Annotated in this window: 381 protein-coding genes, 9 tRNA genes, 1 rRNA gene, 1 other RNA gene, 3 pseudogenes and 1 riboswitch (1 of these 396 only partly in view); of the genes and pseudogenes, 223 read left to right on the top strand and 172 right to left on the bottom strand. The window is 57.3% G+C overall.

Going from position 1 to position 433,340, the window contains the following annotated elements; all coding sequences use genetic code 11:
- Window positions 1-6: 6 nt before the first annotated feature.
- Both rrf and F3J39_RS08775 read left to right on the top strand, forming a co-directional pair.
- Window positions 7-122, top strand: a 5S ribosomal RNA gene (gene rrf, locus F3J39_RS08780).
- A 267-nt stretch (window positions 123-389) separates the two neighbouring features.
- Window positions 390-1,694 (top strand): MFS family transporter, encoded by a 1,305-nt coding sequence (locus F3J39_RS08775; RefSeq protein ID WP_166714087.1) that lies wholly within the window; start codon window positions 390-392, stop codon window positions 1,692-1,694.
- On the opposite strand, the gene F3J39_RS08770 is transcribed toward F3J39_RS08775, so the two are convergent.
- From F3J39_RS08770 to trxC, 5 genes are all read right to left on the bottom strand, one after another.
- Window positions 1,695-2,015, bottom strand: a complete 321-nt coding sequence (locus F3J39_RS08770; RefSeq protein ID WP_094112289.1) for a YfiM family lipoprotein — start codon at window positions 2,013-2,015, stop codon at window positions 1,695-1,697.
- Window positions 2,016-2,019: 4 nt separating this feature from the next.
- Window positions 2,020-3,375: a CDP-diacylglycerol--serine O-phosphatidyltransferase gene (gene pssA / locus F3J39_RS08765; protein WP_071668497.1), complete on the bottom strand. Its 1,356-nt coding sequence runs from the start codon at window positions 3,373-3,375 to the stop codon at window positions 2,020-2,022.
- 75 nt (window positions 3,376-3,450) lie between these two features.
- Window positions 3,451-6,153, bottom strand: coding sequence for a bifunctional acetate--CoA ligase family protein/GNAT family N-acetyltransferase (locus tag F3J39_RS08760; protein WP_039379780.1), 2,703 nt, complete (start codon window positions 6,151-6,153; stop codon window positions 3,451-3,453).
- An 86-nt stretch (window positions 6,154-6,239) separates the two neighbouring features.
- Window positions 6,240-6,944: a tRNA-uridine aminocarboxypropyltransferase gene (locus F3J39_RS08755; protein ID WP_104085322.1), complete on the bottom strand. Its 705-nt coding sequence runs from the start codon at window positions 6,942-6,944 to the stop codon at window positions 6,240-6,242.
- Window positions 6,945-7,020: 76 nt separating this feature from the next.
- Window positions 7,021-7,440, bottom strand: coding sequence for a thioredoxin TrxC (gene trxC, locus F3J39_RS08750; protein ID WP_039385620.1), 420 nt, complete (start codon window positions 7,438-7,440; stop codon window positions 7,021-7,023).
- Between the two features lie 156 nt (window positions 7,441-7,596).
- On the opposite strand from trxC, the gene F3J39_RS08745 reads away from it, so the two are divergent.
- Window positions 7,597-8,790: a tRNA/rRNA methyltransferase gene (locus F3J39_RS08745; protein WP_166714086.1), complete on the top strand. Its 1,194-nt coding sequence runs from the start codon at window positions 7,597-7,599 to the stop codon at window positions 8,788-8,790.
- Between the two features lie 39 nt (window positions 8,791-8,829).
- On the opposite strand, the gene emrB is transcribed toward F3J39_RS08745, so the two are convergent.
- From emrB to F3J39_RS08685, 12 genes are all read right to left on the bottom strand, one after another.
- Entirely contained in the window at window positions 8,830-10,365 is a 1,536-nt protein-coding gene (gene emrB, locus F3J39_RS08740; protein WP_039379775.1) for a multidrug efflux MFS transporter permease subunit EmrB, read from the bottom strand.
- Window positions 10,366-10,381: 16 nt separating this feature from the next.
- Window positions 10,382-11,554, bottom strand: a complete 1,173-nt coding sequence (gene emrA / locus F3J39_RS08735; RefSeq protein WP_039379773.1) for a multidrug efflux MFS transporter periplasmic adaptor subunit EmrA — start codon at window positions 11,552-11,554, stop codon at window positions 10,382-10,384.
- A gap of 148 nt (window positions 11,555-11,702) precedes the next feature.
- A complete protein-coding gene (gene mprA / locus F3J39_RS08730) occupies window positions 11,703-12,233 on the bottom strand; it encodes a transcriptional repressor MprA (RefSeq protein ID WP_039379772.1) in 531 nt (176 codons plus the stop codon).
- Window positions 12,234-12,407: 174 nt separating this feature from the next.
- Complete coding sequence (locus tag F3J39_RS08725; protein ID WP_094111737.1) at window positions 12,408-13,586, bottom strand: MFS transporter; 1,179 nt, start codon at window positions 13,584-13,586, stop codon at window positions 12,408-12,410.
- A 176-nt stretch (window positions 13,587-13,762) separates the two neighbouring features.
- A complete protein-coding gene (gene proX, locus F3J39_RS08720; protein WP_094111736.1) occupies window positions 13,763-14,758 on the bottom strand; it encodes a glycine betaine/L-proline ABC transporter substrate-binding protein ProX in 996 nt (331 codons plus the stop codon).
- A 63-nt stretch (window positions 14,759-14,821) separates the two neighbouring features.
- The gene (gene proW / locus F3J39_RS08715; protein WP_166714085.1) at window positions 14,822-15,988 is read right to left on the bottom strand and encodes a glycine betaine/L-proline ABC transporter permease ProW; all 1,167 of its coding nucleotides are present in this window, start codon (window positions 15,986-15,988) and stop codon (window positions 14,822-14,824) included.
- Window positions 15,985-17,181: a glycine betaine/L-proline ABC transporter ATP-binding protein ProV gene (proV, locus tag F3J39_RS08710; protein ID WP_094111735.1), complete on the bottom strand. Its 1,197-nt coding sequence runs from the start codon at window positions 17,179-17,181 to the stop codon at window positions 15,985-15,987. Before proV ends, proW begins: the two co-directional genes overlap by 4 nt.
- Before the next feature lie 473 nt (window positions 17,182-17,654).
- Window positions 17,655-18,617, bottom strand: a complete 963-nt coding sequence (nrdF, locus tag F3J39_RS08705) for a class 1b ribonucleoside-diphosphate reductase subunit beta (protein ID WP_071668501.1) — start codon at window positions 18,615-18,617, stop codon at window positions 17,655-17,657.
- Between the two features lie 4 nt (window positions 18,618-18,621).
- Window positions 18,622-20,760: a class 1b ribonucleoside-diphosphate reductase subunit alpha gene (gene nrdE, locus F3J39_RS08700; protein ID WP_104085320.1), complete on the bottom strand. Its 2,139-nt coding sequence runs from the start codon at window positions 20,758-20,760 to the stop codon at window positions 18,622-18,624.
- The gene (gene nrdI / locus F3J39_RS08695) at window positions 20,739-21,143 is read right to left on the bottom strand and encodes a class Ib ribonucleoside-diphosphate reductase assembly flavoprotein NrdI (protein WP_039379768.1); all 405 of its coding nucleotides are present in this window, start codon (window positions 21,141-21,143) and stop codon (window positions 20,739-20,741) included. The genes nrdE and nrdI overlap by 22 nt, the downstream gene beginning before the upstream one ends.
- A 4-nt stretch (window positions 21,144-21,147) precedes the next feature.
- Window positions 21,148-21,390 carry a glutaredoxin-like protein NrdH gene (gene nrdH / locus F3J39_RS08690; RefSeq protein ID WP_094111733.1) on the bottom strand — a complete coding sequence of 81 codons (243 nt, stop codon included), beginning with the start codon at window positions 21,388-21,390 and terminating at the stop codon, window positions 21,148-21,150.
- A 262-nt stretch (window positions 21,391-21,652) separates the two neighbouring features.
- Window positions 21,653-21,967, bottom strand: a complete 315-nt coding sequence (locus F3J39_RS08685; protein ID WP_039379764.1) for a DUF883 family protein — start codon at window positions 21,965-21,967, stop codon at window positions 21,653-21,655.
- A 148-nt stretch (window positions 21,968-22,115) separates the two neighbouring features.
- On the opposite strand from F3J39_RS08685, the gene F3J39_RS08680 reads away from it, so the two are divergent.
- The 4 genes from F3J39_RS08680 to F3J39_RS08665 all read left to right on the top strand — a co-directional run bounded on the left by F3J39_RS08680 (window position 22,116) and on the right by F3J39_RS08665 (window position 25,443).
- Window positions 22,116-22,454 (top strand): DUF2002 family protein, encoded by a 339-nt coding sequence (locus tag F3J39_RS08680; protein WP_039379762.1) that lies wholly within the window; start codon window positions 22,116-22,118, stop codon window positions 22,452-22,454.
- A gap of 132 nt (window positions 22,455-22,586) precedes the next feature.
- Complete coding sequence (gene mmuP / locus F3J39_RS08675) at window positions 22,587-23,999, top strand: S-methylmethionine permease (protein ID WP_039379760.1); 1,413 nt, start codon at window positions 22,587-22,589, stop codon at window positions 23,997-23,999.
- A complete protein-coding gene (gene mmuM, locus F3J39_RS08670) occupies window positions 23,989-24,921 on the top strand; it encodes a homocysteine S-methyltransferase (RefSeq protein WP_166714084.1) in 933 nt (310 codons plus the stop codon). The genes mmuP and mmuM overlap by 11 nt, the downstream gene beginning before the upstream one ends.
- A 99-nt stretch (window positions 24,922-25,020) precedes the next feature.
- On the top strand, window positions 25,021-25,443 hold the full coding sequence (locus tag F3J39_RS08665; protein WP_094111732.1) for a hypothetical protein: 423 nt from the start codon (window positions 25,021-25,023) through the stop codon (window positions 25,441-25,443).
- Window positions 25,444-25,648: 205 nt separating this feature from the next.
- On the opposite strand, the gene speG is transcribed toward F3J39_RS08665, so the two are convergent.
- The 6 genes from speG to F3J39_RS08635 form a co-directional block, all read right to left on the bottom strand.
- Window positions 25,649-26,194 carry a spermidine N1-acetyltransferase gene (speG, locus tag F3J39_RS08660; protein WP_039379754.1) on the bottom strand — a complete coding sequence of 182 codons (546 nt, stop codon included), beginning with the start codon at window positions 26,192-26,194 and terminating at the stop codon, window positions 25,649-25,651.
- 105 nt (window positions 26,195-26,299) lie between these two features.
- Window positions 26,300-26,965 carry an ABC transporter ATP-binding protein gene (locus tag F3J39_RS08655; protein WP_039379752.1) on the bottom strand — a complete coding sequence of 222 codons (666 nt, stop codon included), beginning with the start codon at window positions 26,963-26,965 and terminating at the stop codon, window positions 26,300-26,302.
- Window positions 26,958-27,791, bottom strand: a complete 834-nt coding sequence (locus F3J39_RS08650; protein WP_039379750.1) for an ABC transporter ATP-binding protein — start codon at window positions 27,789-27,791, stop codon at window positions 26,958-26,960. The genes F3J39_RS08655 and F3J39_RS08650 overlap by 8 nt, the downstream gene beginning before the upstream one ends.
- Window positions 27,781-28,638 carry an ABC transporter permease gene (locus F3J39_RS08645; protein WP_166714083.1) on the bottom strand — a complete coding sequence of 286 codons (858 nt, stop codon included), beginning with the start codon at window positions 28,636-28,638 and terminating at the stop codon, window positions 27,781-27,783. The genes F3J39_RS08650 and F3J39_RS08645 overlap by 11 nt, the downstream gene beginning before the upstream one ends.
- Window positions 28,635-29,687: an ABC transporter permease gene (locus tag F3J39_RS08640; RefSeq protein ID WP_071668508.1), complete on the bottom strand. Its 1,053-nt coding sequence runs from the start codon at window positions 29,685-29,687 to the stop codon at window positions 28,635-28,637. Before F3J39_RS08640 ends, F3J39_RS08645 begins: the two co-directional genes overlap by 4 nt.
- Window positions 29,687-31,255: an ABC transporter substrate-binding protein gene (locus F3J39_RS08635; protein ID WP_039379745.1), complete on the bottom strand. Its 1,569-nt coding sequence runs from the start codon at window positions 31,253-31,255 to the stop codon at window positions 29,687-29,689. The genes F3J39_RS08640 and F3J39_RS08635 overlap by 1 nt, the downstream gene beginning before the upstream one ends.
- Window positions 31,256-32,054: 799 nt before the next feature.
- On the opposite strand from F3J39_RS08635, the gene mgtA reads away from it, so the two are divergent.
- Entirely contained in the window at window positions 32,055-34,766 is a 2,712-nt protein-coding gene (gene mgtA / locus F3J39_RS08630; RefSeq protein WP_166714082.1) for a magnesium-translocating P-type ATPase, read from the top strand.
- A 155-nt stretch (window positions 34,767-34,921) separates the two neighbouring features.
- Window positions 34,922-35,599, top strand: coding sequence for an SDR family oxidoreductase (locus tag F3J39_RS08625; protein ID WP_166714081.1), 678 nt, complete (start codon window positions 34,922-34,924; stop codon window positions 35,597-35,599).
- A 14-nt stretch (window positions 35,600-35,613) separates the two neighbouring features.
- On the opposite strand, the gene F3J39_RS08620 is transcribed toward F3J39_RS08625, so the two are convergent.
- The 8 genes and pseudogenes from F3J39_RS08620 to smpB form a co-directional block, all read right to left on the bottom strand.
- A complete protein-coding gene (locus tag F3J39_RS08620; protein ID WP_065648639.1) occupies window positions 35,614-36,273 on the bottom strand; it encodes an epoxyqueuosine reductase QueH in 660 nt (219 codons plus the stop codon).
- A gap of 121 nt (window positions 36,274-36,394) precedes the next feature.
- Window positions 36,395-36,751, bottom strand: a complete 357-nt coding sequence (locus F3J39_RS08615; protein ID WP_039379739.1) for a hypothetical protein — start codon at window positions 36,749-36,751, stop codon at window positions 36,395-36,397.
- An 839-nt stretch (window positions 36,752-37,590) separates the two neighbouring features.
- A complete protein-coding gene (locus F3J39_RS08610) occupies window positions 37,591-38,361 on the bottom strand; it encodes a DUF5677 domain-containing protein (protein ID WP_166714080.1) in 771 nt (256 codons plus the stop codon).
- 415 nt (window positions 38,362-38,776) lie between these two features.
- The gene (locus F3J39_RS08605; protein WP_166714079.1) at window positions 38,777-39,886 is read right to left on the bottom strand and encodes a hypothetical protein; all 1,110 of its coding nucleotides are present in this window, start codon (window positions 39,884-39,886) and stop codon (window positions 38,777-38,779) included.
- Between the two features lie 73 nt (window positions 39,887-39,959).
- The gene (locus F3J39_RS08600) at window positions 39,960-41,000 is read right to left on the bottom strand and encodes a nucleoid-associated protein (RefSeq protein ID WP_166714078.1); all 1,041 of its coding nucleotides are present in this window, start codon (window positions 40,998-41,000) and stop codon (window positions 39,960-39,962) included.
- 424 nt (window positions 41,001-41,424) lie between these two features.
- Window positions 41,425-42,186 (bottom strand): annotated as a pseudogene (locus tag F3J39_RS08595) (primase-like DNA-binding domain-containing protein); the annotation flags it as partial.
- 226 nt (window positions 42,187-42,412) lie between these two features.
- Window positions 42,413-42,775, bottom strand: a transfer-messenger RNA (tmRNA) gene (gene ssrA, locus F3J39_RS08590).
- A 43-nt stretch (window positions 42,776-42,818) separates the two neighbouring features.
- Entirely contained in the window at window positions 42,819-43,301 is a 483-nt protein-coding gene (gene smpB / locus F3J39_RS08585) for an SsrA-binding protein SmpB (RefSeq protein WP_039379735.1), read from the bottom strand.
- Between the two features lie 160 nt (window positions 43,302-43,461).
- Between smpB and F3J39_RS08580 the strand changes: the two genes are divergently transcribed.
- Both F3J39_RS08580 and F3J39_RS08575 read left to right on the top strand, forming a co-directional pair.
- Window positions 43,462-43,896 (top strand): type II toxin-antitoxin system RatA family toxin, encoded by a 435-nt coding sequence (locus F3J39_RS08580; RefSeq protein ID WP_039379733.1) that lies wholly within the window; start codon window positions 43,462-43,464, stop codon window positions 43,894-43,896.
- Window positions 43,886-44,179 carry an RnfH family protein gene (locus F3J39_RS08575; RefSeq protein WP_250341277.1) on the top strand — a complete coding sequence of 98 codons (294 nt, stop codon included), beginning with the start codon at window positions 43,886-43,888 and terminating at the stop codon, window positions 44,177-44,179. Before F3J39_RS08580 ends, F3J39_RS08575 begins: the two co-directional genes overlap by 11 nt.
- Window positions 44,180-44,233: 54 nt before the next feature.
- Here the strand turns inward: F3J39_RS08575 and bamE are convergent, their stop codons facing one another.
- From bamE to nadK, 3 genes are all read right to left on the bottom strand, one after another.
- The gene (gene bamE, locus F3J39_RS08570) at window positions 44,234-44,584 is read right to left on the bottom strand and encodes an outer membrane protein assembly factor BamE (protein WP_071667878.1); all 351 of its coding nucleotides are present in this window, start codon (window positions 44,582-44,584) and stop codon (window positions 44,234-44,236) included.
- 185 nt (window positions 44,585-44,769) lie between these two features.
- Entirely contained in the window at window positions 44,770-46,431 is a 1,662-nt protein-coding gene (gene recN / locus F3J39_RS08565) for a DNA repair protein RecN (RefSeq protein ID WP_166714076.1), read from the bottom strand.
- Between the two features lie 85 nt (window positions 46,432-46,516).
- Window positions 46,517-47,395 (bottom strand): NAD(+) kinase, encoded by an 879-nt coding sequence (nadK, locus tag F3J39_RS08560; RefSeq protein ID WP_039379723.1) that lies wholly within the window; start codon window positions 47,393-47,395, stop codon window positions 46,517-46,519.
- Between the two features lie 122 nt (window positions 47,396-47,517).
- Between nadK and grpE the strand changes: the two genes are divergently transcribed.
- Window positions 47,518-48,096: a nucleotide exchange factor GrpE gene (gene grpE / locus F3J39_RS08555; RefSeq protein ID WP_071667881.1), complete on the top strand. Its 579-nt coding sequence runs from the start codon at window positions 47,518-47,520 to the stop codon at window positions 48,094-48,096.
- A 46-nt stretch (window positions 48,097-48,142) separates the two neighbouring features.
- On the opposite strand, the gene ung is transcribed toward grpE, so the two are convergent.
- The gene (gene ung / locus F3J39_RS08550; RefSeq protein ID WP_166714075.1) at window positions 48,143-48,820 is read right to left on the bottom strand and encodes a uracil-DNA glycosylase; all 678 of its coding nucleotides are present in this window, start codon (window positions 48,818-48,820) and stop codon (window positions 48,143-48,145) included.
- A 177-nt stretch (window positions 48,821-48,997) separates the two neighbouring features.
- Here ung and grcA point away from each other — a divergent pair, with 177 nt between their 5' ends.
- Entirely contained in the window at window positions 48,998-49,381 is a 384-nt protein-coding gene (gene grcA / locus F3J39_RS08545) for an autonomous glycyl radical cofactor GrcA (protein ID WP_039379718.1), read from the top strand.
- A 184-nt stretch (window positions 49,382-49,565) separates the two neighbouring features.
- Here grcA and srmB read toward each other — a convergent pair whose 3' ends face one another.
- On the bottom strand, window positions 49,566-50,894 hold the full coding sequence (gene srmB / locus F3J39_RS08540) for an ATP-dependent RNA helicase SrmB (RefSeq protein WP_039379716.1): 1,329 nt from the start codon (window positions 50,892-50,894) through the stop codon (window positions 49,566-49,568).
- Window positions 50,895-51,030: 136 nt separating this feature from the next.
- On the opposite strand from srmB, the gene F3J39_RS08535 reads away from it, so the two are divergent.
- From F3J39_RS08535 to acpS, 12 genes are all read left to right on the top strand, one after another.
- A complete protein-coding gene (locus F3J39_RS08535; protein ID WP_166714074.1) occupies window positions 51,031-51,780 on the top strand; it encodes a tRNA1(Val) (adenine(37)-N6)-methyltransferase in 750 nt (249 codons plus the stop codon).
- A 363-nt stretch (window positions 51,781-52,143) separates the two neighbouring features.
- Window positions 52,144-52,719 (top strand): RNA polymerase sigma factor RpoE, encoded by a 576-nt coding sequence (rpoE, locus tag F3J39_RS08530; RefSeq protein WP_039379714.1) that lies wholly within the window; start codon window positions 52,144-52,146, stop codon window positions 52,717-52,719.
- 30 nt (window positions 52,720-52,749) lie between these two features.
- Window positions 52,750-53,409, top strand: a complete 660-nt coding sequence (gene rseA, locus F3J39_RS08525; protein WP_166714073.1) for an anti-sigma-E factor RseA — start codon at window positions 52,750-52,752, stop codon at window positions 53,407-53,409.
- The gene (rseB, locus tag F3J39_RS08520; protein ID WP_071667883.1) at window positions 53,409-54,365 is read left to right on the top strand and encodes a sigma-E factor regulatory protein RseB; all 957 of its coding nucleotides are present in this window, start codon (window positions 53,409-53,411) and stop codon (window positions 54,363-54,365) included. Before rseA ends, rseB begins: the two co-directional genes overlap by 1 nt.
- A complete protein-coding gene (gene rseC / locus F3J39_RS08515; RefSeq protein ID WP_094111708.1) occupies window positions 54,362-54,826 on the top strand; it encodes a SoxR-reducing system protein RseC in 465 nt (154 codons plus the stop codon). Before rseB ends, rseC begins: the two co-directional genes overlap by 4 nt.
- Window positions 54,827-55,043: 217 nt before the next feature.
- Window positions 55,044-56,843 carry a translation elongation factor 4 gene (gene lepA, locus F3J39_RS08510; protein ID WP_039379703.1) on the top strand — a complete coding sequence of 600 codons (1,800 nt, stop codon included), beginning with the start codon at window positions 55,044-55,046 and terminating at the stop codon, window positions 56,841-56,843.
- A gap of 9 nt (window positions 56,844-56,852) precedes the next feature.
- Window positions 56,853-57,824 carry a signal peptidase I gene (gene lepB / locus F3J39_RS08505; protein ID WP_039379701.1) on the top strand — a complete coding sequence of 324 codons (972 nt, stop codon included), beginning with the start codon at window positions 56,853-56,855 and terminating at the stop codon, window positions 57,822-57,824.
- A gap of 111 nt (window positions 57,825-57,935) precedes the next feature.
- Window positions 57,936-58,616, top strand: coding sequence for a ribonuclease III (gene rnc, locus F3J39_RS08500; RefSeq protein WP_039379698.1), 681 nt, complete (start codon window positions 57,936-57,938; stop codon window positions 58,614-58,616).
- Window positions 58,617-58,664: 48 nt separating this feature from the next.
- Window positions 58,665-59,570 carry a GTPase Era gene (era, locus tag F3J39_RS08495; protein WP_039379695.1) on the top strand — a complete coding sequence of 302 codons (906 nt, stop codon included), beginning with the start codon at window positions 58,665-58,667 and terminating at the stop codon, window positions 59,568-59,570.
- Between the two features lie 3 nt (window positions 59,571-59,573).
- Entirely contained in the window at window positions 59,574-60,302 is a 729-nt protein-coding gene (gene recO, locus F3J39_RS08490) for a DNA repair protein RecO (protein WP_039379693.1), read from the top strand.
- Window positions 60,303-60,372: 70 nt separating this feature from the next.
- Window positions 60,373-61,104: a pyridoxine 5'-phosphate synthase gene (gene pdxJ / locus F3J39_RS08485; RefSeq protein ID WP_039379691.1), complete on the top strand. Its 732-nt coding sequence runs from the start codon at window positions 60,373-60,375 to the stop codon at window positions 61,102-61,104.
- Window positions 61,104-61,484 carry a holo-ACP synthase gene (acpS, locus tag F3J39_RS08480; protein ID WP_039379688.1) on the top strand — a complete coding sequence of 127 codons (381 nt, stop codon included), beginning with the start codon at window positions 61,104-61,106 and terminating at the stop codon, window positions 61,482-61,484. The genes pdxJ and acpS overlap by 1 nt, the downstream gene beginning before the upstream one ends.
- 11 nt (window positions 61,485-61,495) lie before the next feature.
- On the opposite strand, the gene F3J39_RS08475 is transcribed toward acpS, so the two are convergent.
- Both F3J39_RS08475 and F3J39_RS08470 read right to left on the bottom strand, forming a co-directional pair.
- Window positions 61,496-61,747 carry a YfhL family 4Fe-4S dicluster ferredoxin gene (locus tag F3J39_RS08475; RefSeq protein WP_039379685.1) on the bottom strand — a complete coding sequence of 84 codons (252 nt, stop codon included), beginning with the start codon at window positions 61,745-61,747 and terminating at the stop codon, window positions 61,496-61,498.
- 56 nt (window positions 61,748-61,803) lie between these two features.
- A complete protein-coding gene (locus F3J39_RS08470; protein WP_039379683.1) occupies window positions 61,804-62,643 on the bottom strand; it encodes a MurR/RpiR family transcriptional regulator in 840 nt (279 codons plus the stop codon).
- A gap of 200 nt (window positions 62,644-62,843) precedes the next feature.
- Between F3J39_RS08470 and yfhb the strand changes: the two genes are divergently transcribed.
- Both yfhb and tadA read left to right on the top strand, forming a co-directional pair.
- Window positions 62,844-63,482: a phosphatidylglycerophosphatase C gene (yfhb, locus tag F3J39_RS08465; RefSeq protein WP_166714072.1), complete on the top strand. Its 639-nt coding sequence runs from the start codon at window positions 62,844-62,846 to the stop codon at window positions 63,480-63,482.
- A 57-nt stretch (window positions 63,483-63,539) separates the two neighbouring features.
- The gene (gene tadA / locus F3J39_RS08460; protein WP_071667886.1) at window positions 63,540-64,034 is read left to right on the top strand and encodes a tRNA adenosine(34) deaminase TadA; all 495 of its coding nucleotides are present in this window, start codon (window positions 63,540-63,542) and stop codon (window positions 64,032-64,034) included.
- Here tadA and mltF read toward each other — a convergent pair.
- Complete coding sequence (gene mltF / locus F3J39_RS08455; protein WP_039379675.1) at window positions 64,031-65,488, bottom strand: membrane-bound lytic murein transglycosylase MltF; 1,458 nt, start codon at window positions 65,486-65,488, stop codon at window positions 64,031-64,033. The genes tadA and mltF overlap by 4 nt on opposite strands.
- Before the next feature lie 270 nt (window positions 65,489-65,758).
- On the opposite strand from mltF, the gene purL reads away from it, so the two are divergent.
- From purL to glnB, 5 genes are all read left to right on the top strand, one after another.
- Window positions 65,759-69,649 carry a phosphoribosylformylglycinamidine synthase gene (gene purL, locus F3J39_RS08450; RefSeq protein ID WP_166714071.1) on the top strand — a complete coding sequence of 1,297 codons (3,891 nt, stop codon included), beginning with the start codon at window positions 65,759-65,761 and terminating at the stop codon, window positions 69,647-69,649.
- Between the two features lie 575 nt (window positions 69,650-70,224).
- On the top strand, window positions 70,225-71,655 hold the full coding sequence (locus tag F3J39_RS08445; protein ID WP_071667889.1) for a HAMP domain-containing sensor histidine kinase: 1,431 nt from the start codon (window positions 70,225-70,227) through the stop codon (window positions 71,653-71,655).
- On the top strand, window positions 71,652-72,323 hold the full coding sequence (gene qseG / locus F3J39_RS08440; RefSeq protein ID WP_166714070.1) for a two-component system QseEF-associated lipoprotein QseG: 672 nt from the start codon (window positions 71,652-71,654) through the stop codon (window positions 72,321-72,323). Before F3J39_RS08445 ends, qseG begins: the two co-directional genes overlap by 4 nt.
- Window positions 72,320-73,651 carry a two-component system response regulator GlrR gene (glrR, locus tag F3J39_RS08435; protein WP_039379663.1) on the top strand — a complete coding sequence of 444 codons (1,332 nt, stop codon included), beginning with the start codon at window positions 72,320-72,322 and terminating at the stop codon, window positions 73,649-73,651. The genes qseG and glrR overlap by 4 nt, the downstream gene beginning before the upstream one ends.
- A gap of 81 nt (window positions 73,652-73,732) precedes the next feature.
- Window positions 73,733-74,071 (top strand): nitrogen regulatory protein P-II, encoded by a 339-nt coding sequence (gene glnB / locus F3J39_RS08430; protein ID WP_007886217.1) that lies wholly within the window; start codon window positions 73,733-73,735, stop codon window positions 74,069-74,071.
- 58 nt (window positions 74,072-74,129) lie between these two features.
- Here the strand turns inward: glnB and hmpA are convergent, their stop codons facing one another.
- Complete coding sequence (hmpA, locus tag F3J39_RS08425; RefSeq protein WP_166714069.1) at window positions 74,130-75,314, bottom strand: NO-inducible flavohemoprotein; 1,185 nt, start codon at window positions 75,312-75,314, stop codon at window positions 74,130-74,132.
- Between the two features lie 323 nt (window positions 75,315-75,637).
- Here hmpA and glyA point away from each other — a divergent pair, with 323 nt between their 5' ends.
- Both glyA and F3J39_RS08415 read left to right on the top strand, forming a co-directional pair.
- The gene (gene glyA / locus F3J39_RS08420) at window positions 75,638-76,891 is read left to right on the top strand and encodes a serine hydroxymethyltransferase (protein ID WP_039379655.1); all 1,254 of its coding nucleotides are present in this window, start codon (window positions 75,638-75,640) and stop codon (window positions 76,889-76,891) included.
- 166 nt (window positions 76,892-77,057) lie between these two features.
- On the top strand, window positions 77,058-78,206 hold the full coding sequence (locus F3J39_RS08415) for a 3-phenylpropionate MFS transporter (RefSeq protein ID WP_104085292.1): 1,149 nt from the start codon (window positions 77,058-77,060) through the stop codon (window positions 78,204-78,206).
- Here the strand turns inward: F3J39_RS08415 and csiE are convergent.
- A complete protein-coding gene (gene csiE, locus F3J39_RS08410) occupies window positions 78,188-79,456 on the bottom strand; it encodes a stationary phase inducible protein CsiE (RefSeq protein WP_071667892.1) in 1,269 nt (422 codons plus the stop codon). The two genes, F3J39_RS08415 and csiE, sit on opposite strands and share 19 nt — an antisense overlap.
- 158 nt (window positions 79,457-79,614) lie before the next feature.
- Between csiE and F3J39_RS08405 the strand changes: the two genes are divergently transcribed.
- From F3J39_RS08405 to F3J39_RS08395, 3 genes are all read left to right on the top strand, one after another.
- The gene (locus F3J39_RS08405; protein WP_094112081.1) at window positions 79,615-80,241 is read left to right on the top strand and encodes a DUF1007 family protein; all 627 of its coding nucleotides are present in this window, start codon (window positions 79,615-79,617) and stop codon (window positions 80,239-80,241) included.
- Entirely contained in the window at window positions 80,232-81,209 is a 978-nt protein-coding gene (locus F3J39_RS08400; RefSeq protein WP_166714068.1) for a nickel/cobalt transporter, read from the top strand. The genes F3J39_RS08405 and F3J39_RS08400 overlap by 10 nt, the downstream gene beginning before the upstream one ends.
- Before the next feature lie 191 nt (window positions 81,210-81,400).
- Entirely contained in the window at window positions 81,401-82,414 is a 1,014-nt protein-coding gene (locus tag F3J39_RS08395; protein WP_039379643.1) for a TIGR04086 family membrane protein, read from the top strand.
- Between the two features lie 44 nt (window positions 82,415-82,458).
- Here F3J39_RS08395 and suhB read toward each other — a convergent pair whose 3' ends face one another.
- Entirely contained in the window at window positions 82,459-83,262 is an 804-nt protein-coding gene (suhB, locus tag F3J39_RS08390; RefSeq protein WP_039379640.1) for an inositol-1-monophosphatase, read from the bottom strand.
- 121 nt (window positions 83,263-83,383) lie between these two features.
- Here suhB and trmJ point away from each other — a divergent pair, with 121 nt between their 5' ends.
- From trmJ to sseB, 5 genes are all read left to right on the top strand, one after another.
- Complete coding sequence (gene trmJ, locus F3J39_RS08385; RefSeq protein WP_039385614.1) at window positions 83,384-84,127, top strand: tRNA (cytosine(32)/uridine(32)-2'-O)-methyltransferase TrmJ; 744 nt, start codon at window positions 83,384-83,386, stop codon at window positions 84,125-84,127.
- 140 nt (window positions 84,128-84,267) lie between these two features.
- Window positions 84,268-84,765: a Fe-S cluster assembly transcriptional regulator IscR gene (gene iscR, locus F3J39_RS08380; RefSeq protein WP_039379638.1), complete on the top strand. Its 498-nt coding sequence runs from the start codon at window positions 84,268-84,270 to the stop codon at window positions 84,763-84,765.
- A gap of 178 nt (window positions 84,766-84,943) precedes the next feature.
- Window positions 84,944-86,113, top strand: a complete 1,170-nt coding sequence (locus tag F3J39_RS08375; RefSeq protein WP_094112085.1) for an IscS subfamily cysteine desulfurase — start codon at window positions 84,944-84,946, stop codon at window positions 86,111-86,113.
- A 60-nt stretch (window positions 86,114-86,173) separates the two neighbouring features.
- Window positions 86,174-87,460 carry an aminopeptidase PepB gene (pepB, locus tag F3J39_RS08370; protein WP_166714067.1) on the top strand — a complete coding sequence of 429 codons (1,287 nt, stop codon included), beginning with the start codon at window positions 86,174-86,176 and terminating at the stop codon, window positions 87,458-87,460.
- Window positions 87,461-87,511: 51 nt separating this feature from the next.
- Window positions 87,512-88,279, top strand: coding sequence for an enhanced serine sensitivity protein SseB (gene sseB, locus F3J39_RS08365; protein WP_039379633.1), 768 nt, complete (start codon window positions 87,512-87,514; stop codon window positions 88,277-88,279).
- Window positions 88,280-88,656: 377 nt separating this feature from the next.
- Here the strand turns inward: sseB and sseA are convergent, their stop codons facing one another.
- The gene (sseA, locus tag F3J39_RS08360) at window positions 88,657-89,499 is read right to left on the bottom strand and encodes a 3-mercaptopyruvate sulfurtransferase (protein ID WP_166714066.1); all 843 of its coding nucleotides are present in this window, start codon (window positions 89,497-89,499) and stop codon (window positions 88,657-88,659) included.
- A gap of 315 nt (window positions 89,500-89,814) precedes the next feature.
- On the opposite strand from sseA, the gene ndk reads away from it, so the two are divergent.
- The 10 genes from ndk to F3J39_RS08310 all read left to right on the top strand — a co-directional run bounded on the left by ndk (window position 89,815) and on the right by F3J39_RS08310 (window position 102,220).
- Window positions 89,815-90,246 (top strand): nucleoside-diphosphate kinase, encoded by a 432-nt coding sequence (gene ndk / locus F3J39_RS08355; protein ID WP_039379630.1) that lies wholly within the window; start codon window positions 89,815-89,817, stop codon window positions 90,244-90,246.
- Between the two features lie 186 nt (window positions 90,247-90,432).
- On the top strand, window positions 90,433-91,602 hold the full coding sequence (locus tag F3J39_RS08350; RefSeq protein ID WP_039379627.1) for a bifunctional tRNA (adenosine(37)-C2)-methyltransferase TrmG/ribosomal RNA large subunit methyltransferase RlmN: 1,170 nt from the start codon (window positions 90,433-90,435) through the stop codon (window positions 91,600-91,602).
- Between the two features lie 72 nt (window positions 91,603-91,674).
- Complete coding sequence (pilW, locus tag F3J39_RS08345) at window positions 91,675-92,409, top strand: type IV pilus biogenesis/stability protein PilW (RefSeq protein ID WP_166714065.1); 735 nt, start codon at window positions 91,675-91,677, stop codon at window positions 92,407-92,409.
- Window positions 92,399-93,421 carry a cytoskeleton protein RodZ gene (gene rodZ / locus F3J39_RS08340; protein WP_166714064.1) on the top strand — a complete coding sequence of 341 codons (1,023 nt, stop codon included), beginning with the start codon at window positions 92,399-92,401 and terminating at the stop codon, window positions 93,419-93,421. The genes pilW and rodZ overlap by 11 nt, the downstream gene beginning before the upstream one ends.
- A gap of 38 nt (window positions 93,422-93,459) precedes the next feature.
- On the top strand, window positions 93,460-94,581 hold the full coding sequence (gene ispG, locus F3J39_RS08335) for a flavodoxin-dependent (E)-4-hydroxy-3-methylbut-2-enyl-diphosphate synthase (RefSeq protein ID WP_039379618.1): 1,122 nt from the start codon (window positions 93,460-93,462) through the stop codon (window positions 94,579-94,581).
- A gap of 107 nt (window positions 94,582-94,688) precedes the next feature.
- Window positions 94,689-95,963, top strand: a complete 1,275-nt coding sequence (gene hisS, locus F3J39_RS08330) for a histidine--tRNA ligase (protein ID WP_039379615.1) — start codon at window positions 94,689-94,691, stop codon at window positions 95,961-95,963.
- Window positions 95,964-96,002: 39 nt separating this feature from the next.
- Window positions 96,003-96,620: a YfgM family protein gene (locus F3J39_RS08325; protein ID WP_039379613.1), complete on the top strand. Its 618-nt coding sequence runs from the start codon at window positions 96,003-96,005 to the stop codon at window positions 96,618-96,620.
- A 19-nt stretch (window positions 96,621-96,639) separates the two neighbouring features.
- Window positions 96,640-97,821, top strand: a complete 1,182-nt coding sequence (gene bamB, locus F3J39_RS08320) for an outer membrane protein assembly factor BamB (RefSeq protein ID WP_071667898.1) — start codon at window positions 96,640-96,642, stop codon at window positions 97,819-97,821.
- Window positions 97,822-97,995: 174 nt separating this feature from the next.
- Window positions 97,996-99,480, top strand: a complete 1,485-nt coding sequence (gene der / locus F3J39_RS08315) for a ribosome biogenesis GTPase Der (RefSeq protein WP_039379608.1) — start codon at window positions 97,996-97,998, stop codon at window positions 99,478-99,480.
- A gap of 295 nt (window positions 99,481-99,775) precedes the next feature.
- Window positions 99,776-102,220 carry a glucose/quinate/shikimate family membrane-bound PQQ-dependent dehydrogenase gene (locus F3J39_RS08310; protein ID WP_166714063.1) on the top strand — a complete coding sequence of 815 codons (2,445 nt, stop codon included), beginning with the start codon at window positions 99,776-99,778 and terminating at the stop codon, window positions 102,218-102,220.
- A gap of 40 nt (window positions 102,221-102,260) precedes the next feature.
- Here the strand turns inward: F3J39_RS08310 and F3J39_RS08305 are convergent, their stop codons facing one another.
- From F3J39_RS08305 to xseA, 3 genes are all read right to left on the bottom strand, one after another.
- Window positions 102,261-102,587 (bottom strand): protealysin inhibitor emfourin, encoded by a 327-nt coding sequence (locus tag F3J39_RS08305; RefSeq protein ID WP_039379602.1) that lies wholly within the window; start codon window positions 102,585-102,587, stop codon window positions 102,261-102,263.
- Entirely contained in the window at window positions 102,584-103,597 is a 1,014-nt protein-coding gene (locus F3J39_RS08300; protein ID WP_166714062.1) for a M4 family metallopeptidase, read from the bottom strand. Before F3J39_RS08300 ends, F3J39_RS08305 begins: the two co-directional genes overlap by 4 nt.
- A 97-nt stretch (window positions 103,598-103,694) precedes the next feature.
- On the bottom strand, window positions 103,695-105,068 hold the full coding sequence (gene xseA, locus F3J39_RS08295; protein WP_166714061.1) for an exodeoxyribonuclease VII large subunit: 1,374 nt from the start codon (window positions 105,066-105,068) through the stop codon (window positions 103,695-103,697).
- A gap of 169 nt (window positions 105,069-105,237) precedes the next feature.
- On the opposite strand from xseA, the gene guaB reads away from it, so the two are divergent.
- The 3 genes from guaB to F3J39_RS08280 all read left to right on the top strand — a co-directional run bounded on the left by guaB (window position 105,238) and on the right by F3J39_RS08280 (window position 109,308).
- Entirely contained in the window at window positions 105,238-106,704 is a 1,467-nt protein-coding gene (gene guaB / locus F3J39_RS08290; RefSeq protein ID WP_071667901.1) for an IMP dehydrogenase, read from the top strand.
- Window positions 106,705-106,776: 72 nt separating this feature from the next.
- Window positions 106,777-108,357, top strand: a complete 1,581-nt coding sequence (guaA, locus tag F3J39_RS08285) for a glutamine-hydrolyzing GMP synthase (protein ID WP_108569447.1) — start codon at window positions 106,777-106,779, stop codon at window positions 108,355-108,357.
- Between the two features lie 174 nt (window positions 108,358-108,531).
- Window positions 108,532-109,308 (top strand): DUF3750 domain-containing protein, encoded by a 777-nt coding sequence (locus F3J39_RS08280; protein WP_166714060.1) that lies wholly within the window; start codon window positions 108,532-108,534, stop codon window positions 109,306-109,308.
- A gap of 32 nt (window positions 109,309-109,340) precedes the next feature.
- Here the strand turns inward: F3J39_RS08280 and F3J39_RS08275 are convergent, their stop codons facing one another.
- From F3J39_RS08275 to ppk1, 6 genes are all read right to left on the bottom strand, one after another.
- Complete coding sequence (locus F3J39_RS08275; RefSeq protein ID WP_104085283.1) at window positions 109,341-109,520, bottom strand: DUF2158 domain-containing protein; 180 nt, start codon at window positions 109,518-109,520, stop codon at window positions 109,341-109,343.
- Window positions 109,521-109,590: 70 nt separating this feature from the next.
- Window positions 109,591-111,024, bottom strand: a complete 1,434-nt coding sequence (gene mgtE / locus F3J39_RS08270) for a magnesium transporter (RefSeq protein WP_039379576.1) — start codon at window positions 111,022-111,024, stop codon at window positions 109,591-109,593.
- A gap of 85 nt (window positions 111,025-111,109) precedes the next feature.
- A complete protein-coding gene (locus tag F3J39_RS08265; protein WP_039379573.1) occupies window positions 111,110-111,295 on the bottom strand; it encodes a YfgG family protein in 186 nt (61 codons plus the stop codon).
- A 129-nt stretch (window positions 111,296-111,424) separates the two neighbouring features.
- Entirely contained in the window at window positions 111,425-112,024 is a 600-nt protein-coding gene (tehB, locus tag F3J39_RS08260) for a tellurite resistance methyltransferase TehB (RefSeq protein WP_071667903.1), read from the bottom strand.
- Between the two features lie 27 nt (window positions 112,025-112,051).
- A complete protein-coding gene (gene ppx / locus F3J39_RS08255) occupies window positions 112,052-113,575 on the bottom strand; it encodes an exopolyphosphatase (RefSeq protein ID WP_039379568.1) in 1,524 nt (507 codons plus the stop codon).
- 5 nt (window positions 113,576-113,580) lie between these two features.
- Window positions 113,581-115,641, bottom strand: a complete 2,061-nt coding sequence (gene ppk1, locus F3J39_RS08250; protein ID WP_166714059.1) for a polyphosphate kinase 1 — start codon at window positions 115,639-115,641, stop codon at window positions 113,581-113,583.
- 181 nt (window positions 115,642-115,822) lie between these two features.
- Here ppk1 and F3J39_RS08245 point away from each other — a divergent pair, with 181 nt between their 5' ends.
- From F3J39_RS08245 to pstB, 3 genes are read left to right on the top strand one after another with little or no spacing between them, the layout of a single operon-like run.
- Complete coding sequence (locus tag F3J39_RS08245; RefSeq protein ID WP_145339819.1) at window positions 115,823-117,916, top strand: ABC transporter permease subunit; 2,094 nt, start codon at window positions 115,823-115,825, stop codon at window positions 117,914-117,916.
- Window positions 117,913-119,514 (top strand): phosphate ABC transporter permease PstA, encoded by a 1,602-nt coding sequence (pstA, locus tag F3J39_RS08240; RefSeq protein ID WP_166714058.1) that lies wholly within the window; start codon window positions 117,913-117,915, stop codon window positions 119,512-119,514. The genes F3J39_RS08245 and pstA overlap by 4 nt, the downstream gene beginning before the upstream one ends.
- Window positions 119,515-119,526: 12 nt before the next feature.
- A complete protein-coding gene (gene pstB / locus F3J39_RS08235) occupies window positions 119,527-120,294 on the top strand; it encodes a phosphate ABC transporter ATP-binding protein PstB (protein ID WP_094112267.1) in 768 nt (255 codons plus the stop codon).
- A gap of 100 nt (window positions 120,295-120,394) precedes the next feature.
- Here the strand turns inward: pstB and purN are convergent, their stop codons facing one another.
- Together purN and purM are read right to left on the bottom strand one after the other, a co-directional pair.
- Entirely contained in the window at window positions 120,395-121,030 is a 636-nt protein-coding gene (gene purN / locus F3J39_RS08230) for a phosphoribosylglycinamide formyltransferase (RefSeq protein WP_104085279.1), read from the bottom strand.
- The gene (purM, locus tag F3J39_RS08225) at window positions 121,027-122,067 is read right to left on the bottom strand and encodes a phosphoribosylformylglycinamidine cyclo-ligase (protein WP_039379553.1); all 1,041 of its coding nucleotides are present in this window, start codon (window positions 122,065-122,067) and stop codon (window positions 121,027-121,029) included. The genes purN and purM overlap by 4 nt, the downstream gene beginning before the upstream one ends.
- 240 nt (window positions 122,068-122,307) lie before the next feature.
- On the opposite strand from purM, the gene upp reads away from it, so the two are divergent.
- From upp to hda, 3 genes are all read left to right on the top strand, one after another.
- Window positions 122,308-122,934, top strand: a complete 627-nt coding sequence (gene upp, locus F3J39_RS08220) for a uracil phosphoribosyltransferase (protein ID WP_039379551.1) — start codon at window positions 122,308-122,310, stop codon at window positions 122,932-122,934.
- 248 nt (window positions 122,935-123,182) lie between these two features.
- Entirely contained in the window at window positions 123,183-124,466 is a 1,284-nt protein-coding gene (gene uraA, locus F3J39_RS08215; RefSeq protein ID WP_104085278.1) for a uracil permease, read from the top strand.
- 93 nt (window positions 124,467-124,559) lie between these two features.
- Entirely contained in the window at window positions 124,560-125,261 is a 702-nt protein-coding gene (gene hda, locus F3J39_RS08210) for a DnaA inactivator Hda (RefSeq protein WP_211049497.1), read from the top strand.
- 2 nt (window positions 125,262-125,263) lie between these two features.
- Here hda and F3J39_RS08205 read toward each other — a convergent pair whose 3' ends face one another.
- Window positions 125,264-126,727 (bottom strand): M48 family metallopeptidase, encoded by a 1,464-nt coding sequence (locus F3J39_RS08205; protein WP_094111936.1) that lies wholly within the window; start codon window positions 126,725-126,727, stop codon window positions 125,264-125,266.
- Between the two features lie 645 nt (window positions 126,728-127,372).
- Here F3J39_RS08205 and F3J39_RS08200 point away from each other — a divergent pair.
- The 4 genes from F3J39_RS08200 to F3J39_RS08185 all read left to right on the top strand — a co-directional run bounded on the left by F3J39_RS08200 (window position 127,373) and on the right by F3J39_RS08185 (window position 131,556).
- Window positions 127,373-127,978: a DsrE family protein gene (locus F3J39_RS08200; RefSeq protein ID WP_094111937.1), complete on the top strand. Its 606-nt coding sequence runs from the start codon at window positions 127,373-127,375 to the stop codon at window positions 127,976-127,978.
- Between the two features lie 24 nt (window positions 127,979-128,002).
- Complete coding sequence (locus F3J39_RS08195; RefSeq protein WP_094111938.1) at window positions 128,003-128,611, top strand: DsrE family protein; 609 nt, start codon at window positions 128,003-128,005, stop codon at window positions 128,609-128,611.
- A 221-nt stretch (window positions 128,612-128,832) separates the two neighbouring features.
- Complete coding sequence (locus F3J39_RS08190; protein WP_104085276.1) at window positions 128,833-130,425, top strand: sensor domain-containing diguanylate cyclase; 1,593 nt, start codon at window positions 128,833-128,835, stop codon at window positions 130,423-130,425.
- Between the two features lie 60 nt (window positions 130,426-130,485).
- Window positions 130,486-131,556 (top strand): AI-2E family transporter, encoded by a 1,071-nt coding sequence (locus F3J39_RS08185; protein WP_104085275.1) that lies wholly within the window; start codon window positions 130,486-130,488, stop codon window positions 131,554-131,556.
- 44 nt (window positions 131,557-131,600) lie between these two features.
- Here F3J39_RS08185 and bcp read toward each other — a convergent pair whose 3' ends face one another.
- Both bcp and F3J39_RS08175 read right to left on the bottom strand, forming a co-directional pair.
- Entirely contained in the window at window positions 131,601-132,068 is a 468-nt protein-coding gene (bcp, locus tag F3J39_RS08180; protein WP_071667909.1) for a thioredoxin-dependent thiol peroxidase, read from the bottom strand.
- Between the two features lie 141 nt (window positions 132,069-132,209).
- Entirely contained in the window at window positions 132,210-132,776 is a 567-nt protein-coding gene (locus F3J39_RS08175) for a glycine cleavage system transcriptional repressor (RefSeq protein ID WP_166714057.1), read from the bottom strand.
- Between the two features lie 143 nt (window positions 132,777-132,919).
- Here F3J39_RS08175 and dapA point away from each other — a divergent pair, with 143 nt between their 5' ends.
- The 6 genes from dapA to ypfH all read left to right on the top strand — a co-directional run bounded on the left by dapA (window position 132,920) and on the right by ypfH (window position 139,447).
- Entirely contained in the window at window positions 132,920-133,798 is an 879-nt protein-coding gene (gene dapA / locus F3J39_RS08170) for a 4-hydroxy-tetrahydrodipicolinate synthase (protein WP_104085274.1), read from the top strand.
- Window positions 133,799-133,812: 14 nt separating this feature from the next.
- Window positions 133,813-134,844, top strand: a complete 1,032-nt coding sequence (gene bamC / locus F3J39_RS08165) for an outer membrane protein assembly factor BamC (RefSeq protein ID WP_071667912.1) — start codon at window positions 133,813-133,815, stop codon at window positions 134,842-134,844.
- Window positions 134,845-134,987: 143 nt separating this feature from the next.
- Window positions 134,988-135,701 (top strand): phosphoribosylaminoimidazolesuccinocarboxamide synthase, encoded by a 714-nt coding sequence (purC, locus tag F3J39_RS08160; RefSeq protein WP_039385608.1) that lies wholly within the window; start codon window positions 134,988-134,990, stop codon window positions 135,699-135,701.
- 146 nt (window positions 135,702-135,847) lie between these two features.
- Window positions 135,848-136,708, top strand: coding sequence for a neutral zinc metallopeptidase (locus F3J39_RS08155; RefSeq protein ID WP_166714056.1), 861 nt, complete (start codon window positions 135,848-135,850; stop codon window positions 136,706-136,708).
- Complete coding sequence (locus tag F3J39_RS08150; protein WP_166714055.1) at window positions 136,708-138,678, top strand: GNAT family N-acetyltransferase; 1,971 nt, start codon at window positions 136,708-136,710, stop codon at window positions 138,676-138,678. The genes F3J39_RS08155 and F3J39_RS08150 overlap by 1 nt, the downstream gene beginning before the upstream one ends.
- Before the next feature lie 73 nt (window positions 138,679-138,751).
- Complete coding sequence (gene ypfH / locus F3J39_RS08145; RefSeq protein WP_039379519.1) at window positions 138,752-139,447, top strand: esterase; 696 nt, start codon at window positions 138,752-138,754, stop codon at window positions 139,445-139,447.
- 101 nt (window positions 139,448-139,548) lie between these two features.
- Here ypfH and F3J39_RS08140 read toward each other — a convergent pair whose 3' ends face one another.
- The 4 genes from F3J39_RS08140 to acrD form a co-directional block, all read right to left on the bottom strand.
- A complete protein-coding gene (locus tag F3J39_RS08140) occupies window positions 139,549-139,737 on the bottom strand; it encodes a YpfN family protein (RefSeq protein ID WP_039379517.1) in 189 nt (62 codons plus the stop codon).
- Window positions 139,738-139,760: 23 nt separating this feature from the next.
- Window positions 139,761-140,888, bottom strand: a complete 1,128-nt coding sequence (gene dapE / locus F3J39_RS08135; RefSeq protein WP_039379515.1) for a succinyl-diaminopimelate desuccinylase — start codon at window positions 140,886-140,888, stop codon at window positions 139,761-139,763.
- A gap of 1 nt (window position 140,889) precedes the next feature.
- Window positions 140,890-141,258, bottom strand: a complete 369-nt coding sequence (locus tag F3J39_RS08130; protein ID WP_071667924.1) for an ArsC family reductase — start codon at window positions 141,256-141,258, stop codon at window positions 140,890-140,892.
- Window positions 141,259-141,816: 558 nt separating this feature from the next.
- Entirely contained in the window at window positions 141,817-144,933 is a 3,117-nt protein-coding gene (acrD, locus tag F3J39_RS08120) for a multidrug efflux RND transporter permease AcrD (protein WP_166714054.1), read from the bottom strand.
- A 331-nt stretch (window positions 144,934-145,264) separates the two neighbouring features.
- Here acrD and F3J39_RS08115 point away from each other — a divergent pair, with 331 nt between their 5' ends.
- The 3 genes from F3J39_RS08115 to nudK all read left to right on the top strand — a co-directional run bounded on the left by F3J39_RS08115 (window position 145,265) and on the right by nudK (window position 148,063).
- On the top strand, window positions 145,265-145,537 hold the full coding sequence (locus F3J39_RS08115) for a DUF1471 domain-containing protein (protein WP_166714053.1): 273 nt from the start codon (window positions 145,265-145,267) through the stop codon (window positions 145,535-145,537).
- A gap of 312 nt (window positions 145,538-145,849) precedes the next feature.
- On the top strand, window positions 145,850-147,352 hold the full coding sequence (gene ansP / locus F3J39_RS08110; RefSeq protein WP_166714052.1) for an L-asparagine permease: 1,503 nt from the start codon (window positions 145,850-145,852) through the stop codon (window positions 147,350-147,352).
- Between the two features lie 132 nt (window positions 147,353-147,484).
- Window positions 147,485-148,063 carry a GDP-mannose pyrophosphatase NudK gene (gene nudK / locus F3J39_RS08105; RefSeq protein WP_166714051.1) on the top strand — a complete coding sequence of 193 codons (579 nt, stop codon included), beginning with the start codon at window positions 147,485-147,487 and terminating at the stop codon, window positions 148,061-148,063.
- Window positions 148,064-148,128: 65 nt separating this feature from the next.
- Here the strand turns inward: nudK and F3J39_RS08100 are convergent, their stop codons facing one another.
- From F3J39_RS08100 to F3J39_RS08065, 8 genes are read right to left on the bottom strand one after another with little or no spacing between them, the layout of a single operon-like run.
- Window positions 148,129-149,091, bottom strand: a complete 963-nt coding sequence (locus F3J39_RS08100) for a ribokinase (RefSeq protein ID WP_071667918.1) — start codon at window positions 149,089-149,091, stop codon at window positions 148,129-148,131.
- A complete protein-coding gene (alsK, locus tag F3J39_RS08095; RefSeq protein WP_166714050.1) occupies window positions 149,091-149,984 on the bottom strand; it encodes an allose kinase in 894 nt (297 codons plus the stop codon). Before alsK ends, F3J39_RS08100 begins: the two co-directional genes overlap by 1 nt.
- Window positions 149,981-150,673 (bottom strand): D-allulose 6-phosphate 3-epimerase, encoded by a 693-nt coding sequence (gene alsE / locus F3J39_RS08090; protein WP_065648729.1) that lies wholly within the window; start codon window positions 150,671-150,673, stop codon window positions 149,981-149,983. The genes alsK and alsE overlap by 4 nt, the downstream gene beginning before the upstream one ends.
- A complete protein-coding gene (locus F3J39_RS08085) occupies window positions 150,673-151,722 on the bottom strand; it encodes an ABC transporter permease (protein ID WP_039385603.1) in 1,050 nt (349 codons plus the stop codon). Before F3J39_RS08085 ends, alsE begins: the two co-directional genes overlap by 1 nt.
- A 15-nt stretch (window positions 151,723-151,737) precedes the next feature.
- Window positions 151,738-152,727 (bottom strand): ABC transporter permease, encoded by a 990-nt coding sequence (locus F3J39_RS08080; RefSeq protein ID WP_039379498.1) that lies wholly within the window; start codon window positions 152,725-152,727, stop codon window positions 151,738-151,740.
- On the bottom strand, window positions 152,720-154,225 hold the full coding sequence (locus F3J39_RS08075; RefSeq protein ID WP_039379496.1) for a sugar ABC transporter ATP-binding protein: 1,506 nt from the start codon (window positions 154,223-154,225) through the stop codon (window positions 152,720-152,722). The genes F3J39_RS08080 and F3J39_RS08075 overlap by 8 nt, the downstream gene beginning before the upstream one ends.
- Window position 154,226: 1 nt before the next feature.
- Window positions 154,227-155,210: a substrate-binding domain-containing protein gene (locus F3J39_RS08070; protein WP_104085266.1), complete on the bottom strand. Its 984-nt coding sequence runs from the start codon at window positions 155,208-155,210 to the stop codon at window positions 154,227-154,229.
- A 12-nt stretch (window positions 155,211-155,222) separates the two neighbouring features.
- A complete protein-coding gene (locus F3J39_RS08065; protein WP_094111944.1) occupies window positions 155,223-156,053 on the bottom strand; it encodes a DeoR/GlpR family DNA-binding transcription regulator in 831 nt (276 codons plus the stop codon).
- Between the two features lie 490 nt (window positions 156,054-156,543).
- On the opposite strand from F3J39_RS08065, the gene F3J39_RS08060 reads away from it, so the two are divergent.
- On the top strand, window positions 156,544-157,596 hold the full coding sequence (locus F3J39_RS08060; RefSeq protein ID WP_039379487.1) for a DUF1176 domain-containing protein: 1,053 nt from the start codon (window positions 156,544-156,546) through the stop codon (window positions 157,594-157,596).
- A gap of 15 nt (window positions 157,597-157,611) precedes the next feature.
- Here the strand turns inward: F3J39_RS08060 and ampH are convergent, their stop codons facing one another.
- From ampH to amiA, 6 genes are all read right to left on the bottom strand, one after another.
- A complete protein-coding gene (gene ampH, locus F3J39_RS08055; protein WP_166714049.1) occupies window positions 157,612-158,781 on the bottom strand; it encodes a D-alanyl-D-alanine-carboxypeptidase/endopeptidase AmpH in 1,170 nt (389 codons plus the stop codon).
- Window positions 158,782-158,924: 143 nt separating this feature from the next.
- Entirely contained in the window at window positions 158,925-160,934 is a 2,010-nt protein-coding gene (gene tkt, locus F3J39_RS08050; RefSeq protein WP_145339812.1) for a transketolase, read from the bottom strand.
- 68 nt (window positions 160,935-161,002) lie between these two features.
- A complete protein-coding gene (gene tal / locus F3J39_RS08045; RefSeq protein WP_166714048.1) occupies window positions 161,003-161,953 on the bottom strand; it encodes a transaldolase in 951 nt (316 codons plus the stop codon).
- 357 nt (window positions 161,954-162,310) lie between these two features.
- On the bottom strand, window positions 162,311-162,664 hold the full coding sequence (locus tag F3J39_RS08040; RefSeq protein WP_166714047.1) for a hypothetical protein: 354 nt from the start codon (window positions 162,662-162,664) through the stop codon (window positions 162,311-162,313).
- A 363-nt stretch (window positions 162,665-163,027) separates the two neighbouring features.
- Window positions 163,028-163,951, bottom strand: a complete 924-nt coding sequence (gene hemF, locus F3J39_RS08035; RefSeq protein WP_039379477.1) for an oxygen-dependent coproporphyrinogen oxidase — start codon at window positions 163,949-163,951, stop codon at window positions 163,028-163,030.
- A 47-nt stretch (window positions 163,952-163,998) separates the two neighbouring features.
- Window positions 163,999-164,856, bottom strand: a complete 858-nt coding sequence (gene amiA / locus F3J39_RS08030; RefSeq protein WP_145340209.1) for an N-acetylmuramoyl-L-alanine amidase AmiA — start codon at window positions 164,854-164,856, stop codon at window positions 163,999-164,001.
- 209 nt (window positions 164,857-165,065) lie between these two features.
- On the opposite strand from amiA, the gene F3J39_RS08025 reads away from it, so the two are divergent.
- From F3J39_RS08025 to F3J39_RS07985, 9 genes are all read left to right on the top strand, one after another.
- Window positions 165,066-165,491 carry a GNAT family acetyltransferase gene (locus F3J39_RS08025; protein ID WP_039379472.1) on the top strand — a complete coding sequence of 142 codons (426 nt, stop codon included), beginning with the start codon at window positions 165,066-165,068 and terminating at the stop codon, window positions 165,489-165,491.
- A 77-nt stretch (window positions 165,492-165,568) separates the two neighbouring features.
- Complete coding sequence (locus tag F3J39_RS08020; protein WP_071668087.1) at window positions 165,569-166,183, top strand: RpoE-regulated lipoprotein; 615 nt, start codon at window positions 165,569-165,571, stop codon at window positions 166,181-166,183.
- 203 nt (window positions 166,184-166,386) lie between these two features.
- Window positions 166,387-167,403, top strand: a complete 1,017-nt coding sequence (locus F3J39_RS08015; RefSeq protein WP_166714046.1) for a sulfate ABC transporter substrate-binding protein — start codon at window positions 166,387-166,389, stop codon at window positions 167,401-167,403.
- Window positions 167,403-168,236, top strand: coding sequence for a sulfate/thiosulfate ABC transporter permease CysT (gene cysT / locus F3J39_RS08010; protein ID WP_039379465.1), 834 nt, complete (start codon window positions 167,403-167,405; stop codon window positions 168,234-168,236). The genes F3J39_RS08015 and cysT overlap by 1 nt, the downstream gene beginning before the upstream one ends.
- Window positions 168,236-169,108: a sulfate/thiosulfate ABC transporter permease CysW gene (gene cysW, locus F3J39_RS08005; RefSeq protein ID WP_104085263.1), complete on the top strand. Its 873-nt coding sequence runs from the start codon at window positions 168,236-168,238 to the stop codon at window positions 169,106-169,108. The genes cysT and cysW overlap by 1 nt, the downstream gene beginning before the upstream one ends.
- Window positions 169,098-170,186, top strand: coding sequence for a sulfate/thiosulfate ABC transporter ATP-binding protein CysA (gene cysA / locus F3J39_RS08000; protein WP_166714045.1), 1,089 nt, complete (start codon window positions 169,098-169,100; stop codon window positions 170,184-170,186). The genes cysW and cysA overlap by 11 nt, the downstream gene beginning before the upstream one ends.
- Before the next feature lie 72 nt (window positions 170,187-170,258).
- Window positions 170,259-171,140 carry a cysteine synthase CysM gene (gene cysM, locus F3J39_RS07995; RefSeq protein WP_166714044.1) on the top strand — a complete coding sequence of 294 codons (882 nt, stop codon included), beginning with the start codon at window positions 170,259-170,261 and terminating at the stop codon, window positions 171,138-171,140.
- A 141-nt stretch (window positions 171,141-171,281) separates the two neighbouring features.
- Window positions 171,282-171,962: a response regulator transcription factor gene (locus F3J39_RS07990; protein ID WP_039379457.1), complete on the top strand. Its 681-nt coding sequence runs from the start codon at window positions 171,282-171,284 to the stop codon at window positions 171,960-171,962.
- Entirely contained in the window at window positions 171,959-173,317 is a 1,359-nt protein-coding gene (locus tag F3J39_RS07985) for an ATP-binding protein (protein WP_166714043.1), read from the top strand. Before F3J39_RS07990 ends, F3J39_RS07985 begins: the two co-directional genes overlap by 4 nt.
- Before the next feature lie 54 nt (window positions 173,318-173,371).
- Here the strand turns inward: F3J39_RS07985 and crr are convergent, their stop codons facing one another.
- From crr to cysZ, 6 genes are all read right to left on the bottom strand, one after another.
- Window positions 173,372-173,875 carry a PTS glucose transporter subunit IIA gene (gene crr, locus F3J39_RS07980; RefSeq protein ID WP_039379452.1) on the bottom strand — a complete coding sequence of 168 codons (504 nt, stop codon included), beginning with the start codon at window positions 173,873-173,875 and terminating at the stop codon, window positions 173,372-173,374.
- A 42-nt stretch (window positions 173,876-173,917) separates the two neighbouring features.
- The gene (ptsI, locus tag F3J39_RS07975) at window positions 173,918-175,645 is read right to left on the bottom strand and encodes a phosphoenolpyruvate-protein phosphotransferase PtsI (RefSeq protein ID WP_039379450.1); all 1,728 of its coding nucleotides are present in this window, start codon (window positions 175,643-175,645) and stop codon (window positions 173,918-173,920) included.
- 157 nt (window positions 175,646-175,802) lie between these two features.
- Window positions 175,803-176,060 (bottom strand): phosphocarrier protein Hpr, encoded by a 258-nt coding sequence (ptsH, locus tag F3J39_RS07970; RefSeq protein ID WP_007889063.1) that lies wholly within the window; start codon window positions 176,058-176,060, stop codon window positions 175,803-175,805.
- A gap of 180 nt (window positions 176,061-176,240) precedes the next feature.
- Complete coding sequence (locus F3J39_RS07965; RefSeq protein ID WP_039379447.1) at window positions 176,241-176,435, bottom strand: hypothetical protein; 195 nt, start codon at window positions 176,433-176,435, stop codon at window positions 176,241-176,243.
- Window positions 176,436-176,451: 16 nt separating this feature from the next.
- Window positions 176,452-177,423 (bottom strand): cysteine synthase A, encoded by a 972-nt coding sequence (gene cysK, locus F3J39_RS07960; protein WP_039379445.1) that lies wholly within the window; start codon window positions 177,421-177,423, stop codon window positions 176,452-176,454.
- A gap of 142 nt (window positions 177,424-177,565) precedes the next feature.
- Window positions 177,566-178,324: a sulfate transporter CysZ gene (gene cysZ, locus F3J39_RS07955; RefSeq protein ID WP_039379442.1), complete on the bottom strand. Its 759-nt coding sequence runs from the start codon at window positions 178,322-178,324 to the stop codon at window positions 177,566-177,568.
- Between the two features lie 217 nt (window positions 178,325-178,541).
- Between cysZ and zipA the strand changes: the two genes are divergently transcribed.
- From zipA to F3J39_RS07940, 3 genes and pseudogenes are all read left to right on the top strand, one after another.
- Window positions 178,542-179,555 carry a cell division protein ZipA gene (zipA, locus tag F3J39_RS07950; protein WP_166714042.1) on the top strand — a complete coding sequence of 338 codons (1,014 nt, stop codon included), beginning with the start codon at window positions 178,542-178,544 and terminating at the stop codon, window positions 179,553-179,555.
- Between the two features lie 100 nt (window positions 179,556-179,655).
- Complete coding sequence (gene ligA, locus F3J39_RS07945) at window positions 179,656-181,674, top strand: NAD-dependent DNA ligase LigA (protein WP_145340201.1); 2,019 nt, start codon at window positions 179,656-179,658, stop codon at window positions 181,672-181,674.
- A gap of 1 nt (window position 181,675) precedes the next feature.
- Window positions 181,676-181,896: pseudogene (locus F3J39_RS07940) on the top strand (DUF3820 family protein).
- Window positions 181,897-181,922: 26 nt separating this feature from the next.
- On the opposite strand, the gene F3J39_RS07935 reads toward F3J39_RS07940, so the two are convergent.
- Complete coding sequence (locus tag F3J39_RS07935) at window positions 181,923-182,921, bottom strand: bile acid:sodium symporter family protein (RefSeq protein WP_039379433.1); 999 nt, start codon at window positions 182,919-182,921, stop codon at window positions 181,923-181,925.
- A 99-nt stretch (window positions 182,922-183,020) separates the two neighbouring features.
- Between F3J39_RS07935 and F3J39_RS07930 the strand changes: the two genes are divergently transcribed.
- The gene (locus F3J39_RS07930; protein WP_166714041.1) at window positions 183,021-183,941 is read left to right on the top strand and encodes a LysR family transcriptional regulator; all 921 of its coding nucleotides are present in this window, start codon (window positions 183,021-183,023) and stop codon (window positions 183,939-183,941) included.
- Here the strand turns inward: F3J39_RS07930 and F3J39_RS07925 are convergent.
- The 5 genes from F3J39_RS07925 to F3J39_RS07905 all read right to left on the bottom strand — a co-directional run bounded on the left by F3J39_RS07925 (window position 183,938) and on the right by F3J39_RS07905 (window position 184,875).
- A complete protein-coding gene (locus tag F3J39_RS07925; protein ID WP_039379428.1) occupies window positions 183,938-184,273 on the bottom strand; it encodes a FlxA-like family protein in 336 nt (111 codons plus the stop codon). The genes F3J39_RS07930 and F3J39_RS07925 overlap by 4 nt on opposite strands.
- A gap of 211 nt (window positions 184,274-184,484) precedes the next feature.
- A tRNA-Lys gene (locus F3J39_RS07920) sits at window positions 184,485-184,560 on the bottom strand.
- Between the two features lie 4 nt (window positions 184,561-184,564).
- A tRNA-Val gene (locus F3J39_RS07915) sits at window positions 184,565-184,640 on the bottom strand.
- A gap of 38 nt (window positions 184,641-184,678) precedes the next feature.
- Window positions 184,679-184,754 (bottom strand) — tRNA-Val (locus F3J39_RS07910).
- 45 nt (window positions 184,755-184,799) lie between these two features.
- Window positions 184,800-184,875, bottom strand: a tRNA-Val gene (locus F3J39_RS07905).
- A 5-nt stretch (window positions 184,876-184,880) separates the two neighbouring features.
- Between F3J39_RS07905 and F3J39_RS07900 the strand changes: the two genes are divergently transcribed.
- The gene (locus F3J39_RS07900) at window positions 184,881-185,159 is read left to right on the top strand and encodes a hypothetical protein (RefSeq protein ID WP_139239658.1); all 279 of its coding nucleotides are present in this window, start codon (window positions 184,881-184,883) and stop codon (window positions 185,157-185,159) included.
- Window positions 185,149-186,570, top strand: coding sequence for a glutamate--tRNA ligase (gene gltX, locus F3J39_RS07895; protein ID WP_071668079.1), 1,422 nt, complete (start codon window positions 185,149-185,151; stop codon window positions 186,568-186,570). Before F3J39_RS07900 ends, gltX begins: the two co-directional genes overlap by 11 nt.
- Window positions 186,571-186,651: 81 nt before the next feature.
- Here gltX and F3J39_RS07890 read toward each other — a convergent pair whose 3' ends face one another.
- Window positions 186,652-187,005, bottom strand: coding sequence for a YfeC-like transcriptional regulator (locus F3J39_RS07890; RefSeq protein WP_039379424.1), 354 nt, complete (start codon window positions 187,003-187,005; stop codon window positions 186,652-186,654).
- A 110-nt stretch (window positions 187,006-187,115) separates the two neighbouring features.
- A complete protein-coding gene (locus F3J39_RS07885) occupies window positions 187,116-187,904 on the bottom strand; it encodes a formate/nitrite transporter family protein (protein WP_094111922.1) in 789 nt (262 codons plus the stop codon).
- A 343-nt stretch (window positions 187,905-188,247) separates the two neighbouring features.
- Between F3J39_RS07885 and F3J39_RS07880 the strand changes: the two genes are divergently transcribed.
- Window positions 188,248-188,323: transfer RNA gene (locus F3J39_RS07880), tRNA-Ala, on the top strand.
- Window positions 188,324-188,366: 43 nt separating this feature from the next.
- Window positions 188,367-188,442 (top strand) — tRNA-Ala (locus tag F3J39_RS07875).
- A gap of 225 nt (window positions 188,443-188,667) precedes the next feature.
- On the opposite strand, the gene F3J39_RS07870 is transcribed toward F3J39_RS07875, so the two are convergent.
- Window positions 188,668-189,858: a NupC/NupG family nucleoside CNT transporter gene (locus tag F3J39_RS07870; RefSeq protein ID WP_039379419.1), complete on the bottom strand. Its 1,191-nt coding sequence runs from the start codon at window positions 189,856-189,858 to the stop codon at window positions 188,668-188,670.
- Window positions 189,859-190,224: 366 nt separating this feature from the next.
- Here F3J39_RS07870 and F3J39_RS07865 point away from each other — a divergent pair, with 366 nt between their 5' ends.
- Complete coding sequence (locus tag F3J39_RS07865) at window positions 190,225-191,466, top strand: Nramp family divalent metal transporter (RefSeq protein ID WP_039379417.1); 1,242 nt, start codon at window positions 190,225-190,227, stop codon at window positions 191,464-191,466.
- A 34-nt stretch (window positions 191,467-191,500) separates the two neighbouring features.
- On the opposite strand, the gene F3J39_RS07860 is transcribed toward F3J39_RS07865, so the two are convergent.
- Together F3J39_RS07860 and mgrA are read right to left on the bottom strand one after the other, a co-directional pair.
- Entirely contained in the window at window positions 191,501-191,884 is a 384-nt protein-coding gene (locus F3J39_RS07860) for a DUF2502 domain-containing protein (protein WP_052246436.1), read from the bottom strand.
- 148 nt (window positions 191,885-192,032) lie between these two features.
- Window positions 192,033-193,022 carry an L-glyceraldehyde 3-phosphate reductase gene (gene mgrA, locus F3J39_RS07855; protein WP_166714040.1) on the bottom strand — a complete coding sequence of 330 codons (990 nt, stop codon included), beginning with the start codon at window positions 193,020-193,022 and terminating at the stop codon, window positions 192,033-192,035.
- Window positions 193,023-193,237: 215 nt separating this feature from the next.
- Here mgrA and F3J39_RS07850 point away from each other — a divergent pair, with 215 nt between their 5' ends.
- Window positions 193,238-194,893 carry a thiamine pyrophosphate-binding protein gene (locus F3J39_RS07850; RefSeq protein WP_166714039.1) on the top strand — a complete coding sequence of 552 codons (1,656 nt, stop codon included), beginning with the start codon at window positions 193,238-193,240 and terminating at the stop codon, window positions 194,891-194,893.
- Between the two features lie 152 nt (window positions 194,894-195,045).
- Entirely contained in the window at window positions 195,046-196,011 is a 966-nt protein-coding gene (gene glk, locus F3J39_RS07845) for a glucokinase (protein WP_039379409.1), read from the top strand.
- A 30-nt stretch (window positions 196,012-196,041) separates the two neighbouring features.
- Here the strand turns inward: glk and F3J39_RS07840 are convergent, their stop codons facing one another.
- Both F3J39_RS07840 and F3J39_RS07835 read right to left on the bottom strand, forming a co-directional pair.
- Entirely contained in the window at window positions 196,042-196,764 is a 723-nt protein-coding gene (locus tag F3J39_RS07840; protein WP_039379407.1) for a LytTR family DNA-binding domain-containing protein, read from the bottom strand.
- On the bottom strand, window positions 196,761-198,452 hold the full coding sequence (locus F3J39_RS07835; RefSeq protein WP_039379405.1) for a sensor histidine kinase: 1,692 nt from the start codon (window positions 198,450-198,452) through the stop codon (window positions 196,761-196,763). The genes F3J39_RS07840 and F3J39_RS07835 overlap by 4 nt, the downstream gene beginning before the upstream one ends.
- A 213-nt stretch (window positions 198,453-198,665) precedes the next feature.
- On the opposite strand from F3J39_RS07835, the gene F3J39_RS07830 reads away from it, so the two are divergent.
- Both F3J39_RS07830 and alaC read left to right on the top strand, forming a co-directional pair.
- Window positions 198,666-199,190: a GNAT family N-acetyltransferase gene (locus F3J39_RS07830; RefSeq protein WP_039379402.1), complete on the top strand. Its 525-nt coding sequence runs from the start codon at window positions 198,666-198,668 to the stop codon at window positions 199,188-199,190.
- A gap of 119 nt (window positions 199,191-199,309) precedes the next feature.
- Window positions 199,310-200,545, top strand: coding sequence for an alanine transaminase (alaC, locus tag F3J39_RS07825; protein WP_039379399.1), 1,236 nt, complete (start codon window positions 199,310-199,312; stop codon window positions 200,543-200,545).
- A 41-nt stretch (window positions 200,546-200,586) separates the two neighbouring features.
- On the opposite strand, the gene ypdK is transcribed toward alaC, so the two are convergent.
- The 3 genes from ypdK to F3J39_RS07810 form a co-directional block, all read right to left on the bottom strand.
- Complete coding sequence (gene ypdK, locus F3J39_RS07820) at window positions 200,587-200,658, bottom strand: membrane protein YpdK (protein WP_006120362.1); 72 nt, start codon at window positions 200,656-200,658, stop codon at window positions 200,587-200,589.
- 200 nt (window positions 200,659-200,858) lie between these two features.
- Entirely contained in the window at window positions 200,859-201,887 is a 1,029-nt protein-coding gene (locus tag F3J39_RS07815) for an HlyD family secretion protein (protein WP_166714038.1), read from the bottom strand.
- Window position 201,888: 1 nt separating this feature from the next.
- A complete protein-coding gene (locus F3J39_RS07810) occupies window positions 201,889-203,493 on the bottom strand; it encodes an MFS transporter (protein WP_166714037.1) in 1,605 nt (534 codons plus the stop codon).
- 152 nt (window positions 203,494-203,645) lie between these two features.
- On the opposite strand from F3J39_RS07810, the gene F3J39_RS07805 reads away from it, so the two are divergent.
- The 4 genes from F3J39_RS07805 to F3J39_RS07790 all read left to right on the top strand — a co-directional run bounded on the left by F3J39_RS07805 (window position 203,646) and on the right by F3J39_RS07790 (window position 206,243).
- Window positions 203,646-204,434, top strand: coding sequence for an IclR family transcriptional regulator (locus F3J39_RS07805; RefSeq protein ID WP_039379392.1), 789 nt, complete (start codon window positions 203,646-203,648; stop codon window positions 204,432-204,434).
- 6 nt (window positions 204,435-204,440) lie between these two features.
- A complete protein-coding gene (locus tag F3J39_RS07800) occupies window positions 204,441-204,893 on the top strand; it encodes a universal stress protein (protein ID WP_039379390.1) in 453 nt (150 codons plus the stop codon).
- 9 nt (window positions 204,894-204,902) lie between these two features.
- On the top strand, window positions 204,903-205,706 hold the full coding sequence (locus F3J39_RS07795) for a hypothetical protein (RefSeq protein WP_145338899.1): 804 nt from the start codon (window positions 204,903-204,905) through the stop codon (window positions 205,704-205,706).
- 255 nt (window positions 205,707-205,961) lie between these two features.
- Complete coding sequence (locus F3J39_RS07790) at window positions 205,962-206,243, top strand: hypothetical protein (protein WP_039379385.1); 282 nt, start codon at window positions 205,962-205,964, stop codon at window positions 206,241-206,243.
- Window positions 206,244-206,312: 69 nt separating this feature from the next.
- Here F3J39_RS07790 and F3J39_RS07785 read toward each other — a convergent pair whose 3' ends face one another.
- Entirely contained in the window at window positions 206,313-206,459 is a 147-nt protein-coding gene (locus F3J39_RS07785; protein WP_166714036.1) for a hypothetical protein, read from the bottom strand.
- Between the two features lie 257 nt (window positions 206,460-206,716).
- Window positions 206,717-207,934, bottom strand: coding sequence for an MFS transporter (locus F3J39_RS07780; protein ID WP_039379382.1), 1,218 nt, complete (start codon window positions 207,932-207,934; stop codon window positions 206,717-206,719).
- A 257-nt stretch (window positions 207,935-208,191) separates the two neighbouring features.
- Here F3J39_RS07780 and F3J39_RS07775 point away from each other — a divergent pair, with 257 nt between their 5' ends.
- Window positions 208,192-208,431, top strand: a complete 240-nt coding sequence (locus tag F3J39_RS07775; RefSeq protein ID WP_039379380.1) for a hypothetical protein — start codon at window positions 208,192-208,194, stop codon at window positions 208,429-208,431.
- Window positions 208,432-208,468: 37 nt separating this feature from the next.
- On the opposite strand, the gene F3J39_RS07770 is transcribed toward F3J39_RS07775, so the two are convergent.
- A complete protein-coding gene (locus F3J39_RS07770; RefSeq protein ID WP_104085252.1) occupies window positions 208,469-209,368 on the bottom strand; it encodes a DMT family transporter in 900 nt (299 codons plus the stop codon).
- A 182-nt stretch (window positions 209,369-209,550) separates the two neighbouring features.
- Between F3J39_RS07770 and F3J39_RS07765 the strand changes: the two genes are divergently transcribed.
- Window positions 209,551-210,423 carry an AraC family transcriptional regulator gene (locus F3J39_RS07765; RefSeq protein WP_104085251.1) on the top strand — a complete coding sequence of 291 codons (873 nt, stop codon included), beginning with the start codon at window positions 209,551-209,553 and terminating at the stop codon, window positions 210,421-210,423.
- 11 nt (window positions 210,424-210,434) lie between these two features.
- Here the strand turns inward: F3J39_RS07765 and F3J39_RS07760 are convergent, their stop codons facing one another.
- On the bottom strand, window positions 210,435-211,436 hold the full coding sequence (locus F3J39_RS07760; RefSeq protein ID WP_039379376.1) for a LacI family DNA-binding transcriptional regulator: 1,002 nt from the start codon (window positions 211,434-211,436) through the stop codon (window positions 210,435-210,437).
- 82 nt (window positions 211,437-211,518) lie between these two features.
- Window positions 211,519-212,061 carry a D-lyxose/D-mannose family sugar isomerase gene (locus F3J39_RS07755; protein ID WP_094112061.1) on the bottom strand — a complete coding sequence of 181 codons (543 nt, stop codon included), beginning with the start codon at window positions 212,059-212,061 and terminating at the stop codon, window positions 211,519-211,521.
- Window positions 212,062-212,273: 212 nt separating this feature from the next.
- Here F3J39_RS07755 and F3J39_RS07750 point away from each other — a divergent pair, with 212 nt between their 5' ends.
- The 5 genes from F3J39_RS07750 to F3J39_RS07730 are packed head-to-tail and all read left to right on the top strand — an operon-like array spanning window position 212,274 to window position 218,414.
- Entirely contained in the window at window positions 212,274-213,308 is a 1,035-nt protein-coding gene (locus F3J39_RS07750) for an NAD(P)-dependent alcohol dehydrogenase (protein WP_104085250.1), read from the top strand.
- A 3-nt stretch (window positions 213,309-213,311) separates the two neighbouring features.
- On the top strand, window positions 213,312-214,829 hold the full coding sequence (xylB, locus tag F3J39_RS07745) for a xylulokinase (protein WP_104085249.1): 1,518 nt from the start codon (window positions 213,312-213,314) through the stop codon (window positions 214,827-214,829).
- A 17-nt stretch (window positions 214,830-214,846) separates the two neighbouring features.
- The gene (locus F3J39_RS07740) at window positions 214,847-216,319 is read left to right on the top strand and encodes a sugar ABC transporter ATP-binding protein (protein WP_071668099.1); all 1,473 of its coding nucleotides are present in this window, start codon (window positions 214,847-214,849) and stop codon (window positions 216,317-216,319) included.
- A 15-nt stretch (window positions 216,320-216,334) separates the two neighbouring features.
- Entirely contained in the window at window positions 216,335-217,372 is a 1,038-nt protein-coding gene (locus F3J39_RS07735; RefSeq protein WP_039379364.1) for an ABC transporter permease, read from the top strand.
- A gap of 34 nt (window positions 217,373-217,406) precedes the next feature.
- On the top strand, window positions 217,407-218,414 hold the full coding sequence (locus tag F3J39_RS07730) for a substrate-binding domain-containing protein (protein WP_166714035.1): 1,008 nt from the start codon (window positions 217,407-217,409) through the stop codon (window positions 218,412-218,414).
- Between the two features lie 52 nt (window positions 218,415-218,466).
- Here the strand turns inward: F3J39_RS07730 and F3J39_RS07725 are convergent, their stop codons facing one another.
- Window positions 218,467-218,712, bottom strand: coding sequence for a DUF2543 family protein (locus F3J39_RS07725; RefSeq protein WP_039385596.1), 246 nt, complete (start codon window positions 218,710-218,712; stop codon window positions 218,467-218,469).
- A gap of 317 nt (window positions 218,713-219,029) precedes the next feature.
- On the opposite strand from F3J39_RS07725, the gene F3J39_RS07720 reads away from it, so the two are divergent.
- A complete protein-coding gene (locus tag F3J39_RS07720; RefSeq protein WP_104085365.1) occupies window positions 219,030-220,853 on the top strand; it encodes a nuclease-related domain-containing DEAD/DEAH box helicase in 1,824 nt (607 codons plus the stop codon).
- Here the strand turns inward: F3J39_RS07720 and F3J39_RS07715 are convergent.
- Window positions 220,813-220,887 (bottom strand) — tRNA-Arg (locus tag F3J39_RS07715). The genes F3J39_RS07720 and F3J39_RS07715 overlap by 41 nt on opposite strands.
- 95 nt (window positions 220,888-220,982) lie before the next feature.
- Window positions 220,983-221,921 carry a formate/nitrite transporter family protein gene (locus F3J39_RS07710; RefSeq protein WP_108569482.1) on the bottom strand — a complete coding sequence of 313 codons (939 nt, stop codon included), beginning with the start codon at window positions 221,919-221,921 and terminating at the stop codon, window positions 220,983-220,985.
- Window positions 221,922-222,164: 243 nt separating this feature from the next.
- Here F3J39_RS07710 and ccmA point away from each other — a divergent pair, with 243 nt between their 5' ends.
- The 10 genes from ccmA to mlaA are packed head-to-tail and all read left to right on the top strand — an operon-like array spanning window position 222,165 to window position 229,913.
- On the top strand, window positions 222,165-222,773 hold the full coding sequence (gene ccmA / locus F3J39_RS07705) for a cytochrome c biogenesis heme-transporting ATPase CcmA (protein ID WP_039379169.1): 609 nt from the start codon (window positions 222,165-222,167) through the stop codon (window positions 222,771-222,773).
- Window positions 222,773-223,432: a heme exporter protein CcmB gene (gene ccmB / locus F3J39_RS07700; protein WP_039379167.1), complete on the top strand. Its 660-nt coding sequence runs from the start codon at window positions 222,773-222,775 to the stop codon at window positions 223,430-223,432. The genes ccmA and ccmB overlap by 1 nt, the downstream gene beginning before the upstream one ends.
- Before the next feature lie 53 nt (window positions 223,433-223,485).
- On the top strand, window positions 223,486-224,226 hold the full coding sequence (locus F3J39_RS07695) for a heme ABC transporter permease (RefSeq protein WP_166714034.1): 741 nt from the start codon (window positions 223,486-223,488) through the stop codon (window positions 224,224-224,226).
- Window positions 224,223-224,453 carry a heme exporter protein CcmD gene (ccmD, locus tag F3J39_RS07690; RefSeq protein ID WP_039379165.1) on the top strand — a complete coding sequence of 77 codons (231 nt, stop codon included), beginning with the start codon at window positions 224,223-224,225 and terminating at the stop codon, window positions 224,451-224,453. The genes F3J39_RS07695 and ccmD overlap by 4 nt, the downstream gene beginning before the upstream one ends.
- Window positions 224,450-224,935 carry a cytochrome c maturation protein CcmE gene (gene ccmE / locus F3J39_RS07685; RefSeq protein WP_039379164.1) on the top strand — a complete coding sequence of 162 codons (486 nt, stop codon included), beginning with the start codon at window positions 224,450-224,452 and terminating at the stop codon, window positions 224,933-224,935. The genes ccmD and ccmE overlap by 4 nt, the downstream gene beginning before the upstream one ends.
- Window positions 224,932-226,890 carry a heme lyase CcmF/NrfE family subunit gene (locus F3J39_RS07680; protein ID WP_039379162.1) on the top strand — a complete coding sequence of 653 codons (1,959 nt, stop codon included), beginning with the start codon at window positions 224,932-224,934 and terminating at the stop codon, window positions 226,888-226,890. The genes ccmE and F3J39_RS07680 overlap by 4 nt, the downstream gene beginning before the upstream one ends.
- Window positions 226,887-227,444 carry a DsbE family thiol:disulfide interchange protein gene (locus F3J39_RS07675; RefSeq protein ID WP_039379161.1) on the top strand — a complete coding sequence of 186 codons (558 nt, stop codon included), beginning with the start codon at window positions 226,887-226,889 and terminating at the stop codon, window positions 227,442-227,444. Before F3J39_RS07680 ends, F3J39_RS07675 begins: the two co-directional genes overlap by 4 nt.
- Window positions 227,441-227,899 carry a cytochrome c-type biogenesis protein gene (locus F3J39_RS07670; protein ID WP_039379160.1) on the top strand — a complete coding sequence of 153 codons (459 nt, stop codon included), beginning with the start codon at window positions 227,441-227,443 and terminating at the stop codon, window positions 227,897-227,899. Before F3J39_RS07675 ends, F3J39_RS07670 begins: the two co-directional genes overlap by 4 nt.
- A complete protein-coding gene (ccmI, locus tag F3J39_RS07665) occupies window positions 227,899-229,110 on the top strand; it encodes a c-type cytochrome biogenesis protein CcmI (protein WP_166714033.1) in 1,212 nt (403 codons plus the stop codon). Before F3J39_RS07670 ends, ccmI begins: the two co-directional genes overlap by 1 nt.
- 35 nt (window positions 229,111-229,145) lie before the next feature.
- Entirely contained in the window at window positions 229,146-229,913 is a 768-nt protein-coding gene (gene mlaA, locus F3J39_RS07660) for a phospholipid-binding lipoprotein MlaA (protein ID WP_039379156.1), read from the top strand.
- 50 nt (window positions 229,914-229,963) lie between these two features.
- Here mlaA and fadL read toward each other — a convergent pair whose 3' ends face one another.
- Window positions 229,964-231,214, bottom strand: a complete 1,251-nt coding sequence (gene fadL / locus F3J39_RS07655; RefSeq protein ID WP_071668097.1) for a long-chain fatty acid transporter FadL — start codon at window positions 231,212-231,214, stop codon at window positions 229,964-229,966.
- 360 nt (window positions 231,215-231,574) lie between these two features.
- Between fadL and F3J39_RS07650 the strand changes: the two genes are divergently transcribed.
- From F3J39_RS07650 to sixA, 4 genes are all read left to right on the top strand, one after another.
- Window positions 231,575-231,871, top strand: coding sequence for a YfcZ/YiiS family protein (locus tag F3J39_RS07650; RefSeq protein ID WP_082032635.1), 297 nt, complete (start codon window positions 231,575-231,577; stop codon window positions 231,869-231,871).
- A 164-nt stretch (window positions 231,872-232,035) separates the two neighbouring features.
- On the top strand, window positions 232,036-233,346 hold the full coding sequence (gene fadI / locus F3J39_RS07645) for an acetyl-CoA C-acyltransferase FadI (RefSeq protein ID WP_166714032.1): 1,311 nt from the start codon (window positions 232,036-232,038) through the stop codon (window positions 233,344-233,346).
- Window positions 233,346-235,466, top strand: coding sequence for a fatty acid oxidation complex subunit alpha FadJ (gene fadJ, locus F3J39_RS07640; protein WP_039379154.1), 2,121 nt, complete (start codon window positions 233,346-233,348; stop codon window positions 235,464-235,466). The genes fadI and fadJ overlap by 1 nt, the downstream gene beginning before the upstream one ends.
- A gap of 207 nt (window positions 235,467-235,673) precedes the next feature.
- Complete coding sequence (gene sixA / locus F3J39_RS07635; RefSeq protein WP_039385580.1) at window positions 235,674-236,156, top strand: phosphohistidine phosphatase SixA; 483 nt, start codon at window positions 235,674-235,676, stop codon at window positions 236,154-236,156.
- Window positions 236,157-236,398: 242 nt separating this feature from the next.
- Here the strand turns inward: sixA and smrB are convergent, their stop codons facing one another.
- Window positions 236,399-236,947 (bottom strand): endonuclease SmrB, encoded by a 549-nt coding sequence (smrB, locus tag F3J39_RS07630; RefSeq protein WP_039379153.1) that lies wholly within the window; start codon window positions 236,945-236,947, stop codon window positions 236,399-236,401.
- Window positions 236,948-237,101: 154 nt separating this feature from the next.
- Between smrB and prmB the strand changes: the two genes are divergently transcribed.
- From prmB to F3J39_RS07600, 6 genes are all read left to right on the top strand, one after another.
- Entirely contained in the window at window positions 237,102-238,034 is a 933-nt protein-coding gene (gene prmB / locus F3J39_RS07625; RefSeq protein ID WP_145338905.1) for a 50S ribosomal protein L3 N(5)-glutamine methyltransferase, read from the top strand.
- 46 nt (window positions 238,035-238,080) lie between these two features.
- Window positions 238,081-239,166 (top strand): chorismate synthase, encoded by a 1,086-nt coding sequence (aroC, locus tag F3J39_RS07620; RefSeq protein WP_108569488.1) that lies wholly within the window; start codon window positions 238,081-238,083, stop codon window positions 239,164-239,166.
- Window positions 239,167-239,174: 8 nt separating this feature from the next.
- Window positions 239,175-239,999, top strand: coding sequence for a penicillin-insensitive murein endopeptidase (gene mepA / locus F3J39_RS07615; protein ID WP_039385578.1), 825 nt, complete (start codon window positions 239,175-239,177; stop codon window positions 239,997-239,999).
- Window positions 240,000-240,069: 70 nt separating this feature from the next.
- Window positions 240,070-240,867 carry a sulfite exporter TauE/SafE family protein gene (locus F3J39_RS07610; RefSeq protein ID WP_039379149.1) on the top strand — a complete coding sequence of 266 codons (798 nt, stop codon included), beginning with the start codon at window positions 240,070-240,072 and terminating at the stop codon, window positions 240,865-240,867.
- A gap of 64 nt (window positions 240,868-240,931) precedes the next feature.
- Window positions 240,932-241,477, top strand: a complete 546-nt coding sequence (locus F3J39_RS07605; protein ID WP_039379147.1) for an elongation factor P hydroxylase — start codon at window positions 240,932-240,934, stop codon at window positions 241,475-241,477.
- Window positions 241,478-241,507: 30 nt separating this feature from the next.
- Window positions 241,508-241,789 (top strand): YfcL family protein, encoded by a 282-nt coding sequence (locus F3J39_RS07600; protein ID WP_039379145.1) that lies wholly within the window; start codon window positions 241,508-241,510, stop codon window positions 241,787-241,789.
- 28 nt (window positions 241,790-241,817) lie between these two features.
- On the opposite strand, the gene mnmC is transcribed toward F3J39_RS07600, so the two are convergent.
- Window positions 241,818-243,830, bottom strand: coding sequence for a bifunctional tRNA (5-methylaminomethyl-2-thiouridine)(34)-methyltransferase MnmD/FAD-dependent 5-carboxymethylaminomethyl-2-thiouridine(34) oxidoreductase MnmC (gene mnmC / locus F3J39_RS07595; RefSeq protein WP_166714031.1), 2,013 nt, complete (start codon window positions 243,828-243,830; stop codon window positions 241,818-241,820).
- 156 nt (window positions 243,831-243,986) lie between these two features.
- Here mnmC and fabB point away from each other — a divergent pair, with 156 nt between their 5' ends.
- Entirely contained in the window at window positions 243,987-245,207 is a 1,221-nt protein-coding gene (fabB, locus tag F3J39_RS07590; protein ID WP_166714030.1) for a beta-ketoacyl-ACP synthase I, read from the top strand.
- Window positions 245,208-245,382: 175 nt separating this feature from the next.
- The gene (locus F3J39_RS07585; protein WP_039379142.1) at window positions 245,383-246,555 is read left to right on the top strand and encodes an arabinose transporter; all 1,173 of its coding nucleotides are present in this window, start codon (window positions 245,383-245,385) and stop codon (window positions 246,553-246,555) included.
- Here F3J39_RS07585 and F3J39_RS07580 read toward each other — a convergent pair.
- On the bottom strand, window positions 246,518-247,954 hold the full coding sequence (locus F3J39_RS07580) for a PLP-dependent aminotransferase family protein (protein ID WP_166714029.1): 1,437 nt from the start codon (window positions 247,952-247,954) through the stop codon (window positions 246,518-246,520). The two genes, F3J39_RS07585 and F3J39_RS07580, sit on opposite strands and share 38 nt — an antisense overlap.
- An 86-nt stretch (window positions 247,955-248,040) precedes the next feature.
- On the opposite strand from F3J39_RS07580, the gene F3J39_RS07575 reads away from it, so the two are divergent.
- The gene (locus F3J39_RS07575) at window positions 248,041-248,484 is read left to right on the top strand and encodes a rhodanese-like domain-containing protein (protein ID WP_166714028.1); all 444 of its coding nucleotides are present in this window, start codon (window positions 248,041-248,043) and stop codon (window positions 248,482-248,484) included.
- Window position 248,485: 1 nt separating this feature from the next.
- On the opposite strand, the gene flk is transcribed toward F3J39_RS07575, so the two are convergent.
- From flk to F3J39_RS07555, 4 genes are all read right to left on the bottom strand, one after another.
- Entirely contained in the window at window positions 248,486-249,517 is a 1,032-nt protein-coding gene (flk, locus tag F3J39_RS07570; protein ID WP_108569494.1) for a flagella biosynthesis regulator Flk, read from the bottom strand.
- A 119-nt stretch (window positions 249,518-249,636) separates the two neighbouring features.
- A complete protein-coding gene (locus F3J39_RS07565) occupies window positions 249,637-251,145 on the bottom strand; it encodes a tripartite tricarboxylate transporter permease (RefSeq protein ID WP_166714027.1) in 1,509 nt (502 codons plus the stop codon).
- A gap of 12 nt (window positions 251,146-251,157) precedes the next feature.
- On the bottom strand, window positions 251,158-251,589 hold the full coding sequence (locus F3J39_RS07560) for a tripartite tricarboxylate transporter TctB family protein (protein WP_166714026.1): 432 nt from the start codon (window positions 251,587-251,589) through the stop codon (window positions 251,158-251,160).
- A gap of 11 nt (window positions 251,590-251,600) precedes the next feature.
- Window positions 251,601-252,578: a tripartite tricarboxylate transporter substrate binding protein gene (locus F3J39_RS07555; RefSeq protein WP_166714025.1), complete on the bottom strand. Its 978-nt coding sequence runs from the start codon at window positions 252,576-252,578 to the stop codon at window positions 251,601-251,603.
- Window positions 252,579-252,698: 120 nt separating this feature from the next.
- Between F3J39_RS07555 and tctD the strand changes: the two genes are divergently transcribed.
- Both tctD and F3J39_RS07545 read left to right on the top strand, forming a co-directional pair.
- The gene (tctD, locus tag F3J39_RS07550) at window positions 252,699-253,370 is read left to right on the top strand and encodes a transcriptional regulator TctD (protein ID WP_166714024.1); all 672 of its coding nucleotides are present in this window, start codon (window positions 252,699-252,701) and stop codon (window positions 253,368-253,370) included.
- Window positions 253,361-254,737: a sensor histidine kinase gene (locus F3J39_RS07545; protein WP_166714023.1), complete on the top strand. Its 1,377-nt coding sequence runs from the start codon at window positions 253,361-253,363 to the stop codon at window positions 254,735-254,737. Before tctD ends, F3J39_RS07545 begins: the two co-directional genes overlap by 10 nt.
- Here F3J39_RS07545 and F3J39_RS07540 read toward each other — a convergent pair.
- Window positions 254,724-255,614, bottom strand: a complete 891-nt coding sequence (locus tag F3J39_RS07540) for a DMT family transporter (RefSeq protein ID WP_108569499.1) — start codon at window positions 255,612-255,614, stop codon at window positions 254,724-254,726. The two genes, F3J39_RS07545 and F3J39_RS07540, sit on opposite strands and share 14 nt — an antisense overlap.
- Window positions 255,615-255,707: 93 nt before the next feature.
- On the opposite strand from F3J39_RS07540, the gene F3J39_RS07535 reads away from it, so the two are divergent.
- The 15 genes from F3J39_RS07535 (at window position 255,708) to hisP (ending at window position 269,958) form a co-directional block, all read left to right on the top strand.
- Window positions 255,708-256,481: a helix-turn-helix transcriptional regulator gene (locus tag F3J39_RS07535; RefSeq protein ID WP_039379122.1), complete on the top strand. Its 774-nt coding sequence runs from the start codon at window positions 255,708-255,710 to the stop codon at window positions 256,479-256,481.
- Between the two features lie 57 nt (window positions 256,482-256,538).
- Window positions 256,539-257,690: a 4-phosphoerythronate dehydrogenase PdxB gene (gene pdxB / locus F3J39_RS07530; RefSeq protein WP_104085236.1), complete on the top strand. Its 1,152-nt coding sequence runs from the start codon at window positions 256,539-256,541 to the stop codon at window positions 257,688-257,690.
- Between the two features lie 92 nt (window positions 257,691-257,782).
- On the top strand, window positions 257,783-258,793 hold the full coding sequence (locus tag F3J39_RS07525; RefSeq protein ID WP_104085235.1) for an aspartate-semialdehyde dehydrogenase: 1,011 nt from the start codon (window positions 257,783-257,785) through the stop codon (window positions 258,791-258,793).
- Complete coding sequence (gene truA / locus F3J39_RS07520) at window positions 258,793-259,599, top strand: tRNA pseudouridine(38-40) synthase TruA (RefSeq protein ID WP_039379116.1); 807 nt, start codon at window positions 258,793-258,795, stop codon at window positions 259,597-259,599. The genes F3J39_RS07525 and truA overlap by 1 nt, the downstream gene beginning before the upstream one ends.
- Before the next feature lie 34 nt (window positions 259,600-259,633).
- Complete coding sequence (locus tag F3J39_RS07515) at window positions 259,634-260,296, top strand: DedA family protein (RefSeq protein WP_039379114.1); 663 nt, start codon at window positions 259,634-259,636, stop codon at window positions 260,294-260,296.
- A gap of 132 nt (window positions 260,297-260,428) precedes the next feature.
- Window positions 260,429-261,337, top strand: coding sequence for an acetyl-CoA carboxylase, carboxyltransferase subunit beta (gene accD, locus F3J39_RS07510; protein ID WP_039379111.1), 909 nt, complete (start codon window positions 260,429-260,431; stop codon window positions 261,335-261,337).
- A 171-nt stretch (window positions 261,338-261,508) separates the two neighbouring features.
- The gene (gene folC / locus F3J39_RS07505; RefSeq protein WP_039379108.1) at window positions 261,509-262,777 is read left to right on the top strand and encodes a bifunctional tetrahydrofolate synthase/dihydrofolate synthase; all 1,269 of its coding nucleotides are present in this window, start codon (window positions 261,509-261,511) and stop codon (window positions 262,775-262,777) included.
- Complete coding sequence (dedD, locus tag F3J39_RS07500; protein WP_166714022.1) at window positions 262,767-263,528, top strand: cell division protein DedD; 762 nt, start codon at window positions 262,767-262,769, stop codon at window positions 263,526-263,528. The genes folC and dedD overlap by 11 nt, the downstream gene beginning before the upstream one ends.
- Before the next feature lie 249 nt (window positions 263,529-263,777).
- Entirely contained in the window at window positions 263,778-264,263 is a 486-nt protein-coding gene (gene cvpA, locus F3J39_RS07495; RefSeq protein ID WP_039379104.1) for a colicin V production protein, read from the top strand.
- 36 nt (window positions 264,264-264,299) lie between these two features.
- Entirely contained in the window at window positions 264,300-265,817 is a 1,518-nt protein-coding gene (gene purF / locus F3J39_RS07490) for an amidophosphoribosyltransferase (protein WP_094111116.1), read from the top strand.
- A gap of 136 nt (window positions 265,818-265,953) precedes the next feature.
- Window positions 265,954-266,523, top strand: a complete 570-nt coding sequence (locus F3J39_RS07485; protein ID WP_039379099.1) for a UbiX family flavin prenyltransferase — start codon at window positions 265,954-265,956, stop codon at window positions 266,521-266,523.
- A gap of 274 nt (window positions 266,524-266,797) precedes the next feature.
- A complete protein-coding gene (gene argT / locus F3J39_RS07480; protein WP_039379096.1) occupies window positions 266,798-267,580 on the top strand; it encodes a lysine/arginine/ornithine ABC transporter substrate-binding protein ArgT in 783 nt (260 codons plus the stop codon).
- Window positions 267,581-267,776: 196 nt separating this feature from the next.
- Window positions 267,777-268,463 carry a histidine ABC transporter permease HisQ gene (locus F3J39_RS07475; RefSeq protein WP_039379095.1) on the top strand — a complete coding sequence of 229 codons (687 nt, stop codon included), beginning with the start codon at window positions 267,777-267,779 and terminating at the stop codon, window positions 268,461-268,463.
- Window positions 268,460-269,176 carry an ABC transporter permease gene (locus tag F3J39_RS07470; RefSeq protein WP_039379094.1) on the top strand — a complete coding sequence of 239 codons (717 nt, stop codon included), beginning with the start codon at window positions 268,460-268,462 and terminating at the stop codon, window positions 269,174-269,176. Before F3J39_RS07475 ends, F3J39_RS07470 begins: the two co-directional genes overlap by 4 nt.
- Before the next feature lie 8 nt (window positions 269,177-269,184).
- Window positions 269,185-269,958: a histidine ABC transporter ATP-binding protein HisP gene (hisP, locus tag F3J39_RS07465; RefSeq protein ID WP_039379092.1), complete on the top strand. Its 774-nt coding sequence runs from the start codon at window positions 269,185-269,187 to the stop codon at window positions 269,956-269,958.
- Window positions 269,959-270,061: 103 nt separating this feature from the next.
- On the opposite strand, the gene F3J39_RS07460 is transcribed toward hisP, so the two are convergent.
- On the bottom strand, window positions 270,062-271,009 hold the full coding sequence (locus F3J39_RS07460) for a sugar-binding transcriptional regulator (protein WP_104085232.1): 948 nt from the start codon (window positions 271,007-271,009) through the stop codon (window positions 270,062-270,064).
- A 196-nt stretch (window positions 271,010-271,205) separates the two neighbouring features.
- On the opposite strand from F3J39_RS07460, the gene dalD reads away from it, so the two are divergent.
- The 4 genes and pseudogenes from dalD to F3J39_RS07440 all read left to right on the top strand — a co-directional run.
- Window positions 271,206-272,600 (top strand): D-arabinitol 4-dehydrogenase, encoded by a 1,395-nt coding sequence (dalD, locus tag F3J39_RS07455; RefSeq protein WP_039385574.1) that lies wholly within the window; start codon window positions 271,206-271,208, stop codon window positions 272,598-272,600.
- Window positions 272,601-272,610: 10 nt separating this feature from the next.
- A complete protein-coding gene (gene xylB / locus F3J39_RS07450) occupies window positions 272,611-274,080 on the top strand; it encodes a xylulokinase (RefSeq protein WP_104085231.1) in 1,470 nt (489 codons plus the stop codon).
- 27 nt (window positions 274,081-274,107) lie between these two features.
- A complete protein-coding gene (locus tag F3J39_RS07445; protein WP_039379086.1) occupies window positions 274,108-275,388 on the top strand; it encodes an MFS transporter in 1,281 nt (426 codons plus the stop codon).
- 235 nt (window positions 275,389-275,623) lie between these two features.
- Window positions 275,624-275,857: pseudogene (locus F3J39_RS07440) on the top strand (SDR family oxidoreductase); the annotation flags it as partial.
- Window positions 275,858-275,870: 13 nt separating this feature from the next.
- Here F3J39_RS07440 and F3J39_RS07435 read toward each other — a convergent pair.
- Complete coding sequence (locus tag F3J39_RS07435; RefSeq protein WP_039379083.1) at window positions 275,871-276,782, bottom strand: TIGR01777 family oxidoreductase; 912 nt, start codon at window positions 276,780-276,782, stop codon at window positions 275,871-275,873.
- A gap of 328 nt (window positions 276,783-277,110) precedes the next feature.
- On the opposite strand from F3J39_RS07435, the gene yfcD reads away from it, so the two are divergent.
- Window positions 277,111-277,656, top strand: a complete 546-nt coding sequence (gene yfcD / locus F3J39_RS07430; protein WP_039379079.1) for an NUDIX hydrolase YfcD — start codon at window positions 277,111-277,113, stop codon at window positions 277,654-277,656.
- Between the two features lie 78 nt (window positions 277,657-277,734).
- Here the strand turns inward: yfcD and pta are convergent, their stop codons facing one another.
- Both pta and ackA read right to left on the bottom strand, forming a co-directional pair.
- Entirely contained in the window at window positions 277,735-279,879 is a 2,145-nt protein-coding gene (gene pta, locus F3J39_RS07425) for a phosphate acetyltransferase (RefSeq protein ID WP_199181679.1), read from the bottom strand.
- 71 nt (window positions 279,880-279,950) lie between these two features.
- On the bottom strand, window positions 279,951-281,153 hold the full coding sequence (ackA, locus tag F3J39_RS07420; protein ID WP_166714021.1) for an acetate kinase: 1,203 nt from the start codon (window positions 281,151-281,153) through the stop codon (window positions 279,951-279,953).
- A gap of 79 nt (window positions 281,154-281,232) precedes the next feature.
- Between ackA and F3J39_RS07415 the strand changes: the two genes are divergently transcribed.
- Genes F3J39_RS07415 through F3J39_RS07405 form a run of 3 tightly spaced genes read left to right on the top strand, consistent with a single transcriptional unit; the run spans window position 281,233 to window position 282,632 of the window.
- Complete coding sequence (locus tag F3J39_RS07415; RefSeq protein WP_139239657.1) at window positions 281,233-281,502, top strand: hypothetical protein; 270 nt, start codon at window positions 281,233-281,235, stop codon at window positions 281,500-281,502.
- Window positions 281,489-281,944: a terminus macrodomain insulation protein YfbV gene (yfbV, locus tag F3J39_RS07410; protein WP_186368972.1), complete on the top strand. Its 456-nt coding sequence runs from the start codon at window positions 281,489-281,491 to the stop codon at window positions 281,942-281,944. The genes F3J39_RS07415 and yfbV overlap by 14 nt, the downstream gene beginning before the upstream one ends.
- A 28-nt stretch (window positions 281,945-281,972) precedes the next feature.
- Complete coding sequence (locus F3J39_RS07405; RefSeq protein WP_071668057.1) at window positions 281,973-282,632, top strand: sugar phosphatase; 660 nt, start codon at window positions 281,973-281,975, stop codon at window positions 282,630-282,632.
- A gap of 15 nt (window positions 282,633-282,647) precedes the next feature.
- Here the strand turns inward: F3J39_RS07405 and yfbR are convergent, their stop codons facing one another.
- Both yfbR and F3J39_RS07395 read right to left on the bottom strand, forming a co-directional pair.
- The gene (gene yfbR / locus F3J39_RS07400) at window positions 282,648-283,247 is read right to left on the bottom strand and encodes a 5'-deoxynucleotidase (protein WP_166714020.1); all 600 of its coding nucleotides are present in this window, start codon (window positions 283,245-283,247) and stop codon (window positions 282,648-282,650) included.
- Between the two features lie 120 nt (window positions 283,248-283,367).
- Entirely contained in the window at window positions 283,368-284,585 is a 1,218-nt protein-coding gene (locus F3J39_RS07395) for a pyridoxal phosphate-dependent aminotransferase (protein ID WP_039379037.1), read from the bottom strand.
- Window positions 284,586-285,545: 960 nt separating this feature from the next.
- Between F3J39_RS07395 and lrhA the strand changes: the two genes are divergently transcribed.
- The 15 genes from lrhA to F3J39_RS07320 all read left to right on the top strand — a co-directional run bounded on the left by lrhA (window position 285,546) and on the right by F3J39_RS07320 (window position 302,882).
- The gene (lrhA, locus tag F3J39_RS07390) at window positions 285,546-286,469 is read left to right on the top strand and encodes a transcriptional regulator LrhA (RefSeq protein WP_039379035.1); all 924 of its coding nucleotides are present in this window, start codon (window positions 285,546-285,548) and stop codon (window positions 286,467-286,469) included.
- 648 nt (window positions 286,470-287,117) lie between these two features.
- The gene (locus F3J39_RS07385) at window positions 287,118-287,561 is read left to right on the top strand and encodes an NADH-quinone oxidoreductase subunit A (RefSeq protein ID WP_039379033.1); all 444 of its coding nucleotides are present in this window, start codon (window positions 287,118-287,120) and stop codon (window positions 287,559-287,561) included.
- A gap of 15 nt (window positions 287,562-287,576) precedes the next feature.
- The gene (locus tag F3J39_RS07380; protein WP_039379030.1) at window positions 287,577-288,254 is read left to right on the top strand and encodes an NADH-quinone oxidoreductase subunit B; all 678 of its coding nucleotides are present in this window, start codon (window positions 287,577-287,579) and stop codon (window positions 288,252-288,254) included.
- A 116-nt stretch (window positions 288,255-288,370) separates the two neighbouring features.
- Window positions 288,371-290,170, top strand: coding sequence for an NADH-quinone oxidoreductase subunit C/D (nuoC, locus tag F3J39_RS07375; protein WP_039379028.1), 1,800 nt, complete (start codon window positions 288,371-288,373; stop codon window positions 290,168-290,170).
- A gap of 2 nt (window positions 290,171-290,172) precedes the next feature.
- Window positions 290,173-290,688: an NADH-quinone oxidoreductase subunit NuoE gene (gene nuoE / locus F3J39_RS07370; RefSeq protein WP_039379025.1), complete on the top strand. Its 516-nt coding sequence runs from the start codon at window positions 290,173-290,175 to the stop codon at window positions 290,686-290,688.
- Complete coding sequence (nuoF, locus tag F3J39_RS07365) at window positions 290,688-292,028, top strand: NADH-quinone oxidoreductase subunit NuoF (protein ID WP_039385572.1); 1,341 nt, start codon at window positions 290,688-290,690, stop codon at window positions 292,026-292,028. The genes nuoE and nuoF overlap by 1 nt, the downstream gene beginning before the upstream one ends.
- A 112-nt stretch (window positions 292,029-292,140) precedes the next feature.
- A complete protein-coding gene (gene nuoG, locus F3J39_RS07360; protein ID WP_166714019.1) occupies window positions 292,141-294,864 on the top strand; it encodes an NADH-quinone oxidoreductase subunit NuoG in 2,724 nt (907 codons plus the stop codon).
- The gene (gene nuoH, locus F3J39_RS07355) at window positions 294,861-295,838 is read left to right on the top strand and encodes an NADH-quinone oxidoreductase subunit NuoH (RefSeq protein ID WP_039385568.1); all 978 of its coding nucleotides are present in this window, start codon (window positions 294,861-294,863) and stop codon (window positions 295,836-295,838) included. The genes nuoG and nuoH overlap by 4 nt, the downstream gene beginning before the upstream one ends.
- An 11-nt stretch (window positions 295,839-295,849) precedes the next feature.
- Window positions 295,850-296,392, top strand: coding sequence for an NADH-quinone oxidoreductase subunit NuoI (gene nuoI / locus F3J39_RS07350; protein ID WP_039385566.1), 543 nt, complete (start codon window positions 295,850-295,852; stop codon window positions 296,390-296,392).
- A gap of 10 nt (window positions 296,393-296,402) precedes the next feature.
- Complete coding sequence (nuoJ, locus tag F3J39_RS07345; protein ID WP_039385563.1) at window positions 296,403-296,954, top strand: NADH-quinone oxidoreductase subunit J; 552 nt, start codon at window positions 296,403-296,405, stop codon at window positions 296,952-296,954.
- A complete protein-coding gene (gene nuoK, locus F3J39_RS07340; RefSeq protein ID WP_013509877.1) occupies window positions 296,951-297,253 on the top strand; it encodes an NADH-quinone oxidoreductase subunit NuoK in 303 nt (100 codons plus the stop codon). Before nuoJ ends, nuoK begins: the two co-directional genes overlap by 4 nt.
- Entirely contained in the window at window positions 297,250-299,085 is a 1,836-nt protein-coding gene (nuoL, locus tag F3J39_RS07335) for an NADH-quinone oxidoreductase subunit L (RefSeq protein WP_094111123.1), read from the top strand. The genes nuoK and nuoL overlap by 4 nt, the downstream gene beginning before the upstream one ends.
- Before the next feature lie 224 nt (window positions 299,086-299,309).
- Window positions 299,310-300,830: an NADH-quinone oxidoreductase subunit M gene (nuoM, locus tag F3J39_RS07330; RefSeq protein ID WP_039385553.1), complete on the top strand. Its 1,521-nt coding sequence runs from the start codon at window positions 299,310-299,312 to the stop codon at window positions 300,828-300,830.
- 6 nt (window positions 300,831-300,836) lie between these two features.
- Entirely contained in the window at window positions 300,837-302,294 is a 1,458-nt protein-coding gene (gene nuoN, locus F3J39_RS07325) for an NADH-quinone oxidoreductase subunit NuoN (RefSeq protein WP_039385550.1), read from the top strand.
- 135 nt (window positions 302,295-302,429) lie between these two features.
- Window positions 302,430-302,882, top strand: a complete 453-nt coding sequence (locus tag F3J39_RS07320) for a GNAT family N-acetyltransferase (RefSeq protein ID WP_039385547.1) — start codon at window positions 302,430-302,432, stop codon at window positions 302,880-302,882.
- A gap of 29 nt (window positions 302,883-302,911) precedes the next feature.
- On the opposite strand, the gene F3J39_RS07315 is transcribed toward F3J39_RS07320, so the two are convergent.
- Complete coding sequence (locus F3J39_RS07315) at window positions 302,912-304,570, bottom strand: glucan biosynthesis protein (protein ID WP_039385544.1); 1,659 nt, start codon at window positions 304,568-304,570, stop codon at window positions 302,912-302,914.
- A gap of 288 nt (window positions 304,571-304,858) precedes the next feature.
- Between F3J39_RS07315 and elaB the strand changes: the two genes are divergently transcribed.
- Window positions 304,859-305,179, top strand: coding sequence for a stress response protein ElaB (gene elaB, locus F3J39_RS07310; RefSeq protein WP_039385541.1), 321 nt, complete (start codon window positions 304,859-304,861; stop codon window positions 305,177-305,179).
- Between the two features lie 153 nt (window positions 305,180-305,332).
- A complete protein-coding gene (locus tag F3J39_RS07305; protein WP_166714018.1) occupies window positions 305,333-306,529 on the top strand; it encodes a nicotinamide mononucleotide deamidase-related protein YfaY in 1,197 nt (398 codons plus the stop codon).
- Window positions 306,530-306,881: 352 nt separating this feature from the next.
- Here F3J39_RS07305 and yfaE read toward each other — a convergent pair whose 3' ends face one another.
- The 4 genes from yfaE to ubiG all read right to left on the bottom strand — a co-directional run bounded on the left by yfaE (window position 306,882) and on the right by ubiG (window position 311,776).
- The gene (gene yfaE / locus F3J39_RS07300; RefSeq protein ID WP_039385536.1) at window positions 306,882-307,142 is read right to left on the bottom strand and encodes a class I ribonucleotide reductase maintenance protein YfaE; all 261 of its coding nucleotides are present in this window, start codon (window positions 307,140-307,142) and stop codon (window positions 306,882-306,884) included.
- 2 nt (window positions 307,143-307,144) lie between these two features.
- A complete protein-coding gene (gene nrdB, locus F3J39_RS07295; protein WP_039385534.1) occupies window positions 307,145-308,275 on the bottom strand; it encodes a class Ia ribonucleoside-diphosphate reductase subunit beta in 1,131 nt (376 codons plus the stop codon).
- A 63-nt stretch (window positions 308,276-308,338) separates the two neighbouring features.
- On the bottom strand, window positions 308,339-310,624 hold the full coding sequence (nrdA, locus tag F3J39_RS07290) for a class 1a ribonucleoside-diphosphate reductase subunit alpha (RefSeq protein ID WP_039385532.1): 2,286 nt from the start codon (window positions 310,622-310,624) through the stop codon (window positions 308,339-308,341).
- Window positions 310,625-311,029: 405 nt separating this feature from the next.
- Window positions 311,030-311,776 carry a bifunctional 2-polyprenyl-6-hydroxyphenol methylase/3-demethylubiquinol 3-O-methyltransferase UbiG gene (gene ubiG / locus F3J39_RS07285; RefSeq protein ID WP_166714017.1) on the bottom strand — a complete coding sequence of 249 codons (747 nt, stop codon included), beginning with the start codon at window positions 311,774-311,776 and terminating at the stop codon, window positions 311,030-311,032.
- Window positions 311,777-311,952: 176 nt separating this feature from the next.
- On the opposite strand from ubiG, the gene gyrA reads away from it, so the two are divergent.
- Complete coding sequence (gyrA, locus tag F3J39_RS07280) at window positions 311,953-314,592, top strand: DNA topoisomerase (ATP-hydrolyzing) subunit A (RefSeq protein WP_039385529.1); 2,640 nt, start codon at window positions 311,953-311,955, stop codon at window positions 314,590-314,592.
- A gap of 166 nt (window positions 314,593-314,758) precedes the next feature.
- Entirely contained in the window at window positions 314,759-317,611 is a 2,853-nt protein-coding gene (rcsC, locus tag F3J39_RS07275) for a two-component system sensor histidine kinase RcsC (protein ID WP_104085224.1), read from the top strand.
- A 46-nt stretch (window positions 317,612-317,657) separates the two neighbouring features.
- On the opposite strand, the gene rcsB is transcribed toward rcsC, so the two are convergent.
- Genes rcsB through F3J39_RS07260 form a run of 3 tightly spaced genes read right to left on the bottom strand, consistent with a single transcriptional unit; the run spans window position 317,658 to window position 322,141 of the window.
- Window positions 317,658-318,308 (bottom strand): response regulator transcription factor RcsB, encoded by a 651-nt coding sequence (rcsB, locus tag F3J39_RS07270; protein WP_033750421.1) that lies wholly within the window; start codon window positions 318,306-318,308, stop codon window positions 317,658-317,660.
- Between the two features lies 1 nt (window position 318,309).
- Window positions 318,310-320,964: a phosphotransferase RcsD gene (rcsD, locus tag F3J39_RS07265; RefSeq protein WP_094111128.1), complete on the bottom strand. Its 2,655-nt coding sequence runs from the start codon at window positions 320,962-320,964 to the stop codon at window positions 318,310-318,312.
- A 22-nt stretch (window positions 320,965-320,986) separates the two neighbouring features.
- Complete coding sequence (locus tag F3J39_RS07260; protein WP_039385523.1) at window positions 320,987-322,141, bottom strand: MFS transporter; 1,155 nt, start codon at window positions 322,139-322,141, stop codon at window positions 320,987-320,989.
- 561 nt (window positions 322,142-322,702) lie between these two features.
- Here F3J39_RS07260 and F3J39_RS07255 point away from each other — a divergent pair.
- The 4 genes from F3J39_RS07255 (at window position 322,703) to ompC (ending at window position 329,347) form a co-directional block, all read left to right on the top strand.
- Window positions 322,703-324,478, top strand: coding sequence for an Ig-like domain-containing protein (locus F3J39_RS07255; RefSeq protein ID WP_166714016.1), 1,776 nt, complete (start codon window positions 322,703-322,705; stop codon window positions 324,476-324,478).
- A gap of 52 nt (window positions 324,479-324,530) precedes the next feature.
- Complete coding sequence (locus F3J39_RS07250; RefSeq protein WP_108569514.1) at window positions 324,531-326,663, top strand: type I secretion system permease/ATPase; 2,133 nt, start codon at window positions 324,531-324,533, stop codon at window positions 326,661-326,663.
- Window positions 326,650-327,795 carry an HlyD family efflux transporter periplasmic adaptor subunit gene (locus F3J39_RS07245; protein ID WP_166714015.1) on the top strand — a complete coding sequence of 382 codons (1,146 nt, stop codon included), beginning with the start codon at window positions 326,650-326,652 and terminating at the stop codon, window positions 327,793-327,795. The genes F3J39_RS07250 and F3J39_RS07245 overlap by 14 nt, the downstream gene beginning before the upstream one ends.
- Window positions 327,796-328,243: 448 nt before the next feature.
- Window positions 328,244-329,347: a porin OmpC gene (gene ompC / locus F3J39_RS07240; RefSeq protein WP_039385507.1), complete on the top strand. Its 1,104-nt coding sequence runs from the start codon at window positions 328,244-328,246 to the stop codon at window positions 329,345-329,347.
- A gap of 91 nt (window positions 329,348-329,438) precedes the next feature.
- Here ompC and F3J39_RS07235 read toward each other — a convergent pair whose 3' ends face one another.
- Together F3J39_RS07235 and F3J39_RS18765 are read right to left on the bottom strand one after the other, a co-directional pair.
- Window positions 329,439-329,600: a hypothetical protein gene (locus F3J39_RS07235; RefSeq protein ID WP_166714014.1), complete on the bottom strand. Its 162-nt coding sequence runs from the start codon at window positions 329,598-329,600 to the stop codon at window positions 329,439-329,441.
- A gap of 145 nt (window positions 329,601-329,745) precedes the next feature.
- Window positions 329,746-329,862 (bottom strand): response regulator, encoded by a 117-nt coding sequence (locus tag F3J39_RS18765; protein ID WP_190289134.1) that lies wholly within the window; start codon window positions 329,860-329,862, stop codon window positions 329,746-329,748.
- Window positions 329,863-329,999: 137 nt separating this feature from the next.
- Between F3J39_RS18765 and apbE the strand changes: the two genes are divergently transcribed.
- The 3 genes from apbE to F3J39_RS07220 all read left to right on the top strand — a co-directional run bounded on the left by apbE (window position 330,000) and on the right by F3J39_RS07220 (window position 333,424).
- On the top strand, window positions 330,000-331,031 hold the full coding sequence (gene apbE / locus F3J39_RS07230) for an FAD:protein FMN transferase ApbE (protein WP_039386026.1): 1,032 nt from the start codon (window positions 330,000-330,002) through the stop codon (window positions 331,029-331,031).
- A gap of 12 nt (window positions 331,032-331,043) precedes the next feature.
- Window positions 331,044-331,685, top strand: a complete 642-nt coding sequence (alkB, locus tag F3J39_RS07225) for a DNA oxidative demethylase AlkB (RefSeq protein WP_039385509.1) — start codon at window positions 331,044-331,046, stop codon at window positions 331,683-331,685.
- 86 nt (window positions 331,686-331,771) lie between these two features.
- On the top strand, window positions 331,772-333,424 hold the full coding sequence (locus F3J39_RS07220) for a multidrug ABC transporter permease/ATP-binding protein (protein WP_071668048.1): 1,653 nt from the start codon (window positions 331,772-331,774) through the stop codon (window positions 333,422-333,424).
- Window positions 333,425-333,494: 70 nt separating this feature from the next.
- Here F3J39_RS07220 and F3J39_RS07215 read toward each other — a convergent pair whose 3' ends face one another.
- From F3J39_RS07215 to F3J39_RS07200, 4 genes are all read right to left on the bottom strand, one after another.
- Window positions 333,495-333,698, bottom strand: a complete 204-nt coding sequence (locus tag F3J39_RS07215) for a hypothetical protein (protein WP_039385513.1) — start codon at window positions 333,696-333,698, stop codon at window positions 333,495-333,497.
- Window positions 333,699-333,946: 248 nt separating this feature from the next.
- Window positions 333,947-334,023 (bottom strand) — tRNA-Pro (locus F3J39_RS07210).
- A 72-nt stretch (window positions 334,024-334,095) separates the two neighbouring features.
- Complete coding sequence (gene yejM / locus F3J39_RS07205; RefSeq protein ID WP_071668047.1) at window positions 334,096-335,847, bottom strand: LPS biosynthesis-modulating metalloenzyme YejM; 1,752 nt, start codon at window positions 335,845-335,847, stop codon at window positions 334,096-334,098.
- 22 nt (window positions 335,848-335,869) lie between these two features.
- Entirely contained in the window at window positions 335,870-336,097 is a 228-nt protein-coding gene (locus F3J39_RS07200) for a YejL family protein (RefSeq protein ID WP_039385503.1), read from the bottom strand.
- Window positions 336,098-336,255: 158 nt separating this feature from the next.
- On the opposite strand from F3J39_RS07200, the gene yejK reads away from it, so the two are divergent.
- Window positions 336,256-337,260: a nucleoid-associated protein YejK gene (yejK, locus tag F3J39_RS07195; RefSeq protein WP_108569516.1), complete on the top strand. Its 1,005-nt coding sequence runs from the start codon at window positions 336,256-336,258 to the stop codon at window positions 337,258-337,260.
- Window positions 337,261-337,316: 56 nt separating this feature from the next.
- Here the strand turns inward: yejK and rplY are convergent, their stop codons facing one another.
- Both rplY and F3J39_RS07185 read right to left on the bottom strand, forming a co-directional pair.
- The gene (gene rplY / locus F3J39_RS07190) at window positions 337,317-337,601 is read right to left on the bottom strand and encodes a 50S ribosomal protein L25 (RefSeq protein ID WP_039386023.1); all 285 of its coding nucleotides are present in this window, start codon (window positions 337,599-337,601) and stop codon (window positions 337,317-337,319) included.
- Window positions 337,602-337,731: 130 nt separating this feature from the next.
- Window positions 337,732-339,486, bottom strand: coding sequence for a DEAD/DEAH box helicase (locus F3J39_RS07185; RefSeq protein ID WP_108569606.1), 1,755 nt, complete (start codon window positions 339,484-339,486; stop codon window positions 337,732-337,734).
- A gap of 192 nt (window positions 339,487-339,678) precedes the next feature.
- Between F3J39_RS07185 and rsuA the strand changes: the two genes are divergently transcribed.
- The 3 genes from rsuA (at window position 339,679) to F3J39_RS07170 (ending at window position 342,302) form a co-directional block, all read left to right on the top strand.
- Window positions 339,679-340,401 (top strand): 16S rRNA pseudouridine(516) synthase RsuA, encoded by a 723-nt coding sequence (gene rsuA, locus F3J39_RS07180; RefSeq protein ID WP_039385498.1) that lies wholly within the window; start codon window positions 339,679-339,681, stop codon window positions 340,399-340,401.
- 11 nt (window positions 340,402-340,412) lie between these two features.
- Complete coding sequence (locus F3J39_RS07175) at window positions 340,413-341,606, top strand: Bcr/CflA family multidrug efflux MFS transporter (protein WP_039385496.1); 1,194 nt, start codon at window positions 340,413-340,415, stop codon at window positions 341,604-341,606.
- Between the two features lie 369 nt (window positions 341,607-341,975).
- Window positions 341,976-342,302: a hypothetical protein gene (locus F3J39_RS07170; protein WP_071668046.1), complete on the top strand. Its 327-nt coding sequence runs from the start codon at window positions 341,976-341,978 to the stop codon at window positions 342,300-342,302.
- Window positions 342,303-342,312: 10 nt separating this feature from the next.
- Here the strand turns inward: F3J39_RS07170 and yejF are convergent, their stop codons facing one another.
- The 9 genes from yejF to yeiP form a co-directional block, all read right to left on the bottom strand.
- Window positions 342,313-343,893 (bottom strand): microcin C ABC transporter ATP-binding protein YejF, encoded by a 1,581-nt coding sequence (gene yejF / locus F3J39_RS07165; protein ID WP_104085216.1) that lies wholly within the window; start codon window positions 343,891-343,893, stop codon window positions 342,313-342,315.
- Complete coding sequence (locus F3J39_RS07160) at window positions 343,894-344,916, bottom strand: microcin C ABC transporter permease (RefSeq protein ID WP_166714013.1); 1,023 nt, start codon at window positions 344,914-344,916, stop codon at window positions 343,894-343,896.
- The gene (gene yejB, locus F3J39_RS07155) at window positions 344,916-346,001 is read right to left on the bottom strand and encodes a microcin C ABC transporter permease YejB (protein WP_071668043.1); all 1,086 of its coding nucleotides are present in this window, start codon (window positions 345,999-346,001) and stop codon (window positions 344,916-344,918) included. The genes F3J39_RS07160 and yejB overlap by 1 nt, the downstream gene beginning before the upstream one ends.
- A gap of 10 nt (window positions 346,002-346,011) precedes the next feature.
- A complete protein-coding gene (locus F3J39_RS07150) occupies window positions 346,012-347,814 on the bottom strand; it encodes an extracellular solute-binding protein (protein ID WP_166714012.1) in 1,803 nt (600 codons plus the stop codon).
- 62 nt (window positions 347,815-347,876) lie between these two features.
- The gene (locus tag F3J39_RS07145; RefSeq protein WP_145338927.1) at window positions 347,877-349,442 is read right to left on the bottom strand and encodes a cyclic di-GMP phosphodiesterase; all 1,566 of its coding nucleotides are present in this window, start codon (window positions 349,440-349,442) and stop codon (window positions 347,877-347,879) included.
- A 208-nt stretch (window positions 349,443-349,650) separates the two neighbouring features.
- Window positions 349,651-350,226, bottom strand: a complete 576-nt coding sequence (gene mepS, locus F3J39_RS07140) for a bifunctional murein DD-endopeptidase/murein LD-carboxypeptidase (RefSeq protein ID WP_071668040.1) — start codon at window positions 350,224-350,226, stop codon at window positions 349,651-349,653.
- 515 nt (window positions 350,227-350,741) lie between these two features.
- Window positions 350,742-351,449 (bottom strand): phosphatase PAP2 family protein, encoded by a 708-nt coding sequence (locus F3J39_RS07135; protein WP_166714011.1) that lies wholly within the window; start codon window positions 351,447-351,449, stop codon window positions 350,742-350,744.
- Between the two features lie 46 nt (window positions 351,450-351,495).
- Window positions 351,496-352,470, bottom strand: coding sequence for a GTP-binding protein (locus tag F3J39_RS07130; RefSeq protein WP_071668038.1), 975 nt, complete (start codon window positions 352,468-352,470; stop codon window positions 351,496-351,498).
- 121 nt (window positions 352,471-352,591) lie between these two features.
- Window positions 352,592-353,164, bottom strand: coding sequence for an elongation factor P-like protein YeiP (yeiP, locus tag F3J39_RS07125; RefSeq protein ID WP_065648868.1), 573 nt, complete (start codon window positions 353,162-353,164; stop codon window positions 352,592-352,594).
- 150 nt (window positions 353,165-353,314) lie between these two features.
- Here yeiP and F3J39_RS07120 point away from each other — a divergent pair, with 150 nt between their 5' ends.
- The 4 genes from F3J39_RS07120 (at window position 353,315) to fruA (ending at window position 357,632) form a co-directional block, all read left to right on the top strand.
- Window positions 353,315-353,569: a YkgJ family cysteine cluster protein gene (locus F3J39_RS07120; RefSeq protein ID WP_071668037.1), complete on the top strand. Its 255-nt coding sequence runs from the start codon at window positions 353,315-353,317 to the stop codon at window positions 353,567-353,569.
- A 274-nt stretch (window positions 353,570-353,843) separates the two neighbouring features.
- Entirely contained in the window at window positions 353,844-354,974 is a 1,131-nt protein-coding gene (fruB, locus tag F3J39_RS07115; RefSeq protein ID WP_094111138.1) for a fused PTS fructose transporter subunit IIA/HPr protein, read from the top strand.
- The gene (gene fruK / locus F3J39_RS07110; protein ID WP_039385473.1) at window positions 354,971-355,909 is read left to right on the top strand and encodes a 1-phosphofructokinase; all 939 of its coding nucleotides are present in this window, start codon (window positions 354,971-354,973) and stop codon (window positions 355,907-355,909) included. The genes fruB and fruK overlap by 4 nt, the downstream gene beginning before the upstream one ends.
- A gap of 19 nt (window positions 355,910-355,928) precedes the next feature.
- Window positions 355,929-357,632 (top strand): PTS fructose transporter subunit IIBC, encoded by a 1,704-nt coding sequence (fruA, locus tag F3J39_RS07105; protein ID WP_071668035.1) that lies wholly within the window; start codon window positions 355,929-355,931, stop codon window positions 357,630-357,632.
- Window positions 357,633-357,681: 49 nt separating this feature from the next.
- Here the strand turns inward: fruA and nfo are convergent, their stop codons facing one another.
- Window positions 357,682-358,530, bottom strand: coding sequence for a deoxyribonuclease IV (gene nfo, locus F3J39_RS07100; RefSeq protein WP_071668034.1), 849 nt, complete (start codon window positions 358,528-358,530; stop codon window positions 357,682-357,684).
- Between the two features lie 56 nt (window positions 358,531-358,586).
- Window positions 358,587-359,627 (bottom strand): YeiH family putative sulfate export transporter, encoded by a 1,041-nt coding sequence (locus F3J39_RS07095; protein WP_071668033.1) that lies wholly within the window; start codon window positions 359,625-359,627, stop codon window positions 358,587-358,589.
- A 103-nt stretch (window positions 359,628-359,730) separates the two neighbouring features.
- Between F3J39_RS07095 and F3J39_RS07090 the strand changes: the two genes are divergently transcribed.
- The 5 genes from F3J39_RS07090 to F3J39_RS07070 all read left to right on the top strand — a co-directional run bounded on the left by F3J39_RS07090 (window position 359,731) and on the right by F3J39_RS07070 (window position 364,773).
- Window positions 359,731-360,108, top strand: coding sequence for a YkvA family protein (locus F3J39_RS07090; protein WP_039385465.1), 378 nt, complete (start codon window positions 359,731-359,733; stop codon window positions 360,106-360,108).
- Window positions 360,109-360,117: 9 nt separating this feature from the next.
- Entirely contained in the window at window positions 360,118-360,984 is an 867-nt protein-coding gene (yieE, locus tag F3J39_RS07085; protein WP_166714010.1) for a DNA-binding transcriptional regulator YeiE, read from the top strand.
- A 132-nt stretch (window positions 360,985-361,116) separates the two neighbouring features.
- Window positions 361,117-362,583, top strand: a complete 1,467-nt coding sequence (locus tag F3J39_RS07080) for an amino acid permease (protein ID WP_166714009.1) — start codon at window positions 361,117-361,119, stop codon at window positions 362,581-362,583.
- Window positions 362,584-362,905: 322 nt separating this feature from the next.
- Window positions 362,906-363,985, top strand: coding sequence for an iron ABC transporter permease (locus tag F3J39_RS07075; RefSeq protein WP_039385458.1), 1,080 nt, complete (start codon window positions 362,906-362,908; stop codon window positions 363,983-363,985).
- Window positions 363,985-364,773, top strand: a complete 789-nt coding sequence (locus F3J39_RS07070; protein ID WP_094111860.1) for an ABC transporter ATP-binding protein — start codon at window positions 363,985-363,987, stop codon at window positions 364,771-364,773. Before F3J39_RS07075 ends, F3J39_RS07070 begins: the two co-directional genes overlap by 1 nt.
- Before the next feature lie 56 nt (window positions 364,774-364,829).
- Here F3J39_RS07070 and fghA read toward each other — a convergent pair whose 3' ends face one another.
- From fghA to F3J39_RS07055, 3 genes are read right to left on the bottom strand one after another with little or no spacing between them, the layout of a single operon-like run.
- On the bottom strand, window positions 364,830-365,672 hold the full coding sequence (fghA, locus tag F3J39_RS07065) for an S-formylglutathione hydrolase (protein ID WP_166714008.1): 843 nt from the start codon (window positions 365,670-365,672) through the stop codon (window positions 364,830-364,832).
- Between the two features lie 11 nt (window positions 365,673-365,683).
- Window positions 365,684-366,808, bottom strand: coding sequence for an S-(hydroxymethyl)glutathione dehydrogenase/class III alcohol dehydrogenase (locus F3J39_RS07060; protein WP_039385441.1), 1,125 nt, complete (start codon window positions 366,806-366,808; stop codon window positions 365,684-365,686).
- A 49-nt stretch (window positions 366,809-366,857) separates the two neighbouring features.
- Complete coding sequence (locus F3J39_RS07055; protein ID WP_039385440.1) at window positions 366,858-367,784, bottom strand: LysR family transcriptional regulator; 927 nt, start codon at window positions 367,782-367,784, stop codon at window positions 366,858-366,860.
- 305 nt (window positions 367,785-368,089) lie between these two features.
- On the opposite strand from F3J39_RS07055, the gene folE reads away from it, so the two are divergent.
- The 6 genes from folE to mglC all read left to right on the top strand — a co-directional run bounded on the left by folE (window position 368,090) and on the right by mglC (window position 375,067).
- On the top strand, window positions 368,090-368,755 hold the full coding sequence (gene folE, locus F3J39_RS07050) for a GTP cyclohydrolase I FolE (RefSeq protein WP_039385439.1): 666 nt from the start codon (window positions 368,090-368,092) through the stop codon (window positions 368,753-368,755).
- 47 nt (window positions 368,756-368,802) lie between these two features.
- Complete coding sequence (gene yeiB, locus F3J39_RS07045; RefSeq protein ID WP_071668026.1) at window positions 368,803-369,963, top strand: DUF418 domain-containing protein YeiB; 1,161 nt, start codon at window positions 368,803-368,805, stop codon at window positions 369,961-369,963.
- Window positions 369,964-370,104: 141 nt separating this feature from the next.
- Window positions 370,105-371,145 (top strand): HTH-type transcriptional regulator GalS, encoded by a 1,041-nt coding sequence (gene galS / locus F3J39_RS07040; protein WP_039385437.1) that lies wholly within the window; start codon window positions 370,105-370,107, stop codon window positions 371,143-371,145.
- A gap of 307 nt (window positions 371,146-371,452) precedes the next feature.
- Window positions 371,453-372,448 carry a galactose/glucose ABC transporter substrate-binding protein MglB gene (gene mglB, locus F3J39_RS07035; RefSeq protein WP_071668025.1) on the top strand — a complete coding sequence of 332 codons (996 nt, stop codon included), beginning with the start codon at window positions 371,453-371,455 and terminating at the stop codon, window positions 372,446-372,448.
- A 69-nt stretch (window positions 372,449-372,517) separates the two neighbouring features.
- On the top strand, window positions 372,518-374,038 hold the full coding sequence (gene mglA / locus F3J39_RS07030; RefSeq protein ID WP_071668024.1) for a galactose/methyl galactoside ABC transporter ATP-binding protein MglA: 1,521 nt from the start codon (window positions 372,518-372,520) through the stop codon (window positions 374,036-374,038).
- A gap of 18 nt (window positions 374,039-374,056) precedes the next feature.
- Window positions 374,057-375,067, top strand: a complete 1,011-nt coding sequence (mglC, locus tag F3J39_RS07025; RefSeq protein ID WP_039385433.1) for a galactose/methyl galactoside ABC transporter permease MglC — start codon at window positions 374,057-374,059, stop codon at window positions 375,065-375,067.
- Window positions 375,068-375,134: 67 nt separating this feature from the next.
- Here the strand turns inward: mglC and sanA are convergent, their stop codons facing one another.
- The 7 genes from sanA to metG all read right to left on the bottom strand — a co-directional run bounded on the left by sanA (window position 375,135) and on the right by metG (window position 385,714).
- Complete coding sequence (sanA, locus tag F3J39_RS07020) at window positions 375,135-375,854, bottom strand: outer membrane permeability protein SanA (RefSeq protein WP_094111868.1); 720 nt, start codon at window positions 375,852-375,854, stop codon at window positions 375,135-375,137.
- 131 nt (window positions 375,855-375,985) lie between these two features.
- Window positions 375,986-377,683 (bottom strand): NAD-dependent malic enzyme, encoded by a 1,698-nt coding sequence (locus tag F3J39_RS07015; protein ID WP_039385428.1) that lies wholly within the window; start codon window positions 377,681-377,683, stop codon window positions 375,986-375,988.
- A 157-nt stretch (window positions 377,684-377,840) separates the two neighbouring features.
- The gene (gene cdd, locus F3J39_RS07010; RefSeq protein WP_039386013.1) at window positions 377,841-378,737 is read right to left on the bottom strand and encodes a cytidine deaminase; all 897 of its coding nucleotides are present in this window, start codon (window positions 378,735-378,737) and stop codon (window positions 377,841-377,843) included.
- Window positions 378,738-378,861: 124 nt separating this feature from the next.
- Window positions 378,862-379,554 (bottom strand): CidB/LrgB family autolysis modulator, encoded by a 693-nt coding sequence (locus F3J39_RS07005; RefSeq protein ID WP_104085205.1) that lies wholly within the window; start codon window positions 379,552-379,554, stop codon window positions 378,862-378,864.
- The gene (locus F3J39_RS07000; protein ID WP_039385425.1) at window positions 379,547-379,933 is read right to left on the bottom strand and encodes a CidA/LrgA family protein; all 387 of its coding nucleotides are present in this window, start codon (window positions 379,931-379,933) and stop codon (window positions 379,547-379,549) included. Before F3J39_RS07000 ends, F3J39_RS07005 begins: the two co-directional genes overlap by 8 nt.
- Before the next feature lie 142 nt (window positions 379,934-380,075).
- Window positions 380,076-383,204 carry an autotransporter outer membrane beta-barrel domain-containing protein gene (locus tag F3J39_RS06995; RefSeq protein WP_166714007.1) on the bottom strand — a complete coding sequence of 1,043 codons (3,129 nt, stop codon included), beginning with the start codon at window positions 383,202-383,204 and terminating at the stop codon, window positions 380,076-380,078.
- 476 nt (window positions 383,205-383,680) lie between these two features.
- Entirely contained in the window at window positions 383,681-385,714 is a 2,034-nt protein-coding gene (metG, locus tag F3J39_RS06990; protein ID WP_166714006.1) for a methionine--tRNA ligase, read from the bottom strand.
- Window positions 385,715-385,876: 162 nt separating this feature from the next.
- Between metG and apbC the strand changes: the two genes are divergently transcribed.
- A complete protein-coding gene (gene apbC, locus F3J39_RS06985) occupies window positions 385,877-386,989 on the top strand; it encodes an iron-sulfur cluster carrier protein ApbC (RefSeq protein ID WP_104085203.1) in 1,113 nt (370 codons plus the stop codon).
- Between the two features lies 1 nt (window position 386,990).
- Here apbC and F3J39_RS06980 read toward each other — a convergent pair whose 3' ends face one another.
- Window positions 386,991-387,437 (bottom strand): GNAT family N-acetyltransferase, encoded by a 447-nt coding sequence (locus tag F3J39_RS06980; RefSeq protein ID WP_166714005.1) that lies wholly within the window; start codon window positions 387,435-387,437, stop codon window positions 386,991-386,993.
- 261 nt (window positions 387,438-387,698) lie between these two features.
- Between F3J39_RS06980 and ahpC the strand changes: the two genes are divergently transcribed.
- Together ahpC and ahpF are read left to right on the top strand one after the other, a co-directional pair.
- The gene (ahpC, locus tag F3J39_RS06975) at window positions 387,699-388,262 is read left to right on the top strand and encodes an alkyl hydroperoxide reductase subunit C (protein ID WP_039385421.1); all 564 of its coding nucleotides are present in this window, start codon (window positions 387,699-387,701) and stop codon (window positions 388,260-388,262) included.
- 71 nt (window positions 388,263-388,333) lie between these two features.
- On the top strand, window positions 388,334-389,902 hold the full coding sequence (gene ahpF / locus F3J39_RS06970) for an alkyl hydroperoxide reductase subunit F (RefSeq protein WP_071668018.1): 1,569 nt from the start codon (window positions 388,334-388,336) through the stop codon (window positions 389,900-389,902).
- 57 nt (window positions 389,903-389,959) lie between these two features.
- Here the strand turns inward: ahpF and F3J39_RS06965 are convergent, their stop codons facing one another.
- Window positions 389,960-390,163 carry a hypothetical protein gene (locus F3J39_RS06965; protein ID WP_104085202.1) on the bottom strand — a complete coding sequence of 68 codons (204 nt, stop codon included), beginning with the start codon at window positions 390,161-390,163 and terminating at the stop codon, window positions 389,960-389,962.
- Window positions 390,164-390,353: 190 nt separating this feature from the next.
- Window positions 390,354-390,450: riboswitch (TPP riboswitch) on the top strand.
- Between the two features lie 69 nt (window positions 390,451-390,519).
- Here F3J39_RS06965 and thiD point away from each other — a divergent pair.
- Window positions 390,520-391,320: a bifunctional hydroxymethylpyrimidine kinase/phosphomethylpyrimidine kinase gene (gene thiD, locus F3J39_RS06960; RefSeq protein ID WP_039386007.1), complete on the top strand. Its 801-nt coding sequence runs from the start codon at window positions 390,520-390,522 to the stop codon at window positions 391,318-391,320.
- 58 nt (window positions 391,321-391,378) lie between these two features.
- Here the strand turns inward: thiD and F3J39_RS06955 are convergent.
- A tRNA-Asn gene (locus tag F3J39_RS06955) sits at window positions 391,379-391,454 on the bottom strand.
- A 264-nt stretch (window positions 391,455-391,718) separates the two neighbouring features.
- Between F3J39_RS06955 and F3J39_RS06950 the strand changes: the two genes are divergently transcribed.
- A complete protein-coding gene (locus F3J39_RS06950; protein WP_166714004.1) occupies window positions 391,719-392,840 on the top strand; it encodes a Gfo/Idh/MocA family oxidoreductase in 1,122 nt (373 codons plus the stop codon).
- Window positions 392,841-392,914: 74 nt separating this feature from the next.
- On the opposite strand, the gene yegS is transcribed toward F3J39_RS06950, so the two are convergent.
- The 8 genes from yegS to F3J39_RS06910 all read right to left on the bottom strand — a co-directional run bounded on the left by yegS (window position 392,915) and on the right by F3J39_RS06910 (window position 406,678).
- Window positions 392,915-393,814 (bottom strand): lipid kinase YegS, encoded by a 900-nt coding sequence (yegS, locus tag F3J39_RS06945; protein ID WP_104085201.1) that lies wholly within the window; start codon window positions 393,812-393,814, stop codon window positions 392,915-392,917.
- A 228-nt stretch (window positions 393,815-394,042) separates the two neighbouring features.
- Window positions 394,043-395,413 carry a tRNA 5-hydroxyuridine modification protein YegQ gene (yegQ, locus tag F3J39_RS06940; RefSeq protein ID WP_166714003.1) on the bottom strand — a complete coding sequence of 457 codons (1,371 nt, stop codon included), beginning with the start codon at window positions 395,411-395,413 and terminating at the stop codon, window positions 394,043-394,045.
- Window positions 395,414-395,549: 136 nt separating this feature from the next.
- Window positions 395,550-396,257 carry a two-component system response regulator BaeR gene (baeR, locus tag F3J39_RS06935; RefSeq protein WP_039385412.1) on the bottom strand — a complete coding sequence of 236 codons (708 nt, stop codon included), beginning with the start codon at window positions 396,255-396,257 and terminating at the stop codon, window positions 395,550-395,552.
- 9 nt (window positions 396,258-396,266) lie between these two features.
- Entirely contained in the window at window positions 396,267-397,649 is a 1,383-nt protein-coding gene (gene baeS / locus F3J39_RS06930; RefSeq protein WP_104085200.1) for a two-component system sensor histidine kinase BaeS, read from the bottom strand.
- Window positions 397,649-399,046, bottom strand: a complete 1,398-nt coding sequence (mdtD, locus tag F3J39_RS06925) for a multidrug transporter subunit MdtD (RefSeq protein WP_166714002.1) — start codon at window positions 399,044-399,046, stop codon at window positions 397,649-397,651. Before mdtD ends, baeS begins: the two co-directional genes overlap by 1 nt.
- Before the next feature lie 230 nt (window positions 399,047-399,276).
- Entirely contained in the window at window positions 399,277-402,354 is a 3,078-nt protein-coding gene (gene mdtC, locus F3J39_RS06920) for a multidrug efflux RND transporter permease subunit MdtC (RefSeq protein WP_166714001.1), read from the bottom strand.
- The gene (locus tag F3J39_RS06915; RefSeq protein WP_166714000.1) at window positions 402,351-405,473 is read right to left on the bottom strand and encodes an MdtB/MuxB family multidrug efflux RND transporter permease subunit; all 3,123 of its coding nucleotides are present in this window, start codon (window positions 405,471-405,473) and stop codon (window positions 402,351-402,353) included. Before F3J39_RS06915 ends, mdtC begins: the two co-directional genes overlap by 4 nt.
- Entirely contained in the window at window positions 405,473-406,678 is a 1,206-nt protein-coding gene (locus F3J39_RS06910) for an MdtA/MuxA family multidrug efflux RND transporter periplasmic adaptor subunit (protein ID WP_094111744.1), read from the bottom strand. The genes F3J39_RS06915 and F3J39_RS06910 overlap by 1 nt, the downstream gene beginning before the upstream one ends.
- Window positions 406,679-406,923: 245 nt before the next feature.
- Here F3J39_RS06910 and F3J39_RS06905 point away from each other — a divergent pair, with 245 nt between their 5' ends.
- Window positions 406,924-407,886 carry an aldo/keto reductase gene (locus F3J39_RS06905; RefSeq protein ID WP_166713999.1) on the top strand — a complete coding sequence of 321 codons (963 nt, stop codon included), beginning with the start codon at window positions 406,924-406,926 and terminating at the stop codon, window positions 407,884-407,886.
- A gap of 213 nt (window positions 407,887-408,099) precedes the next feature.
- On the top strand, window positions 408,100-409,434 hold the full coding sequence (locus F3J39_RS06900; RefSeq protein ID WP_166713998.1) for a carbohydrate porin: 1,335 nt from the start codon (window positions 408,100-408,102) through the stop codon (window positions 409,432-409,434).
- 43 nt (window positions 409,435-409,477) lie between these two features.
- Here F3J39_RS06900 and yegD read toward each other — a convergent pair whose 3' ends face one another.
- The 3 genes from yegD to F3J39_RS06885 all read right to left on the bottom strand — a co-directional run bounded on the left by yegD (window position 409,478) and on the right by F3J39_RS06885 (window position 414,196).
- The gene (gene yegD / locus F3J39_RS06895) at window positions 409,478-410,830 is read right to left on the bottom strand and encodes a molecular chaperone (RefSeq protein WP_104085196.1); all 1,353 of its coding nucleotides are present in this window, start codon (window positions 410,828-410,830) and stop codon (window positions 409,478-409,480) included.
- 71 nt (window positions 410,831-410,901) lie between these two features.
- Window positions 410,902-413,466 (bottom strand): diguanylate cyclase, encoded by a 2,565-nt coding sequence (locus F3J39_RS06890; RefSeq protein WP_104085195.1) that lies wholly within the window; start codon window positions 413,464-413,466, stop codon window positions 410,902-410,904.
- 118 nt (window positions 413,467-413,584) lie between these two features.
- A complete protein-coding gene (locus F3J39_RS06885; RefSeq protein WP_150016466.1) occupies window positions 413,585-414,196 on the bottom strand; it encodes a phosphatase PAP2 family protein in 612 nt (203 codons plus the stop codon).
- A 233-nt stretch (window positions 414,197-414,429) separates the two neighbouring features.
- Here F3J39_RS06885 and udk point away from each other — a divergent pair, with 233 nt between their 5' ends.
- The 3 genes from udk to asmA all read left to right on the top strand — a co-directional run bounded on the left by udk (window position 414,430) and on the right by asmA (window position 417,592).
- Window positions 414,430-415,068, top strand: coding sequence for a uridine kinase (gene udk / locus F3J39_RS06880; protein ID WP_039385396.1), 639 nt, complete (start codon window positions 414,430-414,432; stop codon window positions 415,066-415,068).
- A gap of 86 nt (window positions 415,069-415,154) precedes the next feature.
- Complete coding sequence (gene dcd / locus F3J39_RS06875; RefSeq protein WP_039385394.1) at window positions 415,155-415,736, top strand: dCTP deaminase; 582 nt, start codon at window positions 415,155-415,157, stop codon at window positions 415,734-415,736.
- Window positions 415,737-415,795: 59 nt separating this feature from the next.
- Entirely contained in the window at window positions 415,796-417,592 is a 1,797-nt protein-coding gene (gene asmA, locus F3J39_RS06870) for an outer membrane assembly protein AsmA (RefSeq protein ID WP_166713997.1), read from the top strand.
- Window positions 417,593-417,773: 181 nt separating this feature from the next.
- Here asmA and F3J39_RS06865 read toward each other — a convergent pair whose 3' ends face one another.
- Entirely contained in the window at window positions 417,774-419,342 is a 1,569-nt protein-coding gene (locus tag F3J39_RS06865) for a TerC family protein (RefSeq protein ID WP_108569531.1), read from the bottom strand.
- Between the two features lie 783 nt (window positions 419,343-420,125).
- Between F3J39_RS06865 and wbaP the strand changes: the two genes are divergently transcribed.
- From wbaP to galF, 11 genes are all read left to right on the top strand, one after another.
- A complete protein-coding gene (gene wbaP / locus F3J39_RS06860) occupies window positions 420,126-421,559 on the top strand; it encodes an undecaprenyl-phosphate galactose phosphotransferase WbaP (protein WP_039385388.1) in 1,434 nt (477 codons plus the stop codon).
- Between the two features lie 299 nt (window positions 421,560-421,858).
- On the top strand, window positions 421,859-422,989 hold the full coding sequence (locus tag F3J39_RS06855) for a polysaccharide export protein (protein WP_199181677.1): 1,131 nt from the start codon (window positions 421,859-421,861) through the stop codon (window positions 422,987-422,989).
- A 9-nt stretch (window positions 422,990-422,998) separates the two neighbouring features.
- Window positions 422,999-423,433 (top strand): protein-tyrosine-phosphatase, encoded by a 435-nt coding sequence (locus F3J39_RS06850; protein ID WP_039385385.1) that lies wholly within the window; start codon window positions 422,999-423,001, stop codon window positions 423,431-423,433.
- 12 nt (window positions 423,434-423,445) lie between these two features.
- Complete coding sequence (gene wzc, locus F3J39_RS06845; RefSeq protein WP_039385383.1) at window positions 423,446-425,623, top strand: tyrosine-protein kinase Wzc; 2,178 nt, start codon at window positions 423,446-423,448, stop codon at window positions 425,621-425,623.
- 276 nt (window positions 425,624-425,899) lie between these two features.
- Window positions 425,900-426,817, top strand: coding sequence for a glycosyltransferase family 2 protein (locus F3J39_RS06840; RefSeq protein ID WP_094111749.1), 918 nt, complete (start codon window positions 425,900-425,902; stop codon window positions 426,815-426,817).
- A gap of 65 nt (window positions 426,818-426,882) precedes the next feature.
- The gene (locus F3J39_RS06835) at window positions 426,883-427,635 is read left to right on the top strand and encodes a glycosyltransferase family 2 protein (RefSeq protein WP_104085192.1); all 753 of its coding nucleotides are present in this window, start codon (window positions 426,883-426,885) and stop codon (window positions 427,633-427,635) included.
- A 75-nt stretch (window positions 427,636-427,710) separates the two neighbouring features.
- Window positions 427,711-428,745 (top strand): glycosyltransferase, encoded by a 1,035-nt coding sequence (locus F3J39_RS06830; protein WP_108569532.1) that lies wholly within the window; start codon window positions 427,711-427,713, stop codon window positions 428,743-428,745.
- Window positions 428,746-428,803: 58 nt separating this feature from the next.
- Window positions 428,804-431,014 (top strand): phage tailspike protein, encoded by a 2,211-nt coding sequence (locus F3J39_RS06825; protein WP_166713996.1) that lies wholly within the window; start codon window positions 428,804-428,806, stop codon window positions 431,012-431,014.
- A 221-nt stretch (window positions 431,015-431,235) separates the two neighbouring features.
- On the top strand, window positions 431,236-431,520 hold the full coding sequence (locus F3J39_RS06820; RefSeq protein ID WP_108569535.1) for a hypothetical protein: 285 nt from the start codon (window positions 431,236-431,238) through the stop codon (window positions 431,518-431,520).
- A gap of 3 nt (window positions 431,521-431,523) precedes the next feature.
- The gene (locus tag F3J39_RS06815; RefSeq protein WP_039385372.1) at window positions 431,524-432,747 is read left to right on the top strand and encodes a glycosyltransferase; all 1,224 of its coding nucleotides are present in this window, start codon (window positions 431,524-431,526) and stop codon (window positions 432,745-432,747) included.
- 380 nt (window positions 432,748-433,127) lie between these two features.
- On the top strand, window positions 433,128-433,340 hold the 5' end (the start) of the coding sequence (galF, locus tag F3J39_RS06810) for a UTP--glucose-1-phosphate uridylyltransferase GalF (protein WP_065648921.1). It continues 684 nt past the right edge of the window; the window shows 213 of its 897 coding nt (coding positions 1-213); the start codon lies at window positions 433,128-433,130; its stop codon lies beyond the right edge, outside the window.

Here is a 433,340-nt window from a genome sequence, read left to right as displayed (position 1 = left end):
AATTTGCCTGGCGGCCACAGCGCGGCGGTCCCACCTGACCCCATGCCGAACTCAGAAGTGAAACGCCGTAGCGCCGATGGTAGTGTGGGGCCTCCCCATGCGAGAGTAGGGAACTGCCAGGCATCCATCAAGTAAAAGAGCCCTGAACAGACGTTCAGGGCTTTTTTACGTCTGCAGAAAACGCAGAAATGAGTAAAATTTAAGCTTTTTTCAGCCAGCTGGCGATAAAGTCAGCGATGCGGTCAGGCTGGTTGATATCCAGCAGCGGCACCTGTCCTCATTCTTTATTATCGCGTCTCATTCCGGAGCAGCGACAATTCCCTTACCGGGCAAACTAATGTTTTACTACCCGCTTCGCGTTCTTTCTTCGCAAGGAAATGAGGTAAAGTATGACCCATCTGGAACATCAAAACAGCCGACCGCCCGTATCAGCAGCCGAAACGCGGCAAAGGATCAGGGCAATTGTCGGTGCGTCATCCGGTAACCTGGTTGAGTGGTTTGACTTTTACGTTTACTCTTTTTTCTCCCTCTATTTTGCTCATGTCTTTTTTCCGGCAGGCGATACCACCACGCAGCTACTGCAAACAGCAGGGGTATTCGCTGCAGGTTTCCTGATGCGACCGATTGGCGGCTGGCTGTTTGGCTACATTGCCGATAAACATGGACGTAAAACCTCCATGCTGATCTCGGTCTGCATGATGTGCCTGGGCTCTCTGGTAATAGCGTGCCTGCCGGGCTATGGCGAAATTGGCATAGCAGCGCCGATCATTCTCCTGCTGGCACGTATGTTTCAGGGACTGTCAGTGGGTGGCGAGTATGGCACCAGTGCAACCTATATGAGTGAAGTCGCGCTGGAAGGGCGAAAAGGCTTTTATGCTTCTTTTCAGTATGTGACGCTGATTGGCGGTCAGCTAATGGCAGTATTAACCGTAGTCGTACTGCAACAGTTGCTGGATGATGAAGCGCTGCGCAGCTGGGGCTGGCGTATTCCGTTTTTCATCGGTGCCGGACTGGCCATCGTCGCACTCTGGCTGCGACGCTCTCTCAATGAAACCTCTGAGAAATCGCATCGTACGCATCGCGATGCGGGCAGCGTGATCGGGCTGTTACGCAATCACTCACGCGCCTTCTTTATGGTGCTTGGCTTTACCGCCGGCGGATCGCTGAGTTTCTACACCTTCACCACCTATATGCAGAAGTACCTGGTCAATAGTGCCGGAATGGATGCGCGCAGTGCCAGCGGTCTGATGACCGGTGCTTTACTGGTCTTTATGGTGATCCAGCCCATTATCGGGGCGCTATCCGACAAAATCGGACGGCGGGCTTCCATGATGATATTTGGTGCAGGTGCTGCAACGTGCACCGTGCCTGTCCTGCTGCTGCTGCAACATACCGACAATCACTGGGTCGCATTCCTGCTGGTTATGCTGGCGCTGGTTATCACCAGCTTCTATACCGCTATCAGCGGTATTCTTAAAGCTGAGATGTTTCCGCCAGAGGTGCGTGCGCTGGGTGTGGGACTCTCTTATGCGGTGGCTAACGCGATTTTTGGTGGATCGGCAGAATATGTTGCACTGCTGATGAAAAGAGAGGGCATTGAAACCAGCTTCTTCTGGTACGTCTCAGCCATGGGCGCACTCTCTTTCCTGGTTTCGCTTATGCTGCATCGCAAGGGTAAAGGAATTGCGCTGTAGTCAGTGACGGATATTCCAGAGCATGATGCCGCTGGCAGCGCCGGCGGCATCCCATGCCAGATCTTTCCAGCTCCAGCCGCTTCCTGCCGCACGGCTGTCATAGAGCTCTTTTGCCGCGCCAAAACTGAGTGAAAACATCAGGCCAAAACCCATATTTTGGGCGTTATCCTGCTGCTGGTGACGGGAAATTTCGCTGCCGGCGGCGGCAAGCAGCGCTGAGGCAACATAGTGCTGCGCTTTATCTTTACCGGTCCAGCGATCCTGCGCCTGATGCGCACATCCGCTACACAGCAACACTATACAGAGGATGCACGCCCGCATGACTTTACAGCAGCCGGCTGATCAACCGATCGATGCGGATGCGCCGCAGTCGACGGATAAGCTTGCGCACTTTGGCAGGGTAGTCAGAGATACTTTCCAGCTCGCGAAAGTGAGTGACCACCGTAGTATGCTCGCGGATTAGCGTCAGCTCTTTCTCGCGCTGTTCCGCCAGCTGATTAAGTGGGTCGTGAATCAATACCGCATTTTCCAGATCCAGACGCCACGCGCGCGGGTTGAGATTGTTGCCGGTGATCATCATCCACTCATCATCAACCCATATGCCTTTCAGGTGATAGCTGTTTTCACCATCTTTCCACAGGCGTACCGTCAGCTGACCGTTATCAACATAGTACTGCAGGCGGCTGAGGAAGCGACGCAGGTTGATCTCATAAAGGTAGGGCAGGGCGCCGATCACTTTGAAGGGCTCAGACGGCGGAATATAGAAATCGTTCGCCGTTTTATCACCGACAATAATCTCGACATCCTTGCCCTGACGCAGCAGATGGATCAGGTTACGCACCAGAATGGCAGGCAGATTAAAGTAAGGTGTGCAGAGCGTCAGCTTCTGCTCGGCGCAGGGCATCAGATGGAAAATAGTTTTATTAAGTAAGCTGCGCTTGCCCAGACCCACCAGCGGCGTCACCGCCAGCGTATCGTTACCGGCATCGCCGGTAAAATGATAATGAAAACTGCGCAGCTCGCTGCGAAACTGACGCGTCTCGTTTTTGATTTCCGGGCTGGAAGGACGCTCAGCCTGATCGAGGCGGTTGACCGCATCAGACTGTTTCAGGTTTTCATCGATCCACTCATACATCGCATTCGTTAACTGTGGATTACGAATCAGCTGATAGCGATCGTAGCGGTACCGTTCATGCTGATGCAGATAGACATCATTCAGGCTGGCTCCGCTGTAAAGCAGCGTATCGTCGATGATAAAACCTTTGAGATGCAGGACGCCCAGCGCTTCCCGCGTATTAACCGGAATACCATAAACCGGAATAGCAATATCCGGATGCCGGGTAGCCATCTCGCAGTACCAGTCAGCATTGGTCAGGCCACGCGCCGCACCGATACGTCCACGCTGCGCACGATGCCAGTCTACCAGAATGGCGATATCCAATTCCGGACGAGCCTGACGCGCCGCATACAGCGCCTCCATAATACTGCGGCCGCCATCATCATTTTCCAGATAGAGCGCAGCAATACAGATGCGTTTTTCTGCCGCTGCAATTTTTGCCAGCAGCGTTTCGCGAAACTCAGCGGGCGAAAAAAGCGTGGTCACATCCGACACAGATTGTGACAGTTTAGGCAGCTGTGCGAGGTGTTGTTGGTGTTTATTGCGTTTAAATTTAGACAACATCACAGTGCACTTCTTCTCTGTTCATTTGTATGGCCTTTTGCCATCAAATCATGATCCTAACGTCAAATAATAACATCAACTCACCTGTTGAGGAGGATTTTTACCGTTCTCTACAGGCGGCGTTACGACGTCAATCAACGGTAAATTAAGCGTGACAATGCCATCATCAAGCTGAATATTCACGCGAAAGTTAAGTTTGCGCGCCAGCGTAATCATGCCGCTATTGTGCGGCATGGTTATACCGTTCAATTGTTGCAGACCGTGATCGCGGGTATAGCGAATCATCTTCTCCAGCAGCCGTCGCCCCATACCCAGCCCTTTGAGATCGGAACGAACCAGCACTGAAAACTCCGCATCGACATTATCAGCGTCAGATATCGCGCGGGTAACGCCGATAATCTCCTCTTCAGCGCCTTCCCGCTGGCGTACCGCCACAATCGCCATTTCGCGGTCGTAATCTATCTGCGTCATATTGGCTAAATCATCGTGGGTGAATTCGCTGATTTCACTGAAATAGCGGTAGTAGAGATCCTCTTTAGTCACCTGCGCAATAAAAGCGCGCAGCTGCGGCTCATCCTCAGGCAGGATTGGGCGAAACAGGCAGTGCTGGCCATCTTTCAACTCAACCTGCTCCTCCAGATGCTGTGGGTAAGGGCGGATAACCAGCCGCGCCTCGCTGTCGCCGCTAAAAGGGGCCAGCTGCAACGTGACGTCAATAAGGGTAAAGGTTTCTGCCGATGCCAGCAGCGGATGAATATCAAGCCGCTGGATCTCCGGACAATCCACCACCAGGTTTGATACCTGTACCAGCAACTGGCTCAGCCCGGCGATATCGAGCGGATGCAGCGCGCTGCGGCTGCGGATCTTGCCGCTTTTTATCGCCTGAATCACCAGATAGCGCGCCAGCGTCATATTCAGCGGCGGCAGCGCTACGGCGGCCTGCTTATCAGGCTGCCATTCAGCCCCCCCTTCGCCGAGCAGGATAATCGGGCCAAACAGCGGATCCTGGTCTACCACTACGCGCAGCTCCTGAGCGCCAGCCCGGCTGGCCATACTCTGTACCAGCAGGCCATCGACGCGCGCCTGCGGATGCGTGCTGCGCACGCGCTCAAAAATAGCCTGTGCGGCTTGTTTCACCTCGGCAGCGCTGCGCAGATAGAGCATCACACCCTGTACCTCAGATTTATGGGCGATATCGGGCGAGCGCAGTTTGAGGGCGACCGGATAGCCCGTCTGCTCAGCAATAGTGACCGCTTCCTGACTGTCGCTTGCGATCCAGCCGGGCAGCGTTGTCAGACCATAAGCCTGCATAACAGGCTGCACCTCATGGGTATCCAGCGTGGTCACACCGCGGTCAAGTGCCTGCTGCAGCAGCTGATGCGCTTTAGCGCTGTTTTGCTGCAGCCCCGGTGGCAGCGCCGGCGTTTCCCGCAGCTGCTTCTGGTTACGGCGATACTCGACCTGATGCATAAACGCGGTCACGGTGCCTTCCGGGGTGCGCCAGGTCGGAATGCCGGCCTGGGTAAAGGCGCGCCGCGCCGCCTGGGATGAGGATTCACCGCACCAGTTAGTCAGCAGCGTGATCTGCCTGCCGCGCGGATGACGCGCGAGTGCAGCAATAATCTGCTCCGCCGTCTCGGTCGCTGGCGCAACCGCGCTGGGGGAGTGAATAATCATCAGGGCGTCAAAATCATGACTGTCGAGCAGCAGTTCAATGCAGGCAACGTAGCGGGCAGGTGTGGCGTCATCTTTTAAATCCAGCGGGTTTCCCCGGCCAGCGCCCTCCGGCAGTAGTGAGGCTACTCTCTGTCGCATCGCCTCATCCAGCGAAGCCAGCTTACCGCTGCGCGCATAGAGCGCATCCAGCGCCAGAGCAGCCGGCGCAGCGCCGTTGCTGACGATCATCAGGCGCTCGCCGCGCAGCGGACGCATGTGGCTGAGTGATTCAACCGCAGAGAAAAGTTCATGCGTATCCTGCACGCGCAGCAGGCCGGCGCGTTGTATTGCGGCATCCCAGGCGGCATCCAGGCCGCTCAGGGTGCCAATCATCGCCTGCGCCTCCCGGCTGCGTCCGCTTTTGATGACCAGAATAGGCTTATTGCGTGAGGCGCTGCGCGAGGCGGAGACAAAACGCCGGGCATCGCTCAGGTGTTCCAGGTAGAGCAGGATAGCGCTGGTTTTCGGGTCGCGTGCCAGAAAATCGAGCACGTCATCGACATCGATATCGAGGCTGTCGCCCAGCGCGATAAACCAGGAGAAGCCGAGATTCCGCTGCTGCGCCCAGTCGAGGATGGTATTTGAGACCGCGGCAGACTGTGAAACAAAAGCAATACGCCCTTTAGCGATGGGCACCGGCGAGAAGCTGGCGTTCAGCCCCTGCCACGGGGCCAGCAGCCCAAGACTGTTAGGGCCGAGCAGGCGAATCTGCCACTGGCTGGCGCAGGTTTTCAGCGTCTCAAGCTGGCTGGCGGGTGAGGAGAGAATAATGCAGGCTCTGCAGCCTTTTTCGCCCAGCTGCTGCAGCAGCTCTGGATTGCGCTTTGCATGGGTGCAGATAATGGCCAGATCGGGAGCAAAAGGCAGACTGGCGATATCAGGCCATGCCAGCACGCCCTGTACCGCCTTATATTTTGGCGTAACCGGCAGCACCGGGCCGCTAAAGCCGCCCGCCAGCAGGTTGCGCATCAGGAAATAGCCGGCACGCCCCGGCGTTACCGAGGCGCCAATTACCGCAATCGATTTAGGTCTTAACAGCGCTTCCAGTCCACGTTGACTCATCATCCACTCCTGCTGTCGGGATTGGCATGATTGTAAACGCTTTTACAGCGAAAACCGATTTGCTGCTGTCAGGCTGCGAGCCAGCTTCAGTTTTCGCTGCTGTTTATCGCCTGCTGTGTATGAACCGGATGGTGTGGTTTGCCCGCAAGGTAGGCGTGACGGAACTGTTCAAAGTGCTGCTGCAGGGCGCTGGCGGCCGCGCTGTCGCCCGCCTGAGCAAGCAGGGCCGCAGCGACCTCTGCCGTGCAGTGCTGCCCTTTGCCGTGCGCCTCCCGCAGGGTGTAGCGCGATGGGGTGCTCACGCTCAGTGACATCACCGGAAAATGGTCCAGCCACGGGCTTTTACGAAACATTTTGCGCGCCTCAGACCAGGTGCCATCCAGCATAATAAACAGTGGCGGTTTACCGCTGACCGGCGGCGCAGTCAGCACCTCACGTCCGGGATCGGCATAAGAGGCGGGGAACACCACCACCGGCTGATAGTCGCTGCTCTGCACTGCTGCCAGCAGCGCCGGGTCAGGCTCCGTTCGCGACCAGCCGAAGGCGAGGGTATCCGGCAGCACATCGGCAATCAGGCGTCCGGTATTGCTGGGCTTCATCGGTTCAGTATCGAACATCACCAGGCAGAAGCGGCTGCGCGACTGCTGCGGCTGCAGCGTGGCACACAGGCAGTGCCTGTGCGGCAACAGACAGCGCTGACAGCGCACAACGCGATTACCGCGCGCGAGAAAGGGCCGCGTAGCGCGGGCCAGACGTTGCGCCCGTAAGCGCAGAACAGCATTTTCAGACATAGACAGGCAGGGCAGGAAAAACGTCAGTGTAATAGAAGGGGGAAAGCAAGGCCAGCAATCTGCTGGCCTTCAGTGACTACAGGGTTTCGTCGAGCCACTCATTAAACGGCGTTTTCGGCATCGCGCCATTCAGCATATCGACCATTTCGCCCCGTTTAAAAATCATGATGGTCGGGATCGTGCGGATGCGAAAACGCGTGCTGAGCGCCTGCTCAGCTTCCGTATTGACTTTAATAAAACGCACTTTGCCGCTGCGTTCGGCCGCAACTTCTTTAAATACGGGCGCAAAGTTCACGCAGGGGCCGCACCACGGCGCCCAGAAGTCGATCACGACCGGCAGGTCATCCTGCAGATATTTATCCAGCGTAGCGGCCGTGGCATTAACTACCTCGCCGTTGAAAAGCGCTTCGCCGCAGCGACCGCACTTTGCACCGTCGGCCAGACGCGCTTCGGGAACGCGGTTAACTGCCTGACAGCCGGCGCATACAGTATTCATTGTCATCTCAAACCGGTCCTGTAAATCTGATGATAGAGTCGTATTATGAAAAGGCTGGATGCTATGCTCAATCTGGATTACCCAATAGGTTCAATAGTTGATAGCTAAGCGCTGGCACATCAGGTAATCTTCGCGCTCTCAATGCTGGAGGAACAGATGAACGACGAATTTAAAGGCAAAAGCGGCAAGGTAAAAGTGATGTATGTACGTGAAGAGGAGGGCGGCAGTAAGCCAAATCCGCGTACCGGCAAAGGCGGCCGTCCTGCTGCGCGCCAGGAAGATAATCGTCGCTCTGCTCCCCGCAGCAATCGCAACAATGACGAAAGCGATCGCGCGCGCGCGCCACGCAGCGGTGACGATTCCGGTCGCTCACGCAGCCGTGACGACGCTGGCCGCTCACGCGCGCCGCGCAGCAGCGATGATGCCGGACGCGGCCGCCGCACGGATCGTAATGACCGTAGCGAGCGCAGCAGCCGCCCTGAGCGTAACGACCGCGACGATCGCGGCTTCAGTGATTCGCCGTGGCGCACCGTATCCCGCCCGCCGGTTGCCGCTGCCGACAGCCCGGCGGATGACGCCGCTGACGCGAAGCCGGTAATCGATTCCGAGCAGATCCGCCGTCAGCGTCAGGAAGAGACGCGCGTCTATGGCGAAAACGCCTGTCAGGCGCTCTTCCTGAGCCGTCCGGAGAGCATCGTGCGCGCCTGGTTTGTCCAGAGCGTTACGCCGCGCTTCCGCGAAACACTGCGCTGGCTGGCCGCAAACCGCAAAGCGTATCACGTGGTTGAGGAGGCTGAGCTGGCGAAAGCGTCCGGTACCGAACATCACGGCGGCGTCTGCTTTATTATCAAAAAGCGCAGCGGCATGGCGGTATCAGAGTGGCTGAAAAAGGCCGAGCGTAAAGATTGCGTGCTCGCGCTGGAAGATGTCAGCAACCCGCATAACCTGGGCGGCATTATGCGCAGCTGCGCGCATTTTGGCGTGAAGGGGCTGCTGGTGAACGACGCGTCGCAGCTGGAGTCGGGCGCCGCCGTGCGTACTGCTGAAGGCGGCGCTGAGCACGTACAGGCGATCAACGGCGAAGATTTCGCTGCAAGCCTTGATGCGTTCCGCAAGGCGGGCTACACCATCGTGACCACGTCGAGCCATGAGGGCACGCCGCTGGCGCGCGCCGAACTGCCGGCGAAAATGGTACTGGTGCTGGGTCAGGAGCGGGAAGGGCTTTCAGACAGCACCTTCCGGCAGGGCGAACTCAACCTGTCGATTGGCGGAACCGGCAACGTCGAGAGCCTGAACGTCTCGGTAGCAACCGGTATTCTGCTGGCCGAATGGTGGCGTCAGAACGCATAAAAAAAACGGGCCATAGCGGCCCGTTTTGCATGGTGGCGGCTAGTGTGCGCCACCCCCTCCGCCGCCTGCACCAAATGGCGGACGGGCAAACCATACCAGCACCAGCAGAATCACAAACACCCCCGCAGACGCCCAGAAAATCTCATTGGCTGAAATAATCAGGCCCTGATTAGTGATCTCCCGCGCAATCCACGCAGACGCCTGCTGGTGGCTCATGCCCATGCCTTCCAGCTGCGCATACATCTCCTGCGAATTCTGGTTATAAGGATTGACGGATTCGCTCAGATAGCTGTGATGCATCGACTCGCGGTTGGTCCACAGGGTCGTGGTAATAGAGGTTCCGATCGATCCTGCCAGCGTACGCACAAAGTTAGAGAGGCTGGAGGCTGCGGCGAGGCGCTCCGGCGGCAGTCCCGACAGCGTAATGGTGGTCAGCGGCATAAAGAAACAGGCCACGGCAAAGCCCTGAATAAACTGCGGCCAGGCGGATGCGCCGAAGTCCATGCCGGGTTCAAAGGTGTAAGCGCGCCAGTAAAAACAGACGGCGTACATAATAAAGCTAAAGGTCACCAGCCGGCGCATATCGAGCTTGTGGGCGAACCGGCCAATAATGGGTGAGAGGATCACCGGAATAATCCCGACCGGGGCAGATGCCAGTCCGGCCCAGGTAGCGGTATAGCCGTAGACCTCCTGCAGCAGCTGCGGCAACAGCACAATGGAGCCGAAGTAGAGCATGTAGGCCAGGCTTATCGACAGACAGCCAATGGTGAAGTTGCGCATTTTAAACAGCGACAGGTCAACGATCGGATGATCGTCCGTCAGCTCCCACACCAGCAGCACCGCCAGCGCCACCACGGCGACCACCGCCAGCACGATAATCTCTGTCGAGCTGAACCAGTCGAGCTCCTTACCGCGATCCAGCATCACCTGCAGCGCGCCGATGCCCACCACCAGCAGCACCAGACCGACAATATCGATCGGGCGGATCTCGGTTTTGGTTTCACGACCGCGCAGCGTCTGCAGCGTCAGCATCACCACTACGATGCCAATCGGCACGTTGATAAAGAAGATCCAGCCCCAGTGATAGTTATCGCTGATCCAGCCGCCCAGGATCGGGCCGCAGATTGGCGCAACGATCACCGTCATCGCCCACAGCGACAGGGCAATACTGCGTTTAGCCGGAGGGTAGTTACTCAGCAGCAGGCTTTGCGACAGCGGGATCAGCGGACCGGCCACAATCCCCTGCAGAATACGGAAAAAGATCAGCATCTCCAGGCTTTCTGACATGCCACACGCCCAGGAGGCGAGCGCAAACAGAATGGTCGCCCAGGTAAAGAGCTTCACTTCACCGATGCGCTTCGCCAGCCAGCCGGTAATCGGAATCGAGATGGCGTTAGCCACCCCGAACGAGGTGATAACCCAGGTGCCCTGTGAATTCGACGCGCCCAGATTACCGGCAATGGTCGGGATCGCCACGTTGGCGATAGTTGAGTCGAGCACCTGCATAAATGTCGCCAGCGACAGGGCGATAGTCATCAGAACAAGTGGCGCGCCCTCAAGCGGTTTTTGTGCCATAACAGTCTCCGGCGGATCAGCCCGCGTTGGCACGAACGATAGCGGTAATCATCTGGTTGACCGGCGCAAGATCAATCGCCAGCGCGTTGCTCTCATAGGCGGCCTGCGGACGAACGGCGCCTGCCAGCACTGCACCCTCTTTGTTCTGCGTATCAACCTTCACCAGAGTCGAGAGTCCGATGCGCAGCGGATGCGCCGCCACTTCATCCGGGTTCAGTTCAATACGCACCGGCAGGCGCTGTACGACTTTGATCCAGTTGCCGGTAGCGTTTTGCGCGGGCAGCAGCGAGAAGGCGCTGCCGGTTCCCATATCGAGTCCCGCGACCTTGCCGTGATAGACCACATCATCACCATAGATATCGCTGACTACAGTTGCAGACTGGCCGATGCGGACGCCGGCAAGCTGCGTCTCTTTGAAGTTGGCATCTACCCACAGGTTGGTGGCGGGCACTACGGCCAGCAGCGGGGTGGTGGTGGAGATTTGCGAGCCTACCTGCACGCTGCGGCGTGAAACATAGCCATCAATCGGGCTGCGTATATCGGTACGCTGCAGATTAAGCCAGGCATCGCGCAGGGCAGCGGCGCTCTGCTGTACCGCAGGCTGATTTTCCAGACCGGTATTCAGGATCATCGCCTGGTTGGCATTATATTGCTGCACAGCCACGTCAAGCTGCGCTTTGGCGGTCGCAACGGCGTCGCGCGCGTGCTGCAGCTCTTCGCGGCCAATCAGATTGGAGGCACCCAGCGGTTCGCGGCGCTTCAGGTCGGCTTCTGCCTGCTCCAGTGCCGTCTGCTGCAGCTTGATCGTGGCCTGATACTGCCTGCCGTTAATCATCAGCTGGTGCGTCTGGCGGACGCTGGTGGCCAGCGCAGTTTGCGCTTTTTCAAAAGCCTGCTGCGCATCGGTTTTGTCCAGTGAGACCAGCACGTCGCCTTTTTTGACGCGATCGGTATCATCAAACCATACTTTGTTAACGCTGCCGGAAACCTGCGCCATCACCTGCACCTGATTGCCTGCTACATAGGCATCATCAGTCTCCTGAAAATGACGCAGTACCAGATACCAGTAAGTCAGATAGCCAATACCGGCCACAATAAACACGACAGCCAGCAGGATCAGCGCAATTTTACGCTTCTTCTTCTTGTTTGCAGGCTGTTGCGGGCTTTGAGCTTCCGCTGTCGCACTCATGTCGTTCTCCACGTTTGCCATAAGTCGGGGTGTGCTGATCCATCAACACGGTAACCCGAATCGAAAAAGCCAGCGCAAAAGGCGCTGGCCAGATAAAGGAAAATTAAAATAGCGATTTCGGCAGGGGGTTGTGTCGCACTTCTTGCTATTAGCGAGAGAGTGAGGCGATAACCTGATCTTCGTCCATTTTGTCCAGACGGTTAAGCAGCTTGCGCGTGATGGCTTCCAGCTGCTCCTGCTCGGTGGCGCTCAGTGACGACCAGAGATACTGCAGGCTCTGGTGCTGGGGCGGCAGCAGCTGACGCAGAAACTCGTTGCCTTTTTCCGTCAGATGCAGATGCAGGCAGCGGCGATCGTTGTCGCTTTCACGGCGTTCGATCCAGCCGCGCTTTTCCAGTTCATCCGCAATGCGCGTGGCGTTGGTGCGTGAAGAGCCCAGTGCCGCACTCAGTTCTGATGGCTGAATGCTCTGGTTTTCCTGCGCATCCAGCGTGATCAGCGCCATAAATAAGGTTTCGTTAATTCCCTGTGCCTTGAGCATCTTGTTGCGATTATCCAGCAGCTTGCCCTGCATATGCATACACAGGCGGGTCAGGATAATTTCCTGCAGCGGAAAATCTTTATGACGATTTGCCCGGACGTTCAGCATCTGCTCAATGGGAGTAAACGAACTTTCCATCTAAAAAAACCTCTTGATTGCAACGTAGAATTATCACATTCAGCGCGCTAACCGCTTCGCTGTGGAATAATTTCGAGAGTAAAAATAACTACAGTGAATAAGTACACTGCTAACGATATCAAACTCACCTGTTAATGGACAGCGCCGCTTACCGATTTACGCTGTTTTTCTTGCTCAGGCAGGCTCTGCGCTGGCGTTACGCCACCAGATTATCAGATTAAGTAGCGTCGCCAGGGCACCCGCCGCACAGACGCCATACCAGCCAAACAGATGAAAGGCGTTGGCCGAGATCACCGAGCCGAGCGCCCCACCGGTAAAATAGCTGGTCATATAGCCGGATGTCAGGCGATTACGCGCTTCAGGCATAGTGCGATAGATAACGCTTTGGTTGGTGATATGTACGCCCTGAACCGCCAGATCCAGCAGCACAATGCCGGCAATCAGCGCCAGCAGGCTGCTGCTGCCGAGTGCGGTAACGCCCCAGGAGATCAGCATGATCACCAGTCCGGCGCTGGTGGTGAGTTTTGCTTTGCCCCGGTCTGCCAGTCCGCCCGCCTGACGCGCCGCCAGCGCGCCTGCTGCCCCTGCCAGACCCAGCAGGCCGATCTCGCCCTCGCTGAAATTCCACGGCGGTGCAGCGAGTAAAAAGGCCATTGAAGTCCAGAGCATGCTGAAGTTTGCAAAACTCAGGCAGCCGGTCAGCGCCCGGGTACGTAACACCCGATCGGCGCTGAACAGTGAGAAAATTGAGCGCAGCAGCTGCAGATAGTTAAGCGGCACGCGCTGCTGGTAGCGCGGCAGATAGCGCCATAGCGCCAGCGCCATCAGGATCATCAGCACGCTGGCGCACCAGTAAACGCTGCGCCACCCGGCAACCTGAGCCAGCGCGCCGGCAACGGTACGCGCCAGTAAAATGCCCAGCAGCAGGCCACTCATGACCGTGCCTACCACTTTGCCACGCTTTTCCGGAGCAGCCAGCGTGGCCGCCAGCGGCACCAGAAGCTGTGCCACCACTGAGAAGAGACCGGTTACCACCGTACCCAGCAGCATCAGCGTCAGCGAAGAGGAGAGGGCGGTCAGCATCATGCCGCCCGCCGCCAGCAGGCTCATTGAAACAATCAGAGCACGCCGTTCCAGCATATCGCCCAGCGGCACCAGCAGCAACAATCCACAGGCGTAGCCAAGCTGCGCGGTGGTCACGATAAAGCCCGCTACGCTGACAGAGAGACCAAACTGATGCGCAATCGTATCGAGCAGTGGCTGCACGTAATAGTTACTGGCCACCGCCAGCCCTGTCGCGACTGACATCAGCGCCACTAATGGGGCACTGAGGCGTGCCGGAGATGAGCTCATGAGCGGATACACAGTGAAATAATCATATGGGGATAATAGTAACCGAAAAAATTATTTCATAGTTGTGATAATTAACAGGACGTACCAGTGCGTTATAGCGCACGCTGCGCTTATCGGCGACGGAAACAGTGCGGGCGACCCGAAGGCCGCCCGCTGACTACATAAAACGATGGCGTTTATTTCGCGGCGGCCAGAGCGTCATTGATCCACTTATCAAACTCCGCCTGATGACCTTTAATCCAGCCATCCACATGATGGTTGATATCCGCTTCAGATGCCTGACCCGCATGCATGGCGGCATTCTCCGCGTTGATATCCTTAATCGGCAGCTTCATCTCCGCAAACAGCTTCGCGGCGGCCGGGTTTTTCTCTGCCCAGGCTCTGTTCGCCACGATATGCATGGTGTTCACCGGAAAGCCGTAATTCGCACCATTTGCCAGTTTGGTATCCACTTTGCTCTGTTCGCCAGGCAGGGAGGAGAACGGCACCTGCAGCCAGACTACGTCACGGCCCGGTTTCAGCACATCGCTCAACCAGTAAGGTGTCCAGGTGTAGTAGAGAATCGGTTTACCCTGTTTGAAGCGCGCCAGCGTATCGGCCACCATTGCCGAATAGTTACCCATATTGGCGGTAACGGTATCGGCCAGGCCAAACGCGCTGTTCTGGTGATTAATCACCGCTTCGCAGCCCCAGCCCGGCGTACAGCCGGTCATGTCCGCTTTACCATCCCCGTTACTGTCGAACAGTTTGGCAATTTTTGGATCTTTCAGCTGTTCAATATTGGTGATGTGATATTTTTCAGCGGTTTTTTTGTCAATTAAATAGCCCTGGGCAGCACCGCCAACGTAGGTGCCTTCGCGGTAAAACTTGCTGTCACCCCCAGCGGCTTTATACATATCGTCGTGCAGCGGCTGCCAGTTAGTGGCCACAAAGGTAGCGTCACCGGCAGCGATTGTGGTGTAAGCCACGTTGTAATCGACTTCGCCCGGTTTCTCCACGCTATAGCCGAGTTTCTCCAGCGCGCGGCTGACAATCAGCGTCTGGAAGGTTTCTTCAGCAATGGTGCTTTGCAGCGGTTTAACGGTAATGCCTTTACCCGGCAGGTCGGCGGCGGACACGTGCGTCGCGGCGAACGTCGTCAGGACGGCAGCGAACAGAGCTGTCTTGCGCATAGTCATTCCTTATTTTACGTGTGACGTCGGAGACGGGCGGCCACGATGGACCGCCCAAAAAAATCAGGCTTTTTTACTGAACGGACGCAGTAGCAGGCCAACCGGACCGGTGCTGTACCAGTGACGACTACCCCGGCTGCGGCTATCGCGGCCAACCGACTGCGTGAGGCGATCGAGGATAATGGCGAGGATCACAATGCCGACGCCGCCAACGGTGGCCAGCCCCATATCGAGGCGGCCAATGCCGCGCAGCACCATCTGGCCCAGTCCGCCGACCGCGATCATGGAGGCGATAACCACCATTGATAGCGCCAGCATCAGCGTTTGGTTAACCCCGGCCATGATAGTTGGCATCGCCAGCGGCAGCTGGACCTTAAACAACATCTGACGCGGGCTGGCGCCGAAGGATTCGCTGGCTTCAATCAGGTCAGCAGGCACCTGTTTAATACCGAGAATTGTGAGGCGCACAATCGGCGGCAGTGCAAAGATGATGGTTACCACCACGCCTGGTACGTTGCCGATACCAAACAGCATCACAATCGGCACCAGATAAACAAAGGCGGGCGTGGTCTGCATCGCATCCAGCAGCGGACGGACGATACGCGCGGCACGCTCGCTGCGCGCCAGCCAGATACCCAGCGGCAGCCCAATGACAATACAGAACAGCAGGGCGGTGAGCACCAGCGCCAGCGTTACCATGGCCTGCGACCATGCGCCAATCGCGCCAATTACAATTAGTGAAACCAGCGTAGCAATGCCCATCGCCGGCGTCGCAATCTGCCAGGCAATCAGCGCGAACAGCACAATCGCCACCGGTGCCGGCATGCCCAGCAGCAGCTGCTGGAAGGCGCTCAGGATGTAATCCACCGGAACGCGGATACCCTGAAACAGCGGGCGGAAGTGGTTCACGACCCAGTCGATGCCCTCGGTCACCCAGCTGTCGAGCGGAATCCAGGTTTTATGGAACGGGTCCATGATAGTGAAATGTTCCGGCGCTGGTGCAGGTGCACTGTTGAGCCAGTCGCTGCCGTTGGCCGTGCCAGTGGCAGCGTCATGACCGCCGCTGGTGGCTGCGGGATCCCCCCACGCATCTGCGCCACCGGTGCTGCTCTCTGCAGGCGTGGCTGAAGCGGCGCCTGACCAGGGATCGGCGGCGCTGGCATCAGGCGTGGTTGTTTGCGCTGCGCTCTGGCTGGCGCTATCCCATGGGTTGGCGGTGTGTTTACTCATGGCTGGGCTCCTTCACGGTCTAACGCACGCAATAACATGCTTTTAGAGATGATACCGACGTACTGATTATCTTCACCGACTACCGGTACGGCGCATGGCGCCTGGGCCACATGGGAAAGCAAATCATTCAGTGAGGTATCAGCAGGCACCGCCTGCGGGGCTTCCAGCAGCGCACTATCCAGCCCGGCACCGGCGGCCAGTGCCGCTTTCAGCGAATCACTGGAGACCACGCCAACAAACTTCTGTTTTTCCAGCACATAGCCAAACTCGCGGTCTTCATCCTGCAGCAGCTTAATGGCGGAGCGCGGACCGAAGCCGGGCGCTTTACGGATCAGCGCTCCGGCACTGCGGCGCGCAATATCTTTAGCGCTAAAGACATGACTAATATCCACACCGCGGAAAAAGGTGCGGACATAATCATTCGCGGGATTATTGAGGATCTCATCAGGCGTACCAACCTGAACTACTTCGCCGCCCTGCATAATGGCAATGCGATCGCCAATACGCATGGCTTCGTCAAGATCGTGAGAAATAAAGACAATGGTGCGCTGATGTTTTGCCTGCAGCTTTACCAGCTCATCCTGCATTTCGGTACGAATTAAGGGATCCAGAGCGGAGAACGCTTCATCCATCAGTAAAATATCGGGATTAATTGCCAGCGCGCGCGCTAATCCCACGCGCTGACGCATACCGCCGGAAAGTTCATCCGGATAAGCATTGGCATAATTTTCCAGCCCTACCTGACGCAATGCCTCAAGCGCTTTTTCCTGACGTTCATGAAGCGGCGTGCCAGCTAATTCCATTCCAAAGGCGGTATTATTCAGTACCGTCATATGTGGCATAAGCGCGAAGGATTGAAACACCATACTGATCTTATTTCTGCGTACTTCACGCAGTTCGCTATCTGATATTTTAGCAATATCGACACCATCGATAATCACCTGGCCCTGCGTGGGCTCTATCAGACGATTGAGAAGGCGAACCATGGTGGACTTTCCAGATCCTGACAGCCCCATGATGACGAAGATCTCGCCTTCTTCAATGGCCAGACTGGCATTTTGTACGCCTACTGAGAGACCGGTTTTCGCCAGAATTGTCTCTTTGCTTGCGCCTTGCGCAATGAGCTTAAATGCCTTTTCCGGATGATCGCCAAATACTTTATATAAATTTTTAACTTCGAGTTTAATTGCCATGCAATAATTACATTCCTGGTTAAATGTCTGACTATTTCTTGTTGTACCCTGATTAAATTTAAGCGCCCTATAACCTAACATAGTGAGAGTGTCTGACAACCCTTGCACAGAATATTTCCGGCAAATGCATCCTGACTATTGCCGCTAATTCCAGAGCCCACGAGGGATGAGCGCGGATCAATTTTTTCTGAATTTTTTGTGAAATTTGGCAGGTTTTAGTCAAATCGCTGCGTGAAATGCGGATAAATCGCGCTTTAACGGCACTGATATTAATTAAATAGCGGACGCTGAGTGTCGGAAATATTCCGGTGCGTTGATAGATAAGTAAGGCAGGATGAAACAGGAGATTGCGTTTGTCATAAGGACGTTCCGCAGGGCGCGTGAGGCCATTACGCGGAGTGGCGATCCGCAGAGCCGCCACTGCGTTGCATCAGGAGCGCCAGAGAGGACTACCCACCTGGCGCCAGAGCCGATTAGAAATCCCAGTCCTCATCTTCCGTTTCCACGGCTTTGCCCATGACATAGGAGGAGCCGGAGCCGGAGAAGAAGTCGTGGTTTTCATCTGCGTTCGGCGACAATGCCGCCAGTATTGCCGGGTTGACTGCTGCTATCTCCGCCGGAAACAGCGCTTCATAGCCCAGATTCATCAGCGCTTTATTAGCGTTGTAGTGCAGAAAGGCTTTTACCTCTTCCGCCCAGCCCGATTCCCCATACAGCGCATCGGTATAAGCCAGTTCGTTTTCATACAGCTCCAGCAGCAGATCGATAGCGAACTGCTGCAGCGCTTCACGCCGCGCGGCATCGGCGTGCTGCAGCGCCTGCTGATATTTATAGCCAATATAGTAACCATGAACCGCCTCATCGCGGATGATCAGGCGGATCAGATCGGCGGTGTTAGTCAGCTTGCCCCGGCTGGACCAGTACATCGGCAACCAGAAGCCGGAATAAAACAGAAACGACTCCAGGAAAACGCTGGCGATCTTTTTCTTCAGCGGATCGTCCGCCTGATAGTGCGCCAGAATGATCTGCGCCTTTTTCTGCAGCGCGGCGTTCTCTTCGCTCCAGCGGTAGGCAGCGTCAACGTCTGCCGTGTTGCATAGCGTGGAGAAAACCGAGCTGTAGGAGCGGGCGTGTACCGCCTCCATAAAGCTGATATTTGACAGCACCGCTTCTTCGTGCGGCGTGGCGGCGTCCGGCATCAGGCCCGGTGCGCCCACGACATTCTGAATCGTATCGAGCAGCGTCAGGCCGGTAAATACGCGGATAGTCAGCTGCTGCTGCGCCGGTGCCAGCGCCTGCCACGCAGGCAGATCGTTGGAAAGCGGCACTTTTTCCGGCAGCCAGAAATTACTGGTGAGACGGTTCCAGACCTCAAGATCTTTATCATCCTGCAGGCGATTCCAGTTAATCGCCTGAATAGCATTAAGTTTCATCATAACTTTACAGGGCGCAGGAGACGCAGCCCTCAACCTCCGTGCCTTGTAGCGCCATCTGACGCAGGCGAATGTAATAGAGCGTTTTAATGCCCTTTTTCCAGGCGTAAATCTGCGCTTTGTTGATATCGCGCGTGGTAACGTCGTCGCGGAAAAACAGCGTCAGCGACAATCCCTGATCGACATGCCGGGTTGCTTCCGCATAGGTATCGATAATCGCCTCAGGGCCAATCTGGTAGGCATCCTGATAAAATGCCTGGTTTTCATTGGTCATAAACGGCGCCGGATAATAGACGCGTCCGGTTTTACCCTCTTTACGGATCTCAATGCGTGACACAATCGGATGAATACTTGAGGTGGCGTGGTTGATGTAGGAGATAGAACCGGTTGGCGGGATCGCCTGCAGGTTCTGGTTAAACAGCCCGTGCTGCATCACCGCCGACCGCAGCGCCTGCCAGTCAGCCTGCGTCGGCAGGACAAGACCGGCATCGTCAAATAGCTGCGCAATGCGCGCGGTGCGCGGCTGCCAGCTGCACGTAATATATTTATCGAAGTACTCTCCGCTGGCGTAGTGAGACTGCTCAAACCCGTCAAAGCTGCGCTGACGCTCCCGGGCCAGCTGGTTTGAGGTACGCAGTGCGTGAAACGTGACGCAGTAAAAGTAGAGGTTGGTGAAATCAAGCGCCTCTTCTGAACCGTAGGCGATACCTTCCCGCGCCAGATAGCCGTGCAGATTCATCTGCCCGAGGCCAATAGCGTGTGAACGGCGATTGCCTTCGGCGACGGACGGCACCGAAGCGATCTCACTCATCTCTGACACGGCGGTGAGCGCCCGCACGGCCACCGCCACGGTGCGGGGGAGGTCACGGGAATCCATCGCGTGTGCGATATTCAGCGAGCCGAGATTACAGGAGATATCTTTGCCCGTGCGCCGGTAGCTGAGATCCTCATTCAGTTCGCTGGCGCTGTTGACCTGCAAAATCTCTGAACAGAGGTTGCTCATATTAATGCGCCCGGCAATCGGATTACTGCGGTTAACGCTATCCTCATACATGATATAGGGGTAGCCCGACTCAAACTGGATCTCTGCCAGCGTCTGGAAAAAGTCGCGCGGGTTGATATAGGTTTTGCGGATGCGTTCGTCCGCCAGCATCGCGTCATAGTGCTCGCTGATGCTGATATCGCCGAACGCTTTGCCATAGATGCGCTCAACGTCATACGGCGAAAACAGCGCCATATCCCGGTTCTCTTTTGCCAGCTGAAAAGTGATATCCGGGATCGTTACGCCCAGCGAGAGCGTTTTAATGCGGATTTTTTCATCCGCGTTTTCACGTTTGGTATCGAGGAAGCGCAGAATATCGGGATGATGGGCGTTCAGCCAGACCGCACCGGCCCCCTGACGCGCGCCCAGCTGATTAGCGTAAGAGAACGCATCCTCCAGCATCTTCATGACCGGGATCACGCCGGATGACTGGTTTTCGATACGCTTGATCGGCGCTCCCGCTTCGCGCAGGTTAGAAAGCAGAAACGCCACGCCGCCGCCGCGTTTAGAGAGCTGCAGGGCAGAGTTCACCGCGCGGCCAATCGACTCCATATTATCTTCAATACGCAGCAGGAAGCAGGAGACCAGCTCACCGCGCTGCTGCTTGCCGCAGTTCAGAAACGTAGGTGTGGCGGGCTGGAAACGGCCGCTCAGGATCTCTGTCAGCAGCGCTCGCGCCTGCTGCTCATCGCCACGCGCCAGCGTCAGCGCCACCATGCAGGCGCGCTGGGTGAAGGTCTCCAGGTAACGTTTGCCATCAAAGGTTTTCAGCGTATAGCTGGTGTAAAACTTCCAGGCACCGAGGAAGGTGTGAAAGCGGTGATCCTGCGCATCCGCTTCATCATGCAGGGCGCAGAGAAAGCGAAAGTCATACTGATTCAGGACGCTGGCTTCGTAGTAGCCTTCCTCAACCAGATAGCGCAGCCGCTCAGCAGCGGAGCTGAAGGTCAGCGTATTGGGCTGAACGTGCTGCAGGAAAAACTGCCGCGCCGCTTCGCGATCTTTTTCAAACTGAATATGACCCGCTGTGTCATACAGATTCAGCATCGCGTTCAGCGCGTGGTAATCGAGCTGCGTGCTGTTCAGGGTGTCTGCTGTTGCCAAAATTGGGTTACTCCTGCTTTAACCTGCGCAATGTCTTCCGGCGTGCCCATCATTTCAAAGCGATAAAGGCAGGGCACCTGACATTTACGCGCAATGATGTCGCCTGCCAGGCAGAAACCGCTGCCGAAATTGCGGTTGCCGGCGGCAATGACGCCGCGGATGCCGCGACGATTTGCGCTGTCGTTAAGAAACTGAATCACCTGGCGCGGGACGGCCCCCTGCACACCGCCGCCGCCATAGCTCGGCACCACCAGAATATAGGGGTGGTCAACCTGCAGCCGCTGGTTAGCCTCTGCAGGAATGCGGTGCGCCGGCAGCGCCAGGCGGGTAATAAACCTGTGGGTGTTTTCTGACCGGCTGGAAAAATAGACCAGCGGATACATGGCGCTATTCACTTACCGCAGCGGAGTGCCGCAGCGCAGCAATTTTATCCGGACGGAAACCGCTCCAGCTGTCATCCGGCGTCATGACAACCGGCACCTGGCGGTATCCCAGCGCTTTAATTTCTTCGAGCGCTTCCGGCGCGGTATCAAGGTTGATGAGCTGATACGTCATGCCGCAGCGGTCCAGGGCATTTTTAGTGGTATCACACTGGACACAGTTACTCTTAGTGTAAATAATAATGCTCATGATTCGCATTTCCTTTTAGTGACAGGAAGATAGCTGCTGTTGCCAGGCGCAACCGGCCATAAATCAATATGTAGCGTCTTTTGTATAATTAGATACTAGATGTGGTATTTGTGGCGGTCAACCCGATAACTGAAGGGGTATTGCTCTGACGGTACAACAACCTAGGCAGGCTGCGCTTTTTGCAATGGAAAAAATTTTTCTGGTCGCTGAAAGGCAAAAAAAAGCCCTGCATCAGCAGGGCTTTTTCAGAATCATGTGCCGGTTAGCGGCGGGACACCAGCAGTGCACCCAGAACCAGGCCTACGGCGGCACCCAGTCCTACGCCATGCCACGGCTTATCGCGTACGTAGGCGTCAACCTGATAGCCTGCATCGCGCGCCGCCTGGGAAACTGAACTATTGCCGTTCATTTTCGCGCGGGTCTGCTTCAGCAATTTTTGCGCCTTGTCGCGCGCGCTGTCGACTTCATCTTTGGCGTCGCTGCCATAAGACTTAAGCAACGCTTCCAGCGAATCAGCCAGATCGTTTACATCCTGATTGATATCAATGTCATCGTTTTTAGTGGTTCGATTAAACATTTTTCGCTCCCTTTGATTTAAAACGTAATACTAAGTGTAGACGATACGTGATTAAACGCAGCGCTATGCCAGGCTTTAGGGAAAATCCGAATGTCTGTACCCCAGGTCTGTTGTAAGGTTGCGGGGCTGTGAGAAGAGAGGAGCAAGCATGTATTTACGTCCGGATGAGGTTGCGCGCGTACTGGAAAAAGCAGGATTCGAAATGGATGTTCTGACGCCAAAAACCTATGGTTACCGTCGTGGTGAAAACTACGTCTATGTTAACCGTGAGGCGCGTCTGGGACGCACGGCGCTGGTGATCCATCCTACGCTGAAAGAGAAAAGCCAGCACTTTGCTGAGCCCGCCTCAGAGATGAAAACCTGCGATCACTACACGCAATTCCCTCTCTACCTGATGGGTGATTCACAGGAGCATTACGGTATTCCCCACGGTTTCAGTTCCCGTGTTGCGCTGGAGCGCTATCTGCAGGGCGTGTTTGGCGCCTGATTTTTTGCCCCGTTAACGCGGGGCTCTCCTGGCCTGCACCATCCCCGGTTTCTGCCACGTTGCAAAACGCAGCGCGGATGCGTATAACTCTGTATCCATATAGAAGTTTAGACGTCCATATGGATTATCAGTATGCAAAGCGCGAATACCCCTCCGCAGGAAAGTTTCAAACGCACGATGAAAGTGCGGCACCTGGTGATGCTGTCGCTGGGTGGCGTCATCGGCACCGGCCTGTTTTTCAATACCGGCTATATCATCTCAACCACCGGTGCAGCGGGCACGCTGCTGGCCTATCTGATTGGCGCGCTGGTGGTCTGGCTGGTCATGGCCTGCCTGGGCGAGCTGGCGGTAGCGATGCCGGAAACCGGCGCGTTTCACGTCTATGCCGCACGTTATCTGAGCCCGGCCACGGGCTATACCGTCGCCTGGCTCTACTGGCTCACCTGGACCGTGGCGCTGGGGTCGAGCCTGACCGCGGCCGGTTTCTGTATGCAGTACTGGTTCCCGACGGTGCCGGTCTGGCTCTGGTGCCTGGTGTTCTGCCTGGCTATCTATCTGCTGAATATCATCTCGACGCGCTTTTTTGCCGAAGGTGAGTTCTGGTTCTCAGTCATTAAAGTGGTCACCATCATCGCCTTTATTGTGCTGGGCGGCGCCGCGATGTTTGGCTTTATCCCGCTGAAAGATGGCTCTGCCGCGCCTGGCCTGCATAACCTGACGGCGTCAGGCTGGCTACCGCACGGCACGCTGCCGATTCTGATGACCATGGTGGCGGTAAACTTTGCGTTTTCCGGTACTGAACTGATTGGGATTGCAGCAGGGGAGACCGAGGATCCGCAGAAAGCGCTGCCGCTGGCTATCCGTACTACCGTCGCGCGCCTGATTATCTTTTTTGTCGGCACGGTGTTTGTGCTGGCGGCACTTATCCCGATGGACCAGGCGGGCATCGTCAAAAGCCCGTTTGTTCTGGTGTTTGAAAAAATCGGTATTCCCTGGTCGGCTGACATCTTCAATTTTGTGATTCTCACGGCGATCCTCTCCGCCGCTAACTCCGGCCTCTATGCCTCCGGACGCATGCTCTGGTCGCTGGCGAATGAAAATACGCTGCCGCGCTGTTTTGCGCGCGTGAACCGGCGCGGTATTCCGGTGCTGGCGATCACCATCAGCATGCTGGGGGGCCTGCTGGCGCTCTTCTCCAGCGTGATCGCGCCGGATACGGTATTTGTGGCGCTGTCGGCGATCTCCGGTTTTGCCGTGGTGGCCGTCTGGCTCAGCATCTGCGCCTCGCACTACGTTTTCCGCCGGCGCTACGTGCGTGCCGGCAAAGATATCAGACAGCTCGCCTGGCGCGCGCCATTCTATCCGGTGGTGCCGGTGCTGGGGTTTGTGCTCTGCCTGCTGGCGTGCGTGGGCCTGGCCTTCGATCCGTCGCAGCGCATTGCGCTCTGGTGCGGTATTCCGTTTGTACTGCTCTGTTATGCTGCTTACTATGTTACCCGGCGACGTAAACCCCTTAAGACGCAGGAGAGCAACCATGCCGCGTAACCCGATTGCTGAAGCACTCACCCAGACCCGTCCGCTGATCCTTGATGGCGCACTGGCCACCGAGCTGGAGGCGCGCGGCTGCGATCTGGCAGATTCCCTCTGGTCAGCAAAGGTGCTGATGGAGCAGCCGGAACTGATTTATGCCGTGCACCGCGACTACTTTGCTGCCGGCGCGCAGGTAGCGATCACCGCCAGCTATCAGGCAACGCCGCGCGGTTTTGCCGCGCGCGGTCTGGAGAGCGGCAAGGCGGGCGATCTGATTCGCCTGAGCGTGACGCTGGCGCAGCGTGCACGCGATGATTATCGCGCCGCTTCCGGCACCACGGCGCCGCTGCTGGTCGCCGGTTCAGTGGGGCCGTGGGGCGCCTATCTGGCAAACGGGGCCGAATATCGCGGCGATTACGCGCTGCCGCCGGAAGAGATGAAAGATTTCCACCGGCCGCGCGTGGCGGCGCTGCTGGAAGCGGGTGTCGACCTGCTGGCGTGTGAAACGCTGCCGTCGTTTGGTGAAGCGCAGGCGCTGATCGCGCTGCTGGCTGAATTTCCGCAAAGCAGCGCGTGGTTTTCGTTTACGCTGCGTGATGCAGAGCATATCAGCGACGGCACGCCGCTTGAGAGCGTGATGAAGGTGATTAACGCGGCACCGCAGGTGGTGGCGGTGGGGATCAACTGTATCGCGCTGGAGAGCGTCACGCCGGCGCTGCGGACGCTGCAGGCGCTGACGCAGAAGCCGCTGCTGGTCTACCCTAACTCGGGCGAGCAGTATGATGCAGAGAGTAAAAGCTGGCACTCGGCACCCTCTGGCTGCACGCTGCAGGAGAAGTTTAGCGAATGGCAGCAGGCGGGTGCGCAGCTGATTGGCGGCTGCTGCCGGACGTCGCCTGAGGATATCCGGGCAATTGCTGCCTGTTGTCAACGCTGAATAAGCACAAAAAAAGCACACTGATAGCGCGATTGTCGTCAGTGAAAAGCCAGAGAGCACGGTTTACACTGTGCTCTCTGACTCTGATGCGGATCTGCTATGAACCTGCGACACACTCTTCCCGCCTGCGCGCTGCTGCTAAGCGGCTGCGCCACTATTGTCGGTACAGACACGCAGCCGGTAAAAATTGACTCCATTCCGCAAGGCGCCCGCTTTACGGTACAGGATGAGACCGGGCGCGCGGTGGCGCAGGGCTACACGCCCCAGACCGTAGACCTGGCAAAATCAAACGGCAGTTACTTCGGCAAAAAACATTATCAGGTCATGCTGGAAAGCCCGGGCTATGTCCCGCTGACGCTGCCCATTGAGGCGAGTGCCAATCTCTGGTACGTGCTGGGAAATATTCCGCTGCTCGGCTTCCCGGGCTGGCTGTTAGTCGATCCGTTCTATGGCGGGATGTATACCCTGAAGCCGGATCATCCGCAGCCGGTACTGAACGTAACAGGCGCGCGCGGCCGCTAGCCCCCGCGGGTTCGTGGGGGGCGCATTCATGCGCTCCTGGCAGATTCCCGGCAACGTCGGCCAGGGCGCCATTAATGGCGCCCCTACGAAGGGTTCAGGTGCCGTAGGGGGCGCATTAATGCACCCCTGGCATAATGTTCAGGTGCCTCAGGATTACCGTAGGGGACGCATTCATGCGCCCCTGCAAACCTGTAAAATTCGCTGCTTACTGGGCGGTGGGCTTGACCATGGCGTTGCCGGGTTTATGCTGGGCGAGATACTGCTGCTGAAAAATACACATGCGGATGGTGTTACGGTATTCACCGTTGATAAAAAATTCATGCTTCAGCACGCCTTCGACTTCGAAGCCCAGCTTACTGTAGATATGAATCGCTTTCTCATTCTCCTGATCAACAATCAGATAGAGCTTGTAGAGATTCAGCACGGAAAAACCGTAATCCATTGCCAGCCGCGCCGCCTTGCTGGCTAAGCCTTTCCCCTGATGCCCCGGCGCGATGATGATCTGAAACTCCGCGCGGCGGTGCACATGGTTAATCTCCACCAGCTCGACCAGTCCCGCTTTTTCCTCTTCATACTCGACCACAAAGCGTCGTTCGGTCTGATCGTGAATATGCTTGTCATAGAGGTCGGAGAGCTCAACAAACGCCTCATAAGGCTCTTCAAACCAGTAGCGCATTACGCTGGCATTGTTATCCAGCTGATGAACAAAATGCAGATCTTCCCGCTCCAGAGGGCGTAATTTCACCGTCATAACAGTTCCTGAATGTTTAGTGGAGTGCGCCTGAATACGAGGTGCGCATAAATGCGCACCCTGCAGATGTGATGCAGGCATATGCGACCCGGGACCCGTGCGCCGTTAGCCCACGATCCGTCCCTGCGCCATATGCGCCGCGCGGTCGCACATATGATCGATAACATCCGGATCGTGACTGACCAGCACCATGGTCAGCCCGTCGTTCTGTTTAAGATCGTTCAGCAGGTTAAGGATCTCCGCCTGAACTGACATATCCAGCGCCGATGTCGGTTCATCCAGCAGCAGGATTTTAGGTTCCAGCAGCAGCGCGCGCACAATCGCCACGCGCTGGCGCTGTCCGCCCGAGAGCTGATGCGGATAGCGGTTCGCCAGCGCCGGATCGAGACCCACGTGACGAAAGCCTGCGTCGATGCGGTCATCGATATTATCGCGCTTTAACAATTTCAGCGGCTCCGCCAGCGTGCGGCGCAGGCGATGGCGCGGATGCAGCGAGGCATACGGATCCTGAAACACCATCTGCACATCGCGTCGCAGCTGGCCGGTAAAGGCTTTGCCCGGCTGGACTGCCGTCTGCGCCAGCGTCATCTCGCCCTGCCAGTGCGGATTCAGACCGGCCAGCACCCACAGCAGCGACGATTTGCCGCAGCCTGAGGGGCCAACCAGACCAAAACACTCACCGGCAGCGACCTGCAGGGAGACGTCGTGCACCACGGTACGCAGCTCATAGCCGTGCTTATGGGCAACGCTCAGGTTTGATAACTCAATCATTCTCTCTCTCCAGCGCGGCGCGATCCAGCACCGGCAGACGTTCGCCGTGCGTCGCCTTACCGGGACGACAGGCCCACAGCGTGCGGGTATAGGGGTGGGTAGCATGAGAGAGCTGTGCGGCAGGCAGCGTATCAAGCAGCCGGCCCTTATACATCACCATCACCCGTTCGCAGTGCTCTGAGACCTGCTGCAGATCGTGACTGATCAGCAGCAGCCCCATATTACGCTGCTCAACCAGCCGGCGGATCAGCGCCAGCACCTGATCGCGCATGGCGTGATCGAGCGCGGAGGTTGGCTCGTCGGCAATCAGCAGTTCCGGATCGGTAATCAGCGCAATCGCCAGCATCACGCGCTGACCCATGCCGCCGGAGAGCTGGTGCGGATAGCGTTTCATCAGCTGACGCGGTTCAGGCAGGCCAACGGCAGCCAGCATCTCACACACTTTCTCGCGTCGTTCAGCGCGGCTCAGCTTGCGATGTAAAATCAGCGGCTCTTCCACCTGCCAGCCGATGGTGCGCGTCGGGTTGAGCGCATATTTCGGGTCCTGCATCACCATCGCTACTTTTCCGCCGCGCAGCGTGATCCAGTCACGCTCCTGCAGACGCTGAGCATCAGCACCGGCAATCTGCAGACGTTCAGCCTGCAGCTGCAGGGAAGGGGAGAGCAGGCCCATCAGCGAGCGTGCGGTAAGCGATTTGCCGGAGCCGGACTCACCGACCAGCGCCACGCGTTCGCGGCCAATCTGAAAGCTGATGTTATCCACCAGCAGCGCGTCGCCGCTGCGGATGCTCAGCCCGCGGGCATCAATCAATAACTCATTTGGCATGGCGGGTATCCAGTCGATCGCGCAGGCCGTCGCCTGTCAGGTTAAACGCCAGGCTGGCGAACAGAATCGCAGCGCCGGGCGCAGCCGCCACCCACCACTGATCGAAAATCACTTTACTCCCTTCGGCAACCATCGAGCCCCACTCGGCAGTAGGGGGCTGTACGCCCATACCGAGGAAGCCGAGACCGGCAGCGGAGAGAATAATACCGCCGAGGCTGAGCGCAGCACGCACGACGGCAGTCGGCAGGCAGAGCGGCAGAATATGGCCGAACATCAGCCGCAGGCCGGTGATACCCTGCATGCGCGCGGCGGCAAGGTAGTCGCTGCGGCGCAGCGCCAGCGTCTCTGCACGCGCCTGGCGGGCAAACGGCGGCCAGCTGGTCAGCGCCAGCGCCAGTGCGCCGTTCATCAGGCCCGGACCGAGCATGGCGACCAGCGCCAGCGCAATCACCAGGTTTGGCAGCGACAGGAAGATATCGGTAATGCGCATCAGCACGCGCTCGGTCCAGCCGCCGACGTAACCGGCGGTAATACCAACCAGTAATCCCACCGGGATCGTCAGCACCAGGATCAGCGACACCAGCAGCAGCGTCGGACGTGCGCCGTAAATCACGCGCGACAACAGATCGCGGCCAAAGCCGTCGGTGCCAAACCAGTGCAGCGCTGAGGGCGGCAGCAGGCGCTGGTTAATGGTCTGCACATTCGGATCGAACGGGGCCAGCCAGGGTGCCAGCAGCGCCATCGCAATCAGAATGACCACCAGCGTCAGGCCGATGGAGAGAGAGGTCACGCGCGCCCGACGACGACGCGGACGCACGCTTTCCAGTTCGTGAAGTTGTTGAGTCATCGGGTTCTCGGATCGGTTAACCAGGTCAGGGCGTCAGCCACGGCGTTAAGCAGAATAAAGCAGCCGCCAATCAGCAGCGTGGCGCCAAGGATAGCCGGCACATCCGCTGAGAACAGGGCGTTGGTCATATAGCGGCCTACGCCCGGCCACGCGAATACGGTTTCTGTCAGCACCGAGCCTTCCAGCAGCGTGGCATAGGAGAGCGCAATGACGGTGATCAGCGTACCGGTGACGTTGGGCAGGATATGACGCAGCAGGATGCGCGTGCGGCCTGCGCCTTTTGCGCGTGCCAGTACCACATACTCTTTGCTGCTCTCTTCAAGCAGTGCCGCACGCAGCAGGCGGGTAATGCCCGCCATCGCCAGCAGGCCGAGGATCACGACCGGCAGCCAGAGATGCGCAATCGCATTACGGAACATCTCCGGATCGCCGGAGAGCCAGCTGTCGATCAGCACAAAGCCGGTTTTGGGTTCCAGCGTATAGACCCAGATATCATCCAGCTGGCCCGGTCCGGCTGACCAGTGCAGAATCGCGTAGAACAGCAGCAGGCCCAGCAGCCCGAGCCAGAACACCGGCACCGAATAGCCCAGCAGCGAAATAAAACGCGCCACGTTGTCGATAACACTGCCTGGCTTCCACGCCGCCAGCAGCGCCAGCGCCACGCCAGACACGGCGGCAAAGATCATCGCGCAGGTGGCCAGCTCAATTGTGGCCGGGAAGGTACGCAGCAGGTCAGCGCTCACCGGCTGATTCGTCAGATGAGAGAGACCTAAATCGCCGCGCGCCAGGTGACTGATATAGCGCCAGAACTGTACCAGCACCGGCTGGTCAAGTCCGAGATCGTGCCGCACCTGCGCGTAGGTCGCTTCGCTGGCGTGATCGCCGGCAATCTGCTGCACCGGATCGACCGGTGAGAGGTGCGACAGCATAAAGGTAAACGCCAGCAGCCCGAGCAGCGTCACCAGCAGCGAGAGCAGGCTGGTGACAAGGCGGCTGCCGCGCTGCCAGAGTGACCGGGCGAACCCGGTCTGTGAAGCAGATACGGACATTATTTAGAGACCTGCGCGTAATAGACCATATCCGGGTTGATACCCTGCACATAGCCTTTCAGATTGTCGCGCAGCGCCACCAGGTTACGCGCCTGCAGGCCAATCACGTACGGAGAGTTTTTCAGCACTTCGCGCTGCATCGCCTGATAGAGTTCTGCGCGTTTGTTGCTGTCCGCTTCCGCGGTGGCGGCCAGCGTCTGCTTGCTTAGCTCCGGAATGTGCCAGTCAGAGCGGTAGGCGATAGTTTTGCTGCCATCTTCCGGGTTATAGGCAAATGAGGCGGCGTTGGTATTAGGATCGAAATAATCGGCACCCCAGGCGTTCAGCGTCGCTTCAAACTGATGCGCTTTAACGCGCGTTGAGACTTCAGAGCTGAGGCCCGGCTGCACCTCAACTTTTACGCCACCCTTAGCAAAGCTGCCCTGCAGCGCCTGAGCGATATCAAGATAAGGCGGCTGGTTGCTGGTGGAGAGCGTAAAGCTCACATTGGTCAGGCCCGCTTTCTTCAGAATCGCTCTGGCTTTTTCCGGATCGTAGCTGTATGGCGTTTCATTCAGCGCGCCTGAGAAGCCTTTCGGCAGGAAGGTCTGGTGCACCTCAAACTGCCCTTTCAGCAGGTTATCGGCGATACCTTTATAATCGAACAGGTAGCGTGCCGCTTCCCACAGAGCCGGATTTTTCAGCACCGGATCTTTGCCAACGTTAAACTGGATGTAATAGAGCGAAGCCATCGGAATCGCGTCAGTTTTGACGCCCGCCTTGCCTTTCAGCGCGGCAATCTGGTCAGCGCCCAGGTTACGTGCGATATCCACATCACCCTGTTCCAGCAGCAGGCGGCGCGCCGCAGGCTCCGGTACGTTTTTGATCAGGATATTTTTCAGCTTCGGCGCGCCGGCAGGGGAAGAGGGGTTTGCCGTCAGCAGAACCGCTTCATGCAGCACAACTTTACGGATCTGATATGGGCCGCTGCCGGCAGAGTGAGTGCCCAGCCACGCATGACCGAAATCACCGTTTTTCGCATTAGCCTGCGCTGTTTTTTCATCGATAATAGAAGAGACCGGTGCTGAGAGCAGGCTCAGCACATAGGCCGGGCTGACGTTAGCGTTCCAGCTGATCTGTACGTGCTGGTCATCCACCTTTTTCAGGAAGCTATCAACGTTATCTTTATTCCAGCCGAGCTGCGTCAGAATAAAAGAGGGATCAAGATTGAGTTTAACCACGCGACCCAGTGAAAAGATCACATCTTCCGGGCGCAGCGGGTTGCCGCTGGCAAAGGTCGCATCTTTACGCAGCTCAAACGTCAGGCTGCGGTTATCGCTGCCCGGCTGCCATGAGGTCGCCAGCGTCGGTTTCAGGTCGGTCGGGTTTTGCGGATCGGACTGAACCAGGCGCTGATAGATGTTGGTGAATGACTGTACCGTGGTGAGTTCAAAGCCCTGCGCCGGATCGAAGCTGTCAGCATCATCGGTAGACTGTGCAATCACCAGCGTATCTTTGGGTGTGACAGCGTGCGCAGAGAAGGCGGCCACCAGCGACAGCGCCAGCAGTGAGGGAATAATTGTTTTCATGTTGTTTCCTTGCCTTAAAAAAGTAACGCGAGTTTACGAGAGCGTACCAGTGAAGAATAGTCTATTTATGGCTATGCATATGCTTTTAGGTTCTAAGCCCGGCGGTTCTGTTATAAGGGTTATGGCCGCTAATAACCAGCATAGTACGCATCAGATACGCTTTTTCAGAAATGTTTCAGCCCCGGCTTTTCTCCCGATGAATGAAACGACTGTCGCAGATTGTGAATAGCTTGCTCAACCAAACGGCAACAACATTTAGATAAAACGCTCATACGCTATATTCATCTTTACTTCATTTAGCGAGTAAATATAATAACGGCAATTAATTATCTGGAGGATCCTGTTGAACAGTCAACCTTATCGATGGCGATATAAGGCAAGCTGACGCACGGATTTTTTTCCTGCTGCTTGCCACTCTGGCGGCGGCACCTTCTGCATTTCTGCAGAATGCTCCCGTACACGCAATGCTGATAAAAAATACAGGCTCACGGGAGTCATTATGTCTATGATATACAACGCACTATTTCCACCGCCCCGATGCGCACGCTGATCCTCAGCGTGCACCTGTCTGCTGCGCGTTAAACCTGACTCCAGATTTTCAGTCAGGCACTGCGCTACACAAATCAAATGGATCACTTTTATCTGGTGCAGGATCGTCACGCTTTTTATTAATTAAAAGCGTGTAATCTTTTTGCCCGATAATTGCGGGTTCAGCGTGCTGATTATTTATCAGGTTCTCTCTGTTATATGCGCCAGGCGCAGGATAGCGTTTGCCTGAATAACACCATCGGGGTGTCACATGAACAATATGAAATATAAGCTGCAGCGGAATAACCGGAAAACGGATCTGCGGTCACCGCTTTACCGCATTGAACAGGAAGCGGGCCTGACCGCAGATGAAACGCTGGCACGACTGGACAGTCAGGCGTCAGGCCTGACCGAAGACGAGGCCGCTGCACGTCTGTGCCACTATGGCCCTAACGAAGCCCGGCACACCAAAGCACCACCGGTGCTGCTGCAGCTGCTGCAGGCGTTCAGCAATCCGTTTATTTATGTGCTGGTGGCGCTGGCCGCCGTGAGTTTTTTTACTGACTACTGGCTGCCGCGGCGGCAGGGCGAAGAGACCGACCTGACCGGTATCGCTATTATCGTCACCATGGTCATGCTGAGCGGACTGCTGCGTTTCTGGCAGGAGTTTCGTACGAACAGAGCGGCTCAGGCGCTGAAATCGATGGTGCGTACTACCGCAACGGTCGTGCGGCGCACCTCGCTGCAGGCGTCGCCGGTTCGCAGGGAAGTGGATATAGCGGATCTGGTGCCGGGTGACATTATCTGCCTTTCTGCGGGCGATCTGGTGCCGGCCGATATCCGCCTGCTGGAGTCGCGCGATCTGTTTGTCAGCCAGGCGATCCTGACCGGTGAGTCGCTGCCGGTGGAAAAATATGATGTTACCAGCCATCTCTCCGGTAAAACGGCTGAGGCGCGTGAACCGGGCGCGTCGCTGCTGGAGTCAGGCAGTCTCTGCCTGATGGGCACCAGCGTGGCCAGCGGCAGCGCAAAAGGCGTGGTCGTCGCCACCGGCAGCGATACCTATTTCGGCAGTCTGGCAAAATCGCTTACCGGTAAACGCAGCCAGACGGCGTTTGATCGCGGGGTAAATAGCGTCAGCTGGCTGCTGATCCGCTTTATGCTGGTGATGGTGCCGGTGGTATTGCTGCTTAACGGCCTCACCAAAGGCGACTGGCTGGAAGCCGCGTTATTCGCGCTGGCGGTCGCGGTAGGCCTGACGCCAGAGATGCTGCCGATGATCGTCAGCGCTAATCTGGCAAAGGGGGCTATCGCCATGTCGCGGCGCAAGGTGATCGTTAAACGCCTGAACGCGATTCAGAACCTGGGTGCGATGGATGTGCTGTGTACGGACAAAACCGGCACGCTGACGCAGGACAACATTACGCTGGCACAGCACGTTGACTGCGCCGGTGTGGAGAACAGCCGCGTGCTGATGCTGAGCTGGCTGAACAGCCTTTATCAGAGCAGTACCGCTAACCCGATAGATCGCGCCATTCTGCACTATGGCGGCGCGCGTCTGGGCAGTGCGGTCAGCGACGCATGGAGCAAAATCGATGAGCTGCCGTTTGATTTTATCCGGCGGCGCGTATCGGTCGTGGTATATAATCGCCGGCTTAACCAGCAGCTGCTGATCTGCAAAGGGGCCGTTGAAGAGATGCTCAGCGTTGCAGTCGCAGAGCGCGAAGGCAGGCTGATCCAGCCGCTGGATGAGGCCCGGCGTGCGGAACTGCTGGCGCTGGCGCATGAATATAATCAGCAGGGATTCCGCGTGCTGCTGGTGGCGAGCCGCGTACTGGATGAGCCGGGTCTTCAGCAGGCGCTGAACGTCGCGGATGAGCAGAACCTGATTATAGAAGGGCTGCTGACGTTTCTCGATCCGCCCAAAGCCAGCGCGGCACCGGCTGTCAGCGCGCTGCGCGATAACGGCGTTGCGGTAAAAGTCCTGACCGGCGATAACCCGGTGGTAACCGCACGTATCTGTGCCGAGGTGGGCATCGACAGCGGAGCCATCGTAACCGGTGAACAGCTGGCGCAGATGAGCGATGAGCAGCTGGCCTGTACCGTCCGGGAGAGTGCGGTGTTTGCCAGACTCACGCCGCTGCAAAAGTCGCGCATTGTCACGGCGCTGCAGCAGCAGGGGCATACCGTGGGCTTTCTGGGTGACGGCATTAATGATGCCCCGGCGCTGCGCGCTGCCGATGTCGGGATCTCCGTAGACAGCGCGGCGGATATTGCCAAAGAGTCTTCCGATATCATTCTGCTGGAGAAAGATCTGCTGGTGCTGGAGGAGGGGATCATCAAAGGGCGCGAAACCTTTGGCAATATCATCAAGTACCTGAACATGACCGCCAGCTCTAACTTTGGCAACGTCTTTTCGGTGCTGGTCGCCAGCGCGTTTATTCCGTTTCTGCCGATGCTGGCGATTCATCTGCTGATTCAGAACCTGATGTATGACATCTCGCAGCTGGCGATGCCGTGGGACAAACTGGACAAAGAGTTTCTGCAGAAGCCGCGCAGGTGGGACGCGCGTAATATCAAACGGTTTATGCTGTGGATTGGGCCGACCTCCTCCCTGTTCGACATCACCACCTTTGCGCTGATGTGGTATGTGTTTGCCGCGAATACGCCAGAGATGCAGTCGCTGTTTCAGTCGGGCTGGTTTGTCGAGGGGCTGCTGTCACAGACTCTGGTAGTGCATATGCTGCGCACCCGCAAAATCCCGTTTATTCAGAGCCGCGCCGCGCTGCCGGTATTGCTGACCACCGCCTGCGTCATGGTCGCCGGGATCCTGCTGCCGTTCTCATCGCTGGGAGCCAGCATCGGCCTGACGCCGCTGCCGTGGTCCTACTTTCCGTGGCTGGTGGCAACCCTGTGTGGTTACTGCCTGGTGGCGCAGGGCATGAAAACCCTCTACATCAAACGTTTTGGTCAGTGGTTCTGATCTGCAGGAGGAGCGATGAAAAAGCCGGAACTGACAAAGGTGGTCTGCCACCTGGTGTTAATGATGACGGTGATTACCGTGCTAACGTTAGTGTTACGTTAGTTCATCGCGGGCAGCATACGCTGCCCGTTTCGCTATTTGTCCGGGAGAAAGGTATGAGCCAGTCACAACGCGCGTTGATTATCGGTGCTTCAAAAGGGATCGGGCTTGCGGTGGTACAGCAGTTTTTACAGGCGGGCTGGGACGTGACCGCCACCTTCCGCCGCACGGCGGTCTCATACCAGCACGAGCAGCTGCGCTGGCTGGCGCTGGATATCACCGACGGCGCGGCGCGTGCGGCGCTGCTGCAGCAGTTACAGGGTGAGCAGTTTGATGCGGTGCTGATCAACGCCGGCATTTTTGGCCCGGATGTGCAGCAGCTGCAGCAGGCAGAGGATGCGGAGCTGAGCGAGCTGTTTATCACCAACGCGGTAGCACCGGTGCGGCTGGCGGAAAGCCTGCTGCCGCTGCTGCGTGATAAGCAGAGCGTGGTCGGGATCACCACGTCACAGCTGGCGAGCCTGAATGAAAACCGCGTCGCCGCGATGCCGCTCTACTCGGCCAGCAAGGCGGCACTCAATATGCTGAGCCGCGCGCTGGCAAAAGAGATGCGGCCGCAGGGGGCGACGCTGCTGTCGCTGCATCCGGGCTGGGTAAAAACCGATATGGGGGGCGAAAACGCCGATATCACGGCGGAAGAGAGCGCCGCAGGGCTGGTTGCACAGCTGCAGCGCTATCGCGGCGAGGGCGGTCATCACTATCTTGATTACAAAGGTGATGCGCTCGCCTGGTGAGGTTCTGAGCCGGTTTACGCGTCGTCAGGCGCGTAATACTGCACGCCAATCTCAATGCGTTCGCGGCCGCCGGCCACGCGGTGACGGTTGGTATCGCGCAGTGAATAGATGCAGCCGCAATACTCCTGCTGATAGAAGCGCTCGCGCTTGCTGATCTCAATCATGCGCGACGAGCCGCCGCCTTTACGCCAGTTAAACTCCCAGTAGAGCATATCCGGATAGTGCGCCGCCGCCCGCACGCCGCAGTCGTTGATCTGCTTCATATCTTTCCAGCGTGAAATCCCGAGCGAACTGGTGATCACCGGAAAGCCGTGCTCGTGCGCGTAAAGCGCGGTGCGTTCAAAGCGCATATCGAAACACATGGTGCAGCGTACGCCGCGTTCCGGCTCCCACTCCATGCCGCGCGCGCGCTCAAACCAGTTATCTTTATCGTAGTCAGCATCCACAAACGGCACGCCAAACTGCTCAGCAAAGCGGATATTCTCCTCTTTGCGCAGCTCATACTCTTTCAGCGGATGAATATTCGGGTTGTAGAAGAAAATGGTGTAGTCGATGCCGGAGGCGAGCATCGCTTCCATCACTTCGCCGGAGCAGGGCGCACAGCAGGAGTGCAGCAGCACTTTATTGTGTCCGCCGGGCAGTGGCAGCGGCTGACGTGTGAAGGTTTCAGACATAAGTAACCGTTAAGCTTGCAGAGAATAGGGGTAGTGTAGGGAGTTACGGCGCCGGATGCAAAATGCGGCAGCGGAAAAACAAAAAGGCCGCGGGGCGGCCTTTTTATCACAGCAGTGCAGCTTACTCGCTGACTTTCTGTTTCAGATCGCTGGCACCTTCTTTGGTTTTGTTCCAGCCTTTCTGTGCGCCTTCTTTGGTTGCATCCCAGCCTTTCTCAGTGCCTTCTTTGGTCTTATTCCAGGTTTTCTGGGTGCCTTCGCTGGCTTTGCTGGTCATGCTGTCGCGCTCGCCCTGTGCCGCGTGCTTCGCTTTAAGACGCTGCTCTTCGCCCTGATGCTGCGCCTGATGCAGTTTCTCTTTCGCGGTATTAGCGCCAGCCTGAGCGTTAGCGACCGTATCGTCAGTTGCGTGTGTGGTAGCCGCAAACGCGGAAGAAGCCAGCAGGAAAGCAGATACAGCAATAATGGTCTTTTTCATCATAGTCCCTCATTTAACGTATTTGGTGATATGAGCGTAGTTAAGAGTGGCACACTGAGCAACGTTGCGCTCCAGGATAAAACTGTAAGTGAATGAAAACGTGCTGAGGGGGTTACGTCAGCTGGGAAAATAGCTGCAGGGTATTGTTGCTCAGGGGCGGATTTTGAAAGGGCGAATGCAGGGTATTGGGCTGAGCTATTGTTTGGATAGGGGGGTAGTTGTATGGGGGGATGTGAGTTAGGGAAGAAGGTGAAAGAGCTGTACGGTAAGCCTGGGTTGGTAAGCAAGAGGTGCAAAATCCTGTCGAGATTATGTTGTGGAGGCTTTGAAGGCTACTGCAGATGGCTTTGGGCTGGCGGAATCTGAATTGGTATTGCAACTTTATGAAATTATTTGTTTTTAGCCAATTCAGCTTTGTATCGTGTACCTAAACGTGTACCAATTATTGGATCTCACTCCTCGGAACGAAAGGGCAAGGATAACGAATGCCTGGCGTTAAATCCAAAATAAAATGATTTATGGGAAAAGTGTTCACACTGTTCACTTTCGGTTTTTTTCGATTAAATTCATATTTTTAGGTGGTGAAGGGTTTGAGGTGGGCTGTGCACAAGTGTGCACTATGGGTGATCACCTTAGCTAAGATGATGAAAAACTAACAAGCCATCATCCTTAAGGTGACGTTATTAGGCGCTGCATCCTGATAATGGTTAGCTCTGATCCAAACCGGGTATTATTTCTATCAATTTATATTGTTCTATGGGGCGCAGATAAGTCGCAGTAGATATAGAATAAATAAAAATAATTTTCAAATTAAAGCCCCTTCTACAGAGGCTTAATTTCTACTGTTTACCGCGTTTAGTCATCTCATCTGCTAACTGCGAAGACCAAGAATGTTGATTTTTAGCATCTGATATGAAGTGTAGCGCTGTTACACACTGCATCTGAGCAGATTCATAAACATGAATATTACCAACTGAAGTAGGAACTAAGTGTGTTTCAGGTGTGTAGTAGTGGTAGATGCTCGTTTGTGAAGGATGAACATGCTCGCTAAGTATGTCATACGTTAGTTCAAACTTACTTTCTTTCTCCTTAGTGTGCTTCACCTCATCTTCATAAAGATCGCGTAAAGCATTCATCACATGCTGACTGACAGCAAGTAGGTTTTCAAAACGATGTTTAGCCTCTTCAGTAAACATGTAATCGTTAGGGTCATATACCCCTTTTTGAATCTTTTCTTGCTCTGATTTTTTTAATCTGGAACTGTTCGTAAAGCCTAATATTACATCGAGAGCCTTATCTACACTTTCGTGGCCGCTTTGATTCGTCAGAATTTTCTCTACTTTCTTGTTTAAGAGTCGTGAGAAAGCATGTGTTTCAATCATTCCCCGACTAATCACACAAGCGGCTTGGTATCGTTCGTTTTCAAGGAGAAGAAGTGCGTCATCAAAGATGTCTATTTGCCTATTCATTATCAGGTTGGCGTAATTAGTAAGATACTGTCCCTGATCAGGATTGTGAACCTTTCCGACAATTACGCCATCAACTTTATTCAGCGCAACTCTGGCGGCTTTAGCCTCATTAAGAGTCTGCTCGATAAGTTCTTTGTGCATGCTGTGTTTCCTTACAAATAATATGTCTCAACTAATAATTATTCCAGCTTTTGTTAGCTTCTTGATCTTTGCTCTAATAGTAAGAGGCTTAGCTGAAAGGAGGCTGAATTTTCTAATGTGCTATCATAGCCACAATTAACAATCCACCGGCGTTGTAATTGTCCAACTAAATTATACTAATCGCTTTTAGTGCTCGCTGTAGTGACTTATTATTTGGTGTCAAGTTAATTGATATGACACTACGATGATAAAATCTCAATCTGCTTGCAATATTAATTGAATATCCACTAATCATTCATAATGGTTATTGCTTGTTTTTAATTCACCTCCGTTTCTAAACAGATATGGTAAAATTAGGATTCGCTATCATTTGGAATTTATTTATAGTCTATCACTAATTTTTTCCATTCAGTGTCTAAAGGAGTTTTGGTTGTGCACTTACAATACTGTAAGCTGCGAAAGTAAATATCAAACAAATAGTAAGAATGACCCCTACAGTAATTAATGCAGCACCTTGATAAGTAATTCTCTTATTCAAGTAATCAAATGTCCCTTTAATATCTGAAAATATCGCCTTATATACTGTTTCAGCTTGAGTTTCTTTATATTTAATTTCTTCATTTAAAGCCTTTAAGGTTTGCCATTGATTGACCAATGTCATAATCATTAAGGCTGCAAAAACGATAACACTAAATAGAATGAAGGTATTTATTACCCCCTGAATACCCCAACTTTCCCCAACAGGTTTCATTTGCGTTGCTACAATTATGGTAGACACTGGAATACCTAGTATTTGATTCTGAATGTCAGAAAAAACCTTATGTATTTTACCAACTTCTTCAACTTTGGCAGACTTCAATTCATCAATGATTTTCTTATACGAAAACTTAGATACATATATATCATACCCCTTACTAACATCAGTACATATACTATCGATATTCCTTAATAAACTTTCAAAAATTAAGTTAGAATCCCCAGGCCCGCAATGATTCTTGATGCTTTCTGATAAAATCTCAAGTTTGTTTTTCTGATGAGCATCATCATTAAATAATGATGTTAAACTTTTCGCACATTCGACATTAAGATTTTGAACGTCATTGAAGTTGTAAATTACAGGTATCTTTAATGCTGGGCTAGAAAAGAATATTAACTCATTTTTAGATTTATCAAAATAAACTGCACTTTTAGAAAAAAGTTCAATTATAGACAGGATGCATCTGTACTTTTCTACGGTTATAAATTTACTTTCAGGTTCCGCAGGGTTATCCGGAGTGTCACCGCTATAAAAATCGATATTATGAATGTAGAAGTTTTCAGGTTCACTTTTTTTATTCTTTTGGTTTCTAAGGAAATCCTCAAATGAATCACATACAAAACCTAAACTTAGTTGGGGGCTTTTAATATTAAGCTTGATATTTTCTCCCACTGAGAATTTATCTTGATCGTGTTCAGCATATAATGAATATATTTGATGCTGAGAAATCAGCTTTTCAAGCAGTTCAACGTCCTGAATGCTACTCACATTGAACACCCCTTCAGAAAAGGAGGTGGTATAATTTATTCTTCTGTATACACTTATTAGTTCCGAGAATTCTTTACTCATTTTCGTTAACGTCTTCTTCTAAGCCAAGCTCTTTTTTTAGTTGAGCTATAAGAGAATCAGGCAAGTTTGAAATCATTATTGTCTTATCTTGATCATCAAACTCAATCGAACCATCTTTTAGAGCGTCGCGATCAAACTTCAAAAACCAGTGCTTACCTTTTCCTTTGAATGTTATCATTTCTTTAATAACATTACCATCTGGTACAAAGCCCTCACTTAGCTCATAGACATCACTTACCAATACCTCTTGCAATTCATCTGGAGCTTGAGGCCACATTGAGTTACTAAAAGTTGACACTTCAAATGGTTGCTGGTTATCATTTAATTCCTTTAACTTTTCATAAGATTTATTCAGGAAGTCTTCACGTTTCTCAGTATTTAAATTTTTATTGTCAGCGAATGACTCCAAAGCATGCTTAAGCTTTTGCGTCTCTTTTTTCGCAATTACAACATCATTACAGCCAAGGAATTTTTTAAAGTAACCCGCAACATCATTTTGACCTTTCAGGAAGCTTATATAGTTATCCTTTCCTGCTTTCATTGCCGTTAAGTCAATTTTTCCTGCAACACGTAGTTTGGAAATGTCTAAGTACTCACTATCTTCAATGTCATGATTTTTAATGGTTGAACCAGTGCTTGAAATCAAAATGGCCACAAGAAGATCTTCTTGATCAACCCTGTTAATATGTACTATAACGACTTTACCACCTGTAGAAAGAGGAGCATCAATAGCCCTAGCTTCAAGATGATTTAACATACGAAGGCTTGTTTGATAAAAATCATGAGAATATAAAACGGAATAATCTTTGATTATTTTTCCCATTGGAAAGTTATCTTCATCATTTTCAAATTTTCCATAACCTTTTCCACCCCGGCTTTTATATCTATCAAGAACATCATTAACTAATCGTGTAATAGCGGCATGTACCGGTTTTTCGCCCGGAGCTGGGATTAGGACAGCAGGCTGGCGAGCCTCTTTATCCATGATGTGAACTACGAAGTGCCCAATATTTTGATTTGTCAGCTTGTCCATTTTCAGATCACCATAGTAATTGCTGTAAAAGTGTGCAGTAAAAGCATGCTTACATGAAATAAGTGAAAATTTGAGTTAAATAACCCAGAGGGGTAACTAAAGGGAACCATAATCTTTCGGGCTTGAACCTAAAAGTTGCTTGGAGATATATCTGCTCCTAACTACATAAAGATAATTAATCAATTTAAGTCTATATGCAACAAAATATTGGCTAAATGCCGCTTAATTTGGAAGATGATTATCTGTAAACTTCAGGGTAGTTTGAATTGAGATCTTTAATTACTTGAAATTGTTATAGAAGATTAGTAGAACTAACTATGCGAAACCCCGTGTAGTGATGACCCCCATTGCGAATTTCCATCTTCACTGAGATTGCTAATTACAAAAAAAACCGGCCTAAGCCGGTTTGTGTGAGATGAGATTATCAGGCATTACATGCAGGCAACCAATCTGCCTCGCTGTCCTCATGCAACGTCAGATTAGTTTGTATGCCGTTATTTGTGCGGCGTTTAAGCAGAATGCGCTCATATTCTTTAAGCGTCTGCGGCACCGCCTGGCCGAAAGCGGTCAGGCTTAGCGGGTGCTGATGTCCGCGCGATTCCATAAACGACAAATACGCATGGTAGAGATAGCGCTTTGGGTTAATCGGGCGAATGTTGGCGTTGCCAATAAACAGCCCGTTCGGCTTGCTCAACGGCATCAGGTAGCCACAGAAATCGACCAGTGGATCGGCCTGTCGTTTTATCTCCAGTGCTTCGCCGGATGATTGCTGCGCCTGCAACAGCTCGCGCGCTTCATCAGGCGACACGAAGCGCTGCATTAGATGACGAACTATCACGGCCAGCTCAACGTTGATTTTATCCAGTAACTGCGGGTCGCGCTCTTTAGCCGGTATCACTTCCGGGAACGTCAGGATTACCCGGCGACGCGATACTCCACCGCTGCGATCGCTGAAACGCATTGGATTGTTGTTCACCGCCAGAATTACCGCCGGGATTTGTGTTGAGTAGGGATCGCGATATTTAGGATCGATGGCTACTGCATCGCCGCCGGTAATCGCCTTAATTCCCGCGCCGTCGCCGCTCCATTTCTCCTGATCGGGCAGAATAATCAGCGAGAATCCGGCCACGCTGGAGCATTCGCGCGATGATTCCAGCGTGTCGATGGTGGCTGACGTAATGTTATCTCAGCTGAGAGTAAGGTTATCTTAATCACAGCATTACTGATGTTCGTCCGAAGCGGATACACGCTTCTGGCCCGCACCATAGCATCCACCGAATGCATACTGCTGACTCACAGACTCAGGCGGAACCAGCCAGAAAGCTACAGACACAAAAAAGCCCGCAGGGCTTGCGCCGTGCGGGCTTTCAGGACTTCATCATGTGACTCTGGTAATCACCGATGGAGAATTTTGGTGGAGCTGGCGGGAGTTGAACCCGCGTCCGAAATTACTACACCGTCGGTACTACATGCTTAGTCAGTCTTTACATTCGCCTGGCAGCTGCGGACAGACACGCCACTGACAGACTAGCCTGATTAGTTTTAACGCTTCAACCCCAGGCAGGGCATCCACGCGATCTCTTTTGGGTTTGACCTCTCTTGATCCCCGTCCTAAGAGCGGAGGCTAGGGAGAGAGGGCTCTAAGCAGGTTATTAAGCTGCTAGTGCGTAGTTTTCGTCGTTTGCGACTATTTTTTTGCGGCTTTTTACGAGGCAAACCGCCCCTCGGCATGCACCTTGGGTTTCGCGAATCCCGTCGAATCCAGAATCAGCCCCAAGTCTTAAAACTGTAGCGCAAATCTATAAAAAAATCCAGTGCTTAACGGCTGGCACTCTTCATAATTCGTGCTTTGTCCATCTTCCACTCGCGATCTTTAATGTCAGAACGCTTGTCGTGCTCTTTCTTACCGCGTGCGACGCCGATTTTGAGCTTGGCCCAGGCGTTTTTCCAGTAGAGCGAAAGCGGTATAATGGTGTAACCGTCGCGGTTAACGCTGCCAAACAGTGAAGAGAGCTCGCGCTCTTTCAGCAGCAGCTTACGGGTGCGTGTCGGATCGCACACCACGTGCGTTGAAGCACCGATCAGCGGCTGGAACGTAGCGCCAAACAGAAACGCTTCGCCGTCGCGCAGCATGATATAGCTTTCGCTGATATTGGCTTTACCGGCGCGCAGTGCTTTAACTTCCCATCCCTGTAACGACAGACCCGCTTCGAACTCCTCCTCGACGAAGTATTCGTGGCGCGCGCGTTTGTTGAGGGCAATGGTGGCTGAACCGGGTTTGTGAGCTTTTTTCTTTGTCATAGTGCGGCGTAGTCTACATTACTCAGTTTGTGGGCGCATCCCCATGTCCTGCGGGGCGGTAAAAAACATCCTATTTTAGCACAGCTGGCAAAAGCATGAATTTTTGTTTAATGGCCTAAAATGGTATAATTCAACGGTTTTGTGACCAACAGGAACCCTTATGGCTCAGATTAGCCGCTCAGCGCTGGTCCCCTATAGCGCTGCACAGATGTACCAGCTTGTGAATGACGTGGATGCTTATCCTGAATTTCTTCCCGGCTGCACCGGCAGTCGCGTACTGGATAATAGCGGTCATCAGATGACCGCCGCGGTCGATGTCTCTAAAGCGGGCATCAGTAAAACCTTTACCACGCGCAATACGCTGACTGACAACCAGAGCATTCATATGCAGCTGGTTGATGGCCCGTTCCGTAAGCTGACCGGCGGCTGGAAATTTATCTCGCTGGGTGATGACGCCTGCAAGGTTGAGCTGAGCCTCGATTTTGAGTTCACCAATATGCTGGTTGAGATGGCATTCGGGCGCGTGTTTAAAGAGCTGGCAAACAGCATGGTGCAGGCGTTTACCCAGCGTGCCAAAGAGGTCTATCGTGACTAAGATCCGGGTGGAAGTGGTCTATGCGCTGCCGGATAAGCAGTATCTGCGCGAGGTTACGCTGGAGCAGGGTGCTACGGTAGAAAAGGCGATAGAGGCATCGGGACTGCTGCAGCTGCGCCGGGATATCGATCTGTCACAGAATAAAACCGGGATCTTCAGCCGGCCGGTTAAGCTTGGCGATAGGGTTGAAGAGGGTGATCGGGTTGAGATCTACCGGCCGCTGATTGCCGATCCGAAAGAGCTGCGCCGCCAGCGTGCTGAGCGTGCCGCCACAAAAAAATAGCTGACGTTAAGCATTAAAAAAGGCGCCCCGGGCGCCTTTTTTACTGTCATCAGCTTAACTGTCTTTCTGGCCAGTGAGCCGCGGCTTGTTATCAATGTTCGTCAGGACACCGCTGCGATCGAATGTCAGCGTCAGCGTCTGCTGCTTCACGCGCTCGTGACCAGGTTCCTGACGGAAAATGTAATACCAGACGTTGCTGCCAAAGGGATCGTGCATCATCGGGGTGCCCAGGGTATAGGCTACCTGCTGCTGCGTCATGCCGGTATGGATCTTGGCGACATCGTTGGCGGCCAGGTAATTCCCCTGATTAATATCCGGACGATAAACAACGCGCTCCAGCGTGGAGCATCCGGCGGTTGTCATCAACATTACCACTGCCGCAGCAGTCAGCGTCTTAAAGCGCATCTGTACATTCCTTTTTTCGGGCCAAACGCCTTTCAGCAGGCAGTTTTGTTGCCATTACATTCTGAACTCTGCACGCGGCAGGCTTTTATTATGGCGATATCACTGCCGATGATAATAGACCTTTTCCCGGTTGGGAACCTTTACAGAGCATGCATATGACCATCAGGCCGGAAAAAAGTGCGGTCTCAGGCTGCTAAAAGTTCTTTGGCGTTCGCCAGGGTGTTACGCGTGACTTCGCTGCCGCCCAGCAGACGTGCCAGCTCCTGCAGGCGTGCGCGCTTATCCAGCGGCTGCATATGCGTTTCCGTCATCGCGCCGTCGGTCTCTTTGCTGACAAAGAAGTGCTGATGACCGCAGCCTGCAACCTGCGGCAGGTGCGTCACACACATGACCTGCGTCGATTCACCCAGCTGACGCAGCATCTTGCCGACGACAGCAGCAGTAGGCCCACTGATACCGACATCCACTTCGTCGAAAATCATGGCCGGAGTTTCCATCTTCTGCGCGGTGATCACCTGAATAGCGAGCGCGATACGCGACAGCTCACCGCCTGAGGCGACTTTACCCAGCGGCTGCAGCGGCTGGCCAGGGTTAGTTGTCACCCGGAAATCGATGCGGCTGGCACCTTCGGCCGTCAGCTGATCGGGATTAAACTCCAGCACAATCGCAAACTGCCCGTGCGGCATCGCCAGGGTACGCATGCTTTGCGTAATGAGATCGCACAGTTCATGAGCAGATTTTTCACGCTGATGATGCAGCGTTTCAGCGCAGGTGATAGCGGCTTTGTGATGCATCACTACGTCGTGCTGCAGGCTCTCCTGATCGCTCTCCTGCTGCGACAGCAGCTCCGCCTCTTCCAGCAGCTGCTGATGCAGAGCCGGCAGCGCTTCAGGCGCTACGTGATGCTTGCGCGCCAGCGCAATCTGCCGCGACAGCCGCTGCTCCAGCTCGTAAAGGCGATTGGGGTCAAGATCGAGACGTTCGCAGTAATGACGCAGTTCGTCGCTGGCTTCGCTCAGCTGAATGGCCGCTTCTTCCAGCAGGTTAAATACGCCGCTGACTTTATCATCCAGCGAGACCAGCTCGCTGAGCATGTTGCGGGCGCTGTAGAGCAGGCTCTGCAGGTTGGTATCTTCACCGTCGGCAAGAATATGCAGCGCCTGCTGGCTGGTAGAGAGCAGCTGTCCGCTGTTAGCGAGCCGCTTATACTCTTCATCAATTTGCTCATACTCTCCCGCCTGCGGAGTAAACTCGTTCAGCTCTTTCAGCTGATACTGCAACAGCTCGCGGCGCGCTTCACGCTCCTGCGACTGCTGCTGATGCTGCGCCAGCACACGGCAGCTGTGATGCCAGCGCTGATAGTGCTGACGCATCTCGGTCAGCAGCCCGTCATGCGCCGCATAAGCATCCAGCAGATGCTTCTGATGATCGGTTTTCAGCAGCAGCTGATGCGCGTGCTGACCGTGGATCTGAATCAGCAGCTGGCCCAGCTCGCGCAGCTGAGAGAGCGGTACGGCTGTGCCGTTGATAAAGCCGCGCGAGCGACCATCCGCGCTGATAACGCGACGCAGTAAACACTCATTACCGTCATCCAGCTGATTATCGACCAGCCAGCGCTGCGCTGACGGCGATGATTTCAGCTGAAAGCGGGCACAGATATCGGCCCGGCTCGCCCCCTGACGCACCATATCCGCTTCCGCCCGTCCGCCGAGGCAGAGGCCCAGCGCATCAATGGCAATAGATTTACCTGCGCCGGTCTCACCGGTGATCGCTGTCATACCGCGATGAAAGTCGATCTCAAGCTCACGAACGATTGCGAAGTTACTGATGGTCAGTTGTGCCAGCATACAATCACCTGTATAGAAAAACAGATATGGTTTTTCGTACAGTATAAACTGGTTTTTTAACCAGTAAAGTAGCCAGCACTGATTTCTAGAACAATTTTTTCGACCAGCCGAGTTTTGAGCTTAATGTATTGAAGTAGTTATAGTTTTTAGGATGGATAAGATTAAGGTGGCTGCTGCTGCGCCGGATCAGCACATCTTCACCCTCCTGAATCGGCAGGGCAATCTGGCTGTCACAGCTGATCTCCAGATCGCTGCGCAGCGAGGAGAAACGCAGGCGAATGGTACTGTTGCTGTTGATAACCAGCGGGCGCGACGACAGCGTGTGCGGGAACATCGGCACCAGCACAATCGCATCAAGCGAAGGGGTAAGAATAGGTCCGCCTGCGGAGAGCGAGTAGGCGGTGGAGCCGGTAGGGGTGGAGATAATCAGGCCATCTGAACGCTGAGAAAAGGCGAACACTTCGTCAATATAGACCTCAAACTCAATCATATGCGCCACTTTGCCAGGATGGAGCACCACTTCATTGATGGCGCTGCCAATGCGCGGCGAGCAGGTATCGCGGCAGACCTGCGCCTCAAGCAGAAAGCGACTCTCCACAAAGTAGTCGCCCTGAAGAACATCATCCAGCTGCTGCTGCGCGTTATCCGGATCGAGGTCGGTCAGGAAGCCCAGATTGCCACGGTTGATGCCAATCACTTTAATGTCATAGCGTGCCAGCACCCTGGCCGCGCCCAGCATATTGCCATCGCCGCCAACCACCACGGCCAGATCGGCCTGCTGGCCTATTTCCGCCAGCGTGCCGGTCTTTACATCGGTTAAGCTCAGCTCGCGCGCAATCTGCTGTTCGACAATCACTTCATATCCCTTATCGGTCAGCCAGCGCCAGAGCATCTCATGGGTGGTTAACGCGGTAGGATGGCGCGGATGACCCACGATCCCGATGCAGCTAAAGTGTTTGTTCATGTGGCGGGTATTCCTCATAAGCCAAAACGGCCTGGCAATGTGATGGGTTCACTTGAAACCGTCAAACTGATCCCCATAATAAGCCAACCAGCGAAATGAATGTGCAAAACGCGGAGAAATTCATGAGTAGTAAAGAACAGAACACCCCAAACGAGCAAGTCTCAGACGAAATTCAACAGGATCAACAGCCGGCGGACGCGGAGACAGCAACTGAGGTGGATCCGCGTGATGAGCGCATTGCGCAACTGGAAGCGGAGCTGACCCAGGCGCAGGGCGGCGTGCGCGAAGCGCAGCTGCGTGCGCAGGCGGAGATTGAAAACATCCGTCGCCGTGCAGAAATGGATGTCGAAAAAGCGCATAAATTTGCGCTGGAAAAATTTGCCAACGAGCTGCTGCCAGTGATTGATAGCCTGGAACGCGCGCTGGAAGTGGCTGATAAAGAGAACACCGGGCTCGCCTCAATGATTGAAGGCATCGAGCTGACGCTGAAATCCCTGCTGGGCGCCGTGCGCAAGTTTGGCGTTGAAGTGGTGGGCGACACCCACGTGCCGTTTAACCCGGATCTGCATCAGGCGATGTCGATGATGGAATCGGATGAGGTTGAGCCGAACCATGTACTGATGGTAATGCAGCGTGGCTATACCCTGAATGGTCGCCTGCTGCGTCCGGCGATGGTGGCGGTCTCTAAAGCCAAAGCCTGAGCAGAGTAGTGCATCACAACGGCCGCCTGACGCGGCCGTTGTTGTTTCAGGGGAGGACTGGCGTCCAGTCGATCGGCGTTTCTCCCGCCTGGCTGAGCAGTGCGTTGGTCTGCGAGAAGTGCCGGCAGCCAAAAAAGCCGCGATGCGCTGAGAGCGGAGAAGGATGGGGAGCTTTCAGCACGTGATGACGCTGCGCATCAATGATGCTGCCTTTCTTCTGCGCGTGCGATCCCCACAGCAGAAAAACCACGCCCTCACGGTGCGTATTGATGGCATCAATCACCGTATCAGTAAACGTCTCCCAGCCAAGCCGCGCGTGCGAGTGTGCTTTGCCCGCCTCAACGGTCAGTACCGTATTCAGCAGCATTACCCCCTGCGTGGCCCAGCTCTCCAGAAAACCGTGCTGCGGCCGCTGAAAACCCTCAATATCCTGTTCCAGCTCTTTGTACATGTTAAGCAGAGAGGGCGGGATGGCCACGCCAGGCAGCACCGAAAAAGCCAGGCCGTGCGCCTGATTCGGTCCGTGATAGGGATCCTGACCCAAAATCACCACCTTGATATCGCCCAGTTCTGTCAGTTTAAACGCGTTAAACACATCTTTCTGTGGCGGATAAACGGTCACGCCCGCCGCCCGCTGCTGCGCAACCGCCTGCAGCGTCTCTTTGAAATAGGGCTTCTCTTTTTCATCTGCCAGCACATCGTGCCAGGTCAGCTTGTCACTCATGGTTAACTCCTGACGATAGTTTTCCTTAGCTTAGCTGCTTCAGCGCGGGAGCAGAAGAATTAACCCCGCCGTTTCAGCTTGATGCAGGTCAAGGCACCGGCGGCGTCCCGGTGATATACCAGCCTGTCTATCTGTCAACGGCGTTCAGAGACAGAACGCCCCTTTCTGGAGATCGCTATGATTACCGGCATTCAAATTACCCAAACCCATAACCCGCTGCTGCTGAACTCATTCTGGCTGCTGGATGAAGAGGCGGGACAGGCGCGCTGTCTGTGCGCCAGAGGCCTCTATGAGGAGGATCAGGTGGTTGCCCTGAGCGAGCTGGGCGAGATGGCATACCGTGAAGTGCCCCTGGAGCAGAAACCGCAGGTGCGCGTTGAGGGCGGACAACATCTTAACGTCAATGTACTGCAGCGGGAAACGCTGGAAGATGCGGTTAAGCATCCCGAAAAGTATCCACAGCTGACCATTCGCGTATCCGGTTATGCCGTACGGTTTAATGCCCTGACGCCAGAGCAGCAGCGCGATGTGATCACCCGTACCTTTACAGAGAGCCTGTAACTGAAGTAGCGATGAAAAGTTGCTCATGCTGCAGGCCAGTGCGGAAGCGGTCCGGAACGCATGCGTTGATTAAAATGCGACATTTACCGGCGTTCGCGCTGACCCGCCTGTCAGTGGCCCTTAAGGCCAGCTGAACGTAAAAAAAAAGCGCCGGTTCAGGCGCTTTTTTTACTGCAGTGACGTTTTATTCCGCACCTGACTCCGGCGTGGTTGATCCGCTTGGCTTGCGGCGTTTACCCACGTTTTTGGTGTCACGATGGCGTTTTTTCACGCGCGGCTTTTCGTCTTCTTTCTCTTTCTTCTCTTTGCGTTTGGCAAGCGCCTTTTTCGACGGCTTTCCGGTGACTTTAGCACTCGGCGCACGCGACTCAGGACGCAGCTCATCAATCACGCGTGATTTCAGCGGCTCATTAACGTAGCGGCTGATTTTACCCAGCAGAACGTGATCGTGCGCCTCAACCAGCGAGATAGCGATCCCTTTGCGTCCGGCGCGGCCGGTACGGCCAATGCGGTGCAGATAGGTATCTGCCGTACGCGGCAGGTCAAAGTTGATCACGTGAGTCACGTCATCAATATCGATACCGCGCGCCGCAACGTCAGTGGCAACCAGCACATTGACGCGACCATCGTTGATGCGTTTAATCGCTTCATTACGGTTCGCCTGTACCATCTCCCCTTCGAGGTAGCTGCTGCGCAGGCCCGCTTCATGCATCCAGGTCACCAGCTCGTGCAGACGTTCACGCTTGCGCACAAACACAATCGCACGCTTCACTTCCGGCTGCTTTAACAGGTGCACCAGCAGTTTGGTCTTGTGCTCAAGGTTATCAGCACGGTAGTACCACTGCTGAATGCGTTTGCGTTCGCTTTTGCTCGGGTCGGCTTCAATCGCGACCGGATCGTTGAGCAGGCGTTCAGCAAAATCTTTGATGTGCTCGCCTTCCAGCGTGGCGGAGAAGAGCAGCGTCTGTTTGCGCCAGCGCGTCTCACCGGCGATGGTCTCGATATCCTGGGCAAAGCCCATATCGACCATGCGGTCCGCCTCATCGAGAATCAGTGTTTCTACCGCGCGGCAGTCAAAGTTCTCTTCTTTGATGTACTGCAGCAGACGGCCGGTGGTCGCCACCACAATATCCTGATTTTCGCTGAAGACTTCAGCGTGGTTCATATAGGCAACGCCGCCGGTGATGGTGGCGATATCCAGATGGGTATGCTTCGCCAGCTCACGCGCCTGATCGGCCACCTGCATCGCCAGTTCGCGGGTAGGGGTGAGGATCAGGATACGCGGCGGACCCGACTTCTTACGCGGGAAGTCCAGCAGATGCTGTAATGCGGGCAGCAGATAGGCGGCGGTTTTCCCCGTTCCGGTGGGTGCCGAACCTAACACGTCACGGCCTTCCAGCGCGGCAGGAATGGCTTCAGCCTGAATGGCCGTCGGGCGCGTGAAGCCTTTTTCCTGCAGGGCATCCAGCAGGCTTTCGTCGAGTTCGAGTTCGGAGAATGTGGTTACTGTCATGTTCTACCTCAGTTTGGGGCGCTGATTATAGACAGATCGGCCGCAATCTTCATCTGTTTGTGTTCATCAGGCGCAGATGAATTCATTGTGCGACCACGTTACACTCTCGCCAGATAACAATTCAATGGCCGAAAGCATGTCTCAGTACCAGCCGCCAGCACGGGCGACATTAAGAAAAGATGGGTTTACGTTTAAACAATTTTTTGTCGCACACGATCGCTGTGCAATGAAGGTTGGCACGGATGGCGTGCTGCTGGGGGCGTGGACGCCGGTGGCCGGGGCACGGCGTATTCTGGATATTGGCTGCGGCAGCGGGCTTATCGCCCTGATGCTGGCGCAGCGCACGCCGCAACAGGTTACGCTGGATGCGGTCGAGCTTGATAGCGAAGCCGCCGCGCAGGCGCAGGAGAATGTGCAGGCCTCGCCGTGGGGCGCCCGTATCACCGTGCACCAGGCGGATATCCTTAACTGGAGCAGCCGGTGTGAAAAACGCTATTCGCTGATCGTCAGCAATCCACCTTTCTTTGTGCCCGGTATGGCCTCATCCAGCGCAGCACGGGACACGGCGCGCAGCACCGCCACGCTCGATCACGCCGCGCTGCTGCAGTGCGCGGCACAGCTTATCGAAGAAGAGGGGCTGTTTTGCGTGGTGCTGCCGGTGGAGAGCGGCGAGGCGCTGGTGCAGCTTGCCCGCGCCGATGGCTGGCATCTGCGGCTGCGCTACGACGTTGCGCCTTATGCACAGCGGCCACCCAACCGGCTGGTGCTGGGCTTTTCACCTGCGGCAGGCGAGCTGATACAGGAGCGGCTGGCGATCCGCAATGAAGATAAAAGCTACTCCGCTGACTGGCTGAGCCTGGTGACAGACTTCTATCTTTTCCGCTGAGTATTGGCTGTCACCATACTGCAGCAGCGGTCGCGATCTGTCGTTACGTTCGCAGGATCCCTGCTGCATCGTGTTGCAAAGTGGCGAATTTTGCGCGCTGCCGTCAGCTATGCTGAAAAGAAGAGTAATAAAGATGAAAAAGAGATCGCCTTACGCTACTCTGCCAGCACCGATCGGCACTGCATAAGCTATTGAAAGCGGGTCAGCCGCTACGTCATAACGGGTTGCAATGCCGCGACGAAAAAACAGGTCGTAGTGAACTTCAGGCCAGAACAGAACTCAAAGCGCATGCTTGCTCACGGGTATGAGATGTGCTGGCAGTCCACTTACGCATAAAAGAGTTTTGGGGAGACATTACCTCGGATGAGCGAGCAGTTAACGGATCAGGTTCTCGTTGAGCGGGTTCAGAAAGGAGATCAAAAGTCCTTTAACTTACTGGTAGTCCGATACCAGCATAAAGTGGCGAGCCTGGTTTCACGCTATGTCCCTTCGGGTGACGTGCCCGATGTGGTACAGGAATCATTTATCAAAGCCTATCGCGCGCTGGAGTCGTTCCGCGGGGATAGCGCTTTTTACACGTGGCTTTACCGCATCGCGGTAAACACAGCAAAAAATTATCTGGTGGCTCAGGGCCGTCGTCCGCCTTCCAGCGACGTAGATGCAATTGATGCAGAAAACTTCGAAAGTGCGGGCGCGTTAAAAGAAATATCGAACCCTGAGAACTTAATGTTGTCTGACGAACTGAAACAAATTGTTTTTCGGACAATTGAGTCACTTCCTGAAGATCTCCGTATGGCTATCACGCTCCGGGAGCTGGATGGTCTGAGCTATGAAGAGATCGCTGCCATTATGGATTGCCCGGTTGGTACTGTCCGATCGCGCATATTTCGTGCCCGGGAAGCCATTGATAACAAAGTTCAACCGCTTATCCAACGTTAGTGATAACGGCTACTGAAAGGGTACCAAGGCATGCAGAAAGAAAAACTTTCCGCTTTAATGGATGGTGAAACGTTAGACAGCGAGCTGTTGTCCTCGTTGTCAAAGGATGTCGAACTTCAAAAAAGCTGGGAGAGCTACCATCTTATTCGCGACACCCTTCGCGGGGATGTAGGCGAAGTGCTGCATTTTGATATCTCCGCCCGCGTGGCCGCAGCCATCGAAAATGAACCGCTGCGCCCTGCGGCAACACCGCTGATCCCTGAAGCGCAGCCGGAACCGGCACGCTGGCAAAAAATGCCGTTCTGGCGTCGCGGCGGCAGCTGGGTAGCGTCAGTCACGCAAATTGGCGTAGCCGCCTGCGTATCACTGGCGGTCATTGTTGGCGTGCAGCACTACAACGGCTCTTCTGCCGGTGGGGCAGCAGAGTCCTCAGATGCTCCGGCGTTTAATACGCTGCCGATGATGGGTAAAGCGTCACCGGTAAGCCTGGGCGTACCGTCTGATGCCTTTGAGACCAACAGTTCAAATCAGCAGGTTCAGGATCAGCGGCGTCGCGTTAACGCCATGCTGCAGGATTATGAGCTGCAGCGTCGTCTGCATGCCGATCAGGTACAGTTTGAAAACAGCGTACCGCAGCAGGCGCAGACCACCGTTCCCGGAACGCAGTCGTTAGGAACTCAACAGCAGTAATGAAGCAGCTCTGGTGCGCCGTTAGCCTTATGGCCGGCAGCCTGCTCTGGACATCAACCGCCCCGGCACAGACGTCGTCTTCCGGGGCGTTGTTACAGCAGATGGAGCAGGCGACTCAAAATCTCAATTATGAATTTGCGTATATTAATGTCTCACGACTGGGCATTGAGTCTCTGCGCTATCGTCACGCCGTGGTGGATAAGCGCGTCTTTGCGCAGCTGCTGCAGATGGATGGTCCGCGCCGTGAAGTGATCCAGCGCGGTAACGACATCAGCTATTTTGAACCCGGGCTGGATCCGTTCTCACTGCCGGGCAACCATATTATCGACGCGCTGCCTTCACTGATGTTTGCTGATTTCTCCCGGCTGGGTCAGGCGTATGACTTTGTGCCGGTAGGGCGATCGCGTATGGCTGACCAGATGTGCGAAGTTGTGCGTATTGTCTCCCGTGACGGTACGCGCTACAGCTATGTGGTCTGGCTGGACGTGGATACCAAACTGCCGCTGCGCATCGATTTACTGGATCGCGATGGTGAAACGCTGGAGCAGTTCCGCGTTATCAGCTTTGCAGTGGATGAGGGCGTGCGCAATCTGATGCAGGGGCTTGAGAAGGCAAATCTGCCGCCGTCGCTCTCCCTGCCGGCGGGCGACAAAGTGGAACTCAGCTGGCAGCCTGGCTGGATACCGGCAGGCATGAAGCTGATTTCGCAGAGTCGTCGCGCAATACCCGCCATGAATAAAACCGTCGAATCGCGTCTCTACAGCGACGGGCTGTTCAGTTTTGCCATTAACATTGCGCCTGCCGATAAAAATAGCGTGCCTCAGCAATTGCGCACGGGACGTCGTACGGTGCAGACCGTTGTGCGCGATAATCAGGAGATCACCGTGGTGGGCGAATTACCGCCTGCAACCGCGAAACGTATCGCCAGCGCTATTGATGCAGGGGCAAAAAAATGATGAGAGAGTGGGCCACCGTAGTGGCTTGGCAGGATGGCGTTGCCACGCTGCATTCTGAAGCGAAAACTTCCTGCAACAGCTGTTCAGCGCGTAAAGGCTGTGGCAGCCATGCGCTCAACAAGCTGGGGCCGAAGAACGCCCATGTCATGACCATTCCCAGCGCTGAGCCGCTACAGCCGGGTCAGCGCATTGAGTTAGGCATTCGCGAAAGCAGCCTGCTCGGCTCAGCGCTGCTGGTCTATATGACGCCGCTGTTTGGCCTGTTTGCTGTGGCTGGCCTGTTTCAGATGCTGTTTCACAGCGACCTCGCGGCCGCCTGCGGGGCGCTGCTTGGCGGCGTGGGAGGATTTATCATTGCCAAAGGCGTTTCATCGCGCTATGCCGGACGCGAAGCCTTTCAGCCGGTGATCCTCAGCGTGGCGCTTCCGCCTGATGCGCTGCGGGTTGAAGATGTCAGCTGATGCCGCCCGGGCCGCCTGCTGTGCGGCCTTTTCATTTCCGCTTACCCGCTGAATTCTGTTGCAAATCCCACAGGTTCCATTCTTTAACGCGCGGCGTTAACAGTGTAATATGCGACGTCATTAATGAGGCCGACAGGGTTCCGGGTAAAGATCGCTTGCCTGAATGTGTCTGTGCTCACGTTTTCAACTGATTCTCTACGTGAAGATATTCATATAAATGAAGCACATACGAAATTTCTCTATTATTGCTCACATTGACCACGGCAAATCAACGCTCTCCGATCGTCTGATTCAGATTTGTGGTGGCCTGAGCGATCGTGAGATGGCGGCGCAGGTTCTTGATTCCATGGATCTGGAGCGCGAGCGCGGCATTACGATTAAAGCGCAGAGCGTCACGCTCGATTACACAGCGCCAGACGGTGAAACTTACCAGCTCAATTTTATCGACACCCCGGGCCACGTAGACTTCTCGTATGAAGTTTCCCGCTCGCTGGCGGCCTGTGAAGGGGCGCTGCTGGTGGTCGATGCAGGACAGGGCGTTGAAGCACAGACGCTGGCGAACTGCTATACCGCCATGGAAATGGATCTGGAAGTGGTACCGGTACTGAATAAGATCGACCTGCCCGCTGCCGATCCTGAGCGCGTAGCCGAAGAGATTGAAGATATCGTGGGTATCGATGCCGTAGATGCCGTGCGCTGCTCGGCTAAAACCGGCATCGGCGTGCCGGATGTGCTGGAGCGCCTGGTGCGCGATATTCCGGCACCGGAAGGCGATCCGGATGGCCCGCTGCAGGCGCTGATCATCGACTCCTGGTTCGATAACTACCTTGGCGTTGTTTCCCTGATCCGTATTAAAAACGGTACGCTGCGCAAGGGCGAGAAGGTCAAAGTCATGAGTACCGGTCAGGTTTATAATGCTGACCGCCTGGGTATCTTCACACCCAAACAGGTTGACCGCACCGAACTGAAGTGCGGGGAAGTGGGCTGGCTGGTGTGCGCCATCAAAGACATTCTGGGTGCGCCGGTGGGCGATACGCTGACGCTGCAGCGCAACCCGGCAGATAAAGCGCTGCCTGGCTTCAAAAAGGTCAAACCGCAGGTTTATGCCGGTCTTTTCCCGGTGAGTTCAGATGACTATGAGTCATTCCGCGACGCGCTCGGCAAGCTGAGCCTGAACGACGCCTCTCTATTCTATGAGCCAGAGAGTTCAACCGCGCTGGGCTTTGGTTTCCGCTGCGGCTTCCTGGGTCTGCTGCATATGGAGATCATTCAGGAGCGCCTGGAGCGCGAGTACGATCTCGATCTGATCACCACTGCGCCAACGGTTGTGTATGAAGTGCAAACCACCGATGGCGAAGTGGTATATGTTGACAGCCCGGCCAAGCTGCCGCCGCTCAACAATATTGAAGAGCTGCGTGAGCCGATTGCAGAGTGTCACATGTTGCTGCCACAGGAGTATCTGGGTAACGTGATTACCCTGTGCGTGGAGAAGCGCGGCGTGCAGACCAATATGGTTTACCACGGCAACCAGGTCGCGCTCACCTACGATATCCCGATGGCTGAAGTGGTACTCGACTTCTTCGACCGTCTGAAATCGACATCGCGCGGCTATGCGTCGCTGGACTACAACTTCAAGCGTTTCCAGGCGTCAGACATGGTGCGCGTGGACGTATTAATTAACGCAGAGCGCGTTGATGCCCTGGCGCTGATCACCCACCGCGATAACTCGCAGTACCGCGGTCGCGAGCTGGTGGAGAAGATGAAAGATCTGATCCCGCGCCAGCAGTTTGATATCGCGATTCAGGCGGCGATTGGCAACCATATCATTGCGCGTTCCACCGTGAAGCAGCTGCGTAAAAACGTCCTGGCAAAATGCTACGGCGGTGACGTCAGCCGTAAGAAAAAACTGTTGCAGAAACAGAAAGATGGTAAGAAACGCATGAAGCAGGTCGGCAACGTTGAGCTGCCGCAGGAAGCTTTCCTCGCCATTCTGCATGTCGGTAAAGACAGCAAATAAGGAACCACAATGGCTAACATGTTCGCCCTGATTCTGGTTATCGCTACGCTGCTGACCGGCATCATCTGGTGTATCGATCGCGTGAAGTGGGCACCTGAGCGTCGGGCAAAACAGGCCGCTGCACAGGCGCAGGCGGGTAACTCGCTCGACAGCAAAACGCTGGCGAAAGTGGCTGCGCAGCCAGGCTGGATTGAAACGGCGGCATCGGTATTTCCGGTGCTGGCGGTGGTACTGATTGTACGTTCATTTATTTTTGAACCCTTTCAGATCCCCTCCGGCTCAATGATGCCCACGCTGCTGATTGGCGACTTTATTCTGGTGGAGAAGTTTGCCTACGGTATTAAAGATCCCATTACGCAGACCACGCTGATCCCGACCGGACATCCAAAGCGCGGCGATGTCGCCGTGTTTAAATATCCGAAAGATCCCAGCGTTGACTACATCAAGCGCGTGATTGGTCTGCCGGGCGATAAAGTGATGTTTGATCCGTTCAGTAAAACGCTGACCATCAATCCCGGCTGCGGTAACGGCAAATGTGATACGGCGCTGCCGGTCACCTATACCAATATTGAGCCAAGCGACTTTATCCAGACGTTCAGCGGCTTTGACGGCAACGAGACCGGCAACGGCTTCTTCCGGAAACCGCAGGGTGAAACGCTGCGCGGTGGCCTGCGTCTCGGGACGCGCAAAGAGACGCTGGGCGATGTGACGCACAATATTCTGCTGGTGAATGAGGCGCAGAGTCAGGCGAACATGTACTATCAGCAGCCGGGCCAGCCGCAGGCGACCTGGGTGGTACCGAAGGGTCAATATTTCATGATGGGCGACAACCGTGACAACAGCGCCGACAGCCGCTACTGGGGCTTTGTGCCTGAGAAGAATCTGGTCGGTAAAGCGGTCGCTATCTGGATGAGCTTTGAAAAACAGGAAGGTGAGTGGCCGACAGGCGTACGCCTGAGCCGTATCGGCGGCATTCACTAAATACGGGTGGCTTCCTGTCTGACAGGAAGCCACTGCACACGAAACAGAACGCGCTGCTATCAGCCCTGTTTCGTATGCAGAGTTACAGACGCACAGAACAACTGGAATCGCATGAACCCCATTCTCATTACTAAGCTGCAGCGCAAACTGGGCTACACTTTTACTCATCCGGAACTTTTGCAGCAGGCCCTGACACACCGCAGCGCCAGCAGCAAGCATAACGAACGGCTTGAATTTTTAGGCGATTCAATTCTCAGCTATGTGATTGCCAACGCGCTTTATCACCGCTTCCCGCGCGTGGACGAAGGCGATATGAGCCGCATGCGCGCCACGCTGGTGCGCGGCAATACGCTGGCTGAGATGGCGCGTGAGTTTGAACTGGGCGAGTGCCTGCGTCTTGGACCAGGCGAACTGAAAAGCGGCGGCTTCCGTCGCGAGTCGATCCTTGCGGATACGGTAGAGGCGCTGATTGGCGGCATCTTCCTCGACAGTAATATCCAGACCGTTGAGAAGCTGATTCTCGACTGGTATCTGAACCGTCTGGAGCAGATAAGCCCGGGCGATAAACAGAAAGATCCCAAAACGCGCCTGCAGGAGTATCTGCAGGGTCGCCATCTGCCGCTGCCTTCCTATCTGGTGGTGCAGGTGCGGGGCGAAGCGCACGACCAGGAGTTCACCATTCACTGTCAGGTGAGTGGCATGGCCGATCCGGTCGTGGGCGTAGGCTCCAGCCGCCGCAAAGCGGAACAGGCTGCCGCCGAACAGGCTTTAATTAAGCTTGGACTCGAATAAATTGTTTTACGACAGCGCCATCCCGGCGCTGACTAAGTCAGGACCCGAATGAGCGAACACGAAACTTATTGCGGCTTTGTCGCGATTGTAGGCCGGCCCAACGTCGGTAAATCAACCTTACTGAACCAGCTGCTGGGGCAGAAGGTCTCGATCACCTCACGCAAACCGCAAACCACGCGCCACCGTATTATGGGCATCCACACCGAGGGCGCTTATCAGGCGATCTACGTGGATACACCCGGGCTGCATATGGAAGAGAAGCGGGCGATCAACCGCCTGATGAACCGTGCTGCCAGCAGCTCAATTGGCGACGTGGAGCTGGTAATTTTCGTCGTGGAAGGCACGCGCTGGACGCCGGATGATGAGATGGTGCTCAACAAGCTGCGCGACGGCAAAGTCCCGGTGGTGCTGGCGGTGAACAAGGTGGATAACATTCAGGATAAAAGTATCCTGCTGCCGCACCTGCAGTTCCTGAGCCAGCAGATGAATTTCCTCGATATCGTGCCTATCTCTGCTGAGAATGGCAAAAACGTCGATACCATCGCAGCGATTGCCCGTAAGCGTCTGCCGCTGGCGGAGCACCACTTCCCGGAAGATTACATCACCGACCGCTCACAGCGCTTTATGGCTTCGGAGATCATCCGCGAAAAGCTGATGCGTTTCCTCGGTGCCGAACTGCCTTACTCTGTGACCGTTGAGATCGAACAGTTTGTGGCCAATGAGCGCGGCGGCTACGACATCAATGGCCTGATTCTGGTAGAGCGTGAAGGCCAGAAGAAAATGGTAATTGGCAATAAAGGCTCGAAAATCAAAACCATCGGCATTGAAGCGCGGCGTGACATGGAAGAGATGTTTGAAGCCAAAGTGCACCTTGAGCTCTGGGTGAAAGTTAAATCGGGCTGGGCAGACGACGAACGTGCGCTGCGCAGCCTGGGCTACACAGACGATCTGTAACTGATGGAAGGCTGGCAACGCGCGTTTGTGCTGCATAGTCGCCCCTACAGCGAAACCAGCCTGCTGCTCGATCTCTTTACGGAAAGTCAGGGCCGCGTTCGCGTCCTGGCTAAAGGCGCGCGCTCGCGTCGCTCTCAGCTGAAAGGCACCCTGCAGCCTTTTACGCCGCTGCTGGTCCGCTGGGGCGGACGCGGTGAAGTCAAAACGCTGCGTAATGCCGAAGCGGTTTCGCTGGCGCTGCCGCTCAGCGGCATCACGCTCTACTGCGGTCTCTATGTCAATGAACTGCTGTCGCGCGTGCTGGAGCAGGAGATCCCCTTTTCTGAACTCTTCTTCGATTACCTGAACTGTATTCAGGAGCTGGCCGCCGGCACCGCCTCGCCGGAACCGGCGCTGCGCCGTTTTGAGCTGGCGCTGCTCGGGCATCTCGGCTACGGCGTCGATTTTCTGCACTGCGCCGGCAGCGGCGAGGCGATCGATGACGCCATGACCTACAGCTACCGCGAAGAGAAGGGCTTTATCGCCAGCCTGGTGCTGAATCAGCGCAGCTTTACCGGTCACCAGCTGCGCGCCATTGAAGCGCGCAGTTTCCCCGATGCCGATAGCCTGCGGGCCGCCAAGCGCTTTACGCGCATTGCGCTAAAGCCCTATCTCGGCGGCAAACCGCTGAAGAGTCAGGAGCTGTTTCGCCAGTTTATTCCAAAGAAGAAACCCGATGCGCCGCAGGCGTAGCTGCGGTCAGACCACCTGAACGTATCGTCGCGATACACTGCACTGACATTAAACAAAGAGAAGCGTAGTTATGGCTGAGTTGCTGTTAGGCGTCAATATTGATCATATCGCTACCGTACGTAACGCGCGTGGCACCCACTATCCCGATCCGGTACAGGCCGCTTTCGTGGCCGAGCAGGCGGGCGCTGATGGTATTACCGTGCATCTGCGTGAAGACCGCCGGCATATCACCGATCGCGATGTGCGTATTCTGCGCGATACCATTCAGACGCGAATGAACCTGGAGATGGCGGTCACGGATGAGATGATCGCCATCGCCTGTGACATCCGGCCGCACTTTGTCTGCCTGGTGCCGGAGAAGCGTCAGGAGGTCACCACGGAGGGCGGCCTGGACGTGGCGGGCCAGCAGGCGAGCGTCAGCGCAGCGGTACAGCAGCTGTCAGAGGCGGGCATACTGGTGTCACTGTTTATCGATGCCGACCGCCGGCAGATTGACGCAGCGGTTGCCAGCGGCGCGCCTTATATCGAAATTCATACCGGCGCATACGCCGAAGCGCCGGAAGGGCAGGCGCGTGACGCTGAGCTGATGCGTATTCGCGAAGCAGCGCACTACGCTGCCTCTCTCGGGCTGAAGGTCAATGCCGGCCACGGACTGACTTATCACAATGTGCAGCCCATTGCGGCGCTGCCGGAGATGCATGAGCTGAATATCGGCCATGCCCTCATCGGCCGCGCGCTCTTCAGCGGGCTGGCAGATGCGGTAAGCGAAATGAAGCAGCTGATGCGGGAAGCGCGGCGCTGATGGCGATTCTCGGCCTCGGCAGCGATATCGTGGAAATTGAGCGCATCGCCGGCGTTATCGAACGATCCGGCGATCGCCTGGCGCGCCGCGTACTGAGTGACGCGGAGTGGCAGCAGTATCAGGCGCATCAGCAGCCGGTGCGTTTCCTTGCCAAGCGCTTCGCCGTGAAAGAGGCGGCGGCCAAAGCCTTTGGCACCGGGATCCGCGGCGGACTGGCGTTTAATCAGTTTGAGGTGTTCAACGATGCGCTGGGAAAACCGGGTCTGCGCTTTTTTGAGCAGGCGAGCATCATTGCTGAACGGCTGGGCGTGCAGCGCGTGCACGTGACGCTGGCTGATGAGCGCCACTACGCCTGTGCCACGGTGATCATCGAGGACTGAGCGTTACGCGCTCAGTGCGGCCAGAGCTGTACGAATTTCTCCCACAGCGCGTCGCGGCTTTCGGCGCGCTGTGGGTCGCTGACAATCGTATTGTCGATAGGACAGACGCTCTGGCAGGTTGGCGTTTCATAATGCCCCACGCACTCGGTGCAGCGTGCCGGATCGATTTCATATATCGCCTTACCCAGCGCGATAGCCTGATTGGGACACTCCGGCTCACACATGTCGCAGTTAATACATTTCGCCGTAATCAGTAACGCCATTCTTCACGTCCGTTAATCCTCATTAAAAACGCGGTCATTATAAGCTGGTTTAACGCTTATATCAGCTTTTTCACCAGCGCTTCGCTGTGGCGAATGTGGCTCGATGCCCGCTCCGGATCGTGCTGCACCAGCGCCATAAATAGCAAATCTGTCAGGGCGAGCTGCGCGCTGGTTGAGGAGATTGCCGCGCTGCGCGTGCTCTGCTCCTCTGCAACGGTATAGAGGCAGATTGACGCGCACTGCTGCAGCGCATTTGGCGTAAAACCGGTAAAGGCCACCACATCCGCACCGATAGCGGCTGCTTCCTGTGCCGCCAGATTGATTTCGCGTCGTTCGCCGGTGTAGGAGATGGCCAGCAGGACATCGCCCGGCGCCATCGCCTGAACGCTGGCGAGCAGGGCGTGCATATCCTGCTCTGCCACCGCGTTAATACCGATTTTCATCAGTTTCCAGGAGAAATCTTTCGCCACCAGACCGGATGCCCCAATACCCACCAGCAGAATGCGGTTGGCATTCTTCAGCAGATGCAGCGTCTCCATCAGCTTCTCTTCGCTGTTGATATCCAGCGTGGCGCGGATCGCGGAGATCTTCTCCGTCAGCAGCTTCTCTCCCACGGTCTTCAGCGGATCGTCACTGAGGATATGGTTATGCACGGTGATCGCATCGCGATCCGCCAGCGATTCGCTCAGCGCCAGCTTCAGTGCCGGAAAGCCTTTATAACCCAGCTTCTGCGCAAATTTCACCACGCTCGACTGGCTGACGCCCGCCTCTTCAGCCAGCTTCTGCGAGCTGAGATGGCGCGCCCGATCGGGCTGTGACAGTAAAAAGTCGGCCAGCCGGCGCTCATTCAGCGCCAGCCGGGGATAGAGCTGACGGATTCGCAGCAGTGAACTCATGGTCGATCCTTACTCCCGGTTTTATAGCATGGCGCGGCTAACCTCTCCGCAGCATGCGCAGCAATAGTCAATATTCCATGACACCAAGAATAAACTATTCAGTGGGCTTTGTAGCTAGCGGAATTAAAAATCACAGCTTCGCTAAGCGCGGTTGCTGGCTACACTGTAGAGCAGCAACTGATTTAAAAAAGGAGAGGGGTTTGACACAGGACTCGCAACGTCGCGTCGTATTTTTCGACCTGGACGGCACGCTGCATCAGCAGGATATGTTTGGCACCTTTATGCGCTTTTTACTGCGCCGGCAGCCGCTGAATCTGCTGCTGGTGGTTCCGCTGCTGCCGGTTATTGGCCTCGGGCTGCTGATTAAGGGCCGGGCAGCGCGCTGGCCAATGAGTCTGCTGCTCTGGGCAATCACGTTCGGGCACAGCGAAACGCGCCTGCGCGCGCGTGAAGCGGAGTTTGTGCAGTGGTTCCGCGAGCGGGTAGTAGCGTTTCCGGTGGTGCAGCAGCGCCTGACCGATTACCTGCAGAGCAACGATGCCGATGTGTGGCTGATTACCGGATCACCGCAGTCGCTGGTGGAGCAGGTCTATTTTGACTCCGCTTTTCTGCCGCGTGTGAAACTGATTGCCAGCCAGATGCGGCCAGGACGCGGCGGACGCGTGCTGGCGATGCGCTGCCTGGGCCACGAAAAGGTTGCGCAGCTGGAAGAGCAGATTGGCACGCCGCTGCAGCTCTACAGCGGCTATAGCGACAGCAAGCAGGATAACCCGCTGCTGTTTTTCTGCCAGCATCGCTGGCGCGTAACGCCGCGCGGTGAACTGCAGCAGCTGGAGTGAATCGCGCGGCGTTTTTGTCTATAATGCGCCGCCTTTTGATTCTGCAGGAGTTACCCGGTGAAGCCACAAACTGATGAATACTGGATGCGTTATGCGCTGCAGCTGGCGCAGCGTGCCCGGGAGCAGGGTGAGGTGCCGGTCGGAGCCGTGCTGGTGCAGGGAGATAAAGTCATAGGCGAGGGCTGGAACCGGCCGATTGGCCAGTGCGATCCCACCGCACACGCGGAGATCATGGCGCTGCGCCAGGGCGGCAAAGTGCTGGATAACTATCGCCTGCTGGATACCACGCTCTATGTCACGCTGGAGCCGTGCGTCATGTGCGCCGGCGCCATGGTTCACAGCCGCATTACCCGCCTGGTCTACGGCGCGAAAGATATTAAAACCGGCGCGGCCGGTTCGCTGCTGGATGTGCTGGGGCACCCGGGGATGAATCATCAGATTGAGATCGCCTGCGGCGTGCTGGCGGAGGAGTGCGCCGGCATGCTGAGCGACTTTTTTCGTATGCGACGCGAGCAGAAGCGCGCGCTGCGTCAGGCACAGCGCGCAGATTAGTTCATGGCAATTTTAGGCTCAACCGCCGGATAGCCGGCGCCCAGCTCTGCTTCCAGCGCTGAACGCTGCGCCAGGCGGCGCTCCTGCTCCTGCAGATAGCCCACCAGGCTTAGCTGATACTTACGGATATTCTCCACGTAGTTATACGCTTCGTGCCCGCGCGCATAGCCGTAGGCGGTTTGCGCGTAGTAGCGCTTCTGGCTGAGCATCGGCAGGCGCAGTTTTACATCCGCCCAGCTGTCAGGGTTACCCCCCTGTTTTGCCGTCAGCCGGCGCACGTCGAGCATGTGCGCATATCCCATATTGTAAGCTGCCAGCGCAAACCAGATGCGCTCGTCATCAGGCACGCTCGCCGGCACTTTATCCATCATGCGCTGCAGATACTCACTGCCGCCGCGAATGCTCTGCTCCGGATCGAGCCGGTCATCAACGTTAAGACTATCCGCCGTGTTGCGCGTCAGCATCATCATGCCGCGCACGCCGGTGGGCGAGGTCGCCTGCGGATTCCAGTGCGACTCCTGATAGGAGATCGCCGCCAGCAGGCGCCAGTCCATGCTCGCCGCATATTTCTCAAACAGCGGTTTGATATCCGGCAGCGTATTGTCAATTGCGCGCAGGAAGGTGCGGGTATCAACATAATCAAACGTGCCAACGTGACCGAGGTACTTCTCCTCCAGCCGCGCCATGGTGCCTTCTTCACCCATCTGGCTGTAGAAATCGAGCATGGCCGCGTTGAGGCTGCTGTCAGCATTGCGCGGCAGATACCAGGTCACTGGCTCTTCATCGGTAATATCAAAGGCTACCGCCAGCTGCGGATGAATACGCTGCAGCAGGCCCACGGTCACCGAGTCGCCTACCGTGTAGTCAAGCTTGCCGTCAGCCACCGCCTCCAGCAGCGCTTTCTGTCCCTGATCGGTGGCGATAGCCCAGTCGAGATCGGGATAGCTGTTGGCTTTTTCTGCCCGCAGCGTGGAGAGATAGGCTGAGCCGGACTGCACCACCAGACGGCCTTTCAGGTCGCCCAGCGTGCGCGGACGCGGCTTATCGATACGGTAAACCAGCTGCTGCGACACCGAATAGTAGCTGGGACCGGCCTGATAGTGCGCCAGACGCTCACTGTTATAGATAAGCCCGGCGGCGAGCAGATCGGCTTTTCCGTCATCGAGATCGTCAAACAGATCGCCCAGGCTGGGTCGCACAGTGACTTCCAGCCTGACGCCGAGGTAGTCTGCAAAGCGCTTTGCCAGCTCGTAATCCATGCCAGCCGGTGCCTGATTGACGGTGTAATAGGTCAGTGGCGAATTGACGGTGCTGATGCGCAACACACCGCGTGATTTGATCGCTGTCAGCGCGTCCCGATCGCCCCCGTACCAGGGGATTGCCGGCCACAGCGCCAGCGCCAGCAGCACGGTGATCAGACCGATAAACAGATAATTTAATTTTAGGCGTTTCAAATGGTTGTCTCTTAATGGCTCACAGGCCTCTGTCCTTTAAAGGCAGTATTGGTATTGTTTTTTACTCCCAGAGCGAGGGGCATTTTGCGCAACAAAGCGAAACAGGGCAACTCATATAGCAAGTTTTGCGCAAAATTCAGGCAAATCCCGTATGGCAGTTTTTCTGCGCAAACGGTTTCGTTACCCGCGCGCTTTCTCTATAATACCGCCCGTTTTCCCTGTTGCGCCCAAGGAAGCGTCGCCCGGCGCTTCGAAGACGAGAGATCTTTAATGATGGAAATTCTGCGTGGTTCGCCCGCTCTGTCAGCATTTCGTGTAAACAAACTGCTGACCCGCTTTCAGAACGCTCATCTGCTGGTGAGTGATATTTACGCCGAGTATGTCCATTTTGCTGATGTTGCCGCACCGCTCAGCGCGGATGAACACGCCCGCCTGCAGCGTCTGCTGAAATATGGCCCTTCTCTCGCTGAACATGCGCCTCAAGGGCGTCTGCTGCTGGTCACGCCGCGCCCCGGCACTATCTCTCCCTGGTCATCGAAAGCCACGGACATTGCTCACAACTGCGATCTGCCGCAGGTTAAGCGCCTGGAGCGCGGCCTGGCGTTCTATGTTCAGGCGCCGCAGCTGACAGAAGCGCAGTGGCAGCAGCTGGCTGGCCTGCTGCACGATCGCATGATGGAGTGCGTATTCAGCGATCTGCAGGCGGCAGAGCAGCTGTTTGCTCATCATGCGCCGCAGCCGCTGCAGAGCGTTGACGTGCTGGGAACCGGACGTCAGGCGCTGGAGCAGGCGAATAGCACGCTGGGCCTGGCGCTGGCGGATGACGAAATAGATTACCTGCTGGATGCCTTCACCCGTCTGGGTCGCAACCCCAACGACATTGAACTCTATATGTTTGCGCAGGCGAACTCAGAGCACTGTCGCCACAAAATTTTCAACGCTGACTGGATCATCGATGGCGAAAAACAGCCGAAATCGCTGTTTAAGATGATCAAAAATACGTTTGAGCAGCATCCCGATCACGTGCTGTCAGCTTATAAAGATAACGCTGCCGTGATGGAAGGTTCGGAAGTTGGCCGCTTCTACGCTGATGCGCAGCAGGGCGAGTACGCTTTTCATCAGGAAGCCGCGCATATCCTGATGAAGGTAGAGACGCACAACCATCCAACCGCTATCTCCCCCTGGCCGGGTGCTGCCACCGGTTCAGGTGGTGAAATCCGCGATGAAGGCGCAACCGGGCGTGGCGCCAAGCCGAAAGCGGGTCTCACCGGCTTTTCCGTTTCCAATCTGCGTATTCCGGGCTTTGAGCAGCCTTGGGAAGAGGATTTCGGCAAGCCGGATCGTATTGTTACCGCACTGGATATCATGACCGAAGGCCCGCTGGGCGGCGCGGCGTTTAACAATGAATTTGGCCGTCCGGCGCTGAACGGTTACTTCCGCACCTATGAAGAGCAGGTTAACAGCCACAACGGCGTTGAACTGCGCGGCTACCATAAGCCGATCATGCTGGCAGGCGGGATTGGCAATATTCGTGCCGATCACGTGCAGAAAGGCGAGATCGTCGTGGGCGCCAAACTGATTGTGCTGGGCGGACCGGCGATGAACATCGGCCTCGGCGGCGGTGCTGCGTCATCCATGGCCTCCGGTCAGTCCGATGCCGACCTCGATTTTGCCTCAGTGCAGCGCGACAACCCGGAAATGGAGCGCCGCTGTCAGGAAGTAATTGACCGCTGCTGGCAGCTGGGCGAAGCCAACCCGATTCTGTTTATCCACGACGTCGGCGCGGGCGGTCTCTCTAACGCCATGCCTGAGCTGGTCAGCGATGGCGGACGCGGCGGTAACTTCAACTTGCGCGACATTCTCAGCGATGAGCCGGGCATGAGCCCGCTGGAAGTGTGGTGTAACGAGTCGCAGGAGCGCTATGTGCTGGCCGTTGCGCCAGAGAAGCTGGCGCTGTTTGATGAGCTGTGCCAGCGCGAGCGCGCCCCGTATGCGGTGATTGGTGAGGCGACTGAAGAGCAGCACCTCTCCCTGAGCGACAGCCATTTCGACAACAAGCCTATCGACATGCCGCTGGATGTTCTGCTGGGCAAAACGCCAAAAATGACGCGCGACGTCACGCGGCAGCAGGCAAAAGGCGACGCGCTGCAGCGTAACGGCATTACGGTTGCGGATGCGGTTAACCGCGTACTGCATCTGCCTGCGGTGGCTGAGAAAACGTTTCTTATCACCATCGGCGACCGTTCCGTGACCGGCATGGTGGCGCGCGATCAGATGGTGGGACCGTGGCAGATCCCGGTGGCAAACTGCGCCGTGACCACGGCCAGCCTCGACAGCTATCACGGCGAAGCTTTCGCCCTGGGCGAACGCGCCCCGGTCGCGCTGCTTGATTTTGCCGCCTCCGGGCGTCTGGCGGTAGGCGAAGCGCTCACTAACCTGGCCGCTACCGCGATTGGTTCGCTGAAGCGCGTGAAGCTTTCTGCAAACTGGATGGCAGCAGCCGGACATCCGGGTGAGGATGCCGGCCTCTACGAAGCGGTCAAAGCCGTTGGCGAAGAACTCTGCCCGGCGCTGGGGATCACTATCCCGGTCGGCAAAGACTCAATGTCGATGAAAACCCGCTGGCAGCAGGGCAATGAAGAGCGTGAAATGACGTCGCCGCTCTCGCTGGTGATCACCGCGTTTGCGCGCGTGGAAGATGTCCGGCGTACCGTAACGCCGCAGCTGCAGGCAGAGCAGGATAACCTGCTGCTGCTGGTGGACCTCGGCAACGGTGCCAATACGCTGGGCGCAACCGCGCTGTCGCAGGTCTATCGTCAGCTGGGCGATAAGCCGGCTGACGTGCGCGATGCCGCACAGCTGGCAGGCTTCTTCAACGCTATCCAGACGCTGGTCAGCGAACAGAAGCTGCTGGCCTACCACGACCGTTCCGACGGCGGGCTGCTGGTGACGCTGGCGGAGATGGCCTTTACCGGCCACTGCGGTATCGAGGCGGATATCGCCGCGCTGGGCAGCGATGCGCTGGCGGCGCTGTTCACCGAAGAGCTGGGCGCGGTGCTGCAGATCAACGCGGCCGATCTGGCAGCGGTAGAGAAGATATTTGCTGACCACGGTCTGCGCAGCGCGCTGCATGTGATTGGCAAGGCGCTGCCGGGCGACCGCTTTGTGATCCGCGCCGGCGAGCATCCGGTCTACAGCGAAAGCCGCACGACGCTGCGTACCTGGTGGGCCGAAACCACCTGGCAGATGCAGCGCCTGCGTGATAATCCGGCCTGTGCCGATCAGGAGCATGAGGCGAAGCAAAACGACAGCGATCCGGGTCTGAACGCTCAGCTGACCTTCCGGCCGGAAGAAGATGTGGCTGCGCCGATGATCGCCACCGGCGTGCGCCCGCGCATCGCCGTGCTGCGTGAGCAGGGCGTTAACTCACACGTTGAGATGGCAGCAGCGTTCCATCGCGCCGGCTTTACCGCCGTGGATGTACACATGAGCGATCTGCTGGCGGGACGTCGCGGCCTGGAGGAGTTCCATGCGCTGGTGGCGTGCGGCGGTTTCTCTTACGGCGACGTACTGGGTGCCGGCGAAGGCTGGGCAAAATCGATTCTGTTTAACGATCGCGTGCGCGACGAGTTTGAAAACTTCTTCCATCGTCCGCAGACGCTGGCGCTGGGTGTCTGCAACGGCTGCCAGATGATGTCAAACCTGCGCGAAGTGATCCCCGGCAGCGAGCTGTGGCCGCGTTTTGTCCGCAATCAGTCTGAGCGCTTTGAAGCGCGTTTCAGCCTGGTGGAAGTGGCGGCCAGTCCGTCGCTGCTGCTGGAGGGGATGGCAGGTTCACGCATGCCGATTGCGGTATCACACGGTGAAGGCTTTGTTGAAGTGCGCGACGGCGCCCATCTGGCGGCGCTGGAAGCAAAAGGCCTGGTGGCACTGCGCTTCACGGATAACTTCGGTAAAGTGACCGAAAGCTATCCGGCTAACCCGAACGGCTCGCCAAACGGTATCACGGCGGTCACCAACGAAAGCGGTCGCGTTACGATCATGATGCCGCATCCGGAGCGCGTCTTCCGTACCGTCAGCAACTCCTGGCATCCGGCAGAGTGGGGCGAAGACAGCCCGTGGATGCGCATTTTCCGTAATGCGCGTAAGCAGCTGGGCTGATCTGCGTTTTACAGCAGGTGCCTGTAAGCAGTAAAAAAAAGCCGCCGCAGTAAAGGGCGGTTTTTTTATCTGACGCAGACGACTGTCGCTCAATTCCGACAAATCGCCTGCCGCACTGTCTCTTTATGGAGACACTTAACTCTTTGATTTATATTAATCAGAAAAATCCAGGCTAAATGCGTCGCTAAGCAGAGACACTTTCATATGGTCAGCAGGTCGCGTCCACCTGCCGGGCACAGCACGACTATAGCGTCACTCTGATAAATAAAGAGTTTTAAAAAGTGGCACGATAGTTGCTATAATCAAACCGTGGCTCATTCGCCTGTCTGTGATTGCCCCGTAATTTACGGCAGAGCTCACAGAACCCTGAATGACGCACCAAACGGAGCCTGCCGTCCACCTGACCGATAATCGTCTGCATTGCAGCGTTATCAAGCACCGGACGTAACGTTGAGTTAGGCTCCACCTTTTCTGAGCGGCAGACCTTCGGGTCTGCCGTTTGCATTTCCGGCTTTCTAAGCGCGCCAGAGTTAGCTAGCATGCCTGCAGCACACTTTTTACGAGAGCGCGGCAGTATGAGATGGCGTCCGTTTCCCCGATCCCTGCGACAACTGGTTCTGATGGCCTTTTTACTGGTGCTGCTGCCGCTGCTGGTGCTGGCGTGGCAGGCGTGGGAAAGCCTCTCTGCGCTCAGTAATCAGGCGGCAGACACCAACCGCAATACCTTTACCGACGTGCGGCGCAGCGAGGCGATGGCCCGCACCGCCCTGGAGCTTGAGCGCAGCTATCGTCAATATTGCGTACTCGGTGATGCTGCGCTGGTCAGACTCTATACCACCCAGTGGACCCGCTACGGGCAGATGCTGAACAGCCATGCGGCCAGCCTGCCGGAACTGCCCACGTTTACCCTGCTGCGCAGCACGCTGCCGCAGCTCGCCACGGCCGCATGCGAAAACGGTAATCCTTCAGCGTCCGGTGCCGCTGCGCTGGAGCGCTTTTCTGATGCTAACGCGCGTATGGTGCAGGCGACGCGCGACGTGGTGTTTTCCCGCGGGCTGCAGCTGCAGCGCGATATCGCCGAGCGCGGTCAGTTCTTTGGCTGGCAGGCGCTGATCCTGTTCCTGGTTACGCTGATGCTGGTGCTGCTGTTTACCGGCATGATTATCGGGCCGGTAAAGCGCGTGGAGCGGATGATCAACCGGCTGGGGGAAGGGCAGTCGCTGGAAAATAACGTCAGCTTTCGCGGACCGCGTGAGCTGCGCTCGCTGGGACAGCGTATTGCCTGGCTTAGCGAACGGCTAAGCTGGCTGGAGGCACAGCGACATGAATTTTTACGTCATCTTTCACACGAGCTGAAAACGCCGCTCGCCAGCCTGCGCGAAGGCACAGAGCTGCTGGCCGATGGCGTTGCCGGGCCGCTTAACGCAGAGCAGCAGGAGATCGTCGCTATTCTCGACAGCAGCAGTCGCCATCTGCAGCGCCTGATTGAGCAGCTGCTGGATTACAACCGCAAGCTGAACGAGATGCCGCTTACTCCGGAGCCGGTCGCGCTGGATGCGATCGTGGCGGCTGTCACCCGCGTGCATTCGCTGCCTGCCAGCGCCCGGCGAATAAAAACGCACGTTGATCTGCAGGCCACCCGCTGTCTGGCGGAAGCGACGCTGCTGGAGCGCGTTATCGATAACCTCTACTCGAACGCCGTGAACTATGGTCGTGAATCCGGTAACATCTGGCTGCACAGCCGGCAAAAAGGCGACCGGGTGTGGATTGATGTGGCGAATAGCGGTACTCCGATTCCGCCAGAGGAGCAGGCGATGATCTTCGAACCTTTCTACCAGGGCAGCCAGCAGCGGCAGGGGCCCGTAAAAGGCAGCGGCCTGGGCCTGAGCATTGCAAAAGATTGTCTGCGGCGCATGCAGGGAGACCTGCAGCTGGTCAGTCACAAAGAGGCAGATGTCTGTTTCCGCATTATTTTACCCGCCGGTGCCAGGAAGCCTGAACCATGAAACGCCTTATCAGACAAGCTCTTCTGAGCGTACTTATTTTAAGCGGCGTGAGCGCCTGCCAGCCGCATGCGGTGCCGGTGCCCCAGCGTGAGCATATAAGCGTCACTGAACCCGATACCCGGCTGCCGGACTACCTTACTACCGCCTGTCAGAACGTATGGCCTGCTGAAACCGCAGCGGCGGTAAACAATCCGCTTTACTGGCAGCGAGCGATTGACTGCAGCGAACGGTTTTCGGCGGCTGAAGCCCGCGCAGAGGCCCGCCGCTGGCCGGTGCAGAGCTGGGCGCGCGCCTTCAAGCAGGGCATTCTGCTGGCGAACGGTAACGTCACGCCGGTTGAGCGCCGTCAGTATATCGCCACGCTCGACAGCTACAGCGCAGACTTTCCCGCAATGGTGCGTCCGCTGATCCAGCTGTGGCGCAGTAACCAGGCTGCACAGCTGGAGCTGAGCGAGGCGCGCAGCCGCTACAGCGCGCTGCAGCAGAGTCACGATAGCGAACTGGATGCCCTGCGCCATCAGCAGGCCCGGCTGCATCAGGCGCTGAACGAAACCCAGCGCAAACTGGAGCGGCTGACTGACATAGAGCGCCAGCTTTCATCGCGTAAAGCGCCGGACAGCAGCGACAGCCCGCACGCCGGGGATGAAATCCGGGAGGAGCAGCCATGAGTGCACGTGCCCGTTTACTGCTGGTAGATGATGACCCGGGCCTGCTCAGGCTGCTCGGTATGCGTCTCAGCAGTGAGGGTTTTCAGGTCGCTACCGCCGCCAGCGGGGCTGAGGCGCTGCGTCAGCTGCAGAAAGAGCCCGCGGATGTGGTCATCAGCGATCTGCGTATGGATGAGATGGACGGGCTGGCGCTGTTTGGCGAAATTCAGCGGCGTCACGCCGGGCTGCCGGTCATTATCCTGACCGCGCACGGCTCCATACCCGATGCGGTTTCTGCCACGCAGCAGGGGGTATTCAGCTTTCTCACCAAACCCGTGGATCGCGACGCGCTGTATAAAGCGATCGATGAGGCGCTGGCGCTGCGTGCACCGATCAGTGACGACCGGTGGCGTGAAGCGATTGTCACCCGGAATCCGCTGATGCAGCGGCTGCTGGAGCAGGCGCACATGGTGGCGCAGTCGGACGTCTCCATACTGATTAACGGTCAGAGCGGCACCGGGAAAGAGGTGCTGGCGCAGGCAATTCATGCTGCCAGTCCGCGCGCGGCGAAACCCTTTATCGCCATTAACTGCGGCGCACTGCCGGAGCAGCTGCTGGAGTCAGAGCTGTTTGGCCACGCGCGGGGCGCATTTACCGGCGCGGTCAGCGCGCGCGAAGGATTATTTCAGGCAGCAGAGGGCGGCACGCTGTTTCTGGATGAGATTGGCGATATGCCTCCGGCGCTGCAGATCAAACTGCTGCGCGTGCTGCAGGAGCGCAAAGTGCGTCCGCTTGGCAGTAACCGGGATGTGGAGATCAACGTACGTATCCTTTCTGCCACCCATCGCGACCTGCCAAAAGCGATGGAGAAAAAGAGTTTTCGGGAAGATCTCTACTACCGGCTCAATGTCGTGAATCTTAAACTTCCGGCGCTGCACGAGCGTGCTGAAGATATTCCGCTGCTGGCTAACCATTTACTGCGTCAGGCCGCCGGGCGCCACAAGCCATTTGTCCGCAGCTTCTCTGCCGGTGCAATGAAGCGGCTGGTCAGCGCCAGCTGGCCGGGTAACGTCCGTCAGCTGGTTAACGTTATTGAGCAGTGCGTTGCGCTGACCGTTGCACCCGTGATTGGTGAAGCGCTGGTGGAGCAGGCGCTGTCGGGCGAGAACACCGCGCTGCCCACCTTTGCGGAGGCGCGCAACCAGTTTGAGCTGAACTATCTGCGCAAGCTGCTGCAGATGACCAAAGGCAACGTTACTCACGCCGCGCGTCTTGCTGGACGTAACCGTACCGAGTTCTATAAGCTGCTGTCTCGTCATGAGCTGGACGCCAGCGACTTTAAAGAGTAGTTAGCCGCGCCACCGGCGCCGTTAGCGATATATACTTTCTGTTATCCGTCCGTCATGGAGGGAGCGAAAAAGGGATCTGCGATGAAAAAGATCGATGCAATTATTAAACCATTCAAACTTGATGACGTGCGTGAAGCGCTGGCGGAAGTCGGCATCACCGGGATGACGGTGAGCGAGGTCAAAGGGTTTGGACGTCAGAAAGGCCACACTGAACTCTATCGTGGTGCCGAATATATGGTCGATTTCCTGCCCAAGGTAAAAATCGAGATGGTGGTCGGGGATGACATTGTCGATACCTGCGTGGAAACCATCATGAAAACGGCGCAGACCGGCAAAATCGGCGACGGTAAAATTTTCGTATTTGACGTGGCGCGCGTGGTGCGTATCCGCACCGGCGAAGAGGATGAAGAGGCAATCTGATCCTCTGTCCGGCGTCACAGTAAAAGCCTGCCTGCCGCAGGCTTTTTTATTGCTGCAATTACAGCACCTTGTGCGGGCCGAAAACCTCATAGTGAATGCGTGCGGTATCGACGCCTGCATCCAGCAGCTGGCGAGCGACAAACTGCATAAACGGCAGCGGCCCGCACAGCCAGAACGTGCGGTCCGGCTGGTTCAGCTCCGCTGACACGCAGGCCAGATCCATTACGCCCTCTGCATCATACCGGCCGGCATCGTCGCTGGCAGGCTGGCGATACCAGACGTGGCTGCGAAAGTGCGGCAGGGTGGCGCCCAGCGCGGCAACTTCCCGCGCAAAGGCGTGCTGCGCGCCATTTTCAGCCGCGTGCAGCCAGGTCACGGCTGCCGGATGCTGTTGCTGCGCCAGCACCGCGAGCATCGCTAACATCGGCGTCTGACCGACGCCCGCTGAGATCAGCGTCACCGGCGTCGCTGGTTCTGTCTGCAGCACGACGTCACCCGCCGGCGCGCTGCACTGCACAATATTTCCCACCCGGGCGCAGTCGTGCAGCCAGCCCGACACGGTGCCGTGCGCTTCACGTTTGACAGCAATACGGTAGGCTTTGCCGTCAGGCGCGTGCGTCAGCGAATACTGGCGATGCTGCATAAACCCGTTTTCTGTCAGACGCAGGCTGAGCGTCAGGTATTGTCCCGGCAGGAAACCGGCCACCGGCTGCCCGTCATTGGGAACCAGCTCCAGACTGGTAATCACGCTGCTTTCCGGCGTAATGCGGCGGATACGAAAGTCACGCAGGCCGCGCCAGCCACCACTCTTCTGCTCAGATGCCTGATAGATAGCTTCTTCACGCTGAATAAAGACCTGCGCCAGCAGCGCATACGCTTTGCCCCAGGCCGCAAGTACCTCCTCGTCCGGATTGAGCTGCTCCTTCATGGTGGCCAGCAGCGTAGCGCCTACCAGATCGTACTGTTCAGGCCGGATATTCAGGCTGGCGTGCTTCTGCGCAATTTTCTCGACCGCCGGCAGCAGCGCTGGCAAATCCTCCAGATGGGTGGCGTAAGCGCAAATTGCATTAAACAGAGCTTCACGCTGATCGCCGCTGCGCTGATTGTTCATGTTAAACACGTTTTTCAGTTCAGGATGATCGTTCAGCAGTTTGTGGTAAAAACAGCCGGTAAGAGCGGGTCCCATTTTTGCTATAGCGGGCACGGAAGATTTAATGGTCGCGATAGTCTGAGCGTCAAGCATGGTGTGTTCCTCAGCAGATAACTTAAAAGATGTATTTTAAATGCATCTTATGCCGTGCACGTCCGGCTGTAAACCGGCAGCAGCAGCTTTTAGCGGGAGCCGGGTACGCATTCCGGGCGGTTTACGCTGATCTTCCGTCAATCCATGCCCTTTTTTTGCGTGCAGCTAAAGCGTAAAAAAGGCGTTCCAGCGGCATGCCAATCGTTTGCGTAAAAAGAGCGCCCTGGCGCTATCGTCCCCTGGCAAAACCGTTTACACTGTTGGCCTTCGCCCCTAAGCGGGGGCTTAAATTGCCGTTAAAGTTGCTGAGTCAGGAGATGCGGATGTTAAAGCGTGATATGAACATTGCCGATTATGATGCCGATTTGTGGCAGGCTATGGAGCAGGAGAAAGTGCGTCAGGAAGAGCACATTGAACTGATCGCTTCAGAAAACTACACCAGCCCGCGCGTTATGCAGGCGCAAGGTTCACAGCTCACCAATAAATACGCGGAAGGCTATCCGGGCAAGCGCTACTACGGCGGTTGTGAATATGTTGATATCGTTGAGCAGCTGGCGATCGACCGCGCAAAAGCCCTGTTTGGTGCAGATTTTGCCAACGTTCAGCCTCACTCTGGTTCGCAGGCAAACTTCGCTGTTTACACCGCGCTGCTGCAGCCGGGTGATACCATTCTTGGTATGAATCTGGCGCACGGTGGTCACCTGACCCACGGTTCACCGGTCAATCTTTCCGGAAAACTCTACAACGTTATCCCGTACGGCATCGATGAAACCGGCAAAATCAACTATGACGAACTGGCCGAGCTGGCGCAGACGCATAAGCCAAAAATGATCATCGGCGGCTTTTCTGCCTACTCCGGCGTCTGCGACTGGGCAAAAATGCGTGAAATCGCTGACAGCATCGGCGCCTGGCTGTTTGTGGATATGGCTCACGTGGCAGGTCTGGTGGCAGCTGACGTCTATCCTAACCCGGTTCCGCACGCGCATATCGTGACCACAACTACGCATAAAACGCTGGCGGGTCCGCGTGGCGGCCTGATTCTGGCGCAGGGCGGAGATGAGGATCTGTATAAGAAGCTCAACTCTGCGGTCTTCCCTGGCGGACAGGGCGGCCCACTGATGCACGTCATCGCCGGTAAAGCTGTAGCTTTCAAAGAGGCGATGGAGCCGGAGTTCAAAACCTATCAGCAGCAGGTGGCTAAAAACGCTAAAGCGATGGTTGAAGTCCTGCTGGAGCGCGGTTACAACATCGTTTCCGGCGGTACGTATAACCATCTGTTCCTGATCGATCTGGTGAGCAAAGGCCTGACCGGTAAAGAAGCGGATGCCGCTCTGGGACGTGCAAATATCACCGTGAACAAAAACAGCGTGCCAAACGATCCGAAAAGCCCGTTTGTGACCTCTGGCGTGCGTATTGGTACACCAGCGGTAACCCGTCGCGGCTTCAAAGAAGCAGACGTGCGTGAACTGGCTGGCTGGATCGCCGACGTGCTGGATAACGTGAATGACGAGGCCACCATCGAACGCACCAAACAGAAAGTGCTCGATATCTGTGCCCGTCTGCCCGTTTATGCCTGACAGGTTTTAACGGATGAAAAAAGGATGGCTCCGGCCATCCTTTTTTATTGGTGCATTTTCCACTGCTTAGCGCACGATTGATCCGCTCTGCGGGTTTCTTTTTAGCCGGTGCTTTGCCAAAGTAGCGCCCAAACCGCAGGCAGTGGCGCGCGCCACAGGAGAGAGCATGACCATCGCATCAGCCAGATGGCTGGGACTGAGCTATTTCACCTACTTTTTTTGCTACGGCATCTATTTACCTTTCTGGAGCGTCTGGCTGCAGGGCAGCGGACTCGATGCGGAAAAAATTGGCCTGCTGCTCGGTTGTGGCATGGTCGCGCGCTTCGCCGGCAGCCTGCTTATCGCTTCACAGGTTAAAAATCCGGCTCAGCTGATTGTCGCGCTGCGGCTGCTGGCGCTTCTGACCGCACTGTTCGCTCTCGGCTTCTGGTTCGGCGGCCAGTGGCTCTGGCTGCTGCTGGTCATGGCAGGGTTCAATCTCTTTTTCTCTCCGCTGGTGCCGCTGAGTGATGCGCTGGCGGCAACCTGGACGCGCCAGATTGGGCTGGCCTACGGTCCGGTGCGGCTGTGGGGATCGCTGGCGTTTGTCATCAGCTCGGCGCTCACCGGCATGCTGGTCAGCGCTTATTCTTATCAGGCGGTTTTGCTGCTGCTGAGTCTGGGCGTCGTGGCCATGCTGAGCGGGATGCTGCTGCCACCGCAGACGCGTCCGCAGGGTGAGGCGCGACAGGGCGCCAGCGGCGGCTGGGCGGCGTGGCGCGATCTGCTGCGGGAAAAGAGCGTCTGGCGTTTTATGATCTGCGTTACGCTGCTGCAGGGCGCGCATGCCGCCTACTACAGCTTCAGTGCCATCTGGTGGCAGCAGGCGGGCTACTCCGCCTCCGTGGTGGGGTATCTGTGGTCGCTCGGCGTGGTGGCGGAGATTGTAGTCTTTGCCCTCAGTAACCGTCTGTTCAGACGCTGGAGCGCGCGCGATCTGCTGCTGCTTTCCGGCGTCTGCGCGTTGCTGCGCTGGACGCTGCTCGGTGCCACGACCGCGCTGCCGCTGCTGGTTGTCGCACAGATTTTGCACTGCGGCAGTTTTACCATCTGCCACCTGGCGGCGATGCGCTTTATCGCTGCACGCAAAGGCACCGAAGTGATTCGCCTGCAGTCGCTCTACTCGGCGCTGGCGATGGGAGGCGGGATTGCTGTGATGACCATGATCTGCGGCGTCCTGTTTGCCCATTTGCAGGGGCATCTCTTCTGGGTCATGGCGCTGGTAGCGCTGCCGGCGCTGTTCCTGCGTCCTGCGGCTCAGGCGTCCAGCAGCTGAAGAATACGCTGCTGCTGATGATCGCTTAACGGCAGTTCTGCGTGGATCAGCGGCGGCGAAAAGAGCGGCAGCGAAATAGCATAGGGGGTGACCACCAGCGCCACATCGCGCGGTGCGCCCTCGCGCTGGAAGTGCAGCATATCCTGATAGGTTATATTGATCGGCAGCAGCGTCATGTCGCGCAGCTGCTGCTCCAGCAGCTGCTCCAGCGCGGCGTCGACGCCGGTGAGCAGCAGTACCTGCTTCTCCTGCAGCGCGCTCTCCTGCATCATCCAGGCACCAAACAGCACCGCCACCAGGCTGGTCTCTTCCGCGCTGAACTGCGTGCCAAAGTCGCTGCTGAAATGGTACAGCGCGCGCTCGGTGGTGCGCATCAGCCGCGGATAGAGCCGCGCCACATCCAGCGCCACGCTATTATCGATGCCAATAGAAAAATGGCTGCGGTCCAGCGCCTGCGCCAGATGAGTATAGAGCTGGAGCTTCAGCTCATGCTGGTTGCGGATGCGCGTTTTTGCCAGCTGTTCAAAACGCGCAATCAGCGCTTCGGTGGCACTCATCAACCGGTGCGCCTGTGGCACACTCAGCTGGGTGGCATCAGGCGCATGAATCAGACTGAAGAGCAGCGTCCAGAAATCGGTTTCGCTGGCATCGGGCATCAGATGACAGCGTTTCTGCCAGTGGTGAATGACATCGTCTGCTGCGGCACGCTCCGCTTTGTCTGCCAGCCAGCTGCGCTGCCGCTCGCTGAACAGCGCCGCCTGACGCTGACAAAGGGCATACTTCATAAAAATAAGCAGAAAAAGCTGGTCGCGGGGAGAGAAATTGCGCATCAGCCGCAGGCTGCAGTGCTGGATCAGCGCCTGCAGGTTGATCTCATCCCACAGCGCTTTTTCAATCTGCAAAACTTTGAGCCGCTGACGCAGGGCGGGAACAAAATGGTCGCAGACAAACGCCTGCGACAGGCGCAGCGCGCGTCGCAGCCAGTGGATCAGGCAGAGTCTTCTGTCCAGTTCCGTGCCGTGAATGCGAAAGCTGCCATCCACCATCTGATGCAGTTCCAGCTGATGAAAGCGCTGTATCTCATCGCCCACATCCGCGATATCCTGACGGGCAACCGCAGGATCAACGCCGTTCAGCTGGCACAGTTTATCGAGCGTCAGGGCGGGGGCGGGCAGAAATAACAGCAGTAACAGATGGCAACGTCGCTGGGAACGGCTGAAGAGCGGTGCTGTAGCAGGCGCAAAACTCATCACGTATTTTATCCGCAGCTCATTTTTCAGCTAAGAATAGCCAATATCGCGCTGAAATTACGCTATCGGTGCAGACTTTTACTCAGAGCTTCAGGGCGGGTCACAGTTTTTTTCGGGCCACGTAAACCTTTACCTTATAAATTGTTACTTTATAACATATGAAAATTGCGCTTTTACTGGTTACGCTGTTTTTCTCCGCTGCGGCTGCATGCCATCCGCACAGTTTTATTGCGATGAAAGCAGAGCTGAAAAGCCAGAACGATCGGCTGACCGGCATAAAAATGGTCTGGACGATGGACGAAATCACCTCCGCCGACCTGCTTTATGATGCCGGGCAGGCCAGTCCGGGTGATGTGGTCTGGAAAAAGCTGGCGGCTCAGGTGATGGCTAACGTACTGGGTCAGCACTATTTTACCGAGCTGTGGCAGGAGAAAACGCGGATAAAATTTCTTAATTTGCCGCAGGAGTACAATTTGTCGCGTAGCGGACATAAGGCCGTGCTCGAATTTATTGTGCCGCTGGGCGAGCCGCAGCCGTTGGCCGGGAAGCGTTACCGTATGCTGACGTTTGATCCCAGCTATTTTGTTGATATGCAGTATGAGACGTCACAGGATATTGCCATGGATGAGAACCTAAAGGCGCACTGCCAGCTGAAGCTTACGACCCCACAGCCGGACGCGTCGCTGCAGCAGTATGCACTGTCGCTGGATAAAGCTGACGCGCCGCCGGAAGATATGGATTTGGGCCGCCAGTTTGCCCAGACGGTGACGCTGATATGTCGCTGAATATTCCGCTCCCTACGCGGCGTCGCTGGCCACTGCCCGCCGCCGGCCTGTTGCTGCTGCTGACCGCAATGCTGCTCTGGCACGCCTGGCCGCACATTCTGTTACAGAGCGTGCTCTGGCAGAAAGCGCTTAACCATTCCCTGACACAGCTGCTGCAGCAGGTCGCAGCACAGCCGCGCCAGGCGGGGATAACGCTGCTGCTGCTGAGCCTGGCGTATGGCGTCCTGCACGCGCTGGGACCGGGGCATGGCAAAGTGGTGATCGCCACTTTTTTAGCGACGCACCCTGCGCAGTTGCGCACCAGCATTCGTCTGACTCTGCTGGCTGCGCTGCTGCAGGGCGGGGTAGCCATTGCCCTGGTGACGCTGATGCTGGTGGTACTGCAGACCTCATCGCGCCAGCTCCATCTCAGCAGCTACTGGCTGGAAAAGGGGAGCTACCTGCTGGTTATCGCGCTGGGCTGCTGGCTGGGCTGTCGCGCCGTGAAATCGCTGCGGGCAGCCCTGCGTCCGGCAGCGGGCTGGCAGATCCGGGCAATACATACGCAGCATCAGCATGATGCAGCCTGCGCATGTGGCCATACCCATGTACCGGATGCGCATCAGCTGGCGCACGCGGTGAGCTTCAGGACTCAGCTGCTGCTGGTCCTCTCCATGGGCCTGCGCCCCTGTTCAGGGGCGCTGATGATGCTGCTATTCGCTAAAGTGATTGATGTTTATCTGTGGGGCGTGGCCGCTGCGCTGGCGATGGCGCTGGGGACCGCACTGACGGTGTCTCTGCTGGGCATCATGGTTCAGCGTTCGCGCGTGCTGGCAGCGAGATTGAGCCATTCAGCAGCCGATCAAAAACGGAGTGCGGTAGTGATGGCGCTGCTTATGCTGCTGGGGGCCATTGCGCTGATACTGGCCGGAGTACTTCTGTGGCAGAGTGCACTCCCCGCTGCCAGCAACGGCCTGCGCCCCTTTTAACCGGACCCGGGATAAACATCCGGCCGCGCATAATCTGCCGGATGTTTAATTTTCCGCTATCAGAGAAAAATATCCTGCTGTGCACCTCTGGTGTAAATAGCATTCTCTGTCTACGCTAAATGACATCAGCTGAGAATTAACTTTTTTAAAATAAACTTTTATCAGTCGTCGTTTTTTGCGAGGAGAATACCATGCCTGAAATCCGGACTCATAATGGCATCACGGAGACCGTGACCGATACACATGCGGGACTGCCGTTAAAACGCATTTCATGGAGCGCAATATTTGCAGGTGTTATCGCTGCGCTGATTGTTCATATATTACTGGGAGTATTGGGTACGGCAATTGGTGCTACGACCATTGATCCACAGCAGGAGCAAAATCCTCTGGAGCATCTTGGTACTGGCGCGCTGATCTGGACCGGTGCCAGCATGCTGATTGCGATGGCGGTAGGTAGCTATATCGCCGGCCGTCTGGCACAGCGCGAAGGCGCACTGCACGGTTTACTGATGTTTGGTGTCAGTACGCTTATTACTCTGTGGCTGGCTTTCTCTCTGGCAAGCGGTATTATTGGCGGCGCCTTTAATATTCTGGGTTCAGGTGTAAATGCGCTGGGTAATGGTATTTCTTCTGTTGCGCCTTCGCTGACCAATATGGCGAAAGAGAAGCTGCAGGAAAATAATATTAACCTCGACGATCTGCAGAATGAGCTGGAGACCACGCTGCGCCAGACCGGCAAGCCGGAATTACAGCCAGAAAATCTGCAGCAGGATGCAAATAACGAAGCGAACAACGCTGAGAATCAGGCAAAAAATACGGCACAAAATCCGCAGAACGCGGATGCTGATTTGAGCAACTGGTTTAAAGGCGTGCTGAGCCGTCATTCTGATACGCTGCAGGCTGCTGACCGCGATGCGCTGAAAAATATTATCAAAGCGCGTACCGGTAAGAGTGACCAGGAAGCAGAACAGATTGTTAACCAGGCAGAGCAGAGCTATCAGCAGGCGATGCAGAAGTATCAGCAGCTGAAGCAGGAAGCGGAGCAGAAAGCACGTGAAGCAGCAGAACAGGCTGCCGCTGCTACGGCGAAAGCGAGCTGGTTCACCTTCATCATGCTGATTATCGAAGCCGTGCTGGCAGCGATTCTGGGTGGTGTAGGTCGCCGTACTCAGCCGCGTCAGGTGTTAACGCACGAACGTCGTTAATCAGTACCGTTAAAAAAGGCGGCCCGCGGGCCGCCTTTTTTTGCTTAGCGCTTCAGCGCTTCGCTCAGCTCTTCGCGCATATTAGCCAGCATGGCTTTTACGACGCGCGGATTGCCGGCTACGATGTTACCTGAGTGCAGATAACCGTGGTTGCCGGTGAAGTCAGTCACCAGGCCACCCGCCTCACGTACCAGCAGCTCACCCGCTGCAAAATCCCACGGCTTCAGGCCAATTTCGAAATAGCCATCCACGCGGCCGGCTGCGACATAAGCCAGATCCAGCGCGGCTGAACCGCTGCGACGGAAATCTGCGCACTGGGTAAACAGTTTGCCAACAATATTGATATATGGCGTTGCGTGCTGCTTAACCTTAAACGGGAAGCCGGTCGCCAGGATGGTGCCATCCAGATCGCGGGCGTTGCTGCCGCGCAGACGATAGCCATTCAGCTGTGCGCCCTGACCGCGTACGGCGGTGAAGAGTTCATTTCGCATTGGATCGTAAACCACAGCCACTTCAGTGCGGCCTTTAATGCGCACGGCAATAGAGACGGAGAAGTGTGGCAGACGTTTGATGAAGTTGGTGGTGCCATCCAGCGGATCGATTACCCATTGAATATCCTGATCCTCACCCGCCAGCTCACCGCTCTCTTCGGTGATGATGGTGTGTTGTGGGTAAGATTTACGAATGACTTCGATAATCAGGCTTTCTGCGTCACGGTCAACATTGGTCACGAAGTCGTTGCTGCCTTTCTGGCTGGCTTCGACAGCGTCCGGGGTTTCGTAATTTTTGGCAATTAAATTTCCGGCCTTGCGCGCTGCGCGCACGGCGATGTTGAGCATCGGATGCATCGGTATCTCTCGCTGGATGTTAAAGAACGGGGAAAACGGCGCGGAGTATAGCAGCGTGTTCAGCAAATGTCCTGCATTTATGTTAGGATGCGCGTCATCATTTTCTCACCCGCTCATAATTATGCTGCAAAATATCCGAATTGTACTGGTTGAAACGTCCCACACCGGCAACATGGGTTCTGTTGCCCGCGCTATGAAAACCATGGGGTTAAGCAACCTTTATCTGGTGAATCCGCTGGTTAAACCTGACTCGCAGGCGATCTCTCTTGCGGCGGGTGCCAGCGACGTTATCGGCAACGCCCGCATTGTTGATACGCTGGATGAGGCGATTGCCGGCTGCAGCCTGGTGGTCGGCACCAGCGCCCGTTCACGGTCGTTGCCATGGCCGATGCTGAATTCACGCGAGTGCGGCATTAAGAGCGTGGAAGAGGGGCAGCAGGCACCGGTCGCGCTGGTATTTGGCCGTGAGCGCGTCGGACTGACCAACGACGAACTGCAGAAGTGCCATTATCACGTAGCTATTCAGGCTAACCCGGAGTACAGCTCGCTGAATCTGGCGATGGCAGTGCAGATTATCGCTTATGAAGTGCGTATGGCGTGGCTGGATGCGCAGGAAAAAGCGGCTCCGCAGCCGGAATATGAAGCCTCACCTTATCCGCTGGTGGACGATCTGGAACGCTTTTATCAGCATATCGAGCAGATGATGCTGGAAAGCGGCTTTATCCGTACCGGCACGCCGAGCCAGGTGATGAGCAAACTGCGCCGCCTCTATACGCGCGCCCGTCCGGAACGCGATGAGCTGAATATTCTGCGCGGCATGCTCTCCTCCTTTGAAAAACCCAAAGGCGATAAGGGTAATAGTTGAGTAAAACGCCAGGTTAAATAGTTGAGTAAATTACTCGGTTAAATAGTTGACCAAAATACTCGGGAATGGCAGACTGCGCTGACTGACATTCCACCGATAACCCGCCTGAGTAAGGGCGGATGCCGACGAGGTTTTACGCTATGAGACTGACATCCAAAGGACGCTATGCCGTTACCGCTATGCTGGACGTAGCCCTGCATTCGCATGAGGGGCCGGTACCGCTGGCGGATATTTCCGAGCGTCAGGGGATTTCACTCTCCTATCTGGAACAGCTGTTCTCGCGTCTGCGTAAGCACGGCCTGGTTGCCAGCGTGCGCGGGCCGGGTGGCGGTTATCTGCTGGGCAAAGATGCTAATGCTATCGCAGTGGGTGCGGTGATCACCGCGGTAGATGAGTCGGTGGATGCGACCAAATGTCAGGGTAAAGAGGGCTGTCAGGGTGGCGAACGCTGCCTGACTCACGTGCTGTGGCGCGATCTCAGCGAGCGCATCAGCGATTTCCTGAACAATATTACGCTGGCTGAGCTGGTGAATAATCAGGAAATCCTTGATGTTGCCGATCGTCAGAACAGCGTGGATAACCGTCGTTTTCAGCAGCACCGCGTGCAGGAAACCATCAACGTTAATCTGCGTGCCTGATCGCAATCATATTGCCTGACTGAAGACTGACTTTTACAAAGCCCCGGGCGCTTAGCGATGAAGCCCCCGGGGCTTTGTGCTGTTAGCGCTCCCGTTACCGGCCGCATGACCGGTTTACTCTCTGCAGGCTGAATCATGCTATAAAGACCTGTGTTTTATTTTACGGAGTTACAGCGCCATGAAATTACCGATCTATCTGGATTACGCAGCGACCACGCCTGTGGATCCACGGGTCGCCAGCAGAATGATGCAGTGTCTGACGCTGGATGGCACCTTCGGTAATCCCGCATCCCGTTCCCACCGCTTTGGCTGGCAGGCTGAAGAGGCCGTGGATGTTGCCCGCAATCAGATTGCGGCGCTGGTTAACGCCGATCCGCGCGAGATTGTCTTTACCTCCGGCGCGACCGAAGCGGATAACCTCGCTATTAAAGGGGCAGCACACGCCCGTCAGGCGCGCGGACGGCATATCATTACCAGCCAGACGGAACATAAAGCGGTACTCGATAGCTGTCTGCAGCTGGCGCGCGAAGGGTTTGACGTGACCTGGCTGACGCCCGGCAGCGACGGTATTGTCACGCCGGATATGCTGGCTGCCGCACTGCGCGACGATACCGTGCTGGTATCGCTGATGCACGTGAACAACGAAACGGGTGTCATCCAGGATATTGCGGCGCTGGGCGCGCTCTGTCACGCGCGTGATATTTTGTTCCACGTGGACGCCACGCAGAGCGTGGGCAAGCTGCCGCTTGACGTCAGCACGCTGCCGGTGGATCTGATGTCGTTCTCGGCGCATAAGCTCTACGGACCCAAAGGCATCGGTGCGCTCTGGGTACGCCGCAAGCCGCAGGTGAAGATTGACGCACAGATGCATGGCGGCGGGCATGAACGCGGTATGCGTTCCGGAACGTTGCCGGTGCATCAGATTGTTGGTATGGGTGAAGCCTATGCGCTGGCAGGCGAGGTGATGGCAGAGGAGATGACGCGACTCGCCACGCTGCGCCAGCGGCTCTGGCAGGGCATCAGCCAGCTGAGCGGCGTACAGCTTAACGGCTCGCTGGCGCACAGCGCACCAAATATCCTCAATATCAGCTTTGCGCAGGTTGAGGGTGAAACGCTGATTATGGCGCTGAAAGATCTGGCGCTTTCATCCGGCTCAGCCTGTACCTCGGCGAGTCTGGAACCCTCCTATGTGCTGCGCGCAATGGGCGTTGAGCCGGAGCTGGCCTACAGCTCGCTGCGCTTTTCGCTGGGGCGTTTCACTACGCAGGAGGAGATTGACTACGCGATTGCGCTGGTCAATAAAGCCGTCAGCCGGATGCGGGCCGTTGCCCCGGCAGCCGCCCGCTGATCCATGCCACTCCGCGCCGGTCTGGCGTGGAATGAGACCAAACGTAAACGGAGCGACGCGATGACAACACAACCGATGAATATTACGCTCAGCACGCAGCCTGCTGATGCGCGCTGGGGCGAAAAAGCCCTGCTGAGCAGCAGCGAGAGTGGTATGACGCTGCACCTTACGGGCAGTGATGCGCTGCTGACGATTCAGCGCGCGGCGCGCAAGCTCGACAGCCAGGGCATCCGTCACGTTGCGCTGTGCGGTGACGACTGGGATCTGGAAAAGTGCTGGGCATTCTGGCAGGGCTATCGCAGCCCGAAAGGCGCGCGCCAGGTGGAATGGCCGACGCTCAGCGACAGCGATCGCGCTGAATTCGATCGTCGTCTGCAGATTATTGACTGGGTGCGCGATACCATTAACCTGCCCGCGGAAGACCTGAGCCCGGAACAGCTGGCGCACAGCGCTATCGATCTGATCAGAGACGCGGGTGGCGATGCCGTCAGCTATCGCATCACTAAAGGCGAAGATCTGCGCGAGCAGGGGTATAGCGGTATCCATACCGTTGGGCGTGGCTCGTCGCGCGTGCCGGTACTGCTGGCGCTTGATTTCAACCCGACCGGTGACGCAGATGCGCCGGTTTACGCCTGTCTGGTCGGTAAAGGGATCACCTTTGATACCGGCGGCTACAGCCTGAAGCAGAGCGCATTTATGGACTCTATGAAGTCCGATATGGGCGGAGCGGCGACCGTCACCGGCGCGCTGGCGCTGGCGATTGCCCGCGGGCTGACGAAGCGCGTAAAACTCTATCTCTGCTGTGCCGATAACATGGTCAGCGGCAACGCATTCCGTCTTGGCGATATCATCCGCTACCGCAACGGTAAAACCGTTGAGGTGATGAACACCGATGCGGAAGGGCGTCTGGTGCTGGCGGATGGCCTGATTGACGCCAGCGAGCAGAAGCCGGAGCTGCTGATTGATGCTGCCACGCTGACCGGCGCAGCCAAAACGGCGCTCGGCAACGACTATCATGCGCTGTTTACCTTCGACGATGTGCTGGCTGAGTCGCTGCTGGGCAGCGCCACCGGCGAAAATGAAGCGTTCTGGCGTCTGCCGCTGGCGGAGTTCCACCGCAGCCATCTGCCGTCAAATTTTGCCGATCTCAACAACATCGCCAGCCCGGCTCACGCCGCCGGCGCCAGCAGCGCGGCCGCATTCCTTTCGTGGTTTGTTGAAAAATATCAGCAGGGCTGGCTGCATATCGACTGCTCCGCCACCTACCGCAAAAGCGCGGTGGATCAGTGGTCAGCAGGCGCAACCGGACTCGGCGTGCGTACCCTTGCCAACCTGTTACTGAAATAATCCCGCTTCGGGCAGGCTGGCTCCTGCCCGCTTTTTTGGAATGAAACACGCATGAGTAATCGTCTTGAAGAGGTGCTGAAGCTGGCGGCCACCGAGCCGGCGCATCGCCCGGAGTTTTTTCAGCTGTTGCTGGCCGCAGATGTCTGGGTGCCAGGCGAAAGCCCGGCTGAACAGTTTAACGCGACCTCGCCCGTCGAGTTACAGCACTGGGAGAAAGAGGGAGGCGGTAGCGTGATCCCGTTCTTCAGCTCTGAGGCGGCTATGCGCGAAGCGATAACGGATGAACAGCCGTGGCTGCGCCTGCCGGCGCGTACGCTGTTTGAGATGACGCTGGGGGAAGCGCTGTTTCTGAACCCGAAATTACCAGCGGGTAAAGAGTTTACGCCGGGTGAAATCGCGCATCTGCTGGGTGAGGAGGGAAGTGCGCTGAGCCAGCAGACAGTGCTGGAGGGCGGCCACGCGCTGCTGCTGTCGGAGGTAGCTGAGCCGCCGGCACAGATGATCGACTCCCTGACCCAGCTGTTTGCTAAATATAAACAGGTGCGCCGCGCCTACATTGCCAGCCTGCGTGAAAGCGTGAACGAAGCGCCTAATCTGCTGATTGGTATAGAAGCTGACAGTGATATCGATGAAATTATTCAGGCCGCAGGCAGCGTGGCGACCGATACGCTGACCGATGATGCTCCTGTTGATATCTGCGAAGTGGATGCCGGACAGCATGGCGTCAGCCATTTTTTTACCGCGCATATCACGCCATTTTATGAGCGGCGCTGGGGCAGTTTCCTGCGCGATTTTAAAGGCAGCCAGCGCATCATTTAACCATCGTATGTTGATGCGTATGGCCCTGGCACGCGCATAACGCGGGAATTCCCTGTAGGGGCGCCATTAATGGCGCCCTGGTTTCAGGCGGGTACGGATCCGGCGGGGCGCATTAATGCGTATAGCTTCCGAACCGCACGTAACACGGGGCGCATTAATGCGCCCCCTACGGGGATGGGTGCAAAATCTTCCGTAGGGGCGCCATTAATGGCGCCCTGGTTTCAGACGGGTACGGATCCTGTAGGGGCGCCATTAATGGCGCCCTGGTTTCAGACGGGTATGGATCCTGTAGGGGCGCCATTAATGGCGCCCTGGTTTCAGATGGATACGAATCCTGTAGGGGCGCCATTCATGGCGCCCTGGTTTCAGGCAGGCGACTATTTTTCAATCGGTAAATCGTCGCGGCTGCCCCATTCGCCCCAGGAGCCGTCATAGAGCGTTGCGTCGCGGACGCCCAGCGCCGTCAGCGCCAGAATCAGCACCACCGCCGTTACGCCCGAGCCGCAGCTGGCAACGATGGGCTTATCCAGCGCCACGCCTGCCTGCGCAAACTGCTGACGCAGCTCGGCGGCGGGTTTCAGCGCGCCATTCTCCACCAGACTGTTCCACGGCAGATTCAGGCTGTACGGAATATGTCCGCGCAGCAGGCCGGGACGCGGCTCATCCACCTCAGCGTTAAAGCGGTTTGCTGCGCGCGCGTCCACAATCTGCGCGCCTCCTTCATGGCTGAGCAGCAGTACATCGTTCAGTCGCTTCACCTGACTGCTGTCGAAGTGTGCCGCGAAGTCACCTTCCGGCAGCGCCACCGGGCCGTCTGCGGTAGTCAAACCTGCGGCTTTCCAGCCCTGCAGACCGCCGGCCAGAATGGAGATGCGCTGGCAGCCAAAGGTGCGCAGCATCCACCAGGCGCGCGGGGCAGAGAAGAGATTACCCTCGTCATACACAATCAGATGCTTATCCTGCACCACCCCCAGCTCACGCATTGCGACAGCAAAACTCTCCGGGCGGGGCATCATATGCGGGTAAGGGCTGGTGTGATCGGAAAGCGCTTCAATACTAAAGAAAGCTGCCTGCGGCAGGTGACTGGCCAGATACTCTGCGGTGACATCGCGCACTGCATCCTGACCCGGCGGAACCATGCGCGCATCCAGTACCTGTACTTCTTCATCACCGTAGTGCTCATGCAGCCACTCAGCAGATACAAACAGGGGAACCGTCATTGCCATCTTCTCTCTTCTTGCGGAAAAGGTCAGTCTCCGGGAATGTGCAGGCTATCTCAAGCCCGCAATGGCTAAAGTGAGCGCCACGGGATGAAAATGCAGCATCTATTCTGCTGAAGATATCCGGCCTGCAGCACAGGGCGTAAACCCGTGACGGGTGGATCAGGGTGCAGCCTGCACCGCAAAAAAGTAATTATTTTCAATAATTCCACCAATCACTCATAGGCAACACGCGTCGATCTCCCTATAATCGGCGCGTTTTTCTTACCGGGAGAGGGTTCCCGGTTTATTCAGGATGCTAATTCAGAGGTAATCATGGCAATCGAACGTACTTTCTCCATCATTAAACCAAACGCCGTTGCTAAGAACGTTATCGGTGCTATCTACAACCGTTTTGAGAGCGCGGGCTTCAAAATCGTTGGCGCAAAAATGCTGCACCTGACCAAAGAGCAGGCTGAAGGCTTCTACGCTGAGCACAAAGGCCGTCCATTCTTTGATGGTCTGGTTGAGTTCATGACCTCTGGCCCGGTAGTGGTTTCTGTTCTGGAAGGCGAAAATGCCGTTCAGCGTCACCGTGACCTGATGGGTGCTACCAACCCGGACAACGCACTGGCAGGCACCCTGCGTGCAGATTACGCAGACAGCTTCACCGAAAACGCGACCCACGGTTCTGACTCTGCAGAGTCTGCTGCCCGTGAAATCGCTTACTTCTTCGCTGAAAACGAAGTCTGCGCGCGCACCCGCTAAGTGCATTGCGGCTGAAGCGGACAGGGGAGTTTACACCTTTTACGCTGGCGTAAAACGGTTACCCTGGCATCGTGCCGCAGTTATAGTACAATAATGCGCCCCTGTTGAGCCTGGCTCAGCCGGGGCGCTGTTTTTTCTTCTTCCTAACCAGAGCCGTAACGTGTAACAACGAGGCCAGAGATTATTATGTCTGAACAGATTGTGACGCCAGCTGACGCGTCCCCCGCCGTGGTTTCTCCTAAAAACGAAAAAATTAACCTGCTCGATCTCAATCGTCAGCAGATGCGTGAATTTTTTATCGAAATGGGCGAGAAGCCGTTCCGTGCCGATCAGGTCATGAAGTGGATTTACCACTACTGCTGCGACGATTTCGAGCAGATGACGGATATCAATAAAGTGCTGCGCGGCAAGCTGATGCAGCGCGCAGAGATCCGCGCGCCGGAAGTAGCGGAGGAGATGCGCTCCAGCGACGGCACCATCAAATGGGCGATTCGCGTAGGCGATCAGCTGGTGGAGACGGTCTATATTCCGGAGGCGGAGCGCGCCACGCTGTGCGTCTCTTCTCAGGTAGGCTGCGCGCTGGAGTGCAAATTCTGCTCTACGGCGCAGCAGGGTTTTAACCGCAACCTGCGCGTTTCCGAAATTATTGGTCAGGTATGGCGCGCGGCCAAAATTATTGGCGCCGCGAAAGTCACCGGCCAGCGTCCTATTACCAACGTGGTGATGATGGGCATGGGTGAGCCGCTGCTCAACCTGAACAACGTCGTGCCGGCGATGGATATTATGCTGGATGATTTTGGCTTTGGCCTCTCCAAGCGCCGCGTCACGCTCTCCACCTCAGGCGTTGTGCCCGCGCTGGACAAGCTTGGCGATATGATTGACGTAGCGCTGGCGATCTCGCTGCACGCGCCGAACGATACCATTCGCGATGAAATTGTCCCAATCAACAAAAAATATAATATCGAAACCTTCCTGGCGGCGGTGAAGCGCTATATCGGCAAATCCAATGCCAATCAGGGCCGCGTGACCATTGAGTATGTGATGCTGGACCATATCAACGACAGCACCGACAATGCGCATGAGCTGGCGGCGCTGCTGAAGGATACGCCCTGCAAGATCAACCTGATCCCATGGAACCCCTTCCCGGGTGCACCTTATGGCCGCAGCTCCAACAGCCGTATCGATCGCTTCTCTAAAGTGCTGATGGACTATGGCTTTACCACTATCGTGCGTAAAACCCGCGGCGATGATATCGATGCGGCCTGCGGCCAGCTGGCGGGCGATGTGATCGACCGTACCAAGCGTACGCTGCGTAAAAAGATGGCGGGTGACGCTATCTCTGTGAAGGCGATCTGAAACCGCACGCCCGCCGATTCGCTGCGGGCGTAAAGCGTGGCACTCTCCCGGTTTATTCGCAGGGAGAGCGCTATGCTAAAAGGATTAGGTATTGCCGTTGCGGCAGGCTTTGTTGTAACCGGGTGTGTCACCGGCCCGTCATCACATCGTGCGGCGGATATTCGTCTGCAGCTGGGACTGCACTATTTAGCCGCAAATAATTTAGCGGCTGCTGAACGCAATCTGCTGCAGGCGCAGCGCGTGGCTCCTGAAGATTACCGCGTGCCCCTGGCGCTGGCGCGGGTCGCTCAGGCGCAGCAGAATAGTATACAGACGCGCCGGTACTACCAGCGGGCACAACAGTTAGCGCCCGCTAATGGTTATGTCGCTAACAATTACGGTGCGTTTCTCTGCAGATTAGGGCAGTATGGCGAAGCGCATCAACAGTTTAAGCTGGCAAGTGCGGCGCCGGAGAGCGATGCCCGTCAGGATCTCCTTCTGATTTCAGGCTATTGTTATCTGCAGGCGGGCGACGAGGCCGCCGGGCGCAAACGGCTGCTGCAGGCGCTGGAAGTCGCACCTGAGCAGGGAAACTGGCTGCTGGAGGAGGGCGAACGGCAGCTGGTGCAGCCGGCAGGAAAAATGCTTCCCGTGCTTTTAGAACTCTACCATCAGCGTCTGCCCGCAACGGCAGAGAGTCTGTGGTTACAGATACGTTTCGCCGCGCAACAGGGAAACGCTGCTGACGTTACACGTTATGGCGACCGGTTGGCGCGAAGTTTTCCACAATCGATACAGTACCAGCGTTATTTAGCTAATGAATACTGAAGCCACTCAAGAAAAATCTGCAGTACATTCCACAGGTGAACGCCTGCGTCTGGCCCGTGAGCAGATGGGGCTGACGCAGCAAAACGTCGCTGAGCGCCTGTGCCTGAAACTTTCTACCGTGCGTGACATTGAAGAGGATAAGTCGCCGGCCGATCTCGCATCGACCTTTCTGCGCGGTTATATTCGCTCCTATGCCCGCCTGGTTCATGTACCGGAAGACGATCTGCTGCCGATGATGGCAAAGCAGGCGCCGGTGCGCGCGGCCAAAATCGCGCCGATGCAGAGCTTCTCGCTGGGCAAGCGCCGCAAAAAGCGCGATGGCTGGCTGATGATCTTTACCTGGCTGGTGGCGTTTGTTGTTATTGGCCTGACCGGCGCCTGGTGGTGGCAGAATCACAAGGCTTCGCAGGACGATCTGGTCTCAATGGCCGATCAGAACGGCAGCAGCGACGGCGGTCAGTCTATTCCGCTGGGCGATACCAGCACCGACAGCACCAGTGACAGCGACACCAATGCCGCCGGCACGCCGGTTGATAACGGTGCCGGCGCGGTGACCTCACAGAGCAGCACCGCTGGCAGCGCGGATAACAGCAGCCGCGCGCCGGCTGCCTCTTCGGCCACCTCTGGTGATAACGCGGTCGTTTCTCCTTCGCAGGCGCCGGTTGATAACGCGCCGCCAGCGGCCACCTCGCCGGCACCGGCCAACAGCGTCGCGGCCGGCAGCATGCCAACCGTGAGCGCGGCTGTCAGCCAGCCCGCAGGCGATCCCAACGCTGTGGTCATGAATTTCAAGGCCGACTGCTGGCTGGAAGTCAGCGATGCAACCGGCAAAAAACTGTTCAGCGGGATACAGCGTAGCGGTGGCAAGCTCAGCCTCTCCGGCACGCCTCCGTATCGTCTGAAAATTGGCGCACCGCGTGCGGTTGACGTGCAATATCAGAATCAGCCCGTTGATTTAAGTCGTTTTATCCGTAATAACCAGGTTGCCCGTCTGACGCTGGGTGCGCAATAACGCGCAGCGCGCTTTCCGGGGAATTGTGGAGAGAAAATATGCATAACGAAGCACCCATTATCCGTCGCAAATCAACGCGTATTTACGTCGGCAAGGTGCCAGTCGGCGATGGTGCTCCCATCGCCGTTCAGTCCATGACCAATACCCGCACCACCGACGTGGAAGCCACGGTTAACCAGATCCGTGCGCTGGAGCGTGTGGGTGTGGATATCGTGCGCGTCTCGGTGCCGACCATGGACGCGGCGGAAGCCTTTAAACTGATTAAGCAACAGGTCAACGTGCCGCTGGTAGCGGATATTCACTTTGACTACCGTATCGCTCTCAAAGTGGCGGAGTATGGCGTTGACTGCCTGCGTATCAATCCGGGCAACATCGGCAACAACGAACGTATTCGTCAGGTTGTGGACTGCGCCCGCCATTACAACATTCCGATTCGTATCGGGGTGAACGCCGGTTCACTGGAGAAGGATCTGCAGGAGAAGTATGGCGAACCCACGCCGCAGGCGCTGCTGGAATCCGCTATGCGCCATGTCGATCATCTCGATCGTCTGAACTTCGATCAGTTCAAAGTCAGCGTTAAAGCCTCTGATGTGTTTCTTGCCGTAGAGTCTTACCGCCTGCTGGCAAAAGCGATCGATCAGCCGCTGCATCTCGGGATCACCGAAGCGGGCGGCGCGCGGGCGGGTGCGGTGAAGTCGGCAATCGGCCTTGGTCTGCTGCTGGCAGAGGGCATCGGCGATACGCTGCGTATTTCGCTCGCAGCCGATCCGGTAGAAGAGGTAAAAGTTGGCTATGACATCCTGAAATCACTGCGCATCCGTTCGCGCGGGATCAACTTTATCGCCTGTCCGACCTGCTCACGTCAGGAGTTTGATGTGATCGGTACCGTGAATGCGCTGGAAGAACGGCTGGAAGATATTATTACGCCGATGGATGTCTCCATTATCGGCTGCGTAGTCAACGGTCCGGGCGAGGCTACCGTTTCGACGCTCGGCGTTACCGGCGGCAGCAAGAAAAGCGGTTTCTACGAGGATGGCGTTCGTCAACGCGATCGTCTCGACAACGATGACATGATCGATCAGCTGGAAGCGCGCATTCGTGCCAAGGCATCCATGCTGGATGAGAGTCGTCGAATCAGCGTGCAGCAGCTGGAAAAATAACCAGGCGGTGCGCGCCCGGCGCGTACCAGTTTATGAATGAACCTGTGCGGTTTCATCCTCATAAGGTATGATGCCGGACAGGTTTTTTTGTATTAAGAGATTTTAACGTGGCGAAGAATATTCAAGCGATTCGCGGGATGAACGACTTCCTGCCAGCCGACACCGCAATCTGGCAGCGTATCGAGGGCACCCTGAAGCAGGTGCTGGCCAGCTATGGCTACAGTGAAATCCGTCTGCCAATCGTCGAGCATACCCCACTGTTCAGCCGTGCCATTGGTGAAGTGACCGATGTGGTTGAAAAAGAGATGTACACCTTTGAAGATCGTAACGGCGAAAGCCTGACGCTGCGCCCGGAAGGCACGGCGGGCTGCGTACGTGCCGGTATTGAACATGGTCTGCTCTATAACCAGGAGCAGCGCCTCTGGTATGTCGGTCCGATGTTTCGCTACGAGCGTCCGCAGAAAGGGCGCTATCGTCAGTTTCATCAGATGGGCGTCGAAGTGTTTGGCCTGCAGGGGCCGGATGTTGATGCTGAGCTGATTATGATGACCGCGCGCTGGTGGAAAGCGCTGGGCATCGCTGACCACGTTGAACTGGAGCTGAACTCCATCGGCTCTCTGGCGGCGCGCGCGGACTACCGCAGTGCGCTGGTGGCGTTTCTGGAGCAGCATCAGGATGTGCTGGATGAAGATTGCAAACGCCGCATGTACACCAATCCGCTGCGCGTGCTGGACAGCAAAAATCCGGAAATTCAGGCGCTGCTGAATGATGCGCCAACGCTGGGCGAATTCCTGGATGAAGAGTCGCGCGCCCACTTCACCGGACTCTGCGCGCTGCTGGATGATGCCGGTATTCGTTATCGCGTCAACCAGCGTCTGGTGCGCGGCCTCGACTACTACAACCGCACCGTCTTTGAGTGGGTCACCAGCAGCCTCGGCTCGCAGGGCACCGTATGCGGCGGCGGGCGTTACGATGGCCTGGTTGAGCAGCTGGGCGGACGAGCCACGCCAGCGGTAGGATTTGCCATGGGTCTGGAGCGGCTGGTGCTGCTGGTGCAGGCGGTGAATCCTGAATTTGAACCGACGCGGGTTGTTGATGTCTATGTTATCGCTTCAGGGCAGGGCGTTCAGTCTGCGGCTATGCAGCTGGCGGAAACGCTGCGTGATGCCAACCCGGCGCTGAAGCTGATGACCAACTTCGGCGGCGGCAACTTTAAAAAGCAGTTTGCCCGTGCAGATAAATGGGGCGCACGCATTGCGCTGGTGCTCGGCGAAGATGAAGTGAAAGCGGGCCAGGTGGTGATTAAAGATCTGCGCACCGGCGACCAGCAGACGCTGGCTCAGCAGGACGCCGCTGCGACGTTGCAGACGCTGCTGCAGTAAGCAGCACGCGGCAACAGCCATTTTAAGGAGAGGGATTGCGTGGAAGTTTACAGCAACGAGAATGAACAGGTTGATGCGCTGCGCCGCTTTTTCGCCGATAACGGCAAAGCGCTGGCGATTGGCGTGGTAGTAGGGATCGCGGCGCTGGGCGGCTGGCGCTACTGGAGTTCGCATCAGGAAAATTCAGGCAAAGCGGCATCTGCGGAGTATCAGCAGCTCACCAGCGCGATGCAGGCGGATAAACCGGAAAGCCTGGAGGCCGTTGCCAGCTTCGCCAGCGAAAACAGCAATACCTACGGTGCACTGGCCGCGCTGGACCTGGCGAAGCAGTACGTTGAGACCAGCCAGCTTGATAAAGCCATTGCGCTGCTGCAGAAAGGACTAAACGACACCAAAGATGCCAATCTGCAGGCGGTTATCAACCTGCGTCTGGCGCGTATTCAGCTGCAGCAGAAGCAGGCTGATGCCGCGCTGGCTACCCTGGATAACGTTAAGGGTGACGGCTGGAGCGCGATTGTGGCAGATATTCGCGGTGAAGCATTGCTGAGCAAAGGCGACAAGCAGGGCGCGCGCGATGCCTGGAGTAAAGGCGCGGGTTCGCAGGCTTCTCCGGCACTGAAGCAGATGCTGCAGATGAAAATAGATAACTTAAGTTAAGCCAGACAAGAGAGCGCACATGGAATTACGTAAATACCTGCTGCCAGGGCTGATTTCCGTCACTCTGCTCAGCGGTTGCTCGCTATTCAGCGGCGAAGAAGATGTAGTGAAGATGGCTCCGCTGCCGAAAGTGGAAAATCAGTTCACGCCGGAAACTGTCTGGAGCACGTCAGTAGGCGACGGCATTGGCGATTTCTACTCCAACCTGCATCCGGCATGGCTGGACGGCACCGTTTACGCTGCCGACCGTTTTGGCGTGGTAAAGGCGCTGGATGCCAGCAACGGTAAAGAGAAGTGGAAAGTCGATCTCTCTGAGAAGACTGGTTTCTTCTCGAAAAACATCTCTGCGCTGCTCTCCGGCGGAGTCACCGCCAGCGGCGATCGGATCTATATTGGCAGCGAGCGCGGGCAGGTATTTGCACTCAACAGCAGCGACGGCTCGCTGGCGTGGCAGACCAAAGTCGCCGGTGAAGCGCTCTCCCGTCCGGTGGTCAGCGATGGCCTGGTACTGGTTCACACCAGTAACGGTATGCTGCAGGGACTGGATCAGAGCAGCGGTGCGGTAAAATGGACCGTGAACCTCGATATGCCGGCGCTTTCGCTGCGCGGTGAGTCTGCGCCTGCGGTCGCCTTTGGCGGCGCTATCGTTGGCGGTGATAACGGTCGCGTCAGCGCGGTGATCCTGAACCAGGGTCAGCTGATCTGGCAGCAGCGCATTTCACAGCCGAGCGGCGCGACGGAGATCGATCGTCTGAGTGACGTCGATACCACGCCGGTTATCGTTAATGGCGTGGTCTATGCGCTGGCGTACAACGGTAACCTGACCGCACTCGACCTGCGTTCCGGTCAGATTATGTGGAAGCGTGAAATCGGCGGCGTTAAAGATTTGATTGTCGACGCCGGACGCATCTATCTGGTGGATCAGGACGACCGCGTGATAGCGCTTAACGCCGATGGCGGCGTAGCGCTGTGGCGTCAGAGCGATCTGCTGCACCGTAATCTGACGGCACCGGTGCTGTTTAACGGTTATCTGGTTGTGGCAGACAGCGAAGGTTACGTGCACTGGATCAACACGCTGGATGGCCGCTTTGTGGCGCAGCAGAAACTGGACAGCGACGGCTTCCAGACCGAGCCGGTTGTGGCCGGTGACAGACTGCTGATTCAGGCGAAAGGCGGCGAGGTTTACGCCATCAGCCGTTAAGTCCTGAGCGCGCGGGAATGGATTTCCGTCAGTAATTACGGCTCCTGATTCGTCAGGAGCCGTTCTGTTTTTTGTCAGGCGTGATATTCTAGGCGCCTTAAGCCTGAAGCGGGCGGCAAATGTCGTTATACTCACGCCATTCGGGCGATTCATTTTTAAACTGAGGCAAGTGTTATGGTACCTGTGGTCGCGCTGGTTGGGCGTCCCAATGTGGGGAAATCCACGCTGTTTAACCGCTTAACGCGCACCCGTGATGCGTTAGTGGCCGATTTCCCTGGACTGACTCGCGATCGCAAATATGGTCGCGCCGAAGTGGAAGGGCGCGAATTTATTGTTATCGATACCGGCGGTATTGATGGCACCGAAGAGGGCGTAGAGAACCGCATGGCGGAGCAGTCGCTGCTGGCGATTGAAGAAGCGGATGTGGTGCTGTTCATGGTTGATGCCCGCGCAGGCGTTATGCCGGCGGATCAGCAGATCGCTAACCATCTGCGCTCCCGTGAAAAAGCGACGTTCCTCGTAGCGAACAAAACGGATGGCCTGGACGCCGATGCCGCCGTGCTGGACTTTTACGCGCTAGGTCTGGGTGATATTCATCCGATTGCCGCCTCGCACGGTCGCGGCGTTACCTCGCTGCTGGAAACCGCGCTGCTGCCGTGGATGGACGTGGCAGACCCGCAGGAAGTCAGCGAAGAGGATGAAAACGAAGCCTACTGGGCCGCATTAGCCGCAGAAGAGAGTGGCGAAGAGGCGGAAGAGGAAGAGGAGTTTGATCCGACCGGCCTGCCGATTAAGCTGGCTATCGTGGGTCGTCCTAACGTAGGTAAGTCAACGCTCACTAACCGTATTCTTGGTGAAGATCGCGTGGTGGTCTATGACATGCCAGGCACGACGCGTGACAGCATCTATATCCCGATGGAGCGTGACGAGCGCGAATATGTCCTGATCGACACCGCCGGGGTGCGCAAGCGTGGCAAGATCACCGATACCGTTGAGAAATTTTCGGTGATCAAAACCCTGCAGGCGATCGAAGATGCTAACGTCGTGATGCTGGTGATTGACGCGCGTGCCGGTATCTCCGACCAGGATCTCTCCCTGCTGGGCTTTATCCTCAACAGCGGACGTTCGCTGGTGATTGTGGTCAACAAATGGGATGGCCTGTCGCAGGAAGTAAAAGATGAAGTGAAAGAGACGCTGGATTATCGTCTCGGCTTTATCGATTTTGCCCGCGTACACTTTATTTCGGCGCTGCACGGCAGCGGCGTAGGTAACCTGTTTGAATCCGTAACGGAAGCGTACGACTGCTCAACCAAACGCGTAAACACCTCCATGCTGACGCGGATTATGAATATGGCAGCAGAAGATCATCAGCCGCCGCTGGTGCGGGGCCGTCGCGTTAAGCTGAAATATGCGCACGCCGGTGGATACAACCCGCCTATCGTGGTCATCCATGGTAATCAGGTAAAAGATCTGCCCGATTCCTACAAGCGTTATCTGATGAACTACTTCCGTCGCTCGCTGAACGTTATGGGTACGCCAATCCGTATCCAGTTCAAAGAGGGTGATAACCCGTATGCCGGCAAACGCAATCTGCTGACGCCGACGCAGCAGCGCAAGCGCAAGCGTCTGCTGGCGCACCTGAAAAAGAATAAGCGTTAAGTAAAAAAGAGCCCGCCGGGCTCTTTTTTTTTGCCTGTGATTTAACAGCGGCTTAGCCCGGCAGATGTAGCAAAAATGCTATTGGCCGGTAAACCCTGCGTTATGATCGTTCACTTTCAATTGTACCATCTGGTACAATTCTGCCGCCTTATGGTGAGCTCGCCCTGATATGCCGCGTTCTCATGCATGAGTGCGCGGTTGCGGACTGCTTTGCGGTTCGTCATTAAACAGGGTGCTGCTGTGTCCCGCGACGAAGCCGGACAGGCGACATGCACTATTTTTCAGGAGAGTTTGTGTGAAGGCAGAACATTCCACTCGCCCCGGCAGAGGCCTTAGCGTCTGGTCCGTGCTGTTCGGGCTGGTGTTGCTGGCGATCGGCCTGTTTTTCGCTATTGGCGGCGGTAAACTGGCGGCGCTGGATGGCAGTAAATACTTTCTGATTGCCGGTATCGTTATGATAGCGTCGGCGGTCCAGTTTATGCGGCGTAAAGCGTCAGCGGTGACGCTGCTGGCACTGGCGTTTATCGGAACCCTGATCTGGGCGGTAATGGATGCCGGCTGGCACTTCTGGCCGCTGGTTTCCCGGCTGATGGTGCCGGCGGGGCTGATGCTGTTCGCATTTCTGACCTGGCCTGCGCTGCGCAAAAGCGAAGGCAAAGCGCCGCTGGCAACGCTCTCTTACGCACTGTCAGCGCTGATTGCGGTTGGCATGATCGCCACCGTGGTGCAGATGTTTCAGCCGCATCCTACCGTGGCCTTTACCGGTTCGCAGCTGCCGCTGATCCCGGTGGATAAAAGCAAACCGCAGCAGGACTGGAGCAGCTACGGCCGCACGCCGGAAGGGGATCGTTTTGCGGCGATTGATCAGATCACGCGTGACAACGTTAATGAACTGCAGGTTGCCTGGACCTTCCGTACCGGCGACACACCGCTCAGCCCGACCGGCAATGGCGCTGAAGATCAGCAGACGCCGCTGCAGGTTGGCAACACGCTCTATCTCTGCACGCCGCACAACAATGTGATTGCGGTAGAAGCGGACAGCGGTAAGCAGATCTGGAAGCGTGAAATCAATGCGCAGGCGGAAGTGTGGAACCGCTGCCGCGGTCTGGCCTATTTTGACGCCACCAAACCGGTGACGCAGCCCACGCAGCCAGGCTCCACGCCGGTGCCGGCACCGGTTCTGGCCGCAGGCGACAGCTGCCAGCGCCGTATCCTGATGAACACGATCGATGCGCGTCTTATCGCGATTAACGCCGACAACGGTGAGTTCTGCGCCAGCTTTGGCAACAACGGCGTGGTTGACCTGAAGCAGGGGCTGGGCAAGGCGCCCGATCCGCTCTATCAGCTGACCTCCGCACCGCAGGTTGCCGGTACCACCGTGGTAGTCGGCGGTCGCGTGGCGGACAATGTGCAGACCGATATGCCAGGCGGCGTACTGCGCGGCTTTGATGTGATCAGCGGTAAAATGCGCTGGGCGTTCGATCCGGGCAACGACGATCCGAATGCGGTACTGATGCCGGGTCAGGATTATACCCGCAGCACGCCGAACTCCTGGGCGCCGCTCTCCTACGATCCGGCGATGAACACCGTGTTCCTGCCGATGGGCAGCTCGTCAGTGGATCTGTGGGGCGCGAATCGCACAAAGCTCGATCACACCTACGGTGCATCTATCCTCGCGCTGGATGCCACCACCGGCAAACAGAAGTGGGTCTATCAGACAGTTCATAACGACCTGTGGGACTTTGACCTGCCGATGCAGCCAAGCCTGGTCGACTTCCCGATGAAGGATGGCACCACCAAACCGGCGGTGGTCATCGGGGCAAAAACCGGCATGATCTGGGTGCTGGACCGCCTGACCGGCAAGCCGCTGACCAAAGTGGAAGAGCGGCCGATGCCGCAGGGTCACATCCCGAACGAGCAGTACACCAAAACCCAGCCGCACTCGGTTGAGATGCCCAATATCGGCAACCAGACGCTGACGGAATCTGATATGTGGGGCGCGACGCCGTTTGACCAGCTGGCGTGCCGTATCGCGTTTAAAGGCATGCGCTATGACGGTCTGTTCACCGTACCGGACACGGACAAATCGCTCAGCTTCCCGGGGTCTCTGGGTGGTATGAACTGGGGCAGCATCTCGTTTGATCCCAACAATCAGTATATGTTCGTCAACGATATGCGCCTCGGCCTGTGGGTACAGATGATCCCGCAGGACACCAGCAAAGTGGCCCGCGGCAGCAACGGCGGTGAATCGGTTAACACCGGCATGGGCGCCGTACCGCTTAAGGGCACGCCGTATGCAGTGAATAAAAACCGCTTTATGTCGCCGCTCGGCATTCCGTGTCAGGCCCCGCCGTTTGGTACGCTTTCAGCCATCGACATGAAAACGCGTCAGATCGTCTGGCAGGTGCCGGTGGGTACCGTGCAGGATACCGGCCCGTTTGGTATCAAAATGCATGCGCAGATGCCGGTAGGCATGCCAACGCTGGGCGGTACGCTGGCGACGCAGGGCGGACTGGTGTTTATTGCCGGTACTCAGGACTACTACCTGCGCGCCTTTGACAGCTCAACCGGTAAAGAGGTGTGGAAAGCGCGCCTGCCGGTCGGCAGCCAGGGTGGCCCAATCAGCTATGTCTCACCCAAAAATGGCAAGCAGTACATCCTTATCTCTGCCGGTGGCGCACGCCAGTCGCCGGATCGCGGGGATTATGTGATTGCTTACGCGCTGCCAGACAGCAAGTAAGAGCAGCAGGGCCGGCAGAGGATGCCGGCCTTTTTTTTGCCTACTCTCCGTTCTGCCACAGCGCCTGTAGCGCTGGCGGCGCATCTTTTTCCGCTACGTAAATCACGATAGCACCCGCCTCATGGTGGGTGGCGTAGGTGATCTGGATGCGGAAATAGTGCTGATCGCCACTGCCTGCGGAGGTAGCCTGTTCCGCCTGCTCGCCGAGCGGCAGCGCCTGCTCCAGCACCTGACAGACCCGCTGTTTCTGCGGTTCCGGCAGCTGGGCCAGCGCAAAACGCCGCTCTTTACGCAGTTTGGGAATAAAGGCGAAGCCGCCCTCCCGCGCCAGCTCTACAATGGCGTCATCCGTCAGTTCTATGTTCACTTCACACCCACCTCATGCCAGGCCGCCTGGATCTGCTCCGCGACCTGCCGATCAAAGCGTTTTGCCGCATGCTCAACGGTAAAGCGGGCAAAGGTGCTGAAATCAGCATCCTGCGGCAGGGTTTTGTCACACAGCGTGTCATACCACGCCTGACCGGCGCGTTCCCATGCAAAACCGCCCAGCGCGGTGGCCGCAAGATAAAACGCGCGGTTAGGAATACCGGAGTTGAGATGCACGCCGCCGTTGTCATCACGCGTTTCGATATAGTGCGCCATATCCGCCGGCTGCGGATCTTTACCCAGCAGCGGGTCATCATAGGCGGTGCCGGGGGCTGACATGGAGCGCAGACCGCTGCCGTTAATGCCTTTAGCCAGCAATCCTTCGCCGATGATCCAGTCCGCTTCCTCCGCGCGCTGCTGCCGCTGATACTGTTTTACCAGTGAGCCAAAGACATCAGACATCGACTCATTCAGCGCGCCCGCCTGCTGAAAGTAGATCAATCCCGCTTCGCTTTCCGTGACGCCGTGCGTCAGTTCATGGGCGACCACGTCAATCGCGATGGTGAAGCGATTAAAAATCTCGCCGTCACCGTCGCCAAAGACCATCTGCTGGCCGTTCCAGAAAGCGTTCTGATAATTCTGGCCGTAGTGCACGGTACCGTCCAGCTTCAGCCCTTTGTTGTCGAGCGAGTTTCGCTGATAAACGTTCCAGAAAAAATCATAAGTAACGCCCAGATAGTCCCAGGCTTCATCCGCAGCCACGTCGCCGTTGCCAGGCTGACCTTCCTGACGTATCAGCGTGCCGGGCAGCGTCTGACTCTCTCTGGCATCAAAAATGGCGCGCAGCACCTGACCTGGCCGGGCGATATCCGCCGGTGCGATGACGCGGTGCGGCTCCGCCATTAGCTGCTGAACGTGAGTAAGCGTGCGGCGCGCCGACTCCTGTTGCGGCCCTGCACAGTTGTCGATGATGTTACGCAGAATATAGGGGGGAATTACGCTGTATGACATGCCGGACTCCCTGAGTGATGGGTATGCAAAGAGTATAGACCGGGGTCAGGCAGAGCAGGAAACGTGCAGGCAGGGAGGGGATCTCCCTGCGTACTGGTCAGGATTGGCGGGGTTTACGGCGGCGTTTCAGCGGCGTGAGGGCGGTGACTTCGCTCTCCACCCAGCCATCTTCCAGCCGGGTGCGCAGCCTGTCGCCCGGCTGCAGCGGCGCGATCTGTTTTACAACTTCGCCCTGCGCATCGGTGGTAACGCTGAAGCCGCGCGCCAGCGTTGCCAGCGGACTGACCCCTTCCAGCTGCGCCATCAGCGTACCAAAGCGCTGGCGATCCTGCCCCAGCTGCTGCTGCATGCTCTGCTGCAGACGGTAGTGCCACTGCGCGAGCTGCTGCTGCGCGCGCAGGATGCGCCCCTGTGGCTGCTGCGCACTGAGCCGCTGCAGCAGCCGATCCTGCTGGCGCTGCGCGCTGCGCAGCTGCCGATCGGCGGCCGCGCCTAAGCGACGCTGCAGCTGAAACAGGGCGGTCTGCTGCCGTGCCAGGCGCAGCTGCGGATGCTGCTGCTGCAGGCGATGCTGAAGCTGCGTGAGGTAACGCTGCTGCCCGGCGAGATAGTAGTCCATCGCCATCTCCATACGCTGCTGCTGTGACTGCAGCTGCCGCAGCAGCTCGACCTGATTGCGGCTGACAATCTCAGCGGCGGCAGAGGGCGTGGGCGCGCGCAGATCGGCGACAAAATCGGCGATAGTGACATCCGTTTCATGCCCCACGGCGCTGACCACCGGCAGGCGGCTGGCAAAAATCGCACGCGCCACGCGCTCATCGTTGAAGCACCAGAGATCTTCCAGCGAGCCGCCGCCGCGGCCGACAATCAGCACGTCACATTCGTTGCGCTGGTTGGCCAGTTCGATGGCACGCACGATAGCAGCCGGCGCATCGGCCCCCTGCACCACGGTGGGATAGATAACCACCGGTAATGAGGGATCGCGGCGGTGCAGCACGCGCAGCACATCATGCAGCGCGGCGCCGGTTGCGGAGGTGATCACCCCGACCTGGCGGGCCGGATCGGGCAGCGGCTGCTTGAACTGCTGATCGAACAACCCTTCTGCGCTGAGCTGCGCTTTCAGCTGCTTAAACTGCTGCTGCAGCAGGCCTTCACCCGCCGGATGCATGCTTTCAATGATTAACTGATAGTCGCCGCGCGGCTCATACAGCGTTACGCTGGCCCGCACCAGCACCTGCTGCCCGTGCTGCGGCCGGAACGTCACGCGCCGGTTGCTGTTGCGGAACATCGCGCAGCGCACCTGGGCGCCATCATCTTTCAGCGTGAAGTACCAGTGGCCGGACGCGGGCTGCGTGAAATTGGAGATCTCAGCGCTGAGCCACACCAGGCCCATCTCATTTTCCAGCAGCGTGCGCACCGTGGTGTTGAGGCGGCTGACGGTAAAAATATTGGCGGTTGCAGGTAGCGACATGTGATGAAGATCAAATTTTAAATCAGAGGGTTAATTCATCGATACTACAGGGCTGTTGCGCAGGATCAAGACTTTTTCTGAAAAAGCAGTAGAGGCAATCGGTTTCGTCCTGTATAATGCCGCGGCAATATTTTATCTGTTTTCAACGCCCCCAGGTGGAGATATTGCAATGCTAAGAATCGCGAAAGAAGCCCTCACATTTGACGACGTCCTGCTCGTTCCCGCTCACTCCACTGTATTGCCTAACACCGCTGACCTCAGCACCCAACTGACCAAAAACATCCGTCTGAACATTCCTATGCTCTCTGCTGCGATGGATACCGTGACCGAAGCGGGTCTGGCGATTGCGCTGGCACAGGAAGGCGGCCTCGGCTTTATTCATAAAAATATGTCGATTGAGCGTCAGGCTGATGAAGTGCGTAAGGTGAAAAAGCATGAGAGTGGCGTGGTAACAGAGCCGCAGACCGTGCTGCCAACCACGACGCTGGCGGAAGTCAAAGAGCTTACCGATCGCAACGGCTTTGCCGGCTATCCGGTCGTCAACGCCGGTAACGAGCTGGTGGGGATCATCACCGGTCGCGATGTGCGCTTTGTAACCGATCTGACGCTGCCGGTTACCGCGGTTATGACGCCGAAAGAGCGTCTGGTTACGGTAAAAGAGGGTGAGGCGCGCGAAGTGGTGCTGCAGAGGATGCATGAAAAGCGCGTTGAAAAAGCGCTGGTGGTGGATGAGAGCTTCCACCTGCTGGGCATGATTACCGTAAAAGATTTCCAGAAAGCTGAACGTAAACCCAACGCCTGTAAAGATGCGCAGGGTCGTCTGCGTGTAGGCGCGGCGGTGGGTGCCGGCGCCGGTAACGAAGAGCGCGTGGATGCGCTGGTTGCCGCTGGCGTTGATGTGCTGCTGATTGACTCTTCGCACGGCCACTCTGAAGGCGTACTGCAGCGCATTCGTGAAACCCGCGCCAAATATCCCGACCTAGAAATCATTGGCGGCAACGTTGCCACCGGCGCCGGTGCCCTGGCGCTGGCTGAAGCGGGCGTCAGCGCGGTGAAAGTGGGGATTGGCCCCGGCTCTATCTGTACCACCCGTATCGTCACCGGCGTAGGCGTTCCGCAGATCACCGCTGTTTCTGACGCCGTTGCGGCGCTGGAAGGCACCGGTATTCCGGTCGTGGCAGATGGCGGGATCCGCTTCTCCGGCGATATCGCTAAAGCGATCGCCGCAGGCGCAGCCGCTGTAATGGTGGGCTCTATGCTGGCCGGCACCGAAGAGTCTCCGGGTGAGATCGAACTCTATCAGGGCCGCGCATTTAAATCGTACCGCGGTATGGGCTCACTCGGCGCAATGTCCAAAGGCTCTTCTGACCGTTACTTCCAGACCGATAACGCCGCAGATAAGCTGGTGCCGGAAGGTATCGAAGGCCGCGTTGCCTATAAAGGTCGCCTGAAAGAGATCGTCCATCAGCAGATGGGTGGCCTGCGCTCCTGCATGGGCCTGACCGGCTGCCCGACCATTGATGACCTGCGCACCAAAGCGGAGTTTGTCCGCATCAGCGGGGCTGGCATCAATGAGAGTCACGTACACGATGTGACCATCACCAAAGAGTCACCGAACTACCGCATGGGTTCCTGATCCCTGAAGATTTCCCGCCCGGCTCTGGCCGGGCGCTTTTATTGTTAAGTCCATCCCACTGGAAATGCCTCAATGACGACTGAAAATATTCATAAACATCGTATCCTGATCCTCGATTTTGGTTCGCAGTATACGCAGCTGGTTGCGCGCCGCGTGCGTGAGCTGGGCGTCTACTGCGAACTCTGGGCGTGGGATGTCACCGAAGAGCAAATCCGTGCGTTCAACCCGAACGGAATTATCCTGTCAGGTGGCCCTGAGAGCACCACCGAGCTGGACAGCCCGCGTGCGCCTGAGTACGTCTTTAACGCTGGCGTGCCGGTACTGGGCGTCTGCTACGGCATGCAGACTATGGCGATGCAGCTGGGTGGCAAGGTTGAAGGCTCAAATGAGCGCGAGTTTGGCTATGCGCAGGTGGAAGTCACCACGCAGAGCGCGCTGGTGCGTGATATCGAAGATGCCATCAGCGCCGCCGGCAAGCCGCTGCTGGATGTCTGGATGAGCCACGGCGATAAAGTCACCGCGATTCCGGCTGACTTCGTCACCGTCGCCAGCACGGAAACCTGTCCGTTTGCCATCATGGCGAATGAAGAGAAGAAATTCTACGGCGTGCAGTTCCATCCGGAAGTGACGCACACCCGTCAGGGACTGCGCATGCTGGAGCGCTTTATCCGCGATATCTGCGGCTGTGAAGCGCTCTGGACGCCGGCGAAAATCATTGAAGACGCCGTTGAGCGTATCCGCCAGCAGGTGGGCAGCGACCGCGTGATCCTCGGCCTCTCCGGCGGCGTTGACTCCTCGGTAACCGCCATGCTGCTGCACCGCGCTATCGGCGATCGCCTGACCTGCGTATTTGTTGATAACGGTCTGCTGCGCCTGAATGAAGCGGAGCAGGTGATGGATATGTTTGGCGACCATTTCGGTCTGAACATTGTCCACGTACCGGCGGAAGCGCGCTTCCTCGATGCGCTGGCGGGTGAAAACGATCCGGAAGCCAAGCGTAAAATCATCGGCCGCGTGTTTGTTGAGGTGTTCGACGAAGAAGCGCTGAAGCTGACCGAAGTGAAGTGGCTGGCGCAGGGCACCATCTATCCGGATGTGATTGAGTCCGCTGCTTCTGCCACCGGTAAAGCGCACGTGATCAAATCGCACCATAACGTGGGCGGCCTGCCGAAAGAGATGAAGATGGGCCTGGTTGAGCCGCTGAAAGAGCTGTTCAAAGATGAAGTGCGCAAGATCGGTCTTGAGCTGGGCCTGCCATATGACATGCTCTACCGTCACCCGTTCCCGGGACCGGGTCTCGGCGTGCGCGTGCTGGGCGAAGTGAAGAAAGAGTACTGCGATCTGCTGCGCCGCGCCGACGCCATCTTTATTGAGGAGCTGCGCAAAGCGGATCTCTACAATAAAGTGAGCCAGGCGTTTACCGTGTTTCTGCCGGTGCGCTCCGTCGGCGTAATGGGCGACGGCCGTAAGTATGACTGGGTGGTCTCACTGCGCGCGGTGGAAACCATCGACTTCATGACCGCACACTGGGCGCATCTGCCATACGATTTCCTTGGCCGCGTCTCCAACCGCATCATCAATGAAGTCAACGGTATTTCCCGCGTGGTGTATGACATCTCCGGTAAGCCACCGGCGACGATTGAGTGGGAATAACCCCGTTCTGACATAAAGCCCGCCGCATGCGGGCTTTTTTTATGGCTGAACCGCAGCCGCAGCGCACGATGATGGGTCTGCCGTCGCGTTGCGTGCCAGCGCATAGTTGGTGAATAAACAGGCGCCGTTTTGCTGCATAATAACGCACTTCTTTTTCTGCCCCGGATACCCTGAATGCTGCCTGTGAAACTTATCCTGCTGACTTTTCTTTGTGCCGTGATCCTGTCGCTGGCGGCGAGCCTGGCGCAGGCGACGCGCAGCGGCGACCTGCAGACCGGGCAGGGCGGCTGGGCCACCGCGCGGCGCGACTCCGCCGGACTGGCGCCCGATCCGCAGCGCTACGCCAGCGAAGCGGTGGTGCAGGTCTATGCGGCTCCCACTTACGGCTGGAAAGGCGCGGTGGCGGTGCATCCGTGGATCATCTTTAAGCGCGCCGGCGAGACGCAATATAATCGCTATGAGGTGATCAGCTGGGGCAGCGGTGACAAGGTGCGGCGTAACCGTAACCTGCCGGATGGCTACTGGTATGGCGCCCGTCCGCGTCTGCTGGTGGATCACCGCGGGGCCGCAGCGCAGGCGATGATCCCGCAGATTGAGGCGGCAATCCGCTCTTACCCGTGGCCCGCCACCTATCGCGCCTGGCCGGGGCCAAACAGCAATACCTTTCTGGCGCACATTGGTCGCGAAGTGCCGGCGCTGAAGCTCGACCTGCCGGCAAACGCGGTTGGCAAGGATTACCGCTCGCTGCTGCACCCGATAGGGCTGCCGCCCTCGGGGCGCGGTCTGCAGCTGTCGCTGCTGGGCATACTGGGCGTGACGGTCGGTGCGGAAGAGGGGGTAGAGATGAACCTGCTGGGGCTTAATCTGGGCGTCGATTTCACGCCGCTGCGGCTGCGGCTGCCGTTTATCGGCGGTATTGGCCGGGATAACGTGCAGAAGGAAAATCCCTGACGGGGCGCCGCGGATTGCGGCGCGCCGGGCACTCAGCAGACGCCGAAGTCGCCCTCTTCATGATAGAGATTGACGCTGTCTGCTCTAATCTCAATCTCTTTTTTCAGCGGGTCGTCGATACGGGCGCACCAGAGCATATCGCCCTCTGCACGCAGCACCTGCATTTTAGGACCACCGGTTTTCGACTGCACAAAATCGCCTGCGTTAAACATGCTGTGTCTCCATCAGATAAGGGTATGAATGAGTGTAGCTGCGCCAGCATAAAGGCGCAGCTGTCGTGACTCAGTGCGGCAGTAAAAACAGCGTGGCCAGACCGAGAAAGATAAAGAAACCGCCGGTGTCGGTGAGCGCGGTGATCAGCACGCTGGACCCCACCGCCGGATCGCGCTTCATTTTGGTCATGATCAGCGGAATAAGCACGCCCATCAGCGCCGCCAGCAGCAGGTTCAGCACCATCGCCAGCATCATCACGCCGCCAAGCTGAATATTGTCATACATCAGCCAGGTGATGCCGCCCATAATGCCGCCCCAGAACAGGCCGTTGATCAGCGCCACGCCCAGCTCGCGACCGATCAGGAAAGAGAAGTTGCCAGGCTCCACCTGATGCAGCGCCAGCGCGCGCACAATCATGGTAATGGTCTGGTTACCGGTATTGCCGCCAATACCCGCCACAATCGGCATCAGGGTCGCGAGCGCCACCAGCTGTGAAATCGTGGCTTCAAACAGGCCGATGACGCGCGAGGCGATAAATGCGGTGCAGAGGTTAATGGCCAGCCACGTCCAGCGCTTGCTCACCGCTTTACGCACCGGCGCAAACACATCCTCCTCCTGGCTGATCCCGCCCATTTTACGGATGTTGCTCTCATTCTCCTGGTTAACCAGATCGATCACATCCTCAACGGTAATACGGCCAATCAGTTTGCCTTTGGCGTCGGTAACGGCAGCAGAGATCAGGTTGTAGCGCTCAAAGGCGCTGGCGGCATCCTCGGCATTGTCATTGAGCTGAAACGTAGTGGGGCGGGGATTCATCACATCTGCGACCAGCGTTTTGGGCTTATTGAGCAGAATATCGGTCAGCGGCAGCTCGCCGAGCAGCTGGTTTTGCGCATTGGTGATAAAGATTTTATCGGTGCCGTTGGGCATACTGCTGCGCTTGCGCAGAAAGCGCTGCACCGTGGCAAGGGTGACGTCGGCGCGCACGGTGAGAATATTGAAATCCATGATGCGGCCTACGCGGTCGCGATCGAGCTCAATCACATCGAGCAGGCGCGCGCGCAGCTGCGGCTCCAGCGTGGTCAGCAGGCGGCCGGTGAGATCGCGCGACAGATAGCGCGCCAGATAGACCTGATCGTCGATATCCAGCGGTTCAATCGCGCGCAGGATCTCGCGGTCGCTCATGCCTTCGGTGAGGCTCTCCCAGACGGTCTCTGAGGCTTCAACCAGCACGCGGCCACGCTGTTCGGAGGGGACCAGCTGCCAGAGCGCCCGGCGCTCCTCTTCCGGCAGCGCTTCCAGGATATCAGCGAGGTCGGCGGCGTGCAGCGGCGCCAGCTCCTGCTCCAGCTGCTGGCGCCAGGCGGCCACTTCGCGCAGCTCTGCGGCGTTGAGATCGACGGATTTATCCAGCAGGACATCCACTAAGTCCTGTTTGCTCAGCAGCAGTGAAAGAATGCGCTGGCGGGATTCGGTTAGTTGTTGTGCGTGCGAGGCAGACATAACGCGTCCTTTGTGTCTGTAAAGTCAGCACAAAGTGTAGCGTGTTACTGCCAGAACGGGCAGAACAAAGGCGCCAGTCGCAGCGTCAGCGTGTCTCGCTGCTGCTCAGCGTTGCCGGTTCCGGCAGGGTCTTTTTCTGCTGATGATGCTCAATGGCACCGGGAATGATAAAGATCAGGCGACCAGCCAGAATAAAAAAGCTGATCAGCAAAACGATGCGGGTCATGGTGCCGGTTTTGGGACGTCTTCGTGGTGATAGGGCGCTGTTCACGCGGGTGTTCCTGTTGATACCCCTCAGGGCGATAACAATATTTAGTCACAGTTACCGGATGGGGTCAATCGCTGTATGAAAAATAAGCATTGAATGCGTGCGACAGGGGCCGCAGACCGCGGCCCTGCTTCAGTAACTCGCCTTTTGTGCCAGCAGGGTGGCAAACTGACATTTAATACGGTTGCCGTCAGCGTCACGACGGTGCAGCTCGCCGACATCCTCGTTATATTTTACGATGTGCCAGTTGCGGTAGTAGTGGCTCAGCTCGCCCGACTTAAAGGTAAACGGAAACGCCTGCGTATTGGGATAATCAGCGGTGCTCATCGCCGCCACAATCAGGTTGTAGCCATACTTCTGCGTACTGGCCTGCATATCGGCAATCAGCTGCGGGATCGTCTCCGGCTGCAGAAACATCATCACCACCGTTGAGAGCACAAACTGATAGCTGCCGTTGAAGCGCAGCTGGTTGAGATCGCACAGCGCTGTCTGAATATTCGGCAGCTGTTCGGTAGCAATAATCGTATTCAGATAGTCAAGGCTTGCCGGATTAGCGTCCCAGGCGGTGACGTTAAAGCCGTGCTGGCTGAGATAAAGGCTGTTGCGGCCTTTACCGCAGCCGAGATCCAGCGCGTTGCCCGGCGTCAGCTTCGGCAGCGCCGCGCGCACTTCAGAGTGCGGCGGCGATAAATCATACTTTTCTGTAAACCAGTTATCAGGGCGTATCGTCATTGTCAGACAGCGGGCGGACGGCCCGCGTTACTCCTCTTCCAGCAGCAGTTTCCAGCCGGTCACATCGCTCCAGTACGCCTGCTCGCGCTCCAGATCGAGCTGCACCAGCGTATTCTGGCTGAGAAAACCGGCCGGGAAAGTGAGCGTCCAGTGACCATCGTCCGTTGAGAGCTTCAGTGCATCGGGGCGCGTGGTCGCCTGACGCTGGTTATTCAGCAGCGTGCCGAGGCGCAGCAGAAAAATCATCGGCAGCACCTGCTTTTTCTTAAACAGGGTAAAGCGCGGGATCTCATCCTGCTTCACCGCTTTACGATGGAAGCGTACCAGCGTGGCCAGCAGCATCTGTTGATCCTGATTAAAGCCAGGCATATTGGAGTGCTGCAGAATATAGGCGGAGTGCCGCTGCATACCGCTGTGATTAATGGTCAGCCCGACCTCATGCAGCAGCGCCGCCCATTTCAGCAGAGCGGTCAGCTGCGGGTTCGCCTGTTTTGGATTCTGCTCCTGCCACTGCAGATAGAGCTGCTCTGTCGTCTCCAGCACGCGGCGCGCCTGATCGCTGTCGATCACATAGTGGTTCGCCAGACTCTGTGCGGTGCGGCTGCGGATATCCTGATGGCGGAAACGGCCCTCCATCTCATAGAGCACCCCTTCGCGCAGCGCGCCGTCAGAGAGACGCAGTTCACGGATCGCCAGTGCGTCAAAGACGCCGCACAGGATCGCAAGGCCAGGCACAAACACCGCTTTGCGCTCTTCAGATAAGCCCGGCAGGCTCAGCGCATCAAAGGATTTGTGCTTCAGCACTTCACCGACCAGCATATCGAGACTGTCAGGCGTTACGCGCTTCTCTTTCTCGCCCATTGCCAGCAGCACTTCACAGGCGGCTTTAATACTGCCGGAGGCGCCCAGTGCATATTGCCAGCCGTGCAGGCGATACTGCCACGCCAGCGTCTCCAGCTTGTGCGTAGCGGCGAGGCGGGCGCGACGGAAATTATCCTGGCTGATTTCGCCTTTCGGGAAATAGAGATTAGCGAAGCTGACGCAGCCCATGCGGCGGCTCTCAACCAGCTGCGGCTCAAAATCCTCACCGATTACCAGCTCGGTTGACCCGCCGCCGATATCGATAACCAGCTTGCGCCCTTTTTCTGGCTGAGTGTGCTCAACGCCCATGAAGATCAGGCGCGCCTCTTCGTTACCGGAGATGACCTCAATCGGATAGGGGATCACTTCCGCGGCGCGCTGCAAAAACTCTTCGGCATTGGTCGCAATGCGCAGCGTGTGCGTGCCGACAATGGTCACGTTGGCGGCGCTAAAGCCCTGCAGTCGCTCAGCGAACAGGGCCAGGCAGCTCAGGCCGCGCACTATCGCCTCTTCGCTCAGCCGGTTTTGCGCGTCAAGCCCGTCAGCCAGATGCACCCGCTGCTTGAGGCGTCCCAGAACCTGCATGGCGCCATCCACCACGCGGGCGATCACCATATGAAAACTGTTTGAGCCGAGATCGATGGCCGCAAATTCCTGCGGCTTCGGCGTACTCTTCGGAGTAATTGGCATAGGCGTTATTCGGGTTGTTCCAGTCTCTTGATGTAATCGTAAATCGCCAGCTGCGAGCGCACTTTCCTGCGATTGCCGCGCGGAACATAACGGTTACTCAGCTCTTTGTCTACGATACGTGCTTTAACCGTATCACTTAACAGAATGGCGATAATATCCAGAATCCGCTGTTTAAGACGCGGATCGAGCACCGCCACGGCGACCTCAATGCGGTAATCGATGTTGCGCGTCATCCAGTCAGCCGAAGAGAGAAACACCTTTTTCTCACCGCCATTTTCAAAAATATACACCCGGTCGTGCTCAAGATAACGATCAACAATGCTGGTGACGCGAATATTTTCGCTGATGCCAGGCAGGTCCGGGATCAGCGAGCACATACCGCGCACCAGCAGATTGATTTTTACCCCGGCTGCCGAGGCTGCATAGAGCCTGTCGACCAGGCCATTATCCACCAGGTTATTGATTTTAAGCGTAATTCCGCACGGCTTACTCTGCTGCGCATTGGCGATCTCCGTGTCAATCAGCTGATAAAGCACGGCCCGCGAATTTTGCGGTGACACCATCAGATGTTCAAAGGTAACCGGGCGATAGGGGTTCTCAATGAAGTTAAATACGCGGCGGACTTCGTTCGTGATGCGCGCGTCAGCGGTCAGCAGAGAGTAGTCGGTATAAAGGCGCGCAGTCTTCTCATTAAAGTTGCCGGTGCCGATATGCGCATAGCGCACCACCTCTTCACCTTCGCGGCGGGAAATCAGAAACAGTTTGGCGTGAATTTTCAGACCAGGCGCAGAGAAGATAACGTGCACGCCCGCCTCAGTCAGCCGCTTGGCCCAGTGGATATTCGCCTCTTCATCAAAGCGCGCCTGCAGCTCAACCACCACCGTCACTTTTTTGCCGTTGTGCGCCGCGTGGATCATCGCATCCATAATGCGGGAGTGTTTGGCTACGCGATAGATATTGATTTTGATCGCCAGTACGCTGGGATCGAACGACGCCTGACGCAGCAGCTCCAGCACATGCTCAAAGGTGTGATAGGGGTAGTAGAGCAGTACATCGCGATCGCGGATGGCGTCAAAGCCATTGCGGAAGCCATCAAAGCCGATATGGCGGATCTGCGGCAGCGGCCGGTTGACCAGGTTACTTTTGCCGACGTTGGGAAAGCCGATAAAATCTTTGAAGTTATGGTAGCGGCCACCCGGCACAATGGAGTCATAGTTAGAGATAGAGAGCTTGTGGCGCAGCATCTCCACCATGGCATCGGGCATATCGCGCTGATAGACAAAGCGCACCGGTTCGGCAGTAAGGCGCTGCTTCAGGCTGGAGGACATCAGCTCCAGCAGGCTCGACTCCATCTCTGTAACCAGATCATATTCGGCATCGCGCGTCATTTTCATGGAGTAGGCGTTCAGCGCATCGTAGTCAAAGAAGCCTTTAAAAATCTCATCCAGGCAGTAGCGCAGAATGTTATCCAGCAGGATCATCGGCTTGCGGCGGCGTGGCGACTCGGCCGGCAGGTTGATAAAGCGCGGCACTTTGTCTGACGGGATCTCCAGCAGCGCATAGCGGATATCCTCGCCGCGAATGATCTCCACCGCCAGATAGGTGTAGTCATCCTTGAGAAACTCAATCAGATCGGTGTCATGGTTGATCAGAATCGGCGTAACGTGCTGACGCAGCTGGTGTTTGAAATAGTGGCGCAGCCACTCCTGCTGATTGGGTGAGAGCTGGCGTTCGTTGATCAGGAAGATCTGGTTACGCGCCATCTCCAGCAGCAGCTCATTGTAGAGCGCGTCAAACTCCTGATCGGACTTCAGTACCCGCTGCTGGATCTTCTTCAGCAGATGCCGCAGGGGAGTGGGCTTACCCTGCTCTTCGCTGATCAGAATGCGCCGCTTCAGATCGGCAAAGCGCACCTTGTAGAACTCTTCAAGGTTGTTGGAATAGATCCCTAAAAACCGCATGCGCTCAATCAGCGGGTTACTTTTATCCGCCGCTTCCTGCAGCACACGTTCATTAAAGGATAACCAGCTTATTTCTTTTTCTATATACAGCTTTTCCTGACCCATTCTGACTCCGTGATGCTGTGGCGGGACGATATGTCCGGCGCAAGGCGCGCAGTGGTGCGGCTCCGCTCAGTCTCCTTCACCATTATTGCTAGAGTATGGCAGGCTTGTCCAACCGCAACAGTTGTCTTATCAATCCGCTACGGGCAACATAGCGACTCTCTAATCTGAATCCCTGACCGGCATGAGCATAAACCATATTCCTGTTGAATCTAATGACCGTCGCCGGCGCGCCATCGATCGCTTTGTGCGGCGCATGGTAACGGCGTGCGGCGCAGGAATATTGCTGCTGATGCTGCTGCTGTTCTTCTGGCTTATCTGGGTGGTCCTGCCGCTGTTCAGCGCGCCACAGCTTCAGCCTGCGCTCAGCCAGCAGCTGTGGGATAAAACGCCGGCGCTGGCGCTGGGTAGCAGCGACACGCTGGGCTGGCGCATCAGTCGTCATGAAGCGCGTTTTATTCCGCTTAACGGCGACCCCGCCGGACCGGCGCTGGCGCTTTCGGACGCGCCGCAGGCCGCCGTGACCAGCAGCGCCGCTGATGCCGTGTTACTCAACGTGCAGGGCGCACTGCTATTGATGCAGCCGCGAATAGAGCACGATCGCGGCGAGTGGTATTTTCCGCTGGGCGATCGGCCGCTGCGCCTGCCGCAGGGTGCCGTCAGCCAGATGGCGCTGGCGCACATCGACGACGGGCAGTGGCGTATTGCTGCACAGACGCCGTCGGGGATCAGCGTGCTGACGCTGGCCAGTCAGCAGCCTGTCAGTCAGGTTATGCTGCCGCAGCAGCATGCCGACCAGCTGCTGCTGTCGCCTGACGGCACGCAGCTCTTTACCAGCCGTGAGCGCCAGCTGCAGGTGTGGCAGATTAGCGCTGAGGGCGCACAGCTGCGCGAAACGCAGGCGCTGACGCAGCCGGTTGCGAGCCTGCATATGCTGGCGGGTGGCCGGACGCTGCTGATCAGAGACGATCGCGGTGTCAGCCAGTGGTTTGCCATTACCGGCGAGCACGGTCCGCGCCTGCAAAAAATTAAAACCTGGCACGGCTCGCAGGGGGCGCAGGGTGTGGCAACCGAGTCACAGCGCCGGGTATTTGCCAGCTGGGATGCGCAGGGCGTACTCAGCCTGTTTGCCAGCAAACAGTCAGGCCCGATCCTCACGCGTCAGCTGGCGCCGGGCATTCAGGCGGTCGCCTTTTCGCCGCGCGGCGACGGCGTGATCGTCGAACACGCCGGGCGCTGGCAGCAGTTCCGCATTGATAACCCGTGGCCTGATGTTACCTGGCGTAGCCTGTGGCAGAAAATCTGGTATGAAAATTATCCGCACGCCGACTGGGTGTGGCAATCCACCGCGGCCGGTGACAGCTATCAGGCGAAGTTCAGCCTGGTTCCGCTGGTTATCGGTACCCTCAAGGCCGCCGCGCTGGCGCTGCTGTTTGCCACGCCGCTGGCGCTGGCTGCCGCTATCTATACCGCCTGGTTTATGTCGCCGGGACTGCGGCGCTGGGTTAAACCCGGCATTGAGATGATGGGCGCGCTGCCGAGCGTGGTGATCGGCCTGATTGCCGGTATCTGGATGGCGCCGCATATCAGCCATGCGCTGGCGGGCGTGCTGCTGCTGCCGGTGATACTGGCCGCTACGCTGCTGCTGTGCGGCGTGCTGAGCCCGCGTCTGCCGGCGCGCTGGCGTCGTCCGGGCGTCGAGGTGCTGTTACTTCTGCCGCTGCTGCTGCTGGTCACGCTGCTGACGCTATGGCTGGCAGCCCGGCTCTGGCCGGACGCCGGTGAACAGCTTATCCACTACGAACAGCGTAATCTGCTGGTTGCCGCCGTAGCAATGGGATTTGCGCTGGTGCCGCTGATATTTACCCTGGCGGAAGATGCGCTGTTCAGCGTGCCGGGGGCGCTCGGACAGGGATCGCTGGCGCTGGGTGCTACGCCGTGGCAGACCCTGACGCGGGTCGTACTGCCCGGCGCTTCTGCCGGGATTTTTGCCGCACTGATGATCGGTTTTGGCCGGGCGGTGGGCGAGACGATGATTGTGCTGATGGCCACCGGCAACACGCCGGTGAGCGAAGGCGGGCTGTTTGCCGGGCTGCGCGCGCTATCAGCGAATATTGCGATAGAGATGCCGGAGGCGGCAGCGGGCAGCGCGCACTACCGCATCCTGTTTCTCAGCGCGCTGCTGCTGCTGCTGTTTACGCTGGTTATCAACACGGTCGCAGAAGTGATCCGCCAGCGGCTGCGCCGGCGTTATGGCCAGCATGAGGGACAGGGATGAAAAACGCACATCGTCAGAACGATCGCTGGCGCTGGCTGACGGCGGGTGCGGTGGCCGTCTGTTTACTGGCGTTTACGCTGCTGATCGGCCTGCTTGGCTGGCAGGGCGTGCGCGCCTTCTGGCCGCAGCCGGTGGATCGCTATCAGTTTCAGGCTCCCGGCGCGTCGCCGGTTACGCTGCTGGGCGAGACGCTGCAGGCAGAGCGGCAGAGTACCGGATGGCGCTACCTGGTAAAAACCGGCAACCGCGATTTTGCCGCCCCCGATTTCCGCGTCATTTACAGCGCCGGGCCCGCGCGCGCGGAACAGCCGCGTGACGTGCTGGTGCTGCAACGGCGCAACGGCGGTAACGCTTACGGCTGGCTGGTGGCGCTGCGGGAAGACAATGAGACGCTCACCGCACACAACCGTGATGCGCTGCTGCAGCAGCGTCTGCAGCAGGTACAGGAGCAGCTGCGTCAGGCAGAGGATATCCGCCGTATCGATATGGCGCGGCTCAATGCGCAGCTGGAAAATCTGCAGCAGCAGGCGGATGAGCAGCAGCGCGAACAGCGTTTTGGCCTGCAGCAGCAGTCAGAGTTCGACGCCAACAGCGCGGCGCTGCATCGTCGCTTCAGCGCGCTGGCTGAGCAGCTGACGCATCTGCAGCAGGCGAGCCAGCGCGATACGCTGATCCTGCGCGACGCGCAGGGCGCAGAACATATTATCCCGCTGGCGCAGATCGTCGCGGCCTGGTACCCCAATAACATGAGCGTGTCGCAAAAAGCGCAGCACTTTTTGCGGCAGGTGTGGCAGTTTGTCAGCGACTCACCGGCGGCAGGCGGCAGCGAGAGCGGCGCGTTTCCGGCTATCTTTGGCACGGTGCTGATGGTGGTGCTGATGTCGGTCATCGTTATGCCGCTCGGCGTGGTGGCTGCCGTCTGGCTGCATGAGTATGCCGGACGTCACGCCCTGACGCGGCTGGTGCGTATCGCCGTGGTGAATCTCGCCGGCGTCCCCTCTATCGTTTATGGCGTATTTGGTCTCGGTTTTTTTGTCTGGCTGATTGGCGGCACGCTCGATCAGCTCTTCTTTTCCCGTGCGCTGCCGAACCCAACCTTTGGTACGCCAGGCCTGCTGTGGGCGTCGCTGACGCTGGCACTGCTGACGCTGCCGGTGGTGATTGTGGCGACAGAAGAGGGGTTATCACGTATACCCGATACGCTGCGTCAGGGATCGCTGGCGCTGGGGGCAACGCAGGCAGAAACCCTGTGGCGGGTGGTACTGCCGCTGGCGGTGCCGGCGATGCTCACCGGACTGATTCTGGCGGTGGCGCGCGCGGCGGGAGAGACGGCGCCGCTGATGCTGGTCGGCGTGGTTAAGATGGTACCGGAGCTGCCGGTAGACGCCGTGTTTCCTTATCTGCATCTCGACCGCAAATTTATGCACCTCGGCTTTCAGATTTACGATCTGGCCTTTCAGAGCCCGAACATCGACGCCGACAGGCCACTGGTTTATGCCACTGCGCTGCTGCTGGTCATGATTATTCTGTCGCTGAATCTGCTGGCGATGGTGCTGCGCCACCGGCTGCGCGAACGCTACCGGCTGATGACGCACTAACAAGGTTGAAATATGACGTCCACTGAGAACATTGCGCTAAGCGTAAACAAGCTATCGCTCTGGTACGGCGAGCGCCAGGCGCTGAACGCTATCGATCTGCAGATCCCGAAAAACCGCATTACGGCGCTGATTGGACCATCCGGCTGCGGAAAATCCACGCTGCTGCGCTGTTTTAACCGTATGAATGACATGATTAGCGGCTGCCGAACCGAAGGAGAAATTCTGCTGGACCAGCTGCCGGTAATGCAGGCAGGGCAGGATCTGCCTGCACTGCGGCGGCGCATCGGCATGGTGTTTCAGCGTCCGAATCCGTTTCCCAAATCGATCTATGAGAACGTGGTGTATGGCCTGCGTCTGCAGGGGGTGCGCGACCGCCGCGTTCTAAACGAAGCGTGCGAACGCGCACTGCGCGCGGCGGCGCTCTGGGGGGAGGTGAAAGATCATCTGGCGCAGAACGCGCTGACGCTCTCCAGCGGCCAGCAGCAGCGGCTGGTAATCGCCCGGGCAATTGCCATTGAGCCAGAAGTGCTGCTGCTGGATGAGCCCACCTCCGCGCTCGACCCTATCTCTACGCTGGTGATTGAGGAGCTGATGACCACGCTGAAGGCGCATTTCACGCTGGTACTGGTGACGCATAATATGCAGCAGGCGGCCCGCGTGTCTGATTACACCGCGTTTATGCATCAGGGACAGCTGATTGAGTTCGGCGAAACCGATCGGATTTTCACCGCACCCGGCGTGCGCCGCACCGAAGAGTACATCACCGGCCGGTTTGGTTAACGCCGGTTACCGGGGCGTTATTGCGTTCTAACCCAGGGGCGCATAAATGCGCCCCCTACGGGGGCTAGGGGATGGGCGCATTCATGCGCCCCTGACATACCTACGGGGCGTACCCTTCTGCGGGCAGAGGCTGACCATCCAGCCATGCTTTGCCTTCGCGCATCACCAGCCGGCCATCCATAAACCAGCTAATGGCCAGCGGATAGATGGCATGCTCCTGATGCTGCACGCGTGCCGTTATTTCTGCTTCATCATCACCGGGAAAAATCGGTACCCGCGCCTGCAGAACGACCGGGCCACCATCCAGCTCATCGGTGACAAAATGCACCGACGTGCCGTGCTCTTTATCACCGTTCTCCAGCGCCTGGCGATGGGTATGCAGGCCAGGATACTTTGGCAGCAGGGAAGGGTGGATATTCAGCAGGCGATCGTGATAGTGCGCAACAAAGGCGCTGCTGAGGATGCGCATATACCCTGCCAGCACCACCAGATCGGGCTCAAAGGCGTCTATCTCCTGCATCAGCTGGCGATCAAAAGCTTCGCGATCGGGGAAGTCGCCGGGCGACAACGCCAGGCCCGGCACGCTCGCCTGCTGCGCGCGCGTCAGGCCGTAAGCGCTCTCTTTATTACTGAAAACGGCAGCAACGCTGCCGTTGATCCGCCCGCTGGCGCAGGCGTCAAGGATGGACTGAAGATTGCTGCCGTTGCCGGAGATCAGTACAACCAGTTTTTTCATGAATTGATAACCACACGCTCTGCGGAATCAGACGCCTTAATAACGCCGATTTTCCACGCCTGCTCACCGGCATCCTGCATCAGCTGTACCGCTTTGTCTGCTTCATCCGGGCTGAGGGCAATCACCATGCCGACGCCGCAGTTAAAGGTGCGATACATCTCATGGCGGCTGACGTTCCCCGCCTGCTGCAGCCAGCTGAACACCGCCGGCCACTGCCAGCTCTGCTCATCCAGTACCGCCTGCGTATTGTCAGGCAGCACGCGTGGGATGTTTTCCCAGAAGCCGCCGCCGGTAAGGTGGGCAATGGCGTGCACATCAACCTGCTCAATCAGGCTCAGGATATTTTTTACATAGATGCGGGTCGGGGCCAGCAGGTGATCGGCCAGCGATTTACCTTCCAGCTGCTCGCGTTCCGGATCGGTGGCGCTGACTTCCAGAATCTTGCGTACCAGCGAATAGCCGTTGGAGTGCGGGCCGCTTGCCCCGAGGGCAATCAGGACGTCACCATCCTGAACTTTACTGCCGTCGATGATCTCCGATTTCTCCACCACGCCGACACAGAAGCCAGCGACATCATAATCTTCGCCGTGATACATGCCCGGCATTTCCGCCGTCTCTCCGCCTACCAGCGCACAGCCTGACTGCAGGCAGCCTTCGGCAATACCGGTGATCACCGCAGAGGCGGTATCAACGTCCAGTTTGCCGGTAGCGTAGTAGTCGAGGAAGAACAGCGGCTCGGCGCCCTGTACCACCAGATCGTTCACACACATCGCAACCAGATCGATGCCGATGCTGTCGTGACGCTTAAGATCCATCGCCAGGCGCAGTTTAGTACCGACGCCATCCGTTCCCGAAACCAGCACCGGCTCGCGATATTTCTGCGGCAGCGCACACAGCGCGCCAAAGCCGCCCAGTCCACCCATCACTTCCGGGCGGCGGGTTTTCTTTACTACGCCTTTAATACGGTCAACCAGATCGTTACCAGCATCAATATCAACACCGGCGTCTTTGTAGCTGAGAGAGGTTTTGTCGGTCACTGCGGAATCCCCACGCGATTGCGATTGGTGGCAAAAATTAAGCGCGGCAATTCTAACAGCGCAGGCAAACGTTTGCGAGTCTGATCTCACGCCCGATATTCGTTATGTCAGATTTTCGCGATTCCGCTATTCTCAGGACAGGCAGCCATCCCCCTGCGCAATCCGCTGTGGCGCAAAAGCAAAAAGGCGGTATAATCCGGCGATTTTTTTTTAGCTCAACTCAATTCCGGGAGAATAATCATGAAAATCGTGGAAGTCAGACACCCGCTGGTTAAACACAAACTGGGCCTGATGCGTGAGCATGATATCAGCACCAAACGCTTTCGCGAGCTGGCCTCGGAAGTGGGCAGCCTGCTGACCTATGAAGCCACCGCCGATCTTGAAACCGAACGCGTAACGATTGAAGGCTGGAACGGCCCGGTTGATGTTGATCAAATCAAAGGTAAAAAAATTACCGTCGTTCCTATTCTGCGTGCCGGTCTTGGCATGATGGAAGGGGTACTGGAGCACGTGCCGAGCGCGCGTATCAGCGTGGTGGGTGTCTACCGCGATGAAGAGACGCTGGAGCCGGTGCCCTATTTCCAGAAGCTGGTCTCTAACATCGAAGAGCGCATGGCGCTGGTTGTCGATCCGATGCTGGCGACCGGTGGCTCAATGATTGCCACCATCGACCTGCTGAAAAAAGCGGGCTGCAGCAGCATCAAGGTGCTGGTACTGGTAGCGGCCCCGGAAGGTATTGCCGCGCTGGAGAAAGCGCATCCGGACGTTGAGCTGTATACCGCGTCAGTCGATCAGGGGCTGAATGAGAAAGGCTATATCATTCCAGGTCTCGGCGATGCCGGCGATAAGATCTTCGGAACGAAATAATGTTTACTCCGGGCTATGTTGCTGGTCGCGTTGCCTTCGGGCAGTGCCCGAAACCGCTGCCTGCGCCGGTACGCTCCGCGCTGACCGTGAGCCCAATGCCGCCGGCAACGCCCGGCCTGCAGCTGCAGGCAGAATATGCATTAGCATTTTTAAGACATAGTATTTGAGCAGCCGACCAGAGAGTCGGCTTTTTTTTAACAAAAAAACAGTAATTAACCGCCTGTCATACAGGAAGGGAAGGGGATACGATGACGAGACGTGCCATTGGGGTGAGCGAACGCCCGCCGCTGCTGCAAACCATTCCACTCAGCCTGCAGCATCTGTTTGCGATGTTTGGTGCCACGGTGCTGGTGCCGATCCTGTTTCATATTAACCCGGCGACCGTGCTGCTGTTCAACGGCGCTGGTACGCTGCTCTATCTGTTTATCTGCAAAGGTAAAATTCCTGCCTATCTCGGCTCCAGCTTCGCCTTTATTTCACCGGTACTGCTGCTGCTGCCGCTGGGTTACGAAGTGGCGCTGGGCGGCTTTATCCTCTGCGGTCTGCTGTTCTGCATTGTGGCGCTGATTGTGAAAAAAGCGGGCACCGGCTGGCTGGACGTGATGTTTCCACCCGCCGCGATGGGCGCTATTGTCGCCGTGATCGGGCTGGAGCTGGCAGGCGTGGCGGCCAATATGGCGGGCCTGCTACCGGCGGAAGGTACGGCACCGGACAGCACCACCGTACTGATCTCCATGGTGACGCTGGCGGTTACGGTGTTTGGCTCCGTGCTGTTTCGCGGTTTTCTTGCCATCATCCCGATTCTGATTGGTGTGCTGGTGGGCTATGCGCTCTCCTCAATGCTGGGCATTGTTGACTGGCGCAGCGTGGAAAACGCGCCCTGGTTTGCGCTGCCAACCTTCTACACGCCGCGCTTTGAGTGGGCGGCTATGCTGACCATTCTGCCTGCCGCGCTGGTGGTGATTGCCGAACACGTCGGGCATCTGGTCGTGACGGCAAATATTGTGAAAAAAGATCTGATCCGCGATCCGGGGCTGCACCGCTCTATGTTCGCCAACGGCCTCTCGACCATGTTCTCCGGCTTTTTTGGATCAACGCCCAATACCACCTATGGCGAAAATATCGGCGTCATGGCGATCACCCGCGTTTACAGCACCTGGGTTATTGGCGGGGCGGCGATTTTTGCCATTCTGCTCTCCTGCGTGGGCAAGCTGGCGGCAGCGATTCAGGCGATCCCGGTGCCGGTGATGGGCGGCGTATCGCTGCTGCTGTATGGCGTGATCGGCGCCTCCGGTATTCGCGTGCTGATTGAATCAAAAGTGGACTACAACAAAGCGCAGAACCTGATCCTGACCTCGGTGATCCTGATCATCGGCGTGAGCGGTGCCAAAGTCCATATCGGTGCGGCAGAGCTGAAAGGCATGGCGCTGGCCACGCTGGTCGGCGTTGCGCTGGCGCTGATTTTCCGCGTTATCAATATCTTACGTCCGGAAGAGGTGGTGCTGGAGGCGCAGGAGCAGCAGGATCGCTAAGCGCGGCCGCCGGGCAGGGACGCCTGGTTCATCTCTGCAGAGGATCGTGATAAACTTGCGCCGTTTTCTGCCCGCTCACTTGCTGAGGTACTTCTGAACACGCCGGCACAGCTCTCACTGCCACTCTACTTACCTGATGATGAAACCTTTGCCAGCTTCTGGCCAGGGGACAATCCGTCGCTGCTTGCCGCACTGCGCGGCGCACTGGCGCAGCAACACGGCAGCTATCTCTACTTCTGGTCGCGCGAAGGTGGTGGACGCAGTCACCTGCTGCACGCGGCGTGCGCCGAAATGTCTGCCCGCGATGAAGCGGTAGGCTATGTGCCGCTGGATAAGCGGACCTGGTTTGTGCCGGAGGTGCTGGAAGGCATGGAGAATCTGGCGCTGGTCTGCATCGACAATATTGAGTGTATTGCCGGGGAAGCGGAGTGGGAAATGGCGATATTTGACCTTTATAACCGCATTCTGGAAACCGGTAAAACCCGCCTGCTGATCACCGGCGATCGGCCGCCGCGCCAGCTCAGTCTTGGCCTGCCCGATCTGGCCTCCCGTCTCGACTGGGGACAAATCTATCGTCTGCAGCCGCTCTCAGATGAGGATAAATTACAGGCGCTACAGCTGCGTGCCGGGCTGCGCGGTTTTGAACTGCCGGAAGATGTCGGGCGTTTTCTGCTGAAGCGTCTCGATCGTGAAATGCGCACGCTGTTTGAAACGCTGGATCGTCTCGATCGCGCCTCTATCAGTGCCCAGCGCAAACTGACGATCCCGTTTGTTAAAGAGACGCTCGGACTCTGACGTTATCCTTTCTGATACTGCCGGAAACGCCGCTGCAGCTCACGCAGTTGATCGATACGGGCGTCATAACGCGCCTGCTTCAGGCTGCCAAGCGGCACCTGTGCGCTGGCGCTGCCCAGCGCGGTAATGGCCTGATCGAGCTGGCCGCTGAGCGCCAGGCTCTCCGCCCGCGCTGACAGCTCTTCATCGCGTAATCCCTGCGCCGCCGACGCCTGCGCCAGCAGATCCCAGGCGTTAAGATCGTCCGGATGGGCAAAGGTATAGCGGTTAAGAATGCGGCTGGCGCTGGCGGGCTGTTTCGCTTCCACATAAGCGTTAGCCAGGTTGAGCTGCAGCACCGGATTAGTGCCGCCGCCGCGGGCGCTGCTCAGCATGGCGATCGCCTGCTGCGGCTGGTTGAGCCCCAAATCGATATCGGTCATCAAATCAAGAAACCAGACGTTGTCCGGCTGTTTCGCCAGCAGCGGCGCCAGCGTACGTTTAGCATTCGCAAAATCTTTGGCCTGCAGAAACTGCACCGCTTTGCCATACTGCGCGGCCTGCTGTTCACGCAGATTGCCTTTCGCATACTCATTCAGCAGATCGTCGGTGAGCTGATTGCGGCCGGTAGGATACATGCCAAGCACACGCACCTTCGCCATATAGAAATCCTGCGACGACTGTACCACCACCGGACGCATCTGGTTTGCGCGGTTGCGCGCGTCAGAGAGACGGCTGTCAGGCAGCGGGTGCGTCAGCAGAATTTCCGGCGGGCGGGAGGAGAAGCGCGTCTGGTCGGCAAGCTTTTCCAGGAAAGCGGGCATCGCCTGCGGATCAAAACCGGCACGCTGCAGCACCTGAATACCGATGCGATCCGCCTCCTGCTCATTGCCCTGCGTGAAGCTGATGATGCCCTGCTGGGTGCCTGCCAGCGTACCGGTCAGCGCCGCCATTCCCGCCTGCGGATTTGCCATCGCCAGCAGAATAGAACCCAGCGCGCCAACCCAGGTCAGCGGCGCGCTGCGTTTCTGCTCCTCCATGGCGCGCGCCAGATGGCGCTGCGTCACGTGTGAAATCTCATGCGCCATCACCGAGGCGAGCTGGCTCTCATTATCGGTATAGCGGAACAGTGAGGCGTGCAGCACCACGTTGCCGCCAAAAAAGGCAAAGGCGTTGAGCTCGTCATTCTGGATCAGGAAAAAGTGAAACGGCGTGCGCACTGAACCGGCGTGCGCGACCAGACGCTGCCCCAGCTCATTAATGTACTGGTTCAGCAGCGGATCCTGAATCAGTGGCGCGCTGGCCCGCAGCTGGCGCACGTAAAAATCGCCCATCTGCAGTTCCTGATTAATCGATAGCGTGGAACCCGCCGTCGTGCCGATGTCGGGCAGATTATCACTGAGGTCGGCGCGTGCGCTGAAGGCGGGCGTCAGCAGCAGCGCAGGAATGAGGGTGGCCAGTACGGAGATACGCAGTCGGTTTAACATGCCTCGATCCTGATGATGCTCATCTGTCGCCGGACAGAAGAGAGGGTAAATGTTCGATGTGAATCGGGTTTTCTGCTCTGTCGCTATCTTAACCGCAGGCCGCCGGGTTGCAAAGAGAGCGGTCGCAGAAGCGCAAAACAGAGCGTGGAGAGCGATGAGTCGCTGATTTGCCGCAAAAAACTGAACAGTAATGCAGCGACAGATATAAGGTTATGCTGCGATGAATTCAAAGTTACGTAAAGTTGCTCAAAAATATTGAATCTGGCATGGATTTTTCCAGGTATTCTCTGAAAAACAGGGCTGGCCCGGCCTTAACTATCACTCTGTTCCATCAGCTTTTTTTATCATCAGCGCGGGATAAAAACGGACCTTAACAGAAATTAATGGTCAGGATTGATCCGTTCGTCAACCCGTGCAGTAAGCATAAATAAACCGATTTCCCGGCCATCTTATTCTGCAGCGCTGCCGCGATGACCATCGAATTCCCTGTTTAATCAGCACTGCTAATTATGTTGCGCGCAACTAAAGCGTAATGACACCGCGCCGGTCAGTCACGCCGTTCCGCATGCGCTGTGGTATAGATAAGGCACTTTTTTTCCCCCTATGAACTGTTAATACACGTGCCGTGTATGCCGGAGAGTATGTATGCGTTCAGCAGTAAGCTATGCCCTGATTGCTGTTCTGGGAGGCGTGGTCGGAGCAGGAATAATTAAAGGAGACGACCTCTATCAGCGTGTAGCGAAACATTTTACCGCTGAGCCTGCCGATCCCGAAGGATTTTGGAGCACGCCCGCCATTGAAGGCTATGGCAAAATTCATTATGAAGCGGATGCCGCATTTAAGCCGGCGGCCGGCCTGAGCAATAAGGTGGTTTTCCAGCTCACCAAAAATGAGGGTGACATCAAACGTCCTAACCTCGGGCTGGAGCGGGTTGCGCGCGTGGTTAACCTCTACGTTGCCTCCGGCGTTCCTGTTGATCAGCTGGAATTTGTTGTCTCCATGACCGGTGATGCGACGCCTGCCACGCTGGATGACAGCCACTTCAGACAGTTTTATGGCGTCGATAACCCTAATCTGCCGCTGATCAATGCGCTGAATAAGCTGGGCGTAAAAGTGTCCGTATGCGATCAGTCTGTTGCCTTTCACCACTATCCCAACGCCTGGATCGATCGTTCCGTGATCCATGCGCTCTCCAGCCCGACTACGGTCTCCACGCTGGAAAATCAGGGCTATGCCCTTTTGCAGATGTAATCGTTTCGGTTAAGGAGAAACAGAATGCGTGTAGCGTCTTATATTGTTATCGCCGCGCTGGCAGGATTTGTCGGCGGCAATGTGTTACAGCTTCCTGAGCTGGTGGATAAGGTCAGCGGTAAATTCGCCGATAAAAAAGCGGAGCCTGCTGACTTCTGGAGCACGCCGGCAATCGCCGGCTATGGCAAAATTCACTTCGTGAATACGCCTGACTACAACCCGGCAACGACGCCGGGGCTGAGCAATAAAATTGTGTTTCAGATCAACCGCAGCGAAGGCGATATTCACCAGGCTAACCTGGGCCTGGAGCGCGTGGCACGCGTGACCAACCTCTATTATGCTGCGGGCGTGCCGCTTAATCAGCTAAACTTTGTGGTCTCTATCAACAGCGATGCCGTACCGGCTGCGCTGAACAACGAGCAGTTTCATAAGGCGTACGGTTTTGATAACCCGAACCTGAAACTGATCGATGAGCTGAAAAAAGCGGGCGTTAAAGTCACTATCTGCGACCAGTCCGTGGCGTTTCACCAGCTGCAGCGTGACTGGATCGATACCCGCGTGACCCATACGCTCTCCAGCGGCACGACGGTTGCTACGCTGCAGAATGAAGGATACGCCTTTTTGATGCTGTAACATGCGCTGACAGCGGTGCAGGCCGCTGTCACTTCTCTGCCTCCCTCCGTAAACCGATCCAGCGTAAAACAGAGCTCTGTTGCCAGAGCAGCAGGATGATCCGTGCTGAAACGACCTGAGCGGTGTACACTTGCTTCTCTTTTATAACAACAAGTGACCCCCTTAATCACCACAGCGTCAGGCACGAAATCTATGAAGCAACCTATCCGCGCGGCAGCGTTATGCTGATGCGAATCCGGCCCAAAACTGACCTGCGAACGCTGATCGCGCTGCTGGCAATAATCAGTATTGTCATTACGCTGGCGAACACGCTTTATGCGACCTGGCGCGTGCAGCGTATGGTGCTGATTGAAACCACGCTGGAAGCCAATCGCGCCTATGCGACCAAGCTGGCGACCACCACGGAACTTTTCTTTCAGCAGGCACAGTCGCAGCTGCACTTCAGCGCTAATCTGCTGGGTCAGGCGTTTGATGATGAAGCACTTGCGCAGCAGGAAGTGAATCGCCTGCGCGAGCAGACCAGCAGTTTTAACTCCGTTGCGGTGGTGGACAGTAATGGCATCGTTAAAGCGATTTCACCGGAATCCCTGACGCTGAAAGGCATGCAGCTCACCAGTCAGGCGTCACGGGAAGCGCTGTCGCAGCGGCAGCCGCTGGTCAGCCGGGCAGTGATTTCGGCCGCAAACAACCTGATCGTGTTTGTTTCATGGCCGATCTGGAACAGCGAAGGGCGCTATCTGGGGTACGTGGGCGGCACGCTCTATCTGAAGAAAAAAAGCATCCTGAATGCGCTGCTGGGCGAGCAATATTATCGCGACGGGACGCAGGTCTTTGTTCTGGACCGCAATAATCAGGTGCTTTATCACCAGAACAGCCAGCTGGTGGGTAAAAGCGTGCCGGCGATTATCAGCGAACGCGAGCGGGCGGAGCGCAGCAGCGGTACCGCGCAGATCACAGAGAACAGCAGCAATAAGCTGATTGGCTACGCTGTGGTGCCCGGTACCGGCTGGATGGTCGTGGCGCTTAAGCCTGCGGCACTCACGCTGGCGCCGCTTTCCGGTCTGCTGCTGAACGTGCTGAAAAACTCGGTGCCGTTTGCGCTGCTGACGCTGCTGGTAGCGATCGTGCTGGCGCGGCTGATCGCGCTGCCGCTCTGGCAGCTGTCGCGGAAAGCCAGCCAGATGGATACGCAGGGGGTGTCGGCAGAGATCGGCGGCATCCGTGCGTGGTACTTTGAGGCGGCGCAGGTAAAGCGGGCGCTGCTGACCGGTATCGGACTGGTACAGGATAAAATCGGCCGGCTTAACTCAGAAGTACAAAGCGATCCTCTGACGCAGCTGCTCAACCGGCGAGGATTGCACGCCGTGCTCGACTATTTTGAGGCGATGCAGCAGCCATTTGCCGTGCTGGCGCTGGATATCGACCACTTTAAGCGGGTAAATGATAATTTTGGCCACGGCGCGGGTGATAACGTCATTAAGCAGGTGGCGCAGACGCTGCGCAGTAACGCCCGTCAGACGGATGTGGTCTGCCGTAACGGCGGCGAAGAGTTTCTGATGCTGCTGCCGGCTACCACGGTCGAAGAGGCGCGGGTTATCGCCGAGCGGGTGCGCGTCAGCATTGCGGAGAGCTGGATCGATCCGCCCGGCCATATCACGCTCTCGGTGGGCATCGCCTGCTGGCAGCCGCAGCAGGGCACGCAGGAGGAGAGTCTCCGGCAGGCGGATGCGGCGCTCTATCAGGCCAAGCACGCCGGACGAAACTGTGTGATGATTGCCGGCCATAACGCACTGGTCAGCAGCATTATACGCTGATATGCGGATCGATAAGCGGGCGGCAGCGTGCCGTGCCGGGGCAGTAAAAGGATAAGGTTGATGTTGTCTCTGTTGTTTCATTGGTACAAGCGTCGCTTCAGCGATCCGCAGGCGATTGGCCTGCTGGCGATCCTGCTGGCGGCGTTCTGCATTCTGTTTTTCTTTAGCGGGCTGCTGGCGCCGCTGCTGGTGGCGCTGGTGCTGGCTTATCTGCTGGAGTGGCCCGTAGTGCGGCTGCAGCGTATCGGCTGCAGCCGCAGCTGGGCAACCAGCATCGTGTTAATACTCTTCGCCGGCATTCTGCTGGTTATGGTACTGATAGTGGCGCCGGTTGCCTGGCAGCAGGGCATTAACCTGACGCGCGATCTGCCCAACATGCTCAATAAACTCTATGTCTCAGCGGCTGCGCTGCCACAGCGTTTTCCGGCACTGGTAGATGCAGGCATTATCGATATCATCGTAGAGAATCTGCGCAGCCGCCTGACCGGCCTGGGTGAATCCCTGGTGCGCTATTCGCTGGCCTCGCTGGTCGGTCTGATGACGCTGATGATCTATCTGGTGCTGGTCCCGCTGATGGTGTTTTTCCTGCTGAAAGATAAAGAGCAGATGCTGAATGCGGTGCGGCGCGTGCTGCCGCGTAATCGCGGGCTGGCGGGCACGGTATGGAAAGAGATGAATCAGCAAATCACCAACTATATTCGCGGCAAAGTGCTGGAGATGGCGGTGACAGGCGTAGTCAGCTGGATCGCCTTTTTAGTGCTGGGGCTCAATTACGCGCTGCTGCTGGCGGTGCTGGTGGGCGTTTCGGTGCTGATCCCTTACGTGGGCGCGCTGGCCGTTACGCTGCCGGTCATTGGCGTCGGGCTGTTTCAGTGGGGGCTTAGCAGCGATTTCTGGACGCTGATGGTGGTGTATCTGGTGATCCAGGCGCTGGATGGCAACGTACTGGTGCCGGTGCTGTTTTCAGAAGCGGTAAATCTGCATCCGCTGGTGATTATTCTCTCCGTGGTCATTTTTGGCGGACTGTGGGGCTTCTGGGGCGTATTTTTTGCTATTCCGCTGGCCACGCTGGTAAAAGCGGTTGTACGCGCCTGGCCGGAAACCACGCCGGAACGGCAGATCGCAGAGTAAGAAATAGCGGGAAGCGGTGCGCAGCAAAGGCGCACCGCTTTTGATCAGGCAGACTTCACGTAATCAAGCACGATATCGTGATGGTCTGCGGTTTTAAAGCTGTCGAACACCTTTTCCACTTTACCATCCTGACCAATCAGGAAACTGATGCGGTGGATGCCGTCGTAGCTTTTGCCCATAAATGACTTCTCACCCCAGACGCCAAACTGCTCGCACACCTGGTGATCTTCATCAGAAAGCAGCGTGAAATTCAGCAGCTCTTTCTCAACAAAACGGGACAGTTTTTCCGGCTTGTCGGTGCTGATACCCAGTACCTCTACGCCCGCTTTTTTCAGCTCGTCCATGTTGTCACGCAGGCCGCAGGCCTGAGTAGTACAGCCTGGCGTCATCGCTTTCGGGTAGAAATAGACCAGAACACGCTGTCCCTGGAAGTCGGCCAAATTTACTTGTTCGCCATCCTGATCGGGCAAGCTAAATTTCGGTGCGGTATCACCGGCTTTCAGTGGATTCATCACAACTCTCCGTTTTTTGTTCATGCTGCGGGTATGACACCCGGCAGTGCCTGCTGGCTGGCCGGACGTTTACCTCAGGGTTATTTCACAACACGTTATGCTGCTGCAACAGAGTGTGTGGCGAAATAACCCGGAGCCTGATTACAGGACATTGCTGCTGTCGTCGGTGACACTATAGAGGCGAATTGAGCCTTGTGCATGCAGTTCTTCACACAGCTGATTAAACGCCTGCTCTATCGGTGCGCTTACCCGGTTCGCCGGACTGTGTGCTGTCATCTGAATATAGAGTACCGGCTGTTCATTGTCCTGAGCCGGGTTAATACGCGACACCAGCTCAGCGATGTTCAGCTGATGTTTATCAAGCAGATCGGTAAAGCGCTCAATAATGCGTGGCGAATCCGGCACTTCTACCTGAATCCGGACCGTCACCGGCATCGGTGGCGTCGCGCGCGCGTTCGTGCGCTTCATTACGATCAGCAGCTCCAGCTCAGCGCCTTTCATCGGCAGCGTGGATTCAATCAGCGTAATGGCGTTCCAGCTGCCGGAAAGCAGCATAATAAAGGTGAACTCATCGCCGAGCATCGCCAGACGGCTATCTTCTATATTGCAGCCGCAACTGCTGACGTGGCAGGTAATGGCGTTAACGATACCCGGACGATCGACGCCAAGAGCAGTGATGACCAGATGATGCGGCTGTGGCTGCGACAAAATGAGTTTTCCTGTACGTTCGCTAATAACTATAAGGTAAACATAAAAAAAACTGCTGACAAGCGCGGGAATGGGCTGGCTCGCTTGCTTTTCTTTGAAGGTAAAACGTAACATGAGGCACTTGTTTGTCGAGGGGATAGCCCATGTTCACCGGAAGTATTGTTGCACTCATTACGCCTATGAATGACCAGGGCCAGGTTTGCCGCCCGAGTCTGAAAAAACTGATTGATTATCATGTCGCCAGCGGAACCGCAGCGATCGTTTCTGTTGGCACCACCGGCGAATCTGCAACGCTCAGCCATGAAGAGCATGGTGACGTGGTGATGCAAACCCTGGAGCTGGCCGATGGCCGTATTCCGGTTATCGCCGGAACGGGCGCTAACGCCACTGCCGAAGGGATCTCTCTGACAAAACGCTTTACCGGCACCGGCGTGGTCGGCTGCCTGACCGTGACGCCTTATTACAATCGTCCGACTCAGGAAGGGCTTTACCAGCACTTCAAAGCGATTGCGGAAAGCACCGATCTGCCGCAGATGCTCTATAACGTTCCGTCGCGTACCGGCTGCGATATGCTGCCGGAGACCGTGGCGCGCCTGGCTGAAATTAAAAATATTATCGGTATTAAAGAAGCGACCGGGAACTTATCGCGGGTTTCACAGATCCAACAGCTGGTTGGTGACGAGTTCATTATTGTCAGCGGCGATGATGCCACTGCGCTGGATTCCATGCAGCTGGGCGGCAAAGGCGTCATTTCTGTCACCGCTAACATTGCGGCGCGTGAAATGGCTGAACTCTGTGCGCTGGCGCAGGAAGGCAAATTTGCCGAAGCGCGTAACCTGAATCAGCGTCTGATGCATCTGCACCAGACGCTTTTCTGTGAGCCCAATCCTATTCCGGTAAAATGGGCCGCAAAACAGCTGGGATTGATCGCGGATGACACGCTGCGCCTGCCAATGACGCCGCTGACCAGCGCGGGCCAGGAAAAAACGGCGCAGGCACTTATCAAAGCGGGTCTGCGTTAATTTAGGGAGAATCAATGAGTTTTTCAGTTAAGCGCTCGACGCTGGTAACGGTAGCAGGTCTCTCCACTCTGATGCTGCTGACAGCCTGTTCCAGCGATCAGCGTTACAAGCGCCAGGTAAGCGGCGATGAGTCCTATCTTCAGACGCCTGAACTGCGCGATCTGAACGCGCCGGCAGGGGCAATACTGCCGATACAGAACGGCGACTATGAGGTTCCGCATCGCGTAGCTAATGGCGCGCTGGGTAAAGCACTCGATATTCGTCCGCCGGCGCAGCCGCTGGCGCTGATGAACGGTACGCGCGCGCAGTTCACCGGTAATACCGGCGTACTGGCGCTGGAAAGCAGTCGCGGTTCTATCTGGTCACAGGTGGTCAACGTGGTGCAATCCTACAAGTTCCCGATTGCCCAGCGTAACGATGCCGGGCAGCAGCTCACCACCGACTGGGTGCAGTGGAACCGCGCAGATGAAGATAATCAGTATCGCGGCCGCTATCAGATCAGCGTGCAGAATCAGGGGTATCAGCAGGTCCTGACGGTGCGTCTGCTTGAGCTGCAGCAGCAGGGTGAGACGGTAACGTCACCGGCACAGGTTCAGCGCTATACCGGCCAGATGCTCAACGATCTCAGTACCGGTCTGGATAAGATCGATACTGCCAGTCAGGATGCTGCCGCCGGACGTGCGACCGGACAGATCGACGTCCAGAGCGGTGCAGATGAAACCGGCCTGCCGCTGCTGATCCTGCGCTCGCCGTTTAACGTCACCTGGCAGCGACTGCCGGCGGCGCTGCAGCGTGCTGGCATGGAAGTGACGGATGACAACCGTTCGCAGGGCAGTCTGAAAGTGACCTATAAGCAGCCGGGCAGCAGCGCGTTTGACGCGATTGGCGCCAAAGATCCGGAGTTGCCGAACGGTGACTATAAGCTGCAGGTAGGCGACCTTGATAACCGCAGTAGTCTGCAGTTTATCGATCCTAAGGGTCACGTGCTGACCCAGGCGCAGAACGATGCGCTGGTGGCCGTCATGCAGGGCGCACTGAATAAATAATTGTGTAAAGGCCGGAGATTCTCCGGCCTTTTTGTTTTGATTTTGGCATAATGGCGCCCGGCGAGGTAAACGATTGCGTCACGCAGTCGTCGCGCGGTGGAACACCGCTGAACACGGGTTATTTCATGTCTGGAGTTAACAAGATGCAAAAGCGAGCTGAGTTGTATCGCGGTAAAGCGAAAACCGTATACAGTACCGACAATCCGGATTTGCTGGTACTTGAGTTCCGCAACGATACATCAGCAGGAGACGGGGCACGAATCGAACAGTTTGATCGTAAAGGCATGGTGAACAACAAGTTTAACCACTTTATTATGACCAGACTGCAGGAAGCGGGCATTCCTACTCAGATGGAAGCGCTGCTGTCTGATAACGAAGCGCTGGTGAAAAAGCTGGAGATGGTGCCGGTAGAGTGCGTGATCCGCAACCGCGCGGCCGGATCGCTGGTCAAACGCCTTGGGGTGGAAGAGGGCATGCTGCTCAGTCCGCCGCTGTTTGATCTCTTCCTGAAAGATGACGCCAAACATGATCCCATGGTCAACGAGTCTTACTGCGAAACCTTTGGCTGGGTCAGTAAAGCGAACCTGGCGCGTATGCAGGAGCTGACGTATAAAGCCAACGAGGTGCTGAGCAAACTGTTTGATGATGCCGGTCTTATCCTGGTCGATTTCAAGCTGGAGTTTGGTCTGTTTAACGGCGAAGTCACGCTGGGCGACGAGTTCTCACCCGATGGCGCGCGTTTGTGGGACAAAGAGACCATGGACAAAATGGATAAAGACCGTTTCCGTCAGAGCCTCGGCGGCGTCGTGGAAGCGTATGAAGCTGTAGCACACCGCCTCGGGGTCAAACTCGACTAAACCGCATTACGCGGCAGGTGCTATCGGGTCGTCTCTGCAGACGGCCCTTTTTTATATCCGTCATCTGCCTGCCTGCAACGCTGGTGATTATGCCTGGCGCCATCTAAAATCATGCCTATCTGAAGATAAATAAACAGGAGCAGGCCATGCGCTGGCAAGGGCGTCGTGAAAGCGACAATGTGGAAGATCGTCGCGGCGAATCATCAGGTTTTGGCAGTGGCGGGCGACAGATCCGGCTGCCGCGCGGGAAAGGCGGCATTATCCTGCTGGTCGTTGTGGCGGTGGCCGGATATTACGGCTATGACCTTACCGGACTGCTGGGCGGCGGTGGCAGCGCACCGGTGCAGCAGCGCCAGGTGGACTCCGCACAGGATAACGAGGCGGCGAAATTTACCTCGGTGATCCTCGCGACAACCGAAGATACCTGGGACAAGCTGTTTAAGCAGATGAACAAACAGTATGTGCCACCAAAACTGGTGATGTATCGCGGCGTGACGCGCACCCACTGCGGAACCGGTCAGGCGGCGATGGGGCCGTTTTACTGTCCGGCTGACCAGAGCGTCTATATCGACCTCTCTTTCTACGATGAGATGAAAACCAAACTCGGCGCAGGCGGCGACTTTGCGCAGGGCTACGTCATTGCGCATGAGGTGGGTCACCACGTGCAGAAGCTGCTGGGTATTGAGCCGAAAGTACGTGAAATGCAGCAGGGTGCCAGTGAGAAACAGGTGAATCAGCTGTCGGTGAAAATGGAGCTGCAGGCGGACTGCTTTGCCGGCGTCTGGGGCCACTATATGCAGCAGCAGAACATTCTGGAAGTGGGCGATCTGCAGGAAGCGCTTAACGCGGCCGAAGCGATTGGTGACGACCGCCTGCAGCAGCAGAGCCAGGGGCGCGTAGTGCCGGACAGCTTTACGCACGGCACATCTGAACAGCGCTATACCTGGTTTAAACGTGGTTATGACGGCGGCGATCCGGGCCAGTGCAACACCTTCGCCACTAACTGATGTCCTGTGCGGTTATCACGGCGGCGATGCAGCAGGCAGGCATCCGCCGCTTAGCGGTTATAGCAGGTGATGCAGAGTGGGCGCGCGAGCAGGCCGGTCTATGGCAGCAGGCGCTGCCGGGTGACTGGATCACGCTCAGCAGCGCCTGCGACCTGACGCCGCACGTTGCCCCGACAGCGCTGCGAACGCTGCTGGGACGTGAATTTACCCATGCGCTGTTCGATGCGCGGCACGGCTTTCACGCTGAGGCTTTTGCCGCGCTGGCCGGTACGCTGCGCGCCGGCAGCTGGCTGCTGCTGCTGACGCCCCCGTGGGAGAGCTGGGCGACAGCTGCCGATGCGGACAGCCTGCGCTGGGCCGATGTCGCAGAGCCCATCGCCACGCCCCGTTTTATACGCCGCCTGCAGCAGCTGATGCTGAAAGATGACGAGGTGCTGCTGCAGCGCCAGCATCTGCCGGTACGTCAGCCGGCCGCAGGTGTCTGGCCGCGCTGGCAATGCCAGGCGCCACAGCAGCAGGCGGCTATTCTTGCTCAGCTGCAGGCGATCGCTTCCGGGGTGGCGGTGGTTACCGCACCGCGCGGGCGCGGCAAGTCGGCGCTGGCCGGCATGCTGGCACGTAATACAACGCACGCGCTGGTCACCGCTCCGGCGAAGGTGTCAACAGAGGTGCTGGCGCAGTTTGCCGGTGAGCAGTTTTCCTTTATGGCCCCTGATGCGATCCTGCAGCAGCCGATCGATCCGCTGCCTGCATGGCTGATCGTTGATGAGGCAGCCGCGATCCCGGCGCCGCTGCTGCAGCAGCTGGTTGCACGCTTTCCGCGTGTGCTGCTGACCACAACGGTGCAGGGGTACGAGGGCACCGGACGCGGCTTTCTGCTGCGCTTCTGCGCCACCCTGCCTGACGTCCGCTATTTCACGCTGGATGAGCCCCTGCGCTGGTGCGCACAGGATCCGCTGGAGCAGTGGCTCAACCGCGCGCTGCTGTTTGAAGAAGCGGATCGCGCCGCACCCGCATCTGAAATCACGTTATACCGAGCGACGCCGGATGCGCACCCCGCTGCGCTGGAGGCGGGCTATCGTCTGCTGGCGAGCGCGCACTATCGCACTTCGCCCCTCGACCTGCGCCGCCTGCTGGACGCGCCGGGGATGCAGCTCTGGCTGGCTGGCGCAGCAGAGAGCGTGGCCGGTGCCCTGTGGCTGGTTGAAGAGGGCGGACTGGATGCAGAACTGGCGCAGGCTGTCTGGGCCGGCACGCGTCGCCCGCGCGGTAATCTGGTCGCGCAGTCACTGGCGGCACACGCCGGTTTCAGCGCGGCGGCTACGCTGCGCTCTCTGCGTATCAGCCGCATTGCGGTGACGGCCGCCCGCCGTCAGCAGGGCATTGGCCGGGCGCTGGTTTCACAGGCGCGTCAGCAGGCCGCCGGCTGTGATTTTCTCTCGGTGAGCTTTGGTTACACGGCGGCGCTGTGGCGCTTCTGGCACGCCTGCGGCTTTACGCTGGTGCGGGTCGGATCGCAGCGTGAAGCGAGCAGCGGCTGCTACGCCGCAATGGCCATCTGCGCACTGACGCCGGCCGGGAAACTGCTGCAGACGCAGGCGGCGCAGCGTCTGGCGCGCGATGCCGTCTGGCTGAACGATCTCATCGATTTACCGCTGCCAGAGGAAGCGGGGCTGTCGCAGGATATTAATGAAGAGGATGTGGTGCTGCTGGCAGGTTTTGCCTGGGCACAGCGTCCGTTCGAGGCGAGCTATGCGGTGCTGCAGCGGCTGGTGCGCATACAACCACAGCCGTTAATGCAGGCCATACTGCTTCAGAAACAGACGCTGAGCGAGGCGGGCAGCAGCGCCGGCCTCAGCGGCCGTAAGGCGGTGGTACAGCGGCTGCGTCAGGAGACGGCTGAGGCGCTTGAACGGCTCGATCCGCAGTCAGCGCAGGCCTGGCAACAGCGGCTGACGTTGTTGCAATAAATCAGCGCTCTTGTTCAAATTTTCCCGGTATCACTCTGCTGGCTGCGGCGTATAGTGAATACAGGAGGTCAGTATGGCTTTACGATATGTTGTTGTTCAGCAGCCGGTGCAGGCTGCTCAGCTTTTTTTGCTTTACCACGGCGCTGATGATAACCCTGATGCGATGGCACAAATTGGCACCTGGTTTGCTGAGGCGTTTCCGGACGCGCAGGTGGTGTCAGTAGGTGCCCCTTATACCGGTAGTGTGCCGCAGGGCCGCCAGTGGTTTATGGACTATCCCGCTCAGGATCGCTCGCCGCAGCAGTGTGTCGATGCGGTCATGCCGCTATTTATCGAGTCTGTCCGGCACTGGCAGCGTACTGCTGGCGTCCGGCCCGAAGCGACGGCGCTGGTCGGGTTCTCGCAGGGCAGCACCATGGTTCTGGAGGGCGTAAAAGCGCAGCCGGAGCTGGCGGGACGGGTGGTGGCGTTTAGCGGGCGCTATACCACGCTGCCGGAACGCGCCAGCAGGCGTAATACCATTCATCTTATTCACGGCGACGATGACGAACAGGTACCGCTACAGCATGCTGAAGCGGCGAACCAGCGTCTGACCGAGCTGGGCGGCGATGTGACGCTGGATGTGGTGAACGATCTGCCGCATGCGATAGATGAACGCAGCATGGCGCGGGCGCTGCATCATCTGCGCTATACCATACCGCGCCGCTATTTTGATGAAGCATTGAGCGGCGCCAAACCAAACGACGACGATGTTGTGATGTTTCTGTAGGGGCGGGCGGCATGAATGCCGCCCCTGCAACCAATCCGCCCCCTACGGGTTATTGTAGGGGGCGCATTTATGCGCCCCTGATGTTTTTACGCGCCCCTGGCCTATTTTTTCTTTGGCCAGTCATCTTCATCATCCCACTTATCGTTGAAATCACGATGCGGAGGTAAATCCGGCCGGTTATCCATATATTTCTTATGATCGATGCGCTTGAGATCTTTATAGACGTTCATCAGTACGCCCACCATCAGCACAATCACCAGGATCCACCAGTACTCTTTTAACCACTCCATGCCCCGTCTCCTTGTTTATGCGGTCAGGCAATCAGCTGCTCCATAATGCGCTGATACATGCGGCTCAGCAGCTGCAGATCTGACGCTTTGACGCACTCATTGATTTTATGAATTGTGGCGTTAACCGGGCCAAGCTCCACCACCTGCGCTCCCATACGGGCAATAAAGCGTCCGTCGGAAGTGCCGCCCGTGGTCAACAGCTGCGGCTTAATTTCATTATAGTGCGTTACGGCGTTTACCACGGCGTCAACCAGCCTGCCGCGTGACGTCAGGAAAGGCTGTCCGGAAACGGTCCACTCCAGCGTATAGCGCAGCTGATGGCGGTCCAGCAGTTCCGTCACGCGATCTTTAATCATCTGATCGGTCAGCTCGGTGCTGAAGCGAAAGTTAAACTGCACAAAAAATTCGCCGGGAATAACGTTATTGCTGCCGGTACCCGCCTGCACATTCGCAATCTGCATGCTGGTTGGCGGAAAGAATGCGTTGCCCTGATCCCACTCGGTGGCCACCAGCTCATTCAGCGCCGGCATGGCACGGTGTACCGGATTATCCGCCAGGTGCGGGTAGGCGACATGTCCCTGCACGCCGTGCAGCGTCAGGTTTGCGGTCATTGAACCGCGCCGGCCGTTTTTCACCACATCCCCGACGATCTCTGTACTGGAGGGCTCACCCACCAGGCAGTAATCCAGCCGTTCATGACGCGCCATCAGGCGCTCCACCACTTTGACCGTGCCGTTGACCGCGCTGGCCTCTTCATCGGAGGTGATCAGAAACGCCAGGCGGCCCTTGTGCTGCGGATGCGCAGCGACAAAACGTTCAGCGGCGACCACCATCGCTGCCAGCGAGCCCTTCATATCGGCGGCACCGCGCCCAAACAGCATGCCGTCGCGGATAGTGGGCTCAAACGGCGGGTTGATCCAGCGGTTTGCATCACCGGGCGGTACGACATCAGTGTGTCCGGCAAACGCTAAGGTTTCACCGTGACCGCGCGTGGCCCAGACGTTCAGCGTGTCATTAATATGCATCTGCTCAATCTGAAAACCGATCGCCTCCAGGCGGGCGATCAGCAAGGCCTGACAGCCCGCATCATCCGGACTTAGCGAAGGGCGACGGATGAGCTGCTGAGCCAGCTCAATAACCGGACAGAACATGTTATGACTTCTCCTGAATAAAAGCGTGGTAAAGATCGGCGCTGTAGCCCGGCAGCAGGCTGCCATCGGGGGCGGCAAGCAGCGGACGTTTAATGATGGCAGGCTGTGCCAGCATCACGGCGCTGGCGCTGGCGGCATCCTTAATCGCGGCACGTTCTGCTTCCGGCAGCCTGCGCCAGGTGGTACCGCGCGTATTCAGCAGGGCTTCATAGCCAAGCCGATCGATAAAGTGCTGCAGCAGCGCGGCATCCAGTCCATCCGCGCGATAATCGTGAAACCGGTAGTCGATGCCGGACGCGGTTAGTGCATTGCGCGCTTTTTTTACGGTGTCGCAATTTTTGATTCCGTACATCACCCACTGCGCTGTCATAGCTGTTTCCCGTTCTGCAAAAAAATCTGCGCGCGAGTTTACCACAGCGGGGTGCGCGCGGTGAGCGTCAGTGGATATTGCCTGCATTTTTCATCATCTGCGGCCTTTAATCGAAAACGCTAATCAGGACCAGTAAGCGCTTTCATTCTGAGCGCAAACTGCCCGCTGTCTTATTATCAGGCCGGTAAGGATTATCTTAATCACGGAATTGTGCTACAGAATGAAAAAAACATTATTTTTCATTCTGAACAGAAGCTTGCAGAAATGTGCGTTACGGCACAAAAAAGAAAAACTGCAGCTTTTCCCCGCTTCTGCCGATAGTGATAAGAGGTGGAAACGTATTCACCTGCAGAAAAAAGCGGCGTACAATTGCCATCACAATAAGAGAGGTTGTTATGGTTGAACATGAACTGGGGAACTGGAAAGAATTTATCGAAGCGATGTTACGTAAGTAACGCGTGACGAGGAAAGCAGGGCGTTTCCCCCCTTGCTGTAATTCTGACCACACACATCAATAGAGCCGCCGGGAGCTTCTCCCGGCGGCTTTTTTCATGCCGGCTAATCGTGCGGTTTCTCACGCAGCGGAAAGCGACGCCGGACCAGCACAAAGAACAGGGGTACAAAGAAAATAGCCAGCAGCGTGGCTGTCAGCATACCGCCCAGAACGCCGGTCCCTACCGCGTGCTGACTGCCTGAACCCGCGCCGCTGCTGATCGCCATTGGCAGGACGCCAAACATAAAGGCAAGTGAAGTCATTAATATCGGACGCAGGCGCTGACGCGAGGCTTCCAGAGTGGCCTCCTTTAACTCACGGCCTTTGCTGTTGATCTCATTCGCAAACTCCACGATCAGAATCGCGTTTTTCGCCGAAAGCCCGATCACCGTCAGCAGCCCGACCTGAAAATAGACATCGTTTTCCAGTCCGCGCAGCCATGTTGCCAGCAGAGCACCGACAACACCCAGCGGCACAACCAGCATCACCGAAAAGGGAATAGACCAGCTTTCATAGAGCGCAGCGAGACACAAAAACACCACCAGCAGCGAAATAGCATAGAGCGCCGGGGCCTGCGCGCCGGATAATCGTTCCTGATAAGATGCGCCGGTCCACTGGAAGCTTACCCCGAGCGGCAGCTGCGCCACCAGCTTCTCCATCTCATCCATGGCGGTTCCGCTGCTGACGCCGCTGGCCGCTTCGCCAACAATTTCCAGCGAGGCGTAGCCGTTATAGCGCTCCAGGCGCGGTGAGCCGGTTTCCCAGCGGCTGGTGGCAAACGCAGAGAAGGGCACCATGCCGCCGCTGCTGTTGCGCACGTACCATTTATTGATATCGCCGGGCAGCATACGAAACTCCGGTGCCGACTGCACATAGACCTTTTTAACCCGGCCGCGATCGAGAAAATCATTCACATAGGTCGATCCCCAGGCGGTAGAGAGGGTCTGGTTGATGGTGTCCAGCGAGACGCCGAGCGCCTGCGCTTTGCGCTGGTCGATATCGATCTGCAGCTGCGGCGTATCGTCCAGGCCATTATGCCGCACGCGCGACAGCGCCGGATCGGCTGACGCCAGCGCCAGCAGCTTATCGCGCATCGCCATCATCTGCGTGTGCCCGATACCGCTGTGATCCTGCAGCTGCAGATCAAAGCCCGAGGAGCTGCCCATGCCGCTGATGGCCGGGGGGCTGCTGGCGACCACGCGTGCTTCAGCAATCGCGGCAAATGCGCGGGTAGCGCGCTCAATAATGGCAAAAGAGGTGCGGTCGTCACCGGGACGTTGATCCCAGGGCGTGAGGCGGACAAACAGTCGCGCCACGTTCTGACCGTTGCCGCCAGGCCCGGATCCAATGGTGGCAAACACGGACGTGACGTTCTCTTTTTCCGCCGTAAGGTAGTAACGTTCAACTTTCTCAACCACGCGGGAGGTCTGCTGCAGCGTTGAACCCGGCGGCAGCTGAATCTGCGTCATAAATACGCCGCGATCTTCCAGCGGCAGAAAAGAGGTCGGCAGACGCAAAAACAGAAAAGCCATCAGGCCGATCAGCGCGGCATAGAGCAGCATCCAGCGGCCACTCTGGCGCAGCAGTCGCGCAACGCCCCGTTCGTAGCGCTGAGTGCTGGCGTTAAACGCGCGGTTAAACCAGCCGAAAAATCCGCGCTGACCGTGATGTTCACCCTGTTTCAGCGGCTTAAGCAGCGTGGCGCAGAGGGCGGGCGTCAGGATCATCGCCACCAGTACTGACAGCACCATAGCGGAGACAATCGTAATGGAGAACTGGCGATAAATGGCACCCACCGTGCCACCAAAAAAGGCCATCGGGACAAAGACCGCGGAGAGAACCAGCGCAATGCCCACCAGCGCGCCCTGTATCTGCCCCATCGATTTGCGCGTGGCGGCCCGTGGCGATAACCCTTCCTCGCTCATGATGCGCTCAACGTTTTCCACGACCACGATCGCATCATCAACCAGCAGGCCAATGGCCAGCACGACGGCAAACATGGTCAGGGTATTAATACTGAAGCCGCAGATATAGAGCACGGTAAACGTACCCAGCAGCACCACCGGCACCGCGATAGTGGGGATCAGCGTGGCGCGAAAATTCTGCAGAAAGAGATACATCACCAGAAACACCAGCAGGATCGCTTCCAGCAGCGTTTTTACGACATCTTTTATGGAGGCCTTAACAAAAGGCGTGGTTTCAAATGCGATTTTCGCTTCAAGGCCGGGGGGAAAATAGTGTGCCAGCTCCGCGACGCGGGCGCGAACCAGCCGGTCAGTATTCATCTCATTCGCGCCGGAAGCCAGCTTAACCCCCAGGCCTGATGCGGACTGACCGTTATAGCGACTCAGGTAGTCATATTTCTCTGCGCCCATGGCGATACTGGCAACATCACCGAGCGTGACAACTGCACCGCTGCCGCTGCTTTTTAAGGTAATGGCGCGAAACTGCTCCGGCGTCTGCAGCATGGACTGCGCGTTGACCGTGGCATTCAGCGCCTGCTTCTCTACCGACGGCAATCCGCCGACCTGGCCGACGGCGACCTGGGTATTTTGTGACTCAATCGCCTGAATGATATCGGCGGTCGTGAGCGCATAGCGCGTCAGTTTGACGGGATCGAGCCAGATGCGCATAGCGTACTGTGACCCATAGGCATCCACCTGACCGACGCCATCGATGCGGCTGAGCGGATCCTGGATGTTACTGGCAACGTAATCAGCAATATCCTGCTTATCCATGCTGCCATCGGTGGAGACAAACGCAATCATCAGAATGTTGCTGTCGCCGGTTTTATTAACGTTAACCCCCTGCGCCTGAACGGCGGCCGGAAGTTTGCGCAGTGCGCTCTGCAGCTGGTTCTGCACCTGCTGACGCGCCTCATCGGGATCGGTACCGGCGAGAAAGGTCAGCGTAATCTGCACCTGGCCGGTATTGCTGCTGTTGGAGGACATATACATCAGGTTATCGATGCCGGTCATATTCTGTTCGATAACCTGCGTAACGGTATTCTCCAGCGTCTGGGCAGAGGCGCCGGGATAATTGGCCGTGATGCGGACATTGGGCGGAGCAAGATCCGGATACTGTTCAACCGGAAGCGAGGTGATAGCCAGCGTGCCGCACAGACAGAGTAAAATCGCCAGAACCCAGGCAAATACCGGGCGGTCGATAAAAAAGTCCGACATAACTCTGTTACTCCTCAGCGGCAGCTTGTCATTATTATATGAGCAGCGCACGGCTGGCGCGCTGGCAGGCGAGGCGGGCACACTCTGCAGGCGCCTGCCCGCTTTACTTTACGCGGTGTAAATCAGAGAAACGTGGAGTAATTATGGAAGAAATGTAAATGTTGCGTGGCCGGACGGCTCAACCGGTGCCGTACTGCTTTACCTTTCCCGGCAATACAGACATTAATCTGGCTAAACATTAAACAGATTTACCGACCGCCTGGCCTGGTTTGCACAGGCTTGCCAATACTTCTCCTGTCACCCGCTATTTTCTGCCACTCAGGAGATCCTTATGAAACGAGCTACTACCCTCTTTGGTGCGGCCCTGCTTGCCACCGCAAGTTTTTCCACGCTGGCTGCTACGCCGCTGAGCGAGGCGGATGCCCAAAACATGCAGCCTGCAGGCACCATATCGGTCAGCGGCGTGCGCGGCACGCTGGATGACGCCACCCGCCAGCTGTCGCAAAAAGCGGAAGAGATGGGCGCCACACACTTTCGCGTCATTGGCGCGCAGAATCCTGGCGACTCCAGCTTCTGGAACGGCAGCGCTGAAATCTATCGCTAATGCGTTACCCGGGAGCTGCGCAACCGGGCATTTCCCGGCCCGATTTTCTGCTTTTCTGACGCCATCCTGACCGGTCACGCTGCTGACCGGTTTTTTTTGTGCGTCACGACCGATTCTTACAAATCAGATCGTGCGTCCAGCCAGTATATTTTGCTTCGTTCATGCAGAACGGGTAGGATTCATCGCCGTAATTTCCCGGGTCGCCACGCGCATCGTTCCACTGCTCCGGCACCGGTTTTTTACTCCATTTCGCACCGCAGGCGCAAACGATTGGTCAGCCGGTGATTGATGGTCAGGACAAACAGGAAAGCTATGAAACATACTAAAAAAACGCCCGACGAACAGCGTGCTGCGAGAAGGCGCTGGCTGAACTCTCACGATACCGGTTACCACAAAGCAATGGGTAACCGACAGGTACAAATGATCGCCATTGGCGGTGCTATCGGCACTGGTCTGTTCCTCGGCGCAGGCGCACGCCTGCAGCTGGCAGGTCCGGCGCTGGCACTGGTCTATCTGGTGTGCGGCATCTTCTCTTTCTTTATTCTCCGTGCGCTGGGCGAGCTGGTACTGCATCGCCCCTCAAGCGGCAGCTTTGTCTCCTATGCGCGTGAATTCCTCGGGGAAAAAGCGTCTTATGTAGCGGGCTGGATGTATTTCGTTAACTGGGCGATGACCGGGATTGTCGATATCACCGCCGTGGCGCTTTATATGCATTACTGGGGCGCGTTTGGCGACGTACCGCAGTGGGTATTTGCGCTCGGCGCGCTGGCCATTGTCGGCACCATGAACATGATTGGCGTTAAGTGGTTCGCCGAAATGGAGTTCTGGTTTGCGCTGGTCAAAGTGCTGGCAATTGTGATCTTCCTGATTGTTGGCGTGGTGTTTCTCGGTACCGGCAAACCGCTCGACGGCAACGCGACCGGCTTCCATCTGATCACCGATAACGGCGGTCTCTTCCCGCATGGCCTGATGGCCGCGCTGGTGCTGGTGCAGGGAGTGGTATTTGCCTTTGCCTCGATTGAGCTGGTAGGAACCGCGGCCGGCGAGTGCAAAGATCCTAAAACCATGCTGCCCAAAGCGATCAACAGCGTGATCTGGCGTATTGGCCTGTTCTATGTGGGTTCCGTGGTGCTGCTGGTGCTGCTGCTGCCGTGGAACGCCTACCAGGCGGGACAGAGTCCGTTTGTGACTTTCTTCTCAAAGCTGGGCGTTCCCTATGTCGGCAGTATTATGAACATTGTGGTACTGAGCGCGGCGCTCTCCAGCCTTAACTCCGGTCTCTATTCAACCGGCCGTATTCTGCGATCCATGTCGATGGGCGGCTCAGCGCCGCAGTTTATGTCGAAGATGAGCAAGCAGCAGGTGCCGTATGCCGGTATCCTGGTCACGGTTGCGGTTTACATCGTTGGCGTGGTGCTGAACTACTACGTGCCGTCGCAGGTGTTTGAGATTGTCCTGAACGTTGCCTCGCTGGGGATCATCTCTTCCTGGGGCTTTATCGTGGTCTGCCAGATGCGTCTGCGCAAAGCGATCAAAGAGGGCAAGGCTGAGAATGTCAGCTTTAAGCTGCCGTGGGCGCCGTTCACCTCCTGGCTGACGCTGCTGTTCCTGCTCAGCGTGCTGGTGCTGATGGCGTTCGACTACCCTAACGGCACCTATACCATCGCTTCCATTCCTCTGATCGCCGTACTGCTGGTGCTTGGCTGGTTTGGCGTACGCAAGCGCGTCCAGGCAGAGGCAATGAAAGAGCATGAGGTGCACGCGGATGAGAGCAGCGATGCGTCACCGCAGCTGGCGGACGAAAGCGGACGCTAAACCTTTCTCTGTAGCGTAACGGGAGCCTGGCTCCCGTTTTTTTTACCCGCCGCTGCGCAGGTAATTCAGATAGTTTTCCCCGCCGCTGCCGCCTATCATTTCAGCCTCTCTCAGCAAAGCAGCGGAGCGCTCATGGCATTCACTATCAACGTCATTAAAAATAAGATCCTGTCTGAAAACTGGTTTGTGCTGCGCAATTACACCTACGAGCTGACGCGCAGCAATGGCGAGGTGGTGCGGCACAAACGTGAAGTCTACGATCGCGGTAACGGCGCAACCATCCTGCTCTACAATCGTGAAAAAAACAGCGTGGTGCTGACCCGGCAGTTTCGCATCGCCACTTACGTTAACGGCAACGAAAGCGGTGAGCTGATTGAAGCCTGCGCCGGGCTGCTGGACGACGACACGCCCGAAGATTGCATCCGTAAAGAGGCGATTGAGGAGACGGGCTATCAGGTAGGGAAGGTTGAGAAACTCTTTGCTGCCTACATGTCACCCGGCGGCGTTACGGAACTGATCCACTTCTTTGCTGCAGAATATAGTGAAGCGATGCGTGCTAACAGCGGCGGTGGCGTTGAAGATGAAGCGATAACCGTGCTGGAGCTGTCGTTCCCGCAGGCGCTGGCGAGGGTAAAAGATGGGCGCATCTGTGACGGTAAAACCATTATGCTGCTGCAGCATGCGCAGCTTGCCGGATGGCTGAAGCCGTAATCAGGGCGCAGTGATGCGCCCCCGCGGCGGGCCTGCATGGCTGAATATCTGTGCCTGAAGCTCAGTTACGCCACCGCGTTCTCTATCTCCCCGACCACGCACTCCGGATGCGCCTGCAGTCGTGCCAGCGCCTCGGCATAGGAGGGCATTGAGTCGGCTGCGCCAGCGCGCTCAACGCAGAGCGAGGCAAACGCTGCGGCAAACCGCGCCGCCTGCGGCAGATCGTCGCCTGAGGCGAGACGCGCGGCAAGCGCACCGTTAAATGCGTCACCCGCGCCGGTGGTATCGCGCGGCTGCGCCGGAAAGAGCGGAATACGCTGCTGCCGGTCAGGCGTGGAGAGCAGGGCTCCCGCCATGCCCAGCGTAATAATGACCTGGCGCGCGCCTTTGCGGTGCAGCACCCCGGCGGCACGGCGCGCGCTGGCGAAATCGGTTACCGTTACGCCGCTGAGCTGGGTCGCTTCGGTGCTGTTCGGCGTCAGCAGATCGACCTTTGCCAGCAGCGCATCGCCAATCTTCTGCCACGGCGCCGGGTTAAGGATGACAAAGGTGCCGCTGGCGCGGGCGTTGTCGATCATACGCTGGATAGCGCTGAGATTATTCTCCAGCTGCACCAGCAGAATGTCGGCTGCGGCGACCGTAGGCTGGCAGCGCGTCACCTCGGCTGCGGTCACGGTGGTATTAGCGCCCGGATAGACTGAAATCATATTCTCCGCGTCGTCGCCCGCGACGTAAATCAGCGCATTGCCGGTTGGCTTCTCTTTACAGGTAAACAGCGTAATGGCATCGAACCCGGTTTTTTCCAGATGACGGCGGGCAAACAGGCCAAAATCGTCATTGCCTACTTTGCCAATGTAGTGCACCCGCGCACCTGCGCGCAGCGCCGCCGTGGCCTGATTAGCCCCTTTGCCGCCTGCGCCCATCATACTGTGGTGCGCCGTCAGCGACTCACCCGGCAGCGGAAAGCGGCGCATTACCGCCACGATGTCGAGATTAAAGGAACCAAAAACACACACCTTTCCTTTCATCATGCGCTCCTGAACAGGCGTTCGGCGGCCAGACAGGCACCGCGGCAGCCCGTGTAGTCGGTTGAGTGGCTGAAGATAATCTTCAGGTTTTCACGGGTTACCGGTGGCCGCAGATGCTGCTGGATCTGGCTGCGCAGCTGCGCCAGCGGAAAATCAGCCATCGCCAGTACGCCGCCCCCGAGGATCAGGTACTCCGGATCGAGAATATTCATTTCGGTCGCGATAAGTTCAGCCAGCCGCCGGACAAACGCCTGCAGTTCCGGCTGTTCGCCGTGGCGGGTAAACAGCGCCGGCATCGGCGTATCGGCGGCGTTCTGTGCGGCCCAGCGGCTCAGCCAGTGGCCCGACGTCAGCGTTTCTGCACAGCCGTGGTTACCGCACGGGCAGGGCAGGGTGTTGCCTGCCACCGGAATATGCCCCAGCTCGCCGGCACCACCATGCTCGCCGTGATAAAAGCCACCGTTGAGCCACAGGCTGTTGCCCATGCCGGTGCCGGGATAGAGACCCACGGCGTTGTCCGGCAGCTGCTCCAGCTGCAGCAGATCCCACAGCATCAGATGGTTCACATCTTTGTCCATCGCCACCGGCACGCCAAGCAGCGCGGTGAGGCGCGACGCGACCGGCTGGCCATCCAGCGCCTGAATAAAGGGCAGCGAAATCACCTGCTGCCGGTCGCGGCTGAGAATACCCGGCAGACCCAGCATAATGCCGCTTACCGGCTGCTGCTCCAGCGTGTCGCGGATGAGCTGAGCAAGCGCCAGCAGCGCGTCGGGCTGCTGCGCCCAGCTGGCGGTGGCGACTTTGCGAAAGCTGCTCCAGACGCCATCCTCTTCCATCAGCTGCAGCCGCGTACCGGTGCCGCCGATGTCGATACCGAGCCAGCGTGGTTTCATGCGGACACCTGCGTCAGCCCCTGGGCTTCATCAATGCTGTCGCGCATCATCTCCCACGCGGTCGCCAAATCATCATGAATGTTAAACAGGCCGGATGTGCCGACAATCAGCACTTCTGCACCGGCCCCAATCAGCTGGTTATAGGTGCGGGTGTTGCAGGAGCCGTCGATCTCAACCAGATAGTGATAACCGTGCTGCTGTTTAAGCGTTTTCAGCTCGCGCACTTTCTCCACCATCTCCGGAATAAAGGGCTGACCGGCGTAGCCGGGATCCACCGTCATCACGGTAATTTTATCCAGCAGGTGAATATAGTGCTGGATAAAAGAGACCGGCGTGGCCGGATTCAGCACAACACCCACTTTTTTACCAAAGCTGCGGATCAGATTGATCACGCGGAAGGCGTCGCGGTTAATGGTTTCTGCATGCGGGCAGATGTAATCAGCGCCCGCTCTGGCGACCGCCTCGATAAAGTCAGTCGGCTCTTCCACCATCAGATGTACATCAATGGCCACGCGGGTATAGGGCCGGATCTGTTCAATAAAGAAAGGGGAGAGCGTGATGTTTTTAACGTAGTGACCATCCATGATATCCACGTGAAGAAAGTCAGCGCGCGAATCGAGAACCTGCAGCTGGTGCTTGATCTCCATCAGGTTCATACACATCAGTGACGGGGAGATTTGAATACGCATCATACTTCCTTCTTTTCAGTCAGAGGATTAAGCACCGCGGCCAGCTTGCTGAGCTTTACCGCACGGTGTTCGTTGAGTCGGGTTTTGAGTTGTTTAAAGGCGAGTACCACAATCAGCACCGCACCCCACATCGCCAGACTGACGTGCTGGCTGATATTCATCAGGTTGAAGCCGGTTGAGAGCACCTGCAGCGCAATCAGCGCCAGCACGACGCCGGTGACGCGACCAAAGCCGCCGTTGGGATCGGTGCCGCCGAGGATAATCGCCAGTACCGTCAGCAGCAGGTAGGCGTCGCCGTAGCCCATGCGCGCGGAGTTAAAGCGCGCCATCATAATCAGGCCCGCGAGCACGCAGAGCAGGCTGGAGATCACGTAAACCAGCATCACCATGCGGTGGGTGTTAATGCCGCTAAACCAGGTTGCGTTGATGTTGCTGCCGCCCATATAGATACATTTGCCGGCCCGGGTTTTACCGAGAAACAGCGCCAGCAGCGCGGCGGCGATGAGGAACACCCAGAGCGGCAGCGGCATCCCCAGCAGCGTATCAGCGCCCAGCGCCTGCACCACCGGCGGCATGCCGCTGACGGCTGCGCCTTTGGTCAGCCAGATACCGATCCCGTTCAGCGTCATCATCGTAGCCAGCGTCACCAGAATCGGATGCGCGCCGATGCGCGTGACCATCAGGCCGGTGATGACGCCGATGGCGGCGGCAATCAGCATGGCGCCGATAATGGCGATAACCAGCCACAGCAGCTGCAGCGCCATCCCGGCACCGGCGGGCAGGGCGCTCATCAGCGTCCAGGCGATAAACAGCGCGGTCAGGTTGGCGGTGGCAATAATGGCGAGATTCAGGCCGCCGCTGAGAATGGCGATAAACATCGCCAGAGTCAGTAATCCCAGTTCCGGCAGCTGAAACGCCATGCTCATAAAGGTGGAGTCGGTCAGGAAGCGACCCGGCAGCATCAGCGTAAAGGTCGCCAGCGCCAGCGCGATCAGCAGCATCAGACCAAGGTTGGTGCCGTCAGGGCGCAGTGCAGTCAGTGATTTCATCATCAATGCCCTCAGTCACACGAAACTGACATCAGTTTCTTTGCGTTTTTTGTAGTGCGTTACGGCGATCGCAATCATGATGACGCCGCCTACCACGATGTTCATGAAGTAGTTCGACACGCCTACCAGGTTAAGACCGTTCTTCAGGATGGCGATCAGAAAGACCCCCATTAGCGTGCCGCTGACCGTGCCTTTACCGCCCATCAGACTGGCGCCGCCCAGCACCGTTGCCGCCAGCACATCAAGCTCGCCGCCGACCAGCGCATTAGGCACCACTTCGCCCATGCGATAGACCTGTACCAGGCCGCCAACCGCCGCCATTGCGCCCAGCCAGCCGTAGGCAAAAACGTGGATCAGGCCGACGCGGATGCCGATACGTCGCGCAGACTCTGCGTCGCCACCCACCGCATAAAGCTGGCGCCCGAGGTTGGTTTTATTCAGCAGCAGTGCCGTCGCCGCGGCAATGATCAGCATGGTGGCCAGCGGCAAGCCGACCTGAAAGCTCTCGCCCTGCCAGCTGAATGGCAGTACGTTACGCAGGGTGATCCACCACTCCGGCAGCGAATAGAGGCTGCGGCCGCCGGTCACCCACATCAGCAGGCCGAACAGCAGCGACTGCATGCTGATAGTGATGATGATGGAGACCACCCGCAGCGTGGTGATCAGCAGCGCATTGATCACGCCAAACAGCGTGCCGCACACGATCGCCAGCACAATGCTGAGCAGCGCGTTATCAAACTGAAACTGCACAAACAGGGACGCAAGCAGGTACTGCACCACTGAGGCAACGGCGGCAAAAGAGATATCGATCCCGCCGGTCACCAGCACTACAAACAGGCCCAGCGCAAAGATGCCGGTGACCGCGTAGCTCTCCGCCAGATCCAGCAGGTTCTGTACGGTAAGAAACTGATCGCTGGTCACAGAGAAAAACAGAATGAACGCCAGCAGCACCCAGGCGAGCCAACCCTGGCTGGAGTGCGGACGTAAACGGGAAAAATCAGGCATTGATCACCTCCGCCAGCTGCTGCTGCTCGACGCTATCGGGTTGATATTCGGCATGAATGGTGCCATCGCGGAAGTGCAGGATACGGTCGCAGTTGTACCAGACCTCCGGCACCTCATCAGAGATCAGGATGATCGACAGCCCCTCTTTCGCCAGCTCATGGATCAGCTGATAGATGCTGGCTTTGGCACCGACGTCTACGCCAACGGTAGGCGAGTCGAGGATCAGAATACGCGGCTGCGTCAGAACCCACTTTGCCAGCACAATTTTTTGCTGATTGCCGCCGGAGAGGGTAGAGATGGCAAGATTCGGGTCGGCAACGCGCACGCCGAGCTGCTGGATCCACTGCAGGATCAGTTTATTTTTACGGTACTCATCGATCAGGTGAAAGCGGTTCTGCAATTTGTCGAGGATCGGCAGCACCATGTTGTCGGCCACCGACTGCTGCTGCACCAGCCCCAGCGTCAGGCGATCTTCTGACACATAGCCAATGCCGGCTTTGATCGCATCTTCATGACCGCGAAAGCGGACCGGTTTGCTGTCGAGCCAGATTTTGCCGCTGTCGGGACGCGTCATGCCAAACAGCGACAGCGCCAGCTCGGTACGTCCGGAGCCAAGCAGACCGCACAGCCCCAGTACTTCGCCCTCATAAAGTTTAAAGCTGACGTCACGGTACTGACCGGCACGGGTAAGATTATCTATCTCCAGGATCACGCGCTCGCTATTACGCGTCGGTGCTTTCAGCTGGTAGTCGAGCTTCAGGCCGGTCATCAGCTCGGTCAGATGATGCGGCGTCATCTCCCGGGCGGGCCAGCAGCCCATTTTGCGGCCGTCGCGGATCACCGTGACGCGGTCGGAGATCTCCAGCACCTCATCAAGCCGGTGGCTGACAAAGACCACGCAGATATTTTTATCTTTCAGATAGCGCACGGTGCGCAGCAGCTGATTGACCTCGGTACGGGTCAGCGAGGCGGTTGGCTCATCCATGATCACCAGGCGCGCATCGGCGACCAGCGCGCGGCAGATAGCGACCTGCTGGCGCTGGGCAATCGAAAGCGCCGCGACTTTCGCATCCAGATCGAGGTCAAATTTCAGCTCGGTTATAATGCTGCGGGCGCTTTCACGCAGGCGCGCGCTGCGGTGCCAGCGCAGCAGGCCATTGAGGTTATGCTCAAACGCGATGTTCTCCGCCACGCTCAGGTTGGGGAACAGCGAGAGGTCCTGATAGATGACCTGAATACCGAAATCACGCGCCTGTTGCGTGGTCAGGCGCGGCAGTGCCGGGCCATCGCCCAGCGTAATATGGCTGCCGCTGTCCGGGGCGTGCACCCCGGAAATGACTTTGATCAGGGTGCTCTTGCCACAGCCGTTGGTGCCAGCGAGACAGTGCACTTCGCCTGCCAGTAAGGTCAGGGAGATATCGCTCAGCGCGCGGTTGCCACCAAATGTTTTCGACAGATTCTCGAGCGCAATTAGCGTCTGTGGAATGACCTCTTGCATATCAGAGCCCCATTTTTACCAGTTTTGGCAGGTTGTCTTTATCCAGACTCTCTGTGTTGTTGCCGAGAATGGTATGCGTCGCTTCATCCACTTTGACTTTGCCCAGTCCTTCAATCGTCATACCGTCGGTGATCGGCTCTTTCTTCTGCATCATGTCGGCGATACGCACAAAGACTTCACCTGCGGTTTCCGGATTCCAGATGTAGCCGCCTTTGATGGCGTTACGCTGCACCAGCGAGGCGCCCTGACCCGGACTGAAGGAGCCAATGACGCAAACCTGGTCAATTTTTTTGCGGTTCATGACGGCGCGCCCGGCACCAATCGGCCCCTGTGAACCAAACGCCATAATGCCTTTCAGATCAGGATATTTAGACATCAGCTCGTTGGTGGTACGGATGGAGTCATCCAGCGATTCGCCGACGCCAAATTTGTCGGTGACCAGCTGCATGTTGGGATAGTGCTCTTTCTGATAATTGAGCGCGGCATCGGTCCACTGCTGATGCAGCGGTACGGTGAGGCTGCCCACGTACATGGCGTATTTGCCCTCGTCGTGCATGCACTTCGCCAGCGCTTTCATGTGATTGATTCCGTGGGTTGCGGCGTCAACCAGCTCAAAATCCCAGTTGGCACCCTGCTGGCCGGGTGACTCATGCGTAATCACTTCGATACCGGCGTCCCGCGCCCGTTTCAGTACCGGCTCCAGCACTTTCGGATCGTTGGGTACCACGCCGATGATGTCGACTTTCTGCGCAATCAAATCTTCAATGGCGCGCACCTGCAGTGCCGGATCGGCTGCGGTAGGGCCGACCATCCATGCATCGATGCCGCGCTTCGCCGCCTCGCTTTTAATGCCCGCTTCCATGGCGTTAAACCAGGGAATACCCCCGATTTTAACGACGATACCCATGCGTAATTTATCAGCGGCATGCGCGCCGGTGGCGGCAAACAGGGCAAGCAGAGAACAGGCGATAAGATGTTTTTTCATACAGACTCCTGGTTAATTTTTAATTAGCTGCATGGACTGATGACGCTGAGAACAGACAATGACGTTAACGCCATTCCACGCCAGTTCCTGCTCCAGCTCTTTATCTTTTAATTGGTCAGTTATCAGAAAATCGACATCACGGTAGTGACAAACACGGGCAAAAGAGGGGCGCATAAATTTGCTGCCATCCAGTAACAGATGTTTTCTTTCAGCGGCCAGTAACATTTGTTGTTTTAAATGCGCGTTATTCTCATTGCCTTCACGTAAATATCCGTCATTACCTAAACTGCTACAGGAAAAAAAGATCTTATTAATCTGAAATTCACGCAGCGGCTGCTCAGCCACCACGCCGTGAAAATCCTCATCGCGGTCAGAATATTCTCCGCCGAGGCAGATAGTGCGAATGCTGCCGCGCGCCGCCAGCGTCTGCACGATGCGTAGCGAATTGGTTAGCACGGTTAACTCGATATCGGGCAGCTGCCGCGCCAGATACCAGCAGGTGGTACTGCTATCGAGCAAAATACAGTCACCCGGCGTGATAAAATCGAGCGCGCGCTTGGCAATGCTCATTTTTGCATCGACATGCTCATTAATACGCTGCCGAAAAGATAATTCGTTTTCTCTGACAGCTCTGTTATTTCCCTGAATGCTGGCGTTCTGTTTTTTTACCGGAACAGCACCACCATGACTGCGCTGTAATAATCCTCTTTTTTCCAGCTGGCTTAAATCACGCCGTATGGTTTCCTGCGAAACCTGACATAGCGTGACCAGCTCTGAGACAATTACGCGGCCATTTATATTAAGTTCGTTAATAATTCTTTGCTGTCTCTCAATCGGCAACATACTTATCCTCCGATGGCTATAAATTACTGGAAGCGGGCACGGGAAAATGTGGACTGGGCAGGAGTCCACGGTGGTAAAAAAAGAGGCCCGTTATTGAGTGATATAAGTTCAGTTATTAATGTAATGCTTAACGCTTATTTGCACGTAATGTTGATGTGGCTCACATAATTAACCCCTGAAGCGTCACAGTTAAAACAGATCCGATCGCCAGCTTATTAATCCATAGCTACCATAGCATGACTGTTTATGACCGTTTATGCGGGATTGACCGTTTCAGACTGCGCCCTGATAGTCAGGGGAATCTGATTGAGCCGCCGTCAGGCGCAGTGGATGATGGGACCGCAGCGTACAACCTGTCCGTACGATGATGAATCGCTGATTTAATAAGCAGTTAATTCTGCTTTTCAGGCCGCTTCACACTTCCAGCCTGCTGATAACGCACGCAGTGCGCTATGATTTTCTTTCCAGAAATTCGGGGACCGGGTTGTTAATGTCGTATTGGATAAAGTCACTGCTCTTGAGCTCTCTGGCAGCCAGCGCCAGCGTGCAGGCTGAACCTCTGCAGAAGTCTTTTTCTGACTGGCAGCTCACCTGTAACAATGCGGCTTTTTGCGTGGCGCGCAGCTTTCCCGGCGACAATGGTCTGGTGATGACGCTGTCGCGCCACGCCGGCGTCGACGATCGTCCGCTGCTGCGTATCGACTACGGCAGCGCCTATACCGGCGCGCTGCCGGGTGGCCCGCTGAAAGATAATCTGCTGCTGGATCAGCGTCGCCTGAAGCCCGACCTTAAACACTGGACGGTTGAGCCGCACCATCTTGCTACCAGCAACGCTATTGCGATTGATGAGTTTCTGGGACAGACGCTGGACGCGAGCACGCTGCAGCTGACGTACCAGGCCAAAGCGGTGGTTCCGCTGCGTGGCCTGAAAGCTGCGCTGCTGCTGATGGATGATGTGCAGGGGCGCGTAAACGGGACCAGCGCATGGGTCAGGCGTGGGGCGCAGTGGGATCTCCCGCCACCGCCGTCGCTGCCATCGCTGCCGTCATCAGCACCGCCGCCCGCGCCGCTGACGCAGGAGGAGACCAGCGGATTGATCGACTATGGAACCTGGCGCATCACCACCGATAGCTGCTCACTGGATCCGCTGCGGCGCGAGGTGAGCGTCGCGCCGCTGACCGACAGCAAAGCGCTGCTGCTGGTCAGCTGTGAAACCGGTGCCTACAACGTTATCGATCTGGCGTTTGAAGTGACGCGCAGCCAGCCCTACGTATCACGCGGGCTGACGCTGAATCTGCCTTTTGTTCCTCCGGCGCGCAGCGACACGCAGCTGGAGCTGGTAAACGCAGAGTTTGATGCCAGTAATGGCCTGCTCTATACCTTCAGTAAAAATCGCGGGCTGGGTGACTGCGGTACGGCAACACGCTGGCAGTTTGATGGCAGCGCGTTTGTTCTGGCGGAATATGCGGAAGAGCAGATCTGCGACGCCTGGCACAGCAGCGACGACTGGCCCACGCTGTGGGTAAGCCAGCCGGCGCGCTGAGCGACTTTCCGGGTGTCAGGGGATCGCGCCGATCATCATCGGCGAACCCGTCTTATTGCCCGCCAGCTCTGTCAGCAGATTATTCACGCCGTCGCTCATGGGCGTAAAGCGGCTGAGCGGTGAGCGGGTGACGACCACAAACACGCCAAGGTTATGCTGCGGAATCATCGCCATATAAGTAATGAAGCCGCCGGCACCGCCGGTTTTCTGAATGATACCGGGCCGGCCTGCTTTGGGGGCCATATAGACCCAGCCCATACCCAGCGCATCGGCACGTCCGGGTACATCCATCCCTTCAACTTTGGTCAGCTGATCGCGCCGGTAGATCAGCGTCTGCAGGCGATCGATCTGCGGCGTGCGGTGGCTTACCGCTGAGTCGAGGAACTGCTGCATCCAGCGCGCCATATCATCAGGGGTGGAGTAGACGCCGCCGCTGCCGATCGCCGCCAGAGTATTATTACAGGGGCTGGCCCCTTTTTCCGGCACCATCAGGCGCTGGCACTGGTCCGGTGAGGGTGTAAAGGTGGTGTCCTTCATCCCCAGCGGGCGCGTGACTAACCGCTGCAGCAGCGCCGGATAGGGCGTGCCGCCCGCTTTCGCCAGCGCGTCAGCCAGCAGGTCAAACCCGAGGTTGGAGTAGGCCGCCTGAGTGCCGGGCACGGCTTTCAGCGTGGCGTTGCCCAGCCACTGCCAGCGATCGCTTTTAGTTGGCCAGACAAACACCGGACGGTGCGGTTTACCGCCGGGCTGTTCGCGCGGCAGCGAGCCGGTGTGGGTGGCGAGGTTGATCAGGCGGATCGTCTGGCCGTTATAGGCCGGAACGCGCGCCCCCGGCGGGGCGTAGCGGCTGAGCGGGTCATCCAGGCGGATCTGCCCGCGCTCGGCCATTTTCACCATCACTTCGCTGGTCATCAGCTTGCTGAGTGACGCGATGCGGATAACGGAGTCCTGCTGCGGCCGGACATTATTACCGGGGCGGGTTTCACCAAAGCTGGTAAAGACGCGCTGATTGCCGTCGATGGCGACCAGCGCCATGCCGGTTGCACCGCTGGCGTAAAAAATATGTTCGGCATAGCGATCAACAATCTGCGATGCCAGCAGAGGATTAGGTGAGACCTGTGCCATACCGCTGACAGGCAGCACGGAGACCATCAGGGCCAGTAAAAATGAAGTCGGTTTTTTCAACGGGAGTGCGTCCGCTATCAGAATCGGAAGAAAACCTATAGTAATCAGTTTGCGCAGAGCGGGAAGGGGAAAACGCGATTTTTTTTGTATAGAAAGTGCTAAAAAAAACGGCCCTCACCGTTATCGGGTGAGGGCCGCGGGGCTTATGCCGGTTTCAGCAGCGATTCCGCCTGGCTTACCACGTTTTCAACGGTAAAGCCGAAGGCCGGGAACAGCTTGCCGGCCGGCGCGGATTCACCAAAGGTGGTCATGCCGACGATTTTGCCGTCGATGCCGACATATTTGTACCAGTAGTCTGCAATACCTGCCTCAACCGCGACGCGGGCGCGTACGGTAGTGGGCAGCACGGATTCACGGTAGGCGCTATCCTGCTTATCGAACACATCGGTGCTGGGCAGTGACACGACCCGGACCTTGTGGCCATCCGCGCTGAGTTTCGCTTCCGCTCCCAGCGTGATCTCCACTTCTGAACCGGTGGCGATCAGAATCACATCCGGCGTGCCGTCGCAATCCTTCAGGATATAGCCGCCGCGCGCAATGTTTTCGACCTGCGCCTGGCTGCGCTCGGGCTGCAGCAGGTTCTGACGGGAGAGGATCAGCGCGGTCGGGCCGTGATGACGCTCCACGGCTGCTTTCCATGCCACCGCGGTTTCGACCTGATCGCACGGACGCCAGGTGCTGAAGTTAGGCGTCAGACGCAGGCTCGCCAGCTGCTCGACCGGCTGATGCGTCGGACCATCTTCGCCCAGACCGATAGAGTCATGGGTGTAGACCATGATCTGGCGCGCTTTCATCAGCGCAGCCATACGGGCGGCGTTACGCGCGTACTCAACAAACATCAGGAAGGTTGCGGTATAAGGAACAAAGCCGCCATGGTGCGCGATGCCGTTTGCAATCGCGGTCATCCCGAACTCACGCACGCCGTAGTGAATATAGTTCCCGGCCGCATCCTCTTTGATCGATTTTGAGCCTGACCAGATGGTGAGGTTACTCGGTGCCAGGTCAGCCGATCCGCCCAGGAATTCCGGCAGCAGTTTGCCAAAGGCTTCCAGCGTATTTTGTGACGCCTTGCGGCTGGCGATTTTCTGCGGATTCGCCTGCAGGCCGCGGATAAAGTCAGCGGTTTGGCTTTCCCACTCCGCCGGCATTTCACCGTTAAGACGACGGCTAAACTCCTGCGCCAGCTGCGGATGCGCCTGCTGGTAAGCGGCAAACTTCTCATCCCAGGCTTTTTCATGCGCGGAACCCGCTTCTTTTGCATCCCACTGCTGGTAGATATCCTGCGGGATTTCAAACGGCGCGTAGTTCCAGCCGAGCTGCTTACGCGTCAGCGCAATCTCTTCGTCGCCCAGCGCAGCACCATGTGACTCCTCTTTGCCCGCCTTGTTTGGCGACCCAAAGCCGATAGTAGTGCGGCAGATAATCAGCGACGGCTTATCGGTTACGCTCTGCGCCTCTTTAATCGCGGCGGCCACGGCGTCGGCGTCGTGACCATCGATGCCTTCAGCGCTGCCGATCACGTGCCAGTTATAGGACTCAAAGCGTTTATGCGTATCGTCGGTAAACCAGCCTTCAGTTTCGCCATCGATAGAAATGCCGTTGTGATCGTAAAAGCCGATCAGCTTGCCGAGGCCCAGCGTACCCGCCAGCGAACAGACTTCGTGTGAGATGCCTTCCATCAGGCAGCCGTCACCCATGAACACATAGGTGAAGTGGTCGACAATATCATGTCCTGGCTGGTTGAACTGCGCGGCCAGCGTACGCTCAGCAATCGCCAGACCCACCGCATTCGCCAGACCCTGGCCGAGCGGGCCGGTGGTGGTTTCGACGCCTGGCGTATAGCCAATTTCCGGATGTCCCGGCGTTTTTGAATGCAGCTGACGGAAGTTTTTCAGCTCTTCCATTGGCAGATCGTAACCGCTGAGATGCAGCAGGCTATAGAGCAGCATTGAGCCGTGGCCGTTAGAAAGGATAAAGCGGTCACGATCGGCCCATGCCGGGTTAGTGGGATTATGTTTCAGGAAGTCGCGCCATAACACTTCCGCGATATCGGCCATGCCCATCGGCATACCTGGGTGACCGGAATTTGCTTTCTGTACCGCATCCATACTCAACGCGCGAATCGCGTTAGCCAACTCTCTGCGTGAAGACATAGGGTTCTCCCTTGTAGTAAAGCATCAGCGGGTTCGCCTCGGCTCGCCCGCACTCAACGGTGGTGCAATCAGAGGCGTGCTGACAGCACATCTTCCAGTTTCTGCTGGTCAACGGCGAACTGGCGGATACCTTCAGAGAGTTTTTCAACCGCCATCGGATCCTGGTTGTGCTCCCAGCGGAACTCCGCTTCTGACAGCGAGGCTGGCTGATGGAAGCCCTCAGTAGAAGGCTCCAGCTTGCGCTCAACCGGCGCGTCGCTGTTCGCCAGCTCTTCCAGCAGGTTAGGGGAGAGAGTCAGACGATCGCAGCCCGCCAGAGCCAGAATCTGCTCAACTTTGCGGAAGCTGGCGCCCATGATCACCGTGCTGTAGCGATGCTTTTTGTAGTAGTCATAGATGCGACGCACAGATTTCACGCCCGGATCTTCATCCACAACATAGGGGTCCATTGGCTTACGCGTGTTGTACCAGTCATAAATGCGGCCCACAAAAGGTGAGATCAGATAGACGCCTGCTTCTGCACAGGCGCGCGCCTGCGCAAAGGAGAACAGCAGCGTCAGGTTGCACTTAATGCCGTTTTTCTCCAGCTCTTCAGCCGCTTTGATCCCTTCCCAGGTTGAGGCGAGCTTGATAAGAATACGTGAGCGGTCGATACCGTGCTCTTCATACAGGCGTACCAGCTTTTCTGCTTTGGTCACGCACATACCGCGATCGAAAGAGAGGCGAGCGTCAACTTCAGTTGAAACGCGGCCCGGCACGCTTTTCAGGATTTCCATGCCGAGATTGACAGCCACTTTGTCGCTGGCGTTGATAATCTGCGTCTCTTTACTGCCACCCTGCTTTTTCGCATAGTCGATGGCGTCATCAATCAGGTGTTTATAAGCGTCAAGACCGGCAGCTTTCAGGATCAGAGAAGGGTTGGTAGTGGCATCTTCCGGATTGTAATGGCGAATGGATTCGATATCGCCACTGTCCGCCACCACGGTGGTGAACTGTTTTAGTGCGTCTAGCTGGTTCATCGCTTAACTCCTTGATTAGCAATATTGTGGGCAAAAGAATGCCGGGCAACCGTCGCCTTGTCTGCGCCCTTTGCTGGGGATAGTGGTTCCACACAGTGCTACAGACGCCCGCTGATTAAAATGCGTTTTCTCTGATTATGGCGTGGCGGAGAGAGAGGCGGCGTAATCGGTTCAGCCATGTTTTGCCATCTTCAAGCATAGCAGCTTGCGCCGGAGATGCAGGCGAGGCGGTAAGTTCGCCGTCAGCTGCGGCGGTGGCCTGTGCTCCGGCACGGCGATCGGGCAGAGGACGCCTGGCCGCGTCCTCTGTACTCCCCGATTTAGCGCCAGCTGCGTGCTGCTGCGCCGGGGCGCATGTTAAGCGCTGGTTCCGTTCGCCGTCAGCTGCGGCGGCAGCTTTTGCTCCGGCGCGGCGACCGGGCAGAGGACGCCTGGCCGCGCCCTCTGCACTCCCGGGCCCTGCGCCAGCCCCGTCCGCCGCTGCGCGGTTCCCTCGCTCACGCCCGCTTCCCCGGGACCGGCCGCCATTCGCTCCTGCTCACCGTGCCCTCCCTCGGCGGACCCGGATGGCGCTTCCCGCCGCTGCTGGTTTTTTCTCTTTTTCTTACGTTTTTTATGGCTGAAGGTTTCGTGAAGAAGCTTCAGACCACACCGCAACACTTTTAAAAAAAACAAAATGAAAAATTTACAGGCGGGGAGGAGGGGCGCCATCCGCAGCGCCGGGCGCAGAGCGACGGCCAGGGCGAGCCGGCAGGACGCCGGCGAGAGCGCGGGTTGAGCAGGAGCGAATCCGCGCGGTCCGTTAAGGCCGGAGGGATAAGCCCGGGAATTCGCGAGGACGGCGCGGGGCGCGGATTGCTAAGGGGCGCGCCCACCCGGCCCTTAGCCCGTCCGCGTGCGGAGATGCCACTGAAACTGCCAGAAGCCTGGCGGGCGGAACCCCTCCGGTGCCGCGCGCTGCTTAGCGCCCAGCCCCGCGCTGCTCAGCGCACAACTCCCGCGCTGCTCAGCGCACAACTCCCGCGCTGCTCAGCGCACAACTCCCGCGCTGCTCAGCGCACAACTCCCGCGCTGCTAAGCGCCACTCCCGCTAAGCCACTCCCGCACGGGGAGAAAATCCGTATAAAGCTGCGCTTCCGGTGAGCCGGGCTCGGGCTGATAGTCATATTCCCAGCGCACCAGCGGCGGCATCGACATCAGAATTGACTCGGTTCTGCCGCCAGTCTGCAGACCAAACAGCGTGCCGCGGTCCCACACCAGATTAAACTCAACGTAACGCCCGCGGCGGTAGAGCTGGAACTGGCGCTCGCGATCGCCCCACGGCAGTGCTTTACGGCGTGCAACAATCGGCAGATAGGCCTGCAGATAGCCGCGGCCGACCGCCTGCATAAAGTCAAAGCAGCGGTCAAAGTCTGGCGTGTTCAGATCGTCATAAAACAGACCGCCGATACCGCGCTGCTCATTGCGATGCTTCAGGTGGAAATAGTCATCACACCATTTTTTATAGCGCGGATAGACATCCTCGCCAAACGGCTCGCAAAGATTGGCTGCGGTCTGATGCCAGTGCATGGCATCCTCGGTAAAACCGTAGTAGGGCGTCAGATCAAACCCGCCGCCGAACCACCAGACCGGATCGGCACCGGGTTTTTCAGCGATGAAAAAGCGCACGTTAGCGTGGCTGGTCGGCACATAGGGGTTTTCCGGATGGACTACCAGTGAAACGCCCATCGCCTCAAAACTGCGTCCGGCAAGCTCCGGACGATGCGCGGTGGCTGAAGCGGGCATCTGGTCGCCATGCACATGGGAAAAGTTGACCCCGGCCTGCTCAAATACCGTGCCGTTACGCAGAACCCGGCTGCGTCCGCCACCGCCACCGGGACGCTGCCAGCTATCTTCGGCAAACGTTGCGCCGCCATCCGCTGCGGCCAGTTGATTGCAGATCTCATCCTGCAGCGTCAGCAAAAACGCCTTAACGCGTGAAATATCGGGATTGCTCATGCGTCACTCTCTCTGTAAATGTGCCGTAAGCTTACCACAGCCCGGGATCACGCCTGGCGACGATCGTATGCGGCAAAATAGTTAACAATTCCGCTGGCAATGGCGGTGGCGATCTTATGGCGAAAGGCGGGAGTGCCCAGCAGCTGCTCTTCATGCGGATTGGTAATAAACGAGGTTTCAACCAGCACGGAGGGAATAGAGGGCGACTTCAGCACGGCAAAGGCGGCCTGCTCGGTATGCTGACTGTGCAGATGATGCACCGGGCGGATCTGATCCAGGACGTGCTTGCCCAGCGTCAGGCTGTTGCGAATCGTATCGGTCTGCACCAGATCAAACAGAATCTCATTCAGATAGTGATCTTTCTGCTGTACGGCGGCGCCGCCTGCTTTATCTGCATCGTTTTCACGCTGCGACAGATAGCGTGCCATTGCGCTGCTGGCGCCGCGATTGGAGAGGGCAAATACCGAGGCGCCGTTGGCATCCGGGCTGGTAAAGCCGTCAGCGTGAACCGACATAAACAGGCTCGCGCCGTGCTGATGTGCAATCTCCACCCGCTGATAGAGAGGGATAAAGTGGTCACTGTCGCGCGTCAGTCGCACCTCAATATGCGGATGTGACTGCAGCAGCGTGCGCACGGTATTGGCAATCTCCAGAACAATATGCTTCTCCTCCGCGCCTTCCTGTCCCACCGCGCCGGAGTCGATACCGCCATGACCGGGATCGATCATCACAATTCGCTTACCGCTGGCAGCAGGTTTCGGTGCGGCATGACGCGCCGCCGCTGTGATCTCTGCCCGCGTCTCCTTCGCCTGAATTGCGCGCGGCGAAAGCACTGCCAGCGCCAGTCCCGAAAGGATCAGCTGGCGGCGGTTAGTCAGGCGTGAAAGCAGTGAAATCTTTTTCATTTACAGGTCCCTGGCGGAGAAATAAGCCCAGTGTTATAACGTAACCGCCGCAGCACGGCGACCCCGCAACCATTTCAGCGTATTACTTTGTATTGCACGGTGCTAACCGGGATTTAGCCGCTTTTTTCTGCCATTGCGGAGCAGGAGGGTTGCGCCACGCAAAGAATGCGTGATAATCAGCGAATTATGCCGATCAGCAGGATACGTCGATGGAAATTCGCTCTTTCCGCCAGGAAGATTTTGATGAAGTAATCACGCTCTGGGAGCGTTGCGATCTGTTACGCCCGTGGAACGACCCGGAGCTGGATATCGAACGCAAAATGAATCATGACCCGGAACTGTTTCTGGTCGCTGAAGTGGGCGGCGAAGTGGTCGGCACGCTGATGGGCGGCTACGACGGTCATCGCGGCTCAGCCTACTATCTGGCTGTGCATCCGGACTATCAGGGGCGCGGCTTTGCCAATGCGCTGATGAACCGGCTGGAGAAAAAGCTGATTGCCCGCGGCTGCCCGAAAATTCATCTCATGGTGCGGGAAGAGAACGATCAGGTCGTGGCATTTTATGAAAAGCTCGACTATGAACCCGTGGAGGCGCTGCTGCTGGGCAAGCGGCTGATTGAAGATCGCGAATATTGATTGATCCGGCCGGCTAAACTTTTTGCCATCGCGTGACTCCAAGAGGCACGCAATAAAGTTGAAACCATGGAGTTAGCATGAAAGCTGTACGTTTTGCGGCGCTGGCGGCGGCGCTGGCCGTGTCAGGCTGCGCCACTACTGGCCAGGCACCGGCAGAGCATGAGAGCCACTGGTATAATCCACTGACTTACCACTGGGCCGCGCTCAACCCGCTAAGCTGGTTTGGCGGTTCTCTGCAGGTAACTGAGCAGGGTGTGGCGGGTCTCAATGGCAGCACCCTGATGAGTGAATCGGCTATTTCGCAGGCGCTGAATAATGATTACCAGCTGCGGCAGGGTATGCGCAGCGAACAGGGCGAGGTGGCTGAGTTCTGGCAGGCGCTGCAGGATGGCAAGGTGAAGCTGATCATCAGCGGTAAACCCACCGTTGAACGGATCGAGGTGCTGGATGCGGCAGCGGAGAGCAGCAGCGGCAGTAAAATCGGTGACCGCTTCAGCGATACGTTCACTAAAGCCTTCAACAACTGCAAAATGGTCGCAGGCCTCGATGCGCACGACGTTGAGTGCCAGGCGCCGGGCAGTCAGCATATCTTCTATGTCTACAGCGGCAAATGGCACGGCCCGGCGGGTCTGATGCCTTCAGATGACACGCTGAAAAGCTGGACGATCAGTAAAATTGTCTGGCAGCGCTAACCCTGCCGGGGGCCGCTTTCAGGCGGCCCACACCCGCCTGCGTATATTTCTGAAAACCTGCTTTTCTCTGCCGATCGCTTATGCCTTTTTCGACTTTTAAATCCCCAAAAGATATATAAAACCGTTACTGCTTTCCGGGAAGTTATAAATACACTGACAGCATCTACTGGCCCAGGCTGGATTTCTATTTATCAGGGTGCTGCATGACACTTCCGGTTTTGAAAACATGGCTCAGCGGCGTGACGCTGTCACTGTCGCTGGCAGCGGCGGCGCAGGCAACGGAGCTGCTGAACAGCTCGTATGATGTGTCACGCGAACTTTTTGTGGCACTCAACGCACCCTTTGAACAGCAGTGGGATGCGGCACACCCTGGCGATAAACTCACGATTAAGCAGTCTCACGCCGGCTCGTCCAAACAGGCGCTGGCTATCCTGCAGGGGCTGCGGGCAGATGTCGTTACCTACAACCAGGTCACTGATGTGCAGGTGCTGCATGATAAAGGCAACCTGATTGCCGCTGACTGGCAAAGTCGTCTGCCAAATAACAGCTCGCCGTTCTACTCCACCATGGCGTTTCTGGTGCGCAAAGGTAATCCAAAGCAGATCCATGACTGGGCCGATCTGGCGCGCGACAACGTAAAGCTGATTTTCCCGAATCCGAAAACCTCCGGCAACGGCCGCTATACCTATCTTGCCGCCTGGGGCGCAGCGGAAAAAGCTGACGGTCAGGATCGCGCAAAAACTGAAGCCTATATGCAGAAGTTTTTGAAGAACGTTGAGGTGTTTGATACCGGCGGGCGCGGCGCGACCACCACGTTTGCTGAACGCGGTCTGGGTGACGTCCTGATTAGCTTTGAGTCAGAAGTAAACAATATCCGCAATCAGTATGGCAAAGATGATTACGAAGTGATTGTGCCGCGCAACAACATCCTGGCGGAGTTCCCGGTTGCCTGGGTAGATAAGAATGTGGCGCATAACAACACCGCTGACGCAGCTAAAGCGTATCTGAACTATCTCTACACCCCAGCGGCTCAGGCGATTATCACCCGTTACTACTACCGCGTGAATAATCCACAGCTGATGGCAGAGCAGAAGGATCGCTTCCCGCAGACCACACTGTTTAACGTCCATGAGGCGTTTGGCGGCTGGGAGCAGGTAATGAAAACGCATTTCGTCAGCGGCGGTGAGCTGGATAAATTACTGGCAGCGGGGCGCGGCTGATGTTTGCTACAGCACAAAAACGCGTCCTGCCAGGTTTCGGCCTGAGCCTCGGCACCAGCCTGCTGTTTACCTGCCTGATTCTGCTGCTGCCTATCAGCGCGCTGCTGATGCAGCTGTCGCAGATGACGCTGGCGCAGTACTGGGCGGTGATCTCCAGTCCGCAGCTGGTAGCGGCTTATAAAGTAACGCTGCTGTCAGCCGGCGTCGCGTCGCTGTTCAACGCGGTGTTTGGCATGCTGATGGCGTGGATCCTGACCCGTTATCGTTTTCCGGGGCGTACGCTGCTGGATGGCCTGATGGATCTGCCGTTTGCCCTGCCCACAGCGGTAGCGGGGCTGACGCTGGCCGGACTCTTTTCCGTTAACGGCTGGTATGGTCAGTGGCTGGCGCATTTTGATATCAAAGTCTCTTATACCTGGATTGGTATCGCAGTAGCGATGGCCTTTACCAGCATTCCGTTTGTGGTGCGTACCGTTCAGCCAGTACTGGAAGAGCTGGGCCCGGAATATGAGGAAGCGGCGGAAACGCTGGGTGCCACGCCGTGGCAAAGCTTCCGGCGCGTGGTGCTGCCTGAGGTGGCTCCGGCGCTGCTGGCCGGAACGGCGCTCTCGTTTACCCGCAGCCTCGGGGAGTTTGGTGCGGTGATCTTTATCGCCGGCAACATCGCCTGGAAAACGGAAGTGACGTCACTGATGATTTTTGTTCGTCTGCAGGAGTTTGATTATCCGGCCGCCAGCGCTATCGCCTCGGTGATCCTTGCCGCCTCGCTGCTGCTGCTGTTTGCCATTAATACGCTGCAGAGCCGCTTTGGCCGTCGCCTGGGAGGTCACTAATGGCGGAGATTTCACACCTCAATCGCGCTGAGCGTGAGCCTTTTAACTGGGGCAAATGGCTGCTGATTGGCACCGGTGCACTGATATCGATACTGCTGCTGGTAGTGCCGATGATCTCTATCTTCTGGGAGGCGCTGGCGCAGGGCGCAGGCCAGGCGTTCAGCAACCTGCAGGATGGCGACATGCTGCACGCGATCTGGCTGACGGTGCTGGTTGCGCTCATTACCGTTCCGGTAAACCTGGTGTTTGGCACGCTGCTGGCGTGGCTGGTCACCCGCTTTACCTTTCCGGGACGGCAGCTGCTGCTGACGCTGTTTGATATTCCGTTTGCGGTATCACCGGTGGTGGCGGGCCTGATGTATCTGCTGTTCTGGGGCGTTAACGGCCCGGCGGGCGGCTGGCTCGATGCCCACAATATTCAGATTATGTTTGCCTGGCCCGGCATGGTGCTGGCGACCGTATTTGTCACCTGTCCGTTTGTGGTACGTGAGCTGGTACCGGTGATGCTGAGTCAGGGGAGTAACGAAGATGAAGCTGCGGTGCTGCTTGGCGCATCGGGCTGGCAGATGTTTCGCCGCGTAACGCTGCCCAACATTCGCTGGGCGCTGCTCTACGGCGTGGTATTGACCAACGCGCGCGCCATCGGTGAGTTTGGGGCGGTGTCGGTGGTGTCAGGATCGATTCGCGGTGAGACCTATACGTTACCGCTTCAGGTTGAATTACTGCATCAGGATTACAACACCGTGGGCGCATTCACTGCCGCCGCGCTGCTGACCCTGATGGCAATTGTAACGCTGTTTCTGAAAAGCGTGGTGCAGTGGCGATTAGAGCATCAGCAGAAGCGCCAACAGGAGGAAAATCATGAGCATTGAGATCAAACAAATTAATAAAGCCTTTGGCCGCACCCCGGTGCTGAATGATATCTCTCTGGATATTCCTTCCGGCGAAATGGTGGCGCTGCTGGGCCCTTCCGGATCGGGCAAAACCACGCTGCTGCGTATTATCGCCGGGCTGGAGCATCAGAACAGCGGACAGATCTATTTTCATGGCAAAGATGTCAGCCGCATTCACGCCCGCGATCGCCAGGTGGGATTTGTTTTCCAGCACTATGCGCTGTTCCGCCATATGACGGTGTTTGACAATATCGCCTTTGGCCTGACGGTGCTGCCGCGCCGCGAGCGCCCTTCAGCCGCTGAGATCAAACAGCGCGTCACGCGCCTGCTGGAGATGGTACAGCTGGCGCACCTGGCAAACCGCTTTCCGGCCCAGCTCTCTGGCGGACAGAAGCAGCGCGTGGCGCTGGCGCGTGCGCTGGCGGTAGAGCCACAGATCCTGCTGCTGGATGAGCCGTTCGGCGCACTCGATGCGCAGGTGCGTAAAGAGCTGCGCCGCTGGCTGCGTCAGCTGCATGAAGAGCTGAAATTTACCAGCGTGTTTGTTACGCACGACCAGGAAGAGGCGATGGAAGTCGCGGACAGCGTGGTCGTAATGAGCCAGGGGAACATTGAACAGACAGGTTCCCCGGATGAAGTATGGCGCGAACCCGCTACCCGCTTTGTGCTGGAGTTCCTGGGCGAGGTCAATCGCTTTGAGGGCGAAGTGCACGGATCGCAATTCCACGTTGCCGCCCATCACTGGCCGCTGGGCTATACGCCAGCGCATCAGGGTCGCGTTGAACTCTTCCTGCGCCCGTGGGAAGTGGATGTCTCACGGCAGAGCAGCCTGGAGACGCCGCTGCCGGTACAGGTGCTGGAAATCAGTCCGCGCGGACACTTCTGGCAGCTGGTGGTACAGGCCTCAGGCTGGCATGAAGAGCCGTTTACCCTGGTCTTCGAAGGTGAGCAGGCGGCCCCGGTACGCGGTGAGCGTCTGTTTGTGGGGCTGCAGCAGGCCCGCCTCTATCAGGGGAATAACCCGCTGCGCCCGGTTGCCTTTGCCGAGAGCGCCTGATATTTTGACATCTCTTTCGGGCGGGACTTTCCCGCCCGTTTTTATTGCCTCTCTTGCGCCTGGAAAACGATCGTGACCACTCTGGAAAATACCATCGGCAATACGCCGCTGATCAGGCTGCAACGCCTGTCGCCCGATAATGGCAGCGAAGTCTGGCTGAAGCTGGAGGGGAATAACCCGGCCGGCTCAGTGAAAGATCGCGCGGCCTGGTCGATGATTCATCAGGCTGAGCTGCGCGGTGAAATCAGGCCCGGCGACAGGCTGATTGAAGCCACCAGCGGCAACACCGGTATTGCGCTGGCAATGATCGCCGCGCTCAAAGGGTACAGGCTGCGGCTGCTGATGCCGGAGAACATGAGTCAGGAGCGGCAGGATGCGATGCGCGCTTACGGGGCCGAACTGGTGCTGGTAAGGCGTGAACAGGGCATGGAAGGCGCACGCGATCTGGCGCAGGCGATGGCCGATCGCGGCGAAGGCCGGGTGCTGGATCAGTTTAACAATCCCGATAATCCGCTGGGCCACTATCTCACCACTGCACCGGAAATCTGGCAGCAGAGCGGCGGGCGCCTGACGCATTTTGTCTCCAGCATGGGCACCACCGGTACCATCAGCGGCGTGGGCCGCTTTCTGAAAGAGCACGCGCCGGCGGTTAAAGTGATTGGCCTGCAGCCGCAGGAAGGCAGCGCAATACCCGGTATCCGCCGCTGGCCTGAAGCCTATCTGCCTGGCATCTGGCGCCCTGAGGTGGTAGACGAGATCATGGATATGGGGCAGCAGGAAGCGGAAGAGACGATGCGTGCGCTGGCGCAGCGTGAAGGGCTGTTCTGCGGCGTGAGCTCCGGCGGCGCCGTGGCGGGGGCGCTGCGCATCGCCCGGGCGCAGCCCGGCAGCGTGATAGTGGCGATCGTCTGCGATCGGGGCGATCGTTATCTCTCCACCGGTGTTTTTCACTGACAGCATCTGCCCGGTCAGCCTGCTGCGCTGACCGGCTTGCCGCTTCTGTATCCGCGCATCTGACTGTAAGGATCGCGTAAATCCTGCTGCGTTTCTCCCGCAATCGGCACAAAATAGCACCACTTTAGCTGAGAGAAACCGATGAAAATCCTGCTTGTTGATGATGACGCTGAGCTGGGCACCATGCTCAGCCAGTACCTGCTTGCTGAAGGCTTTGAAACGCAGCTTGCCCTGACCGGCAGCGCCGGGATTGAGGGGGCACTGTCAGGCAGCTACAGCGCCATGATCCTGGATATCATGCTGCCTGACATGAGCGGCACCGACGTGCTGCGTCAGGTGCGCCAGAACAGCCGCCTGCCGGTGATCATGCTGACGGCAAAAGGCGACAATATTGATCGCGTGATCGGGCTGGAGATGGGCGCGGATGATTATGTCCCGAAACCCTGCTATCCGCGCGAGCTGGTGGCGCGCCTGCGTGCAGTTTTGCGCCGCGTGGAGGAGTTGCCGGCGGTGGCGGATAAAAAGGAGCCGCTCTGCCTGGGTGACCTGACGCTCAACCCGGCGACCCGCGTTACCGCATGGCAGGGCAGGGCGCTGGAGCTGACCGCGTCAGAATTTAACCTGCTGCAGCTGCTGCTGCGGGCGCCTGAGCGGGTGGTAACCAAAGATGAACTCTCTGAGCAGGGGCTGGGACGGTCGCGGGAAGCTTACGATCGCAGCGTTGATGTCCATATCAGCAATATCCGGCAGAAACTGGCGGCGCTGACAGCTGAGAGCGTGACGATTGAAACCGTGCGCAGTATTGGCTATCGCATCCGATGAAGCGCAGCTATCGCGGGCGCATGTTCTGGAAAATTCTGCTGGGTTTCTGGCTGGTATTCCTGATTATCAGCCAGCTGCTCTGGCTCGGCTTTGCGCTGTCGGGTAGCCGGCATGAGCCGCCCGACATTGCCGCGGTACGGCGCATTGTGAATCTGCAGATGGCCTCCGCTGTCTCCGTTCTTGAGCGCGGCGGTCCGGCTGCGCTTGACGACATGATGGCTGACTGGTCTGCAGAAGATCGTCAGTTTTTCTCGGTGCTGCCCCAGCGTGCGACGGCGCCGCGCGCCGCCGGCAGGACGCAGGCAGCGTTTGGCGCGCCGTTTCACGGCCCCATTCCTGACGTGATAGTGCGCCAGGTAACAGACGCAGACGGCAACGGCTGGGAGCTGCGTTATGACGTCAGGGCGTTGCGGCGCGACAGCACCATAGGCGAGCGCCCGCGCCGCATTCTGAATATTCCGCAACCGATGTTTATCTTCGCCGGTGCGCTGGGGCTGCTCTTCAGCCTGCTGCTCGCCTGGAATCTTACGCGCCCGATGCGCCAGCTGCGCGAAGGATTCGCCCGCGTAGCCAGTGGCGATCTCTCGGTGCGGCTCTGGCCGCTGATGCGCCGTCGTCACGATGAACTCTCCAGCGTGGCGCACGATTTTGATGCCATGGTAGAACGGCTCGATACGCTGATTAACGCCCGCGAGGCGCTGCTGCACGATATCTCTCACGAGCTGCGTTCACCGCTGGCACGCCTGCAGCTGGCAACCGGGCTGGCGCGTCAGACGCCGGCAACGGTCGCGGTATCGCTTAACCGCATTGATGAGGAAGCGCGTCGCCTCGACAAGATGATTGGCGAGCTGCTGACGCTGTCACGCGTCAGTCACGAAAGCCTGCCGGGAGAAGATTACTTTGATCTTCTCGGGCTGCTGGAGGTGGTTATAACCGATCTGCGCTATGAAGCGCAGCTGACTGGCGTGCTGGTGGAGTTTACCGCCGATGAGACGGCTGACTATACGGTGCGCGGTAACGCCGAGCTGATCCGGCGCGGCGCAGAGAATGTATTGCGAAATTCGCTGCGTTTTTCGCAGCAGGGGCAGGTGATCCGGGTAGATCTGCACGCGGAAGCCGCCTGGCTGACGATCTGCATCCGCGATAGCGGACCCGGCGTCGATCACAGCAAACTCTCCAGTATCTTCGATCCCTTTGTGCGGGTAAACACGCCGCTGGCCGGAAAAGGTTACGGCCTCGGGCTATCTATCGTCCGTAAGGTGATGCTGGCTCATCATGGCGAAGTTCAGGCGCAGAATATGCCGGAAGGTGGTCTTGAGGTGATTCTCAGGCTCCCGCACTGGCGCAAAGCGTAGCGAAAACAAAAACGGCACCCATCGGGTGCCGTTTTCAGAGAGTGCTAACGTCCGTTATTTTTTGATACGAATAACCGGCGTTTCGCCAACAGTTACCTGACCGGAAAGCTTGGTCAGATCTTTGATCTCATCCATATTCGAGATCACAACCGGTGTCAGCGTGGATTTCGCTTTCTCTTCCAGCAGCGGCAGATCGAACTCGATCACAACGTCGCCTTTTTTCACTTTCTGACCTTCTTCGGCGATACGTTTGAAGCCTTCACCTTTCAGCTCTACCGTATCGATACCGAAGTGGACAAACAGCTCAATGCCGTTGTCTGATTCAATGGAAAACGCGTGGTTAGTTTCGAAAATCTTGCCGATAGTACCATCAACCGGTGCAACCATTTTGTTGCCAGTCGGTTTGATTGCGATACCATCGCCCACGATTTTCTCAGCAAACACGACATCAGGTACGTCTTCAATATTGACAATTTCGCCTGACAGAGGCGCAACGATATCGATAGTCCCTGACGCGCTCTCTGATTTTTCGCCAAAAAGTTTAGAAAACAAACCCATGATCTTCTCCTAAGCAGTATTTTGGGGCCAGCATCACGTGGATCAGCAGAGCGTTTTTTCTTTAATGAACTTGTTGACCAGATTCATCAAATCTTCCGCTGTGGGTTGAGCCAGAGCCTGCTCTGCCAGAGCCTTAGCATCTTCGTAATTGGTATTACGAATGATTTTCTTGATGCTCGGGATCGAAATGGCACTCATGCTGAATTCGTCCAGCCCCATTCCCAGTAACAGTAGTGTAGCACGTTCATCACCCGCCAGCTCACCACACATGCCGGTCCATTTCCCTTCGGCATGTGATGCGTCGATCACTTGCTTAATGAGGCCAAGTACAGATGGCGTCATTGGGTTATAGAGGTGTGAAATCAAATCATTACCACGATCGACCGCCAGAGTATACTGCGTCAGGTCATTTGTCCCAATACTAAAGAAGTCGACTTCTTTCGCCAGATGACGGGCGATAACGGCTGAAGCCGGGGTTTCCACCATGATGCCCACTTCAATGGACTCATCAAAGGCTTTGCCCTCTTCACGCAGCTGCGCTTTCAGGGTCTCCAGCTCCGCTTTCAGGAAGCGTACTTCTTCCACCGAAATAATCATCGGGAACATGATACGCAGCTTGCCAAAAGAGGAGGCGCGCAGAATGGCGCGCAGCTGGGCATGCAGGATCTCTTTACGATCCATTGCGATACGAATTGCACGCCAGCCGAGGAACGGGTTCTCTTCTTTCGGGAGGTTCATGTAAGGCAGATCTTTATCGCCGCCGATATCCATCGTGCGCACGATAACCGCCTGAGAACCTACGGCCTCTGCGACGGCTTTATAGGCCTGGAACTGCTCCTCTTCTGAAGGCAGCGAATCACGGTCCATAAACAGGAATTCGGTACGATAGAGGCCCACGCCTTCTGCACCATTACGCTCTGCACCCGCCACGTCGCGAACGGTACCGATGTTGGCGCAGACTTCAACCTGATGACCATCCAGCGTAATGGCAGGCAGATCTTTCAGCTTGGCCAGCTCATGTTTCTCAGAAAGGTACTGAGTCTGAATCGCTTTCAGCTCTTCCTGTTCCGCTTCAGTTGGATTGACATAAATTTTATTGTTTACGCCATCCAGAATCAGAAAATCACCGTTTTTAACGGTGGTAGTCACGCTACCGGTGCCGACAATCGCAGGCAGTTCCAGCGAGCGCGCCATGATTGAGGTGTGCGAGGTGCGTCCACCCAGATCGGTGATAAAGCCCAGCACCTTTTTCAGGTTAAGCTGCGCAGTCTCTGATGGAGTCAGATCTTTTGCGACCAGAATCGCTTCTTCAGCAATAGAGCCGAGATCGACCATATGCAGGCCAAGAATGTTCTGCAGCAGGCGCTTACCGATATCACGTACGTCAGCTGCGCGCTCTTTCAGATACTCATCATCGAGCTCTTCCAGCGCTTTAGCCTGGCCTTCAACCACAGAGTGAGCCGCAGCGTCAGCGGTGACATGATCTTTTTTAATCAGGTCAATGATTTCCTGCTCAAGCTCTTCGTCTTCCAGCAGCATGATGTGACCTTCAAAGATCGCCGCTTTCTCTTCACCGAAGGTTTCACCGGCTTTGACGCAGATCGCCTGAAGCTGTTCTGCTGCTTTGCTACGTCCATCAAGGAAGCGCTGAACTTCCTGATCAACCTGGTCGTCTGTAATCTTTTTACGGTTGATGACGATCTCATCTTCTTTCAGCAGCAGTGCTTTGCCGAAAGCGATACCCGGTGATGCTAAAATGCCTGAAATCATAACCCTACCTTTTTATCACGATGGCTCGTTGACCCGATGCATTGCCATTGTCGTGGAGCAGTACTCTAGTGAAGCGATATCGCGGACAGGTTGTCCGCGATCAAGATAGTTGCACTCAATGGGGCAAAGGAGTCGATTTGGTGGTGACCGCGCGAAGTTACTCGAGCTCGGCCATCAGCTTAACCAGATGTTCAACTGCCTGCTGCTCATCTTCACCTTCAGCAGAGAGCGTGACCACGGTTCCCTGGGTCAGACCCAGCGTCTGCAGCTTAAACAGGCTTTTTGCGCTGGCAGATTTGCCGTTGGAAGTCACAGTGATTTCTGACTGGAACGCCTTAGCTTCTTTGACGAACTGTGCAGCAGGACGCGTGTGCAGACCGTTTGGTGCGGTAATGGTAACTTCTTGCTGGAACATGCTATTTCCCCAACTTTTTCAGGTTTGGTGTTATGGATCTAAAGTCTAGCCTGGAGCCGTAACTTTAGCCTGTGTAGGTACGCTGGTATGGCATCATGCTGACCAGAAAAGGACGCTCTGATGAATAAGCCATTTTTGCAATGACGGATCAACAACTGCGTTTGTTCGTCACCGGGTTAATTATGCCGTGATTCGCCATTTCGCCAAATCAGTAAATCGATTCAGCTTGATCCACTTCAAGGGCAGATTAATTTCAGGCACCGAAATAATTGGCAGCTTAAATACCAGAGCGGCATCACTGAAATCAATCTGCCCGGTGATGAAAGTGAGATCTGCGCCACAAAAAAGCACCCGAAGGGGTGCTTTTTTCGACACTTTAAGACTTTGACGATTACTGCTGCAGCTCTTTTTCCGTGAACAGATCGGCAAAGAGTGCGGTGCTGAGATAGCGTTCGCCGGAAGAGGGCAGGATCACCACAATATTCTTGTTTGCGAAGGCTTCATCTTCCTGCAGCTTCAGCGCAGCAGCCACCGCCGCACCCGATGAGATGCCGGCAAGAATACCTTCTTCTTCCATCAGCTGACGCGCCGTGCTGATCGCTTCATCGTTGGTGATGGCAATAACCCGATCGACCAGCTGCAGATCAAGGTTACCGGGAATGAAGCCTGCGCCGATGCCCTGAATTTTATGCGGACCCGGTTTGATCTCTTCACCCGCCATCGCCTGTGCAATAACCGGCGAGTCGGTAGGTTCTACCGCCACGGTAATTAGCTCTTTTTTGCCTTTGGTATTCTTGATATAGCGACTTACGCCGGTCAGGGTGCCGCCGGTTCCTACACCGGCAATAAAGACATCAACTTCGCCATCGGTGTCTTCCCAGATTTCCGGCCCGGTGGTTTTTTCATGAATCTCCGGGTTAGCCGGGTTGCTGAACTGCTGCAGCAGAACATACTTATCCGGATCGCTGGCAACAATCTCTTCCGCTTTGGCGATGGCGCCTTTCATGCCTTTTGGCCCTTCGGTCAGCACCAGATTGGCACCCAGCGCTTTCAGCAGCTTACGACGCTCAATTGACATCGTCTCTGGCATGGTCAGCGTTAGCTTGTAGCCGCGTGCAGCGGCGACGTATGCCAGGGCGATACCCGTGTTACCGCTGGTCGGCTCAACCAGTTCTACGCCAGGCTTCAGAATTCCGCGTTTTTCTGCATCCCAAATCATATTGGCACCGATACGGCACTTGATGCTGAAGCTCGGGTTACGCGACTCGACCTTCGCCAGAATACGTCCGTTACCGATGCGGTTCAGTCGAACCAGCGGCGTATGACCAATTGTCAGCGAGTTGTCTTCGTAGATCTTACTCATTGCCCGTCCTTAACTGTATGAAATATTGGGAACCCTTTGAGGATACCTGTTCTGTCTCCGCGCGGAAGGAAAGAAATAGTATATCTATATAGCCCGTGACCATAAGCCGTGCGGAAAAATGCATAAGCCTGGATCGCTGCGGTTAATGACGAGCTAAATCAGCACGATAGCGATCGACCCACATCGCGGTCGCCCCGCATACGGCCACCGGCATAATCACCAGATTCAGAATAGGTATCATGGTAAACAGGCTGACCATCGCGCCAAACTGCATATTGGCGACTTTATGCCGCCGCAGGGCAGTGCGCATATGCGGAAAGCTGACCTTATGGTTGTCAAACGGATAGTCGCAGTACTGGACAGAAAGCATCCATGCGCTGAACAGAAACCACAATACCGGCGCCACTATCTGACCAAAGCCAGGGATAAAATAGAGCAGCAGCAGGCCCAGCGCACGCGGCAGGTAGTAACCCAGCTTCTGCAGTTCACGTTTCATAATGCGCGGCAGATCTTTAAGCAGGCCCATCCAGCCACTGTCAGGCAGCGGCCTGCCGGTGAGTTGTCCCTCCAGCTGTTCAGCCAGCAGGCCGCAAAAGGGAGCGGCAATCAGGTTGGCGAGCGTGGAAAAAAAATAGCCAAACACCAGCACGATTGAAATCACTGAGAGCGGCCAGATGAGATAGCTCAGCCACTGCAGCCAGTCGGGCACGTGTGAAAGCAGCTGAGGGATCCACTCTCCTAGCCGCCGGAACAGCCAGTAAAACGCGCCGCCGAGCAGCAGCACATTCACCAGCAGCGGCACAATGACATAGCGGCGGATCCCCCGCATATGCACCAGGTTCCAGCCGCGGGCAAAGTAGTGAAGACCATTAAATGATGAGACTGAATTCTCTGCGGGCATAACAAGCCTTTCTCCTGTAAGTAGCGGCATCAACATCATACCCTGGCTTTTCCCGGTGAGCTGGCCTGCTTTGTGCGAAAAAACAGCGAAAAAGCGTCGGCTGGCTATCTTATTTGTCAGAAAATAGTGCGCAGACTTGCACTTGTGTAGCAGGGCAAATACAGTTAGAGGATAAAGTTTGCCGTGGTGGCAAGGTATTGGAACAACAGAGAATACAATGATGCAGGATTTGCGTCTGATATTAATCGTTGTTGGCGCGATCGCCATAATAGCGCTGCTTCTTCACGGACTGTGGACCAGTCGTAAAGAGCGTTCGTCCGTATTTCGCGATCGCCCGCACAAACGTCTCAAACAGCGCGATGACGCGGATGACGATCTGCTGAGTGATGAAGAGGATGGCGTCGGTGAAGTGCGCGTCCATCGTCAGCATGACGACAGTAATGAACCTGTGTTCCCCGCGCCGCCAGCCAAACCGGCCGCGCCGCGAGCGCCGGAGCCGGCACGCCAGCCTTTCACACAGCATGAAACCCCGCTGACGGGCGATCCGCTGCTGGACAGCAAGCCTGCGCCTGCGCCTGCGCACTCCGCGCCGCAGCAGCCTGTTTCTCCGCCGCCTGTGCAGCAGCCTGCTGCGCCGCAGCCGGTTGCGAAACCGCAGCCTGCGCCGGTACAGTCCGATCCGCTGCTGGATAACGAACCTCTTCCAGCGGCACAGCCCGCTCCGGAATTCAGCGCTGCACCTGAGCCTGAAGCCGTACCTGAGCGTGAAGCGACGCCAGCCCCGCAGGAACCGCAGCCTGCAGCGCCTGGCAGTAAAAAAGAGACGGTACTGGTTCTGCACGTTGCCGCTCATGCAGGCGGTGCGCTCAACGGTGAAGCGCTGCTGCAGGGCGTGTTACAGGCGGGGTTCCAGTTTGGCGAGATGAACATTTTTCACCGCCATCTGAGTCCGGCCGGCAGCGGCCCTGTTCTGTTCAGTCTTGCTAACATGGTGAAGCCGGGTTCCTTCAACCCTGACACCATGGGCGACTTCACGACACCTGGCGTCTCAATGTTTATGATGGTGCCATCCTACGGCGACGCGCATCAGAACTTTAAGCTGATGCTGCAGTCAGCCCAGCGTATTGCCGATGACGTCGGCGGCGTGGTGCTGGATGACGAGCGTCGCATGATGACGCCGCAGAAGCTTGAGACTTACAAAGCCCGCATTCGCGAGGTGGTTGGCGGCTAACCGCTACGGCAGTATTACATGTTTACGCCCGCCATTTGCAGCGTGAAACAGAGTCACTCTCAACCCCCGCCAGCCGGGGGTTTTTTATCGGATAAACACTATGAAATCAGTTCAGGAGCAGATCGCAGCGCTCAGTACCACGCTGCGTCATCATGAGTATCTCTACCACGTGATGGATGCACCGGAAGTCCCGGATGCTGAATATGACCGGCTGATGAATCAGCTGCGCGAGCTGGAGCGTGCGCATCCCGATCTGATTACCCCCGACTCACCTACGCAGCGGGTCGGCGCGGCGCCGCTGACCGCTTTTGAGCAGGTGCGGCATGAAGTGCCGATGCTGTCGCTGGATAACACCTTTGATGAGGCAGGGTTCCGCGCCTTTAACAAACGCGTACAGGATCGGCTTAAGAGCAGCGATGAGCTGACCTACTGCTGTGAACTCAAACTTGATGGTCTGGCGGTCAGCCTGCTGTATGAAAACGGCTTACTGGTGCGGGCCGCTACCCGCGGCGACGGCACAACCGGCGAAAATATCACCGCTAACGTGCGCACCGTCCGGGCGATCCCGCTGCGGCTGCGGGGCGATAATATCCCGGCGCGGCTGGAAGTGCGCGGTGAAGTGTTTATGACTGAAAGCGGGTTTGAAAAGCTCAATGAGGAAGCGCGGCGTACCGGTGGCAAAGTCTTTGCGAATCCGCGCAATGCGGCAGCCGGCTCACTGCGTCAGCTCGATCCCCGCATCACCGCCAGACGCCCGCTAACCTTCTTCTGCTACGGCTTTGGCCTGCTGGAGGGCGGCGAGATCCCGGCCAGCCACTGGGAACGCCTGCAGCAGTTTAAAGCCTGGGGTTTACCGGTCAGTGAGCGGATCAAACGGGTTCATACCGCTGATGAAGCGCTGGCGTTTTATCATCATATTGAGCAGGAGCGGCCTGAACTCGGGTTTGATATCGACGGCGTGGTAATCAAAGTCGATTCACAGGCGCTGCAGGAGCGGCTCGGTTTTGTGGCGCGCGCGCCGCGCTGGGCGATCGCCTTCAAATTCCCGGCACAGGAGCAGCTGACCGTGGTGCGCGACGTTGAGTTTCAGGTCGGACGCACCGGAGCCATTACGCCAGTAGCGCGTCTCGAACCCGTGCAGGTCGCAGGCGTCATGGTAAGTAATGCCACTCTGCATAACGCCGATGAGATCGCCCGTCTCGGCCTGCGCATCGGCGACCGGGTAGCGATTCGCCGCGCTGGCGACGTGATCCCGCAGGTGGTCAGCGTGGTAGAGTCTGACCGGCCGGCTGACGCGCGTGAAATTGTGTTTCCGCAGCACTGCCCGGTGTGTGGCTCTGACGTAGAGCGGGTAGAGGGTGAAGCGGTAACGCGCTGTACCGGAGGGCTGATCTGCGGTGCCCAGCGTAAAGAGGCGCTTAAGCATTTTGTCTCGCGTCGCGCCATGGATGTGGATGGCATGGGAGATAAAATCATCGATCAGCTGGTTGAGAAAGAGTATGTGAAAACGCCAGCCGATCTGTTTCGCCTGACGGCCGGTAAACTGACCGGACTGGATCGCATGGGGCCGAAATCGGCACAAAACGTGGTGGCCGCACTCGAAAAAGCTAAACTGACGACGCTGCCGCGGTTCCTGTATGCGCTGGGGATCCGCGAGGTGGGTGAAGCCACGGCAGCCAACCTCGCCCGTCACTTTGGCGAGCTGGAGCGGGTGATGAATGCCGATCTCGATGCGCTGATTGCCGTGCCGGATGTGGGTAAGGTTGTTGCCGCTCACGTCCGCAATTTTATGGAAGAAGAGAGCAACCGTGAGGTGATCCGCGAGCTGACAGAAGAGATCGGCATTCACTGGCCTGCCGTCGCGGTGATCAAAGCAGAAGAGATCGATAGTCCCTTTGCCGGTAAAACGGTGGTGCTTACCGGCTCTCTGTCGCAGATGAATCGCGATGATGCGAAAGCGCGTCTTGCCGCGCTGGGCGCTAAAGTCAGCGGCAGCGTATCAAAGAAAACCGATCTGCTGATCGCTGGCGAAGCGGCGGGCTCCAAGCTGGCTAAGGCGCAGGAGCTGGGTATTCCGGTTATTGACGAAGCGGAGATGATCCGCCTGCTGGACGCATAATATGGAGAAACAGCAGCTGCTGGCTATCGCCAGCACGGTGATGCCGTTTGGTAAATATCAGGGCCGGCTGCTGATCGATCTGCCGGAAGAGTACCTGCTCTGGTTTGCGCGCAAAATGCGTTTCCGGCGGGTACGCTGGGCGAGCTGATGCAGCTGACGCTGGCGATTAAAATAGAGGGGCTGCAGGGGCTGATCGCACCGCTCAGGCGCCCCCCGCAATAAAAAAGCCCGCTTGCGCGGGCCGTTTTTTATGACTTCTGCACCTCTGGCTGCTGCGCCAGCCGCTTTTCATTACCTGCTTTATAGCGCTGGGCAATGAACGAGCAGATCATCAGCTGTACCTGATGAAAAATCATCAGCGGCAGCACAATAATGCCCACCGCACTGGCCGGGAAAAGAATATTAGCCATCGGCACGCCGTTCGCCAGGCTCTTTTTCGAACCGCAGAACAGCACCACAATCTCATCAGCCCGGCTGAAACCAAACAGCCGTGAGGCACCAATATTGATTGCCAGCGCAATCAGCAGCAGCAGCAGGCTGCCTGCCAGAATCCACAGCAGGGTATCGACGCCAACGCGATGCCAGATGCCATTTACCACCGCTTCACTAAAGGCTGAATAGACAACCAGCAGAATCGAGGTTTGATCGGTTTTGCCAATCAGGCTGCGATGCTTTTCCACCCAGCCGCCGATCCAGCGGCGGGAGAGATGACCGACAACAAACGGCACCAGCAGCTGCATCACAATCTTACCAATCTGCTCCAGGCCGTTACCCGGCGCCGCACTGTGTACGTTCATTACCAGATTGACCAGCAGAGGGGAAATAAACACGCCCAGCAGGCTGGAGGCGGACGCAGCGCAGACCGCCGCCGCAACATTCCCGCCTGCCATAGAGGTAAAGGCGATAGAGGATTGTACGGTGGCAGGCAGAATGCAGAGGTAGAGGAAGCCGGTATAGATTTCAGGCCCGACGTTAACCGGGTGCCACCAGACCAGCAGCAGCCCGAGCGCCGGAAAAATCACAAACGTGCTGCACATAATCCACAGATGCAGACGCCAGTGGCTGCTGCCGGCAATAATCTTCTCGCGCGACAGTTTGGCACCGTGCATAAAGAAGAGCAGGGCGATAGCGGCAGTGGTGAGGTATTCAAAAAAGTCGACAAAACCGCCGCGTGCCGGCAGAAAGCTGGCCAGCAGTACGGTAATGATGAGTTTGATCATCATTGGATCGAGTCGTAAAAAGCCCATTGTTAACGTCCGGTTAAAAGAAAAAGTCTGGCAGAGATTGTGCGCTAAGCGCGTTTAGAAATAAAATTGATTTATTGCATTAATCTATGAGCAGAATCGATGAATTATACGTTACGCCAGCTGCGTACTTTTGTTGCTGTTGCCCGACAGGGAAGCTTTAGCCAGGCGGGGCAGCTGATAGGGTTAAGCCAGTCGGCGGTAAGCCATAGCGTGAAAGAGCTGGAGGCGGAAATAGGCGTGCGCCTGCTGGACCGCACGACGCGTGAAGTATTGCTGACCGGGGCAGGGCAGCAGCTGGCAACCCGGCTGACGCGCCTGCTGGAAGAGCTGAATACCACGCTGCTGGACGTGCGCAGTTACGGCGAGCAGCGCAGCGGCACGGTGCGGGTTGCGGCCAGTCAGACGCCCTCTGCGCATCTGATGCCGCAATGTCTGGCCAGCACGCAGCAGCACTATCCCGATATCCGCGTGATCCTGCACGACAGGGTGCAGCAGGCCGTGTTGCACAGCGTGCGTAATGCGGAGGTTGATTTCGGGATTGTGATTGGCCCGCTGGGTGACGCAGAGTTTGACGCCGAAGAGATCCTGCAGGAGCCTTTCCTGCTGCTCTGTCACCAGAATGATACGCTGGCGCAAACCGAGAGCGTTACCTGGGCGATGCTGACAGATCGCAATATAGTACTGCAGGACTACGCCTCAGGCAGCCGGATGCTGGTGGACGCAATACTGCAGCAGCTCGCTGTCAGTGTGAATGTGGTACAGGAGATTGGTCATCCGGCGACCCTCTATCCGATGGTGGAAGCGGGCATCGGCATCAGCATTTTGCCGGCGCTGGCGCTGCCGCTGCCTTCGGGACGTAAGCTGGCAGTACGCCGGCTTTATCCGGAGATGAACCGCAGTCTGATGCTGATCAAACGTAAAAACCGTTCGCTTACGCCCGCTGCGGAGGCGGTCTGGCAGGAAGTGCGTCAGCAGGCTGAGCTGCTGACGCAGACTCGCTCACTCTATCCGGCATTTTAGATATAGACGTCGAGCTGGTTGTCTGGCGTTGGCCGGTTAATGCCATCCGCCCGGGCGCTCACCGGCTGTTCAGTCTGCTGCTGCTGTTCTGCCTTTTCCGCTTCGCGCTGCTGAATCTGAGCAATCTGTGCATAGAGCATCTGGATCTGGCTCTCCAGCATCTGCTGCTGTTCTGATTTTTGCTCCTGCGTCAGCGTATGATTGTCCGCCAGAGATTTGAGCTGGCTGGTAATAGCGGCGATCTGTTTATTAATAGCGGCAATCTCAGAGGCTGCCCCGCCTCCGCTGCTGCCCCCGGCCCCGATAGTGCTAATACCTGATATTGTCGTCATCATTTTCTCCTTGCCATAAACTCTGAAGGTTATCGGCAGCAGAAGTAAAGGCTTCAGGCGTGCAACCTGGAATGTTGAGGGCCGCGCTGATTTCAGGGCCGCATAAATGCGACCCCTACAGGTGCGAGCAGAGCGGCTTATTTGTAGGGGCGGCATTAATGCCGCCCAAAAGAAACAAAAAAAGCGCCCATAGGGCGCTTTTTTCTGAATTTGGTGGGTCGTGCAGGATTCGAACCTGCGACCAATTGATTAAAAGTCAACTGCTCTACCAACTGAGCTAACGACCCGAAGTGGTGGGTGATGACGGGTTCGAACCGCCGACCCCCTCCTTGTAAGGGAGATGCTCTACCAACTGAGCTAATCACCCACTTCGGTACTTCTTTAACAGGCTGTCTGGCTAAGATATGGTGGGTGATGACGGGTTCGAACCGCCGACCCCCTCCTTGTAAGGGAGATGCTCTACCAACTGAGCTAATCACCCATATCTTATCTCTTACTACCTGTTCACTGCGGGCCACCTTAAGAGTGGTGGGTGATGACGGGTTCGAACCGCCGACCCCCTCCTTGTAAGGGAGATGCTCTACCAACTGAGCTAATCACCCCCGCTGTGTGGAGTCGCATTATAGGGATCCTTCGAAGTGAGTCAACGCTTTTTAAAATTAAAATGTTTGTTCGCTTTAAAAATAGTCACCCTGAAGGGGTTTTAGCCAATGTGCTGGTTTTATTAGCAGAAAAAGCCGTTTGCGCTGCGGCAGCGGCGGTGAGAGTGATTGAGGAATCATCTCCACCTGCTAGAATGTGCGCACTGTTTTTTCGCGTTAACCCGTTTTTTTGTCATCCAGATAAGAAAACCTGCGCATCTAAGGCAATGCTGAATGAAAATTAAAACCCGCTTCGCCCCCAGCCCGACCGGCTATCTGCACGTTGGAGGCGCCCGCACCGCGCTTTACTCCTGGCTTTTTGCACGTCATTACGAAGGCGAGTTTGTCCTGCGTATTGAGGACACTGACCTGGAGCGCTCCACGCCGGAAGCGATCGAAGCCATTATGGATGGCATGAACTGGCTGAGCCTTGACTGGGATGAAGGTCCTTACTATCAGACCAAACGTTTTGACCGCTATAACGACGTCATTGATGAGATGCTGGAAGCGGGCACCGCCTACAGGTGCTACTGCTCCCGCGAGCGTCTTGATGCACTGCGTGAAGAGCAGATGGCTAACGGTGAAAAGCCACGCTATGACGGTCGCTGCCGCGACAGCCATGAACATCACGCTGCTGATGAGCCGTGCGTGGTCCGTTTCCGTAATCCGCAGGATGGCTCTGTCATCTTTGACGATCAGATCCGCGGCCCGATTGAATTCAGCAATCAGGAGCTGGACGACCTGATCATTCGTCGTACCGATGGTTCACCGACCTACAACTTCTGCGTAGTGGTGGATGACTGGGACATGGGGATCACGCACGTTATCCGTGGTGAAGATCACATCAATAACACACCGCGTCAGATCAACATCCTGAAAGCGATTGGCGCGCAGGTTCCTGTCTATGCGCACGTCTCCATGATCCTCGGTGATGATGGTAAAAAACTCTCCAAGCGTCACGGCGCGGTAGGCGTGATGCAGTATCGCGACGATGGCTATCTGCCGGAGGCGCTGCTTAATTATTTGGTTCGTCTGGGCTGGTCTCATGGCGATCAGGAGATCTTCAGCATTCCTGAGATGAAATCGCTGTTTACGCTGGATGCGGTCAGTAAATCAGCCAGCGCTTTCAACACTGAAAAACTGCAGTGGCTGAATCACCACTATATTACTACGCTGCCGCCAGAGTATGTGGCGACGCATCTGCAGTGGCACATTGAACAGCAGCAGATCGATACCCGCACCGGGCCTGAACTGGCAAAACTGGTGACGCTGCTGGGCGACCGCTGCAAAACGCTGGTGGAGATTGCCGCTTCCTGCCGCTACTTCTATGAAGAGTTTGACGCCTTTGATGCGGATGCCGCGAAGAAGCATCTGCGTCCGGTTGCGCGTCAGCCGCTGGAGCGGGTGCGTGACAAGCTGGCTGCACTGAGCGACAGCGACTGGAATGCAGAGCAGATTCACCATGCGATTCAGAGCGCGGCGGATGAACTTGAGCTGGGTATGGGGAAAGTGGGCATGCCGCTGCGTGTTGCCGTTACCGGAGCAGGGCAGTCGCCGGCGCTGGATGTGACCGTGGAAGCGATTGGCCGCAGCCGCAGCGTTGCGCGGATTGATAAAGCGCTGGCATTTATTGCTGAGCGCGAAGCTAACGCCTGATAGCTTATCGCTCTCGCACGCCGCGGGAGAGTTATCAATCAGGTACAACAAAAAAGCCGGAAGCAATTGCCTCCGGCTTTTTTATGCATCCTGAATACCCAGCCTTTCCAGAACACCGCGGATCCCTTCACGCAGTAACAGGGCGGCGAGCTGGTCCTGTTCTGTCTGCGTCATTTGCTGGACAGAATTTATTAATAACGCAGGTAACGTATTCTGCTGAGCGGCGTAATTCGCTGCCGGTTCACTCGCGTGGCGGGTGGACTGAATAAAGCTTTTCACCCGCTCATCGATATGGATCAAACGCGCTTTGCCGCCCTGTACGCCGGGCTTAGGCGTGGTGGTCCAGTTTTCGCGTTTGATCCATTTGTTCACCGTCTGCCGACTGTAGCCCGTTTCAAGCGCGAGCTCTTCGGGGGTTAGCCATTCCTTTTTCACGATGCTGTCCCTGTTGAATACATTAGCTCTACATATTACAACAAAACGTTACTGGGAAAAGTAATCCGGACAGAAAATGCTTTTTACGACCAATAAAAGACATTAATAGGTTACGAGGCTTCGCGAGCAACTGCCTGTTCAGGGCGGAACGCCAGGAAATAGGTCAGACCGACGAAGATAGCTCCCCCTACGGCGTTGCCAAGGAACACGGCAATTACGTTAGGCGCAAACTCGGCCCAGCTCATCTGACCCGCAAAGATAGCCGCCGGCACAATAAACATGTTCGCCACGACGTGCTGGAAACCAATGGCCACGAACGCCATCACCGGGAACCACATCCCCATGATTTTGCCCACCATATCTTTACTGGCAAACGCCAGCCATACCGCCAGGCAGACCAGCCAGTTACAGCCCACGCCAGAGATAAAGGCATGCAGGAAATCGGCGCTGACTTTAGCGTGCGCAATCGCAACGGTTTTTTTCAGGTAGTCACCTTCCGTCATGCCCAGCATATGCCCAAAGAACCAGGCGACGGCGACGCTACCAATAAAGTTCGCAACCGTAACCCAGAACCAGTTACGCAGGACGCTCAAAGCGCTGATACGGCGGGCAAACCACGCCACCGGCAGCGTCATCATATTGCCCGTCAGCAGCTCACCGCCAGCCAGCACAGTCAGAATCAGACCGACCGGGAATACGGCAGCGCCCAGAAAGCTTGAGAATGAGCCCCATTCAGCAGGCAGCTGGTTAATGACGTGCAGATCAAGCAGGAAGCCGGTAGCGATAAAGGCACCAGCCATAAAGCCAAGGATTAATAAGGTTGAAACGGGCAGGCGGCTTTTAGCCACGCCAGCCTGAATCGCCAGCTGGGCGATCTCTTTAGGAGTATGTAGTGACATAATTCTCTTTTTCTTTTATTAAACAAAGGGATGATTTTACCGGTTATTAAGGAGCTAACCCTGGCAGGTCAACCGGTTAATTAGCGTGCGAAGTTTTACACGGACCATTAACGAAAACAAGCCTGGCGCTAACATCTTTAACCTGAATTTAACCCGCCAGCGCGCTGCTTTTTGGCCACCATCAGCAGCAGGAGGAGCATAAGTGGCGAAAAAAAGGTTACTACAACACGGGTTTGCCGTCTTTTTCAGCGATTGCACACAGAACGAGAATTTGCCGTTGACACACTCAGAGCGGTTTCATATTATGCCGTCCGTCGGGTCTGCCCGGCAGTTTTTTCGGTACGGGGCTATAGCTCAGCTGGGAGAGCGCTTGCATGGCATGCAAGAGGTCAGCGGTTCGATCCCGCTTAGCTCCACCAAACCGCTCCCAACGGTTTGAACCGAAAGAATGATTCCAGATGTGGGGGTATAGCTCAGCTGGGAGAGCGCTTGCATGGCATGCAAGAGGTCAGCGGTTCGATCCCGCTTATCTCCACCAAATCTTCGTTGTTGCTCTGAATATCTTCCCGTTACTGCGATAAATCTCTTCCTGAATGACCTTTTCTGTCAGTTCTGCTCCCTGCAACGCACGCTTTATAGCGGCAGCTATTCCGTTGATGAAAATCAGTGATGTGCAGAAAGCGCAGAGAAAAGCGGGAAGCGTGGTGCTGAAGGCGTAACGGCTGAGCAGGAGAGCAGGGCGAGCCGAAGCCCGCCCTGATAATCAGAAAGCGAGTACCAGACCGGCAATGGCAGCTGAGAGCACGCTGACCAGCGTTGAACCGTAGAGCAGTTTCAGGCCAAAGCGTGATACCACGTTGCCCTGTTCTTCATGCAGTCCTTTAATCGCGCCAGCCACAATCCCGATGGATGAAAAGTTAGCGAACGATACCAGGAACACCGAAAGAATGCCCTCTGCGTTAGGTGACAGCTGGCCTGCAACTTTCTGCAGATCCATCATCGCCACAAATTCGTTAGAGACCAGTTTGGTGGCCATGATACTGCCTACCTGCAGCGCTTCATGAGCCGGAACACCCATCACCCAGGCAAACGGATAGAATACATAGCCCAGCACGCCCTGGAAGCTGATACCAAAAATCAGGTCAAACAGCGCATTCAGACCGGAGATCAGGGCAATAAAGCCAATCAGCATAGCCGCAACGATAATCGCCACTTTAAATCCGGCAAGAATATATTCACCCAGCATCTCAAAGAAGCTCTGACCTTTATGCAGATCCTGCAGCTGCAGATCTTCTTCATTCTCTACGCGGTAAGGGTTGATCAGCGACAGAACGATAAAGGTACTGAACATATTCAGCACCAGTGCGGCAACCACATACTTTGGCTGCAGCATGGTCATGTAGGCGCCAACAATGGACATCGATACGGTCGACATAGCGGTGGCCGCCATGGTGTACATACGACGCTGCGACATTTTGCCGAGAATATCTTTATACGCGATGAAGTTTTCTGACTGTCCCAGAATCAGAGAACTGACGGCGTTAAAAGACTCCAGCTTGCCCATGCCGTTCACTTTTGACAGCACGGTTCCGATACCGCGGATGATCCACGGCAGAATGCGGAAATGCTGCAAAATACCGATCAGCGCAGAAATAAAGACGATAGGGCATAAAACATTAAGGAAGAAGAAGGCGAGTCCCTTTTCGTTCATGCCGCCAAACACAAAATTGGTGCCTTCACCTGCATATTTCAGCAGGTAATCAAACATGCTGGCAAAGCCCTTAACAAAGCCCAGTCCCGCCTCAGAGGTCAGGAAAAACCACGCCAGCAGGAGTTCAATCACTAAAAGCTGTGCGATATAGCGAAAGCGAATACTTTTACGGTCGTGACTGACCAGCAGGGCCAGCACGCCGACGACCACCAGTGCTAAAAGGAAATGCAAAATATGGGACATATCGGCTCCAAATTTGAGGAGGGTTGTATTTTGCTGCGTATTCTATGTAACACGTTACTTAAAAACGAGATCAAACCCGCATTATAAGTATTCAGTATCGCAATTTTTTGCGGATAACTCTGCCTGCTCACATCACCGTAACAAACCGCTCACACAATTTATCCACACAGAGATTGTTTATAATTTGTTCCGGGCGTAGAGTAAATCCGTTCTATGCTTTGTCAAAGGCCGATCTTTGCGTTGATGTATAGCATTGGCTATACTTTATAGCACTATCTATTACTGCGATAAATATAACCAGATTTCACTTGCCTGTAAGGCCCCTTAAACTCAGCGGGTCTACACGCGTCAGGACAGGATCACACTATGTCAGAAAGCCGCACCGCAGAGCGCGCCGCCCGCGGAGCCAGAAAACTTAAGCTCGCCCTGCTGGGGCCTGCGTTTATCGCCGCTATCGGTTATATCGATCCGGGTAACTTTGCCACCAACATTCAGGCAGGAGCCGCCTATGGCTATAAGCTGCTGTGGGTGGTGGTCTGGGCAAACGTCATGGCGATGCTGATCCAGCTGATGTCAGCCAAGCTGGGGATCGCAACCGGTAAAAACCTGGCGGAGCACATACGCGACCGTTTCCCGCGTCCCGCCGTCTGGTTTTACTGGGTGCAGGCCGAAATCATCGCGATGGCGACCGACCTGGCAGAGTTTATCGGTGCCGCGCTGGGCTTTAAGCTGCTGCTTGGCATCTCACTGCTGCAGGGCGCCGTACTGACCGGCATTGCGACCTTTTTGATCCTGATGCTGCAAAGCCGCGGACAGAAACCGCTGGAGCGGGTGATTGGTGGCCTGCTGCTGTTTGTTGCCGCGGCCTATATCGTTGAGCTCTTTTTCTCCCAGCCCAGCGTCAGCCAGCTCGTTACCGGGATGGCCCTGCCTTCGTTACCGGGGTCTGACGCGGTATTTCTGGCAGCCGGTGTACTGGGTGCCACCATTATGCCGCACGTTATCTATCTGCATTCAGCACTGACCCAGCACGGTAATAAAGGCACCAAAGCCGAACGCTACTCCTCCACCAAACTGGATGTGGCGATTGCGATGACCATTGCCGGCTTCGTGAACCTGGCAATGATGGCCACGGCGGCGGCGGCGTTTCACTTCAGCGGACACACCTCCATTGTCGATCTTGACCAGGCGTATCTGACGCTGGAGCCGCTGCTCGGGCAGGCCGCAGCGATTGTATTTGGATTGAGCCTGGTGGCGGCCGGACTCTCCTCCACGGTGGTCGGCACCCTGGCAGGGCAGGTGGTGATGCAGGGCTTTATCCGGTTTCATATTCCGCTGTGGGTCCGGCGGGTGATTACCATGCTGCCCTCATTTATTGTTATCTGGGCTGGCTGGGACCCGACGCGCATTCTGGTGATGAGTCAGGTGCTGCTGAGTTTTGGTATCGCGCTGGCGCTGATCCCGCTGCTGGCGTTTACCGGGAATCGTGAGCTGATGGGGGATGAACTGGTCAACTCCCGCCTGATGCAGAACACCGGTCGCCTGATTGTGATGCTGGTCGTGGCACTGAACATCTATTTACTGGTGGGAGAAGCGCTCGGCTGGTAGCGTAAAAACCGGCGCGAAGGCGCCGGGAGAGGGTTTAGTGATGGTGGTCATGAGGATGCGGCGGGCCACCGTGTCGCCAGTGCGCGCGACGTTCCCGTTCATGATGACGATCCTGTTCACGCCAGCGCTCCCGCTCGTGCCGGCGTCGTTCATGTTCGCGGTCGCGCTCCCACGCTTTATGACGCTTCCACTCTTCATGGCGCCACCAGCGATGTTCATTATACTGGTAGCGGTCGTTCCACCAGCGCGGTTCGCGCCAGTTCCCGCCATCCCAGTAATAGCCGCGACGGTCACGTTCTCCCAGCTGTAAACTGACGCCGGGGGCAAGATCGATGGTAGCGCTGGTAGCATGGGCTGTGTGTGGCACCAGCGGCGATAATGTTGCCAGCAAAACGGCAACGAAAAGTGCAGATTTCATATTATCTCCTTGCGACAGCTTATCACTGCTATCGTCAGACCAGTGTGCCACATCGGACCAGCTTAGCCTTGAGAGTTAGTCTGAAAAAGTACGACGGCAGCAGAATATGCGGTTAGTTAACCGCCCCTGCTGCCGTAAAAGAGAGCGGTTACATCAGGATCCGATCGATCGCCTGCAGCTCTTCAGGAGTCAGCGCCGGCTGGCTCAGCATCGCTACTGCGTCGTCGATCTGCGCAATTTTGCTGGCGCCAATCAGCACTGAAGTGATGCGCGGATCGCGTAACACCCAGCTCAGCGCCATCTGCGCCAGCTTCTGCCCGCGCTGCTGCGCCAGCACCTGCAGCTGCCGGACTTTTTCCATTTTCTCTGCGGTAAGCTGGTCCTCATTCAGGAATTTACTGCCGCTGGCAGCACGCGAATCCTGCGGGATGCCCGCTAAATAGCGATCGGTCAGTATGCCGCCCGCCAGCGGTGAAAAGGCGATGCAGCCGGTTCCCTGTTCGCCCAGCACATCCAGCAGGCCCTGTTCCGGGCCGCGTTCAAACAGCGAATAGCGCGGCTGATGAATCAGACAGGGCGTACCGAGCTCACGCAGCAGCGCTATAGCGCGTGCGGCCTGCTCAGCCGGATAGTTAGAGAGCGCAACATAGAGCGCTTTGCCCTGACGGACGCAGTGATCGAGCGCGCGCATCGTCTCTTCCAGCGGCGTATGCGGGTCGGGACGATGGTGATAAAAAATATCCACATACTCCAGCCCCATGCGTTTCAGGCTCTGATCGAGGCTGGCGATCAGGTATTTACGCGACCCCCAGTCACCATAAGGGCCGTCCCACATGGTGTATCCCGCTTTGGTAGAGATCACCAGCTCATCGCGCAGGCCGGAGAAATCTTCCCGCAAAATACGACCGAAGTTGCTCTCTGCAGAACCGGGCGGAGGACCATAGTTATTGGCCAGATCGAAATGAGTAATGCCGCAGTTAAAGGCGTGGCGCAGCAGTTCGCGACTGGTATCGACGCGCGTCGCGTCGCCAAAGTTGTGCCAGAGCCCCAGTGAAATAGCGGGCAGTTTCAGCCCGCTCTGGCCACTGCGGCGATAGTGCATCTGCTGATAACGATCGGGATGAGGAAAAAGAGGCATGGCTTAGAGTTATCCTGCAATAGAAATGAGCATTCCGGCCAGTTAGTGTATGCGTTTACACTGCGCTAAAAAGCGTGAAAGATCCCATTCTGCAGAGAGATATCACGCCGTAACGAATGCTTGCCATTCAGCCCGGCGCAATCGCGGTTAAAAAGTCGCTTCCTTTCAAAGCCATCGCTGATACTCCAGAACATTCCCCCTGGAAGGAGCATCTGATGAAGAGATTCACCGTAAGCGACTATCTGTTACAGAGGCTGGATGAGGCGGGCATCCGTCACCTGTTTGGCGTGCCGGGCGACTACAATCTGCAGTTTCTCGACAGCGTGATCGCGCATCCGGCGATCGCCTGGGTCGGCTGTGCCAACGAGCTTAACGCCGCCTATGCCGCTGACGGCTATGGCCGCTGTCAGGGCGCGGCAGCGCTGCTGACCACCTTTGGCGTGGGTGAGCTGAGCGCGATTAACGGCATCGCCGGCAGCTATGCCGAGTATGTGCCGGTGATCCAGATTGTCGGTGCGCCGGCGCTGACGGTGCAGCAGCAGGGGGAGTGCGTGCACCATTCGCTGGGCGACGGTGATTTTCACCATTTTCTGCGCATGGCGCAGGAGGTCAACGCCGCGACAGCGGTGCTTACCGCAGAGAACGCTGCGGCGGAGATCGATCGCGTGGTAAGCACCGCACTGCATGAGCACCGGCCGGGCTACCTGCTGCTGGCGGTGGATGTGGCCGCGGCAGCGATAACCCCGCCGTCAGCCCGCGCTGAGCCGCACAGCGAAAACGCAGATGCCGCTGCAGCCTTTGCGGCGGCGGCTGAGCGTCTGCTGGCACCGGCACAGCGCGTGGCGCTGCTGGCTGATTTTCTCGCCGCACGCTGGGGGGCTGCCGCACAGCTGGCCGGACTGCGTGAGCTGCGCGCGATCCCGTCAGCGACGCTGCTGATGGGCAAAGGCGTGCTCAATGAACAGCAGCCTGGTTTTGTCGGCACTTACGCGGCGGCGGGCAGCAGCATGGCTATCCGCAGGGCGATTGAGGAGACGGATGTGACGCTGTGCGCAGGCGTGCGCTTTACCGACACGCTGACCGCTGGCTTCACCCAGCAGCTCTCCGCTGAATGCGTTATCGATATCCAGCCGTTTCACAGCTGTGTGGCGGGCGAGCGCTTTGCGCTGCCAATGAAGGCGGCGCTGGCGGCGCTGCAGCCGGTTTATCAGCGTCACTGCCCGCGCTGGCCGACCGGAGAGAGCATGCAGTGCGAGGAAAATCATCAGATTGCTGCAGGGATAATCACTCAGCAGGCATTCTGGCAGGCAATGCAGCACTTCCTGCTGCCGGGTGATATTATCCTTGCCGATCAGGGTACGGCGGCATTTGGCGCAGCGGCCCTGCAGCTGCCGGAGGGGGCGCAGCTGCTGGTACAGCCGCTGTGGGGATCGATTGGCTATACGCTGCCGGCGGCGTTTGGTGCGCAGACGGCGCGGCCCGACAGCCGGGTGATCCTGATCATTGGCGATGGCTCAGCACAGCTGACTATTCAGGAGCTGGGCTCCATGCAGCGTGACGGCCAGCGCCCGGTGATTTTCCTGCTCAATAACGACGGCTATACCGTAGAGCGCGCCATTCACGGTCCGGAACAGCGTTATAATGACATTGCGCGCTGGAACTGGACCGCACTGCCGCAGGCGATGAGCCTGGAAGGGGCGGCGCAGAGCTGGCGGGTCAGCGAAACCGCGCAGCTGGAGGCGGCGATGGCGGTGGTCAGCAAAACCGCGCGTTTGTCGCTGATTGAAGTGGTAATGGAAAAACAGGATCTGCCGCCGCTGCTGCGCAAAGTTACCGCCGCCCTGCATCAGCGTAATAGTGGTGCAGTTTAAGAAAGTTGCCTCTATACAGATGGCCTGACAATCGCCAGGCTGTGCATCACACTGGATTAACAGCGTCCGCCTCACCGGCGGGCGTTGTTGTTTTATTGGCAGGCTTCTATAGTGTTTGCCACTATTTATGACCCAAGCGGAGCAGCAGAAGAATGACAAAATACGCCCTGGTCGGCGATGTGGGCGGTACTAACGCTCGTCTCGCGCTGTGTGAGGTAGAGACCGGCGCCATCTCACACGCCAAAACATTCTCCACATCAGACTACGACAATCTTGAAGCCGTTATCCGTTTCTATCTGGCGGAACAGCAGCAGGCAGTGACTGATGGCTGTATCGCTATCGCCTGTCCGATCACCGAAGACTGGGTCGAGATGACCAACCACGACTGGGCATTCTCAACGCGCCAGATGAAACAGAATCTGGGCTTCAGCACGCTGGAAATTATCAACGACTTCACCGCCGTCTCTATGGCGATCCCGATGCTGACGGAAAACGAAGTGATCCAGTTTGGCGGCAAAGCGCCGGTTAAAGATAAGCCGATCGCTATCTACGGTGCGGGCACCGGACTGGGCGTCAGTCATCTGGTACACGTCAATCAGCGCTGGGTCAGTCTGCCGGGTGAGGGCGGCCACGTCGATTTCGCGCCGAACAGCGAAGAGGAAGATCAGATCCTCGAAGTGCTGCGTGCAGAGATGGGCCACGTTTCTGCCGAGCGCGTGCTGTCAGGAGCCGGACTGGTCAATCTTTACCGCGCGATTGTGAAATCTGACGCGCGCGAGCCGCAAAACCTCAAGCCCAAAGATGTGACCGAGCGGGCACTGCAGGACACCTGTATCGACTGCCGTCGCGCGCTGACGCTGTTCTGCGTGATCATGGGACGCTTTGGCGGCAACCTGGCGCTGAACCTCGGCACCTTTGGTGGCGTTTATATTGCGGGCGGCATCGTGCCGCGCTTCCTCGACTTTTTCAAAGCCTCCGGTTTTCGCGCGGCGTTTGAAGACAAAGGGCGTTTCCGCGACTATCTGGTCGATATTCCGGTGTATATGATCACGCACGATCAGCCCGGCCTGCTGGGTGCCGGTGCGCATCTGCGTCAGGCGCTGGGTCGCGTGCTCTGACACAGCGGCGGACGGCGCGGGTCGTCCGCCTTACAGCCGCATCAGCTGCCGGAACGGTCTGGCTTTGCTGCGGCTTACCGGCACCTGCGCTTCCAGATCGCGCAGCTTCACCAGATAGGTATTATTAAACCACGGCTCTATCTCGCGAATTTTACTCAGGTTCACACAGTAAGAGCGATGACAGCGAAAAAACAGCGCCTCCGGCAGCCGGCTGCAGAACTCACTGATGGCCACTGACATCACGTAGGCTTCCCGCCGCGTATAAACAAACGTCAGCTTTTCATGCGCTTCTACATAATAAATATCGTTGATATCGGTAACGATGATGCGCTCATCTTTCTGCAGATTCACCGTCTGCGGCGCAACAGCCGGGCTGTTCTGCGGCGGCGGCGGCTGCGTGGTGGCCTCCAGCTTGTTTAGCATGGTGATGATGCGCGCCTCATGATAGGGCTTGAGGATGTAGTCAAACGCGTCGAGTTCAAACGCCTCCACCGCATAATCTTTCCAGGCAGTGATAAAAACAATCAGGGGCTTGTGGGTAAACTGATGAATATTCTGCGCCAGCAGCATGCCATCGAGCGACGGAATATTAATATCGAGGAAAATCACGTCGACCCGGTGCGTCTGCAGATATTTCAGCACATCCAGCCCGTCATCAAAGCTTGCTTCAACCGTGATCTGACTATGCTGCTGAATCATCCAGCTGAGCTCCTGGCGCGCCAGAAATTCATCTTCCACTATTATGGCTTTCATACTGTTATTTCCGGTTGAACGCTGAGCGCGGCAGGAAGAGGCTGGCTGTTTTTCGGCAGGCTAAAGGCGATTTCCGTTCCCGGCTGGTGACGCATGATAATCAGCCCCTGGCCGGTCAGCAGTCTGACACGATGGTGAACGTTCAGCAGGCCAATTTTATTGCCCGGCATCTCATTGCGCGCAACGCGACGGATCACCTCGTCGCTGATCCCCGGTCCGGTGTCGCGTACGGCGATACGCACCCGATCGCCCAGATCTTTCACGCTGAGCGTCACCACGCCTTTGCCCCGGCATGGCTGAATGCCGTGCACAATAGCATTTTCCACCAGCGGCTGAATCAGCAGGCTGGGCAGAGTAAAGTGCAGATCGTCGTCGATATCGTAGATCATTGACAGCTTATCGCCGAAGCGCGCCTGCTCAATGGCAATATAATCTTTTACCTGCCACAGCTCTTTCTTGATATCGATCAGCTCATCCTCATTGAGTTCAAGGTTGTAGCGCAGGTAGCGCGACAGGTTGATAACCAGCTGACGGGCAGTATCGGGATTCATCCGGATTGAGGCAGAGATAGCGTTCAGGGCATTAAACAAAAAGTGAGGGTTAATTTTGCTCTGCAGGGCACGGAGTTCCGCCTTATTGGCCATTTCACGCAGCTGCTCAGCGCGCGATACCTCCAGCTGGGTCGAGATAATCTGCGACAGCCCGATAGCCATCTCTTTCAGCGAGCCGGTAATGCGATGCGCCCGGCGATAGTAAATTTTCAGCGTGCCGGTCACCTGACCCTGCTCCCAGAGCGGGATCACCAGCATCGAGTGAATATCGCGCGTGCGATGCGCTTCATCGTTGTTTTTGATGATGATTTTTCCGCTGGCAATCGCCTGTGCGGTAGTGGGGCTGATGCCATCATCGCCATTATGGTAGTTCTGTTCACCATAGCCGACATACGCCTGAATCTGCTGCGTATTGGTAATGGCAACCGCATCAGCGTGGATGTCGCGCCGGATAATATCGCACACTTCGCGCAGCGCATCGCTGTTTACCTGACGAAACAGCGGCAGCGTTTTATTCGCTATCTCCAGCGCAAGTTTGGCCTGCCGGGCGGCAATCGCCTCTTTTTCTCCCTCCACGCTCTGCACCAGCAGCACAATCAATCCGATACTGGAGGCACCCAGAATCATCGGCAGGGCGATTTCCGAGACAATCGTCAGGCCGAGCGCTGCGGGCTTTGCCCATAACAGGATCAGCAGCATAGTCAGCGCCTCGCACAGCATGCCGCCCACTATGCCGGCCCCCCAGCGCTGCTCTTTGCTGACCCGGCGATTAATTACGCCAGAGGCGATACCGGCCACAATGCTGGTGATCAGGCAGGGTACTGACGTGACGCCATCTATGTCGATCAGGAAGCGGTGCAGCCCGGCAATGACGCCGGTCGTCACGCCCACCCAGGGGCCAAACAGAATGCCGCCCGCCATCACCGCAATGACGCGGACATTCAGCAGCGAGCCATCCACCGCCACGCCGGACCAGGTGCTGAACAGCGCAAACAGCGAGAAAATCAGGGTGACGATCGCTTTCTCGCTCAGCGTGTGTTCATCTTTCTGCAGCAGCTGGCGCAATACCCGGGTGCGGGTGAGAAAAAAGAGGCAGATGAGCATCAGCGCTGCGCGATCGAATACCGCCAGCAGCATGTCAAAATGGAAGGGCACAGGCATTTCCGGGACAGAATATCGGTGGCGTCATAATAAAAAATGCGCGCGCAATGCGCCAGCATAGCGCGCCGGGTTTAACGGGCCGCATAAATGCGGCCCGTGCGGAGGCGCACAGGGGCGCCATTAATGGCGCCCTGGCTGTCGCTGCGGCAGTTTGCTATGTTGCACTATTCCCCGTAGCGGAGCGCCGCCATGCAACTTCAGACCCCGCGATTAACCCTGAGCCGGTTGCAGCCGGAGGACTGGCAGATCTTCAAAGCGGTACATGAAGACGCTGCCACCATGACCTGGGTAAGCGAAATTCCCGATGAAAACGACATTCGTCAGCGTTTCAATGAACGCCTGGCGCCGTGGCAGCCCGCCAGCTTTCATATGCTGTGCCTGGTGGCGCGCCTGCAAACAAATCAGGAACCGATAGGCCTGTTTGGCTGCAGCGCCGAGTGGCACCCTTATCGCCAGGCGGAAGTTGGCTATATGCTGCGCCATAGCCACATCGGGCAGGGCTACGGCAGCGAAGCGCTGGCGGCGCTGGTTCACTTTCTGTTCAGCGCAGAATTTCATAAGCTGAAAGCGCTGGTGATTGAGGGTAACTGGCCATCCCGACGTATTCTGGAAAAGAATAATTTTATGCTGGAGGGGACTCTGCGGGATAATTATCTGCTAAACGGAGAGTGGGTAAACGATTGGGTGTTTGGCTGTCTGAATCCCGAAAAATAAAAAAATTTTCTGCTGCTCTCGACAGCGCAGGTCACAGCGCGTTATGTTCGGGGTGAGGTCACAGCAAGTGATCCGCGTCGCTCGGACGGTCCGGGCGCTCACGTAATCCTGAGGACATCATGGCTGATAACAGCATACCCCGTCGTTTCTCGCGTATAGAACGCCTTCCCCCATACGTATTCAACATCACCGCTGAACTGAAGATGGCTGCGCGTCGGCGCGGCGAAGATATTATCGACTTTTCAATGGGGAATCCGGATGGCGCTACGCCGCCGCATATTGTGGAAAAGCTCTGTCAGGTGGCGCAGCGTGAAGATACGCACGGCTACTCCACCTCAAAAGGTATTCCGCGCCTGCGCCGGGCGATTTCGCGCTGGTACGCTGAGCGCTATCAGGTGGATATCGATCCGGAGTCAGAAGCGATTGTGACTATCGGCTCCAAAGAGGGACTGGCGCACCTGATGCTCGCCACGCTCGATCATGGTGACACCGTGCTGGTGCCCAACCCCAGCTATCCTATCCATATTTATGGCGCGGTGATCGCCGGGGCGCAGGTTCGCTCCGTGCCGCTGGTCGCGGGCGTGGATTTCTTTACTGAGCTGGAGCGTGCAATTCGCGAAAGCTATCCAAAGCCGAAAATGATGATCCTCGGCTTCCCTTCTAATCCCACCGCTCAGTGCGTCGAACTCGACTTTTTTGAACGGGTTATTGCGCTGGCAAAACAGTATAACGTGCTGGTGATCCACGATCTCGCCTACGCTGACATCACCTACGACGGCTGGAAAGCGCCCTCAATCATGCAGGTGCCGGGTGCGCGCGACGTGGCGGTAGAGTTCTTTACGCTCTCCAAAAGCTACAATATGGCGGGATGGCGTATCGGTTTCATGACAGGAAACAAAGAGCTGGTAGCGGCGCTGGCGCGCATCAAAAGCTATCACGATTACGGGACATTCACGCCGCTACAGGTGGCAGCCATTGCCGCGCTGGAGGGCGATCAGCAGTGCGTGCGCGATATCGCTGAGCAGTATAAGCGCCGGCGTGATGTGCTGGTAAAAGGGCTGCATGAAGCGGGCTGGATGGTGGATCTGCCTAAGGCATCGATGTACGTCTGGGCAAAAATCCCGGAACGCTACGCGCATCTTGGCTCGCTGGAGTTTGCCAAACTGCTGCTGCAGGAGGCCAAAGTCTGCGTGTCGCCGGGCATCGGTTTTGGTGAATATGGTGATACACACGTGCGCTTTGCGCTGATTGAAAACAGCGATCGCATTCGTCAGGCGGTGCGGGGAATTAAGGCGATGTTCCGCGCCGACGGTATCTTACCGGGAGCGGTAAAAGAAGCAGAAGAGACGCGTTAAGCGTGCGTCGGGGCGACTGGTATGGTCGCCCCGTCCGGTACTCAGAGCATCAGCACAAAGGTGCCGACCCAAAGCAACACGAAAAAAGAGATGCCCATCAAAGCGTATTTCACAACATAACTCCTCTGTGCGGTTACCGTGATGGCGATCCCAGACCAGCGTAACCCGAACAGAATAAGAGAAAGGTGGAGTTCATTAACGCTACACGCTTTCTACTCAGGTGGTCCCGGCCAGACCGGAACAGGATCGGGCGCTAATTTACGCGGAATCGATCCAGAAATAAATAGGCCGGTTCTGAGATATTGCTCACAATTTATTGGGTCTGAATGTGCGGGATCGCCGACATGCCGACGCGCAGCTGCGCCAGATCGGGCTGACCCGCATCAAGCACAATCTTTACCGGCAGACGCTGAACCACTTTAGTGTAGTTACCCGTTGCATTATCAGGTGAAATTGCCGAGAAGGTTGCCCCTGTTGCCGGCGCAATGCTGTCGATACGCCCGGTAAAGGTTTTATCCGGTAGCGCATCAACAGTAACGCTGACCTTTTGCCCTGGCCGCACGTCGGTCAGCTGGGTTTCCAGATAGTTAGCCGTAATGTAGAGCTGCTGCAGCGGCACCACTGCCAGCAGGCGGCTGCCGGCACTGACATAGGCGCCCGGACGTACGGTACGCTGGCCGACCGTGCCCTCTACCGGCGCAACAATACGGGTATAAGAGAGATTAAGCTGCGCCTGGTCGACATTCGCCTGCGCGACTGCGACATCCGCCTCCGCCTGACGCACGGCCGCCTGCAGGACATTAACCTGCTTAAGCGCCGCGTCCAGCGCCGCCTCACTCTGTCGTACCGTCGCCGAAGCGGAACGCTGGTTAGTATCCGCTTTTTGCTGATCGTCAGCCGCAATGGTGCCACTTTTATAAAGCTGATTATAACGTGCGGCGTTCTGGCCGGCGTAGCGGGCCGCTGCCTCACTGGCCGCCAGCGTCGCTTTTGCCTGATTAATCGTCGCCTGCTGCTGCGCCAGCTGCGCCTGGGTGCTTAGCCGCTTAGCCTCGCTGACCTGCAGCGAAGCGCGCGCGGTTTCCAGCGCCACGCGAAAATCGCGATCGTCAAGCGTTGCCAGCAGATCGCCCGCCCGGACGTGCTGGTTATCCTGCACGCTGACCCGGGCGATATAGCCTGAAACTTTGGGGGCGACCAGCGTGTAATCCGCATTAACCCAGGCATCATCGGTGCGATGATCGTTGGTGGTCATGGCACGCCAGAGGAGAAAGGCGAGCGCGAGCAGCAGCACTAACAGGGCGCTTAGCAGCGCCGTTCTTTTTACAGCAGAGAGTTGCATATCAGTTTTCCCGACGTGGCGTAACAGGTTGAATCAATGTTTGAGGCGGCCAGACGCGGTGCGCCAGACAGAGCGTCAGCAGCAGCAGCAGGGCGCCAAAGGTGGTCAGCATCAGCCAGGCGTCGCTCAGGCTGAGTACCAGCGCCTGATGTTTCAGCAGGGCGGCAAATCCGCTCAGGTTCTGCACGCTACTGGCGCTGCCGTCCGGCAGCAGGGGAGTGCTGCTGCCTGCCTGCGCGCTGCTGGTCGCGGTCATCAGCCAGCTACGGCTGGCCGCCTGATCTACCAGTACATGCGAATGGAACTGTTCGCGATGGCTGATAAACCACTCCACCAGCGTGCTGGCCGCAATGCTGGAAAAACCGCGTACGGTGTTGAACATGGCAGAGGCAAAAGGGCCCTCCGGCGGCGCCACAACGCTGGTGGCACTCATCAGCACCGGCAGGATCACCATCGGCTGTCCGAACGCCTGCAGGATCTGCATCAGCCAGAAATTCTGCCGCGCCCAGTCAGTGGTAATCTGCGTTCCCAGCAGGCAGGCGGTGACCAGCAGCAGCACGCCGCAGCACAACACCCAGCGGCAATCGACCCGGCGAATGTTCAGCAAAGCGGCGATCAGCGGGGCAATCAGCAGCTGCGGCAGGCCCACGATCAGCGCCAGCGGCGCAAACTGCAGCGTGCGAAATCCCTCTACCTGACCAAAATAGAGCGAAGGCAGCGCTGAACCGGAGAGTGCCAGAATCAGCACCGCCATCAGCGCCAGCAGGCCGTGCGCCAGGTTGGAACGGCGCAGCATCTGCAGCCTGAACAGCGGCAGCGGATGAAACCACTCGTTAATCAGAAACACCGTCAGCAGCGCCAGCGCACTCAGCAGCATGGCGGTAAACAGCGGTGAGCTGAGCCAGTCCAGCCGTTCCCCCTGAGTCAGGGCCAGAATCAGCAGCGCCATGCCGGCGCAGCCGGTAAGCATGCCAAACAGGTCGATCTGCCGAAAGCGCTCCAGGCGCAGCGGATCCTGCGGCAGTCCCCAGGCAATCAGCGTCATTGCCAGCAGCATGGCCGGGACTACCTGCCAGAACACAAACGCCCAGCCCACCTCATCGGTCCAGAACGCCGCCAGCGAGGCCGCCATATTGGGGCCGAAGGTGGCGGTAAGCGCATAGGCGCCCAGGCCATAGAGTTTGATCGGCGGCGGCAGAAAGCGCAGCGCCACTGTCATCAGCAAGGGCGGCAGCGCGCCGCCAAAGATACCCTGCAGCACGCGCAGCGCAATAAACAGCGTCGCATCCTGCGTCAGCGGCAGCACCAGGCCGCACAGCATAAAGCCGGCAGAAACCACCAGGGCAAAGCGGCGCAGAGAAAAGGTGACGGCGAACCAGGGCGCGATCATCATTGCGGCGACTTCAGCCGCCTGATAGCCGGAGACAATCCAGCTGCCGCGATCGTGACTGACACCGATAGCGGCGCGGATATCTGCCAGCGCAATATCCGTGACCCGATCGTTGAGTCCTGACGTCAGCGCCGCGATCAGCACGCCCGCCAGCCCGAGAGCCAGGCGCAATGTAAACGGGTGCGGAGCTGGCGGAGCAGCGGGCGAAGCGGTCATAGCAGAACTCTCATGAAATTATGATGCAGTGTATTACGATGTGATACAGGCCGCGCATCTTACATGCCGGTATGATGTATTGCAATGTGATACGCAGGTACAAAAGTGCGATCATTCGCGCTACAGTAAAGCAGGCTCATAAGGAACGCATTATGGTGGGATCTGCCTCAGGCCGTGAGGATGAAAAAGCGGGTGGCATTCAGGTCATTGCGCGTGCGGCAAAAATTTTACATGCGCTGGGTGAACATCCCGGCGGCATGAGTCTGGGCGAAATTGCGCAGGTGGTGAACCTGCCACGCTCCACGGTACAGCGCATCGTGGCGGCGCTCGACAGCGCTCAGCTGGTGCGCAGTAGCGGGGCAGGGGGCCTCAGGCTGGGGCCAGCTCTGCTGAAACTGATCTCCAGCGTCCATACAGATGTGGTGGAGCTGGCGCGTCCGCTGCTGGAACAGCTCTCAGCAACGGTTAATGAAACCGTCTCGCTGGCGCGCGCCAGCGGGACGCAGCTGGCGATCGTTCATTATGTCGTGGCGCCGCGCGAGCTGCGGGTCGTACCGCGGATGGGGCTTAATCTGCCGCTCTATAGTACCTCCGGCGGCCGGGCGCTGCTGGCGCTGGAGAGCGATGAAGATGTACAGCTGCTGGTGGGCGATGCCTGGCAGGAACTCACGGATAAAACGGTAAAAACGCTGCCGCAGCTGATGGCGCTGATTGCTGAAGTACGCAGCAGTGGCCTGGCGATCGATCGCGGTGAAACGCTTGAAGGGATCACCACCCTGGCGGTCGCCATTGACACACTGTTCGGACGTTTCTCTATCTCGCTGCTGGTTCCCGGCGCGCGCTTTGCGCAACATGAAGCGCGCTATCGCAAAGAGATCATCACCTGTAAAGAGGCGCTGCTGCGCGAAATTGGCAAAATAACCGCTGTGGAGAAGAGGTAACGACTCATGAAAATGTTGTTAATGGCTATCGATAACTCACCGGTCGCGGAGAAAGTTATTGCGCTGACCCTTGAACAGGCGCTGGCGCTCAACGCCCCGGTCACGGTGCTGTGCTGTATCGATCCCGCCTATTCAGCCTGCAGCCAGCCTATCGAAATTGACGCCGGTGAAGATCCGGATGATTTTGTCGCGGCAAAAGATGAGCAGAACACCGCCGAGATGGTGGTGCGTCATGCGCTGGCTCCGCTGCTGCGGGCGGGTGTGAATGCCAGAGGCGTCATCCTGGCGGGTGAAGCCGCTGAAACCATTGTGGCGCAGGCTGCGGCACTGCGCGCCAGTATGATTATCATGGGACGCCGGCACCTCTCGCCGCTTAACCGGCTGCTGAAAGGCTCGGTCAGCGCGGCAGTGATCGAACGCGCGACCTGTCCGGTTCTGCTGGACGTGCGTAAGGATTAACGCCGTATTATGACGCTGCTTTTTATTTCGGTGCTGGCCGCTTTTGCACTGCTGGCGCTGGTGATTGTGATGCTGGTACGCACCACGGCGCTGCGAGCCTGGCAGGGGGTGCTGCTGTTTATCCTGCCGCTTGTGGCAGCTAATCTGATCTGGTTTAGCTGGCTGCATCCGCGTCAGGCAGAGAAGATACAGATGGAGGCGGTTGCGCAGCAGCTCAGCGCGGCGCCAGGCTATCGCCTGCTTAGGGTTCAGGAGCCGGAGCTGTGGCAATTACTGAATCGTGAACTGCGGCATAAGCTGCAGCAGGGCGTTTCCGCCGAACAGGCGCTGGGCGACCTGCGGGGCTGGCTGACTGATATCGTCAATAAACGTATGACCCGCGCCAGCGATGATGCAGTGATCGCCTATGTTCAGGTGTCGGTGGAAGAGATGCAGGCGCTGCAGCAGCAGAGTCCGCAGCGCTGTTTTCAGTTCCTCTATCCGCAGGTCAGCGGCGGCATCAATCTGCAGGAGGTGCTCACTCCGGCACTCTATCAGCGCGACGGTCATGCGCTTGAAGCCCTGCTGCTGAGCAGCCAGGGGGCAGAGCAGCAGACCGACCAGACGCTGGCCCGCCGCGATCTGCGTGAGATAGTTGACAGGCTTTATGGGAAATGGGGCAATAAACTTCAGCAGCTTAATCAGCCGGCTGATACCGCCGTCGATCGCAGCGCGCTGTGTGCTATGTCTATCGATCTCTACAGCGCCATTCTCGCATTGCCTGCTAAGCGCGCCGCCGGCCTTTTACGTAATATGGTGCACAGCAACGGCTAACCGGTGAAAAAAAGCCCGCTCAGCGCGGGCACAAAGGTCACTTTGTTACATCTTCTTATTATTGATATTACCTGGTGTGGAGCAGACATCGTGTGGTCTGACTGCACTATCGCAGTTGTCATATGATAAGAAAAGCCGTTTGGTTTTATTGATTCAATTGGCAAAAACACTGGTCTTAACACTGTTCCGCGCGTTTTCCTATAGGCGCGCGGTAGCATCGTTGTTTACACTTCGATGCCTGAAGAGGACACCTGAATGAAAAATATCGTTACCGGCGCGTTAGCGCTCATTATGCTGGCGGGCTGCAGCGTTAATCAGCCTGGCGGATTTGAACGTGTAGATGAAGATAATACGTCCAACACCGTTCAATATCGTTACGACCCGCATAGCCTTAATCGGGATGCCATGAATGTTGACCTGGCAAATTACTGCAGCGAGCGGGGTTTTGATAAAGTGGATTCGCTGCCTGCTCAGGACAGTCATCTGCCAGGATTAAAGAAAGCCTGGTATCAGTGTAATTACGCGATTAAAAGCTAAAAAAAGGGCGGGATATATTCCCGCCCTGCTTATTTATTTTTTTATTAGTGCTGTGTGCGCTTTGCCCGATTATCCGTGACGATGCCCGTGGTGGCCATGATGCCAGCCGCGGTCATGACCCCAGCCAGCGCCGCGGCCACGGTCGTGCTCAATAATACATCCGCTGAGCAAACTGACCATAACCGCTATCGACGTTAACGAAATAAGCTTTTTCATGGAAAGACCTCCTCTTTTCCAGTGAGGTCAGATTACGCCGGAATAGTGGAGTGAAGATGCAGCAAATGTAGAGTTATTTAGATAAATATTGCCAGATGTGTCTAAATAAAAGATCGGGAAAGCGGGTTTTTCTATTTGAATCAGAATAAGCTGAATAGCAGGCTATATTAGCGCGATAATTCTGAAAGACAATAATTCGCGCCTGCGGATGAAAAATAAAAGTGCGAGCGCTCAGGATAACAGCGCTCGCCTGTAAGTTAATTATGCAGTGCAGGCCTGTTAATTGCCTGACGGCGCGGCTGACGAACGCTCAGTGAAAGCAGCAGCGAAATAACCAGCAGCGTCATGATCAGACTAAAGGTAACGGTAAAGCCACCGAACAGGGAGGCGACCAGCGAGCCGAGCACGCTGCCAATACCAAACCCGAGGTAGATCAGCCCGTAATTTTTTGTCAGGTTGTTCAGGCCAAAGAAGTCGCTGATCAGCGCCGGGAAAACGGTGATTGTGCCACCGAAGCTGAAGGCTACGCAGGCCAGCGAGACAAAAAAAGTGGTTTCGTTCATACGGGTAAACAGCAAAATACTCATGCCCGCGAGCGCAATACATTGCGCCAGTGAGATCACCCGGATACGGGCCATTTTGTCTGACAGTACCCCCAGCGTTAACCGGCCGCTAAGGTTGGCAATGGCGATAACCGTTACGGCACTGGCGGCTATCTGCGGCGTAAGGTGCACCATTCCTTCGCCGATATCTTTCGCTACGCCGATCACATACAGGCCGCTCATACAGGCGGTGAGGAACATCAGCGCCAGCATCCAGTATTGCGGCAGGCGAACCGCCTGTGCCAGCGTAAAGTCGCGTCCGGCATGCTGCGGATTGTTGCTGGCAGCGCGCACCGGCGCATCGCGCATCAGCAGCGCGCCGCAGAACATCATGCTCATCGCCAGCACGCCCCAGATCATGAAGGTGTTCTCCAGGCCAACAGCATCCAGCAGGGTGCCGCAGATAAATTTGAAGCCGAGACTCCCCAGACCGTAGGCGCCGATTGAACAGGCGGAGATAAGGCCTTTGCGCTCAGGAAACCACTTTACACAGTTGGATAGCGTCATCAGGTAGCCCGCACCATCTGCCAGGCCCACCAGAATACCGGCGCTCAGATAAAGCATCATCAGGTTATCAGCCTGCGCGGTCAGCCAGAATCCGGCTGCCATCAGGATGCCGGCTCCGATAGTCACATTACGCACGCCAAAACGCTCCTGCAGCTTGCCTGCCAGCGAGGAGGCGATAGCCAGCCCCAGGCTGAGCAATCCAAAGGAGAAAGCAACCTGACTGACTGATTCGTGCAGTTTATGCGCCAGCGCGCCGTTAAAGAGGCTCCAGGTATAAACTGACCCCAGCGCAAGCTGGGTAATGACAGTGCCGATCAGAGTCAGTATGCGGGTGCGCTGGTAGTGCGCCGTTGAGGCTGTGGTCATGGTGATTCTCCCGTCCGGGAATATGGAGTCTGCTGGCAGCTTAGCGCGCACGCGCGTAGCCGCGGCCGGATCCCGCTTCAGCGGTCAGAGAAACAGAATGAAATGCCGTTTTTCCGGTATGAATGGCAGCAGCGTGACAATTCACGTCCCGGTATGTCCTGCGATGAGCATATGTAACCAGGTATGTTAAGCGAGGCGATTTTGCTGCAGAGTCCGGGATGTTTGCCAGGCTTATATTTCAACCAACGGGAGGAAATATGAAAGACCGAGCATATGAATCCGTATCCAGTGGAGATGAAGTCTGCTGTCTTATCGGTCAGGCGGTGATCGAATTGAGCGATGAACATCAGCCTGTCAACAAAGCCACGCTGTCGTTAAAGCTGCTGGCTATGGCCGATCGTGACAGGGATGATGAGCGGGTAATGCTTTACTGGATCGCCAGAAAAGCCCTTAATCAGCCGCAGCAGCTTCAGTCTGGCGCAGGTGGCTGGCGTTAGAGGATGAGCAGAGCGGGCTGCACGCCCGCTTCTGCTGTCAGGCCAGCCGCAGTGCGCGGCGCACCGGCCAGCGCATAAACATCACCAGGTTGCCCAGCAAAATCAGCGTCAGTCCCGCCACGGCATTAGCGTGCCACTGATAGCCTTCATAAATTGTCGAGAGCGTCAGCGCAACCAGCGGAAAAAGTAGCGTACTGTAGGCCGCCTGACTGGCACCGATGCGACCCACCAGCGTGAAGTAAGCGCCAAATCCAATCACAGAACCAAACAGCGCCAGATAACTCATCGCGCCCAGCCACTGCAGATTGCGCGGCAGCTGCAGCGCATCGCCATTAAGCCATGCCATTACCGCCATGATCAGCGCGCCGTAGAGCATGGCGTAACTGTTAGTGGTGAGAATATCGCGCTGGCGGCGCTGATGCCGGGCTGAAATCATATTACCCAGCGAAAAGCCAAAGGTGCCCAGCGCACTCAGGCCCGCGCCCCATAACAGCTGCGGCGAGGGGTGCGCCGCGCGAATATCGCTCCAGAAGAGCGCGACGATACCGCCCATACCGAGCAGCGCGGCAGGCACCAGGCGCAGCGGCGGACGCTGGCCAAAAAAGAGCCAGCCGTTGAGCGCGTTAAAGATCACCGCCATGGAAAAAATCACCGACTCCAGACCGGTGCTGATCCAGGCTGCTGCATGATAAAAGCAGACAAAGTTGAAGCCAAAAACACAGCCTCCCTGCAGCAGACAAAACAGATGATCGCGCCTGTCCAGCGATCGCAGACGGCGGCACAGCGTCAGCAGCGCCAGCATCAGCAGCGAGGCGAAGAGAAAGCGCCAGAAAACAGCCACATAGACCGGCGTGGTGGCTGCGTCCTGCTGCAGAAAGATCGCCAGCCAGGTGGTGCCCCAGATCAGCACCACGCTCAGATACAGCACTACATTCATCGTTAATACTCCGGCAGAGACAGGACGACAGTATCCGCGCAGGCGCGGGCGGGCGCTTGCACCCGATTGCGCAGCACTTGCAAAAACTTGCGCTTTTTTCATTCTCACACCGACTGCCGCGCTGTTTTCCATCGTCCGGACGGGTAAACTGCTGGTTAACCGCTGCCGATGTGATATGCGCAATGTCCGATTACCAGACCTTTACTATGCTAAAAAACCGAAAGGCTCAGCTGCGTGATAGCGTACCGCTTTCAGGCGGGATCCGGCTGGCAGCCTGGTTTAATAGCGGCGACCGCGTAACCAACCACAGCGATCACCATACCCTGAGCCTCTATATCGAAGAGGGGTATGATACCTGGCATAAAACCGCGCACGGGTGGCGCAACGGTGGCGCCCCGGATCGTTTCTGCCTGATGCCGTCCGGTATGGAGTCCACCTGGGATCTGCGGGCCGACCTCGCATTCGTGCACCTCTACTGCACCGATACCCATTTACGCCAGCTTGGCGAACAGATCTGGGATCGCACGCCAGCCAGTCTGAATCTGCAGGAGAAGATTTTTGCTGATGACGATCGCATTACGCAGCTCTATCGCCATTTTTTGCTCAGCGTCAGCTGGCAGCAGCCCGCCAATCAGCTGATGCTGAGCAGCGCATCGACGCTGCTGCTGACGCATCTGCTGCATCGCTACAGCGATGTGCACTGGCAGCTGCCCGCCGTGCGGGGCGGCCTGGCACCCGCCGTGCTGCGCCGGATCATTGCCCTGATTGATGCGCAGCTCGATCAGCCGCTGACGCTGGCGCGGCTGGCCGCAGAAGCTGCGCTCAGCGAATATCATTTTGCGCGTATGTTTCGCAGCAGCACCGGCAGCGCGCCGCACCAATATGTGATGCAGCGCCGTATGGCGGTGGCGAAAGAGCTACTGATGCACAGCACCCTGCCGCTAACGGAGATTGCACTGCGCTGCGGTTTTCACTCCGCCAGCCATTTCAGTAACCGGTTCCGCCAGCTGCACGGCGTGGCGCCCTCCGCGTGGCGGCAGGACTTTAGCCGGTAAAAAGCGCGTCGTCAGGGAAGCACTTCACCCCGCACGATAACTTTGCCCGGCTTGCTGTCGCTTTCGTTAATACGCCGGAGCGCCAGATTCAGCGCCTGCCAGGCGATGCTCTGCAGATCGTGCGCGATGCAGGGAAAGTGAAAGCCATAAATATCCGCCTGCGTGACCTCATCAATGCTGAACAGCTTTACCTGCTGTTGCAGACTGAGTTTGTGTTCGATACAGGCTTTGATAATGCCGAGTGAGATCTGATTGTTACACCCCACGAAGTAATCAGGGGCGGGGTGCTGTTTCAGCCAGCGCCGGGTCTCCTGCCAGGCCGCATCCATAAAAAAGTCGGCATAGAGCACCTCAAGCGAGGCAGCTTTTCCCTGCAGCGCGGCCTGCAGGCCGAGCACGCGCTCACGCGCAACGTTCGACTTTTCCGGGCCGGAGACCACGACAATACGCTGCGCCCCCTGTTCCGCCAGCCAGCGACCGGTCTGCAGGCCGCAGTCGAGGTTATCAATATAGACGCCGCTGCAGTGGGAAACCTGCAGCTCGCGGTCGACCAGCACCACCGGTATATTCAGCGTCTCCAGCCGTCTCATATAGGCCGGGTGATAGTGGAGATCGTTGGAGATCACCGACAGAATAATGGCATCAACGTTATACCCAATCAGCTTATCGATAATACGGTTCTCATTCTCCTGCGACTCACAGGAGTCAAAAACCAGCGTATCGTAGCCCAGCTTGTTCGCCTCAAGCGTCATCAGACGCGTCAGGCCGCCAAAGAAGGGGTTTGCCATATCGGGGTTGACGATCCCGATGGTTTTACTGCTTTTCGCCCGCAGGCTGCGCGCAGCCGTATTCATCACATAGCCCAACTGCTCTGCAGTAGCGTGAATGCGCTGCAGCGTCTCCGGATGCACTTTCTCCGGCTGTGAAAAAGCGCGCGAGGCGGTAATTTTGCTTACGTTTGCCTGGGCAGCAACGCTTGCCAGCGTTGCCTTGCGTCCCCGTCCTGCTGCCAAGTCTGGCTCCTTAATCAACCCTGTCATTTTGTATCATGAGTCAATCATGGCAGATCGTACCGCGTTAAGCGATCTCGCTGCGCTAGGCGAGTCGCCTGACGCGCGGGTCGGTGAAAATATCCAGATCGTCGCGACTTTCTGACGAAAATTCAGAGATAACGGCCCCGTGTTCGCCCGCCTGAAACCAGTGCCGCGTATCGGGTTTAATGGTGTACTGTTCGCCCGGACGCAGCAGGATATAGCGGCTGCAGGTATAGGCGGTTTCACTGCCGGCAGGCACCTGACAGCGCGGAGTGCCGGTCGCATCGTTTGGCGTAAGCTGTTCATCATCGACAAACAGATAGACCTCGCCCCAGCGGCAGCGAAAGGTTTCCTGCTTGCCTGGCGTGCCGTTAAACGGCGGATGCCGATGTTCAGGACAGGTCTGGCGGGGAAACAGCACCAGTTCTTTAGCGCAATAGCGCGGTTCGTTGATATAGGTTAACAGCTGCAAACCTGAGGCGGGGTAATCGTCCAGGCCGAAAGTAGCAATCTCAATCTTCTTCTGCTCTGCAGGGGTGAGAACAATATTCGCCTGCTCTAAAAAGGTCAGGGTGCGCTGGATCGCCTGCGGATAATCGGTCATACGGTTTCTCCTGTAATGATATCGATACCATTAAAGCGTGTTCCGCTTGTGATCTTCTGTGATCCCGATCCGCAATTCGCTGCGACAGGGCTAAATTGCGCTACTGCAGATCGATATTATTCAGCTTGCATCACAGTTTTCACGTTTTTTTTAGGTCAGTATCGCCGCATTGAAATGATATCGATACCATTAAAATGAATCCGGGGGCGTAAATGAAAGCGTTAGTTCTGACTCAGGCAGGCCACATTGCGATTGAAGATCGGGAATTTGATGAAGTGCTGGGTGATAACGATGTCAAAATTAAAATTCACTCGGTAGGGATTTGCGGCAGCGATGTTCACTACTACAAACATGGCCGGATTGGTCCGTTTGTGGTGGAGGCACCGATGGTGCTGGGTCATGAAGCCGCTGGCATTGTGCTGGAGATCGGTAAAAACGTGACGCACCTGAAGGCGGGCGATCGCGTCTGTATGGAGCCAGGGATCCCGGATATGCACTCCGATCAGTCGCGCGCCGGTCTCTACAATCTCGATCCCGCCGTGCGCTTCTGGGCAACGCCGCCGGTACATGGCTGCCTGCGTGAAACGGTCATTCATCCTGCGGCGTTCACGTTTAAGCTGCCGGAAAATGTCAGCTTCCGCGAAGGGGCCATGGTGGAGCCGCTGGCGGTGGCGATGCAGGCCGCGACCAAAGCCGGCATCAAACCTGGCGATATCGGCCTGGTGCTGGGGGCCGGTCCGATCGGCGTGGTCACGGCGCTGGCGGCGCTGGCAGGCGGCTGTTCCGATGTCATCATCTGCGACATGTTTGATGAAAAGCTTGCCGTGGCGGCAGCGTATGAAGGGCTGCACGCCGTTAACATCAAAACCGGCGATCTGGCCGGTAAAGTCTCAGAACTGACCAGCAGTAACGGCGCGGATGTGGTGTTTGAGTGCAGCGGAGCCAAACCTGCTATTGCCACGCTGGCGGAACACGCGGCGCCGGGTGCTACCGTCATTCTGGTGGGCATGCCGGTGGACGCCGCGCCAATGGATATTGTTGCGGCACAGGCCAAAGAGCTGACCTTCAAAACGATTTTTCGCTACGCCAATATGTATCCCCGCACGCTGCGCCTGTTAAGCAGCGGCAAGCTGCGGGTAGAGCCGCTGATCAGCCACACCTATAAATTCGCCGACAGCGTTGAAGCGTTTGACCGCGCAGCCGCGGGCCATGCGGCGGATATCAAAATCATGCTGGAGATGGAGTGACGCATGGCGCTCTATGCAGGCATAGATTGCGGCACGCAGGGAACGCGCGTGGTTATCGTGGAGAGCGAGCGGGGGACGATCGTCGGCGAAGGCAGCGCGCCGCACCGGCTGCAGAGCGGGGCGGATGGCGCCCGTGAACAGCATGCCAGCGACTGGATCGACGCGCTGGTCACGGCATTCCATCAGGCAGCCTCAGACGCCGCTATTGATACACAGCAGATTACTGCGCTCAGCGTCTCCGGCCAGCAGCACGGCTTTGTGGCGCTGGATGAAGCCGGAGCGGTGCTGCATCCGGTAAAGCTGTGGTGCGATACCGCCACCGATGCACAGAACAGCTGGCTGCTGCAGCAGCTGGGAGGGGTTAGCGGTGCGCTGGCACAGCCCGGGATTGTTCCGGCTACCGGCTACACCGCCTCAAAAATTCTCTGGCTGAAGCAGCAGCATCCGGCGCTGTGGGCGCGTTTACATACCGTGTTGTTGCCGCACGATTATCTTAACTTCTGGCTGACCGGCGAACGGGTTATGGAGTATGGCGACGCCTCCGGCACCGGACTGCTGGATATCCGCAGTCGCAGCTGGGATCGGCATACGGTGGAGCTTATCGATCCTGACGGCCGGCTGTGGCAGGCGCTGCCGCCGCTGGCTGCCGCGCAAAAGTGTATCGGCACCCTGCAGCCGGAAGCGGCGCAGCGGCTGGGACTACGCCGCACGGTGCGGGTCGCGACAGGCGGCGGCGATAATATGATGGCCGCCATCGGGTCCGGCAATATTGCGCCTGGCACGGTGACGCTCAGCCTGGGAACATCCGGCACGCTGTTCGCCTGCAGTGAGACGCCGGTGACTGACGAAAACGGCCTGATTGCCAGCTTCTGCTCCAGCACTAATTGCTGGCTGCCGCTGATCTGCACCATGAATGTCACCTCGGCGACCACGCTGATCCAGACGCTGCTGGCAGAGGATCTTACCGGCTTTAATCAGCTGCTGAACCAGGCAGAGCCGGGGGCTGAGGGCGTTGAGATGCTGCCGTTTTTTAATGGCGAGCGCACGCCGGCGCTGCCCCACGCGCAGGCGAGTCTGCACAACCTGAACGCCGTGAATTTTACCCGCGCTAACCTCTGCCGCGCCGCCGTGGAGAGTGCCACATACGGATTACGTTACGGACTTGATCTGTTCCGGCAGCAGGGCATCAGCGCGCAGGAGATCCGCCTTACCGGCGGCGGCGCGCGCAGCGCTGGCTGGCGACAAATTGTGGCTGACGTCATGAACTGCCCGGTGGTCTCTTTGCGTATTCCGGAAACCGCCGCGCTGGGTGCGGCAATTCAGGCGATGTGGGCCAGCGCGCTGCTGGATAACCCGGCACAGCAGCCGGATGCGTTACTGCAGTCGCTGTGCCAGCGCTTTGTCACGCCGGATGAAAGTACCCGCGCCGTGCCCAATGCCGCGCGCCATCAGACCTATGAAACGCACTATCAGCGCTATCTGAAGCGTCTCAGCACGACTTATCCGGAGGTGGCATTGTGACCAGAAATAACCAGGAGATGCTGCTGGAAGTCACGGGGATCCGCAAAGCGTTTGGTCCGGTTGTGGCGCTGAAAAACGCCGAATTTGCGCTGCGCCCCGGCTCCATTCACGCGCTGTGCGGCGGCAACGGTGCCGGAAAGTCGACCTTTCTCAGCATCTTAATGGGGTTTATCCAGCCCGACGCCGGAGAGATATTTATTCGCGGCAGGCGCTGCAGCTTTGCCCATCCGCGGGACGCGCTGGCCGCCGGTATCGCGATTGTTCAGCAGGAGCTGAGCGCAATTCCGGACCTGACGGTGGCTGAAAATATCTGGCTGGGACGCGAACCGCGCCGCTTTGGTTTTGTTGACTTTGCCACGCTCAATCAGCGTACTCGCGCGCTGCTGGCAGAGCTCGACTTTGACATCTCTGCTACTGAAAAGATGCGTAACCTCAGCGTTGCCGGGCAGCAGCTGGTGGAGATCGCCAAAGCGCTCTCGCACGCGAATGCTGACATCATCATCATGGATGAGCCAACCTCAGCGATTGGCGAGGAGGATGCGCAAAAAATCTTTCAGACCCTGACCCGGCTGGCGCAAAAGGGCAAAGGCATTATTTATGTCTCCCATCGCCTCTCCGAGATTTTCCAGATTGCCGACAGCTATACCATCTTTCGCGATGGCGCTTGGGTGCAGGAGGGCATGCTGGCCGATATCACGCGCGAGCAGCTGATTGAGCAGATTATTGGCGGAGAATATGAGAGTGAATTTGCCAAGTTTAATCAGCCGGGTAATGAGGTGATGATGGAGGTAAAAAACCTGCGCTGGCGCAATAAAATCAACGATATCAGCCTGCACCTGAAGCGGGGCGAAATCCTCGGCATTTACGGGCTGGTTGGCTCCGGGCGCAGCGAGTTTCTCGATTTACTGTTTGGGATTGAACACGCAGACAGCGGAACCATTCGCCTCGGCGAGGTGGTGCTGGGCCGCCACTCACCGAAAGAGTCGATCCGGCACGGCATCGCTTATGTCACAGAAGATCGCAAAGCAACCGGGCTGGTGCTCTGCCGTTCGATTCGCGAAAACATCAACATCGCCTCATTTGGCGCTATCTCCCGCGCCGGTTTTATCAGTGAGAAGCAGGAGCAGCAGCGCAGCCTGGAGATGATCAAACGCTTTAACGTCAGAACGCCGGATGCCGAACAGCTGGTGGGCAACCTCAGCGGCGGCAATCAGCAGAAAGTCGTGCTGGGACGCTGGGCATTACTGGACCCGGAAGTACTGCTGCTGGATGAGCCTACCCGCGGTATTGATGTCGGCGCGAAAAAAGAGATTTATCGCTTTATGTCCGAGTTTGCGTTGAAAAACAAGGGGATCGTGATGGTCTCCTCAGAGCTGTCGGAGATCATCGGCATGAGCGATCGCATTCTGGTTTTTCGCGACGGACAGCTGGCGGGAGAGCTGAGTGCGGCTCAGGCAACGCAGAGTGAACTGATGAAGCTGGCGGTTTAACAGAGAGATCACGTTATGAACACCACACATTCCATGCCTTCCGGCATCTCATTTTTTACGCGCAACAAAAGACGTATGCACAAATACGGCATCATCATCGCGTTCTTTGTGCTTTGCCTGATTGTGGCTGCCGTCGGCGAGCTGCAGGTCGCTAATGGCGCCTGGAGCAGTAACTATTTTCTCAGTAATGAAAATATGCTGATTGTGCTGCGCCAGGTCTCTATCAACGGCATTTTAGCGATCGGCATGACCTTTGTGATTATCACTGCCGGCGTCGATCTGTCGGTAGGATCGGTGCTGGCGCTGAGCGGCATTGTTGCTGCACGTTTCGCCACGAACAACAGCGGTATGGCAATTGGGGATACGGCACATGCGGTGATGGTGCCAATGATTATCGCGCTGGGAATTGGCATTGTCTGCGGCCTGATCAACGGTACCGTGCTGGCGCGTTACCGGCTGCAGCCGTTTATCGTCACCATGGGCATGCTCTCCGCTGCGCGCGGACTCACGATGCTGACCACCGGCGGCAACCCGGTTTCGCAGCTTAACAGCGATTTTCGCTGGCTCGGCAACGGCTACATAGCCGGCATACCCGTACCGGTCATTATCTTTGTCGTACTGTTTGGTCTCGCGTGGCTGCTGCTCAATAAAACTTTGCTCGGGCGCTACGTTTATGCCGTTGGCGGCAACCCGAAAAGTGCCCGCACGTCAGGGATCAGCGTCGTCGGAATAAAAGTTATGGTCTACACCCTGTGCGCCGCGCTGGCCGGAATCGCCGGGCTGATCCTCACCGCACGCACCGGATCGGCACAGACCAACGCGGGCGCAGGCTATGAACTTGATGCGATTGCTGCGGTAGTGATTGGCGGCACCAGTATGGCTGGCGGTGTCGGTACGCTTGTCGGCACCTTTTTTGGCGTGCTGATCATCGGCGTAATGAATAACGGCCTGGATTTACTGGGGGTGCAGTCTTACTACCAGCAGATCATCAAAGGCGCTCTGATTGTAGTGGCTGTACTGCTCGACCCGTCGCGTAAACAACAGCGCGATTAACCTCTGAATAGATAAACCCTGCCAGGAGAGAACAATGAAAATAAGATCTATCGCTCTGTTAACCTCAGCCCTGATGCTGGGCGCGATTAGCATAGCGCAGGCTGCCCCCGTAAAAATCGCTGTGCTGATGTATGGCAATAAGGCGGAGTTCGTTCAGCTGATGGAGCGCTACGGTAAAGCGCATCCGGCAGTAAAAAGTGGCGAAGCCGTGCTCACCTTTTATGATGGTCGTTATGACGCGTCGGTGCAGAATGACCAGGCGGCGACCGCTATCCAGACGCGTGCCGACGCGATTATCGTGAACCCGATGGATTATGAAGCCAACATCGATATTGTGACCAATGCTAACGAGGCTAAAATTCCGGTGGTGGTCACCAACGCCCGCCTGAATACGGAAGAGATGACGTCCGAAGTGGTCTCTAATGATGAGCTGGGCGGCTATCTGGAAGCCAAAGCGGTACTGGATAAGCTGCAGTGCAAAACCAAAAAGGTCAATGTCGTCATTATTGAAGGGCCGAAGGGCGGCAGCGGTGAGATCCAGCGCGGCAAAGGCAATGATAAAGCGATAGCGGAGTGTGGTCCGGGCCAGGTTACCGTACTGGAGAGAAAAACGGCCAACTGGTCACGCGCTGAAGCACAGCCGCTGATGGAGAACTGGCTGCAGAAGCATCGCGGCAAAATCAACGGGGTGATTGGGCAAAACGATGAGATGGCGCTGGGAGCCATTGAAGCGATTAAGGGCGCCGGGCTGAACGTGAACGACTTCGCCATTGCGGGTGTGGATGGGGTGTCTGATGCGATTCATGCCGTTCAGGCGGGTGAAATGGTCTCTATTCTGCAGGATGCGAAAGGCCAGATGCAGGGCGCTATTGATGTCGCGCTGCGTGCGGTAAAAGGCGCAGGCTATCAGCCGCAGTCTGACATCTGGCAGCTGTATGCCAAAGATCTCGCCTGGGATGGCGGCACGAAAAAACACTATTACATTCCGTGGACCACGGTTACTGCGGATAATGCGCAGCAGCTGCTGGACGCACGTAAGTAATCAACGCGACGGCGGGCAGGCTGTCTGCCAGCAGACAGCCTGCCAAAGCCGTTTACTCGTTGCCCCACTCATTCAGAAAGTTCGCCACATCATCAATGCGCGCGTCAGCAATTCCCGCCTCGCGCGCCATCTCATGCTGCGCTTCTTCACTGATCTCCTGATGGTTATTCAGGCGGGTGATCAGCAGCTGGAAGTAGTGCGCCAGCGGGTCGCGCTCGGCTTCGCTCACCGGTTTTTCACACTCTTCAGCGTAGGCGTCAGCGATATCGTAATACTTCAGATCAATCTCATGTTTCATAGTGCGCTCCGGAAACGGGAAGGGGTCAGATGCCAGCGGCATCATTTAACGTAAATCATACCACTCCTGCCAGCTTTTTCCCGCCTGCCGGAAAAAGCAGAGACATCGCGCTATTATTGTCATCATGAACCTGGTACCGGGCCGGTATTATCAGCATGCCGGCAACATAATAAACAGACACAGGGCTAAGTGGCATAACATCGTATTCTAAAGTTTTAATAGCGATGTTATCGTGGTGTTGCGCTGATGTACTTTATATACGTGGATACTGTTTTATGGCGAAATTAATGACCTCCCTGACGCTCTGTTCAGGGCGAATGACGCACGGGGAACGACGCGTCGCCCAGCGGCTTGAATCGCATCTCGGCGATGATTGTCTTATCTGGTATGACATTCCGGTCGGGCGCCAGTACAGGCATCCCGATTTTGTTATTATCGATCCTGCCAACGGGCTTATTTTCCTTGAGGTCAAAGACTGGAAGCTAAGTACATTTCAGCATGCGGACCCGCAGACGGTAACGCTGAGACATGCTCAGGGCGAAACGCAGGCGCAAAATCCGCTGCTGCAGGTCAGGGAGTATGCCTGTGCGACCGTTGACCTGTTATCTCAGGATCCGAAACTGCAGCAAAAAACAGGCCTGTATAAAGGAAAGCTGAATATCGCCTGGGCTTATGGTGTGGTGTTTACCAATATTACCCGTCAGCAGCTGACATCACTCTCAGCCGATGGCGTGGTTGAATCTATATTTCCACAGGCGCTGACGATTTGTCAGGATGAAATGACCGAGTCTGTCTCTGTTTCTGCGTTTCGCGCTAAAGTTTCCGGACTCTTTACCACCCGTTTCAGGCCTGCAATAACGCCGGCTGTGCGGGATATTCTGCGCCGGCATCTTTTTCCGGAGATCGCCATTACGGTAAAAAATAAGCGCAGTAATATTTACCGGGTAATGGATCTGCAGCAGGAGGTGCTGGCACGCAATCTCGGCGAAGGGCATCGTGTTATTCATGGCGTAGCCGGTTCCGGTAAAACGCTGATTTTACTCTACCGCTGTTTATACCTTTCCGAGACCACCACACGCCCTGTGCTGGTGCTCTGTTTTAATATCATTCTGGCTAACTATATCCGTGAATGCATCGCGGCCAGAGGACTATCGCATAAAGTACACGTCTATCATTTTCATGACTGGTGCGCGACGGCAGCCCGGACCTTTAAGCTGAAGATGAGCGGGGAAGGGCGCTATTATGATAACTGCTTTGCGGCGCTGGAAAATGCGGTTGATAGCGGCACTGTCGGGGATGCGGGGTATGATGCGGTGCTGGTGGATGAAGGACATGACTTCGACCGGCGCTGGCTTTCACTGATAGCCCGGCTGTTTGATAACACCCGCCGCTCGCTGCTGCTGATGTACGACGACGCCCAGTCTCTGTACCGGCGCGAGAAAGCGCTGAACTTTTCGCTGGCGAGCGTGGGTATTCAGGCTCAGGGGCGCACCTCTATTCTTCGGGTGAATTATCGCAATCCGCGGCGCATTCTCAATTTTGCCTACGCTTTTTCACGCGACTACTTTGACCGGCACCATAATCAGGAGCTTCCGCTGGTGCTGCCGGAAGCCTGCGGCGAAGAGAACAGCGACATTCCCGATATCGAACAGTGTCAGTCTGCAACAGATGAAGCGCGTCGCGTTGTGGCGTGGCTGCGAGAGAAGTATGCGGCGGCAGGCCGCTGGGGCGATATGGCTGTGCTCTGTCCTACGCATTTTTCAGCAGACAAACTCATCGACCTGCTGCAGCAGCATGCGATCCCCGCCGCCGTCAGCTTCACCACGGAAGATAAAAAACGCTATTCGCATCGGGAGGATGTGGTTCATCTGCTGACCTTTCAGAGCAGCAAAGGGCTTGAATTCCCTTACGTTGCCGTGATCAATGCATCATTTGTTCATAAAGGGGCTGAAGATGAGTCTGAAGCTATCCCGGCGCTGTATGTGGCGTTTACGCGCGCAACCCAGGCGTTACTGGTCACCTGCTACAAAGAAAATAGCATCAGTCAGCAGCTGTCGAAATTTGCCGGTATGGATCTGCAGGATGAGGGAGAGATGTCTGTGGTGTCCCCTGCAGGAATCGAACCTGCAACTAGCCCTTAGGAGGGGCTCGTTATATCCATTTAACTAAGGAGACATCCGGAAACGCAGTATACCCGTATGTCTCCCGGATGTTAACCGGGCGCGGCGTGATTGCTCATTCTGTCAGCAGCGCCGCGCCCGGAAGAGCGGTTACTCCGTCTGCTCTCCGGCAGCGTTCTTCGCTTCTGCTTTCTCGCGGCGTTTTTGATCCGCCCGCGCCTTCGCTTTGGCCTCTTCGCTCATGTCGTTGCGGATCTGCGCATGGCTGATCAGAGCAAAAATCAGCGTGCCGCCGGTGATGTTACCGAGCAGCGTGGGCAGCGCAAACGGCCAGAAAAACTCCTGCCACGGCACCGTCCCCGCAAAGACCAGATAGAGTACTTCGACCGAGCCGACCACGATATGCGCCAGATCGCCCAGCGCCACCAGCCACGTCATCATAATGATGATCAGCAGTTTGGCATTCTCCGCATGCGGGATCATCCAGACCATAGTGGCGATGATCCAGCCGGAGATCACGGCATTAGCGAACATCTCGCCCGGCGAATTTTCCATCACCTTTTCACTGATGGCCGTAAACGCCTGGCGCGTCGCCTCATCAAAAATGGGCATGTAGTTAAAGGCCAGCGCCGCCAGCCCGGTACCAATCAGATTGCCCAGCAGCACCAGCCCCCACAGGCGCAGCAGCAGCATAAAATTGCTGCCGGTGGGCTTATGCATGACCGGCAGGACCGCCGTCACGGTGTTCTCGGTAAACAGCTGCTGCCGCGCGAGGATCACAATCACAAAGCCAAAGGTGTAGCCGAGGTTCTCCAGCAGAAAGGCGCCGGGGACACCCTCAAGATGAACCTGAAAAATCCCTTTCGCCATCAGCGACGCGCCCATTGAGAGGCCTGCGGCGATGGCTGACCACAGCAGCGCCATGCCGTCACGCTCTAACTCTTTCTCCCCGTCCTGCCGTATCTCTTCATGAATCGCCGCTGCCCGCGAGGGCAGGGCCTCTTCATCAACTTCAATCTCAGTGCCTTGCTCTTTTTCTTCGCTGTCTACGTCATTGTCGTGTTCAGCATTTGATGGCGATGGCTTCATGTTTGCTCCTGGTGATAGTGCCAATGCGTAATAAGCGTAGACGGTTTTAGCAAGCCTGAAATGTTACGAAGAATTTCTTCAAGCGTAACAAAATTTTAACCGAGCGGCTTTTTTATACAGTTTTCGGATCTGAAGGCGTGAAACAGCGGTGCGCAGCGAAATGAGAGCACGGTCACACTCTTCGGCGCACTGCAACAGTGTGGTATTATCGCCGCCTTATTTTTTGCGGTGATGCGCCCCTCTATGTTTGAAGTCATTAATCTCTCATGCGTTCGCGATGAGCGAATGCTGTTTCATGGGCTGAGCTTCCATGTCCGGCCGGGTGACCTCGTGCAGATAGAAGGGCCGAACGGCGCCGGCAAAACCTCACTGCTGCGTCTGCTGGCCGGGCTTAGCCGGGCAGAAGAGGGCGAAGTGCGCTGGCAGGGCGAAACGCTGCAGCGTCAGCGTGAAATATGGCAACAAAACCTGCTCTATCTTGGCCATCAGCCTGGCGTAAAAGCGGTACTCTCTCCGCTGGAAAATCTGCGTTTCTGGCACGGCGACAGCAGCCAGACGGCGCTGTATGCGGCGCTGGAGCAGGTCAGCCTGACCGGCTATGAAGAGGTGCCGGTGGCGCAGCTCTCTGCGGGTCAGCAGCGGCGCGTCGCGCTGGCGCGCCTCTGGCTCAGCTCAGCCCGACTGTGGATCCTGGATGAACCGCTGACCGCCATCGATAAAGCCGGTGTCGAAGCACTCATGGCGCGTTTTAACCAGCACGCCAGCCAGGGCGGGGCGGTGATCCTCACCACGCATCAGGAGCTGCCCGCCGCCGCGCTACGTAAAATACGCCTGAGCGGGGAGTGGCAATAATGCTGCTGCGTATTCTCCGGCGTGAACTGAAAATTGCGTTTCGCAGCGGGGCTGAAGTGATCAACCCGCTGTGGTTCTTTCTCATCGTCATTACGCTGTTTCCGCTCGGCATCGGTCCGGAGCCGCAGCAGCTGGCGCGCATTGCGCCCGGCGTGGTCTGGGTCGCCGCTCTGCTGGCTTCGCTGCTGGCGCTGGAGCGCCTGTTCCGCGACGATTTCCTTGATGGATCGCTGGAGCAGCTGCTGCTGTTGCCGGCACCGCTGCCGGTCACGGTGCTGGGTAAAGTGATCGCTCACTGGCTGGTCACCGGCCTGCCGCTGATCCTGCTGTCACCGCTGGCGGCGCTGCTGCTGTCGCTGGATATGGCAGGCTGGCGCGCGCTGGCGCTGACGCTGCTGCTGGGTACGCCGACGCTGAGCTTTCTTGGTGCTATCGGCACCGGCCTGACAACGGGATTGCGGCGTGGCGGCGTGCTGCTCAGCCTGCTGGTGCTGCCGCTGACCATTCCGGTTCTGATTTTTGCCAGTGCGGCTATCGACGCCGCCGGGCAGGGGCTGCCAGTTGGCGGCTATCTGGCGGTTCTGGGCGCGATGCTGGCGGTAAGTGCGACGCTGTCGCCGTTTGCCACCGCTGCGGCGCTGCGGATCAGCCTGCAGTAGCGCGCTTCCTCAGAGAAGCCGTTCCCTCTTTATTATTAGTGTGAGCAATGCAAATGTGGAAATGGATACATCAGTGGGCAAGGCCGGAACGCCTTTACCAGCTATGCGGGCGACTTATTCCCGGCATGGCGATTGCCGCAGCCGGCGCGCTGCTGCTTGGCTGGGGATGGGGATTTGGCTTCGCCCCGGCTGATTACCAGCAGGGCAATAGCTTCCGGATTATGTACCTGCACGTGCCCGCTGCCATGTGGTCAATGGGGATCTACGCCGCCATGGCGATTGCCGCCTTTACCGGTCTGGTGTGGCAGCTGAAGATGGCTGACCTGGCCGCCGCCGCGATGGCGCCGGTGGGAGCCGCCTTTACCTTTATTGCGCTGATTACCGGCTCCGCATGGGGCAAACCGATGTGGGGAACCTGGTGGATCTGGGATGCGCGCCTCACCTCAGAGCTGGTGCTGCTGTTCCTTTATATGGGCGCGATGGCGCTCTGGCTCGCCTTTGACGATCGCCGCACGGCGGGCCGCGCCGCCGGTATCCTGATCCTCGTCGGCGTGGTGAACCTGCCGATTATTCATTTTTCTGTGCAGTGGTGGAACACGCTGCATCAGGGCTCATCCGGTCTGCTGCAGCAGGCGATCGATCCCTCTATGCGCACGCCGCTGCGCTGGTCGATTTTCGGCTATCTGCTGCTGTTTATCACGCTGACGCTGATGCGGCTGCGTAACCTGATTTTACTGACCGAACGGCATCGTCCGTGGGCTATCGCGCTGGCACAGCAGGGAGCAAAAGCATGAGTCCGGCCTTCACCTCATGGAGTGAATTCTTTGCTATGGGCGGCTACGCCTTTTTTGTCTGGCTGTCGGTTGCCTGCACCCTGATCCCGCTACTGGGCCTGGTGCTGCATACGCTACTGCAGCGGCGGCGTCTGCTGGCGGAGATCCGTCAGCGTCAGGCGCGGGAGCAGCGTGTGCGTGCGGCACAGACTAAACAGCGCGCGCGCGCTGCCGGGGAGGCAGGATGAATCTCCGTCGTCGCAACCGCCTTTTGGTGGTGCTGGCTATTCTTACCGGCCTTGGCCTCGCGACCGCGCTGGTGATGTATGCCCTGCGCTCAAACATCGATCTGTTCTATACGCCGGGCGAGATTATCAACGGCAAAGGCGACGCGCAGCTGAAGCCGGAAGCGGGACAGCGTCTGCGCGTGGGTGGCATGGTGATGCCAGGCAGCGTGAGGCGCGATCCGCAGTCGCTGGCGGTAACCTTCAGCCTGTATGACGCCAGAGGCGTGGTCAGCGTCAGCTATAATGGCATCCTGCCCGATCTCTTCCGCGAAGGGCAGGGGGTAGTGGCGCAGGGCGTACTGCAGGCGGGTAATGTTATCAGCGCCCGGGAAGTGCTGGCCAAGCACGACGAAAAATATACGCCGCCGGAAATTCAGGACGCAATGAATACCAATCATACCCGCGCCGCAGTGCGCTATCAGCCGGCGGGTAATCAGCCATGATGCCGGAAATCGGAACTTTTCTGCTCTGTCTGGCGCTGGGCCTGGCGCTGCTGCTGAGTATTTACCCGCTGTGGGGCGCCGCGCGTCAGGATGCGCGGCTGATGACGCTCGCGCGACCGCTGACCTGGGGCATGTTTTTAGCCATTGCCGCCGCCTTTATGGTGCTGGTGCACGCATTTGTGGTGAACGATTTCACCGTTGCATACGTCGCGACAAATTCAAATACGCTGCTGCCGGTCTATTACCGCGTCGCCGCGACCTGGGGTGCGCATGAAGGATCGCTGCTGCTGTGGGTACTGCTGCTCAGCAGCTGGTCGCTGGCGGTGGCAATTTTCAGCCGCGAGATGCCGCGCGATGCGCTGGCGCGCGTGCTGGCGGTAATGGGGATGATCAACGCCGGCTTTCTGCTGTTTATCCTGCTGACCTCCAACCCGTTTGCCCGCACGCTGCCTGATTTCCCCATCGACGGCGGCGATCTTAACCCGATGCTGCAGGATATCGGCCTGATCTTCCATCCGCCGCTGCTCTATATGGGCTATGTCGGTTTTTCGGTCGCCTTTGCCTTTGCCATCGCCTCGCTGATGACCGGACGGCTGGATACCGCCTGGGCGCGCTGGTCGCGCCCCTGGACCACCGCCGCATGGGTGTTTCTGACCATCGGTATCGTGCTGGGATCGGCGTGGGCCTATTATGAGCTGGGCTGGGGCGGCTGGTGGTTCTGGGACCCGGTGGAAAACGCCTCGTTTATGCCGTGGCTGGCCGGAACCGCGCTGATGCACTCGCTGGCGGTAACGGAAAAGCGCGGCAGCTTCAAAGCCTGGACCGTGCTGCTGGCGATCGCGACGTTTTCGCTCAGCCTGCTCGGCACCTTTCTGGTGCGCTCCGGCGTGCTGGTCTCGGTGCACGCCTTTGCCTCCGATCCGGCGCGCGGGATGTTTATTCTCGCTTTTCTGATCATCGTGATTGGCAGCTCGCTGCTGCTCTATGCGCTGCGCGGCGGGCAGGTACGCAGCCGCGTGCAGAGTGAAATCTGGTCGCGGGAATCGTTTCTGCTGGGCAATAACGTGCTGCTGATTGCGGCAATGCTGGTGGTCCTGCTCGGTACGCTGCTGCCGCTGGTGCACAAGCAGCTGGGGCTGGGCAGTATCTCAGTGGGAGAACCTTTCTTTAATACGCTGTTCAGCTGGCTGATGGCGCCGTTTGCGCTGCTGCTCGGTATTGGTCCGCTGGTGCGCTGGCGGCGTGATGAGCCGCAAAAGCTGTGGAAGCGGCTGAGTGCCGGGCTGGTGGTTACCCTGCTGCTCTCTGTTCTGCTGCCGTGGCTGCTGGAAGATCGCATTGAAGCGATGACGGTAACCGGGCTGCTGATGGCGATCTGGGTCACGCTGCTGACGCTGATGGAGCTGCATGAGCGCGCGACTCACCGGCATAGCCTGCTGAAAGGGCTGTGGCATCTGTCGCGCAGCCACTGGGGCATGGTGCTGGGGCATCTGGGCGTAGCGGTAACGGTAGTAGGCATCGCGTTCAGCACCCAGTACAGCGTTGAGCGCGATGTGCGCATGAAGGCGGGCGACAGCATCGATATTCATCGCTATCACTTTGTGTTCCGCGACGTGCATAACCTGCAGGGGCCTAACTACAGCGGCGGCGTGGCGATCATCGATGTCACCCGCGATGGCAAACCGGAAGCGGTACTGCGGGCGGAAAAACGCTTTTATACCGCTGCCCGCACCATGATGACCGAAGCGGCGATCAGCGGCGGATTTACCCGCGATCTCTATGCCGCACTCGGCGAGGAGCTGGATAACGGCGCCTGGGCCGTACGCCTCTACTACAAACCCTTTGTCCGCTGGATCTGGTTTGGCGGCCTGTTTATGGCGGCAGGCGGCCTGCTCTGCCTGCTGGATCCGCGTTATCGCGCGCGGAAAAAAGTTGCGCGTGAGGAGCGGGCATGAGCAAAAAAATTCTCTTTATTCCCCTGGCGCTGTTTCTGCTGCTGGCGGCAGCGCTGCTGTGGCAGCTGTCGCGTAATGCACAGGGTGACGATCCCTCCCGGCTTGAGTCAGCCCTGACGGGCAAACCGGTGCCACAGTTCAGACTGGAAGCGCTGGATCAGCCAGGCAAAATCTACAGCCAGCAGATCCTTACCGATGGTCAGCCGCTGCTGCTCAACGTCTGGGCAACCTGGTGTCCGACCTGCCGCGCTGAGCATCACTATCTGAACCGGCTGGCGGAGCAGGGCGTGCGCGTGGTTGGCCTCAACTATAAAGATGACCGTACGAAAGCGATAAACTGGCTTAATACGCTGGGCAACCCTTACGCGCTGAGCCTCTACGACGGCAGCGGCATGCTGGGGCTTGACCTCGGTGTCTACGGTGCGCCGGAAACCTTTCTCATTGATGGCCACGGCATCATTCGTTATCGCCACGCCGGTGATATGAACGAGCGCGTCTGGAATGAAGAAGTTAAACCGCTGTGGGAAAAATATAGCCGGGAGGCGGGGGCATGAGCAGGCTGCTTATTGCGCTGACGGCGCTGCTGCTTACGCTCAGCGTCCGGGCCACCACCACAGATAGCCTGCAGTTTACCTCGCTGCAGCAGGAGGATCAGTACCGGGCGATCACCGCCTCACTGCGCTGCCCGAAATGCCAGAACAACAGCATTGCAGATTCAAACGCCATGATTGCCGCTGACATGCGCCTGAAAGTCTATGAGCTGATGCAGCAGGGCAAGAGCCGGCAGCAGATAGTGGATTACATGGTGGCGCGCTACGGTCACTTTGTCACTTACGATCCGCCGCTGACGCCCGCGACGCTGATTTTATGGGCCGGTCCGGCGCTGTTTGTGCTGCTGGGCGGCGGGGTGATCCTGCTGCGTAACCGCCGCGCGCGTGAAACGACTGAACTGAATGACGATGAACAACAGCGCCTGGCGGCGATTCTGGAACGTAACGGGAAGCCGTAATGATTGTATTTTGCATGACTCTGATCGTCTTACTGGCGGCTGCGGTAGCGCTGTTTCTGGCTGCGGGATGGCGCCAGCGTGAATACCATGCTGACGAACGCGACCGGCTTAACACCGCCTTTTACCAGCAGCGCCTGCGCGAGCTGCAGCGTGATGAAACGGAAGGCGTGGTGGCAGACCGCGCAGAGATGGAGCGCGATCTGCAGCAGATGCTGCTGACTGACGTCACTGACGGGCAGCACGTCCCGGCGCGGCAGAGCAGCCGCTGGATCCTGCTGCCGGGCGTGATCCTGCTGCTGCTGGTGACAACCGGGGTCTATCTGCAAACCGGCGGCTACGCACAGCTCGCGGGCTGGCTCGCCGTTCAGCGTGACTATCCGGCGCTGCGCGCCCGCGTAATGGATCCGGATGCGCAGCCGCTGACGATGGAGGAGCTGGCGCGCCTGCAGCTGGGACTGCGCACGGCGCTGCAGCAGACACCCGGCAGCGCCGATGAGTGGGCGATGCTGGGGCGGCTTGGTATGGTGCTGAACAATGCTACCGCTGCCGGACAGGCGTTTGAGCGCGCGCTGCAGCGTGCGCCTGACAGCCTGGAGCTGCAGCAGGATTACGCCGAAGTCCTGACGCGTTCCGGCGATCCACAGGATAACCGGCAGGCGAGCGTGCTGCTGCATGCGCTGCTGAAGCGCGACAGCGCGAATCTGCGTACGCTTAGCCTGCTGGCGTTCAACGCATCCGGACAGCAGAACTATACTGAAGCGCTCGACGCGTGGCGCGCCATGCTGGCGTTGCTGCCTGCCGGCGATCCGCGCATAACGCTGATTCAGCGCAGCATTGAGCAGGCGAAAACCGCTGCCGGGCAGCAGGCGGTTGCGCTGAGCCTGACGGTCAAGCTGTCGCCGCCGGCAGAAAAAATGTTGCCGCCGGACGGAGTGTTGTATATTTCTGTATCTGACGGTGTTTCACCGGTGCCCGTGGCCGTTAAGCGCCTGCCGCTTAGCCACTTTCCGCTATCGCTTACGCTGGATGACAGCAACGCTATGATGCCCGATCGCCTGCTTTCGGCGCAGCATCAGGTTCAGGTCAGAGTGCGTATTGCCCGCGACGGCAGCGCAAATCCTCAGGCCGGGGACTGGTTCGGGCTCAGTGCTATTACCTCGTGGGAGGGTCACCAGCCGCTGACTGTTGAGATCGATCAGCAGCAGCCCTGAAGCGCTACATTTATCATCCGCACAGGGAGAAGAACATGAATAACCGCCTGACCAGTCTGGCACTGGCCAGTTTACTTCTGGTGGGATGCGCCAGCTCAAAACCGGCGGATGACGCCGCCCCGGCGCAGCGCAGCGATCCGCTGGAAGGTTTTAACCGTACGATGTTCAATTTTAATTACAACGTACTTGATCCTTATGTGGTGCGCCCGGTGGCGGTAGCCTGGCGCGACTATGTGCCGGTACCGGCGCGTACCGGCATGAGTAATTTTCTCGGCAACCTGAATGAACCCGCCAGCATGGTTAACTCCATTCTGGTAGGCGAGCCGCGTCAGGCCGGGATCCACTTCACGCGTTTCTTCCTGAATACCGTACTGGGTCTGGGCGGCTTTATCGACGTCGCAGGCAAAGCGAACCCGGCGCTGGCGCGCGAGGTGCCGCATCGCTTTGGCAGTACGCTGGGGCGTTATGGTGTCGGCTACGGTCCGTATGTGGTGCTGCCCGGCTACGGCAGTTTCACCGTGCGGCAGGATGGCGGTGACTATGTGGATACGCTCTATCCGGTACTCAGCTGGCTGACCTGGCCGATGTCGATCGGTAAGTGGGCGCTGGAGGGAGTAGAGACGCGTGCTCAGCTGCTGGACTCTGACGGGCTGCTGAAACAGCAGCAGGATCCTTACTCTTTTATCCGCAATGCCTATTTCCAGCGTAACGATTTTCTGGCTAACGGCGGCAAGCTGAAGCCGGAAGAGAATCCAAACGCCAGCGCGATACAAAACGATTTGCAGGATATCGACGCGCCGTAAAAAAAGGGCAACCCACCGGGTTGCCCTTATTACTTGTGCGGCAGGCGCGATCAGAACTTATAGTTAAAGCTTGCGCCGTAAAGCCAGGCTTTGCCTTCTGAGTTGAAGGTATAAGGGGCTTCATTAACGGTAACGTGCTGACCATGCATATAAGATACGCCGACATCCACTGACGCTTCAGGCGTAAAGGCGTAAGACGCACCGGCGCTCAGCCACAGACGATCCTGATCCGGAATAGAGATAGAGCGTTTATCGGCCGGAACCGGGCTGTCATCGAAGGCGATACCGGTACGGAAGGTCCAGCGATCGTCATAGAAGTAGGTGGTACCCAGCGCAATGCGATAGGCATCTTTAAAGCTCTCATCTTTCTGGAACAGCGTCTGGCCGCGGCTGCCAGTCGCTTTCAGCTCCTGGAACTGGCTCCAGCTGGTATAGGCAAGGCTGTAGTGCACTGCCCACTGCGGCGCAACTTTATGCCAGCCGGACACTTCCCACATTTCCGGCAGGTTCAGGGTCAGGTAGCCGGGCACCGTTGAGCCGCCGGTACCGCCAAACGCCGCCGGGATATCGTTTTTATAATTGCCGTCAAAGTCGACTTTTACTTCAGAGCGGTAGGTAAAGCCGAAACGGTTATTTTTATCCACTTCATACAGCACGCCGGCGTTCCAGCCATAGCCCCACTCATTGCCTTTAAGGTGTGCGACCTGCAGATCGGACGGGAAGCCCACTGCCGGGCCAGCTTCACCGGCATAACGCTCAATTTTGGCGCGGGCATAAACCGCATCAAAGCCAACGCCAACGCTCAGGTGCTCGTTCAGACGATAGGCGGTGCTGAGATTAAGGTTAGCGGTCATCAGATCGGTTTTACCGCCATAGCCTCCTGCGGCATAACCATTATTAAATTCAGTGGCCAGGCCATAGTTTGAGGTCGCGGATGCGCCCACCCACCACCGATCGGTAAGCGGCTGAACGTAGTGAATATTTGGCACCCACTGATTAGGCGCAATGTTATTCGCGTCCAGGCTGTTGCCGGTGAGCGGACTGCGTCCGCTAATATCTACTTCAGGATCGATATAGACTGCGCCGATGGAGAACATCGGGCTATCCATCAGTGCCATGGTAGCGGGGTTGCGACTGGCCGATGCTGCTGTGTCACCCATCGCGCCTTCGCCTGAATAAGCGCGACCTAATCCAATTGCTGAGAATTCGTTAAGTTGAAAGCCTGCGGCGTAAACCTGGGAGGAGACGAGCGCCACTGCAGCTGCCACAGCTGACTTTGCAAACAGGTTCTTATGGTTCATGACCACAACCTCATCAAAATTATTATTAAACGTTGTCACGTCGCGTAACAAAGGACGGCGGATTGTAGGGACTGAGACTAAACAGACATATCAGACCAGTGCGACGAGTATAGGTCTGACCTGTGTGTAAGTTGCAATAATGTTTTTCAAATATTACAGACTTGATCGATAAAATCAGATCTGCTTAACAATTTCTTTATACTGCGCCGTCAGCATACCGGCTCAGGTTTGTTTTGGATCAAATTTTATTGTGATATTCGTCACTTAGCGACGCAATGATAGAGGAAAATGGCCCGCAGGCGTACACTTTATGACAGAACATCCCCTTAGATCGCCCGCTTTTTCAGCCGGAGAAACCTCATGAGTCAGACCATTAATAAATGCAGTGCCCGCGAGACCGCTGCCTGCTGCTGTGTGGATACGGGCATTGTGATTGATAACAGCGACTGCAGTGCACGCTGGTCAGCGCTGTTTCCCGATCGCGCAGCTGCCGAAGCGATGCTGTTAACGCTGACGGAGAAAGCGCAGCAAACTGCCTCTGAACCCTGTGAGATTACGTCGCAATTTACCTCAGAGCCGGAAGGTATACGCCTGAACGCTGAATTTACCTTTGCCTGTCAGGCTGAAGCGCTGATTTTTCAGCTCGCCCTGCGTTAATTCTGCATCGCCGTCAATCCGCGACGGCGAATCGCTATTTTCGTGTTTTTCCTCGCACTTTTTTCTCTTTGCTATTGGCGAGCCGTCGCCGGATGGTTAACACTGACGATCAGGTCAGACCTCTCTGGCAATGGTGTCAGATCGTCGGTTACAGGGGGAAAAGCATGAGCAGAGCGCAGCCGTTGCTGACGCGTCAGGGCGAACGTATCGCTATTACTCACGGGCTGCGTACGCCTTTTGTCCGGCAGGCGAGCGATTTCCACGGCATTCCGGCGCTGGAGCTGGGGCGTATGGTGGTCAGCGAACTGCTGGTGCGCAGCGAACTGCCGGTTGAGGTAATCGATCAGCTGGTGTTTGGTCAGGTGATACAGATGCCGGAAGCGCCAAATATTGCGCGCGAAATTGTGCTGAGCAGCGGGCTGAGCGTGCACACGGACGCCTACAGCGTCAGTCGCGCCTGTGCAACCAGCTTTCAGGCCGTTGCTAACGTAGCGGAGAGCCTGATGGCGGGCACCATCGATGCCGGAATTGCCGGCGGCGCAGACTCCTCCTCCGTGTTACCGATTGGCGTCAGCAAAACGCTGGCGCGTGCGCTGGTCGATCTTAACCGTGCGCGGACAGTGGGCAAAAAGCTGCAGATCCTGCAGCGTCTGCGCCCGCGCGATCTGCTGCCGGTGCCGCCTGCCGTGGCGGAGTATTCAACCGGACTGCGCATGGGAGATACGGCTGAGCAGATGGCTAAAACCTGGGGTATTACGCGTGAGCAGCAGGATGCGCTTGCCCTGCGCTCACATCAGCGTGCCGCACAGGCCTGGCAGAGCGGCGTACTGCAGCAGGAGGTCATGCCCGCCTTTGTGCCGCCGTGGAAAGCGCCGGTTGAGCAGGACAACACCATCCGCTTTAACGCCAGCGCGGCCGATTATGCCCGACTGCGGCCTGCGTTTGACCGGCGTCACGGCTCGGTAACCGCAGCAAACAGTACGCCGCTGACGGACGGCGCGGCAGCCCTCATCCTGATGCGTGAAGGGCGCGCCCGCGAACTGGGAATAGCGCCGCTGGGCTACCTGCGCAGCTACGCGTTTACCGCCATCGATGTGCAGACCGACATGCTGCTGGGCCCGGCTTACGCCTCGCCGCTGGCGCTGGATCGCGCTGGCGTCACGCTGGGTGATTTAACGCTGATTGACATGCATGAAGCCTTTGCCGCCCAGACGTTAGCCAACCTGAAGCTGTTCAGCGATGCGCGCTTTGCGCGTGAGGTGCTCAACCGGCCGCAGGCGCTGGGCGAGGTTGATGATGACCGCTTTAATGTGCTGGGTGGCTCCATCGCCTACGGGCATCCGTTTGCCGCCACCGGTGCCCGCATGATCGCCCAGACGCTGCATGAACTGCGGCGGCGCGGTGGCGGACTGGGACTGGTAACCGCCTGCGCGGCGGGCGGTTTGGGCACTGCAATGGTTCTGGAGGCTGAATAATGCAGCATACCGCGTTTGAGTTAACCCTGCGCCCGGATCATGTTGGTGTGATCACCATTGATGTGCCGGGTGAAAAAATGAATACGCTGCGCGCTGAGTTTGCCGCGCAGATCCGCGCGGTGATCGCCGCAGCCCGTCAGCATCCGCAGCTGGCGGGTCTGGTACTGATTTCCGGCAAAGCGGACAATTTTATTGCGGGTGCTGATATCAGCATGATCGACCGCTGCCACTCATCAGCTGAAGCGCAGGCGCTGGCGAAGCAGGGGCAGGAGGTGATGGCGGAGATTGCAGCGCTGCCGTTTCCGGTTGTGGCGGCGATACACGGCGCCTGTCTGGGGGGCGGTCTGGAGCTGGCGCTGGCGTGCGACGCCCGCATCTGTTCGCTGGATGAGAAGACCCGGCTTGGTCTGCCTGAAGTTCAGCTGGGCCTGCTGCCCGGTTCCGGCGGCACACAGCGGTTGCCGCAATTGATTGGCGCAGAGCAGGCGCTGTCGCTGATACTCAGCGGTAAAGCCCTGCGCGCCCGGCAGGCGCTTAAGCTGGGCCTGGTCGATGATGCGGTGCCGCCGGCCATTTTACTGGCAACGGCGGTGGCGCGCGTTCATAAAGGAAAGGGCGCGGCGCGGACGTTGCCACAGCGGGCGCGCCTGATGCAGAGCTTTGCGGGGCGCCCGTTGCTGTTTGCGCTGGCAAAGCGTCAGACGGATAAAAAAACTCAGGGTAACTATCCGGCGACCGGGCGCATTCTGCAGGTGGTGCGCATCGGGCTGGAGCAGGGTAGCCAGGCGGGACATGAGGCTGAAGCGCAGGCGTTTGGCGAGCTGGCGCTAACGCCGGAATCGGCAGCGCTGCGCAGCCTGTTTTTCGCGTCCACCGCGCTGAAAAAAGCCGCCGCCGCAGAGGGCGAAGTGCGCACGCTGCAGCAGGTGGGCGTACTGGGTGGTGGGCTGATGGGCGGAGGGATTGCCAGCGTGACGGCGCTGAAAGCGGAACTGCCGGTGCGTATCAAAGATATCCAGCTCAGCGGAATCAATCACGCGCTGCGCTACAGCTGGGATCTGCTGACAAAAAAAGTCAGGCGGCGTCAGCTGAAACCCGCAGAGCGTCAGCAGCAGATGGCGCGCATCAGCGGCGGTACCGACTATCAGGGCTTCAGCCGGCGCGATGTGGTCATTGAAGCGGTATTTGAAGATCTGGCACTGAAGCAGCAGATGGTGGCGGAAATGGAGCAGCACTGTCAGCCCGACACCATTTTCGCCTCGAATACATCCTCGCTCGCTATCAGCGCTATCGCCGCGCAGGCGCAGCGGCCGCAAAATATCATCGGGCTGCACTACTTCAGTCCGGTAGATAAAATGCCGCTGGTTGAGGTGATCCCGCATGCGGCAACGTCAGCGGAAACGCTGGCGACCACGCTGCGGCTGGCGCAAAAGCAAGGTAAAACTGCAGTAGTGGTAGCGGATCGCCCTGGCTTCTACGTTAACCGTATTCTCGCCCCCTATATCAACGAAGCGCTGCGCTGTCTGCTGGAGGGGGAACCGGTCGAACATATTGACCAGGCTCTGGTAAAAGCGGGTTTTCCGGTAGGGCCATTGCAGCTGCTTGATGAAGTCGGTATCGACACTGGCAGTAAAATCAGCCCGCTGCTTGAGCAGGCTTATGGCGCGCGCTTTGCCGCACCGCAGGCCGCGGTTGATGCTATTCTCGCTGACGACCGCAAAGGACGAAAAAACCGGAAAGGGTTTTATCACTATGAGAAGAGACGCTGGCCCGGCGCGCGTAAAGCGGATCGCAGCCTCTATACGCTGCTCGCTCTGAAACCTGAGGCGCGTCAGAGTGAGCAGCAGATTGCTGAACGCTGCATGCTGATGCTGTTAAATGAGGCCGCGCGCTGTCTGGATGAGTCGGTGATCCGTTCGGCACGCGATGGCGACGTTGCTGCGGTATTCGGCATCGGCTTTCCACCTTTTCTTGGCGGACCGTTCCGTTATATGGATCGATACGGCAGCGCTGCGCTTGTGGAGAGACTTACGGCCCTCGCCCAGCAGCATGGCGATCGCTTTGCCCCGTGCGAGGCGCTGCTGAAGCGGGCAGAAAGCGGCGCGCATTTTTACATTTAATCACATTCAGCAAGAGCGGTGCATATTCAGCCGCTTAGCAGAGAAGATGCAGTACAGGTCAGCCGGTACCGATTTAGCGGGCGCTTATTTAATAAGCAACCGGTTGACTATACTGAAGCCATTGGGGTAAAACACAGCCTTCATTCGCAGAATGAAGCGTCTGGTGCCGTGGTACCGGACGATATCGACCAACAACAGCGGTGCTTTATGCAAGTTTTTATCATGCGTCATGGCGATGCAGCTCTGGAAGCCGCGAGCGATTCTGCTCGCCCCCTTACGCTGTGCGGCTGTAACGAATCACGTCAGATGGCGAGCTGGCTCAACAGCCAGACGCCGGATATCGGAAGGGTGCTGGTCAGCCCCTATCTGCGCGCCGGGCAGACGCTCGCCACCGTGCGCGAGGCACTGGATTTGCCGCAAAACCAGGACGTTCTTTCTGAACTGACGCCGGGCGGCGATCCGGGACAGGTCGCATTGCATTTGCAGGCGCTGGCGGTGCAGGGCGTGAAAGCCGTGCTGGTGATTTCGCATCTGCCGCTGGTAGGATACCTGGTTTCTGAGCTGTGCCCGCAGGAAGCGCCGCCCATGTTCGCCACGTCGGCTATCGCCTGTATCGATTTTAATGCCGACGAGTGCGAAGGTAAGCTTTTGTGGCAGGTGAGTCCGGCCAGGCTTGCTAAAGCTATCTGATTCCCCTTCATAATTCAGGCTGCAGCTGCACTGGCTGCGCGCCTTCACCCCGGTCACTTACTGATGTAAGCTCCCGGGGATTCATTTGCTTGCCGCCTTGCTGCAACCTGAATTATTTCGGGGAATACGCGCGTACAGGCTGCAGCCGCACTGGCTGCGCGCCTTCACCCCGGTCACTTACTGATGTAAGCTCCCGGGGATTCATTTGCTTGCCGCCTTGCTGCCACCTGTCACCTCATCTGCTAAGGCAGTTCGGGCGGTTGCCACTCTTCTACCTCAATCAGCACCAGCAGCGCGGCGTCGCCGCCGAACATTTTAGGTGCCTGGTGAAACGCCATCACATGCGGGTGCTGCGCCAGCCATAGCGGCGTCTGCTGTTTAAGAATATGTTTTCCGTGGCCGGTCATGACGCTGGCGCAAAAAATATGTTCGCGGCGGCAGGCGGCGATGAGCGCGCCCAGCTCCTGCTTCGCCTGCATCTGCGTCAGCCCGTGCAGGTCGAGAAAAATTTCCGGCGTGTAGTCACCGCGACGCAGCTTCTTCAGTTCATAGTGGCTGACGTCAGCACGGACATAGCGCACCGGCCCGTCGCTGGAGAGCAGCGGCTGAAACTCATCGGAAAAATAGTGGCTGTTGTCAGCCTGTTCGGAAAGCAGACGTTTCAGCGGGACTTCCCGGGTTTTAACCGCAGGTTTATGTACGATAGTGTCCTGTTTCAGCTTACGCGTCCCGATCATTAACTGACGAAACAGCGCCTGATCGTCGTCGTTCAGCGGCGTCTTTTTACTCATGGCGGGAAAATTCTTTCAACGTTGCAGTTTACCGGGCTGTTACCTTACCGCTAAGCGCTGACAAATGTCAGCTTTTTCGCCTCGCTGCGCTGAATTCTGGCCCGCTTCATGGCAAACTATCGGCCGATTGATTTTATGGCCTGCGGAGGGCTACGTGGACAAGATTTTCGTCGATGAGGCAGTAAACGAACTGCACACTATTCAGGATATGTTGCGCTGGGCCGTCAGCCGTTTTTCAGCGGCTGGCATCTGGTACGGTCACGGCACGGATAATCCCTGGGACGAAGCGGTCCAGCTGGTTCTGCCCACTCTGTGGCTGCCGCTCGATATTCCTGAAGATATGCGCAATGCGCGCCTGACCGCCAGTGAACGGCACCGTATCGTTGAGCGGGTGATCCGCCGCGTGAATGAACGTATTCCGGTCGCTTACCTGACCAACAAAGCCTGGTTCTGCGGACATGAGTTCTACGTAGACGAACGGGTGCTGGTTCCGCGCTCACCCATTGGCGAGCTGATTGAAAACCGCTTTGCGGGTCTGATCCCCGGCCAGCCACAGCATATTCTGGATATGTGTACCGGCAGCGGCTGCATCGCTATCGCCTGCGCCTATGCCTTTCCTGAAGCGGAAGTGGATGCGGTCGATATCTCCCACGACGCGCTGGCGGTGGCGGAACAAAACATTGAAGAGCATGGCCTGCTGCATCACGTCACGCCGATTCGCGCCGATCTGTTCCGCAACCTGCCACCGGTAAAATATGACCTGATCGTCACCAACCCGCCATACGTGGATGCGGAAGATATGGGCGATCTGCCTGGCGAATATCATCATGAACCGGAACTTGGCCTGGCGGCTGGCAGCGATGGCCTGAAGCTGGTACGCCGCATTCTCGCCTGTGCGCCTGACTATCTCAGCGAGCGGGGCGTGCTGATTTGCGAAGTCGGCAACAGCATGGTGCATATGATTGAGCAATATCCTGACGTGCCTTTCACCTGGCTGGAGTTTGATAACGGCGGCGACGGCGTCTTTATGCTGACGCGCGATCAGATCGTGGCGGCACAGCACCATTTCTCCTTTTTTAAAGATTAATTTGCGGCGCGCCTGAGCGCCCGCACTATGGCAACAAGGAGCCATCATGGCCGGAAACAGCATTGGACAACTTTTTCGCGTTACTACGTTTGGCGAGTCGCACGGTCTTGCGCTGGGCTGCATCGTTGACGGCGTGCCGCCCGGTATTCCGCTGACTGAAACCGATATCCAGCACGATCTCGATCGCCGCCGTCCCGGCACCTCGCGCTATACCACCCAGCGTCGCGAGCCGGATCAGGTGAAAATTTTGTCTGGTGTGTTTGAAGGGGTCACTACCGGCACCTCTATCGGCCTGTTAATCGAGAACACCGATCAGCGTTCGCAGGATTACGGCGCGATTAAAGATCTGTTCCGGCCCGGCCACGCAGATTACACCTATGAGCAGAAGTATGGTCTGCGCGACTATCGCGGAGGCGGACGCTCCTCAGCACGCGAAACCGCTATGCGCGTGGCCGCCGGTGCCATCGCCAAAAAATATCTGCAGCAGCAGCACGGTATCGTGGTGCGTGGCTATCTGGCGCAGATTGGCGACGTCGCCTGTGAGCTGAAAGACTGGAGCATCGTTGAAGAGAATCCGTTTTTCTGTCCGGACGCCAGCAAGCTGGAGGCGCTGGATACGCTGATGCGCGCCCTGAAGAAAGAGGGCGACTCTATCGGCGCGAAAGTGACCGTGATGGCGGAAAACGTGCCACCGGGCCTCGGTGAGCCGGTGTTCGATCGCCTCGATGCCGATCTGGCGCATGCGCTGATGAGCATCAACGCCGTTAAAGGCGTAGAGATTGGCGATGGCTTTGCCGTCGTTAACCAGCGCGGCAGCGAGCATCGCGACGAAATCCGCGCCAGCGGCTTTCAGAGCAATCACGCCGGCGGCATCCTCGGCGGCATCAGCAGCGGGCAGACCATCAGCGCCAACCTGGCGATGAAACCGACCTCCAGCATTACCGTACCGGGTAACACCATTACCCGCACGGGGGAGGAGGTGGAGATGATCACCAAAGGGCGTCACGATCCCTGCGTCGGCATTCGCGCCGTGCCCATTGCCGAAGCGATGATGGCGATTGTGCTGATGGATCACCTGTTACGCCAGCGCGGGCAAAACGCTGACGTTAACAGCAGCGTACCGCGCTGGTGAGCCTGATGATGCGCCGCGCTCTGCTCACTTTCGCCGCGCTGCTGGGTAGCGCGGCCGCCGTTGCCGCCACGCCGTGGCAGCAGATCCAGCACCCGGTTTCCGGGGCGCCGCAGTCGATTGGCGGCTTCGCCAATGGCTGTATCATTGGCGCACAGGCGCTGCCGCTGGACGCACCGGCCTATCAGGTCATGCGTCAGGACCAGCGCCGCTACTATGGTCATCCCGATCTGATCGCCTTTATTGAGCGCCTCAGCACCCGCACCCGTCAGCTTCATCTGGGGCAGGTGCTGATTGGCGATATGGGAATGGCGGCGGGTGGACGTTTCAGCAGCGGCCACGCCAGTCATCAGACCGGACTGGATGTGGATATCTGGCTGCAGCTGCCAAAAACCCGCTGGAGCGCACAGCAGTTGCTGAAGCCGCAGCCGCTGGATCTGGTGGCGCCGGATGATAAACAGGTGATCGCCCGTCACTGGCAGCCGCAGATTGATAGCCTGATCAAGCTGGCAGCGAAAGACAGCGACGTCACGCGAATTTTTGTGAATCCGGCGATCAAAAAACAGCTTTGCGCCGATGCCGGCAGCGATCGCGAGTGGCTGCATAAAGTTCGCCCGTGGTTTGCGCATCGGGCGCATATGCATGTGCGCCTGCGCTGTCCGGCCGGCAGCCTGGAGTGTGAAGATCAGGCGCCACCGCCGCCGGGCGACGGCTGCGGTGCAGAGCTTGAGAGCTGGTTCCTGCCGAAAAAGCCCGGCAGCACGCCACCGGTAAAAAAAGCCCCGCCGCCGCTGCCGCCATCCTGCCAGGCGCTGCTGGATAACCACCGGCTCTGAGTACCTCTCCCGGCGCGCAACGGCTATTGCCCCGCGCCGGGCTTGTCTGCTACCTGCTGCGAGAAGTGAAATGGACCTTTTTATCGTCAGCCCGCTTATCCTTGGCGTACTGTTTTTTGTTGCCATACTGGCCGCTTTTATCGACTCCATTGCCGGCGGCGGTGGACTGCTGACCGTTCCTTCGCTGCTGGCGGCCGGGCTGTCACCGGCACAGGCGCTGGCGACCAACAAGCTGCAGTCGGTTGGCGGCTCTTTCTCCGCCAGCCTCTATTTTGTCCGCCGTGGCGCCGTAAACCTGCGTGACCAGCGGCTGAACATCGCGATGACGTTTCTCGGCGCGGTCGGCGGCACGCTGCTGATCCAGCATATTCAGGCGGATATTCTGCGTCAGATCCTGCCGCTGCTGCTTATCGCCATCGGACTCTGGTTCCTGCTGATGCCGCGTCTGGGAGAGGTGGATCGCGAGCATCGTCTGCAGGGCGTGGCGTTTGCGCTGGTGGGCGGCGGCTGTGTGGGCTTCTATGATGGATTCTTCGGTCCGGGAGCCGGCTCCTTCTATGCGCTCGCCTTTGTCACGCTTTGCGGTTTCAATCTCGCCAAAGCGACGGCGCATGCCAAGGTGCTGAATTTCACCTCCAACTTCGCCAGCCTGCTGTTCTTTATGTTTGGCGGCAAACTGGTGTGGGGAACCGGCGTAGTGATGCTGCTCGGCGCATTTATCGGGGCGCGGCTGGGTGCGCGGCTGGTGCTGAGCCGTGGCCAGCGGCTGATCCGCCCGATGGTTGTGACCGTTTCTGCGGTCATGAGCGCCAAACTGCTGTGGGACAGCCACGGGGCTGAGCTACTGGCCTGGTTTGCCGCAGGATAAACCGACTCGTCAAATCGTGCCGCCGGTGCGACAATGGCGCCAGATGATTAACTGACAGATGACTATGCCGACAGAACACCACTATCAGCAGCTGATCGACATCTTCGACGGCTGCTTTGCTGAGACTTTTAAGACACGTCTAATTAAAGGCGATGATGAACCGATTTATCTTCCGGCAGATGCGGAATCACCCTGGCACCGCGTAGTTTTTGCCCATGGATTTTACGCCAGCGCGCTGCATGAAATTTCGCACTGGTGTATTGCGGGCGACGCGCGTCGGCAGCAGGTTGATTTTGGCTACTGGTACTGCCCCGACGGGCGTGATGCGCAGACGCAGAGCCAGTTTGAAGCGGTTGAAGTAAAACCGCAGGCGCTGGAGTGGCTATTCTGCGTTGCGGCGGACTTCCCCTTTAATGTCAGCTGTGACAATCTCGAAGGCGATTGTGAACCCGATCGCATTGCGTTTCAGCGCCGGGTCCATGCCCAGGTGATGCACTATCTGGAGCAGGGGATCCCGGCTCGCCCGGCACAGTTTATTGCGGCGCTGAACCGCTATTATGGTACGCCAGCGCTCACTGCAGCGCAGTTTCCGTGGCCGGAAACGCTTTAATTCGCCTGCTTAAAATGAAAGGAATGAGAGATGATCGTAGAATTTGAGTCCCGCATTCTGGCGCTGATTGACGATATGGTCGATCACGCCAGTGATGATGAGCTGTTTGCCAGCGGTTATCTGCGCGGCCATCTGACGCTGGCGGTTGCGGAAATTGAGCAGAGCGGCGAACACACGCCGGAAGCGCTGCAGATTGTCGTCTCCCGGAGCCTGCAGAATGCTATCGCCGCCGGTGAACTCTCGCCACGCGATCAGGCGCTGGTGGTCGGCATGTGGGATAACCTGTTTAGTCAGGCACGTCAGACCGCCTGATGCGCGGGGCGACTTTTCGCCCCGGCTCTCAGCGCCCCGCCTTTTTTCCCTTCAGCAATTTACGCACCCAGTAGCGGTTCGGATTCAGCGCCGCCAGCGTTGCGGCATCGAGCGGCTGCGGCTCACCGCTCATTTGTGCCGCCAGCACTTCAGCTGCCAGCGGCGCGCTGCAGAGCCCGCGCGATCCCAGCGCCCCCAGCACGAACAGCCCGTGATAGTGCGGGGCTTCAGCAATCTTCTCCCCGCGGGCGCGCTGTCCCGGCAGGTCAGCATACTGCGCCAGCGTGGCAGCGTAGTCTGGCAGGCCGCCGCTCATGGGCAGATGATCGCGCGTGGCGCAGCGCACGCCAGTCCGCGCCTCGTTATCACTGAGATCAACCTGCTGCGGCCAGGCGGCCTGCGGCAGGCACGCCATCAGACGCTGACGGTTGTTCTGCTGATCATCGGCACGAAAAGCGGTCGCGGTGTCACCGCGATGATAGCTGGCGCCGATGCAGTGGGTGCCAAACGTCGGGCTGACGGGTGTCAGATAGCCATCGTAACAGAGCACGCTCTGCAGGTTTGCCAGCGCGGCTGATGAGGGCGCATGGCTTACCTGGCCTGCGACCGGGTAGACCGGCAGATCCTGGCTCTGTTCCAGCGTCCGCAGCGCATGCCCGTTGGCCAGTACGACATTCTGATGCTGCATATCAGCCCGGTCGGAAAAGTGCAGCGTCCAGCCGTTTTCATGCGGCGTCAGCTGCGTAACCCGGTGCAGCCAGTGCTGGTGCAGACCCTGCGTCTGCGCCTGATCCAGCAGGTTGCTGGTAAGCTGGGAAGGGGAGATCCATCCGCCACGCGGATAGCAGATGCCGCCCATACCCAGCGCAACGCCCGCCAGCTGCTCCGCCTCGGCCGGTGAGACGCCGTAAGCGATCTCCGCCGGCAGCGCCAGGGCCAGCATCTGCGCAATCTTATCGGCGCTTTTTTCATCCCACGCCAGCTGCAGCACTCCGCACCAGCTCTGTTCAGCACGCTCCGGCAGGCTATCGTAAAGACGACGCGCGAAGCTGAAAGCGGCGGGGAAAAACTGCGCCAGCGCGGGATCGTGCTGGTTCAGTAAGGGGTAGAGCGCTGCCTGACGGTTGCCGGATGCACCCAGTGCCGGGGCCTCATCGGCGCAGTAGAGCGTCACGCGCCAGCCGCGGCGCAGTAATGCCAGCGCCAGCAGCGCACTGGCGACGCCGCCGCCAATGATGGCGACATCCTGGCCCGCTGCTGCAGGCCGCGCATACCACGGCTGCACGGCTGGCAGCGGCACCGCATGCGCCAGCGTGCCGGTCAGCATTTCGCGCTTATGCGCAAAGCCTTTACGTTTACTGATGGTAAATCCCGCTTCCTGCAGGCCACGCCTGACAAAACCCGCAGCGGTAAAGGTCGCCAGCGTTCCTCCGGCACGTGCCAGCCGTGCCAGAGCGCTGAACAGCGCCGGGGTCCACATATCCGGATTTTTAGACGGCGCAAAGCCGTCCAGGAACCAGGCGTCAACCTGACCCTGCAGGCTCTCATCAAACTCTGTTATCAGCGTATTAATGTCGCCAAACCAGAGATCAAGCGTAACCCGTCCACCGTCAAACAGCAGCCGCTGACAGCCGGGCAGCGCCGATGGCCACTGCTGCTGCAGCTGCGTTGCCCACGGCGCCAGCTCCGGCCAGCGCGCCTGCGCGGCAGCGAGATCGGCCTGCGTTAGCGGATACTTTTCACAGCTGATAAAGTGCAGCCGCTGCAGCGCCGCAGCAGGCTGCTGCGCGTGAAACTGATCGAACGCCTGCCATAACGTGAGAAAGTTCAGACCGGTGCCAAAGCCGCTCTCCGCCACAATAAACAGATCGCGCGTATGCGTGCTGAAACGCTGCGGCAGCTGATTACCGCCGAGAAACACATAGCGGGTCTCTTCCAGTCCATTATCGTTAGAGAAGTAGACATCATTGAACGCTCGGGAAACAGGTGTACCCTGATCGTTCCAGGTTAATTGCGCGTGTTCAACCGGGGATAATTTCACGGGAAAGGCTCATTTTTCAGGCAGTGGCGCGATTTTAGCGAGTGGCGTCACATGACGCAAATTTACAAAAGGAAATGGCTGATCGGACTTGTTCGGCGTACAACTGTACGCTAGAGTGCACGTCAATCCAAAAAGATGTGGAATGAGGACTATTGAATGAAACGTGCAGTGATTACTGGCCTGGGTATCGTTTCCAGCATTGGTAATAACCAGCAGGAAGTGCTGGCTTCTCTGCGTGAAGGCCGTTCCGGTATCACTTTCTCTGAAGAGATGAAAGAAGCCGGTATGCGCAGCCACGTGTGGGGCAACGTCAAACTGGATACCAACGGGCTCATCGATCGCAAAATCGTGCGTTTCATGAGTGATGCCTCTATTTACGCCTATCTTTCTATGGCGGAAGCGGTCAAAGATTCAGGCCTGACTGACGAGCAGTATCAGAACAATCCGCGCGTGGGTCTGATCGCCGGTTCCGGCGGTGGTTCACCGCGCTATCAGGTGTTCGGTGCTGACGCTATGCGCGGTCCGCGCGGCCTGAAAGGCGTAGGTCCTTATGTAGTAACCAAAGCCATGGCCTCAGGTGTATCTGCCTGCCTCGCGACCCCGTTTAAAATTCATGGCGTGAACTACTCCATCAGCTCCGCCTGTGCCACCTCAGCACACTGCATCGGCAACGCCGTTGAGCAGATTCAGCTGGGCAAACAGGATGTGGTCTTTGCCGGTGGCGGTGAAGAGCTGACCTGGGAAATGTCCTGCGAGTTTGACGCGATGGGCGCACTTTCGACCAAATATAACGATGCGCCTGAGAAAGCCTCGCGCACCTATGATGCTAACCGTGACGGTTTTGTTATCGCCGGTGGCGGTGGCATGGTTGTGGTTGAAGAGCTGGAGCATGCGCTGGCACGCGGTGCGCATATCTATGCTGAGATTGTTGGCTATGGCGCAACGTCTGATGGCGCTGACATGGTTGCACCGTCAGGTGAAGGCGCGGTGCGCTGCATGAAGATGGCGATGCAGGGCCTCGATGCACCGATCGACTATCTGAACACGCATGGCACCTCCACGCCGGTTGGCGATGTGAAAGAGCTGAGCGCAATCCGTGAAGTGTTTGGTGACAACACCCCGTACATTTCAGCGACCAAAGCCATGACCGGTCACTCCCTGGGTGCAGCGGGCGTGCAGGAAGCGATCTACACCCTGCTGATGCTGGAGCACAGCTTTATCGCGCCGAGCATCAACATCGACGATCTGGATGAGGCCGCAGCAGGGATGAACATCGTGACGCAGCCAACGGAAAAAGCGCTGACCACGGTCATGTCCAACAGCTTCGGCTTTGGCGGCACCAACGCCACGCTGACCATGCGTAAATATCAGGGCTAAATCTGCCCGCGTCCCGTCGCCCCCTGACGGGATATCACAGGCTGCCGCTATGGCAGCCTTGCTTTCTCTGCTCAGCCTGAGCCGTTTTGACAACCCCGCTTTGACCTGCATACACTCCTGTTTTACCTTCCCGTAATTTCCCTGCGCTATCGTCGCTGACAAGGAGTGCGCAAACATGACTGCTCACGCTAACGCGTCCGTATTGCCGCTCGCCTGTACCTCGTTTGCCGTGTTTCTCAGCTATCTGACCGCCGGACTGGCACTGCCGGTGATCCCGCTGTATGTGCATCAGGAACTGGGCATGAGTAACCTGATGGTGGGCATTGCAACCGGCAGTCAGTTTATTGCCACCCTGCTGACGCGCGGTTTTGCCGGCCGGCGTGCGGATCAGCAGGGAGCACGCGCTACCACCCGCTACGGTATGCTGACGATTGCGCTGACAGGGGCTGCCTATGCCGCCGCCGTGCTGCTGCCGGTCGCACCCGGCGTGCGCTTTATGCTGCTGATAGTGGCGCGTCTGCTGCTGGGGGTAGGGGAAAGCCTGCTGCTGACCGGTAACCTGACCTGGGGGCTGGGGCTGGCGGGGGCCAGGCGCTCTGGTCTGGTCATGTCCTGGAACGGAATGGCGATTTATGGCGCGCTGGCGGCAGGCGCTCCGCTGGGAGTGCTGATGTATCAGCATGGCGGGCTGCTGGCTATCAGCGGTGCGGCGCTGCTGCTGCCGCTGCTGGCTCTGCTGGTTAACGGCTGGATCCGTGCGGTGCCGGTTGCCGGCGGTACGCGGCCGTCGCTGTGGAGCGTTATCAGCGCCATTTTTTCACCGGGGCTGGTGCTGGCGCTGCAGGGCGCCGGTTTCGCCGTAATCGGCACCTTTACCTCGCTCTATTTTGCTGCTCAGGCGTGGGGACACGCCGGCTTTGCGCTCACCGCCTTTGGCTGCGCTTTTACCGGGGTGCGGATCCTCTTTGGTCATCTGCCGGATCGCTATGGCGGGAGCCGGGTCGCGCTGGTGTCACTGCTGGTGGAAGCGCTGGGTCTGCTGCTGCTTGCCGTTGCCACCTCAGGCTGGCTGGCGCTGGCGGGGGCGGCCCTCACCGGCTGTGGCTGCTCGCTGATCTTTCCGGCGCTGGGGGTTGAAGTGGTGCGTCGCGTCGCGCCGCAGATACGCGGTACTGCCCTGGGCGCTTTCTCTGCCTTTCAGGATATTGCCTATGGGATCAGCGGCCCGCTAACCGGACTGCTGGCGACGGCGTCTGGCTATGGCGCCGTCTATCTGGCGGGCGCGCTCTGTGCCGTGGCCGGTTCCGTTATCACCTGGTGCTGCGTGCTTCGCGCGCCAGCAGCATAACCAGCTTATCGCAGGCGCCGGCGATCTCAGCCGGCGTCAGCGCTGCAAAGCCGAGCAGCCAGCCGGGCTGCGGTGCAGCTGTATGGCAGAGCGGTGAGAGAGGCGGCAGCAGCAGACCCGCTGCCGCTGCCCGCTGTGTCAGCGCTGCCTCATTGCCCTGCAGCAGCGAGACGGCCAGTTGCAGACCACCGTTTGCCGGAAGCGGGCGCAGCCACGGCTGCATACGGCTATGAATCTCTTCCAGAAGCCGGTTGCGCCGGTAGTAATAGAGCTGCCGCATCAGCCGCAGATGGCTGGCAAAATGGCCCTGCTGCAGAAATTCAGCGGTGATAGCCTGCGGCAGCAGCGCGCTATGGCCATCCAGCACGCTGCGCGCCCGGCCCAGCGGCTCAGTCAGCTGCGGCGGTACCACCATCCACGCCAGGCGCAGGGAGGGAAACAGGGTTTTGGAAAAGGTCCCCAGTGAGATAACCCTGCTGTCGCTCGTCATGCCCTGCAGCGCCGGAGCAGGCCGATCACCGTAATGAAATTCGCTGTCGTAATCATCTTCAATCAGCCAGCTGTTATGCTGCTGCGCCCACGCCAGCCACTGCAGCCGCCGTGCCAGACTCATCGCTATACCGGTTGGATAGTGATGCCCGGGCGTCAGGTAAACCAGCCGGGCGCGACCGGAGAGCGGGACCGCACCGTGCTCATCCAGCGGCATCGCACGGCAGTGCGCGCCTGCGGCAAGAAAGGCGTTACGCGCCCCCGGATAGCCGGGATCCTCCAGCCACACCTCATCATCCGGATCCAGCAGCAGCAGCGCCAGCAGCTGCAGCGCCTGCTGCGAGCTGGTCAGGATGATGACCTGTTCCGGACGACAGCGCATACCGCGCGACAGGCTCAGATACTCCGAGACCGCCTCGCGCAGCGGCAGGTAGCCGAGCGGATCGCCGTAGCCCATTACGCGGCTGCCGAGCCGGCGCTGCACGTTGCTGCTGATGCGCCGCCACTGCGTATGCGGGAAAGCCCGTAAATCAGGCGATCCGGCGGCAAACGCGGCGGGAAAGGGCGGATCCTGACAGCCGCCGGTCGCCAGCAGCTGCAGGCCACGCTGCGAGAAGTGCGGTGCCCGGCGGGTTGACGGCGTATCTGGCGGCGGAGCCAGCGTAATCGCGACAAAAGTACCGCGTCCGGTGTGGCGCTGCAGATAACCTTCGCTTTCCAGCTGCGCGTAGGCCGCTTCCGCGGTTACGCGCGCGACTGACAGCTCTGCGGCCAGCTGACGGCTGGAGGGAAGCTTCTCACCGTGGCGCAGCTGGCCGCTGACAATCGCCTGCCGCAGGGCGCGACAGAGGCGCTCGCGTCGTCCACCCTGCGCCTGCTGCTGAAAAAGCGTGGCCAGTTCCTGATACATAATGGTCTTATTACTCCGACAGAAAGGGTCTCATTGCAGAGACCAATTTGCCGTAAAGTGGGTGCACATCGCAACAGGAGAAGAGTATGTCCGCTGTCTTACACTATCCCGCCGCCAGTGCGGAAGAGAGTTACGCCTATCTGCAGCAGAAGCTGAGTTATTACACCGATGCCTGGGATCTGGCAGAAGACCTGGCACGCGGCGAGGCTGCCATTGTTGTTTTTGATGCCCGCAGCCCTGAACACTATGCTGCAGGACATATCTGCGGCGCGCATTCGTTTCCGCACCGTACCATCAGTGCGCAGAGCACGGCGGCGTTCGATCGCAGCAAGGTCTATATCACCTACTGTGATGGCATCGGCTGCAATGGCTCAACCAAAGCGGCGCTGAAACTGGCGGCACTGGGGTTTCAGGTTAAGGAGCTTATCGGCGGGCTGGATTTCTGGAAGCGCGACGGGCATCCGCTGACGTGGGGAACCGCCGCGGGAGAGTGGCCACAGCACGGTGCTGCGGCCGGGTGCGGCTGCTGACTCAGGCCAGCAGCCAGAGCAGAAACAGCACCACCGCTACTGCGATTATCAGCGACAGCGCCGGGCGCTGCGCCAGCGGGCGCGGCAGGATCTCTGTAAACGGTGCCCAGATAGGTTGTGGCTGGCGCACGCTGTCCGTCAGCGGCAGCGTTTCACCGCGCTCAGCCCGGCGGCTGAAAAGCTGATTCAGCAGATCCTGACACTGCGCAGCGGTCAGCACGGTTTGCGGCGTCGCCTGAAAACGCTGCTGGCTGTAATCCTGCAGCAGCTGCTGTTCATCACGATTCAGCGGCTGCTTCAGCGAGCTTTCCAGCAGCTGCAGCGTGGGTGCGCTATGCTGCCCCAGCGTCTGGCGCACCTGCAGATACTGCGTCAGCAGCGGGAAGTGCCGCGACGGCACCGGATCGCCGCTTTTAAGATTCACAAGCTTCAGCGCGTCGGTCAGCAGTTTTACCGGCGACTCGCCGGTCGTGGCCGCCAGCCGCGTCACCTGCTGGTTCAGCGCCTGCTGCTCTGCCGGCAGCAGCGTGCGATCGGTACTGCGGCTCTGCTGCGGCTGCGGGATCGCCATCTGGCCGTTCTGCAGCATGGTCAGCACCTGCCGCAGCTGATCCTGGCTCAGCGCACTCAGCACCGTCTGGTTAAACTGCTGGCGGATAAAGTCGCTTACCGCCTGACGGTTATTGCCCTGCGGCAGTTTATCCTGCAGCTGCTGAAGCAGCTGGCGCGTCGCGTGACTGTCCTGCACCTGACTCAGGCGACGATTAAGGTGCTGCTCGGCAGCCGGAAAATGGCGCGACTGAAAGTCAGCATCGCTCTTCACGCCCACTTCATGGCGTACGCCCGCCCACAGCTCAGGCGCTTTCAGAGTGCTGAGAGACATAATGCGTACAATGAGCCGTTCCAGCGTGGTGCGCTGCGCCGGAGAGAGAGGCTGTTCGCCAGCCGGACCGCCCGGGCGGGCCGGGCCGGAAACACCGGTAAGCGCAGAACGATCGCCCGCGGGCACACCGGGACCGCTGAGAGGTTGCATGGCGGAATCCTTGAAAAACGAGTCAGATCCGGGTGCGCCGGAAAAAGAGGGGCATATGATAGCAAAAGCCCCCGGGAAATCCACGGGGGCTGGTATCAGAAAAGCGAGAAGATGCGGATTTATTCCGCCTCTGCCGCTCTGAAGCGGCTGCGACGCCAGCGTTTCCAGACGAATGGCACCACCAGGACTGCGACCGCCAGCACCAGCAGCACTTTGCAGATGAGACTCTCCCACAGAATAGGCAGGTTGCCGTTACTGATTGAGAGCGCACGGCGCAGGTTCTGCTCCAGCATTTCCCCCAGCACAAAGCCGAGGATCAGCGGCGACATCGGGAAATCCATCTTGCGCAGGATATAGCCGAAGATGCCTAATCCCACCATCAGCAGCAGGTCGAAGGTTGTGCTGTGCACCGCATACACGCCGACGGCGGAAATGGCGGCGATCGCAGGTACCAGGAACCAGAGCGGGATGGTCAGCATACGGGCAAAGATATTGATCATCGGGATATTCATAATCAGCAGCATCACGTTGCCGATCAGCAGTGCGGCAATCAGCCCCCAGACAATGTCAGGCTGTTCGGTGAACATCGCCGGACCCGGCGTAATGTTATAGAGCGTCAGCGCCCCCACCATTACCGCCGTGGTGCCGGAGCCCGGAATACCCAGCGTCAGCATCGGGATAAATGAGCCGCACGCCGAGGCGTTGTTCGCGGCTTCCGGTGCCGCCACGCCGCGAATATCACCCTTGCCGAACTGATCGCTGCCGCTGATCTTCTTCTCACTCATATAGGCGATAGCGCTGGCGATAGTGGCACCCGCGCCCGGCAGCACGCCGACAAAAAAGCCGATGAAGGAGGCGCGCAGCGTGGCGCCGGTCGCCTGGGACGCTTCTTTCATGTTAAACAGCATGCGGCCACTGGCGCGCACCATCTTCTGACCGCCGCTGGTAGACTCCAGCATCAGCAGAATCTCACTGACCGAGAACAGGCCAATCACCACTACCACAAACTGAATGCCATCGGAGAGGTGTACGCTGTCGAAGGTAAAACGATAAACGCCGCTGTTCGCATCCACGCCCACGGTAGCCATACCGAGGCCAATCAGCGCGGCCAGGAACGATTTCAGCGGGTTGTGGCTCATCATGCTGCCAAGGCAGGCAATAGCAAATACCATCAGGGCAAAATATTCTGCCGGCCCAAACGCCAGCGACCAGTTAGCCAGAATCGGGGCGAACAGGATAATGCCGATGATGGCGATGGTGGAGCCAACAAACGAGCTAACGGCGGAGATAGAGAGCGCCACGCCCGCCTTGCCCTGCTGCGCCATCGGATAGCCATCCAGCGCGGTCATAATCGCGCCGGCGTCACCCGGCACATTCAGCAGAATTGAAGAGATACGTCCGCCATATTCACAGCCGATATAGACGGTTGCCAGCAGGATCAGCGCTGATTCAGCTGGCAGGTGCAGAGCAAACGCCAGCGGCATCAGGATCGCCACGCCGTTGATCGGTCCCAGCCCCGGCAGCAAGCCGACGATGGTGCCGATAAAGCAGCCGATCAGAGCGATCATCAGGTTCTCCGGCGTCATAGCGACGGCGAAGCCCTGCATCAGAAAAGACCAGGTATCCATTATTGACTCCTGTTAACTCAGCCAGCTGCCCATCGGCAGCGTTACGTCAAGCAGCCGATCGAAGGCGTAAAACAGCGCCACGCCCATCACCACGCCAGAGATCGCCGCCGCCCACCAGCGCGCGCCAAACAGCAGGCCGATGCCAAAGGTCAGCAGGGTGGTGCAGAGCGGAAAGCCCATGCGTTCAAACAGCCAGCCATAGGCCAGCAGCATCAGGCAGAGCGCCAGCAGTTTCTTCAGCGTTTTCGCCTGCGGCCACTGGACGGCGTCAGGCTTGCGCAGCAGCATCATGACGGCGCAGATCGCCATCAGCCCAAGCAGCAGCAGCGGGAAAGGGCGCGGTCCGACCGGTTCATAGCTATATTCACTCTGGATCTGCCAGCCGATAAACAGACCGGCAATACAGAGCGCCAGCCAGACGGCGGCAAAAATACGATCGCTCATTATTGCCTCCGCTATTTCGCCAGCCCGAACGACTTCGCTTTTTCACGATAGTCAGCAACCTGCTTTTTCACGTAAGCATCCAGCTCGCTGCCAAACATGTTGAACTCAAACAGGCCGCGCAGATCGCGTTGCTGCTGGAACGCTTTGGTGGTAACCAGTTTTTTAAATGAATCCTCCCACCACTGGTACTCCGCATCGCTGACTTTTGGCCCCAGGTAATAGCCGCGAATAATGGGCCATTCGACGTTAAAGCCCTGCTCTTTAGCGGTGGGGATATCGGCCAGTTCACCCGGCAGGCGCTTGTCGCTCATCACCGCCAGCACGCGCATTTTACCGCCCTGCAGATGCGGCACCATTTCACTCATATCACCGGATACCACCTGGATATGGTTGCCAAGCAGCGCGGTCACCGGCTCGCCGCCGCCTTCAAAGGCGACATAGCGCATTTTGCGCGGATCGATACCGGCTTCGCGCGCCAGCAGCGCGGTTTTCATCCAGTCCTGGCTGCCGATGGAGGCGCCGGCACCGACCACCACTTTCGTAGGATCGGTTTTCATCGCCTCCATCAGCTCGCCCAGCGTTTTCCACGGCGCGTCGGCGCGTACCGCCACCATGCCGTAGTCAGTGCCGACGGCGGCCAGCCACTTCACGTCGTCCACTGAATAGCGACCAAATTTGCCCTGTGACAGATTAAGCAGCGACCCGCCGGAGAAGGCTACCAGCGTACCCGCTTCGGCCGGGCGCTGCGCGATGACGGCGTTATAGGCAACCGCGCCTACGCCGCCTGGCATATAGGTCACGCGCATGGGTGAGGTGAGCTGGCCGGTCTCCTGCATCGAGACCTGAATCAGCTTGCAGGTGAGGTCAAAACCGCCGCCGGGTTTAGCCGGGGCGATACACTCGGTGCGCTGCGGCGCCTCTGCCAGCGCAGAGGATACTGAAAAAGCCAGCAGGGAGGTGGCGAGGATGAGAAAGCCTGTTTTTTTCATGGTTCGCTCCAGTCATTCTTCCAGTTTGTGATAACCACCGAACATTCGTGGTTGCTGAATTGTTAAAACAGCAACCTTTCATTTACCTTTCAGCCATCAGCAAAAATGACAGGATGTGATATGCGTCTCTTACTGGTGGAAGACACCACTGAACTGGCCTCATGGCTGCAAAAGGCGCTCACGCAAAAAGGATTTGCCGTCGACTGGGTCGCCGACGGGCTGGCCGCCGATCATATATTGCAGAGCGAGGACTACGCGCTGGTGGTGCTGGATGTGTCACTGCCACGGCTGGATGGCCTGGCAGTACTGGCCCGGCTGCGCAAACGCGGACAGAACGTGCCGGTGCTGCTGCTGACGGCGCAAAGTACCCTGGCGCAGCGGGTGCAGGGCTTAAACGGCGGCGCCGATGACTACCTGACCAAGCCATTTGAGCTGGATGAACTGGATGCGCGGCTGCGCGCGCTGCTGCGCCGCAGCCACGGCCAGACGGCGCAGACCCAGCGGCTCGGACAGCTGGAGCGCGACAGCGAAGGCTATTTCCTGCTGAATCATAAGCCGCTGTCGCTGACGCCGCGCGAATCGAGCGTGCTTTCCACGCTGATGCAGCGGCCGGGACGACCGGTATCGCGCCAGCATCTTTATGAGCAGACGTTTACGCTGGCCGACGACGCCAGTCCGGAGAGCATTGAGCTCTATGTGCATCGGGTGCGTAAAAAGCTCTCCGGCAGCGATGTGGTGATTGTGACGCTGCGCGGGCTCGGCTACAGCCTGGAGCAGCAGCCGTGCGGCTGATGCACTCGCTGCGTGGTGAGCTGCTGCTGTGGCTGGGCGCACCGCTGCTGCTGCTGTGGGCGCTGTCGGTTTATACCCATTATCAGAGCGCGCTGCAGGCAGCGAATCAGGCCTATGACCGCTCACTGCTGGCGTCAGCGCGCACCGTGGCGGAAAGGCTGGCGGTGCGCCAGCGCCATCTGGAAGTGGATGTGCCCTGGGTGGTGCTGGACAGCTTTGAACGCAATATGAACGATCAGCTCTTCTATCAGGTTATTTCACCGCAGGGAAATACGCTCTCCGGCTACCCCGATCTGCCGCTGCTGCCGCGTAACGCGCCGCTCTCTGATGCATACCCGGCGCTGGTGCATTTTTATGATGCGCATTACCGCAGGCAGCCGATTCGCGTGGCGGCGCTATGGCAGCCGGTGAATGAAGAGGGGGTAGAAGGCATGGCGCTGGTGCTGGTGGCGGAAACGCTGAACTCCCGGCACGCCTTTGCCGACAGCCTGCTGCGTACGGCGCTGATCAGCCAGAGTTTCCTGGTGCTGATCACGCTGCTGCTGGCGGGGATGCTGCTGCGCCGGGTGCTGCGGCCGCTGCGCCGGCTGTCGCGGATTATGCTGCGCCGTGCGCCAGGAGAGCTGACGCCCTTGCCGTCGCTGGTACCCTGGTCAGAGCTGCAGCCGCTGATTGTGGCATTTAACCGGCATCTGGAGCGGCTGCGCGGGCTGCTGGCGCGGCAGGAGCGCTTCAGCGCCGATGTGTCGCACCAGTTGCGTACGCCGCTGACCATTCTGAAAACCCAGGTCAGCGTGGCGCTCAGCAGCGACGATCCGCAGCAGTGGCGTGAGAGCCTGCAGGGCATGCGCCACACGCTGAACGATACCGTAGAGCTGACTGACCGGCTGCTGCAGCTGGCGCAGATCAAGGCGCGCCACGGCGAAGATAAACCCTTTACCCGCGTTGATCTCAGTCAGATTGTGCAGCAGGCGTGCCTGAGCGGCTATACCGCCGCGCGGCACAAGCAGATTGATTTAGGTTTCGAGGGCGAAGAGGCGTGTCGCGTACAGGGAGACGCGCTGCTGCTGGCTGAACTGTGCGCCAACCTGCTGGATAATGCGATTAAATATACGCCGGCGCAGGGAACGGTAACGGCACGGCTGCAGGGGCATCAGCTGGAGATTGAAGATAGCGGCCCCGGTATAGAGGTCGGGCAGCAGCAGCAGGCGCTCCAGCCGTTTGCACGTCTCGATCCCAGCGGGCAGCCTGGTGCGGGTATCGGGCTGGCGCTGGTGAAAGATATCTGCGCCTGGCACGGCGCGCGGCTGCGTCTCGATCGCAGCCCGCAGCTGGGCGGACTGCGGGTCACCGTCAGCTTTCCCTGATGGCCGGCTGGCGCAGCGGCGTCTTCAGCCGCTGCGCCAGGATCACGCCGGTAAGCGTAATACCGCCGCCAATCCAGTGATAGCTGTGCAGCTGCTCATGCAGAAACAGCACCGCAATAAGCGCTGTAAATACCGGCACCACGTTCATAAAGATACTGGTGGTGCTGGCACCCAGCCGCTGTACGCCGAGGATCCACAAAAAGGGCGCCACGATCGAAGCAAACAGGCCGGCAAACAGCACCAGCGGCAGGTTCTGCTGCGTCAGCGCGACCTCCGGCGCGAGCAGAAAGCCCGGCAGCAGCAGCACAACACCGAAGAAAATCTGCACATAGAGGCTTTGCCAGGTGGGGAGTGGGATCGCCCAGCGTTTGGTCAGCACGCCATAGAGCGCATAAGAGGTGGAGGCCGCCAGCATCATGACTTCGCCATTACCGGGACGCTGCGCCAGCAGCTGAGCCGGGTTGCCGCCGCTGACCAGCCAGACCAGACCGATAAACGAGAGAATACCGCCCAGCAGAATACCGCGCGTGGGGGCCAGGCGCAGCACCAGCAGGCTGAGCAGAATCGTCAGCAGCGGAATGGTGGCGCCGAGTATGCCCATCATCACCGCCGACACGCTGTGTGCCGCATAGTAGGCAAGGCTCTGGTAGAGCACCATGCCAAGCAGCCCCAGCAGCAGCAGCTGACCGAGGTGACTTTTTATTGTGCGCCGGTGCCGCCATACGCCGGGCAGGCAGAACGGGGTCAGCACCAGCAGCGCCAGCAGCCAGCGATAAAAAGAGATCGCAGCAGGATCGATAGCGTCAGCCGAGAGTTTGCTGACGATGGTGTTGACTGACCAGATCAGCACCGCAATGAGAGGGAACAGCAGATTCATAACAGGCTCCGTAAAAAAGTGCCGCCAGCATACGTTTGACCGGTTTAAAACAGATAGTTAAAATCGGACAATATTTGTTAATGACCGGACAGAATGACTATTCAGGTTGCCTATTGCCCGCCCGCTGACGCGCCGCGCATTTTTATGCGTTACGAACAGACGCATGCGCGCACCGAATATCTGCCGCATCAGCATGCGTGGGGCCAGGCGATTTTTGTTACCCGCCACGTGCTGGAGCTGGACATTGAAGGCGAGCGCCTGCTGGCCCCGGCTGAGATGCCGGTATGGATCCCTCCCGGCCAGCGACACAGCAGCTATAACCACTGTCAGGCACAGTTTCGTACCCTGAATCTGGCAGCAGAACTGTGTCACGGCCTGCCGGCGCGCGCCTGCCTGCTGACGGCGGATGCGATAACGCATGCGATTATGAATGAGTTCGCGCAGCGCGCGCTGGCGCAGCCGCAGAGCGAGGCGGAGTGGCGCCTGTGTGATGTGCTGCTGGATCGCCTGCGCCAGGCACCCGCGCATACCAGCTATCTGCCCGCCTCAGATGATAAGTTTCTTGCGCCGGTACTGCGTGCGCTGGAGGCCAATCCCGGCGATAACACCACGCTGGCGCAGTGGGCGCAGCGCGTGTTTACCACAGAACGTACGCTGGCGCGGCGCTGCCAGCAGCAGCTGAAAATGTCCTTTAGCGAGTGGCGGCAGCGGCTGCGTTTTCTGCGCACGCTTGCGCTGCTGGAGCAGGGCAAGAGCGTGCAGGCTATCGCTCATGAACTCGGCTATAGCTCTGCCTCGGCGCTGATTGTTATGTTTCAGCAGCAGGCGGGCACCTCCCCGGAACGCTATCGCAGCCGGTTAGGCTAACAGCCGCCTTTGTGGCACACTAGCCGGCGTTCATTTCCCGCAGACAGGACCACCGCCGTGAAAATTCTCGTTGATGAAAACATGCCCTATGCCCGTGAACTCTTCAGCCGCACCGGTGAGGTGGTTGCCGTACCGGGCCGTCCGCTGCCTGAAGCGGAGCTGCGCGATGCCAGCGCGCTGATGGTGCGCTCGGTCACCCCGGTCAATGCGGCGCTGCTGGCGGACACGCCGGTAAAATTTGTCGGCACTGCCACCGCGGGCACCGATCACGTGGATCAGGCCTCGCTACAGGCAGCCGGCATCGGCTTCTCTGCCGCACCAGGCTGCAACGCTATCGCCGTGGTGGAATATGTCTTCTCTGCGCTGCTGCTGCTGGCTGAACGTGACGGCTTTGCGCTGCGCGATCGCACCGTGGGCATCGTGGGCGTGGGTAACGTCGGCAGCCGTCTGCAGGCGCGACTGGAAGCCTGGGGCGTTAAAACGCTGCTGTGCGATCCGCCCCGTGCCGATCGTGGCGATACCGGACCGTTTCATACGCTGGAAACGCTGGTGGCACAGGCGGATATCCTGACTTTTCATACGCCGCTCAACAAAGAGGGGCGCTATAAAAGCTGGCACCTGGCGGATGCGGCGCTGCTGATGGCGCTGCGGCCCGATACCATTCTGATTAACGCCTGCCGCGGTCCGGTGGTTGACAACGCTGCGCTGCTGGAAGTGCTGAAAATGCGTGGCGATCTGCGCGTGGTACTGGATGTATGGGAGCCGGAACCCGATCTCAGTCTCGATTTGCTGGCGCGCGTGGATATCGCTACCGCCCATATCGCAGGCTACACGCTGGAGGGTAAAGCGCGTGGCACGACGCAGGTCTTTGAAGCCTGGAGCGCGTTTATCGGCCAGCCGCAGCAGGTGGCGCTGGAGAGTCTGCTGCCGCCGCCGGAGTTCAGCAGCATCACGCTGCACGGTGAACTCGATCAGGCAACGCTGAAACGACTGGCACACCTGGTGTATGATGTGCGCCGCGACGACGCGCCGCTGCGTAAAGCAGCAGGCCAGCCGGGGGAGTTTGACCGGCTGCGCCGGCAGTACGAAGAGCGCCGTGAGTGGTCTTCGCTGCAGGTGATCTGCGACAACGCTGCCAGCGCCAGCATGCTGAAGCAGCTGGGCTTTCGCGTCAGCCTGCAGGGGCAGCCATCCTCTCTCCCGGAATGATGCGCCACGGCGCACAGCGGGAACGAATCTGAATTATGAGGCGGTATCATTACCGCCTTCTGTTTTTATGTCATTGTCTGGAGTAAACCAACATGTCTGACGGCTGGAATATTGCGCTACTGGGCGCAACAGGCGCCACAGGAAACGCTGTACTGGAACTGCTGGCGGAACGCCAGTTCCCGGTTGGTGAGATCCATCTGCTGGCAAGCGAAAACAGCGCGGGTGAAACACTGCGTTTTGCCGGCCGTTCGGTGCGCGTACAGGATGCGGCTGAGTTCGACTGGACCCAGGCGCAGCTGGCGTTTTTCACTGCCGGTCGCGAGGCGTCAGCCCGCTACGCAGAAGAGGCGGCGAGCCAGGGATGCCTGGTGATCGACAGCAGCGATCTGTTCGCGCTGGAGCCGGATGTGCCGCTGGTGGTACCGGATGTGAACCCGCAGGCACTGGCGGACTACCGTAACCGTAATATTATCAGCGTGGCGGATGCACTGGTAAGCCAGCTGTTATGCGCCATCAAGCCACTGGTTGAAACCGCCGGGCTGAGCCGCATTCAGGTAACAAACCTGCTGTCAGTATCCAGCCAGGGCAAAGCTGCCGTGGATGGACTGGCAGGCGAGAGTGCGCGCCTGCTGAATGGCATTCCGCCTGACGAACACTATTTTGGCCGTCAGCTGGCATTTAACCTGCTGCCGCAGCAGGCAGACAGCAGCGGCAGCGTGGCAAGTGAACGTCGCGTCGTGGAGCAGGTGCGTAAAGTGCTGCAGGATGAGGGACTGCCGATTGCCGTCAGCAGCGTGCAGGCGCCGGTGTTTTACGGTAATGCGCAAATCGTTTATCTGGAAAATCTGCGTCCGCTCTCTGCCGAAGAGGCACGTGATGAACTGGCGCGTGCGGAAGATATCAGCCTGAGCGAAGAGGGGGATTACCCGACGCAGGTGGGCGACGCCTCCGGTAATGAAGTGCTGAGCATTGGCAGCCTGCGCAACGACTACGGCATTCCGGAGCTGCTGCAGTTCTGGTCGGTGGCGGATAACGTGCGCTTTGGCGGCGCGCTGATGGCAGTGAAAACGGCGGAGAAGCTGGTGCAGGAGTATTTCTACTGATGCAGGCGGAGGCGACAACCCTGAAGCTGGCGCTGGGCATTGAGTATGACGGCAGCCGCTACTATGGCTGGCAGCGGCAAAATGAAGTACGCAGCGTGCAGGAGAAGCTGGAGAAAGCGCTGGCGAAAGTAGCGAACCATGACGTCAGCGTGTTTTGCGCCGGGCGGACAGACGCAGGCGTACACGGCACCGGTCAGGTAGTGCATTTTGAAACCACTTCCCGGCGCGCTGACAGCGCCTGGACGCTGGGGGTCAATGCCAATCTGCCGGATGATATCGCCGTACGCTGGGTAAAAGCGGTGCCGGAGAGCTTTCACGCGCGCTTCAGCGCGACCGCGCGACGCTACCGCTATGTGATTTATAATCAGCGGCTGCGCCCGGCTATTCTCGGCAACGGGCTGACGCACTACTACCATCCGCTGGACGCAGAGAAAATGCAGCGTGCCGGTCAGCATCTGCTGGGTGAAAATGACTTCACCTCGTTTCGTGCCGTTCAGTGCCAGTCGCGTACGCCATGGCGTAACGTGATCCATCTGAACGTCATACGGCAGGGGGCATTTGTCATTGTCGATATCAAAGCGAACGCCTTCGTGCACCATATGGTGCGTAACATCGTCGGCAGCCTGATAGAGGTTGGCAATGGCAATCAGCCGGAGAGCTGGATAGCGGATCTGCTGGCGGCAAAAGATCGCACGCTGGCAGCGGCAACCGCGAAAGCGGAAGGGTTATACCTGGTGGCGGTGGATTACCCGTCCCATTTTGCGTTACCACAGCCTGCGCCGGGACCACTGTTCCTCGCAGATTAATTTTTAACCGTAGGGTGTCAGGGAGTTAGCTGGTATGGAGTTTATCCATTTTGTTGTCGATTTTATTCTGCACATTGATGTGCACCTGGCCGAACTGGTGGCGCAGTATGGCATCTGGATCTACGCCATCCTGTTCCTGATCCTGTTTTGCGAGACCGGTCTGGTGGTGACGCCATTCCTGCCGGGTGATTCGCTGCTGTTTGTGGCAGGCGCGCTTGCTGCCTTACCGGGCAACGACTTAAACGTGCACCTGATGGTCACGCTGCTGGTTATCGCTGCTATTCTCGGCGATGCGGTGAACTACACCATTGGCCGCCTGTTTGGTGAGAAGCTGTTCAGTAATCCGCAGTCTAAAATCTTCCGCCGCAGCTATCTCGATAAAACCCATGCGTTCTACGATCGCCACGGCGGTAAAACCATTATACTTGCGCGCTTTGTGCCAATCGTGCGAACCTTTGCCCCCTTCGTGGCGGGTATGGGACATATGTCCTATCGCCACTTTGCGCTCTTCAACGTTACGGGCGCGCTGTTGTGGGTACTGCTGTTCTCCTATGCCGGCTATCTGTTTGGCGATCTGCCGGTGGTGCAGGAGAACCTCAAGCTGCTGATTGTCGGCATTATTGTGGTATCGATACTGCCAGGCGTGATTGAAGTATGGCGTCATCGCCGTCAGGCGCGTCAGCAGAAATCGCAGTAAGCCCGTCACCAGATTTTTATCCACAGCGTGAACAGGTTGTGGTTTAATGAGCGACATTTACGGCCTGCTGAAGGTGATTTCAGCAGTAACGAAAAGACTGGACCAGGTCAGCATTAAACAGAAAGGTCATCAATGAGCTGGATTGAACGCATACTGAATAAAAGCACCACGACGCCTACGCGCAAAGCCAGCATCCCGGAAGGGGTGTGGACCAAGTGCGACAGCTGTGGTCAGGTGCTCTACCGCGCCGAGCTGGAGCGCAACCTTGAGGTCTGCCCGAAGTGCGACCACCACATGCGTATGCACGCGCGCGAGCGTCTGCATAGCCTGATGGATGAAGGGTCGATGGTTGAGCTGGGAAGCGAGCTGGAGCCAAAAGATCTGCTCAAGTTCCGCGACTCCAAAAAGTATAAGGATCGTCTGGTAGCGGCCCAGAAAGACACCGGCGAAAAAGATGCGCTGATCGTCATGAAAGGCCAGCTGCACGGCATGCCGGTTGTGGCGGCGGCGTTTGAGTTTGCCTTTATGGGCGGCTCGATGGGCTCAGTCGTGGGCGCGCGCTTTGTGCGTGCCGTAGAGCAGGCGCTGGAAGATAACTGCCCGCTGATCTGCTTCTCGGCCAGCGGCGGTGCACGTATGCAGGAAGCGCTGCAGTCGCTGATGCAGATGGCAAAAACCAGTGCGGCCCTGGCGAAAATGCAGGAGCGCGGTCTGCCTTATATCTCCGTGCTGACTGACCCGACCATGGGTGGCGTTTCTGCCAGCTTTGCGATGCTGGGCGATCTCAACGTGGCGGAGCCAAAAGCGCTGATCGGTTTTGCCGGTCCACGCGTGATTGAGCAGACGGTACGTGAAAAGCTGCCGCCGGGCTTCCAGCGCAGTGAGTTCCTGATTGAAAAAGGCGCGATCGACATGATCATCCGTCGTCCGGAAATGCGCTTTAAGCTGGCCAGCCTGCTGGCAAAAATGATGAACCTGCCGGCTCCGCAGCTGGATGGCGAGCCACCGGTGGTGGTGGAACCAGAAAGCAACGACGCCTGACAGGCAACCGAAAGGCGCAGCGATGCGCCTTTTTACTTTCATTCCGTACATCCCATTATTCAGTGAGCAGCCGTGCCGGTTCCTGCCTGTTGATAGCCATCAGCCGCGCGCAGGCCTCTCTTTCCGCCGCTGCGCTGAACGATGAGCTGTACTACGCAACAGACGGGACTCATGAACACGCATCAGCCTCCTCAGGGCACGTCGCCGCTGGCCACGTGGCTTCACTATCTTGAGCATCTTCACTCACAGGCGATTGAACTGGGTCTGGATCGTATTCAGCGCGTTGCCGCGCAGCTTGACCTGCTGAAACCCGCTCCCTTCATCTTTACCGTCGCCGGCACCAACGGCAAAGGCACCACCTGCCGCACGCTGGAAACGCTGCTGATGGCAGCAGGCTACCGTACGGGCGTCTACAGTTCGCCGCATCTGGTGCGCTACACCGAGCGCGTACGCGTGCAGGGTGCGGAGCTGCCGGAGGCGCAGCACAGCGCCAGCTTTGCTGAAATCGAGGCGGGGCGTGGTGATACCTCGCTCACCTATTTTGAATTTGGCACGCTCTCTGCGCTTAATCTGTTCCGCCAGGCGAATCTTGACGTGGTGATCCTCGAAGTCGGACTGGGTGGCCGTCTTGATGCCACCAACATTGTTGCCAGTGATGTGGCGGTGATCACCAGTATCGCACTCGATCACACGGACTGGCTTGGCCCCGACCGCGAGAGTATCGGGCGGGAGAAAGCGGGTATTTTCCGCGCCGGTAAACCTGCCGTAGTGGGCGAAGCGGAGATGCCGGCAAGCATCGCTGCGGTGGCAGCAGAGACCGGTGCCGTGCTGCATCAGGTCAATCGCGACTGGCAGTGGCAGGGCGGTAGTGATAGCTGGATGCTGCAGGATGCGCAGGGTGAGCTGCGCGATCTGCCGCTGCCGCAGGTGCCGCTGCCGAATGCGGCCACGGCGCTGGCTGCGTTACGCGCATCGGGTCTGCAGGTGCCTGACGCCATTATCCGCGCGCATCTGCCGCAGGCGGTACTGGCAGGGCGTTTCCAGACCATAAGCCATGCGCCGCAGGTGATTCTGGACGTCGCGCACAACCCGCACGCGGCTGCCTGGCTGGCGTCGCGTCTGGCAGCGCTGCCCGCGGGCGGAACGGTTCATGCGGTAGCGGGTATGCTGCACGACAAAGATATTGCCGGTACGCTCGCTGCGCTGGCGCCGCAGGTGACGCACTGGTACTGCGCGCCGCTGGCGGGTCCGCGTGGCGCATCGGCAGAGGAGCTGCTTGCGCATCTGGAGAGCGGTACGGCGTATACCAGCGTTGATGCGGCGTGGCGGGCGGCGCGTGCGCAGGCCAGCCGGCAGGATGTGATTCTGGTGTGTGGGTCATTTCACACCGTAGCACAGGTTATGGAATCGATGGCAGCGGAGAACGGCAGTGGCGAGTAAGTTTCAAAATCGGTTAGTGGGCACGGTGATCCTGGTGGCGATTGGTGTCATTGTGCTGCCGGGCCTGCTGGACGGTAAGAAAAAGCATTATAAGGAAGAGTTTGCAGCGATTCCGCTGGTGCCAAAACCTGACGATCAGCAGGATAGCGAAATGGTGCCGCCGGTCACGCAGCCGCTGCCGTCGCAGCCGCCGGAAGGCGCCGGTGCTGCGCAGCAGTCAGCGACCACTCAGGCCACGCAAAATCCGGCCGTCAGCGGCAGCGCGCAGCCGGTGCAGAACAGCCAGCCGAGCGTAGTCACGCCACCGGCGGTGCATCAGCAGACGCAGCCCAGAACCCAGCAGAAACCGGCTGAGCAGACGAAACCTAAAACCACCGAGCAGAGCAGGCCGAAGCCGGCAGAGCAACCGAAGCCGAAGCCGGTGGAGACGCCAAAACCCGCAGAGCAGCCAAAAGCAGCGGAGCAGAGCAAGTCGGCAGAAACGTCGAAGCCAGCCAGCGCGCCAGCGGGGCAGGCGTATGTGGTACAGCTTGGCGCACTGAAGAACGCTGCGAAAGTGGACGAGATTGTGGCGAAGCTGCGGCTCTCTGGCTACCGCGCCTTTACCGTGCCGTCATCGCCGGTGCAGGGGCAAATCACCCGTATCTACGTCGGACCTGACGCCTCTAAAGCGAAGCTGCAAAGTTCGCTGAGCGAGCTGCAGAGCGTTTCCGGACTGGGCGGCGTGGTGAAACCCTATAGCGTGCGCTGACAGGCTGATAAGTCACGCCGATAGCAGTAACAGGCGTGGCTTATAGCGCGTAAATGCCGGTTTAAAGCAGTTAATTAACTTTAAAATCAGCTATTTAAATATTGCTGATAGTAACGGGCGATGGAATTATTTTTCCTCGCCCTTTTTCATCACCGCGAACGGGAAAAGGCTACGCAAACGTTTTCTTTTTCTGTTAGAATGCGCCCCGAACTGGATGCAGGGGTGCGAAGCACTGTACTGGAAGCGTTCATGATCTGGATTGATTACGTCATTATTGCGGTAGTTGGTTTTTCGGCTCTGGTCAGCCTGATTCGCGGGTTTGTCCGGGAAGCCTTATCTCTTGTTACCTGGGGATGCGCGTTTTTTGTCGCCAGTCATTACTACGCCTACCTGGCAGTCTGGTTTACAGGTTTTAACGACGAACTGGTTCGCAACGGCATCGCAATTGCGGTGTTATTCGTTGCCACCCTGATTGTGGGTGCCATCGTGAACTATGTGATCGGCTCGCTGGTTGAGAAAACCGGCTTGTCGGGAACCGACAGGGTGTTGGGGGTCTGTTTCGGGGCGTTGCGTGGCGTGCTGATTGTTTCCGCCATTCTTTTCTTCCTTGATACATTCACCGGCTTTTCAAAAAGCCCGGACTGGCAACAGTCTCAGCTCATTCCCCAGTTCAGTTATATCATCAGGTGGTTTTTTGATTACCTGAAAAGCACGTCAAGTTTTTTACCCCGGTGACACCATCGGGAGTGCGGCTAATGAGGAAATGACAATATGTGCGGTATTGTTGGTATCACCGGTTTTATGCCAGTAAACCAGTCGATCTATGACGCGTTAACGGTGCTGCAGCACCGCGGACAGGATGCCGCCGGCATTTGTACTATCGATGCGCTGAACTGCTTCCGTCTGCGCAAAGCAAATGGTCTGGTCAGCGACGTGTTTGAAGCGCGCCACATGCAGCGTTTGCAGGGCAATATCGGTATCGGCCACGTGCGTTACCCTACCGCCGGCAGCTCCAGCGCCTCTGAAGCGCAGCCATTTTACGTTAACTCCCCTTATGGTATTACGCTGGCGCATAACGGCAATCTCACCAATGCGCATGAGCTGCGCAAACAGCTGTTTGAGACCGGTCGCCGTCACGTTAATACCACCTCCGATTCAGAGATCCTGCTCAACATTTTTGCGCAGGAGCTGGATCGCTTTCAGCACTATCCGCTCGATGCGGAAACCATTTTTGCCGCGGTAGCGGCAGTGCATCAGCAGGTGCGTGGCGCTTATGCCGTGGTGGCGATGATTATCGGACACGGTATGGTGGCGTTTCGCGATCCGAACGGGATTCGTCCACTGGTGCTCGGCAAGCGCGACATGCAGGATGGCCGCACAGAGTATATGGTTGCCTCGGAGAGCGTGGCGCTGGATACGCTGGGATTTGAGTTCATTCGTGACGTTGCGCCGGGTGAAGCGGTCTATATCACTGAACAGGGCCAGCTTTCGACCCGCCAGTGTTCAGAGGACCCGAAAAGTAATCCCTGCCTGTTTGAATATGTCTATTTTGCCCGCCCGGACTCTTTCCTGGATAAGATTTCCGTCTATAGCGCGCGCGTGCGCATGGGCACCAAGCTCGGGGAAAAAATTGCCCGGGAGTGGGAAGATCTCGATATCGACGTGGTGATTCCGATTCCGGAAACCTCGACCGATACCGCGCTGGAGATTGCGCGCATCCTGAACAAGCCCTACCGGCAGGGATTTGTGAAAAACCGCTATGTGGGCCGCACCTTTATCATGCCGGGCCAGCATCTGCGCCGCAGCGCCGTTCGCCGTAAGCTCAACGCCAACCGTGCAGAGTTCCGCGATAAAAATGTGCTGCTGGTGGATGACTCTATCGTGCGCGGTACGACCTCTGAACAGATTATCGAGATGGCGCGCGAGGCGGGTGCTAAACGGGTTTATCTCGCGTCGGCTGCACCGGAGATCCGCTTTCCAAACGTCTATGGCATCGACATGCCAAGCGCTACCGAGCTGATTGCCCATGGCCGTGAGGTGGAGGAGATCCGCAAGCTGATTAAGGCGGATGCGCTGATCTTCCAGGATCTGAACGATCTGATCGAAGCGGTACGCGAAGAGAATCCGGACATTGAGCAGTTTGAGTGCTCCGTCTTCAACGGCGTTTACGTCACTAAGGATGTGGATCAGCAATACCTCGAGTATCTGCAGTCGCTGCGTAACGACGACGCCAAAGCGCTGCAGCGTCAGAACGAAGTGGAAGGGCTGGAGATCCATAACGAAGGCTGATTGAGCTTTTATCCGGCACTCCCGCGGGGCAGGCGAAAGTCTGCCCCGTCTGTTTTGCGCTTTTTCACCGGGCGCCAGCGCATTTTTGCCTGTGGCAGGCTATCATTGCCGATTCTGAACAGAGTAAGGCAGAGTTATGAAACGTCTCATCGTGGGTCTTTCCGGCGCCAGCGGCGCAATTTACGGCGTGCGGCTGCTGCAGGTGCTGCAATCGGTGCCGGAAGTGGAAACCCATCTGGTGATGAGCCCGGCAGCGCGCCAGACGCTGGCGCTGGAAACTGACTACAGCGTGCGGGATGTGCAGGCGCTTGCCAGCGTGGTGCATGACGTGCGGGATATCGGGGCAAGCATCTCTTCCGGCTCATTTAAAACGCTGGGTATGGTGATCCTGCCGTGCTCAATGAAAACGCTCTCCGGCATTGTACACAGCTACAGCGACAGCCTGCTGACGCGCGCCGCTGACGTCGTGCTGAAAGAGCAGCGCCGCCTGGTGCTCTGCGTACGCGAAACCCCGCTGCACGTCGGTCATCTGCGTATGATGACCACGGCGGCTGAACTGGGCGCGATGATCATGCCGCCGGTGCCGGCTTTCTATCACCGGCCGCAGCGTATTGAGGATTTGGTCGACCAGACGGTTAATCGCGTGGTGGATCAGTTTGATATCACGCTACCGGAAGATCTGTTTATGCGCTGGAATGGCGCATAAACGTTGCGCGCTGCACAATGGATGTGCAAATTCGCGGTGTCGATCACTCTTCGTGCATAATCTGCACTAAAAGTTAGCAAACTCGCTTTTTCTTCTGCATCCCGCTGTTATATTCCCTTCATAACGAACTCTCTGCGTCCCGTTACGACGCTCTCGTTAGCGCGCCTGCATGCTGCATCGCCAGCTCTGAGACCTGGCATGAAAACTGCAATCCATTCAGCGCAAAACACACATCACACCACATAACAATAAGCACGTCACTTGAGGGTAAACTATGAAAAAGCGAGTTCTGGCTCTCTCCCTGCTGCTGGCAATGACCGGCACCGCCAGCGTTTTTGCCGCAGTACCGCAGTCGCTGCGTATCGGGACCGATCCAACTTACCCGCCGTTTGAGTCAAAAAATGCCCAGGGCCAGCTGGTGGGGTTTGATATCGACCTTGCCAATGAGATTTGCAAACGCATTCAGGCCAAATGTACCTATGTGGAAAGTGATTTCGATGCGCTTATTCCGTCGCTGAAAGCGAAAAAAATTGATGCCATTATTTCGTCGCTCTCTATCACCGAAAAGCGTCAGGAGGAGATTGGCTTCTCGGAAAAACTCTATGCGGCTAACGCCCGTCTGGTGGCGGCAAAAGGCTCTCCGCTGCAGCCAACGATTGAATCGCTAAAGGGCAAAAATATCGGTCTGCTGCAGGGTACCACGCAGGAAACCTATGCGAATCAATACTGGCGGCCGAAGGGCGTTACCGTGACGCCTTATGCAAATCAGGATCTGGTCTATCAGGACCTGAACGCCGGACGCATTGATGCCGCTTTCCAGGATGAAGTGCAGGCGAGCGAAGGCTTTCTGAAGCAGCCGGTAGGCAAAAACTATGCGTTTGCTGGCCCGGCGGTGAAAGATGACAAAATCTTTGGTGTAGGCACCGGCATGGGCCTGCGCAAAGATGACAGCGATCTTAAAGCCGCCATCGATAAGGCGTTTAATGAGATGCGCAAAGATGGCACCTACGACAAGATTGCGAAAAAATATTTCGATTTCAACGTCTACGGTGACTGATCGACCTGTTTCCTGATACTGCGGGTTGAGTGACAGGAACCGGGGCCATAACTATTCACTCCGGGCGCTTACTTATGTAAACTCCCGGGGTTCATACGCTTGCCGCTATCCTTCCGTGATTCATATCCCTGGTCAGGACTGTCCGCTATTTCCCGGGCAGCGTGTGTTATTTTCCTCTCACGACAGGATCGAAATCATGTTGTACGGCTATTCTGAAGTCATTCTCAAAGGCACGCTGGTGACGCTGGAGCTGGCGCTGAGCGCCGTGCTGCTGGCGGTTATCCTCGGCCTGCTCGGGGCGGGTGCCAAACTGTCGCGCAGCCGGCCGCTGGCCATCATTGCGGAGGGGTACACCACCCTGATCCGCGGCGTGCCCGATCTGGTGCTGATGCTGCTGATCTTTTACGGGCTGCAGATTGCGCTCAACGCGGTAACTGACGCGCTGGGCCTGGCGCAGTTTGATATCGACCCGATGGTGGCCGGTATCATTACCCTCGGGTTTATCTACGGCGCCTATTTTACTGAAACCTTTCGCGGCGCGTTTCTGGCGGTGCCGAAGGGACAGATTGAAGCCGCTACCGCCTTTGGTTTTACCGGCTCGCAGACGTTCCGGCGCATTCTGTTTCCGGCCATGATGCGTTTTGCGCTACCCGGTATCGGAAACAACTGGCAGGTGATCCTCAAGGCTACCGCACTGGTGTCGCTGCTGGGGCTGGAGGATGTGGTCAAAGCGACGCAGCTGGCGGGCAAGAGTACCTGGCAGCCGTTCTACTTTGCCATTGTGGCAGGGGTGATCTATCTGGTGTTTACCACGCTTTCTAATGGCGTGTTGTGGTGGCTTGAGCGCCGCTACTCGGTCGGGGTAAAAAGGGCAGAATTATGATTGAGATTATTCAGGAGTACTGGAAACAACTGCTCTGGACCGATGGCTATCGCTTCACCGGCGTAGCGATCACGCTGTGGCTGCTTATTCTTTCGGTCGTGCTCGGCGGCTGTCTGGCTGTGATCCTGGCCATCGCCCGCGTATCACCCAACCGGTTTATCTCAACCCCGGTCTGGCTGTTTACCTATGTGTTTCGCGGCACGCCGCTCTACGTCCAGCTGCTGGTGTTCTACTCCGGCATGTATACGCTGGAAGTGGTGAAAGGATCTGAGCTGCTGAACGCCTTTTTTCGCAGCGGTCTGAACTGTACGCTGCTGGCATTTACGCTGAATACCTGCGCCTACACCACTGAAATCTTTGCGGGCGCCATCCGCGCCGTGCCACATGGCGAAATTGAAGCGGCGCGCGCCTACGGTTTTTCAACCGTAAAGCTTTACCGCTGCATCATTTTGCCCTCCGCGCTGCGTACCGCGCTGCCCGCATACAGCAATGAAGTGATCCTGATGCTGCACTCCACCGCGCTGGCGTTTACTGCGACCGTGCCGGATCTGCTGAAAATCGCGCGTGATATTAACTCGGCTACCTATCAGCCGTTTACCGCGTTTGGGCTCGCTGCCGTGCTCTATCTGATTATCTCTTATGTGCTGATTAGTCTGTTCCGCCTTGCGGAGCGCCGCTTTCTGGCACATGTGAAACCCTCTTCGTCGCACTGAGTATCACTATGGCTGAAAATAAATTACAGGTTGCCGAACTGCACAAACGTTACGGTGAACATGAAGTTCTGAAAGGCGTCTCACTGCGCGCCAATGCCGGCGATGTGATTAGCATCATTGGCTCTTCCGGCTCCGGGAAAAGTACGTTTTTACGCTGCATTAACTTCCTCGAAAAGCCGAGCGAAGGGGCTATCGCCGTTAATAACGAACAGATTGCGCTGGTGCGCGATACCGACGGCCAGCTGAAAGTGGCGAACAAGGAGCAGCTGCGCTCGCTGCGCACGCGCCTCACCATGGTGTTTCAGCACTTCAACCTCTGGAGTCATATGACGGTGCTGGATAACGTGACGGAAGCACCCATTCAGGTGCTCGGTCTGAGCAAGGCGGAAGCGCGCGAACGGGCGATCAAATATCTGGATAAAGTCGGGATTGATGCGCGCGCGCGGGCAAAATATCCGGTACATCTCTCTGGCGGCCAGCAGCAGCGCGTCTCCATTGCCCGTGCGCTGGCAATGGAACCGGAAGTGCTGCTGTTTGATGAACCGACCTCAGCGCTCGATCCCGAGCTGGTAGGCGAAGTCCTGCGTATTATGCAGAAGCTGGCGGAAGAGGGAAAAACCATGGTCGTGGTCACGCACGAGATGGAATTTGCCCGCCACGTCTCAAACCATGTGATTTTCCTGCATCAGGGAAAAATTGAGGAAGAGGGGACGCCCGATGAGCTGTTTGGCAATCCAAAGAGTCCGCGCCTGCAGCAGTTCCTGAAAGGCTCGTTAAAATAGGCTGCTGAGCCGTAGCGGCGCAATTCATGGCGCGCTTGTTTGCCATTTTGCGATTAACCCGGCGCGATAAATCGCGCCGCTACGTATTGCAGAAGCGTTTTAATCACCCGCCAAGCAACTTCAGCGCCGTGTCTTCGTCGGTCACTAGCCCGGAGATCCACCCACCCAATAGCGCGGCGCGAATGGCCGGATATTTCCGTGCGCTGCCGGCAAAGCCGATAATCTTCCGCTGCGTCTGGCTCTCCAGCAGCACGCTGGTGAGCAGCGCATCGGTTTCGCCCCACACCCGCTCGCCCTGCTGATTAAAGAAATGGCCAAGCATCTCACCCACCACGCCACGCGTGTTAAGCTCTCTGACCTGCACATCGGTAATAAAGCCTTCGGCATTTAGCGGACAGCCCGGCTGCACTTCACCAATGCCAACAAACGCAACGTCTGCCTGCAGGGCGCGCTGCGTCACGCGCTGATAGACCTGATGCTGCACCCACATGGTTTTGTCTTCTGGCGTGTCGGCATAGAGCGGCGCGGGGATAAAAAAATATTTGCCCTGCATTTTCTCAGCCATCTTTAGCGGCACGTCGTAACGCGTACCGGAATCATCGCGCGCAATCGCACCAATCATCGACACGCACTGATGCTGTGGTCGTTCAATCCACGGCAGCGCGTCGATCATCGAACGCAGCGTTTTGCCGGATCCAATGCCGAACACCTGCGGCTGCTCCTCGCTGATAAACTGGCTCATCACTGAGGCCCCTTCAACGGCCAGCATCTGCTGAATAGCGTCATCCTCCAGGCGGGCAGAAGGCACCACCCGACACAGCTCAAGACCAAATTTCGTCTGCACCTCGTGCGCCAGTTGCAGACAGTGGGTAACCGGATGATCGATTTTGACGCTGACCATGCCCATTTCCCGTGCGCTGGACACCAGCCGCTGCGCCACCTGACGCGATAAGCCGAGCGCGCGCGCAATCTCCTGCTGTGTTACGCCAGCGACGTAATACATCCATGCCGCTCGCGCCGCCAGCTCCTGTTTTTTCTCTTCTCTGCTCATCACGCGCTTCCGTCGAAAACTGAAGCGTCAGTTTATCGCGGAATCAGACGCAAGCGCTAATCGGGCAAAAGCCCTAAATGAGAGCAAATGTATTAATTGTGATGCATCTCGCAGAACCAAATGTTAGCCGCCGACTATGCTACGTCGCATCGGGCAAATGCCCTTCGCAGTGGCAAAAGTTTACTTTGAGGCGATTATGACAACGAATTTGGTATGGATGCACATCGGTGCAGGCTCCTTCCACCGTGCCCATCAGGCGTGGTATCTGCACAAGCTACGTGAGCAGGGTGATGAGAGCTGGAGCATTGCGCTGGGCAACATCCGCAATGATGCAGCAGCACTGCTTAATCAGCTGCAGGCGCAGAACGGTGAATATGTGCTGGAGACTGTCACGCCAGAGGGCGAGCGCGCGTATGAAACCATCACCTCGCTGCGCAAAATCCTGCCGTGGGACAGTGACATCAGTGCGCTGGTCGCCCAGGGCGCAGAGGCGCACACCCGCGTGATCAGCTTCACCGTGACCGAAGCCGGTTACTACCTGACGCCAGAGCATGAGCTAGACCTGGCGCAGCCGGACGTACAGGCCGATATTCACGGTGAAATCCGCACGCTGTACGGCGCGCTAACGCGGATTCTGCAGCAGCGTATGGCCAGCGGCGGCGCAGCGGTTACGCTGCTGAGCTGCGATAACCTGCGCCACAACGGAGAGCGTTTCCGCCACGGCTTTCTCTCGTTCCTGGCGGCGAAAGGCGATATGGCGCTGGCGGCCTGGGTGCGTGATAACACCACGTCGCCTGACACCATGGTAGACCGCATCACACCGCGCCCGACATCCGATGTGGCGGAACGCGTCAGGGCCGCTACCGGTAAGGAGGATGGCGCGGCCGTGATGGCTGAATCCTTCATTCAATGGGTAATCGAAGACAATTTCATCGCCGGTCGCCCGGCGCTGGAGAGAGTGGGCGTTGAGCTGGTGGACACGGTGTTACCGTGGGAAGAGGCGAAAATACGCATTCTCAACGCCACGCACGCGGCGATTGCCTGGGCGGGCACGCTTACCGGACTGAACTACATTGACGACAGCACGCGCCAGCCGGCGATTTATCAGCTGGCGCACGACTACATCACTCAGGATGTTATTCCGTCGCTCACGCCGAGCCCGCTCGATCTCGCCGATTACCGCGATGTGGTACTGGCGCGCTTCAGTAATCCGTACATTAAAGACACCAACCAGCGCGTCGGCGCGGATGGCCTGTCAAAAATCCCTGGCATGGTAACGCCGACGCTGCGTGAGACCTGGCAGCGCGGCGTGGAGCCCGCCGCCACGGCGGTATTGCCGGCGCTGTTCTTCCTGTTTCTGCAGCGCTGGGCCGCTGACGATCTGCCTTATACCTATCAGGATGGCGCGTTGCAGGCAGAGGCATTGCATCAGCAATTTGCGGCCGCCGATGCGCTGGACGTGTTTATCCGCGACAAAGCGCTGTTTGCTGAACTGGCGGATGATGCGGCATTTCACACGCTAATGCACCGTACGGTGGCGGATCTGCAGCGCTGGCTGAAACAGCCTGAACAGATGCTGGCAGCGGTATAAGGAGCGTGTGATGTATCTCGGCATTGATATTGGCACCTCCGAACTCAAAGCGCTGATCGTCAACGCGCAGGGCGACATTGTGGCTTCCAGCCATGCCACGCTTAGCGTGCAGCGTCCACATTCGCACTGGGCTGAGCAGGATCCGGAAAGCTGGTGGCAGGCGTGCGAACAGGTGCTGGCCGCACTGCGACAACAGGTGCCGGATGCCTGGCACGCCATCCGCGCCATTGGTCTCTCCGGCCAGATGCACGGCGCAGTGCTGCTGGATGCCGACGGCCAGGTATTGCGCCCGTGCATACTGTGGAACGACACGCGCAGCGCCGCCGAGTGCGAGACGCTGCGCACCCGACATCCGCAGATGATGCACATCAGCGGCAACATGATCATGCCGGGCTTTACCGCCCCCAAACTGCACTGGGTGGCTGAGCATGAACCCGCGATCTTCCGGCGCATCGCGAAAGTGCTGCTGCCGAAAGATTATCTGCGCTGGCGGCTCACCGGAGCATTCGTCAGCGAGCCGTCCGATGCGGCGGGCACGCTGTGGCTGGATGTGGCACAGCGCGACTGGTCAGATGAACTGCTGGCGATAAGCGGACTGACGCGCGCGCAACTGCCCACGCTGGTGGAGGGAAGTGCAGTCAGCGGCACGCTGCGTGAAGATGTTGCCCGCGCCTGGGGCTTGTCCGCCACGGTGAGCGTGGCAGGCGGCGGCGGTGATAACGCGGCCTCTGCGGTAGGCGTTGGCGCGGTTAATCCCGGCGATGCGTTTATCTCACTCGGCACATCCGGCGTGATCTTCGTGGTTAACGACCGTCTGCAGGCCGATCCACAATCTGGCGTGCACGCTTTTTGCCACGCGCTGCCGGGGCGCTGGCATCAGATGAGCGTGATGCTAAGTGCTGCCAGCTGTCTGCGCTGGCTGTGCCAGCTGTTATCGGTGAGCGAGAACCAGCTAATGGCAGAGATGGCAGAACTGAGCGCGGAGCAGTGCCGCCGCGCACCGCTATTTTTGCCCTATCTCTCGGGTGAACGCACACCGCACAACGATCCTGATGCCTCAGGCGCCTTCTTCAATCTGCGCCACGAAACGCCGCGTGCGCTGCTGGGCTATGCGGTGATTGAAGGCGTAGCGTTTGGCCTGGCGGACGGACTGGCGGTGCTGGGCGATGCGCAGCGACAAATTACCCAGTGCAGCCTGACCGGCGGCGGCGCGCGCAGCACGCTGTGGGCACAGCTGATTGCGGATGTGCTGCAGCTGCCGATCGTCACTCATCCAGCCAGCGCCTCGGGCGCTCTTGGGGCCGCGCGTCTGGCCTGGCTCAGTGCCGGCGGCAACGAGCAGCAGGTATGCCTGAAACCGGCGGTTCAGGCGCGTTACCAGCCCGATGCGGCGCGCGGTGCGGTGCTACAGCAGCGCCTGCGCCTGTTCCGCGAACTCTACGCTCAACAACAGCAGGCACGCGCGCTGCTGCCTGCCTGACGGCTTACTGAACAGAGGAAGATGGTGATGCAAGCGAACGATTACTGGTTTGGCTTACCGAAAAAAATGTTCCGGGGCTTCCTCGCGATTGCCATCTTTATGGCGGGCGACGGCTTCGAAATGGCGTTTCTCTCCCGCCATATTACTGACATGGGCTTCACGCCGGGCCAGTCGGCGCTGGTGTTTACCTTTTACGGACTGGCGGCGGCGCTGGCGGCCTGGGCTTCCGGCGTGGTTGCGGAGTTGATTACCCCGCAACGTGCAATGCTGATTGGCTTTGTGCTGTGGATAGTGATGCACACGCTGTTTATGTCGCTCGGTCTTGGCCTGCGCAATTATCCGCTGATGGTGCTGTTTTACGGCATTCGCGGGCTGGCTTATCCGCTGTTCATCTACTCCTTCATGATGATGCTGGTGCAGGTATTGCCGCGCGAGAAACTGGCTGCCGCCACCGGATGGTTCTGGGCGATGTATTCGGTCGGCATTGGCGTGGTTGGCAGCTATCTGCCCAGCCTGACTATCCCGATGCTGGGTGAAACCGGCACGCTGTGGCTGGCGATTGGCTGGGTAGCGGCGGGCGGCGTACTGGCCTTTTTCAGCCTGCGCAATGTGCCGGTGGACCGTTCGCGCGTGAATCTGCCGCTGCGTGACAAAATGACCGAAATGTCACGCGCAGTGACCATTCTGTTCACCAACCAGCACGTGTTTTACGCCTGTCTGATTCGCATCATCAATACGCTATCGTTGTTTGGTTTTGCGATTATCATGCCGCTGCTGTTTGTTGATCGTCTCGGCTTTACCATCTCTGAATGGTTGCAGATTTGGGCAGTGTTCTTTTTTGTCACCATTTTCACCAACATCTTCTGGGGCATCATCGGCGAGAAAATTGGCTGGATCCGCCAGGTGCGCTGGTATGGCTGCCTCGGTATGGCGATCTCCAGCCTGGCGTTTTACTACCTGCCGCTGTATGCCGGCCACAATTTCTGGGTCGCGCTGATTCCGGCGGTGATGCTGGGGATTTTTGTCGCGGCATTTGTGCCAATGACCGCCGTGTTCCCGACGCTTGAACCGCATCATAAAGGCGCAGCCGTTTCGATTTACAATCTGTCGGCAGGCCTCAGCAACTTTGTGGCACCGGCGATTGCTTCAGTTATGTTGCCGTTCTTCGATATCGTCGGCGTGGTATGGGCGTACACCGGGCTGTATGTGTTTGCCGGCGTGCTGACGTTTATTATTCGCGTGCCGCAACCGGGACACACCCGGGAAGCATCCGCAGTGAAATCACGTATCGCGCAGCAGCGCAGTTGAGCCTGTACGAAAAAGTGCACTATTTGAATATCCGCAGGTTATTGCCTCAGCTAAGCGGCACGTTAAATCTGCAGGCTTCGCTTGAACTCAGCGTACTGGCTGTCAGGCTTAGCCGTGTCAACCGCGAAATAACCCGGAGGAAAGATGTCGCGCTTTGCAGAGTAAGTGGTGGTGATCACCGGAGCTGGCATGGGTGCCGCAGCGGCAATATGGGCGCGTCGATATGCTGGTTAACAACGCCGTTTGCCCTGGCTTTGCTCTCACCGATCTTACCGAAGAGATAAAAAGAGATGAGGCGCTGCATTAACGCTTCTATGATCGCATTCTGCAGCGCCGCGCTGGTGAGCCGTAAGATACCGCTAGCGCAACTGCTTTTATCGCCAGCGATGACGCGCGTTATATCACCGGCGTTAACCTGCCGGTCGACGGAGGTCTGACGGCGTCGAATAGCCAGCCGAAGCAGGCCTGAGCCGCTTCGATGGTTATGGACGGGGCGGTGATCCCGCCACATCCTGCAGCGCCTGCTGTAAATCATACCAGCGAAAGGTAAAGCCGGACGCCTCCAGCCGTTTGGGCAGCACATGCTGACCGCCCAGCACCAGCACTGCTGATTCACCCATCATCAGTTTGATGGCGGCCGCCGGCGTGCGCATAAAAGCGGGCCGGTGCATGACCTGTCCCAGCGTCGCGGCAAACTGTTCGTTACGCACCGGATAGGGGGCAACCATGTTGAACGGACCGCGCAGCGACGGGTGATCCATCAGCCAGATGATGGCATCGATCATGTCATCAATATGGATCCACGGCAGATACTGTTTGCCGCTGCCAATCGGCCCGCCCACGCCAAGACGAAAAGGCAGTTTCATCTTTTCCAGCGCACCGCCCTCACGCGCCAGCACAACGCCGGTACGCAGCAGGCAGACCCGGGTTTGCTCGCTCTCGGCCTTGAGCGCCAGCTGTTCCCAGCGCGCGCACAGCGTATGGGTAAATTCATCCTGACCGGGATCCTCTTCGGTCACAATGACCTCGCCGCTGTCGCCATAGAAGCCAGTGGCTGAACCGGAGATCAGAAACGCGGGAGGAGTACTGCTGGCGTGGATCAGTGAAACCAGCTGTTCAGTGATTTGCCAGCGGCTTTCGCACAGCTGCTGCTTCTGGCTGGCGCTCCAGCGCTTATCAGCGATAGGTTCGCCAGCCAGATTTATAATGCCCTCTATGCCATTAAGGTCGGACTGCTGATCGAGTCCGGACCAGAGCCTGACGCGCTCATCGAGTTTTTCCCGCGCGGCTGCCACGTCACGCGTCACTACATTCACCTGATGCCCGAGCTGCAGCAGTCGCGGGATCAGGTGGCGGCCAATCAACCCGGTGCCGCCGGTAATCAGTAATTGCATCGTGAGCCTCCCTGTAAATTATTATCTGCTCAGCATTGAGCATAGAAGAGAAGCGGAGAGTGAGTGTGACAGCGCCTGCAGCGTGAGGGAAAAAGCGGCCCTGAGGCTGCCGGAGAGGCAAAGATCCGACCAGCAGATTATTGCCTTAGGTGAAAAAAGCCGGTAAAGATGTGGCACCCCGGCTGCTTATGCTGAGGCTGGCGGGATCGGGCAAAGCACGCTAAGCGCTTGCGACAGTGATAAGAACGCTTTACCTTACGCGCATTCTGATAAAGCAATAAAAAAACCGACGCGTGCCGCGCACGCTGAAACGTCAAAAGGGTTACGGATGGTGGATCAAACGGCAGATGACGCTATTGAGTGGGTGGATATCGTCAGCGAAGAGAACGAAGTGATTGCGCAGGCCAGCCGGGCACAGATGCGGGCACAGTGTCTGCGCCATCGCGCCACCTATATCGTGGTTCATGATGGTATGGGCAAGATCCTGGTACAGCGTCGCACAGAAACCAAAGATTTCATGCCCGGTATGCTGGATGCCACCGCGGGTGGCGTGGTGCAGAGCGGTGAAGAGATGCTTGAATCTGCACGGCGCGAAGCGGAAGAGGAGCTGGGGATCGCGGCAGTACCCTTCGCTGAACACGGCAAATTCTACTTTGAAGATCAGCACTGCCGCGTCTGGGGCGGGCTGTTCAGCTGTGTTTCTCACGGTCCGTTTGCGATGCAGGAGAGTGAAGTTGATGAGATTTTCTGGATGACGCCAGAAGAGATCACGGCGCGCTGCGATGAGTTTACCGACGATTCACTGAAAGCGCTCTCGCTGTGGCTGAGCCGTAATAGCGATGCAGCACGCAGCAAGCAGAACAGCGAAAGCTGACCGCTGTATCTGCACGACGCGAAAAAAAAGCATGCGCCTGGCGCATGCTTTTTTTATACCTGAGCAGGGGAGGAGAGCTTATCCTTCCGCCTGCTGCGACTGAATGGCCGTCAGGGCGATGGTGTAGACGATATCATCGACCAGCGCGCCGCGTGACAGGTCATTGACCGGTTTACGCATGCCCTGCAGCATCGGGCCGATAGAGATCAGATCGGCAGAGCGCTGCACCGCTTTGTACGTAGTGTTACCGGTATTGAGATCCGGGAAGATAAAGACCGTGGCGCGTCCGGCAACCGCCGAATCAGGCGCTTTGGACCTGGCAACATCTTCCATAATGGCCGCGTCATATTGCAGCGGACCATCAATAACCAGATCGGGGCGCTTCTCCTGCGCAATGCGGGTGGCTTCGCGCACTTTCTCAACGTCGCTGCCCGCACCGGAGTTGCCGGTTGAGTAAGAGATCATCGCTACGCGCGGATCGATACCAAAGGCGCTGGCGGAATCTGCAGACTGAATCGCGATTTCAGCCAGCTGCTCCGGGTTAGGATCGGGGTTGATGGCGCAGTCGCCGTAAACCAGTACCTGTTCCGGCAGCAGCATAAAGAACACGGATGAAACCAGCGAGCTGCCGGGCGCAGTTTTGATCAGCTGCAGCGGCGGACGAATGGTATTGGCAGTGGTGTGCACCGCGCCAGAGACCAGGCCATCCACTTCTCCGCTCTCCAGCATCATGGTACCCAGCACCACATTGTCTTCCAGCTGCTCCTCCGCCACGACTTCCGTCATGCCTTTGCTTTTGCGCAGCTCAACCAGGCGCGGCACATAGTTTCCGCGCACAACTTTCGGATCGACAATCTCAATGCCGGTGCCCAGCTCCACGCCCTGAGCCGCCGCCACGCGCTGGATCTCATCCGGATCCCCCAGCAGGACGCAGGTGGCAATGCCGCGTTCGGCGCAGATTGCCGCCGCTTTAACCGTGCGCGGTTCGTCGCCTTCCGGCAGGACAATGCGTTTGCCCGCTTTACGTGCAAGTTCGGTCAACTGATAGCGGAAAGCAGGAGGCGACAGGCGACGACTGCGTTCGGAAGTGGCGGTCAGCGACTCAACCCACTCGGCGTTGATAAAGCCGGCAACATACTCCTGCACTTTTTCAATACGCTGCGTATCGTCAGCCGGTACTTCCAGGTTGAAGCTCTGCAGGCTCAGCGACGTCTGCCAGGTGTTGGTTTTCACCATAAACACCGGCAGGCCGGTCTGGAAAGCGCGCTCGCACAGACGGGCAATAGGCGCTTCGATCTGATAGCCGCCGGTCAGCAGAATGGCACCAATTTCAATACCGTTCATCGCTGCCAGACAGGCAGCAACCAGTACGTCAGGGCGATCGGCCGAGGTCACCAGCAGCGAGCCGGGACGGAAATGCTCCAGCATGTGCGGGATGCTGCGTGCGCAGAAGGTCACAGATTTAACGCGGCGTGTCTCGATTTCACCTTCGTTGATGATTTCCGCGTTGAGGTGGCGGCACATATCGATAGCGCGCGTGGCGATCAGGTCAAAGCTCCATGGCACACAGCCCAGCACCGGCAGCGGGCTGTTGGCAAACAGCTGTTTCGGATCGATGTTGGCTACGCTGGCTTTAGAGGAGTCATCAAAAATCTCTGACAGATCGGGACGGGTACGACCCTGCTCATCAACCGGGGCATTCAGCTTGTTGATGATAACGCCTGTGATGTTTTTGTTTTTACTGCCGCCAAAGCTGCTCTGGCTTAGCTCAATACGCTCTTTTAACTGAGCCGGCGAGTCATTGCCCAGCGCCATCACAAAAACAATCTCTGCGTTCAGCGTTTTGGCGATCTCGTAGTTGAGCGCCGAAGCGAACTGATGCTTACGTGTCGGCACCAGACCTTCGACCAGCACCACCTCTGCTTCTCTGGCCGTGGCGTGGTAGTTGGCAATGATCTCTTCCATCAGTACATCCTGCTGGTTTGAACCCAGCAGTGACTCAACGCGTGACATCTGCAGCGGTTCAGCGGCAGGAATAGCGGAGTTCTTACGAATAATGGTGGTCGTCTGGTCCGGTCGGTCACCACCGGCGCGCGGCTGTGCAATCGGCTTGAAAACACTCAGGCGCACGCCTTTGCGCTCCATTGCGCGGATCACGCCAAGGCTGACGCTGGTCAGGCCGACGCTGGTGCCGGTGGGGATAAGCATAATTGTACGTGACACGTTAAAAACCTCGCGGTGTTACAGGGTGTCAAAATCGCTCCGTCAGCCTGAGCTGACGGAGAAGAAAGGGATCAGGCTGTCAGACGCGCGGCATCCTGCGCAATCACCAGCTCTTCATTGGTCGGGATGACGAGTGCAGAGCGGGTACCCTCTTTATTGATAAAACCGGATTTGCCAAAGCGGGCAGCCAGATTGCGCTCGTGATCAAGGTCAAAGCCCAGCAGACCCAGTTTGCCCAGGGCCAGTTCGCGTACCAGAGCAGCATTTTCGCCAATACCGCCGGTAAAGATGACTGCATCCAGGCGACCATCCATCAGCGCCGTATAGCTGCCGATATATTTGGCCAGGCGATGGCAGAAAACATCCATCGCACGCTTTGCATCATCTTTAGTCGCATAGTTATCTTCAACGTAGCGGCAGTCGCTGGTTACTTCCGTCAGGCCCAGCAGCCCTGACTCTTTGGTCAGCAGCTTGTTGATCGCATCAACGCTCATACCCAGTGCATCGTGCAGGAAGAAAACAATGGCCGGATCGATGTCACCGCTGCGGGTGCCCATGACTAAACCTTCAAGTGGCGTCAGGCCCATAGAAGTATCAACACACTGACCGTTGCGAATAGCAGACACGGAGCCGCCATTGCCAAGATGGCAGGTAATGATATTCAGCTCGCTGACTGGCTTGTTCAGCATTTTTGCCGCTTCCTGCGTCACATAATAGTGGCTGGTGCCGTGAGCGCCGTAGCGGCGTACGCCATGCTCGCGATAGAGATGATAAGGCAGGGCGTAGAGATACGATTCTTCAGGCATTGTCTGATGGAAAGCCGTATCAAAAACCGCCACATTCTTATCAGAGAGATGCGGGAAATTTTTCATCGCCTCATCAATGCCGATTAAATGCGCCGGATTGTGCAGCGGTGCAAAAGAAGAGGCATCTTTAATGCCCTGAATGACCGCCTCATCAATGATGACGGACTGGGTCAGTCGCTCACCGCCATGTACGATACGGTGGCCGATTGCAGCGATTTGTGCCGAAAGCTCTGGTTTTTGTGCCAGAATAGATTTAACGATGAAGTTCAGCGCTTCGCTGTGGGCTGCGCCTGCACCCAATGGTGCTTCCTGCTTGCTGCCTTCCAGCTTCCATTTAATCCGCGCTTCCGGCAGGTGGAAACATTCAGCCAGTCCCGACAGGTACTCATCGCCGGTAGCTGGATTGAGGATAGCAAATTTAAGAGAAGAACTGCCGCAGTTCAGAACCAGTACTAACTTCGTCGACATGGAAGTACCTATTTGTTAAATAGTGGCTAAAAATAACGCAATCAGACTAACAGCGTAGCCCATGAGAGCGGGGCGATTTATGATTAACATCATGCGCCAGCTAAAAAGAAAACGACACGCAAAAAAATTCGGTAATTTTACGCAAATTTTTGAAAGCGCTGTAGCAATACCTGGCTCTGGCTGTGCTTTAATCAGGCGGCAGCTTCCGGTAATGTTACTGAAAACGGCGTCAGAATACCCACTGTCACCTGCAAAAACAAAATGTTTTGAAGGATGTCACGTAAAGTTGTGTAGTTACAAATTTATTTTAAATAATGCAGTATTAGTTGAGGTGCATAATGGCGAATGACGCAGGTAATCCGGGCTGGTTTGGCTTATTTCAGCGCGGACAACACTACATGAAAACCTGGCCTGCGGATAAACGTCTGGCGCCAGTGTTTCCGGAAAACCGGGTCGTTACGGCGACCCGCTTTGCCATCCGTTTTATGCCGCCGCTGGCCGTATTTACCCTGACGTGGCAGATAGCGCTGGGCGGGCAGCTGGGGCCAGCCATCGCCACCGCGCTGTTTGCCTGCAGCCTGCCGATGCAGGGATTGTGGTGGCTGGGTAAACGAGCCGGTACGCCGCTGCCGCCTGCGCTGCTGCAGTGGTTCAACGAAGTCCGCAGCAAACTGGAAGAGGCGGGGCAGGCGATTGCACCGGTAGAGGGAAAGCCCACCTATCAGGCGCTGGCTGATGTACTTAAACGGGCGTTCAGACAGCTGGATCGCACCTTTCTGGACGATCTTTAATTCTGCACAATCGGATAAGGAGCAGCAGGTGAATTTTAAAGGATTTCTGTTTGACCTGGATGGCACGCTGGTGGATTCACTGCCGGCAGTAAACCGCTGCTGGACGCAGTGGGGCGAGCGTCATGCGCTCAGCGCTGAGGTGGTACTCGATTATATTCACGGCAAACCCGCTATCGATTCACTGCGCCATTTCATGCGCGGCGAGAGTGAGGCCGCCATCCAGGCGGAATTTCACTGGCTGGAGCAGCAGGAAGCCCGGGATACGCAGGGCATACGGGAGATAGCCGGCGCGCGCGCGCTGCTGACGCAGCTTAATGAGCAGAACATCCCCTGGGCGATTGTCACCTCCGGTTCGGTGCCGGTAGCCCACGCCCGGCATCGCGCAGCTGAGCTCCCTTTGCCAGCGGTGTTTATTACGGCTAACGATATCCGGCGCGGCAAGCCCGATCCGGAACCCTATTTACTGGGTGCTGAGCGTCTGGGCCTGCATCCGTCTGAATGTGTGGTGGTAGAAGATGCGCCCGCAGGTATTGCGGCAGGCCTTGCGGCCGGCAGCGCAGTGATCGCCATCGATCCAGCGGCAGATACGCCTGGTCTGAACCAGGTTCTGTTTAATCTGCCCGATCTGAGCACGCTGAAAATTACGCAGAACGACACCGGCGCCTTTTCGCTGAGCCTGCGCGCCTGAATGATACCCGCTCGCTCAGAGCGGGGTCTCCTGTGAAATCTCATCAAGCGACAGAGTAAAGCTCGGGACGAACACCTGCATAAAATAATCCATTTCAGGTGAACGCCGCTCGGTCAGGGTCTTCTCCAGCCGTGTTTTAGCCAGTGAAAATTCATGGTTGCCGGCAGAGAGCTCCTCAAGGCATTTCAGATAGGCGCAGAGAGCGTCAGCCTGTTTCACCACAGCCTGTTCGGCCGCGCTATAGTGGTGTTCATCAATCAGCGGCCGATACGCTTCCTGCAATTCGGGCGGCAGCATTTCAATCAGCTTTTGCTGGGCAATTTTCTCAATCTTTTTGTATTCATGCGCAATTTGCGCGTTGTAATACTTAACCGGCGTTGGCAGATCGCCGGTCAGCACTTCACTGGCATCATGATAGAGCGCCAGCATTGCAATACGATCGGGATTGAGTTCACCTGCAAATTTCAGATTTTTGATCACTGCCAGCGCATGCGCCACCATCGCGACCTGCAGGCTGTGTTCAGAGACATTTTCTGTACGCACATTGCGCATCAGCGGCCAGCGATTGATGAGTTTCAGGCGGGAGAGGTGAGCGAAAAAGTGGCTTTGAGTCATTACAGCATCCTGTCAGCACAGCGGGGAGGAAACCCCTCCCCGGAATGCATACAGTATATACCTGACTGCAGCCAGGTACATGACAGGTTAAGCGCCTGGCTGGCTGCAGCAGAAGGTGACTTACTGCCGGTAACCCTGCAGAAAACGTCCAAACTTGCCGATCGCCATCTCCAGATCGTCTACCCGCGGCAGAGTAACAATGCGCACGTGATCCGGATGTGGCCAGTTAAAGGCGGAGCCCTGTACCAGCAGCACTTTTTCCTGCAGCAGGAAGTCGAGCACCATCTTCTGATCGTCATAAATATTAAATTTTTTCGGATCGATACGCGGGAACATGTAAAGCGCGCCCTGCGGTTTAACGCAGCTTACGCCGGGAATATCGTTAATCAGCTCCCAGGCGCGCTGGCGCTGCTCGTAGAGCCGTCCGCCAGGGGCGATAAACTCGCTGATGCTCTGGTAGCCTCCCAGCGCGGTCTGAATCGCATGCTGAGCGGGCACGTTGGCACACAGGCGCATAGAGGCGAGCATTTCCAGGCCTTCAATATAGCCTTTGGCGTGCTTTTTCGGCCCGTTTAGCACCATCCAGCCCTGACGAAAACCGGCCACGCGATAGGTTTTAGACAAACCGTTAAAGGTCACCGTCAGAAGATCGGGTGCCAGCGCCGCAATGGAGTGATGCTGCGCATCGTCGTAGAGGATTTTGTCATAGATTTCATCAGCAAAGATGATCAGGTTATGCTGACGCGCTATTTCTACCACCTCCAGCAGCAGCTCTTTACTGTAAACCGCGCCGGTCGGGTTATTGGGGTTGATAATCACAATTCCACGCGTGCGCGGTGTGATTTTGCTACGGATATCATCCAGATCCGGAAACCAGCCGGCTGACTCATCGCATCGGTAATGGACAGCTTTGCCGCTGGAGAGTGAAACGGCTGCCGTCCACAGTGGGTAATCCGGTGCCGGCACCAGCATCTCATCGCCGCTATTGAGCAGCGCCTGCATCGCCTGCACGATCAGCTCTGATACCCCATTGCCGATATAGATATCTTCAACGGTAACGTCGCGCATATCACGCGCCTGATAGTGCTGCATAATGGCTTTACGAGCAGAGTAGAGCCCCTTGGAGTCGCAGTATCCCTGCGCGCCAGGCAGATTACGTATAACGTCGACCAGAATTTCATCAGGTGCTTCAAAACCAAACGGCGCTGGGTTGCCAATATTCAGCTTGAGAACCTTGTTGCCTTCTTCTTCAAGTCGCTTTGCTTCTTTTAGTACCGGTCCGCGAATGTCGTAACAGACATTTTCCAGCTTACCGGATTTATCAATTTGGAAATTCATCGTTGCCGCCTTTTCGGGCAGAGTCCTTTAACCCGCCACCCAGTTAAAACCTGCCCAATTTACTCCTCTCCCGATAACAAAAGAAGGGTGGCAGCGGCTTTTGGCGTGATTGAGACAGATTCCCGGTGTGGGTAGCGTAATTATGGTGATATGCCGGTTAAATTGGTTTTTATGACTGCCTGTGGTTAATTTACAAGACTATTATTTTGGTAAATAGCGATGCGATTTGCCTGTAACGGCTACGCCAGCTGCCCCTCTGTCATAAGAAAACCGGGTTATGCTTTCCATACTAATGATTAGCTGCGCAATGAAATAGTTAAGCGTATCTTGCTAAATGATGCTGTTTTATTCAGCTGGCGTTAACTCATGCATGGCGCAGCGGCAATATCTGCATTCTTATGCGCAGTCTCAGCATAGAAATTGCGCGAATAGCAACGGGTACGATCGCAATACTGGCGGGCAATGAGCGTTTTTCTGTAACTTTATCGCTCCAAATAAGTTTACAAACCAGATGGTCAAAATTTAACCCTGGCGTTGCCGGAGGGAGTAAACGGGCTTATTAGGCAAAAAATTTGATGTTTTGCACGAAAACATTTCCCTTTAAAGCGTAAAAATGATTAAGTATAATTTATTATTTGAAGCACTTTATGGCTTCGTTTCGACATAACAACGTGTTATCTCTTTTTTTGCTCTGCAACCTTTTATGCAGGCAACCAGGCAACTACACAGCTTCCAGCACCGGTACGACTCTTGTCTTTGGCCCTGAAGTTGTTCTGTCTCTAATGACGCCGCCTCTCTGCTGCCAGAGAACGTACGCTCGTCATTACCCGCCTGAACTCGGTTTTAAGACGATCTCCTCTGGAGATTGTCAGTAAGCACCATTGCCACTTATCTCTTTGATTTTGTGGCAATACACCAGGGTAGTAGTTCTAAAAATCTTATAAAGTGAAGAAAAAAATCATGACTAATGCAAATCGTCCGATACTGAATCTCGACCTCGATCTGCTGCGTACATTTGTTGCTGTTGCAGACCTGAATACGTTTGCAGCGGCGGCGGCGGCCGTGTGCAGAACCCAGTCAGCGGTAAGCCAGCAGATGCAACGTCTGGAGCAACTGGTAGGTAAAGAGCTGTTTGCCCGACATGGACGTAACAAACTTCTGACGGAGCACGGTATCCAGCTGCTTGGCTATGCCAGGAAAATCCTGCGTTTTAACGACGAAGCCTGCACCTCACTCATGTACAGCAATATTCAGGGCGTTCTGACTATCGGAGCCTCTGATGACACGTCAGATACTATTCTGCCTTTCCTGCTGAACCGGGTGACGTCAGTCTATCCAAAGCTCGCCATCGATGTACGTGTAAAACGTAACCCGTTTATGATGGAGATGCTGAACCAGGGAGAAGTCGATCTGGTTGTGACCACGTCCAGCCCGGGTAACTTCACGCATCAGGTACTGCGTACTTCACCAACGCTCTGGTACTGTGCCGCTGACTATATTTTCCAGCGCGGCGAAGCGATTCCTCTGGTACTGCTGGATGAACCAAGCCCGTATCGCGATATGGCGATAGACCATCTGAACGAAGCGGGTATTCCATGGCGTATCTCTTACGTGGCATCAACGCTGGCAGCAGTGCGCGCGGCCGTTAAAGCCGGTCTGGGCGTAACGGCACGTCCGGTTGAAATGATGAGTCCTGAGTTGCGCGTAATGGGCGCAGCCGAAGGTTTGCCAGTGTTACCGGATACGCAATACCTGCTGTGCCGTAACGCTGACAGCGATAATGAACTGGCGCTGGCCATTTTCAACGCCATGCAATCGACGAACGATCCTTACAATCTCAGTGCAAATCCGGATAGCTCACTGCTGCTGGATGATGAAGAGTAAGCCGTAGCGACACTGCAGTAATACGCGCGTTACGCGCTGTATAATTGCTATAAAAAAGCCTTAGTCGGCGTAACTGCGACTAAGGCTTTTTTTTTGCCTGTTATCCGGGGCCAGATACGCATTTTTATGGCCGATAATTATCAGGCTTTCCGAAAAACGAGCAGTTGTTTCAATTCCCGTCATTTTAGAAATTTTTTATCAAAAAATGCCTTCTTTGCTCTAACCGATCCTGCCATATGCGCTGCTTTTTAGAGCTAAAAGCGCAGAAGTGTGTTCTGGATCAAAAAAATAACCCTGTCAGGGAGAGGGAAATCTGCGGAAGACCTGTCAAAATGTGAGTGTTAAACGCACGATCCATGCATGTAAAACCCCGCTACACTGAAATTAACCGCACAAACTGAAGCGATTTAGCTGGCGCTGATGAGGGTATATGTTAATAATATGATGCGGGTGTAAAATAATGTTTGGATACTTTTGTCAAAGTTGACAAAAGGTTATAGAAAGGAGTAAAAAACCCCATAAAATTGCTGCCTAATCAGGAAAGACAGCAACGTTTATAAGGTTTTTATCCTTCCCTTGAATCGATGTGGTGTGTTTGCTGCAACAGTGCAGGATGCCATCGCCACTTTTGATGAGTAAGCAAAGCGTATGTCAACAACCACCGAAGTCATCGCTCATCACTGGGCGTTTATTGTATTTATTGTGATCGCATTTGGCCTTTGTGCCTTTATGTTAACCGGCGGCTGGCTGCTTGGTGGACGTGCTAAAGCGCGTTACAAAAACACCCCGTTTGAGTCTGGTATTGAATCGGTTGGCGATACCCACATCCGCCTCTCTGCAAAATTCTATCTGGTTGCCATGTTTTTCGTTATTTTCGACGTGGAAGCCCTCTATTTATACGCCTGGTCGACCTCCATTCGCGAAAGCGGCTGGGTCGGCTTTGTCGAAGCCGCAATTTTCATTTTGGTGCTCCTGGCAGGCCTGGTTTATCTGGTTCGCATCGGCGCGCTGGATTGGGCTCCTGCGCGTCGTCGCGTAGTGGTCAAATCAAGCCCGGTCAGCCACAGTCACACCAACCCTCATAAGCAGTAAAAGCGAGGCAATAAGATGGACTACACGCTGACACGCGTAGACCCGAACGGCGGGGATGGCGATCGCTATCCTCTGCAGAAACAGGAGATTGTTACCGATCCTCTGGAACAGCATGTTCACCGTAGCGTTTATATGGGCAAGCTGGAACACGCTCTGCATGACATGGTGAACTGGGGTCGTAAGAACTCTCTCTGGCCCTATAACTTTGGCCTCTCCTGCTGCTACGTAGAAATGACCACGTCATTTACTGCGGTGCATGACGTGGCACGCTTTGGCGCTGAAGTTATGCGCGCCTCGCCGCGCCAGGCTGACTTTATGGTTATTGCCGGTACGCCTTTTACCAAAATGGCACCCGTTATTCAGCGTTTGTACGATCAGATGCTGGAACCTAAATGGGTGATCTCTATGGGTGCCTGCGCTAACTCAGGCGGGATGTATGACATCTATTCTGTCGTACAGGGTGTGGATAAATTTCTGCCGGTGGATGTTTACATTCCGGGCTGCCCGCCGCGTCCGGAAGCCTATATGCAGGCGCTGCTGCTGCTGCGTGAGTCGATCGGTAAAGAGCGCCGTCCACTCTCATGGGTAGTCGGTGACCAGGGTGTATATCGCGCCAACATGCAGTCTGAACGTGAAAGGAAACGTGGCGAGCGCATTGCCGTCACTAACCTGAGAACCCCGGACGAAGTGTAAGTATCCCGTACACGGATGGAGTAACGGCCACAGCAGAAAATGACAACGTAGTGTGTGCCGCCATCCTGACGCCTTCTTTTGAGTGCCTGATAACAGGCCGGAATGGTGAGTAACGTATGACAGATTTGACCACGCAAGATCTCGCTCAGCCAGCATGGCAAACCCGTGAGCACCTGGATGACCCGGTGATCGGCGAGCTGCGTAATCGTTTTGGGCCGGACGCCTTTACTGTTCAGGCAACCCGCACCGGCATTCCTGTAGTCTGGGTAAAGCGCGAACAGCTGCTGGAAATTGTAACGTTTCTGCGCAAGCTGCCTAAGCCCTATGTCATGCTGTATGACCTGCATGGCTTTGATGAGCGTTTACGTACCCACCGCGCAGGCCTGCCTGCTGCGGATTTTTCCGTTTTCTATCATCTGCTTTCTATTGAACGTAACCGCGACATTATGCTCAAGGTGGCGTTATCTGAAAACGATCTGAATGTGCCAACCATCACCACTATCTTCGCCAACGCCAACTGGTATGAGCGCGAGACCTGGGAGATGTTTGGCATTACGTTCCAGGGGCATCCTCATCTGACGCGCATTATGATGCCGCAGACCTGGGAAGGGCACCCGCTGCGTAAAGATTATCCGGCGCGCGCGACTGAGTTCGATCCCTTTACGCTGACTAAGCAGAAAGAAGATCTGGAAATGGAGTCGCTGACGTTCAAACCAGAAGAGTGGGGCATGAAACGCAGCACGGCCAATGAGGACTTTATGTTCCTTAACCTTGGCCCGAACCACCCCTCTGCGCACGGTGCTTTCCGTATCATCCTGCAGCTCGACGGTGAAGAGATTGTCGACTGCGTACCTGACGTTGGCTATCACCATCGCGGTGCCGAGAAGATGGGCGAGCGGCAGTCCTGGCACAGCTATATCCCCTATACCGATCGTATCGAGTATCTGGGCGGCTGTGTTAATGAAATGCCTTACGTACTCGCCGTAGAGAAACTGGCCGGGATCACGGTACCAGACCGCGTTAACGTCATTCGCGTGATGCTCTCTGAGCTGTTCCGTATCAACAGCCACCTGCTCTACATCTCAACCTTTATTCAGGACGTTGGCGCAATGACGCCGGTGTTCTTTGCGTTTACCGATCGTCAGAAAATTTATGATGTCGTGGAAGCGATTACCGGTTTCCGCATGCATCCCGCCTGGTTCCGTATCGGTGGTGTGGCGCACGATCTGCCGAAAGGCTGGGAGCGTCTGCTGCGTGAGTTCCTCGACTGGATGCCAAAACGCCTGAAAGAGTATGACAAAGCGGCACTGCGCAACACCGTGCTGATGGGACGCTCACAGGGCGTAGCCGCTTACAATATGGATGAAGCGCTGGCGTGGGGCACAACCGGTGCGGGTCTGCGTGCAACCGGTCTCGACTTTGACGTGCGTAAGTGGCGTCCTTATTCAGGCTACGAAAACTTCGATTTTGAAATTCCGGTTGGCGCAGGCATCAGCGATGCTTACACCCGCGTACAGCTGAAAATGGAAGAGATGTGGCAGTCGCTGCGTATTCTGGAGCAGTGCCTGAACAACATGCCGGAAGGGCCGTTCAAAGCGGACCATCCGCTGACCACGCCGCCGCCGAAAGAGCGTACGCTGCAGCACATTGAAACCCTGATCACCCACTTCCTGCAGGTCTCCTGGGGACCGGTGATGCCCGCCAATGAATCGTTCCAGATGATTGAGGCGACGAAAGGGATCAACAGCTACTACCTGACCAGCGACGGCAGCACCATGAGCTACCGCACCCGCGTGCGCACGCCAAGCTTCCCGCACCTGCAGCAGATCCCGTCAGTGATCCGCGGCAGCCTGGTATCCGATCTCATCGTCTACCTCGGTAGTATCGATTTTGTTATGTCAGACGTGGACCGCTAATTATGCACGATCAAAAAATTGCCATTCAAACCATCGACCCGAATGAGGTCTTTGTGCTGAGCGAGGCCGAGCACCACGCTATTGAGCATGAAAAACATCACTACGAGGATGCGCGCGCAGCCTCAATTGAAGCGCTGAAGATCGTGCAAAAACAGCGGGGCTGGGTGCCGGATGGCGCTATTCACGCAATTGCTAATGTGCTGGGTATTCCGGCCAGCGATGTCGAAGGCGTGGCAACGTTCTACAGCCAGATTTACCGTACGCCGGTTGGCCGTCACGTGATCCGCTACTGCGACAGCGTGGTGTGCCACATTACCGGTTATCAGGGCATTCAGGCAGCGCTGGAACAGAATCTTCATATTAAACCCGGCCAGACAACGGCAGACGGCCGCTTTACGCTGCTGCCTACCTGCTGCCTCGGCAACTGCGATAAGGGGCCGACCATGATGGTGAATGACGATACGCACGTTCACCTGACGCCGGAAGGTATCGCCTCGCTACTGGAGCAGTATCAATGATGAAACCCATTATTCGTGCTGCGGAAACGCATCCGCTGACCTGGCGTCTGCGCGACGACAAACAGCCGGTCTGGCTGGAAGAGTACCGCAGCAAAAATGGCTACGCTGGCGCCGAAAAAGCGCTGAACGGCATGAGCCAGGATGAAATCGTTACGGCGGTCAAAGACTCTGGCCTGAAAGGGCGCGGCGGTGCGGGCTTCAGCACCGGCCTGAAGTGGAGTCTGATGCCAAAAGATGAGTCCATGAATATCCGTTATCTGCTGTGTAACGCGGATGAGATGGAGCCAGGCACCTATAAAGACCGCCTGCTGATGGAGCAGCTGCCACATCAGCTGGTGGAAGGCATGCTGATCAGTGCTTTCGCGCTAAAAGCTTATCGCGGCTACATCTTCCTGCGCGGTGAATATGTTGAAGCAGCAGAGAACCTGCGTCGCGCCATCGCCGAAGCTACAGAAGCGGGCTATCTCGGTAAAAATATTCTCGGCACCGGTTTTGATTTTGAACTGTTTGTTCACACCGGCGCGGGCCGCTATATCTGCGGTGAAGAGACGGCGCTGATCAACTCGCTGGAAGGGCGTCGTGCTAACCCGCGCTCAAAGCCACCGTTCCCGGCCAGCGCCGGCGTCTGGGGCAAGCCAACCTGCGTTAACAACGTTGAGACCCTCTCCAACGTGCCAGCTATCTTCCTGAACGGCGTGGAGTGGTACAAAGGGCTGTCTAAAAGTGAAGATGCCGGCACCAAAATGATGGGCTTCTCCGGCCGCGTTAAAAACCCTGGCGTCTGGGAACTGCCGTTTGGCATCACCGCCCGCGAGATTCTGGAAGATTATGCCGGCGGTATGCGCGATGGCCTGAAGTTTAAGGCGTGGCAGCCAGGCGGTGCCGGAACCGATTTTCTGACCGACCAGCATCTCGATCTGCCAATGGAGTTTGCCAGCATCGGTAAAGCGGGTAGCCGTCTGGGTACGGCGCTGGCGATGGCGGTAGATCACGAGATCAATATGGTGTCGCTGGTGCGTAACCTGGAAGAATTTTTTGCCCGTGAGTCGTGCGGATGGTGTACGCCGTGCCGCGACGGCCTGCCGTGGAGCGTCAAGATCCTGCGCGCGCTGGAGCAGAAGCAGGGGCAGCCGGGTGATATCGAAACGCTGCTGCAGCTTTGCCGTCAGCTGGGCCCGGGTAAAACCTTCTGTGCGCATGCACCAGGCGCGGTTGAGCCTCTGCAGAGCGCAATTAAATATTTCCGTGAAGAGTTTGAAGCCGGCATTGCGCCGCAGGTGTTTGGCAATACCCGTTCTATCGGCGGTATTCAGCCTAACCTGCTGAAAACGCGCTGGTAAGCAGACCACCGTAGACGGAAGGCGCCAGACGCCAGTCCGGCTGAAAAGCGGGATAACAGAATTTGATGTTTAACGCTCGTCCCCGGACGAGCCTTACGGAAGCATGTTCACTATGGCTACAATCCATGTAGACGGTAAAGAATATGATGTGAACGGAGCGGACAACCTGCTACAGGCGTGTCTCTCTCTGGGCCTTGATATTCCCTATTTTTGCTGGCATCCGGCGCTCGGCAGCGTAGGCGCCTGCCGCCAGTGTGCGGTGAAACAATTCCAGAATGCCGAAGATACCCGCGGCCGCCTCGTTATGTCCTGCATGACACCGGCATCGGATGGCACTTTTATCTCTATTGATGATGGCGAAGCGAAAGAGTTTCGTGAAAGCGTCGTAGAGTGGCTGATGACGAACCATCCGCACGACTGCCCGGTCTGCGAAGAGGGCGGTAACTGTCATCTGCAGGATATGACGGTAATGACGGGCCACAGCTTCCGTCGTTATCGCTTTACCAAGCGCACGCACCAGAATCAGGATCTTGGTCCGTTTATCTCCCATGAGATGAACCGCTGTATCGCCTGCTATCGCTGCGTTCGCTATTACAAAGATTATGCTGACGGCAAAGATCTGGGCGTCTATGGCGCACACGATAACGTCTACTTTGGTCGTCCGGAAGATGGCACGCTGGAGAGCGAATTTTCAGGTAACCTGGTTGAGATCTGCCCGACTGGCGTGTTTACCGATAAAACGCACTCTGAGCGCTATAACCGTAAATGGGATATGCAGTTTGCGCCCAGCATCTGCCAGCAGTGCAGCGTCGGCTGTAACACCAGTCCCGGCGAGCGCTATGGCGAGCTGCGTCGTATTGAAAACCGTTATAACGGTACGGTAAACCACTACTTCCTCTGCGATCGCGGTCGTTTTGGCTATGGCTATGTCAACCGCAAAGATCGCCCGCGTCACCCGCATCAACTGCGCGGCAGCGATACGATTACGCTGAACGCAGAGCAGGCGGTTAACGCTGCGGCTGACATGCTGCGCCAGGCGAAACGCGTGATCGGTATCGGCTCACCCCGCGCCAGCATCGAGAGCAACTTTGCCCTGCGTGAGCTGGTGGGTGCCGGCAACTTCTCAACCGGCATGCCAGCAGGAGAGCAGGCGCGCGTTGAACTGATGCTGAACGTGCTGCAGAACAGCGGTATCTATACGCCTTCACTGCGCGAAATGGAAAGTTACGATGCCGTGCTGGTGCTGGGCGAAGATCTGACGCAGGTGGGCGCGCGCGTCGCGCTGTCAGTGCGCCAGGCCGTAAAAGGCAAAGCACGCGAGATGGCAGCCGCGCAGAAAGTTGCAGACTGGCAGATCGCCGCCATCCTGAATATCGGTCAGCATGCGAAACATCCGCTGTTTGTCACTAACGTCGATGAAACCCGTCTGGATGATATCGCGGCGTGGAGCTATCGCGCCCCGGTAGAAGATCAGGCGCGCCTCGGGTTTGCCATCGCCAGCGCGCTGGATGAGAGCGCACCCGCGGTGAGTGATATCGACAAGTCACTCAGCAGCAAAATTGATGTGGTAGTGCAGGCGCTGGCAGGGGCGAAAAAGCCGCTGATTATCTCCGGCACCCACTCCGGCACGACCGCGATGATTGAGGCGGCTGCAAACGTGGCGAAAGCGCTGAAAGCCCGCGGTGCCGACGTAGGGATCACCCTGCTGGCCGGCGCGGCTAATAGCATGGGCCTGGGCATGATGGGCGGTCACTCGCTGGATGCGGCGCTGGAGCAGCTGACAAACGGCGAAGCGGATGCGCTGGTAGTGCTGGAGAACGATCTCTATCGCCACGCGCCGAAAGCCCGCGTCGACGCTGCGCTACAGAAGGCGTCAGGCGTGATTGTGGTTGACCACCAGCGGACCGCCACGCTGGAGAAAGCCGGTATGGTGCTCTCCGCGGCCAGCTTCGCTGAAAGTGATGGCACCTCAATCAACCATGAAGGTCGCGCGCAGCGCTTCTTCCAGGTTTACGATCCCGCTTACTATGACAACAGCATTGTGATGCTGGAAAGCTGGCGCTGGCTGCATTCGCTGCACAGCGCGCTGGAGAGCCGTCATATCGACTGGACGCAGCTGGATCACGTGATTGATGCGGCGATTATTGCGCTGCCACAGCTGAAAGGCATCAAAGATGCGGCACCGGATGCCAGCTTCCGCATTCGCGGTCAGAAGCTGGCGCGTTCACCGCATCGCGCCAGCGGTCGTACTGCCGCCCGCGCCAATATCAGCGTACATGAGCCACGTCAGCCGCAGGATAAAGACACTATGTTTGCCTTCTCAATGGAAGGGAACAACCAGCCTGAAGCACCGCGCTCGCAGATCCCCTTTGCCTGGGCGCCGGGCTGGAACTCACCGCAGGCGTGGAACAAATTCCAGGATGAAGTTGGCGGCAAACTGCGGAATGGCGATCCGGGTGTCCGGCTGTTTGAAGCGGGCGAAGGCTCACTGCCGTGGTTTAGCAACGTGCCGGAGCGGTTTGCCAGCGGCAGCCATTTCCGCGTTGCGCCTTACTACCGGCTGTTTGGCAGTGAAGAGATGACGCAGCGCTCTCCGACATTCCAGAAGCGTATGGTGCCGGCTGAGCTGGTGATTAACCCAACGGATGCAGAGAAGCTTGGCGTCAATCACGGTGCTGCCGCAGAGCTGGTTTGCGCCGGCGAAACACTGCGCCTGCCGGTACGCTTCTCCGCTTTCCTGCAGCCGGGTCAGATTGGTCTGCCGCTCGGCATGCCGGGTGTGCCGCCGTTCCTTGCGCATGCGCAAATTGATCAACTGCAGGAGGCTGCGCAATGAGCTGGCTGACATCGGACGTTATCGACATCATTCTGCAGGTGGTTAAGGCGATTGTAATTTTGCTGGTCGTGGTAGCCTGCGGGGCGTTCATGAGCTTTGCCGAGCGTCGTTTGCTCGGCTTATGGCAGAACCGCTACGGACCTAACCGTGTCGGCTGGGGCGGTTCACTCCAGCTGGCGGCGGATATGATCAAAATGTTCTTTAAAGAGGACTGGGTACCACCGTTTACCGACCGCTTCATCTTTACTCTGGCACCGGTTATTGCTTTTGTATCGCTGCTGCTGGCCTTTGCGATTGTACCGGTTTCACCCACCTGGATGGTCACGGATCTGAACATCGGTCTGCTGTTCTTCCTGATGATGGCGGGTCTGGCCGTCTACGCCGTGCTGTTTGCCGGCTGGTCGAGTAACAACAAATACTCGCTGCTGGGTGCGATGCGTGCCTCTGCGCAGACGCTGAGCTATGAGGTGTTCCTTGGCCTGTCACTGATGGGCGTAGTGGCGCAGGCGGGATCGTTTAACCTGAATGCGATTGTTGAAAACCAGACCCACCTGTGGAACATCATTCCGCAGTTCTTTGGCTTTGTGACCTTCTGTATTGCTGGCGTAGCGGTGTGCCACCGTCATCCGTTTGACCAGCCGGAAGCGGAACAGGAGCTGGCTGACGGTTACCATATTGAATATGCCGGTATGAAGTTCGGTCTGTTCTTTGTGGGTGAATATGTCGCCATTACCACGGTTTCCGCGCTGATTGTCACGCTGTTCTTTGGCGGCTGGCATGGACCTTTCCTGCCGCCATTCATCTGGTTCGCCCTGAAAACGGCGTTCTTCATGGTGATGTTTATCCTGATCCGTGCTGCGCTGCCGCGTCCACGCTATGACCAGGTGCTGTCGTTCGGCTGGAAAGTTTGTCTGCCGTTGACGCTGTTGAACCTGCTGGCGACCGCCGCAGTGATTCTGTACAACGCGCAGTAAGGGGTATTGAGATGACATTAAAAGATATTGTCGTTGGCTTCGGCACGACAGTGCGCAGTATCTGGATGATCGGCATGCACGCCTTTGCCAAACGCGAAACGCAGATGTATCCGGAAGAGCCGGTCTATCTGCCGCCGCGCTATCGTGGTCGCATTGTGCTGACGCGCGATCCTGACGGTGAAGAGCGCTGCGTTGCCTGTAACCTCTGCGCAGTAGCCTGCCCGGTCGGCTGTATCTCGCTGCAGAAAGCAGAGACGCAGGATGGCCGCTGGTATCCGGAATTCTTTCGCATCAACTTTTCACGCTGCATTTTTTGTGGCCTGTGTGAAGAAGCCTGTCCGACCACTGCGATTCAGCTGACCCCTGATTTTGAGCTGGGTGAGTTTAAGCGTCAGGACCTGGTGTATGAGAAGCAGGATCTGCTGATCTCGGGACCCGGCAAATACCCGGAATACAATTTCTATCGTATGGCGGGTATGGCGATCGACGGAAAAGAGAAGGGCGACGCGGAAAACGAAGCCAAACCGATCGACGTCAAAGGGTTACTACCTTAAGGAGCCAGGTATGGAATTTGCGTTTTATCTTTGCGGACTGGTGGCGGTGCTGACGACGCTGCGCGTTATCACGCATACGAACCCGGTACACGCGCTGCTGTACCTGATTGTTTCGCTGCTGTCGATTGCCGGCGCGTTTTTTGCCATGGGTGCCTACTTTGCAGGCGCGCTGGAAATTATCGTATACGCCGGTGCCATTATGGTGCTGTTTGTGTTTGTGGTGATGATGCTTAATCTCGGCAAGCAGCAGCAGGAGCAGGAACGCGAGTGGCTTAAGCCCTCGCTCTGGGTGGGACCCGGCATCGTTTCAGCGCTGCTGCTGGTGGTGATGGTTTACGCTATTCTCACCGCCACCGATCAGGGTATTGATGGCACGGTTATCGATGCAAAAGCGGTCGGTATCAGCCTGTTTGGCCCGTATGTTCTGGCAGTTGAGCTGGCTTCAATGCTGCTGCTGGCAGGCCTGGTGGTGGCCTTCCATATCGGTCGCGACGATCGTCACGCTGAAGTGATGAGCCATCGCGTCACGGATGCGGCATCCAATAAGGAGGGACAGGCATGATCCCATTACAACATGGCCTGATTCTGGCTGCGGTGCTCTTTGTTCTCGGCCTGACCTCGCTGGTGCTGCGCCGTAATCTGCTCTTTATGCTGATTGGTCTGGAGATCATGATCAACGCCGCAGCGCTGGCGCTGGTGGTAGCGGGCAGCTATTGGGGACAGGCAGATGGTCAGGTGATGTATATCCTGGCAATCAGCCTTGCGGCAGCGGAAGCGAGTATTGGCCTGGCTCTGCTGCTGCAGCTCTATCGTCGTCGTCAGACGCTGAATATTGACACAGTGAGCGAGATGCGCGGATGAATCTTCTCTATTTAACTGTACTGTTTCCGCTAATTGGCTTTTTGCTGTTAGCGTTTTCCCGGGGCCGCTGGTCGGAGAACCTGTCAGCCGCTGTCGGAATGGGGTCGGTCGGTCTTTCAGCCCTGACCACGCTCTATGCGGGCATGGAGTTTTTCAGTCAGGGGCAACAGCCGTTTACGCAGGCATTGTGGACCTGGATGCAGGTTGGCAACTTTGACATTAAAGTGAACCTGGTGCTGGATGGCCTGTCGCTGACCATGCTCTCTGTCGTCACCGGCGTCGGCTTCTTTATCCATATGTTCGCCTCCTGGTATATGCGTGGTGAAGAGGGCTATTCGCGCTTCTTCGCCTATACCAACCTGTTTATCGCCAGCATGGTAGTACTGGTTCTGGCTGATAACCTGATGCTGATGTACCTCGGCTGGGAAGGGGTAGGGCTCTGCTCCTATCTCCTGATCGGCTTCTACTACAGCAATCCGGACAACGGCAAAGCGGCCATGAAAGCCTTTATCATCACCCGCGTGGGCGATGTGTTCCTGGCCTTTGCGCTGTTTATTCTCTACAACGAACTCGGCACGCTGAACTTCCGCGAGCTGATGGCGCTGGCACCGGCACACTTTGCCGCCGACAACAGCATGCTGCAGTGGGCGACCCTGATGCTGCTGGGTGGCGCGGTAGGTAAATCGGCTCAGCTGCCGCTGCAGACCTGGCTGGCGGATGCGATGGCGGGTCCGACGCCGGTTTCAGCGCTGATCCATGCGGCAACCATGGTAACGGCGGGCGTCTATCTGATCGCCCGTACCCACGGCCTGTTCCTGCTGACGCCTGACGTTCTGCACCTGGTGGGCATTGTCGGGGCTATCACGCTGGTACTGGCGGGCTTTGCTGCGCTGGTTCAGACCGATATCAAGCGCGTCCTGGCTTACTCAACCATGAGTCAGATTGGCTACATGTTTCTGGCGCTGGGCGTGCAGGCGTGGGATGCGGCGATTTTCCATCTGATGACGCACGCATTCTTTAAAGCGCTGCTGTTCCTCTCGTCTGGCTCCGTTATTCTGGCGTGCCATCATGAGCAGAACATCTTCAAAATGGGTGGCCTGCGCAAGAGCATTCCGCTGGTTTATGCCTGCTTCCTGGTGGGCGGTGCCGCGCTGGCTGCGCTGCCGCTTATTACCGCAGGCTTCTACAGTAAAGATGAGATCCTGTTTGGTGCGCTGGCTAATGGTCACATCAATCTGATGGTTGCCGGTCTGGTCGGGGCATTCCTTACCTCTATCTATACCTTCCGCATGATCTTTATCGTGTTCCACGGCGAAGAGAAGATCCACGCGCATGCCGGTAAAGGCATTACCCATCATCTGCCGCTGATTGTGCTGCTGATTCTCTCCACCTTCATTGGCGCGCTGATAACGCCTCCGCTGGCAGGCGTACTGCCGGAAAATGAATTTGGTGAAAACGGCAAAATGGCACTGGAGATCGCCTCAGGCTTGGTCGCTGTCAGCGGTATTCTGATTGCTGCTGCACTCTGGCTGGGCAAGCGTCAGCTGGTGACCCGCGTAGCCAACAGCGCACCGGGCCGCTTCTTCGGCACCTGGTGGTTTGCCGCGTGGGGCTTTGACTGGCTGTATGACAAAGTCTTTGTCAAACCCTATCTCGGTATCGCCTGGCTGCTGCAGCGCGATCCGCTGAACTCACTGATGAACCTGCCTGCGCTGCTGTCGCGTATTGGTAATAAAGGTCTGGTTGTCAGCGAGAACGGGTATCTGCGCTGGTATGTTGCCTCCATGAGTGTGGGTGCCGTTGTGGTGCTTGCCCTGATGCTGGTGATGTAAAGATTGATGGGCTTGGAAGAGAAGATGACAGAAACTGCTTCTCTTCCTGATAGCGAATGTGAAAATTGCCTGAATGACGAAGCGTAATCGGCGCAGCCCGTTTCGTTATCGCCAGCGCACAGCAACCGGAGCGTACTGATGTACGTAAGGATTGCAGGCACTGCCGGAAACGAAACGGGCAAGCAGGATAGCTCGAAACCAGGTTAAAAAAAGGGAAGTATGCCGTGCTATTACCTTGGCTAATAATAATACCTTTCGTCGGGGGCCTGCTCTGCTGGCTGGCTGAACGGCTTGGCGCAAAAGTACCGCGCTGGATCGCCCTGATCACCATGGGGCTCACGCTGGCGCTTGGCCTGCAGCTGTGGCTGCAGGGGGGCTATTCGCTGACGCAGGCCAGCGGTCTGCCGCAGTGGCAATCAAGCTTTGATGTTGCGTGGATCCCGCGCTTTGGTATTCGCTTCCACCTGGCAATTGATGGTTTGTCACTGCTGATGGTGGTACTGACCGGTCTGCTGGGCCTGATGGCAGTCCTCTGCTCATGGAACGAGATTGAGAAGTATCAGGGCTTTTTCCACCTCAACCTGATGTGGATCCTGGGCGGCGTTATCGGCGTATTCCTTGCCATCGACATGTTCCTGTTCTTCTTCTTCTGGGAGATGATGCTGGTGCCGATGTATTTCCTCATCGCGCTCTGGGGACATAAAGCGTCGGATGGTAAAACCCGTATCACGGCGGCGACCAAGTTCTTTATTTACACCCAGGCGTCTGGTCTGGTGATGCTGATTGCGATTCTGGCGCTGGTGTTTGTGCACTACAATGCGACCGGCGTCTGGACCTTCAGCTATGAAGAGCTGCTGAAAACGCCGATGTCACGCAATGTCGAATGGCTGCTGATGCTGGGCTTCTTCATCGCCTTTGCGGTGAAAATGCCGGTGGTGCCGCTTCATGGCTGGCTGCCCGATGCGCACAGTCAGGCGCCGACTGCCGGCTCCGTCGATCTGGCCGGTATTCTGCTGAAAACCGCAGCCTATGGTCTGCTGCGCTTTAGCCTGCCGCTGTTTCCGAACGCTTCAGCTGAATTTGCACCGATTGCGATGTGGCTTGGCATTATCGGCATCTTCTATGGTGCCTGGATGGCGTTCTCGCAGACCGATATTAAACGTCTGATCGCCTATACCTCGATTTCGCACATGGGCTTTGTGCTGATCGCGATCTATACCGGCAGCCAGCTGGCCTTCCAGGGCGCGGTTATCCAGATGATTGCTCACGGTCTTTCAGCCGCGGCACTGTTTATTCTGTGCGGCCAGCTGTATGAACGTCTGCATACCCGCGATATGCGTCAGATGGGCGGTCTGTGGTCGCGAATCAAATGGATCCCGGGTCTGTCACTCTTTTTTGCGGTAGCGAATCTCGGCATGCCGGGGACCGGCAACTTTGTGGGCGAATTCATGATCCTGACCGGCAGCTTCCAGGTCGTGCCTGTGATTATCGTGATTGCCACCTTTGGGCTGGTGTTCGCCTCGGTCTACTCGCTGATCATGATGCAGCGTGCTTACTATGGCGAAGCGAAATCGAAAGAGCCGCTGCCGGGCATGTCAGTACGCGAATTTGCCACCATCGGCGTGCTGGTCGTGCTGCTGGTGCTGCTGGGTGTCTACCCGCAGCCGATTCTCGATACGTCCCATGCTGCGATGAGTAATATTCAGCAGTGGTTTACCGCTTCAATTTCAACTACAAGGCCGTAATTCGCCATGACAATAACTCCTCAACAATTGATCGCGCTACTGCCGCTGTTGATCGTCGGACTGACGGTGGTGGTGGTGATGCTGTCCATTGCGTGGCGACGCAACCACTTCGTTAATGCCACGCTGACCGTTATTGGCCTGAACCTTGCGCTGGTGTCGCTGTGGTTTGTTGGTCAGGCGGGCGCAATGGATGTCACGCCGCTGCTGCGCGTTGACGGCTACTCCATGTTTTATACCGCGCTGGTGATGCTGGCGAGTCTGGCGACCTGTACGTTCGCCTATCCCTGGCTGGCGGGCTTCCCGGATAACAAGGATGAGTTTTACCTGCTGGTGCTGATTGCCGCGCTGGGTGGCGTGGTGCTGGCAAGTGCCAACCATCTCGCCGCGCTGTTTATCGGTATTGAGCTGCTCTCCCTGCCGCTGTTTGGCCTGATTGGCTACGCCTTCCGGCAGAAACGTTCGCTGGAAGCGGCGCTGAAATACACCATTCTTTCTGCGGCCGCCTCGTCGTTTCTGCTGTTTGGTATTGCGCTGGTCTACGCCGATTCCGGCAGCCTGAGCTTTGTTCAGCTGGGTAACAGCCTGACCGACAGCATGATCCAGCAGCCGCTGCTGCTGGTGGGACTGGGAATGATGATTATCGGCCTGGGCTTTAAGCTGTCGCTGGTGCCGTTTCACCTCTGGACGCCGGACGTTTACCAGGGCGCGCCTGCACCGGTATCGACCTTCCTGGCAACCGCCAGCAAGATCGCTATCTTTGGTGTCATTATGCGCCTGTTTATGTACGCGCCGCTGACCGACAGCGAAGCGGTACGCACCGTGCTGGGGATTATCGCCTTTGTCTCTATCCTGGTGGGTAACCTGATGGCGATTTCGCAGAGCAACATTAAGCGTCTGCTCGGCTACTCCTCTATCGCTCATCTCGGCTATCTGCTGGTCGCGCTGATTGCGGTGAAAACGCATCAGCTGTCGCTGGAAACGGCTGGCGTCTACCTGGCGGGTTATCTGTTCAGTAGCCTGGGTGCGTTTGGCGTGGTCAGCCTGATGTCCAGCCCGTATCGCGGTCCGGATGCTGACTCGCTCTATTCCTATCGCGGCCTGTTCTGGCATCGTCCGGTACTCTCAGCGGTCATGACGGTGATGATGCTGTCGCTGGCGGGTATTCCGATGACGCTGGGCTTTATCGGTAAGTTTTACGTTATCGCATCCGGTGTGAATGCGCATCTCTGGTGGCTGACTGCTGCAGTCGTTGCCGGCAGCGCCATCGGCCTGTACTACTATCTGCGCGTAACGGTGAGCCTCTATCTCACCCCGCCAGAGCTGCATACGCGTGATACGCCTGCTAACTGGGCGTTTACCGCGGGTGGTGTGGTTGTCCTGATCTCCGCCATTCTGGTGCTGCTGCTGGGTGTTTATCCGCAGCCGCTCATCAGGCTGGTGCAGATGGCGCAACCGCTGATGTAACGATGCATTCTGCTGACGAAAATCAGGCCTCCGGGCCTGATTTTTTTTATCTGTATCGATGGCCGCTACCATCATGGTGTTACTTCGGCCGGCGGAGTAGTCTCAGAATATTGTCATTTGAAGAGGAGGATATCTGTGGAAATAGCATGGCTTGATTGCCACCACCAGGAACTGACGGCACAGCAACTCTATACGCTGCTGGCGCTGCGTAACCGGGTTTTTATTGTGGAGCAGCAGTGCCCCTATCAGGATCTGGATGGCCAGGATCTGGCTGCAGAAAACCGTCATATCCTCGGTTTTCTTGAAGGGAAGCTGCTGGCCTGCGCGCGCATACTGACACCCGCGCAGCCGGATAAGGCAGTCGTTGTGGGGCGGGTGATTGTCTCTGAAGAGGCGCGCGGGCTGAAGCTGGGCTACCGGCTGATGGAACAGGTGCTGAACAGCTGTGAAACGCACTGGCCCGGGCAGGCAATTTATCTGTCGGCGCAGGCGCACCTTGAGGGGTTTTATGGCCGGCTCGGTTTTCAGGCGGTCACTGCTGTTTACCTTGAAGATGAGATTCCGCATATCGGCATGCAGAAAATATAACGGCGAGGGAAGCCTCGCCGTTATCGTTATCAGCCCGGCGTCATCTGCCGGTCATCGGTATATTTACGCTGATCGGGCGGTGGCGGAAAATACTGGTAGAGCCAGGTTTCGCTCAGCGTCTCATCTTTGGTGCGCAGGAACAGGCGCATCTCCACAGGCGTGGTCGCATCGCTGTTCGGATACCAGTCAAACAGAATGCGATAACCGTTAATCGGTTCAACGTAGAGGATCTCTACCTGTTTGAACGTGCCTGATGAAACGGTAATGACCGGCTCAATGCCCCTGGCAGCGGCTGCTTTCAGGTCGCCATCAATGAAATCTACGGCAAAGCGGCGGCACCAGGTCTCCGGGAAATGTTCACCCGGCGCCCAGCCTTCGGGAAAACCGCCAATGCCGGTACGGGTCGCATCCACGCGCGCCAGATCGCTGCGCACCGGCGGCAGCTGGCTCCAGTAGAGCTTATAGCCAAAGTTCAGCTCGCTGCCCGCCTGAATCGGCTCCTCTGGCTGCCAGAAGCAGACCACGTTATCCAGCGTTTCCCCGGTGGTAGGGATCTCCATCAGATTAATCGCGCCTTTACCCCATTTGCCGGTTGGCTCGACCCACAGGCTCGGGCGTTTGTCGTACCAGCCGATCACATCCTGATAATTTTTAAAGTCGTGATCCAGCTGCAGCAGACCAAAGCCGCGCGGGTTTTCATCTTTATAGGCGTTGAACTGCAGGCGCTGCGGGTTATTAAGCGGACGGGCGATCCATTCACCGCTGCCGCTCCACATCGCCAGGCGATCGGAGTCATGGATCTGCGGATGGTAGGTGTTGCACATGCGGCGTTCGTTGGTACCGCAGCTGAACATACTGGTCATCGGCGCAATGCCGAGCTGACGAATCGCTTTACGTGTATAGAGGTGGTTTTCCACTTCCATCACCACGCGTTTCTCTTCACAGTGAATGGTGAATTTGTAGGCACCGGTCAGGCTGGCACCATCCAGCAGGGCATACACGACAAAGGTAGTGTCGTCTGCTTTTGGCGTTTCAAACCAGAACGCGGTGAAATCAGGAAACTCCTCCTGACCGTTGCTGAACGTGTTAACAGCAACGCCGCGGGCGGAGAGGCCATACTGATAGGTTTCATCCACGGCGCGGAAGTAGCTGGCCCCGAGGAAAGAGACGATATCACGCCGCGCCAGCTCCGGCTTTTTAAACGCGCGGAAACCGGCAAAGCCGAGATCGTTTTTACCCGCCAGCTGCTGCGTGTCGACGCCGGCGTCATGATACTTAAACAGCTCCGGGCGAAAGTGGATTTCCCGTGCTTCGCGGCTGGCCGCATCAACAGAGAACATGCGGATACGCCGTTTAAATCCCATGCCGACGTGGAAAAACTGCACGTCCAGCTCGCGATCGGCGACGTTGTTCCACAGCGAGTGCTGAGCGTCATACTGAATTTCGTTGTACGCTTGCGGCGTAAGGGTCGCCAGCGTGTCAGGCAGCGCACCGGGCGCACCGCCCCAGGGCTTTTTCGCCAGCGCGGCGGCCTTCTGTTTCAATACATCAAAATCGAAGCGCACGGCTTTGCCGTCGGCGATGCCGTCATCGGCCCATGCAGATTGCGCAAACAGCGAGGAGAGCCCGGTCATGCCACTCAGGGCTGACAGAGCGACGGACGCTTTCACAAATTTTCTACGATTCATGCCGGAATTCTAATCCTTAGCTGCTCGGGTGTATTGTGTCTGTTTCCAGACGGTTAGCGTCGGGCTACAGGGGGTTACGACAGTGGCGCAATCAAAAAATTCACTCGCCGGAAAATTTATCAGATTAATCAAATAAACGAAGCAGATTCTCTGTCGCTCAGGGGGATCCGGCCTGTTTTTACAAAGCCGTCACGTTTTTACGGAGCGCACAGACGCAATTTCGGCCAGCAAAGTTATGATTTATGGCTATAGTTAATCGACACGTTATGAACACGGAGGAACCGCATAATGTCATCTTCAGACCAATTTGATAACCGTTATGAATCAGGTATTGACGACGATCTGGCGCTGTTAACTGAAACGCTTGAAGAAGTGCTGCGCGCGTCCGGCGATCCGGCCGATCAGAAGTATATTGAACTCAAACAAAAAGCTGAGCAGGCGCTGGAAGATGTGAAGAGCCGCGTCAGTCAGGCTTCGGACAGCTACTACTATCGTGCCAAACAGGCGGCCTATCGTGCCGATGATTACGTGCATGAAAAACCGTGGCAGGGCGTGGGTATTGGCGCCGCTGCAGGCCTGTTTGTAGGTTTACTGCTGGCCCGTCGTTAATACGCTGCCGGGCGCGCGCAACGCTGCGCCCGGCTTCGCCTGCCATACTTTCTTCGCTATTTACGATCTCTTTCCCGATTTCCCTTCCTGATGATTGTGTTTACCTCGCCTGCTTTCTACAGTAAAGCGTAACCAGGACAAGGAGAATGCAACGTGATACGTGTTGAGATGCTCGCCACGGGCGATGAAGTGCTGCATGGACAAATTGTGGATACCAACGCCGCCTGGCTGGCGGACGTGCTGTTTCAGCATGGCCTGCCGATGACCAGCCGCATGACCGTGGGTGATGCAATGCCGTCGCTGATTGATGCATTACAGAGCCGTAGCCAGGTGGCAGATGTGCTGATTGTTAACGGGGGACTGGGGCCGACCTCTGATGATTTGAGCGCGCAGGCCGCCGCGGCCGCCAGCGGTTGCGAGCTGGTGCTGCAGACAGAATGGCTGGCAAAAATGGAAGCCTGGTTTGCCAGTCGCGGTCGCGTGATGGCCGCCAGCAATCGCAAACAGGCTGAAATCCCGGCTAACGCCACGCTTATCGATAACCCGGTGGGTACCGCCTGTGGTTTCGCACTCCAGCTCAACCGCTGCTGGATTTTCTTTACGCCGGGCGTGCCGTCAGAATTCAAAGTGATGGTGGAGCAGGAGATTATTCCGCGCCTGAAAGCACGTTTTACCCTGCCTGAACCCCCGCTCTGCCTGCGCCTGACGACCTTTGGTCGCGGCGAGAGTGATATTGCGGCTGAGCTGGAGCCGCTGGCGCTGCCTGAAGGGGTGGTAATGGGTTACCGCTCTTCAATGCCGATTATCGAAATCAAGCTTACCGGGCCTGCCAGTGCGCGCGTGGCGATGGAGCAGGTCTGGCAGCAGGTAAAGCTGCTGCTGGCCGAATGTACGATTTTCGAAGGCACCGAAGGGCTGCCCGCGCTGCTGGCGCGTGAGCTGCAGCAGCGTAAGTTTTACCTCGCCACCAGTGAGCAGTATACCGCCGGCTTTCTGCACTGGCAGCTGGCCGCCGCGGGCGTGCCGCTAAGTGCTGGCGAGATTCTGGCGCCGCAGGCAGAAACACTTGAAGCACAGGTTGAGCGAACACGCATGCTGGCGGCAGAGCAGGGCAGCGCTCTGGCGCTCTCTGTCGGTGAGCTGGCCGAAGGAGAAATCGCGATTGCGCTGCAGACGCCGGAAGCGGGCTGGGGACAGCGGGTGAAGTTTTCACACGGCCGCCATAATCAGGAAACCCGGCAGAAAGTGGTGGCGATGATGGCAATGAACATGCTGCGTCGCTGGCTGCACGGCAGCGAAGTTTCAACCGGACACGGCTGGATCGACATCCTGGAAACGGTAAAGCATTAAATATTTTATGCAGCGAGCATCAGCATGGGCAGAGGGGGTGTTAAGCACGCCCGGATCGGCAAAACCCGCATCCCTGCGGGCCTCGGCACGCGGCATCCATGCCGCGTGACGTCCGGCTTAGCTTAACATCCCCTCAGCCCCTCAACGCTGGTGCTGCGGTAAGCTGAAGTTTGCTGGCAGCAATAAATATGCCTCAGGGGCGTGAGAGACGTTGCCGCTTGCAGCAGCCTCCGCGCCAGGACGGCGCGGCGGCAGGCTCCAGGGATGGATTCATGCCGGTGCAGCAAGGGGCAACGTCTCTGACGACTTACCTGAAGCTAATAGCAGGGAAATCTATCAGCAGAAATGGCGGTTACAGCTCAATCTCAATCTCGCCGCGCGCTTTACAGCAGCAGGGCAGGATTTCACCCTGCTGAATAAAAGCCAGCGGGGTTTCAGCGTAATCGACTTCGCCCCGTACCAGGCGCATACGGCAGGAGCCGCAGTAGCCTTCACGGCACTGAAACTCCACGCAGAGATTATGTGCCTCAAGCGTGGTCAGCAGATTAGGATGTTCATCTGCGCACTCCAGGCGGGAGCCTGAACTGCGCAGGATAACAACAGCGCGGCTCATGCTCAGAGCTGGAAATCGTTGAAGTCGTCTTCGCCTACTTCAGAGTCAATCTGACCCACCAGATAGGAGCTGACTTCCACTTCCTGCGGTGCTACCTGCACGTTATCAGACACCAGCCAGGAGTTGATCCATGGAATCGGGTTGGAGCGGGTCTGGAAGGGCAGATCGAGACCCACCGCCTGCATACGGATATTGGTGATGTACTCAATGTACTGGCACAGAATATCTTTATTCAGACCAATCATCGAGCCGCCGCTGAACAGATACTCTGCCCACTCTTTCTCCTGCAGTGCCGCCTTCTTAAACAGCTCGAAGCACTCTTCACGGCACTCGGCAGCAATCTCTTTCATCTCCGGATCGTCTTCACCGCTGCGCAGCAGGTTCAGCATATGCTGGGTGCCGGTCAGGTGCAGCGCTTCATCGCGCGCGATCAGCTTGATGATTTTGGCGTTGCCTTCCATCAGTTCACGTTCGGCAAAAGCGAATGAGCAGGCGAAGCTGACGTAAAAGCGAATCGCTTCCAGCGCGTTAACGCTCATCAGACAGATATAGAGCTGCTTTTTCAGCGCGCGCAGGCTGACGGTGACTGATTTACCGGCAACCTGATGCGTGCCTTCGCCCAGCAGATGCCAGTAGTTGGTCATCTCAATCAGATCGTCGTAGTACTTTGAGATATCCTGCGCGCGCGCCAGAATCTGCTCGTTGGTGACGATATCATCAAACACCAGCGACGGATCGTTGACGATGTTGCGGATAATATGGGTGTAAGAGCGTGAGTGAATGGTCTCAGAAAACGCCCAGGTCTCAATCCAGGTTTCCAGCTCCGGGATAGAGATCAGCGGCAGCAGCGCGACGTTCGGGCTGCGGCCCTGGATAGAGTCGAGCAGCGTCTGATACTTCAGGTTGCTGATGAAGATATGCTTTTCGTGATCCGGCAGTGCCTGGTAGTCGATGCGATCGCGTGAGACGTCGACCTCTTCCGGACGCCAGAAGAAAGAGAGCTGCTTCTCAATCAGCTTTTCAAAAATGTCATATTTCTGCTGATCGAAACGCGCCACGTTCACGGACTGGCCGAAGAACATCGGCTCTTTCAGCTGATCGTTTTTATTCTGTGAAAAAGTAGTATAAGCCATGACTAAGTCCAAAAAGTGAAGCGGGCTGGCAGCGCCAGCCCTGACATAAGTACGCGTCGCCGGTCAGATTTTGCAGGCGCCGCTTTCGCAGCCATCATCCTGAATTGACGGGGCCAGATCGTCCTGTGCATCTTCTGCGCCGTCGCGGGTGTTTTGATAGTAGAGCGTCTTCACACCAAACTTATAGGCGGTAAGCAGATCTTTCAGCAGCTGTTTCATCGGTACTTTACCGTTGGCAAAGCGGCCCGGATCGTAGTTCGTGTTTGAGGAGATCGCCTGATCGATAAACTTCTGCATCACGCCGACCAGCTGCAGATAACCATCATTAGAAGGCATTTCCCACAGCAGCTCATACTGATCTTTCAGACGCTCATACTCCGGTACCACCTGACGCAGGATGCCATCTTTAGACGCTTTAATACTGATGTGGCCGCGCGGCGGTTCAATACCGTTAGTGGCGTTAGAGATCTGCGAAGAGGTCTCTGACGGCATCAGGGCAGAGAGCGTGGAGTTACGCAGGCCGTGCGTGGTGATCGATTCACGCAGCGCTTCCCAGTCGAGATGCAGCGGCTCATTGCAGACGGCGTCCAGATCCTTTTTATAGGTATCAATCGGCAGAATACCCTGTGAATAGGTCGTCTCTTTAAACCACGGGCAGGCGCCTTGCTCTTTTGCCAGCTCATTTGATGCTTTCAGCAGATAGTACTGAATAGCCTCAAAGGTTTTGTGCGTCAGATTGTTAGCGCTGCCGTCAGAGTAGCGTACGCCGTGCTTCGCCAGGTAGTAAGCGTAGTTAATGACGCCAATACCCAGCGTACGGCGACCCATGGCACCACGCTGTGCTGCCGGAATCGGATAGTCCTGATAATCAAGCAGCGCATCGAGCGCGCGAACCGCCAGCACCGCCAGCTCTTCGAGGTCGTCGAGGCTGTTGATGGCACCGAGGTTGAAGGCGGAAAGCGTACAGAGCGCAATTTCGCCGTTCTCATCATTCACATCCTCAAGCGGCTTGGTTGGCAGCGCAATCTCAAGGCAGAGGTTAGACTGACGCACTGGCGCAATCGCCGGGTCAAACGGGCTATGGGTATTGCAGTGATCGACGTTCTGGATGTAGATACGACCGGTTGAGGCGCGCTCCTGCATCATCAGCGAGAAGAGATCGACCGCTTTTACGCGCTGCTTACGGATGCTCTCATCTTTCTCATATTTGGTGTAGAGACGTTCAAACTCCTCCTGATCGGCGAAGAACGCATCATACAGGCCCGGGACATCTGACGGGCTGAACAGGGTGATATCTTCGCCTTTCAGCAGGCGGGTATACATCAGCTTGTTGATCTGAACGCCGTAGTCCATGTGGCGCACGCGGTTACCTTCCACGCCACGGTTGTTTTTCAGCACCAGCAGGCTTTCCACTTCCAGATGCCACATCGGGTAGAACAGCGTCGCTGCACCGCCGCGCACGCCGCCCTGAGAGCACGATTTCACCGCCGTCTGGAAATGCTTATAGAACGGGATACAGCCGGTATGAAACGCTTCGCCGCCGCGGATCGGGCTGCCCAGCGCACGAATACGGCCTGCGTTAATACCGATGCCGGCGCGCTGTGACACATATTTCACGATAGCGCTGGAGGTGGCGTTGATAGAGTCCAGGCTGTCGCCGCACTCAATCAGAACGCAGGAGCTGAACTGACGGGTCGGGGTGCGCACGCCAGACATGATTGGCGTTGGCAGCGAGATCTTGAAGGTGGAGATCGCGTCATAAAAGCGCTTGATGTAGCTCATGCGCGTATCGCGTGGATAGTTTGAGAACAGGCAGGCTGCGACCAGGATATACAGGAACTGCGCGCTCTCATAGATCTCACCGCTGACGCGGTTCTGCACCAGATATTTTCCTTCCAGCTGCTTAACCGCAGCGTAAGAGAAGTTCATATCGCGCCAGTGATCGATGTAGCTGTCCATCAGCTCAAACTCTTCGGTGCTGTAATCTTCCAGCAGGTGGCGGTCATATTTGCCCAGCTCCACCATTTTCACGACCTGATCGTAAAGCTTCGGTGGCTCAAACTGGCCATAGGCTTTTTTACGCAGATGGAAGATAGCCAGACGTGCTGCCAGATACTGGTAATCTGGCGCATCGCGCGAAATCAGATCGGCTGCGGCTTTGATGATGGTTTCATGGATATCAGAGGTTCTGATGCCATCATAAAACTGAATGTGGGAGCGCAGTTCAACCTGAGAAACTGAAACATTGTTCAGCCCTTCAGCCGCCCAGTCGAGTACACGGTGAATTTTATCGAGATCAATGCGTTCCTGACGGCCATCGCGTTTGGTGACGAGCAGACTTTGGTTCATGTCGCGTGTTTACCTGTCCATGAAATAGGAAATTATCCCCTAACTATTCACAAGGTCTATGCACAAGCCGCTCGCTGTGAGTAAGCCTGTGGATAAACACTATATATAGGGGGTTCGGGAAGTTTTACTAACTATATGGTGAGTATTTTAGTCAGCATTCTTTGCTTAACAAGAGTTGATTTTTGGCAAAGAATCAGTCCTGGTAGCCGGGAAAAATCCTGGATCCGCGTGGCATAAGGCCTGGGTTAGCTGTCAACGGCTTCATACTTTTTTTTAATAGTATGACTGAGCGCGTAAATCTCAATCAAAGGCGCGGAACCCGTCATTAAGGCAGAGACGAAACGGAGAAGATCGGCTAGCGGGGATGAAGAAGAGAGGCGCGCTCCGCAGAGCGGGCCTCTGTTATCAGCGTGTTTCGCCTGCGACATCAGCCTGAGCGTGGGTATGAATCATATAGTTCACGTCCACACCTGGTCCGAGACGGAACTTGTTGGTCAGCGGATTATAGTGCAGGCCAATCATGTGGCGTTCGCGCAGTGTGGTTTCGTCTACCCAGTCCAGTAATTCAGCCGGGCGGATAAATTTTTTGGCGTCATGCGTACCGCGCGGCAGCATGCGCAGCACATATTCGGCGCCGAAGATTGCCAGCAGCCAGGCTTTAGGATTGCGGTTTATCGTGGAGAAAAAGACCTCACCACCTGGTTTTACCAGACGGGCGCAGGCCATAACAACCGAGCGCGGATCGGGTACGTGCTCCAGCATCTCCATGCAGGTCACTACGTCATACTGGCCAGCATGGCTGTTCGCATGATCCTCTACCGTCTGCTGAATATAATCGACGCTGACGCCGTTCTCTTCAGCATGCAGACGCGCGACTGCCAGCGGTTCCGCGCCCATATCCAGCCCGGTTACGTCTGCGCCTTCACGCGCCATGCTCTCTGCCAGAATGCCGCCGCCGCAGCCGACATCGAGCACTTTTTTACCAAACAGGCCGTTGCTGTGCTGCGCAATCCAGCCCAGACGCAGCGGGTTAATACGGTGCAGCGGCTTAAATTCACCCTCCAGATCCCACCAGCGCGAAGCGACCGCTTCAAACTTGGCAATCTCGCTGTGATCGACGTTCTGACGGCTTTCCTGCGGTTGTTCACTCATTGAATAACGACTCCTGGCAAAATATCTTCTGAGTATAAACGCTTAAACGTCAGGTGGCATCTCTCAGCGTGAACGAAAAGCGCCAGAAAACCCCGCTTTACGTTCACCGTACGTAAGCAATGTGATATACTTTCGCACCTTTAAAATCCGGGATTAAGTAGAGGGATAGCGGCTCCATGAGCGACCTTGCGAGAGAAATTACACCGGTCAATATCGAAGAAGAGCTGAAAAACTCCTACCTCGATTACGCCATGTCGGTCATTGTTGGCCGAGCCTTACCCGATGTCCGTGATGGCCTGAAGCCGGTGCATCGCCGCGTGCTTTACGCCATGAGCGAACTGGGTAACGACTGGAATAAAGCCTATAAGAAATCTGCCCGTGTGGTAGGTGACGTTATCGGTAAGTATCACCCGCACGGTGACTCTGCTGTATACGAAAGTATTGTCCGTATGGCCCAGCCGTTCTCCCTGCGCTATATGTTGGTTGACGGTCAGGGTAACTTCGGTTCCGTTGATGGCGACTCCGCCGCAGCGATGCGTTATACCGAAGTCCGTATGGCGAAGATCTCCTCTGAGCTTCTGGCCGATCTGGAAAAAGAGACGGTCGACTTTGTGCCAAACTACGACGGCACCGAGCAGATCCCGGAAGTGCTGCCAACCAAAATTCCTAACCTGCTGGTAAACGGCTCCTCCGGTATCGCCGTGGGAATGGCAACTAACATTCCGCCGCATAACCTGACTGAAGTGATCAACGGCTGCCTCGCCTTTATCGATGATGAAAACATCAGCGTAGAAGGGCTGATGGAGCACATCACCGGTCCGGACTTCCCGACCGCAGCCTTTATCAATGGCCGTCGTGGTATTGAAGAGGCCTATCGTACCGGGCGCGGTAAAATCTACATTCGCGCGCGTGGCGAAATCGAAACCGATGCCAAAACCGGTCGCGAAACCATTATTGTCAATGAGATCCCGTATCAGGTTAACAAAGCGCGCCTGATTGAAAAAATTGCCGAGCTGGTTAAAGAGAAGCGCGTTGAAGGGATCAGCGGGCTGCGCGATGAGTCTGATAAAGACGGTATGCGCATTGTCATTGAAGTCAAACGCGACGCCGTGGGTGAAGTGGTTCTGAACAACCTCTATTCGCTGACGCAGCTGCAGGTCTCTTTCGGCATCAACATGGTGGCTCTGCATCAGGGTCAGCCGAAGATCATGCCGCTGAAAGATATCATCGAAGCCTTTGTGCGCCACCGTCGCGAAGTGGTGACGCGTCGCACCATCTTCGAACTGCGCAAAGCGCGCGATCGTGCCCATATCCTTGAAGGTCTGGCGATTGCGCTGGCGAATATCGATCCGATTATCGAGCAGATCCGTCGCGCGCCGACGCCAGCAGAAGCGAAGGGCGCTCTGCTGGCACAGGCGTGGGATCTCGGCAATGTTGCCGCCATGCTTGAGCGTGCCGGCGATGACGCTGCGCGGCCGGAGTGGCTGGAGCCTGAATTTGGTATTCGCGATGGCCGCTACTATCTTACCGAGCAGCAGGCTCAGGCGATTCTGGATCTGCGTCTGCAGAAACTGACCGGCCTTGAGCATGAGAAACTGCTTGATGAGTACAAAGAGCTGCTGGAGCAGATTGCCGGGCTGATTCACATTCTGCAGAGTGCTGACCGCCTGATGGAAGTGATCCGCGAAGAGCTGGAAGCGATGCGCGATCAGTTTGGCGATGCGCGCCGTACTGAGATCACCGCCAACAGCGCGGATATCAATATCGAAGATCTGATCAACCAGGAAGATGTGGTCGTCACCCTGTCGCACCAGGGCTACGTTAAGTATCAGCCGCTGTCAGATTATGAAGCGCAGCGCCGCGGCGGCAAGGGTAAATCAGCCGCACGTATCAAAGAAGAGGACTTCATTGATCGCCTGCTGGTAGCTAATACCCACGACACGATTCTCTGCTTCTCCAGCCGGGGTCGTCTCTACTGGATGAAGGTTTATCAGCTGCCGGAAGCGAGCCGTGGCGCACGCGGGCGTCCTATCGTCAACCTGCTGCCGCTGGAAGCTAACGAGCGCATTACCGCTATTCTGCCGGTGCGTGAGTATACCGAAGGCTTCAATATCTTTATGGCGACGGCCAGCGGCACGGTGAAGAAAACCGCGCTGCAGGAGTTCAGTCGTCCGCGCAGCGCCGGCATTATCGCCATCAACCTGCGTGAAGATGATGAGCTGATTGGCGTAGCGCTGACCAACGGCAATGATGAAGCGATGCTCTTCTCCGCTGGCGGTAAAGTTGTGCGCTTTGCTGAGAGTGCAGTGCGTGCCATGGGGCGTTCAGCCTCAGGCGTGCGCGGTATCAGGCTGGCAGAGAACGATAAAGTGGTGTCGCTGATTGTGCCGCGCGAAGAGGGCGCGATCCTCACCGTTACGCAGAATGGTTACGGTAAGCGTACGGCTAACAGCGAGTATCCGACGAAATCGCGTGCCACTCAGGGCGTTATCTCGATCAAAGTTACCGAGCGTAACGGACCGGTTATCGGTGCGGTACAGGTGGTAGACGGCGATCAGATTATGATGATCACCGATGCCGGCACGCTGGTACGCACCCGCGTATCGGAAGTCAGCGTGGTCGGCCGTAACACGCAGGGCGTGATCCTGATCCGCACCGCGGAAGATGAGAACGTGGTTGGCCTGCAGCGCGTGGCGGAGCCGGTTGAAGAAGAGGAGCTGGATGCCATCGACGGCAGCGTGGCGGAAGGCGAAGAGGATATCGCGCCGGAAGTCGACAGCGATGACGAGGCACCGGACGCAGAAGACGACGCATAATCGTCTGAAGCACCTTATCAGCGGCAGGTCAGGGCAACCGACCTGCCGTTTTATTATCTGAGTTTTCGCCCCGCACCTCTGCACCAACTGGCTTTTTCGCAGCGATAAAGCTAGTGTATGTGCACCTTTTTGGGTCCTGTTAACCGTTACCGCCAGTGAGCCTCTCTTGAAATATCTCGTCTCCTTTCGCACCACGCTTCGTATCTCGCGCTATCTTTTCCGGGCGCTGGCGCTGCTGCTCTGGTCGCTGGGTGCATTGCTGACCACCTTCTACATCATCAATGTGCTGCATGAAAAAGAGAACGGAATACGCCAGGAGTTTGCGACGAATTATGGTAAAGCAGAGTGGTACGTCCGGCACTCGGCTGACGTCATGCGGGAACTGAAGTACATCACGGAAAATCGTCTTAGCAGCAGCGCTAACGGGCTGGACATGCTCAACGCCATGCCCGCCGGTAAAAGCACGCTGCCGCAGTTTACGCCGCTCTTTTCCGACGGTGACTGCACCTCAATGAGCAACACCTGGCGCAACTCGCTCGACTCGCTCAGCTACTATATCAACTACTGGAAAAGCAATTTTGCTGCGGCCTATGAGCTGAATCGCGTGTTTTTTATCGGCGGTGAGAGCCAGTGCCTGGCTGATTTCACCATTGGCAGCAGCAATCCGTTAGATCGGGAACGCAGCATGAAGGCGCTGCGCGAACATGTGCTGCACTATCGCAACAGCAATGAGGAAGATCGGCGCAATCCGATGTACTGGATCACCGACAGCACGCAGCCCGGAAGCGGCAACTTCTATATGGTCGTCCCGGTTTACGTCGCCAACAAACTTCAGGCGCTGCTGGGCGTTGAGCAGAATATCCGGCTGGATGAATTTGTTCAGCCCGGCGGACTGCCGCTGGTGGCGACCATTACCGATGAAAATTACCGCCCGCTGCTAAGCAGCCGCCGCAGCGGACCCGGTTACGCGCTGGACGATCTGCCCGATGAGAGCACCTGGTTTGGCTACCTCGACAGCTACCGCCAGCTGGTGCTGAAAAAGCCGCTGCCGCCGTCAGATCTGAATATCATCTGGTCTCTGCCCACGTCGGTAATGGTGGATCAGCTGCGGCTGCTGCTGCTTAACGCGCTGCTGCTTAACATCTTCAGTGCGATTGTGCTTTTTACTCTGGCGTGGATATTTGAGCGCCGCATGTTCCTGCCGGCGGAAGATAACGCGCACCGGCTGGAGGAGCATGAGCAGTTCAACCGGAAAATTGTCGCGTCGGCACCGGTAGGGATTTGCATTCTGCGCACCAGCGATGGCACCAATATTCTGAGCAACGAACTGGCGCACAACTATCTTACGCTGCTGACGCAGGAGGATCGCCAGCGGCTTAATGAAATTATCAGCGGCCAGCAGGTGAATTTTGTTGATGTGCTGACCGGCAGCAATACCAACCTGCAGATCAGCTTTGTGCATTCGCGCTACCGCAATGAAAATGTGGCCATCTGCGTGCTGGTTGATGTCTCATCCCGCGTACGTATGGAGCAGTCGCTGCAGGAGATGGCGCACGCCGCTGAACAGGCGAGCCAGTCGAAATCGATGTTCCTCGCAACCGTCAGTCATGAACTGCGCACGCCACTTTACGGCATCATCGGTAACCTCGATCTGCTGCAGACCAAAAGCCTGCCCAAAGGGGTGGAGTCGCTGGTCACCGCCATGAACAACTCCTCCAGCCTGCTGCTGAAAATTATCAGCGACATTCTCGACTTCTCGAAGATAGAGTCAGAGCAGCTGAAAATTGAGCCGCGTCCTTTCTCACCGCGCGAAGTGATTAACCATATCACCAGCAACTATTTATCGCTGGTGGTGCGCAAGCGTCTTACGCTCTATGTCTTTATGGAAAACAACGTGCCGCTGGCGCTGGATGGCGATCCGCTGCGGCTGCAGCAGGTGATCTCCAACCTGCTTAATAACGCCATCAAATTTACCCATACCGGTTGCATTATTCTGCACGCCTACGTTAAAGAGGGCTATCTTGCCTTCCGCGTGCGCGATACCGGGGTCGGCATTCCTGCCAGAGAGGTGACGCGGCTGTTCGATCCTTTCTTCCAGGTTGGCTCCGGCGTGCAGCGCAACTTCCAGGGCACCGGGCTGGGACTCGCAATCTGCGAAAAACTGATCAACATGATGGATGGCGATATTGAGGTCGATTCTGAACCGGGAATGGGCAGCCAGTTTATCGTACGTATTCCGATCTACGCCGGGCAGCAGCCGGCGCCGCCGCTGCTGGATGGCCTGCAGGAGAAAGCGATCTGGCTTGACCTGCGCAACGACTATCTCGCTGCGTTTCTGCTGCGCCTGCTGCAGCAGCAGGGACTGAAAGCGGCAGCCTGGCAGGGACAGGCAGAAAGCGATGATGTGGTGATAAGCGATCACGACGATTCACTGGCGCAGGCGGTGCGCGCGCGCATTCTGATCTGCGGTGAGCATATCGATATGCCGCAGGAGCGCTCGCCGGGCGTCTGGGTGCAGAGCAGCGCAACGCTGCACGACCTGCCGCTGCTGCTGGGTCGTATCTATCGCATCACGATTGACAGTGATACCACCACGCCGCTGCCGCCGCCTGCGGCAGAGAATGCGAGCAGCAATGAAGATATTATGATTCTGATTGTGGATGATCATCCCATCAACCGTATGCTGCTGTCGGAGCAGCTCGGTACGCTGGGCTATCAGACCAAAACGGCGCAGGATGGCGTTGATGCGCTTAACGTGCTGAGTCGCAATCATATCGACATCGTACTGAGCGACGTAAACATGCCGAATATGGATGGTTATCGCCTGACGCAGCGGCTGCGCCAGCTGGGGCACGTGTTCCCGGTGATTGGCGTAACGGCGAACGCGCTGGCGGAAGAGAAGCAGCGCTGTATGGATGCCGGTATGGATAACTGCCTGTCGAAACCGGTGACGCTGGATGAGCTGAAAGTCACTCTGGCGCGCTACGCTGCCCGCGTGCGTACCGGTCGTCAGGCGTAGGGCAGGGGATTAAACGAACGGGCGGCCTGCGGGCCGCCTGCAAAGATTAATCTTTGTCGATCTGCGTGGCGCTGACCGAGGAGAGGTAGTTCAGCAGTGCGATATCGTTATCCACACCCAGCTTCATCATGGCTGATTTCTTCTGGCTGCTGATGGTTTTGATACTGCGGTTCAGCTTCTTGGCAATCTCAGTGACGAGGAAACCTTCAGCAAAGAGACGCAGTACTTCACTCTCTTTCGGCGACAGACGCTTGTCACCGTAACCACCTGCGCTGATCTTCTCCAGCAGTTTGGCAACGCTTTCCGGCGTATATTTTTTGCCTTTCTGCAGTGCGGCCAGCGCTTTTGGCAGATCGGTCGGAGCGCCCTGTTTCAGCACAATCCCTTCAATATCGAGATCCAGAACGGCGCTCAGGATCGCCGGATTGTTATTCATGGTCAGAACAATGATCGAAAGATCGGGATAGTGACGCTTGATGTATTTGATCAGGGTAATGCCGTCGCCATACTTCTCGCCAGGCATTGAGAGATCGGTGATCAGAACATTCGCGTCCAGCTTGGAGAGGCTGTTGATCAGTGCTGTGGAGTCTTCAAACTCACCTACTACGTTAACCCATTCAATCTGTTCCAGAGACTTACGGATACCAAACAGAACAATGGGATGGTCGTCGGCAATAATTACGTTCAGGTTATTCATCTTATTGGTTACCTTGCTGCAGCAGTTGATTGACATAGGCGTCAATTTCACTGGTGGTATTTTTAATGGTTAAATCGTCGCACATTTTAATGTGCTGTTCTAACGCTTCACAAAGCTGTTTACCCGGCAGCAAATTGAGCATGGCAAAAACGCCTTTCAGGCGATGCGCTGTCTGAGCAAGAGAAGGATAGTCGCTATCCGACGCTTCAGTATACAGTCTCCTGACATCAGGCGGTACTGTCTCGGTAAACAGCTGGAAATAGCCGCCGCTTAACAGCGGTGTGCCAGCCTCATTTTCTTCACTCTCCTCCATCAAATCACTGGCCAGCTGCTTTTCAATCAGGGCCAGCAGTGCGTCAAGCAGGGCGTTGCTGAGGTTATAATTCACGCGATACTGTCTGTCGTTCAGGGCGTGATGCCCCAGCTCATCGCCCGCCAGCAGTAATGCCCAGCCGCTGAGACGTTCAGGGTCGTCCGTGATCAGGACATCATGCTCCTGACCCGAGAGCCGTTCATCTGAGGTCAGGCACTTAGCGCCCCAGTTCTCCAGATGACGACAGACGATTTTCTGTACATCCTCCACTGCTATATCGACCAGAGCGGTCACGCCCTCCAGTAATTTTTCTTCCTGCTCCTCCAGCAGCAGCTGCAGCGTCAGCGGCAGCTGGATGTTATAGCGCGTGCCGATATCGGGTTTAGCGATAATGTCTAACTGGCCGCCCATCTGCTTGCAGAGCTGTTTACAGAGGAAAAAGGCCATTCCGGAGGCCTGACCAAAACGATCCTGCGACGTCTCACCAAGATAGGGGAAATCGGCGTTGGTCAGTTCATCCGCCGTTAGCCCGGAACCGGTATCGACCAGCTGCAGCTGCAGCACATCAGGCTTGTTCGCTGGCGTTTTCACTTCCAGCGTGATTTTTCCCCATTGCGTGGTAGTGAGCGCATAATGCATCAGGGTGGTCAGCACCTTACGCAGCGCGCGGCGATCGCCGCTGCGCATTTCATCATTCGCCAGCTGGTTGTTTACCACCAGCGTCAGGCCCTTGCGTCGCAGCAGCGGCAGGCTCTCCAGCGCAATCTCATCCAGCAGATCCTGCAGATTAAACGGGCTGGTTTCCGGCGACCAGTCATGCGCTTCCAGCCGGTTCAGCAGCACGATATCATCGACCAGGCGGGCCAGCCGCTGGCTCTCATCCAGCAGATCCAGCACGCTCTCATCGTCACTGCGCTGGCTGAGCTGCACCAGCCGCGTCACCATATCCTGCAGCGGGCGGTTCAGCGCATGGCCAAGCTGCTGCATCAGCTGCTGGCGCATCTGGTGATTGCGGTCCAGTACCTGCTGTGCTTTCTGCAGCTTCTTATTAACCAGCAGTTCGCGATCCTGATCGCGCATCATAAACAGCTGCGTGTGCGGCGACAGCACGCTGCGTGCGTGACGGATCTCATAGACTTCGTTATTGATAGTCGCCTGCAGCACGCCCTGATGCTGATCGGACATATTGATAATCTTCTGCAGGTTCAGGTGCGGCAGCAGGTGATCGGCAATCTTATTACTTAGCAGGGTGCGGTTAGTGGCGAAGTCATACACCAGCAGCCCGACCGGCAGGCTGGCGACGATCTCTTCGTTCAGCATACGCAGCGAATCGAGCTCTGCGCTCTGATTCTCATTCGGGCGCAGCGCCTGCTGACGCAGCAGGGTCACGCCGGCAATCGACAGCAGGAAGAGCAACAGGTTGATAAGCAGCGGCCACATCAGGTTATGCAGCATATCAAGCGCAAGGCTAACCAGCGGTACGCGATAAACCAGCTGCAGCGGCGTGCTGGGCAGCGAGGCAGCGATCTCCAGATCCGGGTTAACCAGCGTAACGCTGGTCGTGCCGTCGCTGCCGTCATCAGTGCTGCTGCCCGGGGTCGCATCCTGACGCAGCTGGAAATTCTCCAGCGGCAGGTTCTGCGGCACCAGATCGTTAACCGGCAGATCGAAAGCTACCACCGTTGCCAGATGACCCGGCTGGTTAAAGGTGGTGCGCAGCGTAAAGTAGTGATCGTTCTGCCAGGTAAAATGACGCAGTGGAGAGAAGCTCTCGCGCTCATCCAGGGCGTTAGCCTGCTGCAGCATCTCAGCCCGGCGGCTGTCGACCAGCGTATTTAGCGCGCTCTCTTTGTAGCGCGTTGCCATATCTTTCAGCGGCAGGGTAGAGATCATGATCAGGCTATTATCCTGACCGTTCAGAAAATACATCGACCACGCCGGGTTTTCCGCACCCCATAAAGTATCGAGATAGCCGGACATACGCATAGTCATATCCAGCGTGCTGCCGTCGTGCGAACCGAAAATCAGCGCTTCCGTTTTGCGGCGCGTTTTTTCCAGATAGTAAACATCCGGGCGCAGCCGGGTCTCCTGCAGCGTGCTGTTTGGCGCAGAGCCGGCCGCACTGGTGGCGAGATTTTCGTAAATCTGCCAGGTGGCGAAGCGGTAAGCGTCGATGCGTTTTTGCATATCACGCGCCAGGTCAGCCATGGCATAACGCTTTTCGGCAATCCAGGCGCTGACGCTATTGTGCACCACGGCGCCCAGCGCCAGCAGCAGCACCAGGTTAAACACGACAACAAAACGCGTAACGTTACCGGAAGTCAGTGGAAATTTATAAAGCATAGTGAGTCTCAGGATCCTGCAATCAACGCGTAACCCGGCGTGCGCTGGCGGCGACAGCCAGCAGCATCAGAGCAATCAGCAGGAATGCACCGCTTAGTGTGAGCCACTGGGAAATAAAGCCGATTAACGCCGGGCCTGAGAGAATACCCGCATAGCCTAACGTTGTCATGGCCGATATCGCCAGGTTGACAGGCATGGCCTGCTGGTTACCGGCGGCATTAAACAGCATCGGCACTGTATTCGCCAGCCCGAATCCGACCAGCAGAAACGCCAGCAGTGCGGTTTGCGGCCAGGGGACCAGCACGGCCAGCGTCATACCTGCACTGGCTGCCAGCGCGCCGGTAAGCATGACGTGATAGCGGCCAAAGCGCTGAATGATTTTGTCGCCGGTCAGCCGGCCAATCGTCATGGCAACCGAAAACACCGCATAGCCCAGTCCGGCATAGGCTACGCTGAGGCCCGGGCTCTGCAGCAGGAGCAGGGCGCTCCAGTCGAGCACGGCACCCTCGGCGAGGAACAGAATAAAGCAGAGGCAGCCGAGAAAAGCGACCCAGCCACGCGGGATCACCAGCCAGGGTTCATCAGCCTGACGCAGCCGCTCGCTCATCAGGGTTGGCAGACTGCAGCAGAGCAGCACGGCGATCAGCACCATCATAATCGCGATGGCCTGCAGCGGCGTCAGCCCGGCACCCAGCAGCAGACTCACCGCACCGGCGCCGATAATGCCGCCGAGGCTGAAGAAGCCGTGAAAGCCTGACATCATCGGCTTGCCCGCCGCTTTTTCCACGTGAACCGCCTGCACGTTCATCGCCACATCCAGCATGCCGAGTCCGGCGCCGAATAGCATCAGCGTAAACGCCATCGCCCAGAGATGATCCAGCGTGGCAAGCAGCGGCAACACCGCCAGAATCAGCAGCGCAGAGCAGGTCATAATCCGGCGGCAGCCAAAACGACCAATCAGCGCCCCCGTCACCGGCATAGCGGCCAGCGAACCGATGCCCAGACATAGTAAAAGCCCGCCGAGGGAGGCTCCGCTCAGCTGCAGACGCTGGCTGGCGTAAGGCACAAGCGGCGCCCAGGCAGACATACTCAACCCGGCGATAAGGAAAACAGTGCGCGTGCCGAAATTAACACGCTGATGCAGTTTGGCTGGCTGTGCGGCGTCCAGTGCAGTCATAGTCGTTATTTTGATCCGCTGTTAAAGCGTCGAAGTTTAGCATCAAAGCAGGCGGTGCAGCGGAATTAACGCGCAATTTGCGTTGCCTGCTGCTGCACAGGAATCGGACATCTTACCGATATTTGCCCGGGCCAGAATTTTTTCCAGATATTTCCTGGTACTGCCTGACAGATATTAAGTGACATAACGCAAATTAAGTCAGGTGATTGATGACATATACTGATGCAATCAGCGAGAGATTACTGGCTGACTATGGTTTTCGCTGGTTGCGCGTTTTACAGCCATTTTCCGGATTTTTGCCACCAGACAGCAGCCGCTAATGCGCGCTAAGATAAAGCAGGCCATCGCTAAAGGGGCCGCTTAGAGCAAGATCGCCACGCACGCCAGCCCGGCCGGGAGCGCGCATTTAACGTCATACCTTTAACCTTGTTACCTGCGGGTAACCCGTTTTCATCAGGTGAAACGGGCCATGCTGTTATGGCCTGTATGGCGCACCGATCTGCCTGAAACATTAATTCAGGTAATCACTGGTGCAATACATACTCTGTAACGAGGTTACCTATGTTTTCAGGCCAATCCACTTCATCGTTCGCGTCGTTATTTACCTCTGGCACTGAGCGTGTCAGCCCGATTATGACCAGCCGGCAGCACCGCGATACCACGCCACCGGCCGCGCTACATCCCTATGAACCGCTGGCGCAGGATGGCGTGATCGCCGCCTGGGAGAGCAATCGCGCCATTCACCTGCGCGGACGCGCGGAGCAGGAGCCAGGCGCAACGGTCACGCTCAGCTTTAATGGCGAAAGCTGGCACAGCACGGTCAACCACTGGGGCTATTGGCATGCCACCATGCCGCCTTCGATATTACAGGGTCTTGCGGATGGCAACTACAGCCTGACGCTGACCATCAGCGATAAAGCGGGTAACAGCACCGCCACCGAAGTCGGGTTTGGCGTCTATGTGGATAAAACGCTCCGTCCGGAGATCAGCGTGGCGCCCGTGAGTGGTGATAACGCGATTAGCGTAGCGGAGGGCATTTACGGCGTGGAGGTGAGCGGACTGGTGACGCATATGCCGCTTAACAGCCATGTCACGCTGACGCTGGGAAACAGAAGCACCACTGCTCTCGTTGATGAGCACGGCGCATGGCAGGCAACGTTTACGCCGGAGGATCTGCACGCGCTGCCGGATGGCGTTTATCAGATGCAGGTCAGCGCCCGCGATCCGAATGGCAAAACCAGCACGGTACAGCATGAGCTGACGCTGGTAACCCATCCGGAGAGCCTGCCGCATATCAGCTTTGACAGCGTTACCGCTGACAACGTCATTAACTTTGCTGAGAGCCAGCAGGATCTGATGCTGAGCGGTACGCTCTCGGCGCTGACTCCGGGCCAGAAGCTGGAGCTCTGCGTCGGGGATAACGTTTATCACGCCGCGATTGATGCACAGGGTCACTGGCAGGCGATCGTTCCTGCCGGCGAGGTCAGCAGCTTTATTTCGCTCGGTGAAGTCCGCGTTTACGCGCTCGACGCCGCCGGCAACAGCACCGACACCACGCTGGAGCTGAATGTCGTGACGACGTTGCCGGACATCTACTGTGAAATGAATATTGGCGGCGATACCTTCCTTAACGCACAGGAAGCGCAGCAGCCGCTGAGCTTTTATCTTGAGGGTGTCAACCAGCTTACGCTCAACGGTAAGGCCTATACGCCAGTCAATGGCATGGTAACGCTCAGCGTGGCCGACCTGCAGGCGCTGCCGGATGGACCGGTCAGCGCTATGGCCGAACGCTGGGACAGCTACGGTAATCACGACAGCCAGACGCTCAGCGATCTGTTCACCGTGGCGGTTCACCAGCTGCCATCGCTGACCCTGCAGCAGCCGTTTGGCGATGGCGTCATCGCGCCCGGCGACATGGATCACTGGCACCTTATTCAGGGTAGCTCTGACCATCTGACGCAGGGAAGCCTGGTCACCGTCACGCTGGGCGATCGGCACTACAGCGCCGCAGTGGATGAGAGCGGAGAGTGGTCGCTGACCATTCTGGCGGGTCAGCTGGCGACGCTGGAGCCGGGCAGCTATCAGATGAGCGTCAGCGCGCAGGATAAAGCGGGCAATCTGGCCAGCGCTGTCCGGACGGTAACGGTAGAGGACGCCGGCAGCACAGATTTCAGCGCGACCACTATCGATTCTCTGCTGGCGCACTACGGTGCCGGAGAGGCCATACCGGATGCCGCAGCGGCGGGGAGTGAGCCTGACCACCACTACGGCAGCAGCGATGCTGCCTGGACGCTGGCCGATCATCTGCAGCAGCAGCCGGTAGCGGCACTGATATAAATTATCTGCGCCACACGCAGGACATCACTCTTTTCTAAAAGGCGACCCAGGGATGCGTTCACCCTTGCATACGCGCGACGAAGCGATTGCCGCGCTAAACCGGGCTGCGGCCGCGCTGGGGATCGCCACCGATCGCCGTCGCCTGCAGCTTCAGTGGCTGGCCGCGGCGTCACCGCAGGCGCAGCTGACAGATCTGGCGCAGCATATGGGGCTGACGCTGCAGTTTGTCAGCGCCCGCAGGCTGCGCTGGCGGCAGGCCGTAATGCCGCTGCTGCTGCGCCTTAACGACGGCACGCTGGCGCTTGCAGAAGCGGCAGATGATGAGGGGAGGGTGCATTACTGGCTGAGCGCAGGCGGTGACGGCCTGCGCTCAGCTCCGCTGAGTGACCTGCTGGCACAGGCGCAGCCGGAAGTAGGCGTGATTACGCTGGCGACCCGCGCACGGGATGCGCGCATGGATGAGTTTGTTCGTCCCTGGCAGCCACACTGGTTATGGCAGCATTTTCGGCCAATGAAGCGACGCCTGGTGGAAATCAGTCTCGCCTCGCTGGTCAGCAATATGCTGGCGCTGGCGGGGATCCTGTTCTCAATGCAGGTGTACGATCGGGTGATACCAGCCCGGTCACAACCCACGCTATGGGTGCTGTTTGGCGGAGTGATGCTGGCGGCGCTGATGGAATATCTGATCCGGCTGGCGCGTACCCGGGTTGCTGACGGCATGGGAAAGCGGATCGATCTGGCTCTCTCTGCGCAACTCTTTGCCCGCGCACTGCGCATCCGCAATGAGGCGCGGCCGCGCTCCACCGGGGCTTTTATTGCTCAGCTGCGTGAGGTTGAGCAGGTACGTGAATTACTGACCTCTACGACGGTAAGTGCCGCAGCGGATATCCCTTTTGTGGTGCTGTTTCTGGTGATTTTATCCGCGATTGGCGGCTGGCTGGTGCTGGTGCCGCTGCTGGCGATCCCGCTGATCGTGATCCCGGGGCTGCTGGTACAGATCCCGATGGCGCGGCTGGCTAAAGAGGGCCAGCGTGAAAGTGCTCTGCGGCAGGCGCTGCTGGTGGAGACGCTGGAAGGGGTAGAGGATATCAAGGCGCTGCAGGCTGAGGCCGGGTTTCAGCGGCAGTGGGAACAGACCCACGAAGTCAGCGCCACGCTCGCCAGCCAGCAGCGGCTGTGGGGCGCGCGTCTTACCGGCTGGGCGGGCAGCGTGCAGCAGCTGACCTACGCGGGGATGCTGGTCGCCGGGGTCTATCTGATCCTGAACAATCAGATCACTACCGGTACGCTGGTGGCCAGCAGCCTGCTCTCCGCGCGTACGCTCGCTCCCCTGATGCAGCTGACGCTGGTATTTTCGCGCTGGCAGCATGCGCGCAGCGCCATGACCGGACTTAATGAACTGCTTAAAAAGCCGGTTGATCAGCCGCAGAGCGGCGTGCCGGCTTATGCGGCGGTGCTCCGCGGACACTATGAGCTGCAGCAGGTGCGCTATCACTATGATGAAAGCAGCCTGCGTGCGGTTGCTATCGGGAGCCTGACAATCCGTCCCGGTGAGCGCATCGCGATTGTCGGCGGAGCGGGAGCCGGTAAATCGACCCTGCTGAAAATCCTGGCCGGGCAGGCGCTGCCCGACAGCGGGCGCATCATAATCGATGGCGTCAGCATGCAGCAGCTCGATCCGGCAGATTTGCGGCGGCAGCTCGGCTGGCTGTCGCAGGATTCGCGCCTGTTTTTCGGTACGCTGCGGCAGAACCTGCTGCTGGGCAATCCGCACGCCACTGAACAGGAGATGCTGCAGGCGCTGCGCATAAGCGGTGCGTTATCGCTGCTGCAGCAGGATGCTGCCGCGCTTGACCGCCTCATTCATGAAGGAGGGCGCGGGCTGTCTGGCGGCCAGCGACAGATGATTCTGCTCAGCAGAATGGTGCTGCGTCAGCCACAGATCGTGCTGCTGGATGAGCCGACGGCGGCGCTTGATGAACCGCTGGAGGCGCAGGTGATCCGTCAGCTGGCGCAGTGGCTGCCGGGGCGTACCCTGGTGCTGGTCACGCATCGTCCGGCGCTGCTGGGGCTGGTCGATCGCATCATTGTGATGAAGAACGGCGAGATTGTGGCTGATGGCCCGCGCGATGCCATTCTGCAGCGCAGCGCTTCACGGACGGAGGTAGCAGATGAACAGAGATAACGAGGCGGCGTCGTCGCGCATTATCTGGCTCTGCGCGCTCACGCTATTGCTGCTGCTGATCTGGGCGCACGTTGCCGTGCTGGATGAGGTGACAACAGGCAGCGGCAAGGTCACGCCCTCCAGCCGGGCGCAGATTATCGATAATCTGGATGGCGGGATCCTCAAACAGCTCAGCGTGCGCGAAGGCGATATTGTCCGTAAGGGGGAGCTGCTGGCCACGCTCGATCCCGCCCGCTACCAGTCCAGCTACGGGGAAGCGAGCGCCAGGGTGCGGACACTGCGGGCGACAGCAGAGCGGCTGGATGCTGAGCTCAGCGATCGTCCCCTGCAGTTCAGCGCGGATATTCGCCGTTACCCGCAGCTGGTCGCCCGTGAAACTCAGCTCTATGAGTCGCGCCAGCAAAACCTGACGACAACGCTGCAAAACCTTCAGCAGTCGCTAAAGCTCGTACAGGCGGAACTCAATCTGACTGAACCGCTGGTGGCGCGCGGTGCGGCAGGTAAAGTTGAAGCGCTGCGGCTGCGGCGCCAGGTCAGCGATCTGCAGGGAAAAATCGACGAGGTGCATAATGACTACGCTGTGCGAACGCATGAGGAGCAGGTCAAAAACAGCGCAGAGCTGGATGCGCAGCTGCAGGTTGCGGCAGGCAGAGAAGATCAGCTGACGCGCACCGCGCTGCTGTCACCGGTGTATGGCATCGTCAAAGCTATCGCTATTACCACGCCGGGCGGTGTGGTAGAGCCGGGCGGTAAACTGATGGAGATTGTCCCGCTGGAAGATCGGCTGCTGATCGAGACACGCGTTGCGCCACGCGATATCGCCTGGATCCGAGCCGGGTTGCCCGCAACGGTCAAAATTACCGCGTACGATACCGCGATTTATGGCGATCTGCCGGGCATCGTCGAGAGCGTTTCTCCGGATACGCTGCAGGATAGCGACCTGCGCGAGCCACCCTATTTTCGGGTCTATGTGCGGACACAGACGGCAACGCTTACCAGCCGGCGCGGTCAGCGCTTTCCTGTGCTGCCGGGTATGCTGGCAGATGTGGAGATAAAAACCGGACAAAAATCGGTGCTGGATTATCTGCTCAAGCCGCTGAATAAAGCGGCCGAAGCGCTGCGCGAGCGCTGAATGCATTATTATATTGGCGGGGAAATAGCGCAGATAAAAAAATGCCGGACAAATATGTCCGGCGGGAATCAGGGTAAAACACTCATTCGGGATGAATGAAGATAATAATAAAATAAATGATGATAGCGTTGATAATTGTAGAGGCTGGCAGCAACAAAGTTTTATCATTCAGTGCGGCATCAAATTAATGTAGCTATTTGAATGCGAAGGAATTTAATCCGGTTTGTTTATTCGTGCTTTATTTTTTGTCAATATGTGCTGATTATTAGTTCCACGATATTTACATCTGGCAATAAATTTGTAATCAAATGAAACACTTTCGGAAATTTAGTATCATTTTCGTGATAGATTATTGCCCGCTATAAAACAACAATGAATTGCCGGCTGAATTTTTAACATTCAGTTTGCAGTGGCATAACTATAAAGGCACATAACCGAGGGTAAATAAATGAATCGTCGCGTTCTCTCCCTGATGATCCCGGCGCTGCTGGTGGCGGGTTCAGCAAGCGCAGCCGAAATCTATAATAAAGATGGCAACAAACTCGACCTCTACGGCAAAGTAGATGGTCTGCACTACTTCTCTGACAACGATGGCTCAGACGGTGACCAGTCTTACCTGCGCTTTGGTTTTAAAGGTGAAACTCAGGTGACCGATCAGCTGACGGGTTACGGTCAGTGGGAATACCAGGCCGCGCTGAACACGGCTGAAAGCGAAGGCACTAAAGACAGCTATACCCGCGTCGGCTTTGCCGGTCTGCGTTTTGGTGACGCTGGCTCTTTCGATTACGGTCGCAACTACGGCATTGCGTATGATATTGGCGCATGGACTGACGTTCTGCCGGAGTTTGGTGGCGATACCTATGGCGCGGACAACTTTATGTTCCAGCGCGGTAACGGTATGGCAACCTACCGCAATAATAATTTCTTTGGTCTGGTGGATGGCTGGAACGTGGCCGTTCAGTACCAGGGCAAAAATGATAACCCGACTGAATCCACCTCTGGCCGTGATGTGCTGGGCGAAAACGGCGACGGCTGGGGTCTGAGCACCACCTATGATCTGGGTAATGGTCTGGCACTAGGCGGTGCTATGTTCCAGTCCGATCGCACCAATAACCAGAATGCCGCAGGCGTACTGGGCCAGGGCGATAAAGCGGAAGCCTATACCGGCGGCCTGAAATATGACGCAAACAATATCTATCTGGCTGCGATGTATACCCGCTCTTACAACGCGACGCGTTTTGGCTCAGTTGATTCTGACGCTTTCGGTTATGCGAACAAAGCGGACAACTGGGAAGTGGTTGCGCAGTATCAGTTTGACTTCGGTCTGCGTCCGTCGCTGGCTTACGTCAATTCACGCGGTAAAGATATTGAAGGTTATGGCAGCCAGAACCTGAAAAAATATATCGACGTGGGCGCGACCTATTACTTCAATAAAAACATGTCGACCTATGTGGATTACCAGATTAATCTGCTGGATGACAACAACTTTACCAACAATGCCGGTATCAACACCGATGACATTGTGGCGCTGGGCCTGGTTTACCAGTTCTGAGCCTCTGGCGCGCGGCCCGGCGGGCTGCGCGCCACCTTTCCTGCGCGCTTCTTATCTGCAGCACCCGCCTCAGGCAGGCACAGCATCTGAACTACTGCACACTGCGCCAGCGCCGGGCTTTTGCCGCCGGACGCGGTTCAGCCTGCACTGCCGCAGCCGGCTGGCTGCCCTCCAGCGCAATACCTGCCAGGGTGAAAGCAGAAAAGCTCAGCCACCGCTGCCACTTTTCACTCTGCGTTTTTGACATCGCCATGCTGCACCTCGCTGAGAATAAACCTGCTCTCAACAATGCAGCATTTATGCCATGCTGCCGCTCTCAGCGTCACACGCTTCAGGCGGGGTTTGTTACACTGCGTCAGCCCTGAAGCAGTGCAGAGTGGGTAATAATGGTGCAGTACTTAACGTCGACGTGCGCTATAGCTCTCCAGTGAACGCTGACGCGCGTGCTGCCAGCTGCGATAACTGCCGTACAGGAACAGCGCGGCGGAGAGGGCGGCGATTAATACATACATCATCTGTGCTCCTTAAAGGTGGTATGCCTGGTGGTAAAGCCTGCAGCATGACCGGCGTTAATTCAATGAGATTTAGCGTAAATTATCCGCAGTTTATGCTTTGTAATACGCTGTATTTCCGTGTAACAGATGAGGAACCGATGCATTTCCGGAATATTTTGTTGACTGCTCTGATCGTGACCGGGCTGACGGCCTGCGACCGCGCACCGCAACGTGAACCCCTGGTCCTGCAGGGAAAAACCATGGGCACCGTATGGCGGGTTACGCTCGCCGGCGTTGATCCGCAGCGTAAAGAGGCGCTGCAGCAGGCGATTCAGCAGCAGCTCGATCGCGACGACGGTGAAATCTCTACCTGGAAAACCACCTCAGTGCTGTCGCGCTTCAACCAGTATCAGGGGACAGAGCCGCAGCCCGTTAGCGCGGATATGGCGGATATTGTGACTCTCTCACTGCGCATTGGTGCCAAAACCGCAGGTGCCATGGATATCACGGCAGGCAGACTGGTGAACTTATGGGGGTTCGGACCCGTCGGGCAGCCGGCGCATCAGCCTGATGTGGCAGCGATCGCGGCGGCCAGAGCTGAAACCGGCCTCTCGCATCTGCGGGTGATCCAGAACGTAAGCGGGCAGTGGCTGCAGAAAGATCTGCCGGGGCTGTATGTGGATCTCTCAACCGTGGGCGAGGGCTACGCCACCGATCATCTGGCTCGGCTGATGGAGCAGCAGGGAATAACCAACTATCTGGTGTCGGTCGGCGGAGCCGTGCTCAGCCGCGGTCGTAATGCCAGCCAGCAGCCGTGGCGGGTGGCGGTTCAGAAACCCACCGATCGAGAAAACGCGGTCGAGGCGCGCGTTGACCTGCAGGGGCACGGCATCAGCACCTCCGGCAGCTATCGCAACTATTATGAACTGGACGGGAAACGCATTTCACACGTCATCGATCCCGCAACCGGACGGCCCGTTCAGCATAAACTGGTTTCTGCCACGGTGATCGCCACTACGGCGCTGGAAGCGGATGGCTGGGATACCGGCCTGATGGTGCTGGGCACCGCGCGCGCAAAAGCGCTGGCGCTGAAAGAGCATCTGGCCGTTTATCTAATCACCAAAGAGGGCGACGGCTTCAGCCACTGGATGTCGCCCGGCTTTAAAACATTTCTTATCGATAAATCGTAACCGGAGGCCGTGATGCTGGATCTGTTTAGCGATGAAGCGCCGTGGCAGGAGCCACTGGCAGAAGGCGCGGTCATTCTGCGCCGCCGCGCCCGCGATGATGCACCTGCGCTGCTGGCAGCGATTGAAACCGTTGCGGCGCAGCATCCTTTTACGCACCGCATCACGCCGGGAGGCTATCGTATGTCCGTGGCGATGACCAACTGCGGCGATGTTGGCTGGTTCAGCGACGCGCGCGGCTATCGCTACAGCGAACAGGATGTCAGCAATGGCCAGCGCTGGCCCGCAATGCCGCCGCTGTTTCGTCAGCTGGCGCAGCAGTGCGCGCAGGAAGCGGGGTTTAGTCACTTTACGCCAGACGCCTGCCTGATCAACCGCTATACGCCCGGGGCAAAAATGTCGCTGCATCAGGACAAAGATGAGCGCGATCTGCGTCAGCCGATCGTCTCCGTCTCGCTGGGGCTGCCGGCGATATTTCAGTTTGGCGGTTTTGCGCGCGGCGACGCCACCCGGCGCGTGCTGCTGGAGCATGGTGATATCGTGGTGTGGGGCGGGCCGTCGCGGCTGCGCTATCACGGTATTCTGCCGCTTAAACCAGGCGTGCATCCCGCGGCGGGGGCCGTCCGCTATAATCTCACTTTCCGCCGGGCAAACTAACGTAACAGGGAATGAGAATTATTCTTGCTATCATCTGACGGGCCATTAAACTGCAGGCAGCATTTTTTGACCTTTGGAACAGATTGATGGCATTGCTTCAGGTGGTTTTTCGTCAGTATTGCTGGCCGTTTACCGGCGTTCTTTTTCTTACCCTGCTGAGTGCCGCACTCGGTATCGGCCTGATCGCTTATATCAATAATGAGCTGATTGTGGCGATCAATAGCGACGCAACGGTGCTGCCGGCGTTTCTCGGTCAGCTGTTTCTGCTGATGGCGGTCACGCTCGCTTCGCAGCTGGCGCTGACGCAGCTGGGGCACCATTTTGTCTGGCGGCTGCGGGGCGAGTTCATCAAGCGTATCCTCGATACTAACGTTGAGCGCATCGAACAGCTGGGCAGCGCTCAGCTGCTGGCCGGACTGACCAGCGACGTGCGGGCCATTACCATCGCTTTTGTCCGGCTGCCGGAGCTGATTCAGGGCATTATCATCACGCTGGGATCGGCGATTTACCTTGCCTGGCTCTCGCCGGAAATGCTGCTGGTCACTATGCTGTGGCTGGTGATCACGCTGGTGGGCGGCTGGCTGCTGGTTTCGCGCGTCTACCAGCATATGGCAAAGCTGCGCGATATCGAAGATGATCTCTATCGCGATTTCCAGACCATTATTGAGGGGCGCAAAGAGCTGCAGCTTAACCGCGATCGGGCGCGTCTGATCTACGATACGGTTTATCAGACGAATGCGGGTCGCTATCGCCATCATATTGTGCGCGCCGACACCTTCCATCTCAGCGCCGTTAACTGGTCTAACATCATGATGCTGGGCGGCATCGGTATCGTGTTCTTTATGGCAAACGGTCTCGGCTGGGCCAACACGGCCGTAGCGGCCACCTATTCGCTGACGCTGCTGTTCCTGCGCACGCCGCTGATCTCAGCCGTCGGCGCGCTGCCCACGCTGCTCAGCGCGCAGGTCGCGTTTCGCAAACTCAACCGCTTCGATCTGGCGCCTTATGAGCCTGCCTTCAGCGCCCCGGCACCGGCCAGCGCATGGCAGACGCTGGAGCTGCGCGACGTCTGCTTTCACTATGGCGAACAGGGCTTTGCGGTGGGGCCGATCAATCTGACGCTGCGACGCGGCGAACTGCTGTTCCTTATTGGCGGCAACGGCAGCGGGAAATCCACGCTGGCGATGCTGCTGACCGGCCTCTATCAGCCGCACGCCGGCAGCCTGCTGCTGGATGGTAAAGAGATAAGCAGTCAGCAATCCGATCTGTGGCGGCAGCACTTTTCAGCGGTATTTACCGACGTGCACCTGTTTGACCGCCTGATTGGCCGCGGCGGCGAACCGGCCGATCCGGCACTGGTTCAGCGCTGGCTGGAGCGGCTGAAAATGAGCGAGAAACTGCAGCTGGATGGCAACCGGGTGCTGAATCTGCAGCTGTCGAAAGGGCAGAGCAAGCGCCTGGCGCTGCTGCTGGCGGCCGCGGAAGAGCGGGATATTTTGCTGCTGGATGAATGGGCCGCCGACCAGGACCCTCATTTCCGCCGGATTTTCTACCGCGAGCTGCTGCCCTGGCTGCAGGCGTCAGGCAAAACGGTGTTTGCTATCAGCCATGACGATCACTACTTTACCCATGCCGACAGGCTGCTGGAGATGCGCAACGGACAGCTGGTGGAACTCAGCGGCCGCGAGCGCGATCTGGCCACGCTCGATGCGGTGGAGCGAACGGATACCGGTCGTTAACGTCAGCGGGTAACACTCATCATAACCGGCCATCAGGCCGGTCATGGCACACAGGCGGCATGCGGCAGCGTCAGTGATTGGGCGGGATGGCAAAGCTTTTCAGCTGAACAACAAAGTGCTGATGGCCGCGGGTGATGCGGGCGCCACGATCGCACCAGTGAGTCGCCAGACGAAAGAAGTCGTCGCTGCCGATATCATAGGCCAGCTCTACTTTGCTGATGCCTGAATGCAGAAGCTCCTCTGCATCCTGCAGGCTTTTTGCTTTGATGACCATAATCGATTTCCCATCAAATAAATGAGAGCATCAGAGTAGGGGATCTTCATGACACTTTTGTTGCGCTTTGATGAAAGCCTGTTCCGGAAGAGGCAAAGTGTGATCGCGATCGGGTGCAGCAGCAACGCGCTGAAAGCCTGAGAATTTCCGGAATAACGGTATCGGCCGGTACTGCGCGATAAACAGGCATGCCAGCCCTGACAGGCATAAAAAAAGCAGCCATAAAGGCTGCTTTTTTCGGGATAATTTGGTCGGCACGAGAGGATTTGAACCTCCGACCCCTGACACCCCATGACAGTGCGCTACCAGGCTGCGCTACGTGCCGAACGTGGAAAACCATACTACTGATTCCCCAGCCGATTGCAAGATGCGTCAGCGTTAACTGCCTCATATTTAATCAGTTTGCCGTGAAGCGCTTCTCTTCCGTCAGCACCTGCAGCAGCAGCGCCAGCTGCGGCTTATGATCCTTCAGCTCACGACCGCTGGCGTCCCACGCGGTATAACTGCCGCTGTTATTCAGCACCAGCGTCACCGATGGCGTGGTGATCACCAGTTTGCCATCTTCACTGCTGGCTACCCAGTTATGGCTGCGCTGGGCGGCGAACAGATCTTCACCCTGCGAATAGCTGACCGGGCTGGTGCGCACGTGCAGCAGACGCTGCATGAGCGTTGTCATTACATCCTGTTGATCGGTCAGGCGATCGATAGTCTGCGCTGGCGTATTAGGCCAGTGCACCACCAGCGGGATCTGCAGCATCGCGCGGTTGCCCGGGTTATCGCTGTTATTAAAGGTCACCGCACGCTGAGCAGTGATCACCACCACCGTATTTTTCAGCAGGTCGCGCTGCTGCAGCGTGGTCAGTACCGCAGCGATCTGCTCATCCACGCTGCCCGCCTGGCGCAGATAGCTGCGCTGACGCGCCTTCGTGCTGTCGCCGCTGGCGCTTATCCCGTTCAGCGCGACCCAGGAGAACCACGGAGAGCGGCTGTTTTTCTGACCATTGAGCCAGTTCTGCCACTGCGTGACGGTCTGGCTGTTAGGCTGCGAGGTCGCTTCCGGCAGCGTATAGTCCGCCAGCAGCGCCTGCCGGTAGAGCGGCTGATTAAACCCATCAGAAGAGAACAGGCCAAACTGGTAGCCCTGCGCGTTCAGCGCGTTCAGCAGCGCCGACGGCGTGCGCGATGCCAGCACGCCATCCATATAGCTGGAAGAGATGCCGTAAAACAGGCCAAACACCCCTTTTTCAGGCTGCACCCCGGCGCTGTAGTGCCGGGTAAAGCGCACGTTCTCAGCGGCAAACTGCTTCAGCGACGGCAGTGCGCTGTCGAGCGTGGCGTTATTTACGCCATCGACCGTCAGCACCAGCAGGTTATGACCTGTTCCGCCGTCACGGAAGGTGATATCGCTTAACGGATACTGGACCGACAGCGCTTCAGGATCGCCCTGCTGCACCAGACGGCGCTGATACTCCTGCGCATCCAGCAGCCCGTGACGCTCCAGGAAGCGGCGCGCGGTCATCGGATAGGAGAGCGGCAGGTTGGCGCGCTGCATGGTGACAGGACGATAGAAATTGGCATCGGCCCAGATATAGAGCAGATGACTGGCAAAAAAGGCGCTGATAAATAGCGCGGCGAGCGGCTTGCCAAATGAGCGTCGGTTAAGACTGCGCAGCTTCTGCCAGCTCCAGGTGGCAAACAGCATCTCCACCAGAAAAATGCCCGGCACGCTGATAAACATCAGCTGCCAGTCACGCGCCATCTCGCTTTGATCGGGGTTAACCACCAGCTCCCAGACCACCGGATTAAGGTGCAGGTGGAAGCGGTTAAACACGGCGCCATCCACCATAATGAGCGTCAGCCCGGCGGTGGCAACAATCGCGGAGAGTACCCGCAGCAGACGCTGCGACATCACCACAAAGGTAAGCGGGAAAATAATCAGCAGATAGGCGGCAAAAACGATAAAGCTGAAATGGCCAATCCAGCTGGTAAAGGCGTAAATCCGGCCCGCCAGTGAGGAGGGCCAGTCAGCGACCAACAGGTAGCGGCTGCCGAGAGCCAGCGCAAACAGAATATTAAACAGCGCGAACCAGTGCCCCCAGCTAATCATCTGGGAGACTTTTTCACGGTAGCGCTGCCGGTTGGTTACCATATATAGGAGTCAGATCTGCAAATTAATGAGCGTTATCATCGCGCACGGAAGACTGCAACGCTTCCGCGAATGACCGGGCCAGGCTACGGCGCTGGGCTGGTGCGATGTCTGTGTTAATCAAATTGGTGACCATGTTTCCCAGAACCATCAGGGAAAGATCGAGAGGCGCTTTATCTTTTTCAAGAATCTGCGCCAGCTGTGCGAGAAGCTGTTCAACGCGCTCGTCGCTATAACGGGATGATTGTGGCATATCGTCGACTAATCAAGTGTGAAAAGGCGGTATAGTACCGTAACTATGCGATTTTTTCCGCACTTTTATCGCAAGCAAAGCGATCGGTTTGCGTACGCAGTTGAAAGCGACGGCGGGCAGTGATTGAATACGCGCCTGAGTTTAAAGGAGAGTCTATCATGAGTCTGGATATTGACCAGATTGCCCTGCATCAGTTAATCAAACGCGACGAGAATCAGCTGGAGCTGGTACTGCGGGATACGCTGCTGCCGGTAACGCAGGCGGTAAGCAGTATGGCCGAAGAGCTGCATCGCGTGTACAGCGCCAAAAGCAAAGCCTATGGCCTGTTCAATGAAGATAGCGAGCTGGCCGACGCGCTGCGCAACTGTCGTCGCGGGCAGGATGACTTCCTGGCGTTCAGCCGGGCTGCCACCGGACGCCTGCGCGATGAGCTGAGCAAATATCCGTTTGCTGACGGTGGCGTGGTGCTGTTTATGCACTACCGCTATCTGGCGGTAGAGTATCTGCTGGTTGCGGTGCTGAACAGCCAGTCGAGCATGCGCGTTAACGAACAGCTGGATATCAGCAGTACGCACTATCTCGATATCAATCACGCTGATATCGTCGCGCGTATCGATCTGACCGAGTGGGAAACCAGCCCGGAGTCAACGCGCTATCTGACTTTTCTGCGGGGTCGCGTCGGACGTAAAGTAGCTGACTTTTTCATGGATTTCCTCGGGGCCAGCGTCGGTCTCGACACCAAAGCGCAGAACCGCGGCCTGCTGCAGGCGGTCGATGATTACTGTGCTGAGTCAAATCTGGATAAGAACGAGCGGCAGAACTACCGTCAGCAGGTCTACAGCTACTGTAACGAACAGCTGCAGGCGGGAGAGGAGATTGCGCTGGACGATCTCTCACAGGAGCTGCCACCGCTGGGGGAGAAAAGCTTTCAGGCGTTTACGCAGGAGCAGGGCTATGAGCTGGAGGAGCACTTTCCGGCCGACCGCAGCACGCTGCGCCAGCTGACAAAACTCTCCGGCAGCGGTGGCGGATTAACGCTTAATTTTGACGCACTGCTGCTTGGCGAGCGTATCTTCTGGGATCCGGCAACCGATACCCTGACCATCAAAGGCACGCCGCCCAACCTGCGCGATCAGCTACAGCGCCGCACCGGCGGGAAGTAAATTATAGGCATAAAAAAACGCCGCAGAGGCGGCGTTTTTTCCGATTTCGTCTGCGATTACGCGCGAACGAAGTCGATGTGGTGCAGTTTTGGCTTGAACGGGTGACGCTGAACAGCCTGAACTTTAACTTTCGTTTCTTTACCGTCAACAACCAGCGTCAGCACATCGGTGTAGAACTCAGGCTTAACCTGCATGTTCATCACGGCGTCGTGATCCAGTTCGATAGAAACTGCAGCTTCATTTCCGCCATAGATGATAGCCGGGAACTTGTTAGCTGTGCGCAGGCGGCGGCTCGCACCCTTACCCTGCTCTTTACGTACTTCTGCGTTGATAGTGAACATCATTATTTCTCTTCAATAATTCCTGCTACAGGCGACCCAGCAACAGGACGGTTATTCAAACGCTTGTGCGGATGCAAAAGCGGGCGGGATTATAGCCGGATCGGGGCAGGGGGGCAAATGATTCTGCCATCTAGCGCAGCTCATTGGCGCGGCGGAAGCGCCCCTGGTAATCAAACACTTTCTCCCGCACCTGCCAGAACTGTCCCCGGGCACGCGCCACCACAAAGTCAGGATGCCGCAGCAGCGGCTGCAGCGCGACCACGTCGGCCGCCTGCTGCCAGCCCAGCTCTACGCCAGGCGCGCGCTGGTGCGGGCGCATAAACAGCTGCTCAAATGCTTTTCGCTGCGCGGGCGTCTGCAGCCGGAAGCGTTCGCTGACGTCGCTGCCATCTTCATCGTAATAGGTCGCTTTCAGCCATTCGCCCTTGTCATCACGGCCATGCGCGAGCGTCATGCCGCTGCAGCGCAGCACCCGCGCATCTTTCAGCTTCAGCGCCGCTTTCAGCATATCATCGGGGTCGACCAGAATTTTGTCGCACTGCTGGCAGCGCCGTGCGGCGATATCATTTTCAGCGCCGCAGTCAGGGCAGCTTTTAAAGCGAAAGCGGAAATCGCACTGCTCACGACCGCCCTCATCATCCTCCAGGATACCCTGACAGCGACGACCAAAGTGCTCAATCACATGCCCGTCTTCGGTGGCTTTTCCCCAGAAGGTATTCGCAAAGCCGCAGGCAGGGCAGAACACCTGCACCGGCTGGTTGTCACTGGCGCCTTTTGGCGCACCCACTTCCGGCGTAAAGAGATCGTGCGGGTTACCGGCGTAGTCGAGGATCAGGCAGTCGCGTTTATCCGGAGCCAGGCGCAGTCCGCGTCCGACTATCTGCTGATAGAGGCTGACGGATTCAGTCGGGCGCAGAATCGCGATTAAATCCACGTGCGGTGCGTCGAAGCCGGTGGTCAGTACCGCCACGTTAACCAGAAACTTCAGCTGCTGCGCTTTGAACTGCTGAATTAGCCGGTCACGCTCTTTCACCGCGGTTTCTGCCGAGACCAGCGCGCTGTTCTCCGGCAGCAGCGACAGAATTTCGCGCGCATGTTCAACCGTGGCGGCGAAGATCATTACGCCGCGCCGATCGTCGGCAAACTCAACGATCTGGCGGATAATCTGTGGCGTGACGCGCTGCTGCTGTTTCAGCTCACGGTTAAGATCCGCTTCGCTGAAGAGGCCGCTGTTCTGCGGCACCAGCCGGCTGAAGTCATACTGCACCACCGGCATATCAAGACGTTCCGGCGGCACCAGAAAACCGTGTTTGATCATGTAGCGTAGCGGCAGCTCGTAGATGCAGTCGCGAAACAGCGCTTTTTCATCGCCGCGTACCATGCCGTGATAGTGGAATTGATAGATCCAGCCTTTGCCCAGCCGGAACGGCGTGGCGGTCAGTCCCAGCAGGCGCAGCTGTGGATTATGCTGGCGCAGGTGGCTGAAGAGCTGCTGATACTGGCTCTCCTCATTGTCGCTGATGCGATGACACTCATCGACAATTACCAGTGAAAAGGCGCTGTCGAAGCGGTCAAGGTTGCGCGCCACGGACTGTACGCTGCCAAATACCACTTTGCCTTCGCTCTGCCTGCGCTGCAGCCCGGCCGCAAAAATATCCGCTTCCAGCCCGTAAGCCTGATACTTGCTGTGGTTCTGCTCGACCAGCTCTTTGACGTGCGCCAGCACCAGCACCCGGCCACGCGCCAGCCGCGCCAGTTCAGCAATGACCAGGCTCTTACCGGCACCGGTGGGCAGCACAATCATCGCCGGCGTGGTATGGCGCCGGAAGTGGGCAACGGTTGCATCAACCGCTTCCTGTTGATAGGGACGAAGTGTAAAGGCCATCAGCATAAACTTTTTTCTGGATCAGAGGCGTATTATGCCATGTAAGCGGATGAAACGCAGGATCGGCACTATTAGCAGGCAAAGCTTCAGGCTATACTGCCCGCACTTTTTTAACGGTTATCCTGGCCGACGTATTCTGCGCACAGGCACCGTTTCAGTTTTTCCCCCGCAGTAACAGGCAAAAGCGAATTCATGCGACTCGACAAATTCATATCTCAGCAACTGGAAGTTAGCCGTGCTATCGCTGGCCGCGAAATTCGCGCCAGAAAGATCACCATCAATGGCGAAATTGTGCGCGATACCGCGTACAAAGTGATGCCGGAAGATGATATTGCCTACGATGGCAACCCGCTGGTGGTACAGCAGGGGCCACGCTACTTTATGCTGAACAAGCCGCAGGGCTATGTCTGCTCCACAGACGATCCCGATCATCCCACTATCCTCTATTTTATTGAGGAGCCGTCAGCCTATAAGCTGCACGCCGCCGGCCGACTCGATATCGATACTACCGGTCTGGTGCTGCTGACGGATGATGGCCAGTGGTCGCATCGCATCACTTCACCACGTCACCATTTAGAAAAAACCTATCTGGTTGAGGTGGAAGCGCCGCTCGATCCGGCACTGGTGGAGACGTTTGCTGCCGGTATCCAGCTGCACAATGAGAAGACGCTGACCAGGCCAGCCCGGCTGGAGATCCTCGATGAAAAAGCGGCGCGACTGACAATCGGCGAAGGGCGCTATCATCAGGTTAAGCGCATGTTTGCCGCGATGGGGAACCATGTGGTTGCGCTCCATCGTGAAAGTATCGGCTCGATTGTGCTGGATGAGGCGCTGGAAGAGGGGGAATATCGCGAACTGACCCCCGAAGAGGTTGACAGCATCGGTCTGCCAGACGAACTGAAACAGCACAAATAACGGAGTACAAGGTGCGCAAGGAGAAAAACTCCCCGGCAGGATTAGTGGTGATTCTGGGATTGCTGGCGATGCTGATGCCACTCTCCATTGATATGTATCTGCCCGCTATGCCGCAGATTGCCCGCGAATTTGCCGTCTCCGCAGGCAGCGTGCAGATGACGCTGAACCTCTACATCCTGGGCTTCGCTATCGGGCAGTTGGTGTATGGTCCGCTGGCGGACAGCTATGGCCGCAAGCCGGTCATCGTGCTGGGTACGCTGATTTTCGCCTGTGCCGCCGCCGCCTGCGCACTCTCCGGCTCTATCGATCAGCTGATCCTGATGCGCTTTTTGCACGGTCTCTCTGCCGCTGCCGCCAGCGTGGTGATCAACGCCCTGATGCGCGACAGTTATTCAAAAGAGGACTTCTCGCGCATGATGTCCTTTGTGCTGCTGATCACCACAATCGCGCCGCTGGTGGCCCCGGTGCTGGGCGGCTGGCTGCTGCTTATCTGGAGCTGGCACGCTATTTTCTGGGCGCTGGCGATTGCGGCACTGATCACGACCGTGCTGGTGGTGACACAGGTGCGTGAGACCCTGAAGCCGGAGCAGCGTCAGCGCTTTCATCTGCGTACGATGCTGGGCAATTTTGTGGCGCTGGTACGGCATAAGCGGGTGTTCGGCTATATGCTGGCCAGCGGCTTCTCGTTTGCCGGCTTATTTGCGTTTCTCAACGCTGGTCCCTTTGTTTATATCGAGGTCAACCACGTATCGCCGCAGGATTTTGGCTACTACTTCGGCCTGAATATCATCTTTCTTTTTGTGATGACGCTGATTAACAGCCGCGCGGTGCGCCGTTTTGGTCCGCTGAAGATGTTTCGCCTGGGGCTGACCATTCAGTTTGCTATGGGCATCTGGCTGCTGATTGTCAGCGCGCTGCAGCTCGGCTTTCTGCCGCTGGTGCTGGGCGTGGCGATGTTTATCGGCTGCGTTTCTATTGTCTCCTCTAACGCCATGGCAATTGTACTCGATGAGTTTCCGCACATGGCGGGGACCGCCTCGTCGCTGGCAGGCACGCTGCGCTTTGGCGTCGGTGGTCTGGTGGGCGCGCTGCTGTCGCTGGTCAGTATGAACAGCGCATGGCCAATGGTAGCAACCATCGCGCTGTGCGCCACCCTTTCCATTATCCTGTTCAGCTACGCTGCCCGCCCGCGTAAAACCACCTAATCCCGCAGGGGCCGCATTCATGCGGCCCTGGCGTATTCATGCGCGCCCGGCATATTTCCCCTCTCAGGCAAAAAAAGAGAACCATGCTCGCTAAACGCCAGCTATTCGTTATGCTTAATGTTTCCGTGATGTGAAAATTTTTAGACAAAAAAGTAACGCTAATGCGTATAAACTGGTTGTCTGCATCTGGCGATCGCGGTACACATAAGCTTAACTGCGAGAATGCTCGCAAATAACGTATTTTTCTATGATTTTGTATTTAAAACGCGAAGGTCATCACTGACATCCGTTTTTTGATTTGAGGTGGGATTTCCGGCTGCGGGCACAGGGTTCAGGCCGGAAACAGGATTAACATCTTTGGGGAACACCATGCTGCAGCTCTCTGTTGTGCATCGTCTGCCACAGCTTTATCGCTGGTCTGCAGATCAGTTAGGCGAAATTGAACTTCTGGAAACCACCAGCGGCATTAACGATGAAGATCTGGTTGCGTTGAGATTACTGAGCCATGAAGGCACGCTGGCGCTGGATATTCTGCAGCAGCTGCGCGAAACGCTGGCGCAGATTCAGGTGGAGTGCAAAATTGCCCGTTGTGAAGGGCACCCCTGCCTGTTGATCCAGCGAATTAACGAAAGTGCTGCAAGCTGCTGCCTGAAAAATCAGGGCGTGGCCATTGCAGAAGATTTTAACGGACGCTGATCCCCGCCCCTCATTTGCTCATTTGCGCCGAGGCCAGCAGCTGGCGTGTATAAGCTGCCGCTGGCGCAGTGAACAGCACCGCGCTTTTTCCCTGTTCAACCACCTCTCCCTGCCGCAGAACCACCAGCTGATGACAGAGCGCGCGCACTACCTGCATATCATGGCTGATAAAAATATAGGTCAGCTGACGATCCGCCTGCAGGCGTCGCAGCAGCGTCAGGATCTGCTGCTGAACCGGACGATCCAGTGAGGAGGTCGGCTCATCAAGTATCAGCAGCTGTGGCTCAAGGATCAGCGCACGTGCAATCGCAATACGCTGCCGCTGCCCGCCGGAAAATGCTGCCGGATAGCGGCTGCGGCTATCGGGATCGAGCCCGGTTTCCTGCATAACGGCAATAACGCGGGCATCCTGCTGCGCTGCGCTAAGCTCCGGCCGGTGTACCGCCAGACCTTCAGCAATAATCTGCTGCACCGTCATGCGCGGATTGAGCGAGGAGTGGGGATCCTGAAAAACGACCTGAATGCGCTGGCGCAGCGGCAGCAGCTCTCTGGCCGTCAGCTGATGCAGCGGCTGGCCGGCAAACCAGATCTCACCGCGTGCGGCGATAAGACGCAGCAGGGCCAGCCCCGTGCTGCTTTTGCCGGAGCCTGATTCACCTACCAGACCCAGGCTCTCGCCCTGATGCAGCGAAAAACTCAGCTGCTTAAGTATCTGCTTCTCCTCTGTTTTGCGCCTGAACCAGCCGCGTCGCAGCGGAAAACTTACCTGCAGATTGCGGACCTGAAGCAGCAGCGGTGTCGCTTTCAGCGGTACCGGTTCACCGGTGGGTTCAGCGGCAAGCAGTTCGCGCGTATAGGGGTGCCGGGGCTGCCGGAACAGCGCGGCGCAGCGATTCTGCTCCATCACGCGTCCGGCACGCATCACGGTAACGCTGTGTGCCAGCTGACGCACGATAGCGAGGTTATGGGTAATAAACAGCATGCCCATATTCAGCTCGCGCTGCAGTTCGCGCAGCAGCTGTAAAATCTGCTGCTGCACGGTCACATCCAGTGCCGTGGTGGGCTCATCGGCAATCAGCAGCTGCGGCTGCGTCAGCAGCGCCATGGCGATCATGACGCGCTGGCGCTCGCCTCCGGAGAGCTGATGAGGAAAATCGCGCAGGCGGCTCACCGGCTGCCGGATACCGACGCGATCGAGGCAGGCAACGATCTCGCCGCGTGCCGCTTCACGCCGCATGCCCCGGTGCAGCGCCAGCACTTCGTTCAGCTGTTTTTCAATCGTATGCAGCGGATTGAGCGACACCATCGGCTCCTGAAAAATCATCGCCATACGGTTGCCACGCAGGCCGCGCAGCGTGCGTTCGCTGGCCTGCAGCAGATCCTGACCCTGAAACAGAATTTCGCCCTGCGGATAACTTACCGCGGGCTGCGGCAGCAGGCGCATCACCGACTGAGCGGTCACGCTTTTCCCGCAGCCCGACTCTCCGACCAGCGCCAGCGTCTCGCCCGCCGCAAGGCGCAGTGAAACATCATGTACGACCCGCTGTTGCTGAAAAGCCACCGCAAGATGATTAATGGTTAACAGATCCACTCAGCCTCCCCGCGCCGGATCAAATGCATCGCGTACCGCCTCGCCGATAAAAATCAGCAGCGACAGCAGCAGCGCCAGCGCAATAAAACCGGACAGCCCGAGCCACGGTGCCTGCAGATTATTTTTGCCCTGCAGCAGCAGCTCGCCCAGTGAAGGCGCACCCACCGGCAAACCGAAACCGAGAAAATCGAGCGAGGTCAGGGTGGTAATGGCGCCGCACAAAATAAAGGGCAGATAGGTCAGGGTCGCTACCAGCGCATTGGGCAGAATGTGGCGCAGCATAATACGGCTGTCGCTGACGCCAAGCGCACGGGCGGCACGCACATAATCAAAATTACGCGTGCGCAGAAACTCGGCCCGCACCACGCCGGCCAGACTCATCCAGCCAAACAGCACCGTCAGCAGCAGCAGCCACCAGAAGCCAGGCTGGATCACGCTGGAAAGCAGGATCAGCATAAACAGCGTTGGCATGCCAGACCAGACTTCAATCAGCCGCTGGCCGGCTAAGTCGATGCGGCCGCCAAAATAGCCCTGCAGCGCCCCGGTAATAATACCGATAACGCTGGAGAAGAGCGTCAGCAGCAGGCCAAATAGCAGAGAGACGCGGGTGCCATAGAGCAGGCGCGCCAGCACATCGCCCCCGCTGGCATCGGTGCCCAGCCAGTTTTGCGCCGACGGAGGCGAAGGGACGGGCGAACGGGTCGCAAAGTTGATTGTGCTGTCGCTAAAGCGAATCGGGGCCCAGAGTGCCCAGCCCTGCTGCGCAATCCGCTGCTGCAGCCACGGATCCTGATAGTCGGCGGCGGTAGCAAATACGCCGCCGTAATCCTGTTCACTGTAATCAACCAGCAGCGGCACATACCAGCGCTGCTGGTAGCGCACCAGCAGCGGTTTTTCATTCGCCAGCAGCTCAGCGGCCAGTGACAACAGGAAAATTAGCAGAAAAAGCCACAGCGACCAGTAACCCCGGCGGTTGTGACAGAAACGCTGCCAGCGCTGGCGATGCACCGCAGAGAGAGCCATCAGCGCGCCTCAAAATCGATGCGCGGATCGACCAGCGTGTAGGTTAAATCGCTCACAATATTCATCAGCAGGCCAATCAGCGTAAAGATGTAGAGCGTGCCAAACATCACCGGATAGTCACGCTGGATAGTGGCATCATAGCCCAGCAGCCCGAGGCCATTCAGAGAAAACATAACTTCGATTAGCACCGAACTGGTAAAAAACAGGCTGATGAACGTGGCCGGAAAGCCGGCGATCACCAGCAGCATGGCGTTACGAAACACGTGACCATAAAGGATACGTTTTTCATCCAGGCCTTTGGCGCGCGCGGTCATGACATACTGCTTGCGGATTTCATCCAGAAACGCATTTTTTGTCAGCATGGTAAGCGTGGCAAATCCGCCGATAACCGTGGCCAGCACCGGCAGCGCAATGTGCCAGAAGTAGTCGAGGGCTTTGCCATACCACGGCAGCGAGGCAAACTGCGGAGAGGTAAGACCGCGCAGCGGAAACCAGTCGAAATAGCTGCCGCCGGCAAACAGCACGATCAACATGATGGCAAAAATAAAGGCCGGAATAGCGTAGCCAATAATAATCAGCAGGCTGCTCAGGCCGTCGAAACGGCTGCCGTGATGCACCGCTTTCCGGATCCCGAGCGGAATGGAGACCAGATAGATAATCAGCGTGCTCCAGAGTCCCAGGCTGACAGAAACCGGCAGGCTCTCTTTGATCAGCTGCAGCACCGGGGCGCTGCGAAACAGGCTATCGCCAAAGTCAAAGCGCAGATAGTTCCACAGCATCTCGCCATAGCGCTGCAGCAGCGGCTTATCAAAGCCGTATCGCCGGGTGATCTCAGCAATCACTTCCGGATCGAGGCCGCGTGCACCGCGATACTGATTGTCACCCGGATTGTCGCGCAGCGACGCACCGCGCGCGCTGCTGTCGCTGCTGCCCGGCAGCCCGGTGGTATAGCCAAACTGAATAGTGGCCAGCGCCTGATCGACCGGGCCGCCAGGTGCTAACTGCACAATAAAAAAATTCAGCGTGATAATCGCCCAGAGGGTCGGGATCACCAGCAATACTCTGCGCAGCAGATAAGCACCCAAGCCAGCCTCCTTAACGTCGATCGGCCGGCAGCCGCCCGGCTTTATTGACATCGTACCACCAGTTTTCCAGCCCGGTTGCGAAAGCGGGCCGGACGGCGGGATAAGCATATTTATTCCAGTAAGCCAGGCGCTGCTCAGCGCTAAACCACATCGGTATCATATACGCCTGCCAGAGCAGAATGCGATCCAGCGCCTGACCCAGCGGCAGCAGCGCCTGCTCATCGCCCTGGTGCGCCACAATCTCTTTGATAAAGTGATCGACCACGGGATCTTTAACGCGCGCGCTGTTCCACGATGAGCCGATATACTCTGACTGCCAGTTCACGCGCAGGCTGGCAGCAGGCCACGGCGCAGCCGGATAGAGCGTCTGAATCATATCGTAGTCGCCTTCGCGCAGCCGGCGCAGAAACTGTGAGTTGTCGACCTGGCGCAGGGTGGCCGTGATGCCCAGCCGGGCCAGACTGTGCTGCCAGGGCAGCGCCCACTCATTCTGCGCGCCGCTGCGCAGCAGGATCTCAAACCGGAACGGTTCACCGCTCTGGCGATTGACCAGCTTCCGGTTGCGGATCTCCCAGCCCGCCTCTTCCAGCAGCTGCATCGCCCGCAGCAAATTAGCCCGGTTATAGCCGCTGCCATCCGAGCGCGGTGGCGTATAGATTTCACTGAAGAGGGCAGGCGGCAGCTGCGCTTTCCACGGCGCCAGCAGCTGCAGCTGTGCCGCGTCGGGATAGCCGGCAGCCGCATATTCTGTGTTCTGAAAATAGCTGCCGGGGCGGCGCCACGCGTGGTAAAACAACGCCTTATTCATCCACTCAAAATCAAAGGCCAGCGTTAACGCCGCGCGCACCCGGCGATCGGCAAACAGCGTTTTTTGATTATTAAAGGCGAGCCAGCGGGTATCCGTAGCGGCGTCCTGAGGCGTGGTCAGTTTTACGATTGTCTGTTCTGCAAATGGCCCGCCCTTATACTGCGTCGCCCACTTTTTTCCCGACAGCTCTTCGCGCAAATCGTAAGCGCCCGCCCTGAAAGCTTCAAAAGCGACGTTGTCATCGAGATAGTAGTCGTAGCGCAGCGTATCCAGATTAAAGCGTCCGCGATTGACCGGCAGATCGGCGGCCCAGTAATCCTTTACCCGACTGTACTGCACAAACTGGCCCGCCTTATAGGCAGAGATCCGGTAGGGTCCGCTGGAGAGCGGCGGGTAGCCAAGCGGCTCATTAAATTTGCGGCTCTGCCAGAACGCTTGCGGCAGCACGGGCAGCGTCAGCCAGCTCAGGATGCGATCTTTATCCGGTCGCGGTGGCGTGATGCGCACCGTAAGGCGATTGAGTGCGGTGACTTCCGTGCCGCGGAACGCGACGCGAAACTGCGGAACGCCTTCGCGCATCAGCTTCTGAAAAGTAAAGGCCACATCGCGGGCGGTGATGGGCGTGCCATCCTGAAAGCGGGCGTGTGGATTGAGGGTAACCTCCATCCAGCGGTAATCCTGAGGATAGCGTGCCACTTCAGCAATCAGCGGATAGTAGCTGGCGGGCTCATCATCTGAGGTAGTAAACAGCGAATCGTAGAGTGTCTCTGTGCCGGCGGCCGGATTTCCGCGTGAAGCAAAGCGGTTGAAGTTATCAAACGTACCGACCACCGCCAGCGTCATGTTGCCGCCTTTCGGGGCAGCGGGATCGGCATAAGCGTAGTGGGTAAAGTTGACCGCGTAGCGCGGCACCCCCAGCTTTGCAAACGCATAGCCTTCACGTACCGGCTCAGCGCGCAGCGGCGTCAGCACGCAGCAGAGCAGCAGAGTGATCAGACGCAGCATAAGTGAAATACTCTCCCGAATAGTCTGTGCTTCAGATCGGCCGGTAAGCGTGTTAAGCCACCTTACCCGAAACGCGGAAAGTTTTGATAGTAGCTGATCAACTTTTCCGGCCGCAGCGGCCGGCTGAACAGGTAGCCCTGCAAATGCGTCACGCCGCGGCTGACCAGCCAGCTGGCCTGTTCGCGCGTCTCCACGCCCTCCGCCACCGTTTTGAGATTGAGCTTCTTAGCCAGCAGCAGCACGGCGTCCAGCACCGGCGAGGTCAGCGTCTCGGTGCCGATACTCTGAACAAATCCCCGATCTATCTTCAGATAATCAAACGGATACTTTTCCAGATAGATCAGCGCGCTGTGTCCGGTGCCGAAATCATCGATGGCAATGCTGAACTGGTTAGCGCGCAGCCAGGCAAACACCTCTCCGGCGTTGGCTTCTTTCACCATGGTGCGCTCGGTGATCTCAAACACATAGCTGAAGTGGTCAGCAGGCATTGCGGCAATCCACGTCTGAACGTCGTGACGAAAGCTGTCGGCGGCAAGGTGCAGCGGGGAGAGGTTCAGGCTCAGACGCGTACCGCGCGGCAGCTGCTGGCTCAGGCTATGCGCATCGCGCGCGACCAGGCAAAACAGATGCCGGGTGAGCGGAATAATCAGGTTCTGCGCTTCGGCATAGCTGATGAACACATCGGGCGGGATCGTGCCCTCTATGGGATGCGCCCAGCGCAGCAGCGCTTCCACGCCGTAGGGTTGACCGTTATGCGCCATGATTAACGGCTGATATTCAACGTAGAACTGCCCGCGCCGGATTGCCAGCATGATCTCGCGCGCCGGGCGCTGGTGGCGGTTAAGCAGCACGCCGGTCAGACAGCCGATCATCAGCGCAAACAGGACGCCGGTCAGCAGCGTCATTTGATAGTCGCGCGTTGCCAGCGTGCTGCCATAGAGAACAAAGCGGATATCACTCTGCGGCAGCGTAAGGGCGGTCAGTCCGGCTGGCAGGTCGCGGCGCGGAATAGCGTGGCTGACGTCGCTCTTCAGCGCATTGTTGCCAATAACCAGCGCCATGCCGGTGATTTCAGGGTGATAAGAGGCGAGCAGCTGGTAGGGCGCAAGAGAGAGATTTACCGTTGTCAGGATGCCGCTCTCTGCGCCGCCGGGATACTTGAGCCACAGCGCCAGCGCCGGACGCGACGGCAGCAGCGGGGTGCCCGGCAGCAGCCGTATATCGCGATCGCTCTCCAGCTCGGTGGCGGGTGAAATCTCACTAACAGGCAGCCTGAAGGCGCCGGTGGCCGATGAGCACCAGGCGAGGCCGTCCCGCACCAGCAGAATCGCGCGGATATTATCTGCAAAGGCGGCACGCGAGGTGAGTTCACGGCTGACGCTGTTGCAATCCAGCATCGTATACTGCTGCAGCGGACGCAGCGTGTCGGTCAGCGTTGCGAGCATCTGCTGCAGGTCGTCCGCGCTGTGCTGCAGCAGCAGTTCATGCTGCTGCTGGCGTTTATGCCAGGTCAGCGTAAGCAGTATGGTGATAAAAAGAGTAAACGAAACCATGCCTGCCAGCGCACTCTTCCGGAACAGACGGCGCATGTGCGTAGCGTGCGGTTTCAGCGTCCGCGACAGTGGCATGGTGTCAATGTTCCTGATATTGCCATGTGAGTAAACCGTCTGAGGCTGCACCGGAGAGGCTGTGAGAATATAACGAGGATGCCAGGAAAGTCTTGTTATATTTCTGATTACCAACTGGATTTCAGCGGAGTAGATATCCACAATAAAAAAACGCTGCCGGGGCAGCGTTTCTGTTTTCTCTGGCTGAGAGAATCATCGGAGAGAGGGGTTAGCTTTGATTTTTAGCCAGAACCCGTCGTGCTTCGCGGTAGCGCGTCTTCCAGTAGCTGTCATTGAGATTTGAAATCATGACGCCGCTGCTGGTAGAAGCGTGGACAAAGTTATCATTGCCCAGATAAATGCCGACGTGTCGCCCGGTTGAGCCGGCGCGGAACAGCACTAAATCACCCGGACGCAGTTTACCGCGTGAAATGCCTTTGCCCGTATCCTGCTGCTCATAGGTTGAGCGGGGCAGTTCCAGACCAAACTGGTCGCGAAAGGTGCGCTGAACAAAAGCAGAACAGTCGATGCCACGTTTGGTGTCACCGCCTAAGCGATAGCGAACACCTTTCCAGTCGCTGTACTGTTCCATGATGCGGGACTTGATGTCCACATTCTGCACCATTTGTTCAAATTCGTCCTGAGACGCCTGAAGTAAAAAACCATTGTGGTTGTTAACTTCATGATTCTCGTTTTTCGCATTCTGGCCATTATGGCTGCTGCTACATGCTGATAAAAGTGTTGCTAATGCTACCGCGGGAATGATCCGCCTGAGGTATCTCAGAATTGGTTGAGACTTGACCATTATACGTGTGTTCCTTCGATGTCCTTACGACAGAATGTCGCCAGCCAGATGACAAAACGGGTTGAGATTAATAAGTACAGCGGTCTAAGACAAATCCTTAATTACTAAAATGTGTTAATGCACACATTTTTCGCTCAGTTTGCCACCACATTTTATGCTGCACCAGGGTAATCGAGCTTGAGGTTAACTGATTACAGACCCGGTGGCGAGTGGTTTTATATAAATTTCTATAGGTTTTTTTGATGTAAATTAAAACATTCACTGAACGGCTACTTTATCACCAATCGGGCGTAATTAATGCGCAAATAAGCGGCGGCTTAAGCAGGTAATTCCGGCGTTAGCGCTGATTTTCAGCGGGTTCTGACTGGACAGGGGATAATAAGAGAAAATGTTAAGGCTTGTTTGCCATCATGTTTTCTTTTGATGGCAAACTGTTAGGTTGCTAATAGTTTTTTTAAACATTCAATAAGCGCAGGCGGGTCACTTTTTGCTCTCCGGTTACCTGCGCTAAACAATTATCCGCGTGGCTTGTATTTGCCAGGCAGCGTGCGATATAGCCACGCCACCAGTTTGTCGCTGGCCGGCGTTAATAACCACCAGCTCAGTCCAACTAATATTACCGACAGCGAACCCACGGCAATATCGGTAAACCAGTGGGCGCCGGCCATTATGCGCGGCAGAGCAAACAGCACCACAATCAGCACGCCGGTTAAAAATGCCCGGAAGCCGAAATAGCGCCACATAAAGCAGGCAAAAATAATCAGCATCATGCCGTGGTCGCCAGGAAAACTGTCGCGCGAGGCATCCTTTGCCGGAATACCGGTGAGTTCACTGACGCGATGGACGTTATCAAAAAACAGCGTCGGGCTGGCGTGTTTCACCGGCAGCAGATGTCCCAGCTGGTTAAGCAAAACTGCCGTCAGCAGCATAGTTATCCCGATAGCCAGCATACGACGACGGCCTTCAGGCGTTTCGCGTCGCCAGAAGGCGAGGTAGAGCAGCCCCATCGCCAGCAGTGAAACCGCATCAAAACCGCGATAGTTGGTAATCGCCACCAGGACGGCAAATGCGTGGTGATCGACCATCAGATTGTTGAAGCTGAAAAAGATCCCTTTATCGATAGTGAACCAGAAACCGTGATTGGCTGGCAGATACCACGAGAGAAATAGCATCACACCCAGCGCATTAAGCAGCAGGATGGTGACAAGACGTGTTGCGCGCATAAAAAGTAACACCCAAAAAGTGAAATAACGGGCAAACCTATCGCAATTAATTTAAACGAATCTTCAACAGCGAGGTCTGCAGAGCATTCCAGTCGGCTGGCTGATGATGGATCAGTTCAATACGGCTGTCGGGAGGCGCGACCGGACGGGTTTCAATAAACAGATCGTCCCCCTGTCGGTTAACGTTCACCAGGCCATCTGGCGTACGCAGCACGCCTTTTACCCGATCGACCGGCGCACGTCGCGCCCATTCCAGCAGTGGAATGGTATCAAACTGCGTCTCTTCATCGAAAATCCAGCCACACGAAGCATAGCCCTGACCTTCATTTAACGCACGCCGCCAGCGCGCCTGACCCTCCAGTTTCAGCGCCGCCAGTCCCTGCGGGCGGGTGCTGTGAGCGTGGTGGAGTGCGTCCGGAACCGGGCGATCGTGTTGTGCAGGGTGTGTCAGCAGCGCCGGATCTATTTTCCCCCAGGCTGTCTCTGTCAGCAGGCGATCGCCCAGATTGTCCCGCTGCCAGTCCGCCAGACGCTGGCGATCTTCCGGCTGCCAGCGATCGCTTTTACTGGCGACGATAATGTCAGCGGCAGTGAGCTGATCGCGAAAATTTTCGTTTGCGGCCACACGCGCATCAGCAAGCTGACGCGGATCGAGCAGCGTCAGCGTCGCATCCACCGTTATCCATGGCTGATAGACGGCGGCGCGCAGCATATTAAGTAACTGTTTGGGATGGCCAAGGCCGGTGGGTTCGATAATCAGACGATCGGGTCTCGCCTGTTTCAGCAGCATATTAAGCCCGACCTGCAGCGGCAGACCGTTAACGCAGCACATGCAGCCGCCGGGGATCTCTTTTAGTTCAGCGCCGCGGTTGGCCAGCAGGGCGCCGTCTATACCGACTTCGCCAAACTCATTGACCAGAATAGCCCATTTTTCATCGGCCGGTTTATGCGCAAGCAGATGCAGCAGCGTGGTGGTTTTACCGCTGCCGAGAAAGCCGGTAATGAGGTTGACGCGCGTCATAGTTTCTCCCTGTGGCCTGCTGCTGTCTGGCAGGCAGTGAACTGAGCGCGCGGCCGGTAACGCGGGCCGCGCCGGATGTTGTTATAGTATAACAACCTGCCGGGCGCGGACAACGCAGCGATCAGTCAGCGCGGCTCATATAGCGTCGTTCAGCTACGTGAATGCGAATACGGTCGCCGTTGCTGAGGTATTCAGGCACCTGCACCGAGAGGCCGGTACTCATCACCGCGGGTTTGGTGCGCGCGCTGGCAGAGGCGCCTTTGATGCCGGGCGTGGTATCAGCAATCACCATATCCACCGTCTGCGGCAGCTCCAGCGCCAGTACCTGGCCCTCCATCGTCAGCACCTGCATACCGGGAATACCGCCCTCCGGGATAAACAGCAGCTCTTCGGCAATCTGCTCCTGCTTAAAGTTGTAGGGCGTGTAATCTTCATCATCCATAAAGACATATTCGTCGCCGTCGATATAAGAGAAGGTCACCGGGCGACGGCTCAGCTGAATGGCATCGATAATATCGTCGCCTTTAAACCGCTCTTCGACCTTGAGGCCGGTACGCACATCGGTAAACCGCATTTTATAGAGCGTGGCTGCACCGCGTGCGCTGGGACTCTGCACATCAATATCCTTCACCAGCAACAGCTTGCCGTTCCAGGTCACGGCCATTCCTTTTTTGATTTCGTTTGCCTTAGGCATGATGTTATTTACTCAGAAAAGAGAGGTGCGCGTCACGTTACGCGCGCGACCGGAAACAGGCAAGTAAGGCCCTGTAAAATTGTTATCTGCACATAGCTTTCAGCAGGCGGGGCTGCTATTGTCGCCGCGAAATCTCTGCCGGAGCGCTTCATGTTATGCCGCGACCAGTGCGGTGCCTGCTGCACCGCGCCCTCAATTTCTTCGCCTATTCCGGGTATGCCTCATGGCAAGCCCGCCAATACGCCCTGCGTTCAGCTGGATGCGCAGCAGCGCTGCCAGCTGTTTGGTTCGCCGCTGCGTCCGGCCGTCTGTGCTGGCCTGCAGCCTGGACCGGAAATGTGTGGCAGCAGCCGGGATGACGCAATGATCTATCTGCTGCAGCTTGAGGCAGAGACGGCACCCTGAAAAGCTGTAAGCCTGCTGAAAATCTGCCCCACCCGCCGCCTTTACTTTCAGCAAACTCATCAGCTGAGGCGTGCGAAAAATCTTAATTTCCCGATGAAGTGTGCGTAGCGTCAAAGATCTGTTCTTTGGTTTACGCATTTTCTTGCCTCGAAGAGCCGCCTGTACCATATTCCCTGAAACGTTTCAGCGTTGTAGTTGCGGCTAAGTGGCTGTGATGCAGCGTGTTTTTTCGCCATTAAGCTGAAACGATTCAATTCAGCAAGCGAGGAGAGATATGTTCCAGCTCGAAGTTCAGGCCATCCATACCGGCGCCACGGCACAGACAAAAGAAGACGCTATTCGTCAGGTTGCCGCCGCGCTGACCGCAGCAGGCAACGTTGCTGAAGGCTATGTCAGCGGCATGCTGGCTCGCGAACAGCAGACCAGCACCTTTCTCGGCAACGGCATCGCTATTCCACACGGCACCACCGACACCCGTGACCTGGTGCTGAAAACCGGCGTACAGGTTTTTCAGTTTCCCCAGGGCGTAGAGTGGGGCGAAGGGCAGATTGCCTATGTGGCTATCGGCATCGCCGCTAAATCAGATGAGCACCTGGCGCTGCTGCGTCAGCTGACGCATGTGTTAAGCGATGACAGCGTGGCAGAGCAGCTAAAAACGGCCTCTGCTGAGGATCTGCGTGCGCTGCTGATGGGTGAGAAGCAGGGAGCTGAATTTACCTTTGATACCTCGCTGATTGCGGTGGATGTCGCGGCGAGCGATCTGATCACGCTGCAGGCGCTGAATGCCGGTCGTCTGCAGGCGGCAGGCGCGGTTGACGCCGCATTTATCACCGACGTTATCTCCCGCACGCCGCTGAGTCTGGGGCAGGGGATCTGGCTGAACGACAGCGCGCAGGGTAACCTGGGCAGCGCTGTCGCGGTAAGCCGCCCGGCGGTGCCGTTTGACCGGCAGGGCGAGCGCGTGGCGCTGCTGCTGACGGTTGCCGCAGTGGATGAGCGTCCGCTGGAGGTGCTGGGCTACCTGAGTAACCTGCTGCAGAACAATAAAGCTGAACGTCTGCTGAAAGCGGATGCAGCCGGCGTACTGGCGCTGCTCACCAGCGAAGTGGATGAAGCCGCTGAAGTGCTGACCGCAGAATTTACCATTCGCAATGAGCATGGCCTGCATGCGCGTCCGGGCACTGCGCTGGTCAGCGTTATCAAGCAGTTTAACAGTGATGTCACGGTTACCAACCTTGACGGCAGCGGTAAGCCCGCTAACGGCCGCAGCCTGATGAAAGTGGTGGCGCTGGGCGTGAAGAAAGGCCATCGCCTGCGCTTTACCGCCAGCGGTGATGATGCGCCGCAGGCGATGCAGGCTATCGAAGAGGCCATTAATTCCGGTCTGGGCGAGGGGGCAGCATGAGCCGTCGCGTCGCCACCATTACGCTGAACCCGGCGTATGACCTGGTTGGCTTTACGCCGGAGATAGAGCGCGGTGAAGTCAATCTGGTCAAAACCACCGGCCTGCATGCAGCAGGCAAAGGGATCAACGTTGCCAAAGTACTCAAAGATCTCGGCATCGACGTCACCGTCGGCGGCTTTCTTGGCCGGGAAAATCAGGATGGCTTCCAGCAGCTGTTCAGCGAGCTGGGAATAGCCAATCGCTTTCAGGTCGTGCAGGGGCGTACCCGCATCAACGTAAAGCTTACAGAGAAAGATGGCGAGGTAACCGACCTCAACTTCTCCGGCTTTGAAGTAACCGCGCAGGACTGGGAGCGCTTTACCGCAGATTCACTCACCTGGCTCGGCCAGTTCGATATGGTCTGCGTCAGCGGCAGCCTGCCGGGCGGCGTGACGCCAGAGGCGTTTACCCGCTGGATGAGCGATCTGCGTACGCTCTGTCCGTGCATCATTTTTGACAGTAGCCGTGATGCGCTGGTTGCGGGTCTGAAAGCCGCCCCGTGGCTGGTTAAACCAAACCGGCGCGAGCTGGAGATCTGGGCTAACCGCAAGCTGCCTGAATTGCAGGATGTGATTAACGCGGCGCATGAACTGCGCGAGCAGGGCATTGCTCACGTGGTGATCTCGCTCGGCGCAGAAGGTGCACTCTGGGTCAACGCATCTGGCGAATGGCTGGCAAAACCGCCGGTCTGTGAGGTTGTCAGCACGGTCGGTGCCGGTGACTCCATGGTCGGCGGCCTGATTTATGGCCTGCTGATGCGTGAATCCAGCGAACATACGCTGCGACTGGCTACCGCCGTGGCGGCAATGGCTGTCAGCCAGAGCAACGTCGGCGTAGCCGATCGTACCCGGTTGGCCGCGATGATGGCGCGCGTCGACTTACAACCCGTTAACTAACAGCAGGAGAGCGATGATAATGAAAACGCTGCTGATAAAAGATTCTTCACTGGGACTGGCCTCCGCACATCTGGCTATCGAACGTCTGCGTGCTGCAGCAGCACAGGCCGGACTGGAGCTGGTCAGCGCTGCCGCTGAAGCCGAACTGATTCTGGTTGCCGGCGACAATATTCCGGAAGATACGCAGCTGACGGGCAAATCCGTAGCGCGCGTTGATGTGCAGCAGGCGCTGCGCGATCCTCAGGCGGCGATAGCACAGGCGCAGGCAAACGCGCAGCGCTGGCAGCCCGCAACCGCACCGGCAGCCGGGGCTGCCGCAGCACCGGTTACGGCCAGCGCGCAAAAGCGCATTGTCGCCGTGACCGCCTGTCCGACCGGCGTCGCACACACCTTTATGGCGGCAGAAGCGATTGACGCGGAAGCGAAAAAACGCGGCTGGTGGGTAAAAGTCGAAACCCGTGGTTCCGTTGGCGCGGGCAACCCGATCACTCCGGAAGAGGTGGCCGCCGCCGATCTGGTGATCGTGGCAGCGGATATCGATGTGGACCTGGCGAAATTTGCCGGCAAGCCGATGTACCGCACCTCCACCGGCCTGGCGCTGAAGAAAACGGCGCAGGAGCTGGATAAAGCGCAGGCGGAGGCGAAAGTTTATCAGCCCTCCGGCAGCCAGAGCGCCAGCGCACAGGGCGACAGCAAAGAGAAAGCGGGCGCCTACCGTCACCTGCTGACCGGTGTCTCCTACATGCTGCCGATGGTGGTTGCAGGCGGCCTGAGCATTGCGCTGTCGTTTGCGTTCGGGATCACCGCGTTTAAAGAGCCGGGCACGCTGGCAGCAGCGCTGATGCAGATCGGCGGCGGCAGCGCATTTGCGCTGATGGTGCCGGTACTGGCAGGCTTTATTGCATTCTCCATCGCCGATCGTCCTGGCCTGACGCCTGGCCTGATTGGCGGCATGATTGCCACCAGCATCAATGCCGGTTTCCTGGGTGGTATTATCGCCGGCTTTATCGCCGGTTATGCGGCGAAGTTCCTGAGCAGCAAAGTGAAGCTGCCACAGAGTATGGAAGCCCTGAAGCCCATTCTCATTATTCCGCTGGTTGCGAGCCTGATCACCGGCCTGCTGATGATCTACGTGGTGGGTAAACCGGTTGCCGGTATCATGAGCGGCCTGACCAGCTGGCTGGCCAACATGGGCACCGCAAACGCCGTGCTGCTGGGCGCCATTCTTGGCGGTATGATGTGTACCGATATGGGCGGTCCGGTCAACAAAGTGGCCTACGCGTTTGGCGTCGGGCTGCTGAGTTCGCAAACCTATGCGCCGATGGCCGCGATTATGGCTGCGGGCATGGTGCCACCGCTGGCGATGGGTTTGGCGACGCTGGTTGCACGCCGCAAGTTCAATAAAGGGCAGCAGGAGGGCGGCAAAGCGGCGCTGGTGCTGGGTCTCTGCTTTATCTCTGAAGGGGCCATTCCGTTTGCGGCGCGCGATCCGATGCGCGTGCTGCCGTGCTGCATCATTGGCGGAGCCGTGACCGGCGCCATCTCAATGGCGATTGGCGCGAAGCTGATGGCACCTCACGGCGGTCTGTTTGTGCTGCTGATCCCCGGTGCGATTACGCCGGTGCTGGGCTATCTGCTGGCGATTATCATCGGTACCGCGATTGCCGGTCTCGGTTACGCCGTGCTGAAGCGTCCGGAAGAGGAGCTGGCGAAAGCTGCATAATCCGACGGACATAAAAAAAGGGAGCTAAGGCTCCCTTTTTTATTGTCCGCTATCCGGCGTGCTGCTCAGCTTTAAGCCAGGCGATCTCATCTTTCCAGATATCGGGATTGATGGTTTCCAGTATCAGCGGAATGTTATCGAAGCGCGCATCTTTCATCAGCCAGCTGAACACGGTTTTGCCGATGTTGCCTTCACCCAGACTGTGATGGCGATCGACGCGGCTGCCAAGGGCACTTTTGGCATCGTTCAGATGCATACCGCGCAGATAGTTAAAGCCCACCACGCGCTCAAATTCGGCAAAGGTAGCGACACAGTCAGCTTCGGTGCGCAGATCGTATCCGCCGGCGAAGGTGTGACAGGTATCAAGACAGACCCCCACGCGCGATTTATCCTCGACGTGCGCAATAATGGTCGCAAGATGCTCAAAGCGATAGCCGAGGTTACTGCCCTGGCCGGCGGTATTTTCAATCACCGCGACGACGTTTTGCGTTTTATCCAGCGTGATGTTGATCGATTCGGCGATGCGCTTCAGGCACGTCTCTTCATCAAGCTGCTGCAGATGGCTGCCGGGGTGGAAGTTCAGCAGCGTCAGGCCAAGCTGGTCAGCGCGCTGCATCTCATCCAGAAACGCGGCGCGTGATTTCTCCAGCGCTTCGGCCTCCGGGTGACCCAGGTTGATCAGAAAGCTATCGTGCGGCAGGATTTGCGCGGAAGAGTAGTTATACCGCGCGCAGGCGCTTTTGAACGCGTCAATGGTCTGCGCAGAGAGCGGTGCGGCTTTCCACTGACGCTGATTTTTTGTAAAGAGCGCAAAGGCGGTGGCCTCCAGCTCATGGGCGCGGATCACTGCCTGATCCACGCCGCCGGATGCGCTGACGTGTGCACCGATATATTTCATGCCGCTCTCCTGTATGGGCGTTAACTAAAGCAAAGCGCACATGATAGCGGAAGCGGCTATGCCATGAAATGTTGCACCAGCAAATTCAGCGCGCCGCCGCCGACGATGAGCCAGCAGAACATCATCAGCCCCAGCAGCAGCGGTTTTGCGCCCGCCTGTTTCAGCGCGGAGAAGCGCGTGGTCAGACCCAGCGCTGCCATCGCCATCGCCAGCAGCAGGTTGGCCAGCTGGTTCAGCGCGCTAACCACTCCGGCTGGCAGCAGCTGCAGTGAATTCACCAGCGCGACCGCGATAAACAGCAGTGCAAACCACGGAAAGCTGCGTGCAGACGTTGCCGTGCGCGGGCCGCGCTGCCGGAGCCAGCTGCCCAGCAGCAGCAGGAAAGGGGCCAGCATCATGACGCGCAGCATCTTGGTGATCACCGCCATATTCTCTGCTTCAGCGCCTATGGCGTGCCCGGCGGCTACTACCTGCGCCACCTCATGCAGCGTGGAGCCGGTAAAGATGCCAAACTGCGCGGCACTGACAGCGGGCAGCAGTGCAAACAGCGCGGGATAAAGCAGGATGCCGGCGGTACCAAACAGCACCACGGTTGCCACCGCCACCGCCACTTTCGAGGCGTCAGCTTTGACCACGGGTTCCGTCGCCAGCACCGCCGCCGCACCGCAGATGCTGCTGCCGGCACCAATCAGCCACACCGTCTCGCGATCCATCTTTAGCAGCCGGATGCCAGCCAGGCAGGTAAGCAGGAACGTTGTGCCGATAATCAGCGTATCGATAATCACGCCGCGCAGGCCGACGCCGGCTATCTGCTGAACGGTGATGCGAAAACCAAAAAGAATAATGCCGAGGCGCAACAGGCGCTGTTTTGCCAGCAGCACACCGCTGTCGCAGTGGCTGGCGATACGCGGGTAAAAAGTATTGCCGGCAATAATGCCGCCAACGATCGCCAGCGTCAGCGCGCCCAGACCGACGTGAGACAGCCACGGCAGCGAGGTAAGCCAGGCGGCGCAGCCTGCCAGCGCCGCCGTTAGTGCCAGACCCGCCACCACCCGGCAGGGCGGAAGCACCGGTTTTATTATGCTAAATTCAGCCATTAACCACCTCCTGAGTATGGCAATAGCCTGCGCCTCTCTGATATAAAAGTGAAATTGATAATATCTTTATAATCGACCGGAATAAGTGATAAGGAGAAAGGCTATGTTTGTGCGTCTGCGCCGCTGGGCAAAGCTGATTAAGCGGGATGTCCTGACGCTGTGGTTTGCCTGTCGCGACCCGCGTACGGCATGGTGGTTCAAACTGATGGCGTTTGGGCTGGTAGCCTATGCGCTCAGCCCGATTGACCTTATTCCGGACTTCATCCCGATTATTGGTCTGCTGGATGATGCCATCATTGTACCGCTTGGCGTGATTATTCTGCTGCGCCTGCTGCCGCGCGATATTCGTATCAGCAGCGCTGAACGCGCGGAAGTACAGCGCGCGCGCGGAGTAAAAATTGTCAGTCGCGCCGGATTTGGCCTGATCCTGCTGATCTGGATCGGCATTATCGTCTGGCTGATACAGCGCTATATGGCCTGAGGAGCAAGCATGCATATTACGCTACGCCAGATTGAAGTGTTTACTGAGGTGCTGAAGAGCGGTTCCACCACCCAGGCCTCGCAGGTGCTGTCACTGTCGCAGTCGGCGGTGAGCGCGGCGCTGGCGGATCTCGAAAACCAGCTGGGAGTACAGCTGTTCGATCGCGTAGGCAAGCGGCTGGTGCTGAATGAGCATGGGCGGCTGCTCTATCCGCGCGCCGTCGGGCTACTGGAGCAGGCGGGTGAAATTGAGCAGCTCTTCCGGGAAGATAGCGGGGCGATCCGGCTGTTTGCCAGCAGTACCATCGGTAACTATTTGCTGCCGGGCATGATTGCCGCCTACCGGCGCGATTTTCCCGCACTTCCGCTGGAGCTGAGCGTCGGCAACAGTCAGGATGCGATTCAGGCCGTTGCAGATTTTCGCGTGGATATCGGCCTGATCGAGGGACCGTGTCACGAGCCGGATATCATCAGCACGCCGTGGCTGGAAGATGAGCTGGTGGTGTTTGCAGCACCCGACTCGGCGCTGCAGCAGCAGCCGGTGACGCTGGCAAGCCTGGCGGCGGCACCGTGGATCCTGCGTGAACGCGGCTCCGGCACGCGTGAAATTGTTGATTACCAGCTGCTGTCGCATCTGCCGCAGTTTCAGCTGGGTATGGAACTAGGTAACTCCGAAGCGATTAAACATGCGGTACGGCACGGCATGGGCATCAGCTGCCTGTCGCGCCGGGTCATTGCCGACCTGCTGGAAGCGGGCACGCTGGCAGAAGTGGCGGTTCCGCTGCCGCGCCTGACGCGCACGCTCTACCGCATTCACCACCGGCAAAAACATCTCTCAAACGCGCTCAACCGCTTTCTTGCCTACTGCTGTGAATAGCCGGCGGCGGCGGGTGCTGCTAATAATCGCCCGCCGATCATGAAGGTAACTAATAACCCGAGGTGAATGCTATACAGCGCAGGGTTAGCTGCTACAATCGCGCCTTATTTTTATCCGGCATAGCGTTTACACATGCATAATGACTCAAAAACAACACAACAACCTGGGCTGCGCCGTGAATTAAAAGCGCGCCACCTCACTATGATCGCCATCGGCGGCTCCATTGGTACCGGCCTGTTTGTCGCTTCCGGCGCCACCATTTCACAGGCCGGACCCGGCGGCGCGCTGCTCTCCTATGCCCTGATTGGGCTGATGGTCTACTTTCTGATGACCAGCCTCGGCGAACTGGCTGCCTTTATGCCGGTTTCCGGCTCCTTTGCTACCTATGGCGCAAAATATGTTGAAGAGGGCTTTGGCTTCGCGCTGGGCTGGAACTACTGGTACAACTGGGCGGTGACCATTGCTGTTGATCTGGTCGCCTCGCAGCTGGTGATGAACTACTGGTTCCCCGATACGCCAGGCTGGATCTGGAGCGCCACTTTTCTCTGCCTGATGTTCCTGATTAACTTCATCTCGGTTAAAGGTTTTGGCGAAACAGAGTACTGGTTCTCGCTGATTAAAGTCGCCACCGTCGTTATTTTTATCGTGGTGGGGATTCTGATGATCACCGGTATTATGCGCGGTGCGGAACATGCAGGCTGGCACAACTGGACCGTGGGCGATGCGCCTTTTGCCGGCGGGTTTTCTGCAATGATCGGCGTGGCGATGATTGTCGGCTTCTCTTTTCAGGGCACCGAGCTTATCGGCATCGCCGCCGGTGAATCTGAAGATCCGGCCAAAAATATTCCGCGCGCGGTGCGGCAGGTTTTCTGGCGTATTCTGCTGTTTTATGTGTTTGCGATTCTGATCATCAGCCTGATCCTGCCCTATACCGATCCGCAGTTGCTGCATAATGACGTGACCGATATCAGCGTCAGCCCGTTTACGCTGGTGTTCCAGAATGCCGGTCTGCTCTCAGCGGCGGCGATCATGAACGCAGTCATCCTGACGTCGGTGCTTTCAGCGGGTAACTCCGGTATGTACGCCTCAACGCGCATGCTGTTTAATCTCGCCCGTGAGGGCAAAGCGCCGCGCATCTTTGCAAAACTCTCCAGAGGCGGCGTGCCGCGCAATGCGCTGATTGCGACGACCGTAGTAGCTGGTCTCTGCTTCCTGACGTCAAAGTTTGGTAATCAGGAAGTTTACCTGTGGCTGCTTAATACCTCAGGTATGACCGGTTTTATCGCCTGGCTGGGCATTGCCATCAGCCACTATCGTTTCCGTCGCGGCTATGAAGCGCAGGGGCGCGATCTGGCCGATTTACCTTACCGCTCCGGCTTTTTCCCACTGGGTCCTGTCTTCGCCTTTGTGCTTTGCCTGATTATTACGCTGGGACAGAACTATCAGGCGTTCCTCGCCGACACCATCGACTGGTACGGCGTGGCGGCAACCTATATCGGTATCCCGCTATTTCTGATTATCTGGATGGGCTACCGGCTGACAAGCGGCAGCCGCGTAGTGAAATATAGCGAGATGGAGTTCCCGGTTTTTAAACAGTAAAACCTGGCGTGGCGGCATTCCAATCCAGACGTAGGGGGCGCATTTTTGCGCCCCTGGTTTCAGGCGATTCACCCAACCCAGGGCGGCATGAATGCCGCCCCTGTGATTGCACGATATGTAGGGGGCGCATTCATGCGCCCCGGGTTTATGCGATTCACCCGACCCAGGGCGGCATCAATGCCGCCCCTACAATTGCACGATATGTAGGGGCGCATTTATGCGCCCCTGCCGGTTTGAGCTTTGTTACAGAGATATAATTGATAATTATTATCACCTGCTCTATTGTGTCAGCCGTTATGATTACGGCTATACAGGTAGACTCATGCGTACGACGGATTCCGTGCTGATAGCGGAACACCCCCCTGAAGCTGACACCCTGACACGTTATCGTCAGGTGCTGCGTCAGCGACTGCTGCTGACTGGCGTACTGGTTGTTGCTATTCTCGCCTCGGTTATTCTCGATTTCACCCTTGGCCCGGCCGGGCTTACGCTGGAAACGCTCGGGCAGACCTTGCTGCATCCGGCCGCTATGGATGCCGGTACCCGCGTCATCGTCTGGGATATCCGTCTGCCCTATGCGCTGATGGCCGTGGTTGTCGGGCTGGCGCTGGGACTGGCGGGTGCCGAGATGCAAACTATTCTGAACAACCCGCTGGCGAGTCCCTTTACGCTGGGCGTCTCTTCCGCTGCAGCCTTTGGTGCCGCGCTGGCGATTATCCTCGGCGTCGGTTTTCCCGGCCTCTCCGATCAGTGGTTTATCTCCGCTAACGCCTTTGTGTTTGCGCTCTTTGCCGCACTGATGCTTGATGGCATTACGCGCTGGAGCAAAGTCTCAACCTCTGGCGTGGTGCTGTTTGGTATTGCGCTGGTGTTCACCTTCAACGCCCTGGTTTCCATGATGCAGTTTATCGCCAGCGAAGATACGCTGCAGGGACTGGTGTTCTGGACCATGGGTAGCCTGGCGCGCGCATCGTGGGAGAAGCTGGGCGTGCTGAGCGCTGCGTTTGCGCTGCTGGTACCGTTTTCCATGCTCAGCAGCTGGAAGCTGACCGCGCTGCGGCTGGGGGAAGATCGCGCCATTAGTTTTGGTATCGACGTGCGCCGTCTGCGACTGGCAACGCTGTTACGCATCAGCATTCTCTCGGCGCTGGCAGTGGCCTTTGTCGGCCCGATTGGCTTTATCGGCCTCGTCGCCCCGCATATCGCCCGCATGATGTTTGGCGAAGATCATCGTTACTATCTGCCCGCCAGCGCGCTGGTGGGCGCATTGGTGCTGTCGCTGGCCTCGGTTGCGTCGAAAAACCTGATCCCGGGCGTGATTATTCCGGTGGGGATCGTGACCTCGCTGGTCGGCGTTCCCTTCTTTCTGAGTATTATTCTGCGTCACCGGGGGAGCGTGTAATGGATTCAGGCTTACGTATTGAGCAGTTCAGCGCCGGTTACCCTAAGCGTCAGGTGATCGACAATCTGGACGTTGCCACGCTGCCGCGTGGCAAAATCACCGTGCTGCTTGGCCCGAACGGCTGCGGTAAGTCTACGCTGCTGCGCGCGCTGGCGGGCCTGGGTAAAGGCGAGGGCGCACTCTGGCTGAACGGCGTTGATTTAATGGCGCAGCCCTTCACGCAGCGAGCAAAGCGGGTGGTCTACCTGCCGCAGACGCTGCCGGCCGGGGTTCATCTGCACGTACTGGAATCGATTATCGTGGCGCAGCGCGCCTCGGGCGGCCTCCATAGTGCGGACAGCGAAGCAGAAATTATGGCGCTGCTTGAGCAGCTGGGTATCGCTCATCTGGCGATGCGCTACCTCGATCAGCTCTCAGGCGGGCAGAAACAGCTGGTAGGTCTGGCGCAGTCGCTGATCCGCCGGCCGGAGCTGCTGCTGCTGGATGAACCGCTGAGCGCGCTGGATCTCAACTATCAGTTTCACGTGATGGATCTGGTACGACGCGAAACCCGGCTGCGCAATATGGTCACGGTGGTGGTGGTGCACGATATCAATATTGCGCTGCGGCATGCTGACCACGCGCTAATGCTGAAGCAGGGCCGGCGTCTGGCGGATGGCATACCCGCAGAGGTGATTACGCCGCAGACGCTGGCGCAGGTGTATGGCGTGCGCGGCCGGATTGAGCACTGCTCGCAGGGCATGCCGCAGGTAATGATTGACGGGCTGGTGGCAGAGTCGCTGATGTAAGGCAGGGCGCGCATGAATGCGCGCCCTGCGCAGTATCGCCCTGCAGGGCGATACCGTTATACCAGCAGATGTTTCGCGTGAAAGCGCAGGTGATCTTCCACAAAAGTGGCGATAAAGAAGTAGCTGTGGTCGTAACCCGGCTGAATGCGCAGCTCCAGCGGGAATCCCTGTTCGCGCGCAATCGCCTCAAGGCGCTCCGGACGCAGCTGGTCCGCGAGAAACTGATCGCCGTCGCCCTGATCGATCAGCAGCGGCAGACGCTGCTCCGCCTCCTGCATCAGCAGGCAACTGTCCCATTCCCGCCACGCCTGGCGGTCGTCGCCGAGATAGGCAGTAAACGCCTTTTGCCCCCAGGGGACGTCGCAGGGATTCACAATCGGTGCAAAGGCTGAAGCGGAAGCAAAGCGTCCGCCGAGGCGCAGTGCCAGTACCAGCGCACCGTGTCCTCCCATTGAGTGGCCCATAATCGACTGCCGATCGCTCAGCTTGAAGTTATCCGCCAGCAGCGCCGGCAGCTCCTCGCTGAGGTAGTCAAACATACGATAGTGCGCCGCCCACGTCTGCTGCGTTGCGTTGAGATAGAAGCCGGCGCCCTGGCCGAGATCGTAACTCTCATCGTTAGCCACCGCGTCCCCGCGCGGGCTGGTGTCCGGCATAATCAGCACCAGACCCAGCTCTGCGGCCACGCGCTGCGCGCCCGCTTTGGTGGTGAAATTTTCGTCGCTGCAGGTCAGTCCGGCGAGAAACCAGACCGCAGGCGGCGGCGTATCAGCTTTGGGCGGCGGTAAAAAAATGCTGAACGTCATCGGGCAGTTCAGCACCGATGACTGATGTCGCCAGCGTTGTTGCCAGCCGCCAAAGATGCGGTGTTCTTCCAGCAGTTCCAGCGTGGATGCCATAACGCCTCCGGTTATTTGTTGAAGTGCACCACAGAGCGAATCGATTTCCCTTCGTGCATCAGATCAAAGGCGTCGTTGATCTCATCCAGCGCCATGGTATGGGTGATGAAATCGTTCAGCGCAAACTTGCCATCCAGATAATCCTGCACGATACCCGGCAGCTGGCTGCGGCCTTTCACGCCGCCAAACGCGGAACCCCGCCAGACGCGGCCCGTAACCAGCTGGAACGGGCGGGTGGAGATCTCTTCACCGGCACCGGCCACGCCGATGATGACCGACTCACCCCAGCCTTTATGACAGCACTCCAGCGCCGAACGCATGACGTTGACGTTACCGATACACTCAAATGAGAAATCGACGCCGCCATCGGTCAGCTCAACGATGACATCCTGAATAGGCTTATCGTAATCTTTCGGGTTGATCAGGTCGGTGGCACCCAGCTTGCGGGCCAAATCAAATTTGCTGGTATTGATATCGATAGCGATAATGCGGCCCGCTTTTGCCATCTGCGCACCGATGATCGCCGAGAGGCCAATACCGCCGAGACCAAAAATTGCCACGGTGTCGCCCGCTTTAACTTTAGCGGTATTCATCACCGCGCCCATGCCGGTGGTCACGCCGCAGCCCAGCAGGCACACCTCTTCCAGCGGAGCTTCTTTACTGATTTTCGCCAGCGAGATTTCCGGTACAACGGTGTACTCGGAAAAAGTAGAGGTGCCCATATAGTGGAAAATAGGCTGGCCATCTTTAAAGAAGCGCGTAGTGCCATCCGGCATCAGTCCCTTGCCCTGGGTGGCGCGGATCGCCTGGCAGAGGTTGGTTTTGCCGGAGAGACAGAACTTACATTTGCCGCACTCCGGAGTGTAGAGCGGGATAACGTGATCGCCCACGGCGACGCTGGTAACGCCTTCGCCCACCGCTTCCACCACGCCGCCACCTTCATGACCGAGAATGGCCGGGAAAACGCCTTCCGGATCTTTGCCGGAGAGCGTATAGGCGTCGGTATGGCAAACGCCGGTAGCAACGATGCGTACTAACACTTCGCCTTTCTGCGGCGGCATCAAATCCACTTCTTCGATTTTCAGCGGCTCGCCAGGTGCCCAGGCAACGGCGGCACGGGTTTTAATCATGTTCATGCAATCCCTCTTGCGGTAGATGCGGGCCAGTGGCCCTGGTGGTCATTACTTATTTCAGCAGCGTCTGCTCGCTGTCCGGCAGCGGATGCAGCAGGCCGTCGTGCTGTGGCCGGTCATCAAACATATCAATAATCAGGTATTTCAGCGCCTCGACGTTCGGCGTAAACGCATCGCGTCGCCACATCAGCCAGGTAGCGGTATCGCGATAGAGCGGCGGCAGCGCGTGCTCCTGTACCCGCTCGCGCGCCGGCATCTGCGCCAGCACGGAGGCGGGCAGCATTGCCACGCCGCCGCCGCCCGCCACGCAGGCAACCATCGCGTGATAGGACTGGATCTCCATGACGTTGCGCGGTGCGCTCTGGCTGTCGCGGTACCAGCTCTCCAGCCGGGTGCGGTAGGAGCAGCTGTTGCCAAAGGCAAACAGCGTATCCTGCTGGGTATCGCGTGCGCTGAGGATCGGCGGATGTTCAGGGCTGGAGATCAGCACCATCTCTTCGCTGAAGGCGATACAGCCGTTCAGGTCATCATAGGGAGCCGGACCATCAACCAGCGCCGCCGCCAGCGTGCCGGCGCGCACTTTGTCGATGATATCGCCCGATGTGCCGGTCACCAGGGAGAGCGCCACCGCCGGGTAGCGCTGATGATAGGCGGCCAGCAGCGCCGGCAGGCGGGTAGCTGCCGTGCTCTCCATTGAACCAAAAGCAAAATTGCCGCCTGGCTCACCGGCGCGGGCGATATTCAGCGCTTCATCGCTCAGCGCCAGAATACGGCGGGCGTAGTTGAGAAAATTATGCCCCATCGGTGACAGACGCATGCGCTGCTTCTCGCGGATAAACAGGTCAACCCCGATCTCCTCTTCCAGCTGGCGCAGGCGCGTAGTGAGATTAGAGGGCACGCGATGCAGCTGTTCAGCGGCACGCGCCAGAGAACCGGTATCGGCTACACAACAGAACATTCGCAGCTGAACTAAATCCATCTTCTCATCCCGTAAACAACAAGTGCAATGTTATTCATATTTTGTGAGTCTAAACTGCCCGCCGGCGGCTGGCAAGTGCGTTATTGCCGCTTTTGCAGTTTAGCCAGGCGCGCTGCTGATAAGTGTAGTGATAGCGACAGCAACAGCCGCTTTTTTGCGCCTTTTGGTGCCGCGCACGCGCACGTGCTGATTGCCAATCAGATTGATTACTGGATTAAGCCTGCGTTGTGTTTCACAATACGCGCTCAGAATTTCCCCCGCGGGCTATGTTCCGCGGGCGCATCACCTGCCGGAGAATGAGAACGATGAGCACCTTAAGTCAGGAAGCCGCCCTGGTTCATGAAGCGCTGCTGGCGCGCGGTCTGGAAACGCCGTTACGCGCCCCGGTGCGCGAAATGGATAGCGAAACGCGCAAGCGTGAAATTGCCGGTCACATGACGCAAATCATGCAGCTGCTGAATCTGGACCTGGAAGATGACAGCCTGATGGAGACGCCGCATCGCATCGCAAAAATGTATGTGGATGAGATTTTCTCAGGTCTCGATTACGCCAACTTCCCGAAAATCACCGTTATCGAAAACAAAATGAAAGTGGACGAGATGGTGACGGTGCGTGACATCACGCTGACCAGCACCTGCGAACACCATTTTGTGATCATCGATGGCAAGGCGACGGTGGCCTACATTCCCAAAGACAAAGTGATTGGCCTGTCGAAAATCAACCGCATCGTGCAGTTTTTCGCCCAGCGCCCGCAGGTGCAGGAGCGCCTGACGCAGCAGGTGCTGGTCGCGCTGCAGACGCTGCTTGGCACCACTAACGTGGCGGTGTCGATTGATGCAGTTCACTACTGCGTAAAAGCGCGCGGCGTGAAAGATGCGACCAGCGCAACCACGACCACGTCGCTGGGCGGGCTATTTAAATCGAGCCAGAATACGCGTCAGGAGTTCCTGCGCGCGGTACGTCATATCTGATCCCCAGGCGGCCCCGGTGCCGCCTTTTTTGATGGCTGAGGGCCGCAATGCAACGCTACCAGGCGCTGGATTTTATTCGCGGATGCGCGGTTCTGGGCATTTTGCTGCTCAATATTACCGGCTTTGGCCTGCCGTCAGCCGCCTATCTTAATCCCGCCTGGCAGGGCAGCGTTACGCCGCAGGATGCCTGGACCTGGGCGATACTGGACGGGCTGGCGCAGCTGAAATTCCTCACGCTGTTTGCACTGCTGTTTGGCGCCGGACTGGCGCTGCAGATCCCCCGCGGTAAGCGCTGGATCAGCACGCGCCTGACGCTGCTGGTGCTGCTCGGGTTTATCCACGGCGTCTTCTTCTGGGAAGGGGATATTCTCCTCGACTATGGGCTTATCGGCCTGATTATCTGGCGTCTGCTGCGTGAAGTGCCCTCTGAGCGTGCGCTGTTTCAGACCGGCGTGCTGCTCTATCTGGTCGGCTGTGCGGTGCTGCTTATCTTCGGAGCGATCTCCGGCAATCAGAGCAGCAGCGGCTGGCAGCCGGGTGCCGCTGTGCTGGAGTATGAAAGTTACTGGAAGCTGGTGGGCGGCTGGGAAGCGGTACGCAACCGGCTCGATCTGCTCGCATCGGGCCTGATGGCGCTGGCATCCCAGTATGGCTGGCAGCTGGCGGGGCTGATGCTGATGGGTGCCGCGCTGCTGCGCTGCGGCTGGCTGACCGGTGAGTTCAGCCTGCAGCACTACCGGCGCGCCGCACTGCTGCTGCTGACGACCGGCTGGCTAATCGCGGTGCCGGGTATCGTTGCGCAGTGGCAGCTGCAGTGGGCGCAGCGCTGGACCAGCTTTTATCTGCAGGTGCCGCGCGATCTCGCCTCGCCTTTTATCAGCCTCGGCTATGCGGCGCTCTGTCTCGGCTTCTGGCCTGCGCTCGCGCGTAACCGGCTATGCAACCTGATTCAGGGAGTGGGGCGCATGGCGCTGAGCAACTATCTGTTACAGACGCTAATCTGTACCACGCTTTTCTACCGGTTTGATCTCTTCCTGCACTTTAACCGGTTACAGCTGCTGGCGCTGGTGCCCGTTATCTGGGTAGTCAATCTTCTCTTCTCAGCGCTCTGGCTGCGCTATTTTCGTCAGGGGCCGCTGGAGTGGCTGTGGCGCTGGCTGACGCAGCGTCTCTCTGCAACCGGCACCGCAGTGCCGCCTGTCAGATAATGACCTGCATCACAAAGATCGCATAAAGCAATGTAACCGTTTTCATTGATGTGAGCTGTTTCACGTAGCTGAAGTCTGCGGCCTGACACTATAGCGCTATTACGCGCCTGTCGCGTCTTTCAGCCTTTGTGGAACCGCTGCATGATAACGATTCGTGATGTCGCCCGACTGGCGGGAGTTTCTGTTGCCACCGTGTCGCGCGTGCTCAATAACAGCAGTGCCGTCACCTCTGATACCCGCGACGCCGTGCTGCAGGCGGTGGAATCGCTGGGCTATCGTCCGAACGCCAACGCACAGGCGCTCGCCACCCAGGTCAGCGACACGATTGGTGTCGTTGTCATGGATGTCTCCGATCCCTTTTTTGGCGCGCTGGTGAAAGCGGTGGATACCGTGGCACAGCGGGTGCATAAGCATGTTCTCATCAGTAATTCCTGGCATCAGGAAGATAAAGAGCGGCACGCCATTGAGGTGCTGATCCGTCAGCGCTGCAATGCGCTGGTGGTACATGCGAAAACGCTTTCAGACGCTGAACTCACGCAGTTTATGGATCAGGTGCCGGGAATGGTGCTGGTTAACCGGGTGATCCGCGGCTACGAGCATCGCTGCGTCTGTCTCGACAATGTAACCGGTGCGCAGGTTGCCACCCGCATGCTGCTGCAGCAGGGGCATCAGCGTATCGGCTATCTCAGCTCCAGCCACCCGATTGAAGATGTGGCTCAGCGCCGCGATGGCTGGCTGCAGGCGCTGTCAGAGCAGGGTATCCAGCCGGCAGAGGCGTGGATCGCCCATGCTGAACCCGATATGCAGGGCGGTGAAGCCGCGATGGTGGAGCTGCTCGGGCGCAATCTGCATCTGACCGCCGTGTTTTCCTATAACGATGGCATGGCGGCTGGCGCCCTGACGGCGCTGAAAGATAACGGCATTCAGGTGCCGCAGCATTTTTCTGTCATCGGTTTTGATGACATTCCTATTTCCCGTTACACCGATCCCCAGCTGACAACCGTACGCTATCCCATTGTTTCTATGGCAAAACTGGCAACAGAGCTGGCGCTGAAAGGCGCAGCCGGTGAGCTGGATCCTCAGGCATCGCACTGCTTCATGCCTACGCTGGTGCGGCGTCACTCAGTGGCCCAGCGACAAATTGTGGAGTCGATCACTAATCCAGGCGATAGCGCCATGTAACCGTTTCCAATATGTGATTACATTCACAGTTAATTACCAGACCGCTCACTATGATGGCAGCGTCTTACCGGACTGAAACATCATGAAACGCCGGGTCACGCCTCTCCGGACAGGTTTCAGTAGCCGATTGAAATGGTTCACAACACTCTTCAGGAAGCGGTTACGTACAGGGAAGTCAGGATAGGGAGAGCGGTCCGGCTAACGCCCGCGCCTGCTCCAGAATGATAGCGTTTCAACCGACTGCGTTCGCTGCCCGCAGGCAGCAGGGCGCAATGAAATACCCTGCATAATTAAAACCGGAGATACCATGAATAAGAAGGTTTTCACGCTCACAGCACTGGTTGCCAGCATGATGTTTGGTGCAACTGCACACGCCGCCGATACCCGCATTGGCGTGACCATTTACAAATATGATGACAACTTCATGTCAATGGTGCGTAAGGATATCGAGAAAGAGGCGAAAACGCTGGGCGGCATTCAGCTGCTGATGAATGACTCGCAGAATGACCAGTCCAAACAGAACGATCAGATTGACGTGCTGATGGCCAAGGGCGTGAAAGCGCTGGCAATTAACCTGGTAGATCCGGCAGCGGCAGCGGTAGTCATCGACAAAGCAAAAGCCAATGACGTACCAATTGTGTTCTTCAACAAAGAGCCGAACGCCAAAGTGCTGGCCAGCTATCCGAAAGCCTATTATGTCGGTACAGACTCAAAAGAGTCAGGTATCAAACAGGGCGAGCTGATTGAGAAGCACTGGAAATCGACGCCAGCCTGGGATCTGAACAAAGATGGACAGATTCAGTTTGTCCTGCTGAAAGGCGAGCCAGGCCACCCGGATGCTGAAGCGCGTACCAAATATGTTATCGACACCCTGAACAAAGATGGCATCAAGACGCAGCAGCTGGCGATGGATACCGCAATGTGGGATACCGCTCAGGCGAAAGATAAAGTCGATGCGTGGCTCTCCGGTCCGAACGCTAACAAAATTGAAGTGATCATTGCCAACAACGATGCAATGGCAATGGGCGCGGTTGAAGCGCTGAAAGCACACAACAAATCAAGCATTCCGGTGTTTGGTGTTGATGCGCTGCCAGAAGCGCTGGCGCTGGTGAAATCGGGTGCGATGGCGGGTACCGTGCTGAACGATGCGGAAAACCAGGCGAAAGCCACGCTGGATATCGCGAAGAACCTGGCAGATGGCAAAGAGCCAACCGCGGGCACTAACTTCAAGATGGAAGATAAAGTGGTTCGCGTGCCTTATGTCGCCGTAGATAAAGAGAACCTCTCTCAGTTTGCGAAGTAATCTATTCCGGGCGCGGCAATTTGCCGCGCCTTATTGCATCTGCATACGCTTTTTTTAGCCAGGTAAATTATGGCCAGTGAGAATCCGACCACACAGCGTGAATATCTGCTGGAGATGACGAATGTCTCGAAATCATTTCCAGGGGTGAAAGCCTTAGATAATGTGAATTTGAAAGTGCGGCCGCACTCCGTCCATGCCTTAATGGGTGAAAACGGCGCCGGAAAATCGACATTGTTAAAGTGCTTATTTGGCATCTATAAAAAAGATACGGGGAGTATTCTTTTTCAGGGCCAGGAGATTGACTATAAAAGCTCTAAAGAAGCGCTGGAAAATGGCGTCTCAATGGTGCATCAGGAATTAAACCTCGTGCTGCAGCGCAGCGTGATGGATAATATGTGGCTGGGTCGCTACCCGCGTAAAGGGCCATTTGTCGATCAGGACAAAATGTATCGCGATACCAAAGCGATCTTTGATGAACTCGATATTGATATCGATCCGCGCGATAAAGTGGCGAATCTTTCTGTATCGCAGATGCAGATGATTGAAATTGCCAAAGCGTTCTCCTATGATGCCAAAATTGTCATTATGGATGAACCGACCTCTTCGCTGACGGAAAAAGAAGTTAACCACCTGTTTACTATTATTCGTAAACTAAAAGATCGCGGCTGCGGTATTGTCTATATCTCGCATAAGATGGAAGAGATCTTTCAGCTGTGCGACGAGATCACCATTCTGCGCGACGGACAGTGGATCGCCACTCAGTCGCTGGAAGGGCTGGATATGGATAAGATCATCGCCATGATGGTGGGTCGTTCGCTTAATCAGCGCTTCCCGGATAAGAGCAACGTGCCGGGCGAGGTGATTCTGGAAGTCCGCAACCTCACTTCACTGCGTCAGCCCTCGATTCGTGATATCTCATTTGACCTGCATAAAGGAGAGATCCTCGGTATCGCCGGACTGGTGGGTGCCAAGCGTACCGATATCGTTGAGACGCTGTTTGGCATTCGCGAGAAGTCGGGCGGAACTATCCGGCTGCACGGCAAAGCGATCAACAACCACAGTGCAAACGAAGCGATTAACCACGGTTTTGCGCTGGTGACAGAAGAGCGTCGCTCCACCGGGATCTACGCCTATCTCGATATCGGCTTTAACTCGCTTATCTCCAATATTAAAAAATATAAATCCAGTATCGGCCTGCTTGATAATAAGCGTATGAAGAGCGATACCCAGTGGGTTATTGACTCGATGCGGGTAAAAACGCCAGGTCACCATACGCAGATTGGCTCGCTTTCAGGCGGTAACCAGCAGAAGGTCATTATTGGCCGCTGGCTGCTGACCCAGCCGGAAATATTAATGCTTGATGAACCTACGCGCGGTATTGACGTAGGGGCTAAATTTGAAATTTATCAGCTGATTTCAGAACTGGCCAAAAAAGAGAAGGGCATTATTATTATCTCCTCAGAAATGCCAGAGCTGCTGGGTATAACCGATCGTATTCTGGTAATGAGTAACGGTCAGGTAGCCGGTATTGTCGATACAAAAACGACCTCGCAGAATGAAATCCTGCGTTTAGCGTCATTACACCTTTAATGAAGCAAGGGCTTTAAAATGAAAGCGACTACTAAAAAGAATGCGCTAACCTGGTTAAAAGAGGGCGGTATTTACGTCGTCCTGTTTGTTCTGCTGGCGATTATTATTTTCCAGGATCCGACGTTTTTAAGTTTAATGAACCTGAGTAACATCCTGACGCAATCGTCGGTGCGTATTATTATCGCGCTGGGCGTGGCCGGGCTGATTGTGACTCAGGGTACTGACCTCTCCGCCGGGCGGCAGGTTGGCCTGGCGGCGGTAGTGGCGGCGACGCTGCTGCAGTCGATGGATAACGCGAACAAGGTTTTCCCGCATCTGGAAACCATGCCGATTCCGCTGGTTATTCTGGTAGTGTGCATTATCGGCGGCGTGATTGGCCTGGTAAACGGCGTGATCATCGCATACCTCAAGGTAACGCCGTTTATTACCACGCTGGGTACGATGATCATCGTGTATGGTATTAACTCCCTCTACTACGATTTTGTCGGTGCCTCGCCGATCGCCGGCTTTGACGCGGGCTTCTCCACCTTTACCCAGGGTTTCCTGCGCTTTGGTGACTTCAAGCTCTCGTTTATCACCTTTTACGCCATTATCGCTATCGTGTTTGTCTGGATCCTGTGGAATAAAACCCGCTTCGGTAAAAACATTTTTGCGATTGGCGGTAACCCGGAAGCGGCAAAAGTTTCAGGCGTTAACGTGCCGTTCAACCTGATTCTGGTCTATGCCCTGTCAGGTGTGTTCTATGCGTTTGGCGGTCTGCTGGAAGCGGGCCGTATTGGCAGCGCCACCAACAACCTCGGCTTTATGTATGAGCTGGATGCGATTGCCGCCTGCGTGGTGGGCGGCGTCTCCTTCGCCGGCGGTGTGGGTACGGTCGCAGGCGTCGTGACCGGGGTAATTATCTTTACCGTAATCAACTACGGCCTGACTTACATCGGCGTGAACCCTTACTGGCAGTACATCATCAAGGGCGGCATCATTATCTTCGCCGTGGCGCTGGATTCACTGAAATACTCGCGCAAGAAATAAGCGTGAAGTAACGGAAAAAGGCTGCGCTGGCGCAGCCTTTTTTTATGGCTGCCGGCCGCAGCAAAGGCTACTTACGCAGCTTCTCTTCCAGCTCCAGCAGCTGTTCAGGCGTGACCGCCGGATAGCTCTGCGCATCTTCCGGCACCGTATGCACTGCCGGAATTGGCACCAGCGGTCCGAGAAAACGCGGCTCGCGCTTCATCAGATAGAGATCGGCCATGGCGCCCAGCCGGGCACCGACTTCGCGTGCGCGCACCGACAGCATATTTTTCGGCGAGGGTACGGCATAGCACTGTGCCTGAATGCCAAGGTGCAGCGCAATGTAGAGCGCCCGCTCGCAGTGAAAGCGCTGGGTGATAATAATGAAGTCGTTGGTGTCAAACACCTTGCGCGTGCGCACAATGGAGTCGAGCGTGCGAAAACCGGCATAATCCAGCACGATGTCGGCTGGATCGACGCCAGCTTTAATCAGATCGCGTCGCATGGTGGCGGGCTCGTTATAGCTCTGCTGGGCGTTGTCGCCGCTCAGCAGCAGGTAGTTAACTTTGCCGCTGTTATAGGCGTTGAGCGCGCCCTGCATGCGATAGAGGTAATACTGATTAATGACGCCGGCACGATAATATTTCGCGGTGCCCAGTACCACGCCAACCTGACGATGCGGCAGCGAGGCGACATCTTCATAGATAAACGGCGCGGTTTTCCAGCTGATCCAGCGATCAAGGCCGAGCGCGGTCGCCACCATCGCTAAGATGATGATGATCAGAGCAAAGAAAACGCGTTTCAGCATGCGCGCGGCAACTCAACAGGCAGGATTCAGGGTGCTTCAAGGCTACTTGAGCCGGGGCGGCTAAGCAAGCTCACCCCGGCTGGCTGATGTTTTTTTCGGCAGTGCCGGATCGAAATCCGGCGCTGAGGCGATCAGATAGAGGTACGGCGGTAGTGGCGATACTGCGGCAGCCAGAAGTTGTTGTGAACCGCTTTAGAGAGCACATCCTCCGACGTTACCACGGCAACGCCAGCCAGCTGTGCCGCTTTGCCCACTTCCATCGCAATCAGTTTAGAGACGCCCTGAATATCTTTGATCTCCGGCAGGACCGGACCTTCGCCGTCGTTAACCAGCGGCGAGCAGTCAGCCAGCGCGCGGCTGGCGGTCATCAGCATGGAATCGGTCACGCGCGTTGCGCCCGCGGCAATCACGCCGAGTCCGATGCCCGGGAAGATATAGGAGTTGTTGCACTGGGCAATCGGATAGGTTTTGCCTTTCCAGGTCACCGGTGAGAACGGGCTGCCGGTGGCAACCAGCGCGGCACCGTCGGTCCAGGCGATGATATCCGCTGGCGTCGCTTCCACGCGTGACGTCGGGTTAGAGAGCGGCATCACGATAGGGCGTTTGCAGTGCTTATGCATCTCGCGAATGATCTCTTCGGTAAACAGGCCTGGCTGGCCCGATACGCCGATCAGAATATCGGGCTGCGCGTTGCGCACCACATCCAGCAGCGAAATCGTGTCGCTGGTGACGTCCCAGGCTTTCAGATTGTCACTTTTCTGCACCAGCCTGCTCTGGAAGTCGAGCAGGTTTGGCAGCTTGTCGGTGAGCAGACCAAAGCGGTCAACCATCATGACGCGCGAACGCGCTTCATCATCGCTCAGTCCTTCAGATTTCATCTGCGCAACGATCTGTTCAGCAATACCACAGCCTGCAGAACCGGCGCCGAGGAAGACCACTTTCTGCTCGCACAGGCGGCTGCCTGCGGCGCGGCTGGCGGCAATCAGGGTACCAACGGTAACGGCTGCGGTGCCCTGAATATCGTCGTTGAAGCAGCAGATTTCATCGCGATAGCGCTGCAGCAGCGGCATAGCGTTTTTCTGTGCAAAATCTTCGAACTGCAGCAGGACGTTTGGCCAGCGACGTTTCACCGCCTGAATAAATTCATTCACAAACGACTCATACTCTTCGCCGCTAATGCGCGGATGACGCCAGCCCATATAGAGCGGGTCGTTGAGCAGCTGCGGGTTATTGGTTCCGACATCCAGCACCACCGGCAGGGTATAAGCCGGACTGATGCCGCCGCAGGCGGTATAGAGCGACAGTTTACCAATCGGAATACCCATGCCGCCGATGCCGAGGTCGCCCAGGCCCAGAATGCGCTCGCCATCCGTGACCACAATAACCTTCACATTCTGCTTGGTGGCGTTCTGCAGCATGTCTTCGATGCGATCGCGATTGTTGTAGGAGATAAATACGCCGCGCGCGCGACGGTAAATTTCGGAGAAGTGCTCGCATGCCGCGCCCACGGTCGGGGTGTAGATAATCGGCATCATCTCTTCCAGATGATTATCCAGCAGGCGGTAGAACAGGGTTTCGTTGGTATCCTGGATATTGCGCAGATAGACGTGCTTGTCGTTGTTGTTTTTGAAATCCAGGAACTGACGCCAGGCGCGTTCCGCCTGCTCTTCAATAGTCTCAACCGCATCCGGCAGCAGGCCATTAAGATTAAATTCGTTTCGCTCTTCCAGAGAGAAGGCGCTGCCTTTATTCAGCAGCGGAAATTCCAGCAGAATCGGACCCGCATAGGGGATATAGAGCGGGCGTTTACTTTCGTACTCGAGTTCCATGCAATGTTTGCTCCGGTTGCAGTGTTTGCTGACGTATCGCTACGAAAAGGTCACGCCAGATCTGATTATTGTGAAGGTCTGGCGCCCGATCCTATGAAAATTCCGGCAGATGTACAGCTTTTGTTAACAGCAGGTCACAAAAGCGGTAAAAGGATCACTAAACGGATGTTTTTGAAACTAAAGTAATCGTCAGCTCACGGCAGCCGAGCGCGGCCAGCGTCGCCCGCGTGGCGTCCGCCTGCGTCAGCGTACCCTCTGCAGACTCGGCCAGCGCCGCGCGGCGAATAGTTTCCAGCGGTTCATGATGCATATTCATCAGGATCAGCGCGGCCTGCAGCGGCGGCAGGCTCGGGTTGAAGGCGGCATTCTCCGCATAGCGGCCGCTGTAAATGGCGCCGCTGTGGCTCTCCAGCGCCACACCGCTGTAGCTGAAGCTGTAAGGCGCGTGGCTCTGGCTGGCTGCCCGGATTGCCGCCTGCTGCAGCGCATCGCCAGCAGGGGCAAAGGCGTGGTCAACCGGCGTCATCAGCCGTTCGGTAATATTGAGGTCGGCAGGACCAAATGCATCGGGCAGGTAGTGGGCCAGCGTGTTCACGTCACGGCCCGGCAGGCTGATGCGGATCGCCGTGCCGCTGTTCAGCTCATTCATAAACTGACGGCAGTGGCCGCACGGCGTGTAGTTTACGGTGATGGCCGCCAGCGCCGTTTCACCGCGCAGCCAGGCGTGGGTAATCGCGCTCTGCTCAGCGTGTACCGTCTGCTGCATCGTGGCGCCGCGAAACTCCATATTTGCCCCAAAATACCAGTGGCCGCTGACGCCACGCGCGATAGCGCCAACGTTAAAGCGCGAGAGCGGCGCAACCGCACAGCAGGCGGCGAGCGGCAGGAGCGCCAGCGCCAGCGCATCCTCTTCCAGTCCGGTGACCTGCTGCAGCTGTATCAACTCGTCAGGGCGGAGCACGCCGTGAAAATCTGGCGCGTCCAGCAGCGGCTGCAGCGCCTGCTGCAGGGCAGCCGGCAGGTCGGAGAAAGCGGAAGAGAATCGTGGGTGCATGGTGTCAGGCCTCATTAACTCATCAGCGGCGGGGCGCCGCCTGCTGAGTTATATGTGATCCATGTCGCTATGACAATGCAAGCTGATTGAGTTGTTTCAACTTTGCGAGATCTCTCGCAAACTTTCAGCCAAACCACGCCATCAGCAGCGGAAAGATAAACGGTGCCAGTAAAGAGGTAATGATGCCGCAGATCACCAGCGCCAGTGAACTGAACGCCCCTTCCTGATAGTCGATTTCCGCCGCCCGCGCCGTGCCCAGCGCGTGTGACGCGTTGCCAATCGCCAGGCCACGCGATGCTTTGCTGCGAATGCGCAGCAGGTTCAGCAGCATGTGCCCGAATACGGCACCAAATACGCCCGCGATCAGCACGCAGATAGCGCTGATGGCCGGAATACCGTGCAGCGAGGCAGAGACCGCCATCGCAATCGGGGTGGTGACTGATTTGGGCAGGAGCGTCGCGGCGATCTCCGGTGTGGCGCCCAGCCACAGCGCCATCGCCGTGCCGGATACCATGGCGGTCAGGCTGCCAATAAAGCAGACGCTGATGATGGTTTTCCAGCGTGCGCGGATCTGATGCATCTGCTCATAAAGCGGCAGCGCTAAGGCCACGACCGCTGGCTGCAGCAGCTGATTCAGCAGTGCGCTGCCGGCAAAATAGCGCGTATAGGGGGTATGCGTCAGCAGCAGCACCGGAATAATGATGGCCATGGCTACCAGCAGCGGATTAATCAGCGAGATTTTGAGCTTTGCCGCCAGTCGGCGCGCCACAAAATAAGCAGCCAGCGTCAGCGGCAGGGACCACCAGGCGTCACTCATGCGGCTGCTCCTGTTTCGGGCGCTGCAGGCGTTCAGCGCTAAAACCCACCACCACCAGCACCATCAGCGTACTGGTGAGGCAGGAGACCACAATCGGCCCAAACTGCGCGGAAAGTACATCGGTATAGCTGATGACGCCGACGCTTATCGGTACAAACAGCAGCGCCATATAGCGGATCAGCAGATGGCAGCCGGGCTTTACCCAGCGGACCGGCAGAATTTGCAGCCCCAGTAGTAAAAACAGCAGCAGCATACCGATAATACTGCCGGGAATAGTAAAGGGAAGCAGGGCGGCGAGCGCGATACCGGCATAGAGCGCGGCATAGATAATCATAAAGGCGCGCAGATAGCGCCAGCAGGCAGTTAACACGTCAGACATCTCCGGCTTCGGTCATCTGTTTTACATCATACGCATTACGCGCTTAGCGTGCCAGACGTCACAAAAGCCGGCGCTGAACCAGAAACTCATAAAAAGGGCGCCCGGGTCCTCTGCGGTTTGCAGACGATGCCCGGAGCCGCAGTCAGAAGCGATAGCTGACGCTGATGGCCGCCTGAGTATCAGACCAGCCGTTATCACCCACCTGCTGACCAATAGTGCCTTTCAGGCCGAGACCACCGCCCAGCGCACCGTCCACGCCCACGCGCGCTTCGGCAATATTGCGACTGCCCTGTTGTGAGACCACTACATCATCCATGCGCACCGCGTATTCACGACTGTTGTGGATCCAGTTGGCTTCGGTGAACAGGCTGAAGCGGCGGTCGTTGCGATCGTCCTGCGCAGCATGGCTCTTCATAAAGGCTTTAACCCCCAGGCTGCTGCTGACATTATCCTGACCGCTGCCTTGCACCAGTGTGCCGTTGCGCTCGGTATGGTCATCAGCCTTAATACCGGACCAGCCGATGCGCGCCTGCGGCTGCAGATAGAAAGCACGACGCTCGCTCTGCGCCAGCGGAATGACATAGCCGGAAGAGAGCGAGGCATTAAGCCCTTTTGAGCGATAAGATTCACCCGCTTCATCCTCACCCTCTACCTGATTGTTAACCCAGCTGTACTGCAGTGTGCTGTCTGCCCACAGGCCTTTTTCATCGGTCCCTTTGGCAAACCAGGTACCATATATACCAGTGGTATAGCCATTGATCTGGCCGCGGGCGCGGTAGCCGGTGATCCCGGATGCAGTACTGCTTTTGCTGTTGCCATAGCCCGCCATCAGGCCGACGCGGGCAGTGTCAGTAGCGGCAATATCGCCGCCGAGCAGGGTCACTACGCTGTTGGCTCGGGTACGTAGCTGGCCGTCACCGGCGTGCTGACGATTATGATCGCCGGAGACGTGCAGCCAGAGTGACGTGTACTGCTGTTCGCCGGTCAGCGGATCAAGGTACCAGGTGCCCTGACGATCGCTCATACGGGTATCGAACAGCGTGGATGCAGTGGCGAGGTTAGCAGCATAAGCGCCGCCTTCCGGGCGCAGTACTGCCACGCTTTCCCCGCCGCCGTTATTACCGCTACTGCCGTTATCACCGCCGCCGCCGTTATCATCGCCGCTGCCGTTATCATCGCCGCTGCCGTTATCACCGCCGCTGCCGTTGTCACCGCCGCTGCCGTTATCACCGCCGTCACCGCCACCGTTGTCGCCACCGCCGCCGATAATCGGCAGGCCCGTTTCCAGATTAACGCGATTGGTCAGATACCAGTTTTTATTACCGCGCAGCAGGCGGTATTCATAGGCGCCCGCTACAATGCGTCCCTGCTGACGGAACGCGCTGCTGTCGGCGCTGCCCTGCACTTCAATCAGCTCAATGCCGTTATAGGTTTGCGCGCCGCGTCCGCCAAGGTTATTCACGACGATATTGGTGGTACCGCTGGCATCGCCGGTGACCACCAGCCGATCGGTACGGGCATTGTCATCATCAAGCTCGGTGCCGAATATCAGAGTGCCGTCGTTACCGGTGTAGTTGCCATCGACAGTAAGGACATTACCGGCAGCGGCGCCGGCAAGCCGGATAGTACCGGCATTGGTGGTGTCGCCCAGCGTCTGACGGTAGCCGTTCAGATCCAGTTCACCGTTGCTGCCAATATTCCAGGTGGAGGCTGTGCTAAAGGTATTGTCTGCACCTGCCCGCAGAGTCCCCCCCGTTACGGTAGTGCTCCCTGAGTAGCTATTGAGGCCAGAGAGTGTCGTTACCCCGGATGTCACCACGACATCCCCTGCACCGGTTACAGGCGAAGCAAAATTATAATTCGCATTGGTGTGGTTAAAATTCACCAGCGCGCGCGAGGTGGGTGAGGAGGCGAGCGTAATCTCCCTGGCATTGACGCGCCCGGCGCTATCAGCAACATAACCATTAATGTTGCCGACAGAGAGCATTGAGGGCGCAGTGGTGCTATTACCGCTTATCAAAAGGCTATCAGCTGCCAGCGTAGCCCCGCTCTGTACCAGTACTATGCCGGTACTCGCCAGCTGTCTGGCCACCGTTAGCGTGGTGCCATTGCCGTTCAGTAACAGGTTACCGCTATTACTTACGCTGCCTGTCAACGCGGTTGCGTCGTTCAGAATTTGTAATGTTCGAAGGTTAGTAAGCTGATTAGTGACCCGCAGAGCAGTATTATTACCACTGACGCTAAACACCGGGCCATTATTATATACCGTACCAGCTGTAACACTGGCACCGTCGGTAAACCGAATCTGACCGTTATTATTACTGAGCGTATCAGCACTGAGCGTTGCGCCTGACGCAACGGCCACCGTTCCCCGGTTAACCAGCCCGTTTAACACATTCAGTGTGACACCACGCCCGGTAACGGTCAGTGCGCCGCGGCCATCATAGCCATTCGCGATATTAACCCGGGTGCCGGCAGTCGCACCCTGAACAATAACCTTACCGCCATTATTCGTTATTGATCCAATCTGCTGGCTGTAACCATTGGTATCCAGCGTGCCTTTAGAGCGAATTTCAAATGTGGCATTCTGACCCAGTGCATTCGGCGCGCCAGCAAGCAGCGTCGCATAGTTTTGTGTCCAGCCATTATCGATCAGGTAGGAGCCTGAGAAGTTACCGCTCTTTGCCAGCGTAGTGGTACCTTCTCTGACATAAATTTCTCCCTCTCCTGCTGTATTACTGAGAAGGCTGGCATTAAAAATATAGTTATTACTGTTGTGTGAAAAGTTAATAAATGAGGTATCAGCAAGCGTTACGGATGAAGCAGAAACCGCACCTGGAGCAGGCGCGATTCCTGTAACAGAACCTCCAATTATAAAAGAAGAGGATAAACGCAGCAAAATGTTATTCGCACTTAGCAATGCGCCGTTGCCGACAGTAATTGCCACATTTCTATCTGTTGTCAGCGTGCCGAGCGTTGCGCGCGTACCGGCTCCGGACAGTACCAGATCTCCTTCACCTGCAAACCTCAGACTGTTAGCCGTAAGCTGGCTGCCGCTGGTGATAAACATACCGCCAACGCCAGGCAATGTTTCAGTTGCAGTTATGTCGTTGCGGGCATCAATCCAGTCAGCACCGTTAGCGGGCGGGGATGACGTAGTGCCCGTAACATTACCCTGATAGGTAATGGTGGCAAATACGGTGCCTGAGCCAGATAATGCTCCGGCTATAGCGAGCGCCAGCGCAGAGGGGTTAAACAGTTTGTGGCTCATGATTCCGGGTCCTGTAATGTTGGTACATTATGAGTTGCGGCCTGAGCCGGTGTGTCTTGCTACGAGAATTAACGCTGCTGGTGGGAAAGCTAAAAGTATAGCAGGCAATAAATTAGCTAAAGCGCTGCATCATCTTAAAATAAAAACAGCATTTTGAGATGGGATTATTATTTTTTGCACATACAGCTAAGTTTTTTGTATAAAGGATGCCTGGTTTTCGGTACGACAGATATATATTTACTCTGCTTTTAAGGCAGATAATTAGTATGTCATAATAAAACAGAATAGTTATATGATTTGATCTCCAGAAATAATCTTGTATTTGCAAGGTAGTTCACAGGTTTATGCTATAACTGGCGTTAGCGCTAAAAGGGTGTTCTGAGGTTGCGTTGCAAAAATCGATTATCTGGCTGTATCGCGTTGTCTGAATAATGGCACTAAAAAAAGCCCTCTCAAAGGAGAGGGCTGAAAGGCGATTACTTAACCGGCATGCCGGGCTGTGCGCCGCTGTCCACCGAGAGCACAAACAGATCGCTGCCGCCAGAGCCGGCTGAGAGCACCATCCCTTCCGATACGCCAAAGCGCATCTTACGCGGTGCCAGGTTGGCCACGATAATGGTCATCTTGCCCACCAGTACCGAAGGATCGGGGTATGCAGCACGAATGCCGGAGAAGATCTGACGCTTCTCACCGCCGAGATCGAGCTGCAGGCGCAGCAGCTTGTCTGAACCCTCAACCAGTTCCGCCTGCTCAATCAGCGCCACGCGCATATCGACTTTGGCGAAATCATCAATGGTGATGGTGTCGCCAATCGGCGCGTCAGCGAGCGGGCCGCTCACCGCAGGCTGACTGGCTGCCGCCGCATCCTCTTTCGATGCCTCAATCAGCGCCTCCACTTTTGCCATCTCAATGCGGCCATAGAGCGCTTTGAACGGTGCCACGCTGTGATTCAGCAGCGGCTGCGCGATGCCATCCCAGCTCAGTTCGCTCTGCAGAAACGCCTCAGCACGCTCGCTCAGCGACGGCAGTACCGGCTTCAGCCAGGTCATCAGCACGCGGAACAGGTTGATGCCCATTGAGCAGATCGCCTGCAGATCAGCGTCGCGGCCTTCCTGTTTCGCCACCACCCACGGTGCCTGCTCATCAACATAGCGGTTCGCCAGATCGGCCAGCGTCATGATCTCACGGATAGCGCGGTTATATTCACGGTTCGCCCACGCCTCGCCAATCTTCTCTGATGCGGCCACAAAGGTCTGATACAGCGCCGGATCGGCGAGTTCAGCGGCCAGCTCGCCGTTAAAGCGTTTGGTGATAAAACCAGCGTTGCGCGAAGCCAGGTTAACGACTTTGTTCACTACGTCAGCGTTAACGCGCTGCACGAAATCTTCCAGATTCAGGTCGATATCATCAATGCGCGAAGAGAGCTTGGCCGCGTAGTAGTAGCGCAGGCTGTCGGCATCAAGATGCTTCAGCCAGGTGCTGGCTTTGATAAAGGTGCCGCGCGATTTTGACATCTTCGCGCCGTTTACCGTGACATAGCCATGCACAAACAGGTTGGTCGGCTTGCGGAAACCGCTGCCTTCCAGCATTGCCGGCCAGAACAGGCTGTGGAAATAGACGATATCTTTACCGATAAAGTGATAAAGCTCGGTCGCGGAATCTTTCTGCCAGAATTCGCTGAAGTCGATATCGCCGCGCTTGTCGCACAGGTTCTTGAACGAGCCCATGTAGCCGATTGGCGCATCCAGCCAGACGTAGAAATATTTGCCCGGCGCGTCCGGGATCTCAAAGCCAAAGTAGGGCGCATCGCGGGAGATATCCCACTGCTGCAGTCCCGACTCAAACCACTCCTGCATCTTATTGGCGACCTGCTCCTGCAGCGCGCCGGAACGCGTCCACGCCTGCAGCATCTCGCTGAACGCCGGCAGATCAAAGAAGAAGTGCTCGGAGTCACGCAGTACCGGCGTAGCACCGGATACCACCGACTTTGGCTCAATCAGCTCGGTCGGGCTGTAGGTGGCGCTGCACACTTCGCAGTTATCGCCATACTGATCGGCCGTTTTACATTTCGGGCAGGTGCCTTTCACAAAGCGATCGGGCAGGAACATCCCTTTTTCCGGATCGTAGAGCTGCGAAATGGTGCGCTTCTTAATAAAGCCATTTTCATTCAGGCGCGTGTAGATCACCTCAGCCAGCTGACGATTCTCATCGGCATGCGTTGAGTGATAGTTGTCATAGCTGATATTAAAGCCGGCGAAGTCAGTTTCATGCTCCTGCTTCATATCGGCGATCATCTGCTCCGGCGTAACGCCCAGCTGCTGTGCTTTCAGCATAATCGGCGTGCCGTGCGCATCGTCTGCGCAGATGAAGTAAACCTGGTTGCCACGCATTCGCTGGTAACGGACCCATACATCAGCCTGGATGTGTTCCAGCATGTGACCAAGATGGATAGAGCCGTTTGCGTACGGCAGGGCGCACGTTACCAGTAATTTTTTAGCGACTTGAGTCATGATTTGCGTAGCTTTCCGTTAATGAAAAATCGGGGTTAGATGTTAACCGAAGCACCCTCCGGCGTAAACACAGGAGGCGCGTCGCGCTCTTTTTCGCGCTGCTCTGATATGATTGACCTTATACCGCTACATTCTGGCGTCATGATGAAATAAGGAGAGGGGATGAGCACACAATCCCGGGATTATCATTCACCTGAAGCGTTGCGTGCCGTGGTCAGCGGCGTGCTGAGCGCATTTACGCACCCCACGCTGCAGCAGAATCTCACTACGCTGAAAGCGCTGCGGCACGTGGCGCTGCTGGATGAAAAACTGCATATCGAGCTGGTTATGCCGTTTATCTGGCGCAGCGCGTTTGAGGATCTCAAAGCGCAGGTCAGCGCGGAGCTGCTGCGGCTGACGCAGGCGCGCGCCATCGACTGGCGTCTGCGTCACGATATCGCCACCCTGAAGCGGGTAAAAAATCAGCCGGGCGTGAACGGCGTGAAAAATATCATTGCGGTCAGCTCCGGCAAAGGCGGCGTCGGCAAGTCGAGTACGGCGGTTAACATGGCGCTGGCGCTGGCCGCCGAAGGGGCGCGCGTGGGGCTGCTGGATGCGGATATTTACGGTCCCTCCATTCCGAATATGCTGGGAACGGAAGCGGAGCGTCCGACATCGCCTGACGGCACGCACATGGCACCGATTATGGCGCACGGGCTCGCGACCAACTCAATTGGCTATCTGGTTACGGACGATAATGCGATGGTGTGGCGCGGACCGATGGCGAGCAAGGCGCTGCTGCAGCTGCTCAACGAGACGCTGTGGCCCGACCTCGACTATCTGGTTCTCGATATGCCGCCCGGCACCGGCGATATCCAGCTGACGCTGGCGCAGAGCGTACCCGTCACCGGCGCCGTGGTGGTGACCACCCCGCAGGATATCGCGCTGCTGGACGCGCGCAAAGGCATCGTGATGTTTGAAAAAGTAGCGGTGCCGGTGCTGGGAGTGGTGGAGAACATGAGCATGCATATCTGCAGTGAGTGTGGCCATCATGAGCCTATCTTCGGCACCGGCGGGGCTGAGCGGCTGGTGCAGGATTACCACACCCGCCTGCTGGCACAGCTGCCGCTGCATATTCACCTGCGGGAGGATCTGGATGACGGGACGCCTACGGTGATCCGCCGGCCAGAGAGCGACTTTACCGCCCTCTATCGCCAGCTGGCGGGGCGCGTAGCCGCTCAGCTTTACTGGCAGGGTGAGGTGATCCCGGGCGATATCGCCTTCCGGGCGGTGTAGCTCACGCCGTTTCGCTGGCGCGTCCCGCCAGCGGATAGTGCATCAGCACATAGGTACCCTGTTCGCCTTCGCCGCTGGCGACGCGCTGCCAGCCGTGATGCTGGTAGAACGCCAGCGCGGCCCGGTTCGCTGCCAGACATTTCAGCGCGCCGGTTGAGGTAAAGCGTGCTGTAACCTGATGCAGCAGTGCGCTGCCCACTCCCTGACCCTGATACGCCGGGTCAACATAGAGGCTGTGCAGAAAATTGTCGTTATCGAGAATGCCGGCAAAACCCGCGCGTTCGCCGCCGATCTCCGCTACCAGCACCGTTTCACCCAGGATCACCGCATCAAAATCCTCCAGCTGCCACGCATCACCGTTAAGCCACGTCCAGCTGTGCCGGCGCGCGGCGAGAAACAGCGTGCGCAGAAACGGGCGATCGCTCTCCTGAAAAGGTCGGATATTCACGTGCGGGGTCTCCTGAATCGCAAGCATCGCTTATGGCACGCGGTCATGTGTGCCAGCTTGTAAAAAAAATAGCAGTTTAGCCGCATTCTGAGAAAGCCTGTTATCGCCGCCGCTTTTCTGTGTAGAATGCCGCGGCAAGCCGCACCGGATCTGGTCTCGCTGCATTGATAGCTTTTGTTTATCTGATTGATAACGTCTGCGTATTAGCACCTGGCCTGAAAAAACTGTAGCCTGCATCACATCTTTTTAACGGAGGTCACTATGTCAATCATTAACACCAAAATTAAACCGTTCAAAAACGCAGCGTTCAAAAACGGCGAATTCATCGACGTAACCGAGAAAGACGTTGAAGGTAAATGGAGTGTTTTCTTCTTCTACCCGGCTGACTTCACCTTCGTATGCCCGACCGAACTGGGTGACGTTGCAGACCACTACGAAGAGTTCCAGAAACTGGGCGTAGATATCTACTCCGTTTCTACTGACACGCACTTTACCCACAAAGCCTGGCACGGTTCTTCCGAGACCATCGGTAAGATTCAGTATGCCATGATCGGCGATCCAACCGGCGCGCTGACCCGCAACTTTGAAATTATGCGTGAGGCAGAAGGTCTGGCCGATCGCGGTACGTTCATCGTTGACCCGGAAGGCATCATTCAGGCGATCGAAATCACTGCTGAAGGTATTGGCCGCGATGCCTCTGACCTGCTGCGCAAAGTGAAAGCTGCACAGTACGTGGCTTCTCACCCAGGCGAAGTTTGCCCGGCTAAATGGAAAGAGGGCGACGCCACGCTGGCTCCGTCACTGGACCTGGTCGGTAAAATCTAAGTTACCTGACGCCATTCGGTCTCTTTTTTATCGGGTGCTGCGGCACCCGATTTTCTTCACAGGAACTCACTATGCTCGACACCAATTTAAAAACCCAGCTTAAGGCTTACCTTGAGAAACTAACGAAACCGGTTGAGTTGATTGCTACCCTGGATGAGGGCACCAAATCTGCTGAGATCCGTACGCTGTTAGCAGATATTGCCGCGCTCTCTGACAAAGTCAGCTTCCGTGAAGAGAACGATCGTCCGGTACGCAAACCGTCGTTTCTGATCACCAACCCAGGCAGCCAGAGCGGTCCGCGCTTTGCCGGCTCGCCGATGGGTCATGAATTTACGTCACTGGTGCTGGCGCTACTCCAGACCGGTGGACACCCCTCTAAAGAGGCGCAGAGTCTGCTGGATCAGGTGATGTCACTTGATACCGATCTGCACTTTGAAACCTACTACTCGCTCTCCTGCCATAACTGCCCGGATGTGGTGCAGGCGCTGAACCTGATGGCGGTACTGAATCCGCGTATCAGCCACACCGCCATTGATGGTGGCGTGTTCCAGAATGAAATTACCGAGCGCAACGTCATGGGCGTGCCGGCCGTCTATCTGAACGGCAAAGAGTTTGGACAGGGCCGCATGAGCCTGGCTGAAATCGTCGGAAAAGTTGATACCAACGCTGACAAGCGTGCGGCAGAAGAACTGAATAAGCGTGATGCTTATGAAGTCCTGATTATCGGCAGCGGTCCGGCAGGCGCCGCAGCGGCTATCTACTCCGCGCGTAAAGGTATTCGCACCGGCCTGATGGGCGAGCGTTTTGGTGGTCAGGTACTGGATACGGTAGATATCGAAAACTACATCTCTGTACCAAAAACAGAAGGGGCGAAGCTGGCGGGTTCACTGCGCGCGCACGTCGATGATTACGCGGTAGATGTGATTGACACACAGAGCGCCATTAAACTGATTCCCGCCGCGCAGGAAGGGGGATTGCACGCCATTGAAACCGCTTCCGGCGCGGTGCTGAAATCACGCAGCATCATCATCGCCACCGGCGCGCGCTGGCGCAACATGGGCGTACCGGGCGAAGATCAGTATCGCACCAAAGGCGTGACCTATTGCCCGCACTGCGACGGCCCGCTGTTTAAAGGCAAGCGTACCGCGGTTATCGGCGGCGGTAACTCCGGCGTGGAAGCGGCCATCGATCTGGCCGGTATTGTTGAGCACGTTACGCTGCTGGAGTTTGCCGGCGAAATGCGCGCTGACAAAGTGCTGCAGGATAAACTGCGCAGCCTGAAAAACGTCGACGTGATCCTTAACGCCCAGACCACCGAAGTTAAAGGCGACGGCAGCAAAGTCACCGGGCTGGCGTATCTGGATCGCACCACCCAGACTACGCACGAGCTGGCGCTGAGCGGCATCTTTGTTCAGATTGGTCTGCTGCCTAATACCGGCTTCCTTGAAGGCGCGGTAGAGCGCAACCGCATGGGTGAAGTGATTATCGATGCGAAGTGCGAAACCAGCCTGAAAGGCGTATTTGCCGCCGGCGACTGCACCACAGTGCCGTATAAGCAGATTATCATCGCCAGCGGCGAGGGCGCTAAAGCGTCACTCAGCGCCTTTGATTATCTGATCCGCACCCAGCCAGCACAGTAAATCTCGCTGTCCGGCCCGCGCCCCGCACCTTGCTGCGGGGCTTTTTTTTGCGCTAAATCAGCCGAGCCAGCGGCGCGCTTCGCTATCGCTGAGGTCGCGGTAGTAGAGCTTATGCAGCTGCACACCACAGCTGCGACAGCGCGCGGTGATAAAGGTAGCCTGACAGTAACGTCCGGCAGGATTCAGGACGCCGTGGCGGCTGATGGTAATCTGATGCCAGCGGTGAGCGTGCGGAATAAGATGGCGCAGCAGGTTAAGCATGGTGATATCCGGCAGGGTGATCCGGCAGCAGATTAAGCATGCTGCCGCGTTGTCGCGGCTTGCGCTGTATCAATAAACCGGTCACTCCAGCGGTCTGTCTGCTTCTGCTACCGCGCAGATCAAGCTTTCTGCTCTCTGCGGCTTGCTTCGTGCGATTGCTTCCCCTAAGCTGCCGGTGTGTCGTAACAGACACCATGACTCGGGGTGCCCTTCTTTGTGAAGGCTGAGAAATACCCGTATTACCTGATCTGGATAATGCCAGCGTAGGGAAGTCAGATGCCTGCGCGCATTCGCCTTCCTGTACGCCTGACAGGAGCGCTATGATGACCCACCCTTCCTCTGTTTTACCGCGCGGCTTGCCCCGTATAAATGCCCTGACCATTGCCGGCACCGATCCCAGCGGCGGCGCGGGCATTCAGGCCGATCTCAAAACCTTTTCTGCGCTCAGCGCCTACGGCACCAGCGTTATTACCGCGCTGGTGGCGCAAAACACCTGTGGCGTACAGTCGGTCTGTTACATTTCACCGGCGTTTGTCGCCGCCCAGCTGGATTCGGTGCTGAGCGATATCCGTATCGATACGGCAAAAATCGGCATGCTGGCAGAGAGCGCTATTGTGGCGGTGGTGGCAGAGAAACTGGCGCGTGCGCGGCTGCCGTTTGTGGTGCTGGATACGGTAATGATTGCCAAAAGCGGCGATGCGCTGCTGGCGCCAGAGGCGGTGGCGGCGATGCGTGAGCGGCTGCTGCCGCAGGTTTCGCTGATCACGCCTAATCTGCCGGAAGCCGCGGCGCTGCTGGAAACAACACCTGCCCGCGATGAGCGCACCATGCAGCAGCAGGGGGAGGGGCTGCTCGATCTCGGCTGTGCCGCGGTGCTGATGAAAGGGGGACATCTGGAGGATGCGGAAAGCCCGGACTGGCTGATTACCCGCAGCGGACGTTTCCGCTTTACGGCCCCGCGCGTAGCGACGCGCCATACTCACGGCACCGGCTGTACCCTCTCGGCGGCGCTGGCAGCGCTGCGGCCGCGTCATGAGAGCTGGGCTGATACGGTGACGGCGGCAAAAGGCTGGCTGCAGCAGGCGCTGCTGCAGGCCGATTCGCTGGAGGCAGGAAAGGGCATCGGGCCGGTGCACCACTTTCATCACTGGTGGTAGGGCGGATAACACGCAGGCATAAAAAAAGCAGCCTTACAGGCTGCTTTTTTTAAGAATCTGGCTCCTCTGACTGGACTCGAACCAGTGACATACGGATTAACAGTCCGCCGTTCTACCGACTGAACTACAGAGGAATTGTGTGGAACGGGGCGCATAATATCGGGCAGCCTGCTGCGTGTCAAAGCCCTTTTGCAAAATTTTTACTGACTGCTGAATAAACCGCCACTGCCTGACTTAATGTGAGGAATATCACCAAAGTACTGCAAAATTACAGCGGGATTTGTTGATTTTGTCGTGTGCTCCACATCAATGATCACAGATATTTCATTTCGCCATTGTGGCGCCAAAAAATGAAACATATATTCCGCGAAACCTCCTCCACTTTTCACGGGTGCAGCATGAACAGAGTCAGAATAGGAATGATCGGCAGCGGATATATCGGGCGGTGTCACGCTATCGCCTATGCGCAGGCGCCCACGGTGTTTGCCCTGAAAGGTGAGATCGTGCGGGAGATGCTGGCTGAAGTCGATCCGGCACTGGCGGCAAAGCAGGCGGCCACGTTTGGCTTCGCCCGCTCCACCGGCGACTGGCGCGAGCTGGTCAGCGATCCGCAGATCGACGTTGTCGATATCTGCGCGCCCAACTTCCTGCATAAAGAGATGGCGCTGGAGGCGATCCGCCACGGCAAACATGTCTACTCGGAAAAGCCGCTGTCGCTGAGCGTGGCGGATGCAGAGGAGATGGTGCAGGCGGCAGAGCGGGCGGGTGTAAAAACGCTGGTGGGTTTTAATTACATGAAAAATCCGACCAGCCAGCTGGCGCGGGAGATCATCGCGCGCGGCGAGATTGGTGAAGTGGTGCACTTTTACGGCACGCATAATGAAGATTACCTCGCCAGCCCGCAGACGCCGCTGGACTGGCACTGTCAGAAAAAACTGGCAGGGCTGGGCGCACTCGGCGATCTGGCCGCGCACATCGTCAATATGGCGCACTATCTGGTGGGCGACATTGAGGAGGTCAGTGGCGACATGATGACGGTAATCGCGCAGCGCCCCGACCCTAAAAATCCTGCGCGTCTGCTGCCGGTCGAGAATGAGGATCAGGCCAGCGCGCTGCTGCGCTTCAGCAATGGCGCGCACGGCGTGATTGAGACTTCACGTATTGCCTGTGGCAGCAAGATGGGGCTGACCTATGTGGTCACCGGCACCCTGGGTACGCTGCGCTATACCCAGGAGCGTATGGCCGAGCTGGCGCTCTATATCCACGACGAACCAGCCGGACGGCAGGGCTTTAAAACGCTGCTCACCGGACCGGCGCATCCCGACTACGCCAGCTTCTGCGTCTCCGCCGGGCACGGTATCGGGTTTAACGATCAGAAAACCGTGGAGATCCGCGATCTGATCAACGGCATTGCGGCAGGCGATCGCATGTGGCCGGACTTTGCCGAAGGGTTACAGGTACAGAAGGTGCTGGAAGCCATCGCAGTTTCGGCGGCTGAGCGGCGCTGGATGAAGGTGTAACACGGGAGGTTAAGCCGTTTTGCCCGGCAAACCACCGGGTGCGTATCAAAGCGCACCCGGCGATGCGTGCGGCGTCAGGCCAGCAGCGCGCACTGGGGCGGCAGGCGACAGCTGAGCGCGCCTGGCAGCACGTCGATAGTAAACTCGCTGCCGCTCAGCGGCTCACCGTCCAGATTAAACGTCATCTCATGCGGCGAACGAATAGTCAGCGAGTCGAGCTGAGCCGACACAATATTGGGGTTCTCATCATCGCGCGTCAGCGAATGCAGCAGCGTTGGCAGCAGCTCCTGCGCGGTAACAATGCTGAGGTTAAGCTGACCATCGTTGATCAGCGCATCGGGGCAGAGGCGCTGCCCGCCACCCGCCTGACGACCGTTACCGATACCGATAACCAGCGCATCACCCTGCCAGCTGAAGCCAGGCCCGCTGATTTCACAGCTGTCAGGTTTGAGCGCATCCACGCGCATCAGGCCGTGAATAAAGTAGGAGACGCCACCCAGCGCGGATTTCAGTTTCTCCGGCGTTTCGGTGGTAATACGCGTACCAAAGCCGCCGGTCGCCATATTGATAAAGTAGCGGTCGCCATTCACCCGCGCCAGATCGATAGCGGTGGCTTTACCCACCACGGCAAGGCGCAGCGCCGGCTCCATCTCCGCCGGAATGCCCACGCTGGTGGCAAAATCGTTAGCGGTGCCGAGCGGCAGAATGCCGAGTACCGGACGTGAGGCCTCGGGTATAGCGGCCAGCGCGGTGGCAATCTCATTAATGGTGCCGTCGCCGCCGCCTGCAATAACGGTTTCCGCCTGCAGAGCAACCGCTTCCTGTACATAGCGATCGCCATCACCTTTTTCCCAGGTGACGCGCACGGCCAGATTAAAGCCCTCTTCGCGCAGCGTATTAACGGCCGCGCGCAGATCTTCATTGCCGGCGCCTTTTCCATTCAGGATCAGCAGCGTGAGCGGTGTAGTGTGCATCTTCAGTTCCTTGAAACGTGAGACAGGGATGTGGTTATAGCATAGCTGCGGCGGGAACTTTATCGGCAGGCGCTGAAAAAAGAAAACCCGCGCGGGGGAGCCGGGCGGGTAAATGAGGTGGTTCCTGGTCGTGCACGCTGGATATTGTTACTCATTAGCAGCAGGCGGGATTCTAAAGCGCGGCGCTGTGACCGTCTGTGATCCTGTTCTAACTTCGCCGCCTTTTTTTCATTTTGTGCGATTTTTGCCGTGCGGATCGCTGGTAGTATTGCCTTCAGTGAGGTTGCGCAGCAGCAGCGCAAAGCGGAGATCCACCTCTGCCGGCACCGGGATCCAGACCCGATGACCGTCGCCAGGAGCGACGGTGACCGCCTCGCCGCGATCGTTTTCCATCGCCTCCAGCGTGCAGGTCAGGTTGCCCTGCGGCGTCATGATCTCTGCCATATCGCCCTGCAGGAATTTGTTTTTCACCGCAATCTGCGCCCGGTCGCCGCGCCGCTCGCCGGTAAATTCGCCCACAAACTGCTGACGTTCAGAAACGGAAAAGCCCTGCTCATAGTTCTGGTAGCTGTCGTAGGTGTGACGCCGCAGGAAACCCTCGGTATAGCCACGATGCGCCAGACCTTCCAGCGTGGCGAGCAGTGAGGTATCAAAAGGTTTACCCGCTGCGGCGTCGTCAATCGCGCGGCGATAGACCTGTGCGGTGCGCGCGCAGTAGTAGAACGATTTGGTACGCCCTTCAATTTTCAGCGAATGAATGCCCATTGCGCTCAGCCGTTCCACATGCGCCACCGCACGCAAATCTTTTGAGTTCATGATGTAGGTACCGTGCTCATCTTCAAACGCGCTCATCACCTCGCCCGGTTTCATCTTCTCTTCCAGCAGAAACAACCGGTCGGTTGGCGCGTTGTGGCCGGGCACGGGAGCCTGCTGCTCTGCCGGTTCATGGATACCGGTAATATTGCCGACCTCATCCTGCTGGCCTTCTGAGACCTTATACGACCAGCGGCAGGCGTTGGTACAGGTGCCCTGGTTTGGATCGCGCTTGTTGAGATAGCCGGAGAGCAGGCAGCGACCGGAGTAGGCCATGCAGAGCGCGCCGTGGACAAAAATCTCCAGCTCCATCTCCGGCACCTGCGTGCGGATCTCCGCAATCTCCTCCAGCGACAGCTCGCGCGACAGAATGACGCGCGTCAGCCCCATCTGCTGCCAGAATTTCACCGTGGCCCAGTTGACGGCGTTGGCCTGCACGGAAAGGTGGATCGGCATCGCCGGAAACGCCTCGCGCACCAGCATAATCAGTCCCGGATCGGACATGATCAGCGCGTCGGGCTGCATCGCCACCACCGGTGTAAGATCGCGAATAAAGGTTTTCAGTTTGGCGTTATGCGGCGCGATATTGACCACCACATAGAATTTTTTACCCAGTGCGTGCGCTTCGGCGATCCCCTGCGCCAGATTGTCATGCGTAAATTCATTATTGCGGACGCGCAGACTATAGCGCGGCTGGCCGGCATAAACGGCGTCAGCGCCGTAGGCAAAGGCGTAGCGCATATTTTTCAGCGTTCCCGCCGGGGAGAGCAGTTCAGGTTTAAACATGGAAGACTCACTGATGTCAGGTCAGCTGACCATCGCGGATGGCCACAGCAGAAGCCGCGGCGTGCGGCTCTGCAAAAGAGGCGGAAATTGTAGGCAGGGTGCGGAGTGAAGTAAATTGATCGGGATCAATAACAGGCTATGCCAGTCGGCACATATCCGCTTCCCAGCGATAGCCGATGCCATATACCGCACGAATAAACGGCTGATCGGCATCCAGCGCCTCAAGCTTGCGGCGCAGATTCTTGATATGGCTGTCTATGGTACGGTCAGTTACCACGCGGTAATCATCATAAAGCTGATTGAGCAGCTGCTCGCGGGAAAAGACTTTGCCTGGCTCCAGAGACAATGTTTTCAGCAGGCGGAACTCCGCCGGCGTCAGCTCCAGCGGCGCAGTACGCCAGCTGGCCTGAAAGCGGCCCTCATCAATCAGCAGCAGCGACGCCTGCTGCGTCTCTTCCGGCGATTTACGCGCGCGGCGCAGAATGGTTTTCACCCGCGCCACCACTTCGCGCGGGCTGAATGGCTTACAGATATAGTCATCCGCGCCGGTTTCCAGCCCCAGCAGGCGATCAATCTCTTCGGTACGGGCGGTGACCATAATAATCGGCAGATCGGAGTGGCGGCGTATCTCGCGGCACAGCGTCATGCCGTCGCAGCCTGGCAGCATCAGATCGAGCAGCATCAGCGCTGGCGTAGTGTGCTGCAGCCAGGCCTGTACCTCGCCGCCATTGGCAATATGGTGCGTGCGGTAGTTTGACGCCTGCAGATAATCGATCATCAGCTGCGCCAGTTTGGGTTCATCTTCAACAACAAGAATTAGTGGATCGCTATTTTCCGGGCTCATACGGGCTTTCTACTGGGGAACATAGGGCAAGTTTAGCCTGATTTGCACGCCACCTAAATCAGAGTGCTCCGCAGAAATCGTGCCGCCGTGCGCCTCGACGATATTTTTACAGATAGCCAGTCCCAGGCCGGACCCTCCGCTGGCGCGATTGCGGGAGTTTTCCGCACGGAAAAAGCGCTCAAACAGCTGCGCCCGCTGCGTCGCCGCTACGCCGGGCGCGCTGTCATCAATACAGAGCAGCCACTGATTCTCCTGCTGCCGCATGGTGATGCGGACCTCGCCGCCGGGATGGGTATAGCGCAGGCTGTTTTCCAGCAGATTCGTAAACAGCTGCATCAGGCGGTCAGGATCGCCAAAGCTGCTGGCTTCAGCAGGCAGCTGCAGCTGCAGCGTCAGCTGGTGTGTGCGATAGCGTCCGGCAAAGCTGCCGGCGATCACCTCCAGCAGGTTAACCAGATCCAGCGGCTGTTTACGATAGGCGAGGGCGCCTGCATCGGAGAGCGAAAGCTGATGCAGGTCATCCACCAGCTTGGTCAGTACCACCACTTCACTCTGCAGCGAACTTATCGCCTCGGGCGTGACCTGCCGGACGCCATCCTGAATCGCTTCCAGCTCACCACGCAGGATCGCCAGCGGCGTGCGCAGCTCATGGGAGATATCCGCCATGAACGCGCGGCGATTACTCTCATTTTTCTCCAGCGACTGCGCCAGCTGATTAAAGTCGCGCGCCAGCTGACCGATTTCATCACCGCTATCCACCTCAACCCGGGTAGCAAATTTTCCCGCAGCCAGCTGATGGGTGCCCTCTACCAGCCGTTTAACCGGCGCCAGCAGGCCGCGTGCCAGCAGCCAGGTGACCAGCGCCGCCAGCAGAGTGGAGAGTGTGACGATCATCCAGTTGGTCTGGCGCTGCTGCCGGTCAAAATTGATGTCGGTGCTGCGCGTCAGGTTTTCCGCCGGAGAGGCAATTACCCAGCCGACAATTTTACCGCTGCTGGTGGTGATGTTACGCCGCGGCCCTTTTGGCGGAATCGGGGCGCGCGGGCCTGACAGCACCTTATATTGCTGATCGATGATCCAGAACTGCGTGCGCCAGCCGTGCGGCGGCAGCGGATTGTGGCTGCCTGGGTTCTGCTCCAGCGAGCGCAGAATGGTGAAGATCAGCCGATCGTTCTGGCGCAGAAAATCCCAGCTGCCGTGCTGCTCATACTGATCTGCCAGCGCATCACTCAGCAGTGTCAGCCGCTGTTCGTTGCCTTTTTTGATGTAGTCAACAAAGCCATGCTCAAAGCTGAGCCGTACTCCCCAGTGCATAGTAATGATGACCAGCATGCAGGTACCAAAAATCGCCATAAAGAGTTTGGCGCCAATGCCGGGCCGGAAACGCGCCATCACTTTTTACTCCTGGTTCTGAGATCAACATTTTTACTGAGTGCTTCCGGTACCCGCCAGAACACCAGCGCCGGCAGGACGATGACGACCACCATGCAGAGCCAGGTCCAGGCAAACGTCTGCTGCGCCATGTCGCTGCCCGCGGCAGCTTGCTGGCCAAAAGCGCCGAGCAGCAGACCCGCCAGCGTGACGCCGATACTCATCGACAATTGCATAATCATCGACAGTAAGCTGTTGCCGCCAGAGGCGAGATCGTCCGGCAGATCTTTCAGCGTCAGGGTATTCATAGCGGAAAAACGCAGGGCATTGACCATGCCGAGCAGCAGTAATACCAGCGGCAGGAGCCAGATCCAGCCAGCCAGCGCGACCACGGCAAACAGCGCCACCACCAGCGCCAGCGCGAGCGTGCTTCCCACCAGTACGCGGCGATAGCCAAACAGGTTAACAATGCGCACCACCACCCGCTTGATGCCCATATTTCCCAGCACCATCGGGATCATCATTAACCCGGCGTGAAACGGCGTAAAACCCAGACCTACCTGCAGAAATACCGGCGTCATAAACGGCAGCATGCCGCTGCCGATGCGCCCGGTAAAGCTGCCCAGCAGACCAATCGAATAGAGGCGGTTATCAAACAGTCGCAGGCTGAACAGCGCGTTGTCATTGTGGCGGCCGTGCATCAGATAAAACAGCAGCGACAGCACGCCCGCCAGAATCAGGAAGCCGGGCAGCAGCGCGCCATTGCCGCCGCCATCCAGCGCCAGCGTCAGCGCCGCCATGCCGGCCGCCAGCAGCAGAAAACCGGCAAAATCAAACCGGCGCGTCTGCATGGTGTAGTTCGGCATCAGCATCAGCGTGGCGACAGCGCCAATAATGCCGACCGGAATATTGATAAGGAAAATCCAGTGCCAGCTGGCGTACTCAACCAGCACGCCGCCGAGGGCCGGACCGAGCAGCGGGCCAATCTGGCCCGGCAGGGTAACAAAGGTCATGGCGGACATATATTGCTCACGCGGCACAATTTTCATGACCGTTAAGCGGCCCACCGGCACCATCATTGCGCCACCGATACCCTGAACCACGCGCGCCACTACCAGCTGGTTAAGCGTGGCAGCCAGCGCGCAGAACAGCGATCCGACGCTGAACAGCACAATCGCGCTGAAAAAGATGTTACGCACGCCAAAACGGTCAGCCAGCCAGCCGCTCAGCGGCAGCATCACCGCAACCGTCAGAACGTAAGAGACGATAACGGAATGCATATGCAGCGGGCTGACGCCGAGATCGCGCGCCATAGAAGGCAGCGCGGTGTTGACAATGGTGGTATCCAGCGTTTGCATAAAAAAGCCAAACGCCACAATCCACAGCTGCCAGCGTACCGTAGTGGCAGGTTTGTTCATCTTCTCTCCTCCAGCATAAGGCGCGTTTGTTTACCCCGGGGTGCATTAATGCAGCAATCGTCCCCACAGGGGCGCCATTAATGGCGCCCTGGGCTCATGCGCGTTGTTTGCCCAGGGGCGCATAAATGCGCCCCCTACGGAAACCGGAAGGCACGTCCCCCTGTAGGGGCGCCATTGATGGCGCCCGGGTTTCGTGTGCGTTGTTTTCCCGGGGCGCATTAATGCGCCCCCTACGAAATTCGGGTGGTTGCTGGCTCTGTGACGGCTTTGCGGCGGCGTAATTTATCCATCAGCAGATAGACCACCGGCGTGGTGTAGAGCGTCAGCAGCTGGCTTACCACCAGGCCGCCGGCGATGGTGATGCCCAGCGGCTGCCGCAGTTCAGCACCGTCGCCGCTGGTCAGCACCAGTGGCAGGGCGCCAAACAGCGCGGCCAGCGTGGTCATCAGAATCGGGCGAAAACGCAGCTGACACGCCTGGAAAATCGCCTCGCGCGGGCTCAGCTGCTGCTGTCGTTCCGCCTCCAGCGCAAAGTCGACCATCATGATGGCGTTCTTTTTCACAATCCCTATCAGCAGCAAAATGCCAATCAGCGCAATCAGGCTGAACGGCGTATCAAACAGTTTAAGCGCCAGCAGCGCGCCGGTTCCGGCCGACGGCAGCGTCGACAGAATCGTGAGCGGATGCACATAGCTCTCATACAGAATGCCCAGCACGATATAGACCGCTGCGATGGCTGCCAGCATCAGCCAGAGCTGGCTGGACTGCGACTGCTGAAACACCTGCGCGGTACCGGCAAAGCTGCCGCGCACGCTGGAGGGCACCCCCAGCACCGTCATGGCGCGATCGATCGCCGCGGAGGCCTGCGACAGAGAGACGCCTTCCGGCAAATTAAACGAAATGGTTGTCGCTGCAGAAAGCCCCTCATGGTTGACGGAGAGCGGTGCGTTAGCGGGCTGCCAGTGGGCAAAACCGCTCAGCGGAATCGCTTTGCCGTCGCTGCTGACCACAAACATCTGGTCGAGCGCGCTGATATCCTGGGTATAGCGCGGATCCACCTCCATCACCACTTTGTACTGATTCAGCGGCTGATAAATGGTTGAGATCTGACGCTGGCCAAAGGCGTTGTTCAGCAGATCGTTGGCGGCTGAAACGTCTATGCCGAGGCGCGCCATGCTTTCACGATCGTATGTAATAGCCATTTCGCTGCCTTTATCCTGCTGGTCGGAGTTAACGTCAGTGAGCTGCGGCAGGGCAGAGAAGGCCTTACGGATTTTGGGTTCCCACTCACGCAGATCGGCAAGGTTATCCGACAGCAGGCTGTACTGATAGCTGGCGTTCGACTCCCGTCCGCCGACGCGAATATCCTGTACGGCGTTGAGATAGAGGCTGGCCCCCGGCTCCTTAGCCAGTTTGGTGCGCAGGCGGGCGATCACCTGCTGGGCGCTTTCGCTGCGCTCAGAGAGAGGCTTCAGCGCCACAAACATCAGGCCGCTGTTGGTGCCGAGGCCGCCGGTAAAGCCGGTGACATTATCCACCGCCGGATCCATTTTGATGATATTCATAAAATCTTCCAGCTTGCCGCGCATCGCCTGAAACGAGATGCTCTGATCGGCAGACAGAAAACCGCTCAGGCGACCGGTATCCTGTTCCGGCATAAAGGTTTTGGGTATCGTAATAAACAGCCAGACGGTCATCGCTATCGTGCCGCCCAGCAGCAGCAGTACCCAGATGGCGTGGCGTAACACCCAGCGCAGCGAGCGGGCATAGCCATCCTGCGTCCGCTGCAGCAGCCGGCTGAACAGCCCGGGCGCGGCAGGCTGTGCCGGTTGCGGCTTCAGCAGATACGCGCACATCATCGGCGTCAGCGTGACGGAGATAAACAGCGAGATCAGGATCGCCACTGACAGCGTAATGGCAAATTCCGAAAAGAAGCGTCCGATAATGCCGCCAATCATCAGCAGCGGCAGAAACACCGCAATCAGCGACAGGCTCATCGACAGCACGGTAAAGCCCACTTCGCGGACGCCGGTCAGCGCCGCCTGCAGCGGCTTCATGCCAGCCTCAACGTGGCGGGCAATATTCTCCAGCACCACAATCGCATCATCCACCACAAACCCGGTGGCGATGGTTAGCGCCATCAGCGACAGGTTGTTAAGACTGAAGCCGCACAGATACATGGCAGCAAAGGTGCCAATCAGTGAGACCGGCACCGCCGCAGCAGGAATGAGCGTGGCCCGGCCGTCGCGCAGGAACAGAAACACCACCAGAATCACCAGCACCACGGCAATCACCAGCGACTGCTCGACTTCATGCAGCGAAGCGCGGATAGTCGGTGAGCGATCCTGGGCAATTTGCAGATCGATCGCCGCCGGAATGAAATCGTGCAGCACCGGCAGCTCAGCGCGAATGCGATCCACAGTATCGATAATATTGGCGTCCGGCGACTTACGGATCACCAGCAGCACCGCCGGCTTGCCGTTGGTCATCCCGGCGTTACGCACATCCTGCACCGAATCCTGCACGCTGGCGACATCGCTCAGGCGAACCGCCGCACCGTTGTTATAGTGCACCACCAGCGGCTGATAGGCGCTGGCGCTCTGCAGTTCATCATTGGTACGCAGCTGCCAGCGCTGCTGGCGATCGTCGATTGCGCCCTGCGGTCGCCGCTGGTTAGCGTTGCTGATGGCGCTGCGTACCGCATCCAGCGACACGCCCTGATTAAACAGCGCCTGCGGATTGAGATCGACGCGCACGGCGGGCAGCGAACTGCCGCCTACCGTGACGTCGCCGACGCCCTCAATCTGCGACAGTTTTTGCGCCAGCTGCGTCGAAGCGTAATCATAGAGCTGACCCGGATTATAGTCGTCCGAGGTCACCGTCAGGATCATAATCGGCGCATCCGAGGGGTTCGCTTTTCGATAAGAAGGCCGGCTCGGCATGCCCGACGGCAGCAGGCTCTGCGCCGCATTAATCGCGGCCTGCACATCGCGCGCGGCACCGTTAATATCGCGGTCAAAATCAAACACCAGAATGATGCGCGTGCTGCCCAGTGAGTTCGTCGAGGTCATTTCACTGACGCCGGCAATGCGCCCCAGCGAGCGCTCCAGCGGCGTGGCCACCGAGGCGGCCATGGTTTCCGGTGAGGCACCCGGCAGCGAGGCTGAAATCATAATCACCGGAAAGTCGAGCTGCGGTAGCGGGGCGACCGGCAGCAGACGAAAACCAAGCATCCCCGCCAGCGCAATCGCCAGCGTCAGCAGGATGGTGGCGACCGGGCGGTGAATGAAGAGGGCAAAAAACTTCACGACTGCGCCTCCGGACGACCGAAGCGCCTGCGGGTAGCGTGCGCCAGGCGATCAAACAGCAGATAGATGACCGGCGTGGTAAACAGCGTCAGGATCTGGCTGAGGATCAGGCCGCCCACCATGGCGATGCCGAGCGGATGGCGCAGCTCAGCGCCGACGCCGGTGCTGAGCATCAGCGGCAGCGCGCCCAGCAGCGCCGCCAGCGTGGTCATCAGGATCGGGCGAAAGCGCAGCAGGCAGGCCTGATAGATAGCGTCACGCGGCGCCATGCCCTGTTCACGCTCCGCCGCCAGCGCAAAGTCAATCATCATAATGGCGTTTTTCTTTACAATACCGATCAGCAGAATGATGCCGATAATGGCGATGATATCGAGTTCGTTACCGCTCAGCATCAGCGCCAGCAGCGCGCCGACGCCCGCGGTGGGCAGGGTAGAGAGAATGGTAATCGGATGAATAAAACTCTCATACAGCACGCCAAGAACGATATACATTGCGACCACGGCCGCCACAATCAGCCAGACGGTGCTGCTCAGCGCGGCTTCAAACGCCAGCGTACTGCCCTGGAACTGCGTGACGATATCCGCCGGCATACCCAGCGCCCCTTCTGCGGCGGTAATGGCCTGCAGCGCTTCCTCAAGTGAATAGCCATCGGCCACGTCAAAAGAGAAGGTTGCGGACGGGAACTGATCGAGATGATTAATACTGAGAGCGGTATGCCGCTCCTCTGTGCTGGCGATAGCGCTGAGCGGTACGCTGCCGCCGTCGCTGCTTTTAAGCCGGATCCCCTCCAGGCTCGCCAGTCCCGGCGTCTGCGCATTATGCTGCTCCAGCACCACGCGATACTGGTTTGCCTGCGTGTAAATCGTTGAGATCAGCCGCTGACCAAACGCGTTATACAGCGCATTATCGACGTCAGCCATGGTGATCCCGAGCCGGCTGGCGCTGTCGCGGTCGACGCGCACATACGCTTCCAGCCCCTGATCCTGCCAGTCGCTGCTGACGTTGCGCAGCTGCGGTGCCTTTTCCAGCTGGCCGATCAGCGCCGGGACCCAGCTGCTCAGGGCGTCAAGCGAGCCAGACTGCAGCGTAAACTGATAGGGGGTACGGCTGCTCTGCGTCTCAATGGTGAGATCCTGCACCGGCTGCAGCCAGAGCGAGACGCCCGGGATCTGCGCCACCGCCTGCTGCAGCCGCGCCTGCACCACCGGAATGCGGTCGTCGCGCTCATCCAGCGGCTTGAGGTTGATCTGCAGCCGGGCGCTGTTAAGCGCAGGATTGGTGCCATCCACCCCGACAAAAGAGGTCAGACTTTCAACCGCCGGATCCTTCATCACCACGGAGGCGACATCGCGCGTGCGCTGCGCCATGCTGGCGTAAGAGACCGACTGCGGCGCCTGCAGGGTGCCCTGAATAATGCCGTTATCCTGCTGCGGAAAGAAGCCTTTCGGGATCATCACCCACAGCAGCACCGTCATCAGCAGCGTGCCGAGCGCCACGCTGAGCGTCAGCCACGGATGCTGCAGCACGCGCGTCAGTCCACGCCCGTAACCGGCAATGACCCGCTCAAACAGCGCCTCGCTGGCGCGTGAGAAGCGGTTCTGCCGGCGCAGTGACTCTGCGCTCAGCATGCGTGCGCACATCATCGGCGTCAGCGTCAGCGACACCACGGCTGAGATCAGAATGGCGATAGCCAGCGTGACGGCGAACTCACGAAACAGCCGGCCAATCACATCGCCCATAAACAGCAGCGGGATCAGCACCGCAATCAGCGAAAAGGTGAGCGAGATAATGGTAAAACCGATCTCTCCCGCCCCTTTCAGCGCGGCGGTGAGCGGCTTCTCGCCTTTCTCGATATAGCGTGAAATATTCTCGATCACCACAATGGCGTCATCCACCACAAAGCCGGTGGCGATAGTCAGCGCCATCAGCGTGAGGTTGTTGATCGAGAAGCCCATAAAATAGATGGCCGCAAACGTACCAATCAGCGAAAGCGGTACCGCCACGGCAGGAATGATCGTAGCCGGTACGTTGCGCAGAAACAGGTAGATGATCATGACCACGAGCGCCATGGCCAGCATCAGCTCATGCTGCGTATCAGATACCGAGGCGCGAATATTGGTCGTGCGATCGGTCAGCAGTTTCATGTCGACCGATTTGGGCAGCGTGGCGGTAAGCGATGGCAGCAGCGCCCGGATATTATCAGCGGTGTTGATAATATTGGCGCCGGGCTGACGCTGGACGTTCAGCACAATCGCCTGCTGGCGGTTAGCCCAGGCGCCCAGCCAGCTGTTCTCTGCGCCCGATTCGATGGTCGCAACGTCGCCCAGTCGCACCGGCGCGCCGTTGCTGTAGCTGATAATCAGGCGGCGGTAATCCTCAGCCGATGTCATCTGATCGTTTGCTGACAGCGTGATAGATCGCGCCGGACCATCAAGGCTGCCTTTCGCTGAGTTGACGTTGGCGTTGCTGATAGCCGTGCGCACATCTTCGCTGGTCAGTCCTAACGCTGCCAGCGCCTGCGCATTCATTTTGACCCGCACCGCCGGACGCTGTCCGCCGGAAAGGGTAACCAGGCCTACGCCGGAGACCTGCGCAATCTTCTGCGCCACGCGCGTTTCCACCATATCCTGCACCTGCGTCAGCGGCAGGCTGGTCGTGGTGACCGCCAGCGTCATGATAGGCGGATCGGCCGGGTTGACTTTGCTGTAGGCGGGCGGATTAGGCAGATCGCCAGGCAGCAGGTTAGTGGCGGAGTTTATCGCCGCCTGAACCTCCTGCTCCGCCACATCCAGCGCCAGCGACAGCTGAAACTGCAGCGTGATCACCGAGGCGCCGCCGGAACTTTGCGATGCCATCTGTTTCAGCCCGGACATCTGGCCAAACTGGCGTTCCAGCGGTGCGGTAATCGACGAGGTGACCACATCCGGACTGGCTCCGGGATAGAGCGTGACAACCTGAATAGTGGGGTAGTCCACTTCCGGCAGGGCGGAGACCGGCAGAAAGCGGTAGCCAAGCAGGCCCGCCAGCAGAATCGCAATCATCAGCAGCGTGGTGGCGACCGGGCGTAAAATGAACTGACGTGACGGACCGCCGCCAGCGTCAGGAGGCAGCACCTGCATTATTGACGCTCTCCCCGGGCTGGCTGCGCGGCACGCGTGGTCTCTGTTGCCGTACTCTGTGGCGCCACGACGTCAACCGTTGCGCCGTCAGTGAGGCGATCGATGCCGTCGGTGATGACCCGCTCGCCCGCCTCCAGTCCGGCACTGATCACCACTTTCTGGCTATCCTGCAGTCCGGCGGTGACGCGTTTCTTGCTGACCTTGTTTTCGCTGTTAACTACCCAGACAAAGTGGCCCTCATTGCTCATCTGCAGCGCGGCGGCCGGAATAGTCACGGCGTTCTGCAGCGTATCTGCTTTCAGACGTGCGTTAACAAACTGGTTGGGAAACAGGGTGTCATCTTCATTGCTGAAGCGTGCTTTCAGCTTAATGGTGCCGGTAGTGGTATCGATCTGGTTGTCCAGGCTCAGCAGCGTGCCCTGCGTCAGCAGCGTGGTGTTGCTGCGATCCCAGGCCTCCACCACCAGCGGCTGACCGCTTTTCTGCGCTTTCAGGATCTGGCTGATATAGCTCTCAGCCACGCTGAATACCACATCAATCGGATGCGTCTGGGTGATCACGACCAGGCCATCGGTGTCGCCGGTGGTAATGTAGTTGCCGATGTCGACCTTGCGTAACCCGATACGTCCGGCAATCGGCGCGGTGATGCGGCTGTAGGTCAGATTCAGCTGCGCGCTCGCGACGTTGCCCTCATCCGCTTTAATGGTGCCCAGCGTTTCGCTCACCAGCGCGCGCTGGGTGTCGAGATCCTGCTGCGATACCAGGGACGTTTTCGACAGCTTCTCATAGCGGCTGAGATCGCGGCGGGCATTCGCCAGCGTGGCCTGATCCCGGGCCAGCTGGCCCTGCGCCTGCGTGAGAGCAACCTGATACGGGCGCGGATCGATCTCAGCCAGCAGCGTGCCGGCAGCCACCTGCTCGCCTTCCGTAAAGTGCAGCGCCATCAGCTGCCCCTCAACACGGCTGCGCACCGTAACCGTATTTGCAGCGGTGACGGTGCCGAGGCCGTTCAGATAGTAGGGCACGCTTTGCAGTTCAGCCGTTGCCGCCTGTACCGGCGCGGCTGGCCGGTTTGCTCCACCGCGCTTCTCTTTAGCCTGCGCCGGCTGTGCTGGCGTGGCGCGCGAGTGCCAGGCGTAATAACCGCCAGCCGCTACCGCCAGCGCGATAAGAATTAACAGACCTGTTTTGGTTCGACTCTTCATTACTCTGCGTGCTCTCCAGCCATGTCGCTTTCCTGATACGCTTGCCCGACATCCGGACAGCGCAAACGAAAATAAGTGTAGCCGCCTGCGCCAGGCGAAAATTGAAGGAATTAAGAATATCTGCTCAGCGCGGCGTAAAGGATTTCCCGGTTCTGACACTATTCTGGCATGAATAGACCCCGGTGCGACTTTTTCATTTGCTACGCTTAAAGACAAACCTATCTCGTTTAACCAGGGAGAGCGCAATGAAACAACCTGCAACCCGTCAGCTGGGCGACAGCGGTATTACCGTTCCGCGCCTGACTTTTGGTGGTAACGTTTTTGGCTGGACAGTCGATGAGAAGACCTCCTTTTCACTGCTGGATGCGCTGGTCGAAAATGGCCTGTTTTTTATCGATACCGCGGATGTCTATTCCCGCTGGGTGCCGGGCAATCAGGGAGGTGAATCGGAAGCGATCATCGGCAAATGGTTAAAGCAGAGCGGCAAACGCGATCGCATCGTGCTGGCGACTAAAGTCGGCATGGAGCTGTCGCCGGAAAAAACCGGGCTGAAGCCTGCGTATATCCGCCAGGCGATAGAGGATTCCCTGCGCCGGCTGCAGACGGACGTGATCGATCTCTATCAGGCGCATCGCGATGATGAGCAGACGCCGCTGGCAGATACCCTGAAAGCGTTTGATTCCCTGATCAAAGAGGGCAAGGTACGCGCTATCGGCGCCTCAAATTACTCCGCAGCGCGTCTGCAGGAGGCGCTGGATGTCAGCAGCAAAGAGGGGCTGGCGCGCTATGAAACGCTGCAGCCGGAATATAACCTTTACGATCGCGAAGGGTATGAGAACGGCCTGGAGCAGGTGGCGGTGAAAAACGGTCTTGGCGTGATCAACTACTACTCGCTGGCGAGCGGCTTTCTCAGCGGCAAATATAAAAAGCCGCAGGATGCGGGTAAAAGCCCGCGCGGTCAGGGGATAGTGGAAAAATATCTCAATGAGCGCGGCAGCCGCATTATTGAGGCGCTGGAGGATATCGCTGCCTCACACGATGCGTCAGCCACGCAGGTGGCGCTGGCGTGGCAGATTGCGCGTCCCAGCATTACCGCGCCGATTGTCAGCGCAACATCGCTGGCGCAGCTGGATGAGCTGGTAAAAGCCACCCAGCTGGAGCTGAGCAAACAGGAAATTGAGGAGCTGGCGCGCGCCAGTCACCTCTGATCCCGCCCGGGGTGCTGCGGCACCCCGTATATTGATACAGGGCAATCAATAGTCACTGTCACACTTTGAATGTTTAAATCTTAGATATTCATCACAAATGCGCTAATCCACTGACTGAGCAGGCGTAAATCCACACGAAATTGCAAAACCCTGCTGCTGCCCGGCACTATCCTCTGCGCGGTTTTCCTTATAACTTTGCAGAAGATAACAACGATGAAAAAAATTTTTGCTTTGCACCCGCTGCCGCAGCTGGCTGCGGGCACGCTGATGCTGGCTATGTTCAGTTCTGCCGCCGTCGCGGCAGATGCGTTCAGCTACGATTCGCCCTGGATGCTGGGTGACTGGAACGGCAGCCGCACGCAGCTGGAGAGTGCCGGCGTGAAGTTTGACGTAAATTACACCATGGAGAGCGCCGCCAATCTTGGCGGCGGAGCAGACAGCCACACCTCAATGCGCTACAGCGATCAGTGGGCGTTTGGCGCGAATCTCGATCTGCAAAAGCTGCTCGACTGGCAGGATGCGCAGTTCCAGGTCACCGTCACTAATCGCGACGGGCGTAACATCTCCGATCAGGTAGCCGATCGCCGCACCGGCATGCTCTCCTCCGTGCAGGAGGTCTATGGCCGCGGCCAGACGTGGCGTCTGACACAGTTCTGGCTGAGCAAAGGGCTGTTTGACAACCGGGTTAATCTCAAGGCCGGACGGGTCACCGTGGGTGAAGATTTTGACAGCCTCGACAGCAGGTTTCAGAACCTTGCCTTTGGCAGCGGTCAGGCAGGCAACTGGCGCGGCGACCGCTGGTTTAACTGGCCGGTTTCACAGTGGGGCGGACGCCTGAAAGCGAATATCACGCCCGAACTCTTCTTCCAGGTCGGCTTTTATAACCAGAATCGCGCCAACTACGATCGCGGCGACGGTTTCCGCCTGGATACCCGTCATTCAGAAGGCAATCTGGTGCCGGTCGAGCTGGGCTGGAAACCGACCCTGGGCGCAGCGGGGCTGCCGGGCAACTATCGACTCGGCTATTACTACTCATCCGTAAACGGGGATAATTACGGCAGCTGGCGGGATGGGGGCTATCAGCGTCAGGAGCACGCTTATGGCGGCTACCTGCTGCTGCAGCAGCAGCTGACCGCGCAGGGCGGAGACGCCAGCCGCGGACTGGGGGTAACGGTGCAGGCGGTCATGAACGATCGTAAGACGTCGAAAACCGATAATTATCAGTCCATCAGTTTTACCTGGAAGGGGCCGCTTGATGCGCGTCCGCAGGATGAAATCGGTATTGGTGCCGCGCGTATTCACGTTAACAGCGCCTACAGCCGCGCCCTGCGCCAGCAGAACGCAGCCAGTGGTGAAACGCGCTTTGACAGCCCGGCTTATCTGCCGCTGCAGGCGGGATCGGAATACAACTATGAGATTTACTACAATGCGCAGCTGGCGAAGTGGCTGCAGCTGCGGCCTAACCTGCAGTATGTCGTGGCGCCGGGCGCGGTCGGAGAGGTAAAAGATGCCTTTGTCGGCGGCATCTCAGCCAATATCAACTTCTGACGGGCAGGGAGGAGGCGCAGGCTGCGCCTCCTGTTACGATCCGCTAGCGGAACATCACCTCTGCCCAGCGCGCCAGTCCGGCGGTCACCGAACCAAAGTCGTCGCCGCCGGCAATCGGGGTATCAGGCAGCGCCTGCTGCAGCGCCGCACGCAGCAGCGGCGAGCGTGCGCTGCCGCCAGTAAGATAGATCACGTCCGGTCGGGTCTCGCTGGTGGTCAGCGCCAGCTGTACCTGCTCCAGCATCCGCTCCAGCGGCTGGCTGATCGCCTCTTCCAGCTGCGTCGCGCTGATCTCCGCCTGCAGCGACTGCGCAATAAACGCCAGCGACGCATCCGTTTCCGCCTGCGCTGAGAGCGCAATTTTGCTCTCTTCAGCCGCGCGTACAAGCCGGTAGCTTAGCTTCTGCTGCCATACTTTGAGCAGATGCGCCACGCGGTTTCCCTCTTCTGCATCGCGCACCAGATCCTGCAGCAGCTTGCCGCAGGCGGCGGAGTAGAACTCGCTCTGTGCCGGAACGTCGTTAATTGCGACAGCGTTCCACCACGGCAGGGCGGGGAGCGCCGTGCCCTTGCGGGTGCTGCCGCCCAGACCCAGCAGCGGCATCAGCGTTTTAAACGCCAGCATGATATCGAGATCGTTGCCGCCGACGCGGCAGCCGCTGTGCCCCAGCAGGCTGGCGTGGCGGTCAGCTTTCTGGCGCCACTCCGGCCCCATCAGCAGCATGGAGCAGTCGGTGGTGCCGCCGCCGATATCGACCACAAGCACGCGCGTCTCTTTGTCCAGCGTGGCTTCAAAGTCCAGCCCGGCGGCCACCGGCTCAAACTGAAACTCAACGTCACGAAAGCCGGCGCGCTGTGCCGCACGCAGCAGGATCCCCTGCGCCTGCTGGTTGGCATCGTCACCGCCCAGCCCCTGAAAGTTGACCGGGCGACCGATAACCGCCTGGTTGATCTGCTGCCCGAGCTGCGCTTCACCCTGCTGGCGGATATGCAGCATCATGGCGCACACCAGATCTTCAAAAAATGCGATCTGCTGCGGCTTCAGGCCAGAGGCGCCCAAAAAGGATTTCGGTGATTTGACGAACCAGACATCTTCCGGCTCTGTCATATATTGCTGCAGCGCGGTCAGGCCAAACTGCACGCTGCCAGGGGTTATCTCGATATCTTCTTCGCGGTTGTAGCGCAGCGCGCGCTGCAGCAGGGCGGTGTTTTCGCTCGCGGGCGTGGGCACCTGATGGTGGCGATGCAGCCATTCGCTGATCGCCTCGCGCACCGGGGCGCAGATCATTGAGGGCAGCAGCGGCTGGTCATTTTCCAGCGCCAGCATCCGCGGCGTGCCGTTATCGCTTACTGCAATAGCGCAGTTCGCTGTGCCGTAGTCAAAACCGATATACATCTTATGCCCCATGCCAGAAAAAAAGGGGGCGACTTTAGCGCAGGCTGGTCATGCTGGCAATATGCAGTGCTTTATCTCTCTGCATCCTGATAAACCTGATACTGACCGCGCCCGGCATGTTTGGCGCTGTAGCAGGCGACATCGGCCTGCGACATCACCACATTGCTGAGGCAGTTGCGCGCATCAATCTGCGTGATGCCGGCGCTGGCACCCACCTGGTAAGGATGCGTTTTCCAGTAAAATGTATAGTTATTGACGACATTCACGATGCCCTGCACCAGATCGCGGATCTGATCGACCTCGCAGTGCGGCAGCAGGATGCCAAACTCATCGCCGCCGAGGCGCGCCAGCATATCGCTGCTGCGCAGCTGCTGCTGCATCAGCACCGCCAGCTCGCGCAGCAGCGCGTCCCCCGCCGCATGGCCGGCGGTATCGTTGACCGCTTTAAATTTATCCAGGTCGATAAACACCAGCACATGCGGCGTGCCGGTGACGGCCGCATCATTCACCAGCCGTTTCAGCCGATCTTCAAAGCTGGGCCGGTTAGGCAGCTGCGTCAGCATGTCGTGTGACGCGCTATAGCTCAGACGCTTCATGATCTGGCGCGATTCGCTGACATCCTGAATGACCATCACCACCCCAATAGTGCTGCCGGCCAGGGTTTTTAGCGGCGTAATACTGTAGTGGATCTCTATCTGCGCGCCTGCCAGCGTATGCAGCACCAGTCCCTCATCCAGCGCCGGAGAGATTTTTTCATCCGGCAGCGTGCAAAGCAGCAGATTGTCGATGCGCGGGCCGTCAGCGCCGCGCGTGATATTCAGCAGCTCGCCAAGCGGCGTGCCGGCCGCCTGCTCCTGCGGCCAGCCACTCAGGCTTTCAGCAACCGGGTTCATAAAGGTCACGCACATCTCATCGTCGGTGCTGATCACCGCTTCGCCAATCGAATCCAGGGTGATCGCCATACGCTCTTTTTCCTGGAACAGCGCGTCATTAAGGGTACGCAGTGAGGTGATATCCTGGCAGATCCCGAGCATGCGCTCGATCTGTCCATCCTGGCTCAGGATACGGTTCGCTTCTGAGCGAATAAACTGTACGCCGTGCGGCAGGTTGAGACGATACTCAAGATGAAAGGCCGAGCGGCGCTCAATCGCCTGCTGCACAATCAGCGCCAGGCTTTCGCGCTCGGCAGGATCGACCAGATGCAGCCAGAGGTCATACGTGGGTTTCTGCTGCGGATCCAGTGCAAACAACTCATACATGCGCTTGTCCCAGAGCATCTCCCCGGTTTTCAGGTTCCACTCCCAGACGCCGATGCCGCCCGCTTCATTGGCCAGCGTAATGCGCTCCATCAGCTGGCGGTTGCGCTGCTCGCTCTGCCGCAGCTCGGAGATATCGACAATCTGCGCGATAAAATAGAGCGGCTGCTGCTGCGCGTCGCGCACCATAGAGACGGTCAGACGCGACCAGACGATCTCGCCATCTTTGCGAAAATAGCGCTTTTCAAAGGTATAGGACATCAGGTCGCCCGCCAGCAGACGCTCCATCAGCTGCAGATCGCTGTGCAGATCGTCCGGATGGGTGATCTCCTGGAAGGTCAGCTGCGTCAGTTCATAGGCGCGATAACCCAGCGTACGGCAAAGTGACTGGTTCACCTGCTGCCACTTTCCGTTGGTGCCGACCAGCGCCATACCGATAGCAGAGTACTCCATCGCATTGCGGAAGCGCGCTTCACTCTCGGTGATATGGTTTTTCTCGCGCCGGAAGGCGTCCATGATCAGCGCCATGACATGGCTGGGCAGCAGCACCAGCAGAAAGGGCAGCCAGGCAGAGACCAGACCGGGCGAAGCGCCACTCTGTACCGGGTTGACCCAGTCCAGCGCCAGCAGCAGCGAAATGAAACTGGCATTAATAAAGCAGAGCAGGAACGCTTCAAATTTTGGCAGCCGGACCGCACACCAGAACAGGATCACCACGATAAAGGTAAACGGCCACGGCAGAAAGCGCAGGGAGAGATAGCTGGCGAGCAGGGTAACCAGCAGCGTCAGCAGGGTCTCCAGCTGGCGGCCCGGCGCGATCAGTTCACGCAGCGGCTTAGCGGGCCACAGCAGTACCACCGGACCAAACGCCAGCACGCCGATCACTTCCGAAATCACCCAGGTGGAGAAGAAGGGAAGCAGCGCCTGCTGATCCACCTGCAGCAGCCAGATCGCAATCAGCCCGCCCAGCAGAGGAGCCAGCAGGCCGGCGCAGAGCGCAAAGCGGATCCAGTCGGGCAGGGCGTTCAGCGGCGCGCGGCGGTTCAGCAGCAGACGCAGCATGCCGCCGGCCAGCAGCGCCTGTATCAGATTCAGAAGGGCAAATTTAGCATTGCTGAGCGCGGGACCAATAACCAGCAGATTTGCCAGCGCGGTGCCCGCGACGCAGCCCGCCAGCAGCAGCGGAATATGTTTTAGCGGCGCGCGGAAAACGACGCCGGTCATCAGCGCCGTTGAGTACCACAGCGGCGAAATACGACCGCTGACCACAATCAGCTCCAGACAAAACAGCGTAAGCAGAAAAGCCAGTATGCTCAGCGTAACGGCAGTCAGCCAGCGGCCTGGCGATTTATCCTGCGCGGTGACTATCTCAACAATCATGTACCAGTCCAGCAGCGCGCAACCCGGTATGGGGAAAATACGCCAGTCAGTTTCTGCCCTGCATGCTAGCACATTCAGACAGGATCTTTACGCTGAATTGGCTTAAGTCATGGCGCTGTCAGCGAAAAAGGTCGGCACGCTTAAACGGTTTTTCCAGTCCGGCGAGCTTGACCGACAGACGCTCCAGGAACTGCTGCGTGGTGGCGACGCGCCCGTGACTCATCAGCAGCAGCGGCACCAGGAAGGCGACGCCAACCTGCAGGGCGCTAAAGCCTTTCAATACCGTGCGGCGCTGGCTGATGAGAAACGCGCTGCTCAGGGTAAAACCGAGCAGCAGGCCCGCCAGCACTTCACTGACGGAGTGCGCATGAATAACCAGGCGGGAGAAACCCACCATCAGCGGGATCGCATACCCGATGGCGATCGTCACGGCGCGCCAGAAAGTGGACCAGCGCCCGGAGATCAGCCACATCATTACCGGCCAGAGCGTGGAGGACATCGCGCTGTGGCCGCTGAAGCCGGTGAAGTTAAAGCGTGCGCTGCCGATGCCAAAGCCAAGAAACATAATTTTAGACAGGCTGACCAGCAGCCCGGCGAGACCAAACGCCAGCAGCCAGTACCAGACGGTACGCTGACTGCTGCTTTTCCACGGCAGCACCAGGGCGATGATCACCGCGGTGGGGATCAGCAGCATGCTGTCGCCAAAATAGGTCAGTGTTCTCCAGCTCATATTTTTCCTTGCAGGGCTAACGGGCGACCCGCACAAACCGGGCGCGGGCAGCCCGACAGTCTATCGGTTCAGCGGCTGCCTGCCAAAAGGAGATTTTCTGAAAAAGGGCGCCGCCGCATTTACTCTGGCGTCAAACCGGCGAAATACCTATAATTGCCGCCACCAAACCCTCTCATTTGGCCCGTTGCTGCTTCGGCAGAGGCGTGCTCCCAGTTATCAGGTCTCAAAAAAGTATGACTGACAAGTCCCATCAGTGCGTGATCGTTGGCATCGCAGGTGCATCTGCATCCGGAAAAAGCCTTATTGCCAGCACGCTCTTTCGTGAAATCCGTGACCAGGTCGGTGACGAGCATATCGGTGTGATCCCCGAAGATGCCTACTATAAAGATCAAAGCCACCTCACCATGGAAGAGAGGGTAAAAACCAACTATGACCATCCGAGCGCGATGGATCACGATCTGCTGCTGCAGCATCTGCGTGCGATCAAGTCAGGACAGGATATCGATCTGCCGGTTTACAGCTATGTTGAACATACCCGCACCAGTGAAAGCATTCATCTGAAGCCAAAAAAAGTGATTATCCTTGAGGGCATTCTGCTGCTCACTGACGCGCGCCTGCGTCAGGAGATGAACTTCTCTATTTTTGTCGACACCCCGCTGGATATCTGTCTGATGCGCCGCATGAAGCGCGACGTGAATGAACGCGGTCGCTCTATGGATTCCGTCATGAATCAGTATCAGAAAACGGTCCGTCCGATGTTCCTGCAGTTTATCGAGCCTTCCAAACAGTACGCCGACATTATTGTGCCGCGCGGCGGTAAGAACCGTATCGCTATCGATATTCTCAAAGCGAAAATTAATCAGTATCTTTAATACGCTGTTTCGGCATGGATCGAATGCGTCAGGGCTGTCACCGTGCTGGCGGCCTTTCGCTACACTTTAATTAGGGAGTTTCTGCGATGAGATTATGCGATCGCGATATTGAAGCCTGGCTCGACAGCGGCAAGCTGGCCATTGAGCCGCGTCCGCCGGTGGAACGCATTAACGGCGCCACGGTGGATGTGCGGCTGGGTAACGGGTTTCGTACCTTCAGCGGCCATACTGCCGCCTTTATCGATCTGAGCGGACCCAAGCAGGCGGTAAGCGCCGCGCTGGATCGGGTGATGAGTGACGAGATTGTATTACCGGATGGCGAAGCGTTTTTCCTGCATCCGGGTGAGCTGGCGCTGGCGGTGACGCTGGAGTCGGTGACCATTCCGGACGATCTGGTTGGCTGGCTGGATGGACGTTCTTCCCTGGCACGACTAGGGTTAATGGTTCACGTTACGGCACACCGCATCGATCCGGGCTGGCAGGGGCGTATCGTGCTGGAGTTTTACAACTCCGGCAAGCTGCCGCTGGCGCTGCGTCCCGGTATGCTGATTGGAGCGCTGAGCTTTGAACCGCTGTCGGGCCCGGCCGCGCGTCCCTATAACCGGCGTGAAGATGCAAAATATCGCGGTCAGCAGGGTGCTGACGCCAGCCGTATCGATAAAGATTAATCGCTGTACCCGCGCCCGGGCAGGGCTGACGAGGCGCGGATCATCACATTGAGGATGCAATGAGAAGATTGATAACCACGCTGGCCATCCTGTTAGTGGTAGTGGTGGCAGGGATGGCCGCACTGGTACTACTGGTTAACCCCAACGACTTTCGCGCCTACATGGTAAAACAGGTAGAGCAGCGCAGTGGTTATCAGCTGGTCACGGGCAGCGATTTGCGCTGGCACGTCTGGCCTCAGCTCAGCATTCTTTCCGGACGTATGAGCCTCACCGCACCCGGTGCCAGCCAGCCGCTGGTGACCGCCGAAAATATGCGGCTGGACGTCGACCTCTGGCCGCTGCTCACGCATCAGCTCAGCGTCAGTCAGGTAATGCTGAAAAACGCGATTATCCGCGCCACGCCGGAGAGCGCGCCGCAGAAGCCTGGCGGCGCCCCCATCGGCCCTGGCGACAGCGAGCCGGCATTAGCCGCCTCACAGAGCTGGAGCCTGGCCATTGCGAAACTGCGCGTGGCTGACAGCCTGCTTATCTGGCAGCAGCCGGGCGGGGAAGAGTACAACTTCCGCAATCTTAATCTGAGCCTGGATCAGGACAGCCGCAAACAGAACCACATTGAGCTGAGCACGCGCCTGTCGCGTAACCAGCGCAATCTCAGCGTTAATCTGCAGGGCGAGATGGATGTCTCACGCTATCCGCATCAGGTCAGCGGCGAGCTGGCGCAGCTTGATTATGCGCTGGATGGCGCGAACCTGCCGGTGCAGGGAATTAAAGGCGCGCTGAGCGGAAAAGCGATATGGAATGCCGATAAACAGCAGTTCTCGCTGGCCGATATGCAGCTTACTGCCAATGACAGTACGCTGCAGGGCAGCGCGGAAGGACGCATTGCAATGCCGCAGCAGCTGCGCCTGGCGCTGCATGCAACCTCGCTAAACATCGATAACCTCGCCGTCAGTACGCCGGTCAGCAGCGGCAGCGGGACCGTGCAGGCCGCGCCGGTGCAGCCGCCGGTCATTGCGGAACCGGTACTGCGCAATAACGCCGATTCACCGCTTAATACGCTCGATCTGCAGCTTGCCCTGAAGGCGGACCAGAGCCAGTGGCGCGGGCTGACGCTCAGTAACCTGCAGATCGACGCCAGCAATCAGCAGGGTCTGATGACGCTCAGCCGGTTACAGGGCCGGCTGGGTGACGGTCATTTCTCGCTGCCGGGTCAGATTGATATCCGGCAGCCGGTTACCCGGGCTGCGTTTCAGCCTGAACTGGAGAATATTGCGATTGCCCCTCTGCTGAAAGCGCTGGCGCTGCCCGCTGCGCTTGAGGGGACGCTATCGCTGCAGGGTAAGGTGAGTGGAGCCGGGCTGAGTGTAGAAGAGGCGAAGCAGAACTGGCAGGGCAGTGCCGATCTTGAGGCCACCAATCTGCAGCTTACGCAGCTTAATCTGCAACAGATGGTACGCCGCGCCGTCGCGCGCGCCAGTAGTGAGGTCACCAACGATCAGCCTGATAGCCAGGGCATACAGCAGCTGGCGGGCCATATCAGCCTGCAGCAGGGAAAAGTAGCGTTTACCGATCTGCAGGGCGGCAGCAGCCAGCTGGCGCTTCAGACGCGCGGAACCGTTGACGTTGTGCAACAGCAGCTGGATGTCACCATCAATATGATGCTGCGCGGCTGGAAAGGGGACGAGCGTCTGGCAAAAGTCCTGAATCAGCAGCCCATTCCGCTCCGTATGTATGGTCGCTGGGACAAACTGCAATATTCGCTGCCGATAGATGATGTTGTGCGCCAGCAGCTGCAGAGCGAAGCAAAATCGCGTCTTAATCAGTGGCTCGATCGCCACCCGTCAGGGGCGCATTAATACGGCAGGTGCGCGTTAACCACCAGGGGCGCATCAACACGGCTGGGTCGCATAAACACGCCAGGGGCGCCTTAATGCGCCCCCTACGGTTTTGTAGGGGCGTCGTTTACGGCGCCCGAATGCCGGGTTGTGGATTCACCAGGGGCGCATTAATGCGCCCCCTACGTTTACAGGGACGCTGCTACGGCGCTTCTGATAAAGGATGCGGCATAATTTCCACTTTCTGCACCCGATGATTCTCCACCTGCAGCGCGCGCAGCAGGTAATCTCCTATCCGCAGCTCTTCACCCTCTTCGGGGACATGCTGCAGCGTGTCCATCAGCAGGCCGGCCAGCGTGTGATAATCGCGTTTATCATTTACCGGCAGCGCGACATAGAGCGCCAGATCGTCCAGCGGCATATGCCCGTTTGCGATCCAGCCTCCCTGCGGGCCGGGTTCAATATCGTAGCGCGCATCCAGCTCCTCTCCTTCATTAGGCAGATTACCGGCGATCGTCTCCATCACGTCGCTCAGCGTCACCACGCCTTCGACGGAGCCAAACTCATCGACAATAAAGGCAAAATGCGTGCGCGCCTGGCGAAACTGCTCCAGCGCCTGCAGCAGCGTTACCCGTTCCGGAAACACCAGCGGCTGACGGATCAGCGCGCGCAGATCAAGGGAATCACTGTGCAGCGACTGATGCAGCAGATCGATAACGTGCACCACCCCCAGCGGATCGCGGCCATTTTCCGTCACCAGAATACGCGTGTGCTGATTGCGATCGAGCTTCGCCATAATCTCTTCAGGCGCTTCACTTAAATCAACCGATTCCACATCGTGCCGGGAGGTCATAATGGTGTTGATCTGCCGCTGCGCCAGCCCCAGCACCCGGGCGATCATCAGCCGCTCCTGACGATTAAACAGAGCGCCTTCATCGCTATGGCTCAGCAGCGAGGCCGTATCCGCATCCAGTTCAGCACGCTGCGCCTCTCCGCGCAGAATGCGCAGGACCGCTTCGGCCGTGCGCTGGCGTAGCGGACGGCCGGCTGACAAAAAGCGGCGGCGATTAAAGCTCGCCAGCTGATTGAGCATTTCAATCAGAATAGAGAAACCGATAGCGGCGTAGAGATACCCTTTGGGAATAACAAAGCCAAACCCCTCTGCAACCAGGCTGAAGCCAATCATCAGCAGAAAGCTCAGGCAGAGGATTACAATCGTGGGATGACTATTCACAAAACGTGTCAGCGGCTTGCTGGCGAGCAGCATAAGCAGAATAGCAATGGTGACCGCGGCCATCATTACCGGCAGCTCATTGACCATGCCCACTGCTGTGATGACGGCGTCGAGGGAGAAAATGGCATCCAGCACCACGATCTGCGCCACCACCGGCCAAAATTTAGCGCCGTTCTTATTTTGACCACCCTCATCGTCACCCCCTTCGAGTCGCGCATTTAGCTCAGTGGTCGCTTTATAGAGCAGGAAAATACCGCCCAGCAGCAGCAGCAGATCGCGTGCGCTGAAGCTATGCTGCCAGAGGGTGAGCAGAGGCTGTGTCAGCGTGACCAGCCATGAAAGCGAGGCCAGCAGCCCGAGGCGGGTCAGCAGCGCCAGCATCAGGCCAATCACGCGCGCCCGGTCGCGCAGCAGCGGCGGAAGCTTTTCGACCAGAATGGCAATAAACACCAGGTTATCAATGCCCAGCACCAGTTCCAGAATGATTAGCGTTACTAATCCCGCCCAGAGCGACGGATCAAGGATCCACTCCCACATACTCATGTCACCGTAATGTCTCAAAATGGGTTTAATCTGATGATAGTGAATGGCCGGAAACAGGGCAAAACCCTGCCGACCCTGCTGGTATAAGGTTATACGTGTCAATCGGGAAAATGTTTAGAGTGCAGCAGGCAAAATAAGCAAAATGTATGGATTAAGAATGCAGGAGGAGGGGCGTCGCGCACAATTAATTGTTATGCCAGGTGGTGAGGTTTGCCGCGTACATTTTACCAATCGTATATCCGAATAATTCTGAATTTTCACCGCTGATTGCGCGGCAGATGTGGCGTCATTACTAATGGCTGGTAGTCTTTTTCCTAAAATAGCACAGGGGGCACGGGCCCTACTTGTAAACAAGCCAGTAATAACTAGTATAGCAACGTGTCAGTAAATGTCTGCGCCAATCTGGTTAATAGCGCAGGGTAATGCATTTTAAAGTTGTGAATTGTGAACCTGCACGATCCTGCCAGGAGTTATCCTGGAAAAATGGTTAAAAAAGCGCAAAACAGGATGAGCAGGCGGTATTGGCAGCGACAGCCAGGGGCGGTAGCGTGCCTGAACCGGCTTAAACAGGAAATGAACTGTCTGGTGTAGCGGCAATGGAACTCAGACTAATCCGTTGGTATTTATCACAATTTTCTGGCGAAAAGCAATAGAGAATTGACCTAAATACCGGGGAGTTCGCCGCAGTTTGCTCAACAGGCTCCGACTGAGTATCGCTCATTTATTACACAGGCCTGTAGCGTTAGGGATTAGGGAAATAAAATAAAAGAGTTAAATATGCGCGATAACGAATTTACATATAAAAGTCTTCTGACCAAATTTTTACTGGCGTGCTCAGATTTAATTTGTTTTAACGCGGCGTTGTTTATTGCACTCGCCCTGATTAATTCATTATCTGACTCGCCACTGGCTGATATCTCTGAAAAAGATCTCAATTTAAAAATTGCTACTCACATCTGTCTGTCAATTATCTGTACGGGCTGGTTCTGGGTTCGTCTGCGCCATTACACTTACCGCAAACCTTTCTGGTTTGAGCTGAAAGAGATATTTCGTACCGTGTTTATTTTCTCGGTTATCGATTTGTCTATTTCTGCATTATCGCAGTGGCAGATGTCGCGTTTTGTCTGGGTACTCACCTGGATTCTGGCGCTGATCCTGATCCCGGTGGCGCGTGCCGTTTCCAAACGGGTACTGAACCATTTTGGTATGTGGAAAAAGCAGACCATCATCATTGGCAGCAGCCGTAACGCACAGGAAGCCTGGCAGGCGCTGCAGAGTGAAGAGGTGATGGGCTTTGACGTTATCGCCTTCTTTGATGTCGACGGCAGCTGTCCGCAGGCCAGCATTTCCGGCGTACCGGTACTGCATAACGAAGCTGAGCTCTGGCAGTTAACCAACAGCGAAACGCAGTTTATCGTTGCGGTTGAGTCTGAACAGAGTCAGCATCGCGATCTGTGGCTGAAAAACCTGGCTATGCACAATTGCCGTTCAGTCTCCGTTATTCCGACGCTGCGTGGTGTACCGCTCTATGGTACGGATATGGCCTATATCTTCAGCCACGAAGTGATGATTCTGCGTGTAAACAATAACCTGGCGAAGCGTACCTCGCGCTTCCTCAAGCGCGCGTTCGATATCGTTGGTGCGCTCGGTATTATCGTGGCGCTGTCGCCGGCGCTGCTGGTCCTCGGCTTTATGGTTGGCCGCGATGGCGGACCGCCGATTTACGGTCACGAACGCGTCGGTATGAACGGACGTAAGTTTAAATGCCTGAAGTTCCGCTCAATGGTGATTAACTCCAAAGAAGTGCTGGAGGAGGTGCTGCGCACCGATCCGGTTGCGCGAGCGGAGTGGGATAAAGATTTCAAACTGAAAAACGACCCGCGTATTACCAAAGTCGGCCATTTTATCCGTAAAACCAGTCTGGATGAGCTGCCGCAGCTGTGGAACGTGGTGCGTGGTGACATGAGCCTTGTCGGGCCGCGTCCGGTGATTGAAGATGAACTCTGCCGTTATGCCGGGGATGTAGATTACTACCTGATGGCGAAGCCAGGCATGACGGGATTGTGGCAGGTCAGCGGTCGTAACGACGTTGACTACGAAACACGCGTCTATTTCGACTCGTGGTATGTCAAAAACTGGTCGCTGTGGAATGACATCGCGATTCTGTTTAAGACAGTCGGCGTAGTGCTTAAGCGCGACGGCGCATATTGATAGACAGCGAAGGCGGGGGAGGGTATCTCTCTCGCTGAATAACTGCCGGTGCTGGGAGTCTTGTTATCTGAACACTGCCATTATCGAGCCTGATTAAAGCGGAGAGGTTGTTGAGCTGCACTATTCCGCTTTAATTGATGTCGTCCGGGGGCACGGTGACAACATAAAAACCAAGGGAGCAATGATAATGACCCACAGTTTCAGTGTTTAACCCGTTAAATTAAATTTTTGTAAGACGCTTACACAGCGGCGTTTTCGCCTCTATCAATCATTAACTGATAGCGAATAACCAGATGATAATGAAAACTAAATTGATACCTTTACTGGTATCCGCAACTTTTCTCTCCGGGTGCACCATTGAACCAGGTTCGCACCTTACGACCAGCGGAAAAGATGTCATTGAGCAACAGGATAGCAACTTTGACATCGATAAATACGTAAACGTCTTCCCGATGACTCCTCGTCTGGTTGAACAGATGCGTCCTAAGCCACTGGTTGCACAGGCTAACCCACAGCTGCAGAACGAGATTCAGAGCTACGAATACCGCATCGGCGTGGGCGACGTGCTGAATGTCACCGTCTGGGATCACCCGGAGCTGACGACCCCGGCCGGCCAGTATCGCAGCGCCAGCGACACCGGCAACTGGGTACAGGCTGACGGTACGATTTTCTATCCGTACATCGGCAAGGTACGCGTTGCGGGTCGCACCGTAACGGAAGTGCGTGCTGAGATTGCGCGCCGTCTGGCGCAGTACATTGAAAGCCCGCAGGTAGATGTTAACCTGGCGTCTTTCCGCTCGCAGAAAGCGTATATCACCGGTTCAGTGACCACTTCCGGTCAGCAGCCTATCACCAACGTGCCGCTTACCGTGCTGGATGCGGTTAACGCCGCGGGCGGCCTGGCTGCTGATGCTGACTGGCGCAACGTCGTGCTGACGCACAACGGCCGCGAGCAGCGTATTTCGCTGCAGGCGCTGATGCAAAATGGCGACCTCAGCCAGAACCATCTGCTCTATCCGGGCGACATTCTTTACGTTCCGCGTAATGACGACCTGAAAGTCTTTGTGATGGGTGAAGTGCGTCAGCAGGCTACGCTGAAGATGGATCGCAGCGGCATGACGCTGGCAGAAGCACTGGGCAACGCGCAGGGTATGGATCAGACCACCTCTGATGCAACCGGCGTGTTCGTTATCCGTCCGATTCGCGGCGCGAACCGCACCAAAATCGCCAACATCTATCAGTTGAATACCAAGGATGCGGCGTCAATGGTGATGGGTACGGAGTTCCAGCTGGAACCGTATGACATCGTCTACGTCACCGCGACACCGATTACCCGCTGGAACCGCGTTATCTCCGGACTGCTGCCGACCATCGTAGGTATCGACGATGCAAGCTCGTCAGCGCTGCGCTTCCGCAACTGGTCGAACTAAGGTTTTACCATGATTAAGTCAGTGTTAGTGGTCTGTGTGGGTAACATCTGCCGTTCGCCAACCGCCGAGCGGCTGCTGAAGCGTGCACTGCCGCAAACGCGCGTGGCCTCGGCGGGCCTGGGTGCCCTGGAAGGGTACCCGGCCGATAAGATGGCCAGTGAGGTTGCCGCTGAACATGGCCTCTCGCTCGACGGACATCAGGCGCAGCAGTTAACGGCAGAGATGTGCCGTGACTTCGACCTGATTCTGGTGATGGAGAAGCGCCACATTGAGCAGGTCAACCGCATCGATCCCGCCGCGCGCGGAAAAACGATGCTGCTGGGGCACTGGCTTAATCAACAGGAAATTGCGGACCCGTACCGAAAGAGCCGTGAGGCCTTCGACGCTGTGTACGGGTTACTGGACAACGCAACCCAGAAATGGGTCAACGTATTAAGCCGATAGTTGGGATTATCCATGAATATTAAAAACAAGGTCATGACCGCGCCAAAAGAAGATTCGAATGGATGGGATCTGGCGCATCTTGTGGGACAGCTGGTTGATCACCGCTGGATCATTGTTGCCGTTACCGCCTTCTTTATGCTGGTGGCAACGCTCTACACACTGTTTGCGACGCCAATCTATAGCGCAGACGCCATGGTTCAGGTTGAGCAGAAGAACACCGCTTCGGTGCTGAACGACCTGACCGACGTTCTACCAGCCATGCCGGCATCCGATACCGAGATTCAGATCCTTGAATCCCGTATGGTTATCGGTAAAACCGTTCAGGACCTGGGCCTGGACAGCGTGGTGCAGCAGCACTACTTCCCGGTTATCGGTAAAGGCCTGTCGCGCCTGATGGGTAACAAGCCAGGCCAGATCGCTATCTCACGCCTGGAAATCCCGCGCAGCATCGATAAGCGTACCGTTGAGCTGGAAGTAACCGGTGCAGATACCTATACCGTAAGCAGCGACGGCGACGAGCTGTTCAAGGGCCGCGTGGGTCAGCTGGAGCAGCATGGCGAAGTCACTATGCTGGTCAGCGGTATTCAGGCGGATGAAGGCACGACCTTCAGCGTCACGAAACTGACCGACCTGCAGGCGATTAAAACCGTTCTGGGCGCGCTGACCGTAGCCGATAAAGGCAAAAGCACCGGCGTACTGGGCCTTGAGTATCGTGATGAAGATCCGGAGCAGGCGAGTCGTGTCCTGAACCAGATCGTCAACAACTACCTGCTGCAGAACGTTGAGCGTAAATCTGAACAGGCGGAAAAGAGCCTGCAGTTCCTGCGCAATCAGCTGCCTCAGGTGCGCGCCAAGCTGGATGATGCGGAAGATAAGCTGAACACCTTCCGTCGTCAGAACGCGTCAGTGGATATGTCGCTGGAAGCCAAATCCGCTCTGGATACCTCTGTCAGCGTGCAGAGCCAGCTGAACGAGCTGACCTTCCGTGAAGCGGAAGTATCGCAGCTGTTCACCAAAGATCACCCGACCTACCGCGCGCTGCTGGATAAACGCAAAACGCTGGAAGCGGAGCAGGCTCAGCTGAACAAGCGCATCTCCTCTATGCCGCAGACGCAGCAGGAGATCCTGCGACTGACGCGTGACGTACAGTCCGGTCAGGAGATCTACATGCAGCTGCTGAACCGTCAGCAGGAGCTGGGGATCAGCAAGGCGAGCACCGTAGGTGATGTGCGTATCATCGATAACGCTGAAACGGCCGGTAGCCCGGTTGCACCGAAGAAAACGCTGATTGTACTGGCTGGTCTGATTCTCGGTCTGGTGCTCTCGGTTGGTCTGGTGCTGCTGAAAGCGCTGTTCCATCACGGTATCGACAATCCTGAGCAGCTGGAAGAGCTGGGCATGAACGTCTACGCCAGCGTCCCGCTCTCTGAGTGGCAGCGCAAGAAAGATACCGAAGCCCTGGCGCGTCGTGGTCACAAAGAGAAGAGCGATCCGCACAATACGCTGCTGGCGCTGGGTAACCCGACTGACCTCTCCATCGAAGCGATTCGCAGCCTGCGTACCAGCCTGCACTTTGCGATGATGGAAGCGAAGAACAACATCCTGATGATCACCGGCGCCAGCCCGGGCATTGGTAAAACCTTTGTCTGTGCCAACCTGGCAACCCTGGTCGCCAAAGCGGGTCAGCGCGTACTGTTTATCGATGGTGATATGCGTCGCGGCTATACCCATGAGCTGCTGGGTGCGGATAACAAGCAGGGCCTCTCTAACGTCCTTTCCGGCAAGACTGAGTTCTCTCCGGCGATGATTCAGCGCGGCGTCTACGGCTTTGATTTCCTGCCACGCGGTCAGGTGCCACCTAACCCGTCTGAACTGCTGATGCATCGTCGTATGGGTGAGCTGCTGGAGTGGGCGAGCAAGAACTATGATCTGGTGCTGATCGATACCCCACCAATTCTGGCGGTTACCGATGCATCCATCATTGGTAAGCTGGCTGGAACGTCGCTGATGGTTGCACGCTTTGAGACCAACACCACGAAAGAACTGGATGTCAGCTACAAGCGCTTTGCGCAGAACGGCATCGAGATCAAGGGCGTGATCCTCAACGCCGTGGTACGCAAAGCGTCAAACGCCTACGGTTATGGCTACGACTACTACAACTACGAGTACGGCAAAGAAGCCAAAAGCTAAATAACACCTTCACGGGGCGGTTTATCCGCCCCGTTTTTATGGTGAAGAATAGCGGCTTACCGCAGGGCAGGGGCTTTTCAGCCTCACCCTCTTTTTGGTGCGTTTTGCACCGCAAAACAGACACACAGCACAATCTTTGGTATTTCCGTAATGGTACGCGGCATCCTCAGAAGAAAGAGTAATAACGGTATGATTTTTCGGAATAAAACCGATTTCTTTCCATGGCCTGCTCGCGCTACCGTTGGATCTGGAACAGCTGTTTAAGAGGTGCTGGCAATGCAGGACATTCGCTTCTCAATCGTTATTCCGGCGTATAACGCGTCGAAATCGATTATCACCACGCTCGACTGCGTTAAAGCGCAAAGCTATCGTAATTTTGAAGTCATCATTGTGGATGACAAATCAGCTGATGCGGCCGAGCTGGCGCAGGTGGTGCAGGGTGAGCGCTATCAGGAGCTGACAATTAAGCTGGAGCTCTCTGAGGTCAAACTCAACGGCGCCGGCGCCCGTAACAAAGGTATTGAACTGGCTGAAGGCGACTTTATCAGCTTCCTCGATGCGGATGATGAGTGGCACCCGAACAAACTTGCAGAGGTACGCGACACCATTGCGCGTCTGGAAGCGCAGGGGCGGTCACGCTACGTCATTTTCAGCCAGGTCAATATCCACCAGGATGGCCACTTTCTGAAAGTGATGCCGATGCAGGCGCCGGGCAAAAATGAGACCGTCGCTGAATATCTGTTTGGCTGCTACGGCTTTATCCAGACCAGTACCATCGTGCTGAAGCGCGAGGATGCGCTGAAAATCCAGTTCGATACGCGCTACATCCGCCATCAGGATTACGATTTCTGCATCCGCGCCGATCGCATGGGCTACGAGTTTGTGATGATTGCCAAACCGCTGGCAACCTATCACCTGGTGACCAAATTTGGCTCTAAGCATAAAGGGGAGTCGGTGAAATACTCCTACTTCTGGCTGGATAGCATGAAGCCGCATCTGACGACGCGAGACGTCCATACCTATAAGGCATTTAAACTGCCGCTGCGCTACAAGATGGACGGTAAATCGCTGCAGGCGAGCCTGAGCTTTGCCCGCTACTTTTTCCTGACCAACCGCGACAACCGCGCCTACTTTATGAATCGCCTGAAGGATAAGGTGAAATCGCGGTTTGGCGGCAGAAAAGCGGTCTCCTGACACACATTCACTTGCTCCCTGCGCGGGAGCAATTTTTTTGGTTCCTGACACTCCGGGCAATAAAAATGACAAATCATGTTGGCACCATCGGTATTGTGATGCCGATGTATAACGCACGTAAAACGGTACTGCGCGCGGTAGAGTCGATTGTTAAACAGACCTACAGCGACTGGCATCTCTATCTGGTTAACGACACCTCCACGGATGACTCTCTGGCCCTGGTGCGTGAGCACTGCCAGGATGCGCGCATTACTATCCTCAGCAATGAGGTTAACCAGGGCGCAGCAGAAACGCGCAACGTCGGACTGCGTGCTGCCAGCGAAGAGATCATCGCGTTTCTCGACAGCGATGATGAGTGGCACGCTGAGAAGCTGGCTGAGCAGGCTGCCGCCATTGCCGCCGGTGATGACTTCGTTATTACCCACTACCACTATAAAACGCAGAGCGCCGAACACGATATCACCTGGGGCAAACCGTACCTGCAGCAGGATAATTTCGTGAAGAAGCAGTATCGCGTCTGCTTTTCATCCGTCTGCTTCCGTCGTCCGCCGCAGGGGATCTTCTTCCAGCGCAAAGGGCATGAAGACTTTCTTTTCCTGTATGAGCTCTTCTCCCGCTACAAACAGGCGCGGGTGATCCGCAAAACGCTGGTGAACTATTACGAGCTGGGTGATTCGCTGTCGCGCAACAAAAATAAAGCGGCGAAATGGCACCTGGAATTATTAAGAATTATCTACAAAAACAACCCATTAAAAGTCTATTACTATTACACCTGGTATATGGTGAATGGCGTCCTTTTCGCCCTGAAGCATCGCTGAAATCCGCATGTTTGCGTGCAGTCATGCAGCCAGTAGGGGTTTTACGTTCACTATTTTTGAGGTGGAAAGCGTTAAATGAAAAAAGTCGTTTTGGTGATCAAAGATGCCTACTCCTATGCGGGCACCGAGAACATCTGTAACTTCATGTCAGAGTGCCTCGGTGAAGAGCACGCCGTCACTGTTTACTCCCTTGAGGGCCATGGCGAAACCTTTTACCCCTTTACACATGTAAAAGAGATCGTCAGTTTTGAAGGCCACAGCAACCCGATTAAAAGCGTAGTAGCACGTATCCATCAGGAAGGCTTCGACAGCGTTTTTCTCATCAGTATGGGCCGTCTGAGCGTCATGTTTGCGTTCTGGAACCTGATGATGCTGAAGAAAAAAACCTTTAAGTCCTACGCCTGCGAGCATATCGCTATCAACTCTTTCAGTAAGCCGATCAAACTCATGAAGTGGCTGCTGCTGCGCTACCACGATCGCGTGATTGTCCTGACGGATAAAGATCAGCAGGTCTTCAGCCGCTGGCATATCCGCAGTCAGCAGATCCCCAATCCGGTGGTGTACAAAGACTTTGAACGGCGTCAGCGCAGTCGCCAGGCGCTGGCGGTCGGGCGGCTTGATCACCAGAAAGGGTTCGATCTGCTGCTGGATATCTGGGCAGATTTCAGCAAAAAGCATCCGGAGTGGACGCTGGCGATTGCCGGCGATGGCGAGCTGCGCCAGCAGCTGCATGAGCAGGCGGCCGCACTCGGCATTACCAACAGCGTGAACTTTGTCGGCAAGGTCAGCAACATCAATGACTACTACCGCGACAGCGATATGGCGCTGATGACGTCGCGCTATGAAGGGCTGCCGCTGGTGCTGCTGGAGGCGAAATCCTGGTCTCTGCCGGTGGTTGCCTATGACTGCCCGACCGGCCCGCAGGAGATCATCAACCACGGCGCAGATGGTTTCCTGGTGCCGATGAACGATAAAGCCGCTTTTCTGGCGCGGATGGAACAGCTTGCCAGCGATGACGCCCTGTTCTTTGCTATGAGCGATAAGACAAAAGAGACCGCACTCAAGTTTGACGGTAATCAGATCAAACAGAGCTGGCTGGCGCTGGTATAAGCGTCACGCCTTTTTATGCCTGCCGGGACACACTGACTTTGACCACGGGATTATCAGCATGAAAAGAAGAGAAGTGTTGCAGGCAGCCGCCTCCTCCATTGTCACCGCGCTTTCCGTAAGCGCGTTTTCCAGCTATGCGGCGAAAAGCGGCCAGCCCGCGCTGAAGCCGGTCGATCCGGCCAGCGTGCCGCAGGGCGATGTGCCCATCCTTACGCCGGAAAATGTCTATACCATGCCGCCGCAGTTCTGGCAGAACTTTGAAGGCAGGCTGTGGATCGGTAAAGCGGGCAGCGACGCCAGCCAGAAAGGCAATCAGATACCGGTGTATCTGCGCGACGCCAGCGGTAAAGTGGCGCAAATCAGCCAGCCGATCGCGCTGAACAAAGGTAATTTTGCGCAGTTTATTCATGATAACGCTGCGCTGATTGCCAATCCGGCGCACTCCATGGCGGTGGAAGACAGCGAAGGAAACACGCTCTTCTCCATCACCGATGTCTCACGCCCCGGCCAGAATAATTTCAGCCAGCGTCTGGCCCAGCCAAACGGCTATCAGCTGATTGGCGAGATCCCCTCCGTTGAGGAGCTGCGTAAAACCCGCCCGCTGTTTGCCGGCGCCAAGATCAAGCTCAAGAGCTGGCATGAAGGGCTGGAAGTGGGTGGCGGTGAATTTGTCGGGACGTACGGCGACGCGCGCGATGATGATGGCGTCATCTTCAGCGGCAGCGGTTTTTACTGGCGGCGCGTGGTGGAAGATTTTAACCGCCTGACGCTGTTTGAATTCGGCGCTATCGCCGACGGCAAAACGGATGCGGCGCCGGCCATCAAAGCGATGTATCAGTGGTCGCTCGATAACAGTCAGCCAATCTGCGTGCAGTTTCCGGCCGGTAAGTTCTTTGTCACCGGCTGTGACTTCGGCGAGGAGGAGCAACGCTTTTTCCGCATCTCCGGCGCGATGGTTAACTTCGGCTATTTTCCGGCGACCACGCTGGTCTCTGATGGCCGCTCCGACTTTGTGTTTAAAGTCAAAGCGCGCTGGACTGAAATCTCCAACCTCAACTTCAACGGCCAGAATGACAAGCGGCCCAACCGGCAGGGACTGTTCAGCAATACCTGTCCGGGCGGCCAGTTCTTTCGCGGCGCCTGCCTGCGCTTTAACCGCGTGGGCGGCACCTCAATCAGCCTGCTCGATACGCTCGACTGCAAAATTGACCAGTGGTATGCCGATACCTGCACCGGCGATGTTATCAAAGCGGGCTGGTCAGGTCAGAAAGCGGGCGCCTGGGATCACAGCACGGCGATAGAGCTCTCTAACTTTAACGCCCAGCGCTGTACCGGCGGGATGGTGCTGAACCTGCCGCGCTGCAGTCAGTCGATTATTCATAACGGCTGGATTGAGCACAGCGAGCATCCTGGCGATATCTCTAACGGACAGTGGATTATCGACGCGCTGAGCCTGGAGGATTGCAAAAACCCGCTTAATGCGCGCAACTCACGCCTCAATATGCGCCAGACGAATCTGCAGTCAGGCAGCTGGATCGACAACTCGCTGCAGGGTGAGCGCTGGCTGAGCATCTGGGAGATGGGCTCCACCCGCGTGGAGTCTTATGGCGTCGCCATCGACGGCAGCCTTAAATATAACTACATCACCTCGCGCTTCCGCCTGAGTAATAACACCAATCAGGCGACGTGGTTTGAGCTGGGCAATTTCTACTCGCCGGACGTGGGCGACAGCTGGGAAATTGAGCTGTTTGGCCAGTCACAGTTCAGCCCCGGCACCGATAATGCGCCGATGATGGAGGTGACCGGCGGCAAGCAGACTGGCGGACGGGCGGTGATCCAGCTGCAGCGCAAAACGCAGAAAGCGGAGGCGAGCTGGTCAGCCGAAGGCAGCTCCCCGGTGCTGGAAGTGCGGCTGGTGGCACGTTCCGACACCGATACCAAAGTCTGGGTCAGACTGGCAGGCTGGACGCCGGCCACCGTGGTGCTGATAAAAAGCACCGCCAAAGATCGCTTTATGACCGGACGCTGCGCGCGCGTTGACGCCACGATGGTCAAAGGCACGCCAGGCAACGGCAGCCAGCAGGCGCCGCAGCGCTTTAGTCTGCATAACGGTAAAGCGGGCATCGGCGGCAATGAGCAGGGCGATCTGCTGATGGCGTCACGCGAGCTGAAACCGGAGCAGGTGGATACGCGTCAGCCAAAAGGATTTGTGTCGGTAATAATCAACGGCGAGCAGGTTGCGATGCCTTATTTCGCCCTTAAGGGATAAATAAACGCTGCAGGGGGCACATTAATGCGCCCCAATGGGATACACAGGGGTCACATTTATGCGCCCCTGAAATCCCGTAAGAAGCTTTAGGTTAGATAACAGGCAGTTGGCATTACTTTTCGGGCGTTGTCCCATTGCAGTTTTTTTTGCCAGAGTTCACTTTGCTGCTCAGGACAGAAGCGGCGGCTTGTAAGAATTACAAAAATACATCTGGAGTTTGTATGAGGATTTTATTGGCGGGTAATCATACCTGCGGGAATGGCGGTGATGGCGCAATTTTGCACGGGATGACTGACTTACTGCAGGCAGCGTACGCAGAGCAGGATAGCGATCCGGCCTGCTGTTATCAGCAGCAGAAAACGCCCCGGAGCCTGATGGCTCGCGTAAAGCGTAAGAGCGTGCTGGCTGACGACGGCAATGTAAAACTTAACGTAAATACCGCGGTCGCGCAGGCGCGTGAAACAGGCAACCGCATCACCGAAGAACTTCTGACTGTACTGGGGTAAGTGATGAAGTTAACCTTTTTCACCATGCGTTTTCCGGTTGCCTCTGAGACGTTTGTCCTCAACCAGGTAACTCACTTTATTGATGCCGGCTATGACGTTGAAATCATCTCGGTGTTTCCGGGTGATATGATCAACCGTCACGCCGCGTTCGACGACTATAACCTGGCGGCAAAAACACACTATCTGCTGCCGGAAGAGAAGGTATCGAACCTCGACAAGCTCACGCAGCGTATCGGCCTGATGCTGCCGAAGATTGCCAAACCGGCGCTGATCAAATCGCTTAACGTGGGCCGCTACGGTGCACAGGCGAAGAAGCTGCTGCTGCCGGCGATTGTCGCTAATGCGAAACAGACCTTCACCGCCGATGTCTTTCTGGTGCATTTTGGCTACGCCGGCGCGCTGGCTAACAAGCTGCGCGAACTGGGCGTGCTGAAAGGCAAGCAGGCAACCGTATTCCACGGCGCTGATATCTCACGTCGCCATATTCTGGAAGAGCACAAGCAGGATTACGTCAATCTGTTTAAGCAGAGCGAGCTGATGCTGCCTATCAGTCACCTGTGGGAGAACAAGCTGATTGAGATGGGCTGTCCGCGCGAAAAAGTGCACGTGACGCGCATGGGCATTGAGCCGGAGAAATTTAACTTCCGGCCGCGCGAAGCGTTTCACCAGCCGCTGCGCATCGTCTCTGTGGCGCGCCTGACCGAGAAAAAAGGGCTGGACGTTGCGGTCAAAGCCAGTGAAATTCTGCGCGACAAAGGCGGCCAGTTTGAATTCACCATTATCGGCAATGGCGAGCAGGAAGGGATGATGCGCGAACATATCGCCCGTGCCGGCCTGAAAGAGATGGTCAGCATGCCGGGCTTTAAGCCGCAGGAGGAGATCCGCCAGGCGCTCAACGACGCTGACATTTTTCTCCTGCCTTCAAAAACGGCCGCCGACGGTGATATGGAAGGGATCCCCGTAGCGCTGATGGAAGCCATGGCGGTAGGGCTGCCGGTGGTATCCACCTACCACAGCGGCATTCCGGAGCTGATCCAGAACAACGTCAGCGGCTGGCTGGTCTCTGAGAACGATGCTGATGAGCTGGCTGCTACGCTGCTGCGTCTGTCACGCGGGGACATAGATGTGGCACCGGTAGTCGCTGCCGCGCGTCATAAAGTGGAAACAGAGTTTAACCAGCACATTGCCTACGGGGAACTGGCGAAAATTCTGGAGCAGATGGTGTAAGCAGAATAGAAGCCCGGGCAGGCTATCGGCAGGGTCATTTGCGTGCCAATGCCGGGCACCTGCGCGCTGGCTCAGAATCCCACCGGCAGGGGCGCTCTTTATGGCGCCCCTGTTTATTGTCTGACCACCCTATGCGCGTCGTATCATTCTGAAAAACGCCGGTCTTAACCCCATGCCCGAATGTTATTTACGTCACGCTTTTGACCGCCTTTAGCGCTTGAATTTGCCCGGAAAGTTACCGCTGCTCACCGCCTTAAATAACTAATTTTTGATGCTGTGACAGAGAGTTAGTGTCGGATTTTCAGATAAAGATTATACTTGCCCGAGCGGCCATTCCTGCATAATCGATGCATGTCTACACTTCATAAAATGGAACAAATATGACCAAGCTTAAAGCAGTAATCCCGGTTGCGGGCCTCGGTATGCATATGCTCCCTGCGACTAAAGCCATTCCAAAAGAGATGCTGCCTATCGTCGACAAACCAATGATCCAGTATATCGTTGACGAGTGCGTGGCGGCAGGCATCAAGGAGATTGTGCTGGTCACCCATGCTTCCAAAAATGCGGTGGAAAACCACTTCGATACAACCTAC

This window comes from Pantoea sp. Acro-807, assembly GCF_011752675.1.
Lineage (GTDB): Bacteria > Pseudomonadota > Gammaproteobacteria > Enterobacterales > Enterobacteriaceae > Pantoea > Pantoea eucrina.
Note: the sequence above shows the minus strand (reverse complement) of the source record. Positions and strands in the feature narration are given on the sequence as shown.

What these genes read in the sequence shown, in the direction of transcription:
- F3J39_RS07000 (WP_039385425.1), bottom strand. Translation starts at nt 379,933, where the DNA reads ATGTCTGACGTGTTAACTGCCTGCTGGCGCTATCTGCGCGCCTTTATG.
- F3J39_RS07675 (WP_039379161.1), top strand. Translation starts at nt 226,887, where the DNA reads ATGAGCAAAAAAATTCTCTTTATTCCCCTGGCGCTGTTTCTGCTGCTG.
- folC (WP_039379108.1), top strand. Translation starts at nt 261,509, where the DNA reads ATGAACACGCATCAGCCTCCTCAGGGCACGTCGCCGCTGGCCACGTGG.
- mglB (WP_071668025.1), top strand. Translation starts at nt 371,453, where the DNA reads ATGAATAAGAAGGTTTTCACGCTCACAGCACTGGTTGCCAGCATGATG.
- F3J39_RS08075 (WP_039379496.1), bottom strand. Translation starts at nt 154,225, where the DNA reads ATGCAAGAGGTCATTCCACAGACGCTAATTGCGCTCGAGAATCTGTCG.
- F3J39_RS07585 (WP_039379142.1), top strand. Translation starts at nt 245,383, where the DNA reads ATGACTGCTCACGCTAACGCGTCCGTATTGCCGCTCGCCTGTACCTCG.
- yeiB (WP_071668026.1), top strand. Translation starts at nt 368,803, where the DNA reads ATGCAACGCTACCAGGCGCTGGATTTTATTCGCGGATGCGCGGTTCTG.
- F3J39_RS07580 (WP_166714029.1), bottom strand. Translation starts at nt 247,954, where the DNA reads ATGTATCAGGAACTGGCCACGCTTTTTCAGCAGCAGGCGCAGGGTGGA.
- rcsD (WP_094111128.1), bottom strand. Translation starts at nt 320,964, where the DNA reads ATGCTTTATAAATTTCCACTGACTTCCGGTAACGTTACGCGTTTTGTT.
- rseC (WP_094111708.1), top strand. Translation starts at nt 54,362, where the DNA reads ATGATGAGAGAGTGGGCCACCGTAGTGGCTTGGCAGGATGGCGTTGCC.
- bamC (WP_071667912.1), top strand. Translation starts at nt 133,813, where the DNA reads ATGAGTTTTTCAGTTAAGCGCTCGACGCTGGTAACGGTAGCAGGTCTC.
- nuoL (WP_094111123.1), top strand. Translation starts at nt 297,250, where the DNA reads ATGAATCTTCTCTATTTAACTGTACTGTTTCCGCTAATTGGCTTTTTG.
- F3J39_RS06900 (WP_166713998.1), top strand. Translation starts at nt 408,100, where the DNA reads ATGAAAAAAATTTTTGCTTTGCACCCGCTGCCGCAGCTGGCTGCGGGC.
- F3J39_RS08085 (WP_039385603.1), bottom strand. Translation starts at nt 151,722, where the DNA reads ATGAAATCACTGACTGCACTGCGCCCTGACGGCACCAACCTTGGTCTG.
- apbE (WP_039386026.1), top strand. Translation starts at nt 330,000, where the DNA reads ATGCATTTCCGGAATATTTTGTTGACTGCTCTGATCGTGACCGGGCTG.
- ndk (WP_039379630.1), top strand. Translation starts at nt 89,815, where the DNA reads ATGGCAATCGAACGTACTTTCTCCATCATTAAACCAAACGCCGTTGCT.
- mmuM (WP_166714084.1), top strand. Translation starts at nt 23,989, where the DNA reads ATGCCGCGTAACCCGATTGCTGAAGCACTCACCCAGACCCGTCCGCTG.
- ahpC (WP_039385421.1), top strand. Translation starts at nt 387,699, where the DNA reads ATGTCAATCATTAACACCAAAATTAAACCGTTCAAAAACGCAGCGTTC.
- sseB (WP_039379633.1), top strand. Translation starts at nt 87,512, where the DNA reads ATGAGTAATCGTCTTGAAGAGGTGCTGAAGCTGGCGGCCACCGAGCCG.
- rpoE (WP_039379714.1), top strand. Translation starts at nt 52,144, where the DNA reads ATGAGCGAGCAGTTAACGGATCAGGTTCTCGTTGAGCGGGTTCAGAAA.
- yfaE (WP_039385536.1), bottom strand. Translation starts at nt 307,142, where the DNA reads ATGAGCCGCGCTGTTGTTATCCTGCGCAGTTCAGGCTCCCGCCTGGAG.
- dapA (WP_104085274.1), top strand. Translation starts at nt 132,920, where the DNA reads ATGTTCACCGGAAGTATTGTTGCACTCATTACGCCTATGAATGACCAG.
- yejK (WP_108569516.1), top strand. Translation starts at nt 336,256, where the DNA reads ATGAGTCTGGATATTGACCAGATTGCCCTGCATCAGTTAATCAAACGC.
- ccmA (WP_039379169.1), top strand. Translation starts at nt 222,165, where the DNA reads ATGTTTGAAGTCATTAATCTCTCATGCGTTCGCGATGAGCGAATGCTG.
- rsuA (WP_039385498.1), top strand. Translation starts at nt 339,679, where the DNA reads ATGCGACTCGACAAATTCATATCTCAGCAACTGGAAGTTAGCCGTGCT.
- hemF (WP_039379477.1), bottom strand. Translation starts at nt 163,951, where the DNA reads ATGAGCAATCCCGATATTTCACGCGTTAAGGCGTTTTTGCTGACGCTG.
- alsE (WP_065648729.1), bottom strand. Translation starts at nt 150,673, where the DNA reads ATGCGTATTCAAATCTCCCCGTCACTGATGTGTATGAACCTGATGGAG.
- ypfH (WP_039379519.1), top strand. Translation starts at nt 138,752, where the DNA reads ATGGCTTTACGATATGTTGTTGTTCAGCAGCCGGTGCAGGCTGCTCAG.
- yeiP (WP_065648868.1), bottom strand. Translation starts at nt 353,164, where the DNA reads ATGCCTAAGGCAAACGAAATCAAAAAAGGAATGGCCGTGACCTGGAAC.
- F3J39_RS07815 (WP_166714038.1), bottom strand. Translation starts at nt 201,887, where the DNA reads ATGCAACTCTCTGCTGTAAAAAGAACGGCGCTGCTAAGCGCCCTGTTA.
- F3J39_RS06890 (WP_104085195.1), bottom strand. Translation starts at nt 413,466, where the DNA reads ATGATTGTTGAGATAGTCACCGCGCAGGATAAATCGCCAGGCCGCTGG.
- F3J39_RS08665 (WP_094111732.1), top strand. Translation starts at nt 25,021, where the DNA reads ATGAACCTGCGACACACTCTTCCCGCCTGCGCGCTGCTGCTAAGCGGC.
- F3J39_RS07985 (WP_166714043.1), top strand. Translation starts at nt 171,959, where the DNA reads ATGAAGCGCAGCTATCGCGGGCGCATGTTCTGGAAAATTCTGCTGGGT.
- csiE (WP_071667892.1), bottom strand. Translation starts at nt 79,456, where the DNA reads ATGAGTTTTGCGCCTGCTACAGCACCGCTCTTCAGCCGTTCCCAGCGA.
- dcd (WP_039385394.1), top strand. Translation starts at nt 415,155, where the DNA reads ATGAGATTATGCGATCGCGATATTGAAGCCTGGCTCGACAGCGGCAAG.
- nuoE (WP_039379025.1), top strand. Translation starts at nt 290,173, where the DNA reads ATGCACGATCAAAAAATTGCCATTCAAACCATCGACCCGAATGAGGTC.
- purF (WP_094111116.1), top strand. Translation starts at nt 264,300, where the DNA reads ATGTGCGGTATTGTTGGTATCACCGGTTTTATGCCAGTAAACCAGTCG.
- F3J39_RS08755 (WP_104085322.1), bottom strand. Translation starts at nt 6,944, where the DNA reads ATGTCTGAAAATGCTGTTCTGCGCTTACGGGCGCAACGTCTGGCCCGC.
- wbaP (WP_039385388.1), top strand. Translation starts at nt 420,126, where the DNA reads ATGCGCGATAACGAATTTACATATAAAAGTCTTCTGACCAAATTTTTA.
- F3J39_RS07055 (WP_039385440.1), bottom strand. Translation starts at nt 367,784, where the DNA reads ATGGATTTAGTTCAGCTGCGAATGTTCTGTTGTGTAGCCGATACCGGT.
- F3J39_RS07235 (WP_166714014.1), bottom strand. Translation starts at nt 329,600, where the DNA reads ATGGCGATGTCAAAAACGCAGAGTGAAAAGTGGCAGCGGTGGCTGAGC.
- fghA (WP_166714008.1), bottom strand. Translation starts at nt 365,672, where the DNA reads ATGGCATCCACGCTGGAACTGCTGGAAGAACACCGCATCTTTGGCGGC.
- F3J39_RS07770 (WP_104085252.1), bottom strand. Translation starts at nt 209,368, where the DNA reads ATGAATGTAGTGCTGTATCTGAGCGTGGTGCTGATCTGGGGCACCACC.
- mepA (WP_039385578.1), top strand. Translation starts at nt 239,175, where the DNA reads ATGCGCCGCGCTCTGCTCACTTTCGCCGCGCTGCTGGGTAGCGCGGCC.
- F3J39_RS07250 (WP_108569514.1), top strand. Translation starts at nt 324,531, where the DNA reads ATGCGTTCACCCTTGCATACGCGCGACGAAGCGATTGCCGCGCTAAAC.
- F3J39_RS08680 (WP_039379762.1), top strand. Translation starts at nt 22,116, where the DNA reads ATGTATTTACGTCCGGATGAGGTTGCGCGCGTACTGGAAAAAGCAGGA.
- galS (WP_039385437.1), top strand. Translation starts at nt 370,105, where the DNA reads ATGATAACGATTCGTGATGTCGCCCGACTGGCGGGAGTTTCTGTTGCC.
- F3J39_RS08025 (WP_039379472.1), top strand. Translation starts at nt 165,066, where the DNA reads ATGGAAATTCGCTCTTTCCGCCAGGAAGATTTTGATGAAGTAATCACG.
- glrR (WP_039379663.1), top strand. Translation starts at nt 72,320, where the DNA reads ATGAGTGCACGTGCCCGTTTACTGCTGGTAGATGATGACCCGGGCCTG.
- tctD (WP_166714024.1), top strand. Translation starts at nt 252,699, where the DNA reads ATGCGTCTCTTACTGGTGGAAGACACCACTGAACTGGCCTCATGGCTG.
- F3J39_RS07460 (WP_104085232.1), bottom strand. Translation starts at nt 271,009, where the DNA reads ATGAGCAGAGAAGAGAAAAAACAGGAGCTGGCGGCGCGAGCGGCATGG.
- nrdH (WP_094111733.1), bottom strand. Translation starts at nt 21,390, where the DNA reads ATGAGCATTATTATTTACACTAAGAGTAACTGTGTCCAGTGTGATACC.
- F3J39_RS06815 (WP_039385372.1), top strand. Translation starts at nt 431,524, where the DNA reads ATGAAGTTAACCTTTTTCACCATGCGTTTTCCGGTTGCCTCTGAGACG.
- emrB (WP_039379775.1), bottom strand. Translation starts at nt 10,365, where the DNA reads ATGGCACAAAAACCGCTTGAGGGCGCGCCACTTGTTCTGATGACTATC.
- mmuP (WP_039379760.1), top strand. Translation starts at nt 22,587, where the DNA reads ATGCAAAGCGCGAATACCCCTCCGCAGGAAAGTTTCAAACGCACGATG.
- F3J39_RS07185 (WP_108569606.1), bottom strand. Translation starts at nt 339,486, where the DNA reads ATGGCCTTTACACTTCGTCCCTATCAACAGGAAGCGGTTGATGCAACC.
- nrdB (WP_039385534.1), bottom strand. Translation starts at nt 308,275, where the DNA reads ATGGCTTATACTACTTTTTCACAGAATAAAAACGATCAGCTGAAAGAG.
- F3J39_RS07150 (WP_166714012.1), bottom strand. Translation starts at nt 347,814, where the DNA reads ATGCTGCGTCTGATCACTCTGCTGCTCTGCTGCGTGCTGACGCCGCTG.
- F3J39_RS07385 (WP_039379033.1), top strand. Translation starts at nt 287,118, where the DNA reads ATGTCAACAACCACCGAAGTCATCGCTCATCACTGGGCGTTTATTGTA.
- F3J39_RS07850 (WP_166714039.1), top strand. Translation starts at nt 193,238, where the DNA reads ATGAAGAGATTCACCGTAAGCGACTATCTGTTACAGAGGCTGGATGAG.
- nrdF (WP_071668501.1), bottom strand. Translation starts at nt 18,617, where the DNA reads ATGATGAAACTTAATGCTATTCAGGCGATTAACTGGAATCGCCTGCAG.
- F3J39_RS08475 (WP_039379685.1), bottom strand. Translation starts at nt 61,747, where the DNA reads ATGGCGTTACTGATTACGGCGAAATGTATTAACTGCGACATGTGTGAG.
- F3J39_RS08020 (WP_071668087.1), top strand. Translation starts at nt 165,569, where the DNA reads ATGAAAGCTGTACGTTTTGCGGCGCTGGCGGCGGCGCTGGCCGTGTCA.
- F3J39_RS08615 (WP_039379739.1), bottom strand. Translation starts at nt 36,751, where the DNA reads ATGAAAAAGACCATTATTGCTGTATCTGCTTTCCTGCTGGCTTCTTCC.
- der (WP_039379608.1), top strand. Translation starts at nt 97,996, where the DNA reads ATGGTACCTGTGGTCGCGCTGGTTGGGCGTCCCAATGTGGGGAAATCC.
- flk (WP_108569494.1), bottom strand. Translation starts at nt 249,517, where the DNA reads ATGCAACCTCTCAGCGGTCCCGGTGTGCCCGCGGGCGATCGTTCTGCG.
- sixA (WP_039385580.1), top strand. Translation starts at nt 235,674, where the DNA reads ATGCAAGTTTTTATCATGCGTCATGGCGATGCAGCTCTGGAAGCCGCG.
- grcA (WP_039379718.1), top strand. Translation starts at nt 48,998, where the DNA reads ATGATTACCGGCATTCAAATTACCCAAACCCATAACCCGCTGCTGCTG.
- asmA (WP_166713997.1), top strand. Translation starts at nt 415,796, where the DNA reads ATGAGAAGATTGATAACCACGCTGGCCATCCTGTTAGTGGTAGTGGTG.
- F3J39_RS07840 (WP_039379407.1), bottom strand. Translation starts at nt 196,764, where the DNA reads ATGAAAGCCATAATAGTGGAAGATGAATTTCTGGCGCGCCAGGAGCTC.
- F3J39_RS07005 (WP_104085205.1), bottom strand. Translation starts at nt 379,554, where the DNA reads ATGAGTGACGCCTGGTGGTCCCTGCCGCTGACGCTGGCTGCTTATTTT.
- F3J39_RS07765 (WP_104085251.1), top strand. Translation starts at nt 209,551, where the DNA reads ATGTCCGATTACCAGACCTTTACTATGCTAAAAAACCGAAAGGCTCAG.
- F3J39_RS07015 (WP_039385428.1), bottom strand. Translation starts at nt 377,683, where the DNA reads ATGGAACTCGAGTACGAAAGTAAACGCCCGCTCTATATCCCCTATGCG.
- F3J39_RS08070 (WP_104085266.1), bottom strand. Translation starts at nt 155,210, where the DNA reads ATGAAAAAACATCTTATCGCCTGTTCTCTGCTTGCCCTGTTTGCCGCC.
- recN (WP_166714076.1), bottom strand. Translation starts at nt 46,431, where the DNA reads ATGCTGGCACAACTGACCATCAGTAACTTCGCAATCGTTCGTGAGCTT.
- F3J39_RS07750 (WP_104085250.1), top strand. Translation starts at nt 212,274, where the DNA reads ATGAAAGCGTTAGTTCTGACTCAGGCAGGCCACATTGCGATTGAAGAT.
- F3J39_RS07710 (WP_108569482.1), bottom strand. Translation starts at nt 221,921, where the DNA reads ATGAAGCCATCGCCATCAAATGCTGAACACGACAATGACGTAGACAGC.
- yegQ (WP_166714003.1), bottom strand. Translation starts at nt 395,413, where the DNA reads ATGTTTAAACCTGAACTGCTCTCCCCGGCGGGAACGCTGAAAAATATG.
- alaC (WP_039379399.1), top strand. Translation starts at nt 199,310, where the DNA reads ATGGCTGATAACAGCATACCCCGTCGTTTCTCGCGTATAGAACGCCTT.
- fadI (WP_166714032.1), top strand. Translation starts at nt 232,036, where the DNA reads ATGAGCAGAGCGCAGCCGTTGCTGACGCGTCAGGGCGAACGTATCGCT.
- F3J39_RS07670 (WP_039379160.1), top strand. Translation starts at nt 227,441, where the DNA reads ATGAGCAGGCTGCTTATTGCGCTGACGGCGCTGCTGCTTACGCTCAGC.
- iscR (WP_039379638.1), top strand. Translation starts at nt 84,268, where the DNA reads ATGAGACTGACATCCAAAGGACGCTATGCCGTTACCGCTATGCTGGAC.
- F3J39_RS08155 (WP_166714056.1), top strand. Translation starts at nt 135,848, where the DNA reads ATGCGCTGGCAAGGGCGTCGTGAAAGCGACAATGTGGAAGATCGTCGC.
- recO (WP_039379693.1), top strand. Translation starts at nt 59,574, where the DNA reads ATGGAAGGCTGGCAACGCGCGTTTGTGCTGCATAGTCGCCCCTACAGC.
- rseB (WP_071667883.1), top strand. Translation starts at nt 53,409, where the DNA reads ATGAAGCAGCTCTGGTGCGCCGTTAGCCTTATGGCCGGCAGCCTGCTC.
- F3J39_RS07145 (WP_145338927.1), bottom strand. Translation starts at nt 349,442, where the DNA reads ATGCCACTGTCGCGGACGCTGAAACCGCACGCTACGCACATGCGCCGT.
- F3J39_RS08040 (WP_166714047.1), bottom strand. Translation starts at nt 162,664, where the DNA reads ATGGCGCCCCTCCTCCCCGCCTGTAAATTTTTCATTTTGTTTTTTTTA.
- trxC (WP_039385620.1), bottom strand. Translation starts at nt 7,440, where the DNA reads ATGAATACTGTATGCGCCGGCTGTCAGGCAGTTAACCGCGTTCCCGAA.
- F3J39_RS08445 (WP_071667889.1), top strand. Translation starts at nt 70,225, where the DNA reads ATGAGATGGCGTCCGTTTCCCCGATCCCTGCGACAACTGGTTCTGATG.
- F3J39_RS07935 (WP_039379433.1), bottom strand. Translation starts at nt 182,921, where the DNA reads ATGGGCTTTTTACGACTCGATCCAATGATGATCAAACTCATCATTACC.
- F3J39_RS08300 (WP_166714062.1), bottom strand. Translation starts at nt 103,597, where the DNA reads ATGTCATACAGCGTAATTCCCCCCTATATTCTGCGTAACATCATCGAC.
- F3J39_RS07560 (WP_166714026.1), bottom strand. Translation starts at nt 251,589, where the DNA reads ATGAGCGATCGTATTTTTGCCGCCGTCTGGCTGGCGCTCTGTATTGCC.
- dapE (WP_039379515.1), bottom strand. Translation starts at nt 140,888, where the DNA reads ATGTTCTGTCCGGTTATTGAGCTGGCTCAGCAGCTCATCCGTCGCCCT.
- tal (WP_166714048.1), bottom strand. Translation starts at nt 161,953, where the DNA reads ATGAACCAGCTAGACGCACTAAAACAGTTCACCACCGTGGTGGCGGAC.
- F3J39_RS07930 (WP_166714041.1), top strand. Translation starts at nt 183,021, where the DNA reads ATGAATTATACGTTACGCCAGCTGCGTACTTTTGTTGCTGTTGCCCGA.
- F3J39_RS08195 (WP_094111938.1), top strand. Translation starts at nt 128,003, where the DNA reads ATGCGTGTAGCGTCTTATATTGTTATCGCCGCGCTGGCAGGATTTGTC.
- hmpA (WP_166714069.1), bottom strand. Translation starts at nt 75,314, where the DNA reads ATGCTTGACGCTCAGACTATCGCGACCATTAAATCTTCCGTGCCCGCT.
- fadL (WP_071668097.1), bottom strand. Translation starts at nt 231,214, where the DNA reads ATGAACCATAAGAACCTGTTTGCAAAGTCAGCTGTGGCAGCTGCAGTG.
- hisP (WP_039379092.1), top strand. Translation starts at nt 269,185, where the DNA reads ATGGCTGAAAATAAATTACAGGTTGCCGAACTGCACAAACGTTACGGT.
- F3J39_RS07810 (WP_166714037.1), bottom strand. Translation starts at nt 203,493, where the DNA reads ATGACCGCTTCGCCCGCTGCTCCGCCAGCTCCGCACCCGTTTACATTG.
- F3J39_RS07075 (WP_039385458.1), top strand. Translation starts at nt 362,906, where the DNA reads ATGCGTACGACGGATTCCGTGCTGATAGCGGAACACCCCCCTGAAGCT.
- F3J39_RS07245 (WP_166714015.1), top strand. Translation starts at nt 326,650, where the DNA reads ATGAACAGAGATAACGAGGCGGCGTCGTCGCGCATTATCTGGCTCTGC.
- F3J39_RS07475 (WP_039379095.1), top strand. Translation starts at nt 267,777, where the DNA reads ATGTTGTACGGCTATTCTGAAGTCATTCTCAAAGGCACGCTGGTGACG.
- elaB (WP_039385541.1), top strand. Translation starts at nt 304,859, where the DNA reads ATGTCATCTTCAGACCAATTTGATAACCGTTATGAATCAGGTATTGAC.
- F3J39_RS07860 (WP_052246436.1), bottom strand. Translation starts at nt 191,884, where the DNA reads ATGAAATCTGCACTTTTCGTTGCCGTTTTGCTGGCAACATTATCGCCG.
- nuoN (WP_039385550.1), top strand. Translation starts at nt 300,837, where the DNA reads ATGACAATAACTCCTCAACAATTGATCGCGCTACTGCCGCTGTTGATC.
- mglC (WP_039385433.1), top strand. Translation starts at nt 374,057, where the DNA reads ATGAAAGCGACTACTAAAAAGAATGCGCTAACCTGGTTAAAAGAGGGC.
- F3J39_RS08635 (WP_039379745.1), bottom strand. Translation starts at nt 31,255, where the DNA reads ATGAAAACAATTATTCCCTCACTGCTGGCGCTGTCGCTGGTGGCCGCC.
- alsK (WP_166714050.1), bottom strand. Translation starts at nt 149,984, where the DNA reads ATGAAACCACGCTGGCTCGGTATCGACATCGGCGGCACCGGTACGCGG.
- F3J39_RS07060 (WP_039385441.1), bottom strand. Translation starts at nt 366,808, where the DNA reads ATGAACATGATTAAAACCCGTGCCGCCGTTGCCTGGGCACCTGGCGAG.
- nrdI (WP_039379768.1), bottom strand. Translation starts at nt 21,143, where the DNA reads ATGTATCCGCTGGTCTATTTTTCCAGCCGGTCAGAAAACACCCACAGG.
- fabB (WP_166714030.1), top strand. Translation starts at nt 243,987, where the DNA reads ATGAAACGTGCAGTGATTACTGGCCTGGGTATCGTTTCCAGCATTGGT.
- F3J39_RS07830 (WP_039379402.1), top strand. Translation starts at nt 198,666, where the DNA reads ATGCAACTTCAGACCCCGCGATTAACCCTGAGCCGGTTGCAGCCGGAG.
- F3J39_RS07680 (WP_039379162.1), top strand. Translation starts at nt 224,932, where the DNA reads ATGATGCCGGAAATCGGAACTTTTCTGCTCTGTCTGGCGCTGGGCCTG.
- nuoH (WP_039385568.1), top strand. Translation starts at nt 294,861, where the DNA reads ATGAGCTGGCTGACATCGGACGTTATCGACATCATTCTGCAGGTGGTT.
- nuoK (WP_013509877.1), top strand. Translation starts at nt 296,951, where the DNA reads ATGATCCCATTACAACATGGCCTGATTCTGGCTGCGGTGCTCTTTGTT.
- F3J39_RS07795 (WP_145338899.1), top strand. Translation starts at nt 204,903, where the DNA reads ATGACGCTGCTTTTTATTTCGGTGCTGGCCGCTTTTGCACTGCTGGCG.
- cysT (WP_039379465.1), top strand. Translation starts at nt 167,403, where the DNA reads ATGTTTGCTACAGCACAAAAACGCGTCCTGCCAGGTTTCGGCCTGAGC.
- pstB (WP_094112267.1), top strand. Translation starts at nt 119,527, where the DNA reads ATGACGTCCACTGAGAACATTGCGCTAAGCGTAAACAAGCTATCGCTC.
- F3J39_RS07800 (WP_039379390.1), top strand. Translation starts at nt 204,441, where the DNA reads ATGAAAATGTTGTTAATGGCTATCGATAACTCACCGGTCGCGGAGAAA.
- F3J39_RS07485 (WP_039379099.1), top strand. Translation starts at nt 265,954, where the DNA reads ATGAAACGTCTCATCGTGGGTCTTTCCGGCGCCAGCGGCGCAATTTAC.
- tkt (WP_145339812.1), bottom strand. Translation starts at nt 160,934, where the DNA reads ATGTCTTCACGCAGAGAGTTGGCTAACGCGATTCGCGCGTTGAGTATG.
- F3J39_RS07515 (WP_039379114.1), top strand. Translation starts at nt 259,634, where the DNA reads ATGGAGTTTATCCATTTTGTTGTCGATTTTATTCTGCACATTGATGTG.
- ccmB (WP_039379167.1), top strand. Translation starts at nt 222,773, where the DNA reads ATGCTGCTGCGTATTCTCCGGCGTGAACTGAAAATTGCGTTTCGCAGC.
- F3J39_RS07575 (WP_166714028.1), top strand. Translation starts at nt 248,041, where the DNA reads ATGTCCGCTGTCTTACACTATCCCGCCGCCAGTGCGGAAGAGAGTTAC.
- F3J39_RS07090 (WP_039385465.1), top strand. Translation starts at nt 359,731, where the DNA reads ATGTTTGTGCGTCTGCGCCGCTGGGCAAAGCTGATTAAGCGGGATGTC.
- nudK (WP_166714051.1), top strand. Translation starts at nt 147,485, where the DNA reads ATGGCATTCACTATCAACGTCATTAAAAATAAGATCCTGTCTGAAAAC.
- crr (WP_039379452.1), bottom strand. Translation starts at nt 173,875, where the DNA reads ATGGGTTTGTTTTCTAAACTTTTTGGCGAAAAATCAGAGAGCGCGTCA.
- F3J39_RS06850 (WP_039385385.1), top strand. Translation starts at nt 422,999, where the DNA reads ATGATTAAGTCAGTGTTAGTGGTCTGTGTGGGTAACATCTGCCGTTCG.
- cysW (WP_104085263.1), top strand. Translation starts at nt 168,236, where the DNA reads ATGGCGGAGATTTCACACCTCAATCGCGCTGAGCGTGAGCCTTTTAAC.
- F3J39_RS07200 (WP_039385503.1), bottom strand. Translation starts at nt 336,097, where the DNA reads ATGCCACAATCATCCCGTTATAGCGACGAGCGCGTTGAACAGCTTCTC.
- udk (WP_039385396.1), top strand. Translation starts at nt 414,430, where the DNA reads ATGACTGACAAGTCCCATCAGTGCGTGATCGTTGGCATCGCAGGTGCA.
- F3J39_RS08140 (WP_039379517.1), bottom strand. Translation starts at nt 139,737, where the DNA reads ATGGAGTGGTTAAAAGAGTACTGGTGGATCCTGGTGATTGTGCTGATG.
- F3J39_RS07435 (WP_039379083.1), bottom strand. Translation starts at nt 276,782, where the DNA reads ATGCAATTACTGATTACCGGCGGCACCGGGTTGATTGGCCGCCACCTG.
- F3J39_RS07130 (WP_071668038.1), bottom strand. Translation starts at nt 352,470, where the DNA reads ATGACGCGCGTCAACCTCATTACCGGCTTTCTCGGCAGCGGTAAAACC.
- guaB (WP_071667901.1), top strand. Translation starts at nt 105,238, where the DNA reads ATGCTAAGAATCGCGAAAGAAGCCCTCACATTTGACGACGTCCTGCTC.
- F3J39_RS07695 (WP_166714034.1), top strand. Translation starts at nt 223,486, where the DNA reads ATGTGGAAATGGATACATCAGTGGGCAAGGCCGGAACGCCTTTACCAG.
- F3J39_RS08685 (WP_039379764.1), bottom strand. Translation starts at nt 21,967, where the DNA reads ATGTTTAATCGAACCACTAAAAACGATGACATTGATATCAATCAGGAT.
- F3J39_RS07535 (WP_039379122.1), top strand. Translation starts at nt 255,708, where the DNA reads ATGACTATTCAGGTTGCCTATTGCCCGCCCGCTGACGCGCCGCGCATT.
- F3J39_RS07725 (WP_039385596.1), bottom strand. Translation starts at nt 218,712, where the DNA reads ATGAAACATGAGATTGATCTGAAGTATTACGATATCGCTGACGCCTAC.
- nuoJ (WP_039385563.1), top strand. Translation starts at nt 296,403, where the DNA reads ATGGAATTTGCGTTTTATCTTTGCGGACTGGTGGCGGTGCTGACGACG.
- nuoG (WP_166714019.1), top strand. Translation starts at nt 292,141, where the DNA reads ATGGCTACAATCCATGTAGACGGTAAAGAATATGATGTGAACGGAGCG.
- apbC (WP_104085203.1), top strand. Translation starts at nt 385,877, where the DNA reads ATGAGCACACAATCCCGGGATTATCATTCACCTGAAGCGTTGCGTGCC.
- F3J39_RS08400 (WP_166714068.1), top strand. Translation starts at nt 80,232, where the DNA reads ATGTCGCTGAATATTCCGCTCCCTACGCGGCGTCGCTGGCCACTGCCC.
- F3J39_RS07650 (WP_082032635.1), top strand. Translation starts at nt 231,575, where the DNA reads ATGAGTCAGACCATTAATAAATGCAGTGCCCGCGAGACCGCTGCCTGC.
- F3J39_RS07525 (WP_104085235.1), top strand. Translation starts at nt 257,783, where the DNA reads ATGTCTGACGGCTGGAATATTGCGCTACTGGGCGCAACAGGCGCCACA.
- F3J39_RS06885 (WP_150016466.1), bottom strand. Translation starts at nt 414,196, where the DNA reads ATGAGCTGGAGAACACTGACCTATTTTGGCGACAGCATGCTGCTGATC.
- argT (WP_039379096.1), top strand. Translation starts at nt 266,798, where the DNA reads ATGAAAAAGCGAGTTCTGGCTCTCTCCCTGCTGCTGGCAATGACCGGC.
- uraA (WP_104085278.1), top strand. Translation starts at nt 123,183, where the DNA reads ATGACGAGACGTGCCATTGGGGTGAGCGAACGCCCGCCGCTGCTGCAA.
- F3J39_RS07720 (WP_104085365.1), top strand. Translation starts at nt 219,030, where the DNA reads ATGACGCACGGGGAACGACGCGTCGCCCAGCGGCTTGAATCGCATCTC.
- F3J39_RS07220 (WP_071668048.1), top strand. Translation starts at nt 331,772, where the DNA reads ATGGCATTGCTTCAGGTGGTTTTTCGTCAGTATTGCTGGCCGTTTACC.
- F3J39_RS06830 (WP_108569532.1), top strand. Translation starts at nt 427,711, where the DNA reads ATGAAAAAAGTCGTTTTGGTGATCAAAGATGCCTACTCCTATGCGGGC.
- gyrA (WP_039385529.1), top strand. Translation starts at nt 311,953, where the DNA reads ATGAGCGACCTTGCGAGAGAAATTACACCGGTCAATATCGAAGAAGAG.
- F3J39_RS08770 (WP_094112289.1), bottom strand. Translation starts at nt 2,015, where the DNA reads ATGCGGGCGTGCATCCTCTGTATAGTGTTGCTGTGTAGCGGATGTGCG.
- F3J39_RS08275 (WP_104085283.1), bottom strand. Translation starts at nt 109,520, where the DNA reads ATGTTTAACGCAGGCGATTTTGTGCAGTCGAAAACCGGTGGTCCTAAA.
- F3J39_RS08395 (WP_039379643.1), top strand. Translation starts at nt 81,401, where the DNA reads ATGCCTGAAATCCGGACTCATAATGGCATCACGGAGACCGTGACCGAT.
- fruB (WP_094111138.1), top strand. Translation starts at nt 353,844, where the DNA reads ATGTTCCAGCTCGAAGTTCAGGCCATCCATACCGGCGCCACGGCACAG.
- F3J39_RS06915 (WP_166714000.1), bottom strand. Translation starts at nt 405,473, where the DNA reads ATGCAGGTGCTGCCTCCTGACGCTGGCGGCGGTCCGTCACGTCAGTTC.
- mglA (WP_071668024.1), top strand. Translation starts at nt 372,518, where the DNA reads ATGGCCAGTGAGAATCCGACCACACAGCGTGAATATCTGCTGGAGATG.
- pdxJ (WP_039379691.1), top strand. Translation starts at nt 60,373, where the DNA reads ATGGCTGAGTTGCTGTTAGGCGTCAATATTGATCATATCGCTACCGTA.
- F3J39_RS08760 (WP_039379780.1), bottom strand. Translation starts at nt 6,153, where the DNA reads ATGAGTCAACGTGGACTGGAAGCGCTGTTAAGACCTAAATCGATTGCG.
- F3J39_RS07870 (WP_039379419.1), bottom strand. Translation starts at nt 189,858, where the DNA reads ATGTCCCATATTTTGCATTTCCTTTTAGCACTGGTGGTCGTCGGCGTG.
- F3J39_RS07470 (WP_039379094.1), top strand. Translation starts at nt 268,460, where the DNA reads ATGATTGAGATTATTCAGGAGTACTGGAAACAACTGCTCTGGACCGAT.
- F3J39_RS08640 (WP_071668508.1), bottom strand. Translation starts at nt 29,687, where the DNA reads ATGTCCGTATCTGCTTCACAGACCGGGTTCGCCCGGTCACTCTGGCAG.
- F3J39_RS08415 (WP_104085292.1), top strand. Translation starts at nt 77,058, where the DNA reads ATGACCATCGCATCAGCCAGATGGCTGGGACTGAGCTATTTCACCTAC.
- lepB (WP_039379701.1), top strand. Translation starts at nt 56,853, where the DNA reads ATGGCTAACATGTTCGCCCTGATTCTGGTTATCGCTACGCTGCTGACC.
- F3J39_RS07315 (WP_039385544.1), bottom strand. Translation starts at nt 304,570, where the DNA reads ATGAATCGTAGAAAATTTGTGAAAGCGTCCGTCGCTCTGTCAGCCCTG.
- acpS (WP_039379688.1), top strand. Translation starts at nt 61,104, where the DNA reads ATGGCGATTCTCGGCCTCGGCAGCGATATCGTGGAAATTGAGCGCATC.
- F3J39_RS08405 (WP_094112081.1), top strand. Translation starts at nt 79,615, where the DNA reads ATGAAAATTGCGCTTTTACTGGTTACGCTGTTTTTCTCCGCTGCGGCT.
- xylB (WP_104085249.1), top strand. Translation starts at nt 213,312, where the DNA reads ATGGCGCTCTATGCAGGCATAGATTGCGGCACGCAGGGAACGCGCGTG.
- F3J39_RS08650 (WP_039379750.1), bottom strand. Translation starts at nt 27,791, where the DNA reads ATGCCAAATGAGTTATTGATTGATGCCCGCGGGCTGAGCATCCGCAGC.
- fruA (WP_071668035.1), top strand. Translation starts at nt 355,929, where the DNA reads ATGAAAACGCTGCTGATAAAAGATTCTTCACTGGGACTGGCCTCCGCA.
- mepS (WP_071668040.1), bottom strand. Translation starts at nt 350,226, where the DNA reads ATGGTCAAGTCTCAACCAATTCTGAGATACCTCAGGCGGATCATTCCC.
- purL (WP_166714071.1), top strand. Translation starts at nt 65,759, where the DNA reads ATGATGGAAATTCTGCGTGGTTCGCCCGCTCTGTCAGCATTTCGTGTA.
- aroC (WP_108569488.1), top strand. Translation starts at nt 238,081, where the DNA reads ATGGCCGGAAACAGCATTGGACAACTTTTTCGCGTTACTACGTTTGGC.
- cvpA (WP_039379104.1), top strand. Translation starts at nt 263,778, where the DNA reads ATGATCTGGATTGATTACGTCATTATTGCGGTAGTTGGTTTTTCGGCT.
- F3J39_RS07215 (WP_039385513.1), bottom strand. Translation starts at nt 333,698, where the DNA reads ATGGTCATCAAAGCAAAAAGCCTGCAGGATGCAGAGGAGCTTCTGCAT.
- folE (WP_039385439.1), top strand. Translation starts at nt 368,090, where the DNA reads ATGAGCACCTTAAGTCAGGAAGCCGCCCTGGTTCATGAAGCGCTGCTG.
- dalD (WP_039385574.1), top strand. Translation starts at nt 271,206, where the DNA reads ATGACAACGAATTTGGTATGGATGCACATCGGTGCAGGCTCCTTCCAC.
- ansP (WP_166714052.1), top strand. Translation starts at nt 145,850, where the DNA reads ATGAAACATACTAAAAAAACGCCCGACGAACAGCGTGCTGCGAGAAGG.
- F3J39_RS07790 (WP_039379385.1), top strand. Translation starts at nt 205,962, where the DNA reads ATGAAAAATATCGTTACCGGCGCGTTAGCGCTCATTATGCTGGCGGGC.
- F3J39_RS08775 (WP_166714087.1), top strand. Translation starts at nt 390, where the DNA reads ATGACCCATCTGGAACATCAAAACAGCCGACCGCCCGTATCAGCAGCC.
- cysA (WP_166714045.1), top strand. Translation starts at nt 169,098, where the DNA reads ATGAGCATTGAGATCAAACAAATTAATAAAGCCTTTGGCCGCACCCCG.
- F3J39_RS08535 (WP_166714074.1), top strand. Translation starts at nt 51,031, where the DNA reads ATGTCTCAGTACCAGCCGCCAGCACGGGCGACATTAAGAAAAGATGGG.
- accD (WP_039379111.1), top strand. Translation starts at nt 260,429, where the DNA reads ATGAGCTGGATTGAACGCATACTGAATAAAAGCACCACGACGCCTACG.
- suhB (WP_039379640.1), bottom strand. Translation starts at nt 83,262, where the DNA reads ATGCATCCGATGCTCAACATCGCCGTGCGCGCAGCGCGCAAGGCCGGA.
- F3J39_RS08065 (WP_094111944.1), bottom strand. Translation starts at nt 156,053, where the DNA reads ATGTTGCCGATTGAGAGACAGCAAAGAATTATTAACGAACTTAATATA.
- ccmE (WP_039379164.1), top strand. Translation starts at nt 224,450, where the DNA reads ATGAATCTCCGTCGTCGCAACCGCCTTTTGGTGGTGCTGGCTATTCTT.
- xylB (WP_104085231.1), top strand. Translation starts at nt 272,611, where the DNA reads ATGTATCTCGGCATTGATATTGGCACCTCCGAACTCAAAGCGCTGATC.
- F3J39_RS06825 (WP_166713996.1), top strand. Translation starts at nt 428,804, where the DNA reads ATGAAAAGAAGAGAAGTGTTGCAGGCAGCCGCCTCCTCCATTGTCACC.
- purC (WP_039385608.1), top strand. Translation starts at nt 134,988, where the DNA reads ATGCAAAAGCGAGCTGAGTTGTATCGCGGTAAAGCGAAAACCGTATAC.
- ispG (WP_039379618.1), top strand. Translation starts at nt 93,460, where the DNA reads ATGCATAACGAAGCACCCATTATCCGTCGCAAATCAACGCGTATTTAC.
- F3J39_RS08060 (WP_039379487.1), top strand. Translation starts at nt 156,544, where the DNA reads ATGTCGTATTGGATAAAGTCACTGCTCTTGAGCTCTCTGGCAGCCAGC.
- F3J39_RS07445 (WP_039379086.1), top strand. Translation starts at nt 274,108, where the DNA reads ATGCAAGCGAACGATTACTGGTTTGGCTTACCGAAAAAAATGTTCCGG.
- F3J39_RS06910 (WP_094111744.1), bottom strand. Translation starts at nt 406,678, where the DNA reads ATGAAGAGTCGAACCAAAACAGGTCTGTTAATTCTTATCGCGCTGGCG.
- rodZ (WP_166714064.1), top strand. Translation starts at nt 92,399, where the DNA reads ATGAATACTGAAGCCACTCAAGAAAAATCTGCAGTACATTCCACAGGT.
- era (WP_039379695.1), top strand. Translation starts at nt 58,665, where the DNA reads ATGAGCGAACACGAAACTTATTGCGGCTTTGTCGCGATTGTAGGCCGG.
- pssA (WP_071668497.1), bottom strand. Translation starts at nt 3,375, where the DNA reads ATGTTGTCTAAATTTAAACGCAATAAACACCAACAACACCTCGCACAG.
- guaA (WP_108569447.1), top strand. Translation starts at nt 106,777, where the DNA reads ATGACGACTGAAAATATTCATAAACATCGTATCCTGATCCTCGATTTT.
- amiA (WP_145340209.1), bottom strand. Translation starts at nt 164,856, where the DNA reads ATGAAAAAGATTTCACTGCTTTCACGCCTGACTAACCGCCGCCAGCTG.
- F3J39_RS06865 (WP_108569531.1), bottom strand. Translation starts at nt 419,342, where the DNA reads ATGTGGGAGTGGATCCTTGATCCGTCGCTCTGGGCGGGATTAGTAACG.
- F3J39_RS08645 (WP_166714083.1), bottom strand. Translation starts at nt 28,638, where the DNA reads ATGACTCAACAACTTCACGAACTGGAAAGCGTGCGTCCGCGTCGTCGT.
- pstA (WP_166714058.1), top strand. Translation starts at nt 117,913, where the DNA reads ATGAAAAACGCACATCGTCAGAACGATCGCTGGCGCTGGCTGACGGCG.
- ackA (WP_166714021.1), bottom strand. Translation starts at nt 281,153, where the DNA reads ATGTCGACGAAGTTAGTACTGGTTCTGAACTGCGGCAGTTCTTCTCTT.
- baeS (WP_104085200.1), bottom strand. Translation starts at nt 397,649, where the DNA reads ATGGCGCGTTTCCGGCCCGGCATTGGCGCCAAACTCTTTATGGCGATT.
- rplY (WP_039386023.1), bottom strand. Translation starts at nt 337,601, where the DNA reads ATGTTCACTATCAACGCAGAAGTACGTAAAGAGCAGGGTAAGGGTGCG.
- mgrA (WP_166714040.1), bottom strand. Translation starts at nt 193,022, where the DNA reads ATGCCTCTTTTTCCTCATCCCGATCGTTATCAGCAGATGCACTATCGC.
- F3J39_RS07730 (WP_166714035.1), top strand. Translation starts at nt 217,407, where the DNA reads ATGAAAATAAGATCTATCGCTCTGTTAACCTCAGCCCTGATGCTGGGC.
- pepB (WP_166714067.1), top strand. Translation starts at nt 86,174, where the DNA reads ATGACAACACAACCGATGAATATTACGCTCAGCACGCAGCCTGCTGAT.
- F3J39_RS08280 (WP_166714060.1), top strand. Translation starts at nt 108,532, where the DNA reads ATGCTGCCTGTGAAACTTATCCTGCTGACTTTTCTTTGTGCCGTGATC.
- smrB (WP_039379153.1), bottom strand. Translation starts at nt 236,947, where the DNA reads ATGAGTAAAAAGACGCCGCTGAACGACGACGATCAGGCGCTGTTTCGT.
- F3J39_RS07120 (WP_071668037.1), top strand. Translation starts at nt 353,315, where the DNA reads ATGTTATGCCGCGACCAGTGCGGTGCCTGCTGCACCGCGCCCTCAATT.
- ptsH (WP_007889063.1), bottom strand. Translation starts at nt 176,060, where the DNA reads ATGTTCCAGCAAGAAGTTACCATTACCGCACCAAACGGTCTGCACACG.
- grpE (WP_071667881.1), top strand. Translation starts at nt 47,518, where the DNA reads ATGAGTAGTAAAGAACAGAACACCCCAAACGAGCAAGTCTCAGACGAA.
- emrA (WP_039379773.1), bottom strand. Translation starts at nt 11,554, where the DNA reads ATGAGTGCGACAGCGGAAGCTCAAAGCCCGCAACAGCCTGCAAACAAG.
- F3J39_RS08745 (WP_166714086.1), top strand. Translation starts at nt 7,597, where the DNA reads ATGAACGACGAATTTAAAGGCAAAAGCGGCAAGGTAAAAGTGATGTAT.
- ccmI (WP_166714033.1), top strand. Translation starts at nt 227,899, where the DNA reads ATGATTGTATTTTGCATGACTCTGATCGTCTTACTGGCGGCTGCGGTA.
- F3J39_RS07380 (WP_039379030.1), top strand. Translation starts at nt 287,577, where the DNA reads ATGGACTACACGCTGACACGCGTAGACCCGAACGGCGGGGATGGCGAT.
- F3J39_RS06905 (WP_166713999.1), top strand. Translation starts at nt 406,924, where the DNA reads ATGAAACAACCTGCAACCCGTCAGCTGGGCGACAGCGGTATTACCGTT.
- F3J39_RS08350 (WP_039379627.1), top strand. Translation starts at nt 90,433, where the DNA reads ATGTCTGAACAGATTGTGACGCCAGCTGACGCGTCCCCCGCCGTGGTT.
- F3J39_RS07805 (WP_039379392.1), top strand. Translation starts at nt 203,646, where the DNA reads ATGGTGGGATCTGCCTCAGGCCGTGAGGATGAAAAAGCGGGTGGCATT.
- F3J39_RS07610 (WP_039379149.1), top strand. Translation starts at nt 240,070, where the DNA reads ATGGACCTTTTTATCGTCAGCCCGCTTATCCTTGGCGTACTGTTTTTT.
- glnB (WP_007886217.1), top strand. Translation starts at nt 73,733, where the DNA reads ATGAAAAAGATCGATGCAATTATTAAACCATTCAAACTTGATGACGTG.
- F3J39_RS07565 (WP_166714027.1), bottom strand. Translation starts at nt 251,145, where the DNA reads ATGGATACCTGGTCTTTTCTGATGCAGGGCTTCGCCGTCGCTATGACG.
- F3J39_RS07070 (WP_094111860.1), top strand. Translation starts at nt 363,985, where the DNA reads ATGGATTCAGGCTTACGTATTGAGCAGTTCAGCGCCGGTTACCCTAAG.
- mdtD (WP_166714002.1), bottom strand. Translation starts at nt 399,046, where the DNA reads ATGAACAAACCTGCCACTACGGTACGCTGGCAGCTGTGGATTGTGGCG.
- bamE (WP_071667878.1), bottom strand. Translation starts at nt 44,584, where the DNA reads ATGCGCTTTAAGACGCTGACTGCTGCGGCAGTGGTAATGTTGATGACA.
- sseA (WP_166714066.1), bottom strand. Translation starts at nt 89,499, where the DNA reads ATGACGGTTCCCCTGTTTGTATCTGCTGAGTGGCTGCATGAGCACTAC.
- F3J39_RS06835 (WP_104085192.1), top strand. Translation starts at nt 426,883, where the DNA reads ATGACAAATCATGTTGGCACCATCGGTATTGTGATGCCGATGTATAAC.
- mprA (WP_039379772.1), bottom strand. Translation starts at nt 12,233, where the DNA reads ATGGAAAGTTCGTTTACTCCCATTGAGCAGATGCTGAACGTCCGGGCA.
- zipA (WP_166714042.1), top strand. Translation starts at nt 178,542, where the DNA reads ATGATGCAGGATTTGCGTCTGATATTAATCGTTGTTGGCGCGATCGCC.
- F3J39_RS08190 (WP_104085276.1), top strand. Translation starts at nt 128,833, where the DNA reads ATGCTGATGCGAATCCGGCCCAAAACTGACCTGCGAACGCTGATCGCG.
- F3J39_RS07415 (WP_139239657.1), top strand. Translation starts at nt 281,233, where the DNA reads ATGATTAACATCATGCGCCAGCTAAAAAGAAAACGACACGCAAAAAAA.
- F3J39_RS07865 (WP_039379417.1), top strand. Translation starts at nt 190,225, where the DNA reads ATGTCAGAAAGCCGCACCGCAGAGCGCGCCGCCCGCGGAGCCAGAAAA.
- F3J39_RS08725 (WP_094111737.1), bottom strand. Translation starts at nt 13,586, where the DNA reads ATGAGCTCATCTCCGGCACGCCTCAGTGCCCCATTAGTGGCGCTGATG.
- cdd (WP_039386013.1), bottom strand. Translation starts at nt 378,737, where the DNA reads ATGCACCCACGATTCTCTTCCGCTTTCTCCGACCTGCCGGCTGCCCTG.
- F3J39_RS08130 (WP_071667924.1), bottom strand. Translation starts at nt 141,258, where the DNA reads ATGACAGCGCAGTGGGTGATGTACGGAATCAAAAATTGCGACACCGTA.
- smpB (WP_039379735.1), bottom strand. Translation starts at nt 43,301, where the DNA reads ATGACAAAGAAAAAAGCTCACAAACCCGGTTCAGCCACCATTGCCCTC.
- mgtA (WP_166714082.1), top strand. Translation starts at nt 32,055, where the DNA reads ATGAACAATATGAAATATAAGCTGCAGCGGAATAACCGGAAAACGGAT.
- F3J39_RS06995 (WP_166714007.1), bottom strand. Translation starts at nt 383,204, where the DNA reads ATGAGCCACAAACTGTTTAACCCCTCTGCGCTGGCGCTCGCTATAGCC.
- glyA (WP_039379655.1), top strand. Translation starts at nt 75,638, where the DNA reads ATGTTAAAGCGTGATATGAACATTGCCGATTATGATGCCGATTTGTGG.
- fadJ (WP_039379154.1), top strand. Translation starts at nt 233,346, where the DNA reads ATGCAGCATACCGCGTTTGAGTTAACCCTGCGCCCGGATCATGTTGGT.
- acrD (WP_166714054.1), bottom strand. Translation starts at nt 144,933, where the DNA reads ATGTCGGACTTTTTTATCGACCGCCCGGTATTTGCCTGGGTTCTGGCG.
- F3J39_RS08375 (WP_094112085.1), top strand. Translation starts at nt 84,944, where the DNA reads ATGAAATTACCGATCTATCTGGATTACGCAGCGACCACGCCTGTGGAT.
- pilW (WP_166714065.1), top strand. Translation starts at nt 91,675, where the DNA reads ATGCTAAAAGGATTAGGTATTGCCGTTGCGGCAGGCTTTGTTGTAACC.
- F3J39_RS07990 (WP_039379457.1), top strand. Translation starts at nt 171,282, where the DNA reads ATGAAAATCCTGCTTGTTGATGATGACGCTGAGCTGGGCACCATGCTC.
- alkB (WP_039385509.1), top strand. Translation starts at nt 331,044, where the DNA reads ATGCTGGATCTGTTTAGCGATGAAGCGCCGTGGCAGGAGCCACTGGCA.
- F3J39_RS07540 (WP_108569499.1), bottom strand. Translation starts at nt 255,614, where the DNA reads ATGAATCTGCTGTTCCCTCTCATTGCGGTGCTGATCTGGTCAGTCAAC.
- nuoI (WP_039385566.1), top strand. Translation starts at nt 295,850, where the DNA reads ATGACATTAAAAGATATTGTCGTTGGCTTCGGCACGACAGTGCGCAGT.
- F3J39_RS08080 (WP_039379498.1), bottom strand. Translation starts at nt 152,727, where the DNA reads ATGCCTGATTTTTCCCGTTTACGTCCGCACTCCAGCCAGGGTTGGCTC.
- F3J39_RS06855 (WP_199181677.1), top strand. Translation starts at nt 421,859, where the DNA reads ATGAAAACTAAATTGATACCTTTACTGGTATCCGCAACTTTTCTCTCC.
- F3J39_RS07605 (WP_039379147.1), top strand. Translation starts at nt 240,932, where the DNA reads ATGCCGACAGAACACCACTATCAGCAGCTGATCGACATCTTCGACGGC.
- F3J39_RS08620 (WP_065648639.1), bottom strand. Translation starts at nt 36,273, where the DNA reads ATGTCTGAAACCTTCACACGTCAGCCGCTGCCACTGCCCGGCGGACAC.
- F3J39_RS06820 (WP_108569535.1), top strand. Translation starts at nt 431,236, where the DNA reads ATGAGGATTTTATTGGCGGGTAATCATACCTGCGGGAATGGCGGTGAT.
- F3J39_RS07775 (WP_039379380.1), top strand. Translation starts at nt 208,192, where the DNA reads ATGAAAGACCGAGCATATGAATCCGTATCCAGTGGAGATGAAGTCTGC.
- F3J39_RS07170 (WP_071668046.1), top strand. Translation starts at nt 341,976, where the DNA reads ATGCTGCAGCTCTCTGTTGTGCATCGTCTGCCACAGCTTTATCGCTGG.
- F3J39_RS07555 (WP_166714025.1), bottom strand. Translation starts at nt 252,578, where the DNA reads ATGAAAAAAACAGGCTTTCTCATCCTCGCCACCTCCCTGCTGGCTTTT.
- wzc (WP_039385383.1), top strand. Translation starts at nt 423,446, where the DNA reads ATGAATATTAAAAACAAGGTCATGACCGCGCCAAAAGAAGATTCGAAT.
- fruK (WP_039385473.1), top strand. Translation starts at nt 354,971, where the DNA reads ATGAGCCGTCGCGTCGCCACCATTACGCTGAACCCGGCGTATGACCTG.
- ppk1 (WP_166714059.1), bottom strand. Translation starts at nt 115,641, where the DNA reads ATGGGTCAGGAAAAGCTGTATATAGAAAAAGAAATAAGCTGGTTATCC.
- F3J39_RS07080 (WP_166714009.1), top strand. Translation starts at nt 361,117, where the DNA reads ATGCATAATGACTCAAAAACAACACAACAACCTGGGCTGCGCCGTGAA.
- nfo (WP_071668034.1), bottom strand. Translation starts at nt 358,530, where the DNA reads ATGAAATATATCGGTGCACACGTCAGCGCATCCGGCGGCGTGGATCAG.
- F3J39_RS18765 (WP_190289134.1), bottom strand. Translation starts at nt 329,862, where the DNA reads ATGATGTATGTATTAATCGCCGCCCTCTCCGCCGCGCTGTTCCTGTAC.
- yegD (WP_104085196.1), bottom strand. Translation starts at nt 410,830, where the DNA reads ATGTATATCGGTTTTGACTACGGCACAGCGAACTGCGCTATTGCAGTA.
- F3J39_RS06840 (WP_094111749.1), top strand. Translation starts at nt 425,900, where the DNA reads ATGCAGGACATTCGCTTCTCAATCGTTATTCCGGCGTATAACGCGTCG.
- F3J39_RS07885 (WP_094111922.1), bottom strand. Translation starts at nt 187,904, where the DNA reads ATGTCACTACATACTCCTAAAGAGATCGCCCAGCTGGCGATTCAGGCT.
- yfcD (WP_039379079.1), top strand. Translation starts at nt 277,111, where the DNA reads ATGGTGGATCAAACGGCAGATGACGCTATTGAGTGGGTGGATATCGTC.
- ligA (WP_145340201.1), top strand. Translation starts at nt 179,656, where the DNA reads ATGAAATCAGTTCAGGAGCAGATCGCAGCGCTCAGTACCACGCTGCGT.
- gltX (WP_071668079.1), top strand. Translation starts at nt 185,149, where the DNA reads ATGAAAATTAAAACCCGCTTCGCCCCCAGCCCGACCGGCTATCTGCAC.
- F3J39_RS08100 (WP_071667918.1), bottom strand. Translation starts at nt 149,091, where the DNA reads ATGAAAGGAAAGGTGTGTGTTTTTGGTTCCTTTAATCTCGACATCGTG.
- nuoC (WP_039379028.1), top strand. Translation starts at nt 288,371, where the DNA reads ATGACAGATTTGACCACGCAAGATCTCGCTCAGCCAGCATGGCAAACC.
- yfbR (WP_166714020.1), bottom strand. Translation starts at nt 283,247, where the DNA reads ATGACTCAAAGCCACTTTTTCGCTCACCTCTCCCGCCTGAAACTCATC.
- cysZ (WP_039379442.1), bottom strand. Translation starts at nt 178,324, where the DNA reads ATGCCCGCAGAGAATTCAGTCTCATCATTTAATGGTCTTCACTACTTT.
- F3J39_RS08185 (WP_104085275.1), top strand. Translation starts at nt 130,486, where the DNA reads ATGTTGTCTCTGTTGTTTCATTGGTACAAGCGTCGCTTCAGCGATCCG.
- upp (WP_039379551.1), top strand. Translation starts at nt 122,308, where the DNA reads ATGAAAATCGTGGAAGTCAGACACCCGCTGGTTAAACACAAACTGGGC.
- trmJ (WP_039385614.1), top strand. Translation starts at nt 83,384, where the DNA reads ATGCTGCAAAATATCCGAATTGTACTGGTTGAAACGTCCCACACCGGC.
- F3J39_RS08610 (WP_166714080.1), bottom strand. Translation starts at nt 38,361, where the DNA reads ATGCACAAAGAACTTATCGAGCAGACTCTTAATGAGGCTAAAGCCGCC.
- tehB (WP_071667903.1), bottom strand. Translation starts at nt 112,024, where the DNA reads ATGACGATACGCCCTGATAACTGGTTTACAGAAAAGTATGATTTATCG.
- cysK (WP_039379445.1), bottom strand. Translation starts at nt 177,423, where the DNA reads ATGAGTAAGATCTACGAAGACAACTCGCTGACAATTGGTCATACGCCG.
- F3J39_RS07160 (WP_166714013.1), bottom strand. Translation starts at nt 344,916, where the DNA reads ATGGCTCTCTCTGCGGTGCATCGCCAGCGCTGGCAGCGTTTCTGTCAC.
- yejM (WP_071668047.1), bottom strand. Translation starts at nt 335,847, where the DNA reads ATGGTAACCAACCGGCAGCGCTACCGTGAAAAAGTCTCCCAGATGATT.
- rnc (WP_039379698.1), top strand. Translation starts at nt 57,936, where the DNA reads ATGAACCCCATTCTCATTACTAAGCTGCAGCGCAAACTGGGCTACACT.
- F3J39_RS06950 (WP_166714004.1), top strand. Translation starts at nt 391,719, where the DNA reads ATGAACAGAGTCAGAATAGGAATGATCGGCAGCGGATATATCGGGCGG.
- F3J39_RS08205 (WP_094111936.1), bottom strand. Translation starts at nt 126,727, where the DNA reads ATGTTAAACCGACTGCGTATCTCCGTACTGGCCACCCTCATTCCTGCG.
- F3J39_RS07740 (WP_071668099.1), top strand. Translation starts at nt 214,847, where the DNA reads ATGCTGCTGGAAGTCACGGGGATCCGCAAAGCGTTTGGTCCGGTTGTG.
- rcsB (WP_033750421.1), bottom strand. Translation starts at nt 318,308, where the DNA reads ATGAATAACCTGAACGTAATTATTGCCGACGACCATCCCATTGTTCTG.
- ung (WP_166714075.1), bottom strand. Translation starts at nt 48,820, where the DNA reads ATGAGTGACAAGCTGACCTGGCACGATGTGCTGGCAGATGAAAAAGAG.
- F3J39_RS06965 (WP_104085202.1), bottom strand. Translation starts at nt 390,163, where the DNA reads ATGCTTAACCTGCTGCGCCATCTTATTCCGCACGCTCACCGCTGGCAT.
- baeR (WP_039385412.1), bottom strand. Translation starts at nt 396,257, where the DNA reads ATGAGCCCGGAAAATAGCGATCCACTAATTCTTGTTGTTGAAGATGAA.
- truA (WP_039379116.1), top strand. Translation starts at nt 258,793, where the DNA reads ATGCAGGCGGAGGCGACAACCCTGAAGCTGGCGCTGGGCATTGAGTAT.
- F3J39_RS08655 (WP_039379752.1), bottom strand. Translation starts at nt 26,965, where the DNA reads ATGATTGAGTTATCAAACCTGAGCGTTGCCCATAAGCACGGCTATGAG.
- ahpF (WP_071668018.1), top strand. Translation starts at nt 388,334, where the DNA reads ATGCTCGACACCAATTTAAAAACCCAGCTTAAGGCTTACCTTGAGAAA.
- mgtE (WP_039379576.1), bottom strand. Translation starts at nt 111,024, where the DNA reads ATGTCTGCCTCGCACGCACAACAACTAACCGAATCCCGCCAGCGCATT.
- metG (WP_166714006.1), bottom strand. Translation starts at nt 385,714, where the DNA reads ATGACTCAAGTCGCTAAAAAATTACTGGTAACGTGCGCCCTGCCGTAC.
- F3J39_RS08245 (WP_145339819.1), top strand. Translation starts at nt 115,823, where the DNA reads ATGAGCATAAACCATATTCCTGTTGAATCTAATGACCGTCGCCGGCGC.
- ubiG (WP_166714017.1), bottom strand. Translation starts at nt 311,776, where the DNA reads ATGAGTGAACAACCGCAGGAAAGCCGTCAGAACGTCGATCACAGCGAG.
- bamB (WP_071667898.1), top strand. Translation starts at nt 96,640, where the DNA reads ATGGAATTACGTAAATACCTGCTGCCAGGGCTGATTTCCGTCACTCTG.
- srmB (WP_039379716.1), bottom strand. Translation starts at nt 50,894, where the DNA reads ATGACAGTAACCACATTCTCCGAACTCGAACTCGACGAAAGCCTGCTG.
- lepA (WP_039379703.1), top strand. Translation starts at nt 55,044, where the DNA reads ATGAAGCACATACGAAATTTCTCTATTATTGCTCACATTGACCACGGC.
- ppx (WP_039379568.1), bottom strand. Translation starts at nt 113,575, where the DNA reads ATGCCAATTACTCCGAAGAGTACGCCGAAGCCGCAGGAATTTGCGGCC.
- F3J39_RS08625 (WP_166714081.1), top strand. Translation starts at nt 34,922, where the DNA reads ATGAGCCAGTCACAACGCGCGTTGATTATCGGTGCTTCAAAAGGGATC.
- glk (WP_039379409.1), top strand. Translation starts at nt 195,046, where the DNA reads ATGACAAAATACGCCCTGGTCGGCGATGTGGGCGGTACTAACGCTCGT.
- yieE (WP_166714010.1), top strand. Translation starts at nt 360,118, where the DNA reads ATGCATATTACGCTACGCCAGATTGAAGTGTTTACTGAGGTGCTGAAG.
- F3J39_RS07255 (WP_166714016.1), top strand. Translation starts at nt 322,703, where the DNA reads ATGTTTTCAGGCCAATCCACTTCATCGTTCGCGTCGTTATTTACCTCT.
- nadK (WP_039379723.1), bottom strand. Translation starts at nt 47,395, where the DNA reads ATGAACAAACACTTTAGCTGCATCGGGATCGTGGGTCATCCGCGCCAT.
- proV (WP_094111735.1), bottom strand. Translation starts at nt 17,181, where the DNA reads ATGGCAATTAAACTCGAAGTTAAAAATTTATATAAAGTATTTGGCGAT.
- proW (WP_166714085.1), bottom strand. Translation starts at nt 15,988, where the DNA reads ATGAGTAAACACACCGCCAACCCATGGGATAGCGCCAGCCAGAGCGCA.
- F3J39_RS07600 (WP_039379145.1), top strand. Translation starts at nt 241,508, where the DNA reads ATGATCGTAGAATTTGAGTCCCGCATTCTGGCGCTGATTGACGATATG.
- F3J39_RS07395 (WP_039379037.1), bottom strand. Translation starts at nt 284,585, where the DNA reads ATGAATTTCCAAATTGATAAATCCGGTAAGCTGGAAAATGTCTGTTAC.
- F3J39_RS07135 (WP_166714011.1), bottom strand. Translation starts at nt 351,449, where the DNA reads ATGCGCGCAACACGTCTTGTCACCATCCTGCTGCTTAATGCGCTGGGT.
- F3J39_RS08470 (WP_039379683.1), bottom strand. Translation starts at nt 62,643, where the DNA reads ATGAGTTCACTGCTGCGAATCCGTCAGCTCTATCCCCGGCTGGCGCTG.
- F3J39_RS07925 (WP_039379428.1), bottom strand. Translation starts at nt 184,273, where the DNA reads ATGACGACAATATCAGGTATTAGCACTATCGGGGCCGGGGGCAGCAGC.
- lrhA (WP_039379035.1), top strand. Translation starts at nt 285,546, where the DNA reads ATGACTAATGCAAATCGTCCGATACTGAATCTCGACCTCGATCTGCTG.
- sanA (WP_094111868.1), bottom strand. Translation starts at nt 375,854, where the DNA reads ATGCTGAAACGCGTTTTCTTTGCTCTGATCATCATCATCTTAGCGATG.
- xseA (WP_166714061.1), bottom strand. Translation starts at nt 105,068, where the DNA reads ATGTCGCTACCTGCAACCGCCAATATTTTTACCGTCAGCCGCCTCAAC.
- purN (WP_104085279.1), bottom strand. Translation starts at nt 121,030, where the DNA reads ATGAAAAAACTGGTTGTACTGATCTCCGGCAACGGCAGCAATCTTCAG.
- qseG (WP_166714070.1), top strand. Translation starts at nt 71,652, where the DNA reads ATGAAACGCCTTATCAGACAAGCTCTTCTGAGCGTACTTATTTTAAGC.
- ompC (WP_039385507.1), top strand. Translation starts at nt 328,244, where the DNA reads ATGAATCGTCGCGTTCTCTCCCTGATGATCCCGGCGCTGCTGGTGGCG.
- F3J39_RS08015 (WP_166714046.1), top strand. Translation starts at nt 166,387, where the DNA reads ATGACACTTCCGGTTTTGAAAACATGGCTCAGCGGCGTGACGCTGTCA.
- ccmD (WP_039379165.1), top strand. Translation starts at nt 224,223, where the DNA reads ATGAGTCCGGCCTTCACCTCATGGAGTGAATTCTTTGCTATGGGCGGC.
- yegS (WP_104085201.1), bottom strand. Translation starts at nt 393,814, where the DNA reads ATGCACACTACACCGCTCACGCTGCTGATCCTGAATGGAAAAGGCGCC.
- F3J39_RS08600 (WP_166714078.1), bottom strand. Translation starts at nt 41,000, where the DNA reads ATGGACAAGCTGACAAATCAAAATATTGGGCACTTCGTAGTTCACATC.
- F3J39_RS07095 (WP_071668033.1), bottom strand. Translation starts at nt 359,627, where the DNA reads ATGGCTGAATTTAGCATAATAAAACCGGTGCTTCCGCCCTGCCGGGTG.
- F3J39_RS08200 (WP_094111937.1), top strand. Translation starts at nt 127,373, where the DNA reads ATGCGTTCAGCAGTAAGCTATGCCCTGATTGCTGTTCTGGGAGGCGTG.
- speG (WP_039379754.1), bottom strand. Translation starts at nt 26,194, where the DNA reads ATGACGGTGAAATTACGCCCTCTGGAGCGGGAAGATCTGCATTTTGTT.
- bcp (WP_071667909.1), bottom strand. Translation starts at nt 132,068, where the DNA reads ATGAATCCACTGAAAGCCGGTGATACCGCACCGAAATTTAGCTTGCCC.
- nuoF (WP_039385572.1), top strand. Translation starts at nt 290,688, where the DNA reads ATGAAACCCATTATTCGTGCTGCGGAAACGCATCCGCTGACCTGGCGT.
- nrdA (WP_039385532.1), bottom strand. Translation starts at nt 310,624, where the DNA reads ATGAACCAAAGTCTGCTCGTCACCAAACGCGATGGCCGTCAGGAACGC.
- F3J39_RS08115 (WP_166714053.1), top strand. Translation starts at nt 145,265, where the DNA reads ATGAAACGAGCTACTACCCTCTTTGGTGCGGCCCTGCTTGCCACCGCA.
- F3J39_RS07780 (WP_039379382.1), bottom strand. Translation starts at nt 207,934, where the DNA reads ATGACCACAGCCTCAACGGCGCACTACCAGCGCACCCGCATACTGACT.
- F3J39_RS08150 (WP_166714055.1), top strand. Translation starts at nt 136,708, where the DNA reads ATGTCCTGTGCGGTTATCACGGCGGCGATGCAGCAGGCAGGCATCCGC.
- ptsI (WP_039379450.1), bottom strand. Translation starts at nt 175,645, where the DNA reads ATGATTTCAGGCATTTTAGCATCACCGGGTATCGCTTTCGGCAAAGCA.
- F3J39_RS07260 (WP_039385523.1), bottom strand. Translation starts at nt 322,141, where the DNA reads ATGACTGCACTGGACGCCGCACAGCCAGCCAAACTGCATCAGCGTGTT.
- F3J39_RS07735 (WP_039379364.1), top strand. Translation starts at nt 216,335, where the DNA reads ATGAACACCACACATTCCATGCCTTCCGGCATCTCATTTTTTACGCGC.
- F3J39_RS07755 (WP_094112061.1), bottom strand. Translation starts at nt 212,061, where the DNA reads ATGACCGATTATCCGCAGGCGATCCAGCGCACCCTGACCTTTTTAGAG.
- proX (WP_094111736.1), bottom strand. Translation starts at nt 14,758, where the DNA reads ATGCGCAAGACAGCTCTGTTCGCTGCCGTCCTGACGACGTTCGCCGCG.
- F3J39_RS07835 (WP_039379405.1), bottom strand. Translation starts at nt 198,452, where the DNA reads ATGCTGCTGGCGGTATTCGATCGCGCAGCGCTGATGCTCATCTGCCTC.
- mlaA (WP_039379156.1), top strand. Translation starts at nt 229,146, where the DNA reads ATGAATAACCGCCTGACCAGTCTGGCACTGGCCAGTTTACTTCTGGTG.
- F3J39_RS07785 (WP_166714036.1), bottom strand. Translation starts at nt 206,459, where the DNA reads ATGAAAAAGCTTATTTCGTTAACGTCGATAGCGGTTATGGTCAGTTTG.
- rseA (WP_166714073.1), top strand. Translation starts at nt 52,750, where the DNA reads ATGCAGAAAGAAAAACTTTCCGCTTTAATGGATGGTGAAACGTTAGAC.
- F3J39_RS08580 (WP_039379733.1), top strand. Translation starts at nt 43,462, where the DNA reads ATGGCTCAGATTAGCCGCTCAGCGCTGGTCCCCTATAGCGCTGCACAG.